Genomic DNA, 445,644 nt, shown 5'->3' on the forward strand with positions numbered 1-445,644 from the left:
CGACCTGCAACGTCTCGATGTAATTCACGTCGAAAGCGTTGCGGACCCAGCCGAAGATGTCGATGCCGTCGCCGCGAAAGCCGACGCGGAAATTGGTCAGGGCATAGCCCTTCACGTCCGTATAGATCGACGGCGACGCGTTCGAATTCCAGTGCGAACGGTAATTCCCGTCGACGCCCAGATAGACCTGCCCCTCCTTCGCCAGCAGCGTCACCGGAGCATTGGCTTCGGCGCCGTAGGAAAAGGCCCATTTCGACACGCCCGGCAGGCGCTGGCCCGATATGTCGCATTGCCGGGGGCTCAGCGTGTTCGGAATGCCCGCGTTCGAATAATCGGGAACCGCGTTGGCCGGCTGGAACGTACCGCCCGAAAGCTCGGGCGGGCACGGCGCGCTGAGAAATTTCTTGTATTTGGCATCGGTATAGGCGCCGTTGGTATAAGCGGTGAACCGGTCGCTCGCGCGGATTTTGAAATCCGCCTCGATACCCTGCGAAACAACTTTCTCTGCGTTGGCAAGATAGCCGCGCACCGTGCCGAACTGGCCGCCGTTCACCGTTGCCTGGAAATTCTTGATCTCGGTGCGGAACGCCGTGAGGTTCAGGGTCGCCAGGCGGTCAAAGAACTGCGTCTTGAGCCCGATCTCGAAATGATTGACCGATTCGGGCTTCACCGTGCTCGCACTGAGTACGGGCTGGTTATTGCTGTCGAGCGGCAGGCCGTTCTGGTTGATGCCCACCGTCTTGAAGCTCTTGGCATAGGTCGCATAGGCCAGGATATCCGGCGTGATCTTGTAGTTGATGTTCAGATCATAGCTGAAGTTCCAGTCGCTGACCGACGGCTGCGTGAGCTGCGGCTGGTACACGCCGCACTGCGCGGTCAGCACGGGATTGCCAGCTTGAGCTGCCGTGCTGCAATTCGTGATGACCTGACCCGCGCCCCTGGTGACGACGCGCTGATAAAAACCTTCCTTCTTGTCATAGTTCACGCGAATACCCGGCTGAATGGTCAGTTCGGGCGTGACCTTATAGCTCAGCTGGCCATAGAAGGCGGCGCTGTCGGCCTTTAGATACTGCGTGTTGGCGGCGGTCAGGCCGTTCAGCACGTCGGGCCGGTTATAGACATTGTTGGGGTCGGTCGAGGGCGCCAGGCTGTATCGCGTAGCGTCGATGCCTTGCTGCTCGGTGCCCTGCGTGTCGATCCGCTGCCGGAAAGCAAACAGGCCGGCGACGAAATCGACTTTGTCGCCGTCGTAATTATAGCGGAATTCCTGGCTGTACTGATCCTGCTGCGACGGGTTCTGCGATTTGGCGACGACAGAGGCGCCGGTGAAGTCACGATCATTCTCGGGCTTCCAGTCCCAGAAACGCCACGCGGTGATCGAGGTGAAGGTGCCGGGGCCGACGTCCCATTTCAGGCGCAGCGACGCGCCGCCGATCTTGTTGCCCGCGTTGAGGCTGGCATCGATGTCGGTCAGGCGGTCATAGACGTCACGGCTCGGCACCGTGTAATTATACCCCGGATTGGCGGCCTGCAACCGGGCGATGATCGCATCATATTGACGCGTGAGGACGCGCTGGGTCCTTCCGACGCGGACAAAGGCGGTGCCGCAACATTCGGGATCCTGCTTGCTGTAGTCACCCGCCAATGTGATCGAAACGTCGTCATTGGGTTTGAACAGCAGCTGGCCGCGGAGGCCGAGATTGTCCTGCTCGTTGATCCAGCGATCGGTCCGCGTGTTGAACAACGTGCCGCGTCGGCTGGTCGTGGCGATCGCGATGCGCGCCGCGATCTTGTCCGACAAAGGCCCCGAAACCGCAGCCTTGGCCTGCCGGAAATTGAGGTTCCCGACGGTCACTTCCGCACGCCCCTCGAAATCGAAGGTCGGCTGGTTGGTCGTGATGTTGATCGCGCCGGCAGTGGTGTTCTTGCCGTACAAGGTACCCTGCGGCCCGCGCAGGACCTCGACCTGGTCGACGTCGAGGAAGTCGAAGGTCGCGGCAGCGACGCGCGAATTATACACGTCGTCGACATAGATGCCGACGCCTTGCTCGAAACCGTCGCTGGTCAGGCCGTAAGGCACGCCAAGGCCGCGGATGTTGACCGAGGTGTTGCGCGGATTGGTGGTGTAAACCTGCAATGTCGGCGCAAGCTGCTGCAGCTTCACGACGTTGAAGTTGCCGGTGGCCTCGATCGAATCCCCCCGGATCACCGAGATCGCCACCGGCACTTCTTGTGCGGTCTCCTGACGGCGGCGGGCGGTTACGATAATCACGTCGCCACGACTGACATCGTCGTCGACCTGATCGGCGGCACCAGCGGCCCCGGCTGCTCCGGCCGCGGTCGCGGCAATCTCGCCCGCTGCGGCTTCCTCTGCGAAAGCCGGGGTCGTGCCGAACGCGATCAGAAGCGAAAGGGTAAGCGACGACGCCTGCAAGCGGCGGCGAGCGGACGGATATTTTGCGGTCATGGCGATTATTCCCTGTTTTTTTGAAATGCTGCGCGAAAATCGCCACATCCGGCGGTCCGGTCTGCGGCGTTAAAAAAAGAGCTCCGTTTTCGGAGCCTGAAGATCAGTTCGGGTAACGGTGCCGCTCGGTCACATCGACCTGCACCAACCGTCCTTCGTGGACCGTCAGCTGGATCGCACCGAACTTCAGCTTTTCCAACGCGTCGAGCACAGTCTGGACAGCGCGCGGCGTGACCCCGGCCTCGTCCTTCAGCTGCTCTTTCGGAATGCTCATTTCATACCCTTCCCATTTTGATGAGTCGGCGCGACCGTATCCTAAGTGTTTTAGTAGACAATCACTAAATTTGCTTTGTGCGCCCAAAGGTGAAGTTGCTGCGCCGAATGGATTCAGGGTCGCGACCAGCCGAAGCGCTTCGTCGCCGAAGTGATTGCGCGCGCGTCCCAAGGCTGGCAAAGGCGCTCCCAATGAGCAAAATTAACGATCTGATGGTGCGCGGCGCCGAACTTCTCGGCAGCGATTATGCAATATTGTGCGGCGCGATGAGCTGGGTCTCCGAACGCCATCTGGTCAGCGCGATCAGCAACGCCGGGGGATTTGGCGTCATTGCCTGTGGCGCGATGACGCCCGATCTTCTCGATGCCGAAATCGCGGCGACCAAGGCGCTCGCGACGCGCAATTTCGGCGTCAATCTGATCACGATGCACCCGCAGTTGTTCGACCTGATCGACGTCTGCGCGAAGCATCGGATCGGCCATGTCGTGCTCGCCGGCGGCCTGCCGCCCAAAGGCAGCCTCGAGGCGATCAAGGCGTCGGGCGCGAAGGTCATTTGTTTCGCGCCGACGCTGGCGCTTGCCAAGAAGCTCGTCCGGTCGGGCGTCGACGCTCTGGTGATCGAGGGGATGGAGGCCGGCGGCCATATCGGCCCGGTATCGACCAGCGTCCTCGCGCAGGAAATATTGCCCACGCTCGCCGAGGAGGTGCCGATCTTCGTCGCCGGCGGCATCGGCCGTGGCGAGGCGATCGCCGGCTATCTGGAAATGGGCGCGTCGGGGGTCCAGCTCGGCACGCGGTTCGTCTGCGCGACCGAAAGCATCGCGCACCCCAATTTCAAGAAGGCGTTCATCCGCGCCTCGGCACGCGACGCCGTCGCCAGCGTCCAGATCGACCCGCGCCTGCCCGTCATTCCGGTGCGCGCGCTCAAGAACAACAGCACCGAGGCGTTCACCGCCAAGCAGCGCGAAGTCGCCAACCTGCTCGACGAAGGCAGCGTCGACATGATGGAAGCCCAGTTGCAGATCGAACATTATTGGGCCGGCGCGCTGCGTCGTGCGGTGATCGACGGCGACGTCGACGGCGGCTCGTTAATGGCAGGGCAATCTGTCGGTATGGTAACTTCGGAAGAGAGCGTGGCCGATATCATCGCAACTTTGGTGCAACAGGCCGAAGCCGCGTTGCACGCTCGGGGTTGATGCCGCATGCTTTTGCGGTTGGGGAGTGGATCCATGAATTTGTCGCGTAAGATCATCGTTGCCGGCCTGCTCGCAAGCGTCGCCGCCTGTGCGCCCAAGCCCGTTGCCCCGCCGCCCCCGCCGCCGCCGCCGGTCGTCGTCGTCATCCCGCCGCGCCCGCTGCCGCCGGGCAACGCGTCGCTGACGCAGCTCCTGCCTGGCCGCAGCATCGACGGCCGCTTCGTGACGGCGAACAGCAACATCTCGGGCGACCGGGCTTTCTGGCAGCTCAAGATCGGGCTTAATGTCGCCGCGATCGGATGCCGCGGGCTCGAGGAAGCGACGCTCGTGTCGGCCTACAACAATATCATCAAGGCGCACGGCAAGATCATCAAGTCGACCGAAAAGACGGTGATCGGCCAGCTTGGCAAGGATAATGGCACCAACGGCATCGCCGCGCGCGACCGCCTGTCGACGCAGCTGTTCAACTATTTCGCGCAGCCACCGGCGCAGCGCGCCTTCTGCGCCCGCGCCAACGAAGTCGCGCAAATCGTCTCGTCGACGCCGACGGCACAGGTCATTGCGCAAGCTCCGGGCCATCTGGCGACGCTCGACCAGCCCTTCATCGATTTTTACGAAGCTTATGCGCGGTATCAGCTCGATGTGTCTGCCTGGGACGCGAAATATGCCCGGCCACCGGCGATCATGACCGCGCCTGCGGCACCCATCGCGACGCCGGCACAGCCCGCCGCTTCGCCGACCGGCATCTAGCCGGGCGGCCCGGCGGCGCGCCGGTGTTGCTTTCGTGCAACGCCGCGCCGCTCAAGACACAGGGATTTCTTCGGTTCGTCGCAAATGGTGCGGCGCCCCGTCGGCAGGACGTGACGTCATGCCGCCGACGGCGCTGTGCAGCGGCGCGATAGGCGCCTGAAAACGCCGGGCGTTCGCGCCCTTTCGGTCGATCGGCGGCCCCGCCCGGCCTGGTGAGGAAAGCGTATCGCAACGCGCTTTACGCCGCGTTCATGGTGAATTTCCGGCAACTTTTCGACTCTCGCTTGGCCCTTATCGTCATCCCTGCCGGAACCGTCCGGTGTCGCTCGCACGAGCGTTGGGGGGAATTGGGAACATGACCAGATGGATCGGACTTGCCGCGGCGTGCGCGGCAACCTTGGCGGCTGCACCCGCAGCGGCTCAAACGATGCAGCAGGAACCGCAAGCGCCGGGCTATGCCGCCCCGAACCTGCGCCTGCCGCCGCGCGATGCGCATGGGGACTATCTAACGCCCAATCGTGAACTGACCGGTCACAATGCGTTCTGGAACCTGCGCATCGCGCTCAATGTCGCGGCCATCGGGTGCCGCCATACCGGATCGCTGCAGCTCATTTCCGACTATAACGGCATCATCGCCCGCCACGGCAACCTGATCCGGGCCGCAGAGACGACGGTGATCGCCCGGACCGGCGTCGCGGCGCGCGACAAATTGTCGACCAAGCTGTTCAACTATTTCGCGCAGCCTCCGGCGCAAAAGGAATTCTGCCGGGTCGCGGGATCGATCGCGCAGCAGGTGAACGGCCTGTCGAGCGTCGAAGCCGTGGCACTGGCGCCCGCGATGCTCGAGCAGATCGACCGGCCCTTCGTCGAATTCTATCACGCCTATGCGCGCTATCAGGTCGATCTCGCGGCGTATCAGGCCCAGCGCGGCTATCAGCCGCGCACCGAGCCAGGCATCCAGATGGCCGCGGCCAAGCCTTGATGCGAAATTGACGTGCGGCAATAGCAACCGTGCAAAGCATCTGTTAGCAGGGTGGAGCGATGACAAACGCTCCACTTCCTCCTTCGACCGCCGCCCAGTCGGCACGGTCCATCCTGACCCGCCTTCACGAGGTGATGGCTGCTCGCACCAATGCGCAGAGCAAGCTTAACCAGGTCGTCGGCATTATCGGCGAATGCCTCGACAGCGAAGTCTGCTCGATCTACCTGCTGCGCGAAGGCGCGCTCGAACTCTATGCGACCCGCGGGCTGAAGCAGGAGGCCGTCCACGTCACGCGCCTCGGCCTTGGCGAAGGCCTTGTCGGCATGATCGCCGACCAGATCGAGACGTTGAATCTCGACGAAGCCGCCGCGCACCCCGACTTTTCCTATCGCCCCGAAACGGGCGAGGAACTGTTCCACAGTTTCGCCGGCGTCCCGATCATCCGCCGCGAACGCGCCGTGGGTGTCCTCTGCGTCCAGCACGCCGATCCGCGCCGCTATGAAGAGATCGAGATCGAGACGTTACAGACCGTCGCGATGGTCCTGTCCGAGCTGATCGCCAATGCCGACCTGGTCGATACTGCCGCGCGCACCGACGCAGCCAATGCCGACCAGTCGGCGCAGCGCCTGTCCGGGCAAAAGCTCGTCGACGGCATGGGCGCCGGCGTCGCGGTGTTCCACCAGCCGCGCATCACGATCGAGCATACCGTTGCCGACGATACCGAGGCTGAACGCCACCGCGTCTATGCCGCGTTCGACAAGATGCGCGAACAGATCGACCGCATGGCGAGCTCGGCCGAATTCGGCGTCGGCGGCGAGCATGAAGAGGTCATCCAGACCTACAAGATGTTCGCCTATGACGAGGGTTGGTCACGCCGGATCAACGAAGCGATCGACAGCGGGCTGACCGCCGAGGCGGCGATCGAGCGCGTCCAGCAACGCACCCGCATGCGGATGCGCCAGATCGACGACCCGCTGCTGCGCGATCGCATGCACGACCTCGAAGATTTGTCGAACCGGCTGATCCGGATCGTGTCGGGGCAGATGGGTACCGCTGCGCAAGTGGGTTTGCGCCACGATTCGATCCTCATCGCGCGCAATCTCGGCCCCGCCGAACTGCTTGAATATGATCGCCGCCGCCTGAAAGGCGTGGTGCTGGAGGAAGGCTCGCTGACCGCGCACGTCATTATCGTCGCGCGCGCGATGGGCGTCCCCGTGATCGGCCGCGTCAGCGACGTCCGCACGTCGATCCGCGAAGGCGACCTGCTGCTGCTCGACGCGGGTGCAGGCACCGTACAGGTCCGCCCGACCCAGGCGGTGCAGGAAGCGTTCGACGGCAAACTTGAAATTTCCCAGAAGCGCCGCGCCAACCTTGCGGCGCTCCGCGACCTTCCCGCGGTTACCAAGGACGGTGTGCCGATCGAGCTGATGATCAACGCGGGCCTCCGCGAAGATATCGCCGCGCTCGACCTGACTGGCGCGCGCGGGATCGGGTTGTTCCGCACCGAATTCCAGTTTCTCGTCTCGGCAACGCTTCCGTCGCGCGACCGTCAGCAGCGACTGTATCGCGATGTCCTCGACGCCGCGGGTGACCGGCCGGTGATCTTCCGCACCGTGGACATCGGCGGCGACAAGGCGCTGCCCTACATGAACACCGACACGGCGCTGGAGGAAAATCCGGCGATGGGCTGGCGCGCGCTGCGCCTCGCGCTCGAACGCGAAGGCCTGCTGAAGGTACAGGCGCGCGCGCTGATGGAGGCGGCCGCCGGCCGCACGCTCAACGTGATGTTCCCGATGGTGTCGGAGCCCTGGGAATATGAGGCGGCGCGCGACCTGTTCGTCGGCCAGCGCGCATGGCTTGCCAGCCATAACAAGAAGCTGCCCGTCGCGATCCGCTATGGCGCGATGCTGGAGGTTCCGGGCCTCCTCGAAACGCTCGACCTGATGCTGCCGCACCTCGATTTCCTTTCGATCGGGACCAACGATCTGACCCAGTTCCTCTTCGCTGCCGACCGTGCGCATCCGCGGCTCGCCGAGCGCTACGACTGGTTGTCGCCGACGGTGATGCGCTATCTCGCGCGCGTCGTGCGGACGGTCACGGGATCGAAGGTGGCGCTGGGCGTATGCGGCGAGATGGGCGGGCGGCCTCTGGAAGCCATGGCGCTGCTCGGCATCGGCATCGAACGGCTGTCGATCACACCCGCGGGCGTCGGCCCGGTGAAGGCGATGATCCGCTCGCTCGACCTTGGCAAGCTGCGCGCCGATATCGGACAAATCCTCGCCCAGCCCGCGGCCAACCCGCGCGGCCAGTATCTCGACTGGGCAAATGCGCATCAGGTCGATCTCAGCGATACGGGCGAATAACCTTCGGGGTAATTGCGCTGTCATAAATGTTTATGATATGTTCTCGTCGCACAAGATGAGGAGAGAGCGATGAGTGATTCCCCCGACCGCGCCAGCGGCCAATGCCATTGCGGCGCAATCCGCTATTCGATGCCGACGGCGGTCGATCATCACGCGCTTTGCCACTGTCAGGATTGCCGCCGCCACGCCGGCGCTCCGATGGTCGGCTGGGCGATGGTGAACCACGCTGATTTCGAAATGACCGGATCGCCCAAAATCTATGCCTCGTCCGAACATGGCCGACGCCATTTCTGCGGCGATTGCGGCACCGGACTTTTCTATACCAACGACGCCGTTTTCCCCGGCAAGATCGATATCCAGTCGGGGACGCTCGACGATCCCGACCTGATCCCGGCCGGCGCGCAAATCCAGGTTGCCGAGCGCATCGGCTGGATGGAAAAGCTCGACGAGATGCCGACGTTCAACCGCTATCCCGGGATGGATTGAGCTTCCGCGCTATCTGTCTGGAACCCGGCTTTCGCCGGGGAACATACTAAGGCGCCGTCCCGTCCGCCGCGACGATGGCGGCGACAAGCTTGGCGATATCCAGCCTTTGCTTGTCGTCGTCATACCCCTGCCGCACGACGATGATCTGACGCGAGGGAATGACGACCAGATATTGGCCGCGATTGCCAAAGGCGCCGAAGGCGTCGGCGGGAATGCCTGCCGACTTGTTGAACAGCCAGAAGCCGGCGCCATAGCCGAACGCTCCCTCGGGCTGCGGCCCGCTCGGCGTCGTGACGAAGCGGCGCCAATCTTCGGGCAGCAGGCGTTTGCCCTGCCACATTCCGTCATTCTGGTAGAGCAGCCCAAGCCGAGCGAGATCGCGCGCGGTGGTCGAAACCTGGCTTGAGAGGATATAGTCGCCATCCTTGTCATGCTCGGCGAAGGTGCGCGTCATACCCAGACGATCGAAGAATTTGCCCGGATCGAGTTCCGTGTCGCGGCGGATCGACGCGGAGCGCTCGTTCTTCTTGTCCTGCGCCTTTTGCAACGCGGCCTTCAGCGACAGGACCGCGAGCATCGTGTCATTGTTCGCATAGCGATAGCGCGTGCCCGGCGGGTTGAGCAAAGGCCATTGCGTCGTCCACTGGCGTACCGAGGCGCCGCCCATATAGATGGCATCGCTGCGGTTCCCCGCGGTGTCGCTCGTCAACCCGCTCGCCATGCGCATCATCTGCTCGGTGGTGATCGCCGCGCGCGGATCGCCCGGCGACTGCCATTCGGCGATTGCCGCCGGCGCTTTGATGTCGATCCAGCCGTTATAGGCGGCATTGCCGATCAGCGTGGCGGCCATCGACTTGGCGACCGAGAATGTACGCTGCGCGGTATGGATATCGTGTCCGCCCCGATAGCGCTCGACGACGATCTTGCCGTTCTTGACGATCAGCAGCGAGCTGGTTCGGCCGCCGAAGCCGCCCAGGTTCATCGTCGCCTGCTCGAACGGTGTCAGCCCGCGCGGCCGCGGCGGGATCGCATCCTTGTCGCCGATCGGCCACGGCTGATCGTCGAGCATCGCGCGGCCGTGATGGAGGAAGCCGGCGACACGGCCGGGCTTCGCACCGATCGGCAGCGTGACGCAGCCTTCGCCGCGATCCCACACCGCGACGCGTGGAGGCATGTCGTCGCGGTATGTGACGCTGACACTCTTCGCCTTGTCGTCGATATCGGCCTTGAGCGCGCGGACATCCGCCTCGATCTCGGGATATATGCCGGTGAGTTCGTCGCGCTCGATCGCGTCGAGCGGCTTGCCAGCGCCGTTCCACAGCGCCGAGCAGGTGGCGGCGGCGCGATAGCCGGCGGCCCATGCGCGGTTGATCTCGGCATTGGGGTCGGCCGCGTGCGCGGGGAATGCGACGGCGGCGAACACGACGCCGAGGATCAGGTGCCGCAGCATCTCAGGGCCGCTCGCCAAAGCTCGCGCGCTGCGCCTTCTTGGCACGATCCCACCACGCGCGGCGGATGACATCGGCGACGCGTTCGGGATCATCCGATCCAAAGCGGACGAGAAGAGCGTGCCAGCCTTCATAATGCGGGGTTTGCCAGAAGGTGTCGGGATCGGTTTCAAGGAGGATTTCCTTCTCGTCGGGCTTGCACATTACCGCGAAGCTCCCCGCCTCGCGGCCCGGCGACGCCAGCGCCTTTCCGTTGAGCTTGGGACAGGGAGTACCATAGAAGGAGAGCATCTCGACATCGGGAAGCGCGCACGCGAAAGCCACGACATCGTCCCAGCGATCGAAGCGGCGTGCCGCCATGCCTATTCGCTTCCCTGCCCGCGCCGCGCATCCCACCACGCCAGCCGTTCGGCGATGCGCTTTTCGAAACCGCGGTCGACGGGGCGATAGAATTCGGCCGGCGCCATCTCGTCGGGCCAGTAATTGTCGCCCGAAAATCCCTCGGGTGCATCATGGTCATAGCTATAGCCCTCGCCATAGCCCAAATCCTTCATCAGCTTGGTCGGGGCGTTGAGGATGTTCGCCGGCGGCGCGAGGCTGCCGGTTTCGCGCGCGGCCGCCCACGCCGCTTTTTGCGCCATGTACGTGGCGTTCGATTTGGGCGCGGTCGCGCAATAGAGGCAGGCCTGCACGATCGCGAGTTCGCCTTCGGGCGAGCCAAGGAACTGATAGGCATCTTTCGCGGCGAGGCATTGCACCAGCGCTTGCGGATCGGCCAGGCCGATATCCTCGCTGGCGAAACGCGTGATGCGGCGCAGCACGTAAAGCGGCTCCTCGCCCGCAACCAGCATCCGCGCGAGCCAATAGAGCGAGGCCTGCGGATCGGACCCGCGCATCGCCTTGTGCAGCGCCGAGATCAGATTGTAATGCCCGTCGCGATCCTTGTCGTAAACCGGCATCCGCCGGTGCAGGAACTGCGCGAGTTCCGCAGGATCGAGCGGTTCGGCTATCGTCACCGAGAATAGGGTCTCGACCTGATTGAGCAGGAAACGTCCGTCGCCGTCGGCGCTCGCGATCAGCGCCCCGCGCGCGTCGTCGGTGACGGGCAGGCGATGCCCGACCTCGGCCTCGGCGCGCTCGACCAATGTTCCGAGCGCCGCTTCGTCGAGCCGGTGCAGCACCAGCACCTGCGCGCGGCTGAGCAGCGCCGCGTTGAGCGCGAAGCTGGGGTTCTCGGTGGTCGCGCCGACCAGGACGACCGTGCCGCGCTCGACAAAAGGCAGGAACCCATCCTGCTGCGCGCGATTGAAGCGGTGAATCTCGTCGACGAAGAGCAAGGTGCGCTTGCCCGCGCCCGCCATTTTTTCGGCATCGGCGAAGGCCTTCTTCAGGTCGGCGACGCCCGAGAAAACGGCCGACAGCGGCGCAAAGCGCATACCGACCGCCTCGGCGAGCAACCGCGCGATCGTCGTCTTGCCCGTGCCGGGCGGCCCCCACAGGATGATCGAGGACAATTGCCCGGCCGCGACCATGCGGCCGATCGCGCCTTCTAGCCCGGTCAGATGCTCCTGTCCGACCACCTCCGCCAGGACCCTCGGGCGCAGTTTTTCCGCCAGTGGAACCGGACCCGCGGCATGATCGGGCTGCGCGGGAGCTTCGTCGCCGAACAGATCCCCGGCCACCGTTTCAGACCCCGCGCCGTTTCTTCTGGCGGATCAGGCGCAAATAGGTTTCGGCGACCGACTGGTTGATCGTGTCCCACTGATACGCCCCGCTCTCGGCAAGCGCCGCCCCACCATGCTTCGCCCGCAGCTCCGGATCGCGGCAATAAAGCGAGAGATCATCGGCGAACAAGCTGATCGCCCCCGGCGCAACGAGATAGCCGGTATGGCCATGCTTGACGATGCTCGCGCTGCCCGTTGCACGCGCCGCGACGACGGGAAGCCCGCATGCCATTGCCTCCAGCGTCACATTTCCGAACGTTTCGGTCACCGACGGGTTGAAGAAGACGTCGCACGACGCGAGCGCCCGCGCCAGATCTTCGCCGCCCTGGAAGCCGACGAACTTGGCATCCGGCAAGCGTGACTCGAACCATTCACCTGCGGGCCCTTCGCCGATCACCACAACCTGATGCAGCACCTTGCGCCGCTGGAGCTGGTCGATCGCGTCGGCGAAGACATCGAGCCCCTTTTCCATCACCAGCCGTCCCAGAAACGCAATGACGGGCTTGTCATCGACGAGGCCCCATGACTGGCGCCAGTTCATATCACGGCGTCGCGGGTTGAAGACGTCCCGCTCGACTCCGCGCGTCCAGATGCCGATGTCGTAGTTCATACGTTGCTGGCGAAGGACCTGTGCGAAACTTTCGGACGGGGCGATCAGCGCGTCGCACTTTCGGTACAGTTTGCGCAGCCAGGCGACGACGATCGGTTCCAGGAAAGACAGGTTGTAATAGCGGAAATAGGTCTCGAAGCGGGTGTGCACGGAACAGGCGACGGGTAATTTGCGCCGGCGCGCCCAGGCCGCTGCCTGCCGGGACACGCGGTCGGGGCTGGATATGTGGAGGATGTTCGGCGCGAAATTGGTGATATCCTCGCGCACCCGCGACGAAAAATGCAGTGGGATACGGTATTCGGGGCGATTGGGGATCGCCATCGAGGGCACGCTGACCAGGTCGCCGGTCGGCTCGAAATCGGGGTTGGCCACGGTCGGCGAATAAACGCGCACCGCAGCGCCATGGGCGAGGAGATAACCGACAAGCCGGTTGAGCGCCTTGTTCGCGCCATCGACTGTCATGTTGTAGTTGCCGCTGAACAGGGCAATGCGCAGATCGGACAGGTCCATCGCGCCTGCGCTAATCGCGTCGTCACCGAAAGGCAACGCCGCCGTCAGGCCATGATGCTGTACGGTTCGCCCGGTTTCGTGCGGCACATGCGCTTCGACACCCGCGTTTCCTCGCCTTCCACAATCGCGATGTCGGTGATCGACAGGCACTTGCTGCCGTTCGGTTCGGTATTGAGCGCGGTGATCGTCGATGACCCTGCCACGCCTTCGCGCGTCGGGCTCGTCCAGTTCGCCGTCGCGCCGACCTCTTCCTTTTTCGTCACGGCAACGGTCGCTTCGGCGGCGACTTTCTGTTCCTTCTCGTCAAGCTGACAGGCAATCTCGGCGACGAGAACGGCGCCGAACAACCCCGATACCGCAGTGCCAACGCCCTTTAGCCCCACCGCGCTGCCGGCAACGCCGCCGATCAGCCCACCGAGCGCACCGCCACGCTTGCGGGCGCGCTTGCATTTGGCATCGGGATTGACGCCGGCGGCACGCTTCGTCTCGTCCGCTTTCTTTTTTCCGGGCTTGTCGGCGTTTCCAGATGCGGCGACACCGGCCACCGAAGCGGGCACGGGATAGCCATTGCAGCCGGTGTTGAAGCAGAACCGGTCTGCGAGATAAGCGCGATCGGTCTGATATTGCGCCTCGACCCCTCGATAGGCGGCCAGGTTCGCCCCGTCGGGATTGGAGGCGGCATGTTCGGCCATCACGGACTGATAGAACCGATCCTGCGTGGCCGCGGAATAGCGCTTGTTGGCGCCGACCTGGGTCTTGTAGAGCGCCGAAAGGGCGTTCTGATAGGCGATCATCGCGTCCCGATACGGCAGCATCTTTTGGCGATAATAGGTGTCGATCGCTACCGTACAGCGGTTGATTGCGGCCGCCTGTTCGAACGGAGCCGTCTTCTTTCGGTAATCCTCGCGGCAATTGGGATAGCTATCGGTGTCGAGCGCGGGCCTTGCCGGCAATGCGGGCAGTGCCGGTTCGGCGACAGCAGGCGGGGCATAAGCCTTGTCGCCTTCGCCCGGCCGCGGCGCGTCCTGCCACGCGGTGGCAACAGCGCTGCTGGAAAGCAGCGCCATACCGATGACGACGAGCGCCGCTTTGTGTCGCGAGTTTGTCCGCATGTTCCGTTCTCCGCCCCTGATTTCAAAGGTTAGGCGGGAATAATCGTCCCCACAAGCTTGGTCAGTGATGCCGGTCATATGGACGGGGAGGATGCCACGATATTGTCTTGGTTCGATCGGTGGATTAGGGTCGGCGTCAAAGGGGGAGTTGTCGCATGCGCAGCTGGATCAAATCGGTCGCTGCATTTGCCGCGATGCTGGCGTGCACCGCGGCGACGCCACCGGGCATCGATCCCGACAACCCGACCTGCCCGGCCAAGCCGAACTGGTCCGACTATAAGACCATGGTGCTGACGCCGTTCAAGCGCAGCGGCGAACTGGTGCTGCTGGCCGAAGGCCGCGTCGACAGCGCGCTTCCCGCGCGGCTGGAAAAAGTCCTGAGCGACAATCCGTCGATCAGCGAAATCTGGATCCGCTCGCCCGGAGGCGACGCCCGCGCCGGCAATGCCGCAGGCTTGCTGATCCGCAAATTCAGCAAAAGCCGCCAGATGATTACGCGCATTCCTTCCGGATGGACCTGTTTCAGCGCGTGCAATTTCGTCTTCATGGGCGGCCGGGCCCGCACCATCGACCCCGGCGGCCATTTCATGGTCCATATGTTCACGATGACCGGCGACAAGGATGCCATTCAATCGAGCGTCGCGCAGGGCACCGAATCCACTACGGAACTGATCAGCGACGTCGAGCGGGAAGCCGCGCTGATGGCGACCGAGGACAATGACCTGTTGATCCGCCTCGATGTCTCCCGCGATCTGTTGTCCGACATCATGTATCGGCAAAAGGCCGTTGCCACGGGCAGCGACCGTTCGACGCGCCGCTGCCTGACCCGAAAAGAGGCGCTGCGGTACAATGTGATCAATATCGGCGGCGACTAGTCGCCGGTACCGGGCGGCGCCTCAAGCTCGACCTCGACCGGCGGATGAAGGCGGAGGCGGTGGACGCGGCGTTCGTCGGCTTCGGTCACTTCGATGCGCCAGCCGCTCGGATGAAGAAGGATTTCGCCGACCTGCGGCACGTGACCCGCGAGCACAGCGGCCAGTCCCCCCAATGTATCGACATCCTCCTCGACCTCGCCAAGCCGCGGGTCGATCGCTTCGCCGATATCGTCGAGTTCGGCGCGTGCGTCGGCTTCCCAGCAACCGTCTTCCGACGGGGTAAAGAGTGCGGTCGGCTCGTCGTCATGCTCGTCCTCGATCTCGCCGACGATCTCCTCGACCAGGTCCTCGATCGTGACGAGGCCTTCGGTCCCCGAATATTCGTCGATCACGATGGCGAGGTGCGTGCGCTGCGCGCGCATGTCGGCGAGCAGGTCGAGCACGTCCATCGATTGTGGGACATAGAGCGGCTGGCGGATCAGGTCGATCAGCGGCGGCGGCGGCTTTTTCGTGGCCAGCACCGCGAAGACATCCTTGATGTGGATCATCCCCACGACCTCGTCCAACGTCTCGCGATACACCGGCAGGCGGCTGTGCCCCGCGTCGGCGAACAGGGCGACGACGTCGTCGAAGCTCGCGCTTTCGGCAATGGCAATGATCTCGCCGCGCGGCACCGCGACATCGTCGACCGTCTGCTCGCCGAAGTGGAGGAGGTTGCGCAGCATCTTGCGCTCGATCTGCGAGAGGTCGCCCACGACGCTGCTACCGCGCCGCTCTTCGTTTTCCTCTTCGGCTTCGTCGATGACCTCTTCGATCTGCTCGCGAAGCGACGGCTCCTTCTCGCCGCCGAACAACATATGTTTGAGGCCGGTCCAAAGACCGGATCTACTGTCGTCTTCCGATCGGTTCGAAGACCCCTGGTCGTCGGGCATGATGCTGAATATTTCCCTGTTAGTCCTGATGGTCATATGGATTGGCGATGCCCAGCGATGCAAGCGCTTTCACTTCGAGCGCTTCCATAGCGGCCGCGCTCGCATCGTCCATATGATCATAGCCGACAAGGTGGAGCGTGCCGTGCACGATCAGGTGCGTCGCATGGTCCACGAGCGAAATACCCTTCTCGTCGGCTTCGCGCGCGCAGGTTTCTCGCGCAAGGACGATGTCGCCGAGCAGGATTTCGCCATCGTCGCTGTTCGCAAGGGTGATGAGCAGATCGGCCTGAACCTGAGGGAAAGACAGGACGTTGGTCGGCTTGTCCTTGTCGCGGAAATCACGGTTGAGCGTGTGGACGTCCTCGTCGTCGGTCAGACGCACCGCAATCTCGACAAGCGGCGCGGCGTCGGCCAGTCCGGCAAAGGGCGTGAGCGCAAGCGCTGCTGCGGCGGCCTCCGCAGCGCGCGCTTCCCAGTCGAGCGCATCGGGCCACGGTGTGGCTTCGTGGGTTTCGACGCTCAGCAACGAAAATCCGCCGAACCTGGAATGGCGGAAAGCTGCGTAACTTCACGCGCAAATCGCGTTTTGGGGCGGGCAGGGAAACGTGGGTGTCGGGCGGAATGGATCATGCTTCGACGCTATAGCGGCGCCGCAATGTAGGACAGCGAAAAATCTGCTGCCCAGCTCCGCTGCCACGGGTTCGGGGTGAGGAGCCGCCAACCTCTTCTTCCTCCGTCATCCCGGACTTGATCCGGGTTCCACAGGCGGTGGCACTGATGGATCCCGGATCAAGTCCGCGATGACGCTGATGGAGAATTGGCCGACCGCCGCCATCGACGCATCAATGCATGTGCTTCAGCTTGTCCGGATTCCGCATGATGTAGATGCCGGTGACCTTGCCATCCTCGATCTCGAGCGCCGTGGTCTGGAATTCGCCGTCGGCTTCGCGCGTGACGAAGCCCGGCAGGCCGTTGATCGAGCCCGTGTGGACGAGGGTCGAGCCATGTTTGCCGAACAGGACGGCAAGGCTGCGGTGCAACGTCATCACCGTCTGATAGCCGAGTACCGGCACCATCGCCGCGGGGCGCTTGCCGCCGCCGTCGGACCACATGCCGACATCCGCCGCGAGCATGGCGCCGAGCGCGCCCATGTCGCCGCTGCGCGATGCAGCGAAGAAGGCGTTGGCGATTTCCAGGCCGCGTTCCTTTTCCAGCTTGTAGCGCGGACGCGCATCGCGGACGTGGCTGCGTGCGCGCGCAGCCAGCTGGCGCGTCGCCGCCGCGTCGCGGTCGATCGTCTTGGCAACCTCGTCGAACTCGACGCCGAAGACATCGTGGAGCAGGAAAGCCGCGCGTTCGAGCGGGGAGAGTCGTTCGACCGCAAGCATCAACGGCAGCGTCACATCATCCTCTTCTTCCTCCTCGACGAGCGGATCGGGGAGCCAGGGACCGACATAGGTCTCACGGCTGTGGCGCGCGGACTTGATCTGATCGAGGCAGAGCCGCGTGACGGTGCGGCGGAGGAAGGCCGCAGGCTCGCGGACCGCGCTGCGGTCGGTGCCAAGCCAGCGAATGAAGGCATCCTGCACCACATCCTCGGCATCGGCGACCGAACCGAGCATCCGGTAAGCGACGCGGATGAGGAGCGGACGCAGCGGGTCGAAACTTGCCGCCGCGTCCGCCGCCTTATCGCTTTCGCCGCGGATGCCCTCGGGCGTCATCAGGCCGCCTTTACCAGCACGCCATTTTCGTACCAGAGGTCGAAGCCGACCGCGATGCGGTTCCAGCCGTTGATGATGTTGACCAGCAGCGTGAGGTTCACTTGTTCCTCCGGCGTGAAATGCGCCTCGAGCGCTTCTTTCGCGGCCTTCTGTGTGTGCCCTTCGGAGATGCGGGTCAAGGCGTCGGTCCAGGCGAGCGCAGCGCGTTCGCGGTCGGTATAGACCGGAGCCTCGTGCCACGCCGACAGCAGATAGATGCGCTGTTCGGTCTCGCCATGCGCGCGCGCATCGGTGGTGTGCATGTTGATGCAGTTGGCGCAGCCGTTGAGGATCGACGAGCGGATCTTCACCAGTTCGACGAGCGTCTTGTCGAGGCTCTTTTCGACGGCAAAGCCGGTCGCCGTCCACTGCTTTATCAGCGTCGGGGCGGCGGCATAGGGGTCGGTTACCTTGGTCATGTCATGGCTCCTTCTTGGGGGTTGTACCGACATGACGAGGCAGGGTCGGCGCGCGTGACATAGCGCGCGAATAAATTTCGCTCCGGCCGCATTTTTTCCTGCGCAGCAAAGCCAAGCGACAGGAAACATTGCGTTTCGGATAATGCGCTTTCCGGCACGGCGAAGCTGTTCTAGCATCGCGCCATCACTGATAAGAGGGGTCCGATCATGAAGTTTCTAGATGGTTTCACCGAACAGGCCTATGCGCTGCTCCGCATCGTCGCCGGCCTGCTGTTTCTCGCGCATGGCGTGCAGAAATTCTTCAACTTCCCGGTCGCTTTCCCGATGCCGCTCAACCCGATGCTGCAAGCCGCAGGCGCGATCGAGCTGGTCGCAGGCGGCCTGATCGTCATCGGCCTGTTCACGCGTCCCGCAGCCTTTGTGGCAAGCGGTATGGCGGCCGTCGGCTATTGGATCGCGCACGGCGGCAACGGCCCCTTCCCGATTGCCAACGGCGGCGAGACGATCGTGCTCTACTGCTTCCTGTTCCTGTTCGTCGCGACGCGCGGCGCGGGGATCTGGAGCGTCGACGGGGCGCGCGCGAAATAGCGGCGCAATCCACCTTTTCGTTACCCCGGACTTGATCGGGCATCCATAACGGCATCGCCGCAATGGACCCCGGATCAAGTCCGGGGTGACGAAAGGAAAGGCGTTGCACTTGCGATTTAATCGTATGCGATCTATATAGGGCTGAACCCAAGTGGAGATGCCCATGCCCCCCTCCCCCAAGGCCGCGCCGAGCGACCGCAATCTTTCGCAGTTCATCTGTTTCGCCGTCTATTCGGCGAACCTCGCGTTCGGGCGCGCTTACAAGCCGCTGCTCGACAAGCTGGGGCTGACCTATACCCAATATATCACGCTGGTCGCGCTCGCCGACGAAGACGATGTGACGGTGAGTGCGCTCGGCGAGAAGCTGTACCTCGAATCGAATACGCTGACGCCCATCCTGAAGAAGCTGGAATCGCTGGGCTATCTCCGGCGCCAGCGCGATCCCGCTGACGAGCGGCAGGTGCGCATCGCCCTGCTCCCGCCGGGCCGCGCGCTGGTCGATCAGGACCCCGGCTCGGCGCTGCTCGATGCGACCGGGCTCGGCGCCGACTTCTTCAGGGTGCAAGGCGAGATCGCCGAACTGCGCGACAATCTGGTCCGGCACAACAGGCGTGCCGGCGCGTAAACCAAGGGGCGGCCCTTGCAAGCCGCCCCCAGTTGCGGGCTTCACATGATGACGGTCTTCAAAGCGCCTTGGTGTTGGCCTCGATCAACGTCCTGGCTTCGGCGATCGCCTTTTCGGTGGTCAGTTTCTTCTCCTGAATTTCGTTTGCCATGTCGAGCAGGCGGCCGCTGATCACCGTGCCGGTCTCGGCCTCTTCCTGGATCGCGATGCCGCCCTTGGTGGCCGCCACGCGGTCCCACTCGGCGCGGACGGCTGTCCAATAATCCTTGGTCGCCGCCCAATAGTCGTCGGCGGCTTTCACGTCGTATTGGTCGTATTTGATATAGGTGTTGAGGACATATTCCTGGACGATGGGCACCAGCTTGCCGTCTTTGATCCCCATCTTCGTATTGTCCTGCCAATGGACCCAGCCGTCGGGCGAGGGCTGGTGGCGATTGATCGAATAATAGCGGTCATAGACGGGTTTCCGTACCGCATCGCGGCGCGCGAGCGGACGCCACGTCCAGTTCGAGCGCCAGCGGCGGACGCCGGCCTGCGTTTCGAACTGGCCCCAGCCGCCGTAACGCGGGCTGTCGTCGACCTGATAGACCGTCTGCGACCAGCGGCCGGTGCGCATTTTTTCGGGGACGTCTTCCCAGGTCCAGCTGTTGCGGTCCGAATAGACCAGCACCTTCGCTGGTTCATATTCCCAGTCCTGCCGCCAATGCTTGATGATCATGCTCTTGTCGTCGTCGCCGGTGATGACGAGCATATGCTGGAGGACGATCTTGCGGCCGGTATCCTCGATCACGCGCACGACTTCGTTGCCGCCGGACCGCTTGGGTTCGAGCACTTCGTAATTGGGGTCCCAGCGCGTCGATTCCTGCATGTTGAAACTGACGCGATAATTGCCCGCCATCGCCAGGATGTCGGCGCGGTCGGCCTCGAAATTGGCGGCGGCTTCGGTCGCCGCAATCGGCGGATGCGCGAGCGCGGCGACAGGCAGCGCCGCGGAGAGCAGCAACAGGCCGGCGGCGAACGAACGATACGTCTTTTTCATCGGTGCAGTCCTTCTTTTTTGATCAGAAGCGGAAGCTGAGCGACACGCTCGCGTTGCGGCCGGGTTGGCTATAGGCGTCGGCGATCGTCGTGATCGGCAGCGTCTGACCGCCGATAACGGTCGTGTTGGCGAGGCCGCGCGTATCGCTCCACCAGCTGTATTTATTGTCGAGGATGTTGAAGATCCCTCCGCGCAGCGTCAGAGCATCGGCAAGGCGCACATAGGCCGTGGCGTCGACGATGGTGAAGGCATCAGGGCGATAGCCGCCGTTCGTCCGCGACGCTTCCTTGCGGGCGCTGTGCGTCATGATGATCTGACCGCCGAAACGCCCCTGCGGCTGGCGATAGCCCACCCCGGCAACAAGCTTGAACGGATCGATCGATTCGAGCGGCGAGCGGATGTCGTCGGGATCGATGATATCGCCCTTCGCATAGGATAGGGCGAGCGTCGTATACAGGCCGGACGACGCTCGCCCCTCGAACCGCGCCTCGGCGCCATGGACGCGAACGCGATCGAGATTCACGAATTGGAAGATGGCGGGATCGGCGGGTGTAAAGCTGCCGTCGACCTGCTCCTGGCTGATGAAGTCCTTGTAGCGCGCCGAAAAACCGGTGATGTCGAGGCTGACGGCATCGTTCGAGAAGCGCAGCCCGCCCTCGAAGCTTTCGCTGCGTTCGGGACCCAGATCCGGGTTCGGGATCGAGGTGTAGCCCGACGCCAGGTTGGAGAAGAACTGATTTACCTGCCCCGGTTCGGGCGCCTTGAATCCTGTCGCATAGTTGGCGAACAGGCGCACTTCATCACTGATCTTGAACACCGCGCCGAACTTCGGCGACAGGCGCGAGCCGTCCTGCTTCGCGCCCGCGAAGGCGGGCAGCAACGGGTCGTCGTCGGGCGACAGGTCGTACCAGTCGAAGCGCAGCGCCGGGTAGAGGAGCAGGCGGCCGTCGGCGATCGAGACTTCGTCGCCCGCGAACAGGCCGCCGCGTGTGAAGTCGGTGCTGGGGAAAGCCCGCGTCGGGAAGGTCTCGCCGAAGGGCGGCACCGTACCGTCGCGCAGGCCGCGCTGGCGCGTCTTGCTGATATCGCCGCCGAAGACGAGGCGATGCGCGATCGCACCGGTGGTGAAGTCGGCGCGCGCGTCGGCCGATGCGCCGATTACCCGGTTCTCGAACGTATTGAGGCGCGTGCGGTCGGCGGCGGGGGTGCGATCCTCTTCGGTATATTGCCGATCCTCACCGTCCTGCCAGTAGAGCGCAACGCGGGCGAAATCGATCGCGCCTTCGCCTTCCCAGCTCCAGTCGAGCGACACCCGCTTGCGTTCGCCGGTGTCATTGGCCTCGAGGCGGTCGACGCTCGATGTGACGACGCCCAGGGCGTTGCGGGTCGCGGTCATGCCGGTCAGGCCATTCGTATACAGGCGCGTGTCGAGATACTCGCCGGTCAGACGGACCTTGTGACCGTTGGCCGGATCATAGACGATGCGCGCGAGCGCCGCGTCGGAGCGGCCATCCTGCGGATTGGGCCGCGTCCGCAGTGGACCGGTGTCGGCGTTCAGCCCCGACGTGCCGGTCGCGGTGGCACCACCCGACACATTTCCCTTATTGTCGAGTTCCTTATAGTCGCGGCGCGTATAGGCGGCCATCACCGACCAGTCGCCGCTGCGGCCAGCCAGAATGGCCGTCTCGCTGAACTCGTCATCGGCGCTGCTGTAGCTGCCGCGAACGAGGCCGCCGATGCTCTTGCCGTTTTCGAGAAAGTCCGACGGGTCCGAAGTGATGAAGCTGACCGCACCCGCCAGGCCGTCGCTGCCATAGAGCGCCGACGACGGGCCGCGCAGGATCTCGACCGACTTGATGAGGCCGAGATCGACATAGTCGCCGCGGCCCGACGCCTGCGCGCCGAAGCTGAAGCCGTCGGGGACGCGCACGCCGTCGACCTGGATCAGCACGCGGTTGCCGCCGATGCCGCGGATGTTGAAACTGTCGTTGCCTGCACGGCCGGTCGCGCCGAGCGCAGCGCCAAAGCGTGCGGGCTGGCGCTGGACGCTAACACCGGGTTCAAAGCGAACGAGGTCGCGGATGTCGGTCACCAGTTCGTCGGCGATCTGTTCGTCGGTCTTCACCGAAACAGTGACCGGCAGATCCTCGGCCCTGGCCGCGGTGCGCGTTGCGGTGACCACGATCAGATTCTTCCGCGCTACCCAATAGTCGCCGTCATTGTCCTGTGCGTAGGCCGGCGCGGAGATCGCGGCGAGCGCAAGACCCAACGCGCTGCCTGCGGCAAGGCGAGCGGCGGACGGCGAATATCGGATAGTCAAATATCTTCCCCTGCAGATTTGCGACTGACTCGCAATAGCGGCGCTTTAGGCAGGTGAAAGCGAGGGGTCAAGTATTTTGCTATTGCGACTCGTTTTCGTTTATTTCGAGGCAAATCTTGCTGTCGTCTCCGACATTCGCGCATTGCCCTGCTCCGCCCTGCGCGCCATGATGGCGCTAGGGGGACGGACCGATGCAGCCGCAGGTCTTCATCAGCTATTCGTCGAAGGACCGCACCGTCGCGAACATGGTGTGTGCGTTGCTGGAAGAGCGCGGGCATCGCTGCTGGATCGCGCCGCGCGACATCGTGCCCGGAACGTCATGGGGCGAGGCGATCATCGACGGACTGAAATCGTCGAACATCTTCGTCCTGGTCTTTTCGCAGCACGCCAACACATCGCCGCAGATCTTGCGCGAAGTCGAACGCGCCGTGCACCTTGGCCTTCCGATCATCCCCTTTCGTATCGAGGATGTCGTGCCCGAGCGCAGCCTGGAATATTTCATGAGCGTACCGCATTGGCTCGACGCGCTGTCGCCGCCGGTCGAGGCGCATATCGCAAAGCTGGGCGATGTCGTCGCGACACTGATCGCAGGGCCGACGCGCGACTATATTCCGGGCAAGCCACGCGGAGCAAAGCGCGTGTCGTGGAACAACGGGCTGGTGCGCTCGGTCGCTGGCGGCGCGGCGCTGGCGCTGCTGTTGCTCGCGGCATGGCTCGGCGGGCTTGCGCCGCCCGGCTCGCCGGTGGGGTGGATCGTACCGCTGTTCGCGCTGGCGATCCCCGCGGGCGTCGTCGGCAGCGGGCAGGTCCGATGGTGGACAAGGCGCGGAGTGCAAGGCGCATTGGCCGCGTTGCTGCTTGTCGCGGGAGCGCTCTATGGTTGGGCGTCTTCATCTTATGTCATCGCGGGCGAGAATGGCACGCCGCTTGTGCGCGGCACGGACTGCACGCCCGACGCGCGGCTGGTCTTTGAAACCGAGTGCCCCGACCTGCCCTCGGATGCGCTTGCCGATGCAGCCTATGATCCGGCAGCGCTGTGGACTGCGGATTCGATCGGGCGCGTCAGGGTGATGCTCGGCGGCGCGTGGGCAGCGATCGCGGCAGCGGCGGCGCTGCTCGTGGCGGGATGGCTCGGCGGACCGCGCCGGCTCAAACAGGAGGACTAGGGATGCACAAGGCGCGGATGACGATGCTGCTCGCGGCGCTCGCAATGCCCGTGACGACGATGGCGAAGGCGCCGATCGACGCGGCGGGGCTGAAGGCGATCGAAACGAAAGTGCCTCCGCAAAGCTGGTATCCCGACGGCTATTACGATGTCCGCATCGCCGCCGAGGGTCAGATGGCCGACTTTCCGCGCGACAATCTGACGATGGACTGGGGCGACGGCGAGCCGCCTTCCTATGACGTGATCGACTGTAACGCCGAATATGTGAGCGTCGACGACACCGATCCCTTCACCGCCCGCTATGGCGGCGTCGCGCTGGAGGTTGCGCGGCTGCGCGCCGAATTCGAGCGGCTGAAATATCCACCTGCGGTCTATGCCGGACCGCTTCTCGCCTTCGAGAAAGCGAAGATCGAGGAAGCGAAGACAGCGCCCGACCCGATGACCGAGGCGGAGATAGCCGAAGCGACGGCGGATCAGGGGATGGCGGCCGGCGAGACCGGGCCGATTATCGATGCCAGTGACGAGGCGGCGATCGCGGAGGCTGCGGCAGCATCGGCCGACGCCGCGGCAGCCGCCCTCGCGGAAGATCTCGCCGACGGTGAACTTTACAAGGACCCCTATCGGCTCCTCGCCGAAGCGGTCGAGGCGAACCGCCAACGCCTCGCGCCCAAGCTGCCCAAAGTGCTCGCCGACGGCGGCTGCGGCGCAGGCGAAGGCAGCGCGGTCATCGTCAAGACCGTGCCGCCGCAGGGCGAAGTGCTGCTGATCAACGCCTTCGCCTTCAAGGTCTGCACGCGCAAGAAGCCCGATCCGTGGGACCGCTTCGCATGCAAGTGGACCGAGATCGAAACCGGCATCGAGAAGCAGCTTTCAGGGCGCTATGTCTATCAGGTGAAATGGCCCGACGGGACGGTGCGCAAGGGAACGCGCGATATCGTCCCCAATTACGACGACGAGACCGCCGCGACGGTGACCTTCAAGAAGACGGGCAGCTGATCGGATGGTCCGCGCATTTCGTCCTGGGCGGGCTGCAACAATCGCGCTGGCATTGGCGTGCCATGCGCCGGCTGACGCCCGCGAAGATCAGCTTCCCGATGATACGGATATCCGCTGGGCGGAAAAGCGGGTCGAGCCGCAGCCATGGTATCCCGAGGGCTATTACGACGTGCGTGTCGCCGCCGAAGCACAGGCTCGGGAAAGCTTGCGGAGCAAGGACCTGCTCGTCGACGATTGCGCATCGGGCATCGGTCGCTGCTATGATCTTCGCACCCCCCTGCCGCTGCGCGTCAACCGCGACGAGCGCGATCGGACGCTGGTTCGCTATGGCAATGTCGCGCTCGAAATCTCGCGGCTGCGGCAGGAAATGCATCGGATCGGCTATCCCAGGTCGGTCTATGCCGAGCCGCTCGCCGCCTATGAACGCCAGCTGGTCGAAGCAGCGGGAGCGCCGGCGATGCCGCCGCCCGACTTTGAAATCACCGCGCTGCGCCAACTTGCCAAAGCGCTCGACGCGGGCCTTGCGCAGCGCGCATCGCGGCTGCCCAACGTGATCGCCGAAGACGTGCCGACACCCACCGATGCGAGCGAGGACCCGGCCGCCGCAGCGACGGTTAGCATCGTTACGGTGCGCGCGAGCGGGCCATCGGCCGATCAATATCCGACCGGCAAGAGGCTGCGCGGCGACGACAAGATCATCCTCAAGGCAGGCGACACGCTCGTCCTTCTCGACAAGGCCGGCACGCGGACGCTGAGGGGACCCGGCGTGTTCAAGGCAGCAGCGATGGCAGGCGAGCCGCGGTGGGCAATTGCCGGGATGTTCTCGGGGAACGGCACGCGGCGCGTGCGCACGGGGGCAGTGCGCGGGGTGCCCTCCGGTCCCGTGGTCCTTTCGACCAGCCCTGACGGCGGCGAAGTGCTGCTCATCAGCGCGTTCGCGTTCAAATTATGCGCGAAGAAGAAACTCGATATCTGGGACCGCTTTGCCTGCAAGTGGAACGAGGTCGAAACGGGCAGCGGGCAGTTTCTGTCGGGGCGCTATGTCTATCAGGTGCGCTGGCCCGACGGCGTCGTGCGCAAGGGAACGCGCGAAATCCTGCCCGACTATGACAGGGACGATTCCATAGCGGTGACGTTCAAAAAGGCCGGGAGTTAGCAAGCCGGATATCAACGGCGCAAAGCCGCGCGATAGGCGGCCTAGCTTCCCGGGCCTTCATAGGCATCGACGATGCGCCCGACGATCGGATGGCGCACGACGTCGGCGCTGGTGAAATAGCTGACGTTGATCCCCTCGACGCCTTCGAGCCGCCCGACCGCGTCGGCCAGGCCCGAGCTGGCGGGAATCGGCAGATCGACCTGCTTGGGATCGCCGCAGATCACCATGCGGCTGTTCATGCCGAAGCGGGTGAGGAACATCTTCATCTGCGGGATCGTCGTGTTCTGCGCTTCGTCGAGGATGATGAAGGCATCGGCCAGCGTCCGTCCGCGCATGAAGGCGAGCGGCGCGATCTCGATTTCCCCGCTCGCGATCCGGCGCTCGACCTGCTCGGCAGGCAGGCAGTCGTGGAGCGCGTCGTAGAGCGGGCGCAGATAGGGATCGACCTTTTCCTTCATGTCGCCGGGCAGGAAGCCGAGCTTTTCTCCCGCCTCGACCGCGGGGCGCGAGAGGATCAGGCGCTGGACGCTGCCGGTGATGAGCTGGGCGACCGCCTGCGCGACCGCAAGATAGGTCTTGCCGGTGCCTGCCGGGCCGAGCGCAAAGATGATGTCTTCGCGCGCGAGCGCCTGCATATAGGGAATCTGCGATGGAGCGCGGGGAACGATCGTCTTCTTGCGCGTGCGGATCATGATCGGCGGCGCTTCGTTCGCGTCGTGACGGATGATGCCATCGAGCGTCGGCTGCGCCGACATCGCGATCACCCCGTCGACCATTCCGGCATCGACCTCCTGCCCCTGTTCGATGCGGTTATAGAGATCGACGAGGACGTCGCGCGCGCGCGCGGCCGCTTCGGCTTCGCCCTCGATCTGCACGCGGTTGCCACGCGCCGAGATATAAACGCCAAGGCGATTCTCGATGCCCACCAGATTGCGGTCGAACTCGCCAAATAAAATGCCCAATAGCTGCGTTCGTTCAAATTCGGCCGTCAGTCGGACGCGGTCGCCGGGTTCGGCGGGGGATGCGGCGGTCAGCGGGCGTTTGGACACGTGGGCAGATCTCCTAGGCTGGCACTATATCCTGTGTACTCACGCGAAGGCGGGAGTCCATCACCGATGCTCTCGAAATCCGACGGAAGGAGACGGAGTGTGTCTTCGCGGATACAGCTTCCGCGCTTTGCACCAGGGACAGGACCCTAGGCGACATCCGCCAGCAGCGCTTCGGCGCCGAGGCTGTTCGGACCGGCCGACGTCACGCGAACATCGACCATGTCGCCGATTGCGAGGCCCGGCGCAATGACGTGTACCGACTGAAGCCATGGCGATTTGCCGATCAGCTGGCCGTCCAGTTTGCCCTTGCGTTCGAGCAGCAGGCGGGTGGTCCGGCCGACGGTCGCGGCGTTGAACGCCTGCTGCTGTTCGTTGAGCAGCGCCTGCAACCGCTGGAGCCGCTCGTTCAGCAGAGCGTCGTCGATCTGGTCGTCCATCGTCGCCGCCGGCGTTCCGGGGCGGCGCGAATATTTGAAGCTGTACGCCATCGCATAATTGGTCGCGCGGACGATATCGAGGGTCGCCTCGAAATCGGCATCTGTTTCACCGGGGAAACCGACGATGAAGTCGCCCGAGATCGCGATGTCGGGGCGCACGGCGCGGACGCGTTCGATGACCTTCAGATAGCTGTCGACCGAGTGGCTGCGATTCATCGCGGCGAGGATGCGGTCGCTGCCCGCCTGCACCGGCAGGTGGAGGAAGGGCATCAGCTTGTCGATCTCGCCATGCGCGGCGATCAGCCCCTCGGTCATGTCGTTGGGATGGCTGGTCGTATAGCGGATGCGATCGAGCCCGTCCTCGCGCGCGAGTTCGCGGATCAACCCGTCAAGACCGATCGCGCGACCCTTGTCGTCCTCGCCGTCCCACGCATTGACGTTCTGGCCGAGCAGCGTGATCTCGCGCGCGCCGCCCGCAACGAGCGCGCGCGCCTCGGCAATCAGGTCGGCGAAGGGCCGACTGATCTCGGCACCGCGCGTGTAGGGTACGACGCAGTAAGTGCAGAATTTGTCGCAGCCTTCCTGCACGGTCAGGAAGGCGGTCGGGCGCTGGCCGCCAGCACGTTTCGGCAGCGCGCCAAACTTGCTTTCGAGCGGCATGTCGAGGTCGACGGCTTTCTCGCCGCGCGCAGCGCGCGCGATCAGGTCGGGCAGCCGGTGATAGGCCTGCGGGCCGACCACGACGTCCACGGTCGGGGCCCGGCGCGCGATTTCGGCACCCTCGGCCTGCGCGACGCAGCCGGCGACGGCGATCGTCGGACGGCTGCCGTCGGCGCGCTTGAGCCGACCGATGTCCGAATAGACTTTTTCGGCCGCCTTTTCACGGATGTGGCAGGTGTTGAGCACGACCAGGTCGGCGTCGGCGCCGTCGGCGGCCGCCACATAACCTTCGGCGCCCAGCATCTCGGCCATGCGTTCGCCGTCATAGACGTTCATCTGGCAGCCGAAGGATTTGACGTGGAAGGTCTTGGCAGGAGGGGTTGCGGTCATGCCGCCCCGATAGGCCAAGAGTGCGCCGAATTGAAGGGGATTCGGCCCGTCATGCGGTCGGCTGCTCGCTCTGGGCTTCATAGCGCACGGGCGCGACGTCGTGCGGGAACGGCCGGAGCGGCCTGCCGAGCGCGCGGACCAGCGCATCCTCGATCCGCCGGCGCGCTTCGGCCGTGATCGCCTTGCGCCCAGGGAAGTCGCGCGGATGGAAGGGTTCAAGGAAATGGATGTGGAGCCTGAACGTGCCGGGCCGCGCCAGGATGCGCTTGGCATTGTCGATCCCCGCCTCGACCCCGATCCATCCGATCCACTCGGCGATCGGGCCGTAGTCGAGCATCACCGGCTGGACCAGCACGCTCGGCGGCGGCGGCTCCAGCACCTGCATCATCGAGGTCTTGAACGGCAACAGCGACTGGCCGTCGGTCGTCGTGCCTTCGGGAAAGACCGTTACCGACCAATTGTCGGCGAGCGCTTCGCGAAGGCGGTTGATCTGGTCGGCGACCCCGCCCCGATCCTCACGGCTGACAAAGACGGTGCGGTTGAGACGGCAGAGCCAGCCGATCACCGGCACGTCGCCCAGTTCGGCCTTGGCAACGAAGGCCGTGCCGCTCGCGCCCGCGAGCGACAATATGTCGACCCAGTTCACATGGTTCGAGATGAAGAAGACCTCGCGGCGGAGCGGCGTACCATGCTTCACCACGCGCGCGCCGACGATGCGCGCGGCAAGGAACAGGAACAGCTTCGGAAAGGGCGAGCCGTAGCTGACGATCCGGTAGAGATAGTGGAGCGGCACCAGCATGATCAGCGAGAGGAGAAGCAGAAGCACACGCCAGAGGATGCGCGCCTTCCCCCTCAGCGAAATCGGTGCCGGCTGCCCCGCCGCAATCGCGGCCCGCTGTGCCGCAGCGTCAATCCTTGCGGTCGAGCCGGACGCCATAAAGCTCCATGCGATGGTCGACGAGGCGGAAGCCCAGCCGTTCGGCGATGACCTTTTGCAGCGCCTCCAGTTCGGGGTCGACGAATTCGATCACCTTGCCGGTCTCGACGTCGATCAGATGATCGTGATGCGCCTCGGGCGCCGCCTCATAGCGCGAACGGCCGTCGCCGAAATCGTGGCGGTCGAGAATCCCCGCTTCTTCAAACAGCCGGACGGTGCGATAGACGGTCGCGATCGAGATGCCGCTGTCGACCTTCGAGGCGCGCTCATAGAGCGTCTCGACGTCGGGATGATCCTCTGAATCAGAGATCACGCGGGCGATAATTCGACGCTGCTCGGTAATGCGCAGCCCCTTTTCGTGGCACAAAGCTTCGAGGTCGATGGTACCGGTCATGCGGGCCTTTCCTGCGGGGATGCAGTCGGATCTTTGTTCTGAAAACTGTATAAGCACGGCTCGCCGATAGGACAAGGGCGGCACCTCCCGGTACCGCCCCTTGATCGTGTCAGCGCGCGAAGCGTTCAGACCTTGCGGCGCTTGCGGCCGCCGCCGCGCCCCTTGGTGCCGAGGCCGATTTCCTTCGCGAGCACGCGGCGCCGTTCGGCATAGTCGGGAGCAACCATCGGGTAATCGGCCGGCAGGCCCCATTTCGCGCGATAATCATCGGGCGTCATGCCGTAATGCGTCATCAAATGGCGACGCAGCATCTTCAGCTTCTTGCCATCTTCAAGGCAGACGATGTGGTCGGGCTTGATCGACGAACGGATCGAAACGGCGGGAACGGGCTTTTCGACGACGACCGCCTTTTCGCCAAGGTTCGACAATGCGGCATGAACATTGTTAATCAGAATGGCCAGGTCGGAAATGGCGACGCTGTTGTTGCTGACATGGGCCGCGACAATGTCGGCCGTCAGCGTCACGAGCATTTCATTGGTATCGACTTGATCCGACATGGGGCCTTGTTCCTTATGTGCTAGCGCCAAAAGATGAGTGAAGAACATTGAGCATGCATGTTCATCTATTAAGAGTTCATGCCATTTTGGTTCTAATTCTGCAATAGCAAACGTTTGCCAAACAAGGCTTTAACTGATTCTCCGCATGGTAATTGCGTCGCGAAGAACCCCGTCACCGCCGCGATAATAGGCCGGTCGGCGACCGCACTCCGAAAAGCCCACGTTCTCGTAAAGATGAATGGCATCATTATCGGCACGCATTTCAAGGAAATAGTCTTCGGCGCCTTGCCCTTTCGCCCAGTCTTGCCAGTCCTTCATCAATGCGGCGCCGACGCCATGGCCGCGCCGCACGGGATCGACCGCGAGCAGAAGCAATTCGCTTTCGGGGCCCGCAATACGCGCCGCTGAAAAGCCGCACGCCTGCTCGCCGTCCCACGCGACGCACACGCGGGCCGACGGCAAAGCGAAAAGTGTCAGGAGCTGTGCGGTGCTCCATGCTTCGCCATAGGCGGGATCGAAGGCAGCCTCCATCAAGCGCATGACCGCCGACAGATCGCCAATGCGCGCGGTGGCAAGGCGGAGGCCAGCGCCCACTACGCCGTCGCCATTGGCTTGGCATCGGGCGCGCGGCCATAGATGGGGCTCGGCTCGCCGAAGAACGCCGCAGTGGGCAAATGCAGAAAGGCCCGCGCGTCGGGCAGTAGCGCGAGCGCCGTGCCCGACCCGCGCCGCGCGACGAAGGCTTCGGCGCGATTGCCGACAATCAGTCCATCGTCGGCGAGGATCGCCGTATCGGGAAGCATCGAGCCGAGCTCGCCCTGCGGCGTCAGGTCGGCGGCAAAGCGCTGGACGAACCATTGGCCATGCCCGCCTTCCATCACGACAAGAGCGCCGCCCGCGACCGCAATCTCGGACGCAGCGCCTGCGGCGACGAGCGCAGGCGTCGAAAAGCCCGAAGCCGCCGCACCCCAGCCGAGCGCGAGGCCGCGTGCTGCCGCGACGCCGATACGGACCCCGGCGAAACTGCCCGGTCCGCAGCCCACGGCGATCGACGCGGCACGCCCGCCATCCGCCAGTTCGGCGATAAGTGGAACGAGCCGCTCGACATGGCCGCGGCCGATGATTTCGTGGCGAAAATCGACGATGCGCCCGCCCTCGACCAGCGCGACCGAACAGGCCTCGCTGGCGGAATCGATGACGAGCGTCCGCGCGTCAGACAATGGTATTGAAGCGATCGAAGCCCGGGCGCGGGCTGCGTTCAAAGATCGTCGCGGGGTCGCCATAGCCGAGTGTCGAGATGAAATTGCTCTTTACGTTCGGCGTGTCCGCGAAAAACGCCTGGTCGACGGCATCGTTGTTGAAGCCCGACATCGGTCCCGTGTCGAGCCCCAGCGCGCGCGCCGCCAGAATGAAATAGGCGCCCTGCAGGCTGGAATTTCGAAAGGCCGTCGCGTGCGCGAGCGCGTCATTGCCCTTGAACCAGCTGCGCGCATCGGCGTGCGGGAACAGCTCGGGCAGATGTTCGTAGAACTCGGTATCCATCGCGATGATCGCCGTGACCGGGGCGCCCAGGATCTTCTCGCCATTGGCGGGAAGCGCCAGCGCTGCCAGCTTTTGCTTCGCTTCGCCGGAGACGCACCAGATGATCCGTGCCGGCAGCGCGTTGGCGCTGGTCGGCCCATATTTCACCAGATCCCAGATCGCGTGGAGCTGCGCTTCGGACACCGGCTTGTCGAGATAGCCATTATAGGTGCGCGCGGTGCGAAAGAGCTGGTCGAGGGCGCTGTCGGAAAGCGGCTCGCTCATCGGCTTGATCTCCTTGAATGGGTTAGACGGCGTGGACCGCCGTCACTTCGGGCACATAATGTTTGAGCAGCGATTCGATGCCATTCTTCAGCGTCGCCGACGAGGAGGGACAACCTGCGCACGCGCCCTGCATCTTGAGGTACACATTGCCCTTGTCGAAACCGCGATAGACGATGTCGCCACCGTCGTTCGCGACCGCCGGGCGAACGCGCGTTTCGATCAGTTCCTTGATCTGTTCGATGACATCGGAGTCGGCGGGATCGTCGGCAAAGCCGGCGTCCTCCTCGCCCGGAACGCTGATGCCCGATGCACTCCCCGGATGGAACAGCGGCATCTTCGCCAGAAAATGATCCATCACGATGCCCAGCACATCGGGCTTCGCATCGGCCCATTCGGCACCCGGCGCGATCGTCACCGAAACGAAGTCGCGGCCAAAGAAGACCCCGGTCACGTCGCCGAGCGTGAAGAGCGCGGTCGCCAGCGGCGAGGCTTCGGCCTCCTCGGGGCTTGCAAAATCGCGGGTTCCCGCCTCCATCACCGCCCGACCGGGCAGAAATTTGAGCGTCGCGGGATTGGGCGTCGATTCGGTTTCGATCAGCATGCGCCGCATGTGGGACGCAATGGCCCTTTGTGCAAGATGATAGGCATGGTCTAGGGTCAGGCCCCATGCGCCGTTTCACTCATTTCGCCGCGCTCGACTGGTCGGGCGCGCGCGGCCTCCGGCAACGGGGGATCGCCTTGGCGGTCGCCAGCGGAACGGCCGCGCCCGCGCTGGTTCGGCCCGCACATATCTGGTCGCGCGCCGACATTCTGGCGTGGCTGGAGGATGCCGCGACGTCGGGCGCCGACCTGCTGATCGGCTTCGACTTCTCGGCAGGCTTCGCCTTTGCCGATCGCGGCGCCTATTTTCCCGAATGGAATGAGAGCCCTGCCGACCTGCGCGCGCTGTGGGCCCTTGTCGAGCGACTGACGGCGGGCGATCCGCATTATGAGGTCGGCGGCTTTCTTGCGCATGCCGAAGCGCGGCGCCACTTCCGCCACGCACAGGGCGATGTCGGCGATCTCTACGAGCCCGGCGCGGGCCGGCTCCGCGTCGTCGAACGCCATCAGCGCGAAACGAGACAGGCCGCGAGCGTCAGCAATTTCAACCTCGTCGGCGCGGCGCAGGTCGGCAAGGGAAGCCTTGCGGGAATGCGGCTGCTCCACCGCCTTCACGGCCTGATTCCGTTCTGGCCGCTCGATCCCGTGCCTGCCAAAGGCCCGCTTCTCGTCGAAATCTACACCAGCCTTGCTGCGCGCGCCGCGGGCATGGCGCCCGGCCGCAGCAAAATCCGCGACGGCGCCGCGCTCGACGCTGCGCTGGCGGTCCTCGGCTCGCCGCCCACCGGCATCGCCGGCCCGATGAGCGACCATGCCAGCGACGCGCTGCTGACCGCCGCCTGGCTCCGCGCGATCGCGTCCGAAAGCGGGCCTTGGTCGCCCTCGCCCCTGTCCGATGCGCTCGCCGCAACCGAAAGCTGGACCTTCGGCATCATTTGAAGCAAAGGGCGAAACGCGCCGTGCCGGCTTAGCTCAGTTGGTAGAGCAACCGCCTTGTAAGCGGTAGGTCGTCAGTTCGAGTCTGACAGCCGGCACCACGGATTTTTGCGTTTCACTTCAAAAGTTTAACATCTTCCGATGGGGCCGTAACGGCGCCGATGTTCCGATCGCTTGTGCCAGGCGCCGTACTTCGCGAGCGAAGGGAAGAAGCGATTATGGCCTTTGCAAAAATGGGACATCGACTCATCGCAAAAACCGGATTCCAAAGCGATATTATCGGCTTCTGCGATGGACTTGACTGGGTGCCTGTGATCTTAGCCCCGCGACCGAAGGGGTGCATTGAACGCGATGGGACAGCGGGCGGAACCGGACTGGGACGACCTCTTCATGCAGGCTGCGCTGCAGCCTGAGACGTGGCTCGATGCGCTCGATATCCTGGCCCGCCATACGGGTTCCAGCCACGGACAGCTGATCGGGGTCGGCGGCGCGCGGGAGATCCCCTTCAACATTGTCACCAATTTCGGGCCCGACCTGATCGAACATTTCGCCAACCGCGGATGGGGCGCGGAGACGCATAATTTTCGCGTCGCCGCATCGAATCGGCACGTCGAGCGCGGCTTTTACGATCCCGTCCTATTCGAGGACCACTATGATCAGGTCATTCCCGGCCTCGCCTCGTCCGACTACCTCGATTGGTGCGAAGAGATCGGCATTCCCTTCGGATGCCAGACCAATCTCGTCATCGACAATTTCGGAATTGTCGGGCTGGCGACTCTTCGAAATCGTGGCGACGGGCGAACGACACCTGTCCAGCGCAAGACGTTCTTCAACGGTGCACGAGCCGCCCGCCGCGCGGTGCGGTTGCAGGAGAAGCTCGAGGGCGAGCAAGCGAAACTGCTCGCCGGCGCGTTCGACGCCATCAACGTCTGCGCGTTCATCATCGATGCGAGGGGACAACTGCTTGCCCACTCGGCGGGCGCAGAGTTGATGTTGGTGGCTGGGGAGATCCGGCTCAGTGGTCGATCGATCGATGCCGCGGGCACGCCCTTCTCGCTCCGCCAGGTCATTCAAACCCTCACTGCAGAGGAAGGCCTGGATCACGTCCGCACGAAAGTCTCGACGCGCAGGGGTCAGCCGCAGGTGATGATCGAAGGCTTTCGTCTTCCCGAGCGAGAATGGTCGCTTGGCAAGCTGCCCCATGCGATCATCGTCGCCGACAGCCCAAAGCGCGATCGCGCCGGCGTCACGCAATATCTTTCTGTGATATATCGACTGAGCCCAGCCGAAGCCGACATCGCGGTGCGGCTATTCGAAGGCAAGTCGCGTTCTCAGATCGTTTCGGACCGCGGCGTCACGGCTGAAACGCTTCGGGGCCAGATCAAGCAGGTCTATCTGAAATGCGGGGTCGACAACGAAGCCGGACTGATGCGGCTGCTGGCGCCGATTCTTAGTTGAGTATCCCCCCGCAGGGGGATGAACCCTGCAGCCCCCGAAAATAAAGCTCCGCTCGCAAGGGATTAGGGGCTCCGGTCCTCCAGCTGCATTTGTTCCCGATTGGGGTCGGGAGAGCAATGACAAGCGACGGAGGATGGGTGCCATCCAAATTCCTGCCGTTCGAAGCGACCCCGAACGGCAGGGCGAGGGTCCTCGCCAGTAGATTGCTGTGTGCGGCCTGGAAGAGCCCCGTCGGATTGGCGGGGCTCTTTTCGGATGGGAAACCCGCGCCGCATGATTTTGGGGTGGCGCTCCGCCAATTAATGACGACGCGTTGCATGGCCGACAGCGGACAGGCGGCTTCGATTCGTGATCAGGCGAAAACTGACATTGTTCGTCTGCGAACCTACCGAGAGTAAAGCGCCGGATCTCTCCGCAATCTCCAGCCTCATCAGATCGCCTTCGCGAATTTCATACCCATAGGAAATGCTCAGCCAATCGTTTAGCGTCGGGCGAAATTCGGAGGCGCATATGATGGCCGAAGCCAGGGGAATGCTCACACGCCGATCGATGCTGGCCGGGGCGATTGGGGCCGCGGCCATGTCCGGCTTGCCGCTCCGCGCCAGCGACGCGGCGTTTCGCGTGCCGGTCGTCGACTCGCTCACGCTGACCGTTCTCACCGATAGCGGAACGTTCGGCCCTTTCCTTCCCGATTTGGAGCTTCCCGGTCTGAAGGTGCTGCGTGCCGGTAATGGCAGCCCCCCCGGCTATACGCGCATGTCGCCCAAGGCTTTGATGGGCGAGTTCGGCCTGTCACTGCTTGCGGATTCGCGCACCGGGGACGAGTCCCGCCGGGTACTCGTGGACTTCGGTTACACTGCGGAAGTCCTTGCAAACAACATGGACATGCTCGGGATTGATCCGTCGAGCATCAATGCTGCCGTCTTGAGCCACGGCCACCTGGATCATTACGGTGGCTTTCCTGCTTTGACGGGCAGCGCGGAAAGACGCGGTCGTCCGCTGCCTTTATACGTTGGCGGGGAGGAGACCTTCTGCGAGCGGGTGGCGATGATCGGCAATCCGCCTCCCGTGATGGGGGTTCTCGATCGCGCGGCGCTGACGAAGGCCGGGTACGAAGTCCGCGTCGCGCCAGCACCGCAGATCATCGCCGATCAGGCGTTCACGACGGGTATCATCCCTCTCGAGACTTCGGAGCGCACCGCGATCCCGACGCGGATGCGGCCGGGAACGGGCTGCGACAGGGCCGGGCTGCGCAGCGACAAGCGCGATCTCGCCGAAGTCACCGACGACGGCGAGCATGAGCTTGCCACCTGTTTTGCAATCAAAGGGCTTGGCCTGGTCGTGATCGCGTCGTGCAGCCATCGCGGCGTCCTCAATTCGGTCCGGCGCGCACAGGCAATCAGCGGCATTTCAAAGGTGCATATGGTGATCGGCGGCTTCCATCTCGTCCGCCCGCGCACCGAGGAGGAGGCGCGGCAAACCGTCGCAGCCTTCAAGGTGATCGATCCCGACTACATCGTCCCGATGCACTGCACCGGCGAGGTCTTCATTGAAGAGGCTCTTCGGCAAATGCCTGTGAAGGTCATCCGGCCTTACGTCGGTACGCGCTTCATGATCGCATGACGGCGAATTCTGGCCAATAGGAGACCGTCGGCTTTGAGAGCCTGGCACGTCTGAAGAGGATTATGGGGAGCGCCGCCTAAACGCGGACAAACTTTATCTCTGTTTCCGCTTGACATCAAAACGAGGACTGATATAGTCCGCGTTATGGCACATCTGACCACCTCCGTTGAATATGGCATCCACTGCCTGCTGTGGCTCGTCGGTTCCGACGATGTCGCGATGAGCAGCCGTGAACTGGCCGAACTGCAGGGCATCTCGCCGAGCTTCCTCGCCAAGATTTTCCCCAAGCTGGAAAAGGCCGGGATCGTCGCGGCGAGTGAAGGCGTGCGCGGAGGCTATCGCCTCGGTCGCCCGGCGGCCGAGATCAGCTTCCTCGACATCGTCGACGCGATCGAGGGCGACAAGCCGCTGTTCGATTGTCAGGAAGTGCGCGGGCGCTGTGCCCTGTTCGCCGGCAGCCCGCCCGAATGGGCGAGCAAGGGCGTCTGCGCGATCCACGCGGTGATGATCCAGGCCGAAAAGGCGATGCGCGAAAGCCTGTCGAAGCAGACGCTCGCATCGGTGTCGGCCACCTATGATCGCAAAGCACCCCAGACCTTTTCGAACCAGGTCCAGAACTGGATGAGTGACCGTTCTGCCGGACGCACCGGCCGGCGCGACAAGTCGGTGCCCGATATTCCCACCTAAGCGGCATCCCGCCGCCCCGCGCGGGCAGCTTTGAGCCTCCATTGAATTTCTTTCTCGGCCGCATGTCGGACGCACCCGGGAAAGCATCCACGCGCCCTGTTTGCCGGCGCGGCGGACCGATGATCTGCGTCCGGCACATCCAAGGAGAAGTAGCATGACACAGAAAATCATCATCGCCGGTTCGGGTTTTGCCGGACTCTGGGCCTCGATCTCGGCCGTTCGCGCCATTGCGCTCGCTGGCAAGGAGGGAGAGGTCGAAGTGACCATCGTATCGCCCGTTCCGACCCTCGCCATCCGCCCGCGTCTCTATGAAGCGGTGCTCGAAAATATGGACCCCGACCTGACCGCCCTGCTCGCCGCCGTTGGCGTGCGCCATGTCGCGGGCTGGGTCGAAAGCGTCGATAATGTTGCGCGCACGATCAGCGTCGCGGCGGCCGACGGCACTCGCCAGACCCTCGATTACGACCGCTTCGTCCTCGCGGCGGGCAGCCAGCTGTTCCGTCCCGACATCCCCGGCCTGGCCGAGCACGGCTTCGAGACCGACCAGCTCGAGACGGCCTACGCCCTCGACGCGCACCTGAAGGCGCTGGCGAGCCGGCCCGACAGTGACGCGCGCAACACAGTTGTCGTTGCGGGCGGCGGCCTGACCGGCCTTGAAACCGCAACCGAAAAGCCGATCCGGCTTCGTGCGGCGCTGGGCCAGGATGCCGGTTTCCGCGTCGTCATCGTCGACAATGCGCCCGAAATCGGCGCGCAGTTCGGGCCCGACGCACTGGCTCAGATCACCGAAGCGCTCGTCGAAACGGGTGTCGAAAGCCGTGCCGGCGTCCGCGTCACCGCGGTCGACGCCGACAGCGTCACGCTTTCGTCGGGCGAAAGGATCGCGACCAATACCGTGGTGTGGACCGCCGGGATGCGCGCCAGCGATCTCGCCGTCCAATTGCCCGGCGAGCACGACCCGCTCGGTCGTGTGATCGGCGATGCATATCTGCGAGCGCCCGCCGCCGACGGCGTCTTCGTTACCGGCGACACGGTCAAGGTGCCGACCGACGACCTGGGCAATTTCAACCCCATGTCGTGCCAGCATGCAATGAGCCTCGGCCGCGTCGCGGGGCACAATGCTGCTGCCGAACTCGTCGGGCTGCCGCTGCATCCCTATAGCCAGCCGAAATATGTGACCTGCCTCGATCTCGGCGAATGGGGCGCGCTCTATACCGAGGGCTGGGACCGCCAAGTCCGCTTCACCCGCGCCGAGGGCAAGAAGATCAAGCAGGAGATCAACACGGTGTGGATCTATCCCCCCGCCGCCGATCGCGATGCCGTCTTCGCGGTCGCCAACCCCGACTTCGTGATCGTCCCCTGATCGCAAGACCGACCGGCGCTTCCGACACGACGGAAGCGCCGGTTGCGCTCGCTTTACAAGGAGAGCCGCCATGGGCCTGCTCTATCTGCAAATTTGCAAGCTCATCTCTTTCGGCGCATCGACCCTTCGCCGCCTGGGTTCCGAGCGGTCGCAGCTGCTGGGTCAGACGGTGGTGATCGCCGGTCTGACGGGGATGATCCTGATGCTCGCCGGATTGGCCTTGAGCCAAATCAGGCGTCAACTGGTCGTCGGCAATTCGTCCTATGAGAGATCCGGATTTGGCGCTCAGCCACCGTCCGTCAGAGTTTTCCGCAAGCCGGTCAGATAGGCCTGGCAATTGTGTGGCTGCCAACTCGTGTGCTGGTCAATTCCGGTAACCTTTGCGCGCCGTCACCCGCGATCGCTGCAGCCCGGTGGTCGGGGCCGCAACAGGGCGCGGCCTGCGGCGACGCCGGTGGTGTGGCTGTCATCGACGGCCAGCGCGCCGTTGACGTACAGCTTTCGGACGCCGACGCTCAGCTCGCGCGGGCGCACATAGTCGGCGCGCGGGGCATATCGGGCGGGATCGAAGACGAGCACGTCGGCGAAATAGCCCGGACGTAGATAACCGCGCCTGTCGAGCTTGTAGATATCCGCCGTGCGCCCCGTCGATTGCCGGATAAAGCTTCGCAGATCGATGACCTTCCGCTCGCGGACATAGCGGACATATTTTTCGGGGAAGGTCGCGAACATGCGCGGGTGGCCGTCCGATCCGTCGGACGACGTCACCATCCACGGCTGCTTCATCAGCAGATCGACGTCGGCCTGGGCCATGTTGAACGACGCCACTGCGGCGCCCCCGCTCTTCGGCCCCGTATCGCCCGCCGCGACGCTTTGCCGGATGATTTGCAGCGCCGCATCGCGGCTGTCCATCTTCCACTCGCGCGCGACCTGCTCGAGTGTTCGTCCCGTCCAGGGGAAGCCCTGCGCGATCAATAACAACGCGGCGGCTCCCCCGCGCCGACGCAGATTATCCTGCATTTCGTTGCGGATCCGCGCCAGTGTCACAGGATCATCGAGTCGCTTCAGCAACGCCGACCCGCCACCATCGACGGCCCAGCGTGGCAAAAGCGATGCATCGAGGCTCGACCCCGACGCCAGCCAGGGATATTGATCCGCCGTCACATCGACGCCTGTGGCGCGCGCCGCGTCGATCGCGGCGATCACCGCGCCGGCCTGCCCATGGACGTCGACGCCGAGCGCCTTGAGATGGGCGAAATGAACCGGCATTCCTGCCTGCCGTCCGATCTCGATGGCTTCCTCGACCGAGCCGAGCAAGCCGATGCTATAGCTCGACTCGTCCCGCTGATGGGTGTCGTAAAGGCCGCCGCGGATCGCCGCCTCGCGCGCGACCGCAACGACCTCGCCGGTGGTGGCAAAGCTCTGTGGCGCATAGAAAAGTCCGGTGGACAGGCCCACCGCTCCTTCGCACATGCCCTTGGTCACCAGCGCCTTCATCCGGCCCAGTTCCGCCGCGGTCGGAGCGCGGGCATCCTGGCCCAGCACCCGCTCGCGAACGGGTCCGAAACCGACGAACGAGACGATATTCGTCCCGATGCCCGACGCCGCGAGTCGACCCGCGTCCGCAGCAACATCGGGCGTGCCCGACCCATCGACCCCGATCATCACGGTGCTGACGCCCTGATCCAGCCAGGCGGCATTGATACGCACCGTCTTGTCGGGCGAGCGGATGAAGCTGTCGGCGTGCGTGTGCGGGTCGATGAAACCGGGAGCGACGATCATGCCCTTGGCGTCGAGGATACGGCCCGCCGACATGCGCCCCTTTGGGCCGACATAGACAATCCGGTCCCCGCGGATCGCAACGTCGCCGATGAAGGGCTCGCCGTCGCTGCCGTCATGGATCGTCCCGCCGCGGATGATCACGTCGGCCGCCTCGTCCGCCCGCGCGTCCGCCCCGGCGTCGCCCGCCCGCGCAGTCGCGCCCGCGACGCACAGCAACGCCGCCATCGCGGCAATCGAACCGATCGCGCGGCGAACGGAATGCGGGGCGAGCGGGGATGACATCGGCGGGGTCCTTCCATGAGCGATGGCGCAAAAGGTTCGGCGTGTGCGGGGCCGATCAAATGTCTTCGTGCGAGCATGACCCCAATGCGCGTCCCGGGTCCAGTCGAGTGCTGTTGCAGCCCCTATAACCAGATGGCATAGCCGCTTCAGCTGTGGCAGATGTCCGGCCTGGACCAACGGACCAAAGGGGGCGCCCTATGACTGTATCTTTGAGGCGAGCATGACATGAACCTGCGCCAGATCGAGATCTTCCACGCCGTTTTCCTGCACGGCACGGTCAGCGCCGCCGCCCGATCGCTGAATGTATCGCAGCCGTCGGTAACGAAGGTGCTGCGCCATGCCGAACGCTCGATCGGCCTGACCCTGTTCGAACGGTCCAAGGGTCGGCTGATCCCGACGCAGGATGCCCACACGCTGTTCGCCGAAGTGTCGGACATTCAGGATCGCGTGCGGTCGCTGCGCCAGGCCTGCCAGAATTTGCGTCACGGACGCGGCGGGCTGCTCAGGATTTCCGCCTTGCCTTCGCTGGGTCTGGGCGCGGTGCCCGACGCCGTGTCGCGGTTCCTCGGCGATCATGACGATGTCATGTTCGACCTTCAGACGCTGCATCACGACGAAATGGTGCGCAAACTCTATGAGCACGAGACCGACATAGCGATCAGCTTCGAAGTGCCGCTGTCCGCCCCCGTCGCGCACCAGGTTATCGGCGAGGGCGAGCTGGTTGTCATCTACCGCGAAGAGGATATGCCCGGCGCCCCGGCGCGCCTGCACCTCGACGAGTTGTGCGGGCACAAGTTCATCAGTCCGGTCCAGAGCGGACCGATCGGACGGATGCTGTCGAGCGAGCTCAGCCGGCTGGAAGTGGTGCTCGACGAAGTGGTGTCGGCGCGCACCTATTATGTTGCGGCGGCGCTGGTGAATGCCGGGGTGGGCATGGCGATCGTCGACAATTTCACCGCGCATGCCGCGCTGCCGCCCGGGCTTTCGTGCCGCCCGTTGCAGCCCGCGATCACGTTCGACATCAACGCCGTCTATCTGCAGAACCGGCCGCCGTCGAAAACGGCGTCGGCCTTCCTCGCGGTCCTCGCGACGGTGCTCGAAGGTCTATAGCATCAGGCTATAGGATAGGAGGCGCTAGATATTGGGGCGCGGAAGCAGGTGGGATTAGGATCGGCGCTTCTATCGTCACGCAGGTTACTCTGATCCATGATCGAAACGCCCTATCTTCTCTACCTCGGCCATTCGAGCGACCCCGCCGATATCAAGACCTCGCGCGGACTTGCCGTGTTCCGGCCCGACATCTCGATCGGCGAATATCGGCACGACGATTGCGCGCTGACGCTGGGCCTGCCGCGCATGGATTTCGCAGCGGCGCGCGCCGCCGGCGCGCGGACGTTGGTGCTGGGCATCGCCAATGCGGGTGGCAAGCTCGGCGAGGATCTGATCCTCGATGCGCTCGCCGCGATGGAGGCCGGACTCGACATCGCATCGGGTCTGCACCACCGGCTCAACGCCGAACCTCGGCTGGTCGAGACCGCGGCGCGGCTCGGCCGCAAGCTCCACGATGTGCGCGATCCGCGGCCCGATATTCCGATCGGCACCGGCAAGCCGCGTGCGGGCAAAAGGCTGCTGACCGTCGGCACCGACTGTTCGGTCGGCAAGATGTACACGACGCTCTGCCTTGCGAGCGCGCTCGAAAAGCGCGGTGTTGCTGCCGATTTCCGCGCGACGGGACAGACGGGTATCCTGGTTGCCGGCGACGGGGTCCCGCTCGATGCCGTGGTCGCCGACTTCATCTCGGGCGCGATCGAACAGATTTCGCCGGCCCGCACCGACGATGGATGGGACCTCGTCGAAGGGCAGGGTTCGCTCTATCACCCCTCCTTCGCCGGCGTGTCGACGGGACTGTTGCACGGCGCCCAGCCCGATGCGCTCGTCCTGTGCCATGACCCGGTGCGCCCGCATATGCGCGGCCTGCCGCACTATCCGTTGCCCGGCATTGCCGAGACCATCGAAGCCAATCTGCGTGTAGCGCGGCTGACCAGCGCCGACGTCAGGGTCGTGGGCATCGCGCTCAATACGTCGGCAATGCCCGAGGACGAGGCCCGGGCATTGTGCCGCGCAACCGAGGCTGAATTCGGGCTTCCGACAAGCGACCCCTATCGCTTTGGCGTCGAAACGATTCTCGACCGGCTGCTCGGCACCGATGTCGCCGCGCCCAGCGTTGCCGAAACCGCCTGACCCCCCTGTCATGCGCCGCACCCTGACCGTCGTCGGCGAGATCCTGCCGCTCCATACGCCCTTTCGCATATCGCGCGGGGTCAAGACCGCGGCGCAGGTCGTGACCGTGGCCATCGTGCAGGATGGCGTCACCGGACGCGGGGAATGCGTTCCCTATCCCCGCTATGGCGAAAATGCCGAAAGCACGATGCTCGCGATCGAGGCGACGCGCGACGCGATCGAACGCGGCGTAAGCCGGCAGGAACTGCTGGCGTTGATGCCCGCCGGTGCGGCGCGCAACGCGATCGACTGCGCGCTTTGGGATCTGGAATTACGGCTTGCGGGCGGCAATTTCGCTGCGGCGTTCGGCCTCGAACAGCCGCTCCGCCCGATCGTCACTGCGATGACCATCAGCCTCGACACGCCCGATCGAATGGCGCTTGCGGCCGCGGCGCTCGCCAACGCGCCGCTGCTGAAGGTCAAGGTCGACCGGAACGACCCCGCGGCGCAACTCAAAGCCGTCCGCTCCGCAGCGCCGCGCCCAAGGATGATCGTCGATCCGAACGAAAGCTGGACCATCGACGAGATACGCGGCCTGCAGGGACTGATGACCGATTTGCATATCAACCTGCTTGAACAGCCGCTGCCCGCCGATGCCGATGGCGACCTCGCCGGGTTCCGTTCGGCGATTCCCATTGCCGCCGATGAGTCGGTGCATGTCGCGGCCGACCTCGGCGCCCTCCCCGATGGCTACGGTGTCGTGAACATCAAACTCGACAAATCGGGCGGCCTGACCGCCGCGCTGGATCTGGCACAGGCGGCGCGCGAGCGCGGTCTCGGCGTGATGACGGGCTGCATGATCTGTTCGTCGCTGTCGATCGCGCCGGCTTGGGCGATTGCGGCGCAGAGCAGCTTCGCCGACCTTGACGGACCGCTCTGGCTTGCAGAGGATCGCGCGGGCGGGGTCAGCGCGACGAACGGCGTCATGTCGCCGCCACGGCCCGGTTTCTGGGGCGGAATTTGATACCATCAAAGCAGGGGGGCGGATGATCGGGTTTCTTCGCGGCTGGTTCGCAGTGCCGTTGTGGCAACGCGTATTGGGCGCGATGATCATCGGCGTGCTGCTGGGTCTCGCCTGGCCCGCCGCGACATCGGCGATCGCCTTTGTCGGCGAATTGTTCGTCCGGCTGATCCGGATGCTCGTCGTTCCCATCGTCTTCATCAGCATCGCGTCGGGCGTCACCGCGCTCGCCGATCCGCGCAAGCTGGGTTCGGTCGGCGCACGCACGGTCGGGCTGTTCGCCGCGACCACCTTCTGCGCCGTGTCGATCGGCATCGTCGTCGGCCTGATCGTCGAGCCCGGAAAGGGCGCGGCGTTGGGGAGTGCGGTCCCTTATGCGCTGGGCGAGGCCAAGTCGCTGCACGACCAGTTGATGGGAATCGTGCCGGTCAATATCGTCCAGGCGCTGGTCGAGGGCGACATGCTGGCGATCATCTTCTTTTCGATGCTTCTGGGCTTCGGGGTCATCCTGGCGGGCGAGCAGGGGCGCCCGGTGGCGACGCTTCTGCAGTCGGCGGGGCAGGTGCTGTTCCAGTTGGTGCGCATCGTCATGGAAATCACCCCCTTCGGCGTCCTCGCCCTGATCGCGAAGGCGGTCGCCGATAACGGCGTCGCCGTGTTCGCCAATATCGGCTGGCTGGCCGTCGGCGTGGCCGCAGGCGTGATCCTCCAGATCGTGCTCGTCCACCTGCCGTTGATCGCCTTCGTCGCACGGCGGCCGATCCTCCGCTTCTACCGCACGATCGTCGATGCGCTGGCCGTCGCTTTCTCGACCGCATCCTCGGCCGCCACCCTGCCCGTCGCATTGCGGATTGCGCTCGAGGACCTGCGCATCGCGCCGGGGGTTGCCAAGACCGTGCTGCCGATCGGCGCAAGCATCGGCAAGGACGGCACCGCGATGTATGTCGGCCTGCTCAGCATCTTCGCGTTGCAGGCGGTCGGCGTCGAGCCCGACCTGTCGATGCTCGCGATCGTCCTGCTCACCGGCGCGCTCGCGGCCTTCGGTACCGCGCCAATCCCGTCGGCCTCATTGTTCATGCTCGCCGCCGTGCTTTCTGCCGTCGGGGTTTCACCCGAACAGACCGCGCTGGTTGTCGGCTTTGTCCTGCCATTCGACCGGCTGCTCGACATGACCCGGACGGTGGCGAGCGCAAGTGCCAACCTGACCGTCACCACGGTCGTGGCGCGCTGGGAAAAGGCGATCGAGCCGGAGGAAGAGGCGTGACCGCGACGGCAGTGAACGCGGCGGCAAGCGCGCTCGTGGCGGAAACGCCCGCCAGGCCATCGGCGCGGCGCCTGTTCGGCCTCTATCTGCTGCTGGGCTTTTCGGCCGGGCTGCCATTCTACATGTTCAATGCGGTGCTGGCGCTGCGCCTCTCGCGGCATGGCGTCGACATCGTCATCATCGGCTTTTTCGCTTGGATCGCGCTGCTGCCGACCTTCAAATTCGCATGGGCGCCGCTGATCGAGCGATACGACATCCCCGGCTTTGCGCGCTTCTGGGGGCGAAGGCGCGGGTGGATCATGCTGTCGCAGCTCGGCATCTTTTTCTCGATGGTCGCGATGGCCTTCACCTCCAGCGACAAGAGCCTGCCGCTGACCGCGCTGTTCGCGCTCCTCCTCGCCTTCTGGACGACGACGCTGGAAGTCGCCGCCGACGGCTGGCGCATCGAATTGGCACCCACGCAGACCGAGCAGGCGCCGATCGTCGCGGCGAACCTGTGGGGCTATCGCAGCGCCATGGTCGCCGCGGGCAGCGGCGCGATCTTGGTTGCGGCCTGGTCCGACTGGACATGGGCCTATCTGGTGATCGCCGTCGCCGCCTTCCTGCCCTTCCCCATCCTCGCGGCGATGCGCCCCGAACGCGAAGGCACCAGCGGCCGGACGCAGGCGCTGGCCGGGGGGATCATGACGAGCTTGTTCGTTATCCTGGTTGCCGCGCTCGTCGCGGCCGCGCTCGGCTGGGCGCTACTCCTGGCGGCGCAGGCCGCTGGCATTTCGGCCAAGACCAACGTCACGCCGGTCGTCCTCGGGATCGCGTTGCTCCCCTTCGTGGCCCTTGCGCTCGCTCTGCCGCGCATCCGCCGCCTGCCCGCCGATTCCTTCTCGAACATGTCGACCTTCGCCGCGCCCTATGTCGAATTGTTCTGGCGTTACGGTACCCCCGTCCTTGCGGTTCTGGCCTTCGTCTCGCTCTATCGGATGGGCGACGTGCTCACCCTCACGCTCTCGCATCCGCTGTGGAACGACAGGGGATACAGCCTGCATCAGATTGGCATCGCCGACGGCGTCGTCGCGCTGTCGGCAAGCATGCTCGGCGTCGCGCTAGGCGGGTATCTGTCGACGCGGCTATCGCTCGGCTGGACGCTCGGGATCGGCGCGGTGACCGCGGCGGCGGGCAACTGGATCTATGTCTGGCTGTGGCACAGCGAGCCCTCGGCCTTCGTCCTCTATACCTCGGTCGCGGTCGACCAGTTCGGCAATGGCTATGCGGGTGCGGTCTTCGTCGTCTATCTTTCGATGCTGGTCAGCCCGAAATATCCGGGGGCGCAATATGCGCTGCTCTCGGGGTTCGCTTTCCTGCTGCCGCGCCTGCTGGCGGGGGCGTCAGGGTCGATGCAGACGCAGATCGGCTATGACGGTTTCTTCCTGTTGTCGGGGGCGCTGAGCTTCGCGGCGATCTTCCTGCTGCCGATCATCGTGCGCGTGAAGGGGCGCGCGCCGGCATGACGATCGCGGCGGCCTGCGACCAGGGCTTTGCCCCCGCGCTGGAAGCGGTCGAGCGCGGGCGTATCCCCGGCGCCGCGCTCGGCATGGTGTCCGCCGACGGGCAGAGCGCCGTGCGCCTCGCCGGCATGGCCGCACGGGTTCCCGATCGCGAAGCCCTGACGCGCGGCCACTGGTTCGACCTTGCATCGCTCAGCAAGGTGATCGCGACGACGACCATCATCCTGAAACTCGCCGATCAGGGACGCCTCGGCCTCGACCGGCCGCTGACCGACGCGATTCCGGACCTGCGCCAATATGACGTCGCAGGCGCCGCCGAGCGCCGGCTGACCTTTCGCGACTGCCTGATGCATCAGAGTTTCCTGCCCGCGGTCGAGCCCATCTATACCTATGGCGACGACCCAGAGCGACTGCGCGCTTTCGTGTTGCAGCGCGAATGGCGTCATGGACCGCCCGTCTATTCGGACATCAATTTCATCCTGCTCGGCATCGCGATCGAACGGATCACGGGAGCCCGGCTTTCCGACTGGCCGCTCGGCGAAGGCCTGGGCTTTGGCCCGCCCCCCGGCCCGGCCGTCGCCACCGAATATTGCAGCTGGCGCGGGCGCGTGATGAAGGGCGCGGTGCACGACGAGAACGCCTTTGCGCTGAGCGGCGCGGCAGGGCATGCCGGGCTGTTCGGAACCGTCGACGGCGTCCTCGGGTTTGCGCGGGCCATGCTCGACGGCACGATGCTGGCGCCTGCGATGCTCGCCGAAGTCCGCGCGGCGAACGACCACCACCGCACCTGCGGCTGGGAACGCGCCTTTCCGGGGTGGCACGGCGGCGACGCCTGCTCGGCCGACACCATCGGGCATACCGGCTTTACCGGCACCGGGCTCTGGATCGACTTCGAGCGCGGCGTCGCATGGACCTTGCTCACCAACCGGGTCCATCCGACCCGGCACGCCGACAGCGGCATCGCGGCTCTGCGCCCCGCAGTGGGCGAACGGATCATGACGGCTTGGGACGAATGGGAGAGACTATGACGGCATCGGTCCAGAAACTCGCGCTTGCCCTGGCGCTATCCTTCACGCTGACGACGGCAAGGGCCCAGACGGTTGCCAGTCCGGATACGGCTCCGCTGCTGACGACGGTCGAGCAAAAGCTCGCCGAAGGACCAGCCGGCGCACGCTTTGGCGTGCTGGTGACGACGCTCGACGGCGAGGTTCTCGTGGCGATCGCGCCCGACCAGCGCTTCATCCCGGCATCGAATACCAAGATGTTCACGACCGCCATCGCTTACGCCGAACTGCCGCTGCTTCAGCAGACCGCAAAGGGAACGGGCGTGCGGCTCGAGAATAACGGCGGCGGCGCGGTCGACGTCGTGCTGCACGGCCGCGGCGATGCGCTGCTGTCGAGCGCGGACGATTGCAAGGTCGATTGCCTGCAGGGGCTGGCCGACGCGGTCGCCGGAAAGACGCAAAGGGTGCGCAACATCGTCGGCGACGACAGCTGGTTCCCCGACGAGCGCTGGAGTCCCGGGATGAGCTGGAACAATATTCCCTCGCGCTATGGCACCGGCGTCTCGGCGCTGACGCTCGACGACAATGAACTCGTCATCAAGGTGCGGCCCGGCGCGATCGGCGCGGGCGCAAGCGTCGAGGCATCGGGTTATTTCACGATCGAAAATCTCGTCACCACCGTTGCGGGCGCTGCCGAGGATATCGACGCGTTCCGGATGCCGAACAGCTTGACGCTGCGCCTGACCGGGACGATCGGCGCCGCGACGGCGCCGCTGACGCTGCGCTATGGCATCGACGATCCGGCGCATTATGCCGCCTGGCGCTTCGGCGAATTGCTGCGCGCGCGCGGCGTGCGCGTCAGCGGCACCATCGACGTCCACCATCGGCCGCTGACGGCCGCCGACGATCCCGTAAACCGCAAGGGCGCGCCTGCCCTTCTGCCCGCCGAACCCGCGATGCTTGCCGAGCTTCCTGCCCCCTCGCTCGCCGCGAATATGATCCGGATCAACAAGGAGAGCCAGAATCTCCATACCGAGCTGATGTTGCGGCGCGTGGCGCGGCAGGGCGGCAGCGGGTCGATCGCCGACGGGCAGGCCGTGATGCGAAAGGTCATGACCGAGGCGGGGCTGCCCGCCACCGGCTATTACTTCGCCGATGGCTCGGGCATGTCGAGCTATAACCGCATCTCGCCGCGCGGGGCCGTTCGCCTGCTCAGCTGGATCGCGCGCCAGCCCTGGGGCATCGCCTGGCGCGAGACGCTGCCGATCGCCGGGCGCGACGGCACGTTGCAGAAGCGGTTCAAAGGAACGCTGCTCGAGGGCAAGCTTTTCGCCAAGACCGGATCGCTCAACGCGTCGCGCGCGCTGTCGGGCTATCTCACGACGCGCAGCGGCAGGACGCTGGTCTTCTCGGTCCTGGCCAACGACATGCCCGACGGCACCGACGACCAGGCGACCGCCGCGGTCGACCGCGCGCTGGTCGCTATCGCCGAGGCGCTGTAGCGGCGGGCGTCAGCACGATGCGCCCCGCAGCATGGCGGTCGACCGCTGCCTTGCTGAACCACAGCGGCTGCATCGTTCCCGCCAGCCACAGCGGATAGAAGTTGCGATAGCGCGGTGAGCGCGGGTCGGCGGACTGCCCCGGCAGCAACAGAAAGCGGCTGTTGTCCCACGCGCCGACGTCGGCGACGAACAAATAGCTCGCACCATGCGTCACGTTGAAACCGCGCCGGGCGTTGAAACCGCGCGCCATCGGCGTCGTCCCGTCGCCGCCCGACCGTCCGCCCTCGATCTTCGGGAAAGCTGCCGCGATCGCCGGATTCGACGCCAGCGGATGCGCGATCGTCACACGGTGCAGGTCGCCCCATTTCCAGGCCGCAGGGTCGGGGCCGCCCAGGACGACGGCGCGGCTCCATCCCGCGGCCAGCGCCCCGTCGATCAGCGCGTCGCGTGCTGTCGCAGGGTCTTCGCCCAATCGCTTGTCGGGTGACGCCAATATGCGCAGCATTTCGAAGAGGTTGACCGATGCGATCAGGTCCTTCGCCCCCGCAGGCACGATCCGCTCGCGAAAATCCGCCGACAGCGCCAGCATCACCATTTCATAAAGCAACGCGGCGGCGCTGTCGGCCTCGATCCCGCAATCCCATCGCCGCAGCAGCGCGGCCGCGTTCGCCGCCGCCGCCGACGGATGCGCCGGCAGGAGTTTGATCAGCGCGCGCGCCGGCAGCGATTGCACGTCGTGCTGAAGCGCGACGCTGTCGGCGATCCGGTGCTTGGGCTGGGCGCGCAGCACTTCGGCGACGCGATCATAGCGAAAGGGGTCGCTCCAGCTGAAGCTGATGATCCGCTCGCGATAGGGATAGCCACCGGGAAGGTTCATCTGGTTCGCCGACGCGAACCAGCCCTCGGCCGGGTTATAGACATGCGGCATATCCTCGACCGGCAGGATGCCCGTCCAGTCGAAGTCGCCGTCGCCGGGCGCGGGGAACAGCCCGTCATGCTTCGGCCGCCGCGGGACATAGCCGATCGCCTGCCAGCCCGTGTTGCCGTCGATATCGGCATAATGGAAATTGGTCGGCGACACATGCAGCTTGAACGCCTGCCGCAGCGATGCCCAGTCCTTCGCCAGGTTGATCGCGATCATGGCGAACCGCATATTGCCGCCGGGCAGCAGGCTGGCCGTGGCAAAGGCGACGGCGCGTTCGCGCGCGGCGTCGTGCGATATGATCGGTCGGCCCGCGGCGTAGCTGAGTTTCACGCGCTCGGCGGGCGCGCCCTTGACCGCTATGTCCTCTTCGACCGTCTCGAAGGCTTTCCACGTCCCCTGGTGCCAATATTTCCCGGGATCGCCCTTCTGCGTGCGCAGGATGAACAGGTCGGTCTGGTCGATATGGAAATTCGTGCGGCCAAAGGCGAAGCGATCGGTGTGGCCCTGCATAATTCCAGGCAGTCCCGGGGCCCCGGCGCCGATGACATCGAGGCCCGGGGCCGACAGATGAACCATGTGGCGCGGGCTGGTGCGGCCGATGCCGAGATGCGGATCATTGGCCAGGATCGGCCGACCGGTCGCGCTGCGCGATGCCGCGACGGTCCACGCGTTGCTGCCCAGCGCAAAACGGTCGCTGCGGCGCTGGTCGGGGTCGAGCTGCGCCTCCTGGGCGGGGTCAAAGGGCGTGGGCCGGTTCGCGGGATCCAATATCCCGAGGTCGGCCTCGGTCACTGCGGCGCAATCGAGCCCTTCGGGAACGGCGAAGGACCAGGCGGGGCGAAGCGGCGCCATCAACAGATCGGCTTCGATCAGCCCCCGCGCCTGAAGCTGCGCGCGGCGCACCTCGTCATCGGCGTCACCCATGCTGAATCCGCGGTTCCGGACGAGGTCGTCGACGTCCCAGCGCAGCGGCGCAATTCCCAATATGCCATATTCCAGCGGCAAGCCTGACGGATCGACCGTCAGTTCGTCGATCCGCGCGTTGACGCCCGCGACATAGCCGCGCGCGCATTCGAGCACGTCGGGAGGGAGCGCTTCGAGTTCGGCCTGGACATCGCCGCGATACAGGAACAGCCGCGCCGCCCGGTCGGCTGCGATAAAGCGCGGGCCAAAGGCTTCGGCCATCCGCCCCAGGTCGCGGCGATGCTCCATGTCGATCTGGAACAGCCTGTCGCGCGCGACCAGATAGCCCTGCCCGAAGAAAGCGTCATGCAACGAGGCGGCGCGGACATGGGGTACGCCCAGTTCATCCTCGATCACCTCGATCGGCGCGCGCGCGCCTGACAGGCTGACGCTGTGCGCGTTGCCCTTGACTCTGGTTTTCGCAAAAAGGTTTCCCGGCATCGCGACCAAAGCAGCGGAAGACAGCAGGAACGCACGGCGCCGGATCAATATCGCCTCCCGATCGTGAATAAGCTCGCGAAGGCGCATCCTATCGCGGCAAGGTGCGGCTACGCCATAACAAGCAGGTCTCCGCCTATAGCTGCAAGCTATCTGCATTGCCTGTGCCCGGCGAAGGCTATTCCCTCAGGCTATATGTCCATATCGGAAGGTTAGCGGCGAAGCAGTTGACCGGCTGTGGCCACCCTGTAACTTCGCTGTAATGAAATCGGCTTTCTGCGGCGATTGCCTGGCTGATAGCCGGGATAGCTAAGAAGAATAATCATAAAATATAAAAAGGCGGGGCAAGGCATCCGCCAAACGGTTCAGGCGGAACAACAGGGCAACCAAAGGTCGCAACGCGCCGCGTGCGGTGCAACCCTTGGGCAAATAGGGGACCATTAGAATGCGTGATTTTGGACGAGTTCGCCGCCCGCTGGGCCGCAAGACCGCCTTCGGCACGGCGATGACTGCGCTGGCGCTGGTGCACGGAGCGCCCGTATACGCGCAGGAAGCCGCCGCGTCGGCGACGTCCGAGGCAGCGGAACCTGGCGACCAGATCGTCGTAACCGGCTCGCGCGTTGTCCGCGACGGGTTCAAGGCGCCAACCCCGCTGGTCGTGTTGACACGCGACGAGATCCAGAACACGTCGCCGACGAACAATATTGCCGACTTCGTCAACCAGTTGCCGCAACTCGCCGGCTCGACCAAGCCCGGCAACTCGCGCCTCAACATTTCCAACGGTTCGGCGGGCATCAACGCGCTCAACCTGCGCAACCTCGGTGAAGGCCGCGTGCTGATCCTGGTCGATGGCCGCCGTTCCGTCGGTTCGACGATCTTCGGCTGGGTCGATATCAACACCATTCCGCAAGCGCTGGTCGAGCGCGTCGAGGTCGTCACCGGCGGCGCCTCGTCCGCTTATGGTTCCGACGCCGTCACCGGCGTGGTCAACTTCATCCTCGACAAGAAGATGACCGGAGTGCGTATCACCGGCGATGTCGGCATCACCGACAAGGGCGACGGCTTCAATTATTCGGGCAGCATCGCCGGCGGCGCGTCTTTCGCCGACGGCCGCGGCCATGCGCTCTTCAACCTCGAAGTCGCGCATCAGGACGGGATTTACTCCGTCGATCCGAACGATCGGCCGTGGAACCACAAAGGCTATCTGTCCTTTGCCAACCCCGCCTATACCGCGACCAACGGCCAGCCGGCGTTCATCACCTTCCGCAGCCAGGCCGGTCAAACGAACCAGGCGCCGGGCGGCTTCATTACCGGGTCCGTCGGCACCGTCGCCAACGCGCTGCGGGGTCTGTACTTCGGCGAAAACGGCCAGGTCATTCCTTTCCAATATGGGTCGTTCAACTCGCCGGCGCTGGGCGGCGCTGCCGCCGTCACGCGCACCGTGGGCGGAGACTGGCGCGTCAACGATTCGGGCCGCCGCATCGGCCTCAATCCTCGCGACGATCGCTGGGGCGGCTATGGTCGCCTGAGCTATGAAATCTCCGATAACGTCGAGATTTTCGCAGAGGGTTCCTTCAACAAGCAGGAAGTCTTCTTCAACGCAGGCCCCAACCTCGGTTCGGCCAATCTCAATACAACGGGTTGTACGACGGTCCCGGTTCCGATCACCTGCAACGCCTTCGCGCTGCAAACGCTCGGCGCGGCGCGACTTGCGGGCGTCACCCAGGTCAGCATCACGACGACAGCGGCCGACCTCCCGTTCCGCGGCATCAACAACAAGCGCCAGGTGCAGCGCTATGTCGTCGGCGCACAGGGCGAATTCGACGCATTCGGCAAATCGGCGCGCTGGGATGTCTATGGTCAGTATGGCCGGTCGGACCTGCGCGAGCAGCTGCGCAACATCATGCATGTGTCGCGGATGGCAGCCGCGACGAATGCCGCCTTTGCGCCTGCCGGCAACGCCGGTGGTTACGCCGTCGGATCGATCCAGTGCCTGATCAACGTCGACGCGAGTACGACCAACAACGACCCGAACTGCGTCCCGCTCAATCGCCTCGGCCTCGGCGTCGCCAATCCGGCCGCGATCGACTATGTTCTCGGCGATCCGTACCGCAAGCAGGTGTTGGAACAATTCGTCACCGGCGCCAATCTTGCCATCACTCCGTTCGCGACCTGGGCCGGCGACGTCAGCGTCGCGATCGGCGGCGAGTATCGCGAAGAGAAGATCCGCGGCACCGTGCCGACCGAGTTCCAACCGGTCATCAACCCCAACGGCACGACGTCCAACCTGTGGTCGGTTGGCAACTATCTGCCGTTCAAGGGCAAATATAATGTGAAGGAAGCCTATCTCGAAACCGTGGTCCCGCTGGGCTTTGGTCTCGAATTCAACGGTGCAGTGCGCGCCACCGACTATTCGAACTCGGGGTATGTCACCACCTGGAAACTGGGTGCGACCTGGGCGCCGATCGAGGACATCCGGTTCCGCGTGACGCGGTCGCGCGACATCCGCGCGCCAAACCTGAACGAGCTGTTCCAGGCGGGGACGGCGAACAGCGATTCGGTCCGCAACCCGGCCTTCACGCCGGACCTGGCGAACGGGCCGCAATTCTTCCCCTATTCGGGGCTGACGACGGGCAACCCGAACCTGCGGCCTGAAAAGGCGGACTCGTGGAATATCGGCGCAGTGGTCACGCCGCGCTTCCTGCCCGGCTTCACAGCGTCGGTCGACTATTTCCGCATCGATCTCGAAGGCGCGATCGACTCGCTCAGCGCCCAGGAAACGGTCAATCGCTGCTTCGAAGGTCGCCAGGAATATTGCGACGCGATCACGGACGATCCGGTTCGCTCGACGCCGACGGTCCCCTATAAGCTGATCCGCACCCAACCCTTCAACTTCGTCAGCAAGCTGGTTCGCGGCATCGACTTCGACGCCGCCTATCGCCTGCCGGTGGGTGAAACCAGCGCGATCACGCTGAAGGGCACCGCGACGCGCTATATCGAGAATCTCTCGAATACGGGTATTGTGGGAACGGTTCCGGTCAACACGGTGGGTGCGAACGGCGGTCAGGCCAGCACGCCGAAATGGATCTTCCGCGCCAACCTCAATTACTCGACGCCGAGTTTCTCGGGCACGGTGACCGGTCGCGGCGTGAGCGCGGGCAAATATCTGGCGAATGCGATCGAATGCTCGGCCGGGTGCCCCACCTCGACCAGCCAGTTTCCCACTTATGACAATAATCATGTCAAAGGGCTGTTCTACGTCGACCTCAACCTGACGCAGAAAATCCGCTTCGAAAGCGCGTCGGAAGCGGAGGTCTTCTTCAACATCACCAACCTATTCGACGCCAACCCCCTGCTGTTGCCGGAAACCGGGCTCGCCGCGAACAGCACCTATTCGGACCTTCTAGGCCGCCAGTTCCGCGTCGGCGTCCGTTTCAAGTTGAATTGACGCCAAAGAAACAATGGGGACGGCAAAGGCCCAACCCTCGGGACGCCCGATCTTGGCATGGCGAGAGCGGGCGTCTCGATGTTGGAACATCGACTTGCCGCTTCGCTATGATGTTCGGATTGGGGTGTCGCGCCTTACGGCACCCCGTCACGCCGCCATCAGCACATTGCGATAAACAGCTTCTTCAAAGGCCTGCCCCGCGCCCATCGCGACGCAGATGAGCGCGTTGTCGGCGACTTTTACCGGGAGCCCCGTCGCTTCTGCGATCGCCTGATCCATCCGGGTCAGCAAGGCACCGCCGCCGGTCAGCGTAATGCCTTCGTCTATGATGTCGGCCGAAAGTTCGGGAGCGGTCTGCTCCAGCGCGGCACGCACTGCGCTGATGATCTGCGACACGGGCTCTGAGAGCGCCTCGGCGATTTCGGCTTCGGTGACGCTGATTTCCGACGGGCGGCCATTGACCAGATCGCGGCCCTTTACGGCCATGACAAGGCCGTCGCCTTCGGGCGGGACCGCCGCACCAATGGTGAGTTTGACGCGCTCGGCGGTCATTTCGCCGATCATCATATTATGCTTTCGCCGAATGTGCGACGCGATCATGTCGTCCATCTTGTCCCCGCCGACGCGGGTGGAATTGCTGTAGGCAATGCCGCCGAGCGACAGCACAGCGACCTCGGTCGTACCGCCGCCGATGTCGACCACCATGGCGCCGCGCGGTTCCGTGACGGGAAGGCCGGCGCCAATCGCAGCAGCAAGCGGCTCCTCTATCAGCTGCACGAGAGATGCGCCGGCATTCGACGCGGCGTCGCGGATCGCGCGCCGCTCGACGATCGTCGACGCGGACGGAACGCAGACGATGACATTGCTGCGCCGCCGCAGCACGCTCGGGCCGCCAAGCGCCTTGGCGATGAAATGCTTGATCATCTGCTCGGCGACTTCAATGTCGGCGATCACGCCGTCGCGCAGCGGCCGTACGGCCTCGATATTCGCGGGGGTCTTGCCCATCATCAGCTTCGCGTCATTGCCGACCACCTTGACGTGGCGGACCCCATTGCGCGTTTCGAGCGCGATCACCGACGGTTCGTTGAGCACGATGCCTTCGCCGCGAACATAGATGACCGTGTTGACGGTCCCCAGATCGATGGCAATGTCGTGCGTGCTGGCAGCAGCAAAGCGACGGAAAATGTTCATAAGCGGGGGCGGCACCTTGATGTAAATGATGCCAGAGATTGCGGCTCGCCCCCCGGTTCCCCGCCGTCTCCGGCTGTTCGATCCGGCATGTGCATGGCCGACAGGCGCGTCACGCGGCTTGGGCCAGCCCGTTGGATTCGCGCGCTCGCCCGAGGGTCAGGCGAAATGAAGTTTGCGATACTTGCCGCGGAAGTAGAGCAAGGGGTCGCGCCGCGGCTCGAAGATGGCCTTAAGCACCCGGCCGACGAGGATGAAATGATCGCCGCCCTCGTAAACCGCGTCGCGCGCGCATTCGAAACTGCTCAAGGATCCCGTGAGCACCGGCGTTCCATATTCGCCTTCGTCCCAAGGCGTCGCAGCGAAGCGATCTTCACCCTTGCCCGCGAAGCGGTTTGACGTCGGCTGCTGGCCGATCTGGAGGACATTGACGGCAAAGCGTTCGGCCTCACGCAGATGTGGCGCGCTGCTCGCGTTGTTGGCGATGCAGACGAGCAGCAATGGTGGGTCGAGCGAGACCGACGTGAAACTGTTTGCGGTAAGGCCGATCGGGCTGCCATCGGGGCAGAAGGCGGTCACCACCGTCACGCCGGTCGCGAAACAGCCGAGCGCGTCGCGAAAGGTGCGCGCGTCCGAACCCGCACGATATTCTGGCGAACCGCGCGGCGCGCGACGCTCGAGGAAATCGATCAGATAGCCGCCGAGCGCGTCGGTGCGATCGTCGGTGACCACCATCATGCTGTTCTCGACCTCGGCGAGCTCTCCGTCGGGAAGCAGGCCCACGAAAGCCGCGGCGTCGGCACGCGAGACGAGTTCGCTGAGCGCCCCGCGCACATACAGCGTCGGCAGCGCGATCTTCGCCGCGACGCCGCTCAGCCGATCGGCGACGGCGGCGCTGTCGAACCCGTCGAACAGACGGACGTCCCATCGCGCCTGCCCCGGCGCGAGCGTTACCGCCTCACGCAATCGGTCGCCGACCCGCTGCGTCACGGCGGGATCGACATGAACGGGCGAATCGACAAGGACAAGGCCCGAAGCGAGCACCGCTGCGTCGCGTTCAAGCGCGGCGCTCGCGATCCAGCCGCCAAGCGTCGAGGCAACGACGACCGGGCGCGTGCCCATCTGTGCCAGCACCGCGCGCAGGTCCTCGACCAGCGCCTCAAAATCATAGCGGCCGTCTTCGGGCCATTCGCTGCCGCCGTGCCCGCGCAGATCGAGGCTGATCACGCGCCGTCCGGCGCCGACCAGAGCGGCAGCGACGCCAGCCCACACGCCGCGCGTCTGCCCGGCCCCGTGGACGAGCAGCACGGCGGGGTCGTTTTCGGAGCCCGTGACCTCGGCCTCCAGCCGGACGCCTGCGAAACCCCGATATTCGACGATGCTCATGCCCGATTCCTCATGAGATCGAAGTAGGGATCGCGGCCCGTTTCGTCGAGGGCCAGAGGATCATAAACTATGGCTGGAAGTGCGCGACGAGCGCATAACGATCGCCTGGATAGACCTGCCGCGCATAGGTGATCCGTTCATCGCCGCGCCACGTCCAGCGTTCAAGCGCCATGCACGCTGCGCCCGCTGCGATGCCGAGCGCGACCAGCTCCTTGCCGCCGGCGTTGAACGCCGTGATGCGGTGCTCGGCCTCGGTCCAGGGGATATTCGCGAGCAGCCAGGATCCGGGAGGCTCGGCGGCGAAATCGACGTCGGCGGCTTCGGGCACTGCCCCCAGGTTGATCAGGCGCCGTTCGAGCGCATAAGCACGGCCGCCGGCATGATGGCGGCATTCAATTGCCAGGACCTCGCCGTCATCGATCTGGAGCAAGCGCCTGTCCTCAGCGGTAGCGGAGCGGATTTCGCGGCGATCGAGGTCGAGGCGATAGCTTTCGCCTTGCTGTGCGATCTCGTCCCGGATGTCAGGAATTTCGAGCGCCGCTCGCTGGATGCGGGGCTGCGAGACGATCGTACCCGCGCGACGACGGCTTTCGAGCAGCCCGGCCTCGATCAATACGCGAAGCGCGCGATTCACGGTCATTCGCGAGCAGCCATAGGTTGCCATCAGCTGGCGCTCATAGGGAATGCGGGTCCCCGGCTTCCACTCGCCCGACATGATCCGCGCCTCCAGCTCGCGGCGGATTTGGGCGTGGATGGCGCCGCTATGCTTCATGCAAAGAGCGACCGCATTGCAGCGCGGTACCGTGTATCAATCGCATCGCGCGCGATATGGCGGCCGCTTTCGACCTGCTTGATGCCGTGCCGCCAGACGCAATCGACAAGGCGCGCGCCGCCGCCGAATATCCAGCTGTCGAGGATCGCGTCGCCCGACCGGCCGGCGAAGAAAGGATCGTCGGCCTTCAAGCTGACGATGTCCGCCGCTGCGCCTACTGCGAGGCTGGTCGAGCCGCGCCCAAGTGCCTGCCCGCCCCCCGCGAGTGCTCCCCGATAGAGATTTGCGCCCGTCGACTGCCCCGCGCCGCCCGCGAGCAGGTTGCGCCCTCGGTGCGCGAGGCGCTGGCCATATTCGAGCAAGCGCAGTTCGGCCGCGGCATCGATCTCGACATTGGAATCCGAACCGACGCCGAAGCGGCCACTCTCGGCAAAAAACTCACGCGCCGGGAACAGGCCGTCGCCGAGATTGGCCTCGGTAATCGGGCAGAGGCCGACGACAGCACCGCTTCCTACAATCGCCCGCCGTTCGCTTTCGGTGACATGCGTTGCGTGGACGAGGCACCAGTCGGGCCCGACGTCGGCGTGATCGAACAGCCATTCTAGCGGCCGCGCGCCGCTCCACGCGACACAGGCGTCGACCTCGGGGATCTGCTCGGCGATGTGGATATGGACGGGAGCACCGGCGGCCATCGCTGCGATCGCGGCGAGCTCTTCCGCCGTCGCTGCGCGCAAGCTGTGAGGGGCGACGCCGACGATTGCATCGTACAGACCGGCGATCGCCTCGCGCGTCGCCTCAAGAAGAGTCAGGAAGCCATTTACATCGTTGATGAAGCGGCGCTGCCCGTGCTTCGGCGCCGCGCCGCCAAAGCCCGAATGGGCATAAAAGACCGGAAGCATCGTCAGCCCGATTCCCGTCTCGGCCGCCGCGGCGGCGATGGCGTGCGCCATAACCGCAACGTCATCATATCTCTGCCCGTCAACATCATGGTGGAGATAGTGAAATTCGCCGACGCGCGTGAAGCCGCTTTCGAGCATCTCGGCATAAGCCAGCGCCGCTATTGCGTGCAGCCCCTCGGGGTCGAGACGGTCGACGAAATGATACATTGCCTCGCGCCAGGTCCAGAAGCTGTCGCCGCCCTGGCCCGCCCGTTCGGCAAGTCCCGCCATGCCGCGTTGAAAGGCGTGGCTGTGCAGATTGGGCAAACCGGGCAAGACGATTGCATGGCGTTCGTCGCCATGCGCCGCGCTGACCCCGGTCTCAACTGCAGAAATCCGTCCATTTTCAACGATAAGCCGCACATGGCTGTGCCAGCCATCCGTCAACCATGCCTGTTCGCACCAAAGCGCCATCGATCATCCCATCTGGACATCGCCATGCGATCGCTTTTAATGTATATACATAATTGAGTCGGCCAGCAAGCAGGAGAGGGCTCGATGCATAGCGATCGCCTGTGGACCAACGCCCGTCTTGCAACGATGCAGGATGGCGCCTCCGGCCTTGGTGTCGTCGAACGTGGCGCGGTCGGCATGACGGCAGGCACGATCACCTATGTCGGCTCGATGATCGATGCACCGACAGCGACCGATACGATCGATTGCGATGGTCGCTGGATCACACCCGGGCTGATAGATCCGCACACGCATCTGATCTTTGCAGGCGACCGCATCGCCGAATTCGAGTTGCGCCAGAAACGCGCATCCTACGAAGACATAGCGCGCTCCGGCGGCGGCATTGTATCGACGGTCCACGCAACCCGCGCCGCAAGCGAAGCCGAACTCGTCACAAGCGCTCTTCCCCGCCTCGACGCGCTGATCGCCGAGGGCGTCACGACGATCGAAATCAAGTCGGGGTATGGCCTGTCGGTCGAGGATGAAGCGAAGATGCTGCGCGCGGCGCGCATCCTCGGCGAAGTGCGGCCGGTGTCGGTGCGGACGACCTTTCTCGGCGCGCACGCACTTCCGCAGGAATATGCAGAGGATCCCGATGGCTATATCGATCTGGTGTGCCAGACGATGCTGCCGGACATCGCAGCGGCGGGGCTTGCGGATGCGGTCGATGCCTTTTGCGAGAATATCGGCTTCACCCTCGCGCAGACCGAGCGCGTGTTCGTCGCCGCGAAAAAACATGGCCTGCCGGTCAAGCTTCACGCCGAGCAATTGTCGAACCAGCGCGGCGCGGCGCTCGCCGCGCGCCACGCTGCGCTTTCGGCGGATCATCTCGAATATCTCGACGACGGCGGGATCGCCGCGATGGCGCGGGCGGGTACGGTCGCGATGCTGTTGCCCGGCGCATATTATTTCCTGCGCGAGACAAAGCTGCCGCCAGTCGCCGCGCTGCGCGCCGCCGGCATTCCGATCGCGCTGGCGACGGACTGCAACCCCGGCACCTCGCCGCTGACGTCCATCCTCCTGACCATGAACATGGCTGCGGTGCAATTCGGGCTGACGGTCGATGAATGCCTGCTAGGGGTGACCCGCCAAGCGGCGCGGGCATTGGGCGTCGGGGCAGAGGTCGGGACGCTCGAACTCGGCAAGCGCTGCGATCTGGCGATCTGGGATATCGAGCGACCCGCCGACCTGGTGGGCCGGATCGGCTTCAACCCGCTGCATCAACGAATCTGGATGGGACAATGAGCAAGGTGATAATTACGCCCGGTGCCATGTCGCTCGCCGACTGGCGTGCGATCCATGAAGGCGCCAGTGCCGCGCTCGACGCGGACGCATGGGACGCGATCGATGCTAGCGCCGCGGCGGTCGCGCGGATCGTCGCCAGGGGCGCGCCCGTCTATGGCATCAACACCGGCTTTGGAAAGCTTGCGAGCGTCCGCATCGCCGACGACGATCTGGCCACGCTCCAGCGCAACATCGTGCTGAGCCATGCCGCAGGGACCGGCGCGCCTTCGCCTGTGAAGATCGTGCGGCTGATGATGGCGCTGAAGCTTGCGAGCTTTGGCGTTGGCGCGTCGGGCGTTCGGCGCGAGACGGTTGCGATGATCGAGGCGATGCTGGCGAAAGGGCTCACTCCGGTCGTGCCGTCGCAAGGCTCGGTCGGTGCAAGCGGCGACCTCGCGCCGCTGTCGCATATGGCGGCGGCTATGATCGGCGTGGGCATGATAGAGGTCGGCGGCAAAATCTTGCCCGCAGCCGATGCGCTCGCGCAGGCGGGTCTCGCGCGGCTCGAACTCGGCCCCAAGGAGGGCCTCGCGCTGCTCAACGGCACCCAATTCTCTACCGCCAATGCGCTGGCGGGCCTGTTCCGCGCCGAGACCCTGTTCCAGTCGGCGCTGATCACAGGCGCCTTGTCGACCGAGGCGGCGAAAGGCTCCGACGCGCCGTTCGACGCACGCATCCATGCCCTGCGCGGTCACGCCGGGCAGCGCGAAGTCGGCGAGGCGTTGCGCGGCCTGATGGCGGGGTCGGCGATCCGCGCTTCACACGCCGTCGACGACCCGCGCGTGCAGGATCCCTATTGCCTGCGCTGCCAGCCGCAGGTGATGGGCGCTGTGCTCGACCTGCTGCGTCAGGCCGCAACGACCCTCCGCATCGAGGCGAACGGCGTATCCGACAATCCGCTGATCTTCGCCGACGCTAGTCCGCTTGGGGACGAGGCGCTGTCGGGCGGCAACTTCCACGCCGAGCCCGTCGCCTTCGCCGCCGACATGATAGCTATGGCACTGTGCGAGATCGGCTCGATCTCCGAACGCCGCATCGCGATGCTGGTCGACCCAGCGCTGTCAGGTCTGCCTGCCTTCCTCACCCCGCGCCCCGGTCTCAACTCGGGCTTCATGATCCCGCAGGTTACTGCCGCGGCGCTCGTCAGCGAGAATAAGCAGCGCGCCTATCCGGCAAGCGTCGATTCGATCCCGACCTCGGCGAACCAGGAAGATCATGTGTCGATGGCCGCGCACGGCGCGCGCCGCCTGCTCGACATGGCGGACAACGTCAGCGCGGTCATCGGGATCGAACTGCTCGCCGCGTGCCAGGGGATCGACTTCCACGCCCCGCTGACATCGAGCGATGCGCTCGAAGCCGCACACAAGCATTTGCGCGCCGAAGTCCCGACGCTCGAAGACGACCGGCATTTCCATCCCGACATGGAGGCGGCAACCGCGTTGATCCGTTCGGGCAGTCTCGCCGTCGCCGTGCCCGCAAACCTGCCGGGCGTCGGCTGATGGACTGGCTGCGCGTCCATCGCGGCGACGCGCCGCTCGTCATCGCCTTTCCGCATGGCGGCACCAACCTTGCAGGTCTCGACGAGCAGTTCGTTTCGCCTTGGCATGCGCAGATCGATACCGACTGGTGGATTGCCGATCTGTACGCTTTTGCGGCCGATTTCGGCGTAACGCTGGTCGCGACCGACATTTCGCGCAGCGTGATCGACATGAACCGCGACCCGTCGGGCGCGTCGCTTTATCCAGGACAGGCGACGACCGAACTCTGCCCGACAACAACCTTTGACGGCGAGCCGCTCTATCGCTTCGACGCGCCCGACGAGGCTGAAATCATGCAGCGACTGCATAGCTATCACCGTCCCTATCATGACGCGCTGACGCAGGAACTCGACCGCCTGAAGGCCGCGCACGGCCAAGTCGTCCTCTACGACGCCCACTCGATCCGCAGCCATGTCCCGCGCCTGTTCGACGGCGAATTGCCGCAGTTCAACATCGGCACCAATGGCGGCGCAACCGCCGCTCCCGAACTCGAAACCGTCATCGCGAACATCTGCGCCGCGAGCGGCCACAGTCATGTCGTCAACGGGCGCTTCAAGGGCGGCTGGACGACGCGCCATTATGGCCACCCCGACGACGGCATACACGCGGTCCAGATGGAGCTGGCCCAACGCGGCTACATGGCCGAGCCGGCCGCGATCACCCACGCCAACTGGCCTTCCCCCATCGATCCAAACCCTGCGATCCGGGCCGTCCTCGAACAGCTGATCGCCGCGACCCTCGATTTTGCGAAAGGACGTTCATGACCCGTCTCGACAACAGCCGCGTGATCCGCCCGGCGACCGGCAGCGAGATCAGCGCGAAAAGCTGGCTCACCGAAGCCCCGATGCGGATGCTGATGAACAATCTGCATCCCGACGTCGCCGAGGCGCCGCACGAGCTGGTCGTCTATGGCGGTATCGGTCGCGCCGCGCGCGACTGGGAAAGCTATGACAAGATCGTCGAGACGCTGAAGCGGCTGGAGAGCGACGAAACCCTGCTTATCCAGTCGGGCAAGCCCGTCGGCGTCTTTCGCACGCACGAAAATGCGCCGCGCGTATTGCTCGCCAATTCGAACCTCGTCCCGGAATGGGCGAATTGGGACCATTTCCACGAGCTCGATAAAAAGGGCCTGATGATGTACGGTCAGATGACCGCAGGCAGCTGGATCTATATCGGCAGCCAGGGCATCGTTCAGGGCACCTACGAAACCTTTGTCGAGATGGGTCGCCAGCACTATGGCGGCAGCCTCGCGGGCCGATGGCTGCTGACGGCAGGCCTCGGCGGAATGGGTGGCGCGCAGCCGCTCGCCGCGGTGATGGCGGGCGCGTCGTGCCTTGCAATCGAATGTCAGCCTAGCCGCATCGAGATGCGCCTGCGCACCGGCTATCTCGACAAGCGAGCGGCGAGTATCGACGAAGCGATCGCGATGATCGAGGGAACCCACGCGGGCGGCAAGCCCGTTTCGGTCGGCCTGCTCGGCAATGCCGCCGAGATCCTGCCTGACATGGCCCGCCGCGGCATCCGCCCCGACCTGCTCACCGACCAGACCTCGGCGCACGATCCGGTCAACGGCTATCTTCCCGCGGGCTGGACCCTCGACGAGTGGTTTTCGAAGCGCGAACGCGATCCCGCGGCAGTCGCCAAGGCCGCGAAGGCATCGATGGCGGTGCATGTTCAGGCGATGCTCGATATGCAGGCGGCGGGCGTGCCGACGACCGACTATGGCAACAACATCCGCCAGATGGCGAAGGACGAAGGCGTCGAAAATGCCTTCGACTTTCCTGGCTTCGTCCCGGCCTATGTCCGCCCGCTCTTCTGCCGCGGCATCGGCCCCTTTCGCTGGGTCGCGCTGTCGGGCGACCCCGAGGATATCTACAAGACCGACGCCAAGGTGAAAGAGTTGCTGCCCGACAACGCGCACCTCCACAACTGGCTCGACATGGCGCGCGAAAAGATCCAGTTCCAGGGCCTGCCTGCGCGCATCTGCTGGGTGGGGCTCGGCGACCGCCACCGCCTTGGCCTCGCGTTCAACGAAATGGTCGCCTCGGGTGAGCTGAAAGCCCCGATCGTCATCGGCCGCGACCATCTCGATTCAGGCTCGGTCGCCTCACCCAACCGCGAGACCGAAGCGATGCGCGACGGGTCCGACGCGGTGAGCGACTGGCCCTTGCTCAACGCGCTGCTCAACACGGCGTCGGGCGCGACCTGGGTCTCGCTCCATCACGGCGGCGGCGTCGGCATGGGGTATTCGCAGCATAGCGGCATGGTGATCGTCGCCGACGGCACCCCCGAAGCGGCGAAGCGGCTCGAGCGCGTGTTGTGGAACGACCCGGGCACCGGCGTGATGCGCCACGCCGACGCGGGCTATACACAAGCTCTGGACTGCGCGCGCGAGAAGGGACTGGACCTGCCCGGCATATCGGGATGACCGGTATACGCTTCCTGCCCGCGCAGGGCCGCGTGCCGCGTGCATGGCGCAACGGCGGCGGCATTACCCGCGATATCGCAGCCGTACCCGAAGGCTCGAGCGACGACGATTTCCTGTGGCGCGCGAGCATCGCGACGATCGCGGCGGCGGGGCCCTTCTCGTCCTTTCCCGGGGTCAATCGCGCCTTCATGCTGCTACGCGGCGATTTGCGGATCGAGATCGGCCATCGCGAGCAGCATCTGCGGCGGGGATCGCCCGCGCTGCTGTTCGGCGGCGAAGACGAGGTTCGGGCCGAACCCATCGGCGGGGAATGCACCGTTCTGAACATTATGACGCGCCGCGGGCGGATGTTGTCTAAGCTGGCTCGCGCGTGGGACGACACCTTTGACACCGGCACGCTGTTGCTGCTTGCCACCGAGCCGACGCGAGTCACCGCGGGAGCCGCTATCTTTCATCTGGCCGAACACGACGCTCTCCTTGTCGACCGGCTGGCCACGAACCTTCTGCCAATCGATCCGACGCTGATCGCCGTGCATTTCGTCCGGGATCAGTTGGTCCAGTAGATATAGTCCTGCCCGTCTTTCCACGGCGCGTTCTGGGGGACGTCGATCCGCACCGGCGCCTCGATCAAGCCGGGCCAGATCGGTTTGGCCATGCCCTTATTCTGTGCCTCGATCATGGCGCGCAGTTCGGCGACGCGCTTTGGCTCGCGCGCGGCCAGGTCATGCTGTTCGGTCGGATCGAGCGCCAGATTATAAAGGCGCGCCTTCTCAGGGCGCTTCGTCACCTGCAACTTCCAGTCGCCCGCGCGTACCACGCGATAGTCGCCCGAGCGCCAATAGAGCGCCGTCCGCTTCGCCGGACCGGCGAGGATGTCTTCGCTGTCGACGATGCGATCGGTCGGTATCTTCGCGCCAGCCGCTGCGGCGATCGTCGAGAACAGATCGATATGGCCGGTGACGTCGGCGCGCGTCGACCCCGGCGCAATATGTCCGGGCCAGCGCATGAAGAAGGGGGTGCGGATCCCGCCCTCGAAGAAGGTCGCTTTCCAGCCGCGGTAGGGCGCGTTCAGACGGCCGATACCCGTGTACCACGCACCGCCATTGTCGCTGGTGAAGATGACAAGCGTATTATCGTCGATGCCGAGCGTTTTCAGCTTCGCCATCACGTCGCCGATGCGCCGGTCGAGCTGCGCGATCATCGCGCCATAGACGCGCGTCTTGTGATCCTTGATCTGCGGCAGCTTGTCATATTCCTCCTTCGTCGCCTGCAACGGGGTGTGCGGCGCGTTGAAGGCGAGATACAGGAAGAAGGGCCGATTGCGGTTGGCCTCGATCGCCGCTTCCGCCTCGGCGGCGAAATAATCGGTCATATGCCCCTTGGGATGGAAACGCTTGCTGCCGTTGAACGTCACGGCATGCCGCAAATTGGCCCATATGAAATGGTCGATCCGGTCCCACGGCAGCTTCGCGTTCACCGCATCGGGATCATCCTCGGGCAGGAACATCGCCGCGCCGCCGAGCACCGCCAGGCTTTCGTCGAAGCCTTGCGCTTGGGGTTGCAGCGCCCGGGCTTCGCCAAGATGCCATTTGCCGATGTGGAGCGTGTGATAGCCTGCGGCCTTCACGGCCTCTGCAATCGTCACTTCCTTCGCCGGGACGCCCATGTCGGGATAGTCAGGGACGTCGGGAGTGATCAGTTCTTTATGAAAAATCGCCCGATGCGGCCCGACCCCCTCGCCATGCGAAACGCTTTCGGCGAATTGCACCGGCACTGCGGTATACTCGAAACCGAAGCGCGTCGGATAGCGCCCGGTCATCATCGCCGCGCGCGACGGCGAACAGGTAGCGTTGGCGGCGTAGGCGGTGGTAAAATTCATGCCCTGCCGCGCAAGCGCGTCGATATTCGGGGTCTTGACGATACCGCCTGCGACCCCGCCCCCATTGAGGCTGATGTCATTGAACCCCAGATCGTCGGCAACGATCAGAATGATGTTGGGCGGACGCTTGCCGCCGGACGCTTGCGCCGGTCCCGGCTGCCAGACGACCGGATGATTATCCTGCACCGGATCGCGCCAGTCCTGAAGCAGACCGGGGATGCGATATTTATTCGCCTCAAACCCCCAATAACCCCCTGCGCCGATCAGGGCGAGGACACCGAGCGCCACCCATCTTTTCTTCATATCGTCCCTCCCCCGAACGTCAGTATCATGATGTGGCCCAACGCGGCCATCAGCGCGAGTGCAAGCCCGGCGGTGACGCGCGGGCTCGCGTAGAAGGCAATCTGCCGCTGTGTCGGGAAGCTGAAAGTCGTCTCAATCCCGAGCGACTTCGCCGGATGGGCAGCGCGGAAGGCGGGATCGCTCGCCATGCGGACGAGGTCGCGGCGGCTGCGATACCGCATCGTCCCGACGAGCGACCAGCCAGGGTCCTCCGGCGTGTTCCATGCATCGATGTAGCCGCCGACCTTGCGCCCAACGAAGAGCGGATGCCCGCCACGTTTCACCAGTCCGCGCACAAAGGGGTCGGAATAGCGGCGCAGCCAGTCGCTGCCGTCACGGGTCTCGCCGCTTGCGGGATCGGTAACCGGCCCGGGCCGCGTGCGCACGAGGTTGAGCATCACAAATTCGCGCCCGTCGTCAGCTTCTAGGAACGCGCGTAGCCGTTTGTCTTCATTGCCCGTTTCGGCCATCCGCGGCCCCAGCGTCGCAAGGAAAGCGTCGATCTCTTGCTGGCGCAGCGGTCGCCTCAGCCCGTCATAGAACAGCAGGAAGCCGAGCCAGAGCAGCAGCGCGCCCGCCCAGATCCCCCTTATTATTGTTACCCCGTCGTCCATTGCCCCAACCGCTTGGCCGTTGTCATCGGCATTATGGCACTATATGTGTCATTATATCGATCCGCGCGCAAGATGGTTAAACGTCAACCATTGACGCGAGCGGAAAGCTGGGCCAGCGGAGAGATTATGGCGGGGAAGGGTCAGATCAAAACGGCAGCGGAAGAGGAAGTGCCCCCTCTCGACGGGCGGCGTGCGCGCAGCCAGTCTAGCCACAAGCGCATCGTCGCGGCGATGATGAACCTGATCGAGGGCGGCGATTTGATGCCGAGCGCGGCGCGCGTCGCCGAGGAAGCTGGCGTCGGCCTACGCACCGTGTTCCGCCATTTCGACGACATGGATTCACTCTACCGCGAAATCTCGCAAATCGTCGCCGAGCGCATCCTTCCGGTCGTCACCGCGCCCTATCCCAACGATGACTGGCGCGCCAATCTGCGCGACCTGACGCGGCGGCGCGTGAAAGTGTTCGAGACGATGCTGCCCTTCCGCCTCGCCGCGAATATCAAACGCTACCAGTCGCCTTATCTGATGGGCCAATATGGTCAGGTCGTCACGCTCGAGCGCGAATTCGTGCTGCGTTTGCTGCCCCGCGATATCAGCGGCGATCGTTATTTCGTCGAGGCGCTGTGCGCGGCGCTGTCTTTTCAGAACTGGCGCGCGATCCGGCAGGATCAGGGACTGTCGGTCGAGGATGCGAGCGCGGTCGTCGCACATATGGTCGATACGTTGGTCGCGGCCGCCGCCGCATGATCCGCAGGATCGCGCTGCCGCTACTCGCGCTGCCGCTGCTGGCGATGGCCGGTCTGCTCGCGGCCTGCGGCAAAGGGCGGGATCAAACGCTGGCCGAAGCGAAACCGCCCGCGTGCCCCGCGATGCCGAAAGCCGACTATGTCTGGATTCCCGGCGCGACCTTTGCGCTGGGGGCCGATGCACGGCTGCCCGAGGAAGGCCCCCCGCGCGAGGCCAAGGTCGCAGGCTTCTGGATGGCAACGCACGAGGTCACCAACGCCGAATTCGCCGAATTCGTGAAAGCGACCGGCTACAGGACGCTGGCCGAGCAAGATCCGCCGAAGCTTCCCGGCGCTCCGCCCGAGATGCTGATTCCCGGCTCGGCCGTCTTCACCGCGCCGACCGACGGCAACCCCAATTGGTGGCGCTGGGTCGTCGGCGCCGAGTGGCGGCATCCGGCAGGACCAGAGACAGCGATCACCGGCCGCGACCGCGATCCGGTGGTCCAGGTCGGCTATGACGATGCGCTCGCCTTTGCCAAATGGAAGGGTAAGGCGCTGCCGAGCGAGGAGCAGTGGGAGCTTGCCGCCACGACGGGCGGCGCCGACCGCAACGTCCCCGTCGGCAAGGACGGCAAGCCCCGCGCCAACTATTACCAGGGCACCTTCCCGGTCCGCGACCTCGGCACCGACGGCTTCATCAGCCGCGCGCCGGTCGCCTGCTTCCCCGCCGACGCACATGGCATCCATGACCTGATCGGCAACGTCTGGGAATGGACGACGAGTGCCGAGGACCCGGAGCGCAACGTGATCAAGGGTGGCAGCTTCCTGTGCGCTGCCAATTATTGCGCGCGCTATCGCCCTGCGGCGCGCCAGTTTCAGGAACGTTCGCTAGGCACCGACCATGTCGGTTTTCGCCTGATCGACACGGCGCGCCCGGCGCCGGCGGAGCCAGCGCCAGACAAGAGCTGACATCAGCGACAGCACGCCGCCGAGAACCAGCCCCGCCTTGATCGCGCGCGGCTTGCCCTGATGTTCCCACGCATATTGATTGATCTGATCGTCGGCAGTGTAGCCGGCGGGCATGTCGAGCACGCCGTTCGCCTTGGCATAAGCCGCGTAGTCCGCCTGCATCGCCGCGAAGCGATCGGGCAGCGCGACCGACAGGTCGCGCGCCTCGCCGGGATCGCTTTTAAGGTCGAAGAGCCGCCACTTGCCATCGCCGGTCGGCGCGAGGTTGCGCGTCAGCTTGTAATCGCCGCGAAACAGCGCGGCATTACCCGACAGCTCATACCCGATCGGCGCGTCGCCATGGACGCTGCCTTCGGCACCCGAAAGCATCGGCACGAGGCTGCGGCCTGTCACGGGCTCAACCGCCTTGCCGTCCCACGACGCGCCATGGCTCGGCACGCCCGCAAGATCGGTCAGCGTGGGAAGAAGGTCGGTGACATGCGCGAGCCCGCTGTTGATCGCCCCGGCGCGAACTTTGGGATTGCCCGGCCAGGCGATGATCAGCGGAACGCGAAGGCCGCCTTCGGACGCGGTGAATTTATAGCCCGACAGCGGCGACGCCGACGCGCTCGCCCAACCGGGACCGACCGCGCTGAAGCTGCCGCGGCGCCCGATGTTCGCGGTCGAGATGTCATATTTGCTGCCGAGGAACAGCCGGTTGATCGTGCGGCTGAACGGATTGGTCGGTTCGGCGCCATTGTCCGAGAGGAACACAAAGACCGTATTCTCGTAATCGCCGGTCGCTTTCAGATGCGCGACGAAGCGGCCGATCTCGCGGTCCATCGCGGTCGCCATGCCGCCATAGGCCTGCATCACGCGGATTTGCGCGGCGCGTTCGTCGGCGTCGAGCTTGCGCCAGTCGGGGGTCGTGCGCATCGTCACGATCGGCATGCCCGCAGGCATGATTCCCAGCGCTTCGGCGCGCTTCGCCCGCGCTTCGCGGAGCGCCGTCCAGCCATCGCGGTACATCGCGGCATAGCGCGCGATGTCGCTGTCAGGCGCCTGCACGGGGATATGGTTCGCGAGAAAGTTGATCGAAGCGAGGAACGGCTTTCCGCTCGCGCGGTCGGCTTCGATATAGTCGATCATCTTTTGCACGACGAAGTGCGACGAATAATAATCCCTGGGCAAGGTCGCGGGCTTGCCGTTTTCGGTCCATGCCGCGGTCGCATACATGCCCTCGATCGGGCGTTGCTCGAAATTGTCGGCGCCTGCGTCGGCGAGGCTGTAGGCGCGGTCATAGCCGCGGGCGTGCGGCAGGCGCGCCGGATCGCTGCCGAGATGCCATTTGCCGGTGAGGTATGTGCGATACCCGGCCGCCTTCAACAGCTGCGCGATCGTCACGACGCGGACGTTCATCACCGTGTCGTATCCCGGCTTGCCGCGGTGCGCGTCGGGGATCGTCTCGGGCATGTTGCCGAGCCCGTTGCGGTGGTTCATCACCCCCGTTTGCAGCATCGCGCGCGTCGGCGAGCAGGATCCCGCGACATGAAAATTGGAAAACCGCGTCCCCGCTTTTGCGAGCGCGTCGATGTTCGGTGTCGCAATTTCGCTGCCGAACGAACCCACGTCGCTGAAACCCCAATCGTCGGCGAGCAGGATCACGATATTGGGGTGGCGCGGCGACGCCGGGCTGGTCTGAGCCAGCGCCGGCGTCGCCGCTAGCAAAGCGAGTGTAACGACGAAGGCGCTGTGGCACCGGACAATGCGACCCGGCCCCTCACCGGCCGCCACGCGCGCTGTCATCATTCCTCCCCCTGCAATTCTTTTGGCATTTGATATGCCAATAGCGCGGCGAGTCAATGGTCTCTCTTGGCACGTCCGGACATTCATGCTCTGCACGCCGAAAGATGACGGGAGATGCATATGGGTGAACTGGTCTTGCGCGAAGATGCGGGCGGCGTTGCGACGCTGACGCTCAACCGGCCCGACAAGCGCAACGCGCTGAACCTGGCGCTCTGGGGCGAACTCGACGCGCATGTCGACGCGATCCGCGCCGCGGGCGAAGCGATCGGCGCGGTGATCCTCCGTGCCAGCGGACCGTCCTTCTGTGCGGGAAATGACCTGAAGGAACGCGGGATCAAAGCGCCGCGTCCGCACTATCAGGCCTCGATCGTCACCAAGCTCGCCGAACTGCCGCAGCCGCTGATCGTCGCGGTCCAGGGAGGCTGCTTCACCGGCGGTCTGGAACTGGCGCTCGCGGGCGACATCATCGTCGCGGGCGAGGGCGCCAACTTCGCCGACACGCATGGCAAGTTCGGGCTGGTGCCGATCTGGGGAATGAGCCAGCGACTACCGCGCCGCGTCGGCGAATGGAAAGCGCGCGAGATCAGCTTCACTGGCCTGCCGATCGACGGCCGCGAGGCGGAGCGGATCGGGCTCGCCAATCGCTGCGTTCCCGACGCAGAACTGGACGCGACCGCGCGCACGCTGGCCGAGGCAATCGCGGCGCAATCGCGGCACAGCGTTTTCGCATACAAGAAGCTCTATCGCGAACAGACCGACCTGCCGCTCGATGCGGGGCTGGTGCATGAAGTGTCGAACAGCGCCGGGGTCGCGCCCGACATGGCGGAACGAGTGGCGCGGTTTTGACGGGCGGTTGAGTCTGCCTTGAGGCGGGCCGCCGCATGGGCCGCCTTTTCATTCCAAAGTTCAGGAAAGTTCAGCCCTGTGGAGCCCCCGATTTGTCGCGCTCCGCGGACAGGCCGCGCGTGGCTTTTGCCGCTATCCGTAGCCGGTAGCGATCGCGTCTGTTCGCATGTTCAAAGAGCCGGGGTAAAGGCTGGCACAGCCGAATAATGTAGGACAGCGTTTTTTTTCGCGCGACCGATGCCGGCTTCAAGGAGGGAGCGGACGCTGCGTCCCTTCGCTTCGTCATCGCGGATTCTTCGACAGGCTCAGGGCAGCCTTGATCCGGGATCCATTGACGCCACGGCAGCTGTGGACCCCGGATCAGGTCGGGGTGACGAAAGAAAGAATCCTCCCCGGACCGGGGAGGATTGGTCGTGTCGCCTTTCGGCCGAAACCGGACGTCCGCCTAATCGATCGGCTTCCCCTCGGCGACACTCGCCCATTGGCGGCCGTCGTGGCCGAACAGGATATGCGCGCCCGCGCGCCGCTGGCGATCGAGAAACGCCATCGTCCGCTCACCCGCGTCGCGATCGACGACAGCCTTTTGCAGGATCATCAGATCAAGATTGCGCTCGGTATAGCAGCAGTCCGCGGCGAGCAGCACCTCGCGGCCGCTCGGCAGCTTGACGATCACGCTTTGATGCCCCGGCGTATGGCCAAAGGTCGGGACGACCCGCACGCTGCCATCGCCGAACAGGTCGAACTCGCCGTCGATCGCTTTCACCGGCTGGCCCGTCGCATAATCGACCGCTTCGTAAAGCCCCGCCTCTTCGCTCGCTTGCGCCGCTGCGAGTTCGCGCGACTGCACGATAATCGTCGCATTGGGCAGGCTGGCGTTGCCGCCGCAATGATCGATGTGGAGGTGCGAGTTGATTACCCAGTCGATGCTGGCCGGATCGACGTCGATGCCTTTCAGCCGCGCGGCAATCTCCTGCCCCTCGAAATATTGCAGCCCGAACTTGTTCGGCGGCAACGCGTCGGCGAGCGTGCGGCGATAGCGCACCCCCATGCCGGTATCGAACAGCGCGCGGCCCTTTGGGTGATCGATCAGATAGCTCGGCACCGGACCCTTCAGATAGTCGCCCTCCTCGCCCTCGATGAAATAGCCGGGGCGGCACTGGAACCAGCCGGTGTTGAAGGCATAGAGGCGAAGCGTACCGGTCATTGTTCGCGATAGACAGGCGCGCGTTTGCCGAGGAAAGCGGCGAGCGCTTCCTTGTGATCCTCGGTCGCCGAGAGGATCACCTGCTGGCGGTCCTCGATCGCCATCGCGGCGTCGAGGCTTTGCGCGTCGATGTTGAGGTTCAACGCCTGTTTCGAGAGGCGAAGGCCCCACGGCGCGGTCGCGAGCATCTCGTCCGCGAGGGCCAGGCTTTGGTCGAGGAGGGTCTCTTCTCCGATGATCTCGCTGATCAGTCCGGCGCGCAGGGCGCGGTTGGCGTCGATGAAGCGGCCGGTCAGGATCATTTCCGCCGCCAGACTCGCGCCGACGAGGCGCGGCAGGAAATAGCTCGACGCCATGTCGCACCCGCCCAGGCCGATGCGGATATAGGCGGCGTTGCAGCGAAAGTCGGGGGTGGCGTAGCGCACGTCCGCCGCGAGCAGCAGCGACAGTCCGCCGCCCGCCGCCGCGCCATGGCCGAGCGCGATGATCGGCTGAGGGCAGGCGCGCATCTTGCGATAGATGTTGCCGATCTTCGTCTGCGTGCGCAGCGTGCGCAGCACCGGCGTCTCGCCGTCGATCGACCGGTCCTCCTGAAGGTCGAGCCCGGCGCAAAAGGCGCGCCCGGCGCCGCGCAGGATCACGACGCGCACCTCGTTGCGATCGGCGAGGCCGCCGAAATAGGCGTTGAGCTCGTCGACCAGCCCTTCGCTGAGCGCATTGAGCCGCTCGGGCCGGTTGAGCGTCGCGATTTCGACCTGCCCGCGGGCCTCGACCAGCAATTCGCTCACAGGCTTTGCCCGTCGTCGACGGTGATGACGCTGCCCGTCACGCCCAGCGACGCATCCGACGCGAGGAAAAGCAGCGGCGCGTGCAGATCGGTCGCGGGGCGCATGCGTTTGCGCGGGAACGTCGCGACAAGCGCCTTGCCGACGTCGCTGGCAAACATGCCGCTGGTCATCTCGCTGTCGAAATAGCCCGGCTGGATGATGTTCACATTGATCCCGCGCCGCGCCCATTCGCGCGCCAGACTGCGCCCGAGATGACGGACCGCGGCCTTCGTCGCGCCATACATCGACGAGGCGGCATAGATTTTCTCGGCCGTGATCGATCCGATCAGGATGATCCGCCCATGGCCCCGTTCGCGGCTGCCCGCCTTGTCGAGCCGCTTCGCGCCTTCGCGCGCGGTGAGGAACACGCCGCGCAGGTTCGCGGCGATCAGCCCGTCGACCTCGTCCATCTCGAGGCTGAGCGCCATCTTCTCGGTCGCGACGCCGGCGTTGGCGATGATCGTGTCGACGGTGCCGAACGCCGCTTCGGCCGCGTCATAGGCCGCGATGGTCGACGCTTCGTCGGTGACGTCCATGCTGACCGCGACCGCCTGCCCGCCCGCAGCCTCGATCGCCGCGACCTGTTCGGCGAGCTTGTCGGCGCGCCGCGCCGCGAGCACGACCTTTGCCCCCGCAGCCGCCAGCGCCTTGGCAAATCCAGCGCCCAGCCCCGACGAGGCGCCGGTCACGAGCGCGACGCGCCCGGTCAGATCGAATTTCGGGTCTTCACTCATGCCATCACTCCGTTCAAACGCGCGAGCCGCGCCCGCCAGTCGATGCCGGTCGCGGCGCGCTCAAATTCTTCGGTCAACCGTTCGACGAGCTGTGCGACGGGTTCGACCGTATCGATCAACGCGACGCTTTGCCCCGCGCTCCAGATATCGCGCCAGGGAATGACGCCGTCGGGCATCGCCGTGCGCTCCCTTGGCAGCGCCTTGTAATCGAGCCCCGCCGCCTCGATCGACGGCAGCATCCAGTTCGCGGGGACGCCGTTCATCGCCGAGGCGATGACGATCTGATCGATACCCGCGGTCGGGATCATCTGGCGATGGCCGTCGACGACGCCCGATTCAGGGGTCGCGATGAAGCGCGTTCCCATGCACGCAATGTCGCCGCCCAGCGCCAGCACCGCCGCGATCCCGGCGCCGTCGGCGATGCCGCCCGCGACGATCAGCGGGCCGTCGAACATCCGCCGCACCGCGGGAACGAACGCCATCGGCGTCAGGAATCCGGTGTGCCCCCCCGCCCCCGCGCAGGTCAGCATCAGCCCGTCGGCGCCCGCCTCCAGCGCCTTTTCGGCATGGCGCATCGTCGTCACGTCGTGGATGACCTTGCCGCCCCAGCCATGGACGCGGTCGACCAGCAGCCCGGGATCGCCGATGCTGGAGAGGATCAGCGGAATGCGATGCTTTTCGAGCAGCGCGAGCTTGGGCTCGCCCGTCGCCTCGCTGGCGATCCGCGCGGGCAGGTTGACGATCGGCGGCGCGCCGTCGATGCCCGCGAGCCCATCGAGATAGCGTTCGAATTCGTCGAGCGCCGTATACGTGCCGCCCTGCCAGCCGCCGATCACGCCCGCCTTGCAGCAGGCGGCAGCCAGCGCGGGTGACGAGGCGAAGCTCATCGGCGCACACATCAGCGGCAATGCCAGCCTGTCGAACATCGGCCTCTCCCATCCATCGCCGATGCATCGGCGTTACGGTTCCGTAGCGTCGCTTACGTTTACGTCAACTGGAAGCCATGACAAGTCGCGGCGCACCCTGAGCGAGGAAAAGTCGCGGAAACGGGTTGACTGGATCATTTTGTTCCCCTAATGTTCTCCTTGTGCACACACAACCTGCTCCCCCGTCGCGGCTGCCAATGGTGGCGGACGGGGGAAAAAGGGTCCCGGCGCTGGCCGGCTTTTCCCCCTGACCATAGTGCGGCGCCGCCTGACGACGCCGACGCCTTGCCCGTCGATCGTCGCTGTGCAATAGGCGCCGCCCCGCCAAGCCCGACGGCCACAGGAGCACCCATGACCAGCGAAGCGAGCGCGCTCGGCCTCGATTTCGGCACGACGAACACCGTCGTCGCGCTGGCCGACGGTGCGGGCGGTACCGAACTCGTCGAATTTGCCGGCGACAAGGCGACCGGCGCGGTGTTCCGCTCGGCGCTCTGCTTCTGGGAAGAAGAGCGCGCGTGGCAGGGGGTGGCGCATGAAGCCGGCCCGTGGGCGATCGCCGAATATCTCCAGTCGCCGCTCGACAGCCGTTTCGTCCAGTCGTTCAAGAGCGTCGCCGCCAGCCCCTCGTTCGAACGCGCGCTGGTCTTTAACCGGCCCTATCGTTTCGAGGATATGGGGCGCCTGTTCCTGCAGCGGCTGGTCGCGCATGCGGGCGGGCGGCTCGACACGCTGCCGCAACGCGTGATCGTCGGTCGGCCGGTCGAATATGCCGGGGCGCGGCCCGACCCCGCGCTCGCGAGGCAGCGCTATGACCTGATGCTCGCGGCGTTCGGCACCGAAATTCATTATGTCCACGAGCCGCTTGGCGCCGCGCACAGCTATGCCGCGCGGCTGACCGAGCCCGCGACGATCCTGGTCGCCGATTTCGGCGGCGGCACCACCGACTTTTCGATCGTCCGCGTCGCCGAACCCGGCGCGCCGCGCCGCTGCATCCCGTTGGCCTCGTCGGGGATCGGGATCGCGGGCGACCGTTTCGATTACCGGATCGTCGACAAGCTGGTCCTGCCCCTGCTCGGCAAGGGCGGCACCTATCGCTCGTTCGACAAGCTGCTCGAAATACCCGGCGGCTATTTCTCCGATTTCGCCGACTGGTCGCGGCTGGCACTGATGCGCAACCGCCGCACGCTCGACGAGCTGCGCCGCCTGCAACGCGATGCGGTCGATCCCGAACCGATCGGGCGGATGATCGCGCTGATCGAGCATGAGCAGGGCTTTCCGCTCTATGATGCGGTCGGCCGCCTGAAGCGCGCGCTGTCGGGCAGCGAGCAGGCCGAGTTTCGCTTTACGGGCGACGGCGTGGACATCAGCGCCACCGTCCGCCGCGCCGATTTCGAGGGCTGGATCGCCGACGACCTGCGCCGCATCGAAGCCGCGATGGACGCGGCGCTGGCCAAAGCCGGCCTGGCGCCGCAAGCGATCGACCGCATTTTCCTGACCGGCGGATCGTCGCTGATCCCTGCGATCCGCGCGCTGTTCGACCGCCGCTTTGGCGCCGAACGGATCGCGACGGGTAACGAACTGACGTCGATCGCGCACGGCCTTGCCCTGATCGGCGAAGAGGCCGATCCCGCCGAATGGGCGGCGTGAAAGCCCGGCAACGACAAAAGCCTTCAGCCTTTCGCCGGACACGGTCCCGCAATGGGCCATAGCGCGTCGCGGGTCTTGCGATTGGCCCCCAGCGCCGGAAATTCATGACCGCAACGGTCGATTTCGCTATCGCGGGCGCCGACCGATGGACAGGCTGCCTCTGCTGGTCCCGGTAGATTGCGACCCGATCCGCGACCAGCTTGTGAGAGAATGGCGATGATCCTGTCATCGTCGGGCGGCGTGGAGCGAACCTTCGCGCCGCCAATCCTCTCCGTTCAGGCCGCGGCCACCAGGCTGTTGGCGACGTCGCGCGATCGCGGCGCGGGCGGGAACAGCTTTCCGCAAATCACCCAGACCACCGATGTGACGAGGATCGAGACATAGCCGTCGACCGCATAATGATAGCCGAGGTGGACCGATCCGATCAGGATCGTGGCGAAGAACAGGAAAAAGACGATGCCGAGCGTCCGGCTGACCTGCCGGATCGCGAGGAAGAAGAGAAAGGCGAGCGCGACGTGCATCGACGGCATGGCGCTGATCCCCCGACCCAGATCGTGCGAGCCGCTGGCGTACCAGGCAATGATCTGTTGCTGAACATCGACCGACAGGACGGGATAGATTTGGTTCGCTTTCCCCAGATAGGCCATCTGTTCGGCATAATGCGCGTTGCCGACCATCGGTTCGAGAAAGCAGGGCCCGACCGACGCCAGCAGGATCGCGAGCACGACGCCATTGAGCGTCCAGATCGCGAAGCTGGCAGCGAAATAACGGATGCGCAGTTGGCGGTCGCCGACGTAGAATGCGAAATAGATCGACCCGGCATAAACGAGAACCAAGAGTCTTCTTGAACTTGAGCGTGCTGTCGACGATCCGGCGCTCATATCGCCATTTCTTTTTTCCCGTCGGAAGAACCTCGATGAAGAGGCCATCCGTGAGCGGATCGCCAAGCGTCCCAGAGCGAATCGAATCAAGCGCTGTGGGGGTGAATGTAATTTTTCCGGACATGGCCGACTCCAAAATCGGCTTTCCAGAAATCAGGGGACAAACTCGGGGACAATAGGTGTCAAACCCAGTCCAAAGCTGGCCAAATCTGTCCAAGTGACAGGTCTGTCGAGTTGTCCCGAAGATTCTTCGTTTTACGCCGAAACCCTAGGGATTCGGCAGCACCGGCTGGCTGGGGCGGCAGGATTCGAACCTGCGAATGGCGGCATCAAAAGCCGCTGCCTTACCGCTTGGCGACGCCCCAACGGGCCGGTGCGAGGCGCGCTCTATAGCGCGGCGCTGGCGATTGCAAGAAAGGCTTAGATCCGCGTAACCCAGCCATGCGGATCGGCGACGCGACCCCGCTGGATATCGACGAGCTTGTCCTTGAGCTTGCTCGTGACCTGCCCCGGTCCGCCCGCGCCGATGGTGAAGCTGGTTTGGCCGCGCGTCACCTTGCCGACGGGCGTCACCACCGCGGCGGTGCCGCAGGCGAAGCTTTCAGTCAGCTTGCCGCTCTCTGCATCGGCCTGCCACTGGTCGATCGCATAGGGTTCCTCGCGCACCGTCAGCCCCGCGTCGCGTGCGAGCGTGATGATCGCATCGCGGGTGATGCCGGGCAGGATCGTCCCCGTCAGCGGCGGCGTCACGATGCTGCCGTCGTCGAAGACGAAGAACATGTTCATGCCCCCCAATTCCTCGATCCAGCGGTGCTCGGCGGCGTCAAGGAAGACGACCTGGTCGTGGCCCTTGGCGATGGCCTCGCGCTGCGCGACAAGGCTGGAGGCATAGTTGCCGCCGCATTTGGCAGCGCCTGTACCGCCCGGCGCGGCGCGGGTATAGTCTTCCGACACCCAGAGCGAGATCGCCGGCGCGCCCGACTTGAAGTAATTGCCGACAGGCGAGACGATGACGAGAAACTGATATTCGGCAGCGGGCTTCACACCGAGGAACACCTCGCTGGCGTACATGAAGGGGCGCAGATAGAGCGCCCCGCCATCGACCGGCGGGAACCAGGCCGCGTCGGCAGCAACGGCTTCCTTCACTGCGGCAATGAACATTTCCTCGGGCAGCTCGGCCATCGCCATGCGGCGCGCACTCGCGTTGAAACGCGCGGCATTGGCCTCGACGCGGAACAGCGCCATCGACCCATCGTCGAGCCGGTAGGCCTTCAGCCCTTCGAAGATTTCCTGTGCATAATGGAGCACCGCGGTCGCCGGATCGAGCAGCAGCGGCCCGCGCGGCATCACCTGCGCATCGTACCAGCCCTTCGCATCCGAATAGCGGATGGAGACCATATGGTCGGTGAAGATGCGCCCGAACACCGGGTCGGCGATCGCCGCCGCGCGTACATCCTCCGCCGTCGGGTTGGGATGCGGCAGCTTGGCGAATGTTGGAGCGGACATGCGGAAAAACCTGTCGTCTGGGGGTGAATCGTGCGCGCCTCTTGCCAAAGCGCAGCCTCGCGCGCAACGGTAGTGACTATGCCGGATGAAAATTTTCTTTCACAAGTACCCGCCGCCTCTGCCCTTTTCTTGCGCGAAGACGAAGTGCGGCGCGGGATCGAATATCTGTTTTTCGGCCATGGCGCGCTGTGGCGCACGGTCGATACGCGGATCGCCGAAAATGAGCTGGGACGCGCGCATTACCGCGCGCTCTATTTCATTGCGCGCGCGCCGGGGATCACGATTTCGGACCTGCTCGCGCTGCTCGGAATCACCAAACAGTCGCTCGGCCGCGTGGTGAAAGAGCTGGAAGCGCGCGATTTCCTGACGACGCGCCCTGGTAATCGCGACCGGCGCCAGAAAGAGCTGCGGCTGACCGCCGGCGGCCGCGCGGTCGAAGCCGCAATCTTTCAGCAACTGCGCGACGCGATGAGCCGCGCCTATACCCATGCCGGGCAGCAGGCCGTGACGGGATTCTGGCAGGTCAGCGAAGCGCTGATGACGCCGCGCGAACGCGCGCGCGTCGCAAAGCTGGGCGGCGAAGCTTAACCTTCGCCGCGTGCGATGTCGGCAAGCTCGCGCCCGCGGTCGCGTGCGGCGCGCAGCACGTTGGTCAGCAGCGCCGCAAGCTGTCCGTCGCTGTCGAGCACATCGAGCCCGGCCTGCGTCGTTCCGCCCTTGCTCGCGACCTGCGCGATCAGCGTGCCGGGCTTCTCGCCACTGTCGGCCAGCAACGCGGTCGAGCCACCAAAGGTCGCAATCGCAAGCTTCAGCGCATCGTCGGCGGACAGGCCAAGGCGTTCGCCCGCCGCGGCATAGGATTCGATCAGGCGGAATACGAACGCCGGCCCGCTGCCGGTAAATGCGGTGACAAGGTCCATCGTCGAATCATCGTCGAGCGGCGCCACGGTGCCGAGCGGCGTCAGGAGCGCCGTCACCGCCGCTTCATCGGGATTGCCGATGCTGGCGACTGCCGAGACGCCCGCCCCGATCCGCGCCGCGAGATTGGGCAGGATGCGCACCTGCGCCTTCGCATCGGGAAAGCGCACCGCCAGGTCGGCGAGCGGAACGCCGGCCAGGATCGACAGGAGATGCGTGTCATCTTTCACCACCGATGCGAGATCATCGGCGACGTCGCCGAGCTGCTGCGGCTTCATGCCCAGCATCACCCATTCGGCGTCGCCGCCCGCATTCAGCCATTCGCCGAGCGACCCGAAGTGGGCGATCCCGGCGCGCGGCGCAGCAACGGGATCGATGATCGTGACCAGCGCCGGGTCGAGCCCCGCCGTGAGCCAGCGGTCGAGCATCGCTCCGGCCATATTGCCGCAGCCGACCAGCAACAGCCGGCCGGTGAAATTCCCTAAACTCTTCTTCATGGTCGCTGTGTCTTCTTCGCTTAGCGGCAGCTGCTCTCGGGTCCCGAAATCAGGTCGAGACAGCGGCCGTCGATCTTGCTGGGGTCCAACGAGACGCCAATGACCGACGCCAATGTCGGCAAAATGTCCACCGTCATCACGGCGTTCGGTTGCTCGAACCCGGCGAGCCCCTTGCGCCAGAAGAGGATCGGCACGCGGCGGTCATAGTCCCACACCGAACCGTGCGTCGCGACATAGCCCAGGCCCGACTCGGGTATCGGGGTGACGCGCGGCTTCAACACGACGAGGAAGTCGCCCGAACGCCCGGGGTTATACGAGGCGCGCAGCTTGTCCATCAGGCTCCACGTATCGGGCGAGCGCTTCGAGATCGGATATTTGGCCAGATCGTCGCCGGTCACGACCGCTTCCACCTGCGGATGCGCCTTGAAGCGCGCGACGAATTCGGCAAGCGCCGCCTTGCGCTGCGCGGGGGTCAGCGCTTTCGACAGATACATGTCGCCGAAGGGCCCGTCGCTGAACAGCAAAGGCTGCCGCAGGCCGAGCTTTTCGGCGACGTCCTTGCCGATGACGTCGGGATCGAGCGCCTTGTCGACGCGCTCGGCGGCGGGCCAGGCGTTCTGGCGGTTGCGCTCGGGCAGGTCATGGCCGCCATGGTCGGCGGTCAAGGCGACGACATAGTCGATGCCCGTCGCATCGAGGCGCGAGAAGAAAGCGCCCAGCTCGCGGTCGAGCGCGAGCATCTGCATGCACATCTCGCTGCCTTCGGTGCCGGTGCTGTGACCGACATAGTCGGTCGCCGACAGGCCCAGGATCAGAAGATCGGTGGTATCGCCCTCCCCCATTTTGCGGACCTGACGCAGCGCGGCGCCCGCGGCAAGGACCGCGCCATCGGCTTCGGGCGACGCCATGAAGCCACGGAAATTGCCGCCGTCACGCGCGAACCGGCCGGTGCCGACGGTCGCGCCCTTGTCGCCGATCGGGATGGCGATGTCGTGCGAGGCACAATCGGCGGGCAGCGTCGCTGCCGGTCGCGGCTGCGCGATCGCCGCCGCAATCGCGGTGCCGGCCTGCTGCGCGGTCGGCGACAGCGCGGTGCCCGGATAACTGGTCAGGCCGGTCGGGACGAGCCACATCAGCTCGTCGGCCTGACGCCCGCCCATCATGATCGCCGCGCGGTCCTTGCCCGCGACCGAAACGACCTGTGCCTTCGGATTCTGCGCCTTCATCAGGTCGCCAAGCGTGGGCACGAGCAGGTGATTGACCGATGCCGAATATTTCTTGGAACTGCTGTCCGGAACCGTCTCGTCCTCGGCGCAATAGACGCGCTTGTCCTCGCGGGCGACCGACAGGTCGAAATAATTGTTCGCGACGATCCCCGTATGGGCGGGGTGGTTGCCGGTCAGAATCGTCGAATGGCCGGGGCACGTCTCGGTCGCGGCATGCGATTGATAGCCTGCGGGAAAGACGATGCCCGACGCGAGCCGCGCGAGGCCGCCGGTAAAATGGCTGCGGTATTCGGCGAACAGGTCGGCCGAGAATTGATCGACCGAGATGACGACCACCAGTTTCGGTGCGGGGGTCGCCGCCGTGACCTTCGCGGCGGGCGCGGGCGAACTCTGCGCGAGAACCGCGCCGGTCGCTGCGACGGAAAGGACGGCAGCCACGGTGATCCTGGCGGCGGTGGTCAGATATTTGAGCTTCACGGGCATCGTCTCCAACTGGGGTCGTCAGCGCGGGCTGTCCTCTCGTCGAAAGCCGCCTATATGGCAAGCCTTGAGCGATGAACGGCAGCGAGCGGATCGGGAATTTGAGTAGGCACGCTTTTGTGACAATTTGGCGCGCAACGCTGGCCTTGCTGGCGCTTGCGGCGCTGGCCATGGCGCCCGCGCGCGCCGAGGCGCCGCACATCGCCGCCAAGCTCGTCGCCGAATCGGCCTCGCCCGCACCGGGCAGCACGACCGCCATCGCGCTCACCATGGCGCCCGAGAAAGGCTGGCACGGCTATTGGCAGAATGGCGGTGACGCGGGTTTCGGCCTCGAAGTCGAATGGAATGCGCCCGAAGGCGTGACCATCGCGCCCTTCCACTATCCCGTTCCCGATCCGTTGATCCTGTTCGGCATGATGAACCATGTCTATGAGCATCCCTATGCTCTGCTGGCCGATGTCCGCGTCGACGGCAGCGTCGCGCCCGGAACCGACCTGACGCTCACCGGCATCGCGCGCTGGCTGGCCTGCACCGACAAGGTGTGCGTCCCCGAAAAGGCGGTGATCGCGGTCTCGCTGAAGGCTGGCGACGGAACGATCGCTGCGGCGACGCGCGAGAGGTTCGACGCGTGGCGGGCCAAGCTGCCGCAACCGCTCGACCGGCCGGGAACGTGGGAGCGCCGGGGCGACGCGGTACGCTTTGGCATTCCCCTGCCCGAAAGCACCGCGCTCGACGCGCCGCATCTGTTTCTCGAGACACCGAATGTGGTCGATTATCCGCAACCGCAGAGGTTCAGCCGCAGCGGCGACTGGATCATCGTCGAGACGAAAGCCAAGGGCGACGCGGCAGGGGCGGTGCAGGGATTGCTCAAGCTGTCGGACGGCCGCGGCCTCAGCGTGCGTTTCGAGCCATCGGCCGTGCGCGCGCCGGGCAAGCCGATCGGCACCGCATCGGGCGCGGTCGACATGGGCCTGTTCTGGACCGCTTTCGGCGGCGCGATCCTGGGCGGGCTGATCCTCAACCTGATGCCCTGCGTCTTTCCGATCCTGAGCCTGAAGGCGCTCAGCCTGGCGCGTTCGGGCGGGGATGCGCGCGAGGCAAGGGTCGAGGCGGTCGCGTACACAGCGGGGGCGGTGCTCGTCTGCCTGGCGCTCGGCGGCGTCCTCCTTGGACTACGCGCGGCGGGCGAGCAGGTGGGCTGGGCCTTCCAGCTGCAGCATCCGCTGAGCGTCTTCATCCTGCTCCTGCTCGCGGTCGCGATCACGCTCAATCTGCTCGGCACCTATGAACTGCCTTCGTTCGGGGGCGGACAAAAACTGGCCAGCCAGAGCGGCGCGGCGGGCGGTTTCTGGACCGGCGCGCTGGCCGCCTTCGTGGCGACGCCGTGCAGCGGGCCGTTGCTCGGCGCGGCGCTCGGCGCGACGCTGGTGTTACCGGCCTGGGCTGCGCTGCCGATTTTTGGCGGTCTGGGCCTCGGCCTTGCGCTGCCGTTCCTGGCCGTCGGTTTCATCGCCGGACTGCGTCGCCGCCTGCCCAAGCCGGGCTCCTGGATGGCGACGTTCCGCAAATGGATGGCGCTGCCGATGGGGTTGACCGCCGCAGCGCTCGCCTGGCTGTTGACACAGCAGGTCGAAGGATTGCGGTGGAGCGATCTGGTCAGTGCGTTTGGCATCGGGTTCCTGTTTATCGCGCTCTATCGCCATTGGATGCGCGGGCCCGATCGGGGGCATGTCGGCAAGATATTGCTGCTGGTTCCGGCGATCGCCGTCGGCGCGCTCGCCTATCAGGTGGTCACCGCCAAGCCTTCGGCAGTCGTCGGCGAAGCCCGCGGCGACGTCTTCTCGCCCGCCGCGCTCGCCAAAGCCCGCGCGACCGGCAAGCCCGTCTTCGTCTATTTCACCGCCGACTGGTGCCTGTCGTGCAAGGCGAACGAGGCAGGCGCGATCAATCGCGCGGCGGTGCAGGACGCCTTCAAGAAGACGGGCGTCGTCACGCTCGTCGGCGACTGGACGAACGGCGATCCGGTCATCACGCGCACGCTCGCCGAGCATGGCCGCAACAGCGTGCCGCTGTATCTGTGGTACGCGCCGGGCGCATCCCAGCCCGAAATCCTGCCGCAGATTTTAACCCCCGGGATTTTGGCCGACAAGGTTGCGGCGAAGTGATCGCCCTTGGGCGTCATTGCGAGCGAAGCGAAGCAATCTCCAGCTATCGGCTTGGGCCGACGATAGCTGGAGATTGCCGCGTCGCTTCGCTCCTCGCAATGACGGGATTAGGCTGATGGCCAAACAGCGCGCCGACCAGTTGCTCGTCGACCGCGGGCTTGCCGAAAGCCGGACGCGCGCGCAGGCGCTGATCCTGGCGGGGCTGGCCTTCGTCGGCGACCGCAAGATCGACAAGGCGGGTCAGCAGATCGCCGATGATGCCGCGGTCAGCGTGAAGGGCCGCGACCATCCGTGGGTCTCGCGCGGCGGGATCAAGCTCGACCATGCGCTGAATCATTTGGGGGCGCACCTTGGCTGGGACGTTGCGGGCGCGGTCGCGATCGACGTCGGGTCGTCGACCGGCGGCTTCACCGACGTCTTGCTGAGCCGCGGTGCGGTGCGGGTTTATGCCGTCGACTCGGGGACCAACCAGCTCGCGTGGAAGCTGCGACAGGACGAGCGGGTGATTGTCCACGAACAGACGAGCGCGCGCATCCTGAGCGCCGCCCATATTCCCGAACCGATCGATTTGATCGTCTGCGATGCAAGTTTTATCGCGCTGTCGAAGGTGCTGCCGGTGCCGATGGGTTTTGCCCGCGACGGCGCGCGGATGGTGGCGCTGATCAAGCCGCAGTTCGAGGCCGGGCGGCACGAAGTCGGCAAAAAGGGCGTTGTGCGCGATCCCGCCGTGCATGCCCGCATCTGCGCCGACGTCCGCGACTGGCTCGAAAACGAAGGCTGGGATGTTGTCGATCTTGTCGAAAGTCCGATCACCGGGCCGGAGGGCAATGTCGAGTTCCTGATTGCTGCGACGCGGCGAACTGCTTGACGGCGCTCGCGCCAACCGCAACACCTGTTTTTCGCAGAATCGCGAAAAGGGACCAAAGTCAGCATGAGCGAAATTGCCACTCCCGGCCAGTTACGCATGTCCTATTGGCGCTGGGCAATGGTTACGGTGCCCGCCATCGTACTGATCGGCAGCCTGTCGGGCATCCTGTCGAACAGCGGATATAACAACCGTTGGTTTGCGGCGCTTAACTTGCCCGCCATCACCCCGCCAGGCTGGGTGTTCGCGAGTGCGTGGACAATCCTCTATATCTGCCTCGGCCTGTCGCTCGCGATGGTGCTGCATGCGCGCGGAGCGAAGGGGCGCGGCTTTGCGCTGCTGCTTTTCTTTGTCCAGCTGATCGCCAATTTCGCGTGGTCGCCGCTCTTTTTCGGCATGCATCAGGTGACGACCGCGCTGTATCTGATCATCTTCATTCTGATGGTGACGATCGCGACCGCCTTTGCCTTCGCGCCGATCCGCAAGGCGGCCGCCTGGCTGCTCGTCCCCTATATGGTCTGGCTCAGTTTTGCCGCGATCCTGAATTTCCAGATCGACCAGTTCAACCCCGATGCCGAAACCAAAGGGGTTGTCGTCCCAGCCGCGACTTCCCAGATACGGTAGCGGGCAAGGGGATATTCCCCCTGGAAGGAAGTATGATGCAGAGCGAGAACCGCTTTTTCGACGATCTGGCCAAGATGATCAACGGCGTTGCCGGAACCGTCGCGGGCGCCGGCCGCGAGGCCGAAGCCGCGATGCGCGAGCGCGCAAAGGAGTTCGTCGGCCGCATGGATTTCGTCAGCCGCGAGGAATTCGAGGCCGTGAAGGAAATGGCCGCCAAGGCGCGTGCCGAAGCCGAAGCGCTGAAGGCACGGCTCGACAAGCTGGAAGGCACGGCCAAGCCCGCACCTGCGAAACCTGCGCCCGCCAAGGCGGCAGCCGCGCCCAAGACTAGGCCGACAGCGAAGCCCGCCGCGAAGCCGGCGGCACGCAAGCCCAAAGCCTGACGCCGGCCCGATCAGGCACAATATTGTCCCCGAAAGCGGCGGGACGCGGACTCGCGTCTTGGCCGCTTTCGGTCTAAGGCGCGCGCATGAGCGACGATATCTACGATGACGACGATGCCCAGGAAGCTGCGCCGATCGACATGATCGCGTCCTATTTTGCCGCGCACGACTGGCCGCACGAGATGGTCGGCGAGGACGAAATTGTCGCGACGGCGCAGGGAAGCTGGACGACCTATGAGCTGCGCGCCGTGTGGCGTCCCGACGACGGGGTCATTCAGCTGCTGGCATTCCCCGACATCCGTGTCGTCGAAGACAAGCGCATCGTCGCGCACGAAGCGCTCGCAATGATCAACGAGCAATTATGGCTCGGCCATTTCGAACTCTGGTCGAACAGCGGGACCGTGTTGTTCCGTCACGGCATGCTGCTGGGCAGCGACGCGCAATTGCCGCTCGACCTCACCGAAACGCTGATCGAAAGCGCGATCGACGAGTGCGAGCGTTTCTATCCGGTGTTCCAGTTCGTTCTGTGGGGCGGCAAGACCCCTGCCGAGGCGCTGGCCGCCTCGCTCATCGAAACGCGCGGCGAGGCGTAATCCTCAGCGCTTCTCGAAGCGCTGCAATCCCGACCCAAGCTGGTTCGCCCCGATCGCCAGCACTTCCCCGCTCCAGTCCGCAACGAAAAAGGATTTGCGGTCCATGTCTGCCGGCAGGCTCGCGCGGTTGCCGCTGATCGACAGGCCGCGCGACGGATTGCCGCGATCCTCGGCCGCGACCGCGATGAAGGCCGAATAATTTTCCTTGTCGCGCCCCTGCACGAACAGATTGTTCGTGATGCTGCCGACCGAGCCCGAGGGCAGGTCGATCATATAGTTGGTTGCGGTCCCCTGCGTGTCGTCGAAGCTGTTGTCGCTGACCTCGACCTGTTTCGCGCGGGTCTTGAGATAATGGCCGCCGGTGCCCTTTTCGAAGCGGGTATGCGTCACAATGACGCGGCCATAAAGGCCGGTATAGACGCTGTGCGCGCAGCTGAGGCCGCGGTCGCAGCGACCGAGGCGCGAGAAGGTCGAGCGGTCGATCGTCAGCGTCGCCTCGGGATCGTCGGCGGTCAGGATGCCTTCTTCGCTGCTGCGGAACATCGCATTGACGATGTCGAGGCTGCTTTTTTCGAGACGGATGCCCGCGCCATTGCCGTCGGGCACGCGCATGTTCTGAAAGACGATGCCGTCGACCCGCGCACCGGCACCACGAAGCACGAGCGCCGCCTTGCCCTCGCACGTCACACCGTCAAAGATCGCGCGGCCGGGCTCGGCAGCGACGAAAGCAACGCGCCCGGCGGTCTGGACCGCGCAGTCGCGGTGATAGCCCGGTGCAATCCTGATCGTCCCCTCGCCATCACCAATGGCGTCGACCGCATCCTGCAGCCGCCCGAAGCTGCGGCCATCGACGCTATAGGGTGCATCACTCGTCTGCGCGGGCAGCGGCGCGGGCGCCAGCACCAGCAGGAGGGCGAGCAGCGGCAGCAGGGGCCGGCGGAAGATCATCTGAAACATCGCGCGTTGATAGCAACTTCTGCGACGCCAGTCGTTTGCAAGGCTGGTTAACCTGGCGCCTGTCCCCTTATCGGACGCGACCGCGTCGAGACATTAATCTATCGCCACCCCGGACCAAGTCGGCGACGAACCCCTTGAGGCAATTATGTGATTATTCGCCGGCGAAAGCCGGGGTCCCTAGCGCGAGAAGGCCAAGTTTGCCTGCGAACGCTCTGGGCCCCGGCCTTCGCCGGGGAACACGACTTGCCTGACAGGTCCAAACGCCGATCAAGTCCGCGGTGACGAGCTTTTGATATCAGTCCAGATTCGGGCGCAGCCAGCGCGTTGCGGTGTCGATATCGACACCCCGGCGCACGGCATATTCGGCCAGCTGGTCGGGGCCGACCCGCGCGACGCCGAAATAACTGGCATCAGGGTGCCCGAAATAAAAGCCCGACACCGCCGCGGTCGGCAGCATCGCAAAGCTTTCGGTCAGGATCGCACCCGAATTGTTCCCGGCATCGAGCAAATCGAACAGGATCGGCTTCAGGCTGTGATCGGGGCACGCGGGATAGCCCGGCGCGGGGCGGATGCCGCGATATTCTTCCTTGACGATCGCATCGGGGGTCAGCTGTTCGCCGGGCGCGTAACCCCAGAGGTCGGTTCGCACATGCGCGTGCAGCCGCTCGGCCAACGCCTCGGCGAAGCGGTCCGCCAGCGCCTTCAACAAAATGTCGTTATAATCGTCGTGCGCGGCCTTGAAGCGCGCGAGATGCGGCTCGATGCCGTGGATTGCGACCGAAAAGCCACCGATCCAGTCGCCATCGTGGCTGACGAAATCAGCGAGGCACATATTCGGGCGCCCCTCGCGCTTGGCGATCTGCTGGCGCAGGAAGGGAATGCGAATATGCTCTTCCGTCTCTTCGAGATGGACGATCACATCGTCGCCCTCGCGCCGACACGGCCACAACCCAGCAACTCCGCGCGCAGTGAGCCAGCCTTCGCCGATGATCCTGTCGAGCATCGCGCGCGCGTCGGCGTAAAGGCTCGATGCGCTTTCGCCGACAACGGCGTCGGTCAGGATCGCAGGATAATTGCCCGCAAGTTCCCACGCGCGAAAGAAAGGCGTCCAGTCGATCCACTCGACCAGTTCGGCCAGATCCCAGCTGTCAAAGACGTGGATGCCGGGATTTTCGGGCGGGAACGGGCGAATATGTTCGTCGATCGCGAAACCGTTGGCGCGGGCATCCTCGATCGGGATCAGCGCACTCTGTCCCTTGTTCGCGCGAACGTCGCGGACATGCTCATAATCGTCCTTGAAGCCCTTCACATAGGCATCGCGCCCGGTGTCGCTGACCAGCGCCGTGGCGACGCCGACAGCGCGGCTTGCGTCGAGCACATGAAGCACCGGCCCCTCGTATGCGACATCGATGCGCAGCGCGGTGTGGACCTTCGACGTCGTCGCGCCGCCGATCAGCAGCGGCATCGTCATCCCCGCGCGCTGCATTTCCTCGGCGACCGTCACCATCTCGTCGAGCGACGGCGTGATCAACCCTGACAGGCCGATCATGTCGGCGTCATTCTCGTTCGCCGCCTCGAGGATCTTCGACCAGGGGACCATCACGCCCAGGTCCACAATCTCGAAGCCGTTACATTGCAGGACGACGCCGACGATATTCTTGCCGATGTCGTGGACGTCGCCCTTCACGGTCGCCATCACGACCTTGCCTTTGCCCTTCGAACCCGGCTCTTTCGCCGCCTCGATGAAGGGCAGCAGATGCGCGACCGCCTTTTTCATCACGCGCGCCGACTTGACGACCTGAGGCAGGAACATCTTGCCCGACCCGAACAGGTCGCCGACAACGTTCATCCCGTCCATCAGCGGCCCTTCGATCACCTCGATCGGGCGCGGCAGCAACAGGCGCATCTCTTCGGTATCGTCGACGACATAGGCATCGATGCCCTTGACCAGCGCATGTTCGAGCCGCTTTCGCACGTCCCAGCCGCGCCATTCCTCGGCCGCCTTTTCCTGCGCGGCGCTGGTGCCCTTATAGCGTTCGGCGAGCGCGATCAGCCGTTCGGTCGGGCTTTCCGCTTCGCCCTCGACCTTGCGGTTGAGCACGACATCTTCGCACGCCTGCCGCAGTTCGGGATCGATCGTGTCATAGACGTCGAGCTGCCCGGCATTGACGATCGCCATGTCGAGACCGGCGGGGATCGCATAATAGAGGAAGACGCTGTGCATCGCGCGGCGCACGACTTCGTTGCCGCGGAAGCCGAAAGACAAGTTCGACAGGCCGCCCGAGAAATGCACATGCGGGCAGCGAACGCGGATGACCTTCACCGCCTCGATGAAGTCGACCGCATAATTGTCATGCTCTTCGAGCCCCGTCGCGACCGCGAACACATTGGGATCGAAGATGATGTCCTCGGGCGGAAAATCGATGGTCATGAGCAGCTTGTAGGCGCGCTCGCAAATCTCGATCTTGCGCTCCATCGTGTCGGCCTGTCCGGCCTCGTCGAACGCCATCACGACGACCGCGGCACCATAGGCCATGCATTTGCGCGCATGGTCGAGGAACGGCTCTTCGCCTTCCTTCATGCTGATCGAATTGACGATCGGCTTGCCGGGAACGCATTTCAGCCCGGCCTCGATGACGCTCCATTTCGAGCTGTCGATCATCACCGGCACACGCGCGATGTCGGGTTCGGCAGCGATCAGTTTCAGGAAGGTCGTCATCGCATATTCGGCGTCGAGCAGGCCTTCGTCCATGTTGACGTCGATGACCTGCGCGCCGTTCTCGACCTGCTGGCGCGCGACTTCGACCGCCGCGGCATAATCGTCGGCGAGAATCAGCTTCTTGAACGCCGCGGAACCCGTGACGTTGGTGCGCTCGCCGATGTTGACGAAGCTGGAGGCGGCGGCGGTGGTCATCGGGTAATCCTGAATGGCATTAGGCGGCGAGTGGACGGGCGAGAACGAGATCGTCGTAAAGTTTGCCGCCGACATCGAACTGACGGGTCGCGATATCGACGAAGCCTTGTTTGCGGTAGAAGGCGAGCGCTCGCTCGTTCCGTGCGTAAACGCCGAGCAGCAGGCGGTCATGCCCGCTCGCTGCCTCCAGCGCCTGTTTCATCAACGCTGCGCCGACCCCAGTTCCGTGGAACCGCGACAGCGAGTAGATGCGCTTCAATTCGATATCGCCCTCGCGCGCGGCGGCGAGGTCGGGATTGCCGGTCAGCGCAAAACCGATGGGCGCGCCGCCCGGTTGCGCTTCGGCGATCCAGGCGCGCGCACCGTTCGCGAAATAGGCGATGTAAGCGTCCGCATTGTGCTGCGCCGCGCAGTGACCGACGATCGCATCGCCGTCGAGGATGCCCGCGAAGGTTTCAAGAAAGGTTGCTGCGCCGATCAGCGCGAGCGCCGGCGCATCGCCTTCCCCGGCCTCCCGGATCGTCCAGGTCGGAATGTCGGTCATCGATTCAGGCCGCCATGGTGAAGGGCTCAAGCCCCGCAAGCCGCGTCCGCACCGGCACCTCGGGAATGTGCCGCGCAGGGAGCCCCTGCACCGCCTTCGCCATCGCTGCGATATGCGCAGGCGTCGATCCGCAGCAGCCGCCGAGGATGTTGACCTGGCCATGCTCGGCCCATTCGCGGACCAAGGCCGCGGTCGTGTCGGGCATCTCGTCATATTCGCCAAGCTCGTTGGGCAGGCCGGCGTTCGGATAGACCATCACCAGCGCATCGGCGATGTCCGACAGGACGCGGACATGCGGGCGGAGCTGCGCGGCGCCGAACGAGCAGTTGAGCCCGATCGTCAGCGGCCTGGCATGACGCACCGCGTACCAGAAGGCCTCGACCGTATGGCCCGACAGATTGCGACCCGACAGATCAGTCAGGGTCATCGAGATCATGAGCGGCAGATCGCGCCCGACCTTCGCCTCGGCCTCCAGCGTCGCGGCAATCCCCGCCTTGGCATTCAGGGTATCGAAGATCGTCTCGATCAGGATGAAATCGGCCCCACCCTCGGCCAGCGCGACGACCTGTTCCAGATAGACGTCCTTCAGCTCGTCGAAATCGATCTCGCGATAGCCGGGATTGTTGACGTCGGGCGATAGCGACAGCGTCTTGTTCGTCGGCCCGACCGCGCCCGCGACAAAGCGGCGGCGGCCGTCGATCGCCTCATATTTGACCGCGGCTTCGCGGCCGAGGCGGGCGCTCTCGTGATTGATGTCGGCAACCAGCGCCTCGGCGCCATAGTCGGCCTGGCTGATCCGGTTGGCGCTGAAGGTGTTGGTCGACACGATATCCGAACCGGCGGCGAGATAGGCCTCGCCGATCGCCGTCACGACGTCCTGACGCGTCAGCGCGAGAATGTCGTTATTGCCCTTCTGGTCGTGCGACAGGCCAAGGTCGCCGGCATAGCAGGCTTCGGTCAGCTTGCGGAGCTGGATCTGGGTGCCCCAGCCGCCATCGGTGAGCAGGATGCGTTCGCTTGCTGCGGCCTTCAGGGCTTCTCGTGCGCTGGTCATGCGGCTCTCTCCGTCGCGGGCGCCGCCGGGCGGACCCCCAGCATATGACAGATCGCATAGCTGAGTTCGGCGCGGTTGAGCGTGTAGAAATGGAAGTCGCGGACGCCGCCCGCATAAAGGCGGCGACAGAGTTCGGCGGCGGTCGTCGCGGCAACGAGCTGACGCGCGGCGGGCAGGTCGTCGAGACCTTCGAACAATTGTGCGAGCCAACGCGGCACGTCGGTGCCGCACATCGCCGACATGCGCGTGATCGCACCGAAATTGCTGACCGGCATGATCCCGGGGATGATCGGCGCGGTGATCCCCGCCGCCGCCGCCGCGTCGCGGAAGCGGAAGAAGGTATCGGGCTCAAAGAAGAACTGCGTCATCGCGCGCGTCGCCCCGGCATCGAGCTTGCGCTTGAGATTGTCGAGATCGGCCGAGGGGCTTTGCGCCTCGGGATGCATTTCGGGATTGGCGGCGACCGAAATCTCGAACGGCGCGATCGCCAGCAGCCCCGACACCAGCTCGGCGGCGCAGCTATACCCGTCGGGCCGCGCCTGAAAGCTTTCGCCCTTCACCGGCGGGTCGCCGCGCAGCGCGACGATGTGGCGGATGCCGGCATCCCAATAGGCCTGCGCCACCTCGGCGATATCGTCGCGGCTGGCATCGACGCAGGTCAGGTGCGCCGCCGCAGGAATACCCGTTTCCTGCACGATCCGCGCAACGGTCGCATGCGTCCTCTCGCGCGTCGATCCGCCCGCGCCATAGGTCACCGACACGAAGTTCGGACCGAGCGGCGCGAGGGTGCGGATCGAATCCCACAACGTCTCGCCCATCTTCTCGGTCTTGGGCGGGAAGAATTCGAAACTGATGCCGACATCGCCGGCGAGTCCCGCGAACAGCGGCGACGCGGCGGCGCGGCGCGCCTCCGCTTGCGAAGGAAGTCTGGTCGTCATGCCGCAAGCCTTTTGCTTTGCCCGCCCTCGGAGACGGGATTTTGATCTTCGTCGCTGCGGCGGCGGCCGAGCCACAATTTCACGGCAAGGTCGCCGCCTTCGAGCGTCTGGGTGGTTTCCAGGAGCACGCCCGCCGACGCGAACCAGCCCCGGATCTGCGCATCCGAAAAGCCGAGGCGCGCGTGCGCGGCGAGCGCGCGCAACGCCTCGTCTTCGTGCGGCGCGAAATCGACGATCAGCAAATGTCCGCCGCGGCGCAGGACACGCGCCGCTTCCGCAATCACGCGGTCGGGTTCGTGTGCGAAATGCAGCGCCTGATGGATGACGATGCTGTCGGCGCTGGCATCGGCGAGCGGCAGGCTGAGGAAATCGCCCTGAAGAAGGTCGATCGGCACGCCTTGCCCGGCAAGCTTGGCCCGCGCGATGCGCAGCATTTCGGGGCTGCGGTCGAGCGCAGTGATACGGCGCGCGGTCGGCGCGAAAATCTCCGCCATCCGGCCGGTCCCGGTGCCGATGTCGAGCAGATGGCCGAGCCGGCGATTGTGCATCATCGCCAGCATCGCCGCCTCGACTTCGCTCTCGGCGACATGGCGTGAACGGATTGCGTCCCATTCGGCGGCATGTTCGGCAAAATAGCGCTCGGCGACCGCAGCGCGGTCCTCGCGCACCGCCGCGAGGCGCCGCGCGTCATGCGCAATCACCAACGCCTCGCGCGTCGAGAACGGCCAGTTTTCCGCCTGCCCGATAATCTCGCCGATCGAACCGCTTTCGGCGATGCGCAGGAAAACCCAGCTGCCCTCGCGTCGCCGTTCGACGATCTTCGCCTCGACAAGAATACGGACATGGCGCGATACCCGCGGCTGGCTTTGATCGAGCACGGCCGCCAGCTCGCCGATGGCGAGTTCCATCTCGCGCAAAAGCGCGACGACTCGCAGTCTGGTCGGGTCGGCAAGCGCCCGGAAAACATCGATCAGCTCTGTCACGGATAGAGATATAAAGCTTTCTTTATATCTGGTCAACCAGCGGTGAAGCGCGAATTTCGGCGCGCGTTGCTCTGCCGTCACGAAATTGCGACGAAACGCAAGACGCGTTGATAAAAAGGGCGTTGCGCCGGATTCTGCGAGAATGTAATTCTGCCCGCGATTGGCATTCCTCGGGAGCGATTTGGTCCCATGCCGGTCGCTCAATTCAACCGAGAGGGGAATTCCCAAATGAAGAAATCGATCACTCTGTCGCTCGTCCTGGCCGCCACGATGGGCCTCGCTGCTTGCGGTGAAAAGGCTGCCGACACTGCCACCACCGAAACGCCGGCGACCGAAACCGTCGAAGGCGCTGCTGATGGCGCGATGCAGGCTGCCGAAGGCGCTGCCGACGCCGCCGCCACCGCAAAGGACGCCGCAACCGAAGCTGGCGACGCTGCCGCTGCTGGCGATGCGACCAAGGCTGCCGACAAGGCGACCGAAGCCGCCGGCGCTGCCAAGGAAGCGACCGACGCTGCCAAGGCTGCTGTCGACGAAGCGAAGAAGTAAGCTTCTTTCCAGCTTTTGGGCTGAAACGAAAAGGGTCGTCGGCACGCGCTGGCGGCCCTTTTCATTCGCGGGACAAGTCGCACTCTGCCTTGTTGCCAAGCCCATAATCCACCGTTAATTCTCTGCATCGATGACCCTCGGTCATTGGAATTTGAAAGGAACTACCCCATGCGCAAGATCATCATCGCCTCGATGGCCGTCGCGGCCTTCAGCCTGACCGCCTGCTCGGAAAAGGCACAGGAAGAAACCTCGGAAGCTGCGGGCGCCGTCGCTGACGATGCCGCTGCTGCCGGCGACGCCGCAGCCGACACCGCCGCCGATGCTGCCGACGCGACTGCCGACGCCGCAAAGGACGCCGGCGCTGCCGTCGAAGGCGCCGCAAAGGATGCCGGCAACGTTGTCGAAGGCACGGCCGCCGCTGCCGGCGACGCCGCATCGAAGGCTGGCGACAAGATCGCCGACGAAACCAAGAAGGCCGAAGCCAACGACAAGAAGTAAGTCGCGGCTAAGCCCTTGGGCTGATATCGAAGGGCTCCATCCCGCGCGGATGGAGCCCTTTTCTTTGGGAGCGGACAATGCGAAACTTCTGGCCTGTCCTTGCACTGCCGCTGCTCGCGGCCGGTTGCAGCCGCACCGACAACGAGCCGGGCCCGGGCGGCGTGACGGTCAGCGAGGCGAAGGCGCTCGACGATGCGGCCGAAATGCTGGAAAGTCGCAATGCCGCGACAGCGAAGGGTGATGCGGCGACCGCGGCGAGCGAACCCGCCGCCAAATAGACTTTCCTCCCGGCGATGGCGACGATACACTGGCGAGGTCCCGCGACTGGCGCTGAAGATGGATATCCATCGGGAAGCGGGGCTTGGCGCCCTGCCAATGCGAGCCGCGCGCCTGGGTGATCCACTGCCGACGCGAGGACCACCTCATGACCGATACACCAGCCACCACGATCCTTTTCCTGCTGTTTCCGGGAATCACCCAGCTCGACTTTACGGCGCCAGCGCAGGCGCTGTGCCGCATGCCCGGCGCGAAGCTGATCGGCGCAGCCGCGAGCCTCGACCCGATCGCAACCGACAGCGGCTTTTCGATTCTGCCGACGCATGATTTCGCCTCCGCCCCGCAGGCCGACATTCTGTGCGTTCCCGGCGGACATGGCGTTACCGAGGCGCTGGGCGACGCGGCGACGATCGACTTCATCGCAAGGCAGGCCGCGGGCGCCCAGTGGGTGACGAGTGTCTGCACCGGCGCCTTTCTGCTCGGCCGCGCCGGGCTGCTCGACGGCAAGCGCGCGACCACGCATTGGGGCTATACGCATCTGTTGCCGCTCGTCGGCGCGACCTATGAAGCGGCCCGCGTGGTCGAGGATGGCCATGTCGTGACGAGCGGTGGGGTCACATCGGGGCTCGACTTCGCGCTGACCCTGATCGGCCGGCTGCATGGGCCAGCCGTTGCGCAGGCGATCCAGCTTGCGATCGAATATGATCCCGCCCCGCCCTATGTGGGGGGGCATCCCGACCGGGCGCCCGCCCCGGTGACCGAGGGACTCAAGGCGCGTGTCTATGACGCCGCAGCAGCGCGGATGGAAACAGCGCTCATAAGCTAGCGGCAGTCGGCGAGCGCGATCTCGTAGAGCTTGGGCCAATATTTGCCGGTGACGAACAGGCGCTTTTTCCTGGCATCCCATGCGATGCCGTTGAGCACGCTGTCACCGCCGTTCGCGCCGGCATCGGCCTTCAGACCGGTCAGGTCGACATAGGATTTGATATCGCCGCTCGCCGGATCGATGCGGACGATCAGGTCGGTCATCCAGATATTGGCCCAGATCTGTCCGTCGATCGTCTCGAGCTCGTTGATCATTGCCAGCGGGCGGCCGCCGAAGCGCACGGTGATGCGCTTCTGTTCCTTCATCGTTGCGGGATCGAGGAAACGGAGCTGCGACGAACCGTCGCTGAGGACAAGGCTGCCCCCGACCATTGTCAGCCCCCAGCCCTCGCCATCGTAGCGAAAGGTACCGACGCGCTTCAGATCCTTGATCGACCAGCGGTTGCCAACGCCGTTCTGCCAGGTGACGCCGATGATCTGATCGCCCCAGCGCGTGATGCCTTCGCCGAACTGGTCCGATGGCAGCTTCGTCTGCACGAGCGCCTTGCCCGTCTTGAGGTCGATGCGCGCGACGCGCGACTGGCCGTACTGGCCGGTGCCTTCGTACAGATGCCCTTCGTCCCAGAAGAGGCCCTGCGTGAAGCTGGTCGCATCGTGCGGATAGCTTTCGACGATGCGATAGCCGCAGCGTTCGACGGGTGCCGGCGGATCGGCCACGGCGGCGGCGGCGAGAGCGTAGAGCAGGATCATGGCGTCTAGCTATGCCGGGCAAGGTGAACTGGCAATGTCCCGCCTTCCCTATTTCGTCGCCCATTTTCGTCATGCCCGACGTAATCCGGAATCCGCGACGACGACCGTTGCTTGGGCCGCGGATCAAGTCCGGGGTAACGAGGACGACAGGAACAGACCTGAAAAAGGGCCGGAGGATTGCTCCCCCGGCCCTCTTTTCACTGGCTGAGTGCCGAACGGCGCAGACTTAGAAGTCCATGCCGCCCATGCCGCCCATGCCGCCGCCGCCCATGGGCATGGCGGGCTTGTCGTCGGGCGATTCGGCAATGCCGGCTTCGGTGGTGATCAGCAGACCGGCAACCGAGGCAGCATCCTGAAGCGCGATGCGGACAACCTTGGTCGGGTCGATGACACCGGCCTTGACCAGGTCTTCATAGACATCGGTCGAGGCGTTGAAGCCGAAATTGCTGTCCTTCTGGTCGAACAGCTTGCCGGCGACCACACCGCCGTCAAAGCCCGCGTTCTCGGCGATCTGGCGAACCGGAGCCTGCAGCGCGCGACGGATGATGTCGATGCCGCGGGTCTGGTCTTCGTTGATGCCCGACAGGCCTTCGAGGGCCTTGGTGGCATAAAGAAGCGCCGTACCGCCGCCGGGGACGATGCCTTCTTCAACCGCAGCGCGGGTCGCGTGGAGAGCGTCATCGACGCGGTCCTTGCGTTCCTTCACTTCGACTTCCGAAGCGCCGCCGACCTTGATCACGGCAACACCGCCGGCGAGCTTCGCCAGACGTTCCTGCAGCTTTTCCTTGTCATAGTCGCTGGTCGTCGTTTCGATCTGCGCACGGATCTGTTCGACGCGGCCCTTGATCGTGTCATGGTCGCCAGCACCATCGACGATGGTGGTGTTGTCCTTGTCGATCGTGACGCGCTTGGCCTGGCCGAGCATGTTCAGGGTGACGGTCTCGAGCTTGATGCCCAGGTCTTCGCTGATCATTTCACCGGCAGTGAGGATCGCGATGTCCTGCAGCATCGCCTTGCGGCGATCGCCGAAGCCCGGCGCCTTGACGGCCGCGACCTTCAGGCCGCCGCGCAGGCGGTTGACCACCAGCGTTGCGAGCGCTTCGCCTTCGATGTCCTCGGCGATGATCAGGAGCGGACGGCCCGACTGCACCACGGCTTCGAGGATCGGAAGCATCGACTGGAGGTTCGACAGCTTCTTTTCGAAGATCAGGATGTAGGGATCGCTGAGCTCGACGAGCATCTTTTCGGGGTTGGTGATGAAGTAAGGCGACAGGTAGCCGCGATCGAACTGCATGCCTTCGACGACGTCGAGTTCGAAATCGAGGCCCTTGGCTTCCTCGACGGTGATCACGCCTTCCTTGCCGACCTTTTCCATCGCTTCGGCGATCTTTTCGCCGACTTCGGTGTCGCCATTGGCCGAGATGATGCCGACTTGGGCGATTTCAGCGGTGCCCGAAACGGGCTTCGACTGGGCCTTGATCGTTTCGACAACCTTGGTGACCGCGAGGTCGATGCCGCGCTTCAGGTCCATCGGGTTCATGCCGGCGGCAACCGACTTCATGCCTTCGCGGACAATCGCCTGAGCCAGAACGGTCGCGGTGGTGGTGCCGTCGCCGGCCTTGTCGTTCGCCTTCGATGCGACTTCGCGCAGCATCTGGGCGCCCATGTTCTCGAACTTGTCCTTGAGTTCGATTTCCTTGGCGACGGTGACGCCGTCCTTGGTGATGCGGGGCGCACCGAAGCTCTTGTCGATGACGACGTTACGGCCCTTGGGGCCGAGGGTAACCTTCACGGCGTCGGCAAGGGTGTCGACACCGCGCAGGATGCGTTCGCGCGCGTCGCGCGAAAATTTGACGTCTTTAGCAGCCATGGGCTTGTTCCTTTGAAAACCGCGGAAAACCGCGTAACTTCATTCGCGAATCGATGAAATCGCTCAGGCGATGACGCCGAGGATGTCCGATTCCTTCATGATCAGCAGCTCTTCGCCGTCGACCTTGACTTCGGTGCCCGACCATTTGCCGAACAGGATGCGATCGCCCGACTTGACGTCGAGGGGCGTGATCTTGCCATCATCGGCGCGCGCGCCGGTGCCGACGGCGACGACTTCGCCTTCCTGCGGCTTTTCCTTGGCGGTGTCGGGGATGATGATGCCGCCAGCCGTCTTTTCTTCGGCTTCGATACGGCGGACGAGCACGCGGTCGTGCAGAGGACGAAATTGCATGGATATCCCTCCAGAGATGCAATGGATGTCGTTTTAGCACTCACAGGGCGCGAGTGCTAACAGACGGCCATATGGGTGGGAGTCCCGAGGGCGTCAAGCCGACTCCAACCAAAATTTTACGTCCTCAAGGTAGGATGCCCGACATGGCAGACAAGACGTCCCAAAAGAAAGCAGAACAGGTCATCGAACGGCCGGAGATCGGCGCTCGCCCATGCCTCGATACGATGCCCTATCGCTCCATCACATTCGCGCGCTTTCACAGCGAAGAAAGCCGAGTACCGCTTTATTGGGTGGGAGGCGTGGCCGGCGGCCCCTGGAGCGCAAGAAACAGCCTGAAAAAGGCAGCCCACCTGCACGGCGGCAAATGCTTTTATTGTCCGGCCAAATTGACCAAAGACAATGTGACGATCGACCACGTCGAGGGTCAGAATGGTGAAGCTGCGGAAGCGATCCAAAATCTCGTACTCGCGTGCAAGCCCTGTAACGCCAAGAAAGGCCATGCGCCGATCGAAGCGTTCAACGCCGATGCGGGCCGAGAGTGGTTGCGGGCGCTCCTCGCCCAAGTCGAAGAGCGCCTTAAAAAGCTAGGCTGAGGGCAGCAGCCCCAGCCGCGCCCGCATCCGCCAGCGCGTAAGCAGCAGCGCCGCGACGACGATCAGCCCGACCGCCAGCCCGATCCACACCCCGACGCCGGCAAGCGGCGTCCAGAATCCGAGGTAGATCGCGGTGCTATAGCCCGCGATCCAGTAACCGCAGATCGCGATGATCATCGGGATGCGCGTGTCCTGCAGTCCGCGCAGCACGCCGGCCGCGACCGCTTGCGCGCCGTCGAACAGCTGGAATGCCGCCGCGACCACAAGGAACTGCATCGCGAAACCGACGAGCGCCGCGTTGCGCGCCGCATCGACATCGACATAGATCGACAGCACGAGGCCGGGAAACAGCCACATGAGCAGCGCGGTGAAGCCCATGAAGCCGATACCGAGCGCGAGCGACGCCGCGCCTGCACGCCCGATGCCATCATGATCGCGCGCGCCATAGGCAAGCCCGACGCGGATCGTCGCTGCCTGCGCGACCCCGAACGGAATCTGGAAGGCGAGCGCCGCGACCTGAAGCGCGATCGTGTGCCCCGCGAGCTGTGCTTCGCCGATGCGGCCCATCAGGAATGCCGCGCCCGTGAACAGCCCGGCCTCGGCCAGAATGGTCAGGCTGATCGGCATGCCGATGCGCAGCATCTCGAAAAAGCGGCTCCATTCGCTGCGCCACCAATTGCCGAACAGGCGATATCGGCGCAGGCGGCGGTCGCTCTGAATCACGACGACATAGGCGAGCAGGATCAGCGTCGAGGTGATCACGCTCGAGATCGCCGAGCCGTTGAGGCCGAGCGCGGGCATGCCGAGATGCCCGAACACCAGCGCCCAATTGCCGAGCGCGTTGGTGCCGAGCGCGAAGAAGGTGATCGCGGTGGCGATGGTCGGGCGGCCGAGCGCCGAGACGAAGATGCGCAGAACCGCCGCGGCGATCATCGGAAACATCCCGAGCATGAGAATGAGCAGGAAGCCGGCGGCGCGCGCGGTCAGATCTTCGGGTTGCCCGGTCGCGCGCATGATCGGCCCGCCCGCGGCGCAGACGCCCATGAAGACGAGCGAGACGAGCGCGGTGAGCCAGAGCGCCATGCGGACCGTGCGCCGAACCTCGCGCACCGAATGTTTCCGCCGACCGAGTTCGGCGGCGATCAACGGCGCAGCAGCGCTGACAAGGCCGGTTCCGGTCCACAACAAAAGTCCGAAGATCGAAACGCCGAGCGACGAGGCGGCAAGTTCGGTATCGCCGAGCCGCGCGACGAAGATGACGTCGATTGCATGCACCAGCATCTGAAGCAGGTTCGCCGCCGCCAGCGGCAGCGCGAGCGCCAGCGTCGCGCGAAACTCGGCGCGAAAATTCTGCGGGCGATCCGCAGTCAGGGGATGGGCCTGCTCCAGCATGGCCGGCCCGGATAGGCGCGGGTTTGGGGTGGTTCAAGTGGTGCGGGGTGCCGATCCGGTTTTCAGCGGTGGGGGTGGCAAAAAGGCAACAGCAATGTCCCTGCCGTCTCTTTTCGTCACCCCGGACCCTTCGACAGGCTCAGGACAGGCTTGATCGGCGATTATCCCACTGGGACAAGGAATGGGTGTTCCCCGGCGAAGGCGGGGGAACACATAGTTGCTCCAATGGGATATATCCGGACTTGATCCGGGGTCCGTTTGCGCTGCGTCCGAAAAGGGATCCCGGATCAAGTCCGGGATGACGACGAGAAATTGGGGATGACGAAGAGAAGTACGTCGCCGCCTTATCCAAGGCGCGGCAGCGTCATCGGCTCCACAGCATCACCATTTCAAAGGCGAAGCCGAGAAAGGTCAGCGTCAAACCCACGACGAACAGCCGATAGGCATAAGCCAGAAACCGGTATTTGCGCCGCGCGAGGACGATGCCGTTCTGGTAGGTGTCGCGCAGCATCGTTTCGTACAGATCCTCTTCGTTGCGCAGCCGCGCCTTGACCGCGGCGATGAATTCATCCTCGTCCATCTGCTCGAAGCGGCCGAAGAAGAGGATATTGCTGTGATCCTTGCCATCCTTGAAGACGACCGGCGGCGCCTTGCCGACGCGCGGCAGCACCGCCGACACGGCGAGCAGCGCCGACAGGAAGGAAAAGGTGGCGAGAATGGTCAGCGGCATGGCGAGCGCGCCGCCGCCGGCGCGCGCCTGTCCGACCGCGAGCGTGAAGACCACGAAGGTCGCGCCCATCAGAATCGATGCCTTCTGGTCCGCCATTTGCGACAGCTGCATCGTGATCTGCTGGTTCGTGCGGACGAGATGCACAGCATTCGGCGGGAAGGAAATGGCCGGACGATCCGGCGATGTCTTTGATTCTTCGCTGCTCATACCGCCCCATCCCTGTCGGCGACCCCGTCACAGGGATGGCATGCCGCGCCGCAAACGGCAAGATGCTGCCCCGTTTCCGCCGCATTCGCTTGCCAATCGGGACCCTTCACGGCATTCCGCCCGCATTCTTATTCCTTGATGGGACGCATCACATGAGCACCGCTCTCACCGACCAGATTTACGGCCTGATCGGCCCCTTCAACAAAAAGGGTGTCGAGTTGACCAACGCGACGACCTTTGCCGGCGATCTTGAATGGGACAGCCTGACGGTGATGGATTTCGTCGCCGAGGTCGAGGACAGTTTCGACATCATCATCAGCATGAACATGCAGGCCGAAATCGAAACGGTCGGCCAGCTGGTCGCCGCGGTCGAGAAACTGCAGGGCTGACAGCTTCGTGCACCCCGGCGAAAGCGGGGGCGATCGCGGCGCAGCGCAACCTATCTGGACCCCGGCTTTCGCCGGGGCACACGGAAGAACCAAATGACCGACCTCTTTTCGAAATTCGATCCGCTGATCCAGCAGCGCGAGGATCTTCTCGCGACCGGGGTCACCGATCCGTTCAGCCTGGTAATGGAAAAGGTGCTCTCGCCGACCGTCGCAATCTGCAACGGGCGCGAGACGATCCTGCTCGGCACCTATAATTATATGGGGATGACCTTCGACGAGGATGTCATTGCCGCGGGCAAGGATGCGCTCGACAAATTCGGCGCCGGCACCACCGGCAGCCGCGTCCTCAACGGCACCTATCAGGGCCACAAGGAGTGCGAGGACGCGCTGAAAGAATTTTACGCCATGGATCATGCCATGGTGTTTTCGACCGGGTATCAGGCGAACCTCGGCATCATTTCGACGATCGCCGGCAAGGGCGACTATGTCATCCTCGACATCGACAGCCATGCCTCGATCTATGACGGCTGCGCGATGGGCAACGCCGAAATCGTCGCCTTTCGCCACAATGATGTCGAAGCGCTCGAAAAAAGGCTGAAGCGCCTGCCGCCCGAGGCCGGCAAGCTCGTCGTGCTCGAGGGCGTCTATTCGATGCTCGGCGATATCGCCCCGCTGAAAGAGATGATCCGCGTCTCGAAGGAAAATGGCGCGATGGTCCTGGTCGACGAAGCGCATTCGATGGGCTTCATCGGCGAACATGGCCGCGGCGTCGCCGAAGCGCAGGGCGTCATCGACGATGTCGACTTCATCATCGGCACATTCTCGAAAAGCGTCGGCACCGTGGGCGGCTTCTGTGTGTCGAACCATCCGAAGTTCGAAATCCTGCGCCTCGTCTGCCGCCCCTATGTGTTCACCGCGTCGCTGCCCCCCAGCGTCGTCGCGACCGCCGCGACCAGCATCCGCAAGCTGATGCACGGATCGAACAAGCGCGCGCATCTGTGGGAAAATTCGAAGAAGCTGCACGGCGGCCTGCGTTCGCTGGGCTTCACGCTCGGCACCAACGAGCCGCAGTCCGCGATCATCGCGGTGATCATGCCCGACCTCGAAAAAGGCGCGATGATGTGGGAAGCGCTTCTGGAAGAAGGCCTCTACGTCAATCTTGCGCGCCCGCCGGCGACCCCCGCAGGCATGACCTTGCTGCGTTGCTCGCTGTGCGCCGAGCATTCGAGCGAACAGGTCGACGAGATCCTTGGCCGTTTCGAGCGGGCCGGCAACCGCATCGGCATTATCGGCTGAAGCGAGGCGATCCGCCGACCAGCGGATTCCTTTTCACGGCGAGTCGAACGACGGGGCGCTGCACGCCCCCTTCCCCGCTTTGCCCCGCCGCGCTTGTTCGGTAGAAGATCAGGGTGTTCGAGAGGGAATTGGAAAATGAGACCGAGGGTCGGCGGGAGCGATTGCGCTTCTGGCTGACGATCGGGCTGGGCGCGATCCTGACCGGAGTCGTGGCGGCGCTCGTGCTGTTGCTCGCGCGCGCCAACGACAATTACGACCGCTCGCTCGGGTGGCAGGCGCACAGCCTGGAGGTCATTTCCCAGACGCGCAGCCTCGACGCCGCGCTTGCGCGCGCCGAAGCAGCGCTCGGACGCTTTGCGGTCGGGCTGCAGAAAGAGGATGGCCGCGTCTATCAGCAGCAATGGGGGCTCTCGCAGCAATATCTGACGTTGCTTCAGCGCAACGTCCGCGACAATCCGAAGCAGGCGGCGCTCGTCAAGAAGCTCACCGACGAATTGAGCCGCCGCGGCGAACAGCTGGGCGACGCCGCACTGAGCGCCAATTACAGACAGACGGTCGCGGCGATCTCAAAATATAATGCCGCAGGGCATGATGCGGCGCTGATCCGGATCGACCGGCTTTTGTCCGACCTGATCCGCAACGAGCGCACGATCCTGACCGAGCGCAACCGCGTCGCGGCGTCGGATCGCGCGAACCTGAACCAGGCGATCCTGTTGTTTTCACTCCTGGGTGCGGCTGCGGCGATTATCGCGATCGCCGCGACGGTGTCGCTCGTCCGCGCCGAAGGTGAACGGCGCGTCGCGCGGCGCGAGCAGTTTTTCGAGGCCGACCGCGCGATGCTCCTCGAAGCGGCCGTCGAAGACCGAACGGTCGAACTGGCCGAAGCGAACGACGCCCTGCGCAGCGAGATGAACGAGCGCGAAGCGGCCGAGGCGCAGCTCCGCCAGGCGCAGAAAATGGAAGCGGTCGGCCAACTGACCGGCGGCATCGCGCACGACTTCAACAATATGCTCGCGGTCGTCGTCGGCGGGCTCGAACTGGCACAGCGGCTGGTCGTGACCGCGCCGGAAAAGGCGCTGCGCCACATGAACAACGCCATGGACGGCGCCAATCGCGCCGCCGACCTGACGCGCCGCCTGCTCGCCTTTGCCCGCTCCGAGCCCGCCCGCCCCGAAATCATGGTCGTCGACGAGTGCATCGCCGGATTTGCCGAGCTGATCGAGCGGACGATCGGCGATCGCATCGCGCTGACTCTCGACCTGAAGGCGGGGGGGCTTGCGTGCTGGATCGACCGGCAGCAGTTCGAAAACGCCCTGCTCAACCTTGCGGTCAATGCGCGCGATGCCATGGACGGGCATGGCTTGCTGACGATCCGGACCTTGCACGACGATCGGGAAAAGGCGGCCGCGCTGGCGGTCCAGGTGATCGACACCGGTTGCGGCATGTCCGCCGAAGTTCTCGAACGCGTGTTCGATCCCTTTTACACGACCAAACCCGCAGGCCAGGGCACCGGGCTCGGCATGAGCCAGGTCTTCGCCTTCTGCCGCCAGTCCGACGGCGAGGTACAGATTTCGTCGACCGAGGGCGAGGGGACCAGTGTCGCGATGCTGTTCCCTGTCGCCAGGCCCGAGGTGGCAAGTCTTTCGCAAGCCGACGCCGGCGGCGACACCGCCGAGGCTGCGCCCGCCGAAGCGCTGAGCATATTGGTTGTCGAGGACGACAAGCGCGTGCTCGCGGCGACCGTCGACGCGGTCGAGGAGCTGGGGCACAATGCAGTCGCCTGCGCCAATCCGCTCGACGCCGAACGGCTCGTCGAAGGGCGGCTGGCGGAGGGTGGTTTCGACCTGATATTATCCGACGTGCTGATGCCCGAACTCACCGGCCCCGAAATGGTCGCGCAGCTCAAGCAGCGCTGGCCCGAGTTGTCGGTGCTGTTCCTCACCGGCTATGCCGGCGATGCGAGCGAGATCGCGGCGTTCGGCGACCATGATGTCCTGCGAAAACCCTTCACCCTGTCCGCGCTCGACCTGGCGATCCGCCGCAGCGGCGAAGCGCGATCCGAGGGGCAGAGGCTGGCGAGCTAACGCCCGTCCGGATCGAAAGCCTGCGCGCCCTCGCGAAGGCGCGGGTCCCTCATCGGATGGTGCCCTCTCGAGCAGACCGTTGATAGGCCCCCGACTTCGCGGGGACATCGGAAGCCCTTATCGGATTGCGCCGCTCTTCATCAGGCGCGGCACCAAAGTCAGCGCCGCAACCAACGGCCAGCGGCGCTGCCACGGCTTGATCTCGATCTTCGTCCCGGCGTGGCGGTTGATCTTCCACGCCAGATAATCGATCCCGCCAGCATAGGTCAGGCTCGCCTTGGCGAGGCGAGCGATGCTGAGCAGCTTGCCTTCGAGGCGCCGGCGCGCCCAGCCGCCGCTCGGCGCACCCGTGGGAATTGCGGCCATAGCGGGCAGGCCGAAACGCAAATAGCGGTCGGGTTCGGCATCGACGACCGATTGTGCACGGCTCGTCCTCTCGGCGCGCAGTTCGACCGAATAAGTCAGCGAAAAGGCCCGCCGCCACCAGTCGAGCGGCGCCTCGCCATCGATCGACCCGGCCGCTGCCAACAGCGTCGGCGCCGCGCGCGCGATCGCAGCGATGGCGCGGTCGCGGGCCGTATCATCGACCGCCCACACCAGCCGCGAAGGCTGCGCGAAACGCGCCCAGACCGACACGCTGCGCGTCTCGGCGCCGTTCAGGCGGTGAAAATCGGCTTCGCTCAGCACCGCATATTTGGCGATCAGCCCGTCATGCTGAAAGGGAAAGACGTTCGGCGGGATGAGCCGGTTCGCGGCGGCCATCCAGCGCTTGGGGTAGGCGTCGCCATAATCCGAAACGATCAGATAGAAATCGAGCATCAGCCCGTCGAGCTGCGTCTCGCGCAGGCAGCTGCCATAGAAGAGCACCGCGCGCGCGCTGCCGGGATATTCGGCAGCGATCGCGGCCGCCATTGCCGCAGCACGCGGATCGACCGGGATCGACAGCTCATCGCGGACGAGGGACGTAAGATCGGCCATGGCCCGCCAGTCAGGCAGCGAGGCGGAGGAAAGGCACCGGCTGCGTCGAGGTCAGGATGATCGGCATGCCCAGCGTCGCCTGATAGATTTCGCCATCGAGGATGACGTTCGAGCGTTCGCCTTCGATCCGGATCTCGTCGCCTTGCTGAAAATGCACGCCCGCGAGCGGCTTCTGGCCCAATGTACCGCTCCACGTGGCGCCCAGCATGCGAAAGACCGCGCCGACATTGCTGTCGGTCGCGAGCAATTTCATATTGCCGTTCGAGCCATGGCTTTCGCTGGTCCGGATATTGAGTAACAGCTTTTCGAGCGTGGTGACGATGAGCAGCGAGAATTTGCCCTTGAACTCGCCCTGGCGGATCAACGAGACGGTCATCGGCTGCGGCTTGGGCGGCAGGCGTCCGCCGCCAAGGCCAAAGATGATCGCGAACAGGCCGAGAATCGCGGCGAGAACATGCGACACGCCGTTCGGCAGGCCGAGCGGATAGATGCGATTGCGGCAATATAGCATGACGTCGGCGAGATAGGCGCCGCCAAGGAACATGCCGAGCACCGGCCGCGCCCCGCCACCGTCGAGCGAGATCAGCTGGCGCTGGATGACATTGTCGCCGAGCTCGCCGGCTTCAACCAGTTCGACGACGCGTTCGAGCGCTTTCAACGGGTCGCCTTCAGCGCCGAGATCAAGCGCGATCAAATTGGTCTTGCCGTTGGGGAGAACCGCAACCGGCGGCGGCGATCCACCGAAATGACCGCCCGAATACAACTCGGTCAGCGCGGCCTGCACCGTGCCGTCGCCGCCGTTGATGGCAATGACGCGCGGCGAGACCATCGCGATGGTACGGATCGCCTCGCCGATCTGGTCGACGTCCTCGACCTCATAATGGAAGATGTCGGGGTGCGCCGCGCAATATTCGCGCACCCGCGGCAACAGGGCACGGTTGCCCGTCGAGCGTGGATTGGAAAGAAGCGCGACGCTCGCCATCTCCGCTTACATATATTTCATGGTGATGGAGATCGTCCGGGGCGCATTGCCGACCGCGAACGCCGTCTTCTTGTAACTCGGCTTGCCGAGGTTGAAGATGTTGATGCTCGGGTTGTTCGACATCCCGCCGCCGTCGGCCGACAAATCGGTCTTGCCGTTGCCGTTGACGTCGTGGCGCACCGCGATGCCATAGCTGCCCGCCTGGGGCAGCGGCACGCACACGGTCATCGTTCCGGCGCGCGCCGGCACTTCGGTGCGGGTAATCCAGCGTCCCTTGGCAAGCCATTCGGACTCATTGGCGCGATAGCTCTGCACGCGGATTTTACCCGTTCCGGCTTTGACGCCGTTGATCTGGACCAGGGTAGACGGCCCGTTTCTGCATTTGGACAGATCGTTCGAAATAACCTGCCCCTCCGCGTTCGCTGCTACCGATACGGCGAGCAGAGCCACGCAGAGCGAAGTCGATACAAATTTCGACATGACGCAATTGCTCCAAGTGGTTATAGCCACGCCAGCAGCCAAGCTGACATGGGTCCCTGTTGCCCTTGAATTCGGATATCGGAACCATTTGCGGCCAAATCATGGTGATGGGGCGACGAAAGATTGAATAGATTGCCCGCCATCGACCGCTACATAGCGCGGCTGGTCTTTTTCCCGATGCTCGGCACCCTCGTCCTGTCGGCGATGCTGCTCGTGCTCGAAAAAATGCTCCGCCTGTTCGATTTCGTCGCGACCGAGGGCGGTCCCGTCAGCGTCGTCTGGCGCATGCTGGCGAACCTGATCCCCGAATATCTTTCGCTCGGCATCCCGATCGGCCTCATGCTCGGGATTCTCCTTGCTTTCCGAAAGCTTGCGACATCGAGCGAGCTGGACGTGCTGCGCGGCGTGGGCATGAGCTTCGGGCGCCTGCTGCGCGTTCCTTATGCCTATGCCATCGCCCTCGCGCTGCTCAATCTCGCTATCGTTGGCTTCATCCAGCCCTATGCACGCTACGCCTATGAGGGGTTGCAGTTCGAACTGCGGTCGGGCGCACTCGGCGCGTCGATCAAGGTCGGCGAATTCACCAAACTGGGCAGCCGGATGACCTTGCGCATCGAGGAAAGCTATAATGATGGCCGGTCGTTGCGCGGCATATTCGTCCGCGGCGACAACAAGGATGGACAGCGCGTGTCGGCGACCGCATCGCGCGGGCAATTCCTGGCTACTGACGATCCGAACACGATCATCCTGCGCCTGACGCAAGGTGTGCTGATCCATGAATCGCCCAAATTCGCGGTGCCGCGCGTGCTCACGTTCGACAACCACGACCTGCCGATCCCGCTTCCCAAGATCGAGGCCTTTCGCCTTCGCGGCGGTGCGGATCGCGAACTGACGATCCCCGAGCTGTTCGTCGTCGGCAAGGACAAGAATGAACCGCTCAAGACGCGGCTCGAATCACGCGCGAATTTTCACTTCCGCATCGTCGAGGTGATGTCGATGTTCCTGGTCCCGCTGATCGCGATCGCCCTTGCGATCCCGCCCAAACGATCGACGTCATCGCTTGGCGTCTTCCTGTCGATCGTGATGCTGGTGACGCAGCACAAGATCAACCAATATGCCGAGGATCTGGGCGCGCGCGGGTCGATCGACCCGCTGATCGCTCTGTGGGTGCCGTTCCTGCTCTTCGCGGCGCTTTCGATCTGGATGTACTACACCGTCGCGCATGTACCGGGCGGCCAGCCGATCGGCGCACTCGAACGCATCGCAGCGAAGGGCGGCCAGCGGCTTCGCGGCCTGCTCCGCTTCTTCCAACGCACGCCGCGGGCCACCTGATGCAGCAGCTCAGCTTTTTCCCATCGCGCACGATGGCGCTTTACGTCGGGCGGCTGTTCCTGATCCGCAGCTTCTCGATCCTGTTTGCGCTCGTGCTGGTGCTGCAGACGCTCGACCTTCTCGGCGAAAGCGGCAAGATTCTGGCGGTGGCAGGCAATGGCGACAGCGACGTCTGGCGCTATGTCGGGATGCGGATTCCGCAGATCATCGAGACGTTCCTGCCCTTTTCGGTGCTGCTCGGCACGATCCTGACGCTGATCACGCTGAACCAGAACAGCGAAGTGATCGCGATGAAAGCATCGGGGATGTCGGCCCATCAAGTGCTCGCCCCCCTGTTTCTGGCATCCTTCCTGGTCGCCGGGATCAGCTTTGCCTTCAACGAACGCATCGTCACGCGCTCGACCGCAGCGCTCAGCGCCTGGCAAAAGGTCGAATATGCCAAAGTGCCCGCGGATAGCGGGGTCAGGGCGAATATCTGGGTGCGCGCCGGCGACGATCTGATCAACGCGGGAACGGTCGAGACGCACGGCCCGGCAATCGTGCTCCGCGACATCACCGTCTATGAGCGCACGCAGGGCGTGCTGTCGTCGATGCTCAAGGCCGACAGCGCCAAACAGGTCGCCGGCGGCTGGGAATTGACCAACGCCAAACGCTTCATCCGCAGATCGGGCACGCTCGAACCGCTGGGCACGGTGACCGCGTTGAGGGGCGTTCGCGCCGACCAGTTCACGCTTGCGCAGGTCGACGGCGACGAACTGCCCTTCCCTCAGCTCAGCGCGGCGATCTCCGATCTCGAAGCTGCGGGCCGGCCGGTCGACGCGCTGAAAGGCGTCTTGTGGCACAAGATTTCGGGGCCGCTGTCGGCGATCCTGATGCCGCTGCTCGGCGCAGTCGCAGCGTTCGGGCTTGCGCGTTCGGGCAAGCTGTTCGTGCGCGCGATCCTGGGCATGGCGCTGGGCTTCGCTTACTTCGTCGCCGACAATTTCGCGCTCGCGATGGGCGATCTCGGCGCTTACACGCCCTTCCTTGCGGCGTGGGGTCCGTTCATCCTGTTTGCCCTGATCGGCGAGATGATCCTGATCAGGACCGAGGAATAATCCTCAGGTCGCCGCGCCGCGCGCTGAACCGGCGAGCAGCTTTATCACCAGCCCCGGCAGGCCGCTGTAATTCGCGCCATGATATTGCGAATCCGCGGGCAGCGCGTCCTTCAGGCGGCGGTGCGCCTCGGGCAGCGCATGATAGGGAACGCCCGGCAGCAGATGGTGCAGCGCGTGATAGCGCAGGCCGACCGGCGCCCACAGTTCGGGCAGGAAACCCGGGGGCGGCACGTTGACGCTGTCGAGGAACTGCGCAGTCACGGTCAGCACTTCGCCGTCATTTTCCCACAGATGCGCAACGAGCGTGCGGATCTGGTTGAGCACGATGGTGGCCGACGCAATGCCGCCAAAGATCAGCAGCGCGCGCAGCGGCACCCAGCCGAAGACGGCCGCGGCGATCAGCAGCGTCGACCAGACCCAGGCCCCGCCCTCCTGCCACGCCCATTGACGGCGGAACTCGCCCTCGGGCGGCTTGCGGCGGAACATCGGGTTGATGATCAGCCCCGAATAGCGTTCCATCACGATCTTGCGCAGTGGCGGGATCAGAAAGGAGATCGGGGTCAGCACCGCATAGCGAAAGATCAACGCCATCGGAGCGAACGCCGCGAGGACGACGAACAATGGCACTGTCCACGGCTTCATCAGCGCGAGCGGCAGATATTCGGGATCCTCGACCGTGCCATATTTGGTGCGGTTGTGATGGAGGCTATGGATGCCCTCATACATGAACGACGGGATCAGCAGCGGGACGCCGATCAGGATGTTCCACCAGAGACGGAATCCCGGCAGCGCATTCTTCCGGATATGGGTGATTTCGTGGATGAAGCTGCCCGCACGATAGAGCGCGAGCACCGCGACGAACGCAGCAGCGAGCAACCACGCCGTCGAAGGCGCGACGATCGCGGCGGCAACGCCAGCATAGCCGAGAAAGGCCGAAGCGAGAAAGTCGGTCCAATAGGTCCGCGCGCTCGGATTGACGAGATCGCGCGTCAGCTCCGAGGCCGCGCGAATCATCGCCATGTCGTCGGCGATCGCGGACTTGGGGGCTGCTGCGGCAGCCGAACCGGACAGCCGGTCGACAAGAGTGTTCATCGCTAACATCCTGGTTTCTTCATCATCATTTCATGGCAGCAAGATGGCCAAATGCGGGTCGCCAGCGCCGCAGCAATGCCCTAAAGTGTCGCCAAACATATAGGACGATCAGTTCAGGAAACTACCCATGACCGCACATGACGAAGGCCCGCTCACCATCCAACCGGTGAACAACAGGGCCGTTAAGCGCGAATTCGTCGAGCTTGCCTACCGCCTCAATCGCGGCGATCCGGCGTGGGTGCCGCCGCTCGAAGGCGAGGTGTTCGACCTTCTCACGCCCGGCAAAAATCCGTGGTTCGAGCACGGCAAGGCGCAGCTGTTCCTCGCGCGCCGCGGCGGCCGCACGGTGGGCCGCATTTCGGCGCATATCGACGCGCTGGCGCTCGAACAGCCGGTCGAGCAGGGGATGGGACCCGGCACCGGCAACTGGGGGCTGTTCGAGGCCGAAGACGCCGAAACCGCGCATGCGCTGCTCGTCGCGGCGGAGAACTGGCTGCGCAGCCAGGGCATGCACCGCTCGCTCGGCCCGCTGTCGATTTCGGTCTGGGACGAGCCGGGCCTGCTCATCGAAGGATTCGAACGGTCGCCGACGATCATGCTCGGCCACAACAGCCCACTCTATCAGGCGTGGATCGAGGTCGAGGGCTATCGTCCGGTCAAGCAGCTCAAAAACTATGCCGTCCACATCCTCGACGGTTTTCCGCCGCTGGTGAACCGCATCGTCGCGGCGGGCGAGAAGAATGACCGCATCCGCATCCGCCGCGTCAACAAGAAGAAGTTCGACGCCGAAGCGGCGCTGATCATGGGGATTTTGAACGACGCCTGGTCGGACAATTGGGGCTTTGTCCCCTTGACCGACAGCGAGATCGCCCATGTCGGCAAGAAGCTGAAAGACATCGTCTATGAGGATCTGATCCGTATTGCCGAAGTCGATGGCGAACCGGTCGCTTTCATGATCGTGCTGCCCGACATCAACGAGATGCTGATCAAAATGGGCGGATCGCTTCTCCCCTTCAACTGGGTGCGCCTGCTCTGGTGGCTTCGCAGGCCGCGCAGCAAGCGGCTGCGCGTTCCGCTGATGGGCGTGGTCAAGAGCCTGCAGAACAGCCGCATGGCCAGCACGCTGGCGTTCATGATGATCGAGTATATCCGCCGCGACGCCGTGCGCGACTATGGCACGCAGGAAGGCGATATCGGCTGGGTGCTGGACGACAATCAGGGAATGAATGCCGTGGCCAAGGCGATCGATGCGACGGTCAACCGCGTGTACCAGATTTACGAAAAGGATCTCTAGACGCGGCGTTGCCGCGCTTCCCCACGGTTTCGTCGTAGCGAGGATTGCCCTGTCTTGACGCGCCTCGCAGGCCGTCTAGGCTGGTGAAAGCCAAGCGGGTGGGGACAGATTATGTGCCGCGCGATGATGTATCTGGGCGAGCCGGTCCAGCTCGACGACCTGCTCTTCAAGCCTGACTCCAGCCTCGTCAACCAGGCCTATATGCCCAAGATGCTGCACATGCTGAACCTTGCGGGGTTCGGGATGATGGCGTGGGACAGGTCGAGCTTCGTCCCCGAACAGCCGCATCGCTATCGCTCGCCCGCGCTGCCGGTGTTCGACGGCAATCTGAAATCGCTGGCGGTCAAGACGCGCGCAGAATGCGTGATCGCGCATGTCCGCGGCGTCGCTTATTCGACGACGGTCAAGGTCAGCGAGCAGAACACCCACCCCTTTCACTTTCCGGGTGCCGCGGTCGCGATGGCGCACAACGGCGATATCTATCGGATCGGCGAAATGAAGGCGACGCTGATGGCCGACATCGACCCGCTATTGCTGGCCGAGATTTCGGGATCGACCGACAGCGAATGGGTCTATGCGCTGCTGCTCTCGCAGCTTCCCGACTGGCGCGCCGAACCGTCGCGCGACGAGCTGGTCGCGGCCGTGCAGAAAACCGTCGACATCCTCGAAACCGCGCGGCGCCACCATGGCATCGCGATCTCGTCGAGCTGCAACCTGTTCATCACCACCGGGCGGCAAATCCTGGGGCTGCGCCACTGTTTCGACTTCGGCCATTACCGCACCGGATCGCCCGATCAGGTGCATGAGGCGAACATGAATTTCCTGTCGATGTGGTTCACCACCGGGCGCGACTATGGCCTGCACGACGGTGAGTGGCAGATGGTCGGCGGCGACGACGATCCGCGCGCCGTGATCATCGCATCGGAGCCGCTGTCGTCGAACAGCGCGACGTGGATGCCGGTCCCGGAATATGCGATGGTGCACGCCGAAATGGACGGCGACCGGCCGACATTCCGCGTGGTGCCGCTGGCGCGTTAGGCCGCGACGGCATGCCCGCGTCGCATCGCGAGGATGCGCGCCTCGACCTGATCGAGCGCATCGAGCGCGGTCACGAGGTCGGCATTGACCGACGCGCCAAGCTCGCGGCTGAGCGCGTCGCCGGTCGTCATCATCTCGGCAAAGGTCGCGCGGTCGAAAGCGAGCAGGGTCGCCTGCTCGCTGGTCCGCAGCAGCCGGTCGTGCGGAACATCGAGCAGCATCGCGGCGATACCGACGAGCTGTCCGGGACCGGTGACGGTGAGCTGATAAACACCCGCGCCGTGCGGAAGAGCGCTGCGCACCGCGCCGCGGACGACAAGCCAGACGGTATCGGGCGCCGCGCCTACCGATGCGAGATCGGTGTCGGCTGGCACCTCGATCCGCGCGCCCGCATTCCAGAAGGCAATCCGCTGCGCGGACGTCATCATGATGCAACAGGGCAGCTTTGCGAGAAAGGCTTCGGCAGCGAAATTGCCCTCGATGATCGGGGGGAGCGCGCGTTGCGGACGCGGTGTGAACGCGTCGGGCTGTTCGTCGAGCAGCCCGGCGATATCGGACGCCTTGGCAACGACCCGCTGCGCGACGAGCCGTCCCAGTTCGGTCTGCAATTGCAGCGAAGCGGGACGCAGTTGCGACAGCGCCGCGCGAAACTGATCGGCGGGCAGATACCAGGTGGCGACCGGCCCGCGTGCAATCCCCATCGCAGTGCGATGAACGTCACGCCCGATCAGCGCCATGTCGCCGATCACCTCGTCCGCGCCGACCTTGGCGAGCAGCGCAAGCCCGCCGCCGGGGAGCCGCTTGCCGATATCGACATGACCGCTGTCGATCAGGAATAGCCCTTCGGCGCGCTCATTCTGGGTCAGGATCACTTCGCCGTCGGCAAAGTGGCGCGGCACAAAGGCATCGGCGAGTTCGGATCGCTCAGCCTCTCCCAATCCCGCAAAGAGCGGCACGTCCGCCAGCTTCGTGGCGGACAGCAACGTCATGCAAAGACCGCCCAGGTCGGCGCATGGTCGCTCGCTTTCTCGCGCCCGCGATGATCCTTGTCGACCCCGGCATCGATCAGCCGGTCGGCCATCGCGGGGCTGAGCAGCAAATGGTCAATGCGAAAGCCATGGTCGCGCTGCCACCCGCCCGCCTGATAATCCCAGAACGTCCACACTCCGCCCGCAGGGTGGCGGCTGCGGATCGCGTCGGTCCAGCCGTCGCCGAGCAGGCGGAACCAGGCGTCGCGCGATTCGGGCTGCATCAGCGCGTCGGTCGACATCGCCCGCGGATCCCAGACATCCTCGTCGTGCGGAATGACGTTATAGTCGCCGGTCAGGATCGTCGAAATTTCGGATGCGAGCAGCGCCTTGGCGCGCTCGCGCAGCCGCTCCATCCAGCGCAGTTTATAATCGAATTTCGGCCCCGGTTGCGGGTTGCCGTTGGGCAGATAGATGCACCCGACGCGAACGCCATGCACGTCCGCCTCCAGATAGCGCGACTGCTCGTCCTCGGCTTCGCCGGCGAGACCGCGCTGAATTTCGACGGGCTGCGCGTCCTTTGCCAGGATCGCGACGCCGTTGAAGCCCTTTTGGCCATGATACAGAAAGCCATATCCCGCTGCCTCGATCTCTTTCGTCGGCATCGTCTCGTCGCTCGATTTCAGCTCTTGCAGGCAGGCGACATCGGGCTGCGTTTCCTCGAGCCATTCGACGAGGCGCGGCAGGCGCGCCTTGATCCCGTTGATATTGAAGGTCGCGATTTTCATGGCCATTCCTATGGCCCATCACGATCTTTTCGTCACCCTGAACTTGTTTCCAGGTGACGAGACCGGGCAAGGTTCAGATCGAGAAGCTCGACCCGCAGCCGCAGCCGGAGGCCGCATTGGGGTTTTCGACCTTGAACGAAGAGCCGCCGAGCGAATCGACGAAATCGACGATGCACCCGCGCACCAGGTCGATGCTGATCGGATCGACCACCAGTTTCACGCCGTCAGTCTGTGTAATGATGTCGTCGGCGTCGATGCTTTCGGCCAACCCGAAGCGATAGGTGAAGCCCGAACAGCCGCCGCCATCGACCGCGAGGCGAAGCGCGGCGTCGGCCTGCCCCTTGCGATCGGCGATCCAGCGTACGCGCGCCGCGGCGGCGGGCGAGAGGGTGATATCGGAAAGCTGCGTGGCCATCGGTGCAAGATAGGGTGCGCCGCCCCAAATGAAAAGGGCGCCCCGGCGTTCAGCCGTAGGGCGCCCCTCCTCTCCGACCCAGGAAAGCTGATTTATTCGGGACCGCCCATTGCGAGCTTCTTGTTGCCCGAGATCGCGGCCATCGACATCGAGTCCGACTGGCAGAAGGGCATCGGATTGACCGGCGCGCCTTCGATGCGGACTTCATAATGGAGATGATTGCCGGTCGAACGCCCGGTCGAGCCGACATAACCGAGGATATCGCCCTTCTTCACCGACTGGCCGGGAATGACGATATAGGACGACATATGGCCGTAGCGCGTCTGGATCGCATTGCCATGTTCGACTTCGACATAATTGCCATAGCCGCCGAGACGCTGGGCGCGGCCGACGATGCCGTCGGCGGTTGCGTAGATGGGGGTGCCATAGGGGGCAGGAATATCGACGCCATTGTGGCGCGCAAGCTTACCGGTGACCGGGTGGACGCGCATGCCATAGGACGATGAAAGCGACATTTTCTCGATCGGGCGGCGCGAAGGCACCGAAACGCCGATGCTTGCGGTCAGGCCGGTATCAAGACGGCGCCACGCCTGGAAAATCGCGCGCGCTTCGCTGTCTTCGCCGGGAGCCTGCGCCGTGGGATTGAAGCCGTCGTCATCGGGCTCGTCAGGAACCACGATGCTCGCGTCATTGCCCGATTCCGCAGCATGGACCGCCGGAGCGGTGATGCCGGTCAGCGCCGCTGCGCAGAATATCAGGCCAAAATGAAACTTTTGCGCCAGTGAAGCGTATCGCACGTATCGACCCCGCAGTCCTTGTCGCCAGTGCCCTTTTTTGGGGGCCGCTGGTGCCGGATGTTTGCTCGGATGGGATAATTCCCTGCCCGCGAGTGTTGATGACGGTCCAAACCTTACCAAGCAATAACCGCGTAGAAGTCTTGCGTTAAACCGGCTTCGCCGCGCGCCGAGTCGTTGAACGGAGGCTTCAACGATCCGCGAAATCGCGATTTTACGAGGCTTTGCCACGTTTCGACGACATTGAATCCCATTTCGTCGCACTTTCGGCCGAACCAGGCTGTGCCGACGGTCACATGGCGGATTTCATCGTTGTAAATACGCGATAAAATCTTTGCAGACGTGTCGTCGCCAGCCGCGCGGAAGCGATCGATGGTCGGCGGCGTGACATCGAGCCCGCGCGCTTCCAATACCATCGGAACGATCGCGAGCCGCGCCAAGACGTCGTCCGACGTCGCCTGTGCCGCTTCCCAAAGCCCCGCGTGCGCGGGGAATTCACCATAGAAGCTGCCGAGCTGGCGCAGTCTTCGGTCGAGCAGCGCAAAATGCATCGCTTCGTCGGCGGCGACGCCGATCCAGTCGTCGACGAACGCGCGCGGGAACGCGCCGCCGAAGCGGCCGACGAGATCGACCGCCAGATCGATCGCCACGAATTCGATATGCGCGAGCGCGTGGAGAAGCGCGATCCGCCCGCGTTCGGACCCGCCCTTGCCGCGGTTCGGCATCCGGTTCGGCGCCAGCAGGTCGGGCTTTGCGGGCCACGCCGGCTGATCGGGCATCGCGACATCGCAGCGATGGTCGAGCGCGCCGCTCCGCCACGCCCGCGCGAGCGCTCGCGCCGCGCGGCGCTTGTCGTGCGGGTCCGGCGTCAGCAGGACCGCGCGCGCCGCTTCGCCAAGCGTCTGCACTACAGCGCCTTCGCAGCCTCCAGTACGGCGTCGGCATGGCCCTTTACGCGGACCTTGCGCCATTCCTTTGCGAGCGTGCCGTCGGCGCCGAACAGGAAGGTCGAGCGCTCGATCCCCATATAGGCGCGGCCGTAATTCTGTTTCTCGACCCAGGTGCCGAACGCCTCGCACACCGCGCCATCTTCGTCCGAAGCGAGGCGGACGGTCAGGCCATATTTGTCGCGAAACTTGCACAGCTTCGCCGGCGCGTCGCGCGATACCGCGAGCACCTGTGCTTTCAGATGCGCGAATTCCGGCGCGAGGCGGGTGAAATCCTGCGCCTCGACCGTGCAACCCGGCGTATCGGCCTTGGGATAGAAATAGACGACAAGGGGCGCGCCCTTCATCGCGGCAAGATCGATCGTCGCGCCGTTGGCATCGATCAGTTTGACGGCGGGAATGGCGCCACCGATGGCGAGGGTCATGTCTCTGTCTCCTGCTGCGCGGGGCGAATCGAGGCCCACCAGTTCGCGATCTCCTGCCGCGCCGCATCGTGCGCGGCAAGCAGTTGCGGCCAGCCGGGCTCGCCGCACGCGCTCGCGACAAGCTGACGCGCGGCGGCGTTGGCCGGCTCCCCGTCGGGCGCGGTGAGGCGCAGCATCACCAGCATGCGCGCGAGCAGGCCATGGGCGTCACAAATTTCCGCCGGTGCGAGGCCGTCGACCCGCAGGCAGGCCAGCGCCGAGCCGATATTGGGCTCGTGACATTTGCCGCTTGCAAGCTGGGTCACCTGCATCGCGAACTCGAGGTCGACCAGCCCGCCAGGCCCGCCCTTGATGTCGAGCGGCCCCTGCGGCGGCTTATGCGTCGCCATCTTGTCGCGCATGTCCGCCGCGTCCTTCGCAAGCGCCACCGGTTCGCGCTGCGGCGCCAGCAGATCGTCGATGATGCGCTGCACGTCGGCCTTTGCATCGTCCGAGCCATAGACCGGCCGCGCGCGTAGCAGCGCCATATGCTCCCACGTCCAAGCCTCTTCGCGTTGATAGCGTTCGAAGCTGTCGAGCGTGACGACGAGCGGACCCTGCGCGCCTTGGGGGCGGAGCCGCGTGTCGACGTCGTAAAGCTTGCCCGCCGCAGTCGGCACCGACATGGCGCCCGTCACGCGCTGCGCGAGGCGGTTATAATAGGTCGTCGCGCCGAGCGGGCGCGGGCCGTCGGATTCGGCCAGATGGTCGCCGGTGAAAAGATAGATGAGATCGAGGTCCGACGCATGCGTCAGCGCTCTTCCGCCGAGCCGTCCGAGCGCGAGGACGACGAGTTCGCTATCGGGGATGCGGCCGTGTACCGCCACGAACTCTGCAACCGTCGCATCGGCGAGGACCTGCAACGCGCCCTCGGCCAGCTCGGAATAGCCGCACGCGATCATCAGCGGATCGGTCGCTCCGGCGATGAGCTGGACCCCATAAGCAAAGCGCCGCTCGCCGACGCGATCGCGGACGCGGTCGAGCAGGCGTTCATAGTCGAGCCCCGCAAGCCCCGGTGCCCATTCGGACAAGAGCTCGGCTTTGGTCGCGGGTGCCTCGAATGCGCGCTTGTCGATCAATCCTTCGATCAGCTCGACGCGCGCACCCAGCGCATCGGCCAGCGTCGGCGCGAGCGAGAGGATGCGCGTCGCAATCTTTGCCAGCTCGGGCTGCGCGGCAAGCAAGTGGAAGAAGTTGATCGCGCTCGGCAAACCGCCGACGAGCTTGTCGAAGCGGACGAGCGTCACCTGCGGATCGGCCGTGACGCCAATCGCATTCATCAATTCGGGAAGCGCGGTTTCAAGCGCGTCGAGCGCAGCGGGACTACGCAGCGCGCGCAGCTGGCCGCCGCGCCAGTCGGCGATCGTGCGGAGCGCCGTATCAGGCGGGTCGAAACCTGCGGCCATCAGCGCGACCGCAAGCTCGCGTTCGTCGCGCGGGAGGCCGGTGGCCGCCGCGCGCTCGACCACGAGCCGGTCGTAACAGGCGCTGACGTCGGTCACGACGGGCAAAAGCGCCGCGAGCAGCGCCGCGGCATCGGCGTGGCCATCGAGCCGCGCGACCGCATCCAGCGCCGCAGGCTGCGTCGGCAGGCAATGCGTCTGCTGATCCTCGATCATCTGCAACCGGTGTTCGATCCGGCGTAGCGTCGCATAATGGCCGGTCAGCCGTTCGGCGATCGCGCCGTCGATCCGCCCCGCCCTGGCCAGCGCCGCGAGCGCATCGACCGTCGCGGGGGCGCGCAGCGACGGATCGCGCCCGCCATAGATGAGCTGGTGGACTTGCGCGAAAAACTCGATCTCGCGGATACCGCCGCGCCCACGCTTGAGATCATAGCCGGGGCCGAAGGCCTGCCCCTGCGAGAAATGGTCGCGGATGCGGTCGCTCATCGCGCCGATTTCCTTGAGCTGCCGGAAATCGAGGCTGCGGCGCCAAATGAACGACCGGATCGCGGCGAGGAAGCTTTCGCCGAGCACGCGGTCACCCGCCGAAGCGCGCGACCGGATAAAGGCCGCCTGCTCCCAGGCGAGCGCTTCGGACTCATAATAGGAGATGGCCGCACTCTCGGGCAGCACGATCGGCGTGACTTCGGGATGCGGGCGCAGGCGCAGATCGACGCGAAGCACATGGCCGTCGGCGGTACGGGCCGACAAGATCTCGACCATCCGGCGCGCGATCCGCACCGCCGCTTCGCCCGGATCGTCGCGCGAGCGGCGCGGCAAGGCGTCGGGATCGAAGATCAGGATCGGGTCGATGTCGGACGAATAATTGAGTTCGTGGCTGCCCAGCTTGCCGAGCGCGATGATCGACAGCCCGCGTGGCTCCTCACCCGGAACGCGTTCGGCGAAAGCGGCGGCAAGCGCCGCGTCGCACGCCCGATCGGCAAATTGCGACAACAGCCGCGTCGTCGTCGCCACATCGTGCTCGCCCGACAGGTCGCCGAGCGCAAGCAGCAGCGCCATCCGCCCTCGCCACTGGCGAAGCGCGCGCATGATGTCGTCATCAGCGGCCGGCGCATCGACGACGGCCAGCGCCGCGTCGGTGCCCTCGGTCAGGAAGCGTTCGACGTCCTCGGGATTGATCTCGGCCAGCCGTGCGAGAAATGGCGCATTGGCAGTCAGCCGTTCGAGCGCCGAGCGGCGCGCGGAAACATCCGAAACAGTCATCGCCTGTCGCTATCGCCCGCGCGGACGCGGGTGGCAAGCCTCAGGCCGCCACTCTCCTCAGGCCGGCACTGTGCTTTCGTCGAAGAAGAGCACCTGCGAGATCGCGGCGCGCAACGTCGCCGGCTGATATGGCTTGGTCAGCAGGAACGCCGGCTCGGGCCGGTCGCCGGTGAGCAACCGTTCGGGGAAGGCGGTGATGAAGATGACGGGCACGGCCATGCCGCCGAGTATCTCCTGTACTGCCTCGATCCCCGAACTATTGTCGGCAAGCTGGATGTCGGCGAGGACGAGGCCGGGTTGATGCTTCTGCGCTTCGGCAACCGCCTCGCTATGTGTGGTTGCGACCGCAACGACATCGTGGCCGAGGTCGCGGACGATCATCTCGATGTCCATCGCGATGATCGGCTCGTCCTCGATGATCAGGATGCGCGCGCGCGTCTGGCGATCGATCTCGTCGGTCGCTTCGTGGATCAGCTTGTCGACTTCGGCGGCGTCACGACCGACAATGCGTCCCGTCTCCTCGTTGCTGAACCCTTCGACCGCCGTCAGCAGCAGCGCCTGGCGCGCCAGCGAGGGAATCCGGCGAAGCCGGGCATCTGCGATCGCGACTTCAGGAGCGATCTGTTCGTCGCCGTGCGCCTGCGCCGTTACCAGGCCGAAATTATCGTGGACCATCCGATACAGCTGAATCCGCAAATCGCTGCGCGTATCGACCGCGTCGGGATTGGCGATCAAGGTTTCGAGCAACCGCGAGACCAGTGCATCGCCGCTCTGCTGACTCCCCGAAATCGCGCGGCCATAGCGGCGCAGATACGGAAGATGCGGCGCGATCGCCTGACCCAATGACATAAATTACCCTCCAGAAACGGGACAAAGCCCGCCGACAAGCTCGAAACGCGACCGCTACCCTGCCGCGATCCGGCATAATTTCACCCCTTGGGAACGATTCAAGCATAAAATAGTTTCACGATGAACGAACAAAGGCGCATTGCGCTTTGGTTTACGCACGGTTAGCACAAGGGCCCATGTCGAAGAGATGCCACTATAATGACGTCTAGATCCGGTTCGCCGCCCAACAAGCAGACCGGAAAGGACGCTGAGAAGCAACTCCCCAGGAAGGTGCAGGACGTCAACGTCGCCCTGCGCCGCGCCTATGACTCTGCGGTCGACGAAACGATCCCGCAGTCGATGCTGGACCTGCTGAGCAAGCTCAACTGATCATTTTTTGTAGCGGGCGGCAAAGTCGCTCTGGAATGCCGCAAAGCTGCCGACCGCGATGGCATCGCGCATCCGCTGCATCAACGCCTGATAGAAATGCAGGTTATGCTGCGTCATCAGCATCGCGCCTAGCATTTCGCCGGCGCGGACGAGGTGATGGAGATAGGCGCGCGACCAGGTCGTGCACACCGGACAGTCGCACGACGGATCGAGCGGCCCCAGATCCTCGGCATGTTTGGCGTTGCGAATATTGACCGGCCCTGCCCAGGTGAAGGCTTGGCCGTTGCGCCCCGAGCGCGTCGGCAGCACGCAATCGAACATATCGACCCCGCGCGCGACGGCGCCGACCAGATCGTCGGGCTTCCCGACACCCATCAGGTATCGCGGCTTGTCGGCCGGAAGCTGGGCCGGCGCATAATCGAGGACGCCGAACATTGCCTCCTGCCCCTCTCCGACCGCGAGACCGCCGATGGCATAGCCGTCGAACCCGATCTCGGTGAGCGCTGCGGCCGACCGGGCGCGGAGCGTTTCGTCGAGCGAACCCTGCTGGATCCCGAACAGCGCCGATCGCTCGGCATGCTCGCCGCCCGCATCGAATCCGGCGCGGCTGCGCGCGGCCCACCGCATTGATCGCTCCATGCTCGCCTCGGCGCGCTTGGCGTCGACGCCGTTCGGCGGACATTCGTCGAAGGCCATCACGATGTCGCTGCCGAGCAGGCGCTGGATTTCCATTGAGCGTTCAGGCGTCAGCATATGGGGTGAACCGTCGAGGTGGCTCTTGAAGGAGACGCCGTCTTCGCTCTGCTTGGTCAGCGCCGAAAGGCTCATGACCTGATACCCGCCGCTGTCGGTGAGGATCGGGCGGTCCCAGCCCATGAAGCTGTGAAGACCGCCAAGCCGCGCCATGCGCTCGGCACCGGGGCGCAGCATAAGGTGATAGGTGTTGCCCAGGATGATGTCGGCGCCGGTCGCGCGTACATCGGCGGGCCGCATCGCCTTCACCGTCGCGGCGGTGCCGACGGGCATGAAGGCGGGGGTGCGGATCTCGCCGCGCTTCATCCGGATGACGCCGGTGCGCGCGGCGCCGTCGGTCGCAGCGACCTGAAAGGTGAATCTGTCGGTCATGGCGCGCGCCTATGGCCGCGTGCGCATGAAAAGTCGAGCAGCCCCTGGGATCGTGACCCTAGGCGCGCTCTTCCTCGCTCGACGGTTCTTCTTCGGCGGCCTTGGCCTTTTCCTTTGGCTTTTCCTTCTCGAAGATCTTCACGAGCTCGCGCTTCTTTGCCTCCGAGAGGCCCTTTTCGGCCACCGGGAACATCTCTTTCTCCTCCTCGTCGATATGGTGGAGATAGCGTTCCTTCATCGAGCGGAAGCGGGTCAGCCAACCGGTCGAGGCGAAATCCATTTCGTAAAGTTCGGTAAGGAGATCGTCGATTTCCTTGTGCTCGGACACGCTGTGCTGTGCGTCGTCACGCAATTCGGGTTTGCCGAGCATCGTCGCATACAGCGACATTTCCTCCGACGCGGCGTGCGCGGTCACCTCGACGCGGAAGCTCTCGAACAAATAGCGGCGATCGTCGCTATCGCCCTGCGTCGCGTCGATGCGGTCGAGCAGGTCGCGGTGGCGGTCGTGGTCGGCTTTCAACCGCGCGAAGATTTTGGTCTCGGGCATTGCCTTCTCCATCCATGAGGGTTGGAGAGAGAACGATCCGGTGCGCCGAAGAGTTCCGCTATCAGGCGGCCTTCCAGTCGCTCGTCGTCGTAAAGGAGGGCAACGCGAGCTGCGATCCCGATTGCTGCGTCGCCGCAGCGATCAGATAGGGCGACACGCGATGGCGCGTGCACAGGCCGCCATTGCCATCGCTGACCATCGTCTGTTCGAACTCGACGCCCTGCTGGTGCTTCATCGACCGGCGAACGGTCGCGGTGACGAGCTGCCCTTCGCCAAAGTCGATCACGAACCGCGTGCTGACGGGCACTGCCAATATGCCCTCGATGAAGGCGCCTGTGGTCGACAGGTTGCGAACTACGACATTGTAGCGATGATTGTCGTGGATCGCACCGACTTGCCGGAACATCTGGAAACGGTCGTTGCGCTGCCGCGCCGGACCCGACGGCTTGATCGTCCACGATCCCGCCGCGGTATTTTCGATCAATTCGCTCTGCGCGACAGGCTTGCTGTACACATAGCCCTGGACGTGGCTGACGTTGAGCTTGCGGATCAATTCGAGCTGATCGAGCGATTCGATCCCTTCGGCCGTCGTCTCCATTTCGAGCGCCTCGGCGAGCGCGACGATCGCCGCGATGATCGCGCCGTTGCGCGAACCCTTGACGGTGGCGCCGCGGACGAAGCTCTGGTCGATCTTGATCTTGTCGAACGGCGCCGACTGCAGATAGCCGAGCGACGAATAGCCGGTACCGAAGTCGTCGAGCGCGAGGCGGACGCCCAGGGCCTTGAGCGCCTTGAACATCTGCGCCGTTTCCTTTGAATCGGCCAGGAAGACGCTTTCGGTGATTTCGAGTTCAAGCCGGCCGGGTGACAGGCCGGTGGCCGAAAGCGCGCTTGCGACGATCTTTGGCAAGTCGGCGTTGGCGAACTGGATCGGCGAGACGTTGACCGCGACACGCAGGTCGCCAGGCCAGCGTGCGGCGTCCTCGCACGCCTTGCGCAGCACCCACTCGCCCAGTTGCCAGATCAGATTGGCTTCCTCGGCGATCGGAATGAACAGCGCGGGCGAGATCAAGCCGCGGTCGGGATGCGTCCAGCGAACCAGCGCTTCGACGCCCGTCACAAGATTGGTCTTCGCGTTGACGACGGGCTGATAGGTCAGCTGCATCTCGCCGCGCGCAAGCGCATCGCGCAAATCTTCCTCGAGCACCCGCCGGTCTTCGGCGGCCTGGTGAAGGTCGCTGGAGTAGAAGCTGAACCGGCCGCGGCCGTTGCCCTTTGCGGCATAGAGCGCGAGATCGGCATTGCGGACAAGGTCGTCGCTCGACTGCCCGTCGAAGGGCGCGATGGCGACGCCAACCGACGCGCCGATGATGCAGCGGCTGCCTTCGACAGAATAGGGCTGCGACAGGCTGTTGATGATATCGGCGGCCATGTCGCCAAGCTTGCCGCGATCCTCCAGGTCAGGAAGGATGATCTGGAACTCGTCACCGCCCAGACGGCTGACCATTTCCTTGTCGCCGACGATTTTCAGCAATCGTTCGGCCACCTGCTTGAGCAACGCGTCGCCCGCGGGGTGGCCCAGAGTATCATTGACCTGCTTGAACCGGTCGAGGTCGAGCAGCATGATCGCGCAGCAGCGCTGTTGCTGCGAAAAGGCGGCGAGCGTCGTGTCGAGCTTTTTCGATATGTTGAAGCGGTTGGCGAGCCCGGTCAGCGAATCATACAGCGCGAGGCGCGAGGCATCCTCCGCCGAACGTCGCTGCGCCGTGATATCACTGCCGCTGCCGCGCCAGCCGGCGAGCTTGCCCGCCTGGTCGAAATGCGGCGACCCCGAAATCGCCCACCAGCGATCGTCGCCCTCGAACGCGCTGCGCAGCGGCAGCTCGTCGAACTTCGATTGTTTGGTCATCAGGAACGGCAGCGTGCGCTGACGCTCGCCATGGCTGTCGACGGGAAGGAACAGGTCGACAAAGCGGTTCCCGAGCAGTTCGCCGCTCGACCGGCCCATCAATTGTGCGACCGCGTCGGTTATATAGGTGAGCTGGCCATTCGAGTCGGTCGCCCAGAACCAGCCTCTGCCACTTTCCTCGTAATTCTGAAGCAGAAGCAGCGCGTCGCGCGTGTGCAGGTTCGCGGCCGCGACCGCGGGTTCGATGCGCGGGCGCGACATGCGCGATCCGAGTTTGCCGAAAAAGCCGCGCGAACCGTCATCGGCTGCGCTCTCGTCCTGGTCCCCGTTAATGTTCCGCGACGGCATGTCCATCAATGAACTCTTGCTGGCCCCCTAAACCTGGAATCCGCAATGGCGACAATGCCTTGCCATATTGTAAATATTCCCACGATTTAACAGAGCAGTGTCTCATTTAGGAAAGCCGGAGCGATGGCGAGATCCAGCGGACGGGCCAGCAACGCTCGACTAAGTCGCCGAAGCGTTGGCCGCGCCATGCACACCGGCCACAGGTTCCGGCGTCGCGGGCGGTTATGTCCTGTATCGTTTTGAAACAATTTTCCGGACATGAGGGTTAACACCTCCTAACTATCGAGCGAATTTCGTTTAATCCTTGAATATGGCGTTACACCGAGTCGCATTGCGACGGTTGGCGCGGTGAGGACCGTGAGAAGGGTGGGATGATGAAGTTCAAGAATCTGGCAGCCGTTGCTGCATTGCTGGTTTCGAGCGCAGCCTTTGCTGCCCCTGCTCATGCCGCGCTGGTAACGCCCGCAACGGGTTGCGCGGTGACGGATATCTCGCCCACGGCTGGTTCCTGCGTCGGTTGGTACAGCGGCAATCTGAATGGCGGCAGCCCCGCGATGAAAAGCGATTCGGCTGAAGCGCTCAATCTTTTGCTCGGCAGCAATACGCTGACCGGCGCGACGCTGACCTGGCTCGAAGACCTGTCGCCGCTGAGCGGCAACTCGATCAATTTCGCGCACATGCTGTATGGCGACACCATCGTCAGCGTCCACGTCGGAGCGGCCAATGGTCAGCCCACGGGCGTCGGTTACACATCGACGGCTTTCTTTCGCTTCGACGCCGGCAGCGGCCTCGACGTGCTGACCTTCAATCGCGCCGGCCTTTCGAATGCCCGGCTCTATTCGACGGGAACGGTTCCGGGCGTCCCCGAGCCGTCGACCTGGGCCATGATGTTCCTGGGCTTTGGCTTGCTCGGCGCTTCGTTGCGCAATCGCCAGGCCGGAAAATCTGCGTCGATGAAGCTCGCCTGACGGCGATTGACCGACGAGTGCGGGCTTTCGGCTATCGCCGGGGCAACAACAGGCTCGCATCGCCATAGCTGTAGAAGCGATACTCCTGCGCGATCGCGTGGGCATAGGCTGCCTGCATCGTTTCCAATCCCATCAGCGCGCTCACCAGCATGAACAGGGTCGAGCGCGGCAGGTGAAAATTGGTCATCAGTCCGTCGATCGCCCTGAAGCGATAGCCGGGCGTGATGAAAATCGCGGTATCGCCCTCGAAGGGTGCAATCATATTGTCGGCGCGCGCCGCGCTTTCGAGCAGGCGCAGGCTGGTGGTGCCGACGGCAACCACGCGGCCGCCCTTCGCGCGAACGGCGTTGAGACGGTCGGCGGTCGCGGCGTCGATCCGGCCCCATTCGGCGTGCATGACATGATCGGCGGTGTCGTCGGCCTTCACCGGCAGGAACGTGCCCGCGCCGACGTGCAAGGTCAGCGTTTCGGTCAGGATTCCGCCCTTTTCAAGCGCCGCGAGCAGATCGGGGGTAAAATGCAGCGCGGCCGTCGGCGCTGCAACCGCGCCGTCCTTGTCCGCGAACATCGTCTGATAATCACTGCGATCGGCCTCGTCGGTCGCCCGCTTGCCCGCGATATAGGGCGGAAGCGGCATCGTGCCCGCGCGTTCCAGCAGCACTTCGACGGGCTCGTCGCCGCCAAAGGCAAGGATGAAGCTGCCATCGCTTAGCCGCTCCTCGGCGATCGCGGTAACGTCGGCGCCGAAATCGACCGTCTCGCCAATGCGAAGCCGCTTCGCGTTGCGGATAAAAGCCTGCCAGCGGCGGAGGTCGATGCGCTTGTGGAGCGTTGCGCCGATGCGCGCCTCTCCGCGCCGACCCTCGAGTTGCGCCGGGATGACGCGCGTATCGTTGAACACGAGGCAATCGCCGGCGCGCAGCCATGACGGCAGGTCGCGCACGCCGGAATCGGTCATCGCGCCCGGTTCGACGACGAGCATCCGCGCCGCATCGCGCGGGCGCGCCGGTCGGAGCGCGATCCGCTCGGCCGGCAGTTCGAAATCGAAAGCGTCGACGCGCATAGGATGCAGGCGCGTCCCCGCGCTTATTTCTTGATCGGCGCGTTGAGCTGGTCGACGGTGACGGCGGCCGAAGCGGCAGGCTGCGCTTCGGTCAGCATCGACGCAGCCGGAATCGGCTTGTTGTCGGCAGCAACCGACATCTGGACGATGCGCGACATCATCGCCGGCGGCTCGCCCTTCTGGACCGCATCGACATATTGCATGCCAGAGATCACACGGCCGAACGCCGTATAGCGATGATCGAGGCTGAAGCGCGGTTGCAACATGATGAAGAACTGGCTGTTCGCGCTGTCAGGGCTTTCGGCGCGCGCCATCGACAGCGTTCCGCGAAGATGCGGCGTATCGTTGAATTCGGCCTTGATATCGGGGAGCTGCGAACCGCCCTGCCCCGTCGCGGTCGGATCGCCCGTCTGCGCCATGAAGCCGTCGATCACGCGGTGGAACTTGATCCCGTCGTAAAAGCCCGCACGTGCCAGCGTCTTCAACCGCTCGACATGCCCCGGCGCGACATTGGGATAGAGCTGGATCACCACGCGCCCGCCGGTCGAGAGGTCGAGGTCGAGCATATATTCGGGATTGTTGATATACTGGTCGGGCGTCATCGCCGGAACGGCAGTGGCCGCGGCGGTGGGGACGGCGTCGCCAGCTGACGGCGCGGGCGCTGGTGCAGGCGGCGCTTCCACCGGCGGTGCCGGCTCGCTCGAAGCTGGCGGCGGTGCTTCGCTACCCTGCGGAGCAGGGGCCGGGGGCGCGTCCTGCGCGGCGGCCGAAGCCGCGAGGCCGAATGCCATCGCCGTCAGAATCACAGGGCGGAAGGAAAATTTCATGCTGGATCGGCCTCTTATTGAAAACTTGAACTGCGCCCCATTTGCCGCGCCCTAGCGGGAAAAAGCTGAACGCTCAATGATCGGGTCAGGGTTCGCCCTGGCGCAGGCCGCGGTCGGCGATCCGCGTCACCACGGCATCGCGCACCGACGGCGTCACGAATTTGTGGATGTCGCCACCGAAAATAGCGATTTCCTTGACGAGGCGCGAAGCAATCGGCTGCAACCCGACGTCGGCCATCAGAAAGACGGTCTCGATCCGGTCGTTGAGCTGCTGGTTCATCCCCGCCATCTGATATTCATATTCGAAGTCGGCAACGGCGCGCAGCCCGCGCACGATCAGACCCGCCCCCTCGCGCTCGGCAAAGTCCATCAACAGCGAATTGAAGCCGACGACGCGAATATCGCCGCCGACGCTCGCCACTTCGCGGCGCACCATCTCGATCCGCTCGTCATCGTCGAACAGCGGCGATTTGGTGATGTTGGTCGTCACGCCGACCACCAGCCGGTCGACGAGCTTGGCGCCGCGGCGGATGATGTCCATGTGCCCCAGCGTGATCGGATCGAAGGTTCCGGGATAAACCCCAATGCGCATCAATGGTCCCTTTCCACCACATAGCGTGCGATGGCGCGCAGCAGCGCCGCTTCTTCGCCGAAACCGGCAAGATGCGCAATCGCCTGATCGACGAGCAATCCCGCCTGTTCGCGCGCACGTTCGAGCCCCATCAGCGTGACGAAGGTCGCCTTGCCCGCGGCCGCATCCTTGTGGAGCGCCTTGCCCGCGAGCGCCTCGTCACCCTCGACATCCATGATGTCGTCGGCGATCTGGAACGCGAGCCCGATATCGCGGGCATAGCCGCGCAAGGGGCGGCGCGCTTCGGCGGGAATGCGCGCAAGGATTGCGCCCGCCTCGACCGAGAAAGCGATCAGAGCGCCGGTCTTGAGCTGTTGCAGCCGTGTCACCGTCGGCAGATCGAAGTCGGAGGTTTCGGCGGCAAGATCCATCATCTGTCCGCCCGCCATCCCTGCGGGCCCCGAAGCGAGCGCGAGTTCGCGGATCAGCTCGGTCCGCACGAACGGATCGGCGTGCGTCTCCACGTCGACGAGCCATTCGAACGCCAGCGCGTGAAGCGAATCGCCGGCAAGCACCGCTGTCGCATCGTCGAACGCCTTGTGCACCGTCGGTTTGCCGCGGCGCATATCGTCATCGTCCATGCAGGGCAGGTCGTCGTGGATCAGCGAATAGACATGCATGGCCTCGACCGCTGCGCCGACGCGCAGGCTGAGCATGCGATCGACGTGGAACAGGTCGCCCGCGGCACGCACGAGCATCGGGCGCAGCCGCTTTCCTCCCGCGATCGCGGCATGGCGCATCGCTTCATAGAGCGGCGCGCGCGGATCGGCGGGGACGGCAAGCAGGCGGTCGAACAGCTGGTCGATGCCGACCATGACGTCTTCCTGTGCGGCGCTCAGCAGCGAAGTGTTGTCGACCAGCGCCACTGTTGTCAGCTTTCGCCGAAGGGGGTCGTTCCCGCCGGTTGGCCATCGGCGCCCAGGCCGACCTGCTCGATGCGCGCCTGCGCAGCGGCAAGGCGCGCCTCGCAATGCTGCCGGAGCGCGTGGCCGCGCTCGTAAAGCGCGACCGATTTCTCCAGGCTGACATCGCCGCTTTCGAGGTGGCGGACGATACTCTCGAGCTCGCTCATCGCGGCCTCGAAAGACAGAGAGGAAATGGGCGCGGCGCCAGTCGATTCAGCGGCGGTATCGGGGGTATCCGTCATCGCCCTGCTTTGGCCCCTTCGCCCCCTTCCGGTCAAGCGCGACGTCCGCAAAACTGTCGGCATCGAGGCCCGCAGCGGGGCCGTTCTCGATAAATGTTTCTTAAACCCGACTGCATAGGAAGGGTTGGCAAGGGGGACATGAAATGGCGACCTATCACGGCGATCTGGAACGTTTTTCCAATATCCGGTTTCAGCGGACGCGGCAGAAATCGCTCGTCGTCGCCTATCTCCTGTGGTTCTTCTTCGGGATGATCGGCGCCCATCGTTTCTATATGGATCGCACCGCGTCGGGCATGGTCCAGTTGACGATTGTCTTTCTGCAGATGTTTTTCATCTTCGTCAGCATCAATCTGGTGATCGTCTCGCTTGGCTTACTGTCGCTGTGGGTGCTGGTCGACGCGGCCCTGATCCCTTTCATGGAATGATCGCGCACGGGCATTGACCCGCGCATTCTAGCCTATAACCTCTCCTTCATGTTCATCGGTCACTTCGCACCGGCGCTGGTCGCCGCCGCACGGCCGAAAGCCGCAGGCCTCGGCACGCTGTTCGTCGCCGCGCAGCTTGTCGATATCGGCTTTGCCGCGCTGCTGATTCCGGGCGTGGAGGCCATGCGGATCGTCCCCGGCATCACGGCGATGAACCCGATGGACCTCTATCATATGCCGTTCACGCACAGCCTGCTCGGCGCGAGCATCTGGGCGGCCGTATTCGGCACGATCGTGTGGGCCGCAACCAAACGGCGCGACGCGGCGATCGGCGCCGCGCTCGTCGTGGTCTCGCACTGGCTGATCGATCTCTTCGTCCATATCCCGGACCTCACATTGCTCGGCAGTCCGCCCCGGCTCGGGCTCGGGCTCTGGAATTATCCGCTGATCGAAATGCCGCTGGAGATCGCGCTCGTCGGGGGCGCGCTCGTCTATTATGCCCGCCGCACGCAGGCGCCTTCGGGCCATTTGCGGCTGTGGATTCTCGCCGCGTTCCTCGCGGCATTTCAGGCGATCGACTGGTTCGGACCGAAAGAGCCTGTTTATTCGCGCGCGATCCCGGCAACGATGCTGTTCGCCTACGCGTTCCTCGCAGCGGCCGCGCTATGGGCCGGCGCCAACCGAAAAGTAGCTGCCGCATGACCGTGCAGCTCATCGCCGCCTATGGCGCCACCGCAATATTCTTCGGTGCCCTTGATGCGGTTTGGCTGACCAAGGTCGGGCCGAAGCTCTATCGGCCGGAGATCGGCTCGCTGCTGATGGACGGTTGGCGCCCTGCCCCCGCGCTGATCTTTTACGCGCTCTATATCCTCGGCATCCAGATTTTCGCGGTCGCGCCGGCGCTGGCGGCGGGCAAATGGCAGGTCGCCGCACAGTGGGGGGCGCTGTTCGGCTTCTTTTGCTACATGACCTATGACCTCACCAACCAGGCAACGATGCGGGTCTGGTCGACCAAGGTTACCGTCGCCGACATCGCCTGGGGTACCGTCGCAACCAGCGTCGCCGCCGCCGGAGCCGCCTGGCTGGTCTTGACACTGCTCCCGCGCAGCCACTGACCGAAACCAATCCGCGCAATCACGATTCCGCTTTTTGCAATTGCGGGCGCCGCGCCATCCATTCATGCTGCACCGCACAAGAAGAGAGGGGCTCGAAGGCAAGTTTTGTTTCATCAACAAGGACTTGCATCATGAAAAAATTCTTCCTCCCCACCCTCGCGCTGTTGGCATTGGTGCCGACGACCGCCCGCGCCGAGGAACAGCGCTTCGAACATCAGGGGCGCATCTACAGCTACACCGTAACCCAGGTCGACGGCTATCGCGTGATCAGCGGCATCGAGGAAAAAACCGGCAAGCCGTTCACGCTCCGCGTCGGCGAACATCGCGTCCGCGGTACCGTCGGATCGCAGCAGGTCAGCTTTCCGCTACGCGACGTCGAACCGCTGGCAAAGGTCACCATTCTCGCTTCGCGTTAAACCAGCTCCGTCCGCAGACCCCATGGCGCTTTTCGCGTCATGGGGTCTGTTCGTTTTGCGCCTGTGTCTGTAAAGGCGCGCCATGACTCAGACCGCAACCGCGCCCGCCTCCGTCATCACCCCCGAGATCGTCGCCGAACACGGCCTGTCTCCGGAAGAATATGAGCGCGTCCTGCACGCGCTCGGGCGCGAGCCGAACCTGGTCGAACTCGGCATTTTCTCGGTCATGTGGTCCGAGCATTGCAGCTATAAGAGCTCGCGCCTTCACCTCAAGAAACTGCCGACCGAGGCGCCGTGGGTGATCTGCGGTCCCGGCGAAAATGCCGGCGTCATCGATATCGGCGAAGGCGAAGGCGGCAAGAAGCTCGCCGCGATCTTCAAGATGGAGAGCCACAACCACCCGTCGTATATCGAGCCGTATCAGGGCGCGGCGACCGGGGTCGGCGGCATCCTGCGCGACGTGTTCACGATGGGCGCTCGCCCGGTCGCGAACCTCAACGCGCTGCGTTTCGGGCGCCCCGACCATCCGAAGATGAAGCATCTGATCTCGGGCGTCGTGCACGGCATCGGCGGCTATGGCAATTGCGTGGGCGTGCCCACCGTCGGTGGCGAGGTCAATTTCCACAAGGCGTATGACGGCAACATCCTGGTCAACGCGATGACCGTCGGCGTCGCCGAACAGGACAAGATCTTCTATTCGGCCGCATCGGGCGTCGGCAATCCGATCGTCTATGTCGGGTCAAAGACCGGCCGCGACGGCATCCACGGCGCAACGATGGCGAGCGCGGACTTCGGCGAAGACGCCGAGGAAAAGCGCCCGACGGTACAGGTCGGCGATCCCTTCACCGAGAAACTGCTGATCGAGGCGTGCCTCGAGCTGATGGCGTCGGACGCCATCGTCGCTATCCAGGACATGGGCGCCGCGGGCCTGACCAGCTCGTCGGTCGAGATGGCGTCGAAGGGCGGCGTCGGCCTCCACCTGAAGATGGACGATGTGCCGCAGCGCGAAACCGGCATGACGGCGTATGAAATGATGCTGTCCGAATCGCAGGAACGCATGCTGATGGTGCTGAAGCCCGGCCGCGAGGATTTCGCCGCCGCGATCTTCCACAAATGGGAACTCGACTTCGCGGTGATCGGCACGGTCACCGACACCGGCCGCATGGTTCTCGAGCATCATGGCGAGATCGTCTGCGACATTCCCCTGGCCCCCCTCGCCGACGACGCACCGCTCTATGACCGGCCGCATGTTCCGACGCCGAAGCAGCCAGCGCTGACGAACGTCCCCGAAACGACCGACGTCGCCGCCGATCTCAAGACGCTGATGGGCACCCCCGATATCGCCAGCCGCCGCTGGATCTGGGAGCAGTATGACAGCCAGGTCGGCGCCGACACCGTGCAGACCGGCGGCGACGCTGCGCTCGTCCGCATCCACGGCACCAACCGCGCGCTCGCGATGTCGACCGACTGCACCCCGCGCTATTGCTATGCCGACCCCGTCGAGGGCGGCAAACAGGCGGTCGCCGAAACGTGGCGCAACATCAGCGCGGTCGGCGCGACACCGCTCGCGATCACCAATTGCCTGAACTTCGCCAACCCGCAGCGCCCCGAAATCATGGGCCAGATCGTCGGCTGTCTCGATGGCATGGCGCAGGCGTGCCGCGCGCTCGATTATCCGATCGTGTCGGGGAACGTCAGCCTCTATAACGAGAGCAAGGCGACGGGCGGCGGCAGCGCGATCCTGCCCACCCCCGCGATCGGCGGCGTCGGTGTGATCGAGGACCTGAACAGGGCGGTCGGCATCGGTTTCAAGCGCACCGGCGACATCGTGCTCGCGGTCGGCGAACGCGCCGGCCATCTCGGCCAGTCGATCTGGCTGCGCGAAATCCACGGCCGCGAAGAAGGCCCGCCGCCCGAGGTCAATCTTCGCTGCGAAAAGCGCACCGGCGATTTCATCCGCGGCGCGATCAATGCCGGCTGGATCACGGCGTGCCACGACGTGTCCGACGGCGGCATCGCTGTGACGCTCACCGAAATGGCGCTCAAGTCGGACATCGGCGTGCTGGTCAGCGAAGAACAGCCCTTTGGCATCGCCGAGAGCTTCTTTGGCGAGGATCAGGGGCTGTATCTGGTCACCGTCTGCGACACCTGCCTCGCCGACTTCCTCGACGCCGCAGGCCGCGCCGATGTGCCGGTCGATCCGGTCGGCCGCACCATCAAGGACCGCATCGTGTTCGAGCTGGAAGGCAGCGACCATCAGGTGACGCTCGCCGAGCTGCGCGCTGCGCACGAGGGGTTCTTCCCCGCGCTGATGGGGGCAGACGCCGCGCTGGCCTGATTTTCCCACCTCGTCATCCCGGCGAAGGCCGGGGTCTCGCCGGTGCGGCGAAATGCAAGGTTGAGATCCCGGCCTTCGCCGGAATGACGGAGGTATTGAAGTCATGAGCATCCACATCGGCATCGGCGGCTGGTCCTTCGAGCCGTGGCGCGGTCCCTTCTACCCCACCGGCCTCGCGCAGAAGCGCGAGCTTGAATATGCCGGGCAACATCTGACCGGGATAGAGATCAACGGCACCTATTATGGCAGCCAGAAGCCCGAGACGTTCGCCAATTGGGCGGCGTCGGTTCCCGACGGCTTCAAGTTCAGCGTCAAGGCGTCGCGCTTCACCACCAACCGCAAGGTGCTGAAAGAAGGCGCCGCGTCGATCGAGAAATTCCTGACGCAGGGGCTCACGCGGCTCGGCGACCGCCTCGGCCCGATCCACTGGCAGTTCATGGCGACGAAGAAATTCGACCGCGACGATTTCGCAGGCTTTCTCGACCTGCTTCCCGACGCTCAGGACGGCCTGCCGCTGCGCCACGCGATCGAGGTCCGCGACGAAAGTTTCCGTGATCCGGCGTTCATCGACATGCTGCGCGAGCGGAATATGGCGATCGTCTATGCCGACAGCGACGAGTTTCCGTGCATCGACGAACAGACCGCCGATTTCACCTATGCACGACTCCAGCGCAGCCAGGAGGATGTCGAAACCGGCTATGACGCCAAGACGCTCGATCAATGGGCCCAACAGGCCCGCGACTGGGCCAAGGACGACCGCGACGTATTTCTCTTCTTCATTTCGGGCGCAAAGGTCCGCAACCCCGCGGCCGCGCAGGCGCTGATCGCGCGCCTATGACCGCGGGCTATTCGGGAACGCCGCTCGCGAAGAAGCTGTCGTTGAAGGACGGCCTGCGCGCATGGTTCCGCGCGATGCCCGAGAGCGTGCGCGCCGAGATCGGCGAGATCGCGCTGAACGAACGCGCTGCACCCGAGGCCGGGCTACAGGCCGTGCATCTCTTCACGACCGACCGCGCCGAACTCGAACAGCTGCTCGGCGACCTCCGGACGCTTGTCGATCCCGCCGGGTTCGTCTGGGTCAGCTGGCCCAAGAAGGCGTCCAAAGTCCCGACCGACATCACCGAGGACGTCATCCGCGACATCTGCCTGCCGATGGGCTGGGTCGATGTGAAGGTCTGCGCTGTCGATGCGGTCTGGTCGGGGCTGAAGCTGATGATCCGCAAGGAGCTGCGCTGAAACGAACGAACCCCGGCGAAAGCCGGGGACCATCGGAACGCATGACTGGACCCCGGCTTTCGCCGGGGAGCACTCAGGCCGCCACCGCCTGCTGCGACGCCAGGAAGTTGTACGGGTCGATGCCGCGGCTGCGATATGCCCGATGGGCATCCTGATAGAGAGTCGGCTGGCCGATCCCCAACCGCGCACGCGCGTCTTCGAGCGGTTCGGCGAGTAGCGAGCGGATGTCCTGCTCGATGATCGCCTGCGATCCCTTGCCGTTGCGCTGGCCCTGACGGATCGCGCCCATCACAGGTGCTTCGCCCTTGACGCTGCGCTTCAGCTCATAGCCACCGGCATAGGCGATGAAGAAATTGCCGTAATTGCCCGTCTGGCCATAGGTGAAGCCGAGCACGCACTGTTCGCCGAGCGCATCGCGGCCGTATCCGGTCAGGATGTGAAACAGGTCGTGCGTGTCGCGCAGGCGATTGGCATACCATTGGATCTGGTCGTCGAACTTCGGACGGCCCATCTTGTCGGCTTCGGCGACGAGGCCGGCGGCCGACAGCCCTTCGCGGCGCATGAAGGTCACATAAGCGTGACCGACCGTGCCTTCGGGAAGCGCGTCGATCCAGCTATGATCGTCGAGCAGGTCGGGCAGATAGGGCTCGCTCGCCATCAGCCGCTGACCCTTTTCGCTTTCGACGAAGGCGCGCGCGTCGTCCATGAACCCCTTGCGCGGCAGGCTATCAAAGATGTGAAACACCTGTTCGGTGTCTTCCTTGTCCTTGATGAGGTTGCGAAAGTGCCGGAACGCCTTCAGCGGACGGAACTTTGCAGGGATGCGGTCGGGGTGGGAAAAGATGGTCGGGATCATGGCGGCTCTCTTACTGCGAACTCTGGCGAATCATCTGATGCTGAGCAAATAGCATTACTGACATAGATGTCAATAACCGTTTAACGCGGAGCGAGAAAGCGCTCGACGCCTCCCCTACCGCGCGATACGCCTTGGTTTCTCGCCGAAGGGGGAAACGGCATGGAAAATCACGCAGCGGCCACGCGCTACGAAAGCCTCGACGCCATCCGCGGTGTCGCGGTGATGGGCATTTTGGCGATGAACATCGCGGCTTTTGCGATGCCGTTCGCGGCCTATGCCAATCCGGCGGCCGGCGGCCCGGTCGGGACCCTCAACCTTGCGACCTGGTTCTTCAACTTCGTCCTCATCGATTCCAAGATGCGCGGCATGTTTTCGATGCTGTTCGGCGCCAGCACGTTGCTTGTGATCCAGAGCGCCGAGGCCAGCGGACGCAGCGCGGCGGGGGTGCATTATTCGCGCATGGTCTGGCTCGCGATTTTCGGGCTCGTCCATTTCTATTTCATCTGGTTCGGCGACATCCTCTTTCTCTACGCCATGTGCGGCCTCCTGCTCTTCGCCTTCCGCAATCTGTCGACAAGAGCGCTGATCCGGTGGGCCATCGGCTTCCTGATCGTCGGCATCGGCTTGCTCGCGTCGGGCTGGCTGATGTTCGCGCTGGCCGAAACGGGGCGTTTGCCTGCGGCGATTGCAGAGCAAATGAAGAGCGACCTTGCCGACATGAATGCCGAAATGGGGCCGGCCGCCACCAGCTATGGCAAAGAGGTCGCGATCTATCTCGGCAGCTATGCCAGCATCGTTGCGCACAAGACCAGCGAGGAACTGACCGAGCCCTTTGTCTCGACCCTGATGTTCCTGTGGGAGACGATGGGGCTGATGCTGATCGGCATGGCATTGTTCAAATCGCGCATGCTGACCGGCGAATGGGGTATCGCGCGCTATCGCACATGGGCGCTGCGCTGCTTTCTCGTCGCGATCCCATCGCTCGTCGTGCTGGCTTTCTATCAGATCGACAGTGGTTTCAGCGCGGTGTCGGTGTTCGGCGCGTCGCTGTCGCTGTCGGCGCCGTTCGACATCGTGATGACGATCGGCTGGGCGGCGCTGATCATGCTGCTGATCAAGACGGCGGCAAGCAACGCGGTGCGGGCACGGCTCGCGGCAACGGGCCGGATGGCTTTCACCAACTATCTGACGACGTCGATCGTGATGACGACGATCTTTTACGGCTATGGCCTGGGGCTGTACGGCAGCGTCGGACGCACCGCGCTTTATCTCTTCTGCTTCGGCATGTGGGCGGCCATGCTGTTCTGGTCAAAGCCGTGGCTCGACCGCTTCAACTATGGCCCGTTCGAATGGGTGTGGCGCAGCTTGTCGCGAGCGCGGATTCAGCCGATGCGCAAGGCCGCCGTGGCCTAGGGTCAGCACCCCAGGCTCGGAATCCTAATAGCTGACGGCGCGGCCAAAGCCTGACGGGCGACGCTGCACCAGCGGATTGGCTTCGCGCTCGAGCGCGTCGAGCGTTTCCTCGAACAGCGCACGCAACGTCACCACGCGCGGCAGATATTCTTCGGGGCTGACCTGCGCCTCGACGCAGTGGCGCGCGAACATCTCGATATCTTCGGACAGGGCGCCAAGTCGTTCGGCGCCGAACTGCCGCGCTTCGCTCTTCAGCGTGTGCGCCGGCATGACAAGACCGCTCGCATCTCGGGCGCGCATCGCCTCTTCGATCACGGCCACCGACTTGGTGCCGTCCTCGCGAAAATAGCCAAGAATCCGCACGAACGCGGCCCCCAACTGGGTGCGCGTCGCGCGGAATTCATCCCAATCGACCAGGATCTCGTCCAATGGCTGTTCCTCGGTGTTCAAAATCGGTCTTTGGTCCCCGCACGACCTTGCATCGAATTGGGTAAAAAAGAGGTTACGAGGCGTCGCTTTCGACGCGAAAGCCGACCCGTTTTGGGTCAGACGCGGCGGACGTGCCAGCGCCCGGCATCGGCTTCGCCGGTTTCCGCCACGATCCGCCAGCCATGTTCGGCCGCCAGCGCGGCGACTTCGCGGCCTGCCTGCGGGTCATCGGCAAGCAGCAAGACGTCATCCGCGCCGCGCATCGCGCGCGCCAGCCGGAGCGCGGGCCAGGGACAGCGCATGCCGCGCGCATCGACGACGAGGGTCGCAAAACCCCCTACGCCGTCACTCGTCATAGGGATTGCGCGAATTGCGGAAGTTGAGGCGCACGGGAACGCCCTGAAAACCCAGTTCCTTGCGCATGCCGTTGACCAGATAGCGTTCATAGCTTCCCGGCAAGGAGTCGGTCCGCGTGCCGAAGACGACAAAGGTCGGCGGCCGCGTCCGCGCCTGCGTGATATAACGCAGCTTGATGCGCTTGCCGCCCGGGGCTGGCGGAGGGTTGTTTTCGACGGCGGTCTCGAACCAGCGGTTGAGCCGAGCGGTCGAAACGCGGTTGGTCCAGATCGCGCGCTGTTCGAACGCAACGCGGACCAGCGTGTCGATGCCCTTGCCCGTCGCGCCCGAAATGCTGAGCACCGGCACGCCCTTGACCTGGCTGAGGCCATCGTCAAGCGCGGCGCGGACGCCGTTGTACAAAGCCGAAGGTTCCTCGGCGACGTCCCATTTGTTCAGCGCGACGATCAGCGCGCGACCTTCCTGCAGCACGCGGTCGGCGATTCGCAGATCCTGCGCCTCAAGGCCTTTGGTGGCGTCGAGCAGAAGCACGACGACCTCGGCGAAATCGACCGCGTGCAACGCGTCGGCGACAGCAAGCTTCTCCAGCTTGTCCTGCACCTTCGCGCGCTTGCGCATGCCCGCAGTATCGAACAGCTGAATCTCGTTAACCTCGCCATCGTCTTCCCACGTCCAGTCGACGCGGATCGAGTCGCGAGTGATCCCCGCCTCGGGCCCGGTGATCAGGCGGTCCTCGCCGATCATGCGATTGATGAGCGTCGATTTGCCTGCGTTCGGACGGCCGACGATCGCGAGCTTCATCGGGCCTAGCGGCGCGTCCTCGTCCTCCTCGTCGCCCTCGAGCGGCGGCGGCAAGGCTTCGGCGGCGGCCGCGTCATGGCCTTCGACGATCGGCCGCAGGGCATCGAACAGATCGACGATGCCGTCGCCATGCTCGGCGCTGAGCGCGATCGGATTGTCGAAGCCGAGCGAATAGGATTCCATCAGGCCGTTTTCGCCCTGCTTTCCCTCGGCCTTGTTCACAACCAGGATGATCGGCGTGTTTTCGCTGCGCAGCCAACGCGCGATTTCTTCGTCGAGCGGAGTGACCCCGGCGCGGCCGTCGATCATGAACAGCGCGGCATCGGCGTCGCGTACCGCCTTTTCGGTCTGCACGCGCATCCGGCCGGGCAAGGTCGCGGCGTCCTGATCCTCGAAACCCGCGGTGTCGACGATCAGAAACTCCAGCCCTAGCAGATTGGCATCACCCTCGCGCCGGTCGCGCGTCACGCCCGGCTGGTCATCGACGAGCGCAAGGCGCTTGCCGACCAGTCGGTTGAACAGCGTCGATTTGCCGACATTGGGTCGGCCGACTATGGCGATCGTTGCGGATCGCACCATGCTTCTATCCTACTTTCGCGGAGGCAGCGTGCGCGGCCCCGCCCCTGTTACCGCCAGGCGGTGATGCGCCCGTCGTCGGCCAAAATATACAGCGTGCTGTTCGCGACGATCGGCGTCTGCGACAGCGGCGCTTTGAACTCGGTCGTCGCGAGAACCGATCCGTCGGCCGGCGAAAATTCGGTGAGCTGGCCTTCGCTGTTCACCGCGATCAAACGGCCGCCGGCGAGGATCGGGCCCGTCCAGCGGATCGGGTCCTTCTTCTTCTTTGCGGTCTCGACGCGGAAACGCGCGAGCTGCTGGATCCAGCGCACCTTGCCGTTGCCGCGTGCGACGCACAGCAGCTTGCCGTCGTCGGTCATCGCATAGACCCACTCGCCGACCACATAAGGCGTCGAAATGCCGGCGATCGAGATTTCCCAGCTACGCTGGCCGGTGACGAGCTCATAGCTTGCCATGCGACCGCCCTGGCCGAGTGCAAAGACGCGGCCGCGGTCGATCACCGGATCGGCATCGACGTCCGACAGGGTCGAAACCGACAGCGCCATCGAGGTGCGCGCAAGCGCATCTTCCCACAGATCGCGGCCGTTCTCGTAACGATACGCCTGGACCTCGCCCGACGAATAGCCGGCGACGATGGTGCCCTGACCGGCCGCGGGCGAACCTGCGCCGAAGATGCTGCCGGCTTCGAGCGATGCCGTTGCCTGCCACTGCACGGCGCCACTGGCGGCGTTGAGCGCGAAAATCTGATTGTCCTGGCTGATCACGAAGACGTCGCCGAACGCGATCGTCGGCGCGCCCCGGAGCGGACCGGCGGGCTTCGATTTCCACAGGACCGAGCCATCGGCGACATTGAGCGCAGCGACGTCGCCGACGCCGCTGGTCGCATAGACGACCGATCCGTCGACTGCCGCGCCGCCGCCGAACAGCGAATTCTTGAAATCCTTGCCAGCGCTGCCGATTGCAACGCTCCACAGCTTTGCGCCGCTGTTGGCATCGAACGCCGAGATCACCGCGTCGGTGTCGACGACGAACAGCTTGCCGTCCGCGACCACCGGCGACGAGGCAAGCCGCTGCTTGTTCGTGCTGCCGGCGATGCTGGCTTCCCAGATCTTGGTACGCGACGCAGCGAGCGCCGGATGGCCCATCGACTTCGAGGCGTTGCCACCCGATTGCGCCCAGTCGGCGTTGACGGCAGGTTCGGGAAGAACAACCGCAATCTCTGCCGTCGCGGGATCGATCTTGACGCTGCTGTCGTTCGAGAGGATCGACACGCGCTGTCCCACCGTCGGCGTCTTGGGTCCGCCATTGCCCTTGAACGCGCCGCAGCCCGCAAGCGGCAGCGCCAGCATGGCTGCCGCGCACATCACATAATGCCGTTTCAGCATATTATTTGGCTTCCTCAGTCTTTGCGGCCGCCGCTGCCCCCGGCGTGCCTTTCTGGTCCCCGGCAGCGCTCTGCGCTGCCTTATTCGTATCGGCCTTGGCGCTTTCCGCTGCGCGATCGGTAATGGCGTCGACGCCCAGCATACCCGCCATCTGGACGCTGCGCGACTGGAGCGTCTTGGCGACCCCCGGCAATTTGGCAATGCGGCCATAGAGCGCACCGGCCTGATCGAACTGGCCGGACTGATAATAGGCAGCGGCCGTCAACTCGGCCGCGCTGGCAAACCAGCTCGACTGCGGGTCCTTGGCATCGACGATCGGCTTGAGCCGCGCGATCACCGCCTGCGGCTTCAGCGTGTCGAACTCCAGTGCCGTCTGCCGCACCAGCGCCATGTCGCGCAGCGACTGGTCGAGCTTGGTGTCGCCCGCAACCTGCGCGAGCATCGCGACAGCGGCTTTGATGTCGCCCTTTTCGGCCTTCATGTTCGACTGCTGGATCAGCGCCGCGGCGCGATAGGCGGGATTGCCCTCGCCCTCCAGCTTCTTGAGCGCGGCAGTCGCGGCGGTCGGCTGATTGCCCTTCACCTGTTCGAGCGCGGCGATCAGTTCTTCGCCCTTTTCGCCGCGCGCGATGTCCTGCCGGTGTCCCCAATAGAGGTAAGCCGCAAAGGCCATCAGCGCTGCGATCACGCCGCCCACGATCCAGCGTCCATAGTTTCTGGCAATTCTGTCGATCCGGTCCTTGCGAACCGCTTCGTCGACTTCCTGCAAAAACGCCGCATTGTTATTCGGGCTCAGAGCCAATCAAACCTCCATAAACTCAAACCGGCTCCGGCCACATGGGCGTCGCGCCGGTCGCTTCCTTAGCGACGGCGCCGAAAAAGGCCAAGCGATTCACTTTGCGGGAAGCGCCGGGACTTTCACCCTTCGTAGATCTGATCCGATGTCGGGAATGAACGGGACCTGACCTCCTCGGCATAGTCCTTCACGGCGCCGTTCACGACTCCCGCCATGTCCTGATAGCGCTTCACGAATTTCGGCACGCGATCGAACATGCCGAGCATGTCATCGGTGACGAGAACCTGGCCATCGCACTGCGCCGAGGCGCCGATACCGATCGTCGGGCAGTCGACCTTGCCGGTAATCTCGATCGCGATCGATTCGAGGACGCCCTCGATGACGATCGAAAAGGCCCCGGCCTTGGCGACCGCGACCGCATCCTCGACGATCGAGCGCGCTTCCTCGTCGCTCTTGCCGCGCACGCCATAGCCGCCGAGGATATTGACCGCCTGCGGCGTCAGTCCGACATGCCCCATGACCGGAATGCCGCGCTGGGTCAGGAATTCGATCGTCGGGGCGAGCACCTTGCCGCCCTCGACCTTTACCGCCGCAGCGCCGGTCTCCTTCAGCAGACGGGCGGCGTTATGGAACGCCTGTTCGGGGCTGCCTTCATAGCTGCCAAAGGGCATGTCGACGATGACCGCGGCATGATAGCTGCCGCGCACCACCGCAGCGCCGTGCAGCGCCATCATTTCCATCGTCACGCCGACCGTGTGCGGGAGCCCGTAAATCACCTGCGCCAGCGAATCGCCGACGAGCAGCATATCGCAGTGCGGATCGAGCAGCTGCGCCATGCGGACGGTATAGGCCGTCAGCATGACGATCGGCTCGCCGCCCTTGCGCTGGCGGATGCGCGGCACCGTCAGGCGCTTCATCGGCTGCGGCGTCGGATTGGCGCGGCTCGTGGACGTGTCGAAGGTGAGCGTTTTAGGCAGAGTGGACATGGCGCCGGGGTCTAGCCGATGCAGCGCCGCTTGCCAACGCAATCCGCCTCCGCCGTAGCGGTTCTTTGCGCGATCCGCGGCGCGAGCGACGCGCTCGGCCAGGGTCAGGACGTTAAGCGCCGGTCGCTAGGGGGCAGCGGCGGTCAGCGCCGCAATCTGGTCGCCCGTCAGCACCAGTGTCTCGCTATCGACGATCTCGTCGAGCTGGTCGACGCTCGTCGCGCTGGCAATTGGCGCAGTGATGCCGGGCTGCGCGGCGACCCATGCCAGCGCGATCTGCGACAGAGTTGCTCCGGTCTCGCCCGCGATCAGGTCCATGACGGCGAGCACCGCCGGACCCTTGCCGTCGAGATACGGCTTCACGCGCGGCCCGCGCGCCCGTCCACCTATGTCGTCGATGCTGCGATATTTTCCCGAGAGATATCCCGACGCAAGGCTGAAATAGGTGACGACGCCCAGCCCCTCGGCGATGCAGAGCGCCTGCAGCGCCCCTTCATATTGCGCGCGGTCGAGCAGGTTGAGTTCGGGCTGCATCGCGGTGAAGCGCGGCAGGCCCTTTTCGTCCGCGACGCGCAAGGCATCGGCAAGACGGCCGGCCGAATAGTTGGATGCGCCGATGGCGCGCACGGTCCCGGCATCGACCAGTTCGGCAAATGCACCGAGGACTTCGTCGTGCGGCACGTCGGGATCGTCCTTGTGCGCGAAATACAGATCGATCGTGTCGACACCGAGCCGATCGAGCGAGCCCTGCACCGCCTCGCGGATCCGGTCCGGCCGGAGGCCGCCGGGCATCATGCCGACCTTGGTCGCGATCAGAACCTTGTCGCGTGCGCCGCTTTCCCTGAGCCACGCGCCGATCATGCTTTCGGACTCGCCGCCCTTGTGCCCCGGCACCCACGCCGAATAGACGTCGGCCGTATCGATCATCCCGCCGCCGCGCTCGACGAAGCGGTCGAGGATCGCGAAGCTCGCGTCGCGGCCGGCGGTCATGCCAAAGACATTGCCGCCCAGAACGAACGGACGGATCGAAAGGCCGCTCCGGCCCAGCGCTTTGACGGTCATTTTCCCGTTCCCTTATGGACGGCGGGGACGGCCTCGCGCGGATTGTCGCTGAACAGCCCGTCGATGCCGGTCTTCAGATAGGCGTCGATCTCGGCCGCCAGGTCGCCATGTCCGGCGGGATCGATCCCGCCCTTGTCGCCCAGCGGCAGAAAGTAATTTTCGCGTCGGAAGGTCCAGGGATGAACCTTGAGCCCTGCGGCGTGCGCATCATGGACAAGGCTGGTCGGATCGCCGAGCGTGCCGATCGCGCTGCGCGGGATGACCAGGTCCTTGGACGGCCCGATCCCGTCGGCATAGGCCGCGACCGCCTTCAGCCCGTCGGGCGACGCCATCGCGGCATAGCTGGTCTTCGGATCGTCGGCAGGCCCGCCCTGCGCGTCCATCAGTTGGATCAGCGGCAGGTCGCTCTTGGCGCGCAGCGCCTTGAGGTTCGCCACTTCAAAGCTCTGGATGAACACCGGGGCATTGCGGCCGCGATAGCCATATTTGTCGAGGATCGTAAGCAAAGGCCCCTCGTGCGGCAGGCCGATCGAAACGAAATAGCCGGGATGCTTGGTTTCGGGATAGACGCCGACCGGCTCGCCCCGGCCCCCCGCTCGCTTCGCGTTCACCTCGGTCAACAGGTCGAGGATTTCGGCAAAGGTCGGAATCTCGTACTGGCCGTCATAGTCGGTCGAGCGCAGCTTCGGCAGCCGCTCTTTCGCGCGCAGGGTCTTCAATTCGGCGAGCGTGAAATCTTCGGTGAACCAGCCGGTCACATCCTTGCCGTCGATCGACTTCGTCGCCTTGCGACCGGCGAATTCGGGGTGGTCGGCGACGTCGGTCGTTTCCGAAATCTCGTTCTCGTGCCGCGCCACCAGCACGCCGTCCTTTGTCAGAACCAGGTCGGGTTCGATGAAATCGGCACCAAGCTCGATCGCCAGCTTGTAACTCGCCAGCGTATGCTCGGGACGCTCGCCCGAAGCACCGCGGTGCGCGATGACGATCGGCGGCTGCCCATCCAGCGTGGACTTCGCAACCACCGGCTCAGCCCCGCAGCCCGCGAGCGACAGCGCGAGCAGGGCAAAGGTCCAGCGGATCATGCAAAACGCTTCTGCCAGTCATCGGCGGCGAATCCGACGCTCAGCGCGCCCGCCGCCTCGACCACCGGACGACGGATCATCGCCGGTTGGTCGAGCATCAGCGCCTTGGCCGAAGCGGCATCGAGCCCGTCCTTCTGCGCGTCGGGCAGCTTGCGGAACGTCGTACCGCTCTTGTTGAGCAGCTTTTCCCAGCCGATCGCGTCGATCCAGCCCTGCAGCTTGGCCGGGTCCAGCCCGTCCTTGCGGAAGTCGTGAAATTGGTGAGCGACGCCGTGATCGTCGAGCCAGCGGCGCGCCTTTTTCACCGTGTCGCAATTGGGAATGCCATAGAGAATCGGAGTCATGCGATCAGGATAACGGCGCCCTGTCCGCAATGCGAGCGTTTGCACTCGCCAATTTCCCGCGCAGCGCCTTGGCGAAGCCTTCGTGAAGCGCGCCCGCGACATCGGGATGCGTCGCGAGCCAGGCGCGGAGGCCGGCGGCGGGGATGAACCACAGCCGTGCATTGCTGGCCAGCACCACGGTGCCCGTTGCCTGCGCGCCGTCGAGCACCGTCGCTTCGCCGATCAGTTCGCCGGGGCCAAGCTTCCCGACTTCGGCATTGTCGCACTGGATCGCGGCCGTCCCGTCGGCGAGATAGAAAAGACAGGGCGCTGCTTCATTCTCGCGCACCAGCACTTCGCCGCGCTTTGCCGATATCCAGTGCCCCTGATCGATCAACGCGCGCGCGCTGACCGCTCCAAGCCGCTCGAAATGGCGATCTCGCAATTCTCTTTCTTCATCCGAGAAGCTGATTTTCGCCTTGCTGAGCCACAATCGCGTGATGAGGCCGAGGTTTACAAGCAGAATTGCGAGAATCAGCAGCGTATAGCCGCTGCCATTCCAGCCCAGGATCGCGACCGGAAGCGCGAGCAGCGCCGCGATCGCAAGCCCCAGCCGGACATGATCGACCCGCGCAACAACGCTGGCCGCAAGCAGCACGACGAGCGCGCCATAGCCGAACCAAGTTGGATCGAAATTGGCCATAGAATTTCTTTTTTGCGTCTCGGTCCCCAGATGGACCACTAGGTAGATAACGTTACCGATTGCCGAACGCCTTGGGACGCGTGTCGCTTTTTGCGCGTCCCACTTTGCAACAAACTAACATTTTCGGCTTTGCGAGTGAAGCATTGCTACAACCGGTTACGTTTGAAACTAATTTTCAACGGCTTGCCTCTTGCGCGCGTTCACGCCATGGCGGCCCGCGATTCGCAATTTTCCTCAGAAACACGTAGAAGACCCTAGTTATGACGCAAAACTGGCAACCGCACAGCTGGCGCTCGCACGACGCGCGACAGCTCCCGACCTACTCCGACGCCGCCGCGCTTGCCGCCGCGGAGAAGGAATTGTCGAATTATCCGCCGCTGGTTTTTGCGGGCGAGGCCCGCGATCTGACCGCCGATCTCGGCCGCGTCGCCGAGGGCAAGGCGTTCCTGCTTCAGGGCGGTGACTGCGCCGAAAGCTTTGCCGAATTCCATCCGAACAACATCCGCGACACCTTCCGCGTGCTGCTCCAGATGGCGGTCGTGCTGACCTTCGCTTCGAAAATGCCCGTCGTGAAGCTCGGCCGCATGGCGGGACAGTTTGCCAAGCCGCGCTCGGCCGACATGGAAGATATCGATGGCGTGTCGCTGCCCAGCTATCGCGGCGACATCATCAACGACATCGCGTTCGAGGCCGCAGGCCGCGCGCCCGATCCGCAACGCATGGTCAAGGCGTATAATCAGTCGGCGGCGACGCTGAACCTGCTGCGCGCCTTTGCGAATGGCGGCTATGCGAACCTGCGTCAGGTCAATGCCTGGACGCACGATTTCATGGACCGTAGTCCGTGGGCGAAGAAATATCAGGAAACCGCCGCGCGGATTTCCGAAGCGCTCGCTTTCATGGAAGCGTGCGGCGTGACCCCCGAAACGGTGCCGCAGATCAAGGGCACCAGCTTCTATACCAGCCACGAAGCGCTGCTGCTCCCCTATGAGCAGGCCTTGACGCGGCAGGACAGCCTGACCGGCGGCTGGTACGACACATCGGGCCACTTCCTGTGGGTTGGCGATCGCACCCGCTTCGAAGGCTCGGCGCATATCGAATATCTGCGCGGTATCGGCAATCCGGTCGGCATGAAATGCGGGCCGAGCCTGGAGGCAGACGTGCTGCTGCGCCTGCTCGATACGCTGAACCCCAACCATGTCGCGGGGCGAATGACGCTGATCACCCGCTATGGCCACGACAAGATCGAGGCGCATCTGCCCAAGCTGGTGCGCGCCGTGAAGGCGTCGGGCCACCCCGTCGTCTGGTCGTGCGATCCGATGCACGGCAATGTCATCAAGACGAACAACGGCTACAAGACGCGGCCGTTCGAGCGTATCCTCGCCGAAGTGCGCGGCTTCTTTGCCGTCCACCGCGCCGAGGGCACGCATGGCGGCGGCATCCATATCGAGATGACCGGCCAGAATGTCACCGAATGCACCGGTGGCGCGATGGACGTGACGCAGATGGATCTGGCCGACCGCTATCATACGCATTGCGACCCGCGCTTGAACGCCGGGCAGTCGCTCGAACTGGCTTTCCTGCTGGCCGAAATGCTCAATCAGGAAATGTCCGAGCGCGCCAAGCAGGCCGCGTAAGACGAATGCAATGGGGTGCGCCCCCGCGAAGGCGGGGGCCCATCGCCCATGGTTTAATTTCAGACCAACCGGTGATGGATCCCCGCCTTCGCGGGGACACCCGCCTTATTCCCGGCCGTTATTCGGACCTTATTTTGCCGTTCCCGGCCAACGCTTCGTATCGGCAAATGCCCGTCCCAGCGCGACATGCAGGTCGGCATCTTCTGCGGCGCCGCCCAGCGGCACCTTGTCGGAGAATTCGTCCGCCGGCTCATGATAATCGCCGCCGAGAAATGACTCGAGCAGCGGCATATCGGAAAAGCTGCCGCCGACCATCAACGAGGTCACGCCCTTCGCGCCTAGCGCCCAGCCGTCCTGCCGCTGGATGAACGCATCGGCCTCGCCATCCTCGTCGAGCTTGCGGCCCAGCTTCGTTGCGACATCGCGGATCACCGCGTCATAAGCGGGCTTGCCGCGCCCGATCGTCGCGACCGGCGTGCCGCGCGGCGAAATCGCGATCGTGTCGATATTGAGCGCGACGGTGATGTCGGTCAGCGGCAGCGCTGGATGATCGGCAAAATAATGCGCCCCAAGCAGCCCCTTTTCCTCGGCCGTCGTGGCCATGAAATAGATATCGCGGTCGGGGCGCGCGCCGCTCGCCAGCCGTTTCGCAACCGCAGTCAGCACCGCGATCCCGCTCGCATTGTCGACCGCGCCGTTGCAGATGCGGTCGGTCGTGCTGTCTGGCGCACAAATGCCCAGATGATCCCAATGGCCGAGGAAGAGCACCGCCTTGCCGTCGGGCTTGGCGCCCGGAAGCTTCGCGATGATATTGTTGCTCTCATACGAGCGAACGGTCGAGGTCGTCGCAAGGTCGACCGCCGCGGGAAGCGCCGCGCCCTTATAGTCGGCCGATTTCGCGCTCGCGCGCAGCGCGGCACCATCCTGCCCCGCCGTCTTGAACAGCGCATCGGCGGCGGCGGGCGACAGGAAGCCGGTCACGGGGGCGCCCTGTTTGGCCGAGGCCAGCCGCGTCGCCTTGCCGCCGACCGCATTCTGGAGCTGGCTCCACAGCGCTTCGTCGGTCGCGATGACCAGCACCGCGCTCGCGCCGGCATCGCCGAGCATCTGGCGCCGCTCGCGATAGCGCGGCAATTTGTCGCCGAAGGGCACATTGTCATACAGCATGACGGCGACCTTGCCGCGAACATCGGCGTTGACCTTGCCCGTGCCGTCGAGGCCATAGCCCACGAACACGATCGGCAGGTTGGTCAGCGAGACCGTCGCATCGCGTCCGGTCAGCAGGACATCGTTATCGGCGACCGCAAAGTCGCGACCGTTGACCTTGAATTTTGCCGAGCCGCCCATCGCATGCGTCTCGACCAGCGGCACGCCCTGCAACCACGGCGTCGCGCTGTCCGCGACAGGTTCGAGTCCCAGCTTTGCCCATTCGCCGACGACATACGCGATCGTGCGGTCTTCGCCCTCGGTGCCGGGGCCGCGGCCCTCGAACGCGTCGCTCGACAAGATCTTGATATGTCCGGCGAGTTCGGCCTCGGTCACCGGTGCATCGCCCTTGGCGGGCGCGGCAAAGGCGGCGGGAGCTGCAAAAGCGACGAGAGCGACGGCCGCGATGGCGGCTCGAAATTCGGTGGTTTTCATGGGCTCGCGGAATGGCATTTCCGCCGCGGACAGGCAAGCCGTGTTCGTCGATCGACGAACGGCAGGCTCAGCGCGCTGCCCGCTCCAGCAGAGCCCGCGCTGCCGCGACATGCATGTCTTCGATCATCCGCCCGTCATACCGCTGCGCGCCGCCCGTTGCGGCAGCGACCAGCGCCTCGGCGGCGGCGATTTCGCGCGCCGAGGGAGCAAAGGCGGCGTTGCACGGATCGACCTGTGACGGGTGGATCAGGCTCTTGCCGTCGAACCCGAGGCGGCGGCCTTCGGCTGCTTCGGCGGCGAAGCCTTCGGCATCGTCGATCGCGTTGTACACGCCGTCGAACGCCCACACCCCGGCCGCACGCGCCGCCAGCACGATCGCCTGGATCGCATGGCTCATCGCGCCGCGGTCCATGCCGTCCGGCAATTTCAACGCGTGCGCGAGGTCGTTGAGCCCGGCGATCAAACCGAGCACCACGGGATCGGCGGCAATGTCGCGCGCGGCAAAGATCGCGACCGGCGTTTCGATCATCGCCAGGATCGGCACGCCGAGCGCGCGAACCGGGTCGAGGTCGGCGATCGCATCGACCTTGGGCAGCACGACCGCATCGATCGCGAGCCCATAGAGCGCGACGATATCGGCGTCCTGCTCATGGGTTCCTGTCGCATTGACGCGCACCGCAACGCGCTTGCCCGGATAGCCTGCCTCGACCGCGCGGCGCATCGCCTCGCGCGCTTCGACCTTGCGGTCGAAGGGCACGGCGTCCTCCAGGTCGATGATCAGCAGGTCGGCGGCGAGCCCATGCGCCTTTTCGAGCGCGCGGGCGTTCGATCCGGGGACATAGAGCAAGGAGCGGGGCGGATAGTCGTCTGGCGTCATGCGCTTTTCTGTGGCGCAGCCGCGCCATTGCCGCAATAAGGAAGCGGGTTTTGCAGACCGAAATTTGCAGAGGGGATGATCGATGGGTTACGTTGCGATTGCGGCGGTCGTGCTGGCGCTGGTATTCCTGCTGTGGGCATTGACGCCCGTCCGGCAGGGCTATTCCTATACGATCGAACGGTTTGGCCGCTACACGCACACCGCGCAGCCGGGGCTCAACTTCATCATGCCGATCTTCGACCGCGTGGGTCGCAAGGTGAACATGATGGAGCAGGTGCTCGACATTCCCGGCCAGGAAATCATCACCAAGGACAATGCGATGGTCGCCGTCGACGGCGTCGTCTTCTTCCAGGTGCTCGATGCGGCAAAGGCCGCCTATGAAGTCAGCGACCTGTATCTGGCGATCATGAACCTGACGACGACGAACCTGCGCACCGTGATGGGTTCGATGGACCTCGACGAAACTCTGTCGAAACGCGACGAGATCAACCTTCGCCTGCTGCACGTCGTCGACGATGCGACGACGCCGTGGGGCGTCAAGATCACCCGCGTCGAGATCAAGGACATCCGCCCGCCCGCCGACATTTCGAACGCAATGGCGCGCCAGATGAAGGCCGAGCGTGAAAAGCGCGCCAACATCCTGGAGGCCGAAGGCATGCGGGCGTCGGAAATCCTGCGCGCCGAGGGCGAGAAGCAGGGCCAGATCCTGCAGGCCGAAGGCCGCCGCGAAGCCGCCTTCCGCGACGCCGAAGCGCGCGAACGCGAAGCCGAAGCCGAAGCGAAAGCGACCCAAATGGTGTCGGACGCGATCGCCGGCGGCAACGCGCAGGCGATCAATTACTTCATCGCACAGAAATATGTCGAGGCGGTCAGCCAGTTTGCGACCAGTCCGAACAGCAAGACGATCCTCTTCCCCGTCGAGGCGACGCAGTTGATCGGCACGCTCGGCGGCATCGGCGAACTCGCCAAGGATGCGTTCGAGCGGAAGGCGGGTGCCTGATATGCCCGATTGGCTGTCCAACCTCGAACCGCACTGGGCGTGGCTCGCGCTCGGCGTCCTGCTCGCCGCCGCCGAAATCGTCGCGCCCGGATTTTTCCTCATCTGGCTGGGCTTCGCAGCGATCGTCACCGGCCTGATCGCATGGGTCTTGCCGCTGGCCATTCCGGCGCAACTCGGCATCTTCGCCATATTGTCCTTCGTCGCGCTCTATGGCGCGCGCCGTTGGCTGAAGGCGAACCCGATCACCTCGACCGACCCGCTCCTGAACCAGCGCGGCGGACGGCTGATCGGCGAAGTGCTGACGGTAACGCAGGCGATCGAGGACGGCCGCGGCCGCGCCAAGGTCGGCGACGGCGAATGGCCGGTGCGCGGGCCTGACGTTGCCGAGGGCGCTAAGGTCCGCGTCGTCAGCGCCGACGGTGGCGTGCTGGTCGTCGAAGCAGCCTGAACTCCTCGCGACTCCTTGTTATTCGTCACCCTGAACGTGTTTGGCGATTATCGCACTGCAACAAGGTAGGGGTGTTCTCCCGCGAAGGCGGGGGCCCAGCGACAAGGAAAGACGCGCAGCAGCGCGCCCTTCGACGTTTCGCGTCGAAGCTGGACCCCTGCCTTCGCGGGGGAACGCATACTTGCTCCAATGGAACATATCCGGACGTGTTTCAGGGTCCATGGTCGGCCTTTTCCAGCAACAGGTCGCTTGGACGCGAGGCCGGGCCGTGGACGCTGAAACACGTTCAGCATGACGAGGGGATAAGTCGATCTACCCGCCCCGCGGTCGCGAATGGATCGCGACGACATGCCCCAGCGCATCGCTGTCGCCGATGCGCCGGAAACCCAGCTTTGCCGCCACGCGCTCCGACGCCTCGTTGCCAAGGTCGATGATGCATCGGACCTCGCCGGCATCCAGGTTCGCATCTGCCCAGCCCAGCGCCGCCCGCATCGCCTCGGTCGCATAGCCGGCGCCCCAATGGTCGGCGTCGAACGCCCAGCCCGCCTCGGGTACGCCCTCCAGCTCCGGAATCCCGCGGCAGAAATAACTGAGCCCCCCCATGCCGATCAGCGCGTCGCTGACCTTGTCGGCGAACACCCAGTACCCGAACCCCATCACCGGCCACAGCCCCGCCGAGCTCAGAAACTTGCCCCAGCTGACGTCGGGCGCGCGCGGTTCGCCGCCGATGAAGCGGGTAACGCGGGCGTCGGCCCACATGGCGATGTGGACGTCCTTGTCGGCCAAGCGCATCGGGCGCAGACGAAGCCGGTCGGTTTCGATGGTCGGGGGTGCGGTGAACATGCCGCCGACATGCCGCAGCGGTGGCGGGGTGGTCAATCGGGAACCAGGAAATGATCGAACAGATCGTGGAGCACCGCCTTCCCGTCGACCTGCGGCTTCGCGCGCATCACCGCCAGCGTATCGACCCGCGCGAGCACCTCTGCGTGACGCAGCACGACGTGATAATGCGGGCGGTCGAAGAAATCGTGGAAAAGAAAGATACACTCGGGTTTGCAGTGGATGATCGACTGCAGCAGACAAGCGACGCGGAAACGCCCGTCGACCAGCACCGCGTCGGGACTGCCCGTCAGATGCCGCCAGACGCTCACATGATAGCGCGGCCAGTCGCGCAGCCGACGCTCGTCGACGGGATAGCCCCACTCCTTCGTCGGGCCGATGTCGGCGTGAATGGGCGTGAAGTCGATCGCGGCGCGTGCCAGATTGGTCCCGACATTGGCGAGCCATTCAGGATCGCTGTCGACGCTGACGATCTTCTGCACCTGGCGCGCCGCGACGATCGTGCTGCCGCCGCAGCCGAATTCGAGCAGCGAGGTGCGACCCGCGAGTTGCAGCTCGAGCTGTGTTATCTCCGCTGCCGACATTCGTGGCTGCATGACGTCTCCCCCGACCCGCGCGCAGGGTATGGACATTGCGCAAATAGGTCCAGCCCGGCATTGCGCCGACGATGGGGGTCCGGACGCTGGCGCCCGCGCCGCAGGCTCCGAAGACAGGGAGAGAGAACCGCTCCGGAAACCCGCTCGCGCGAGAGTTGAAAATCAGGCGGCAGCCGCCGCCAGTTCGGGCGCCGAGGAATGCGCCGGCATCACCGCATCGGCATAATCGCTCTCATATTTCTTGATGAGCGCGCGATCGTCGTGGTTCCACGGATGGAATCCCGGCATGAAATAGGCGAGCCAGGGCAGGAAGCTGCGGCGAAGCACGCCGGGCGAACCGAGCAGATACCACCAGATGCGCGCCGTGACGCGCCAGCCGGTCAGGCCATCCTGCTTCAGCAGCGCCTTCATCCCCTTGACGCGGCGCGGCCAGAAGCGCGTCGTGACGAGCAGCATCATCAGCGACTTGGCGCGCCAGCGTTTCCACCGGCTCCAGTCCTTCGTCGCGTGGAGCCAGGTGTCGTAGGCGACGCCCTTATGCTCGATCTCCTCGATCGCATGCCATTTCCACAGCGCCGCCCATTCTTCCTCGGCACCCGCGTACATTTTGGGATCGCGCAGCATCACCGACGCCATCATCGCGGTATAATGTTCGAGCGCGATCGTCGCCATCAGGTTGACGATCGGTGGACGCGCCTTGATCAGATCCATGACCTCGTCGACATCGCCCTCAAGCTCCGCCAGATCATAGCCCGCTTCGGCAGCTTTCCGGTTGAAGACGACATGCTCGCGGCTGTGGATCACTTCCTGCTGCGTGAAAGCCCGAATTTCGCGAGCCAGCTTGTCGGGCACACCGTCGCGGTGCGCCTTCACGGCCTCGATGAACATCGCCTCGCCCCTGGGAAAGGTTACCGACAGCGCGGTGTGAAACGCCGAGGCAATCGGATCGCCGTTCAGCCACCAGCGCCCCTGCCTGTCATCACGTCCGAACCGCACATCGCGCGGCGTTATCGTAAGGTCATTCGGGGTCGGAGAAAGGCTGGACATATGATCGTCACCGTCGGAAAGGGGTGGAAGGGCGTGGGGACGTCCCATGGGGAAGACGTTAAAGGTTACTTACAGTGGTGTCAATAGCAGTCAAAAAGCGGCTGAGTCCCGAGGAGAGCCGGGCAGCCGCGCTCGAAGCCGCCCGCCAGATCCTGACCGAAATGGGACCGCAGGCGGTGACGCTGAAAGCCGTCGCCGCGCGTGTCGACCGCACGCACGCCAATCTGCTCCACCATTTCGGCAGCGCCGCAGGACTGCAGCAAGCGTTGATCGAGAAGATGGCGGCGTTCATCACCACGACGATCCGCGAGACGATCTTTCGCCAGCGCGCCAGCGACCAGAATCCACGCGAAGTCGTCGATCTTGCCTTCGATGCGTTCGACACCGGCGGCGCAGGTGCGCTCGCAAGCTGGATGATCCTGTCGGGTAACGAAAATGCGCTCGATCCGATTTTGAAGGCGATCCACGACCTCGTCGAAGAATTGCGCGAGGATCATAGCGAGGACGAAGCGCCGATCGAGGACGAAACGATGCAGCTTGTCCTGATGGCGCTCGGCGACGCGCTGTTCGGCGGCCCGCTGTCGCGCGCTCTCGGCGTCCCGCGCAGCCGCGCACGCGAAATCGCGCTGGAATCGATGATCTCGCACGGAATCGGACGGCGGGCTGAGCAAAGTCGGTGATCACATAGTCATCGTCATCCCTGCATCGTCATTCCGGCATCGTCATCCCGGACTTGATCCGGGATCCATTCACACCGCGCCGGACTAGTGGATCCCGGATCAAGTCCGGGATGACGAAGACGAAGAACGAACTGCTGCTCCTCAGTGGGGCGCAAGTCCAATAAATGTTGGCGGCCGCCCCGACTCGAACGGGAAACCTCCGGTGTTGCACGGCGCTCTAGTCCAGTTGAGCTACCAGCCGCCAACGCCCTCATATCACGCTGCTCGCTTCTTGTAAGAGCTGGGCGCTCACCGTCATCCTCCGGGGCTGACGCAAAGCTGGCGTTTTCGGCGCCTTCCCCCTAAAGGCGCCCGATGCATTTTCTCGATCAAGCCAAGATTTTCGTGAAGTCCGGCGACGGCGGCCCCGGCGCTGTCAGTTTCCGGCGTGAAAAATATATCGAATATGGCGGCCCCGACGGCGGCAACGGCGGCAAGGGCGGCGACGTGATCTTCGAAGCCGTCGCCGGCCTCAACACGCTCATCGACTTTCGCTATACCCAGCATTTCAAGGCGAAGCGCGGCACCCCCGGTTCGGGTCGCGACCGCACCGGCGCCGGTGGCCCCGACCTGGTCATCCAGGTTCCTATCGGCACCCAGATCCTGGATGATGACGAGGATCGCAGCCTGCTCGCCGACCTCACCAAAGAGGGCGAACGGCTGGTTTTCCTGCGCGGCGGCGACGGCGGGCGCGGCAACGCGTCGTACAAGACGTCGACCAACCGCGCCCCGCGCCAGCACGGACCCGGCTGGCCGGGCGAGGAAATGTGGGTGTGGCTGCGGCTGAAGCTGCTGGCCGACGCTGGCCTCGTCGGGCTGCCCAACGCCGGCAAGTCGACCTTCATCAACGCGGTCAGCAATGCGCAGGCTAAGGTCGGCGCCTATGCCTTCACGACGCTGCGCCCGCAGCTTGGCGTCGTCAGCCACAAGGGCAATGAATTCGTCGTCGCCGACATTCCCGGCCTGATCGAAGGCGCCGCCGACGGCGCCGGGGTCGGCGACCGCTTCCTCGGCCATATCGAACGCTGCCGCGTGCTCCTGCATCTGGTCGACGCCAACGACGAGGATGTCGCGACCAGCTATCGCATCGTCCGCGACGAACTCGAAGCCTATGGCGCCGATCTGAACGACAAGCCGGTCGTCGTTGCGCTCAACAAGATCGACACGCTCGACGACGAACTGATCGCGGCGCTCTCGGCCGAACTCGCCGAAGAGAGCGGCCATCCGGTGATGGCACTCTCGGGCGCGAGCGGCGCGGGCATCGAGGCGGTCCTTGACAAGCTGCTCGAAGCGGTCGGCCAGCCCGAACCGGGCGCCGACGCCGAAGATGAAGAAGACGGCAGCAGCGACTGGTCGCCGATCTGACCGATTCCTCCTTCTCCCGCTGGCGGGAGAAGGATAGCGTCGCTTGCCGCCGCAGGCGGGTGGCAAAGCTTGGATGAGGGTGAGGCAACGTGGCAGTCACACGCAGAACGAGTCCCAACGCCAGCAAGCTCCGCCGCAATTCCACCGACGCCGACCGCACGGCCTTTCCGAAGGCAAAGAATTTCCACGTCATCCGCTTCTGGAACAACGACGTGCTTATGAATATGGAGGGCGTCCTTTCGGCGGTACTCGGCGAACTGGCGTCAGTGCAGGCCGCACCACCCTCACCCAACCCTCTCCCGCCAGCGGGAGAGGGCTAGAAGAATGTCGATGCCACTGTTTCCGCCAACCTCCTGCCCCAGGCTGATCGTCAAAATCGGCTCGGCGCTCCTCGTCGACGAGAGCGGCGCGGTGCGGCGCGAGTGGCTGGCCGGCGTCGCCGCCGATATCGCGGCGCGGGCGGCCAAGGGACAGCAGATCGCGGTCGTCTCGTCAGGGGCAATCGCCCTCGGGGCGCGGCGGCTGGGCCTGGCGAAAGGCGGCCGCGCGACGCTCGAGGATGCGCAGGCCGCTGCGGCAACGGGACAGATCGCGCTCAGCCACGTCTGGGCCGACGTGCTCGGCGCCGAGGGGCTGACCGCTGCGCAGATCCTCGTCACGCTCGACGATCTGGAGGATCGCCGCCGGTATCTCAACGCTTCGGCGACGCTCGACCGCCTGCTGGGCCTCGGCGTCGTGCCGGTGATCAACGAAAATGACAGCGTCGCGACGGAGGAAATCCGGTTCGGCGACAATGATCGCCTCGCGGCGCGCGTCGCGCAGGCGGCGGGCGCGGGCGGCGTGATCCTGCTCTCCGACGTCGACGGACTGTACGACAGGAATCCGGCGCACCCGGGCGCCAACCACATCGCGCGCGTCGAGCGGATCGACGGGGCGATCGAGGCGATGGCCGACGCCGGCTCGGCGTCGGGCATGGGGTCGGGCGGCATGGTGTCGAAAATCTCGGCCGCGCGCATCGCTAATGCTGCGGGCGCCCATCTTGCGATCGCGTCGGGCCGGATCGACCGGCCGCTGTCGACCGAAGCGCGTCACACGCTGTTCGTCGCTGAAAAAGGCGCGAGCGCGCGCAAGGCGTGGCTGGCGGGCGGGCTGACCGCCAAGGGACGGCTGACCATCGACACCGGCGCCGTGCGCGCGCTGAACGCAGGCGCCAGCCTGCTCGCGGCAGGCGTCACCGCGGTTGCAGGCGTGTTTGCGCGCGGCGACATCCTCGACATTGCGGGTCCCGACGGGCGTGTCGTCGCGCGCGGCCTTTCCGAATATCCCGGCGCCGACGCCGCCGCGATCGCCGGGCTGGGCCGCGACGCGCAGGAGGCCGCGCTCGGCTATGCGCCGCGCACCGCCATGGTCCACCGCGATCATATGGTGTTGCTGTGATCCTCCCCGGCATCGGGACAGCCCCTTGACGCGCGTGCTCGCGATGACCGGCGCGACGGGCTTTGTCGGCGGGGCGACCTTGCGCGACGCCGTCGCGGCGGGCTGGCATGTCCGCGCCCTCGCCCGTCGCCCGCAGGACGCGCGCGAGGGCGTGACCTGGATATCGGGCGCGCTCGACAAGCCCGACGCGCTTGCCCAGCTGGCGGCAGGCAGCGATGTCGTGATGCATATTGCGGGCGTCGTGAACGTTCCGACGCGCGCCGATTTCGAGGCAGGAAATGCAGCGGCCACGGCGCATGTCATCGACGCCGCGCGCGGCGCCGGCGTGCGGCGCTTCGTTCATGTCTCCTCGCTCGCCGCACGCGAGCCTGGCCTGTCCAACTATGGCTGGTCGAAGGAGCGGGCCGAGACGATCGTCCAGGCAAGCGGGCTCGACTGGACGATCATACGCCCGCCGGCGGTGTTCGGCCCCGGCGACACCGAAATGCTCGACCTGTTCCGGATGGCGCGGCGCGGCATCGCGCTGGTGCCTCCGGGTCGCATGTCGGCGATCTTTGTCGACGAACTCGCGCGCCTGCTCGTCGCCATCGCCGCCGATCGCGACACGAGCATCGGCCAGATCTATGAGCCCGACGACGGCAGGCCGACGGGCTGGTCGTACCGCAGCTTCGCGCGCGCGGTCGGCCGCGCCGTCGACCGCGCGCATGTCTCGACGATCCCCGTTCCGCCGATGGTGCTCAAGACCGCGGGGCAGCTCGACAAGCTCTTCCGCCGCGGCGGCGCCAAGCTGACCCCCGACCGGGCCCGCTACATCGCGCATCCCGACTGGGTTGCGGCCGACGGCGGCGCCCCGCCGCACGCCTTGTGGAAACCCGAGCTCGCCACCGCCGAAGCGCTCGCGCAGACCGTGCGCTGGTATCGCGCGCAAGGCTGGCTCTGACGTCGCTGGTGGGCCGCCGCGCCACTTCGGTCGAAGCGTGCATTGCCAACGGCAGGGCGCGCCCTTAGGTTCAGGCCCATGACAGACACCACCGCGACCCCGCCCAACGATCCCGCCGGCCCCTGGGCCATTCCCGTGCGCCGCCCGCTCCCGGGCGACGACAAGCCCAAAGGCCGCACCAGCTTTCCGCGCAAGGTGTGGAATCTGCTCGTCGCGATCAAGGACGGGCTCGCGCTGATCTTCCTGCTCATCTTCTTCGCGTTGCTCTTTGGCTTCCTTGCCGCGCGGCCCAACGCCTCGCTGCCGGTCACCGAAGGCGCGCTGCTGGTCGACTTCGACGGCGTCGTCACCGAACAGCCGGCCGATATCGATCCGTTCGCCGCCTTGTCGGGCAACGATCAGCTGAGGGAAATCCGGACGCGCGACGTTGTCCATGCGCTCGAGACCGCGGCGACCGACAAGCGCGTCACCTCGGTCGTGCTCGACTTCGACCGTTTCATCGGCGGCGGACAGGTCTCGCTTGCCGAGATCGGCGCCGCGGTCGACAAGGTGCGCGCGGCGAAAAAGCCCGTGCTGGCATTCGCGACCGCCTACACCACCGACAGCTATCAGGTCGCGGCGCACGCCAGCGAGATCTGGTCCGACAGCATCGGCGGCGTCGCGATTGCGGGGCCGGGCGGGTCGCGCCTTTATTACAAGGGGCTGATGGACAAGCTGGGTATCACTGCGCACATCTATCGCGTCGGGACCTTCAAGAGCGCTGTCGAGCCCTATCTGCGCAGCGACCAGTCACCCGAAGCGAAAGAGGCCGACATGGCCTATGCCGGGGCCTTGTGGGAAAGCTGGCTCGCCGACGTCAAGAAAGCGCGCCCGAACGCGAAGATCGATGCGTTCGTCGCCGACACGTCGGGCGCAGTGAAAGCCGCGGGCAATGATCTGTCGAAGGCCGGGCTCGACGCCAGGCTGCTCGACAAGGTCGGCAGCCGCATGGCGTTCAACGCGCGCGTCGCCGAAATCAGCGGCACCTATGACGACAGCCGGCCGTGGGACTATGCCGCGATCCCGCTCGAAAACTGGGTCGCAGCCAACCCGCCCGCGCGGGCCGGCGCGGCGATCGCAGTGATCCCCGTGGTCGGCGAGATCGTCGACGGCGAAGCGCCGAACGGTAGCGCCGGCGGCACCACCGTTGCCGAGCATATCCTCGACGCGGTTGCCGACAGCAGTACCAAAGCCGTCGTTCTGCGCGTCGATTCGCCCGGCGGATCGGTGCTCGCATCCGAAGAAATCCGCCAGGCGCTGCTCCAGGCGAAAGCGAAGAAGCTGCCCGTCGTCGTCTCGATGGCCAATGTCGCGGCGTCGGGCGGTTACTGGATCTCGACCCCCGCCGACCGCATCTTTGCCGAGCCCGAGACGATCACCGGGTCGATCGGCGTCTTCGGCATCCTGCCGAGCTTCGATCAGGCGCTGGCCAAGATCGGCGTCAATGCCGACGGCATCGCAACCACGCCGCTGTCGGGCCAGCCCGACGTGTTCGGCGGGGTGAACGACGAATTCAACACGCTGGCGCAGGCGAGCGTCGAGGATATTTACGCGCGCTTCACCGGGCTGGTCGCGAAAAGCCGCAAGCAGCCGATCGAAAAGATCCGGACAATCGCCGAAGGCCGCGTCTGGGCAGGCGGCACCGCACGCCAGATCGGCCTGGTCGACCAGTTCGGCGGCCTGCCCGACGCGCTGGCAGCGGCAGCGAAAATGGCGAAGATCGACGGCGCCTATCACGCCAGATATTATGAGGAAGAGCCGAGCGAATTTTCAAAGATGATCGCCAGCCTGACCGGCGCCGACAAAAAGGACCAGGAAGCGGCAAGCCCGCGCGGCTGGTTCGGCCTTGCGGCGATGAACCGCCAGCTCACCGAACGGCGGTTGGTACAGGATCTGACGCTGCTGACCAAATCGGGTTCGGTTCAGGCAAGCTGCCTCGACTGCCGCGCCTATCTGCCAGCCGTCCCGCGCGCGGGCGATGCCGATGCCAAGGGTTTCCTGGGTACGCTGGCCCTGCTGCTGAACTAAGTCCCCCTCCCGCATGCGGGAGGGGAGCTATCAGGCCGCGACCGCCACGCCCCTGGCATGCTCGGCAATCGCATCGGCCAGCGTGTCGACCAGCGCCAGCGGCAGGTCGTGCCCCATGCCGGGGATCGTGAGCAGCCGCGCGCCGGGAATATTTTCCGCCGTATCGCGGCCGCCGGCGATCGGGACGAGCGGATCGGCCTCGCCGTGGATGACGAGCGTCGGCGCCGCGATCGATTTCAGCATCGACCGGCGGTCGCCGTCGGCAACGATCGCCGCCATCTGCCGCGCCACGCCCTGCGGATACCAACCGCGCTCGAAATCGTTGCGGACGCGACGCTGAAGCCGCTCTTCGGCCGCGGGATAGCCCGGGCTGCCGATCACGCGCGCCGCGTTGACCGAATAGGCGATCATCGCCTCCGCGTCGCCCGCCATCGGCCGGTTCGCAAGGACGCGCATCGCTTCCTTCTGCGCGCGCGGCAGGCGCGGGTTGCCGGTGGTCGACATCACCGACGTCAGCGACAGCACGCGCGCCGGATAGCGCGCCGCGATATGCTGCGAAATCATGCCCCCCATCGACGCGCCGACGATATGCGCGCGATCGATGCCCAGATGGTCGAGCAACGCCATGCCGTCGGCTGCCATGTCGGCGAGCGTATAGGCGCTGCGCACCGGCAGCTTGAGCGCCGCCTTCACGAACATCCATTTCAGGTTCGGCACGCCCGCGGCGTCGAACCGCGTCGACAGGCCGACGTCGCGATTGTCATAGCGGACGACGCGAAAACCATGCGCGACGAGCGCATCGACGAACTCATCGGGCCACAGCGTCAATTGCCCGCCAAGTCCCATCACCAGCAGGATCGCGGGCGCGTCCTTCGGCCCCTTGTCCTCATAGGTGATGTCGATGCCGTTTGCCGTCGTCTGTTCCGTCATCATGCCGCGCGCGCTCCCTCGATGTCGCGCCACCATGGCGTGCTGGACGGCGCGGTCAAGCGGGTGCCGGGCGATAATGCGCTGCGTCGGACTGGAACTCGGCACGGCCATAGCCCGCGAGCTGGCGGTTGATCCGGCGAACCAGGCGGCGGTCGGCCAGATGGCGCAGCACCGGCAGGCGCGAGGCGACGCGATACGCCGTCATGCGCCCGGCAAGCGCCAGCATGGTGGCGCCGTACAACAGATGATCGCGGCGATCGATCGGCACGCCGACGCTTTCAGCGCGCTCGGCATCGCCGTTGAGGAAAGCTTTCACGAAGAAGACACGGCTGACCGAGCGTTCGAGGCGGCGCTTGATGCGGCCCGCGGGCGAGCGGTCGGTCGACAGCTCGGCCTCCATCGTTGCGCGGAGCAACCCGCCGCAGACGGGGTCGTCATAGTCATAACGCAAGGTGGCGCTGCGCGTGCGCCAGATGCGGACGATATCTTCGGGCGTGTCGGCGAGCAGATCCTCCGGCAATCCGAGCAGGAAACAGCGATAGCGCGCCAGCTCGACGCGTCCACGCTCGATCCGGTTGAAGCGCGTTCGCCCTGCCTTCAACACGTCCTGTGACAGGAAATAGACCGGTATCAGCCCCGCCGGCATCTGGTCGAGCTGCGGAATCGGCACGCCATAGGTTTCGGCGTCCCACATCCCCGGCCGCGACAACACGTTGACGCGCACCATCGAGTGCATCAGCCGGACCATCGCTGCCGCCTTGAATCCCGGCCCGAACCGATCGAGCGCACCGGGCAGAGCGGTGGTGGCAAAGAAGGTCGCGGTCTCTTTTACCCGCCGCGCCGCCGTCGTGTGGCTGAGCGTCCCCGTCAGCGCCATCGGTAGCGCCGAATATTTGTTGAGGAAGGTCGCGATAAAGGCGCCGCGGATCAGAAAGGGCGCCAGGTTCGCGGTCGCGTTCCGCTCATAGGCTGCGCCTTCCTCGACAAGATCCATGTCGACCCAGCTCGGCCGCTGTTCCATCTCGCGGATCAGCGCGACGAGTTCGGGCGGCGCATCGGCGACCGTCTCGACGCCCTTGTCGCACGCCTCGGTCAGCATCGCGACGGTGCGCTGGAACCCGAGCGCGGGCATCAACGCGGCATAGGCATCACCCGCCCGGTCGCCGAGCATCGTATATTCGCGAATGCGCGCGACAAGATCGGCATCGTCCAGATAGGCACCGCGGTCGATCCCGCGCACGCGGCCAAGCTCGCTCACCGCCTCGGGTTCGGGCGCCCAGCGTTCGGGGGCGCGGTCGAAATCGAAGCGGCCGAACAGGTCGGGCAAGGCGATGGCCTGGTCACGGACCTGGCGGGCGATTTCGGTGAGACCGGTTGGCGCAGAGCTCATGGCACAAACAGTGCCATATGATGGACCCGCTTGTCAGCCCATCAATCGCGACAGGATCGAACGGCGCAGCAAAGGGCGGGGTTTACGCTCTGTCAACGGTGTCAGAAGCCATCGAAAAAAAAGCAGCGCCGACGGCGATGCAAGAATCGGCAAAAGGAAGATGATCAGCGACAAGCCCATCAGCCAGCGGCCGGTCGTAACCGGTTCGCTGCACGCGCTCGCGCAGTCAGACGCCTCGACTCCGGCGCCGAAAAGGATCAGCAATGTCGACAAAGTCCGGCCAGTCCCCACGACGCGCTCCCCTGCGCGTCAGCCGCGATCCTATCGGATCAATGTTAAACGGAGCGTTGCGGCTTTGTTAGGCCGCTGTTTACCGCGATTCGCGGGGGCCCTTATAGGCAGGAAGCGCCAATGACCAGCGAATTGCTGCACCGCGCAAGATAAATCCGGCGCTCGCGCCCACCAGGGCTGCCACCGGTGTCCCCGCGCCGAGCCAGAGCAGGAGGAGGAACAGCCCCGACGCCAGCGCGGCTGCGGTGACATAGATTTCGGGCCGCACGATGATCGACGGCACGCCTGCCAGTATGTCGCGGATCGTCCCCCCGACACAGCCGGTGATGACACCCATCAACAGCGCAGGGACCGGCGGCACACCCCACGCCAGCGCCTTGGCGGTGCCGAAAACGGCATAGGCGGCCAGCCCGACGGCGTCGGCCCATTCGAGCAGATGCCCCTGCCACCAGCGCTCGGGCGTGATCCAGACGATGAAGGCGATCGCGATGCAGACGGCAGCGATCGCCCCGTCCTGGATCCAGAAGACCGGCGCACCGATCAGCAGATCGCGCACGCTGCCACCGCCGACCCCGGTGACCAGCGCAAAGAAACAGGCGGTGATCAACGTTTGCCGCAACCGCACCGCCATCAGCGCGCCCGACAGCGCAAAGACCCCAATGCCGGCAAGATCGAGCAGGCGGACGATCAGCCCATTGTCGATACCAAGCATCATCCGCTGGCTCCTTGGGCGAACGGATCAGACGTGGATCGGCTTGCCCGTCACCGCCATCGCGGCTTCCTTGATCGCTTCGCTGTGCGTCGGATGCGCGTGGCAGGTGTAGGCGATGTCTTCCGACGTCGCGCCGAACTCCATCGCCTGCGCGGCCTGCGCGATCATCGTGCCGGCGACGCTGGCGATGCACCACACGCCCAGCACGCGGTCGGTCTTGGCATCGGCGATGACCTTTACGAAGCCGTCGGGTTCGTGATTGGTCTTGGCGCGGCTGTTCGCCATCATCGGGAATTTGCCGACCTTGACCTCGCCCTTTTCTTTCGCCTGCTCTTCGGTCAGGCCGACGCCGGCGATCTCGGGCCAGGTATAGACGACCGACGGGATCACATCATGGTTCACGATGCCCGTCTGGCCCGCGATATTCTCGGCACAGGCGATGCCTTCATCCTCGGCCTTGTGCGCGAGCATCGGGCCCGGGATCACGTCGCCGATCGCCCAGATGCCGGGTACCGTCGTGCGGAAATCATGGTCGGTCTCGATCTGGCCGCGCTGGTTCGTCGTCAGCCCCGCCTTGTCGAGGCCCAGGCCGTCGGTGTTGGGCTTGCGGCCGATCGACACCAGCACGACGTCGGCTTCGAGCGTCTCCGCGTCGCCGCCCGCTGCCGGTTCGAGCGTCAGGACGGCTTTCTTGCCCTTCACTTCGGCCTTGGTGACCTTGGTCTTCAGCCTGAATTCGATGCCCTGCTTCTTGAAGATCCTGTTCGCTTCCTTGCGGACGTCGCCGTCCATGCCGGGCAGGATCTGGTCGAGGAACTCGACGCAGGTGACCTTGGCGCCCAGGCGGCGCCACACGCTGCCCAGCTCGAGCCCGATCACGCCGCCGCCGATCACGACCATATGGTCGGGAACCTTCGCCAGTTCGAGCGCGCCGGTCGAATCGACGATGATCTGCTTGTCATTGTCGACCGCGACGCCCGGAAGCGGGGTCACCGACGATCCGGTGGCGATGATGATATTCTTGGCGCGCACCGCTTTGCCCGCTACTTCGACAGTGTCGTTGGACGTGAACTGCGCATAGCCTTTCAGCCAGTCGATCTTGTTCTTCTTGAACAGGAATTCGATACCGCCGGTCAGGCCCTTCACCGCGTCGATGCGCTGGCCGTGCATCGTCGGCAGGTCGAGTTCGGGTGTCACCTTGATGCCCATCTTCGCCATCGATCCGTTCGCTGCCGCGTCGAAATATTCGGATGCGTGCAGCATCGCCTTCGACGGAATGCAGCCGACGTTGAGGCAGGTGCCGCCCAGCGTCTCGCGCCCTTCGGCGCACGCGGTCTTGAGGCCCAGCTGCGCCGCACGGATCGCCGCGACATAGCCGCCGGGGCCGGCACCGATCACAAGGACGTCGTAGTCGTAGTCAGCCATAATCACTTTACCTCAACATGCTGCATCGCGGCATCGCCGGATGCTCAAACGGGCAGCCCCGATTTTGCGGCGCATTCCTTCATCAGCGGCATCGCCTCTTCGGGCTTCATGCCCATCAGGTCGGCGGGCTTGTATTTCTCGACCAGCGCATCGCCGGTGCATTTGCAGATTTCGGCGATCTTGTCCGCGGCCACGCCGCTGCTTGCTGCGCTCGACTGGCAGGACTTGTTGAAATTGTCGAGGAACTGGGTCTTGAACCCGTCATCGAAGCCCTTCTCCATGCTGTCGCTGGCCTGACCGCACCCTGCCAGCATCGCGATCATCGCGAGGCCGAACGCCGCATTCGTCTTGATCGTCATAGCCCAACACTCCCCTGCCCATCGAAACCGGTCTTGAAGATGCGTCAAAGATCGATCAGCAAACGCGTCGGATCCTCGATCGCTTCCTTGATCGTCTTCAGGAACGTAACCGCCTCGCGGCCGTCGACCAGCCGGTGGTCATAGCTCAGCGCCAGATACATCATCGGACGGATCACGATCTCGCCGTTCACGACGACCGCGCGGTCCTCGATGCGGTGAAGGCCGAGCACCGCCGACTGCGGCGGGTTGATGATCGGCGTCGACATCAGCGAACCGAAGACGCCGCCGTTCGAAATGGTGAAGGTGCCGCCCGTCATGTCGTCCATGGTCAGCGTGCCGTCCTTGGAGCGCTTGCCGAAATCGCCGATCGTCTTTTCGATGTCGGCGAAGCTCAGGCTTTCGGCGTTGCGGATCACCGGCACGACCAGGCCGCTGGGGCCGCTGACCGCGACCGAGACGTCCATGTAATTGTTATAGACGATCTCGTCGCCGTCGATGCGGCCGTTGACCGCCGGAATGTCCTTCAGCGCCAGGCACGCCGCCTTGGTGAAGAAACCCATGAAGCCCAGGCGGACGCCATGCTTCTTTTCGAACAGATCCTTGTAGCGGCTGCGCGCTTCCATGACCGCCGTCATGTCGACGTCGTTGAAGGTCGTCAGCATCGCTGCCGTATCCTGCGCCGCCTTGAGGCGCTTGGCGATCGTCTGGCGGAGGCGCGTCATCTTGACGCGCTCTTCCTGACGCCCCGGCGCGCCGCTCGCGACGGGAGCCGCCGCAGCCGCCGCTGCCGGTGCGGCCGCCGCCGCAGGCGCTGCGCTGGCGGCAGCGAGCACATCTTCCTTGGTCAGGCGGCCATCCTTGCCGCTGCCCTGGATCTTGGTCGGATCGACGCCATGCTCCAGCACCAGGCGGCGCACGGCAGGCGACAGCGTCGTGACGCCATCGTCGCTCGTCGCGGCGGCGGCCGGAGCGGCGGCCTCGGCCTTGGCGGCAGGCGCGGAAGCAGGCGCAGCAGCGGCGACCGGGGCCGGAGCAGCGGCGGCGGCGCCGGCCTCGACCGTCGCGATCACCGCGCCGACATTGACCGTATCGCCGACACCGGCCAGCTGCTGGCCCATCACGCCCGCGACGGGCGACGGCACTTCGATCGCGACCTTGTCGGTCTCGAGGCTGGCAATCGGCTCGTCGAGCGCGACCGCTTCGCCGGGCTTTTTCAGCCATTCGCCGATCGTCGCTTCGGTGACGCTTTCGCCCAGCGTGGGGACTTTGACTTCGGTGCTCATCGCTTCTTCTCTCTTTGTTCCCCCGCGAAGGCGGGGGTCCATCATCTGACATTCGAAGAGCGCCCCCGCCTTCGCGGAGGAACCCTCTGTATCTTATGCCTTCGCCTTGGTGCGGCGGATTTCGGCGCGAACCGAAAGGCCGAGGGCGTCGGCGACGAGCGCCGACTGTTCGGTCTGATGGCGGCTCATCAGGCCGGTCGCGGGCGAAGCGGCAGCAGCGCGTCCGGCATAACGCGGGCGCATGCCCTTGTGACCGGATTCGTTCAGCGCGTCCTCGATAAAGGGTTCGACGAAGAACCAGCTGCCGTTGTTGCGCGGCTCTTCCTGCGCCCAGACCACCTCTTCCAGATTCTTCATCCGCTTCAGGCGGATCGCAAGCGGCTCGCCGGGGAAGGGATAGATCTGCTCGATGCGGATCACCGTCGTATCGGTCTGCCCGGCGGCATCGCGCGCTTCCATCAGGTCGTACCCGACCTTGCCCGAACACAGGACGACGCGCTTGACGTCGGCGTCGGCGGGCGCGGTCCGGTCCGACATGATGCGGCGGAAATGCGCGTCGCCGATGAAGTCCGAACGCTGCGACACCGCCAGCTTGTGGCGGAGCAGCGATTTCGGCGTCATGATGATCAGCGGCTTGCGGAACGAGCGCAGCATCTGGCGGCGCAGGACGTGGAAATAGTTCGACGGGGTCGAAATATTGCACACCTGGATATTGTCGCCCGCGCACAGCTGGAGGAAGCGTTCGAGGCGCGCCGAGCTATGTTCGGGACCCTGCCCTTCATACCCGTGCGGCAACAGCAGCACGAGACCGTTGGCGCGTAGCCACTTGGCCTCGCCCGCGGCGATGAACTGGTCGATCATGATCTGCGCGCCGTTGGCGAAGTCGCCGAACTGCGCTTCCCAGAGCACCAGGCTCTTCGGATCGGCCATCGCATATCCATATTCAAAGCCGAGCACGCCATATTCGGAGAGCGGGCTGTCGAGCACCTCGAACCGCCCGTGCGGCACCGTGGTCAGCGGAACATATTTATGCTCGTCGATCTGGTCGACCCAGACGGCGTGGCGCTGGCTGAACGTCCCGCGACCCGAATCCTGGCCCGACAGGCGAACCTGATAGCCTTCGCTCAGCAAGGTGCCAAAAGCGAGCGACTCGGCGGTCGCCCAGTCGAACACTTCGGTGTCGCTCTTGTCGGCGAACATCGCCGCGCGGGCGTCGATCACGCGGCGCAGCGTCTTGTGGACTTCCAGGTCGCCGGGGATCGTCGTCATGATCCGGCCGATCGAGTCGAACAATTTGTCCGACACGCCGGTCGCGATGTTGCGACGGGCATTCTCGGCATCGGCAGGCGCGTGCAGCCCGGACCAGCGACCGGCGAACCAGTCCGCCTTGTTGGGCTTATAGGTTTTCGCGGCCTCGAAATCGCCTTCGAGCTGCGCGACGAACTCGGCGCGGCGCGCGTCGGCCCAGCCGGCGTCGATGACGCCCTCGGCTTCCAGCTTCGCGGCGCACAGCTGCGACACCGGGGGATGCTGGCGAATGACCGCGTACATCAGCGGCTGGGTGAACGAAGGCTCGTCGCCTTCATTGTGGCCGAAGCGGCGATAGCACCACATGTCGATCACGACGTCGCGCTTGAACTTCTGGCGGAAATCGATCGCGAGCTTGCACGCAAAGGTCACCGCTTCGGGATCGTCGCCATTGACGTGCAGGATCGGCGCCATCACGCCCTTTGCGACATCCGACGGATAGGGCGACGAGCGCGCATATTGCGGGCTGGTCGTAAAGCCGATCTGGTTGTTGACGATGAAGTGGATGCAGCCGCCGGTGTTGTACCCGCGGATGCCCGAAAAGCCGAGGCACTCCCACACGATCCCCTGCCCCGCGAACGCTGCGTCGCCGTGGATCAGCACGGGCAGGACCTGCTCATGCTTGTCGAGGTCGTCGCGCACCACCTGCTGCGCGCGCACCTTGCCGAGCACGACCGGATCGGCCGCTTCGAGGTGCGAGGGATTGGGGACGAGCGACATATGCACCGACGCCCCGCCGAACTCGCGGTCGGTCGAGGTGCCGAGGTGATATTTGACGTCGCCCGATCCGCCGACATCGTCGGGGTTCGCGCTGCCGCCCGAAAATTCGTGGAAGATCACCTTGTACGGCTTGGCCATCACGTTCGCGAGCATGTTGAGCCGCCCGCGGTGCGCCATGCCGTACACGATTTCCTTCACGCCATATTGGCCGCCATATTTGATGATGGCTTCCATCGCGGGGATCATGCTTTCGCCGCCGTCGAGGCCGAAGCGCTTTGTCCCGACATATTTGCGCGCGAGGAATTTCTCCCATTCCTCGGCGTGGATCACCTTGTTCAGGATGGCGCGTTTGCCCTCGACCGAAAATTCGATGATCTTGTCGGCGCCTTCCATCCGCTCCTGAAGAAATGCGCGCTCCTCGATGTCGGAGATGTGCATATATTCCAGGCCGACGTTGCCGCAATAATTGGCGCGCAGGATCGCCACGATTTCGCGAACCGTCGCTTTTTCAAGGCCGAGCGCGCCACCGATCCAGACCGGGCGGTCCTGATCGGCGCCGACGAAGCCATGATATTCGGGCGTCAGGTCGGCAGGCAGTTCGCGCGTGCTGAGCCCCAGCGGGTCCAGGTTCGCCGCCAGATGGCCGCGCACGCGATAGGTGCGGATCAGCATCATCGCGCGGATCGAATCATTCGCCGCGCGTTCGACTTCGACGTTCGACAGCGGCGCACCGGCTTTCGCCGCGGCCGCCTTGACCGCAACCTGCATCTGCTGCGGATCAAGCGCGGCGGTCAGGTCGTCGCTGTCGATGACAGGCCAGTTCTTCGGCGCCCAGCTGGGGCCGGCCTGGACTTCATCGACGTCGAAGCTTTGTCGTTCGAGGTTCATTTCTCTAACCTATCCGTGACCCTGCGGAGGCAGGCGCCATGTCCAAAAGCTTGTGCCCCTGCGAAGGCAGGGGCCAATTACATCTCGTGTTCCCCCGCGCAGGCGGGGGTCCATGCTAGGGTGCAGTGGATCCCCGCCTGCGCGGGGAAACATGATTAAACCAAAGTCTCAAACAGATCGGACCAATCGGGATTACGCTCCTCGATGCGACTGATCTTCCACGCCCTGTTCCATTTCTTCATTCGTGCTTCAAACTGCCTGGCGTCGTGGACGCTCTCGAATGCTTCGTACCAGACCAGCAATTTGCATCCATATTCCTTCGTAAAACCCTCGATCACGCCTTCGCGATGCTGCCAAACCCGCTGCGGCAAGTGACTCGTTACGCCAATATAGATAGTTCCGTTTTTCCGACTTGCCATGATGTAGACAAAACCGGGTCGAACCATCTCAGACCTTCCTTCCGCGTTCGCCCGCGAACCTTCCGTGTTCCCCCGCGAAGGCGGGGGTCCATGCAACGTCGCAATGGATCCCCGCCTTCGCGGGGACACACGGAAAGGAATATCCAGCAAAAATCAGACGCGTTCTTTCAACACTTCGGCAAGCGTCGAGCCGAGTTCGGACGGGCTGGCCGACACGGTGATCCCGGCGGCTTCCATCGCCGCGATCTTGCTTTCGGCGTCGCCCTTGCCGCCCGACACGATCGCGCCGGCGTGGCCCATGCGGCGACCCGGAGGCGCGGTGCGGCCTGCGATGAAGCCGGCCATCGGCTTTTTGCGGCCGCGCTTGGCTTCGTCGATCAGGAACTGCGCCGCCTGCTCTTCGGCATCGCCGCCGATTTCGCCGATCATGATGATCGACTTGGTCGCCTCGTCGGCAAGGAAGAGTTCCAGCACGTCGATGAAGTTGGTGCCGTTGACGGGGTCGCCGCCGATGCCGACCGCGGTCGTCTGGCCCAGCCCGACGTTGGTGGTCTGGAACACCGCTTCATAGGTCAGCGTGCCCGAGCGCGAGACGACGCCGACGCTGCCCTTCGAAAAGATGCTGCCGGGCATGATGCCGATCTTGCATTCGCCGGGGGTCAGCACGCCGGGGCAGTTCGGGCCGATCAGGCGCGATTTCGAACCCGACAGCGCGCGCTTCACCTTGACCATGTCGAGCACGGGAATGCCCTCGGTGATGCAGACGATCAATTCCATCTCGGCATCGATCGCCTCGAGGATCGAATCGGCGGCGAACGGCGGCGGCACATAGATGCAGCTTGCGGTCGCACCGGTCGCGGCCTTGGCCTCTTCGACCGTGTTGAAGTTCGGCAGGCCGATGTGCGTCGTGCCGCCCTTGCCCGGCGTCACGCCGCCAACCATCTGCGTGCCATAGGCCAGCGCCTGTTCGGTATGGAACGTGCCGGTGGCACCGGTCATCCCTTGCGTGATGACCTTGGTATTCTTGTCGATGAGGATGCTCATAAGCTCACTTCCGTTTCCGTGCGCCCCCGCGAAGGCGGGGGCCCATCTCCAGATCTTGGTTCACCAGCAGCCCCGTTTCGAGAGCGTGGGTGATGGCCCCCGCCTTCGCGGGGGCACAGCAATTACGCGAGGCTGGGGTCCAACGCCTTGCACGCGTCGAGCAGTTCCTTGACCGCATCGACCGAGACCTTCAGGCCCGCCTTGTCTTCGCTATCGAGTTCGATCTCGACGATCTTCTCGACGCCGCCGGCACCGATCTGCACGGGCACGCCGACATACAGGCCGTCGAGGCCGTATTGGCCGTCGACATAGGCGGCGCAGGGCAGGATGCGCTTCTGGTCGCCCAGATAGGCTTCGGCCATCGCAATGCCGCTCGCGGCGGGTGCATAGAAGGCCGAACCGGTGCCGAGCAGCGCGACGATCTCGCCGCCGCCGCCACGCGTGCGCTTGACGATCGCATCGATCTTGTCCTGGCTCGACAGGCCCATCTTGACCAGGTCGGGGACGGGAATGCCGTTGACGGTCGAGTAACGGACCACGGGGACCATCGTGTCGCCATGGCCGCCGAGGACAAAGGTGTTCACATCCTTGACCGACACCGCGAATTCGTCGGCGATGAAGTGGCTGAAGCGCGCCGAGTCGAGCACGCCCGCCATGCCGACGACCTTGTTGTGCGGCAGGCCCGAGAATTCGCGCAGCGCCCACACCATCGCGTCGAGCGGGTTGGTGATGCAGATGACGAAGGCGTCGGGGGCGTTGGCCTTGATGCCTTCGCCGACGGCCTTCATGACTTTCAGGTTGATGCCGAGCAGGTCGTCGCGGCTCATGCCCGGCTTGCGGGCGACACCGGCGGTGACGATGATGACGTCGGCGCCGGCGATATCCTTGTAATCGCTCGTGCCGGTGATCTTGGCGTCAAAGCCGGCGATCGGACCAACCTGCGACAGGTCGAGCGCCTTGCCCTGCGGCACGCCTTCGACCACGTCGAACAGGACGACGTCGCCGAGTTCCTTTTGCGCAGCGAGCAGCGCGAGCGTTCCGCCGATATTCCCGGCTCCGATCAAAGCGATCTTTTTGCGTCCCATGGCGCGCGGCACTCCCTTCCTGGCAAGCCCGGCAATGTGGTTCACGGATCGGCGCGGGCACGGGCTGAAAGCACCGCGTCGGTCCCAAAGACCGGGTCGCCCTACGCCGATTCCCTTAACGAAACAACAGCGAAAAGGACGAAAAACCCGGTTTTTTTGCAAATAGTTCGCAATAGCCTTAGAGATGGTTTCGCTCGAAACCGGCGATCGGTATCGCGGGCTTTTGTGACAAGCGCGTCACAGTGGCTTGGCCCCGGCGGCGCGCTGCGATATGCCATGCGGGCTCGGGAATGAGGGGATGCATTTCGGGAGACAAATCGATGGACAGGATCACGCGCGCTGCCGTTGCGGCCTTGTCGCTTGGCGTGGCGACGCCGGTCGCTGCCAGCGAGAAGGGCTGGGACGATGCCGGGACGATCGCGAAGAACGCGCTGGTCGTTGCGGCTTTCGGTGTTCCCGCCGTGCAGGGCGACTGGGAGGGCGTGCTCGAAGCGGGGGGCAGCATCGGCGGTACGATCATCATCACGCAGGGGTTGAAAGAGGCCTTTCCCTCGCGCCGCCCCGACGGCAGCGATAACAAGAGCTTTCCCTCGGGCCACACGTCGACCAGCTTTGCCGCCGCGGCGACGCTCCACAACCGCTATGGGTGGGAGGCCGGGTTGCCCGCCTATGTCGTCGCATCCTTTGTCGGGCTCAGCCGCGTCGAGGCAAAGAAGCACCGCGTCGGCGATGTGCTCGTCGGCGCCGCGATCGGCACCGCGACGGGGCATCTGGTCACGACCAGGGCCGACGACCGCGTCCATATCTTCCCATGGGGCGACACCAAGAGCGCCGGAGTCGATGTGACGTTCCACTTCTGACTGGCCCGCTTCTGACTGGCCCGCTTCTGACCGACCCGCGTCCGACCCGCGCGATCAGCTGTTGCCCGACGCGTCGTCCTGGCCATGCCCCAGCGCGAGATAATCGTCCGACTGCATTTCGGACAGGCGGCTCGCGGTCCGCTCGAACTCGAACGCTCCGTCGCCCGCGACATACAGGTCGTCGGGGATCGCCGCGGCGCTGGCGAGCAGCTTGACCTTATACTCATAGAGCGCGTCGACCAGCGTCACGAAGCGCGCCGCCTCGTTGCGGTTCTCGGGACCCATCCGCGGGATGCCGACGATGATGACGGTGTGGAAATGACGCGCCACCGCCAGATAGTCCGACGCCCCCCGTGCTTCGGCGCACAGCCGCTTGAACGAGAAGACCGCGACGCCCTTCAGCGCCTTGGGCACATGCAACGTCCGCCCCCCGCCCAGGTCGAGATCGAGCGTCGGGACATGCGCGCGGTCCTCGGGCGGATAGTCGGTCAGGCGGAAAAAGGCCGCCGACAGCGCGGCGCTCGCGGCGTCGTCGGCGGGCACGAACCAGCGCGCCCCGTCGCCCAGGCGATCGCGGCGATAATCGGTCGGGCCGTTCAGTCCCATCACGTCGAGCTTCGTCTCGACCAGCCCGATGAAGGGCAGGAAATGCTCGCGATTGAGCCCGTCCTTGTACAGATCGGTCGGCGGGCGGTTCGACGTCGCGACGACGGTGACGCTCTTGTCGATCAGCGCCGTGAACAGCCGTGACAGGATCATCGCGTCGGCGCTGTTGTTCACCACCATCTCGTCGAAGGCGAGGCAGCGGACATTTTCGGCGAGCGCGGCTGCGACCTGCGGGATCGGGTCGCCGCTCTCGGTCTTGCGGACCTCGCGCATCTGCGCATGGACGTCGAGCATGAAGGCGTGAAAATGGACCCGCCGCTTCCGCTGAATGTGGAGATGATCGTAGAAAAGATCCATCAACATAGACTTCCCCCTCCCGACCGCGCCCCAAAGATAGACGCCGCGCGGCGCCTCGGGCTTGCGGCCCGCGATCCGCCAGAGCAGGCTGCCGCGCGGCGGGGCGGCTTCGAGTTCGGTTTGCAGCAGGTTCAGCCGCTCGGCCGCCCGGCGCTGCTCGACATCGGGTTTGAGCTCGCCCGCCGCAACAAGAGCGTCATAGGCGGCGAGGACGCGTGTCATTTCTTGCTGGCCTTACGGATCGTTCCGGCAAAGGTCAGCACGATATGGCTATCGCCGTCGCCCTGCACGACCATGCCGCGCAGAAAGATCAGCCGACCCGTTTCGCGGACCAGCTCGACGATCGCGTCCAGCGGTTCGCCAAGGCGACCGGCACCAACGAACTGCGTCGATAGGTCGAGCGTCACCGAATGGCCTGCGTCGAGCGAGCCGAACTGGTGCGAGGCGGCAAAGAGCGCGATATCGACGAGCGCGAGCGTCACTGCGCCGTGGACATTGTCACCAAGGTTGCTGTGCTGGCGCTCGGGCGTCATCCGCACGCGCGCGCGCTGACGCCCGTCCTCGGTCGGGCGCTCGACACGAACCGACAGCGGCTCGATGAAGGCATTGAAACGGCTCGGGTCCTTGAGGTTCCAGCTGACCCAGCCGTCGGCCAGCTCCTCCGCACTGAAATTCTCGCGCCGCTTCGGCTCCTCGATTCCGTCGTTCATGCCGTGCAATATCCGTCCAGTGCCTTTGAGCGAACAAGGTCGCCATAATAATCGGCCATCGCTTTGGCCCGCGCAGTGTCGCTGCCGATCCACCGCGCAGCCGCTGCGAGCCAGCCCGCCGAACAGCCCTCAAGCGCGCCCGCTCCCCGCGCGCAAGCAATAAAATCACGAAAGGCAGAGCGCCAGCGGTTGAAATCGGCGATCGCCATGATCGGACCATGGCCGGGAACGACCTGCTCGGCGCCCGATGCGGCGACCCCGTCCAGCGCCTTCAACCAGCCTTCGGGGCACGCCGTGTCGAGGAAAGGAACGGGGAGCGTTACCAGATCGCCGACGATCGCGCGCTTCTCCGCGGCGTCGTAAATCCACAGGTCGCGCTCGGTCGCCGCATGGTGCGCGACGCGCAGCGACAGCGGGCGGCCCGCGATCGCCATGTCGCGCGATTCATCGACGATCATATCGGGACGAAGCTCGGCGCCACGCGCAATCGTCGCGACGTCGCCTTCGACGTCGGGGACCGCGCTCGCAGGAATGGCACCATCGGCAAGCGCTTTGCGGGCGAACTCGGCGCTTTTCGCAAGAAAACCCGTCAGCGCGCCATCGATGGCCGAGGTGCCATAGACTTTGACGCCGGGATGCGCCGCCTTGAGCGCCGGATTGCCGCTGACATGGTCGAGATGCCAGTGCGTGTTGACGATCGCGACGAGGGGAAAGCCAAGCGAGCTCAGACCCTGCTCGATGGCCGTGAGATGCGCGGCGTGTCGACCGCTGTCGACAAGGATCGAACCCTCGGGCCCGTAAAGAATCAGGCTGTTGCCATCGGGCGAGCGGCCGGGTTCGAAACCGCCGCCGATCAGGAAGGTCGCGCCGCCGATACCATGCGCATAGGTGCGCGGCGCTGGAACGGTTTCGACGGACGGACTGGCGGCACAGCCGGCGAGCGCCAGCGCAACCAGCGCCGGCAGCCCGCGCGGCATCAGGCCTGGCGCTCGGCCGTCATCTTCTTGATTTCGGCAATCGCGCGCGCGGGGTTAAGCCCCTTGGGGCAGGCATTGGCGCAGTTCATGATCGTGTGGCAGCGATAGAGGCGGAAGGGATCTTCCAGCTCGTCGAGCCGCTCGCCGGTCATCTCATCGCGGCTGTCGGCCAGCCAGCGATACGCCTGGAGCAGGATCGCCGGCCCCAGGAACTTGTCGCTGTTCCACCAATAGCTGGGGCAGCTCGTCGAGCAGCAGGCACAGAGGATGCACTCGTAGAGGCCGTCGAGCTTCTCGCGCTCGGCCGGCGACTGAAGGCGCTCCTTACCGCTCGGCGTCGTCGTCTTGGTCTTCAGCCACGGCTCGATCGACGCATATTGCGCATAGAAATGGGTGAAGTCGGGGACGAGGTCCTTGATGACTTCCATGTGCGGCAGCGGCGTGATCTGGATGTCGCCCTTCAGATCCTCGATCGCCGTCGTACAGGCCAGGCCGTTCTTGCCGTTCATGTTCATCGAACAGCTGCCGCAGATGCCTTCGCGGCACGACCGGCGGAAGGTCAGCGTGCTGTCCTGCTCGCTCTTCATCTTGATCAGCGCGTCGAGCACCATCGGGCCGCATGTTTCGAGATCGATCTCGAACGTGTCGTAATGGGGGTTCTCAGCCTTGTCGGGGTCGTAGCGATAGACCTTGAACGTCTTGACGTTGCTCGCGCCCTCGGCCTTGTGGACCGTGCCCCCCTTTTTCGGGCGGCTGTTCTTGGGCAGGCGAAATTCGGCCATGTGTCTGGCTCCCCTGATGCAGTCGCGGTCGGCCTAGACCCGATTGAAAGTCTCGACAAGGGGGTGATGTTGCAAATGCGAAAGCCGCTGGCGGGCGCGCGGCGGACCCGCTAGGGGCGCGAGGAATGACCGAGGACGCCGCCCAACCCGCCGTTACCAGCCGCAGCGTCGCGAAAGGGCTGGGCACGACCGTCCTCGCGCGCCTCGGCGCGGTGGTCGAGATCGTCGCACAGCCGCTCTATGTGCTGATGTTCGGGCTCGCCGGCTATGGCCTCTATGCGGTGCTCTGGGCGACGATCAACCTGATCGAGAATATCTTCGACCTCGGCATGACGAGCGCGATGCAGCGCACCGTCCCGCAGTCGGCGAGCGACGCCGAGGCCGCGGCCGCGCTGCGCACCGCGATGCTGTTCGGAGTCGGCCCATGCCTGATCGTTGCGGCGCTGATCGCTTTCTTCGCGGCCGATCTCGCACCTTTCCTCAATGTCGCCGACCGGGACCGGCCGCTCGTCGTCCCGGCAATCCAGATTTTCGTCTGGGCGCTGCCTTTGTGGGCTTTCGTCGAGGTCGCGACCTCGGCGATGCGCGCGCGGATGGTGTTCGGCGCTGAAATCCGACTGCGGATCGTCTGGGAACAGATCATGCGACTGGTGTTTGCCGGGGCCTTTTTCGCGGGCGGGCTCGGCCTCAAGGGACTGTTCATCGCCCACCTCTGTTCGCTCGCGATTACCGCCGCGCTCTGCGTTCGCCTGCTCACCCGCTATTATGATTTCACGCTGCTGTGGCGCGGCGGGCGTGGGAGCGCGATCGAGCGCGACACATTCTGGGCCGGGCTGTCGATCCTGCCGTCGAACGTCATTGCGCGGCTGTTCGGCGATGCGCCCGCGCTGATCCTCAACCTGCTGCTCCCCGGCGCGGCAGGGGCCAGCGCATCGGCGCTCTTCACGATCGCGCGCAAGCTGTCGAGCGTCGTCCAGCTCGTTCGCATCGCGTTCGTCTACGTGATGGCGCCGCTCGCCGCGAGCGCGGAGCGCGAGGACCGCGCGCAGGTTGCCGACATCTATGCCTATGCGACACGGCTGATCTCGGCGATCGCGCTGCCCCTGGCGGCGGTACTCGCGGCGGGTAGCGCGTCGCTGCTCAGCCTGTTCGGCGCGCAGGCGCATATCGCGCAAGGCGCGGTGATCATCCTCCTCTTCGCGCGCGCGCTCGAGGCCGTGCTCGGCATTTCGATGCCAGTGCTGCAGGTCGTCGCAGCCTTCCGGCATCAGCTGACCGCCGCGATCTTCGGCGTGATCGTCGCGGTGGGCGCAGGCTGGCTGATCGTCGGCCGAATGGACGAACTGACGGGTGTGACGCTTGCGATGTCGATCGGGCTCGTCGTGATGGCAGGCATCCCGATGGCGCAATTGGCGATGAGCGAGAAGCTCCACCCCTTCGACCACCAATTTCCGCTCGTCGCGCTGCGCGGGCTGATGATCACGCTGGCCGCCGGGGCGCTTGCGCTGCTCGTCAGCCGCCTCCCCGATCCGGTAGCGCTGCCGTTGATCATCGTCATCGCCGTCGGCGCGATCTGGTCGTCGTTGCGCTTTGCGCTGCCCGAAGCCGACCGCGCGTCGCTCGGCAAGACGGGGCGCAAGCTGCGGCTCGTTTAAACTTAGGTCTTAATTTGGCCGCAAAATCGGTTAGAGACATCGCCACTTAATTCGCCGCTCCTGCGGCCAACAGGCGGAACATCATGTATCAGCAAGAACTCGCCCGCAGCGGCAAGCGGCTCTTCTTCATTCGCGGCACCTATATCTACATCACCATCGCCATCTCGGTACTGATCGCGTGGTGCAGCAAGGATTGGGGTCCGTTCAACACGGCTCTCGGCGATTGTGCGTGGTTCTGGCTGTCGCTCGGCGTCGCCAGCGCAGGCGCGATCGTGCGCGTCTTTACCAGCGGTTGGGCCGCGCTGGGCACCTCGGGCCGCGCCAAGGTTGCCGCCGAAGCGAGCGAACTCAACACCACCGGCCCGTACAGTCTGGTACGCAACCCGCTATATGTCGGACGCATCCTGAACTTCACCGGCCTCGCGATGCTGTCGGGCAGCTGGGTGTTCGGCGCGATCGTGTTCCTGCTGGGCGTCCTCATCTACGAGCGTATCTCGATCTATGAGGAAGAGTTTCTCCGCGAGAAATTCGGCGCCGCGCATGCCGAATGGGCGAAGGACGTCCCCGCGCTGCTCCCGCGCCTCCACGGCTGGGTGAAGCCCAAATATCCCTTCTGGTGGAAGCGCATGATCTGGCGCGAGCAGAACAAGCTGTTCCTGCTCGCCACCACCGTCTTCCTGACCTGGTTCGCGCGGCTCGATTTCAACTTCGACGCGCTCACCGCGGCGCAGTGGAACTGGGTCTATGCCTTTGGCGCGCTTGTCGTCGTCCGCTTCATCCTCGGCGGGCTGAAGATGATCGGCTTCTTCAAGGAATTGAGCTGAGCCGATGGGGGAGCAGCTTGCTCCCCTGATCGCAGTGGTTGGCAGCGACGGGTCGGGCAAGTCGACCCTGTCGGCGGACCTGCTCGCGCATGTCCAACAGACGCGCAGGGCCGAAAGCGGCTATCTCGGCCTCGGGTCGGGCGAACAGGGCCGCCGCATCGGCCGCTGGCCGGTCATCGGCCCGCCGCTGCATCGCTTTCTCGACGGGGTTGCCGACAGGTTGCGCGAGCCGGGCGAGCCGATCCCCGGCATGCTCGCGGCGCACTATGCGCTGAACAAGTCGAAGAAACGCCGCGCGAAGTTCGAAAGCCTGCTCGATGCGCGGCGCGCGGGCGTCACCATCGTCACCGACCGCTATCCCCAACTTGAGGTGCCCGGCCTCCATGACGGCCCGATCCTCGCCGGCCGCGCGCCGAACGCGCGCCTCGCCGTGATGCAGACCGACGAGCGCGCGCTCTATGCCGAAATGGCGGCCTATGTCCCGACGCTGGTGATCCGCCTGCATGTCGATGTCGACACGGTGATGGCGCGCAAGCCGGACCACGACCGCGCTCTCATCACGCGCAAGGTCGAGACAGTGCCGCTGCTCCGCTTCAACGGCGCGCCGATCGTCGATATCGACGCGACGATTCCCTATTACGAAGAACTGGCGCTCGCGATTGGGGCTGTCGATCGGGCGCTGGCGAACGTCTGACTTCTCATTTGCGGTCGCGTCGCTCGACACGAACGGATTTAGCCGACGTTGCGCACCGCCAAGATCTTTTCGATCAGCACGATATCGACCGGCTTGTCGGCATCGATACACGCCTCGCCCTCGGACATCGGTACGATCTTCGCCTTGAGCCCGAAGCGCAGCCCCGCGCGTGCCACACCGTGATGGATCGTGATCAGCCGCAGCACGACGGCGAGCAACAGCGCCGGCCCGAACGCCGCGATGATCTTGAGCCCCTTTTTGCGATCGCGCTCGATCCGGCCCCAGAAATCAAGCAGCGGCAGCACCCGGCGCCCGCGCAGGCGGAACATGTTCGCGCCCGACCACCAGCCACCGCGAAACTTCAGCCAGGTACGTTTCGATTCGGGGTAGCGCGCAAGCAGCACATCGCGTTCAACCATCGCGACGGCGACGTCGCTACCATTGGCGCCTTCCAGAAACTCGGCGATCATCGATGGCGTGAGCAACACATTGTCGGCGGTCGTCACCAGCACCGCCGCGTCGCCCTCGGGCAGCGCTGCAGCGAGCGAGCTGCTGATCCCCTGCCCCGAATCCGAAAAATGCAGACCCGCGATGCCCGCGAGTTCAGGCTGCGCCGCGAGTTCGGCGCTGTTCTGCGCCAGAATCGTGATCGGCCCGACAAGCGGCGATGTGCGCAATGCCTTCACGACATAGACGAGCATCGGCTGCCCCGCGATCGGCAGCAGCGCTTTGGTAGATGCGCCCGTGCCGCTGAGCAGTGGATCGGGACCGGGGCGGCTGCCGGCCATGACGATGGCGGGGATCGTCATGGCGCAGGGGTAACGCGCCGCGCGGTCGCGCCGCGCAGAAAGTCGGTCATCTCGGGAAGGATCGGCCCTTTGTAGGAAAGCGGCCCGGTCAGCGCCATGATGACGTCGTTGTGGCTCAGCCCGTCATAGGTGCGCAGCGTAGCCGACCCGCCGACCTTGTGCATCGCCGCCGCCAGCCGCTGGCTGTTGCGCACACGCACGACGGTGTCCGCGGTGCCATGGCCCAGCCACAGCGGCGGTGCATCAGCGCGAACATATTCGATCGGCTGCGTTCGTTCGATCGGCCTGATGTCGCCCATCGCGACGTCCGCGCGGCCGCCCTTTTCAAACGGCACAAAGTCATAGGGGCCGGCAAGCGCCGCAACGCCGCGGATGACCGAGGCATCGCTGCCCGCACCCCTCATCCATTGCGGATCAAGCGCCAGCATCACTGCGTTATAGGCGCCGGCCGAATGGCCCGCCAGCGCGATGCGGTCGGGATCGCCGCCATAGCTGGCGATATGCGCGTCGGTCCACGCGACTGCTGCTGCGCTATCCTGCAAAAAATCGGGCCAATGCCCCTCCGGCACGATGCGATAGTCGGGGATGACGACGATGAAGCCCTGTTTCGCGAAGGCGCGCCCCGCAAAGCCATAATCGTCGCGCGCGCCGCTGTACCAGCCGCCGCCATACAGAAAAACGAGCACCGGCAGCCGGTCGGTCTTCTTCGTTCCCGTCGGCACCCAGATATTGAGCTTGTTGCGATCGCCGGGGCCATAGGGCTGCCCCGCCACCTGCAAGGTCGCACCGTCACCGTCGCCTAGCAGGCGGTCGCCCAGATTGAGCGACTTGGCGCCACCGGCGACAATCATCCGCGTCCCGCCGCCGAACAGCAGGATGAGCAGGATCGCGACGACAAGGAATTTGATCAAACGCGGTCCTTTGGTTTTGCGCTCTGTCATAGCGTCCGCGCCCTACAGGGCCGCGCGGCGCCGAACAAGATGGCGCGAACCTCGTACCGTCGGCACCTTTTCCACCTTCGTGCGTAAGAAAGATCATGACCGGCCCCTTCTCCCGCCCCGCGCTCCTCTGCAACAGTCAGAGCGGCAGCCACGACCCCGCGATACGCGACGCCATCGAAGAAGCGTGCCGCGCCGCCGGAACGCCGCTCGCGGCGACGTTCGAGCTACCCGACGCCGAGATCCCGGATGCCACCGAGCTCAAGCTCCAGCATATCGACCTGCTGATCGTCTGGACGGGTGACGGCACCATCAACGCCGCTGCGGCGCAGGCGGCGCGGTGGGACGGCGCGATCCTGCCGTTGCCGGGCGGGACGCTGAATCTCCTCTCGAAGGCTTTGCACGGCGACCGGCCGGCGCCAGAAATCCTGGCCGATGCACTGTCGGGCAAAGGCCGCCGCCGCGCGATCCCGACGGCGCGCTCGGATGCAGGCGAGGCGTTCATCACCGTCATCGCAGGCCCCGCGACGCGCTGGGCCGAAGTGCGCGAAACGATGCGGCAGGACGGGCTTGTCGAAGCGGGGCGCGCGGCGCCCGACGCGCTCGACAAAATGACCAACGCGCCCGGCGTGCGCGTCGCGGGACAGAGCAAATCCTATGCCGCGGTGATCCTGACCCCCACCGAAACCGGCATCCGCGCCGACGGAATCCTGACCGAAAATGCGGGCGACGTTCTGCGCCACGGCTTTGCCTGGCTCGGCGGCGACTTCCGCGACGGCCCCAGCGAGGAACTCGCGATCGGCGAGACGGTCATCCTCGAAAGCGATGCCCCGATCGGCCTTGAATATGATGGCGAGCTCGCCGAAACGCCGTCGCCCGCGCGCTTCGGTCTCGGGATGAGCGCGGTCGATTTCATCGCAACCACCTGATGCGGCTGTTCCATATCAGCGACCTCCATTTCGGGCTCGAGGATCGCCGCGCGCTCGCCTGGTTTGCCGACTGCGTGCGCGTCGAGCGGCCTGTCGCAGTGCTGATCACCGGCGATTTGACGATGCGCGCTCGATCGCATGAATTTGCTGCCGCATGCGACTGGATCGGCGCGCTCGACGTGCCGGTGACGGTCGAGGTCGGCAATCACGACCTTCCTTATTTCAACCCGCTCGCGCGCTTCTTCTGGCCCTATGAGCGCATCCGCGGGATCGAGCGGCTCGTCGAACGCGAGCTTGACCTTGCCGGGGTCGCGGTCGTGCCGCTCAAGACCACGGCGCGCGCGCAGTGGCGGCTCGACTGGTCGAAAGGCTGGGTGACGCGCGCGGCGCTGGACAGGACGCTCGCTGCACTCGACGCGCTACCGCACGGGACCGCCGCGCTCGTTACCGCGCATCATCCGCTCGTCGAAGCTGGGACGAAGGGACGCGCGCTGACCCGCGGCGGCGAACGCGCGCTGCACGAACTCGCGAGGCGCGGCGTTGCCGCGGTGCTGACCGGCCATGTCCACGACGCGTTCGATCTGATCAGGGAAACCCCCGCAGGGCCCGTCCGCATGATCGGTGCGGGGACGCTGTCGCAGCGCATCCGCTCGACGCCGCCGGGCTTCAATGAGTTGACGCTCGAAGGCACCAAAATCGACGTGCGTGTCCGAAATCTCGAGCATGTGCCGACCCCCGACATGCAGATCGGCGACGTGCCGCCCGACGCGCTGCCACCGCGTGCGCCTGGCGAGCCGGTCGCCCCTGTCGGCGCGGTGCCGCCGGTCGATCCGCCCGTGCATTGACGCGGCCCCGCATCCCGTTACGTTGCAACAAAAAACGGGATGAGAGATGATGCTGACCAAAGGCGACGATTTTCCGTTGCATCAGACCAGCGAACCGATGGCGTTCGCCGGGACCGACCGCAACTTCTACGATCGATATTTCTTCAACGGCTATAGCCCAGACGGGTCGGTTTTTTTCGCGGCCGCCATGGGCTTCTACCCGCAGCTCGGCATCGTCGACGCAAGTTTTTGCGTGCTGATCGACGGCGTTCAGCACAATCTGCGCGCCAGCCGGCGTTCGGGTGGCGAGCGGCTCGACCTGTCGGTGGGTCCGATCGCGGTCAGTATCGATGCGCCGCTGGAGATCGTGACGTTGCGAATCGCGCCCAACGATGGGCCGCTCGCGGCGGTACTGACCTTTACCGGCCGCCATTTCCCGATCGAGGAACCGCGCTTCATCCGCCGCAACGGGACGCGCCTGTTCATGGACTATACGCGCATGACGCAGAACGGCCGCTGGTCGGGGTGGCTGTCGGTCGATGGCCAACGCATCGAAGCCAGCGACGACTGGACCGGAACGCGCGACCGTAGCTGGGGCGTCCGCCCTGTCGGCGCCAGCGAGCCGCAGCCGCCGCCCGAGGGCAATTTCAACCAGTTCTTCTGGTTGTGGACACCGTGCAATTTCGGCGATCGCTCGCTCTTCTTTCACAGCAATGACGATGGCGCTGGCCAGCCGTGGAACCGCCGCGCCGTGATTGTCGGCGACGGCGGCACCGAACAGCATTTCGACGCCGCGACCTTCGATGCCGACTGGCAGTCCGGGTCGCGCCGGGTCGCCGCGATGACCGCCGATCTTGGCGCAGGCCGTTCGCTCACGTTGAACCCGACCGGCCCGGTCTTCGCGATGAGCGGGCTTGGCTATACGCATCCGCTCTGGGGTCACGGCCTCGACCATGGCGCCGACCTCGCCGTCGCAAACGACAGCCTGACCGATGCCGAGCGCGCGTGGGGCAACCCGCTCGCGATGCATATCCAGGCACTCGTCACCGCCGAACTGAGCGACGGCGGCAGCACCCATCGCGGCATCGGCGTGCTCGAACAATTGTTCGTCGGCCCGCACGCTCCCACCGGCCTCGCCGGCCTGATGGACGCCGCAGCTTGAGCTTCCCGACCTCGCCCGAGGCCATGTCGCCGGCGTGGCTCGCCGACAAGCTCGGACAGGATGCGGCGGCGTTACGCGGCTTTACCATCGCCAAGGTCGGCACCGGGCAGATGTGCGACAGTTTTCGCCTGGCGCTGGACTGGGCAAGCGCTGTCGATGCCCCCGCCACGGTCGTCGCCAAATGCCCGAGCCACGACGAAGCCAGCCGCCACATCGCCAAGCTCACCGGCACCTATGTCAAGGAAGTGAGCTGGTACCGCGAACTCGCCGCCGGCAGCGGTGTCGCTGCGCCCCTGTGCCATCATGCCGAGATCGCGCCCGACGATGTCGAATTCGTGCTGATCCTCTCCGACCTCGCCCCCGCGCGGCAGGGCGACCAGCTCGCGGGCCTTGGCCTTGCCGGGCTAGTTCCGTGTATCGAGGCCGCCGCCGGTCTGCATGCTTTGCTCTGGAACGATCCGCGCCTCGACATCTTGCCTTGGCTCGCACGCGACAATGGCGACGTGATCCGGGCGCTTTTTCCGCAGCTCTACCTTGGCTTTCGCGAACGCTACGCGACGCGCCTCGCGCCCGATGTCCTCGACCTCGGCGCCGGGATCGTCGAGCAGCTCGACGCCTATCTCTCCCGCCAGGTCGCAGCGCGGACGATCGTCCACGGCGACCTGCGTATCGACAACATCCTCTTCGCCCCCGACGGCAATGCGTGCTGGCTGGTCGACTGGCAGACGCTCGGACGGGGGAGCGGCGCGACCGACCTCGCCTATCTCGTCGGCACGAGCATCGCCGACCCCTTCGAGCGCGCCGCCGCCGATCGCCCCGCGTTCGACCATTGGATCGCGGCGCTGCGCCAACGCGGCGTCGTGCCCGACGCCGAAAGTCTGTGGACCGACTATCGCGTCGGCGCGCTCAGCGGCTATTTCATGGCGGTCTTTGCCTCGATGAGTGTCGAACGCACCGAGCGGGGCGACGAGATGTTCGCGGTGATGGCCGAACGCCCCGCGCGGCAAGCGCTGACGCTGGGCAGCCTCGACCTGCTCTGACCGGCGTCGAAGGGGTGTTTGAATACGGCCGCTAAGGTGCGCTTTAAGCCGCTCTTTACCGTTGATTGACTATGGCCGCAGTCGATGGACCATCTACCGGATATGGCGAATATCGGAATTTGGGCGCCGCCGCTGCTCACGCTTGCGGCCGTGCTGGTCGTGCTTGGCCTGACCCTGCGGTTCGCCATACCGCGCGGCCGCCGCCGCCCAGTGCGCGCCCGCGCCCTGCTCCGTGCCTTGTTGCCGCTGCGGATCATCGCCAGCGCATCGGGGCGCGCCGACATCGGCTGGTTCCTTTTCAGCACCTTCTTTTCGGCAAGCGCGCTGGGCTGGGCCCTGTGGTCGGGCGGCTGGTATGCCTCGCGGCTCGCGCCCGTCTTCGACAGCTGGTTCGGGTCCGCGCCGCTGTTTCATGCGCCGGCCTGGGTCGCGACCCTGATCATGACGCTCGCGCTCTTCCTTGCCTATGAATTCGCCTATTGGCTGAACCACAGCCTCAGCCACCGCGTCGGATGGATGTGGGAATTTCACAAGGTCCACCACACCGCCGAATCCTTGACACCGCTGACCAATTTCCGCGTTCATCCCGTCGATACGATCATCTTCTACAATATGGCGGCGGCTTCAGGCGGGCTCATGACCGTAACGATGAACCACCTTCTGGGCGGCGCGGCGCAGGCTTATCTGCTCTACGGACTCAACGCCCTGACCTTCCTCGCCAGCATTTTGTTCAGCCACCTGCAGCATACGCATTTGTGGATCAGCTTCCCGGGACGCGCAGGCCGCTGGTTCCTCAGCCCCGCGCACCACCAGATCCACCATTCGGTTCATGCCCGCCACCACGACCGCAACTTCGGATCGGCGCTGGCGATTTTCGACCGCCTGTTCGGAACGCTCTATGTCCCGGCCGCGAAGCGAGAAAAGCTGCGCTTCGGCGTCGATGGCATCGACTATGCACCGCACAGCCCGCAAGGATTGGTCCTCCATCCGTTCGTCGATGCCGCGCGGCGGCTCGCGCCGCCCGCTCGAACAGAGCGCCGCTCGGCGGTGGTTGCGGACCTGCCCTGAGCGCACGCCGCCCCGGCGCGGCGAACCGTATCGACACGAAAAAGGGCGGCCCGTTGCCGGACCGCCCTCCTCTTCTCCACCCGTCGGTGGAAAAGCTCTTAGCGCTTCGAGAACTGGAAGCTGCGGCGCGCTTTCGCCTTGCCGTACTTCTTACGCTCGACGGCGCGGCTGTCGCGGGTCAGGAAGCCGGCCGACTTCACGACGCCGCGCAGCGCGGGTTCCATGCGGGTCAGCGCCTGCGAGATGCCGTGAAGCACCGCGCCCGCCTGGCCCGACAGGCCGCCGCCCTTGACGGTCGCGACGATGTCATAGCTGCCAACGCGGTCGGTCAGACCGAAAGGCTGATTGATGACGAGGCGCAGCGTCGGACGCGCGAAATAGACTTCCTGGTCGCGGCCGTTGACGGTGATCTTGCCGGTGCCGGGCTTCAGCCACACGCGAGCGACAGCGTCCTTGCGGCGGCCGGTCGCATAAGCGCGGCCCTGCTTGTCGACGATCTTTTCGCGCAGCGGCGTGTTCGAGACCTGGGGAGCGACGGTGGCGCCTTCCACTGCGCCGCCGAGATCCTTGAGATCGGTCATGGTCTGTTCGTCAGCCATTATGCACCCACCTTGTTCTTGCGGTTCATCGACGCAACGTCGATCACTTCGGGGCTCTGCCCTTCATGCGGATGTTCGGTGCCGGCGAAGATGCGCAGGTTGCGCATCTGCTGGCGGCCGAGCGGGCCACGCGGGATCATGCGTTCGACGGCCTTTTCAAGCACGCGCTCGGGAAAGCGGCCTTCGAGAATCTTCTCGGGGCTGGTTTCCTTGATGCCGCCGGCATAGCCGGTGTGCTTGTAATAGCGCTTGTCGGCCATCTTCTTGCCGGTGAACGCCACCTTTTCCGCGTTGATGACGATGACATTGTCACCGCAATCGACGTGCGGGGTGAACGACGGCTTGTGCTTGCCGCGCAGGATGCTGGCGATGATCGATGCAACGCGGCCCACGACGAGACCGTCGGCGTCGATCAGCACCCATTTCTTTTCGACCGTCGCGGCGTTCGCCGATGCGGTCGTCTTGGTCAGCGCCTTCATCATGGCGACCTCCTTGACAGATAGGGACTTGGCAACTGGAACCAGGTCCGATTGCCCGAAACAAACCGCGCCGCCTGTCCCGAACGGACGAAGCGGCGCTTCGGAGCGGGCCAATGGCGAATGCCGCGTCGAAAGTCAACCGGAGAGCGGCTTTCCTGACGGGTATTATGATACCGTTCTATTTTGCGGCACGGTTTCGAGCGCCGATCAAGCCGTGACCGGCCGACCCAGCTTGTGGAGCGCGGCGGCCGCGATCGCGACGAGGACCGCCCCCGTCACCTGATGCAGCACCGCGATCCACATCGACACACCGCTGACCACGGTCAGGATGCCCAGCGTCATCTGCGCTGCAACCACGAGGAGCAACAGCATCGCCTCGCGACGCGCGCCACGCCGTATCAGCGTCCGCGCGAGCAACAGCAGCGCGATCGCCGCCATCCACGACCACCAGCGATGGAGAAAGTGGATCAGGAAGGGATCGTTGGTGAAGGCGAACCACGCGCCGCCGGTCCAGTCGATGCCTTGCGGCACGAAATGATCGTTCATCAGCGGCCAACTGCTCGCGACATAGCCTGCATTCAACCCGGCAACCCACGCGCCCAGAAGCAGCTGGACAAAAAGGATCGCGACCACCAGCGCAGCCGTCGCCGTCAACCGCGCCGGCCGCGCGGCGGAGTCACGTGCCAGCGCCGACAAGTCGCGCGCCGTCCAGACAAGGCCCGCAAGCAGGAACAGCGCAGTCAGCAGATGCGTCGCGAGGCGGAAGTGGCTGACGTCGGTGCGGTACTCGAGACCCGAGGCGACCATCCACCAACCGATGGCACCCTGCAGCCCGACCAGCGCGGCGAGCGCCAGCAAGCGCGAGCCATAGCCCGAGGGGATCGCGCGCCGCCACGCATACCAGGCGAGCGGCACGAGCAGCGCCATGCCGACGAGCCGCCCGAGGATGCGGTGCAGCCACTCCCAGAAAAAGATCGCCTTGAACCCGTCGAGCGTCATGCCGAGGTTGATCGCCCTATATTCGGGGATCTGCTTGTACTTCGCGAACTCGGCCTGCCATCCGGCTTCGGTGAGCGGCGGCAGCACGCCCGACACCGGCTTCCATTCGGTGATCGACAGGCCCGATTCGGTCAGGCGGGTAATGCCGCCGACGGCGACAACGCCGATCACCAGCAAGGCAACCGCCCACAGCCAGCGAGCAAGCGCGGCAGGGCGGGGATTGGAAGCTTTCGTCATCGCCCGTCCCTATCGTCGCTTGCTTCCCGATAGGCAAGAGGCCGAAGCGGCACGGGAAATTCATGGCCGCGTCAGGCACAGGCTGATATGCGGCCGCCATGCGGCGCCTGTTGCTCTCTCTCTCAGCCTTGCCAGGCCTGGTGTCGGCGCCCGCAGCCATGGCCTCTGCATCACCCGAACCGTCATCCTATTCGGCGCTCGCCGCTCTTGAAGCGCGCGTTGCGACCATCGGCTTTCGCCTCACCACCGCCAACGCCGGCTGGTGTCCGGTGCAGCAGCCGCAATTCGGCTGGATCTGGGGCGATGTGCGACTCTATGCCGCCGCCGACCGTGCTGCGGCGCGCGCGGCCTATCGCGCGGGCGACGGCGATGCCGCCTTCCTTGCCGCAGTCGCGCCGGGCTCGCCCGCTGCCAGAGCGGGGCTTGGCGTCGGCACGCCCGTGACCTCGATCGACGGTGCCGCCGCCCCGCGCGGCGAGGGTGCCGATCCTTTTGCGCGCATCACTGCGCTCGAAATGCTGTTCGCCGCGCACCCTCCCCAAGCGCCTGTGAAGATATCGGGGAACGGCAATCAGGTCGACGTCACGCCGATAGCCGGCTGCGCCAGCGACTTCCGCGTCGAGGCGGTCGACCGGCCAATGGGCATCGCCAAGGGCAGGCTGGTGCTGATCAGCAAGGGCCTTGCCGAATTCGCTGCAAGCGACGAGGAGCTCGCCGCCGCCATCGCGCACGAACTCGCCCATAATATCCTGCGTCACCGCACGCGGCTCGACGCCGCAGGGGTCGATCGCGGCCTCGGCAAGTCGTTCGGGCGCAACGCCCGGCTGTTCAAACGGACCGAGATCGAGGCTGACCGGCTGTCGGTGTGGCTGCTTGCCGGCGCGGGGTATGACCCGGACGCGGCCGTGCGGTTCTGGACGCGCTTCGGCCAGCGCAAGGGCAAGCCGCTGTTTCAGGCGGGGACGCACCCGCGCTGGCAGGATCGCGTCGCGTCCTTCGAGAACGAGATTCGCGCCATCGACGCCGCGCGCACCGCCGGGTATCCACTTGTCCCCCCGCTGATCGCCAATCCGCCACCCTTGGAATAGAGCGCGGGCCTCTTATTTAGGAACGATCCCACCCCCCAGAGAGGATCGAACCCATGACCCGTGAAACCGCGATTTTTGCCGGAGGCTGCTTCTGGTGCACCGAGGCCGTGTTCCAGTCGCTCGCGGGGGTCGATGGCGTCGAAAGCGGCTATATCGGCGGCAGCGTCGTCAACCCGACCTACAAGCAGGTGTGCGGCGGCGAAACCGGCCATGCCGAGGCGATCCGTATCACCTTCGATCCGGCCGTCCTTTCCTATGGCGATCTGCTCGACGTCCATTTCGCCACGCACGATCCGACGACGCTCAATCGTCAGGGAAATGATATCGGAACCCAGTATCGCAGCGCGCTTTTTCCGCTCGACGATGCACAGGCCGAAGCGGCGCGTGCCGGGATCGAGCGTGCGCAGGCCGACCAGTCGGCGCCGATCGTCACGACAATCGAACCGCCCGCGACCTGGTATCCGGCCGAGGATTATCATCAGGCCTATTGGGACGGTGAAGGCCAGCGCAATCCCTATTGCATGGCGGTGATCCCGCCCAAGCTCGCAAAGCTGCGCAAAGGCTTCGCCGAACGACTGCGCGCCGGTTAAGGTCGCGACCCGGCCTCCGTTTTGGCAACATATTGTTGCAAAATGGCCGCATGACGCCACATTTCCTTGACTTGACGGCGGTTTAGACTAGCGGACGCGCGCGCTTCGGGGCAGACCGTTCCCCAGCGCAGTTGGGGGTCGCTGTCGGTTGTTGGTTACGTTGTTTTTAATCGGATCGTCGTTCGCGACGCCGCAGCTGGCGATTCAATCGGCCAGCCAGACAATTGTGGAAAGCGGCGTCGACGGCGCGACGCGTAGCGTCAATCGCGTCCTGGGCGGTATCATCAGCTATGCGCGCTGGCCCGGCGAGCGGCCGGCTGCGGCGCGCACGCTCTGCCTCGTCGGCGACCCGCGCCTGACCGACCGCATTGCGCCCGCCGTCGCCGGCGGCCCGACAATCGGCGTCCGCCGCATGTCCGCCGCAGGTGTGACCAGCGACTGCGACATCATATTCCTTGGCCGCATGCCGACCGCCGATCGTCAGCGGCTGATCGCTTGGGTGCGCGGGCGCTCCGTGCTGACGATCACCGACGATGATCCCGGCTGCAGCTTCGGCGCGATGTTCTGCCTCGTCGGCCGAACCGGCAGCGTCAGCTTCTCGACCAATCTCGACTCCATCGGCCGCGGGACGCTGCGCGTCGACCCGCGCGTCCTCAAGATCGGCAGCGACGGGGGCGCACGATGACGGGCCGCGCCCCCGAACGCGCGATCGCGCACACGACGCTCCAAAAGCTGCTGTCGCGCTTTCATTTCGGGATCACGCTGTTCGCGGTAGCGCTGTCCGGCGCCACGATCCTGCTCGCCGGTGTCACGACGCTGCGCGGCTATGCCGACCGCAATATGGAGCTCGCCGCGCGGCTGGGCGCCTACGGCGTCGAGCCGGCACTGGTCTTTAATGATCCGCAAGCCGCGCGCGAGGGGCTCGCGCCGTTGACACGCCTTCCCGGCATCGCCCGCCTGCGCGTGCTCGACGACCGCGGCAGGCCGCTGTCCGAATGGACGTCTCCGGCGGGCGACCCGGCGCCTTTGCTCACCCGCTTCTTTTTTCCCCGCCCCTTCGCCGCGACCGTGCAGCGCAACGGCTCGGTGATCGGCCGGATCGAGGTATGGGGCGACAGCTCGACGCTCGTCGATTATGTCCGGCTCGGCCTGCTCGCCGGACTCGGCTGCCTGCTGGTAACGGCGCTCGGGACGATCATCCTGGCGCGGCGGTTCGAATATGAGCTGGTGAAACCGCTCAACGAAATTGCCACGGTCGCGCACGATGTCCGCCTGCACCGACGCTTCGACAAGCGCGTGCAACCGCTCGGTATTGCCGAGCTCGACCGGCTGGGCGGCGACATCAACGCGCTGCTCGACGAACTGCAGGGCTGGCAGGGCACGATGGAAAGCGAAAAGGCGATGCTCGCGCACCGCGCATCGCACGATATGCTGACCGCGATGCCCAATCGCAGCGCGTTCGACGAACAGCTGGCGCTGCGGATCCAGGCAGCGCAAAAGCGCGGCGAGCGCTTTGCGGTGCTCTTCATCGACGCCGACAATTTCAAGGCAGCGAACGACAATCACGGCCATCGCGCCGGTGACGCGCTGCTCGTCGCGCTTTCGGCGCGGATCATGGAAACGCTGCGCAAGGGCGACTTTGCGGCACGGGTCGGCGGCGACGAATTCATCGTCATCATCGACCCGCTCAATCCCGGGATCGCACCGGGGGCGCTTGTCGAACGGATCCAGGCGAGCGTATCGCGGCCGATCGCCTTGCCCGGCGGTGACGATTATCGCCTGCGTATCAGTATCGGCGTCGCCGTCTATCCCGACCACGGCGCCGATGCGACCGCGCTGCTGACAGTGGCCGACGCGGCCATGTATGCCGACAAGCTGATCAATCGACCCAAAGTCTGACGACCCGCGGAGAACCATCGTGACCCATGCCCTTCCCTCCATCCGCCTGATCATCCTGTCGCTGGTCGCCGCGCTTCTCGCGGCCTGCCAGAGCATGCCGGCGCCATCGGGTTTCAGCGCGGCGCAAGTCGGCGCGCTGAAGTCGGGCGGCTTCGTCGAAACAGGCGCCGAATGGCAGCTGACGCTGAACGAGCGCCTGCTCTTCGCGGTGAACGAGAGCGGATTGCTGCCCGAACAGATCGAACGCCTCAATATGCTGGCCCGCAATCTCTCTGCCGTCGGAATCGCCACCGCGCGCGTCGAGGGTCACACCGACTCCACCGGCACCAGCGCCTATAATCAGACGCTGTCGCTCGCGCGGGCGCAGGTGGTCGCGGCGGCACTGCAGCAAGGCGGGATGCGCTTTGCCGCCGACCAGATCGTCGGGCGCGGCGAGACTTTGCCCCTGTCGCCCAACGACACGGCCGAGGGCCGACAGGACAATCGCCGCGTCGTCGTCATCGTCACGCCGCCATAACGCTGCCATCAAGCGCTGCTTTTCTCTTCCTCTCCACCGCGCTACAGGTCCCGCATGAAACCGATCCGCAAAGCCGTTTTTCCCGTGGCCGGCCTTGGCACGCGCTTCCTTCCCGCAACCAAAGCCATCCCGAAGGAGATGCTGCCCGTCGTCGACCGGCCGCTGATCCAATATGCCGTCGACGAGGCGATCGAGGCGGGGATCGAACAGATGATCTTTGTCACCGGTCGCGGCAAAGGCGCGATCGAGGATCATTTCGACATCGCGTTCGAACTGGAAAAGACGATGTCCGAACGCGGCAAGGACCTCTCGGTCCTCGAAGCAACGCGGCTTGGGCCGGGCAATTGCGCCTATGTCCGCCAGCAGGAGCCGATGGGGCTCGGCCATGCGATCTGGTGTGCGCGCGATATCGTCGGCGACGAACCGTTCGCGATCTTCCTTCCCGACGAATTCATGCACGGATCGCCGGGCTGCATGAAACAGATGGTCGACGCCTATCACAGGGTCGGGGGCAATATGATCTCCGTTCTCGAAGTACCGCACGAACAGGTGTCGAGCTATGGCGTGATCGCGCCCGGCAAGCGTGACGGCGCGCTCACCGAAGTGACCGGCCTGGTCGAAAAGCCGAAAGCGGACGAAGCGCCGTCGAACCTGATCATCTCGGGCCGCTATATCCTGCAACCCGAAGTGATGCGCGTGCTCGAAAATCAGGAAAAGGGCGCGGGCGGCGAAATCCAGCTGACCGACGCGATGGCAACGATGATCGGGACGCAGCCGTTCCACGCCGTCACCTTCGACGGCGCACGCTATGACTGCGGGTCAAAGGCTGGCTATATCCAGGCCAATCTGGCGATCGCTCTCGAACGGCCCGACATCGCCGACGAAGTTCGCGCCTTTGCGATAGATCTTCTGAAATAGGGCGGCGGAGGCGACGACCCCCGCCGGACCCAAGCTATTCGCCCTCGATATTGGGCTTCGGAAACGTATCGGCGCCGACCGTCTTGTACAGCCAGCCGCCGAGCGCGCCCCCGACGATCGGCGCGACCCAGAACAGCCACAGCTGCTGAAGCGCCCAGCCACCGACGACCAGCGCCGGTCCGGTGCTGCGCGCCGGATTGACCGACGTGTTCGTCACCGGGATCGAGATGAGGTGGATCAGCGTCAGGCCGAGCCCGATCGCGATCGGCGCGAAACCGGCTGGCGCGCGGCCGTCGGTCGATCCCATGATGATCCACACGAAAACCGCGGTCAGCACGATCTCGATCACCAGCGCGGCGCCGATGTCATAATGGCCCGGCGAATGTTCAGCGAAGCCGTTCGCCGCGAGCCCGTTCGTCGCGAGATCATAGGCCGCATTGCCCTGCGCAACATAGAGCAGCAAAAACGCCGCGACGATCGCGCCGAGCACTTGCGCGACGACATAGAGCGGAATGTCGCGCGCATTGAACCGCCCGCCCGCCCATAACCCCACGGTGACCGCGGGGTTGAGATGGCACCCTGAAATATGGCCGATGGCATAGGCCATGGTGACGACAGTCAAACCGAAAGCCAGCGATACGCCCAGAAAACCGATGCCAAGATCGGGGAAACCGGCAGCCAGAACCGCGCTTCCGCAACCGCCGAACACAAGCCAGAATGTGCCGATAAACTCGGCCAGGCCTTTTTGGATATTTGTCATATGACCCTCCTCCCCACCGGCGGCCAGCGCCGCAGGCGCGGGAGCGAATCTATCACTCTCGCGATACACCGCAAGCCTTTGGAATCAGGCCGCCGCGACGGCAATTGCTTCCGCGTTGGTCGCGATCGCGCGGACGATCCATCGCAATCTGCTGTTCAGCAGACTGCGGCTATGCAATGCGGATCCGCCAGCAAGGGAGGCTTATATGCGCGCGATCGTCATCACTTTATTGGTCGCCCCCTTGCTCGCCGGTTGCATCAGCACGGTCGGCAAGGTCGTGACCGCGCCGGTCAAGGCCGTCGGCAAGGTCGCCGACTGGACGACCACCAGCCAGGACGAGTCCGATCGCAACCGCGGCCGTGCGATGCGCGAGCGCGAGGAAAGGCTCGGCAAGCTGTCGCGCCAGCGCGACAAGGCGACCGAAAAGTGCCGCGACGGCAATCAGGACCAGTGCGAGCGCGCCGAGATACTCGAACATGAGATCGAAGCGACGATGGCGGCGCCGATCTAGCGCACCCGCCGCCCCGTCCAGACGACGCGGCCGATCAGACGCACCGACGTCAGCGGCAGGTCGGGATAGGTCGGATATTGCGGATTGTCGCTGATCACCGATACGCGGCCCTGCCCCGGCGCGCGCGCAACGCGCTTGACCATCAGTCCGTCGTCGATGCGCAGCACATAGATTCCGTCGCGTAGTCGGGCCGCAGCGTCGCCGCCGTCGACCATGATGTCGTCGCCGTCGCTGAGGGTCGGCGCCATCGAATCGCCTTCGACGCGAATGATGCTGAGCGCGCGCGGGTCGGCGCCAAGGTCGCGCAGCCATTTGGGGTCGAACGCGACCTGGCCCTCAACCGGCTCGCCTTCGGCAATCGCGCCCGCACCCGCCGACGCACCGATCGCCAGCTTCGGCACCAACACCATGTCGGCGGCACGGGACCGCGCCGCCGTCGCGACGCGCAGGGCCGGCCCGCCGAGTAATGCTTCAGACACGCCCAGATAGGCCGCGATGCGCGCTCGATCTTCTTCGGCCAGCCGCCGCGGCGATCCACGCTTGATATATTGCTGGATATAGGCGGGGTTGCGCCCGATGCGCGCCGAAAGCTGGGCATAGTCGATGCCCCTCTCGGTCAGCAGGCGGTCGAGCGCGGCGCGCGGGTCGGGATCGAAATCGGTCATGGGGTCACGTGGCGGCTGGTCCTTCCTATTTCGTCTTTAGCAATAGGATTTTTCCTAGACAAGTAGGAAAACGCCTACCAAATAGGAAATATCCTATTGGAACGAGTCGCCGGTTCTGGCGCAAGGGAGGACGGAATGGAGCGCAGCCTGCTGCAACGGATAGAGAGCTTCCTGAAGGAGTCGCACATGCCGCCGAGCGTGTTCGGGCGCGCCGCAGTGCACGACCCGCGCCTCGTCAGCGACCTTCGCGGAGGACGCGAACCCGGCCGTCTCCTGATATGCCGTGTGGAACATTTCATGAACAAATGGCGCGCCGACTTTCATTCGGGCCGCGTCGCGCAACAGGGCGACCGCCGCGTCCGCGCGAGAGGGGGCGCATGATGCGCTGGTCGCCCGCCGCGCCTGCCCGCCCCGGCTGCCCGCACAACCGCCTGTCGCGCCTGCTCGCGGCCGAGCTTCCCAACGGCATCACCGTCGGAGCATCGACGCTTCGCCCATGGGCGAGCGCCAATTTCGTCGGCGCGCGGCATCTCTTTCCCTGCATCGGCCCCGTGCCGGCCCGGGCGCTTCAAGAAAGGCTTGCTGCGCTCGAATGGCGGCTGCCCGGCCATATCGTCGCCGACCTGTCGGTCGAGCCGGGGAATGACGATGGCCATTTTCGGATCGAGATCCTGACGGTCGAGGATTAGGGTCGGGGCCGCGCCGGGCCCTCGCGTGTCAACCGCTCGCGCGAAGGTTCATCCGCTGCAGCGTCCCGAGCGCGGCTTCAAGCGCGAAGTCGATCTCGCCTTCGCTGTCCTCCGCCTCGTCCCCGCCTCCGCCTGCGTCCACCGATGCATCGGACGTGCGGATGGCCGGACCCGCGGCCTGCGCCGGACGGCGGCGCACAAGCCCCGCCTCGAAGCGCGCGACCATGGCGCCGAGCGAATTATCTGTCGGATCGGGCATCGGCGGTCCCGCGAGTTCGGCGGGTTGCAGCCACGGCTCGGTGCCGGGCTCCGCGACCTCGACCGGCGCCAGATCGGCAAGGACCAGCTCGTCGTCGCCGAACCAGTCGGCCGGATCGAATGGCACCTTCGCCGCGGAGTCGGAGGACGGGACCAGCCCTTCGGCGGGAAGATCGCGCCCGGCGCGGATCGGCGCGCGCGGCAAGTCGTCGGGGTGCAGGTCGGCGCGGCGGCGCGGCGGAACATAATCGCCATCGGCAGCGGGAAGCTTGGTGCGTCGGCGCAGCGGCGCGCGACCCGCGTTCCCGGGCCGTGCGACGGGCCCTGCGATGAGCAGCGCGACGAACCCCGCAATCAGCGCCGCGACCGCCGCCATGGCCAGGGCCAGGATCAAGCGGGCGGCGTTGCCGACCGGCGGCAGGAAGAAATCGGACAGGCGGTCGAGATAGAGGTTCCAGCTGATGCCCGCGACCCACGCCATCGGCATCACCGCCGCGAACAAAAAGGTCAGCGCGGCGGCGCCGATCACCGCAGGCACGGCGGGGCGCAGCACACCCCACACCGGTGCCCAGCGGCCGGTCCTCGATGCTTCGCTGCCGTCGTCCATAGAATCCAGATCCATATCGTCAGGCTGCGTCGCGTGCATCGCCGCGCAACAGTCTTTGGTAAACAGGTTCGTAACGTAAAATGTTTGACGACCAGTTACGATGATTTTCGACAAAAATACGCGCCGCGCGGCGCCGCTCGGCCCACATGCCGCGCGCGCCGAGCAGGTCGGTCAGAGCCGCCGCGATCGCCGCGGGATCGTCGGGCGCGAACAATGTCCCCGTGACGCCGTCATCGATCAACTCGCGATGACCGCCGACGTCGGACGCCGCGACCAGCTTGCCCTGGGCCATCGCTTCCAGCGGTTTCAACGGCGTGACCAGATCGGTCAGCCGCATCTTCTTGCGCGGATAGGCCAGGATATCGATCAGCGAATAATAGCGCTCGACCTCTTCGTGCGGCACGCGGCCGACAAAGCGGATATGCTCGGCGACCGGCGAAGCCGCCGCCTGCGCCTTGAGCGCGATTTCCATCGGCCCGCCACCCACGAGGAGCAGCGCCGCGCGCGGCTCGCTTGCGACCAGCGCGGGCATCGCGGCAATCAGGTCGTCGATGCCTTCATAGTCGTAAAAGCTGCCGATAAATCCGATCACGCTGTCGCCGACGTCAAGGCTCAGCTTGCCGGCAAGCCAATCGTCGCGCGGCGGCGGATCACCGAACAGGTCCAGATCGACGCCATTGGGCGACACGACGATCTTCGCGGGATCGACCCCGCGCCGGATCAAATCGCCACGCAGCCCCTCGCAGATGACCGCGACGGCATCGGCCGATTTCACGGCATGGGTTTCCAGCTGGCGCGTCAGAAAATAGCGTGCGCTGCCTTCACGACCGGTGCCGTTGCCGACCGAAGCATCTTCCCAAAAGGCCCGGATCTCATAGATGACCGGAATGCCGAGCCGCTTGCCGACGCGCAGCGCGGCAAGCGCGTCGAGCACCGGCGAATGGGCGTGGAGCACATCGGGTTTCCAGTGTCTCGCCAGCACCTCGGTCCGCGCGGCAAGCGCCGCAATCTCGCGCCACTCGCGGATCGGCGACAGCCCCGGTGCGATCGGCGGCGTGCGATAAAAGGTCAGCCCGTCGATCGTCTCGACCTCGGGTCCCGGAACCGGATGGCGCACGCCCGTGATGCCTGCGACCTTCCAACCCTTCGCTGCCTGCGCTTTCATCAGCGCGCGCGTGCGAAAGGTATAGCCGCTGTGCGTCGGCAGGCTGTGATCGAGAACGTGCAGGATGCGGGTCATGGAGCCATTGCTTTGACATATAAGCCTTAACGCGGCGTCAACCCAAGCGGCGTAGAGCTGAGACAACGGGCCCTTGGGCCATGAAGGGTTTTCGGGCAAGCTGCATCGATGGTCGACAATTTTTCCATTGCGTTGACGCATGTCCTGATGGCGATCGCGCTGTGGCGCCTGCTCTATCGCGACGATCTCGATCACGAGGTCAGCCCGCGCAAGCAATGGCAGCAACATCGCGACGCCGAAACCGCCGCAAAGGATGCCCCGTCCGATGCGTGACCTCGCCTTCGTCGCCTTTCTCTTTGCTTTCATCGGGGTTGGCTTTCGCAAGCCATTCCTGTTCGTGCTGTGCTTTTGCTACATCGACATCGTCGCGCCGCAGCGGCTCAGCTATTTTCTGATCAATTCGATCCCGATCTCGCTGATCGTGTTCGGGCTCGCGATCGCCGGCTGGCTTGTGGCCGACGACAAACGCGACATGCGATGGTCGGGGCGACAGTTCCTGCTGATCGCGCTCCTTCTCTATTGCTGGATGACCACGATCAACGCCGATTTCCCGGTCGAAGCGGCCGAGAAATGGAGCTGGGTCTGGAAAGCGCTCGTCTGGGCGATCTTCCTTCCGCTGACGCTTCGAACCAAGCTCCGCATCGAATCGCTGATCCTGATCATGCTCCTCTCGGCGGGAGCCATCGCGATCGCGGGCGGGATCAAGACCGCGGGCGGCGGCGGCGGCTATGGTGAACTGCAACTGCTGCTCAACGAGAATTACGGCCTGTACGAAGGCTCGATCATGTCGGCGGTCGGCATTTCGATCATCCCGCTGATCCTCTGGTACCGGCGCCACGGCACGATCTTCCCGCCCGATTGGCGCGTTTCGCTCTTCTGCTTCGCGCTGATCTTTGCCTGCGCGCTGCTGCCGATCGGCACGCAGGCGCGCACCGGCCTAGTCTGTCTGGTCGTCCTTGCCGTGCTGTCGCTGCGCTCCGTCAAGCATCGCTTTCTCTATGTCGCGGGCGCCGTCCTGCTGACGACGGCCGCCGTTCCCTTCCTGCCGCAGAGTTTTACCGCGCGCATGGAAACGATCCGCGACCACAAATCCGACCAGTCGGCCTCGACCCGCGTCGCGGTGTGGCAGTGGACCTGGGACTATGCGAAGGAGCATCCGTTCGGTGGCGGGTTCGAGGCCTATATCCAGAACCGCGTCCGTGTCGAAAAGGCCGGCGGCGCTTACGATCCCGACAAGCCGCAGGAATCCGAAACGACGGTCTATGAAGAGCATTCGCGCGCTTATCATTCGAGCTATTTCGAAATGCTCGGCGAACAGGGCTATCCCGGCCTTGCGCTGTGGTTGCTGCTCCACGGCGTCAGCCTCGTCCAGCTGGAGCGGCTCCGCCGCCGCTATATGAAGACGCGCCGCGCCGAAGAGCAATGGATCGCGCCGCTCGCGACCGCGCTCCAGCACGGGCATATCACCTATATGATCGGCTCGCTGTTCGTCGGCATCGCCTTCCAGCCCTTCATCTACATGATGCTCGCACTCGAAATGGGGCTTTCGACCTATGTCCGCCGCCGCGAGCAGGAGTCGGGCTGGCGCCCGCTGACCGCGCGGCCGGCGCAGGTTCCGGCGCGCCACGCCTTTCCGGATGCGCCTTGATCAGGGAACCATAGGCGGCGGCTGGGCGCTAATGTCCCATGCTCACTTCCACCCCCGCCGCGCGCCTGATCCATGTCGATGACAGCCTGCCGGGTATCGGCCGCGAGCGCATGGGCGACAGCTGGCGCTATCGCGACGCCAAGGGAAAGATCATTCGCGACGCCGACGAAGTCCGGCGCCTGAACGCCATAGCGCTGCCCCCGGCTTACGAAGACGCTTGGTTTTGCCCGGCCGCCAACGGCCACATCCTCGCCACCGGCTATGACGCCCGCGGGCGCAAGCAATATCGCTATCACCCGGATTTCCGTCTGGCGCAGGATGCCGACAAATATGACCGCTGCGCCGCCTTCGGCCATGCGCTGCCACTGCTCCGCGCGCGGCTCGAGGGCGATCTTGCGCGCCGCACGCTCTGTCAGGAGCGGATCGTCGGCGCGGTCGTGCGCCTGCTCGACCTCGCAGCGCTTCGCGTCGGCAACGAACAATATGTCGCCGCGAACAACAGCTTCGGCGCGACGACCTTGCGTCAGCGCCATGCGACGCTGTCGGGCCAGACGCTCCGCCTCAGCTACCGCGCCAAGGGCGGCGCGAAGAAGGACGTGACGATCAGCGACCGCAATCTGACGACGCTCGTCCGCCGTTTGCAGGATCTGCCGGGTCAGAAACTCTTCCAGTATCAGGATGGCGACATGCTCTCCGCCGTCGGCTCCGAAGAGGTCAACGCCTATATCCGCGACGCCATGGGCGATGCGTTCAGCGCGAAGCATTTCCGCACCTGGTCGGCCAGCGTCGAGGCTTATTCCTTCCTCTATGACGCGCCCGAACCGCCGACCCTGAAAGCGATGCTCGAACAGGTTGCCGACCGCCTCGGCAACACCCCGGCGATCGCGCGCAAGGCCTATGTCCACCCCGCGATGCTCGCCGCGGCGCAGGAACGCGGCGATTTCGCCGCGGCCGCCGGGCCGCTGCCGCGCGCGACCAAATATCTTTCGCGGTACGAACGCGGCTTTTTGACCTATCTGGAGCGCGCGCCCGACGCCGCGGCGTTGCTTCGCTCCGCCTGATCCGCCAAGAGGATTACGTGACTTTCTCCTTTCTTGCCGCTGCGCAGACCGCTGCGACCAAAGCCGCCGCGACGCTCGCGGTTCCGGCGAGCGATCCGCTCACCGACCTGCGTCATTATTGGGATGTCAGCGTCGCCTGGGTGAACAGCCACTGGCTGCAGATCGGCATCGCGATCGGCGCCGGCCTGCTCATCTATTTCCTGCTGTCGATGATCCGCACCTTTGCGCTCAAACATGCGCAGTCGGCCGAAGGCGATCTTTCACTGACCCACATCGCCGGGCGCGTGATCCACAAGACGAAATCGACCGTCATCGCGATCATCGCGATCCGCATGGTTGCGGGCTATGCGCAGCCGCCCGCCGCGATCATGCAGGTCATCCAGTTCGTCTTTACCGTCGCGGTAGTGTTGCAAGTCGCGATCTGGGTGCGCGAGATCATCCTCGGCCTGATCCAGCGCCGCGCCGCCGAGGGCAATAACGAGACGCTCAGCAATGCGATGGGGATCATCCGCCTGCTGATCAGCGTCGCGCTGTTCGCGGTCGCAACGATCGTCATCCTCGACAATATGGGGGTCAATGTCACCGGCCTGATCGCCGGACTCGGCATCGGCGGCATTGCGATTGGCCTGGCCGCGCAGGGCATATTCTCCGACCTGTTCGCGTCGCTCTCGATCATCTTCGACCGCCCGTTTCGCGTCGGCGAGACGATCAGATACGACACCAGCACCGCGACGGTCGAACGCATCGGGCTCAAGAGCACGCGGCTGCGCTCGGTCAACGGCGAGCTTCTCGTCATCTCGAACACCAATCTCCTTGCGAAGGAGATCACCAATTTCGCGCATCTGCACCGCCGCCGCGTGACCTTTGCGATCGGCGTCATCTATCAGACGACGCCCGCGATGCTGCGCGACCTGCCGGCGTTGCTAGAGGAACAGGTCAAGGCCGCGGGACAGGAGTTCATCCGCTCGAGCTTCGTTACGTTCGGCCCGTCGAGCCTCGATTTCGAGCTGCTCTTCGACGTCTTCACCGAAGAATTCGAGGCGGTGGTCGCGGCGCGAACCGAGGTCGCGATCCGCCTGTTCGAGGCGATGGCGAAAGCGGGCTATCAGTTCGCCTATCCGACGCAAACGACCTTCACGGCCGCGCCCGACGGCACGATGATCATGCCCTATGCCGAGTCTGCGAAGCCCAGGGCCAGCGCCGCAAAGACGGCCAAGCCCGGCTGACGCTACGGCGCCTTGGCGCGACCGCTAGGGCCTTGTGCAACGCGGCAAGACAGGCCTAGAACGCGCCCCGAACCAAATATCGAGGGGATGGAATATGGCCAGCATCACGCCGCAGGAACTGCAAACCAAAGTGGGCGAGCATCTGGGCACATCCGATTGGGTGCTGGTCGATCAGGAGATGATCAACAAATTCGCCGACGCCACCGGCGACCATCAGTTCATCCATATCGACGAGGAAAAGGCCAAGCTCACGCCGTTCGGCGGCACGATCGCTCACGGCTTCCTGACCCTGTCGCTGATGCCGATGCTCGGCCAGAGCACCGACGGCCCCAAGGTCGGCGGGGTGAAGATGGGCGTCAATTACGGTTGCAACAAAGTCCGCTTCCTGTCGCCCGTCCGCTCTGGCAAGCGCGTGCGCAGCCACATCAAGCTGCTCGAGCTGGAGGAAAAGCGCCCCGGCCAATGGCAGCAGACCAATGAGGTGACCGTCGAGATCGAGGGCGAGGAAAAGCCCGCCCTGATCGCCGAATGGATCAGCCAGTTTTTCGTTTGAATGACTCCCCTCCCGCTTGCGGGAGGGGTCGGGGGAGGGCCTGTTGGCCGCGACTGCCCTGACATGCCCCACCCGAACCCTCCCCTGAACGGGAGGGCTTAAGTAAGAAGGATCATCATCATGCGTGACGCCGTCATCGTTTCCACCGCCCGCACCCCGCTGACCAAGGCGGGACGCGGCTCGTTCAACAACACCCTTGCCCCGACGCTGGGCGCCCATGCGGTCCGCGCCGCGGTCGAGCGTGCCGGAGTCGAAGGCGGCGAGATCGACGATGTCGTCTTCGGCGCCGCGATGCAGCAGGGATCGCAGACGATGAACGTCGCGCGCCTCATCGCGCTGCGCGCTGGCCTGCCCGTCACCGTCCCCGGCATGTCGATCGACCGCCAATGCTCGTCGGGCCTGATGACGATCGCGACGGCCGCGAAGCAGATCATCGTCGACCGCCAGGACATCGCGGTGGCCGGCGGCATCGAGTCGATCTCGAAGGTCAGCGGCAGCGGCAAGGTGTTCATCGAGACCGACGCCGAGCTGATCGCGATGCACAAGGACACCTATATGCCGATGATCGGCACCGCAGAGGTCGTCGCCAAGCGTTACAATATCAGCCGCGAAGCGCAGGATGAATATTCGTTCCAGTCGCAGCAGCGCACCGCCGCCGCGCAGGCCGCGGGAAAATATGACGACGAGATCGTCGCCTGCAACGCGACCATGGCGGTCGTGAACAAGGAAACGAAGGAAGTCAGCTTCCAGGACGTCGTCGCGAACAAGGACGAGTGCAACCGTCCCGACACGACGCTCGAAGGCCTGCTCAGCCTGAAGCCGGTGATGGGCGAAGGCTTTTCGATCACCGCGGGTAACGCCAGCCAGCTCGCCGACGGCGCGTCAGCCGCAGTCCTGATGGAAGCCAAGGTCGCCGAAAAGAAGGGCCTTCAGCCGCTTGGCCGCTATGTCGGCATGGCGGTCGCGGGCACCGAGCCCGACGAAATGGGCATCGGCCCCGTCTTCGCGATCCCGAAGCTGCTCGAACGCTTCGACCTCAAGATGAGCGACATCGGCCTCTGGGAACTCAACGAAGCCTTTGCTGTGCAGGTCCTCTATTGCCGCGACACGCTCGGCATCCCGAACGAGCTGCTCAACGTCAACGGCGGCTCGATCTCGATCGGCCATCCCTTCGGCATGACCGGTGCGCGCTGCGTCGGCCACGCGCTGATCGAGGGCAAGCGCCGCGGCGTCAAATATGCCGTCGTCACCATGTGCATCGGCGGCGGCCAGGGTGCAGCGGGCCTGTTCGAGGTCTTCTGATTTGCGGCCCCTGTAAATGAGACTTCGCCATCCGCGTATCGAGCCGGTCGACCTGGACCGGCTCGATAGCGACCAGCGCGACGCGCTCGCGCCGTTTCTGGGCGGCGACGGCGGCAAGGTCGGCGGCGGCCGGGTGCTCAACATCTTCCGCACGCTCGCGCATGCGCCGAAGGCACTCACCGCCTTCCTCGGTTGGGGCAGTTATATCCTTTCGCGCCGCAACGCCTTGTCGGAACGCGACCGCGAACTCGTGATCCTGCGCACCGGCTATAACTGCCGTTCGGGTTATGAATGGACGCAGCACAAGCGCATCGGACTCGATAGCGGTCTCACCGCCGAAGAGATCGAACGCATCAAGGCGGGTCCCGACGCCGCGGGCTGGAGCGAGATCGACTGCGCGATGCTCCGCGCCACCGACGATCTCACCGCCGATCATTTCGTCAGCGACGCCAGCTGGGCAGCGCTTTCGCCGCTTGGCGACAAGGGCCGCATGGACCTGGTCATGACCGTCGGCCAATATACGCAAGTATCGATGATGCTGAACAGCTTCGGCATCCAGGTAGAAGACGGCTGGGAGGTCGACCCCGACCTCGAAGCATAGGACAAGGGAGAGACATATGGCCATCGGCATCATCGCCACGCTGCGCGTACAGGCGGGCAAGGAAGCAGAATTCGAAGGCGTCTTCGCGCAGCTGGCACCCGCGGTGCGCGCCAACGAGCCCGGCAACAGCTATTACAAGCTGTTCCGTACCGCCGACGCCGGGGTGTACAAGGTGCTCGAATGCTATGACGACGAAGCCGCGATCGCGGCGCACCGCGCGTCGGACCATTTCCGCTCGCTCGGCGCCCAACTCGGCCCCTGCCTCGCCGGCGCGCCGGAGATCGAGACGCTGCCCGCGGTCTGACGGGACTTCCCTTTCGCCTGCGGAAGAGGGGCTTTTTCTCTCGTCACCCCGGACCTGATCGGCGATTATCCCACTGGGACAAGGAATGGGTGTTCCCCCGCGAAGGCGGGGGTCCCGCGACAAGGAAAGGCGCGCGTGCGGCAGCGCGCCCTTCGACGCTTCGCGTCGAAGCTGGACCCCCGCCTTCGCGGGGGAACACATAGTTGCTCCAATGGGATATATCCGGACTTGATCCGGGGTCCATCACGTCAGGGGCTGCGGTGGATCGCGGATCAAGTGCGGGATGACGAGCGGCTGAAAGCCGCGGCAATCGGCAAGTCGGCGGCAAACGACCGAAAGGCGATGGCAATTTCGTCGTCACCCGACTTCCGCAATCTCTCCTGCCCGGTCGCCCAGCAGATATCGCGGCCCGGCGCCGCGCTGCGATGCCTTGTCCCCACGGTTGTAGAGCCCGCATTTCTTCAGCGACAGGCACCCGCATCCGATGCAATTGCCCAACAGTCGCGCGTCCGTTCGAGCGCCGCGATCTGCGCTTCGATCCGCGCGTGCAGCCCGGTGCTGATCCGCGCCCAGTCCGCGGCATTGGGATTGCGACCAGCGGGAAGCCGGGCCAGTTCGGCACCGATTTCCTCCAGGCTCAATCCCATCTGCTGCGCGATCAGGATGAACGACACGCGGCGGATGTCGGCGCGCAGGAACCGCCGCTGCCCGCCGCGCGTGCGCAGCGCCTCGATCAGCCCCTTGGCTTCATAAAAGCGGATCGCCGACACCGCGACCCCGGTGCGCGCGGCAAGGTCCCCGATAGCGATCAGGTCGGTGCGATGCATGGCTGCTCCTTGCCATTCCCGTCTTCGTCATCGCGAGGAGCGAAGACTCTGCTTGATCTAAACCTCACTTGAGCTTTCATAACCCGCTGCGTCAACCCGAATCAGGAGCTTATCCGTGACGCACGCCTTCATCGAGCATGTTAATCTGACCGTCAGCGATCCCGACCGCACCGCCGGGCTATTGTCGGCAATCTTTGGCTGGCACGAGCGCTGGCGCGGTCCCGCGCGCGACGGCGGCCGCACGATCCACCTCGGCAGCGACACCGCCTATGTCGCGCTCTATACCGGCCCCGACGGGCAGCATGACGACGCGCGCTATGCCAAGGGCGAACCGCTCAACCATGTTGGCGTTCAGGTCGACGATCTCGACACGGTCGAAATGCGCGTGAAGGCGGTCGGCCTCACCCCCTTCAGCCACGGCGATTACGAACCCGGCCGCCGCTTCTATTTCTTCGATCCCGACGGCATCGAATATGAAGTTGTCAGCTATGCGGAGCCGCGCCCGCGCTGAAAGGCGCAACGTCCTGGTTCGTCAGGCGTTCTTCCTTCATCGGGGGGCCGACAAGGAGTCTCGACCGATGACCGACGATATTAAGAAAAGCTTCTGGAAGGCGCTCGACGCCAGCCCCTATGTGATGATTGGCCTGACCGGCGAGCGGGATCATCACATCCCCATGAATGCGCAGCTCGACAAGGATGCCGACAGCGCGGTCTGGTTCTTCACTGCCACCGACAATCATCTGTCGGGCGGCGGCCCCGCGATGGCCCAATTCGCGTCGAAGGGGCATGACCTGTTCGCCTGTATCTCGGGCACGCTGCGCCATGAACAGGACCGCGCGGTGCTCGACAAGCTGTGGAACAATGGCATCGCCGCCTGGTACGAAGGCGGCAAGGATGATCCCAAGCTCGTCCTTCTGCGCTTCGACCTCGACGATGCCGAAATCTGGACCGCGGATCCGGGCATCAAGGGGATTTTCAAGCTGATGACCGGGATGACCATGAAGGACGGCGACCTCGGCAAGCATGCAGAGGTAGCGCTGTAATCATCCTCGCTGTGGCGAAGCCGTAGGAAGGTGGGGGCCGCCGTAATCCCCGCTCCCACGCTTCGTCGCAGCGTCGATCAGCACCGGCAGCACGCGCCGCGATGCCTCAATGCGACGGCGCGATCTGCCCCTCGCGAAACTCGAACCCGCCCTCGCGGTCGCGCGCCAGCAGCGCGGGTCCGTCGAGGTAGACCCATCGCGCCCGTTGCGCAAGGACAAAGGCCGGCGCGATGGCAAGACTGGTGCACAGCATGCACCCGACCATGATCGACAGCCCCGCCGCATCGGCCGCGTCGGCGAGCCGCAGCGCTTCGGTCAGCCCGCCCGCTTTGTCGAGCTTGATGTTCACGCCGTCGTAAAAAGGCCCGATCCGCGCGACGTCGGCCGCGGTGTGACAGCTTTCGTCGGCGACAAACGGGATGGGCGCATAGAGCGGATCGAGCAACGCGTCGGCGCCGACCGGCACGGGCTGCTCGATCATCTCGACTCCCATGTCGGCGAGCGCTTCGGCCTCGCTCAAAATATCGATCTGTCCCCAGCTTTCGTTGGCATCGACGATCAGCCGGGCGTTGGGCGCGCCCTTGCGCACGCCCGCGACGCGCAGTCGGTCGCCGTCGCCGGTCAGCTTGATCTTGAGCAGATGATAGCCGTCGGCCTCCGCCGTCGCTGCCGCCTCGGCCATCGCGCCCGGCGTGGCCAGCGAGATGGTGTAGGCGGTCGTGCGCGCGGTCGGCGCGCCGTCGCATCCCGCAAGCTGCCACAGCCGCAAGCCGCGCTGCTTCGCCTCCAGATCCCAGAGCGCACAATCGAGAGCATTGCGCGCTGCGCCAGGCGCCATGATCTCCTGCACCGCAGCACGCGCCTCGGCCGCGCCAAGCTCGGCAATATGCGCGGCCGCATGCAATATCTGGTCACGACATCCCGCGGCGTCTTCGCCAAGATAATAGAGCGGCGTCCCCTCGCCGCGCCCGATCGCGCCTCCGTCGCCCTGGGCGCCCCCTATTTCGGCGACGATCACATCGACATGGTCTTTCGCGCCGCGGCTGATGACGAACTGCCCGTCGACAGGCCAACGCTCGACGCGCACGCTTTTCAGTTGGATAGCCATGACGCGATCATAGGCGAAGACCGCGATCCGGCAATATCGGCTTTACGGTTAGAGCGCCCAAAGCGCGCCGTCAAAACCCTACCCGCCGTTGGCGCGGATCCATTTCTCGACCACCGGCGCGATATCCTCGCGCCATTTGCGGCCGTTGAAAATGCCGTAATGGCCGACCGTCTTGGCCATCAGATATTTCTTCTTCTCGGTGGGCAGCGACGCGGTCAGCGTCAGTGCGGCCTTGGTCTGGCCGATCCCCGAAATATCGTCGCGCTCGCCCTCGATCGCCAGGATCGCGATGTCTTCGATCTTGGAGAGGTCGACCGGCTTGCCGCGATGGAGCATCTCGCCCTTAGGCAGCGCATGGCGCTGGAACACGACGTCGACCGTCTGGAGATAGAATTCGGCGGTCATGTCGCAGACCGCGCGATACTCGTCGTAAAATTCCTTGGTCTTGTCGGCGCTCTCGCCGTCGCCGTCGACCAGATGCTTGAACATCGACCAGTGGCTCATCATGTGATTGCCAAGGTTCATCGACATGAAGCCCGCGAGTTGCAGGAACCCCGGATACACCCGCCGTCCGGCACCCGGATACCAGGCGGGAACGGTGACGATGACATTTTCCTGGAACCAGGCGTGCGGGCGCGTCATCGCGTGCTGGTTGACTGCGGTCGGCGCCTTGCGCGTATCGATCGGCCCGCCCATCATCGTCAGCGTCTTGGGGCGGCACTTGTGCTTGTCGGCCGCCATGATCGCCGCGGCGGCCAGGCTCGGCACCGAGGGCTGGCACACGGCGAGCATATGCGCGCCCGGCCCGATATGCTCCATCCAGCCGATCAGATAGTCGATATAGTCGTCGAGATCGAACTTGCCGGCTTCGAGCGGGACGTTGCGCGCGTCGCGCCAGTCGGTGATCCACACGTCATGGTCGGGGATCATGCGCTCGACCGTGCCGCGCAACAGCGTTGCGTAATGGCCCGACATCGGCGCAACGATCAGCAGCTTGGGTTTGCCGGCCGCCCCCTTGTGCGTGAAATGCTTGAGCTGGCCAAAGGGCTTGCGCGCTTCGACCTTCTCGGTGACCCGCACCGTTTCGCCTTCGACCTCGGCCTCGTACAGCTCGAACCCCGGTTTGCCGCGCGGCGCCGAGGCATGCGCGAACACTTCGAGCGCCGAGGCGAACATCGGGCTGCCACCGAAATAGCCGAGCGGGTTTGCGGGATGCTGGATCACCTGCGCCCCCGCCGTCGCCAGCGCGCTCGCCCCCGCGAGCCAGCTCTTCTGCATTTCAAAGGCGTGATACAGCATTCTGGTGTCCTTGCGTCCTGTCGGGCGCTCTCGCGGCAACCCTGCTTGAACGCCAGTCTAGGGAAACGCTGTCATTGTGCAATGCATCAAAATTGTTGCGTGCGCAGTTTGTCGCTATTATTCCGGGACAGCGGGCGCAGGTGCGGCCCCTGGAGTGAATATGTCTGAGATTGCGGGCAACCGCTAACATCCCGGCGAAAGGGATGGCGCAAGCGTTGCGAGCCACCGGGTTCGCGCGCCTCTTGTTGCTGAACAATCTCGGACAATTTCCCATGAATATCTCGAAATCGGAACAGCGCGTCCTGCACGTGCTGGCGCAGGGCGGTATGATCCGTCACCGGCGCGGCGAAGACGGCCGCCTGATCGAAGCGCTCTGCTTCACCCGCGACGGCCATATTCTCGACAGCGGCGGCCTCGGCCTTTTCCAGCGCCTGCGCCGCAGCGGCTTCATCGCGTCGCAAGCGGGCGCGCCGTATCGCATCACCCAGGCGGGGCTGCGTGCGGTGCGCGCGCAACTCGACAACCGCTGAAACGGGGGGAGCGCGGGCCGATGTCCGCGCTCCTTTCGACAGTTCAGCTTCATGGCGCTTGAAGCCTCACGCCATTCTGCGCCGTTGAGCGGCATCGGTACGCCTGCTAGGGCCGTCGGCGATGGCGACCAAATCAGACAAAACCGCTCCGCCGCGCAAGCTGTCCAGCCTGCGCATGGTCTGGCACTATGCGAGCAAATATCCGCTGCAGCTGCTCATCGCGGCGGTCGCGCTCGGCATCGCGGCGTTCGCGACGCTCGCGATCCCCTATCAATTCAAGGAAATGATCGACTCGGGCTTCGTCGCCGGCGGCGGCGATGTCAGCCCGCATTTCCGTTTCTTCTATGTCATCGTCGTGCTTCTGGCCGTCGCGACCGCGTTCCGCTTCTATTTCGTCAGCTGGCTGGGCGAGCGCACCGTCGCCGATATCCGCCAGGCGGTTCAGCGCAACCTGCTGCGTCTGGCGCCCGGGTTCTTTGAGGAAAACCGTCCGTCAGAGATCGCCTCGCGCATGACGTCGGACACCTCGATCATCGAACAGACCGTCGGCACCACCGTGTCGGTCGCGCTTCGCAACACGGTGATGGGGATCGGCGGCATCGTCTATCTCTTCTCGCTTTCGCCCAAACTCACCGCCGGCATCTTGCTCGGCATTCCGGTGATCATCATGCCGATCGTCCTGCTCGGTCGTCGCTTGCAGAATGTGTCGCGGACCAGCCAGGACCGCGTCGCCGACATCGGTGCGACCACCGCCGAACAATTGGGCGCGATGAAGATCGTCCAGGCTTTCGGGCAGGAAGCGCGCGAAGCCGAGCGCTTCTCCACCGCGGTCGAGGCCAATTTCGCGACCGCCAAGCGCCGCATCCGCCTCCGCGCGACGATGACCGCGATCGTCATCGGGCTGCTGTTCGGCGCGATCACGACCTTGCTCTGGTATGGCGCGGCAGGGGTCGCGGCTGGGACGATCACCGGCGGAACGATCGCCGCTTTCGTGCTCACCGGCGGCCTGGTCGCGGGCGCATTCGGCGCCCTCACCGAAGTCTATGGCGACCTGCTGCGTGCGGCAGGCGCCGCCGAACGCCTCAACGAATTGCTCAGCGCCGAGCCGAGCATCGCGCCCCCGGCCACCCCGCGCGCGCTTCCCGTACCCGCGATGGGGACGCTCGAGTTCGACCATGTCGAATTCCGCTATCCGACGCGTCCCGACGCGCCTGCGCTGCACGATTTCAGCCTGGCGATCCGCCCGCGCGAGACCGTCGCCATCGTTGGCTCCTCGGGCGCCGGCAAGTCGACGCTTTTCCAGCTCGCCGAGCGCTTCTACGACCCGCAGGGCGGTCAGATCCGCCTCGACGGCGTACCGCTGCCCGAACTCGATCCCGCCGATCTTCGCGCCCGTATCGCGATGGTACCGCAAGAGACGGTGATTTTCGCCGCCTCGGCGCGAGACAATCTTCGCTATGGCAATTGGCTCGCGACCGATGACGAGCTGTGGGAAGCCGCCCGCGCAGCGAACGCCGAGGAATTTATCCGCAAGCTGCCCGACGGTCTCGATACCTTCATGGGCGAAGGCGGCGCGCGTCTGTCGGGCGGCCAGCGTCAGCGGCTTGCGATCGCGCGCGCACTGCTCCGCCGCGCGCCGCTTCTCCTGCTCGACGAAGCGACGTCGGCGCTCGACGCCGAATCCGAAAAGCTCGTCCAGGACGCGCTCGAAACGCTGATGCACGACCGCACCACGATCGTCATCGCGCACCGCCTCGCGACCGTGCGCGCCGCCGACCGCATCATCGTGATGGACGACGGCCGCATCGTCGAAGAGGGCAAGCACGACGAACTCGTCGCCGCCGACGGCCTTTACGCTCGCCTCGCGCGCCTGCAATTTCAGGACAATCTCGCCGCCGCCTGACCGCTACCCTTCGAAGGACGCTCCGCCATGCTCTACGATTTCACCGTTCCCGCCTACATCAACGGCCTGCGCTCGCTGTCGGGCCAGCTCGCCAAGGCGCTTGCGTGGGGCGCGGACAATGGCGTCGGCGAACTCCAGTTCGTCGTGGCACGGCTTGCACCCGACATGTTCCCGCTCGCGGCGCAGGTACGCTCGTCGTGCAGCCAGGCAATCCAGGCCGCGACGCGCCTCGGCGCCCCGGGCGCCCCCGACCTGAGCGAGGATGCGACCGACTTTGCCGGATTTCAGGCGCAAATCGCCGCGACGCTCGCCTGGCTGGACGGCCTCGACCGCGCGGCGCTCGACAGCGATCCCGATCGCATGGTCCGCTTCGATCTGCCGAACGGCATGGCCTTCGACATGAGCGCCGCAACCTATGTCCGCGACTGGGCGCAGCCGCAATATTACTTCCACCTCGTCGCCGCCTACGCGATCCTGCGCCATATGGGCGTCCCGCTCGGCAAGGCCGATTATGTGGGCTATATGCTGCAATATCTGCGGCCGGGGACGGCGCCGGCCTGACGGACGACCGAGCCGAGGTCCGCTGACGACCAGAACGCGACATTTATGGCATCGTCATCCTGAACTTGTTTCAGGATCCATGGGCTGCCGTTTCCTTCGACACAGCGCGAAAGGAGAGGTCAGGCCATGGATGCTGAAACAAGTTCAGCATGACGATATTGGAGGACGGCTTCCCACGCCGCTCCCGTCACCCGCTGCCGATTCTGATGTGTTCCCCGGCGAAGGCCGGGGTCCAGTGCATGCTCGCGCAACGTCGGCTCTCCAACGCCCTGGGCCCCGGCCTTCGCCGGGGAACACGCCCGTCGGGTGACCGTCCGCCCCCCATCCCAAAGCCACCGCTCTGTGTTGATCCACTTCCAATGGCAGGAAACGGCCGGTGGCGACGTTCCCTATCATCGTCATCCTGAACTTGTTTCAGGATCCATGGCTTGCCGTTTCGTTCGACGTGGCGCGAAATGAGAGGTCCGGCCATGGATGCTGAAACAAGTTCAGCATGACGATATTGGAGGACGGCTTCCCACGCCGTTCCCGTCATCCCGCTCGATCCTCGTCATCCCGCTCTATCCTCGTCATCCCGGACTTGATCCGGGATCCATGACGACATCGGTTGCTTGGACCCCGGAACCGTCGAGGGCGACGAAGCGAGAACGTCCGCCTCCCACCCCGACCGATCGGCAGCTCAGATCATGCCGCCATATTGGTGAATGCCCGGAAAGGCGATTTTCGCTCCGCCGTTCCGGCGGATCGCGCCGATCGCTTCGTCGACGCGCAGATAGCGCGCCCGCGCCTCGGGTTCGAACATCAGGGTCGGCACATCGGTTCGTTCGGATGCAACCTTCACCAGCTGACCCAGCTGCGCCAGGTCGACGGCCTCGCCATTCCAGCGGATCGTGTCCGCGGTGTCGATCGTCACCCTATTCTCGTCGAGCACGCTTCCCGGATCGACCGTTCCGGCCGGCAGCGTGATATCGACGCTGTGCGTCGGCGGCGGGATCGTGATGATCAGCATCACCAGCATGACGAGCATCACGTCGATCAGCGGCGTCGTGTTGATTTCGGGATCGCCATTGGGGTCGGCCCGGAAAATGCTGCGGTGAAACTGGCTGCGGCGTTTACGCATCGTCTCTCTCCCCTGTCGAGCGGGGATGACGCTTGCAATCGCGAGCGCCGGCCCCGCGTTGATGACCGGCCCTTCTCATTTCGGCGCGGCCTTCATTGTTATGGTATAACATTTTGCGTGCGAGGCAAACAAAAAGCGCGCCATCGACGGCGCGCTGCCAAAAAGAAAGGGCGGCACCTTTCGGTACCGCCCCTCTTTGTCTTCCAACCCGAACCGGGCAGGAAATCGCTTACATGCCCGAACCCGGACCGTATTTGATTTCCACGCGACGGTTCTGGTCGTTGCGGACGCCGTCGGCGGTCGCAACGGCCGGGCGCGATTCGCCGAACGCTTCGGTCGAGAACGACCCGTCCGAGATGCCGCGAGCCGACATATAGCTGCGAACTGCCGTGTTACGACGTTCCGACAGGCCGACGTTGTACTTGGCCGAACCCGAACGGTCAGCGTGACCGGCGAGCCAGACCTGCGTACCCGTGCAACCACGGTTGTAGGCGCTGATCGCGTTGTCGAGCGTTGCAGCCGCTTCCGGCGTGATGTTCGACTGATCCCAGTCGAAGTACACGATGTACGGCCCGGGCTCGCATACTGCAACCGGCGGAGGCGGCGGCGGCGGGGGCGGCGGGGGCGGCGGAGGCGGCGGAGGCGGAGCCGGCGGCGGTGCCGGTTCTGCGCCACCGAAGTTATAGGTCAGCGTGCCCAGGATCGAGTGCGACCGGAAGCGCGTCGAAACGTCGCGACCGAGCTGGTCGACCAGGTCGAGGTTGCTGGCGTTGAAGAAACGATACTTCAGGCCAACGTCCCAGTTCTTGGTCAGCGGAGCGCGAACGCCCGCGATGGCCTGCCAGGCGAAACCGGTATCCGAATCGTCAAGGAACGCACCGGCATAGACCGGCTCGACCGAAACGCGAGCGACACCGGCACCACCGCCGACGAAGCCTTGCAGCCCGTCATCGTCACCGAAGTCGAGCAGACCGTTGACCATGAAGCTGAGCGCGTTCGAATCGCCGTTCAGGTTCACTGCACCGGTACGGAGCGCACCAGCGCCGTTGACGCTCTGCGGAATGCCCGGAGTGGTGAAGGTACCCGACGTGATGTCGGCTTCCTTGTAGCCGACTTCGACTTCCGCACGGAAACCACCGAAGTCGTACCCGACGGTACCTTCGAAGTCATAACCCTTGCGGTGATCGAGCGAACCGGCATTGTCGACCGTTCCGATGTCGAGATCGAGATCTTCGACGATCATGACACCACCACCAACTCCGACATACCAGGAGTTGTCGCGCGCCAGTGCTGGCGACGCCAGGGCGGTGGAGGCCAACGCCATTGCGACGGCAAGCTTCCTCATAGTAGATTCCCCTTTCAATTGAGATTTACGTCTCGTCAGACGTCCTACCCAAGCCTTTGGTTCCGTGCAAGCGAACAAATCGCCGATCTGTTGCCAAAAAGCCGCACTTTCAGCGCGAAGATAGTGAAAATCAGCCTAAAATCAGAAGGCCCTGCGCCTCCAGGAGCAGAATCAGCGCGGCGATGACTGATCGGGCTTCGGAATCAATTGTGACACCGCCCGCCGGGCTCGCAATCGCCGCCGGAGCGACCCAGTTGCCAGCATGATAGCGCATCCACGCGCCATCCGATAGCCGGATCAGTCGCAGCCCCGGTCGCGGCGGCACGAAGCGCCACCCGCCCTCGCTCCGGATGGCCAGCATGTCGTCCCGACCGGCCCAGGCGCCGGTCGCGCCAGCGCCGACCAACCAGCATTGCCCCGGCGCGGCTGACGATGGAGGCGCCGCGATCGGGCCACCCTCGATCGCGGCATGGACGAGCGCGTCGAGCAGCGTCAGCGCTTCGTTGTGCGTGACCTCCTTCTGCGCCTGCGCCGTCGCCAGCAAAGGCAAGGAAAAACGGGCGGTTTTTGGCATGTCCGTCATGGTAGGTCTCCTATGTAAGCGGCAGGACAAGCGGCGACGAAAGCGCAAAGTCGCCGACCTGCCGGATGGCGAGCATATGCCCCGGCGCCAGCGCAGCGATCGCGACGGACGCCAGGGAAAACGTCGGCGCCATGGTCTCCCATGGCCCGATCCCCGGCACCGGCGGGACAAGCTCGATGCGCCACGCCTCGCGGCTTTCTCCGAACGGCACGTCGACCTCGTCACGCCACCCCGTGTCGGCGCGACTGCGCCGGATCCACACGGCGACGCCGCCGAGGCCATCGGGACGCAGTTCCCCGTGCACCGGCGCCAGCGGGCGAAGCGCCCGGCCGGCCGGGGCAATCGCGATCTCGCGAACCTCGGTCTCGCCGCGCGAGGCCCATTGCAGGTCGGCGCCCCCGCTCTCGGCAAGCCGCGCGAGGTCGTCGGGAAGCGCGAGCAAGGCTGGATCGCCGAGCAGGACGAAAGGCGTGTCGACGCCGTGCGCGCCGCTGTCGGTCCCGCGGCGTCCGCGAAGCAGGTGCGACAATCGCCACCGGCGCGGCGCGACCATTTCCGCGCGGCCGAATTGGACCAGCTCGTCGCCCAGCATCGCCATATTGGCACCCGCCAGAAGCGCGAAATCATCGACGGATTCGAGTGTCATCGACGGATTGATCAGCGCGACGATCGCATCGTTCGCCGTGTCGAAAAGATGGCTGCTCCCCGCGGCGAGCGGCGCGACGAGCGCCCCCAGTGCAGCCGCGGGTCGCGCATGGCCTGCCGCGACGGGCTCGGCCTCCGCCGCGGGCCGGATCCAGATATCGGCGCCGCGCCAGCCGTCGTTGCTCCCCGCTGCCGCCACCAGCAGGCGCGGCGCCGACGCCGGGGCCGCGTCCAGCCCCGGAAGATCGAAGATCGCGGCCGTCGCTTCGGCATCGGGCCAGTCGGGCGCGCTCACCGCACGCCCGGGATCGGTATCGACCGGTTCGGCAGCAACAGGCTGATATCGCTGCAATTCGATCGACAGGCCTGTGTCGCGAATGGTCCGCGAGGCCAGCCGCCAGCGGCTTCCGTCGACCGATGCGACGGTGCGGCCGACGGGCAGCGCCAAAGCCGCCAGGTCGACCGTCCAGACCACCGTCTCGCGCCCGTCGGCCGCCGCGACCGCCAGCGTCTGCGCCAGCGCGCGCGCCGATCCGGCCGACAGCACCGAGGGCAGGTCGATCCGCTCCTCGCGCACCCCGCCGCCCGCGACCTGCGCCGTCTGCTGGCCCAGCTGATAGTCGCGCTCGGGCTCGTAATGGCGCAGCCGGATCGTCCCCGGCAGCGCCGACAGCGGCGCGCGCCGCTGTTCGATGCGGTCGGCGGCCGCCGGCATCCGCCGCGCTTCGGCAAAGCCCGCAAGCGCCACCGGGTCGCCGTCCGCCGGCATCAGGCACCAGCCATCGGGACCGCTCGCCAGCCGCACGCTGTCGGCATCGAACAGCGGCGCCAGCGCGTCGCGCACCCGGTCGCCCGACGCGGCATAGCCGACCAGCGGCCAGCGCCCCGAACACCGCGCGCTTTCGCCGAGCAGGTCATTGCCGATGACCCCCGCATCGACGCTGCCACCGTCGGCTTCGACCTCGAACGTCAGCGACGGGATGCGATTGCCGAAATTCGCCAGCTCCAGCTCCTCGAACACGGCATAGGCCAGCCCGCGAAACGCGCTCGCCGAGTCCATCCCGACCGCCGCCGCGATCAGCGGGTCGGCCGCCTGATCCTCGCTTCCGTCGTACCAGCGAAAGGTGCAGCGCTCGCTGAAGCGGCCGCTCGACCCGCGGAGCAGATTGCCGTCGGCCCAGATCCGCCGGATCGCGCCGACGCGCCGCGACGACAGCGCGACCGCGAACGAGGCCGCATAGCTGAATTCGGTGGTCGACGGCCGCCCCTTGCCGCCGCCACGCTTGTTCCGCCGCTCGATCAGGTCGGTCGCCCAGATCACGCTCCCCGCGACGCGCATCGTCCCGAACAGCCTGGGGATCTGCTGGCCATAGGTCGACGCCTGGATCTTCAGATCGGCCAGCCGCGGCCCTTCGCGCCCCTTGGGCTTGAAGAGCTGGGCGTCGATCTGTTGCCCCGCATAGGCACCGATCGCCGCGCCGACCGGCCCGCCGACGATCCCGCCGACGACCGTGAGCACCAACGTCGCCATGATTTTCCCCTTATCTTGCAATCCGAAAGCGCGGCGCGGCGCGCCACATCTCGTCGATCGGCACCGCGACCACGCATCGCAAACCCGCATGGGCATGGATCACCCGATCCGGGCCGCGCAGCCCCAGGTGAAACTGCCCCGCCGGGAACCGGATCATCGCGACGTCGCCGACGCATGCCGCGCCCGTCGCCGCCACAAATCCCGCCGCGGCCAGCCCGCGCTCGATCCGCTCGCGCGCCCATCCGCGCAGCGGATATCCCGACGGCGCCGTCACCTCGCGCCCCGCCGCCGCATAGGCGGCCGCCACCAATCCGACGCAGTCGAGCCCGCCCGCCGCGTCGCGCCCCTGCACCCGGAACCGCGCCCCGACCATCGCCTGCGCGGCGGCAAAGGCCCGCGCGCCCATATCCTCATCCACCCGGATAGCGCGTCAGCAGGTCATTCCCCGGCAGATGCGCCTCGCCGCGAAAATTCACCGCATTGCCGAACCGCTCGCGGCATGTGGCAAGCTGCTTGTCACACCCTTCGATCAGCCGCACGCGCACCGGCAACGCCGCCATCCGCGGCGGCATCTCGGCCAGCGTCAGCACCGCGCCCGCTGCGCCGACGACCGGGCTCGCCAGCCCCGACGCCGCGCCCTCCATCCACATCAGCTCGCCGAACGCCATCGTGCCCGTCGGAACTGCATGGTCGAGCGTCACCGACCGCCCCGAGATCGCGACCACGCGCCGCCGGTGCGTGCGCGGCGTCAGGTCGACGCGGCACGCCCGGTCGCCCAGCATCGCGCGGCACGAGGGCGAGGTCGCGGGGCATACCGGCCGGTCGAGCAACCGCGTGACGCCTTGCAGCTCGGCCGCGAACGCCGCCCCGCGCCGCTCGATCGCGCCCAGCGATCCGCGCGCGACCACCACCGGCGCGCGCTCCGGCGCGGTCCAGTCGGTCACGAACAGCTCGAGCTCGGCGCCGTCCCAGCGCCCCGCCTCCAGGTCGCCTGCCGCAATCGCATCGCTTGCGATCGCGCCTTCGATATCCATCGTCTGCGCATCCAGGCTATCGCTCGTCTCGATCGCCGACGGCTTCACGCCCGCGCGCTCGGCCGACAACGACACGTTGCAGGTTTCGCTCAGCGACAGGATGAACTCGTCGCGGCTGCGCTGCGATATTTCGCGCTTCGACCGCTTGGTCTTGACCAGCAATCGCGCTTTTCCACTCATCACCACCAGATCCATATCGCCCGCCTCCCAAAGCGTTCGGGCCGGAACACCCTCCCGCAACGGAAGGGCGCCGGCCCGAATCGCAATTCTTCATGATGTGATACTTGTGGCGTTTATGTAGTTTGCAAACCCACGGTTCAACCGAGTGCGACGCGAACGGCGGCAATCAGCCCCGCAACGAATGATCCGGCGACGATTGCGGTCGCGAGCCAATATTCGACCGCGACGGCGTGATCTTTCCAGTTTGGTTCAGGGGGCATGTTGCAAGAATGGCACACCCCGATTTTGTAGGAAAGGCTCAGGCTGGCGGGGCGAAAGTCCAAGCGCACAGCTTGTTGCCGTCCAGATCGCGGAAGTAGGCGAAGAACGAACCGCCGCCGCGATCACCGGGCGCGCCGTCGTCGGTGCCGCCAAGTTCGAGCGCCTTTGCGTAGAAGTCGGCAACTTCCTTTTGGCTGTTGAAGGCGAAGCCCACCATCGTCCCGTTGCCGACCGTAGCGGGCGCGCCATCGAAGGGCGTCACGACTGCAAACCATCCGTCAGCGATACTGCCAAAGAAGCTGCCGCCGCCGGGATTGTCGAAGAGCTTGCTCCACCCGATACTGCCTAGAAGGGCCTCATAGAACGGAATGGCACGGCCAAGGTCATTCGATCCTACGCTTGCATATAGTTGCATGGCTTATCTCCTCTCGGCGCCTGTCTGGCACGATGAAAGAGGGGACGCAACGGCGGCGCTACTTTGCCTTGTCGGGCACCGGCTTGCGCTTCACCAGCTTCCCTAGGCGCTCATCGAAGCGCTTGGGGTCGTCGTCGGTCTCAAGGTCGCGGGCGGCTTCCTTGAACTTGTCCAGTTGACTCTTGTCCGTCGTGAGCTTTGCCATGGTAACATGTACCTCTGCTTTATTGATGAGTCGGGCCATATCCCGTCCAAAGGCTCGCCCAAGGTCCGCTATTTCGTCATTGCTGCTCTTATCATACCTGAAAGCCAATGGCAGGAGATTTCCAGGGAGTTCGAAGCAGCAAAACGGCGCTTCAAGGTTGAAGGCGAAATTAAATGGCAATTTTTCGGCCCTGACAACACATCTAAGGGGAACTGCCTACTGCACCTCTCATTCGACGAGAGGTCGAAACTCCGCAATCAGCTTCTCGCATCCATCACCAAACGCAAGTCATGCAGGATCGTGGCCACCAAGTCGGAAATGGCTAAAGCGTGGCAGCAAGGCTACATCAAATCGAAGATGGATGTTTATCATTACACGTACAAACAGACGCTGGAGCGCGTGAATTACTTTTTACAGGACATGTCAAAGGTGACAGGCGACTTCCAACGCGGACTTGTCGTTTGTGATCACCGTGGGAAAGATGATGACAGAGCGTTTCGCGATTATCACGCTGTCATTACCGAGAAAGAATCTGCGTACACGTCGAGGTTCGAACATTTCGTGGAGCGTGTCATGCTTACAGAGAGCCATCATAGCGTAGGCATTCAACTCGTGGACCTCTGTGCTGGCGCCATAGGCCATGCATTCAATCACGATAAGATGAGTTGGATCGACACGCTGCGACCGAATATCCGCGCGCATCCGCAGAAAGGAATCGACGGATTTGGGCTAGTTCACTGGCCAAAATAGGCTGCCGGGTGGGGAAGGAATTTCACCTTCCCCGCGACGCTACGCTGCGTCCCCGGGCGCTAATTTATATAATTGAATTGGCACCATAAATCAAGGGTAGGCCCTTGAATCAACCCACTGATAAGTGGCCCAAAGTAACTGGCTAAGTTTTCTTTTTTAGCCTCACGTCGCGAATGCCCTTCAATTCGAACTGATGCCCGACCGGCTTAGGCGTCGGCGCTGTCGTTAGCTGGTTGATAGGTCAGGCGCTTGCCAACGATACCGCGCATGGCGTGGGCAGCCCGACCGCGATCATCAATGCCGTTCGCCTGACGGGTGTTGTAGCGAAACTCGAACTCGGCAAGGTAGCGGTGCAGATGCTGCTCGCCACAGTGCTGGTAAACGCCCTTCATACCGCGCTTGAAAATCGAGAACGCGCCTTCCACGGTGTTGGTGTGGATCGTGCGGTCCTTGTAATCGACGTACTGGCGGGCGCCGTGGAGCGTCGTGCCATGCTCGGCAAACTCGCGGCCGATCTTCTTGTACATCTTGGCTTCGTCCGTCATCAAACGGGCTTCGCGGGCAATGTTGTTCAGGACGATCGGGTGGACCTCGTCGGCGCGGAACTTGTCGAACGTGAACGAGCGCATGGTGCCGCTCTCGCGGTCCACCAGCGCCAGAACGCCGAACTTGTGGGCCGTACCAGCCTTCGCGCCGCGACGGCCTTCCTTGACGCCGAAATACGTCTCATCGACCTCGACAGCGCCGCCGCCCGAACCGAACGGGGCGGCAAGGTCACCGGAGCGCATGGCTTCACGGATACGGTGAGCAAGGAACCAAGCGGTCTTGTACTGGACCTCAAGGATGCGGCCAAGCTGGTGGGCGCTGATGCCCTTCTTGCTCGACGCGATAAGGTGGACGGCCTGTAGCATCTTATGCAGCGGCATGCGGGCATGCTCGAAAACGGTGCCGACCTTCACGGTGAACTGCTTGCGGCACTCGCCACACTTTTTGAGGCCGTGACGGAGCGCGCCTTCCGGCGTTTTCAGGGTCGGCTTGCCGCGAACGCCCGACAGGTCATAGACCCGACCACCGATCACACCGCAATGCGGGCAGACGACGCCGTCAGCCCAAACGATGCTTTCCAGATGCTCGAAGGCCTTGGCTTCGTCGTGGAAGTAGGGGGAAGAAAGAACCGACATGGTGAATGCTCCGTTTGATGAGCATTCTCTAGCAGTTTACCGTGGGTGTGTAAAGTACATAAACGCGATACTTGTGCCATAACAGCGTGACGATGTCAAGCCATTTTAACCCATATGGTTTTCGATGTCGTGGCTCGCTAGGCGGCGGGCCATGGCGGAACGGACGGATACCAGCCGATCTGCGTCCGCCTGAAATGCCCCACGGGCATGAAAAATTTCGGGATTCTCAGGTACCGGAGCCGAAAACCGTCGGCTTCATCGCGACGAGCTTCCGGTCGATCTCCGCCATTCTGGATTCCAGCGGCTTCCACTCGGGACGCTGCGTGGCTCGATCGCCATATTCCATGCGAAGACGGGTTTGCGCATCGATCATCATGTCTCTGTCGCGGCTCAGGCTGTCCCACTTCTCTTTCGCAAGCCTGCGGGGTCCCTTTGGCGTCTGGCTGTCCATCAGGGCCCAGCGCTCGGCGGCGTCGCGGCGCGCCGCCAGGTCGATGGCTTGGCCCACCGTGGCCGGCGCGTTGCCATCCGCGCCCAGCAGCGGCTGGCCGCAATAGTTGGCGGACTTGGCGCGATGCCTGACGACATAGTTGGCAAAGGCGATGCCGTCCTGCGGCTCAAGTTGATTTCGGATCGTCCGCACCGTCTGCATGTCGCCCAGGTCGATGTCGGACAGGGCGATGTCACGCGCCGCGGGCGCGCAGCCACCGAGCAGACAAACGAAAAGCAAAACGGCTCGGGCCATGATCCATCCTTCTGGCCGGCCTGTTTAAACGATCAAAGTTAACAAACTTAAGATGCCGCTCCGCGCGTCGCTTTTATCGGCAACCAGCGCGCCGATCCATGGTCGCCGCGCCGAACCGGCGCGGCTGGCCCGACTATCGAAACGGGCTGCCGCCTTCACCTCAAATTAGCCTTTGCATGCCACTAGGGGCTCCGGGCCGTGCAGCGGGGAAACGCGACTCAGGGGGGCGTCAGATGACAGAATTCTTTTGTTTTCAAATACTTCCAATGAGTCGCGCGATGCTTGTCGCCGCGACGATTGGCGACGTTGCCACCGCGAATGAACCTGAAATCGCTGCATAATTATTGCCACGAGAGGAAGCTTATGCGCCGTAATGTTTTAGTGTCCGCTCTTGCTCTTGCGACCGCAGCCTGCGGTGGCGGGAGCGCTGGCAGCAGCAGCGTTGCGGCGCCTGCGGTTGTGCTGGCGCCCGCGCCGACCCCCGCGCCGACGCCGACGCCCGCGCCCACGCCCACGCCTACTGGTTCGGTGACGGCTGACGCCGCTGCGACGGTGCAGGGCGTGACGGCCATTGCGAGCAACTTCGATCCGATGAGCGAACTGGTGGCCAATTCGCTGCCGCCATCGGCAGCGCCCGATGTCGTGGGCGCGTTCCGGTTCATTTGCATGCCGGGGAAGCTCAAGACAGAGGACCCGATCGTCTATCCCGGACAGCCGGGCAAGGGCCATTTGCACCAGTTCTTCGGCAATGACAGCGCCGATGCCTATTCGACTTATGCGTCACTCCGCGCCGCCGGCGACTCGACCTGCATGTCGCCGGTGAACCGGTCGGCCTATTGGATTCCTGCCCTGCTGAACGGCAAGGGTCAGGTGGTCCGCCCCGACTATGTGTCCGTCTATTACAAAAGGCGTCCGAAGTCGGATCCGATCGTGTCCGACCCCAACCACCCGCAATATCAGGGCAAGGCTGTCGCACTTCCCAACGGCCTGCGGTTCATTTTCGGACGCGACATGCTCAACCTGGCCAGCGCTTCGACCGGTACGATGCAATTCGGCTGTGACGGGCCAGTGCCCTTCACGGTCAAGGACTGGAAGAATTTCGAGGAGGCTCAGGCCGGCTGTCCCGTCGGGAACCGGATCGGCGTCCGAATGGAAGCGCCCGATTGCTGGGACGGAAAGAACCTCGATACCGCCGATCACCGAAGCCATGTTTCCTATGGGTCCTATGGAACCTGGGGCTATTACAAATGCCCGACCACGCATCCCTATGTCATACCGGCCTTCACCATGGGCGTCTGGTACACACAGGCTGCCGGCGAGAAATATGAATTTGTATCGGACCAGATGGACACCTCGCCGACGCACAAGCGCGGTGACACCTTCCATGCCGACTTCTTCATGGCGTGGGACCCGATCGTTCACGACCTTTGGGAAAAGAACTGCCTCGACAAGATGCTGAATTGCTCGACCGGCGACCTCGGCAATGGCCAGCAAATGAAGCAGAGCTGGGAAGCCAGCTGGACCGCCAACCCCCGCCTCGTGAGCCTCTGAGCCATCGTCGCCGAGCCGGCGGGAGGCGTAGCCTCCTGCCGGTTCGATGGCCGACGGGGAAAGATCGGGCCGGTCGCCTCCGTTCCGGCATTGGGCCGGATGCCGCCGGGTCAAGCGCTGCGGCGCGAAGAGGGGGCACCCTTCCGCTGTCGGATGACCGACCATCGGCCGGGCCTGCTAAAAGCTGACATCCCCTGACTTGCCGATCGGCGTCGCCGGATCGCCGGGGCCGAGCCGCGGCGTCCGCTTGGCCTGCGCCAGTCGGCATTACCGGCGCCGCGAACGACGGTGACCGGTCGCTCGACCCCCAGGCCTCGTTCGGACCGCAAAGCCGCAGATCGCCCGGTCGAGCTTGCGAACGCGGCCGCCCGAAAGCCAAGCCTGGCCCGCCGGCCACCGCTCGCAAACCGACGCCCCGTCCGCCCAAAACGCCATCAGGATCGCGCCCTGACGACCGATCCGCCCTGTCGATGCGAATTTATAGGGCCCCGATTCCAACCGGTTATACTTATATCGCATCCGATCTAATCGGCTACGCTTGACTTGATGCCGCGACTCGCTTAATTACATCGCATCCGATCAACACGGATACGATTCATAACCCCCGAAAGGAATTCGCAATGGCTGACAAGATCATCTTCACCGGCACCACCCACGTCAAAGGCGGCGCCGAAGGCTACGCGCGCAGCACCAACGGCATCCTCGACCTCCAGCTGCCGCAGCCGCACCCCGCTGCCGAAAATCTCTTCGCTGCGGCTTGGTCGGCGTGCTTCATCGGCGCCGTCGAGCTTGCCGCGTCGCAGAAAAAGATCCCGCTGCCCGCCAGCCCCGAAGCCGACACGACGATCGACGTCGTGATGAAGGATGGCGGCTTCGTCCTGCGCGCGCGCCTCGACGTCCAGCTTCCCGGCGTCGATCCCGTCGTCGCGCGTGATCTCATCGACGTCGCGCACAGCATCTGCCCCTATTCCAAGGCGGTCGCGGGCAACATCGACATCGAACTCAACCTCGTCTGACGGTTCGACCGGGCGGCGCGCTGCGCCCTTTCCCCTCCCGGGGGAGCGCGCGCCGCCCGATCGGACTATCCGGCCAGCGGCGGCAGCCCGTCCATGATCGCCGTCAGCGCCAGCGCATTGTCGCGCTCCATCGCGCTGTGCCCGGCGTTGGTCACCACATAGGTCGCGGGCGGCGCGCCCGCTTCGCTGAGCGCCGCGACCAGCCGCGACGCCTGCGTCAGCGGGCACACCTGGTCAAAGCGTCCGTGGACGATATGCACCGGGATCGCCGCGAGCGTGGCGATATTCTCGAAGAAATGGCCCGGCGCGATGAACAGGTCGTTGGCGAAATAATGCGCCTCGATCTGCGCAAAACACAGCGCAAAGTCGGCATCGCCGAACTTGCCGGTGTCGGCGGTCTCGGGGATCATGTTCGAAATCACCCCCTCCCACAAAGACCAAGCCACCGCGGCGTTCAACTGCCACGCCTTCTCCGCCGCGGTCGCGGGCACCATGTCGAAGATCGCCTTGTACGATGCCATCACATCGCCGCGGTCGGCGGGGGCCAGGACCCTCAGCAGTTCGGCCCATTCGGCGGGATAATGGATATAGGCGCCCGGCGCGGTCAGCGCATAGGGGTCGGCGTCCCACGTCGCGGCATTGCCCTGATACAGATAGAGCAGGTCCTCCGCCGCGCCCAGAAAGATGCCGCGCAGGATCAGGCTCGCGCAATGGTCGGGGTGCGCGATCGCATAGGCCATCGCCAAGGTGCTCCCCCAACTTCCGCCGAACACATGCATCGGCCCCGCGATCTCGAGATCGTCGCGCAGCGCCTCGATGTCGCCGATCAGGTCGGCGGTGGTGTTGTTCCGGAGCGCCGCCGCCGGGCCCGCCGCGGCGACATTGGGTTCGCTCTTGCCGCACCCGCGCTGGTCGAACAGGATCACCCGATAGCGCTTGGGATCGAAGAAGCGCGCCATCGCGGGCGCACACGCGCCCCCCGGCCCGCCGTGCAGGAACATCACCGGCTCGCCGTCGGGGTTGCCATATTCCTCCCAGTAGATGCGGTGCCGCGCCTCGACGTCGACCTCGAGCCAGCCGAAGTTCAGGCACGGCGGCTGCGGATAGACCCAATCCTCGCCGATCTTGCTCGATGCCTGCAGCCGCGAAAAATCCATGGCTCTATCCTCTCGGGAAATCTTGCTGATCCGCAGCGCTAACGCATCGGGGGACAGTTCACAAATCGGCCAGCCATGCTAGGCAAGATGCAACTCTCATCCGTTCGTGCCGAGCGGGAACAGGATAGCCCCATGACCTTGCGCCTCGCCGCCACCGCCGCCCTCTTCCTCGCCGCCCCCGCCGCCGCGCAGGATATCAGCGCGGCGCATCTCGCCGAAACCGTCCGCACGATGGCGTCGGACCAGTTTCAGGGCCGCGCGCCCGGCACGACGGGTGAAGAGCGCACGATCGGCTATCTGATCGGCCGGCTCCAGGCGCTCGGGCTCGAACCGGCGGGCACCGGCGGCGGCTGGACCCAGCCCGTCCCGCTGCTCCACACCGCGCTCGCCTCGCCGACCAAGCTGCAATTCGAACGCAAGAGCCACAGCAATTATCAGGTGCTGACGCAGGGCACCGACATCTATGTCTCGACGCTTCAGCCGAACGACGTCGCGACGGTCGCGAACGCGCCGCTCGTCTTCGTCGGCTATGGCGTCTCCGCGCCCGAGCGCGGGTGGGACGATTTCAAGGGCGCCGACCTCAAGGGCAAGGTCGCGGTTTTCCTGATCAACGATCCCGATTTCGTGGCAGCCGCCGACGAGCCCGTCGCGGGCAAGTTCGGCGGCAAGACGATGACCTATTACGGCCGCTGGACCTACAAGTTCGAGGAAGCGGCACGCCGCGGCGCGGTTGCCGCGCTGATCGTCCACGATACCGACGGCGTCGGCTATGGCTGGAACGTCGTCAAAAGCGGCGGCGGCGAGAATTACGGCCTCGTCGTTCCGCCCGAAAAGCGCACCAGCCTCGCGCTGCAGGGCTGGATCGCGCACGATGTCGCCGACAAGCTCTTCGCCGACATCGGCCTCGACCTCAGCCAGCTCCGCATCGCCGCACGCCGCAGTGACTTTCGTCCGATCCCGCTGTCGGGCGTGACGCTCGAAGCCGATATTCCGGTGAAGCATGAAGTGGTGCAGAGCCAGAATGTCCTCGCCAAAATCCCCGGCACCCGGCGCCCCGACGAAGTCGTGATGTATGGCGCGCATTGGGACGCCTATGGCGAAGGCAAGCCCGACGAGCAGGGCCGCATCTATCGCGCGGGCGCCAACGACGACGCGCTCGGCGTCGCCGGATTGTTCGAGATCGCCCGCAACTTCAAGGCCGCGCGGGCGCCCGACCGCACGCTTCTCTTCGCGTTCTGGACCGCCGAGGAACGCGGGCTTCTGGGCTCCGAAGCCTATGCGCAAAACCCGCTCTATCCGCCCGAAAAGACCGTCGCCAACCTTGGCCTCGACATCCTGCAAACCGCGGGCAAGGCAAAGGACGTCATCCTCGTCGGCCAGGGGCAAGGCACGCTCGAGGACGATCTCGCGCGCCTTGCGGCAAAGCAGGGGCGCAGCGTGTCGGTCGAAAGCCTCCCCGAACGCGGCCTCTTCTATCGCGCCGATCATTTCAGCATGGCTAAGCGCGGCGTCCCCGTGCTGCTGATGATGGGCATCGCGGGCGCGTCCGACCTGGTCGCCGGCGGCAAGGTCGCGGGCCAGAAGTGGGTCGATGACTATACCGGCAAATGCTACCATCAGGCCTGCGACGCCTGGGACGACAGCTGGAATCTCGACGGAGCGGTGCAGGATATTTCGGTGTTCTACCAGATCGGCGACGAACTCGCCCGCTCGGCCAGATGGCCCGGCTGGAAGGACGGCTCCGAGTTCAAGGCGATCCGCGACACGAGCGCCGCAGCGCGAAAATAGTCACGCGATATTGCGGGTCAGCTGCTTAGCAAGAACCCGCAATCCGCTTCGCAGCGCCGCCCGATCGATGGCGCCGCCCAGCGACACGCGCAGCGCCGCCGCGCCCGCATCGGCCGCCGCAAAGCTGTCGGCGGTGATCGCCGTCATCCCCTCGCCGCGCAGCACGCCCGCGATCCGCGCCTGATCGGCCGCGGCCGGCAGCGGCACCCACAGATGATAACCGCACGGATGCGCGGCATAGCTGCCTGCGGGCAATATCTCTGCCGCGATCGCCTGCCGCGCCACAGCCTCGGCGCGCGTCTCGCCGATCAGCCGGTCATAGCTGCCATCCTCCAGCCAGCGCGTCACCAGCGCGGCGTTGAGCGGCGGCGCCATCACGTCGGTCGCATGCGCCTCGCTCGCGAGCGCCAATGCATCGCGCAGCGACGGCGCACGAACATGCGCGACGCGCAGCGCGGGCGAGATCGTCTTCGACGTGGCGGCGACATACCAGCCCAGCTCGGGCGCGAAGCTCGACAGCGGCGCGAGCGCTGTCTCGGCGAGCTGGCCATAGGCATCATCCTCGATCAGCCGCACGCCATGGCGCCGTGCCACGTCGGCCAGCGCCGCGCGCTCGGCCGTCTCGATCGTGTCGCAGGTCGGATTGTCGTTCGTCGGCACCACATAAAGCGCCGCCACGCGCGTCGTGCGGCACAGCGCGTCCAGCGCGCCTGCCTCGATCCGCTCCAGCGGCGCGAGCCGCAGTCCCGCCTTGCGCGCGATCGCCAGAAACCCCGGATAGATATGCGTCCCGCACGCCACGACATCGCCGCGCTGCAAAGTCGCGCTCACGATCGCGTGCAGCGCATTTTGCGCGCCGGCAGTGACCACAATCTGATCGGCCGCGCTCGCCAGCCCGATCCGGCCGAAAATCTCGGCGCCCGCCGCACGGTCGGCCTCGCGCCCGCCCGCCGGCGTATAGTGCAACCGCCCGCCCGCGCCCGGCGCGCGGAGCAGCGCGCTCGCCGTGCGCTCCCACGCCGCGAGCAGCGTCCCGCCCTCGATCTCGGGCGGCATGTTCATGCCGGTGTCGCGCGGCGGCGGCCCCGCGGCGATCGCATCCTGCGGCAGCACAAAGCTCCCCGCCCGCCCGCGCGCGCCGATCAGCCCGCGCGTCCGCGCCTGCTCATAGGCCTTGGTGACGGTGGTGAGGTCGATCCCCAGCCGCGCCGCAAGGTCGCGCTGCGGCGGCAACCGGTCGCCGCTGCTCAGCGCACCGGTCTCGACCGCGACGGCGATGGCATCGGCGATCGCCAGATATTTGGCGCCGCGTGCGCGGTCGAGGTCGGGAACCCAGCTGTCAGGCATCGGCGTCGGCAGGCTCCCCTTTCGCGCGTGCATTCAGCTGCGCCCACAGCGCGCCCGTGCCCGCTTCCTGCGCCTTGTTCACATATTGCGATGCGACGAGCCAGCCCTTGATCGGCTGGAGCGCGACGAGGCACGGCAACAGCATCAGCGGCGCCGACACGATCAGATGCATCCACCACGGCGGATTGATCGCGACTTCGAACCACACGACCAGGAACAGCAGCGGGAAAGCGATGAAGCACAGCGAAAAGAACGCCGGGCCGTCGTCGGGCGAGGCGAAATCATAATCGAGCGCACAATGCGGGCAGCGATCCTGAACCTTCAGCCAGCGCCGGAACATCTTGCCTTCGCCGCAGCGCGGACAGAGGCCATGCAGCCCCGCCTTGTAAATCCACCGCCATTTGTCGCGGCCTTCCAGCTCGCCCGTCATCGACTCACATCCTGCCTATATCCATACACAATGCCATACATAATGTCGGACATGACAAATGTCTAGAGGCCCACTAATCCGGGGGCATGAGCGACGATAAAATCTTCATCAGCGCGAACGACCTGCTCGCCGACTCGCTGCGGCTGGGCATGCAGATCGTCGACAGCGGCTTCAAGCCGACGCACCTCGTCGGCATCTGGCGCGGCGGCGCCCCGGTCGGCATCGCGGTGCAGGAACTGCTCGACTACCATGGCCACCACTGCGACCATATCGCGATCCGCACCTCCTCCTATCATGGCATCGACCGGCAGGATCCTGAGGTTAAGGTCTTCGCATTGGGCTATCTGATCGATACGCTCGACCCCGAAGATCGCCTGCTCATCATCGACGATGTGTTCGACAGCGGGCGCAGCATTCGCGCCTTCGTCGCCGAGCTCAAGGCGCGCTGCCGGCACAATATGCCGCGCGACATCCGCATCGCGACCGTCTGGTTCAAGCCGGGGCGCAACGTCACCGACCTCCGCCCCGATTATTTCGTCCACGAAACCGACCGGTGGCTGATCTTCCCGCACGAGATCGATGGCCTGACCGTCGAGGAAATCCGCCGTCACAAGCCCGAAGCGGCGATCATCCTGCGCGAGGAGGAGGTGCCTCATGGGTGAAGGCTTCACATCGGCTGAAGACCGGGCCGCCTTTATCGCCGCGCTGCCCAAGGCCGAGCTTCATTTGCATATCGAAGGGTCGCTCGAACCCGAGCTGATGTTCGAACTCGCCCAGCGCAACGCCGTCGCCATCCCGTTCGGATCGGTCGAGGAAGTGCGCGCCGCCTACGCTTTCTCAAACCTCCAGGATTTCCTCGACATTTATTATCAGGGGATGGGGGTCCTCCACACCGAACGGGACTTCTACGACCTGACCGCCGCCTATCTCGCACGCGCCCACGCCGATGCGGTTCGCCACGTCGAGATCTTCTTCGATCCGCAGGGGCACACCGAACGCGGCGTCGCCTTCGGAACCGCGCTCACCGGCATCACCCGCGCCCTCGACGACGCGCAGGCGCGTTATGGCATCACGTCGAAACTCATCATGTGCTTCCTCCGCCACCTCAGCGAAGCCGACGCCGAAGCGACGCTCGACGAAGCGCTTCCTTTCCTCGACCGCATCGACGGCGTCGGTCTCGATTCCTCCGAAGTCGGCCATCCGCCATCGAAATTCGCCCGCGTCTTTGCGCGCGCCAGCGGCCTTGGCCTCAAGATCGTCGCCCATGCCGGCGAAGAGGGCCCGCCCGCCTATGTCCACGAAGCGCTCGACCTCCTGAAGGTCGACCGCATCGACCATGGCAATCGCAGCCTCGAAGACGGCGCGCTCGTCGCGCGCCTCGCGAACGAAGGCATGACGCTCACCGTCTGCCCGCTGTCGAACCTCAAGCTTTGCGTCGTTGACGACATGGCCGACCATCCGCTGAAGACGATGCTTGACGCCGGCCTGCACGCCACGGTGAACAGCGACGATCCCAGCTATTTCGGCGGCTATGTGAATGCCAACTACCGCGCCGTCGCCGATGCGCTCGACCTGTCGAAAGCCGACTTGCTGACCCTCGCGCGCAACAGCTTCACCGGTTCGTTCCTGGGCGAGGCCGACAAGGCCCGGCATCTCGCAGCGATCGACTCCTATGCCTGAGCGCGCCGCCTAGCGCGGATGCAACTTCGCCAGCGCGATCCCGGCCAGGTTCTGCGCGCGCCCGATATGCCGGACGCGCGGCGCCGGTCCGCTGCCCGCCAGGTTGCGAAAGGCCGCCAGATGGCGCGCCGCCGCGCCGCGCGCAGCCACCTTTCCGGTCGCCTGCGCCACCACCGAGGCTGAATCGCCGAGCAGCACGGCATCGTCGATCCCGCGCTCGCGCGCCAGCCGCAATGCCGCGATCAGCGCCAACCATTCGGCGTCGAGGCTGCTACCCGTCCCGATCTCGCGCTCGACGAAAGCCTCGCCGCGCATCACGACGGCAATCTCCATCGCGCCCGGATTGGGCCGGCATCCGCCGTCGAAATAGATTTTGGTCCGGCGGGCGGTCATCGACCCGCCATAAACCAATCAGAACTTCCCGCGCACCGATAATGCAAAGATCGGCCCGATCAGCCGGTTGCGCTTTTCGACGAACGCGATCGGGCTCTCGCCGCGTATGTCGGTATAGACCGTGCGGTCACGCTTCGATCGTGCGTTGAGGAAGTTCGCGAGCGTCGCGCGGACGGTCAGGCCGAACACATCCTTGTTCTCGATGAAGGCGTCGGCGAAGATCGGACCTTCCCACACCTTGTCGCTCTGGCTGCGGCGATAATTCGGCTGATAATGGCCGTAATTGCCCGACACGCCCCACGCCCAGTCGCTCGCCGGGATGTCATAGCGGAGCCCGAACTCGATCACCGTATCGGTAAAGCCGCTCCACTGGCGCTTCTCGCCCGTGAACGGATCGCGCAGCGACGATTTCTGAAACAGGACGCGCGTGTCGATCTTCATCCCCTTGATCCCCGCGGGGTCGAGGTTGATCGTCGACGTCCAGTCGATCGCGCCGGCCTTGGCCTTGTCGATATTGCCAACCGCTTCACCGTTGGCGCCGACCGGGATCACATCGACCCGGTCTTCGACGTCGCGATAGATCAGCATGATCTTCGTCGATCCCCACGCGCCGAACTTCTTGTTGATCTCGGCTTCATAGGTCCAGTCCTGCTGCGGACGAAGGTCGTTGTTGCTCTCGTTCTGGTTGCCGTCGTTGAGGAAGGCGCGCGCAAGAAAGTCGTAAAAGCTCAACTGCAGCACACGCCGCCGCAGCTTCACCGAAACGTCGAAATTGGCCGACGGGGTCCAGGCGAGCGAGATCGATCCCTTCGGCCGGAAAAAGGTCCGCGTCAGCCCGTTGATCCCGGTCTGGGTTATCGTCGAATGTTCGGCGCCCGCGATGATCTGGAAATTCAGCTTGTCGGTGAGCTTGCGCCCAAAGCTCAGCAATCCCTCATACCGGTCTTCGCTCACGCCGCCGGTGCCGCCGTCGAACGGCTGGTCGACAAAGACGCCCGACGGATCGAGCACCGCGATCGACGCGACATTGTCGAGTGTGTTGAACGCCGCTTCGCCCGACAGCTGCCAGTCGCCGCCGAACATCTTCCACTGATATTCGCCGCGCGCGATCGTCTCGCCCAGGTCGCCGGTCTGCGCGAAGCGGTCGCCGGTCGCGGTCCCGCCCGCGGGGGTGGTGATGATTTCCTGCCGGTACGGCTCGTGGCTGAATCGCCGCAACCCGATCAGCTTCAGCTTTCCGGGACCGGCGCCGAATTGATAGTCCCCCGAAACCTCGTAATTCCAGCTGTCGGCATTTTCGTACACGGTGCGGATGCGGTCGGGGGTGCCGGGGCTCTTCCGCACCCCATCCTCGTAATAACGGTCAAACTTGCGCTGATACTGGCCGCCCAGATTGGCGACGGTGTCGCCGGGCGGGTCCCAGGTGATCCGCCCCGACAGCTTCGGCGTGTCGTAATGCGTGTTCCAGATATCGCGGCGGCGCTCGATGATATTGCCCGCGCCGTCATAGATGAGCGTCGGCCCGCCTGCGCCGCTGCGCGCCGAATCATCGTTGCTCAGCGCGGCCTCATATTCGATCTGACCGCTGCGTCCGCGCACCGACACGTCGCCGCGCGTGAACAGAGGATCGGTGTAGTGCGCGCGGAACTGCGGCTTCCACGAAAACTGCCCGGAGAAATTGTCGGCGCGATAGATGATGTTCGCGACCTGCCCCGACAGGCCGGGAATATCGAGCGTCGATCCGTCGACGATCTCGATCCGTTCGACATTCTCGGCCGGAATGCGCGACAGCTGCGTGTACATATCGTCACCCTTGTTCGACGGCCGCTCGCCGTTGAACAACACATTGCCCGTCGCCTGCCCCAGCCCGCGCAGATTCTCGTTGTCGCGGATCGCGAACCCCGGAACCTGCGTCAGCATGTCAAAGGCATTCTTCGGCGCATAGCGGGCGAAGTCGGCGGGGGTGAAAACCTGCCGTCCCGCGCTGTTGGCGGTCGCAGGAACCGCGACTGGCGCGGGCGGCGGGGTGTCGCCGGTCGGCGCCGCCGCATCCTGCGCCGCTGCGGGCAGGGCGGCAAGCGCGGCAGCGACCGCGGCAAGGCTGACGACAAATTTCACTGACCACTCCCCCGCGCGCGATTGATCGCCTGCGCATATTCGGGCGATACGCCCATCGCTTTCATCCCGACGACATCGTCGGCGCTCAGCTTGCGATACCCCGCCGCGGCGAGGCCGCGGACATAGGCGCCATCGACGCCGAGCGCCTTGCACGCGATCGCATCCTCGATGTCGGTGAGCGCCATCGCCTCCGACTTCAGGTCGCGGACATAGGCCGGCGTGACCTCGAGCGCCGCGGCGGCGATCAGATCGCCATGGTCCTTGGGCTTGACGCCCTCGGCGGTCAGCCCGTCGGCCAGCGCGATCGTCGCATCGACGAGCAACATCGCGAGCAGGTCGTCGCGGTCGTCGGGGGCCAGCCCGCGCGACGCCAGGTCGCGCTCGAACGCCGGATCGGCGGTGAACCGACAGCTACCCGCTCCGTCGAATGCGCCCTTCAGCGTCCCCGAGCATGCGAGCGTTCCCGATTCATGGACGATGGAAAAGGACACCGGCCCTGCCGCGCTCTTCAGCAGCGCTTCGGTCGCCGCGAGTTCGGGGCGCGAGCCGTCGATATCGACGTCGCTGTTCGACCTCTTGCGGCTGACGCGCAGCTGCGGCTTGGCTTTGCCCTCGGCGGGCGTCGCCTTCCAGGCGATGTCGCTCAGCACCAGCGGGTCGGCGGCGGTGCTCGGGACCGAGCAGGCGAGCACCGACAGCAAGGCGGCGCCGGCGGCAAGACAGGTGGCTTTCATGGGTGCACTCCTCCCTCCGTGCGCCAGGCGAGCGTCATCGCTCGCCGCCGCAGCGGCATTTCAAAACAGGGGTTCGATCAACGGGTGACGCGGTTGGACGAATGTCCAGGCGTCAGGTGCCGGGCGGTGCCGGCGGTCTTGCGGGGATGGGCGCTTCGGGGGCTTCGATCCGCGCGACGCGGCCGTCGGCGCTGCGCGCTTCGATCACCGGGCCGGGGCCGAAGCGGACGGTCGCGCCATCCTTCGACACCACGGTCCTGCCCGGCTTCTTGCCAGGCGGATAAGCACCGGTCGCGCGCAGCTCGATCGCATCGTCGGGGTCGCGCATCCGCACGCCGGCCTTGCGCATGTCGGTGACGAAGTCGCAATCGACCCCCATCGCCTTCAGCGCGATCAGGTCGCCGATCTCGACGCCAGGGAAATGCTCTTTCATGTCGCGGGCAAAGGCGACGTCGATCCCCATCTGCTTGGCGCCGACCAGGTCGCCCAGATCGGCGTCGGGAACGACCGATCGCATGCGCCCGATATAGGCGGGATCGACTCCGGTCGCCTTCGCGGCGATGATGTCGTCGGGGTCCATCGATCCGCCATGCTCGCGCATCTTCTCGACATAGTCGGGCGTGACGCCGACCGCGCGCATGCCGACCAGTTCGTCGGCGCTCAGCGGACGCGAGGCGGCGGCCGCCCTGGCATCCTTCTCGGCCACGTCCTGATCCGCCACCGCGGCCTTGGCCGCGACGATCGCCGATTCGCGCGAGGCGACCGCGACCGCGCGGGCGCCCTCGGCCGTCGTCCTGTCCGCGGTCGCCGAGAAGGCGGCGAGCGGCGCGGTGATCCCCGCGAGCAGCACCAGGCTCATCAGCATCCAGCTCGCGCTCGCCGGCCCGCGCTTCAGGCTGCCGTCGAGAACGCGGGTGATGCGCCGTTTCAGGCTGCCCTTCCCCGGTGCGACGCCATGCGCCGCGAGCAGCGCGCCCTGATTGTCATGCCGCGCCGCGCCGACCAGCAGCGTTGCGTAATCAGGGCCGTCGATGTCGGCCATCAGCACCGCATCGTCCGCGGCTTCCTCGCGCAATTGATGGCTTTCGCGCGCGAGCATCCACACCAGCGGGTTGAACCAGAAGACCGCGCAGGCGATCCGCGCGCCGAGCAGCTTGGCCCAGTCGAGCCGCGCGACATGCGCCAGCTCGTGCGCGATGATCGCTTCGGCCTCGCCGACGGCATCGACGGCCTTGGGGCTGAGGACGATCGTCGGGCGCAACACGCCCCAGCTGATCGGCGAGCGCAGCTCGTTGCTGACCAGCAGCGCGGTGCCATGCTTGAAGCCCATCCGCCGTTGCGCCTCGGCCAGCGCCGACAGCCACGACCCTTCGACCAGGATTTCGGCGCGGCCGCGCATCGCGAACAGCCGGACCACCGCGAGCCCCATCACTCCGCACAGCAACGCCAGCGGAACGACATAGAGAAAGGGGGCAAGGTCGCCCGCCGACGACAGCATCGACGGAGCCGATCCGGCCAGATCCGCCACGGCAGGGACTGACGCCGTGGCGGGAGCCGGATCGACCACCGATCCCCCTGTTGTCGCAATTTGCCCGGCCGCGCGCGCCGCCGGCGCAGCCTTGGCGAGCCAGCTTTCGGGCAGCGGCGCCCATTTGGGCAAAAACAGCATCGCGGCGGGCAAGGCGAGCAGCGCCATCAGCCCGGCGTGCGCGATCATCGATCGCTCGCCCGCCGAGCGCGACCGCGCGACGCGCAGCAGCGCCAGCGTCAGCGCCGCGACGATCAAGGATTTCCAGGCAAGGCCCAGCAACATGGCGGTCGTGATCATGGCATCCTCCCGTCGCGAGCTTTCGCGATCATTTTTTCCAGTTCGTCGAGCTCGTCGCCGCTCATCTCGTCCTGCATGCCGAGCAGCGCAGCGGCGGCGCTCGTCGCCGATCCGTTGAAGAAAACGCGCACGACCTGCGACAGCGCCGACTTGCGCGCCGCCTTGTCCGACACGCTCGGCGCATAGACGAAGCCGCGCTCCGACTGTTCGCGCACCACAAAGCCTTTCGCCTCGAGCCGTTTCAGCATCGCGCGGATCGCCGATCCCGACAGCTCGTCGGGAAGCGACTCGCCGATCTCGATCACCGTCGAGGCGCCGCGCTCGTACAGAATATCGACAATTTCGCGTTCTCGCGGGGGCAGGCTCGACAGCATTTTCGAATCACCTTATGCGCTACATTTGTAGCGTGCTACATTTGTAGCGCATACTTGGCAAGGGGTTTTATTCGAATAACACACGTCGGGCCGCGGGAGGGCCTTGGCGAAGGCGGTTTGGGGGGAGCGGACGTTCCCTAAACCGACAGCGGCCTCCGCCTTCGCGGGGGCGACGTCCTGGTTCGCCCGAAACCAGCCACCATATTCCCATTGGCGTCCGCCCCACTTCGCGGCACAAGGTTGGCCATGAAACGCCTGTCCCTCGCCGCCGCCCTGATCCTCGTCTCGCTCGCGATCCCCGCCAGCGCCGAGCCCGAGAGCGCCGACATCCTGAGCTATGTCGACCCGATGATCGGCACCGGGCCCGAAGGCCACACCTTCCCCGGCGCGACGGCGCCCTTCGGCATGGTGCAACTGTCGCCCGACACCGACGCGACGTGCCAGATCCGCGACTGCTACGCGCACGCCGCAGGCTATTCGCACCACGACCCGTCGATCCAGGGGTTCAGCCACACCCATTTCTCGGGCGCCGGACACTCGGACCTTGGCGACATCCTCGTCATGCCGCAGGTCGGTGACGTCCAGCTCGACCCGGGCGATCCGAACAAGCCCGGATCGGGCTATCGCCAGCGTTTCGACCATGCGACCGAGAAAGCGAGCCCCGGCTATTTTGCCGTCACCCTCGCCGACAGCGGCATCCGTGCCGAACTCACCGCGGGGACGCGCGTCGGCATCCACCGCTACACCTTTCCCGCGGGCCAGGACGCGCATCTGCTCCTCGACCTCCGCTCGTCGCTCTATGACTATCCGGGCAAGATCCTGTGGTCGGGGCTGCACCTTCGCCCCGACGGCACACTCACCGGTTTTCGCGAGACGCGCGGCTGGGCGCCCGGGCGCAAACTCTATTTCGCGATGCGCTTCTCGGCACCGCTCAAAAGCCATGCCTTCCTCGATCGCGACGAGAAGATTGCGTACAAAGGGTTTCAGGGTCCGGGCCGCGGCAGCGCCGCGCTCGCCGAAAAGCTCGGCAAGGCGCTCGAAGCACAGCTCGATTTCGGCGCGCTCGGCGGCCCGCTCGAAATCCGCGTCGCGCTCTCCGGCGTCGACGAGGCAGGCGCCGTCGCCAATCTCGATGCCGCCGAAAAAGAGCCCGGGGGTGCCGGCTTCGACACCGTCCGCTCGCGCACCGAGGGCGCGTGGCGCAAGGCGCTCGGCGCGCTTCAGATCGACGCCCCCGCACCGATGCGCACCAATCTCTACACCGCGCTCTATCATGCGCTGCTCGCGCCGAGCGTCTGGAGCGACGTCGACGGCCGCTACCGCGGGCCCGACGATCAGGTCCATGTCGCGAAGGATTTCACCTTCCGGTCGAGCTTTTCGCTCTGGGACACGTTCCGCGCCGAGCATCCGCTGCTGACGCTCGTTCAACCCGCGGCGACCACGACCGATGTCGTCAAATCGCTCGTCGCCAGCCGCCGGCACAGCCCGCACGGCATTCTGCCCGTCTGGCAATTCGCGGGGCGCGAGACATGGACGATGATCGGCTATCACGCCGTTCCCGTCATCGCCGACGCCGCGATGAAGGGCGTGGGCGATTTCGACGCCAACGAAGCCCTCGATTCGATGGTCGCCAGCGCCGAATATGCCCCTTATGGCGGGCTCGGCGACTATATGGCGCTCGGCTATGTCCCCATCGACCGCGAGCCCGAGGCAGCGTCGAAGACCGTCGAATATGCCTATGACGACTGGGCGATCGCGCGCCTGGCGGAAAAGCTCGGTCGCAAGGACGTCGCAGGGCGCTTCGCCAAACGCGCGGGCTATTGGCGGAACAGCTTCGACGCGAAGACCGGCTGGCTCCGCGCGCGCAAGGCCGATGGCAGCTTCCGCACCCCCTTCGACCCCACCGCGATCAATTATGGATCCGATTATACCGAGGGCAATGCGTGGCAATATAGCTGGTTCGTCCCGCACGATCAGGCCGCGCTCTTTGCCCTTCTTGGCGGCGACGCAAAGGCGATCGCAAAGCTCGACGCGATGTTCGATTATGATAATTCAAAGCTCGACTACAGCCATGCCGAGGACATCGCCGGGCTGATCGGCCAATATATCCATGGCAACGAGCCGAGCCATCACGTCGCCTATCTCTATGCCTATGCCGGCGCGCCGTGGCGGACGCAGGAACGGCTGGGGCAGATTGTGGCGAGCCAATATAGGCCCACGCCCGACGGCCTGTCGGGCAACGACGACCTCGGCCAGATGTCGGCATGGCTCGTCTTCACCGGCCTCGGCTTCTATCCCGTCGCCCCCGGCTCGAACCAATATGTGATCGGCCGCCCCTTCGTCGACCGCGCGGTGCTGACGCTCCCCGACGGCAAGCGCTTCACGATCGAAGCACCCGGCCTTTCGGATGCGAACCGCTACGTCGGCAAGGTCGAGCTGAACGGCAGGCCTCTCACGCGCAGCTGGATCGCCGATGCCGAAATTCGCGCCGGCGGCACGCTGCGCTTCACGATGCAGGCGCAACCGAACCGGCAATGGGGCCAGTCCGCCAGCGCCCGCCCCTATTCGCTATCGACCGTCGCGCGCTGACGGCTCCACCAAGGGATGATTCATGACCGACGATCTGCTTCTCCGCGCTCCGGTCACCGGCGACTTCGACCGCTGGTTGCCGCTGTGGGACGGCTATAATGAATTTTACGGGCGCAGCGGCGACACCGCACTGCCGCTCGACATCACGGTCGAAACCTGGGCGCGCTTTCACGACCCGCGCCAGCCGGTACACGCGCTCGTCGCCGAAGCGGGCGGCGAACTGATCGGCCTGGCGCATTTCCTCTTTCATCGCAGCACGACCGCGATCGCCGACAGCTGCTACCTCCAGGACCTGTTCACCTCCAAAGCCGCGCGCGGCCGCGGCGTGGGCGGCAAACTCCTCGCGGCCGTCGCGGCCGAAGCGCGCAGCGCCGGTTCGGCGCGCGTCTATTGGCAAACGCACGAGACCAACGGCACCGCGCGCAGCCTCTACGACAAGCTCGCCGAACGCTCGGGTTTTATCGTCTATCGCATGGCGGTCTGACCCGCATCGCCTCCGGCGAGCGCAGATAGCCAAGTCCCGCGATCTGCGTTACGCCCGCATTCATGGCCGAGACGCCCGCCAAAACGAAGCGCTGGACCTGCCCGGCATGCGGAACCGCGCGGACGACGCCCTTTTGCTCGAAATGCGGTGAAGAGCCGCTCCGCCCGCGCGACCTCAGCTCGCGCGACATCACGACCCAGATCCTCAAGGCCTTCACGAATATCGACGGCAAGCTGCTCCGCAGCTTCCAATCGCTTCTGACCCGGCCGGGTGCATTGACGCTCGCCTATATCCGGGGCGAGCGCCGCGCTTATCTCGGCCCGCTACAGCTGTTTTTGATCGCCAACCTGCTGTTTTTCGGAATGCAGACGCTCACGCACACGAACATCTTCTCGTCGCCGCTTGCCTCGCACCTCCATCATCAGGACTGGAGCCCGCTCGCCAACGAACTGGTGGCGCAAAAGCTGGCGGCGAGCCACCGGACGCTGGCCGCCTATGCGCCGCTGTTCGATCAGGCGGTCAAGCTCAACGCGAAGGCGCTGATCATCCTGATGGCGCTCGCCTTCACGCCTTTGCTCGCAATCCTCTTCCATGCGCGGCACCGGCCGATCGGCTTCCACATGGTGTTCTCGCTTCATCTCTATGTCTTCGTGCTGCTGCTCTTCTGCCTGTCGCTGGCGGTGGTCGAGATCGATCTGCTCGCGGGCGGGCGCGGCCTCGAGAGTCCGGCGATCGACACGGCGCTGTCGCTGTTCAATCTCGGCGCGTGCGCAATCTACCTCTATCTGATGCTCGGCACGGTCTATAATCTGCGTCCGGTGCCGCGCGTCGCGGCCTCGCTCCTGCTCGCGATCGTCCTTGCGACCCTTGTTCTCGGCTATCGCTTCACAATCTTCCTCGTCACGCTCTATACGAGCTGAACCGTTTCCAGAGGATTGTTCTGCCAATGCCGATCATGGCCGCCCGCCACTATCATCAGGGCAAGCTCGTCCGCGATCTCGGGCCCAACGACGTCATCCCGGAGGATTGCGAGGACGATGATTTCTTCTGGCTCGGCCTTTACGAGCCGACCAAGGAAGAACTCGCCGGCATCGCCCAACGCTTCGGGCTTCATCCCCTCGCGGTCGAGGATGCGCTGAAGCCGACGCAATTGCCCAAGGTCGAAGTCTATGCCGACCAGCTTTTCGTCATCGCCGCGACGGGCAATCTGGAGGGCGACACGATTCAGTCGGGCGAGACCGCGATCTTTCTCGGCCGCCATTTCGCCGTCACCGTTCGCCACGGTTCGGCGCGCGCGCATACCGACGTGCGCGCCCGCCTCGAAAGCCTGCCCCACAAGCTCGCGCACGGGCCAGACTATGTTCTCTACGCCATCCTCGATTTCATCGTCGACGGCTATTTCCCGGTCATCGATGCGATCGAGGACCGGCTGCTGCTGGTCGAAGAGCGCGTGATGGACACCCCGCTCGACGCAGGCGAAATCCGCCACCTCTATGGCCAGCGGCACGAGATCATCCGTTTCCAGCGCATCGTCGGGCTGATGAAGGATGTCGCGAACCGGCTCGTCACAACCGACGATTTGCCGTGGATCGACGATGCGGTACGCCCCTATTTTCGCGATATCTGGGACCATGTGCAACGCGCCGAGTTCCGGCTTCAGGGCCTTCGTGAGGTCGCGGCGTCGGTGGTGGACACGAATTCCCTTCTCGAACAACAGCGTCAGGGCGTGATCACGCGCCAGCTCGCCGCCTGGGCCGCGATCCTTGCGGTTCCGACTGCGATCGCGGGCATTTACGGCATGAATTTCGAATTCATGCCCGAACTCGACTGGACGCTCGGTTATCCCTTCGCGCTGGCGCTGATCTTCGGCGGCTCGGGGCTCGTCTTCTGGCGATTCAAGCATATCGGCTGGCTCTGAGCGCGGCTGACCGCAATTGCCGGGCGATGCGGGGTCACGCCTCTGGCGCAAACGGCGATGCGTCCCCAAATGGGATCGTTCGCATTCCTGCTAACAGACTTTTAACCGAAACCGGATGACATATGGCTACCATGGCCAACCCATTATCTCATGATCAAGCCGCGAGCAGCAAACGCCGCCACACCCGTCGCAGCCTTCCGCTCTTTGTCCAGGGACGCCAGAACTCTGGCGCGACGCTCGAAATCCAGATTTTCAACATCTCCGAAACCGGGGTTCTCGTCGAATGCGAGGCCGATCTGGCGGCGGGCGACAGCATCCAGCTCGACCTCCCGCACGCCGGCATGGTTCGGGCGCGTATCGTCTGGACCAGCGGCTCGGTGCTCGGCTGTCAATTCGACACCCCCGTTTCGGCCGCAACGCTCAGCGCCGCGCAACTGCAAAGCGCGGTTGGCGGGCATCTCAATCTGGACACCAACGACAACGCGTCGACCGACCATTTTGGGGCCCGGCTTCAGCGGCTGCGGATCCGCAAAGGCCTGAGCCAGATGGACATCGCGGCGCATTTGGGCGTCAGCGCGCCGTCGATTTCGGGATGGGAAAAGGGTCGCACGCGGCCCAAGCACGCGCGGCTCGATGCGCTTGCCGAACTGCTTGGCGTCGCGCAATCCGAACTGACCGAAGAGCCCGAGCCCGAGGGGATCCAGGAACTTGTCGAACGTAGCCGCGACCTGATCGCGCGCGCGATGAGCACGACCCCCGACAAGGTCCACATCACCGTAGAGCTTTAGCGCGTCTTCCCCCAAGGCCGATTTTCCGCTACAAGCGCCGTCTCGATCACCACCGGAGTATACAGGATCATGGACCGCAACTGACCGCATCGCCCCAAGCCTTGCTTTCAGGAAAGTCTGCCCATGTCCTCGATCACTGTCTCCCGTCTCGGCTGGTCCACGCCCGACGGTCGCACCATCTTTTCGGAACTCGATCTCCGCCTCCAGCGCCAACGCGTCGGCCTCGTCGGTCGCAACGGCGTCGGCAAATCGACGCTGCTGCGCTTGCTGACCGGCGAACTCACGCCAGCGGCGGGAACGATCGCTATCGACGGCAGCATCGCCATGCTGCGCCAGACCGTCCAGGTCGGCCCGGACGACGCGATCGCCGACCTGTTCGGCGCGCGTGCCGGGCTCGCGCAGCTCCGCAAGGCCGAGGCTGGCGACGCGCGTGTCGACGATATCGGCGAGACCGACTGGACGCTCGAAACGCGGATCGCGGAAGCGCTGGCGAACGTCGGCCTGTCTTTTCCCGCCGACACCCTGCTCGCGCGCCTCTCGGGCGGCCAGCGGACGCGCGCCGCGCTGGCCGGGGTCATGTTCGCCCGGCCCGATTTCCTGCTCCTGGACGAGCCGACCAACAACCTTGACCGCGAAGGCCGCAAGGCCGTCCGCGCGCTTCTGCGCGACTGGCGCGGCGGCGCGATCGTCGTCAGCCACGATCGCGAGCTGCTCGACGAAATGGAGGTCATCGTGGAAATGACCCAAAAAAACACCACCCCCCACCCCGGCGGCTGGAGCGCCTATCGTGCGCGCAAGGACATCGAGCAGGCCGCTGCCGAATCCGAGCTTGCGAGCGCCGAAAGGCGCATCAATCACGCCCGGCGTCAGGCGCAGGCGAGCACCGAGAAGCAGGACCGCCGCGATTCCGGCGGTCGCCGCAAGGCGGCGCGCGGCGACATGCCGAAAATCGTCATCGGCGCGCAGAAACGCCGCGCCGAGGAAACCCGGGCTTCGGCAACGCGTCTGGCCGATCGCCAGCGCGGCGAAGCCGAAGCCGCGCTCGAAGCGGCGCGAAGCCAGATCGAGATCGTCGATCCCCTTTCGATCGGCCTGCCCTCGACCGGCCTGCCCGCGTCGCGAACCGTCCTCGAACTGGACCATGTTACCGCGGGCTACGCACCGGGACGACCGATCATCGAGGATCTTTCGCTGACCGTCACCGGCCCCGAACGCATCGCGATTACAGGCCCGAACGGGTCGGGCAAATCGACCCTGCTCGCGTTGATCGTCGGCACGCTCACCCCCTCGTCGGGGCATGTTCGCACCCCGGTCGCGCTCGCGCTGTTCGACCAGCGCGTTGCGCTGCTCGATCCCGCGCTGTCGATCGCCGACAACTTCATTCGGCTGAATCCCGGAACGACGAACAATCAGTGCCGCGCGGCGCTCGCGCGCTTCCGCTTCCGCGCCGGAGCGGCCGACCACATCGTCGGCACGCTCAGCGGCGGCCAGATGCTGCGAGCGGGACTCGCGTGCATCCTCGGCGCGCCGCAGCCGCCGCAATTGCTGATCCTCGACGAACCCGGAAATCACCTCGACCTCGATTCCCTGGCCGCCGTCGAGACCGGCCTCGCCGCCTATGACGGGGCGCTGCTCGTGGTCAGCCACGACCCGGCGTTTCTCGAAGCGATCGGGATCACGAAGACTGTCGAATTGGTCCGCATCGCGCTGGACTAGGTCCGGGCAATTTTCGAACCGGCGCTCATCTTTCCGTGTCCTCGCTAACCTTCTTTTAACCAGCCAAATTCAACATGCGGTCATGGCTATTTTCGGATATTTCCTTCCATCGGCACCCGATGCCGACCGGCGCCATGACTCGCGCCGAAAACTCAGCCTCCTGGCCCGCGGCGCGCATCACGATGGCACCGGCCTCGATGTCCTGATTCACAATATCTCCGGCACCGGCATGCTGTTCGAAAGCGACATCAAGCTCGCGGCCGGCGACCGGATCGAAATCGAGCTTCCGCATGCCGGCGACATCACGGCGATCGTGATCTGGGCGAGCGGCCGGCACTTCGGATGCCAGTTCGAAGGTCCGGTTTCGCCCGCGACGCTGAGCGCGGTCGAGCTCAAGAGCGTCACCGCCCCGCCGCCCAAGACCAAAGAAAAGGACAAGGCGGCCCGCGAAGACGAACAGGGTCCCGCGACCGAAGTCGAAGAGAGCTTCGGCGATCGCCTGCAGCGGTTCCGCACCGAGTTGGGGCTCGATCAGGCCGAAGTCGCCAAACGCATGGGCGTCGGCGTGACCTCGGTAGCCAGCTGGGAAAAGGGCCGGGCGCGTCCAAAGCGCGGCCGCATGGCGACGCTTGCCGCCATTCTTGGCGTCGAGGCATCCGACCTGCTCGGCGACGGCGAGCCTGAAGAGATTCACGATCAAGTCGACGCCGGCCGCGAACTGATCGCGCGCGCGCTCGGCGTCAGCGCCGACCGGATCCGGATCATCGTCGAATATTAGAGGACGGCCGAGCGGAGCGATCGCGCGCGCGACAAAAAACAAGCCCACCGGTCGGAACCGGCAGGCTTGAAGGAAACAGGGTGGCCCAGTGAACCACCCTGCTTGGGTCGCGCCCTATGACTGCCCGATTCGGCGCGCAGTTTCGCTACCCGGATGAGTAGCGCGCACGATTTTTTTTGCTTTTCGGGCAAGATATTTGCTGCTCTAGCAAAATGCATCGCTGCCGATCTTCTGACCAGGGATGCATGCCGACCGAGAATCTTCCGATATTTCCCCCGGACCACAATGCGCCGGCCGAATGGGAAGTCCTGAACGGACTGATCGGACGCATCTATGACTCCGTGCTCGAACCCCAACGTTGGAACGAGACTCTTTCGGAAATCACCGGAGCCCTCTGCCCGCTGAGCTGGGAAGCCGCTTTCATCCTCTGGGAATCGACCAGTCCGCCCAGAGCGCGCTTCGTCGCAGCCTCGGGCCTCGCCGCCGGCGTTCAGGAGATCTATTGCGCGGTCTACGCAGGCAACCACCCCTGGTCGCGCAAGCTCATGCGCTACGGCAATGGCAGCGTCGTCGACAGCAACGACATCCTGACCCGCGAGGAGTTTGCCGAGTCCGAATTTTTCCGCAATTTTCTTCAACCGTGGGGCATCGACCGCATGGTCGCGGTTCTGCTCGACCAGCGCGGTCCCGACCGGCTGGGCCTGATGCTCCCCGGCCCGGGCGATCGCGACCTGGAAAAGCTCAAGCGCGGCCTGCGCGTCCTCGCCCCGCATATGCAGCGCGCGATGAGGATCAGCGACCGCATCGCGACGCTCGACCTTGCTGCCGGGGCCGCGCGCGCGGCGGCGGATGCGGCACCCTTCGCGATCTTCAGCCTCGACGACCAGCTCAACATTCTCGCCGCCAACAGCCGCGCCGAACGTTACGAAAGGGCGGGTTTCATATGCCTTGCCGGCGAACGTTTCGCCTTCACCTATCCCGCCAGCCAGAAACAGCTGCTCGATTTGGTCAAGCGTCCCGATCCCGCCGGTCTCGCGTTCCAGACGATCGGCAACGCGGGGGCCGAATGCCCCGTTCTGGTCGCACGGATCGCACGGCAATCGGCGCACCGGATCGGCGGCTTCACGCTCGGCGCGTCGCTGATCATCACGATGGGAAGCGCGCCGGGCGAAACGCCGGTGGTCGAGATTGACCGCGTCGCGCAATGGTTCGCGCTAACGCCAGCCGAAGCGCGGCTGGCGGTCGCGCTTGCCGGCGGCCAGACATTGCGCGACTATGCGGCCGAACGCGCGGTCAGCCTCAACGCCGTCCGTTTCCTGTTGAAAGGCATCTTCCGGAAAACCGGCGCGGCAAGTCAGGCGCAGCTCGTCGCGACGCTCGCGCGGCTGCCTGCAGCATCCGGAAACTAGGCTGCCAGCACCTTCGCCATCATCCGCTCTTCCTTTTCCACCCATGGCGCCAGGCTCGGCCGCGACAGGATCGCTTCGCTCCACGCGGCGACCTTCGGATGTTGCGCGGCATCGATGCGCGCGCCGCAGTGGCGGAAGTTCATCAGCGGCGACGCCACGGCAAGGTCGGCGAGCGTGAAGCGGTCGCCGACCAGATAGCCCGATGGGGGGATGGCGTTTTCCAGATAGTCGAGCAGTTTCGGCATCTCCTCGCTTTCGGCAAGCGCTGCGGCGGCGAGGTCGCCTTCGCGGCCGAGGAATTTGGGCGAGACAATGCGATTGAAGAAGATCTTGCCGCCGCATGCCGCAAAGACCGTGTCGCCAAATTCGTCCCACCAGATCACGCGCCCGCGCTCTCGCGGGTCTGCGGGGATCAGCGCAGGCTCGGGATGCTTGGCTTCCAGATAATGGATGATGGCGCTCGAGTCGGCGAGCAGGAAGCCGTCATCGTCCATCGCGGGCATCTTGCCCAGCGGCGATGCGGCACGGAACCCCGGGTCGGGATCGCCGATGCCGACGCCCTTCAGTTCGAAGTCGAGCCCCTTTTCGCCCAGATACCCCAGCAATTTGCGCACGAAAGGCGACACCAGCGAACCATAGACAATCATCCCGCTCTCCCTCTTCTGTTCTGCCGTTCAGCATAAGCGCAAGGCCGCGCGCGGCAACCCCCCAGACGCCGCCGCAACGGCGACGAAATAATCTTGCTATCGGCCGCGTGGCATGAAAAGGCTGCGCTTGGAGGGGGGCGCTGCTACGGCAGCCATCAGCAGGATTCATGCAATGCGCCCTTCGACCTGGGCAGACCGGCTGATGGGCCTGCTCGTCCGCTTTGTCGGACTTGTGATCCTGCTCGCGACGATAGTCGCGGCCGCCGCAAGCTTCGTCTACAATCAGTCCGAGGAATCCGACCAGGCCGCGCGCGTCGCGATGCAGGTCAACATGCGCCTGCGCGATCATGTCGCGATTCTGGAGGGCGTGCGCGCGCTCTATCAATCCGACCCGTCGTCGAGCGGGCCCGGCATCCGCGCCTATCTGTCGTCGCTGCAGCCGCAAGTGCAGGCGCCGGGGATGGAGGGTATCGGCATTGCCGCCGCCATGTCCGCGGGCGCGCCCGCGCTGCCCGAAGCACAGCTCCGCCAGAATTACGGAGAGGACATCAAGGTGTGGCCCGCGACCGATCAAAAGATCGGCTTCGCGGTCGTGCTCGTCGAACCCTACACCCCGCGGCGGCACGCCGCGCTGGGCTTTGACATGTACAGCAACCCGACGCGCCGCGCCGCAATGCGCCGCGCCTGGCAGACCGGCCAGCCCGCCGTCAGCGGCGTCGTCCATCTCGCGCAGGAACGCGCCGCGGCGCGCAAGCAGAATGGTTTCCTGATCTATGTTCCCGTCTATGCCCGCCAACCCGCGTCGCCGTTGACGACCGTCGCCACGCGGCCCGGCACACGACCGGTCGAAGCGTTCATCTATGCCCCTTTTCGCAGCGAAGACATGATGAAGGCCGTGATCGGACAGCAGATCAACGGTATCGACGGGATCGAAGTCTATGCTGGCGATGGTCCCAACGCGCCGCTGCTCTATCGGCATGGCAAGGTCGGCTGGGACGCGCAGGTCCAGAAAATCCGTGTCGCCGACCGCGTATGGACGATGCGCATCTCTTATGGCCGTTTTTTCGAACGGCTTGGCCGACCGGTCGCCATTCTCCTTTTCGGTCTCGCGCTCGCGGTACTGGCGACGCAGCTCCATCGGGTCCAGCAACGCCGCGTCGGCGTGGCGCAAGCGCTCGCCGAGGAACAGGCGCGACACGCTGCCGACCGCGAACTGATGATCGGCGAAATGGCGCACCGCATGAAAAACGCCTTTGCCCGTATCGGCGCTCTCGCCCGTATCACCCTGCGGGAATCGACCGATCTTCGTGACTTCGAGACGAAGTTCGACGGCCGCATGCGCGCGCTCTCGGACGCCAAGCAGATGCTGGTCACCGGCGCGGTCGATAGCGTCGAGCTTGGCCAGATCCTCCGCCGCGAACTCGAAATCGCCGGCTGGACGACCGAGCGCCTCGCCTTGCTCGATGGCCCCGTGGTCGATCTGGAAGACGAAAGCGCGCAGGCGATCTCGCTCGCGATTCACGAACTGGTGACCAACAGCATCAAATATGGCGCGCTGTCGGGCCGCGGCGATCTCGCGGTCGACTGGCGGTACGACGAAGGCGATGTCGAGCTTCGCTGGGCCGAGAGCGGACTGGCGGAGACACCGCATATCGAAACCGAAAGCTTTGGCACCCAGTTCATCCGCTCGCTGATCGAACGGCAGCTGAAGGGCAGTTGGCAACGCACCGCCGTTGACAACGGCCTCACGATCGTCATTCGCTGGCCGGATAATGGCCGCACCACCTGACTGGCATATCTGGATCGACCGTGGCGGCACCTTCACCGACGTCGTCGCGCGGCGGCCGGACGGCAGTGTCGTCACCACCAAATATCTGAGCGAAGATCCCGCGCGCCCCGGCGACGCCGCCGTCAACGCCATCCGCGATCTGACGGGCGCGGGCACCGGCGACCTGCCCGCGCTCGCGATCCGCATGGGATCGACCGTCGCAACCAATGCGCTGCTCGAACGCAAGGGTGAGCCGACGTTGCTCGCGATCACGCAAGGCTTCGGCGACGCGCTGACGATCGGTTATCAGGACCGCCCCGACCTTTTCGCACGCAAACTGGTCCGCACCCCGCCACCCCATGCCGAAGTCGCCGAGATCGTCGAGCGCCTCGGGCCGGGGGGCGATGTTCTGACGCCGCTCGACGAAGCCGCGGCGCGCGCGGCGCTGCAATCCGCGCGCGACCGCGGCCTCAGCAGCATCGCGATCGTGCTGATGCACGGCTATCGCTATCCCGCGCACGAAAAGCGGCTTGCCGAAATCGCCGCCAACGTCGGCTTCGCGCAAATCTCGACCAGCCACGACGTGAGCGCGCTGATCAAGCTGATCGGCCGCGGCGACACGACGCTCGCCGACGCCTATCTGTCCCCCGTCCTGCGTCACTATGTCGATCAATTCATTGCTCAGCTGGGCGCCAGCATCGGTGGCGGCATCGACCCGCAGTTCATGAAAAGCTCGGGCGGCCTCGCCTCCGCATCGGCGTTTCATGGCCGCGACGCGATTCTTTCGGGACCCGCGGGCGGTATCGTAGGCATGGTCGGCAGCGCCGCGCCGCTCGGCAAGGAGCGGCTGATCGGCTTCGACATGGGCGGCACCTCGACCGACGTCAGCCATTATGCCGGCCGCCTCGAACGCGATAACGAGGCGATCGTCGCGGGCACGCGCATCCGCGCCCCGATGCTGCGCATCCATACCGTCGCGGCGGGTGGCGGCTCGATCTGCCGCTGGGACGGCGCGCGGCTGCTCGTCGGCCCCGAAAGCGCGGGAGCGAACCCCGGCCCCGCCGCCTATGGCCGCGGCGGGCCGCTCACAGTCACCGACTGCAACGTTCTGCTCGGCAAGATCCAGCCCGACTATTTCCCCAAACTCTTCGGCCCGAACGGCGACCAGCCGCTCGACCGTGACATCGTCGTGCAGAAATTCGCCGCGATGGCGACCGAGGTCGGCCTCGCGCCCGAAGCGCTGGCCGAGGGTCTGCTCGCGATCGCGGTCCAGCAGATGGCGAACGCGATCAAGCGCATCACCATCGCGCGCGGCCACGATGTGTCACAAAACTACAGTTTAGTCGGGTTTGGCGGCGCCGCCGGGCAGCATGTGTGCCTCGTCGCCGACGCGCTGGGGGTCGACGAGATATTGCTCCACCCGCTCGCCGGGGTGCTCTCGGCCTATGGCATGGGCCTCGCGCGCCCGTCGGCAATCCGCGAGCGCACCCTCGGCCTCACGCTCGACGAAGATTGCGCAGCAGCGCTCGCCGCCGTCGAAACCGAACTGTCGCAGCAAGCGTACGCCGACCTGGCCCCCGGCGCCGACACCGCCCGAGAAACGTTGCTCTTCGTCCGCCTCGTCGACAGCGACAATGCTATAGAACTCCCGCTCGCGCCACCCGCCGCGGTCGCAGGGGCGTTCGCGGCCGCCTTCCGTCAGCGCTTCGGCTACGCCCCGCACGCCAATCTGGTGGTCGATCGCATTCGCGTCGAGCTGACCGAGTCGGGCGTGGTGCCGGCCACGCTGCCGCCGCCCGTGACCGGCGAGGAATCCGAATCCGAAACCGTCACAGCATGGCTCGCAGGTGTTTCGCACGATGTCCCGCTCCACCAGCGCGGCGCCCTCGCTCCCGGCCGCCGCATCGGCGGACCCGCGATCATCATCGACCCGCTGTCGACGACCGTCGTCGAACCCGGCTGGAACGCGACGGTCGAGCAGGAAGGGACATTGCGGCTCACGAGTGCTCCCCGGCGAAAGCCAGGGGCCAGCGAAACGAAAATCGTGCGCGGCAGCGCGCCTACCTTTCCCGAGCATGGACCCCGGCTTTCGCGGGGGAGCAGTGTTGCCGAAGCAGACCCCGACCCCATCCGCCTCGAAATCTTCAACAGCCTGTTCATGGCGATTGCCGAGGAAATGGGCGGCGCGCTTCAGCACAGCGCTTCGTCGATCAACATCCGCGAACGGCTCGATTTCTCGTGCGCGATTTTCGACGGCAAGGGACGCCTCGTTGCGAACGCCCCACACATGCCCGTCCATTTGGGCTCGATGAGCGAAAGCGTGCGCACCATCCTGCGCCAACGCACCGGCGACGGTCGCGGCATCCGGCGCGGCGATGCCTACGCGCTCAACGCTCCCTACGACGGCGGAACCCACCTGCCCGACATCACCGTCATCATGCCGGTTTTTGTGGAGGGCGACGAACCAAGCTTCTTCGTCGCAGCACGCGGACATCACGCTGACCTCGGCGGCATCGCCCCCGGTTCGATGCCCCCCGACAGCAAGAGCATCGAGGACGAAGGCATCCTCTTCGACAATGTGCTGATCGTCGACGACGGCCATTTCCGCGATGCCGCCATTGCGGCGCACCTGATCGACAGCCCCTGGCCCGCGCGAAACCCAGCGCTCAACATCGCCGATCTGAAGGCGCAGGTCGCGGCCTGCCAGCGTGGCGCAAGCGCGCTCGCCGACCTCAGCGTGGCGCATGGCGCATCGACCGTGGCGGCTTATATGGCGCACGGCCAGGCGCAGGCCGAAGCCGCCGTCCGCCAACTCATCGCTCGCCTCGACGATGGCAGTTTCCGCTACGCGATGGACAATGGCGCCCAGGTTGCGGTCGCCGTCAAAGTCGATCGCGCCGCCCGCCACGTCACCATCGACTTCACCGGATCGTCCGCGACGCTTCCCGACAATTTCAACGCGCCTGCGCCCGTCGTCCGCGCGGCCGTGCTCTATGTCCTGCGCACGATGCTCGACGACCCGATCCCGATGAACGAGGGCTGCCTTGCCCCCGTCACGCTGATCGTGCCCGATCATTCGATGCTGTCCCCAACCTATCCCGCGGCAGTCGTCGCGGGGAATGTCGAGACGAGCCAGGTCATCACCGACGCGCTGTTCGCCGCCTTCGGCGCGATGGCACCGGCACAGGGCACGATGAACAATTTCACCTTCGGCAATGACACCCACCAATATTATGAAACGATTGCCGGCGGATCGGGCGCCGGTCCCGGCTTTGATGGCACCAGCGTGATCCAGACGCATATGACCAACAGCCGCATGACCGACCCCGAGGTGATGGAAGCGCGCTTCCCCGTCATCGTCGAAGAATTTTCGATCCGCCAGGGCTCGGGTGGAGCGGGCCAATGGACAGGAGGCGACGGCGCCACCCGTCGCATTCGTTTCCGCGAGCCGATGGCCGCGAACATTCTTGCGAACCGCCGACAAGTCGCGCCCGCGGGACTAGCGGGCGGCAGCAACGCGGCGCCCGGCCGCAGCTGGGTCGAGCGCGCCGATGGTTCGATCGAGATGCTCGCCGCCACCGGCAGCGCCGACCTTGCCGCGGGCGACGCCTTCGTGATCGAAACGCCTGGGGGTGGCGGCTATGGGAAATCGGGGGACTGACAAAATGCCGGATCAGGCAAGAATTTGGTTCACGCGAAGACGCGAAGACGCGAAGAAGAAGCGTTTGCCGCGAAGCGGTCTTCTCTCTCGACGTTGCTGCCCGAACGACGGTCGAAGGAATATGGGGCCTTACGGCCCTGGCCGGCCTCTTCGCGTCTTCGCGTCTTCGCGTGAACCCCTTTCAATACCCGCATCGCAGGCGAACGCGCCATGCTCGTCCTGATCGGCATCGTCATCATCATCGCGGGCTTTCTGTTCCGCTTCAATCCGCTGCTCGTCATCATGGCCTCGGCGCTCGCCACAGGCCTCGCCGCGGGGCTCGACATCGCGGCGATCATCGCCGCCTTCGGCAAGGCGTTCAACGACACGCGCTATGTCTCGATCATCTGGATCGTCCTTCCCGTGATCGGCCTGCTCGAGGCTTATGGCCTGCAACAGCACGCCCGCAACATCATCGGCCGCATGCGCGGCGCGACTCTCGGCCGCCTGCTGACCGGCTATCTGTTCCTGCGTCAGGCCTTTGCCGCGGTCGGCCTCACCTCGGTCGCGGGCCATGCCCAGACCGTCAGACCGCTCGTCGCGCCGATGGCCGAGGCGGCCGCAGAGGCGCAGAACCCGACGCTAACCGACAGCCAGCGCGAGGAGGTCAAGGCCTATGCGGCGGCGACCGACAATGTCGGCGTCTTCTTCGGCGAGGATATTTTTCTCGCCTTCGGTTCGATCCTGCTGATGCGGGGCATCCTCGAAGGCTATGGTTACGAGATCGAGCCGCTCCACCTCTCGCTCTGGGCCATCCCCACGGCGATCAGCGCCTTCCTGATCCACGGCTTCCGTCTCCGGCGCCTCGACCGAAGGATTCGCAAGGGCGGAGAGGGCGGCGCATGATCACCCTCGGCCATGTCTATCTGATCGCAGGCATCGTCTTTGCGCTCTTCGCGCTGCTCGGCCTTTACGACCGCAGCAATCCCAAACGCTTCGGCAACGCCGCCTTCTGGGGGCTGGTCGCAACATCGATGATCGCTGGGGATTATCTTGGCGATTTCGGCAACGGCCTGCTCGTCCTCGCGCTCGTCGCGATTGCCGGGGCCGGCCAGATCGGCCGCGCACCCGGCGGCGAGGTTCCCGTCGAGGTGCAGGTCGAGCGCGCCGCGAAATATGGCAATTTCCTCCTCCTCGTCGCGCTCATCATTCCGGTCGTCGCGCTCGTCGGGACCTTTCTCTTCAAGGAGATTCCCGGCCTGGCCGACCCCAAGCAGGCGACGCTGATCTCGCTCGCACTCGGCGTGCTGATCGCGCTCGGCGTCGGCATAGCGCGATTGAAACCGCCGCCACTGCTGCCGCTGCAACAGGGTCGTCGCCTGCTCGATTCGGTGGGATGGGCCGCGATTCTGCCACAGATGCTCGCCAGCCTCGGCGCGGTCTTCGCGCTCGCGGGGGTCGGCGACGTCGTCGGCGGCCTGATCGGTACCGCGATCCCGCAGGGCAGCCTGTTCGGCGCGGTGCTCGCCTTTGGGCTCGGCATGGCGCTCTTTACGATGGTGATGGGCAACGCCTTCGCCGCCTTCCCCGTGATGCTCGCCGCGGTCGGCATGCCCTTGCTCGTCAAGCAGCACGGCGGCGATCCCGCGGTGATCGCAGCGATCGGCATGCTCGCGGGCTTCTGCGGCACGCTGATGACCCCGATGGCGGCGAACTTCAACCTCGTCCCCGCGGCCTTGCTCGAACTCAAAAATCCTTATGGGGTGATCAAGGCGCAGATCGGCACCGCCGTCCCGTTGCTCGCGGTGAACATCCTCTTCATCTACCTCTTTGCATTCTAGGCACCCCATGCAGCTCACCCCCGACCACGCCACCCGCTTCGCGACCGCCACCCTCTCGCACCTCGGCCGCGAATATCCGTACAAGATGGACCTCGTCCTGAACGGACCCGAGGACGCCAGGCCCCCGCGCGAGCATCATCCGATCTTCCACGGCAGCTTCGACTGGCACAGCTGCGTCCACGGCTGGTGGCAGATCCTCCGCCTCGCGCGCCGCTTCCCCGATCTGCGCGTCGCCGCCGACATTCGCGCCCGCGCCGATGCCATGCTCGTGCCGGACAAGGTCGCGGTCGAACTGGCCTTCCTCTCGCGCCCCTATTCCGCTGGGTTCGAGCGCCCCTATGGCTGGGCCTGGCTTCTCGCGCTCCATGCCGAGGCCGAACGGCACGACGCGCCGTGGGCGGACGCGCTCGAACCGCTTACCTCCGCGTTCGCCGCACGCTTCCATGCCTTCCTGCCCAAGATGACCTATCCGCTGCGCGTCGGCACCCATTTCAACATCAGCTTCGCGCTGCTCCTCGCGCGCGATTGGGCCGAAACGCGCGACCCCGCGCTTGTCACCCTGATCGACGCCAGCGCGCGCCGGTGGTTCGGCGCCGATCGCGACTGTCAGGCCTGGGAACCCGGCAGCGACGAATTTCTTTCCTCGGCGCTCACCGAAGCGCATCTGATGGCGGTCGTCCTCGGCAAGGATTTCACCGGCTGGTTCGACGCCTTCCTTCCCCGCGCGGCGAGCGAGCAGCCCGCGACGCTCTTCACCCCAGCCACCGTGTCCGACCGCAGCGACGGCAAGATCGCGCATCTCGACGGCCTTAACCTCAGCCGCGCCTGGTGCTGGCGCGCGATCGGCGCGGCTCTTGGCACGGCCCACCTTGTCACGCCCGTCGCAGCCGCGGCCACCCAGCGCCACCTCGATGCCGCGCTCCCGCATGTCACCGGCGATTATATGGGCGAACATTGGCTTGCCAGCTTCGCTTTGCTCGCGCTCGACGGTCTTTGAATCGCCGCCCCGATTGACAACCTCCCCCCTCGCGGCGACAGACGGGAAAGGGGGAGAAGGATTGCCATGAAGACGCTGCGCCCGACATCGTTCGACGTCGCCGAACGCGCCGGAGTCTCGCAATCGACCGTGTCGCGCGCGCTCAGGAACAGCCCCGGCGTCAACGCCGAAACCCGCGCCCGCGTCTCGACCGCCGCGCGCGAGCTCGGCTATGTCGTCGACCGCCACGCCTCGTCGCTGCGGCTCAAGAGCAGCGAGACGCTTGCGCTCGTCACCATCTGCCGCCCCGGCGAAGACCGCAGCGCGATCAACCCATTCTATTTCGCGCTGCTCGGCAGCATCGCCGCGGCGACCTCGGCGCGCGGCTTCAACCTGCTCGTTTCGTTCCAGGAAAGCCCCGACAATTTTCGCGCCGATTTCGTCGCCAGCGGCCTCGCCGACGCGATGATCGTGATCGGCACGACCAGCAATCGCGACGCCTGGGATTATTTCGCCGCGGCGCAAAGTTCGGGGCTCGACTTCGTCTGCTGGGGCAGCCCCGGCGATCCCTTCCACTGGATGCGCAGCGACAATGACACCGGCGGCCGCCTCGCCGCCGCGCATCTCGTCGCCACCGGCCGCAAGCGCATCGTTTTCGTCGGCCCTCAGCGCTCGCCGCAGCGCCAGTTCGACGAGCGCCGCGACGGCTTTGTCGAAGCCCTGGCAGCGCACGGCGTGACGCCCGTCATCGTCGAGCCGCCCGCCGCGACCGACCGCCATGCGCAGGGGGTCGCCGCCGTCGCCGACCTGCTCGCCGCGCATCCCGACACCGACGCGATCTTCGCCGCCAGCGACATGCTCGCACTCGGCGTGCTGCAGGGCCTCAAGGACGCCGGGCGCCGCGTGCCCGAGGATGTCGCGCTGATTGGCTTCGACGGCATTCGCGCCGGAACGCTCGCCGACCCGGCGCTCACCTCGGTCGAACCCGATCTCGACGCCGCAGGCGAAGCGCTCGTCGCGATGGCGCTCGAGGATGACGAGTTCACGCGCAGCGGCACGCGCATCCCGGTGCATCTGGTCGCGCGCGGCACCGCTTAACTTCCGCCAACCTATTGGAATCCCGACGCGATGGCTCCGCGATCGCGGCGCGTATCTTTTGTGCATTGCACACTAACTATAGATATAATAATATAGCATAGTATTATCGCTTCAAAGGACTCTCCCATGCGCATCATGATTCTTGCCTCGCTCGCCCTGATCGCCGCTACGCCTGCGATGGCGTATGAGACCGGCGCCGCCGCGCTCGAGCGCGCGCCCAAGGAAGGCGAAGTGCTGCGCGACGGCAGCGCGCGGATCGTCGGCAAGGTGACGAAGGTTCAGGCCTCGGGCGCCGTGCTCGCAATCGTCAACGGCCAGGCCATCCGCATCCCCGCCGAAACGCTGAGCATCGTCGACGGCAAGCTGGTCACCACGCTGACCAAGACCGAAGCGCTCAAGCTGAAATAACCGGGCGCGATCCCGGCGGCTCTCCCTGCTTCAATCGGGATCGCAGCGCGTTTCCTCCGCATCCTCGCCCAGATTGGCGATGATGCGGTCGAGCATTGCGTGAAAGCTCGCCTGCTCGGCCGCGGCAAAGCCAGCCAGCGCCTCGACTTCTTCGCTTTCCCCAATCCGCGACAGCTCGCCGATCACCGGGTCGATCGCGACGGTGAGCCAGATGCGGTGCGCGCGCCGGTCGGCAGGGTCGGGCCGCCGCTCGACCCAACCAGCCTCGACCAGCTTGTCGATCGAGCGGCCGACCGTCACCTCGCCCACTTCCAGCAACGCGGCGATCTCGCGCTGGGTCGCGCCCGGCCGGCGGCGCACGCACGCGATGGTCTGCCACTGCGCGCGGGTCAGCCCCAGCCCCTGGGCGCGCTGGTCGAAGCGCAGCCGCAACAGGCGCGACAGCTTCATCACCTTGATCCCCAGCGCCTTGTCGTCGTCGACCTTCTTCACCGCGGCTTCCTCCCTCATTCGGCGACTCTTGCCGACAAGGCGGCGCGGCGCAAGAGGCGGCCAGCGCAGCACATCGCACGCCTATCCGTCTCAATTCTGGACAAAAATCCTCGCGGCGCCGATTCATTTTTGTAACGGCGAGGTTAAATCTTGTTAAGAGAGGTCGACCGCGATCGATTCGTGGACCGTATCCAAAGGGGTAGAAAATGCGTCTGATTTCCGTACTCGCGGCTTGCGCCGCCATTGCCGTCGCCGCACCGGCATCGGCGACCGAAGTCTTTTCCGACGGTTTCGAAGGCGACGCGCCGGGCATCGGCCTGACCACGCTGACCAACTGGGTCATCACCTCGGGCAACAATCCGACGGGCGGCACGGTCGATATCGTCGGCGCCGTCAATCCCTATGGCATCACGGTGACCAGCCCTGCTTCGGGCAATGTGCTCGACCTCGATGGCACCCCCGGACCGGCAGCGATCTATTCGAAGCTGGCTTACAACTTCAACGCCGGCGATCTGGTCACCTTCTCCTACGACGTTGGCGGCAGCCAGCGCGACGCGGCGTCCGACGTCTTCGTTGCGGGCATGTTCGTGGATCCGGCACTGGTCGGGCTCTTTTCGGGCACGGGCTTCACCTCGTCGCCAGGCATTCTCAACAACAATCAGCTTTCGGGTAGCCTGTTGCTGAACGGCCTCGGTACCCCGTTCACCACCTCGTCGATCAGCTTCCGGGCGCTCGGCGCGGGCAGCCTCAAGATGGCCTTCTACACGACCAGCGGCGACAATGTCGGCCCGCTCGTCGACAATGTCCGTCTCGACATTGCCGCTGTGCCGGAGCCTGCGACCTGGGCGCTGATGCTGTTCGGTTTTGCTTTCGTAGGCGGCGCCATGCGCTCGCGCCGGAAGCCGCATCTGGCCGCGCGTTACGCCTGATCCGGCGACCGGACGAAAAAGCGCCGCTGGCCCAACCCGGCCGGCGGCGTTTTTGCATGTGCGGGTGAACGGGTCGCGCCGTCCCGAACCGGCTGACCGCAACGCCCGCGTCACAGCTTGTCCCAGCCGTGCGGTAATCGCCGCGTCGGTTTCTTCGGATGTCGGCCGCCGCGCTTCAGCAGCAGCCCCAGCAGCGAGTCCGACGGCACGATCCGCCGCTCGACCTCCTTGCCGCCGCGCAAGATCACCATCTCGCGCCCCTCGACCGCGCGCTCATAAGCAACCACCTCCAACCCGCATAGCGCGCGCGATCGATCGAACTCCGGCTGACCCCCGCGACCTGCGCCGCGGTCCACCCGTCCGACCGCACACAAATCCCTGGCATGAAGCGATTGGCACGCCCCTGTTTCCCCTCCCGCAAGCGGGAGGGGTAGCGAGACTTGCCAGCTCGCTGGTCAGTCGCAGCGGCGTGGGCCTGATCACCCCCGCCATTCTCGGCGGAATTCCCCCGCGAACCCTGCACCACCTTACCCGCCATAACCCCACCCCCGAAACACTTTGGAATGAATCTAGATTATTTAGAACCTATTTGGATAATGTAGGCAAGGAAAAAAAGGCGCTATTGTCATCCTTATCGTCACCCCGGATTTGATCCGGGATCCATTCCACCGGCAGCGCATGCATCCCGGCCAAGTCCGGCGTGACGAAGTTTGGAAAGGCGGCGTGTTTCCTCTGCGTCTCCGCGTCTCCGCGCCAACCAACCTCCCCCACCCCCTTGCATTTCCCCGCCCCCGGCGTAAGGCGGCGGCAACATAAACCGCGCGTGCGACTCCCGTTGGCCCCGCTCTCCCGCTCCGCCTTCGGACAGTCTTTCCCCGCCGCGCCAACATGGGGACTGCAATCCTATGACGACCACGGGCAACGACACGCTGGGCACCCGTTCGACGCTGAGCGTCGGCGGCAAGAATTACGCTTATTATTCGCTCGACAAGGCCGCAGCAAAGCTGGGCGATGTGTCGCGGTTGCCGTTCAGCATGAAGGTGCTGCTCGAAAACCTGCTGCGCTTCGAGGATGACGGTTTCACCGTGTCGACCGCCGACATCCAGGCGCTGGTCGACTGGCAGAAGGACCCGCATTCGAACCAGGAAATCCAGTATCGCCCGGCGCGCGTGCTGCTCCAGGATTTCACCGGCGTTCCGTGCGTCGTCGATCTCGCCGCGATGCGCGATGCGATCGCCAAGCTCGGCGGCGACACGACCAAGATCAACCCGCTCGTCCCCGTCCACCTCGTCATCGATCACTCGGTCATGGTCGACGAATTCGGGCACCCCAAGGCGTTCGAGCAGAATGTCGAGATCGAATATTATCGCAACGGCGAACGCTATGACTTCCTGAAATGGGGGTCGAAGTCGCTGTCGAACTTCAAGGCGGTGCCTCCGGGCACCGGCATCTGTCACCAGGTCAATCTCGAGCATATCGCGCAGGCGGTGTGGTCGAGCGACGATGCGTCGGGTGAGACCGTCGCCTATCCCGACACCTGCGTCGGCACCGACAGCCATACGACGATGATCAACGGGCTGGGCGTGCTCGGCTGGGGCGTCGGCGGGATCGAGGCCGAGGCCGCGATGCTTGGCCAGCCCGTGTCGATGCTGATCCCCGAAGTCGTCGGGTTCAAATTCACCGGCAAGCTGAAGGAAGGCGTCACGGCGACCGACCTGGTGCTCACCGCGACGCAGATGCTGCGCGCCAAGGGCGTCGTCGGCCGCTTCGTCGAATATTTCGGCCCAGGCCTCGCCTCGCTGTCGCTCGCAGACCGCGCGACGCTCGCCAATATGGCGCCCGAATATGGCGCGACGTGCGGCTTCTTCGGCGTCGACGACAAGACGCTCGACTATATGCGCCTGACCGGGCGCAGCGACGAGACTATCGCGCTGGTCGAAGCCTATGCCAAGGCGCAGGGGCTGTGGATCGTCGAGGGCGCGGCGGACCCGATCTTCACCGACACGCTCGACCTCGACCTGTCGACCGTCGTGCCGTCGCTGGCGGGGCCGAAGCGTCCGCAGGACCGCGTCTCGCTCCCCGATGTCGACGATGTGTTCAACGCCGACATGGTCAACACCTATAAGAAGGCGCAGACGCGCGTGCCGGTCGAGGGCAAGGATTTCGACATCGGCGACGGCGACGTCACCATCGCCGCGATCACCAGCTGCACCAACACCTCGAACCCCGGCGTGCTCGTCGCCGCGGGGCTCGTCGCGAAGAAGGCCGACGCCTTCGGGCTGAAGCCCAAGCCGTGGGTCAAGACCTCGCTCGCACCGGGGTCGCAGGTCGTGACCGACTATCTGGTCAAGGCCGGGCTGCAAAAGCACCTCGACAATATCGGCTTCAACCTCGTCGGCTATGGCTGCACGACGTGCATCGGCAATTCGGGTCCGCTCGCCGAGCCGATCAGCAAGGCGATCAACGAAAACGGCCTCGTCGCCGCGGCGGTGATTTCGGGCAACCGCAACTTCGAAGGCCGCGTGTCGCCCGACGTGCGCGCGAACTTCCTCGCCTCGCCGCCGCTCGTCGTCGCCTATGCGCTGAAGGGCACGGTGATCGAGGATTTCACCACCACCCCCATCGGCCAGGACCAGCAGGGCAAGGACGTGTTCCTCGCCGACATCTGGCCGACCAACCTTGAAGTGGCCGAGGCCGTTGCCGGCGCGGTCGACCGCGAGATGTTCGTCGCGCGCTACGCCCATGTCTACAAGGGCGACGAGCATTGGCAGAAGATCGAGGTCGAAGGCAGCGACACCTATCAGTGGCGCGCCGGATCGACCTATGTCGCGAACCCGCCGTATTTCGAGGGCATGACGATGACCCCGGCGCCGGTGTCGGACATCGTCGGCGCCAAGCCGCTCGCGATCCTCGGCGACAGCATCACGACCGACCACATCAGCCCCGCCGGTTCGATCAAGGCGGACTCGCCAGCCGGTAAATGGCTGATGGAACATCAGGTCAGCAAGGCCGACTTCAACAGCTACGGCGCCCGCCGCGGCCACCACGACGTCATGATGCGCGGGACCTTCGCGAATATTCGCATCAAAAACGAAATGGTCCCCGGCATCGAAGGCGGTATGTCGCGCTATGGCAGCGAGGTCATGGCTATCTATGACGCCGCGATGCGCCACAAGGCGGACGGCACCCCGCTGGTCGTGATCGCGGGCAAGGAATATGGCACCGGCTCGTCGCGCGACTGGGCGGCGAAGGGCACCAACCTGCTCGGCGTCCGCGCAGTGATCGTCGAAAGCTTCGAGCGTATCCACCGTTCGAACCTCGTCGGCATGGGCGTGCTGCCGCTGCAGTTCCAGGGCAGCGACACGCGCGAGACGCTCGGCCTGACGGGCGACGATGTCTTCACCATCACTGGCGTCGCGGATCTGAAGCCGCGCCAGACGGTGACGGTGAATGTCACCCGCGCCGACGGATCGGCCTTCAGCTTCGACACGCTCTGCCGCATCGATACGGCGAACGAGGTCGAATATTATATGAACGGCGGCATCCTGCATTATGTGCTGCGCAAGCTCGCGGCCTGACGGCAGCGGGACATTCAAACGTCGAAGGCGCCCGCCCCCTTGCCGGGGCGGGCGTTTTCATTGGGAGGGAAAGCCATGAGCGCCGCGATCATCGTCATCGAAATCATCGGCTGGGCGGCGGCGGTGCTGATCCTCGCGGCCTATGTGCTGCTCTCGCTCGGCAAGCTGAAAGCGCGCGGCTATGTCTATCAGTGGATGAACGTCGTCGGCGCGGCCGGCTTCGTGATCAACTCGGGCTATAATGGCGCGATTCCGTCGGCGGTGCTCAACGTGGTCTGGGCCGGAATCGGCCTGTTCACGATCAGCATCGTCTGGCGCGCCCGAAAGGCTCCACCCGCCGCCAACTAGCGCTTTGCAGCCTGTGCATTCCAGTCGGCGACCTTGGCCCGCGTCGCGGCAAGCATCGCGTCGAGCGCCGCGCGATCGTGCACCGCCCCACGCATCACCACCGCATCGATCGCGCGCGTCGCGGCGATATCGTCGAGCGGATTGTCGCGCAGCAGCACCAGATCGGCGGCCATGCCGGGCTTGATCGCGCCATAGCGATCGAGCCGGCCGAACCACGCCGGTCCCGCGCGCGTCGCCGAAGCCAGCGCCTGCGCAGGCGTCAGCCCCTTTTCCACGAACAGCTCGATCTCGTCGTGCAGCCCGAAACCCGGATAGTTGAAGCTGTTGAGGAACCCCGCATCGGTCCCGGCCATGATCGGCACGCCCGCCTCGGCGAGCATCGGCAGAATCGTCGCGACGTCCTCGATCTGCTTGTGCCGCGCCGCAATCGCCGCGGCATCGGCCTTCGCCGCGCGCTCGATGCGCCAGTCATAGGTCTTGCGCAATTTCGGTCCGATATAAGCCAGTCCCTCGTCCTGCGAATGGTCGTCGCGATCGAGATAGGCGAGAATGCGGCTGCCATTCAGCGTCGGCGTCACCGAAACGCCTTTCGCAGCAAAGCGCCGATAGGCCGCCATCGCGGTATCGCGGTCGAATCCCGCATCGAGCCGCCGGTTCGCCTCGGCACGGTCGATGCGCCCCGCGGCGAAATCGGCGGCAATCGCTGCCTCGTCCTTCGCGCCGGCATTATAGGCATAGTCGAGATGCTCGATCGAACTGATCCCCGCATCGACCGCCTGGTCGACGGTCAGCGCCATCGGGATATGCCCCGACGTCCGGATCCCCAGCGCCCTTGCCTGTCGCAGCGCATGGAGGAACAGGTCGGGCTTGAGCGTATTGTCGGTGATCTTGACGAAATCGACCTTGTCGCGCTGCGAAAGGCGCGCGAGCGCGGCGTCGACATCGGCGGCGCTGCCCACCTCGATCGTCCCTTCCCAGACCGGCGCGATCCCCTCGATCTTGGCGCCCGATGTCAGCAGTTGCGGGCCGAACAGGCGGCCGCTCGCAATCTCTGCGCGCCACGCCAGAACCTGATCGGCCAGGTCGCCCGAACAATCGCGGATCGTCGTGATCCCGTTCGCGACGTACAGCGGCAACAGCGCCTTGTTTTCGTCGATCAGGTCGGCCCCGCCGCCGAAATGAACATGCATGTCCCACAGGCCGGGGATGAGGTAGCGCCCCCGCCCCTCGATCGTTCGCCTCGCGCGCCAGTCCCTCGCGATCGCCGCGTCGGCGCCGACCGCGACGATATCGGCGCCATTGAGCACGACCGCCTGCCCGCCGACCGTCGTGGCGCCCTCGACATCGACGACCGTGACATGACGAATGACGACGTCGCCGTGCTTCTGCGCGGCGAACGCCGGCGCGGCAGAGGCAAGGATAGCGGGGGCAAGGAGCGCGGCGGCAAGGAGCGCGGCGGCAAGGCGCGCCGAAGCAAAGGCAGCAATCAGGCGTTTCATGAGGAAACCGCGTCGAGGGGTTGCGTACATTCTCACCGTATCTGCACCATGGTTCCAAAGTTCAGTGAAGTTCAGCCCTATGGCGCTTCCTTCTGTCACCGCCTTTGGGGTGAGACCGCCAAGGCGAGTGGCACGTACAGCGGGTGAGCTTCAGTCTGACTGGAGCACAGCGCGATATTGTAGGAAAGCGATTTTTCCAGGGTGACGCGCGGCGGATTGAGGCGGGAATTCGTGGGCCGCGACATTATACCTGTCGCCGCGATTTCTAGCTGTGCCGCAGGCGCGCGACCACGCACGGGGGGAGGCAGGCAGAGAGGCGACGGAGGCGGCGTCGCGAGGGGGCTAAAGCAGCGCAATTTTGTAGAACAACGGCGTTCCCGCTCTAATTGGCGATGCTTTCATTTGTCCCGCAATTCGGGGGATTCGCAGCGCATGAATTACGTTAAACGAGAGACTCTCGGGAAAGGTCCGAACGAATGCCGACGCCAGCATCGGTCAGGCGTCTCGCCAATTCGACGCGGCCATTCGCGCCGTTTTCCAAGACAAATTTTGTCTCCGTTGCGGTGAGAATTGTTAGAGGTATCATCAAGGCTTTGGCGCCTGAACCGAGGTCAACATCCATTGGCCGGTCAGGGATGGTCACATTGATGAGCGCCCCTAGGGATTTGCGTTCAGTAAGCCACGTGTCGGGAACACCTTCTGGTTCGGGAAATTCGATTGATAGCAAGCCTAGCCGCTCAACCTGTGTCTCTATCCCTCCCGCATGTGCGACATATGCAGCGAAGTCGGGAATCAGGGAGAAGGCCCAATGTCTTTTGATTTGATCAAAATCGGCGTGGGCCAAATCCGGGACTTCTATATATACCTCGGTGCCAAATCCGGGTTTCTCACTATTCGTGTCCACAAACAGGTCGGTCAGGCCATCTGAGGCGATGATAAAGCTATGTGCGGTGCGTATGACGCGGTAGGCTTGTCGGGTGGTCGGCCAAGCCGGCTTGCCAAGAAACTCCGGGCTAATGATGTATGCGATAACGGCTTCGTCCAAAGTGCCGATCGAACGCCAATGGCGTTCACGCGCTTCAAAGAATTGCTGATATCGGGGGTCATCAACAGCGACAGTTTCGGTGGCGACCTTCGATCGGTGGTCCGGGAGCGTCGTCTCCTCCATATCGCCACCATCGGAAATTTTGCTTAACAGCTTCTTTTTCCAACTCATTCGGCGTCCTTTGCATAGACGACTCAGCTCAAAACGCCGAGATTTCAGGGAGTATGAGACCCAATCCGATATATCGCCGGTCTTCCGATCGGACGATCGCGGGGCCAGGCGATTTTGCCCGACCCCGCGTAAGCGACGCGGCATCGGCGACAAGCGATCCCGCCGCCACGACATTGCCCGAGAGCGTCAGTGCGCCGCGGCTCGACAGCGCAAGATCGCCGCTTTCGCCCAATGTTCCGTCGCGGCGAAGCCCGGCGACAATCGTTCCGGTTCCGGCGACCTCTCCGGTCACGATCGACACATTGCCGGTGCCGGCGATCAGCCCGGACGCATCGACGCCCGCCGCCGTGATCGCGACAGTAGCGTCGGCAAAGAGCGATCCCGAGACCGACAGGCGGTCGCTGGTCGAAATTTCGGCCACGCCAGCGCTGATGACGCGGCCGCCGATCGTGACATGCCCGTCGGCCGCCAGCGAGATGCCTTGATCGAGACTGGCGAGCGTGCCTGAAACATTGACCCCGAGCCCTGCTTCGGTCCCCACCAGCCGGATCGAGCGCGCATACATGCCGCCGAGGGCGGCGACGTCGAGCGCGACCGCCGGCGCCGCGGCCGCTCCGCCGCCGCGCGCGGTGACGACGATATCGCCGCCAGCAATGCTCGCCTCGCCCGCACCATAGGCGGTGTCGATCCGGTCGGCCCACACGCCCGCGTTGACGTCGATCGCCCGGGCGAACAGCGCGAGCCGCGCACCCGACGCATCGAGGCCCGGGCCGCCGATCGAGAGTGCGCCATTGCCCGGATCGACGCGATAGCCCGTGATCCCGCCCGTTCCGTCGATCGTCGCGCGCCCGGCGACCATCGTCACCCCGGGCGCGTTGATAAAGCCGCAGCCGTTGCAGCTGATGCCATAAGGGTTGGCGATCACGATGTCGGCGCCCGCGCCTGCCACTTCGAGATAACCGCCAAGCATCGACCGGTTCGCTCCGGTCACCTCGTTCAGGATGATCCGCGCCGGACCGCTGGCCTTGAGGTTGCCGTTCGCATCGACATAGCCGGCGAGCTGGGTCGTCACGATCGAACCGCTGTTGTTGAGGATGAGCCCGCGCGCATCGAGGTTGAAGTCGGTATAAAGATTGCGGCTCACCCCCGACGCACTCGGCGCCGCGATCTTCACGACCGGCGTTCCGTTCGGCGCCATGTCCATCCTGGGCGCCCCCGCACCCGATTGCGCCGGGTCGATGGTCAGGGCGGCTTGCTGGGCCTGCACCGGGGCGACGACGAGCGCCGCGATCAAGGCGGCATGAACAAGGCGCGATCCGGGCCCGAACGCCTTGGGTATCGACGACAGCGCGGTGCCACCAAGAGCGCGGGACAGAATATCGGCTCGCGCGCTCGTCGCCATGTCTAGATGCTCCATCCTGCAGAAACGCCAAGGTGCGGCCGACGCGAGGCGCCCGCCGTTCCAGAAACCGGGATCGCGACGAACGCGTCGGCTCGCAGCCCATGCCATTGTGCCCGCAACCCCGCGCCGAGGCCGGTCAGCATGTCGCTGCCGCCCTTCACGCGGCCGACGTCGAAGAGGAGAAAGGGCTGCAGATGTTCGCCGACCTTGCCGGCCAGTTCCTGCCGCAGATACCAGCCCGAACGCCCGATTTCGGCCCGGTCGCTTTCAAAGCCCCGCACGGTGAAGGGGCCGCCGACCGAGACGCTGTCCGAGCCGTAAAGCCGGTCACCGCTGACCTGGCCGCGAAACGCGAGCCGCCAGCCCTTCACGATCGGGTGCGAAAGGGGAACCTCGGCGGCGATGTCGGCGGTCAGGATATCGTAGCGCGAGGTCGGCAGCGCGGCGGGACGACCGCGTTCGTCCTGCGCGCCGAACAGGCCGATCCCCATGCGCCATCCGATCTGGCTGTCGAGCCGGATTCGGCCAAGCATGCGCCGATCGACAAGCGCGATCGTCAGATCGGTCACGTCCTGTCGCTGAATGCCGATCTCGACATCCTCGATATAGTTGCGCCCCCATCGCCGCGCGAGGCTCGCCTGGAGATCGGTCTTGCTCGTCTGGTCGCGCTGCAACGTCCGGCTGGCAAAGGCCGTCACGACGCGCTGGCGGCCGAGGGTATCGAAGCTTGCGACCTCTCCCGCGACCGCCTGGCTGTAGCGGTTCGACGATCCCGAGGCGCCAAAGGTCCACCAGCCAAGCGGCAGGGACAGGCTGGCGCCGAGACCGCGGCTGTCGGCAGGCAATCCCGGAGAATCGACGCGGCGGTTGTACGAAGCGGAGATGATCTCGTTGGCGCCCAGCAGATCGAGCGCGGCAAGCTGTGCACTGCCCTGCCAGCGGCCGACCGTCTGGCCCGCATGATTGTCGAGCGACAACGACAGGGCAAAGGGCCTGCCGCCCTTGCGCGTCACCGCGACGATGCTCTCACCGATACCCTCGCCGGGGACGATTTCGGCCGCGACATCGCGTCCGGGAACACGCCGCATCTGTTCGATGCCCTGTTCGAGCGCGCGGAGCGACGCGATGTCGCCGCGGTCGACCGGGGATGCGACCGACCAGCCAAATGCCCTGTCCGCGCCGTTGGTCCGCACCGCGCTGACCATTCCCGGTATGACCTCGACCACCAAGGTGCCGGTCGACATATCCTGCTCGGGCAGCCCGGCGCGGGTCGTGATCAGGCCGCGGTCGAGAAACGCGGCCTGCAGGCCGCGCAGCAGATGATCGAGGCCCTTCGCACCGAGGCACCGCCCGCGATACGCCCGCAGAGCATTCGGAACCCAGCGCAACCGGCTGTGCGTAGCGCCGTTGACGACAATGGTGCGGATGGGAAAGCAGGGCGCTTCGCCGTCGGGGATCGGCCCCATCGCCGGCGCCCGCGGCCCCGCGTCGCCGACGATCTCCCCCGCCTGCCTCGAGGACCGCTCGGCCGCCGCCCGCTCCGCCTCGCGGCGCGCCTGATCGACATCGATCGGCGATACAGTTTGCGCCGCCGCGGCGTATACAAAAATTGAAGTATTAAAAAATATTAATAGTGTTATTAATATGTATTTGTTTCCGAATCGCATGGATAATATTGATAGACATCAATATCATGTGGCGCAAGTTCGGTCGATTTGTCCGTTGTTCGCGTCATCCGGTCACCGGGTGTCATGCGGTCATGGCCGCGGCCGCATCGCCGGGGATCGTGTCATGGCGCGGCGAGCGCAAAGGGGGCCGTGCAACATGGCCCCGGCCCGTATGGAGAGACCAGCCGACGCCGCTGCCGGCCAGCCTGCCTGGCCTGACGCACCGCTTGCAACAATAAGGATTGCCGAATGGGCGGCGGCCTTGTTTTCGATACGAGGCGGCTTTGGCAAGGGCCAACAATGTCCCGAAATCTGGTGGTGGACGCAGTCGCGTGCGAACCGGTCTCCATGACGCCGATCCGTGTTATCCCCCCGATAAACACGGATAATCGGAAGAAAAACACGGAACCGCCCTTATCACCTCCTCGAAACCACAGTTTTGCGGGCCTTCAGCCGAGTTCTCCCTAATTCGAAGAACAGGGAAAACCTGGGAGGCAATCACCGAACGCAATTGGTGAAGCACGGTCGTGATCCGATATCGCGACGAGGGGCTTGCGCTTGTCAGATCCCGTGGCACTATAAGAACACATCGACCTGAACGGTGCGGCGTTGAGACGCTGCAGACGAAGACCCCCAGTTCCCGGGGTCAGGTCCTGGCACTCCGACCGGAGGCAGGACCGAGCTCACCAGCCACCCGCCTCCGCCGGACTTTTGACCGGAGGGACCGATGACGACGAGGGACTTATTCAAATCCAACAAACTCAAGAAACAGCTGCAAGCTGAGACCGCGAAGAGGCGTTCCAGGAATCAGGCTGACACGCAGATTGTGGCGGCGCTGTACGGACCGGCTCGCAATGATCTGCAACCGGCGATGCTGACCGTGTCGCGGCCAATCAATTCGCTGAACCCGGGCCCTAACCGGACCCGAGAGACTACCGCACAGCTTCTTGAAAGCACGACACGATCGGTCAGCAAATTCGGGATTGTTCTTCCAATCCTGATCGACAAACAGAACACAATCGTCGCGGGCCACACATTGTGGGAAGCCGCGAAGGGCCTCGGCCTGGAGACAATTGAATGCCGGGTAGTCGAGCATCTCGATTCCGTCGAGCTAGAGGCCCTAAGCCTTGCACTCAATCGCATCGGCGAGATCGGAAAATATGATCTCGAGAAACTCCGCGACCGGATGATCGCGATCGAGTCACACGGGATCGAGCTGATCTCGACAGGATTTACGTTGCCCGAGATCGGGCAGATCAAAGTGAAACCCCTCATCGAAGGGACCGAACAAGAAGATGGCGATGGCGCCCCCGTCGCCGCTCCGATCAGCCGGATCGGTGACTTATTCCATCTTGGTCGGCACAAGCTGCTCTGCGGAGACGCCCTCGCCGCGTCGTCGTATCTGCGCCTTCTTGGCGACGAGCGGGCTAGCGCGGTGTTCAGCGACCCTCCGTATAACTGCAAGATCGAGGGGTTCGTCAGCGGGCTGGGGAAGCATAAGCACGAAGACTTCGTGATGTTTGCCGGTCAGGAGAGCGTGGAGGAATTCCGGCAGTTCCTGACGACCTATCTTGGTCACTGTCGCGACTTCTGTAGTGCGGGCGCCGTGATCTTTGCCTGCATGGACTGGCGCCAAATCGAAATCTTGCTCGACGCCGGACGCGCGTCGGACCTCCATCGGATTAATATGGCGATATGGAACAAGGGGTCGGGGGGTATGGGCGGCCTCTATCGCTCTGCCCATGAATTGGTGGCAGTCTTTTGCACTGCGAAGTCCCCAGCTACCAACAATGTCGCCCTTGGGGTCCACGGTCGCGATCGCACCAATGTGTGGACCTATCCCGGCGCCAATCGCACAGGATCGTCGGCCGGCAAGGCACTGGCTGATCACCCCACGCCGAAGCCAGTCGAGCTTGTCGTCGATGCACTGCTCGATGTTACCCACCCCGGCGACGTCGTGATTGATCCCTTCATTGGGTCGGGGACGACGATCATCGCGGGCGAGCAATGCGACCGCCTCATCCGCGGGATCGAGCTCGATTCCAAATATGTCGATCGGACGATCTGGCGCTGGGAGAAGCTGACGGGCGAAGATGCCATCCACGTCGAGAGCGGTCTGACCTTTGCCGAGCTTGCAGCCGCGCGCGGCGAAATCGAAGGGGGCAGCGACGATGAGTAAGAAGGACGATCCGAAGAAGCCTTCCAAATGGGGCAAAGGGAAAACGGACCCCGATTCCTGGTGGCAGAAGGGCGGTCCGTCGCCGAACCCCAAGGGCCGCCCGAAAGGTTCGAAGAGCCAGAAAACGCTCTACAAGGAGGCGTTCGAGAAGAAGATTACCGTCACGATGGACGGCGAACACAAGACGATGACCAAGAAAGAGCTTGGATATCATCAACTCGCGCAAAAGGCGGCCGCCGGAGACCTGAAGGCTTTCGCCATGCAGAAGGATCTCGACGAGAAATTCGATCCGCCAGAGGTCGCACCTCCAACACCGGATGAGGTCGCCGCCGACCTGGCAACCTTCGAGGCGTGGCTAGAACTCCGCGAGAGGATGCAGGTCTTCAAGAAGCCGGAGGTCGAGGATGAGTGATCCAGTCGAGCTCCGCAACATCGTCGATGGTCTCTGCCGGCAAGACTTCCGGTCGTTCGCTATCCGGGCGTTCCCGGTGGTTGAACCCAAGATGCTCGACCCGGCCCGTCACATCGACATCATCTGTTGCCTGATCCAGAAAATCTTCGAGGGCATCGTGTCGCGGGCGCTGGTCTGTATTCCCCCGCGGTATCTCAAGACCTACCTGATCTCGATTGCCTATACGGCCTGGCTGCTTGGCAAGAACCCGGCAGCGCGCATCATCTGCGTATCTTACGGCGCGCAGCTGACCGAAAAGTTCAGTGCCGACACGCTGCGGCTAATGAGGTCGCCTTGGTACCGGCGCATATTCCCCGGCACTATACTCGATCCCAAGAAGCAGAGCCTGACTGAGATCGGAACAACAGCTGGCGGCTATCGCTTCGCTACCTCAATCGGCGCGACGCTGACCGGCCGCGGCGCCGATATCATCATCATCGACGATCCCCTCAAAGCCAATGAAGCGCACTCGCCGACGGCGCGCGAGAATTGCATCGAATGGTTCAATTCAACAGTGCACACGCGGTTCGATGATCCCAAGAAGGGCAAGATCATCGTCGTTGCGCAGCGCCTCCACGCCGAGGATTTACCGGGACATCTCATCGAGACGGGCGGATGGGATACGCTCATCTTGCCCGCGATCAATCCCAAAGATCAAAAATACCCCATCGTAGCCGGCGGCCTTTGGGCGCTATTTCGAACGGGCCGCATATTGCAGCCAGCCCGTCACGACGAGAAATATCTGGCTCAGCTGAAGAAGGAAATGGGCGAGCATGATTTCGAGGCCCAGTTCAACCAGTGCCCTATCCCGCCGGGCGGTGCCATCTTCAAGAACAGCTGGGTCAGGCGGTACGACAAGCGGCCCGGGCCCGAGAAGGTCGAAGCGGTCATCCAGAGCTGGGACACAGCTTATGAAGGCGATGGGACCAATTCCTACACCGTGTGCACCACTTGGGCGAAATGCCCGGACGGCTATTATCTCCTCGATGTCTGGCGTGATCGCCCAGCCTTCTCCGCCCTGCTGAAGCAGGTCTACGCGCTCAAGCAGCAGTGGAAGGCGAAGCTCGTCATCGTCGAGCGAAAAGCGAGCGGTATCAGCCTGATTGAGGAAATCAACAAAGGTGATCCGAAGCTCTGGCTCGTGCATCGAACTCCTGAAAAGGGTAAGATCGAACGCGCCCAGCAACAGACAGTCAAGGTTGAGCAGGGTCAAATGTGGCTGCCGGTGGAAGCCGACTGGCTTCCAGCCTACGAGGCTGAGCTGTTTCAGTTCCCGCACGCCAAGTTCGACGATCAGGTAGACTCGACCGTCCAACTGCTTTCAGCATCCGATTTCGAAAACTTTCATCAGCGGCTCAAGTATCTGAGCTAGCAATCGAGCGCGTCAGCGCGTTTCGAAAGCACCCAACACGATGTTGGCGGGATCAAGCACGAGACCGCATTGGATGTCGGCGATCAGCGCGGACACCTCATTTTTGACCTCTCGCGGGTTACGGATCGTCGGCGTTGACGGATAGTCATAGAGAGCGCTCAGGAAATAAGGTGCCTTGGGCGCCGCCACGAATGCGAGCTGGAGCGCCGGCTTCAGCCGCATGGCGTCCTGCGGCGACATCGCTATGCTGCCCGCGATATTGCTGTCACCTTGCGCCGCCGGGAACAGCGCGTCGTTCCCATATTCGGCTTTGGCTTCGAATATGCCGCGCGTGCGTCGGAACACCTTTGATACCACCGTCTTGGCGCCGTAAGAATTCGATGCCTCGTAGGTCCCTGTGACCTTTTCATCTTCCTCAACGACGGCGTCGATATTCAGATAGCCAGCATCCATCACACCGCGGTACGGCGCGCCAGGACCGAAGAGCGCGTCGCTGTTAAACCCGAGATTGCGGAACGCATAGGAAACGATGTTCAACCGTTGCGCATCGGCGTCATAAACCAGATGCTTCCGATCCTCGGGGGCTTTCTTGACAATCAACGCGGTACCAAGCTTGGCGATCGCAGCGCCTTTGCGCGCATTATATTGGTCAGTCGATTCAAACTCGCTTTTCGGACCAATGGCCGCGAACGGGGCCATGATGTCGTCGATGTCGCGGGGGGAGACTGTCTGTCCAACGTAACTGGCACAGGATTGCGCAGCAGAGAGTTGGGGCGTTAATGCCGCACCAGCCATTAGCATCCATCCAAACTTCATATTGCCTCCCATCACGCATTAAACGTCGACGACTTGTCGACGATCAGTGAAGTGACTGATGCTTCCGGAGGCTTTGAAGTCAACTCTAATGTGACTGATCGTCTGTAGATCAATCAGTCACATGAGGCTCTTTACTCGCGCGTGGATATACGCGTTCGCCTTGGCAGAAATGTACGCAGTCTCAGAGAAGAGAGAGGCTGGAGCCAGGAAGATTATGCCGACCGTGCCGACATCCATCGCACCTATGTGAGTGACATCGAGCGGGGGCGGCGTAACCCGACGATTACGGTCGTCGAGAAATTGGCTCTGCCCTTCGGAGTGACCTCGGGCCAGCTGCTCGACGGAGTTTAGACTGCGTCAGTTATCGTCTGGCGGGCCGCGTCAGCCGATCAAAATCTCCGGCGCGACGCCATCGACGTCTACCAGATCATCGGCAACGACGCTTCGCATAATCCTCACGCGCTTTTCGATGTTATCAACCGGCATCCGATGAAGATCGATATTGCATCGTAGCCCAGATCCGGCGGAGAGAGAAGCCGCCAGTTTTCTCGCAGCAGCGTGCCCTTCTCGTCGATTGCCAGCAGGGGCGGCAGAGTTTTTTGCATAATTTGCGAAATTCAATAATGCGTTCACCCGGTACGGCGCACCGGCAATTTCGACCACCGCATAGCCGTGAGCTTCCATCTGACTTTCAGCCCGCGCCCCATGTCGCAGCTTCAGCGCGGCAAATCCAGCCGCTCCGAAACTCCAATTCGGGTGTGGAGGGGTCAATCAAGGGCTTAGAACTATCGAGGTCCACGTAGGCGCATCTCTGCGCTAGCAAAAAGCCCGGAGCATTCGCGAGCGTAGAGCCCCCCAAACAACCCACCATGAGACGGATCCCACGCGCGCGCAGCGCGTCCGCGCATTGAACCGCCGCACTGAGCCCGCCGCATTTGTCGAGCTTGATGTTGGCAAAACTGTAAAAGTCTCCGATTGAATCAATATCCTCGATCGAGGCAAAGCTTGGTATCTCGGCCTAGCCAGTCAAGCCCAAACCGATCTACGCTGAGCCAAATGCGGCCGGCAGAGGGCGGGCATTGGCCATGAAAAACTTCACGCAAAAACCCTGCGGCCAGACCGTCATCCAGAGATTTCGCGTGGCTGGCGCACGCACCGCGATGATCGGTAGGGTACAACGGTCGTCGAGTAGCGGCTCGCCGACAATGCCGTATCTGTTGCAGGCCGCCGAAGCCAAGCGGCGGCGGGCGCACCGTTCGCGCCCTCACCTGTCTGAAGATGGTGGCGCATCGGTTTCCCGCGCGACCGGAAGGTGCCATCCCCGGCGGATTGCCAGCATCCGTAAACAGAAGCAGACCAGTCCTCCGCCGAGCGCGGTGGCAACGATGGGAAAATGAAGCAAGCTGCCGCCCACGACAACCGCGGCGCCGGCCAATGCCGCCACGGCATAGAGGTCCGAACGAAGCACGGCTGGTATTTCAGCGAGCAGCACGTCGCGCGCGACGCCGCCGCCAATGCCGGTCAACATCCCCAGCAGCGCCGCCATTACCGGACTCAATCCGAAAGCCAGCGCCTTCTCCGCTCCCGCGACGGCGAACAGAGCCAGCCCAACGGCGTCAAGCATGCGTACGGGGTTACGCAGCCCCTCGATCAACGATGACCAGAAAAAGCACAGCAAGCCCGCCACGAGCGATACCGCGAGATAACGCCAGTCCTCCAGGGCAGCGGGCGGCACCGCACCGATCAGCAGGTCGCGGGCAATCCCGCCGGAGGTGGAGGCTGCGAAGGACAGGACGAGGACCCCGAAAATGTCCAGCCGCCGCCTGATTCCGGCCATTGCGCCGCTGAGCGCAAAAGCGAACGTCCCGCAAAGGTCGAGAATGAGCACAAGTGTGTGCAAAAGTTCAGCGGTTGCGTGCGCTTCAAGCATCGGCGATCGCCTTTAATCACGAGGAGGGAATATCCGTCCACCAAACACCTAGCTCGGTGCCACTGTAAAGCGCGCAGGTGCTCGGACATCAGACCGGTGCGCAGCTTCGAGCAAGCGCAGTCTATGTTCGCGATAGCGGTGACCGGCACCTCGCTGTGCGCTGGCAGCCTTGGGCCGTGACTGAAGCGATCCGCCCATCCCAAGGGGCCCCCGTCGGAAAGATGTAGGCAGCAAGACGCCGGATCCGTTCCGATGCGTAAATCCCTATCCATTACCACTCCTCGAGCGGCGAGCCCTTGAAATCAACGGCCTTCCGTCTCGAGCGGATGGGGCGAATGAAGAATCGGTGCCGTTTCCGCCATCGAATCGATGGGCGATGCGACGCCCGGCGCTCGTGGCGATTGCCGTCGCGCCTTTTGCTGCCATCATCGCTCAGACCGCAGGTTCTGCGGCTGATATCCACTTCTTCAGCGCCACCTTCGGCGGCTTTTCGATTAAAGATTTCTCAAAGGCCGCGGCGTTCGCTCGCGACCACTTCAGAGGAGTAGTCTCATGACGATTAGCGAGAATCTTTGGACTTTGGCGCTCGCCGCGGTGGTGGCGGTCGGATTGCCAACATTGATCCTTACCGCGGTTTTGGTCGCGCAATAAGTCGCCGGCCAGCCCGCAGGCAAGGCTCGCCCTTTCGGCGCTAGTCCGATCGGTTACCGGGCGGTGCCAATGTCAGAGCATCGCCCTGAAACATTCACGTAGATCTTCAGATTAGGTTGAAAATCATGGGAAGGATGCGGCAGTTCGACATCGACGAAGCGCTCGATCGAACGACCAGAGAATTCTGGGAGAAGGGTTGTACCGGCACCACCCTCGATGACCTCACCGAAGCGATGGGCATCAAGAGGCCCAGCCTGTACCGCGTATTCGGCAACAAGGAGGCCTTGTTCGCCCGCGTGGTCGAGCACTTCGAAAGCACTTACCTGACGTTCGTCGGCGAAGCGCTGGCCGGCGAGACCGCGGGTTTAATCATTCGGCGACTGCTGGAAGGGACCGTGCACGCATGCTTCGGGACGGGCACCCCGCGCGGTTCGCTCCCCGCGCATGGGGCTCCGGCGGGTTCGCCTGGAGACGAGGGAGTCCGGCTTCTTCTGGCGGAACGGATCGAAGTCTACGAGCGGATGCTTGGAGCAGCCTGGTCCAGTCTCAAGCGGGAGGGACAGGGCCGTCCGGCGGCGACTGCGGCCTTGTGACGTCTTTCCTCATTACCCATTGTTGCGGCATCGCCTTGCGTGCGAAAGCTGGCGTAAGCCGCGACAAACTCCTGGCGGAAGTCGATTTTGTGATGGCGGCCTTGGGTTCCGGCACGGTGGAAAGGCCAATGCAAGGGTATAAAACCGAGTAATCTCGCCCAGGCCTTGCCCGCGCGATGTGATATCCGATCGGATCGATGCGGCGTGTCGTGATCGGTTCCACCCGATGCACCGGTTCGGTGAAGCGAGGCCGGCACAGTTGCGCCGACTGGACCGAACCTCTTGCCGGTCCGGTTCGATTTGGAAGCCGTCAGGGTCGGCCGCGCGCCCACTTGTCCTCTGGCAAAGGATTTTGATGAAGAATCCCGGTCCCAAGCCTTGCCCTGTCAGCGAGCTATCCACCATAAGCAGGTGGTTGATTAACGGGACAAAGGAGATGCAGTCGAGGTGGACGATACAAGGCTTCTCTTGCTCGTCCTGGTTTTGCCATTTGTCGGGAGCGCTATTGCGGCCTTCCTGCCGCAACGCGGCCGCGATGTTGCGGCCTCGCTCACGGGGTTCAATGCGCTCGCCGGTGCGGCAATAATCGCCAGCTTCTATCCCTTCGTCAGCGCGGGCGGGGTCGCTCGGTTCTCGATCCCCTGGCTCCCGGTCCTGGATCTCAATCTGACGCTGCGGCTTGACGGCTTTACCTGGCTGTTCGCCATGCTAGTCCTGGTCATTGGCGCGCTCGTAAGCTTCTACGCGCGCTATTATATGTCGACGACAGATCCCGTACCACGCTTTTTCGCGTTCCTGCAGGCGTTCATGGGCGCGATGCTCGGGATCGTCCTGTCGGGTAATCTCATTCAAATCGCCTTCTTCTGGGAACTGACCGGCCTCTTTTCCTTTTTGCTAATCGGCTATTGGCATCATAATCAAAGTGCCCGCGACGGCGCGCGCATGGCGCTGATCGTCACCGGTGCGGGCGGTGTCTGCCTGCTCGTCGGGCTCATGCTGCTCGGGCGTGCGGCGGGAAGCTACGACGTCGACGCCGTACTCGCGGCTCGAACCGCCATCCAGAATGACGCCGCCTATCTTCCGGCGCTCATATTGATCCTGATCGGCGCCTTTACCAAGAGCGCTCAGGTCCCATTTCATTTCTGGCTGCCGCACGCGATGGCCGCGCCAACACCGGTCTCGGCCTATCTTCACTCCGCAACGCTCGTGAAGGCGGGCATCTTCCTGCTGATCTTGCTGTGGCCGGTTCTCGCCGGCACCGAAAGCTGGTTCCTCATCGTTACCTCTGTCGGACTGGCAACGCTGTTGGTCGGCGCCTGGTCGGCGATCTTCCAGCAAGATCTGAAAGGGATGCTGGCCTATTCGACGATCAGCCATCTCGGCCTCATCACGCTTCTGCTCGGATTGGGCAGCCCGCTCGGCGCGGTTGCTGCCATTTTCCACACCGTCAACCACGCGACGTTCAAGGCCTCGCTCTTCATGGCCGTCGGCATCATCGATCGCGAGACGGGCACGCGCGACCTGCGCTTGCTCAGCGGGCTCGCGCGTTTCATGCCGATCACCGCGACGCTCGCGATGGTCGCCGCCGCTGCGATGGCGGGCGTCCCGCTGCTGAACGGCTTCCTGTCGAAGGAGATGTTCCTCGCCGAAGCCCTCCAGGCCCATAGCGGCACGATCATCGACGCAGTTCTGCCTTATCTGGCCACCCTCGCCAGCATATTCAGCGTTCTTTATTCGGTGCGCTTCATTCACCAGACCTTCTTCGGCTCGGCGCCGTCCGGACTGCCGCACGAGCCGCGCGAGGCGCCGGCGTGGATCCGTCTGCCAATCGAGATTCTGGTGCTCGCCTGCCTACTCGTCGGTGTGTTTCCCGCGCTGACAATCGGCCCTTTCCTTGCGACCGCGGTTCAATCGGTGCTCGGCGAGCGCGCGCCCGAGTACAGCCTGGTCGTCTGGCATGGTTTCACGCTTCCGCTCTTGATGAGCCTTGTCGCTCTTGTCGGCGGGGTCGCCCTCTACGCCCTCTTCCGCGTCCGACTGAATCGCGTAGAGCGATCGCCTCTTATCGGCCGACTGAAAGGCAAGCGTAACTTCGAGGCCGTACTTGCGGCAATCGTCCGGGCGGCGCGCGCCCTTTTGCGCTGGTTTGGGACAAAGCGCCTCCAGGTACAGTTACGCCTCATGATAGTGGCGGCGCTCGTCGCCGGGACGCTCCCCTTTCTGCGCTATGGGTTCAGCCGCGGCCCCGTCCCCGACACACTGATCGACCCGATATTTGCCTTGTTGTGGATATTGGGCGGGGCGTGCGCGGTCGCAGCGGCGGGGTTGGCGAAATTCCACCGGCTCGTCGCGCTCGTCCTGATCGGCGGCGCGGGCCTTGCCACTTGCATCAGCTTTATCTGGCTTTCGGCCCCCGACCTCGCACTCACCCAGCTCCTTGTGGAAATCGTTACACTTGTCTTGCTGCTTCTCGGCCTGCGTTGGCTGCCGCAGCGTCTTCCCGATGTTTGGCCAGCGGGGGATAAGCCTGGGACTGTCGGCTTCCGGCGCGGCGGCGACCTTCTCATCGCGCTGCTAGGCGGCGCCGGGATGGGGGCACTCGCTTATGCCATGATGACTCGCCCCCTGCCCGAAAGCCTGTCGCGCTATTTCGTCGAACAAGCCTACCCCGGCGGGGGCGGCACGAATGTCGTCAACGTGATCCTCGTCGACTTTCGGGGGTTCGACACGCTGGGGGAAATCACGGTTCTCGCGATCGTTGCGCTCACCGTTTTCACGCTACTTCGCCGTTTCCGCCCGGCACCGGAAAGCATCGAAATGCCCACGCAGCAGCACCGGCAGAACGCATTTGACGATGCGCGCGAGGGGCATGTGCGCGGCGACACGCTGGCCCATTATCTGCTCGTGCCGCGTGTGATCGTCCAGTGGCTCTTCCCCGTGATCTTGATGTTCGCGATCTATCTGCTGATGCGCGGCCATGACCTGCCGGGCGGCGGGTTCGCAGGCGGGATCACAGCGTCGATCGCCATCCTTCTTCTCTATATCGCAAACGGGACGCGTGCCGTCGAAGCCAGCCTTCACATCGAACCCGTGCGTTGGATCAGCGCCGGGTTGCTCTGCGCGGGAGGGACGGGCCTTGCCGCGTTGCTGTTCGGCTATCCCTTCCTCACCAGCCATTCGCGCTATCTCACTATCCCGTGGATCGGGGACATTCCGCTCGCGACCGCCCTTCTATTCGATATCGGTGTCTTCGCGGTCGTCGTCGGCACAACAGTGCTCATCCTCATCGCGATCGCGCACCAGTCGATCCGCGCGCCGCGCGCGAAAAAGCCAATCGACGTCCCGTCAGCAACGCCCGCCGGAGACGCCGTCTGATGGAGCTCGTTCTTGCTCTTGCCATCGGCGTCTTGACCGCAGCGGGACTGTGGCTGATCTTCCGCCCGCGAACCTTCCAGGTGATTCTCGGACTTTCGCTGTTGTCCTATGCCGTCAACCTCTTCATCCTCGCCGCGGGAAGATTGCGCAGCGACGCCCCTCCGATCGTCGGCCGCGCCCCCGCGTCGGCCGATCCAGCGCTTTACGCCGACCCGCTGCCACAGGCTCTAGTCCTGACCGCGATCGTCATTTCATTTGCCACGACGGCGCTGCTTCTCGTCGTCCTCCTCGCCTCGCGCGGACTGACGGGCACCGACCATGTCGATGGTGAGGACGGCGAACCATGACCGGCTGGCTCCATCATCTGGTGATCACGCCAATCATCCTGCCGCTGATGGCGAGCGCATTGATGCTGGCCTTCGACGAACGCCGCCGCGTTCTGAAACGGGTGATCAGCCTCGGCGCCGCAGCGCTCTTGATCGCCAATGCCGCAGCGCTGCTCTGGCTTGCAGGCGATGGCAGCGGCCCGCTGGTCTATCTGCTCGGCAACTGGGCTGCGCCTTTCGGAATCGTCCTGGTTTCCGACCGGCTGTCGGCGATGATGCTCCTCCTGACCAGCGTCGTCGGCTTTACGGCGCTCTTCTATGCCGTAGCGCGATGGGACCGGTCCGGTCCTCGTTTTCACGCCCTGTTCCTACTGCTGATGATGGGCGTGAACGGCGCGTTCCTGACCGGGGACATTTTCAATCTCTTCGTATTCTTCGAAGTGCTGCTCGCGGCGTCCTACGGGTTGATCCTTCATGGCTCGGGCACCGAGCGCACGAGTGCCAGCCTCCATTATATCACGATCAATATCGCCGCCTCGCTGCTCTTCCTGCTCGGCGTTGCAATACTCTACTCGGTCACCGGCACCCTCAACATGGCCAATCTCGCGCTGCGCGTCGCGAGCACCGACGTCGGCGACCTGGCCCTGCTCGAGGCGGGCGCTGCGATTCTGGGGATCGCCTTCCTGATCAAGGCGGGAATCTGGCCGCTGAGCTTCTGGCTGCCCCGGACCTACGCCGCCGCCGCCCCACCCGTCGCCGCGCTATTCGCCATCATGACCAAGGTCGGTATCTATGTCATACTGCGCCTGTCATCGCTGCTCTTCGGCGACGCATCCGGCGAAGCGGCCGGCTTTGCCAGCGACGCGCTGCTCTATGGGGGGCTCGCGACGATGGTTTTCGGAATCATCGGCATCCTTTCGGCCCGGCAGCTCACGCGCGTCGCCGGCTATTATGTATTGGTGTCCTCGGGCACCTTGCTGGCCGCCATTGGCATCGGCGGCGAGGCGCTCATTGCCGCGATGCTATTCTATCTCGTCAGTTCAACGCTCGCGGTCGGGGCACTCTATCTGATCATCGAGCCCGTCGAACGCAATGCCGACGAGGAGGACATGGTCGCCGGCATTGCCGAGCCCGTGTTCGACGACGAATATGTCGGCGCAATCGAGGAAGTCGCGGACGAGAAGGGGGTGGTCATCCCGGGCACGATCGCGATCCTGGGCGGTGGATTCATATTCTGCGCGCTCCTCCTCGCGGGCCTGCCACCGCTTTCGGGCTTTATCGCAAAGTTCGCGATGATCGACGCCCTGCTGCGGGCGAGCGACGTGGAGCCGGCGGGCTGGGCGCTGATCGGACTGATCATCCTCTCGGGCCTCGCGACAATGATGATCATGACGCGCGCCGGCATCGACCTGCTCTGGACACCCGGCGAGGACTCTCCATCGCGGCTCAGTCTGGTGGAAGTGGTCCCGATCGGCCTGTTGCTGGCGGTCTGTCTCGGCCTCATGCTGTGGGCCGGTCCCGTCATGGGATATCTCGATGGAACGTCATCTGCGCTGCATCAGCCATCGCACTATGTCGCAGCGGTGACCGACGCACCGCAGGCGGGCAGCGAGCGATGATCGGCCGTCTCATCCCGTTTCCGCTTCTCACTCTTGCGCTTCTCGCGATGTGGATTTTGCTGACAGGCTTCTCGCCCGGTCATATGCTCTTCGGTGCCGCGATCGCGGTGATGGTCTCGCGCACGATGCTTTCGCTCAGGCCCGAGCGCCCAACGCTCCGAATTGGCCGCGCCGCGGCGAAGCTCGCCTTCATCGTCTTGACCGATATCGTCCGGTCAAACATCGCCGTCGCGAAAATCATTCTGCTGCGTCCGCCGGAACGACGGTCGGGGTTTATCGAGCTTCCCACGGCGCTGCGTAGTCCCGACGCGCTCGCGATGCTCGCGATCATCATCACCGCGACGCCCGGCTCACTCTGGGTGCAGCATGACGCCCATCGTCATATCATTCTCATCCATGTGCTCGACCTTGCCGATGAGGATCAGTGGGCCCGGCTGATCCAAGATCGTTATGAGCATCTGCTGATGGAGATATTCGAATGACGACGCTTTTTCTCGCGCTGACGATCACGGCGTCGCAAATCCTGCTCGGTCTTGCCATGGGCTGCGCCGTATTTCGCATGCTTCGCGGACCGCGTGCCCAGGACCGCATCCTTGGGCTCGACGCTCTTTATCTTGCGGCGATGCTGCTCCTCGTGACTTACGGAATCCAGACCGGGCGAACCCTCTATTTCGAGGCCGCGCTGGTTATCGGCCTTCTCGGCTTTACGGGCACGGTGGCACTCGGCCGTTTCCTGATGCGCGGCGAGGTCATCGAATGATCCAGGCTCCTGACCTGCCTACATGGGCCGCAATCATTGTGGGTTTGCTCGTCTTCGGCGGCGCGGCGATCACCCTGCTGGGCGCGGTCGGGCTACTGCGGCTCCGCGGCTTCTACGAGCGGGTGCACGCGCCGACGCTCGGCGCAACGTCGGGGATGGCGGCGATACTCGCGGCCTCGGCTCTCTGCTTTTCCGTGCTCCAGACGCGGCCCGTCGTCCACGAGATATTGATCGCGCTCTTCGTCACGCTGACCACGCCCGTCACGTTAATGCTCCTTGCCCGCGCCGCGATCTACCGCGATCGCAGCGAGGAGAGCGCAAGCGTTCCGTCGGACCCCGACGCTGGAAAGAGCGGGCGGGATCTCAGTGCGCGGCGCAAGGAGGGCAGAAGAAAATAACGGAAGAGACCAGCAACGCGCTTATATCGCCATCTCAAAGCTTTCGGGCTGGGCGAGCCGCCACGCGGCGCCGTAGAAGTCGCGATCCGAGGCGCCGCTCAACAGTTCGCCATCCTCAAGAAAGATGTGCAGCTGCGAGAACAGCCTGATTTCGGTAAGACTGACGCGGCGCACAAGATGATGCGGTCCGAGCCGGCTGGGGTGATCGAGCCCGGCGGCGGCGATCATCTCGGACAGCGCCAACAGCGTATTGCGGTGGAAATTATAAACACGGTCGGCCTTGTCGCCCACAACGAGCGCGCGCTGGCGCATTGGATCCTGGGTCGCGACCCCGGTCGGACATAGATTCGTGTGGCATGAGAGCGACTGGATGCAGCCGATCGCGAACATGAAGCCCCGACCCGCATTGGTCCAGTCGGCGCCGAGCGCCATCACCGTGGCGATATCGAACGCGCTGACAATCTTGCCGGCGGCGCCCACCTTGATCTTCTGGCGAATCCCCGCGCCGACCAGCGTGTTGTGGACGAACAAAAGGCTCTCGCGCAGCGGCATGCCCAGATGGTCGGTAAATTCGAGCGGCGCGGCGCCGGTGCCCCCCTCGGCCCCGTCGACGACGATATAGTCGGGAAGGATACCGGTCTGGAGCATCGCTTTGACGATCGCCATGAATTCCCACGGTTGTCCGACGCACAGCTTGAACCCCACTGGTTTGCCCTGCGACAATTCACGCAGTTGCCCGATGAACTGGACAAGCTCCATCGGCGTGCTGAAGGCGGAATGCCCCGGCGGCGAAATGCAGTCGCGGCCCATCGGAATCCCGCGGGTCATGGCGATTTCGGGTGTCACTTTTTCGGCGGGCAAGATGCCGCCCTTGCCGGGTTTCGCGCCTTGGCTGATCTTGAGTTCGATCATTCTGACCTGCGGGTCCGAGGCCTGTTCGGCAAAGCGTCCAGGGTCGAACGCACCATTTTCGTCACGGCAGCCGAAATAGCCGCTACCGATTTCCCAGATGAGATCGCCGCCATGTTCTCGGTGATAAGAGCTGATCGATCCTTCGCCGGTGTCATGCGCAAATCCGCCGAGCTTTGCACCTTTGTTAAGGGCGCGGATCGCGTTGGCGCTGAGTGCGCCGAAGCTCATCGCCGAAATATTGAAGATCGAGGCCGAATAGGGCTGGCGGCAAGCGTCGCCGCCGATCGGGATACGGAAGCTGGCGGGGTCGGCCACGGGCACAGGCCGCGTCGAGTGCGCGATGAACTCGTATCCATTCTCATAAACGTCGACGAGGGTACCGAAGGCGCGGTCGCTGACTTCGTTCTTGGCGCGCGCGTAGACGAGCGAACGCTGGCTTCGCGAGAAAGGCGTTTGCTCATGGTCGTCCTCCAAGAGATATTGCCGGATGCCCGGGCGAATATCCTCGAAGAACCATCGCAGGCGGCCGACGATCGGATAATTGCGGCGTACCGAATGAAGTGGCTGCCGCAGATCGTAAAGCCCAACACAGGATAAGGTAGTGCCGGCGACGAGCAGCGCCCATGCCCAGGCGGCGGGAAGACCCGGAATCGCGAGAAGCGACGCGGCTATGCTTGCCGCGAGCGGGGTGAAACGAACGAAGGGCAATGAAAACTCCGTGGCTGGCAGAGGGCCAGATTTGATGGTTCGACGTTTGTCGCCTGCGGCGCGATTAGCCCAGAAACAGCCGCACGCCCGCGACGGCGAGCGCAGCGGGCAAGAGAATGTAAAGGACGAGCCCCGCGACCGGCGCCTGCAAATCGGGCTCGTGATCGCGATAAAAAAGCGCCAGTTTTCGGGAGAGCCGCACGTCGCCCATGATCACGGCCTTGTCGACGAGCGACAGGCTGCGGAATTGGCGCATGAGCGCGGCGAGTTCCGGCTCGCTCAGGTCGGGATAGCGATCGAGCGATTTCTCGACCTCCTGCAGCGTCGGTGACTGGGGTCGCCACCGCTCTATCCGTGATTCATATTTGCTCATTCTTATTGCTCCTTTGAGCCTCCTGAGGGAAGCCTGGAATGACGGTCTCGTGCTGGCCAGCGTTACCGGGCCTACATCCCGGCTTCGGCGATCTTCGCCCCGGCCACACGGGATTGGGGCGGGCTTGCCGAGATCATCGCCGCCATAAGTGTGAAGGACACGCAGGCGGCGAGGACCCAGCCGCGCCGCGGCTGGCGCGTCATCGCGAACATGAGACTGTAAGCTCCGACGACTGCGGCGACGAGAATGAGGCCAAGTATTTCTTCAAGGCTGTAATTCCAGCGAAGGCTCGATTCTGCGACTGCGCGCAACATGATGTAACTCCAATATCTAGGGTGAGGTCGCGACCATTGTCCCGACCAGCCAGCAAGCGGCGATGAACAGGACGACGAAGGTCACGAGCAACAGCATCTGCATTCGACATCCGATCTCCCACGGTTCGCCTGGCGAATGGGGCGACGACTTGCTCATGGCGCGTCCTCCGTCCCCTCGAGCGACGCGCAACGCGCATGCAACACGCTCACCAGTGCAAGCATCCCGCGCCGCGCCGGAGCCGGTGCGGCAATCCTCGGGTCACACCAAAGATCGCTGTAGAGGTCCGCATAGGCCCGCAGCTTGGACGAAGTTTCCGCGTCGCCGCCGTTCAACTGCTCCTCGATGCCGGCCGCGGTGTGTGCGGCCCATTCAAGGGGGAGCCCGCGCCCGGCAAAGTCGCTCCAGGCCGCACGGCGTTGCGCCTCGACGGCAAGCCATCCCGGCGGGGTCGTGAAATGGCGTTGTAAAGCGCCCGCGATGGCCCTCGGACGAGCCGCACTTGGCGATAGGCGCAGCGCCGTCGCGACGAGCTGATCTTCGGCAAGCGGGGAATGTTCGAGCCGCTCAATCGGGGTCATGCCGTCGTCGGCAGGCGAGCGCAGGCGCGCAGCCTCGTGCGGGAGCGCCAGCATCGAACTCGCACGGCGCGCGGCATCTTTGATCAGATGGCTGAACAGAGCTTGCTGTTGCAGAGGGCCGTTCACGTAAATCTCCATCGCCGCCGCGCTCAAGGCGCGGCGGCGTTCTCGTGGCAGCGGCTACAAAATGCTGACCGACTAAACGGGGGTCATTCCGATGGAATGTCAAACAACCTGCCGGGCCGTGACGCTGTCTTGCGAAGCGTCGACCTTAGCCTGCCTGGTCAGTGAAGCTGCGCTGCCTGTGATCAAGGGAAACACCCCGGGCCCGCGGCGCGCGGGTCCGGGGCGGCTAGCGTTCGAGCAGCCGGCCCACATAGTGCGCAAAGCGCGAAGGAGATGAAGCGTTATCGCTCATGATACCACCAAGATGGCCCTGAAGCCGGGCAAGTCAAGTATGACCGGCGTCGGCCACTCGCACCTGCCGGGCGCCGCCAGATCGATCGAAGCCGTGCGATGCCGCCGCAATCAAGGATCCTGGCCGGCGATTTTCGACCAAGGCCGAGAGCAGCGACCGCTCGTCGGGCCGGTTCGATATCCGGGCCGAAATCCCGGGAAGCGCCCGGAAGGGCTCGGCCGCCGCGGGAGAGATGCAATGCGCCACCCCCGTCCAGTCCGGCATAGCCGCGACCAGCCAGCGCGCGACATGAAACCCGGCGCGCGGCGAATGCACTATGATATGTCCGATCGCCTCGAGACGGCCCGCAATCCATTCGAGGTCGCGCGGATCGCTCTCCTCGATGTCGTAAACCGGCAGGCGTCTGACGCGGTAAGAAGATCCAAGCATGGCAGCCATATCGCCGGCCGGACTAACCGCTCCGACATGAAGAATGTCGGCCGGGGCGCTCAGACCAAGCCGAATTGCCCGGCACAGATCGGCAATGTTCCCCGCCGCCGAGGTCACCCGGTTGTAGCCGCGCGCCCGCGCAAAGCGCGCGCTATGGTCACCGACCGCGAACACAGGGAGATCGGCGAGCGCCGGGGAAAAGCGGTGCATCCTGACGCCGTTCAGGCTCGTGAACACGAGCGCGTCCGGAACTGCCGAGAGAGGCCGAGCCGGCATCGCGACAATACGCAACGCGGGGGCGCTCAGCGGTTCATAGCCGGCCCCGGCGAGGCGTTTGGCCGTCAGCCGGTTGAAGGGGTCGGTACGCGTCACCCAAACAAGCTCCTTGGTCATTGCGGAGCCATCGCGCGCGTCGCACTTCGCCAATAGGAGTCGACGCAGCGCGCCAGGAAGGCCACGGGCAACGATGCACCGAGCACGTCCTTCAGCAACGGGACAAGATAGTCGCCGAAAAGGCTGTAGGCCGCACGCGGAAGCCCACGCGCGCTCGCCTCGGGAGCCGGTCGTCCTTCATAGGCCGCAATCGTCATGTCCAGCAATCTGTCGGCGGCGGCGGCGGCGGTCGCGGTATCGATATCGACTCCGACGAGAAAGGGCGTGGCGGCTGCCGTGAACGCAGCACGTCTGTTTTGCAAAAGACCGAAAGCCTCGGCTTCGGAAATCGGGGTATCCATTATAAACTCCGGGCGTGAAAACGCCATCATGAACCCGCAGATCGCGGGTTTCCTCTATGGGGAAATGATCGGGGAGGATCCGCACCGGATCCAGCTATCGAGCCTCGGGAACGGCCCCGTCTCGCGTCAGGCGGAGGGGCGACGATCCGAGGCTGGCCCGCGCGTCAGCAGGCTGCCGGCATGGGCAAGGAAACGGAGAACTGAATGAAAGATCATGCCGCCTTATAGCACGGCCTCATGAAAGAGCCAAATCAGCCGCCTCCAAAGGCCCCGTCGCCCGCATTACATCCTGCGGTGACTGCGCATGGCGAAGCTCGACGTGATGCGGGCGACGCCCGGCAATCGCGACAGAACGTCGCGGTGGAACGCGCCATAATCGTCGATACCGCCAATCTGGACACGCAGGATATAGTCGCCATCGCCGGTCATCAGGAACCACTCCTGGATTTCCGCGTGCCGGCGTAGCGCGGCCTCGAAACGCCACAGATAGTCTTCCGACTGGCGCTCGAGTTCCACCTGCACGATCGCGATCGTTCCCTCCTCCGCCGAGACACCTGCCACGATCGTCGTATAGCCCCGGATCACGCCCGACTGCTCGAGGAGCCGCACCCGCCGCAGACATGCGGAGGGTGAAAGTCCGACCTCTGCGGCCAGGTCGCTATTGGTGATCCGGGCATTCAACCGAAGACTGTTCAGGATGCGGCGATCCATATCATTCAGAGTCGGCACGAAGATTCCTCCATTTAATCGCAGATTATGTCAAGAAAACGGGAAATTAGCATCAATATTGGTGGATTCGGCGAAAAATTGCGCATGACTGAAGCTATCCTCGACCGCGAGGGAGACTGAATTGGAACTGCCTGCGCCGCCCCACCCGAGCCGCCTCATCGTCGATTGCGATGCGATCGCCGCCAATTTCCATACTCTCGCGAAGCGGGTCGCACCTGCCAAATGCGGGGCGGTCATCAAGGCCGACGCTTATGGTTTAGGGGTCGCTGACGTCGCGGCAGCCCTGCTCTATGCTGGCTGCAGCAGCTTTTTCGTCGCGCGGTTGTGCGAGGCTGAGCGGCTCGCACGCGTCGTTGGTGCGGGTTCCGACATCACCATCCTCAATGGTCTCGACCCGGGCAGCGAAGCGGCCTGCGCCGACGCGGGCTTCATTCCGGTCCTGAATTCGACATCGCAGCTCGCCGCCTGGCGAGCACATGCTCGATCTGAGGCGCGGCCCTTGCCGGCCGCGCTTCAGATCGACACCGGCATGTCCCGTCTCGGCTTGTCTCCCGATACGGCGCTGGCCGCTGCAAATGATCCTGATTTAGCCGGGGAGCTCGACCTCAAGCTCCTGATGACGCACCTCGCCTGCGGCGACGAGCCCGCACGCAGCGTAAGCATGAAACAGCTCAGCCGGTTCGAGGCCGTGGCCGCGCATTTTCTCGCCGTGCCGAAGTCGATCGCGAACAGTGCGGGCGCTTTCCTACCGCGCGGCTTCCACCGCGACATCGTACGTACAGGCATCGCGCTGTTCGGGGTCGCTCCCGTCCCGAAAGCCATGAGGTTGCAGCCCGTGGTGCGCCTCGAGGCCCGAATCCTGCAGATCCGCACGATCGCGGCCGGCACCGGGGTCGGCTATGGCCTCGACCATGTCGCGCCCGCGACACAGCGGATCGCAACGATTGCGACGGGCTATGCCGACGGCTGGCCGCGGAGCCTCGGCGGCAACGGCGCGGCTTGGCACCAAGGCGTGCGGCTTCCCATCGTCGGGCGCATCTCCATGGACAGCCTCACGATCGACATTGGCGGTCTTGCCGAAGACAGTATTTCGGAGGGAGATTTTGTGGAGTTGCTCGGCCCATCGCAGTCGCTCGCGGATGTCGCGCGAAATGCGGGTACTATCGCCTATGAAATCCTGACTGGACTTGGGCCGCGGCACGCTCGCTTCGTGATTGAAAACGGGCAGATGCGCCCCGCACACGACGGGGCGGCGGCATGAGAGTCATTGTTCTCGGCGCCGGCGTGATTGGCGTTACGTCGGCCTATTATCTGGCCGAGGCGGGGCATGAGGTCGTGCTGGTCGACCGGCGGCCGGGGCCCGCGCTCGAGACGAGCTTCGCCAATGCCGGCGAAATCTCGCCCGGCTATGCCTCGCCCTGGGCGGCGCCCGGCATTCCCGTCAAAGCCATGCGTTGGCTGTTCATGAATCATGCGCCGCTGATTATGAGCCCCCGCATCGATATGGCGATGCTGCGGTGGATCCTCGCCATGCTGCGAAACTGCACCACTGCACGCTATGCCCTCAACAAGAGCCGCATGGTGCGGCTTGCCGAATATAGCCGCGACGAGCTGATCGCGCTGCGCGGACGGCTGGAGCTCGACTATGACCAGCGCTCATTGGGCACGCTCCAGCTGTTCCGGACCCAGAAGCAGTTCGACGACAGCGCGGAAGATATCGCGGTGCTCGAACGATATGGCGTCGCGTACGAATTGCTCGGCCGCGAAGGCTGCGTCGGCGCCGAGCCGGGACTTTCCACCGCGCGGGACCGCTTCGTCGGCGGACTCCGTCTGCCCGGCGACGAGACGGGCGATTGTCATCTGCTCACGCGGCAGCTTGCCGATCACCTCCCCGCGATGGGCGTCGAGCTACGCTATAATTTGCCTGTCGCCGGACTCGAAATGCACGCTGGCCGCGTCGCGGGCGTCCGGACCGATGCCGGACTGATCCGCGGCGATGCCTATCTGGTGGCGCTCGCCAGCCACTCCCCGGCATTACTCCGCCAAGCTGGACTCTCGCTGCCTGTCTATCCCGTGAAAGGATATTCGATTACCCTGCCTGTCGCCGACGCCGCCTGCGCGCCGGTGTCGACCCTGCTCGACGAAAGCTACAAGATCGCGATCACGCGGCTGGGCAACCGGATCCGGGTAGGGGGCATGGCGGAGCTCTCCGGCTTCGATGCCGCGCTGCCGCCCCAGCGCGAAGCGACGTTACGCCATTCGCTGGGCGACCTGTTTCCCGGCGGCGCCGATATGACGGCGCCATCGCATTTCTGGAGCGGATTTCGGCCAATGACGCCTGACAGTACCCCGGTCATCGGTGCCACCCCGGTCCCGAACCTGTTTCTCAACACCGGGCACGGCACATTGGGCTGGACGATGGCGTGCGGATCGGGACGGCTCGTTGCGTCGCAGATCGGCGGCGAGCGCCCCTCGCTCGACCCCGCCGGTCTCGGTATCGATCGCTACCTGTGAAACCACCAAGAAAGAAAAAAAATATGACTATTGAGCGACTCCATTCGGGCCCGCGCATGAGCCAGGCCGTGATCCATAAGGGCCTTGTATATCTGGCCGGCCAGATCGGCACTCCGGGCGAAGATACGGCCGCACAAACTCGTGCGGTGCTCGGCAAAATCGACGCGTTGCTCGCCGAGGCAGGCACCGACAAATCACATATTCTGACGGCGACGATCTGGCTCGCCGCCATGGAGGACTTCGGCGCGATGAACGCGGTCTGGGACCAATGGGTCGGCGGCGCCAACGCCCCCGCGCGCGCCACCGGCGAAGTGAAGCTCGCGACGCCCGACTATCGCGTCGAAATCATCGTGACCGCCGCCCTTCCTTGATCGGGGCAGCACCGCATTCGGCGGCGCCCTGAGGCGGCCAAGCCATCTCGCCGCACCCCCCGCACCGAGTCTGCAGGGCTGCGCGGTTGACTCGACTCTCGAAGCGGCGCATCATGCCCCCATGCATAATGCACAGCATCTTTGCCGTTTCCGCAGTGAAAGTGGACAGCTTCTCGCGGGCTAATTGCCCCCGGTCTCAAGGTGCTACGCGCCCCTGACCCGGGGGCCACCCTCTTCAAATTTGCCCACTCCAATTTAGTGAGCGCGCTCGTGTGTGCGCTCGCCTGCGAAAGTTAGAAACATGACAAGACAGAAGCGTTCCAAGCGCCCCCCTATTCATATGATCGACAGCGAAGCCGATGTGCTGGGCGATCTGGCTCTCGCGGCCGCCGAGCGATCGCCCCAGGTTTCCGCAATGTTGCTCGACGAGATGTCGCGTGCGAAATTCTATAGCCGCGAGCGCATTCCCCACGACGTCGTCGTCATGGGTGCGACAGTGGAATTCGATGACGCCAATGGTTCGACCCGTTCGGTGAAGCTGGTCTATCCGAAGGACGCCGATATCTCTGCCGGCCGGATTTCGATCCTGACGCCGGTCGGCGCTGGACTGATCGGCCTCCGCGAAGGCCAGTCCATATTGTGGCCGGACCGCGAAGGCCATGAACGCGAATTGACGATCGTGCGGGTGAGACAGGAAGCCAACGCGCCTTGAACCTCGGTTCGCGGCTGGAGCGCGAGGAACGCGCGGTCGCCCTCAACACCGACCGCGAGTTCTTTCGACTTGGAGTTCTCAGATGACCGCCAAATCCCCGCCCACCCGTCGAGTCCTTCTGGCAACGGACCTCAGTTGCCGCTGCGATCGCGCGCTCGACCGCGCCGTAGCGCTCGCGGACCAGTGGGCGGCCGAACTGGTTGCGGTCGCGGTTGTGGAAACCGGTGCGGCCGACATGCTCGACGCGCGTCCGCGCAAATGGCGCCGGCAGGCCGATCCTGCCGAGCGCATGCGATGGCGTCTTGCGCGCGATGTCGGGAGCGCTGCGGCCAATATCCGGATGGTCGTCGGCGAGGGAGATCCCGCCTCAACGATCAACGCCATCGCGCAGCGCGAGCAATGCGACCTGATTGTGACAGGCTTTGGCCATGACGAGACGCTCGGCCGAATCTTCCTCGGCAGCACCGTCGATCGGCTGGTTCGTCAAACCCGCATTCCCATTCTCGTCGTCCGCGAGCGCGTGGCCGGCGCCTATACGCAGGTGTTGGCCACGACCGACGCTTCGGAAGAGTCGCTGGAGGCGTTACGCGTTGCGTCCGCGTTTTTCGCCGGGGCCGCGCTTACCCTCTTTCATGCCTTCAATTATCCTTATTCCAGCCTGCTGGACGATCGCGATTTCACGCGCGAGACGGGAGAAAAAGAAGGCGAATTGCACCAACTTCTGCAAAAGGGCGGTTTCCAGCGCGACCCTCTCAAGCAAGAGGTCAAGCCGGTCGCCAGATTTGGATCGCCCGAAGCCCTGCTCCCCGAATATGTCGAGGATCACGGCATCGACCTCACGGTGGTAGGCAGCAACGGGCATGGGGCGCTGTTCGATGCACTGATCGGCAGCACCCATCGTAAACTTCTCGATACACTCGAGGGTGATATGTTGATTGTGCGCGAGAGTTGATCCGGCCGGCTTGCCTCACGGCACTGCGGTGTCCCGAAAATAATCCTTCCAAGTCTAGCGCCTATGCCAACTGCCGCAGTTAGACAGGTACTGCAGCCGGGCCGTAGGCCGTGTAACTGGCGATAACGCCCGGAGAAAACTCAAGGCGAAGGCGAGAGCCCTTTCCCACGCGCACGCAAAAACAGAGAACATGGCAAGCGTTGACTGGGGTCGGGAGTTCGTATCATCATCGCGAGAATATCCGCCGACGCGCGATCGATTTGCCGCGTAGCTCTTGGCGGTTAGCGATCGGGGTTCTGTTCGGCGATCGGATAGCCCGTGAAGACCTTGGGCTTGTCCATGAGCACATGGGTCGTAACGCTGCCGACGCCATAGTCACCGCCGACCAGCGCCTCGCGAATCTCGGTCCAATGCTGCATGTTGCGGACGACCACTTTTAGAAGATAGTCGATACGGCCGCTCACGTGCGATGCCTCGACGATATCTGGTATCGCCGAAAGCGCTTTTTGGAAACGCGCCTGCTCATCGGGCGCCCGTCCCTCGAGACCGATCTCGACAAAAAGGACAAGGCCTACATCGACGCGAAAAGGGTCAAGCCGCGCGTGATAACCCTGAATGATGCCAATATCCTCAAGCCGGCGCACGCGCGCGAGGCAGGCGCTCGGCGACAGCGCGATGCGGTCCGCGAGCGCCTGGTTGGTGAGTCGCGCTTCGTCCTGAAGATGGCGGAGAATTTTCCGATCGATGCGGTCGAGTGAATGATCGTTGGCCATGGTCCCGCACGACCGCAGAAACTGCGGGCCACGTCAAGGTCTTCGGCGCCACTTGCGGCGTGCATCCGTCTATTATGCCCCTGTCATATCGGCAGTGCGCCGATGACATAAGGAGCCAAATCATGACAAGCAGTGAGAATATCTGGGAGGCGATCATCACCTTCCTCTTCGTGCTCGGCCTTCCGCTCATCATTGCCGCCGCGATTCTGATCGTCACCTGATTCCGTGCCGCGCCCCGCGATGACGCCCCTGCCCGTGCGCCGTCCAGGCCCATTCAGGAATAGCCCGTCCTCCCGCCGGGCGATCCATCCCGGTCCTGCAAACGACCGGCTGGCGCGGACGCTCGGCTGGCCGCACCTGGTTGCGCTTGGGGTCGGCGCCATCGTCGGCACCGGCATATTGACCCTGATCGGCGTGGGAGCGGACAAGGCCGGACCCGCCGTGCTCATCGCCTTCCTCATCGCGGGCCTCGTCTGCACATGCGCGGCGCTCGCCTATGCTTAGATGGCGACGATGATCCCGGCTACCGGAGGCGCCTATGCCTTTGGCCGCGTGGTCTTCGGCGATTTTGCGGCCTGGACGATCGGCTGGTGCCTGCTACTGGAATATTGCCTGGTGGTCGGTGCGGTCGCGGTCGGCTGGTCCGGCTATGCGGCGCCACTGCTTCATCAATGGCTCGGTGTCCCGGCCATACTGATGGCCGGGCCGGCCGAAGGCGGGGTCATCAACCTTCCCGCCATCTTCATCATTATGGTCGTCACCATGTTGCTGCTGCTTGGCATGCGGCGGAGCGCGCTTGTCAATGCGGCGCTGGTCGCTCTCAAGATCGCGGCGCTCGGACTGTTCGTTTGGGCCGCGCTGCCCGCGTTCGACTTGGCAAACCTCACGCCCTTCAATCCCTACGGATTCGGAAAGACAGCCGGCGCGGATGGCACCGAACGTGGGATCATGGCCGCCGCCGCCATCATCTTCTCCGCCTTTTATGGCTTCGATGCTGTCGCGAGCGCGGCGGAGGAGACGCGAAACCCGAGGCGCGACCTCGTGATCGGAATCTTGGGATCGATGCTTGCCTGCATTGTCATCTATGTCGTGATCGCGGTTGCGGCGCTCGGCGCCGTGCCGTTCGCCCGGTTTGCCAACAGCCCCGAGCCGCTCGCGCTGATCTTGCGCGAACTCGGCCAGTCCGATGCCGCGCGTTTCCTGGCGATCTCGGCGGTCATTGCCTTGCCGACGGTCATCATCGCCTTCTTCTTCGGACAAACCCGTGTCGTCTATGCCATGGCGCGCGACGGGCTCTTGCCGCGGCGCCTCGCGCAGGTTTCGCGCGCCGGTGTTCCGGTCCGCACAACGCTCGTCACGACGCTTCTGGTATCGACCATCGCGGCGTTCCTGCCGCTCGGCGAGATCGTCGCGCTTGCCAATGCGGGCACGCTCCTCGCCTTCAGCACCGTGGCACTCGGCATGCTGGTCATGCGGCGCCGGGCACCGCTCGCACTGCGCGGCTACCGGGCGCCTGCTGCCTGGCTGGTGGGTCCCGTTGCGATCGCAGGCTGCTTTTATCTCTTCGCCAGTCTCCCCAGTGCCACTCACATCTGGTTTCTCGGCTGGAACTGCGCAGTGATTTTGGGCTATTTCCTCATTCGCCGGCGTCGAGGCTGACAAGATCGTCCCTTATCTGTCGCGCTCCAGCGAGTCGGTCCGATCAACTCGCAGCCGAACCGTTATGCAGGATTTTGAGCAGCCCTCTGGCAACGCACAGGCCTGATTCTTCAGCGATCGTCACGCCGAGACCGGTCCCAGCCTCGATCTTTTCCCGAAGCGCGGGCGTTGCGGCGCCTCCCCCGGTAAGCACAATGCCCTGGCCGTGAATATCCTTGCTTAACTCGGGAGGCGTTTCGGCGAGCACTTCCAGGATGAGGTCGACGATGTGCTGCGCATGTCTTTCGATCACGTCGGCGAACTCGGTCGGCGCAATCCGGATCGCAGCCGGCAATCCGGACACGAGGCTTCGTCCCTTGACTTCGATAGCGTCCGCAGCACCGCCGCGCGTACAGGCTTCGCCGATCGCATATTTGATGCGTTCGGCGCTGCTGCGACCAACGAGCAGTTTATGCCGCGCATGGAGGAATTCGATGATTGCTGCATCGAGTTCGGCACCGCCGCCGCGCAGCGAGCGCGTGAGACAGACCCCTCCCAGCGACAAGAGGGCAACCTCGGTCGTCCCTGCGCCGCACTCGACGATCATCGTTCCTTGCGGAGCATCGATCTCCAGGTTCGCGCCGATCGCCGCAGCAAGCGGCTCCGGCACGAAGCACACCGGGTTGAGCCCCGCGTCCCGCGCGGCGGTGAGCATTGCGTTTCGTTCGGCTTGCGTGACGTCGGCCGGCAATCCGATCATGACGCGCGGGGACCGGAACGCACGACGTTTGATCACGTGCGAAGCGGCATAGCGAAGCAAATGCGTGGCGGCCCCGATATCCTGAAGAACCCCGCGCCTCAGCGGCCGCCGCACACGCATTCCAGCCGGCGTTCTGTCCGTCATCGCAGAGACCGGTGCACCGGCAGCGATAAACCGGGGCTGATCGTGCAGTCCCGTCAGGCAGCAGAGCGAAGGCTCATCAAAGATGACGCCGCCGTCGCGGTGGATCATACGCAAATTCGCCGTCCCGAAATCAATCGCGATTTCGGCCGGCCGGCCGGTAAGATTCGTGGTCATGCGGCGCTTCTAGCAAGGCCGTCCCCAACTGTCTCGGTGTAACCGGATCGGCGGATATGGGAATGGGCGTAAAAGATGGCTCACATGGGAGGATCAGAGGGACCGGGCCTTGCGACAGGCCGCTTCGGCAAATCGGATCCGGACGGCTCGCATTGCAGAATCTCGCCGGTCGAAACCACTTCGAAGGACCGGGCATCGACAATCCTGAGGGCCTCGCCGCCGAGAAGCTCCGCCGTTATCGCACCTTTGAGGACGCGGCGCGCGCCCCGCCAATTCACGGTGCGGAGGTAGCGGCACTCGATGACGATCAAAAAGAACCATCGTCACCCCGGCAGCGATGCCGGGCGATTTCCTCGATCACCGCTTTGTCGCCGAATTGGCCTTTTTCGGAGCGCTGACAGAATGTTACCCCAATGATTCAAAGTGAAGCCGTCAGGGAATAATGAGCGACAGTGAAGAGGAGTGCGATAACGATCCCAAATGCGAGGATCATCATCCCCGAAATGCGGAGCACATATCGCGCGGGATCGTCGTTAGTGAGCGGCTGCACCCGGGCCGGACTAATATTCCCCTGTCGCAGAGCGGCCCACCACCGCCGCACGAAATCCTGCCGGAACGCGAGTAGAAAGCCGACCGCGACAAGAACCACGCCGATCAGATCGACCACAATAATGGTCATGGGCATGACGACATCCTTTCCGAAAAGCGAGGTTGCGCCTGTCAACATGCCGACAGGGCGAACTCCGGGTCAGCGCGAGATCTCTTTCAGCCCTTAGTGGGCCGCCATCCCGATCCCGACAAACGCATATTCTTCAGGGTTGCCGCGCTTTTTTTTGCAGTCAAAAGGCGCCAATCCCCGTCGGAGCCTCAAGCGCGCGGGCTGGCTCGCTTCAGAAAGGCTGCGGCACCATCGATGTTCGCGTGATGGCCCTCCCTCATTCGCGCCAGGTCCGCATGCAACACATCATCGCGCACGACACGCATCAACTCGACGAGCTTTCGCACGACCCAGGCCTGACCGCGGTTCAGAAAGGCCAGCCGCTCCATCGGGTCGGCGATTGCCATCGCCTTGCCATGGAAAGCACCGCAACATCGCGATGGCGCGCCGCCAAGCCGCCTGATCTGGCCGGACAGCATCCTGCACCAGCGCGCCTCATCGGCACGGATGCCGCGCATCAGCGCGGCATGTTCGGTGCCTTCAGCGTCGCGCATGCTCGCGAGCGCGACACGTGCGCCGGCCCGTTCGGCCTCGAGTAGGGCGTTGAGGGCGATCAGTATCTCCTCTCGCCCCGCATAGCCCATATACGCATCGTCGGCGTTGCCGGCGTAACATACGGGCGAGGCGCGATCGCCGGTCACGACGATGCCGCCCGGAGCCCGCGCCGAATCCGCTCCATCACACCCGCATCGGCCGTGGCGGAATGCACGACATAGGCGGAATAGGAGAATTCGGGGCTGTCGGGCACGACCGCGAGGCGGCCTTCGTCCAGATAGGAGCGAATGAAGCCTTCGCGAAAATAGCCGCTGCCGCCAGTTGCGAGAATATAATCGAGGGCGAGCGGTCCATAGTCGATCGATACCACGGCGTTCGGTCGATCGGGAAAGGCCGCTCGGTAGCCGGCGGAAAAGTCGGCGCCCCAATCGACCTGGACATGGTCCTCCGCTGCAAGGGTTTGGCTGACGGGTGTTGTGCGCGCAAGGACGAGCTTTTCCTCGAACAACAATTCGGCGACGACCCCCGGCAGCCGCGGCGCGGCATAAATGACTGCGACATCGAGCGACCCTTCCTGCACCCGGTCGAGCAGCCTGTCGGAGCTATCGATCACGGTGCTTACGGCGATGTCGGGACATTCCCGGCGCATCCAGATCAACCAAAGGCGCAGGAGCGGGCTCCAAAGACTCAGTTCCGCCCCGATCGTCACAACCGTGTCGCGGCCGGGCGGCAGGGCGACCGCCTGTCGCGCCCGGTCCCACACCTGGACCATGGTCGTCGCGAACCGGAGAAACTGCTCGCCGGCCGGCGTCAGTCTGGCTCCTGCTTTGTTGCGCGTGAACAAGGGGCGATCGAGCTGCATTTCCAGCCCGCGAATGCGCGCGCTGACGGCCGTCTGGGTCAGGTTCAGATTGGCCGCCGCGCCGACAAAGCTGCCGGTTTTCACAATCTCGAGAAACGTTCGGGCAACACCAACATCCACAAAAATTTTCCGTTTAACATGCAATAATATTCATTTGCTTGCACCATAGTAATGGCGCGACAATGCGCTGGCAAGGAGTTGCCATGCCGACCTTCCAATCTCCCGGACATTTGTCTCGCCTGCTGCGGACGTTGGCTGGCGGCGCCGCCATCGCACTGATAACCGCAGAATTGGTGGGGGATCCGGTCTTTCTGTGGTTCGCCCCGCTGCTTGTCGCAGGTGCGATATGGCTGCAGGCGCGCCGCGAGTGGGCCGCCGCCGAGCGGCATATCGAGGCTTTAAACGTGCAGTCGGCGCGCGGCCGGCGCCGCACCGGCGTGATCGTCGATCCGGGTCCTCGCCGCGCTTGCACATGGTCGCGCCGGCCGAGCGGTCGCACCCTTATCGTCAACTACAGAAAGGATATCCGATGACAATTCAGCTTGGTCAAACAGCCCCCGATTTCCGGCAGGAGAGCACCCATGGGGAGATCCGCTTTCACGAGTGGCTGGGTTCGAGCTGGGGCCTGTTGTTCAGCCACCCGAAGAATTTCACGCCGGTTTGCACAACTGAACTTGGTGAGGTTGCGCGTCTGCGGCCCGAGTGGGACCGCCGCGACGTGAAGCCGATCGGCCTATCGGTCGATCCCGTCGAAGCGCACCATAAATGGGAAGCCGACATCGAGGAAACGCAGAAGGCCCGGCCCGATTTTCCGATGATCGCGGACCCTGCTGCAAAGGTGTCGGCTCTCTATGGGATGATCCATCCCGAAAGTGATCCGGTGCTGACAGTGCGCTCGCTTTTCGTGATCGACCCGTCAAAGAAGATCCGTCTGATCCTGACATATCCGCCGAGCACCGGGCGCAATTTCCACGAAGTGTTGCGCGCCATCGACAGTCTTCAACTGACTGACACCCGCAGCATCGCAACTCCGGCGAACTGGTCGCCCGGCGAACCTGTCGTGATCTCGCCTAAATTGTCGGACGAGGAAGCGAAGCGGCAGTTCCCTCAGGGGTACCGCACGCTGAAACCCTATTTGCGGCTCGTCGATCTGGAAACATCGATCCGGTGAGAGACGCGCCGCATTTCTTCTCGTCATGGTGGGGCTGACCCAATGGCAGGGCATGGGATTGCCCGCCGGGCGCCGCTTCGCCTGCCTCGCATGCCCACCGGCAGGGCTATTTCCGCAGATAAAGAAAGGATCAAATCATGATTATCACTATCTATGACGGACCCGACCGGTGCTCGGCTGAATCCAAAGGTGTTTTTCATTTTGAGCGCGTGCCCGAGATCGGGGAGCTGGTGGTTTTTGAAGATACCGCCCTGACGATCAAACACGCCTGGCATACGCCCGCCATGCAACACCCCGGCGCCAAATTCGCCATCCTCGTAAGCAGCGCCGAACATGTCGCGGCGCGGCCGCGCGGCGTAGAGCCTGCGGTTATGGAAAGTGCCGCGGGCTGACAAGCGCAAGCACCTTGGTCCGGCACGCTCATGCAAGGCCGGCTCTATCCTGATTGCTGGCGTTTGAATGCAAGCGGGACCTCCGGTCTGGCTTCGATTTTTGCCAGCGAGGTCACACATGAAGCGATGATGTAAAGACGCGGCGCGAACCGCCGCGCTATCCAACGTCTCATGATCCGGTATGACAGGAATTTCCGGAGACTGGCCTTTTGTCTCGCTGCTCTCGCCGGCTTTGTGGACGCCATCGGATTTGAAGTCCGGAGGTCTGTTTGCGTCGTTCATGAGCGGAAATTCGACCCGAATGGCGATCGGGATCACGCATGCGGCCGCCTTGGGCTACGCCGCTGCGGCCCTCATCGCCCTCTTCGTGGCGGCGTGCTCCTGAACCTCATCGTCACCGCAAAAATCACTTCCGTGCACCGTAAGGTGGTCGCGATATCCGGCGTCGCCGCGCTGCTCTTCGGTACCGCCGTTTCCAGAGCCTCGGCTTCGATCGCCCTGCAATCGGCATGTTGGGCCTTGCCATGGGCGGTCGAACACGATCTTCCGCCGCGATGGCGGGGTCAGCGTGGGTGTAATCTATATGACCGGAACATTGGTCAAGCTTGGGCAAAAGCTTGCGGACGCCCCGCTCGGCGGAGAACCTAGGGCCTGGGTCCCATATCTCCTGCTCTGGCTGGCCCTTATATTCGGCGGCATTTGCGGAGCGGCCGGCTACGCCTGGTCACCCGGTGCGAGCAGGTAGTTCGCTTTCGCTTTCGCTCTTTCGCTTGTTGCAGCCACCAGAAGATTGACCCGGCATCTTGCCAACTGACGTGGCCGAAGGCGCTTCCATCGGCGGCGCGATGCGCACCGATCGCATCTTGGCAGAAACGCAGTCTCGCGCCCCCGGGCCAGGCATGTGTTAGCGGGGCGCTTCATCCTTCCCTACACCGTCCTGCGTCGACAAGAGGATAACGACCTCTTCTATCGGGAGGCACGACGGCGGGGCGGGCCGTTTTCGGCACCGGTCCGCCGAACGGTCGGCAAATGACTGCTCGTGGATGAGGCCAATTATCCCGCTCCGGTCCGCTTACCGAGGGACCGGTTTCTTCATCAGCCTGAATTCAAGCAGCCAGCAGCTCGTCCGCCGGGCCGAAGAATTCATAGTGGATCCGGTCAGCCTCGACCCCGGCAAGCGAGAGCCCGCTGACGAAGGCGCGCAAGAAGGGCTTGGGACCGCAGAGATAGAAATCGGCGCGATCGAACGGCAGATTGCGTTGCAGCCAGTCGGTCGAGATGATCCCGGCGTGGTCGAAAGTCTCGCCCGGTCGATCGTCCGCCTGCGGTTCGTTATAAAAGGTCGTCACTGCAATCCGGCCATGACGGCGCGCCAAGGCGCGGACATGATCGTCCATCGCGTGGGTCGCGCTGCTCAGCGTGCCGTGGACGTAAAATGTCTCAAGGTCGGGATGGCGCTCGGCGATCGTCTCGATCATGCTAACCATGGGCGTGAGACCGACGCCGCCTGAAAGCAGGACGACGGGTCGCCGCGGATCGTCCGGCAGAAAGAAATCGCCGGCGGGCGGCGTGGCCTCGAGTTCGGCGCCGACCTGGACCGCGTCATGCAGGAAGCGCGACCCGCCCTGACCATCGGCTTCGCGTTTTACCGAGATGCGATAATAGTCCGCATTGGGAGCGCAGCTGATCGAATAGTTGCGCTTCAGTTCGGGCTGACCGGGTACGGGAAGCCGCAAGGTCAGATACTGACCAGCCTTGTGCGGCACAACGGGACCCCGATCGATCGGGCGTAGGATGAAGGAGGTGATGACGGCGCTCTCCTGGATTTTCTGCGCGACACGAAAACGGCGCCAGCCATGCCATCCGCCAGGCGTCTGTTCGATGCCGCCGCGAATCCGCGCTTCGCGCGCCTGCAGGATGTTCGCTAGAAACCAATAGGCCTCGCCCCATGCCGCCAGGAGGTCGGGAGTCGCCGCCTCTCCGAGCACATCGCCGATCGCACCGAGTAGCGCGGCCGCGACGAAGGGATAATGCTCGGGCAAAATATGATAGCCGATATGCTTCTGCGCGATCCGTTCGACCACCGGCGCGAGCGCGCCAAGATTCTCGATATTCTGCGCATAGCCGAGAACGGCGGCGGCGAGGGCGTGCACCTGCGCCCCGCCCTCACCCTGATTGGCTTGATTGAAGAGACCACGGATATCGTCATCCTCGAAAAGCCGCTCGTACATCCGCGCCGTGATCGCGGCCCCATGTTCCGAGAGCGCCGGGACGCTGGCTTTGACGAGCGCGATGGTTTCCGTACTTAACGGATTGGTCATTTCAATTTCCTTTGATGAAGGTCAGTCGTGAAGGATGGGGAGATGGTCGTAGAATTCGACCTGCATCCGCATCGATCCATGCGGTTCGACCCGATGCACTTGCTCCGGTTCAATCAGACCCGGGCGGTCCGGGGTGAGAAGCAGCCCCTTCTCAGCTTTGCCTGCCACGAAATAATGCAGGGCTCCGTCGAGAACCCGGATCACGCCCCACACGCCTGCTTTGGTATTGTGCGCGGCGCGAAGCGCTTTAGGGAGTGTCACCTCATCGAAGACGGGCGTCACCTTGTACGGCCGATCGCTCATGACTCGCCGTCGACCAAATCTCTGCGATATGCTCGGGATGGCATGGGTGCCGCGTGCATTCAAAAAGCTCCTGTCATTTGTTCGAGGCCTCGGATTGGTGGTGAGGAAGCTTGAAAAAGAGCGCCAGCTTGAGGCTTTCGGCGATGCGCGCTGCCTTCGCCTGCAACGCACGGGCGTCAGCCGGCGGCATCATTTCCTCGGTCGTCTGCTCCCAGATGGCGAGCCATCGGTCGAACATCGCGGGAGTAACGCGATCGCGATGCCGCGCGTGAACTGCGACCGGATTGCCTTTGTAGCGCCCGGTTGCGAGCATGACCGACGACCAGAAATCGACAAGCTGGGAATGATGAGCGGGCCAGTCCGCCACGGCGTCGGTGAAGATCGGGCCAAGCACCGCGTCGGCGCAAATCCTTTTGTAAAATTGCGGAATCAACCGGTCAAGCGCGCTTTCCAAACCTGTCAAAACGGTCGTCACGAGTCGGCTCCATAAACATGCACTTCAAATGCATCTATCGCCGTTCCCCAAAACATGCAATAATAATACATGTATTTTTGGCCGCTCCTGCATAGCGGCTGCAGGGAGGTCCCGTGCGTCTGACGCGCTATTCGGATTATGCGATGCGCGTGCTGCTGTTCCTGGCGGTGCGACCTGACGATCTCTGCCCGATCGCCAGCATCGCCCGCGCGCACAGCATCTCGCAGAATCACTTGATGAAGGTCGTCAACGACCTGGTGAATGCAGGATATCTTTCGAGCGTTCGTGGCCGGTTCGGCGGCATTCGCCTTGCGCGGCCCGCGAGCGAAATTATCGTCGGCGCGGTGATCCGGCACACGGAGGACGGGTTCGATCTGGTCGATTGCGGCAGTTGCATCATCGCCCCGGCTTGCGGACTGACGGGGGCGCTCAGCAAGGCGCTGTCGGCATTTCTGGAGGTCCTCGACGGCTATACGCTGGCGGACCTTGTCGTGAGCCGCTCAGCGATGCTCGCGCTTTTCGACAGGCGCGACGATCCGCTCGAGACGGCGAAGGGTCCGGATGAGGTTGCTGAAGGGCACACCGGCCCGCTCGGGACACAAACCCTTCGGTAACGGCAATTCGCATCCGGGTCTGCCCGAGCGCTGTATCGGACGGACCCATGTCAATCGGTCTTTATTCTCGAAAAAGCGGGGGGAAGGTGTGGAGTGCGCACATCTTTTTGTAGTCCCGATCGGATGAAGGGGCCTGTCCGATTTCTCGCTTCAGAAGGGAAAGAAGAACTGGATTGCCCAGATCGCGGCGACCATCGTGATAAGATTGAGCGGCAATCCCACCCGCACGAAGTCCAGATAACGGTAGCCGCCCATCTGGCTTCCCGCCCGCAGCATCCCTGCCCGACGCGACCGAATGGGCCGCCCCAATGACGGATCATCGCGCCTTTCCTGAAAAATTCGTTTCAAGGGCGATCGATCAAAAAAGGCTGACAATGCTTGAATAATATTCATGCACCTCTATCTTATAGCCATGGCAACCGAAATTAGTTCTCTATGGCTTCGTAGCACGGAAAAACTGCTAACGCTCTAGCCAGCCTCACCCGAATGATTTGAAATTCGGGAACTGGGGGCTATTTCTCAAGCACTGAAGCGCGGATAATATCCAGCTTGCTTGAATTTTCAAATATACAATTTTCGTTGAAAGAAGCGCATCTGATGCGATTTCTTTTTTAAGAATACTGCACTCTGAGCGGCTTCGCGAGAGAGGCTGGTCGTCGATCCTTCGCGATCGGCGATAGGCCGCATCGTCACGCGAGCTCGGATTAAAAGAGATGATGATCGTGCCAACCTCCATTCGGCAGTCGCCGGACAACATAACTTCTGCAGATAGAATTCAGGAATCAAACCAATTCAAGTTGAGGTTTAAAGTACTGATTTTTTTCTCTGTCGCGTCCCTCAACGTAGCCCTGATTGCTATGTTTTCGGCAAACCCTTGACCTAGGGTCGTTCGAGGACCTGATAATGACCTATAAAAAAGCCAATCTAGTGCCACCGCAACCGCTTGGATGAGCCTGATCCGGATGCACACAAACTTCCGGATCAGGTGTGCAGCAGACAGAGCAACGACCTTTTATGAAACTCGTAAACGGAGCAATCGACATGGCAAAGAAGAATCAAAGAGGAAACCGCGAGCCGCGAAAGCCCAAGAAGCAGAAAGACATATCCAGCCTAGAAAATTCGGTTTCGGCAGCGCTTAGCAAACAGCTTCCGAGCCAGCGCGAACACGCCTGACGATATTTTTCAGGTCGTGAGGACGGGGGCTTTCTTGCCTCCCCCCAGGTGTGGGAGCCCCTGTCCGATCTAGTATTGAAGATCCCCACGAACAGGTCGCCAAAGATCTGGAGTATCTTACACGACAAGCCGGTTTTCGGTTCCAGTGCGGATGGGAGACATCCGCACCGAATTTAACGGAGGACAATGATGTCAAAGTCGCTTCTTCGTCGTTTGAAGAAAAATCACGGTCTCATTTCGCGTTTAATTGCCAAGCAGCAGGGGTCAAAACTATATGATCCCTTAATGCTGGGCGAACTCAAGAAGACGAGATTGTCCATCAAAGACCGGATCGCCCGAATTGAAACAGCGGCGCCTCTTTGGCATGATTTGGCCTAGGGTCATCAAACCTTGTCCCACATAAGAATTATCACGCCGCCTCTATGACACTCATCGACAATCTTGGCCGCAACCGCATGAGCGCCTGGCTTGCATGGATGGCAGTGTTGTCACTCGGTTTGCTCGCAACGGGCGGCGTTAGGCTGGGAATCAACGGTCTGGAGGACCGCCCCGTACAGTCAACGATCCGCGCCCTTGAAGACGCCCCGCCGCATATCATCCGCGTTGCGTCAACCAAGCTGACCGCGCACCGGCCGAACATCGACGATGATAGGCCGACGCCGGGTTCCGATCCGGCGATGTCAACGGCGGGCGTCGGGCGCGTTGCGATCCCCGCGGCAGCGTCGGTCCTTTTGCTGGCGCTGGCTGCTCCGATCGTGGAGCGCGCAGGTTCCCCCTACGCTGCTCGCGCGCCGCCCGCTTCCATCATCTGACTATCCCGAAGTCGCAATAATCGCGGCACGATGATCTGTCGCCTTCACTCCGGGGGCGATAACGATGGAAATTTCCAATGACTGTTCATACCGAAAGCGGGGCCGTGCTACGGACCCCGGCCGACTGCGTGGAAGATATCTTCCGCCGTTACCCCGCCATCTCACCCGACGAAGCAGAGGAGGCGTTGACGTTCCTCCAGAACGGACCGCATCTCGAGGTCGGTCTCGTCACCGGCAATTCGGAACTGCGCGACAACATAGCTGCTTTCCGGCATCAGCATCGGAAGGCGCTGAGGCTCGGTCTACGCGACTATTTGAAGTTCGGTGTGGTCTTCACCGTGCTCGTTGTCATACCGATCGCGACGCTCGCCTACTGGTGATGTCGACGGCGTCCGGCGCCGCGAGGGCAGCGCCGGTCCACGGCTCGTCGTTGCACGCGGGATATTTCGCGCTTTGCCTTCTAGTGCGGGCTAGATCGGGTCACCCAAGATCCGCGCGATGAAGACAGTCGCAGAAGCTTCAGGGCTCTTTTCGAACGAATCTGGCCGTTTGCGGTCAGTCCGCTTTTGGTGAAGGATTGCGGAAAGCAGACATCGGCCGATCCTCGGATAGGCGCCTCCCTCACAGGACAGCGATCAAAATCTTATGCGGGAGTATCCGTAATTCTTCTCCGCCGCCGAGGCAAAATCACAAGCGAGTGGATCGAATTGTTATCCTTCAATCAACACCAAGCTCGCTTGTTTCTCCGCCGCTACCGTCAGGCAGGCTTCGTTTCGGATTGCCAGTCCGTCATGGGGTGTCATGCGATCGCGTCCGATGACGACCGCGCCAGCCATAACGAGGAGATAGGCGAATTCGCTCGCGAGGGGCACATCGATTGACTGCCCGGCCGCCACATCCAGCCATTTCACCCGGGCGGGTGTTCGTAGCCGGACGTGAGCGATATCGGCGTCGTCGCCGCTGGCCAGCCAGCCCGGCGCAGCGGACAGCGCAACCGGCTCGCGAAAGGCGGCCGGTTCGTCCGCGACGCTCGACAGCCCGATCGTGGTGAAAGATGCTGGTTTCGACGATCGATTGGCGATACCGAACTCCGCCCCGGTGCCCGCGGCGATATAGGCGAACCGGTTTCGCCCGACCACCATGTCACGGTCCATAGGGCGCGTGATGCGGATTTCGCCCTCGTCGACGATCACGAGCATTTCGGTTGCGAAATGGAAGCTAGGTTGCAACTCGGCGCCAGCGGCAAGACGATCATGATTGAGATAGCGCGTCCGCCCCCATTCGAGGCGCTCGACATCCTGGTAGCCGGCAAAGCAGAAATGGTGCCACGCCTGAAGCCAAGCGAGGTCGGTCTTGCCGAGATCCGACGCGGGGCGATATTCGATCATGGTCTCGGGCGTTCGTCTTGCGTCACGACCCATTGCAGTTCGAGTTTGGCACCGCCCGCACTCAGCTGCATCGATTCTTCGGGCAAGCCAAGCGCGGCCGCGACCTTTTCGCGCAGGGCGCGATTGCCGCCCACGACATTCAGGGCCAAACCGCGCCGCCGCGCGGCCCATGCTGCCGTCTCTACCGCCTCCCGGCCGCCGGCGTCGAGTTCGTCCTTCTCGAACGTTACCGCGGGCAGCTCGAGAGCGGGCGGCACAAGCTCGACCGTCCAGTTCGGCTCGGTTCGCGTGACGCGCGCTTCGAGCTCGCGATATGTCGCGAGGTCGGCCGCTCCGATCCTCGCCGCTCGCACGAGCGCGCGACGGCGATCGGTATCCACCATGACATTTTCCCGGCCGGTCCCGGCGACCAGCGCCAATTTCTCGGCTACCCGCTCGCCCGCGAGCCCGGGCGTGGGACCGCGCGCGGCCGCGACCTGATTGGTCTCGGCGTCGCCGCTCCCAACGCGAAGCTGATCGATCTCGAGCCGCACGGGTTGACCGAGCGAAAGCGTCAGCGCGCGGGCAGCGGAGCGCTCGGCGTCCTTGACGAGGGTCGGCGTGAGCACGGTCGCGGTAATGGCGAGCGGCCGCGCCTCATAGTCGATCTGGAGATCGCTGATCCGCGCGTCGCGGCCGAATTGCCCGGCAACGATCTCGCCGGTCTGTCGCGACGTCACCGCCTCCCAAGCGATCTGCTTGAGCGCGAGCCCGAGCGGAACGCCGAGCGCCAAAAACACGATCATGATCAGCGTCGCCTGAAGCCGGGTCTGTTGCGGCGAGAGCTTATGGCCGAAGCCATAGAGCCGCGCCATGATGGCGGCGGCCAGCGCGATCACCATCAGGTTGGTCAGAAACAGGAGACCGGCCCCCGCGAACACAGTGCCATTGGCTGTCGCGAGCCCGAAGCCGATCGTGGCGAGCGGCGGCATGAGCGCGGTGGCGATCGCGACGCCGACGATCGCGCCGTGGCGGCCGCGCACCATCGCATAGGCGCCGGCGAGGCCAGAGAAGAGCGCGACGAGCAAATCGAAGAAATTGGGGCGGGTGCGCGCGGCGATTTCGGCGGTCACCGTCTGCAGCGGCGACAGCACGACGATGAGCGCGCTGAAGCCCACCGCGAGAATGATGCCGAGCCCGAGAGCGACGAGCGAACGATAGATTTCCTCGGAATCGAAGGTCGCGAGCCCGAAGCCGAGCGCGACGATCGGTCCCATCAGCGGCGATATGAGCATCGCACCGATCACGACGGCGGGCGAGGAGAGCAGTAGGCCGAGAATGGCGATGCCGCCCGACATCAGCGTCATGAAGGCGTAGTGACCATTCCAACCGCCTTCGGCCCGAACGCGGTCGACCACGTCGGAATAGTCGACAGTGCCGACGACATCGCGGAGCCACCAGCGCGTCAGCGAGCCGGTGCGCTGCGACGAAAAGCGTTTTACCCAAGCCATCATCCGATCTGCCTGTCCCAGCGAGGCTTGGAACGCAAGGCAAGACGGCCTACATAGGATCGGCACCAGAGCTTCGCGCCGGACGCCGAGCGGCCGGCATCATGATCTGATCCCTGAAAGACCGGGATTGGCAAGCGCGGCCGAGCCGCTCGAAAAAGGACAGCCCATGCATGGCGCAATGCCACCCTTGAAGCTGATCGCGCTTTGCGCCTTGCTTGCGGTGCTGGTCGGGGGGATGGGTTTTTCGCTCTACAATATGATACCGACGGGGCGGGCACGGCTTGCGCTTCTCGCGATCTGCCTGTCAGGCCTTGCGGTGGGCGCGATCCTGCTTCTGCCAAGCTAGGCCCCTGCCGATGCCGCCGTCTCAATCCGCCACGATATCGCGCACCGAAAAGCCCTCACCTCGTCATCGCGCCGGGCTGACGCGCGTTGTGCGCGCACACCTGAGAGTGCAGAGGCCGGCATGCGGCAGGGATTAGCCGCGATCACCCTCGGAGTGGAAAGCCTTGCCCGCTCGCGCCGCTTCTACGCGGACGGATTCGGCTGGTCGCCGATTTTCGAGAATGACGAGATCATCTTCTATCAGATGAACGGCCTCGTCTTTGCAACCTGGCTGCAGGTATCGCTCGAAGCCGATACGCACCGATATGCGGTTCAGAACCCGGGAGCCTTCACCCTCGCACATAATGTCGGATCAGCGGAAGAGGTCGACCCTGTTCTTGCTCGACTTCAGCAGTCCGGCGGCCGCCTGCTACGCCCTGCCGATGCCCCGCCGCAGGGCGGCTATCGCGGCTATGTGGAAGATCCCGATGGTCATTGCTGGGAGATCGCCTTCAACCCGGCATGGACGATCGACGACAAGGGCCATGTGACATTCGGCGTTTGATCACCGCTCACGAAAGCATGGCCGGGATGCCATCCGCCTGTTTGCGCGTCAGCAGCGGGCGACGTCTCCATTCTGCTCGATCTCGTCAATTTGCTCGATATCTTCGCGAAGCAGTTCGGGAGCCGGCGGGGCGCGGCGCAGCACGATAAATCCGATGAGCGCGGCCAGCAGCGATCCTGCCAATGTCCCCAGCTTTGCCTCCTCGACGAGCGCGGGATTGGCGAAGGCGAGACCGCCGATGAACAGGCTCATCGTGAATCCGATGCCGCACAGCACCGAGACCGCATAGATTTGCAGCCATGTTGCGCCGCGCGGGCGGGTCGCAAAACCGGTCTTTACGGCAAACCAGACAGCACCGAAGATCCCGAGCTGTTTCCCGAGAAACAGACCGGCTGCGATCCCCACAGGCAGGGGCGCAAGGATTTCATCCCATGTGATGCCCGCCAGATGCACGCCGGCGTTGGCAAATCCGAAAAGCGGGACGATGAAGAAGGCCACCGGCGCATCAAGGAGATGTTCGAGCCGGTGGAGCGGCGAGTCCGCGGCGTCAGGCGTACCCGGCGTCGGAATGAGCGGGACCGCGAAGGCTGCCACGACGCCCGCGATCGTCGCGTGGATGCCCGACAGCAGAACGGCGTACCAGAGCAGGGCAAACCCAAGAAGATAGAGCGAGATCGACCGAACGCCGAGGCGATTGAGGGCGAACAGCGCCGCGACGAGACCAGCGGCCGCCGCCAGCGGAACGAGCGCGAGGCTCGACGTATAAAAGGCGGCAATGATCGCGACCGCGCCCATGTCGTCGACAATGGCAACGGTCACGAGGAAGAGTTTCAGCGACGTCGGCGCGCGGCGGCCGAGAAGCGCCAGAACGCCCATGGCGAAAGCGATATCGGTCGCCGACGGGATGGCCCAGCCATTCACCAGGGCTGGGTCACCGCCGGCGATGAGCAGGTAAATGGCAGCGGGAACCGCCATGCCGGCAGCCGCAGCCAATATGGGCAGCCGGCGCTGATTCCAGGTCGAAAGGCGCCCATCGACCAGCTCGCGCTTGATTTCGAGGCCCACGAACAGGAAGAAAATCGCCATCAACCCGTCGTTGATCCACAGGTGCAACGTCATCGGACTGAGCTTGTCGGTCAGCGCCGGGCTGACCGGCGTGTGCAGCCAATCATGATATTGCGTACCAAAGGGCGAATTTGCGACGACCATCGCGAGGGCCGCGGCAAACATGAGGATGATGCCGCCAGCCGCTTCGCTGGCCATGAAGGCGCGCAGCGCGGATCGGGTTTTTGGAGGAGCCATAGGTGGCTCCCTAGCTCGCGCCCGCCCGGCACAAAAGGCTCGGGCGAAAAAAGAATGACCGTGCCGCCAAATGGTCAGGCGATATCGGTAGCCCCGGCCCGGTCGATGGCGCCGCTGTCGAGCAACGGAGCGGCGTCCATCTCACCGGCGCCCAATAGGGCTGCCAGACGCTCGGTGCTGGCGAGGATCATCGCCTGCTCCCAAGGAGGCAGGGCGCCAAAGCGTTCGGTGAACACTCCCTGCAACATATCGGGCGCCCCGGCGACCCGCCGGCGGCCCTCGGCGGTTGTGCTCAGGAGGATCTGGCGCTTGTCGCGATCGCTCCGCGTTCGCGCTGCAAGATCGAGGGCGACGAGCCGGTCGACGACGGCGGTAATCGTTGCCTGGCTGAACTGCAGCTTTCTCGCGATGGCGCCCGGGGTGACCTCGGCGTGCGCATCGACTTCGCGCAGGACAAGCATTTGCGAAGGCGTGAGACCGGTTGCCGCGGCGAGCTTGCGGCTACCGCCTTCGGTCGCCTGCAAGACGCGCCGAAGCGCTTTCAAAGTGGCGTTCGCAATCTCGGATTCCATTAGGATTTGTTAGCCGCACACCGGGCTCGCACAAACCCGTATTTTGATTTCAACCCATTTAATTATATTTCACTAACCGAAGTATATTTCGTCGCACGGGTTGAACGGATCATCGTAGATGCTATATTTTAGGCCATCTTAGAGCGAGTCGTGACGCGGCCGCTCCAAATTATCCTTCAGGAGATGAATCATATTTGACCGGCAACAAGACGAAGAGTCATTGCCTTCGGAAAAAGAAGCGGGCGCCCCACCTTCCTCCACCGGAATCGCGTTCAGACAGCCTGTCGCGACCGACGGTCCCGCCATCACGGCGCTGATTTCACGTTGTCCGCCGCTCGATCGCAATTCCGCCTACTGCAATCTCATCCAGTCGACCCATTTCGCCGACCATTGCGTCGTCGCGCAGCAGGGTGACCGGATCGTGGGTTGGGTCTCGGGACATCGTCCCCCGTCCGACCCGACATGTTTTTTCGTCTGGCAGGTCGCCGTCGCGGCCGAGGGGCGCGGCAAGGGTCTTGCGAAGCGGATGATCCAGTCGCTGCTCGCCCGTCGCGCGCAGCAGGGAGTCACCTGCCTGACCACCACGGTAACCGACCACAATAAAGCGTCCTGGGCGCTGTTTCACTCGCTCGCCCGCGACTGGGATTCGCCGCTCGAACGCACCGCGCTGTTCGAGCGCGAAGCGCATTTCGCCGGGGCTTATCCGACCGAATATCAGGCCTGCATCGGGCCATTCGATCTCAACAAGATTCAAAAAACGCAGGGGTAAATCGATGATTATGGAACCGAAGCCGTCCGGTGCGATCCCGGACAGGACTATCTATGAGCGCCGCGAGTCCGGCGTGCGAAGCTATGCCCGCTCGATGCCGCGCCAGTTCGGCAAGGCCGAGGGCGTCTGGATGCACGACAGCGAAGGCGGGCGGTATCTCGACTTCCTGTCGGGCTGCTCGACGCTTAACTATGGTCATAACCATCCGCTGCTCAAGCAGGCGCTGCTCGATTATATCGCCGCCGACGGCATCGCGCATGGTCTCGACCTCCACACCGACGCCAAGGAAGCGTTCCTGCGGACGTTCGAGGATGTCATCCTGACCCCGCGCGGGCTCGATTATCGCATCATGTTCACTGGCCCGACCGGGACCAATGCGGTCGAGGCCGCGATCAAGCTGGCGCGCAAGATCACCGGCCGCGAAATGGTCATCGCCTTTACCAACGGCTTTCACGGCATGACGCTCGGCGCGCTCGCCTGCACCGGCAACGCCGCCAAGCGCGGCGGCGCCGGGGTGCCGCTCAGTCACGTCGCGCATGAACCCTATGATGGCTATTACGGCCCCGAGGTCGACACCGCCGATCTGCTCGAACAAAGGCTGTCCGACCCGTCAAGCGGACTCGACGCGCCGGCCGCGATCCTTGTCGAAACCGTGCAAGGCGAAGGCGGGCTCAACGCCGCGTCGCCCGAGTGGCTGCGCCGGATCGCCGACATCGCCAAGGCGCATGGGGCGCTGCTGATCGTCGATGACATCCAGGCGGGCTGCGGCCGGACCGGTGGCTTCTTCAGCTTTGAAGACATGGGGTTCACCCCTGACATCATCACGATGGCCAAATCGCTGTCGGGCATGGGCCTGCCCTTTGCGCTCACGCTCTTTCGCCCCGAGTTCGACCAGTTCTCGCCGGGCGAGCATAATGGCACCTTCCGCGGCAACAACCATGCCTTCGTCACCGCGACCGCGGCGCTGCGCCACTTCTGGAGCGACGACGCCTTTCAGGCCGACGTCCGCCGCCGCGGCGCGCAGCTCGAGGCGCGCCTCACCCGCATCGCTGCCGACTATGGGTTCGAGACCCGCGGGCGCGGCATGATGCGCGGCATCAGCACGGGATCGGGAGAGCTGGCCGGCACGGTCACCGCCGCCTGTTTCGACGCCGGCCTGATCATCGAGACCAGCGGCGCGCATGACGAGGTGATCAAGGTGCTCGCGCCGCTTGTCATCGACGATGCGACGCTCGGCGTCGGCCTCGACATTCTCGAAACCCGGATCCGCGATGCGATGGCCGCAGATTACGCCGTCGCCGCCGAATAACTCAGGAGACAGATATGATCATTCGCAACCTCAACGACATCCGCAAGACCGACCGAAATGTCCGCTCGGACGGCTGGGCCAGCGCCCGCATGCTGCTCAAGGATGATGGGATGGGCTTTTCCTTCCATATCACCACCATGTTCGCCGGCACCGAATTGAAGATGCATTACCAGAATCATCTGGAATCGGTCTTCGTGCTGAAGGGCAAGGGGACCATCGAAGATCTCGCCACCGGCGAGATTCACAAGCTCGAGCCAGGCGTGATGTATGCGCTCAACGACAATGACCGCCATATCGTGCGCCCCGAGACCGATATCCTGACCGCCTGCGCCTTCAACCCGCCGGTCACCGGCAAGGAAGTGCATGACGAGACAGGCGCCTATCCGGCTGATCCGGACGGTCTGCGCGCGACCGTTCTTGCCGAGTAATAAAAGAAAAACAGGGATAACCCATGATTGACCTCTACCCCTCGCGCCATGCCGCGGCAGCAGAGATGCGTCCGCGACAGGATCCCGTCGTCCATAGCGAATGGAGCAACGACGCGCCGATCGGCCCCGCGCAGGCCGCGCAGTTCGACCGCGACGGCTATATCGTGCTCGAGGATATCTTCTCGGCCGATGAAGTGGCCTTCCTGCAAAAGGCCGCAGGCGCGTTGCTCGCCGATCCCGCCGCGCTCGATGACGATACGATCGTTACCGAGCCGCAGGGAAAGGAAATCCGGTCGATCTTCGAAATTCACCGGCAGAATGCGGTAATGGCGCGCCTTGCCGCCGATGCGCGTCTCGCCGACGTCGCGCGGTTCCTGCTCGGCGACGAGGTCTATATTCATCAGTCGCGGCTCAACTATAAACCGGGTTTCACAGGCAAGGAATTCTACTGGCACAGCGATTTCGAAACCTGGCATGTCGAGGATGGCATGCCGCGGATGCGCGCGTTGTCGATGTCGATCCTGCTCGCCGAGAACACCCCGCACAATGGGCCATTGATGGTCCTGCCGGGATCGCACCGCACCTATCTCACCTGCATCGGCGAGACGCCCGACGATCATTATCTGAGTTCTCTGAAACGCCAGGAATATGGCGTCCCCGACGAAGACAGCCTCGCCGAACTGGCGCACAGGCATGGCATCGTCGCACCGACCGGCAAGCCGGGGACCGTGATCCTGTTCGACTGCAATCTGATGCACGGCTCGAACGGCAACATCACGCCCTTCCCTCGCGCCAATGCGTTTCTGGTCTATAACGCCGTCAGCAACCGGCTCGAAGAACCCTTCGGCGCGCCGAAGCCCCGACCCTGGTTTCTCGCCCATCGCGGCGATCCGAAGCCCTTGCGGAGCGAACAGGGGCGGCTCGACGCGCTGGTGCCGGCATGACGGGCGCCCATAGCGTCGAGAAGATCGGCGGGACCTCGATGGCGGCGACCGAGACGCTGCTCGACAATGTCCTCATCGCCGGTCGCACGGGTGCCGAACTCTACCAGCGCATCTTCGTCGTATCGGCCTTTGCCGGAATGACCGACCTGCTCCTCGAGAACAAAAAAAGCGGCACGCCCGGTGTCTATGGGCGTTTTGTGGCCGACGATAGCGCCGAAGGTTGGCGCAACGCGATCGGCGTCGTTCGCGAGGCGGTGCGTGATCGCAACGCTGCGATGTTCGCGCGGACGAAGAGCCGCGCCGAAGCGGATGCCTTTATCGAGCAACGGATCCGGGCGGTGTCAGCCTGTCTCGAGGATCTCGCACGGCTGCGCAGCCACGGCCGTTTCTGCGTCAAGGAGCAGTTGCTGACGCTTCGCGAGCTTCTCGCGGGGATCGGCGAAGCGCATAGCGCGCATAGCACGGCGCTGCTGCTGCGCGATCGCGGTGTGAACGCCCGGGTCGTCGACCTCACCTTGTGGGACCAGGACGATCTGCGCAGCCTCGACCAGAGGATCGAGGAAGCGTTCGCGGGGATCAACCTGTCGACCACCCTGCCCATCGTCACCGGCTACGCCGGGTGCGAAGGCGGCATGGTACGGCGCTATGCGCGCGGCTACACCGAGATGACCTTTTCGCGGCTCGCGGTGCTGACCGGCGCGCGCGAGGCGATCATCCACAAGGAGTTTCACCTGTCGAGCGCGGACCCGAAGCTGGTCGGCGTGGACAAGGCGCGCAAGATCGGCCGGACCAATTATGACGTCGCCGACCAGCTCGCCAATCTCGGCATGGAGGCTATTCATCCGGGCGCGGGCCGAGGCCTGCGCCAGACCGATATTCCGCTGCGCGTCCGCAACACCTTCGATCGCGAGGACGAGGGCACGCTGGTGACCGGCGACTATGTCTCGGACGTCCCGCGGGTCGAGATCGTCACCGGCATACGCCAGATGCAGGCGCTGCAGTTCTTTGAGCAGGACATGGTCGGGATCAAAGGCTATGACAGCGCGATCCTCGAGGTGCTGGCCCGTCACGGCGTGTGGATCGTCAGCAAATCGTCGAACGCCAACACGATCACCCATTATCTCTCGGCCACTCCCGACGCGGTGACGAAGGTGATCGCCGATCTGCAGAAAGATTATCCCGACGCCGCCATTTCGGCGCAGCCGGTGGCGATGGTGTCGGCGATCGGCAGCGACATTTCGCGTCCCGGGCTTGTTCCCGATGCGCTGCGCGCGCTCGATGAGGCGGGGATCATGATGATCGCGATGCAGCACCAGATCCGCAACGTCGATATCCAGTTCATCATCGAATGCCGCGACTTCGACGCGGCGGTGCGCGCCCTGCATCGGGCGCTGATCGAAGATGAGGGGCAAGCGGCCGAGGGCCGGCGCGCCGCCTGACGCGGCCGCCGACAATCTCTGATGCTTGCAACCATCCTGCCGGTCCGCAGCCTGCTGATTGCCATCTTCGTGATGATGGCGGGCAGCGGCTTTCTGTCGACCCTGATCGGGCTCCGGCTCGAACGCGCCGGCAGCGGCACGATGGTCATCGGGCTCGTCGCGACCGCTTATTTTGCCGGGCTTATGATCGGTGCGCTCAAGGCGGGCGACATCGTGCGCCGCGTCGGCCATATCCGCGCCTTCGCCGCCTTTGTCGCGCTGCTGTCCGCGAGCACGCTCGCTTATGCGCTGTTCGCTCAGCCCCTCCTTTGGGGCGCGCTGCGGCTGATCGACGGACTTTGCGTTGCGGGTGTCTTCGTTTGTGTCGAAAGCTGGCTCAACGACCGCGCCGAAACGGGCACGCGCGGCACCATACTCGCCTGGTATATGGTCGCGCTCTATTGGGGCCAGGCGTTTGGCCAGTTGATCCTGCGTTCGGGCAACAGCGCGCCGCAGGTCCCGTTCCAAATCGCCGCGATCCTGATTTCGCTCGCGATCATCCCGGTCTGTCTCACCCGGAGCAGCGCGCCGGTTCTCGAGGATGCCGCGTCGCTGCCGCTGCGGCGCTTGTTCGAGGCCTCGCCTCTCGGTGTCGTGGGAGCGGGCGTCACCGGGCTCTTGCTTGGCGCCTTCTACGGCCTGGCGGCCATTTACGCGCGCCGGATCGGGCTCGACCTCGCCGAGACCGCGACCTTCATGATGACCGTGATCCTCGGCGGCGTCGCGCTGCAATGGCCGCTCGGCCGGTTGTCGGATCGCTACGACCGCCGCCGCATCATCCTCATCTGCTTCGCCGCCACCTGGGTGACGAGCATCGCGCTGGCGACGCAGCCGCAGGGACTCCTTCTCTTCGGTCTCGGTGCCGCCTTTGGCGGATTGAGCTTCGCGCTCTATCCGCTGTGCGTCGCCTATGCGAACGACCGCCTGCTCCCCTCCGAGCGCGTGACGGCAAGCGGTCAACTCGTGCTTCTCTATTCGACCGGCGCGGCGCTAGGCCCGCTCGGGGCGGCCATGTCGATGACGTTCACAAATGCCGGCGGGCTATTCCTCTTCATCGCCTTCGCCGCCGCGGCGATGCTTGCCTTCGGCATGTGGCGCGTCGCGACCAGCGATCCGGTCCCGGGGGACCAGCAGCAGGACTTCCAGATTCTGCCGCGCACGACCCCGGTCGCCGCGCTGCTCGACCCCGCTGGCCTCGATAAACCAGCCTTATCAACCGAACCGAACACCATAGGTGACCAATGGACAATGAGATGACGCTCCACGCTCCGGGGCATCCGCCGCCCTTCCCCGACCCTTCGCCGCTCCACCGCGCTGTCGGCGCCTCGGCGCTCGGCAATGCGGTCGAATGGTTCGACTATGGCATTTATGCCTATGGCCTGACCTATATCTCGGCCGCCCTTTTCCCGGGCGATACCGAAGAGGCGGTGCTGTTCGCGCTCGCGACCTTTGCGATATCCTTCCTCATCCGTCCGCTTGGCGGGCTCTTCTGGGGACCGCTCGGCGATCGCATCGGGCGCAAGTCGGTGCTCGCGATGACGATCCTCCTCATGGCGGGCGCGACCTTCGCCGTCGGCCTCATTCCATCCTATGACACGGTGGGTTTCTGGGCTCCGACCGCGCTCGTCCTCCTTCGGATGCTCCAGGGCTTCTCGACCGGCGGCGAATATGGCGGCGCCGCGACCTTCATGGCCGAATATGCGCCCGACGACCGCCGCGGCTTTTATGGCAGCTTCCTCGAATTCGGGACGCTGGCGGGCTTCTCGCTCGGCGCGGCGCTCATGCTCGGTTATTCGCTTCACATCGGCGACGAGGCGATGCACGAATGGGGCTGGCGCGTTCCGTTTCTGATCGCGGGGCCGATCGGTCTCGTCGGCATGTATCTGCGGTCCAAGATGGAGGACACGCCGATCTTCCGCGAAGAAATGGCGGCGGCCGAGGGGCGCAAGGCGCCGGGCCTCGGCTCGCTGATGCGCAATCACTGGCGTCCGCTGCTGGTCGTCGGCGGTCTCGTCGTCGCGCTCAACGTCGTCAACTATTCGCTGCTGAGCTATATGCCGACCTATCTCCAGCGCCGCATCGGCCTCTCGAGCGAGGAAGCGCTGCTCGTGCCGATCATCGGCATGGTCTTCATGATGCTCTTCCTGCCCTTCGCCGGCGCGCTGTCCGACCGGGTCGGCCGCAAGCCGATGTGGCGCTGGTCGCTGATCGGACTGCTCGTTTTCGTCGTGCCGCTCTACATGCTGATCGGGACGGGGTTCGCGGGCGCGATCATCGGCTTTATGGCGCTCGGCCTGCTCTATGTCCCGCAGCTCGCGACGATTTCGGCGACCTTTCCCGCGATGTTCCCGACCGCGGTGCGTTTTGCAGGCTTCGCGATGGCCTATAATATATCGACGTCGATCTTCGGCGGCACCGCGCCGATCGTCGGGAGCGGCCTGATCAGCCTGACCGGCGACCCGCTCATGCCGGCTTATTATATGATGCTCGCCTGCCTCGTTGGGCTCGTCGCCCTCCGCTTCATGCCCGAAACGGCCGGGCGCTCGCTGCGGGAAAACCCATTCGCTACCCGATCGCTCGCAAATAAATAGAATCGCCGCGGCGCAATGGTCGGTGTGCAAGCGCAAGGGGCTTCGGACAGCTTTGCTATCGGCGCTGGAACCAATTGCTGCCGTGCCGCATAGGCTGGCGATATGTTCGCGATTGAATCTCTGCTCGTCAAAATTGCCCTGATCGGGGTTATCGGCATTGGCGCACAGTGGATCGCGTGGCGGACCGGCCGCCCCGCGATCGCGCTGATGCTGATCGCGGGCATTGTCGCCGGTCCGATACTCGGCCTTATCGATCCCGAGCGCGATTTCGGCGCGCTGCGCGAGCCGGTGATCAAGCTCGCCGTCGCGATCATCCTGTTCGAAGGGGGATTGAGCCTCAAGTTTCGGGAGTTGCGCAACGCCGGCGTGGCCGTGTTCATGCTCGTCTTCGTCGGCGTTCCGGTGGGCTGGGCGCTCGGCACCGCGGCCGCTTATTATGGCGCCGGGCTGCCGTTCGAGCTCGCGGCGCTGTTTGGCGGCATCATGGTGGTGACGGGCCCCACGGTGATCGTTCCCCTGCTGCGCTCGCTCAACATCGCGCCGCGCGTCAAGAATATGCTTAAATGGGAAGCGATCGTGAATGACCCGATCGGCGCGCTGCTCGCCGTCGGCGTCTTCAGCTATATCACGCATGGCGGGGCGGGCACCAATAGCGCCTCCATTCTCATCGATGTCGGTGCGGCCAGTATCCTTGCCATGGTGATCGGCGGCGCGGCTGGCTTTGCGCTGACCTGGGCTTTCCCGCGCGGCTGGGTGCCCGAATATCTCAAAGCCCCCGTCCTCCTCACGACGGTCGTCGCCGTCTTCGTCCTCTCCGATCTGGTGATGCATGAAACGGGGCTGATTACGGTCACGATCATGGGCGTCGTGATGGCCAACCGCGAGACCTATTCGAGCCACCACCTGCTTCGCTTCAAGGAGGATCTGACGATCCTGCTCGTCTCGGGCGTCTTCATCATCCTGTCCGCGACGCTCAATTGGGAGGTGGTGCGCAACTTCGAGCTTCGCTTCGTCATTTTCCTGCTATTGCTGCTCTTCGTCGTGCGGCCGCTTACGATCATGACCGCGCTGCTTTTCACTCGCGTGCCGTTCAAGGAGCGATTGTTCGTGGCGTGGATCGCGCCGCGCGGCATTGTCGCCGTCGCGGTGACGGGCCTTTTTGCCCTGCGCCTCTCGGATCTCGGCATCGCGGGCGCCGAGGCGCTGGTACCGCTGGGGTTCGGCGTCGTGATCGTTACGATCTTTGCGCATGGCTTCACCGCGGCGCGCTTCGCCCGCTGGCTCGGGCTCGACCGCGGCAAGGGCAATGGGGTGCTCCTCGTCGGTGCCAACAGCTGGACGATCGGATTTGCCGACTTCATCAAGGCGCAAGGCCGCGAGGTGCTGATCGCCGATGCCAGCAAGCTCGCCCTGCGCCGCGCAAGACGTGCCGGCATTCCCGTTTACCAGGGCGATATTGTTGACGAGGCCCATGACGATGAAATCGACATGGGCCAGTATCAGCAGTTGATCGCGGCGACCGACAACGACAGCTATAACGCGCTTGTTTGCAGCGAGCTTGCGCCCGAAGTGGGATCGGACCGCATCAGCCGCATCATCGGGGAATCGGGCGCCGGCAGCCGGCGGCGTGGACGCGTGTTCACGCTTGCGGGCACGCCGATCGAAGAATTGCTCGACCGCCTGCAATCGGGATGGACGTTCGGCCGCACGCGGATCACCGAGAAATTCCCCTATGCGGCTTTCGTCGCGCGGATGCGGGCGAATGGCGGCGACAGCCTCGCCGTGGCGCGCCCGTCGGGCGAACTTGCCATTTTCTCGGCCGAGCATCGCCCGGCGGTCGATATCGGCGATATCGTCTGGACCTTTGTCCCGCCGGAACATCCGCAGCTCCGCAGCGGGGACTGACCGGGCCACTCGGGACGAGACGATTGCCCAAGAGAATGGCGTTTTTTAGCCATTTTCTGCAACGAAAGCGGGCTTTGATCGTTCTATAAGCACAACCCGTCTCATCATAACCGGAGGATATGCCATGACGCGCGTGAAACGCTTCGCCACTCCCTTTCTAGCAACCGCCCTTTTCGGGATGACGCTCTTGCCCGGCGCGGCAATCGGCCAGGAGGCCCAGCCGCAAGTGACGACGTCCGAGGTCGGTGGGGCCACCCTCTATTCGAACTGGAACATCGTCCAGAACGCGACCAAGTCGCCGCTACACAAGACGCTGATCAAGGCCATCAGCAGCGCCGGCCTTGTCGAGGAGCTGAGCGCGCCCGGCCCCTTCACTCTGTTCGCGCCCACCGACAAGGCGTTTGCGGCGATACCCAAGATGTCCGGCTGGCTCATGAATCCCGCCAATAGCGCCGCGCTTGTCGAAGTGCTGAACTTTCATGTCGTCCCGGGTCGGCTGACCGCGGCCGATCTGTACAAAAGGATCAAGGCCGGCGGAGGGAGCGCGGTTTTGACGACGGTCGCCGGCGAAGATCTGAAATTGACCGAGGTCCAAGGCAACATCAAGATCGAGGGCACGCAAGGCAGCGTCGGCTTCGTGACCGAAACCGATGTCGAACAATCGAACGGCATGATCCATGTGATCAATGGCGTTTTGATGCCGACAATGGGGTAAGCAGGCTCACGCTCACTCGTCATCCCGGGTGACAAGCAGCACGAAAATCACGCAGGCCGTGATGACACCCATGGCGCCGAGCCCAACAAGCAAGAGCATGTTGTTCATATGGTATTTTGGGGCATGGGATATCCCCTGTCAAACGGCGTGCCGTCGCTTTCGTGATCCAATTGTGGACCCGGGCGGCCGCTGACGGTGCTCGCTGGGCCGCCCCTGCAGGGCTAGCGAGCCCGATTTTCGTCGCGGTGGGGTCGCCCTCGCCCGGCGAGAACCCCGCCCCGCGATTGCCAGACCGAGGAAGGGGGGCACGCCCAATTCGTCCCGGTCACGCGGCCGGGCGTCCAAATGCGTTCCAGTCGAATGGGAGGTGCAGGCAAGAGGGGCTGGCCAAGCGGCGGCAACCCGTCCAGTCTTTCGAGACCGCCGCCGGACAGAATGGGGACTGCGATGCCTTGTACAAGAGCCCATAAGGCCACCTCTGCACTGTACCGGCCTCTCGCACCGTGCCCATTCGATCCCGGCAACGGCGGGCGGCTGCTCGGTGCTTGAAACGCCGCCCCCACACGCCATCGGCGCGATGCTGCTCACCTTCGCCATGTTCTATGGCTTTGTGTCGGGGCGCGTTCGCGTCGAAATTATCTCGCTTTTAACGCTTGGCGTCATCGCGCTGGCGCTCTTCATCGCACCGCTTCCTGGTCAATCTCCGACCGACGGCCTGAAACTCGCCTTCGAGGGCTTCGGGCACTATGCCCTCGTGACCATCTGTGCCCTGATGATCATCGGCCGCGGTCTTGTGACCACGGGCGCATTGGAGCCGGCGGCAAGGACGCTGACGAAAGTCTGGCGCTTCAACCGCCAGCTCGGTCTTCTGGTCACGCTACTGCTTGCCATGTTCATGAGCATGATGGTCAACGACACGCCGGTCGTCGTCCTTTTGCTTCCCATCCTCGTATCCTTGGCCGCGCGCGGCGGGATGCCCGCTTCGAAGACCCTGATACCGGTGAACAGCGCCGTGCTGATCGGGGGCATGGCCACGACGATCGGCACCTCGACCAATTTGCTGGTCGTCGGCATTGCCACGGACATGGGCATGCGACCGATGGGCGTCTTCGATTTCACGCCGATTGTTCTCGTCGCCGCGCTGGTAGCCCTTCCCTTCATATGGCTGGTGATGCCCCGCCTGCTCCCCGATAATTCGCCGGCAAGCGGGCACCAGCCGCGGTGTTTCCGCGCCACGCTCAGGCTTGGCGAGCGTTCGATGGCGATCGGCAAGACGATCGAGGCGGTACGGAAGCTCCTGCCCGACGATGCGACCGTCGCCGGACCGGCCGACCGGATTCTCACCGCGGGCGCGCGGCTGGCCGTTTCCGCGCCGCACGAAGCGCTGGAGGAAACGGTCCGGCTGCTGGGTGCGCACGCGGCGCCGCCGTGGCTGATGGAACGGCTTCACGCCGACTATGCGAGAACCGGGGACGATCTTTCGGTCGTCGAACTCGCGATTGCGTCCGATTCAGGCCTGATCGGCAAACGCATCACCGACTCAGGCGTCGCCGAGGCCTATAATGTGGCGATACTCGGCACCCAGTCCGGCCGGCCAGGGCTGGGCGCGCTCAGCGACGCCGATGCCAATACGCCGTTGTCCGAGGGCGACATCCTGCTAGTCGCGGGAGCGCTGACGAATGTCCAGAAACTCGCTCGCGGCGAGAATCTCCTCCTTCTGGAGGGGTTGAGAGAAATGCCGCGGACGATGAAAGCGCCGCTAGCGCTCGCGATCATGGTGGGCGCGGTCTTGCCAGCGAGTATCGGCCTTGTGCCCATCGCGATCTCGTCGCTCGGCGGTGCCATCCTGATGTTCGTCACCGGCTGCGTGAAGTTCGACAGGGTCGGACGCGCGCTCTCGGCCAAGGTGATCGTATTGATCGCCGCCAGTATTGCGATCGGCCGGATCGTGCTCGATAGCGGGGCGGCGGAATGGCTCAGCCAGCTGATCGCTGTTGGCCTTCAGTTCCTGCCCGCCGCCGGAGTGCTCGCGACGATCATGCTGTTCGTGACGCTTCTCACCAACTTTGCCTCGAACGCGACCGCCGCTGCGGTCGGCACCCCAATCGCCTTCAACCTTGCCGAACAGCTCGGAATTCCCGTTGAACCGCTGGTTCTGGCCGTGCTGTTCGGCTGCAATCTCTGTTACGCGACCCCTGTCGCCTATCAGACGAACATGCTGATCATGTCGGCCGGCGAGTATAAGTTCGGCGACTATACGAGAACCGGCCTGCCGCTGGTCGGACTGATGATCGTCACCTTGTCCGCATTGCTCGTCTTTCGTTACGGGCTGCATTGAACCGCGCTATCGGTTTCAAGTGCGCAAGAGCAGCCATGCAAGTTGCGCGACATCATGACTCCGACGGGCGGGGCTTCGATGCCATGTTCCGCGAAAGCCCGTGATAGAGACGCGTCGGACAAATTTGCGCGCTCGCCCAGTCGGCGATGAGCGCGGTGGCGAACAACGGCAGGATGACGCCGCGCGCGGCGGTCGCCTCGATCAGGATGATGACCGCCGTCAACGGTGCGCGAACGACGCCGACGAAATAGGCGACCATGCCCATCATCACGACAGCGCCTGCGGAGCTACCGGGAAAAATCGGCGTCAGGAGATTTCCGAAGCCCGCCCCCACCGCGAGCGACGGCGCGAAGATGCCACCGGGCACGCCGCTCAAGGTCGAAGCCAGCGCCGCGGTGAATTTGGCGGGGAAGAGCCAGAGTTCGCCGCGATGGCCCTCGACGAGGAATTTTGTGATGTCATAGCCCGTGCCCCAGGTTGCACCGCCTGACGCAATGCCGACGATCGCGACGACCAAGCCGCAGCCGGCCGCGAACAGGACAGGGCGGGACGCGGCGCGGCGCGCCCACGGCGACGCCCGTTCGCTCGCGGCGAGGACGATGCGCGAAAACAGACCCCCGAGCAGACCGCCACCGAGGCCGACGACGGGAGCGACCAGCAGGACATCCGATACGGGCAGCGTCTCGCGCATCACGCCGAAATAGATATAATCGCCAGCGATCGAGAGGCTGACGAGACCCGAGATCATCACCGCGCCCATCGTCAGCACGGCGACGCGCTGCTCATAGGCCGCGGCGAGTTCTTCAATCGCAAAGGCGATGCCGCCCAGCGGCGTGTTGAACGCGGCGGCGACACCGGCCGCGCCGCCTGCGATGAAGACGCCGGCGGTGATGCGCACGCGCAGCAAGCGGTGCACGGCCACCATGATCGCCGCGCTCACCTGGACCGTCGGTCCTTCGCGGCCGACCGATCCGCCCACTGCGAGCGTCGCGAGCGTGAGACCCAGCTTGGCGAAGGCGGTGCGAAGCGAGACGAGCGGTCCCTTTGCTTCCTGCTCGGGGCGACGGCTCGCCGCAATAATCTGGGGGATGCCCGACCCACGCGAGGCCGGAAAATAGCGGTTCGCGGTCCACACGATCAGCGCGAAGCCGGCGGGCGTGATCAGGAGCGGAATCCACCATATCCGGTCGGTCGCCATGAAGATCAGCCGTTGGGCGCGATCGCCGGCGGCGGCGAATGCCAGCGCGACAAGACCGAGCAGCACCGCGCCGCTGATCATTGCGACGCGGCGGTGAATATCGACCACTTCGGTTTTCGCACGGCGGTTGAGACGCAGCTGCCAAAGGCGCAGCCAGCGCGGACGAGTCGGCTTGGCGGGCATGGGTCCATGTGGACGCGCCGCGGCGAGGGTGCAACCCCGCCGGGGATTTGAGGCGCAACCGCGCCAAGGGTTGCCGTCACCTTTGCCTGAGTTGACGCCGCTGTGTCGCAGACGCCAAAACTCTAGCGCCTGGTCGCGGCCAGAAGGCGCTTGATGTGAGCCGCCACGCTTTCCGGATCATAGGGCCTTTGGAGATGCGGGCCCTCGTCACAGAGCTGGCCCGCGGCCTTCGCCGCCGAATCAACGCTCCCCGCAAGGACGACCTCGACATCAGGATAATGGTCGCGGACCCATATCCGCAGCTCGAACGCGTTGAAACGTCCCGACAGCTCGGCGTCGGCCAGCAGCGCATCGATCTTCATGGCGCCTTCCTCAAGCGCGATGATGACTTCGTCGGAGGTCGCCGCTTCGAAAACCTTGTAGCCGCAGTGTCGAAGATATTCCGCGAGCGCGTTGCGGATAAGGACGTCCGCATCCGCGACGATCAGGCACTTTGCGTTTGCGAACTCGTCTGCCATCGGTCTCCAATCAGCCGGGCGATCGCATCGGCGAGCGCGGCAAACGCATAGGGTTTGGGAAGAAAGGCGTCAGCCGGGTCGGACTCGGGTTCGAACAGGTGAGCCGAACAGACAATGACAGGACGGCGCGGCGCCAGCGACTTCGAGCGGCGTGTGAGTTCCATCCCATCGATGCTGCCAGGCATGCGGACATCGGTGACCATGAGATCGACGGCCTGCCCCGTAGTCAGGAAGTCCAAGCCCTCTTCCCCGTTCGCCGCTTCCAGAACGCGATAACCGATGTCGCGCAGGGAATCGGCCAACATGAAACGAATGAGGAATTCGTCCTCGACGATCAATATCGTCTGCGCGTCCACCCTGATTCCTATTCCACAACCAAAACCCAGCGGCCCCGCCTGGACCCGCACCCCGTCACGTTTCGGATAAAGACCATACGCCGCGCGGCAATGGCAAGTTCCGACAAATGGCCTATCGTGAGGCTATTGTTCGGCAATCCAGTCGGCGTGCGTCAGCGGAGGCGCTTGCGGCCGGGACGCGATACGCGATGGCCCGATCAGCGCGCGCACTCTTTTGACCGCTGCCCCCGACCTGCGATCGACGCGCCGCCGCGATGTCGCGCTATGAAGCAGGACAGATTTTGCCTTTTGAACCGGAATGGGAGCGGGCAGCACCTTAGACATGATGAATGACCGGCAGTCCCTTGGCAGAGCGCGCACGCGGCTTGAGGATGAATATCTCGTCCTCGCCGCACAAGCGGGCGACCGAAACGCCTTCGCGCTGCTCGTGCGGCGGTGGCATCCCAAACTCGTCGCGCATGCATGGAGACTGACGGGAGATCGCGAAGCGGCAACCGATACAACGCAGGCCGCCTGGGTGGAAATCGTCCGCGGCCTGCCACATTTACGGGACGAAAAGGCTTTCCCGGCCTGGGCCTACCGGATCGCAACGCGGCGCGCGGCGCGTTTCGTCGGCTCGGCGATCGCCTCGCGCAAGCTTGCTGTCGAATTGGCGCGCGGCCAGCCGAACGAGACGGAGGCGCCAGCTTCCGAAATCGGATCCGAATATGATCTGAAGCGGGGCTTGGCCGCGCTATCCCCGGCCCACCGTGTGGTGGTGGCGCTGCATTACCATGACGATCTGAGCGTGGCCGAAATCGCGGTGGCGCTCGATATCCCTGCCGGAACGGTCAAGACGCGTCTGATGCACGCACGCGTGCGGCTCCGGCAATTGCTGGAAGGACATGAAAATGAATGACAAAGACATCGCCGCGGCGCTCGCTGCGGAAGAGGCAGACCTGCTGCGCATGATCGATGCGGAACCCGGCTATTTCCACCAATTGTCGGCCATCTTCGCCGGTCGCACCGGCTGGATGAACGCGGTGATGATGCTCGCCCAACTCCTGCTTTTTGGGGCAGGCGCCTATGCCGGCTGGCGTTTCTTTGCCGCGACCGACATGTTCGAGGCGCTGCGTTGGGGTTTGCCTTCGGCCGTTCTGCTTCTGATGTCGCTGATGATCAAGCTCGCCCTCTGGCCTGTCGTTCAGGCCAACCGCATATTGCGGGCGGTGAAGCGGCTCGAAATGGCCATCGCGCCCGTCGAGGAGCGTTAGGCTCAGCGCGATCGCGCCAAGTTCGAGCTGGTTCCGGCTGATATCGGAAGGTCCCGGCGAGTGAGCGCTGAAACAAAAGAAGGGCCTCACCAGCGGTGAAGCCCTTCCGTCCTCCAGCGATGGCTACGCAAGAGGAGCCCCTAGCCCGATAGGGTCGCCAGTCATCGGGCATCCATGGCGACAGGTTTTTATGAAACGGCGATCGACGAATATATTCGTCAGCTCGTGGCGCGATCATAACGATATCGACGGGACCGGGATGCTCATCGAGGTTCGGCAAAAATGGAAATGGCCGGTTTGAGAACGGTCGCTTCCAGACGAAAATTACGAGAAAGGAGCATAGGCGGGGCTTGCGCTGCAGTTCAGCATCAGGATAGAGGGCCCCTATTCGCAAGGACCCGGTGTAACTCCGGGTGGCTATTCCGGCCGCCTATCCGCCGGACAACATCGCACATGCAAATCAAGAGCGTCCGCCCGGGCGCCATGTGTCTTGATGTGAGCTTTTCATGTTCAACGGACTTTCCACGTACCGCCAGCAATGGTTCGCCGGCGCTGCGACCGCTCGCGCCGACGTCCTCGCGGGAATTGTCGTCGCGCTCGCCCTCATTCCCGAGGCGATCGGCTTTTCGATCATCGCGGGTGTCGATCCGCGCGTCGGCCTCTATGCCTCGATCGCGATCGCGATCGTCATCTCATTCACTGGCGGTCGTCCCGGGATGATCTCGGCCGCGACCGCCGCGGTCGCCGTGCTCGTCATCCCGCTCGTGCGGGAGCATGGCGTCGAATATCTCTTCGCAGCGACGATCCTGATGGGCCTCATCCAGATCCTCGCCGGCCTGCTCAGGCTAGATCTCGTCATGCAGTTCGTGTCGCGGTCGGTCATCACAGGGTTCGTCAACGCGCTCGCTATCCTCATCTTCATGGCGCAGCTGCCGCAGCTCATCGGCGTGACCTGGCAAGCCTATGCGATGATCGCAGGGGGCCTCGCGATCATATATCTGTTGCCGCGCCTGACCAAGGCGGTGCCGTCGCCGCTCGTCGCGATCCTTGTCCTGTCAATCATCAGCATCTGGCTCGGCCTGCCGGTGAACACCGTCGGCGACATGGGCAAGCTGCCCCAAGGCCTGCCGAGCATCATCCTGCCGAACGTGCCGCTCACGCTGGAGACTCTACAAATCATTCTTCCCTATTCGCTGACGATGGCCGCAGTGGGTCTGCTTGAATCGCTCCTTACTGCGCAGATCGTCGACGACATGACGCACACTGACAGCGACAAGCGTCGCGAATGCGCCGGGCAAGGCAGTGCCAACATCGCCGCCGCTTTCGTCGGCGGCATGGGCGGCTGCGCGATGATCGGCCAGTCGGTCATCAATGTGACCTCGGGCGGCCGCACGCGGCTTTCGACGTTAACGGCGGGCGCGACCTTGCTCGTCCTGCTCGCGCTACTCGGCCCCTATGTCGGCCGCATGCCGATGCCAGCGCTCGTGGCGGTCATGATCATGGTGTCGATCGGAACCTTCAGCTGGAACTCGATCGCCAATTTGCGCCGCCATCCGCCGACTTCATCGGTCGTCATGGTGACAACCGTCGTTGTCGTCGTGGCGACGCACGACCTGTCGCTCGGCGTGCTCGCCGGCGTCCTGCTCTCGGGAATTTTCTTCGCCGCCAAAGTTCAGCGGATGTTCGACGTGCGGCGTGACGTCAGCTCCGATGGCACGCGCGCAACCTATTTCGTGACCGGCCAGATCTTCTTCGCCTCGGTCGATCGTTTCATGCGCAGCTTCAATGCCGACGAAACCGCCTCAAGCATTCTCATCGACGTGTCCGCTGCTCATTTCTGGGACATCTCGGGCGTCGGTGCGCTCGACAAGATCATTGCACGGCTGCGCCGCGAAGGCCGCACAATCGAGGTCGTCGGATATAACCGCGCCAGCGCCGACATCGTCGACAAGTTTGCACTGCATGACAAGACGGGGGTCGAGCTGGGCGCTGTTCCCCATTAGCCCGGGGGTTGTTGCGGGTCCTGGCCGAATGCGGTCCGTCAGCTTTGAGGAGCCGGCTGTGAGATAGCCGACGTTCCTCACACACCAGATGCCATAAGGCGCACCACGCCGATTTCAGAATATGAACTTTTGATCGACCGGAGCTTAGGTCACGCGATTCTTATCAGGTTCCGCTTTGTGAAATACGCCCGGGATGCGTCAATGAAGGCGCGGACGTTGACGGACGCGCGCCTGTTCGCCTGATAGACCAAGTGAACCGGGACCGGAGGCGGCCCATAATCGTCCAGTATTGTCACTAGGTTCCCCGCGGCTATGGCATCAAGCGCCTGGTACGACAGAACGCGCGCGATTCCAGCGCCATCGACCGCGGCGGCGATGGCCGCATCGGCGGTGTTGAGCGTCAATCGTGGATCAATTCGAATGGCAGGTTTACCGATTCCGCCAAAGCGCCATTCGTGCCCTCGGTCGAGCTCGATAAAGGAAATCAAATTATGGTCATGCAGCGCAGGCACATTTTCGGGAACGCCGTGCGATGCAAGATAAGCGGGGCTGGCGACCAGCACGCGCTGGACTTCTGCCACTTTGAGCGCGTGCAGTGAACTGTCGGACAAATCCCCAATCCTGACCGCGACATCGATCCCTTCGTCGACGAGCCGTACGACGCGATCGATCAGCGTCAGCTCGATATTCAGCGCGGGATTTTCGCGCAGCAATCGCGTGGCCACGGGCAAAATATGGCGTCTGCCAAATGTTACCGGTGCCGTGACAACCAGGCGGCCCCCAGGCATGGCACTATCGCCGCGAAGCGCGAGTGCCGCATCGTCCAGATCGGCAATCGCGATACGGCACCGTTCAAGATAGATGGCGCCCTCGTCGGTCAATCGCACCGACCGGGTTGTCCGGCGAAACAGGGCGGTGCCGAGCGATTCTTCAAGTCCGCCGATGGCACGGCTTGCAGACGTAGGCGAGACCCGTAGTTTGCGGGCCGCCTCGGCAAAACTCATATTGTCCGCAACGGCGACGAAAATGCGCAACATTTCCAGACGATCCATGATTATCCCGATATCGGCACGAGTGAAGTGTTCACTGAACGGATTATCACAGGTTTGGAAAGATGGCACTTCCAATGAGAGGCAGCACCCCGCCGCCTGATCAGGAGAAAAGCCCTTGTCCCGCCTTGCCATCCCAACCCGTGAAGACGCCCCTGAAAAATCGCAACCGTTACTGGATGCGGTCGAAAAGCAGCTCGGCGTTGTCCCCAATCTATTTCGCTTGGTCGCCACCAGCCCCGCCGCGCTCGAAGGATATCTCGGCCTCAACGCTGCGCTCGGTCGCACGCTCGACGCCAAGACTCGCGAGCGGATTGCACTGGCCATCGCGCAGGCGAATGGCTGCGACTATTGCCTGTCGGCGCACAGCTATCTCGGGCTCAATCTCGCCAAAATCGACGATGCCGAAATCGCGCTCAATCGTGCCGGCCACTCGGGCGATGCGAAAGCCGATGCAGCCATCGTCTTTGCCGGCAAGGTGCTCGGCGCCCGCGGCCGGGTTACGGATGCCGATATTGCCGAAGTTCGTCTCGCGGGCTTCTCCGAGGCCCAAGTGATCGAGATTGTGGCAACCGTGGCGCTCAACGTTCTTACCAATTACATCAACAATGTCGCGGACACCGATATCGATTTCCCGGTCGTTCGAGCGGCTCAAACTGCGTGACTCCCCGTCGTCGGCCGGCTGCTCTCGGCTGGCCGACGGCTTTCCTCGGGTTCGAAGCCCACAACGCTGTTTTGCACTTCGCGTTGGCCCACAAGGAATGAACACATGATCGACATCGACGTGGAAACTGAGCGGCCGCCGCTACCTCCTTTCACCTTGGAGACCGCACGGCGCAAGGTGCGCGCCGCCGAGGACGCCTGGAATAGCCGTGACCCAAATCGGGTAGCGCTCGCTTACACGATCGACAGCGAATGGCGGAACCGTGACAGCTTCGTCCAAGGGCGGAGCGCCATAATTGCGTTGCTCACAGAGAAATGGGCGCGCGAAGAAGAATATCGCCTAATCAAGGACCTGTGGGCGTTCACCGACAACCGGATCGCCGTCCGGTTTCAATATGAGTGCCGTGTCGCCGGCCAATGGTTTCGCTGCTACGGCAATGAACAGTGGGAATTCGCGAGCAATGGCCTGATGCGGCGCCGCGAAGCCTCGATAAACGATGTGCCGATTGGCGAGAGCGATCGACGCTTTCTATGGGACGGCCATGCGCCACGACCGGAAGACCATCCCGGCCTAGTTGGTGTGGGTCGATGACAGTATTTCGCATCACTGCCCTGTCGGGAAGCTTGCGCGCAGCCTCGACCAATACGGCTTTGCTGCTTGATATTGCAGCAAGGGCGCCAGACGGGGTGACAATCGATCTATTTCCCATCGGTGAATTGCCGCTGTTCAATCCTGACCTTGAGACCGATCTACCCAGCGCGACGATTCATTTCCGCGCTGCGATTTCGGCAACCGACGCAATCATCATTGCCAGTCCCGAATATGCCCATGGCATAAGCGGCGTACTCAAAAATGCCCTCGACTGGCTGGTCGGATGCGAGGGCTTCGCGGGCAAGCCGGTACTTATCCTGAATGCCGCTCCCCGCGCGCACCATGCGATCGCCGCGCTGCGAGAAACATTGTCGACGATGGCGGCTCAGCTCGTCGACAGCCTGCCGCCGATCGAGACCATCACCCCGAACCCACAGCAAGGAAATTGACATGTTACGCAATTTGAAACTGCTTTTGCCACTTCTGCTCGTCACCACCGCAGCACCTGTCGTGGCTCAGGATCATTCGGGATTTCCGGTAAATGTGGTCATTCCCAAATCTCCGTCACCGGTGATTGCCGACGGTCGCACAAGGTTGGTGTATGAACTGCACTTGACGAACTTTTATTCGAAAGCCTTCGACCTCGCGGGCATAGACGTGCTCGACGGTGATGCGGCGCTCGCCACATATCGCGGTGAAACCCTCGACGCCTTGCTGATGCCAATCGGGGCGCAAGCCGACAAACAACCAATGCGAACGATCGAAGGCGGCGGGACGATGGTCGTTTTCATCGACATGACATTGCCATTGAATGCGACCGCGCCGGCCCGGCTCCGTCACCGACTGATATTTACGGCAAAGGTCGGCGATGGCTCCACAATCGAACGAACGGTCACAGGTGTCGACATCCAAATCCAGCCGGACACACCCGTGATCGGCCCGCCCCTCCGCGGCGGAAGCTGGGTCGCGGCGAATGGATTGTTCAATGCCGATCATCGACGGTCTTTCAACGCCGTTGATGGCCGCGAACATCTCGCGCAGCGTTTCGCCATCGACTGGGTAAAGCTTGGCCCTGATGGGCGGTTTTTTCGAGACAATGCATCGGCCAATGCAAATTTCTACGGCTATGGTGCGGACGTTATCGCGGTCGCCGATGGAATGGTGTCAGCCATGGTCACAGATATTCCCGATAATGATGGGAATAATCCGCAAAGCGGTCGAAGCGTGACCTTGGACAATATCACCGGCAACTCGCTCATCCTCGATCTAGGGGACGGGCGATACGCGCTCTACGCTCATTTGCAGCCCGGCAGTTTCAAAGTATCGATCGGTGACAAGGTGAAGACCGGACAAGTCTTGGCCACGCTCGGCAATTCCGGCAATTCGGATGCGCCCCATCTGCATTTCCAGATTATGGATGCTAACTCGCCATTGGGAGCGGAAGGCACTCCCTATGCCATCAAGTCATTCACACAATTGGGCACGCTGGCAAATCTGGACATTTTGACCGATGGCAGACCCTGGCTCGCCGAGCCAACGCCTTCCAAAACATTGCACAACGAGTTTCCAATCGACAAAGCTGTCGTCACATTTCCATAAGCGCAGCCGATACAATGATCGGCTGGTGAGCGAGTTGACAGATGCCGACACGCCTACAGTCGGTAGCATCGTAATCGGACAGGAGACGGCCGTCTGCAGTTTGCAGTCAGGCCGTCAGGAGACCGGCGGTTCTTGGCGCAGGATATGGCGGAAGCGGACATTGACGTCATCGGCGGCCAAGTCAGCCCCAGGCGTTGTTGCGTCATCTTCTCCGCTACGGCGATTCCAGCTTATTGCGCCCGCAGCCAGCGTCCAGAGCGCTGCCAAGCCAAATCCAGCGCGTATCGCGTCCGCGATCGGAAACAGGCTCATCAAAAACGCGGCGATCAAGCCGCCCAAGGTTTGCCCGATGAGCCGCGCAGTACCTTGTAGCCCGCCAGCCGATGCTGATCGCTCCACAGGCGCCGCCAGGAACATGTTGCGATTGTTCGGTGTCTGAAAAAGACCGAAACCGATCCCGCCGGTGGCGATAAACAGCAGGTGGGGCCACAGTCCGTCGTCCGCAGATAAAAGCGCAAGGCCTCCCAAGCCGGCCGACAGGCAGACGCCGCCTGCTGCACACAGGAGGGATGGCGGCACTCGACGCAGCAAGCGCGTGGTGATTGGCGTCGTGAGGAGCACGGCGAGCGGCCAAGGGGTCAGCCAGACACCTGTTTCGAGTACCGATGCTCCGAATCGCGCGTGCAAGACGAACGGCAACGCGATCATCCCCAACCCTTGACCGGCAAAGCAGCAGATCGACGCGGCGACTGCGTTCGCAAAGGACCGGTTGCGTATGAGATCGAGCGGGAGGAACGGCGACGCTCTGCGAGAATCGCGCCGGACGAGATAAAATGCGATAGCGAAGCCAATCGCTGCCAATGCAATGCTGACGGCTCCAGAAGCCGAAAATGCGGCGGCCGCCACGAAGGCTGGAACGATCGCCAGAAAAAGCATCAGCCCAGTCCGGTCGAGGCCAGGCGACGCACCGGCCACGCGCGGGAGCGCAAGACTGGCCAGAATCGCAACGATGCCGAGGGGTATTGTGCCAGCGAAGAGGAGGCGCCACTCCCCGAGCGATAGAAGGCCGGCTCCGATCGCGGGTCCGGCAGCGGTGAAGACGGCAACCGTCATGGCGTTCCAACCGATCGCAGATCCCAGTTCGCATGGCCTTACGGTCTGCCGCAGCAATGCGATTCCGAGCGCCATGATCGCCGCCGCCCCGAGACCCTGGGCGATACGCGCGCCGATTAGAAATCCAAGACCCGGGGCAAACAGCGCGAAGCCCGCGGAAACGATGAACAGCGCGAGCCCCGCCATAAAAATCGACCGATAGCCGAAACGCTCGCCGAGCGCCGCGGCGGGGAGAAGTCCGGTGACAAGCGCCGCCTGATAGGCAATGACGATCCAGATGGTTCGGCCCGGCGCCTCTCGAAGCGCCGATGAGATCGCTGGTAGCGCGACATTGACGCTGGCCGCATCGAGCACGGCCGCTGCCATCGCAGCGAGGACGCTCGCGATAGCGACGAGACGGCGGGTGCCAGACAAGGGCGAGCGTTCCCCGGTTCCGGCCGACTTCGTCACCGCGTCCCCGCGATCCAGCGCCCGTCCTGTTCGACATAGCGCGTAATCTGCTCCAGCGAGAGATCGCGCTCGGTGAAACGGAACTGGATCGCCGGACCGGAGATGCATCGCGTGTCGTGAACGTCTCCGGGCAGATAGACTTGCACCTCGCCGGCGCGAACACGGGTGGTATCGCGCTTGACCAGTCGAGGCGTGCCGTCTGCACCGGCGATCGGCGCATAAGTGCCCATCTCCATCTCGCCATCGAGAACGCCATAGATGACCCAGCTGCGGCCATGGTCGTGCGGCGGCCGATAACGACCTTCTGCCTCGGTGTGCGCGAGGAGAAGGAACCCGTGGACGGGATCGCGGTAAAGCTCGCGATGATCGGGCGCGTCGTCGCGGAGTCCAGCCACCCACGGCTCGCTCGCCGGAACGGAGAGCAATTCCGCCAACCGCGCCTCGCAGCTGGCGATGAGAGTGGATGTTAAAGGTCCCCAGCTGTCGCGAACGCGACCTGCGAAAAGATCCAATGCAGTTCCTGACATGACAATCTCCCTTCTCAGCGAATGGCAGGAAGACAGCTATGCCCATGCAGGATGTGGCGGAAGGAGCAGCATTTGCAGTTCATCATTGCGCTTGACGCTATGTTGAAGATCGCATCGGTGCTATGAGGCTTACATGGGCGGTCCCGATCTCAACCTCCTCTACACCCTCGATGCGCTGCTGCAGCAGGGGAGCGTTGCGGGCGCGGGGCGGAAGCTCGGGCTCAGCCCCTCGGCGATGAGCCGCGCGCTTGCACGCCTGCGCACGGTGACCGGCGATCCTTTGCTTGTCCGGGCAGGCCGCGGCCTCGTCCCCACGCCGCGCGCAACGCAAATGCGCGACGAGGTCCGCCGCTTGGTCGAGGATGCGCGTGCGGCCCTGCGCCCCGCCGACGGGATCGATCTGATTTCGCTGTCGAAGACCTTCGTTCTGCGAACCAGCGACGGCTTTGCCGAAACAATCGGGCCGACGCTTGTTCAACAAGTGTCCCAGGAGGCTCCCGGCGTCCGGCTTCGCTTTATCCGCAAGCTCGACAAAGATAGCACCGGCCTGCGCGAGGGCGACATCGACCTCGAAACCGGCGTGGTGGGAAAGACCATCGGACCCGAGATCCGCGCCCAGGCGCTCTTTTCCGATCGCTATGTCGGCGTTGTGCGCGCGGGACATGCGCTTGCCGAGGGCAAGATGACGGCTGCCCGCTATGCCGAAGGCCGCCATGTTCTTGTGACGCGGCAAGGACTGGACCTTGGGGCCATCGACGAGACGCTCGAATCGCGCGGTCTTGCCCGCCACATCGCGACGACGGTCGACGGTTTTGCCGCTGCCGTCGCGCTGGCGCGGGGCTCCGACCTTGTGGCGACGGTTCCCGAACGTCACACGCGCGGGTTATGCGAGGGAATGGTGACCTTCGCTCTCCCTTTCGACACCGACCCGTTCACGGTCTCGCTGCTGTGGCATCCGCGAATGGATGGCGATCCGGCGCATCGGTGGCTGCGCGATTGCGTTCGCGCCTCATGCAGGGCGTTTCAAGAGACACCGTAGCGCCCTCGCAGGTCTGAGCTTCGGCGCCGGGACAGATAGCGCCAAGCGCAATTGGAGAGTGCAGACGATGCGCGTTCCGCCACATCATGCGGCCTGCTATCCCCCTCAGTCGAATATTCCGGTGAAGAAGGGACGGACTGACTTAGTCCATCAAGGGGATCCACATGCCAAGTTGGGGAATATCGCCGGAACTGGGAAATCGGAGCATGCTGCGCCCCGGCAAATGGCGCCCGGCGCGCAGTCTCGCCTGGATGGTCGCGATGGTTTTCGCGATCGTCCTGTCCTTCGGACCGTCGACCGAAGCGCTGGCACATGCGCTGCCCGCGCAGCCCGTCTTCGGCTTCCTGGCAAAGGCATTCGGCGCACTGATCATCTTCGGCGCCTACGTCCTTCTGGTGCGCGTGGGAGAAGGTCGCTGGCCGAGTGAACTTTCCCTGCGATCAGCGCCGACGGGCATCATGGCCGGTCTGCTGATCGGCGCTGCGATGTTTACCGTCGTGATGGCCGCGGCATGGGTCGGCGGCGTTTATCATTTCGACTATCATGGCCTGGTCACCGCCTGGCGCGGCGCAGGCCTTGCGCTGGAATCGGGCGTATTGGAAGAAGTGATCGTGCGCGGCGTCGTGCTGCGGCTCGTGTGGCGCGCCTCGAGTCCGACGACGGCATTTGTCGTATCGGGCCTGTTGTTTGGCGCGGGACATTTCGCCAACCCGGGGGCGACGCTCCTGACCACGGCGTGCGTTGCGATCGAAGCCGGCGTCATGCTCGGCGCCTTCTATGCCCTGACGGGCAGGCTTTGGGTGTCGATCGGCGTGCATAGCGGCTGGAACTTCACCCAAGGCTACCTCTTTGGCGCGCAGGTGTCTGGCGGCAATTTCGGTGACTCCCTTGCGACCACCAGCCCAAACGAGAACCTGCCGGATTGGCTCACCGGCGGTACTTTTGGCCCCGAAGCCTCCGTCATCGCTTTTGCCATGTGTTCGGCGGTCGGTGCCGTCGTGCTCTGGCTCGCGTGGCGCGCCGGACGTTTTTCGGGAAACCCGGCGTGACCAAGATGCAGGCATCGCCCTCTTTGCAACACCCTGTCGCACCTCGCCGCCAGCAGCGGAGAAACGCATTGCACATGCCGTTCGCGAAAAGCTGTCGCGTGGGTTGGCGCGCAGGATACCTCGCTGCCCCCCTCGCCTTGATCTTCACAGTATCGGCGAATGCGCAGCTCGCAGCGCCGGATTTCCCGATCGAGGCCGGCCTTCGTCGGACCATCGCGATCGAGGGTTCCGGCGATCAACGCTTTGGCCTGGCGGAGCGCATGGCGCATTACAAGGTTCCAGGGGTCAGTTTCGCGGTGATCGAAGGCTGCCGCATTGTCGATGCGCGAGGGTTCGGACGGCACGCAGTCGGCGGCGAGGCCGTCACGCCCGAGACGCTGTTTCAGGCAGGATCGATGAGCAAGAGCGTCACCGCGATCGCCGCGCTGCGCTTGGTCGATCAGGGAAAGCTCGCGCTTGATACCGACGCCGACACGCTGCTGAAGGACTGGTCGTTTCCAGAGACGCCGCTTCTGACAACCGAGCGGGTGACGCTGCGCCGCCTCCTTGGCCATACCGCCGGCACAAACATTGAGGGGATGCTCGGCTATATGCCCGGCGCGGCGCTTCCATCGATGACACAGATTCTGAATGGTCAAGCACCTGCCAACACGCCAGGCATCATAGTCCAGAAAGTGCCGGGCAGCGCGTGGGACTATTCCGGCGGGGGCTATATTGTCATCCAGAAGCTGATGGAAGACTCCGCAAGCGAACCATTTCCCGACCTCATCGACCGGCTCGTGCTCGATCCGATGGGCATGACGAGCAGCAATTTTCGGCATCCTGTCCGCGGCGACGGCGCCAGACGGGCCGAAGGGACCGCAGCCGACGGCTCCGCGCTTCCCGGAAATTGGCGTCTCTACCCCGAAATGGCGGCTGCCGGCCTCTGGACCACCCCGAGCGACGTCGCGCGTTTTGCCATCAGAACCGCGCACGCCGTGCGCGGCGAAGATCATTCGATCCTCAGCAACGAGGCGACTGCGCAGCTGATGACGCGCGGCCTCGGCAACTGGGGCCTCGGTGTCGATTTGGGTCCACCTGACAGCCCGCGCCAGTTCAGTCATACCGGCAAGAATATCGGCTTCACCTCGATGTTCATCATGTACCCCGACAGTTGCCAGGGGGCAGTGGTCATGACGAACGGCTATGATGGAGGCTGGCTGATCAATGAAGTCATCCGTTCGATCGCCGACGCCTATCATTGGCCGGCTAGAAAGCCCGCGCCCGTGCAGGCTGCGGTCCCGTTGACGGATGCCATCGCGCAGCGGTTCGTCGGCGCATACCGACTGCGGGATTTCCCGTCGGAGCGCTTCGTAATTTCTCGAACGCCTGGCGGCAGCCTTTACTGGGCGCGAGCCGGCTTCGTCGGCCGCGACCTTTTTCCACAAAGCGATGGAAAGCTCTTTTCGCCGGACAGCGTTATGACGCTTGAGGCGCGCGACCGTGAAGTTGTCCGCGCGCAAACGCTGAAATTGTCATTCGGCGGTGGGATCAACATCGCAGAGCGCATTGATTGACGGCCGATGGCCGTTTGGAGACTGTCCGGTTCTAAAGGAAAAGCCTTAAGGGCAGACACCTCAACTCCTGCTGCGCTATCGCGAGACATATCCTGCTTCGCCAAGTCAGATGAGCGCATGGTTGGCAAGCCATCGGCAACCTGCAAGGAAGATGACCGCAATGCTTTTGAGCGACACACAACGCGGCCGCAACTGGCTTTCAAACTTCCGCGAGGATGAGCGGGCCACTGCCACGCTGTTGCTCGACGCGCTCGAACTCGTCGGTCAGGATGAGCTGCGAATTGCATTGACGGAGCTCATTCAAACTCTTCGTGATGAACTTGCGACACCGATCGCGCTCGTTCCGGTGCGCGAACTAGACTATGATCAAGGCTATTATCCGAATGGGCGCGACGCCAAGCCGCGCCTGCTCCCTACCGCGTCCTTCCCCGGCAGCGAGGCGATCATTGCAAACATACTGACAGGCGCTCACCGCGCCGAGACTTGGCCTAAGCCATTTCTCGGATCGCCGAGCCTGCGCAACATGCGAGCGGCGAAGTGCCATACGATCGTCTTGGTTGATGATTTTTCAGGCTCCGGACATCGGATCACCCGATTTCTTAGAGGGCTTCGGAAGCACAAGACACTGCAGAGCTGGGTTTCGTACGGACTCATCGAGTTTCACGTCGCGGTTTATTCAGCGACGCCCAGAGCCCTTCGGCGACTTGAGATCGTCTTCGGCCCGGACAAAGTTCACATCCACAAGGTTTGTCCGACAATTGCCAATCGAAAATGGGATCCGGCAGATGTCGAATCCGTCAAACGGCTTTGCCGAACTTATCTGTCGGACCGACTGATATCTCCGTCATTCGGCTATGACAGCACTGGTTCGCTTCTCGCCTTTTCACACTGCGCGCCCAACAATCTGCCCACGATCCTCTGGCAGGAGTTCCGATATGGTCATCCCTCTTGGTTCCCGTTCTTCATGGACAAAGGCGTTCCGCTCGATATCCATGCGCAGTTCGGACAAGACAATGACGAGCGGAAACAGGCTTCGGCTCTGCGGCGCCTGCGCCAGCCCGCACATGCTGCCATATTATGGTCTCAGCTTCCGTCCAACGATGCGAGAGACATGATGTTAGTGCTCACCGCTGTAGGAAGACGGGCGCGCAGCCGCGAGCTGGTAGCAGAGCTTACAGGACTTGCACTTCCGGAGGTCAGGCGGGCGGCCAATCTGTGTCAATCGTTTGAACTGATTGATCAACGCCTACATCTTACGGACCGAGGCAGACGCGAACTGGGTCAATTCCGGACGGTACGCCTCGCTGCCGACAATTTTCAGTTGAATGGAAGCAGCATTCCCTATTATCCACAAAAGTTGAGGGCGGGGCGTTAGCGTTTAGAGTTGCCGGCGGGGAACCGTCGGCGTCCTTCCGGTAAAACGGGCGGCCGGCTACGTCGTAGCCGGCTGGAAAAAGCAGCCGCCAAACGCGCCGGCGGCAAGGGAGACTTCCCCTCTCGGGGCCTCAAGCCGTCTCCCTTGCCGACGTCACGCGAGGTGACCAAAGTAAATGACTACTGTCTCGCCCCACCAATATCGTGAACAGGCAAGGTTGCTGGGCCTGTCCGCAGAAACTATCGACAACGCGCTAGCGCAAGCGCGCGAGGTTGAACGGCGCGGTTTTCTCCCGATCCTCTCACTAAAGCACCTCGCACATCTCACCGGCGCACCTTACGGATATTTGCGCAGCATCGTGAGCCGCGGGCATGACGGCTATAAGCCGTTCGTCATTCGGAAACGAAGCGGTGGACAACGATTAATAGCAGCGCCCGAACCGATTCTTCTCGAGGTCCAACGCTGGATTTCAAAGAATATTCTCGCTCGCCATACGGTCCATACGGCGAGCATGTCAAACGGCGTTCAAACGGGACCCCCGATCGGCGTCGAAGAAGGACCCCCTTGCGGATATGATGGGGGTTTGTTGAGGTGAGCCTTGCGCTGCGTGCGGCGGAGGTCGGGCGTAGCCCGACCGGAGGCGCACGCAGCGCAAGATAGATTTTTGAAGGCGGCGAAGGTGGCGGTCAGCTGCGGTTTTTGAAGCGCCAGCTATCGTTGCCCGTCTCGACGATATCGCAGTGGTGGGTGACGCGGTCGAGCAGCGCCGTGGTCATCTTGGGATCGCCGAAGACGGTAGGCCACTCGCCGAACGCGAGGTTCGTGGTGATGATGACGCTGGTGCGCTCATAAAGCTTGCTGATGAGGTGGAACAGCAACTGCCCTCCCGAGCGTGCGAACGGCAGATATCCAAGCTCGTCGAGCACGATCAGGTCGAGCCGCGACAGCTGCGCCGCCAGGGTCCCGCCCTTGCCGATCCGGGTCTCCTCTTCGAGGCGTGTCACCAGTTCGGAGTGCCGATATCGGAAAGTATGTAGACATCTTTGCGCCACAGGTTTTGCGCTTCTCAGCGGTGACCAAATGCGAGCCTCACCGTGCTTTCAATTTTGGGGATTCCAAGGGAATGACATTCGACCGGGTGCTTATCTTCCCACATGGCCCAACCCTTAAGTGGCTCACTACCGGAGAGGTGAGGCACGTCGAGAAGTCGCTTACAAAACTTTACGTTGCTATCACACGAGCGCGATTCAGCGTGGCATTCGTCTTGGACATGCCACAATCCCAGATCCACACGACGTTGTGGACGCAGCAAGCATGATGAGACCGTTTTCATTTCTCCCCCAACGGAATAGGCTGCTTTCGGGTCGCTGTGGATTGGCGACTAAAGACTGACTTCAGGCGCAAAGCAGCCGAACAAAAATGGCGGCCCAGTCGGGCCGCCAGAGTTGAATGGAGAAAGCTCTCCACTTGGGTCGCATTGCGGCGCATACACCGACTCTTGGCCAGCGCTATCAAAATTAGGCTGCCGTAACGGAATCATCTTTCAGTGATGCGGTGCTGCAACAGTTCCTTGGTTGATTAGTGACACTGCAGCCTCCGATAACGCAGCGATGCGGGATGCCGCGTCGGCAACCTCCAAAACTGCACGGTTTCGTTCGTCGGCTGTCATCATAGCACCAGTGATGGCGACGGCGCTGGCGTCCTCCATCATGATGCCGATCCGTGTGCAAAGCTGAGCGAGAAGTTCGTCTGTATCGTCCATTGGGCGACCACGCCGCGACACGCTGCGGAAGTCCAGACGCAGCTTTTTAGTCTGTTGCGAATATTCCATTCGACTTCGTCGCCGCTGCAAGCATTGGTGTTGGTGCGCGAGAACGGTGGCGCAAGGCTCCGACCCAGCAGGATCCGGAGCATGTCTCAGTGGGACCGACATCGGGTCGGCGCCACTGGAGACCTCATATGACCGAAGACGTTTTGATCGCCGCATCACTCGCCCGCCCGCAGACCAAGGCAGCCACGGTGCAAAAGCTGCTCGCGCGCACCAAGGGCGCGACGCTTGCCGAACTCACCGACGCGACCGCGTGGCAGCCGCATACCACCCGTGCATTTCTGACCGGTATACGTAAGAAGGGCATCACTCTCGTCCGCGAGTGTCGCACGAACGGCGACACATGCTGGCGCATCGAGCGCTAATCATGGCGCGCATCGAGGAACAACTGGCCGGGCTGGCGACTTTGTCGCCAGCCCGGCTGCGTGCGGAATGGCGGCGATTGAACCGCGGACAGCCGCTGACCGAGGGCCTCACGTCCAGCCAACTTGCTCGAAGCATCGCATGGCGCCTGCAGGAGAAGATGCAGGGAGGGTTGTCGCCGGCCCGAGTGCGGGAACTTGACCGCCTCGCCGGACAGCTTGACAGCGACGGCGACCTGGAAATGGCCGCAGACCGATCCCTGAAGCCAGGCTCGCAGTTGGTCCGCCACTGGCACGGAAAAGCTTACACCGTCACCGTGATCGACCAAGGGTTCGAGTTCGAAGGACAGCATCACTCGTCGCTAACCCATATCGCTCGCCAGATCACCGGTGCCGCATGGTCGGGTCCAAGATTCTTCGGGCTCACGCGAAAGGTCGCCTCATGAAACCGCAATGCTCGCGCCGTCGCTGTGCGATCTACACCCGCAAATCCACAGACGAGGGCCTTGACCAGAGCTTCAACAGCCTCGACGCTCAGCGCGAAGCCTGCGGCGCCTACATTCTCAGCCAGACGCACGAAGGTTGGGAGCCGACCGGGGAGCTATACGACGACGGCGGATACTCAGGCGGATCAATGGACCGGCCGGGCCTCCAACAACTGCTGGAAGACGTTGAGGCCGGGAAGGTCGACATCATCGTCGTCTATAAGGTCGACCGGCTTACCCGAAGCCTCGCCGATTTTGCGCGCATCGTCGACGTGCTCGACAAGCATGGCGCATCATTCGTGAGTGTGACGCAGGCGTTCAACACGACAAACAGCATGGGCCGGCTCACGCTCAACGTCCTGCTGTCCTTCGCTCAATTCGAGCGCGAAGTGACCGGTGAGCGTATTCGCGACAAGATTGCGGCGTCCAAAGCGCGAGGCATGTGGATGGGCGGCACGGTGCCACTGGGATACGAAGTCAAAGACCGTAAGCTCGTGATCGTGCCCGACGAGGCGGCGCGGGTGCGCCATATCTTCGAACGCTATCTCGCCCTCGGTTCCGTTTACGACCTCCAGGCTGAGCTGGCTGCCGATGGAATATTGACGAAGTCACGGATGCTCAAGGATGGTCGCAATTACGGCGACAATAATTTCAGCCGGGGTGGCCTGTATCAAATGCTCCGCAGCCGGATCTATCGCGGCGAGGTAACGCACCGCGGTAAATCCTATCCTGGCGAGCATGATGCGATCATCGACGCCGATACATTCGAGGAGGTGGCCAACCGTCTGACGGGCAACCAAGTCAAACAGAAGCATGCAGCCTATGCCGAACACCCAAGCCTCTTCGCCGGGATCATCTGGGATGGCGACGGGCGCCGCCTTACACCCAATCACGCAAACAAAAGCGGGGTTCGCTACCGCTATTATATCAGCCAGAAGGACAAGCAGCGCTTGGACCTGCCTGTCGTGCGTGTCCCGGCCGGTGATATAGAGAACCTGCTCATCCATCAGCTTCGGCAGCAGTCCGGCGTAAGTTGGGATGGCCCACGTCCAGCCCGAGAGCTGGTACTCGCGTCGGTGCGGAAAGTGACGATCCATCGCGACCGCGTGGACATCGAGTTTATCGACCGCGACGGCCCGGTATCCATCCCGGCCACCATGGTGCGTTGCAGCGGCGAGAAGCGCATTGCTGCGGCTCCGGAAAATTACCTCCATCCCCGTCCCGATGCGTCGCTCATCAAACTGATCGTTCGGGCCCATCAAGCCAACAAGGCGTTATCCGATCCAGCGAACCCCTCGGTCGAAGCCGCGGCGACCTCCATGTCGGTATCGACGCCCTACTTCTGCTCTCTGCTCAGGCTAGCCCACCTCGCGCCCGATATCACGACTGCCATCCTTGATGGGCGGCAGCCCGCGCACCTCAATCGACAGTTCCTCGCGCGCACCAATAATCTGCCGATCGATTGGCAAGGTCAGCGCGCCATGCTCGGGTTCGCATAAACCCACCGCGCACAGTAACAAAGGATAAGATGCGCATCTGATGCGCATCTTTCATGCAACGCATCCTCCGACCGCAAAATCCTCGAACAGAGAATCTGCGTCTGATGGCGACGGATTTCAGCTGTCGAAAGCGTCTCTAAGTCGATGGTACGCACGATGGACAGCGCACTAAGCCACTAACATGTCGCGACATTTTCCCCGACGTAACTACTGCGTCGCGAAGATTGCAGTCGACTAGTGACGGCGTGGTGGGCGCTGACGGGCTCGAACCGCCGACCCTCTCGGTGTAAACGAGATGCTCTACCAACTGAGCTAAGCGCCCCCGAAGGGAAGGCGCCCCTGCCACAGCTTCCCGCTGCTGGCAAGCTTTGCCCTATTCCTCGAGCGCCTCGAAATAGCGCGTCAGCGCATCGAACGTCGCTTCGGCCAGCGCGATGAAGATGCGGCGGCCGTCCAGCGAATCGGCCTCGCGGACAAAGAGTTCCGCGTCGGTCATCGTCTTGATCCAGCGAAGCGCCGTGGTCGCAGGAACCGCAGCGGCGATACAGAGGCTGGAGACCGACACCGGCTGGCGCTCGAGCCGCGCCGCATAGAGATCGAGCAGCATATCCCAGGCGGGGTCGGCAAACAGGTCGGCAGGAAAATATTGCTCGCGCATCCGCCGCTGGCGCAGCATCCGCCGCACTGCTTTCGCCCGCTGGCGCTCGCGCGTCCATTCTTCGGGAACGAAGCTGCGCGGCATCTGCGTGAAATCCCGCCCCGGCGCGCGGATAGTCCCGGCATAGTCGCCATAGTCTCCTTCGGACGAAGGATAGCCGGCAGGCGTCCCCGAAAGCCCGCCACGCTGACCCGCGAGATGCTCGAGCAAGCGCGAGATGCGCGCGACCTCTTCCTGCAACCGGTCGATGCGTTCCATCGCGGGATCGCGGGTGGTTTCGTACACGACCTGATACCGTTCGCGCTGCGCCGCCGCCAACGCGGCGCGCCGGTCGGTCGCTTCGGCATCGACAAGCCATTCGACGCGAACATCCTCGGGCACCACCGCAACGAAGCGGTCGAGCGCCTCCAGCGAGGTTTCGCAAATCAGATGACACCCCTTTTGCGCCGCTGCCGCGCAAACATCGGCGAAGACCTAGTCATCGATCGCTGCGGCCTGCGCCCACCAAACGATGTCGATGGCGAGCATCGCATGGATATGGTCCGCCGCCTGCGCCGACGGTACCGCCGCAGCAAGCCGGACGCCTTCGATCAAATCCAGATCAGACGCATTCGCCGCCGCTGCAATGAAAAGCAGCGACGAAAGCGGCCCGCGCGTCCGATTTCCGTCCGCTTCGGCGCCAAAGGATGTCGGCAGAGCGTGCGGTGTCGCCGATCGGATCTGCATCGCCTGTTCCATGCCGCGCTCCCTGCTGCCCTCTCGCTCCATCCCGGTGTCCGTATGCCCTCATTTCGGCGATACTTGCCTTTCGTTCGTTCCCATTTGCCGCCGTTTCGGACTCAGACGAACAAAGTGCGGGCGTCGGCTCGACTGGAGCGGAAGGCGTTTGGTCCATTCTGGACACTGTTTGTTCTCCCCGTCAACTGTTTCTTCGCCTTGCCAAGCCGCGGCCTACCCGTCAGTCGATGGATATGTCGCTCTCGCCCCTTACCCGCATGCGCTGGCGCCGGCGCCTCCGGTCGCTCGCCGCGATGAGCCTGCTCCTGGCGCTCGGCTGGGCCGTCTGGGTCGCGATGCCCACGCCGGTGGCGGCGGTGCCGGTCGTCCATGTGATCGACGGCGACAGCCTGACCGTGAAGCAGGGCGATGCGACGACGACGATCCGGCTGACCGGCCTCGACGCGGTCGAGTACCGGCAGGATTGCGGTCGCGGCAACGGCAGCCGCTGGTCGTGCGGACACGAGGCGCGCGCTGCGCTGGAAAAGCTGGCGGGAAACGGCCCGCTCCATTGCGAACTGGCCGCCAAGGACGCCTATCACCGCACGCTCGCCTCATGCCGCACGCTGCCTTTCCCCGATGGCATCGACGTTGGCGCAGAAATGGTGCGACTGGGCTGGGCGATCGCGACGAGCGACGCCTATCTGGTCGAGGAAGGCGAAGCGCAGGCGAAGCAGCGCGGTATCTGGCAGGGCGGTTTCGTGGCGCCTGCCGACTGGCGCGCGACGCACGCGCGACCCGCCACCGCGCTCGGCGCTCTCGATCCCTGATCGACTCGGCTTTGCCTCGCGGCCTTTTGCGGCTAGGGCGTCGGCTATGAACGGCCTTTTTCCAGTGATGATCGGCGGCGCGCTCGGCGCGGGCACCCGGCACCTCGTCGGGCAAGCGATGCTCGCGCGCCTCGGTCCCGGCTTTCCCTGGTGGACGCTGTCGATCAATATCGCGGGCAGCCTGCTGATGGGATTGCTGATCGGCACGCTCGCGCGGAGCCATGCGGGCGGCGATACCGCGCGCCTGTTCCTTGGCGTCGGCGTGCTCGGGGGGTTCACGACCTTTTCCTCGTTCAGCATCGAATTCTGGACGCTGTTCGAACGTGGGCAGACGGGGCAGGCCGCCGCCTATGTCCTGGCGTCGGTGATCGGTGCGATCCTTGCCTGCGGGCTTGGACTTCTCGCGCTGCGGCAGGTGCCGGCATGAGCGCCTCGCAAACCAGCCAGGACGGCGCGATCATCGCCGAGGAAGACGATGGCATCCGGCTCGACCGCTGGTTCAAACGCCACCGGCCGGGAACGCCGCACGCGCTACTCGCGCGCTGGGCGCGGTCGGGGCAGCTGACGCTGGACGGGAAGAAGGCCGATGTCTCGGATCGCATCGCGACGGGGCAGACGCTCGTCATGCCGACCCCGCCGGTCGAAACCGCCGCGCGTCCCGCGCGCAAGGGCCGTCCGCTGACCGACGCCGACGTCGAACTCGCCGAATCGATGGTGATCCACCGCGACGCGGGCGCGCTGGTTCTGAACAAGCCGCCAGGTCTCGCGACGCAGGGCGGTACCAAGACCGAACAGCATGTCGACGGCCTGCTCGATGCGCTGAAGTTCGACGGTCCGGTCCGGCCGAAGCTCGTCCACCGGCTCGACAAGGACACGTCGGGCGCGCTGCTGATCGCACGCACGCCGCGCGCCGCCGCCTATTTTGCCAAGAGTTTCTCGAACCGCAGCGCGCGCAAGACCTATTGGGCGCTGATCGTCGGTGTCCCCGACATCCAGCAGGGCGAGATCGACCTGCCGCTCGCCAAGCAACCCGGTTCGGGCGGCGAGAAGATGCACGTCGATGAAAAAGGCCTTGTTTCGAAGACCCGCTATCGCGTGATCGAACGCGCCGGGAACAGCGCCGCGTGGGTCGAATTGCAACCGCTCACTGGCCGCACCCACCAGCTGCGCGTCCATATGGCGGCGATCGGCCACCCGATCGTCGGCGACGGAAAATATGGCGGCAAAGGCGCCTTCCTGACCGGCGCGATCAGTCGCAAGCTGCACCTTCACAGCCGCCGCCTGCGCATCGACCATCCCGACGGCGGCGCGATCGACATCAGCGCCGAGGTGCCCGAACATTTCGCCGCGAGCCTGGACGCGATAGGATTCGACCGGATGCTCGGCGATGTCGGGATCGAGACCGGCGAGCGCGGCCCGCCTCCGAAAGCGGCGGTGAAGGCAGCGGCAAAGGCGCACAGCAAGCAGATCCGCAAGGCACGGCGCGGCGAACGGCGCGGGCGCACCGCGACGAGCAAGCCAACCGACCAGGTCGGCAAGCCCAAGGTGAAGGCGAAGGCGACGGCGACGGCGAAACCGGGGACCGGCAAGCCAGCCGCGAAGCCCCTCGCCGCCAAGCGCGCAAGCCCGAAAAAGCCGCGCCCGCCCAAGGTTCGCTGATGCATCCCAATCCCGCCTTTCGCCCGCAGCAGGACGATCTGGCCGCGCTGTTCGTGCGTGAGATCGGATTTGCGGCCATCTTTGCAGGCACCCCCGACGGCCCGCGCGTCGCGCACGCGCCCGTGGTGCTCGGCGACGACGCGACGACGCTGCAATTCCATCTCGCGCGCGGCAACGGGCTGACCAAGCATCTCGACGGCGCGAATGCGCTGGTCGTGGTGCAGGGTCCCGACGCCTATATCAGCGCCAACTGGTACGCCGACGCCGCGATGGCGGTGCCGACGTGGAACTATATTGCCGTCGAAATGGAAGGTACGGCGCGAAAGCTCGACGATGGCGGGCTCGTTGCGCAGCTGGACGCCTTGTCGGCGTTGCACGAAGCGCGGGTCGGAGAAAGCCCGCCATGGACGCGCGAGAAGATGGATCCGAATTATTTCGGCAGGCTGACCGGCGCGATCACCGGCTTTGAAATGCGCATCACCGCGTGGCGGCCGACGCTCAAGCTGTCGCAGAACAAGCCCGCGGACGAACGCGAGCGGCTGGCGGCCAAGGTCGAGGCGAGCGGTCATGGCGCTGTCGCCCATTTGATGCGCCAGCTCGGCGGCGATAAGGAAAACATATGAACCAGCCCGACGACGCGCTCGCCAAGAAGCGATTCTTCGCCTTGTCGGCGATGCGCCTGATGGGCGCGCTGTTCATCCTTGCAGGCTTCATTCTGATCCGCGGCGCGTGGACGCTCGCGGGGCAGCCGACCGATCGCTGGATCGGCGTTGCGGTCGTGATCGTCGGTGTCTTCGATTTCGCGATCATGCCGCGCCTCCTCGCGCGCCGCTGGCGGTCGCCCAAAGATCTATGAAGCGATTCTGGGAAAAGGCCGAAGCCGTCGTGCAGGACGGCGGCTGGGGCATCGCGCTGGACGAGCGCCCCGTGCGCACACCGCGCCGCGCGCCGTTGGTGGTCGCAAAGCTGGCCCTCGCCGACGCCATTGCCGCCGAATGGTTGGCGCAGGGCGAAACGATCGACGCTGCCGCGATGCCGATGACCGGGCTTTCCAACGCCGCGATCGACCTGGCGTCGCCCGATCCGACAGCGTTCGCCGAACCGATCGCCGCTTATGCCGCGACCGACCTGTTCTGTTACCGCGACGATCGTGATGCAGCCTTGCAGGCCGAGCAGGTCGCGGCATGGAACCCGCTGCTTGCCTGGGCCGAGGCGCGCTATGGGGTCGAGTTCACCATCACGCAGGGCATTCTGCCCATCGACCAGCCGGCCGAGACGGTTGCGGCGCTGCGCGAGGCGACATTCGCGGTCGACCCGTGGCGGATGGCGGCGCTGACGAAGCTGGTGACCATCGGCGGATCGCTGGTGGCGGGACTCGCCAGCGTCGAGCAAGCATTCGACGCCGGAGGGTTGTGGGATGCGGTCAGCCTCGACGAGCTTTATCAGGAACGCCGCTGGGGCGCCGATGCAGAGGCACAGGCGCAGCGGGCAGCGCACAAGCGCGACTGGGACGATGCGGTACGGTTTCTGACGCTGCTCGATTAGGGTCCGTACTCGATTGACGCGCCGTCAGTCGGCGAAGTTCGGTTTCCGCTTTTCCATATGCGCCATCACCGCCTCCATCTGGTTGGGTGTGCGGATGACCTTCACCTGCTCGTCGCTTTCGGCCTGCAATATTTCGGCGTCGGTCGCATCGGCGAGCATGTTGCACAGGCGCTTTGCCCCCCGGATCGCGTGCGGGTTCTTGTTGGCGATGACCGCCGCAAGTTCCATCGCCTTGGCAAGCGGATCGTCGGAGAGATGCGTCGCAAATCCCAGGATCTTTGCCTCGGAGCCGGTGAATTCGCGATTGGTGTAGATCATCTCGCGCAGCACGTCGTCGGCGACCTGCGTCCGCCAAAGCGCCATTCCCGCAACATCGGGGACGAGACCCCAGCGCATCTCCATGATCGCGAGGCGCGTGTCGGGGTGGACGATACGAATGTCGGCCGCCGCCATGATCTGGCTGCCTGCGCCAAAGGCGACGCCATGCACCGCCGCGATCACCGGCACCGGAATCTCGCGCCAGCCCCACGCAGCATATTGCGCATTGTTCGAGAGGCCGCGGGTGCGGTCGGACAGCGTGCCCCCGGCGCTGCTCGCGCCCGGATCGCGCTCGGCGCTGAGGCTCGACAGGTCGAGCCCGGCGCAAAAGGCCCGGCCCTCGCCCGACAGCACGACGACGCGCAAACCCGGTTTGGTCTTGAGTTCGTCGATCGCTTCGGAAAGCGCCGTCCACATTTCCGTGTCGAGCGCGTTCATCTTGTCGGCGCGGATCAGCCGGACATCGGCGATGCCGTCGTCCAGCATGGTGATCGAGATGCGGTCCTTCATCGGAGAGTCCTTCACTTGGCCGTTAGCGCCGCTTCGACGAGCGGCAGTTGATCGTTGCCGAAATACATGTCGGTGCCGTCGACGAACATCGTCGGCGACCCATAACCGCCGCGGGCGACGACTTCCTCGGTATTCGCGCGGAGACGCGCCTTTACAGCATCGGTGCCCGCCGCAGCGCGGATCGCCGCGCCGTCCAGCCCCTCGGCATTTGCGACAGCCTCGAGTATATCGGGATCGTCGAGATTTTCCTGCCGGTCGAAATAGCTTGCGAAAGCTGCCCGCGCGAACCGCACCAGCGCCGCCTGATCCTCCTCGAGCGCCGCGGCGAAGCGCATCGCCTGCACGCTCTTTGCCGGGTGCCACTGCGACGGGAAATTCATCGGCACGCCGGCGAGCCGCGCCCAGTCGTTCAGCACTTTCCAGCTATGCTGCAGCCGCCGGTTGTCGGCCTGTTCGCGCGCGGCATAGACGGCGGGGTTCACGGCGTTGAACACGCCGCCGACCAGAATCGGGCGATAGGTCGCTGTCGCGCCGGTGCGTTCCAGAACGCCCGGCAGATTGTGGAATGCGAGGCATGTCCACGGACTCGACAGATCGAAGAAGAATTCCAGGTGCCGCGCCATCGTTCAGGCCTTTGCCTTGTCCCAATATTGGTCGCGAAGCAGGCGCTTGTAGAGCTTGCCCGTGTCGTGCCGCGGCAGCGCTTCGAGGAAGTCGATCCGGCGCGGGATCTTCACGCCCGACAGCTTTTCGCGCGCATAGGTGATCAGCTCGTCGCGGAATGCATCGGTCGCATCGGCCATGTCGGCAGGCTGGATCACCGCGATCACTTCCTCGCCCATCTCTTCGTGCGGCCCCCCGACGACTGCGACATCGGCGACCTTCGGATGCGTCACGAGATGATTCTCGATCTCCTGCGGGTAGATGTTCACGCCGCCCGAGATGATCATGAAGCTCTTGCGGTCGGTGAGGTAGAGGAAGCCTTCGTCGTCAACTTTGCCCACGTCGCCCAGCGTCGACCAGCCTTTGGCATTGCGGCTCGACGCCGTCTTTTCCGGATCGTCATGATATTCAAAGACATTTTCGCTTTCGAAGAAGACCGCGCCTTCTTCGCCGACGGGCAGTTCGGTTTCATTGTCCTCGCCGACGATGTGGAGCGCGCCCATGATCGGGCGGCCGACGGTGCCCTTGTGCGCGAGCCAGTCCTGGCTGGTGGCGAAGGTCATGCCATTGCCTTCGGATCCGGCATAATATTCGAGCAGCACCGGCCCCCACCAGTCGATCATCGCCTGTTTGACCGGCACCGGACAGGGCGCGGCGGCGTGGATCGCGCCCTTCATCGAGGTCACGTCATATTGCGCGCGAACCGCGTCGGGGAGCTTGAGCATGCGCACGAAATGCGTCGGCACGAACTGGGCCGCATTGCAGCGATAATGCTGGATCGCGGCGAGCGCGGCCTCGGGGTCGAACTTCTTCATCAGCACCACAGTGCCGCCGAGCCGGTGGATCGTCATCGACCAGCGGAGCGGCGCCGCGTGATAAAGCGGCGCGGGCGACAGATAGATGCTGTCGGCGCTGATCCCGAAGGCCGCGGAGGCGAGCAGGACAAGGCTGTTCGGTGCATCGATGGCCGGATCCTCGGGCAGCGGCACGCGCACGCCCTTGGGCCGCCCGGTGGTGCCCGACGAGTAGAGCATGTCGACCCCGGCACGCTCGTCGGCGATGCGCTCGGCGGGCATCCTGGCAAGTTCGTCCTCGATCTTCGGCCAGCCCGCGATATCGCCGCCCATCGAATAGCGGGTGATCCGCGTCTTCAGCTGCTGCGCTGCGGGGCCCAAGTCGGCCGAGACGATCAGGATCTTCGCGCCCGAATTTTCCAGAATATAGTCGGTCTCGTCCTGCGTCAGCCGCGACGAAATGCACACATAGCGCAGCCCGGCGCGCTGCGCGCCCCAGGTTAGCCCGTAATAATGTGGCGTGTTTTCGAGCATGAAGGCGACGACATCGTCATGTCCGAGGCCGTGCGCGCGAAACAGCTGGGCCGCGCGATTCGACGCAGCGTCGAGCTCGGCATAGCTGATCGTCTCGCCAGTTCCCGCGACGATGATCGCAGGCTTGTCGGGCGTGGTGCTGGCATAGGTCGAGGGATGCATCGGCGATCGTCTCCAGGGGGCTTGTTGGTTTGTTTATGTCCAGGACCCGTAGCAAACTGAAACTTTCGGTCAAGCAAGCTGGGCCGAGTGGCGCGGCCGCATCGCTGCCGTTGCTGTCGGCATTGCACCGCGCCCTTCCTGTGCTAACCGTCTGCGCATGACCAGTCACAAGATTCTTCAGAGCGAATTCGCCACCCTGCCCGACCTTGTCCGCGCGCATGCGGCCGAGCGCCCCGGCGACATCGCTGCCGCCGATGCCGAGCGGCGGCTGAGCTGGTCCGAACTCGACGAAACGATGGACCGCATCGCGGCGCGATTGCAGGCCGACGGCTTCGCCAAGGGTGACCGCACCGCCGTTGCCGGCCTGAACAGCGTCGAGCAGATGGCGGTGATTCTGGGCACGCTGCGCGCGGGCGGCGTCGCGGGGCTGATCACCAACAGCGCCACCGGCGAGCAGATGGCGGCGATGATCGCCGATACCGGCGCGCGCCACCTGTTCCTCGATACCGCAGCATCGGCGAGCCTCGAAGGGCAGACCGTCACCGCGACTGACCGCATCGCGATGGACGGCAGCGCCGCCGGGACGCCGATCACTGCCTGGATGGCGCCCGTCGGCACCAGGCCCGAAGCGGTCGCGATCGATCCGCTCGACGGCTTCAACATCATCTATTCGTCGGGCACCACCGGCACGCCGAAAGGCATCGTCCACAGCCACGCGATGCGGTTCCAGCACATCCAGCGCGGCGCCCCGGCGTTTGGCGCGAAGGCCGTGACGATCCTCTCGACGCCGCTCTATTCGAACACCACGATGGCGAGCTTCCTGCCAACCGTCGGATCGGGCGGGCAGGTCGTGCTGATGAAGAAGTTCGACGCACGCGGTTTCCTGGAGCTGGCCGAGCGCGAGCGGGCGACGAATACGATGCTGGTGCCCGTGCAGTACCGCCGCATCATGGCGCTCGACGATTTTGACCGTTTCGACCTGTCGAGCTTCATCATGAAATATTGCACCTCGGCCCCCTTCGCCGCGACGTTGAAGGCCGATGTGCTGAAACGCTGGCCCGGCGGGCTGGTCGAGATTTACGGCATGACCGAAGGCGGCGCGACGTTCATTCTGGAAGCGCATCAATTCCCCGACAAGCTCGCCACGGTCGGAAAGGCGTCGCCGGGGCATGTCGCGAAGGTGATCGACGAGGACGGCAACGAACTGCCGCAAGGATCGGTCGGCGAGTTGGTCGGCCGATCGCCGTCGATGATGACGGGGTACAACAACCGGCCCGATGCCACCAAGGCGATGCACTGGTACGACGCCGACGGGACGCTCTTCTATCGCCATGGCGACATCGGGCGCATCGACGAGGATGGTTTCCTGACGCTGATGGACCGCGCGAAGGACATGATCATATCGGGCGGGTTCAACATCTTTCCAAGTGACCTCGAGGGCATTTTGCTGACCGACGAGCGCGTCGTCGAAGCCGCGGTCGTCGGCATGCCGAGCGAGGAATGGGGCGAGACGCCGGTCGCTTTCGTCGTGCTGAAACCCGGCGTCGAGGCCGAAGCCGTGCGCGCCGATTGCAATGCCAAGGTCGGCAAGACGCAGCGGCTGAGCGCGATCACGGTCGTCGACGAGCTGCCGCGCAGCGCGATCGGCAAGGTGTTGAAGCGCGAATTGCGGGATGCCTACGCACGATAGCGGTGGTCGGGTTTCGCGCGGCACCCGTCATCCCGGACTTGATCCGGGGTCCATGACGTCGGTGCAGCGATGGATCCCGGATCAAGTCCGGGATGACGAAGGGAACGGCGGCGACGTCCGCTCCCCGCTCCCCGCCATCCACCTCGACGCCGCCCTCTACCGAACCCGTCAGGCCAGCCCCGCCGCCTGAATCGCCGCCAGCGCGCTGTCGAGCCGTTCGTTGCCGTCGCCTTCGACCCAGGCCCAGCGAAGCTTTCGCCGGTCGAGTTCGGCGATCGCCAGATCCATGAACTGCCGCCGCGCAAGGTCGCTGCCGAACAGGCGCGTGCCATCCTCCTGCCACGGCAGGTCCATCGCGGGGACCAGATACAGGTCGGCGGGTTCGTCCCACAGATCGATCTCCGGCAAGCGGCGGCCGAGCAGCATGATCGCCCATGCCTGCGTCATCAGCGGGTCGGTGTCCGACACCAGCCATTCGGGGTTCTGCGCCAGCACCGCCCGGGTCGCGGCGAGATGGCCGTCGAAGATCGCGAGCAGGTCGACCTCGTCGAGGTCGGTGCCGTTCGCCTCGCAATAGGTGCGCCCATATTCGGGCACGACGAGCGCGCCGAGCCGGAACGCGAGCCGCGGCGCGAGCGTCGATTTGCCGGTGCTTTCGGCGCCGTGGAGGCAGATGTGCCGAGTCATGCGAATACCCTGTTTTCGTTGGCGGCGGCGGCGCGGCGCCACTGGATCAGCCCGTCGATCGACAGGCCGAGCAGCAACACATAGACCGCGCTGGTCGCATAAAGGCCGCGCCACGCGAACAGCGGGACGGCGATCACATCGACGAGAATCCACAGCCACCAGCTTTCGACGCGCCGCCGCGCGAGCAGCCACTGCGCGGTGATGCTGATCATCGCGATCGAGCCGTCGATCCACGGCGCGACGGCATCGGTGAAGCGGTGCATCGCCGCGCTCCACACGACCCAGGCCACCGCGGTCACCGCGCCCCAGATCCAGCGCGCGCGCTGGGTCATCCAGCCGACCGGAATGCCGCTATCCTGACGAGCGCCGATCCAGGCAACCCAGCCATAGAGGTTGAGCGCGAAGAAAAAGCCCTGAAGCAGCATGTCGCTGTAAAGCTTCGCTTCGTAGAACACGAACGCATAGAGCGTCACCGCGACGAGCGCGAAGGGATAGTTCCACACACTGCGCAGCGCGACGAGCGCAACATTCGTCAGGACGAAAGCCGCCGCCAACCATTCGAGTTCGCTCATGCGGGAGCCCCCGCGGGTGCCATATCGACCCGGGGCCGTGTCCACAGCCCCTCGCGGCTGATCCGCCGCTGTGGCGGACGGCGGAGCACCGACCATCCGGCGCGCGCGACCCAGCCGAGCTTTGCCGCCCGGCCGGAGGCCGCGCGATGGTCCCAGGCATGATCGCCGCGAGCGCGTACTTCGCGCGCGATGTCGCCATAAATACCTGCGGCGGCAAGCACCGCCCAGCGGCTGCGCGGCGGCAGTTTGCGCGCGCCCCAGCGCGCCGACGCTTCATATTCCTCCGCCATTTCGGCGAGCCATTTCGCCATCACAGAAAGCCGCCCGCGAAAGGCGGGGTGCATATGCTGCCCCGGCGGAATGTCGAGTTCGACCATCCAGTCCATCGGCAGATAGCAGCGGTCTGCTGCGGCATCCTCGGCCACGTCGCGCGCGATGTTGGCGAGCTGGAACGCAATGCCGAGGTCGGCGGCGCGGTCGAGCGTCGTGTCGTCGGTGGGCGCAACGCCCATCACCAGCGCCATCGCGACGCCGACCGCGCCCGCGACATGATAGGAATAGCGCAGCAGATCGGCCTCGCTGCGCGGGCGCCAATCCTTTGCGTCGAGTTCGAACCCCGCGACGATGTCGTCGATCACGCGGCGCGGAATATCGACCTGGGTCAGCAGCAAGCCGAGCGCATCGAAGGCCGGTTCGCCGGTCGGGCGGCCCGCGAAAGCTGCGTCAGTCTGCGCCCGAATATGAGCAAGCGCTGCCGCGGGGTCATGATCCTGCGACATCGCGCCGCCATGATCCTGCCCATCGGTCAGATCGTCGGCGGCGCGGCACCAGGCATAGAGCAACCAGACGCGTTCGCGCGTGACCCGGTCGAACAGCCGGCTGGCGAGCGCAAAGCTTTTCGATCCGCGCGCGATGCTGTCGTGCGCGAAACCATGGAGGGCATCGGCGTCATAGGCCCCCTCGATCATCATGGCGCCGCGGTCATTACAGATTTTCGGCCTTCATCGCGAAAATCGTCTGGTGCGGTTGATAGGTCGCCATCTTGTCGAGCAGCTCGTCGAGCCCCGCGTCGACGATCATGATCCCGGCGTGTGCGGGGCGGATGAAGCCGACGTCGACCATCTTGCGGTTGAAGGCGATGAGTTCGTTGTAAAAGCCCGCCGCGTTGAGCAGCCCGACAGGTTTGCTGTGATAGCCGAGCTGGGCCCAGCTGATCGCTTCCCACAATTCGTCCATCGTCCCGACGCCGCCGGGGATGGTGAGAAAACCGTCGGAGAGGTCGGTGAACATCTTCTTGCGTTCGTGCATGCCGCTGACGACATGGAGTTCGGTGCAGCCACGGTGCGCGACCTCGGCGCCGACGAGCGCCTCGGGGATGATCCCGATGACTTCACCGGCGGCTTCGAGCGCGCTGTCGGCGACGGCGCCCATCAGGCCGAGCCGGCCGCCGCCATAGACGACGCCGATCCCGCGCTGCGCCAGCGTCCGCCCGACATGGCGTGCGGTTTCGATATAGATCGGATCCTCGGGGGTCGCGGACCCGCAATAGACGGCAAGGCGTTTCATCGCTCGGTAACTTTCACAAAATCCGTTCGGCCCCGGACCGGATCCGGGCTTGTCGAAGCGCTTTCTTTCTGTCGCTGCCTTTGAAGGAAGAACGGCCCTTCGACAAGCTTAGGGCGAACGGTTGTTGTTATTCCAGCATCAGTGCCGCGGTCGCCTTGGCGCTGCCGACGACGCCCGGAATACCCGCGCCCGGATGGGTCCCCGCGCCGACGAAATAGAGATTGTCGATCACATCGTCGCGGTTGTGGGCCCGGAACCAGGCGCTTTGCCACAGCACGGGTTCGAGGCTGAACGCGCTGCCCAGATGCGCCGACAGGTCGCGCCCGAAATCGGACGGCGTATAGTGGAAGCGCGTGACGAGATTGGCGCGCAGGCCCGGCGCGACGCGGCGCTCGACCTCGTCGATGATCGCGTCGGCAAAGCGGTCGCCGAACGCACCGTCCCAATCGACCTTCGCCTTGTCGAGATGCGCGACGGGGGCGAGCGCATAAAAAGCCGAGTGGCCCGGCGGCGCCATGCCCGGATCGGTGATGCTGGGATGATGCAGATAGAGCGAGAAATCGTCGGGGACGACGCCGCCGTAAATATCGTCGAGCAGCCCCTTGTAGCGCGGGCCGAAGAGGATGCTGTGGTGCGCAATGTCGGGATATTCGCCCTTTGCGCCGAAATGGAAGACGAACAGCGAGGGCGACCAGCGTTTGCGCGCCAGCGACTTGGCGACCTTTGCCCCGCGCGGGTGACCGGCGAGCAAGGCCGAGTAGCTGTGCATCAGATCGCCGTTGCACGCGACCATGTCGGCATCGCCGTGCCAGCCGCTCGCCGTCGTGACGCCGGTCGCGCGGTCGCCCGTGGTCTCGATCTTCACCGCCGGATCGCCGAGGCGGAGCGTACCGCCGAGCCGTTCGAACAATCGCACCAGCCCGGCGACGAACTGGTTGGTGCCGCCGCGCGAGAACCAGACGCCGCCGTCCTTTTCGATCGTGTGGATCAGCGCATAGATCGCGCTCGTCGTCATCGGATTGCCGCCGACCAGCAGCGTGTGGAACGAAAGCGCCTGCCGCAGCCGCTCGTCCTTCACATAGGAGGAGACGACCGAATAGACGCTGCGCCAGGCTTGATATTTCATCAGCGCGGGCGCGGCGCGGATCATCGACGCGAAGTCGAGAAAGGCGACCGCGCCAAGCTTGACATAGCCCTGTTCGTACACGCCGCGGGAGTAATCGAGGAACCGGTCATAACCGTCGACATCGGCGGGATGCAGCTTTTCGATTTCGGCGCGGAGCGCGGCTTCGTCGTTCGAATAGTCGAAGTCAGTGCCGTCGGGCCAGTTCAGCCGGTAAAAGGGCATCACGGGCATCAGATCGACGTCGGCGGCCATATCCTGTCCGCCGAGCGCCCACAGCTCTTCGAGGCACGGCGGGTCCGTGATCACCGTCGGACCGGCGTCGAAGGTGAAACCGTCCTTGACCCAATGGTACGCTCGCCCGCCGGGCTGGTCGCGCGCCTCGACGATGGTTGTCGCGACCCCCGCCGCTTGCAGCCGGATCGCGAGGGCCAGGCCGCCGAAACCGGCGCCGATCACTAGGGCGCGGCGTGTCATGTCCAGTCCAATCTCGAAAGCGCCGCAATCGCGCGGCCGACGGGTACGGGCGGTTTGCCCGACAGGATACGCAGTTTGTCCTTCGCGCTCGACGCCCCGGCATAGAAGCGCGCGACCAGTGCCGGCGACAGCCGGTAAAAGCGCTGGAAGATGCGATACCGTTCTTCAGGCTCGGCAGCGCGGAACAGCATCGCGCCGAGCATGCGATAGAAGCGCTGGCGCCGCCACGACGCCGCGGCCTGATCGCGCAACACGCGCGCAAGGTCAGGCTGGTCGACGAGCGCGGGGAGCGCCGAGGCCGCGCGCACCGCGTCGGGCAGCGAGTATCCGGTGGTGGCATGAAAGCGCCCGCCGCGCACGCCGATGCGCGCGACGCGATCGGTCGCGGGCCACACCGCGTCGAAATCACCCGCCATGACGACCGGCAGGCAGCCCGTCTCCTCGCGGGCGATTTCGGTGACGGTCCAGCCGCGCGCGCGCGCATAGGCGGCAATCCGATCGCGCACCGCGGCGACGTCGAGCGCCGGATCGTCGCTGTAATAGGTATCCTCGACGAACACAGTCTCGGCATCGAAAGGCAGGCAATAGACAAAGCGATAGCCGCCGAGCTGTTCGACCGTCGCGTCCATCACGACGGGCTGCGTCAGACCGTGCCCGCCCGCGACGCGCAGCGCTTGCCCGACGAATTTCTGCCAGCCGCAATCGATCCCTGCGAGGTCGCCGATCCCGCGCGCGTCGACGACGTGCCGCGCCTCCAGTCGCGTCCCGTCGTCGAAGGCCACCGATTGGGGCGCGAGCAGGATCGCCGTTTTGTCCATTAACCGGCCGGCAGGCAGCACGGCCGCAACCGCCTCCGCCAGCGCTTCGCCCGTGATGCTGTTATACGCCATCGGCAGCGCGCGCTCATACGCGGGGAAGGCGACGTCGTAACCGTCCCAACGATACGCGATCAGCGGTTCGACGAGCCAGCGGTCGCCGCTCGCGATGTCCTCATCAAAGAAGGACCAGATATGGTTGCCACCCACCGCACCCGGCTCGACCAGCCGGAGGTCGAGGTCGGGGCGGCGGCGTGCAAGGGCCAGCGCCGCCAGCCCGCCGGCCAGCCCGCCGCCGACGATAGCGATGTCGCAATGATCCTTGTCGGGCGCAGCCATGCTCTCGCCCTAGCCGCAGCGGCGCCGGGCCGCTATCGCTTCGTACATGGCTGCCGTGCTTTTCTCTGCGCTCGCGATGACGTTGATCGTCGGGGTCCGCTATTTGCTCAGTAGCGGCGCGTTCGCCTTTGCGACGCGGATCAAGCATCCGGGCCTGTATCGCGGGCTGGAGCCACAGATGAAGCGCGAGATCGGGTGGAGCCTCGCCAGCGCGGCGATCTATGGCATTCCCGCCGGGATCGTCGCCTGGGGCTGGCAACAGCATGGCTGGACGCGCATCACCACCGATATCGACGCCTATCCGCTGTGGTATCTGCCGGTCAGTCTGTTCGCCTATCTGTTGATCCACGACACATGGTTTTACTGGACGCATCGCTGGATGCACCGCCCCGCGCTGTTTCGCGTCGCGCATGCAGTGCATCACCAGAGCCGACCGCCGACCGCATGGGCGGCGATGAGCTTTCACCCCGTCGAGGCGATCACCGGCGCCATCGTCATCCCTGCGCTGGTCTTCCTGATCCCGATCCATGCCGCGGTGCTGGGGCTGGTGCTGACGATCATGACGGTGATGGGGGTCGGCAATCATATGGGCTGGGAAATGTTCCCGCGCGCGCTTGTTCATGGACCCGCGGGGCGCTGGCTGATAACCGCGACGCATCACGAGCAACATCACGCCGCTTACCGAGGGAATTATGGGCTCTATTTCCGCTTCTGGGACAAGATGTGCGGCACGGATATCGGCCTTGGCCATTTTGCCGCTACTGGTCGCGACCAGCGCGCCGCCGACGGTTGAAGTCAGCATCACCGGCCTGCGCAGCACCAAAGGCCAGATCCTGGTCTGTCTGACGACGAACCCCAAGGCCTTTCCCGATTGCAGCAAGGACAAGGCATCGGTGCGGATGGCCGTGAAGGCGGCCGACGCCGGCGACTTCCTGATCCATGCGCCCGCGAACGGCACCTATGCGATCGCGGTCGTCCACGACGAGAACAGCAACAACAAGATGGACGTCGCGATCTTCCTGCCCAAGGAAGGCTTCGGCTTTTCGCGCAACCCGACGATCACCGTCGGCCCGCCGAGTTTCAAGTCGGCGAGCTTTGCGGTGACGGGCGACATGCGCCAGTCGATCAAGATGAAATATATGCTTTAGTCGGGTGGCGCCCCGATCATTCGGCCGCGAGGCCGAAGCATTGGGCGAGTTTGGGTTCGGCCTCTTCTTCGGGCAAGGCGTCGAAGGCCGCGCCGTCGAACGCCGCAACCGCTGCCGCCAGATCGGCGTCGGTCGCCGCGCCGGCCTGCTTGCGATGCAGCGCCGCGAGGCGCGCTTTCATCGCCGCGAACTCCTTCGCCTCGTCCTTGAAGGCGGGGATGCCGACCGAAATATGGGTGAGGATCGCATAGCATTGCGGCGTGTCGGGCATCGTTATGGCCGAAACCTGCGCCAGACCCGTCACCACCCCGTCGCCGCCACTCGACACGTCGATGCTCGCATAGAGCGGCTGGCAGTCGTCGATCGCGGCGGCGACCGTCCGTTCGGCAGTCTTCTGATCCTGTCCGTCGCCGAGCAGCGCATATGTGAACGCCTCGAAATCCTGTTTATACATCGCGCGCACTTCGGTGTCGCTGGCGCCCGTTTCCGCCATGATCGCCCCGGCCAGGCGGCCAGCGAGCGTTTCGGCCTTCGCCGGCGTCAGGCCATAGCTGCGTTTCGACACGCCGCGTCCGACATCGTACATGACCGCGCTTGCGATCGTTGCGCAGCGGACTTCATGTTGGCGAACCTCGGGCAGAGCGGCCAGTTGCGCCGCCGCCATCGCCTCGTCGGCCGCTTCAGCGACCGTCGTCGCTGCCGTCGTCGCGCTATCGGGCGCGTCGCCCTGACCGCCGCCCATCAGCGCCAGCAAAATCCACCACATATCGGCCTCCCCCGCACTGCGACCCGGCCGCGATGCTGGGGAAATGGCACAGGCTTGGCAAGCGCCATTGTGGGCGCGGGGCAGCGCGGCTAAAGCAGCGCCGTGACCGCCTTCCCTTCCCGCATCGCCGCGTTCGCCGACCGCCGGCCGAAGCTCGCCGCGCTCGTCCTCGGCGCGTTCTCCGCAACCGGTTTCGCGCCGCTTCACCTGTGGCCGCTGACCTTGCTGGTCTTCGCGGGCTGGATGGCGCTCGTCGCGCGGAGCGGCCGCGGACGACAGGCTTTCGGGGTCGGCTGGGCGTTCGGCGTCGGGCATTTCACGATCGGCCTGAACTGGATCGCGACCGCCTTCACCTATCAGGCGGCGATGCCTGCCTGGCTCGGCTGGATCGCGGTCCTGCTGTTGGCGCTCTATCTTGCCGTCTATCCGGCGCTGGCCGCCTGGGGGGCCTGGATGGTGCGCCGCTGGGGCGGCACGGGCGCGGAAACGGGCCTGACCATATCCTTCCTCCTGGCCTTCGGTTCGCTGTGGATCCTGACCGAATGGCTGCGAAGCTGGGTTTTCACGGGTTTTGCATGGAACCCGCTTGCGGCGATCGGTCCCGCCTTTGCCGAGCCCGCACACTGGATCGGCACCTATGGGCAATCGGGGCTGCTCGTCGTCGCAAGCGCAGCGACGTTGCTCTTCCTCCAGCGCCGGTGGCGCGACGCCGGCCTGGTCGGCATTCCGGTCAAGATCGCGATCGTCGCGGCGCTGCTCACCGGGGCCGGCCCGGGCATGAAAGCCGCGCCCATTCCGATCACCGTCGTCCAGCCCAACGTCGGGCAGCAGGACAAGTGGGAGGGCAGCAAGGCCGACGCCAATTTCGCCAAGCTCGCGCGGCTGACCGCGCCCAAAAACGATGCGCCGCGCCTGATCCTGTGGCCCGAAGCCGCGGTGCCCGATTATCTCGAGACGGGCTATCCGGCGCCCTATTACGACCGCTCGCCCGCCGAGGCGCGTGCACGGCTGATCGCGTTGATGAACCCCCGCGACCTGATGCTGCTCGGCGCGCTGAAACTGGAACTCGACCAGACCGGCGACGTCGTCGGCGCGCGCAACGCGGTGATGACCGTGCATGCCGACGGCAGCCTGGGCCCGCGGTACGACAAATCGCACCTCGTCCCCTATGGCGAATATCTGCCGATGCGGCCGATCCTGTCGGCGATCGGCCTGTCGCGGCTCGCGCCCGGCGACATCGACTTCTGGCCCGGCCGCGGGCCGCACACGCTCGACCTCGGCCGGTTCGGCAAGGCGGGGCTGCAAATCTGTTACGAGATCATCTTTTCGGGGCAGGTGGTCGACAGCGATCATCGCCCCGACTTCATCTTCAACCCCTCGAACGACGCCTGGTTCGGCGGCTGGGGCCCGCCGCAGCATCTGGCGCAGGCGCGGCTGCGCGCGATCGAGGAAGGCCTGCCCGTCATCCGCGCGACCCCGACGGGGATCAGCGCGATCATCGACGCCGACGGGCGGATTCTCGCGTCGCTGCCGATGCACGTGGCCGGACGGATCGACACCGTCGTTCCACAGGCGCACGCGCCGACGCTGTTTGCGCGCTATGGCAACATTCTGCCGGTCGGGTTTGCGCTGCTGCTGCTCGTGCTGGCCATTGCGTTTCGGCAGCGCGGACGCTAACAGCACCAACACATAAAGCTTCCTTTATATTCGATCCCAAAAGAAGGCCCCCATGCGCAACAGCTTCCTTTTCACGTCCGAAAGCGTTTCCGAAGGTCATCCCGACAAGGTCGCCGACCAGATTTCCGATTCGATCGTCGATCTGTTCCTGTCGAAGGACCCCGAGGCGCGCGTCGCATGCGAAACGCTGACGACGACGCAGCTTGTCGTCCTGGCAGGCGAAATCCGCGGCAAGGGCATCATGGACGAGGACGGCAATTGGGCCCCCGGTGTTCCCGAGGAAGTCGAAGCCGCGGTGCGCAACACCGTGCGCGAGATCGGGTATGAACAATCGGGCTTCCACTGGAAGACCTTCCGCTTCGAGAATAACCTGCATCCGCAGTCGGCGCACATCGCGCAGGGCGTCGACGCCGGTGAAAACAAGGATGAGGGCGCAGGCGACCAGGGCATCATGTTTGGTTATGCTTCGGACGAGACCCCCGACCTGATGCCCGCGACGCTCGATTACAGCCACAAGATCCTCGAGCGGATGGCCGCCGACCGCAAGGCCGGCACCGCGCCCTTCCTCGAGCCCGACGCCAAGAGCCAGGTCACGCTGCGCTATGCCAACGAGCGCCCGGTCGAGGCGACCGCGATCGTCGTGTCGACCCAGCATGCCAAGGATTATTTCTGGCATAACGGCGACGGCGACGAGGCGAAGTATAACGAGCTGCGCAAATATGTCCTCGGCGTCATCGCCGACGTGCTGCCGGCCGAGCTTCTGACCGCCAACACCGTCTATCACATCAACCCCACGGGTTGCTTCGAGATCGGCGGCCCCGACGGCGACGCCGGCCTGACCGGCCGCAAGATCATCGTCGACACCTATGGCGGCGCGAGCCCGCACGGCGGCGGCGCCTTCAGCGGCAAGGACCCGACCAAGGTCGACCGTTCGGCGGCCTATGTCACACGTTACCTCGCCAAGAATATCGTCGCCGCGGGCCTCGCCCGCCGCTGCACGATCCAGCTGAGCTATGCGATCGGCGTGGCCGAGCCGCTGTCGATCTATGTCGACCTGCACGGCACCGGCACCGTCGACGAAGGCAAGATCGAGGCGGTGATCCCGCAGCTCGTGCGCCTGACGCCGAAAGGCATCCGCACGCACCTCGGACTCAACAAGCCGATCTACAAGCAGACCGCGGCTTACGGCCATTTCGGCCGCACGGCGGAAGGCGACAGCTTTCCGTGGGAGCGCACCGACCTGGTCGACCGACTGAAGGCGGCGCTGGCGAATTGAGCGCGTCGCTGCCGCTCCATGCCAATCTGACGACGGAGCGGCCGACCTTCGTCACGCATCTCGAGTGCGGGCTGACTGGCGAACGCTATGGCGCCGACACGCTGCACGGCCTGTCGAACGCCGGGCGCCCGCTGCTCGTCCGCTATGATCTGGCGGGCGTCGGGGCGGCGCTCGACCAGGCGACGCTCGCCGCGCGCCCGCGCGACCTGTGGCGCTGGCGCGAACTGCTGCCCGTCCGGCAGACCCGCAACATCATCAGCCTCGGCGAAACCGACACGCCGGTCATCGCGCTCGACAAGGTTGCAGCAGCCGCGGGCGCCGCGCGCGGCAGCCTGCTCGTCAAGGACGAAGGCCGCCTGCCGACCGGATCGTTCAAGGCGCGCGGGCTGGTGATGGCGATCAGCATGGCGAAGGAGCTGGGCGTCACCAGTATCGCGATGCCGACCAACGGCAATGCCGGCGCCGCGGCGGCCGCCTATGCGACGCAGGCGGGGATCGAGGCCATCATCTTTTGCCCCGACGACACGCCCGAGATCAATGTGCGCGAGATCGCGGCGCAGGGTGCGCGCGTCTATCGCGTCAACGGGCTGATCGACGATTGCGGCAAGCTGGTGCGCGAAGGCGCGGCGGCAAACGGCTGGTTCGACCTGTCGACCTTGAAGGAACCGTATCGGATCGAGGGCAAGAAGACGATGGGGCTGGAACTGGCCGAACAGTTCGGCTGGGACCTGCCCGACGTCATCTTCTATCCCACCGGCGGCGGCACCGGCCTGATCGGAATGTGGAAGGCCTTTGCCGAAATGCAGGCGCTGGGCTGGATCGGCGCGAAACGGCCGCGGATGATCGCGGTGCAGGCCGACGGCTGCGCGCCGATGGTGCGCGCGTGGCAAGCGGGCGAGCGTCATGCAACACGCTGGGAAGATGCGCACACCATCGCGGCGGGCATCCGCGTTCCGCAAGCGGTCGGCGATTTCCTGATCCTCGACGCAGTGCGCGAATCGAACGGCCGCGCGGTCGCGGTGAGCGACGCGGCGATCGCCCGCGCCGTCGACGATGCGGCGCGTAGCGATGGCCTGCTGCTCTGTCCCGAAGGCGGCGCGACACTCGCGGCCTGGCGACAGGCGCGCAGCGAAGGCTGGGTCGGCGGCGACGAGACCGCGCTGCTGTTCAACTGCGCCACCGGCCTCAAATATCCGCTGCCCGACGCGTCGCAGACGCTCGACCGACACGCCGCGATCGACTTCACCACGCTCTGACCGCGCTTGCCGCCCGGCAGTCGCGGCGCTAGGGCGCGCGGCATGACTGCGTACAAGCCCGGCGACCCCACGACGATCAACCGCCTTTATGGCCGCTCCAAGGGCAAACCCTTGCGCGCCGGCCAGCAGGATCTGGTCGATACTTTGCTCCCCCAGATCGCAGTTCCGGTCGATGGCGAGGTGACTGCGGATCGGCTGTTCGGCGATGCACGTCCGCTGCATTTCGAGATCGGCTTTGGCGGCGGCGAGCATATGGCGGGACGCGCCGATATGCTTCCCGATCATGGCTTTATCGGCGCCGAGCCGTTCCTGAACGGCGTCGCGCAGGCGCTGGTCCATGTCGGCGGCGATCATGGCGAACGCCTGCCGATCGGCAATGTCCGCATCCATCATGGCGATGCGCTGGAGGTGCTGCGCCGCGTTCCCGACGGGGCGCTGAGCTTTGCCTATCTCCTCCATCCCGATCCCTGGCCGAAGGCGCGCCACGCCAAGCGGCGGATGATGAACGACGGCCCGGTCGATCTGATCGCGGCGAAGCTGAAAACAGGCGGCGAGTTCCGCTTCGGCACCGACCATCCGGTCTATCTGGCGCACGCACTGATGGTGATGCGCCGCCACCGCCATCAGTTCGAATGGCTGGCGAAGGACGCCCAGGATTTCCTGGTCCGTCCCGGCGGCTGGCCCGAAACGCGCTATGAAGCCAAGGCGCGGGCGCAAGGTCACGAGGTCTGGTATTTTCGCTGGAGGCGTATATAGGAGTGCTATAGGGTTGAAAAGGCTAGTTTTTTATAGCCACTCCCTATGCTATCTTTTCCCCAATTACGCGGCAATTTCCGCCACGGTGATTGCCGGGTGATTGCTGGAAACGCCGTATTGGGAGACCAATTTATGGCAAGCGGAAAGATCACAAAACGGTCGGTCGATGCTCTCATTTCGAGCGGGCAACATGACATTCTTTGGGATGATAGCATAAAGGGTTTTGGCGCAAAGCGAACCAAAGCTGGCGCCGTGTCTTACGTGTTGCAATTCCGAATGGGCGGTCGCGAATCTAAGACGCGTCGCTACACGATAGGCAGCCATGGCTCGCCATGGACGCCAGCCACCGCCAGAGCCGAAGCGGAGCGACTGGCTATTCTGATCGCCCAGGGAATCGATCCAGGCGAAGCAGAGCGGCAACGACGGCGAGAGTCGGTCGATCTAGCCTTCGATAATTACTCTGATCGCTTCGCTGAGGCCTGCGTTGGAGAAGGCTGGAGGCGCCTCGTCAAGCGCAGCCTCGAGCTGCATGTAAAGCCGGTCTTGGGATCAAAGCCCCTTCCCAATCTTACGCGAATCGACATCGTTGCCGTCTTCGACCGCATGCCGCGCGCGCAGATCGCAAATATCCGTAACGTCTTCGCTGTTTTGCGCCGCCTTTTGCGCTGGGCCGTCAGCCGGGGAGATATCGATCGGAGTCCGATGGAAGGCATGGAAACCCCGCCCCCGGTCAAACCTCGCGATCGCTGGCTTTCAGACGAGGAGCTTGGCCGCATCTGGATGGCGGCGCCAAACACGCATTCCTGTTTCGGACCCATCATCCGCCTTCTGATCGTCACCGGTCAGCGACGAGAGGAGGTTTCGTCGCTGCGTTGGGAGGAACTCAACCGTAAAGATCTCCTATGGACCCTGCCCGGCGAACGGGCAAAGAATGGCGAGCCCAACCGAATTCCGCTCAACGAACTTGCAGTTGCGATCCTCGACGAGGTTGCCGGGTCGGCTATCTGGCCGCGTAGCGGCAGGATGTTCACGACCTCCAGGGGCGGAAGGTTCACCGGATATAGCAAAGGCAAGATCAAGCTCGACCTGCTTATGTCGCAAGACGGCCGCGAACCGTTACCGGACTGGCGACTGCATGACTTGAGACGAACTCTTGCAACCGGGTTTCAACGGCTAGGCGTTCGATTTGAAGTGACCGAAGCTGTGCTCAATCACGTCGGAGGTTCCCGCGCGGGCGTCGCCGGTATCTACCAGCGCCACGACTGGAAGGACGAGAAGCGCGAAGCAATGAAGAGTTGGAACGATCATCTGGCGGCGATCATTCGTTTGGCGAATATGGCGCGTGATCGCGCATGGTAAGCGCTTATAAAAAGACTTGCTGTCCACGATCGATTGCGCCGAACAAAATATGCAGAGTGAATCTGTCGATTTCCGTTGCGAACAGCTCTTGCAGCCGGATCCGTTCGCCAACGACTGACTCTTGCGTTCTTGCTGAATCAAGGGGGATATTCGCGGCGTGCGTAGCAGCGCCAAAGTTGGAGACAATTCGAGTGAACAAGAAGGATGAAATTTACGATCTTCTCGTTAGCCGAATGGTTGGCGCGCAATATAATTTTGGCCAGCGGCTGTCGGTCAAGGATCTTGTGAGCGATACCGGAGCGAGCCGCCAGCCGATCATGGCCGCGCTCAACCGTTTGAGTTCGGAAGGATTTGTTCGCATAATTCCGCAGGTCGGTTGCGAGGTGATAAATCCAAGCTATGACCAGATCGCAGATTTCTATATCATGTTTGAAAGGCTCGAGGGACTGCTGACGGAACTGGCGGCAGCGCGTCGGACCGATTCGCAAACGCGCGATTTGCGCGCGCTGCAAGCACGTATTCTCACGATCGACTTTGACGAGCCGCGCAGCGCGGTAATTTATTGCGAACTCAACCGTGCCTTCCATCAGCTCATCCACGATATGGCTCAGTCGCCCTTTCTCGACGCGCGGCAGAACAGCAATTTTGACATGTCTGATTTCTTCATCAACCAAGCCGGTGGTTTCAATCATTTCATGGCCGATACCGCACGTGAACATGATGAAATCATTGAGGCGATCGCTTCCAAATCTCCTGCCCGCGCGCGCGGGCTGGCAGAATCACACATCGGTGTCCGCCGTCAGGGCCAATGGCACAGATTTGAGGTTGTGATTTAAGGAGGATTTGGGCTTCGTCGTAGTGACGAAGGAACGAAGATGAAGCCCAAATCCTCCTTAAAAAAATCGCCGCCCAAGGCTCCCGCGGAGCGGGTGGTGAAGGACATCCGGCGTGCGACACGTCGGCACTTCTCGGCCGAAGACAAGATCCGGATCGTGCTGGAAGGCTTGCGCGGCGAGGACAGCATTGCCGAGCTGTGCCGCAAGGAAGGGATCGCCCAGAGCCTGTATTACACCTGGTCGAAGGAGTTCATGGAGGCCGGCAAGCGGCGCCTCGCCGGAGACACAGCCCGCGCTGCGACCACCGGCGAAGTGCATGACCTGCGCCGCGAGGCCCGAGCCCTGAAGGAATGCGTTGCCGACCTGACCTTGGAAAACCGCCTGCTCAAAAAAAGCATGATCGCGGATGGGGGCGACGACGAATGAGGTATCCGGCATCCGAGAAGCTCGAGATCATCCGGATCGTCGAACAGTCGCACCTGCCGACCAGGCACACGCTGGACCAACTGGGCATTGCCCGCCGGACGTTCTACCGCTGGTATGATCGCTTCCTCGAAGGCGGGCCGGAGGCGCTGGAAGATAGACCATCGGCGCCGAGCCGTGTGTGGAACCGCATCGGCGATGATATCCAGGACCAGATCGTCGAGATGGCGCTGGATTACAGCGAACTGTCACCGCGCGAACTGGCGGTGCGCTTCACCGACGAGAAGCGCTACTTCGTGTCGGAAGCCACGGTTTACCGGCTGTTGAAGGCCCATGATCTGATCACCAGCCCGGCCTATATCGTGATCAAGGCCGCCGATCAGTTCCACACCAAGACCACGCGGGTGAACGAAATGTGGCAGACCGACTTCACCTACTTCAAGATCATCGGGTGGGGCTGGATGTACCTGTCGACCGTGCTCGACGACTTCTCGCGCTACATCATCGCCTGGAAGCTGTGCACCAACATGCGGGCCGAGGATGTCACCGACACGCTGGACCTCGCGCTCGAGGCCTCGGGTTGCGACAGCGCAACGGTGCATCCCCAGACTCAGGGCAAGATCGAGCGCTGGCATCAGACCCTCAAGAATCGCATCCTGCTCGAAAATTACTTCCTGCCCGGTGACCTTGAGGCCCAGATCGAAGCGTTCGTCGAGCATTATAACCACCGACGTTACCACGAGAGCCTGAACAACGTGACGCCCGCCGACGCCTACTTCGGCAGGGCCGATGCCATCATCAAACAGCGCGAAAGGATCAAGCGGAAGACCATCGAACATCGGCGCTTGCTGCACCGCAAGATCGCCGCTTAATATCAACCCCAGGACGAGGCCCGCACTCCGCTAATTTACGCCGCGAGTTGTACCAAATGTTCTGACGACGGACACGGATGGAATAGTCTCGCCGCGAATGCGCCGGGGAACGCCTGCGGCCGCGCGCAAGAAGCTCGTGGCGAACCGGGTCTCGAAACCGGCCTTTGCGATCGGCGAGCCGATTTCATCAACGAGCGTGTCGGCAAATTGCGATGCGTCACGCTCCATGAGAGCCGAAGCCTTTATCATCCATCCCTCGCGCGCGGCTGCGGAAAGGTCGCGGTTCCGGCGATAGGCCGTGTCGGCCGCCTCAACTGCTCGATCGACGTCGGCCGGAGTCCCGGCAGCCGCCCGGGAATAGAGACTGTCGTCAATCGGGTTCAGGCTTTCGAAATAAGCGCCGTCGCCAGGGGCAACCGGTGACCCGCCGATCCAGTGGTCAAGCCCCCTCACTTCGTCCTTACGCATCATGAATCTCCTGGGAGCGTGGGTCGCGTGGCATCAGGGACGCGCCGACTTCGGCCATATGCCCTGCTTTCCGGGCGAAAGAATGCCGTTGGGATCGAGAGCGTCCTTCAGGCGGTGATGGAGATCCCAAAGCGCCCCGTCGTTGTAACGATAGGTTCCAGCAATCTGGTCCATGAAGGCGAGATGAGTACGATATTCGCCGAACCCCGCCGCCGCGGCCTCATCCACCAGGAGACTGAAGAGATCGTGGGCGCTCTTGCGCATCGTTTCATCGGCCCGATTGTACATGATCATCAAAATGTGATGCATGTCCCGCCAGCCGACCAGAAACTCCCCGATGTAGTCGAAGCCGAATTCGTGGCAGCGTTTCTTGATCAGATTATATTGAGCCAAGGCTTCCGCCCCGTCGGGCGCGGAAATCGGGGAAAAGTTGACGTGTCCCCCTCCGCCGATCCAGTTCATGATGCTGAACTCGGTCATATTGGGTTCGCCGCGCATGAGCTTAACGCGATAATCCCACGCAGGATCATTCTCGCGCGCGAAGTGGAACTTGGCGCCCGGAATGTTGCTGAATGCCTCCTCGATCAATTTCCAATTATTCTCGATCATGGGCGGTGGTCCGTAGAGGGCGCCGTAATAATTCCACATCCCGAGATTGAGGTCCGCGGCGATCTTCGTCCGGATCGACGGCGGGAGCGGCCCCTTGCCGTCATAATAATGTCGCCGCGTGGTCTTCGCCGAGGCCTCCCACAATAGGTCGACCGCGACCGCTGCGTTAGGGATCACCTGATTCACCTTGAGCGGGCGCGTGATCTCGAAAATCTGCTCGAGATCCTCTTCGCGTGGAAAGGTGATCATGAACGGCTTGTAACCGGGCGGCTCCGGCATCAGCCAGATGCCGAGTTTGGTGACGACGCCGAAATTCGACTGGGTGAACATGCCATCGAACTGCGGTCCGAGCCCATGTTTGCTGATCTGCCAATGCTTGCTGTTAGAGATGCCTCCCTGGCCCGTGCGAACGACCTGGCCATCGGCAAGCACAACTTCCATCCCGCATTGCATAATGAAGTGATCGCCATAGGGCGTGTAGCCGGCGCCATGCTCGAGCGCGTTCCCCATGACGCCGCCCCAGGCGGGCGCTGCCGGATCGATCCACAATTTGCTGCCGATCCGCTGCAGGTGGCGATAAAGCTGCATGTAGGAAACGCCCGGCTCGACCAGCGCATATCCATATTTTTCGTTGACTTCGATGATCCGGTTCATCCGTTTCAGATCGAGGACAAGATATCCGGATTTGCGGGGTGCCGGCCCGCCATATGCGAAGTTCCGTCCAGTCCCGATGGTCCAGATCGGCAATCGGAAGCTGTTGGCGATGGCAAGGATCCGCTGCACCTGTTCGACGCTTTCCGGAGCGACGGCGGCAGAAGGAAGCAGAGTGCCATCGGCAAGCGGCGAATACGCGTCGCGGTAAGTCGACAGCGGAAGCTCGTCGACGAAAACCCAGGTTTTGCCGACGACGCCTGCGAGTTCATCGAGGGCCCGTGAAAAGTCGGCCGCCGCAATTCCCTCGGGCAGCGGCGGCCTCACCGCGTTTCTCCGGCAAGCCGAAAGGCCCAGGTCACAAGTAGGCCGGGGCTATTCGAGGCGAGTGCACATTCCCCCGAAATGCACGCGGCCCGGCGCGGTGATGATTTGTGGCCGTCCAGCTCATCGCGAACTTTCTGCGCAACGACGGCGGGCCAAGTATATTGCGGGAGCGCGCCCAAGCCGGGGGCGGCGCCGATGCGGTGTGTCCAGCGGCCCGCCTCATAGGAATGTTCCCATCGAAGCAAAGGCTCCGCTCCACTCTCGATGAGCAACTGGGCCGCAATCATTGCAGCGGGGTCGGAGGTCAGGCCTGCAATCACCTGCGCGCCGCGGGGCCAGTCGCCAAGCAACTCATCCAGCCCGCTTCCGACATCCAGCGCGAGAGACTTTTTCGAAGACGATATGAGGGACGCGGCAAAACGCTCGCTTTCCTCAACCCTTGGCTGGCTGACGACGAGAACGGCCTCTTCGTCCGCCGCACTTCCTGACCGGAAGCGGGAGGCTCCAACCAGACCCGCGCAAAAAACCCCGGCGCCCAATAGCTCCCGGCGCATCAGCACTGCCGCCATCAAATTGTCCTTTCCGATTTATCCGCCTGCGCCAGAGGCATCACTTCTGCGCCCTTCAGTCCGGTCCATCGGCGATCGGCGGCCCGATGGATGCCGAACTGGTCGAGGACCCGGATGCAGCTATGGTCGACGATTTCGTCGATCGACGATGGCCGAGCGTAGAACGCCGGGACGGGTGGGAAAATTATCGCCCCCATTTCGGTACAGGCTGCCATGTTTCGAAGATGGGCAAGGTTCAGGGGCGTCTCTCGCACCATGAGCGTTAATGGACGACGCTCCTTGAGCATGACGTCGGCAGCTCGGGTGATCAGATTGTCGGAGAGCCCATTGGCGATCGCCGCAAGGGTGCGCATGGAGCAGGGCGCGACAATCATGCCGTCACAGAGAAACGATCCGCTCGCGATACTGGCGCCGACATTCCGTATGTTATGAACCACGTCCCTGCCGCCATATTCGCAATTCGTTAGTCGTCAGTGCTGGCGATTTGGTGCAGAGGGGGCAGAACGGCGGCGGTGCGCCGCCGCAAACGCGAGCGGCGCCAATTGGGGAAATCGGCTTGCTGACGATGAATGGCGTCGGCCATTTCAAATCTTTCAATGCTTCTATCGAGGAGGCATGTCTTCCGATCCGCTTTCGAGATTGCCTGACATTTTCGTCAGCAATGCGCGGACCGCGCGTATTTCACTCGGTGAAATCATATGGAGCAGCCGCGCGTAGATCATGTCGGCTTCGGCGCGCAGCTGGGGCAGGATTTCGATCGCTCGGGGTAAGAGATGAAGCTCCCAGACGCGCCGGTCGCCCTTGGCAGCGCGCCGTTCCGCGAGCGTCATTCTTTCCAGCTGGTCGACAACATGGCCAACGCTGGCACGCTCCAGTTCGAGCATTTGGCGAGATCGGTCTGGGTAATGCCCGGGGTCCGATAAATATAGACGAGCGCGCGCCACTGGGTTCGGGTCAATCCGAAGCGCGCCATTGAGGCGTCGAACAAGCGGCGAAGTTTGCGTGGCACTTCTTCGATGACAAAGACAAACTCGTCTGAGTCCGTCAGAAGACTTTTCCCGAGAGAAGCATCGCTGGTGCTGCGAAAGTCGACCATCGGCTGAAACTGTAAAGCCACTATCGGCATATGAACATGCTTTACTGTAAGATATGATACAGTATGATGCCTGAATGTATGATCGGACGATCACGCTTGCGGGAAAAGCGGGCCATGCAATCGCGGCGTCGATCGATGGACCGGAACTGGGCTTTCCGGTGATTTTGGCGCACGGCGGCGGCCAGACCCGCCGGGCGTGGAAGTCGGTGACCCGTCAACTCGCGAGCCACGGTTTTCGGACGATCGCCGTCGATATGCGCGGGCACGGCGAGAGCGCTTGGGCCAGTGATGGGGCTTATGACATTTCCGATTTCGCGGCCGATCTCGTTGAGATCGCTGCGGCGATGCGAAGAAAGCCGGCGATGATCGGCGCATCGCTTGGGGGGCTGGCTGGGATCATTGCGGAGGGAAACCGCGCACCGGGGAGTTTTGGATCGCTTACCTTGGTCGACGTCACGCCGCAGATGGAACCGAGCGGCGTTGCCCGCGTGGTCGGTTTCATGGCGGCCCATGCGCGCGAAGGGTTTGCGTCGGTGGAGGAGGCCGCTGAGGTCATTTCCGACTATCTGCCCCATCGGCCTAGCCGGAAGGCCTCGCCTGGGCTCGCCCACTATCTGCGCCGCAAGGACGATGGGCGCTTCTATTGGCATTGGGACCCGACCTTCATCGAAGGAGTTACGCGGCAAGGCGGTGTCTCAAGCGACAATGGCCGCAGCGAACTGAGCGCCGCCGCTGCCAGTTTAGCCTTGCCTGTGCATCTGATCCGCGGTGGGTCGAGCGACCTAGTTTCGCTGGAAGCCGTCAAGCATTTCCGAAGATTGGTCCCGCATATGGCATATAGCGACATCGCGAATGCGACCCATATGGTGGTGGGCGACGAGAATGACGCGTTTGGCAAGTCAATTGTGGAGTTTTTGCTCAGCACCCATGAAATGGAGATGAAGTCATGAACGCCCCACGGGTCGCCCCTGGGCTTGAGGAACTGGGGGAGCTGCTGTTGCTTGCGCCTTTCCACCGCTGGCTCGGGCTCAGGATCGCCGAGGTCGGCACCGACGAGTTGGTGATCTCAATGCCCTGGCGAGACGAAATAATCTCAAATCCGACGGTCGGCGCAGCGCATGGTGGCATTTTATCGGCGCTGATCGATCTTACCGGCCTTTACACGGTCATTGCCATGGGAGGGTCTGCGCGGGCTACGGCAAACTTGCACGTCGATTTTCACCGACCGGCCTTGCCAGGGCTGATGCGGGCGATCGGCAGGCCGGTCAAACTGGGTCGGCAGATAAGCATAGCCGGGACGCGGATTGTGTCTGCAGACGGAACCTTGATAGCGAGTGGTAGAGGTGCTTACGTCGCCTGACCATCGCGCAAGAGTCGTGGCACTTCTCGCAGCCATCGTGCTGGTGCGGTCCTGCCTCGGCGACCTTTTGATCATCGCTGATCGGCTGCGGCGAGTTATCGAGCGGAACTAAGTCTTAGGGCATAGTTGCGGCACCGCGTTTGGCGCTGTCATGCGTCGCGCCGAACGCTCGAGCAAGATGCGCAGGGCGAGATGGTCCGCCTTCGGTTCTACTTGCTCTACTCGCGTTCGTATTGAACCGCTCCATGATCGAGAAAGCGGTCCTTCATGCCCTTCGAAAGCCGGCTGTCAGCACAACCACGCGGTGTCCAGCCCCCTCCGTTGAGCCAGACCGCTACCTCACGGCGCGGCCTGGCCCAGGCACCATAGGCGAAGTTTTGCCGATCAGGTCAGGGCGCCGGAGTGCGGTTCGCAATCGCATCCTCGATCAGATCCTGCATGACCTGCTCAAGCTCGACGCCCTTGCGGTCGCCTCCGCTCGATATTTCGGTCGCGATCAGGGCATAATAGCCGGTCTCGCGATCGATCCAGCCGGTCCAGCCATAGGCGCCGGGCGAAGAGTTGATCTTCGACGTCGCGCACGCCGAGGGCGTGTCGCATTCGACGAAGGAGCCGAGCGCATATTCCCAGTTCACTGTGCTCGCCGGAACGAAAACACGCGGCAGTCCGATCGTGCGCGGCTGCGTGAAGGCCGTCATGTTGGTGATGAAGCTGCCGCCGAGGAACGCGCGCAGCAGTTTCGCATAGTCGCGCGGCGTGGAGAAGGCGCCGCCGGCCACCCACGGATTGGTTGGGACGGTCGCGGGGGGGTGGGGATCGTACCACGTGGTGCTTGACATCCCGAGCGGGATGGTGACGTGCTGCGCAAACAGTTCGTGGAAGTTCCGCTCGCGTGCTGGCGACGTTCCTGGTTCTATGCTTGTATCCTTGGCCTCCAAATACGCCCCTGCGACCTGAATGCCGTGAGGACCGTAGCTATATTGAGCACCAGGCGCATTGCCCGGGCGCAGGATGTCGTAGCGCAGGTCGTGGATGCTCTTGGCGCAGTTATAGAGACCAAAAGTCGGGAGAAGCTGGCAGCCGCCGACGAGCGGGCTCGCATTAAAGCCCGATGTCATCGACAGCGTATGCTTGAGTTTGACATCCTTCTTCGTTCCGCTCGTCGTCCAGAAGGCGAGTGGTGGCCGCATCGGATCGTCGAGCGTGGCAATGCCCGCCTGCACCATGCGCATGCCGAGCGCGCCAGCAAACCATTTGGAAGCCGAGGCGAGCGGTGTCACCCGGTCGATGCCAAAACTGCCCTTGTCGAATTCGAAAAGATAAGTGGGATCGGACGCGTTCCCGACAATGAAATAGCCACTAGCGACTTCGGTGTCAGCGACGATCGCGGCCTTCAGCGCTGTCCAGTCATAGGTGTAACCGCCGACGGTCGATGTGAGGCTTGCGGTCGCGAGCGCCGACGCAGCGGATGCCGTCGCCTTGGCGGCGGACGGCGCGGGTGGCAGTTGGACCATCGGACGCGTTTCGCCGCCGTCGCTGCTCCCGAAGCCACTTTGCGCCGCAAAAACCGCTACGCCGACCAATGCGGCGCCGGCGGCAAGCCATATCGATTTCCGTCGTCCAGACATTTTATCTCTCCCAGCTTCGTTGCACGTTTCGAAACGGTGGGCCTGTTTGGCCGAGCGGGCTAAGGCCTGGGTTGGCCTGCCGCGAAATGGATTTTCAGCAGGTGGTCGAGTTGCGCCTTGCGAAAACCGGCGACGACGGCTGACCGGGGCGCGAGATGTGCGAGACGGTCGTCAGTCGGCTGGTACCGGGGCCAGTCAGGCACCAGCGCGCAGTCGGGTACGCCATTCTTCGCGAAAGCGACCCAGCAGGCGGACACGCCTTCGCCGAAGCGGCGATCCTCGTCGTCGACGGGGCCGGCGAGCGAAGCGAAATAGCCCAGCGTCCCGAAAATATAGGGAATTTCGGAGCCATGCCCGGCGCCCTTCGCCCGATCGCGGCGCGCTGCTGCAACATAGTCGAAATGATAGAGGTAGGACGGCGCGCCGGCGGACGTCCGCGCCGCGAGCCATCGCGACGGTGCGACGAACCAGGCGTCGCCCAGTATTTGGCGGGCCAGTTCGTCATCGGCGAGCCCGGTGCCATAGGCGGCGCGGCCCGCCGCCTGGTCGGGCCCGAGATAGGTGAGCGCGGCCGCCGGCGGCACGCCCATGGCGAGGATTACGCTGGCTTCGTTGCTGTTAGCGCCGACGAGGAGCGGCACGTCGATCGGCTCACTGCGCGCAAAAACGCGCCATGGCGCTTCGCGCACCAGCTCGCCGTCGAGAATGGGGCCGACCATCGCGCCCGGCGTCCGGACATCGCCGGCCGCGACGAGCGCGTCGGCCGAAAGCGCCCGGAGCGCGTCGATCGTCGCCGAAGGCGGCGCGCCGGCGCGAGCCGCCAATGCCGTGCCTAGCGCTTCCTGCTCGATAAGCGGGCGCGGGTCGAGTAGGCCGACGCCCGACTGTACGATGGCGCGCGCGAACAGGCCCTTGGCTTCGGAGTGGGCGAGGATCGTCGTCACGCCGATTGCCCCCGCGGACTCGCCGAACAAAGTGACCTTCCCCGGATCGCCACCAAAGGCTGCGATATTTTTCTGGACCCAGCGAAGGGCGGCCATCTGGTCCATGAGGCCATAATTGGCGAGCGCCTCGCGACGCGGCTTGGCTGCGCTCAGAGCCGGGTGGGCAAAATAGCCGAGTGCGCCGAGCCGGTAGTTGATCGTGACAAGAATGACCCCTTGCCTTGCGAAGGCTGTACCGTCGAAAGCCGGGAACGTACCCGACCCGATGACATGCGCACCGCCATGGATCCAGACCATGACGGGAAGTTTCCGCGCGCCGGCCGGGCGCCAGATATTGAGCTGTAGGCAGTCTTCGGATTGATCATCCGCTACTCCACCGGCGACGAGCGCAGGCCGCACCATCTGCGGGCAAGCGGGTCCGAACTTCGCGGCATTGCGAATACCCGCCCAGCGCGGCGGAGCCTGCGGCGCGCGCCAGCGGAGCGCGCCTACGGGAGGCGCAGCGAAGGGAATATCGAAAAAACGCTCGACTCCTGCCTCTGCAGCGCCCGTTAGTCGCCCCTGCGCCAGCGTCGCTTGCGGAGGGGCAACCGCCGCCGCGGCGGATGCTGAAGCGAGCAGCGTCGCGGCTCCAGCACATGCTGCCATGACCCATTGCCGCATTTCGCCGTCCCTTTCGTCTCGGCTGGCGGCCGCAGGCCGCGGGCAAGCATATCCCCTAGAAAGAAATGCGGCCCTCGACGCCTATCACCCGGGGTTGGCTGTAACGGTTGATCGTCGGCGCCTGGGCAACATAGTAGAGCTTGTCGAAGAGGTTGTTCGCGAAGGCGCTCACATTGACCTTTCCGAAGTCGACGCCGATGCGAAGATTGACGAGGACATAATTGTCGAGGTCGACCGACGTTGCGGTCAGCTCCTGCTTGCCACCCCATTGTCCGCTGACAAGCACATTGCTCGTCAAGGCAACGTCGCCGGTGACCGGATAGCGAAGATTGAGGTTCGCCGAGGCGAGCCAGTCGGGAACCTGCGCGAGATCGAGACCGTCGTATCGGCCCGTCTTGACCTTGCCGCCCTGCCGCGAGCCGCTGAGCGCGAGGCGGCCGTCGCCTTCTCCAAGGTCGAATCCGTGGCTATATTCTGCCTCGATACCCCAGCTCTTCGCATTACCGGCATTAGTGAGATAGGCGACCGCGGCGACCGGGCAGGCCGCGTTGGTCAGCGCGCATCCATCGTCGACCTGCGCGATCAGATCCTTGAGCTCGGTATAATATCCCGCGATTGCGAAATAGCCGCGCCGCACCGGGCTGCCCTTGATGCCGACCTCATAGGAGGTGCTGCTTTCGTTGCCGAACAGTACCTGTACCGGGCTCGGAGCGCGGGGATCGGACAGGCGCGTGTTGAAACCGCCGGCGCGGTAGCTGCTGCCGACCTTGCCATAGGCGAGAATATTTGGAGTAAGTTTGTACGAAAGCGTCGCATTGTAGGAGAGATTGTCGGCGCTGATGTTGTCGTCGATAATCCGCGATGACCCGCCTGTTGGCAGGCCTGTCGCGAGATCATAGAGCCGCGCGCTGATGCTCCGGCTGTCGCGTGTATAGCGGAGCTCGCCGGTCAAGTTGAGGCTGTCGGTGATATCGAAACCGAGCGAACCATAAGCCGCATAGCTTTCGAAATGGAGCCGGGCGGGGGCGATGTTGCCCGGAGAAGGATTGGCAAGCGTCGGCGTGCGCGTCGTCGTCACGGAGAAATCGCTGTCGAGCAGCAGCATCTCGGCGCCCACGAGCCAGGTCAGACGGTCGCTCGCGCCCGTCACATGGATGTCCTGCGAGAAATTGTCGGTGGTGTCGACGACATAGGAGGCGCCGCTCGGGTCGAGCGGGGTTAGCGCCCCGATCTGACCTGCAGCGCGCGCGCGCGCAAGTTCGGCCGGGCTCACCGCGTCATTGTCAAGGTCATATTCCGAGTGGCGCTTGCGAAAGGATGTTGTCGAGGTGAGGTCGGCGCCGCCCAAGTCCACGCGGATAATCGCCTGCAGTCCATCGACATCCTGGCTGGCACGGGGCGCCGTGTTCCAGGGATAGCGGAAGCGATCCTGGGTATATCCCCCCGGGAAGCCTGGCGTGCCGGCGGGGATGGAAATCTGATAATGAACCGCCGGGGTCGTCAGCCGCTGGGTCTCGGCCATGATGATCGCGTCGACGGGTCCGCGTTTGAGACGGATCTGGCCGCGCAGACCATGACCCTTCTGTTGGTCGAAATAGACGTCGTTGTCCGGATTGTAGAAGAAGCCCTTGTCCTGCTCGACGAGATCGCCGCTGAGACGGATCGCAAGACCTTCGGCAAGCGGAACATTGATCGCGCCTTGCGTCTGGAAGCTGTTATTCTCGAAGCCGTAGCGCGCACTCGCCCAGCCTGAGAGATCGAATTCGGGCTCGGCCGAAATGATATTGATCGCGCCGCCGACCGCGTTGCGGCCATAGAGTGCGCCCTGTGTCCCCCGCAGCACCTCGACCCGGCCGATATCGAGGAGATCGAGGCGGGTGAAGTTTCGCCCGCCCACGGGACCACCGGCGATATAGGCACCGTTGCGATACAGGCCGACGCTGGGATCGCCATTGGTCGCGCGCGCGGTCGACGAGGCGCGGATCGAAATCTCGGAAGTGATCGATGAGCTGAGATTGTTGAACCTGACGCTCGGCTGGTCTGCTAGCAATTCGCCGCTGCCGCTTGCGCCGCCGCGATCGGTGAGTGAGGTGATATCGATGACAGAAGCGGCTGTAGGAACGTCGGCGAGCCGCTCCTCGCGGCGCCGCGCCGTCACGACGATCGCGCCGTCATCGTTCGCTTCCGCCGCGTCCGGAAGAGCTTCGGGCGGTCTGTCTTGCGCGAAAGCAGGCGGAGCGACGGCTACCCAAATTGCGGCCGTGCAGAAAAGAAGGTTCGCCCTGCGTCCCATGGTCACTCTCCCCATTTTATTATCGCAATTATTATCGATAATTTTGTGCAGAAAACGCGAGCGAGTCAAGCCGGAAAGCGCAATGTCATTGCAGGTGGGTCACGGGTTTAGGAGACGACGGCGCTCAGCAGGTCGCGGACGCCCCGCGCCGTAGCGGCAAGCGGGTCAGGTGTGACGGTAGATAAATCGTCGGTCACAGCGTGGTGATGACGGTGTGCGCCAAAGATGCCAGCATGACGTGTGTAGCCGGCCTTTATCACTTCCGAGAGTTCGCCCGCTGTGCCTTCCGCCGAAGGATAGGCCATTTCCAACCCTGGCTGGCCTTTGAATATCTCGCGCGCACGCGCAACGAATTCGGGCGATGTCATGAGAAAACGATAGGGATCGGCGCTCGGCAGCGGCAGCAAGCGCCCCGGCATTTCCTGATAGTCACGTGCTGCGGCATTGGCGCCGAGATGCAACCAGAAAGCCGTCTCGCTGGGGGCTGGACCAAACTTGTCGGCGATATGGCTCGCACCGAGATTCTCATATTCATGCCCGCTGTTGCACAGAAAGAGCAGGCTGTGCTGGGGAAACGCTCGGGGCATCCAGTCGGCGAGCGCGAGCCACATCGCGATGCCCGGCCCCCGCTCGCCGGCGCAATCGGTCCAGCCTGAACGCGGCGTCGAGACGACGAGCCAAGGGCGGCCGGAGCGAACGAGTCGCCCGATTATATTCTGAGCTGCCCGAGCCCCACCGCGCCCGCGCAGCGCTAATTTCGCCGCGGCACCGTGGCGCGCGGCTTCAATCACCGGGGCGGCGAGTCGCGGCGCGAGCAAGGCAAGTGGCTTTTCCGATACGGGATGACCGGCCGGGACATTGAGGAGCAAGGCCTCGCCCGTCGGCCCGGTCGTAATGAGAATGACCCCGCTCGCACCGCGCGCAAGCGCATCGGCGAGCGGCTCGCGCGCTGCACGATCTACGAGGCTCGACCAGCGGCGGAAAGGCAGGCGCACTACGGCGATCGCGCCGTCGAGGCGTTCAGGAATTTCTGCGAGGCGCAGCGGCGCAGCGAGTCCAGCCTCGCCGGTTTCGATGGCGAGCGGTTGTGCGACGAGCGGTATCGTGATGTCGCCGAGCCTGAGGTCGCAGCGCGAGGCCTCGAACCAAGGCACGTCAAACGTCTGGCGTTCGACTTCGAATCCGGCACTGGACAGCCGCTTCGCTGTCCAGTCGGCGGTCCAACGATCGCCCTCGCCGCCCGACTGCTTGTTGCCGGCCTCGGTATAGCTTTGGACGTCGGTGAAGAGGCGTTCGGAGCCGAACATGGTCAAATCCCGAGATACAGCGGCAGCGGAGTTAACCTGCAATGCGATCGGCGCCGCGAGGCCCGCCTTAAGCAACGTGCGGCGGTCGGTCGGGAGGCGGCTCATGTCACTTTTGCGCGGCGGCGGCTGGGCTTAGTCTTTGCGTGCCGGGCCTTATATTCCTCGAGTGCGCGCCCGAAACTATTCTGAGTAACGCCGATCAGATCGCGCGCCACCGCATCGGCGGCATCGCCATCGCGCGTGACGATATGGCGGCAAAGCGCGTCGTAGAGGATGGCCGATCGCTTCGCGGCGTCATTGCCATGCGTCTCGATATAGCTGTCGGTATAGACATTGTGCTGCCAGCGCGCGAGCAGCGCGACCCGGTCGAGGAGCTCCAGCGCGAGCGGCGCATTGCTCCGCTTGGCGATGAAGCGGCCGATGCGGTTCGAGACTTTGATATGCTCGAACGTATTTTCGGTGCGCTGGGTGACATCCTTATATTCGACCAGACGGTGCATCAGTTCGCGCCCGTCGCGATCCGTCATCTCGACCGCAGCCAGGCGGCAAACTACACCGAACAGGGATTTCCACAGCTCATAGACCTCGTTCGCGGCATGCTCGTCGATATCGATCACATAGGTTCCGCGCCACGGGACCACCTTCACGAGACCGATCCGCGCAAGATGACGGAATGCTTCGCGCACGGGCGCATGGCTCACCCCGAAGCGCGCGGCGATTTCGCGCTCGCGCAGCCACGATCCCGGCTGGATGCGCCATTCGACGATGTCGTCAGTCAAGAGACGCGCAATGACGCGGTCTTGAGTCGGTGCACTGTCGTCTTCGGTCTTCGTCGCGCCCATTTCTCTCCGTTCGGCTTTCCCTGCTACCGGCACCATCCTAATCGGACAGTGCACGCGAGCAATCGATGATTGCGAATGAAATTATTATCGATAATATCGAGAATGACAAGCACCAGAAAATGGGAGTCGGAACTTGAAGCGCACCATCCTCTTTTTCGCAGCAGCCGTTGCGGCACAGCCGGCCACGGCAGGCGAACCCGCTCCTCTTCCCGGCTGTGCCGCGGCGATCGCCTATTCCGAGGCAAACTCTGGCGTGGCGCTGCTGATCCTTGAGGATGGCGAGGTTCGATGCCGTTCTGCAGATATTGCGACACCGCAGGAACTCTGGTCGGGCACCAAGAGTCTTGTCGGGCTGATGGCGGCGGCGGCCGTACAGGACGGGCTTTTGACGCTCGACGAGCGGGCATCAGAGACGCTCGCTGAGTGGAAGGGCGACGCCGAAAAGGAACAGATCACGCTTCGCCAACTGCTGTCGATGACAGGTGGTCAGGCCTCAACCGTCGGGAGACCCCAAGGGTATTTGGACTCGGTCAAGGCACCGCTCGCGGCGGCACCGGGCGGGAAATTCCAGTATGGCCCTGCTCCGATGCAAGTCGTCGGCGAAATCATGCGCCGAAAGCTCGTCGCCAAAGGCGAGGACGGCAACCCTCGCCATTATATCGAGCGTCGCATTCTAATGCCGCTAGGCGTAACGGTCGGCGATTGGCGCAGCGGCCCCGATGGCGCACCGCTCATGCCGCAGGGCCTAGTGCTGGCCGCATCCGAGTGGGCGAAGATCGGCGAGTTCGTCCGCGGGGGCGGAAAGCTCGAAGGCAGGCCACTTGTCGACGAAGCGACATTCGGCGAGATGTTCCAGGGTAGCCAGGTCAATCCTGCCTACGGTCTCACTTGGTGGCTACCCCGTAGCACGCCGGCTGTCGATATTGTTACTCGGTCCACCGATATCACCAGTCATGCCGCCGAACTACCGGCGGATATGGTCGTCGCCGCCGGCGCGGGCGATCAACGCCTCTATATCATTCCGTCGCTTCGGCTTACGATCGTGAGGCAGGCGAAACTCGACATTGCCGCCTTAGCGGCGGGGAAAAAAGGTGATTGGTCCGATTGGCGGTTCCTGTCGCTGTTGCTGAAACCAGCGAGTGAATAATTTGAAACGCGGGCGAGAACATCTCGGGGGCGATCGAACCTAAGCCGTGCCGCTGCAATATGATCATTGAGAATTGCTGGCTGAATGCAATCGCGGCCCGTGGAGTTTGCCCATGGGCCAGCATGATGACGGTCATTGACAGCCAGCGCGGCGATCGGAACCGAGAGGCGGAACCGTGCGCGCGACGGCGCAGTGGGGCGAAGAAGGATGCAGCATGTTGCGGGGTTGATGCAGGACGCGCCGCTGCTGATCAGCGGAATATTGGAATATGCAGCGCGCGCGCACGGCAAGAGGGAGATCGTCTCGAAGGCTGTCGTGGAGCCGGTTTGGCGGTATGACTGGCACCGCTGCGATCAGCGTGCGCGTCAGGCTGCGCAGGCCCTTGGCGTCCTCGGGATTGCGACGGGCGACGGCGTCTCCTCGCTCGCCTGGAACACACCCACCGCCACCTCGAACTCTTCTATGCGGCGCCGGGCATGGGCGCCGTATTGCACACCGCCAACCCGCGTCTCAGCGACAAGCAGATCGCCTTCACTATCGCTCATGCAGGGAGCCGCATTCTCTTCTTCGAGCCCAATCTAGCCGAGCTCGTCGCACGGCTGCGTCCTCTCCTTCCGGGTATCGAGCGCTATGTCCTTCTCGCGGAGCGCGGAACGATCGCGCCAGATGTTGCCGACACGTTGAACTACGAAGCGTTGCTGGCAAGCGAGGACGGAGCCCTCACCTGGATGAGCTTCGATGAAAAGGCAGCCGCATTTCTTTGCTACACTTCGGGGACGACGGGCGACCCCAAGGGCGTCCTATACAGCCACCGCTCAATCGTTCTTCACGGGATGGCGGCCGGTCTAAGCAGTGCCTTCGGGTTCAGCGCTTTTGATGTCATCATGCCCTGCTCGTCCATGTATCATGCAACGGCATGGGGACTTCCCTTCACGGCAGCGATCAACGGCTGCAAGCTAGTGCTTCCTTGTGACAGGATGGACGGTGCCAGTCTTGCCGACCTGATCAACGAAGAGGGCGTCACCTTTTCGGGTGGTGTGCCGACGATCTGGACCTTGTACCTCGCTCATCTCGACACTACGGGGACGGGGGTCGGCAATCTCAAGCGCCTCGTGATTGGGGGCTCGGCCGTCCCGCGGGCGATGGCCGAGACATTCCGAGCCAAATATGGTGTCACTGTGCTGCAGCTCTGGGGCATGACCGAAACCAATCCGCTCGGCGTGATTTCGACGCCCTCCCCGCTCCTGATGGCCGAAGGCGAGGATTTCGCGAACGACCTCCTGCTGACGAAGCAGGGTCGCGTGCAATTTAGCATCGAACTGCGCATTATTGACGATGACGGCACGCCGCTTCCTTGGGACGGTGAGCAGGCGGGTGCGCTCCAGGTCCGCGGACCGTGGGTCGTCGATCGCTATTTCCCCGATATTGAGGGCGCCGGGAGCGATGGCTGGTACGACACCGGGGACATCGGTACGATCGATCGCTTCGGCATTCTCCGGCTGACCGACCGCGAGAAAGATGTGATCAAGTCCGGGGGCGAATGGATCAGCTCGATTGATATCGAGAATGCGGCGGTTGGGTACCCCGGCGTCCGGGTCCCGGCGGTCGTTGGCGTATATCATCCAAAATGGGAAGAGCGCCCCCTTCTCGTGATCGAAACGCATGAAGGTCAAGCCGTCACAGCCGACGCAATTCGCGCGCATCTGGAGACGAAGGTTGTTCGTTGGTGGCTGCCGGACGACATCCTGTTCGCGACAGTACCGCTCACTGCAACGGGAAAGATCGACAAAAAGGCCTTACGCGAAGCGTATCGTAACCAACTCGCCTAGATGAGATCACACTGCGTCCATTCCGTGCGAATGGCAGCGATCCTTTCAGGCGGGATAATTTCAGCGGGCCTCGTGAGTCTTGCATAAGCCCGGGCAATCTCGGTCGGGCTGTCCAAGGCAAAGCGCTCTACGCTTGCAGCGCGGTCAAGGTATGGCCAAGATGAGGCATGGCGTCGACCCAAAAAACCAAAGAACCAGCTTCCGGACGAACAGGGAGGCCCACTCGACAAGCCTCGCAAGCACTTTCGAGGAAAATTCTCCGTGTCGCCCGCGATGTCTTCTTTGCCGACGGATTCGGTCGTTCAACGGCTGAACGGATTGCTGCAAAAGCAGGCATCTCCAAGCGCACGTTGTACGCCCGTTACGGGGACAAAAAGCTGCTTTTCGAAGCGGCAATACTCATGGAAATCGAGGATCGGCTCTCCTTCCTTGAACAGCACGTTCCCGAACATGGCGACGTTCGGCTCGAGCTTGAAGAGCTGTCCGATGAACTGCTATCCTGGATGCTTACCGACATTCACGTCGCGTTGGAACGCGTTGTAATGGCTGAGGCTGCACGTTTTCCCGCTTTAGCGCGAAACCTTTACGAATTCGGCGTAGGACGCACGACGAGATTGGTGGCAGAGGTCTTGCGCAAAGCCGAGGAGAGGGGAGAAATCAGGGTGTCAGACGCGAATTTTGCTGCGGAGCAGTTTATCTCCAGCGTCATTTTGTCACCTTTTCGTCGGGCCGCTCTTGGAGTGGGAGTGACCAGTCACAATGAAACCTCTTCAGCCCGAATGAGGCAAGCTGTCGATCTATTTGTGTACGGCTGCCGCCCCTCCCTGAAGGGGAGCCACCCATAACATTCCCGCTTCATCTTGGGCTGGGCCGTTGTCCCGACTAAGTTTCCATTGGCTTCACGCTAGTTGATCGCCGCAGCCGTCCAACTCGCGATTTCGTCGGCCATTTCAAGGCTCGCGCGATCAAAGGCTTCGACGATACTCGAAACGCTATTTGCACTTGCTGACCTATCAAGGACGATGCGCGTGACTGCCAGTGGTTCCGATTCTTTGGATCGGCTTAGTTCCACTTGCGCGGCGATGCGAATGATCGGGGCCGCGTCGGGCCCCTGGTCGTAATAGGCTGCAAAAGAAGAAAGCCGTGCGGATAGGACGTAATGATCGGAAGCAACGCTCTGGACAGGGATATATGCGTGATCGATTTTGCGCGCTACGCTTCCGGCAATAGCCTCGCGGATCATCTCGGGCGCAGGCCTCATCCACCGTGCTTTGGCCAGATACGTGACTTCGCGATTCTCGATCGTGAGGATCCTGTCTCCATCGGCCCCAGGCGGAAGCGTCGGTCGCGTAATATACACCGGAATCCACTGTCGTGCAATTTCACGCTCCGGTACGGGCGTGCTACTGATCCGGTACAACGTCGATTTGCCGCCAGTTCCCAGAATATTCCCGCAACCAGAAAGGCAAATTAGCGCGCCCATCAGCAAAAACATTCTTGCAGAGATCGTTTTCATTGGGGGAGCTTCCTTTCACGAGGGGTCCGTCGTAGCTGGCCGGCGAGCTGCTCGATTTCCTGCGCCGCGCTATCGAGCGATTTCAAAGTTGCAGCAATCCCGGAGCCGTCGGGCGCCGCCAATCCACTCGCGGCGTCATCAAGCCTGTGAATGACCACCCTCGCCTCGGCGATCCCCTCTCGAAGATCTTGAGCGGCTGCCGAGACATCGGCAAACGTCTTGCGACCGTCGCCATCGATCGCCGTGCGCGCCGATGCGGCCGCGGCCTCGATATCGGCCGCCGCCCGGTCCAGGCGTGCAAACGCTTGTTCAGCCTTGCTGAACATTCCGCGACTAGATCGCAATTCCGCCGTGGTAGCTGTTACATTCGCAATAGCAGCCGAAACATTTTCGATATTCTCGTTGGACAAGGTCCGGTTGACCCTTTCCAGGGCCTGCGAAGCATCCGCCAACAATGCGCCACCTCCATCCATCAGGGATTGTAGCGAACTTTTTTCCGCCTTAATCACTGGGAGCGCTTCCTTGGAAACCTCCTTCAACAACGGCTTAGAGGGCGTCCCCGCACTGATCTGGATGTAGCTTCCGCCGGTTATGCCTTGCGACTCCGTCGCGGCGGTAGAATCGACGCGCACAGGCGTATCCTCGCGCAGGCGCACTCCTGCAAGCACCCTGTTTGGATTTCTGGGATCAAGACTAATACGCGTGATTTCTCCCACCGGAATTCCGTTGAACTGCACCTCGCCTCCCTCGCTCAGCCCGCGGACAGGACCATCGAAAATGATCCGATACTCGTCGAAATCACGCGCGAATTGGGATTGACCGAGCCAGAGGATGAAGCCGAAAGCCGCCGCTAGCAGAGCCAGCGTCAGGCCCCCAATCAGACCGTAGTTCGCGTCGCGTTCCATTAGCGGTTCCTTTCCTTGGCGCGCTCCGCCCGCCCTCCCAAAAACGCCCTGATCCAAGGATGGTCAGACCTCTCAAGTTCCGCGATTGGCGAAACCTCGACAATTTTCTGATCCGCAACCACGGCCACGCGGTCGCTGATGGAATACAGGCTGTCGAGATCATGGGTCACCATCACGACAGTAAGCCCCAGCGTGTCGCTCAGCGTCCGTATCAGCTGGTCAAATTCCGCGGCTGCGATCGGGTCGAGGCCCGAAGTGGGTTCGTCAAGGAACAGCAATTCTGGATCGAGCGCCAAGGCCCTCGCTACGCTTACACGTTTTCGCATTCCGCCTGAAAGTTCAGCGGGCATTTGCCGGCCCACCTCGGCATCGAGTCCGACAAGGCCGATTTTCATCAGAGCCACGGCCTCGAGCCACGGCTCTCTAAGACGGGTATGTTCGATGAGAGGAGCCTCGACATTTTCTTGCACACTAAGAGAAGAAAAAAGCGCGCCATTTTGAAACATGACGCCAATTCGGTGATTAATTTCCGTACGATCAAAGCGACTCCCAATTTTTTTCTGAAAGATTTCGATTGTCCCATGGCTAGGCGCAATCAGGCCCAAAATGGTGTTCATCAGGACGGATTTTCCACTACCGGACCCTCCGACGACACCAAGAATCTCGCCACGATGGACTTCTAGGTTCAAATCCTGGTGGATAATGTGATCGCCAAATCGGGTTTTAAGATTCTCCACCCGAATAACGACGTCCGGATCGCAAATCATATTTCGAGCACGTTGAAGAGAATTGCAAAGGCGGCATCCAGAAGGATGATTGCGAATAGCGCTTGGACAACGGCGACGGTCACCCGCCCGCCCAGATCCTCAACATCTCCGCGTACCGAAAGGCCGTGGCGACATCCGGCAAGCGCAATCACAATGGCCAGCACCGGTACTTTTGCCATTCCAACCCAGAAGTGTCGGATATCGACCGCAGCCGAGAGTCGTTCGGCGAAATATGTCGGGCTCACGTCGAGTATGCCCCAGCTGACGACAAGCCCGCCGGCCAACCCAGCCAGCATGGCAACAATCGCCAGGAGGGGCATAATTACAAGCAATGCCAATACGCGTGGCACAACCAGCGCGTCGAACAGGTCGATGCCCATCACCTTCATTGCCTGCGTCTCTTGATTCATTCGCATTGCGCCGATCTGGGCCGCGAAAGTGGAAGCGGACCGACCGGCAAGTAGTATCGCGGGAATGAGGACGCCGAACTCGCGGAGGACGGATATGCCAACCAGTTCGACGACCAGTTCCGATGCACCCAATGTCTTGAGCAGATCGCTTCCTATGAGAGCCACTACTGCGCCGATAAAGAATGTCATGATCGCTATGAGTGGCAGCGCATCGAAGCCGGCCTTCTGAATTGACGACGCCAGTGCGATCAGTCGCATCCTTTTGGGATGTGCAAGAGATTTCATGAGCGCCACCTCAAGTTGCCCGAGAAATCGAGCGCTTGCGCCGATTTCCTGGACAGCTCGATAAACTTTTTGGCCAAGACGCACGTGAAATGGGGGAGTTTTGATAGACGGGACATCGCGGTCGGCCATGGCCGAGCCCACCAGCGCGAACAGATCAGCAAGATTGGCGGGCAGGTCTGCGGTAAATGCCGCATTGGGTGCGAGAGTCAGGATGGCGAGCGCGCCTGCGCTGTCTATCCTTCCCAGGTTTCCGAAGTCGCTTGAGAAGGAGAGGTTCGAGGGACTCAGAACATGCCCGGAAAGGCCTGCGATCGAAATCGCTGTCCAGTCACCTTCGACGACCAACGTTGAAATGCCATCTCCTTCGCGAACGAAGATGTTCGGTGCTGTGCGCGCATTCATCGCAGCAAGTCTCCAACCGGTGTCGGGAGAGCGGATCGCCCGTGGCAACTTCCTCTCCCATAGCCCGTCGTCGAGCGGATCATGCCAGCAAGCGGGACCACTGACCCCACACATTTAACCATGCCGATCCACACATCGCGCCTTGCCTCAATGACATTATGTAAACGTCAGCGTAGCGTTATATCAGGTCGCTTGCAAGGAGTATGCTGCGCACAAATCGGCCGACAGATCGTTTGAATAAGCACAGGATACTCTTGCTAAGGTTAGATAAAATTGTCAGGTGAAATCCCTATGAGATTCTTTCTGAACCGATATCGCACCTTGGAGTTTATATTAACAACACTCGTAGGTGACATTAAATCTTTGCTTGCATTTGCCATCCCAGGCCGAGTGATTTTTGCAGGGCGATCCATGACAGCGTGAGCGCCGCCTTTCCCCGGACGAGGTCGGTTGCCGCCTGCTCCTGTTTGCGAAGCGTGCGATTTAGGTCAGCGCGCGAGATCACTCCGCCGGCAAATCGTTGTCGATCAAGATCGGCTGCGCCATCTGCCTGGGACTTGATCTGCGCGAACGCCACCAGGGCAGAGCGCTGCTGGCCAAAGCGCGACAACGCGCGCTCGGCGTCCTGAAGTGCAGAAAGCACTGTCTGTCGATAGTTGGCAACCGCCTCGGCACGGGCGGCGCTCGCCTGATCGACCGAGGCATCGACCCTTCCGAAATCGAGGAAGTTCCACTGCAGCTGCGGAATAGCGAGAATTGACGGGTTGCTCACATCAAAGAGATCGTCTGGCGACGTTCCGCCAAGTCCCAAGATTCCCATGAATGACAGCTTCGGAAATCGTGCGGCCTCCGCAACACCGATCCGAGCCGTTGCTGCCGCCAGGCTGCGTTCGGCCGCGCGGATGTCGGGCCGACGTGCGACAAGGTTTGAGGGGTCGCCCACCGCGACCTGTTCCGGCGGGAGGGGAACATCGAAGATCTGTTTCAGCGCTTCGTCCGTTGTCCCTGGGATCTGCCCAGCTAAAATGGCAAGCGCATCGAGCAATACCGCCGTGTCAGCTTCGGCCTCGGCGAGCTGAGACTTGAGCAACTCGAGCTCGGCATTTGCATTGCCGAGAGGGAACAGGGGCAAAACGCCTTGCTGATACCGTTGATAGGTTAGCGAGAGGATTTGATGCTGCAACTCGCACTCGGTTCGGTACGCTTTGGCTCGAAACTGGGCCTCGCGCAGGTTGACATAGGCATTGGCGACTTCGGCGGTCAGCTGGACCTTGGCATCCTCCACATTGGCAACCGCTGCCGCTGCCTGAGCGTTGCCGGCCTCGATCCGTCGCTGCGTTCCTCCTGCGAAATCCAGCTCCCAGTTAGCGTTGAGCCCGAGATTGTAGACACTGAGGCTATCATCCGCCTGTCCCTGCGGACTAACAGGCGCGCTCGCCGAAGGCGGGGCACTGTTCTGAATATCAAGGCCCGGCAAGCGGCCCTGAATAGCCGTCGCCTGGGTTCCAAGCGTCGGAAATCTTCCGGCCTTCTCCTGTCTCACGGATGCCCGCGCCTGCGCGATCCGCGCTTGCGCAGCCTGAAGCGAAGGATTGTCCGATAACGCGGCCTCGATAAGCCTGTTCAATTCCGGATCGTTCAAAAGGAGCCACCAATCTGCCAGCTCGGGCTCGGCATCGCTGACGTTACCGCCGGCACGGACAAAGCCGTCATTTCGGTTCGCCGAGAATACTTCTGGAGGCCCGGCGTAGTCTGGGCCCGCGACACAACCGGCCAGCAGAAACGAGGCGAGAAGCGATATTACAGATTTTTTTATCATATCAGGCTCAGTGCATCGAAAGGGAAACATTCCTGGGAAGCGGCTTCAAAAAGATGACCAAAGGAACGGTCATCAAGGTTAGGACGCCCATCGCCAAGAACACATCATTGTAGGTCATTACGAACGCGTCCCGCTGGATGGTCCGGCCTAGCATCGACATGGCACCCTCCATCCCGCCGAAGCTTTTCGCGAGTTCATCAAGATAAATCTGGAGCGAAACACTGTTGGCATTCAGCGTTTCTTCCATGCGCCGGCTATGGTGCCAGATCCGCTGGTCCTGAAACGAAGCCAGTCCGGCCAAAGCGAAAGATCCTCCGAGATTTCGAGCGGCGTTAAAAATACCGGAGGCATCGCCAGCATCTGTATTTGCCACTGAGGCTACGGTAGCCTGGTTCAGGAACATCATGGACAGAATCATGCCAACACCCCGAATAAGCTGGCTTTCGATGAATACGGCGCCCCCGGATTCCGCGGTGAGGCTTATGCTGACGAAACAGCTGGCCGCCATCAGAAGCATTCCGACTCCGACGGCAATGCGGATGTGGAGCCTACGGATCATTAAGGGCAGGATCGGCATAAGCACAAAGGCCGGAATACCCATCCAAAATATAACGAGCCCGGTTTGAAAAGCGTTATAATCCGATATGATCGCAAGAAATTGGGGAATGACGTAGGTCGAACCATACATCACCATTCCCAAGGCGAGAGCCATCACCGCAACGCTTCCGAATTGGCGATTGAGAAGGAGGCGGAGTTTCAGGACGGGCTTGGACGCATTCAGCTGCCCGTAGATCAGTGAAGCGAAACCGATGACGGCAATGAGGGCCAGCCAGCGAATAAGAGCGGATTCAAACCATTCCTCGCGATGCCCCTCCTCAAGCAACACAGTCAAAGCGCCCAACCCCAAAATCAGGCCGGCAATGCCCGCCCAATCAGCATCGGTCAGATACTCCCACTTCGGCTCTTCGTGAGGAAGCCCGACGAATAGCAGCAGCAGCAGCACAGCGCAGATTGGAACATTGACAAAGAAGGCATAGTGCCAGCTCAAATTTTCGGTCAGCCAGCCACCGATCAGCGGCCCCATGACCGGACCCAGAATCACTGTCATGCCGAACAGCGCCATGCCGATCGGCTGTTGATGGGGCGGCAATCTTTTCGCCACGATGGTCATCGCAGTCGGTATCAGCGCACCACCCATGAAACCCTGACCCGTGCGACCGATGATCATGGTCGTGAGGTCGGTCGCCATACCGCAAAGAATTGAAAAGCCGGTGAACGCGGAAACCGCAATGATGAGCAGATTTCGCAGTCCAAAAAGGCGTTCAAGCCAGGCGCTAAGCGGAATTACCACGATTTCGGCTACGAGAAATGCGGTGGCAATCCAGGTTCCCTCGGTGCCGCTGGCTCCGATTTCGCCCTGGATCACCGGAAGCGCGGAATTGACGATAGAGATATCGAGTGTTGCGAGCATGGCGCCAAGTGCGCCCGCTGCGACCGCTATCCACGCGGTGATATCGGCATTCCGCCTGTCTGCAGTCGGAGTACCAGAGGCGCTGTTCGATGCCAACTCGGCGGTCATTTGTCGGTACTCGAGATCTCTTTCAGCTCTCCGGCAGCATTTCGCGTGTCGACAACTGCCACAACCGACATGCCCGGGACGAGCAGACGACGCACTTTGGGCGAGGCTATTATCGCGATACGAACCGTTATCCGCTGAACAATCTTGGTGAAATTCCCTGTGGCGTTTTCGGGCGGCAGGATTGAAAATTCTGCTCCGGTTCCGGGGGAGATGCTCTCAACGCGTCCGGCAATCTCAAAGTCGGGAAGTGCGTCGACCTCGAGCTTGACCGGTTGCCCCGCCCGCAAAAGGCCGACCTGCGTCTCCTTGAAATTAGCGATGACGTAGATTTCGTTTACCGGAACCACCGTCATCAATCGCTGGCCGGGCTGAACGAATTGGCCGACCCTTACTGTTAGATCGCCAACGCGACCTCCCTTGCTGGCTCGCAGCAGGGTCGATGTGACATCTAGGTCGGCCGCTTCCAGCTGCGCGCGGGCCGCGTCAGCTTGGGCTTCGGTCTGGTCGATCTGTTTGAACAAGGTGGCCCTCCGACCGTTGGCGGCAGAGACTGCTGCCTGGGCAGCAACAAAGTCGGCGTGCGCTTGCTGCGCCTGTGTCTCATATTGTTGAAGCTTTTCTCGCGGCTCCGCACCGGTCGCGGCGAGGGGGCGATACCTCGCTACCTGCTCATTGGCGAGGTCGAGCGCCGCGCGCTTGGCGGCGAGTTGGGCCCGCGCCTGTCGAATCGCTGAGTCCTGTTCGGTTACTTGCGAGCGGATTGTGTCGGCGCCGGCCAGCGTCGCCGCAATCTGCGCACGCGCCTGTTGCGCCTGGGCTCTATAATCTCGCACATCTAGTTGCACGAGCGCCTCGCCGGGACTGACCCGCCCGTTCTCAGAGACGAGCACCGCGTCCACGTATCCGGCCACTTTTGATGAAACCACAACGCTGTCGGCCGCGACATAGGCGTTGTCGGTCGACTGCATGTACTGCCCGTAGGTGACATGCCTGTAATACCACCAACCACCTGCAATCAGCGCAGCAGTGATGGCTATGATGAGGATGAGGCGAAATTTGGGTTGCGATTTCAGGCTGGATGCGGGCGCGCGATCCTGTTCCCGCTCATTTGGTTCGTCGGTCATCTGCCTCTTTCGAAGGATTTTGGACATGTGCTAAGTCGCTTCATGGCGTGGCGTAGACCGTTCCATCCAGTTAGTAAAATCGTTTAGTAATTTGCGTTTTGGCATTCCCACGAAACGGACTAGGCAGCGGTATGAACGCAAATCTCGACACAATGCCGCCACGGCTTCGCGAAGGCGCCCTCACCGACGACGACCGTATGCTATATTTGATGGACGAGATTAGTCGGGGGGCGAGGCGCGCTTATGACGCACGGATTGCCAAGAGCGGCCTCAATCAGACGCAGTGGCGCATCATCGGACAACTTCTCCGCGAACCATCGTTGACGCAGGCCGGAATTGCCAAGCGACTAGAGTTGGAATCCGCCACGATCGGTCAAGCCGTCGCTGGCCTTTGTGAGAAAGGATTGATGGAAAGGCGACGAGCCAAAACGGACGGCCGGGCATGGCAGCTCATCCTGACCCAGGAGCTCGACAGGTTGTTGCCCCAACTGAGAGAATCCGCGGACGGGCTGCATAGGGTCTTATGGCGGAACGCCACGCGCGACGAAAAACGGACGTTGCTGGACATTCTTGTGCGGATTGCGTCGAATCTCGATCAGAGCCGGACCGATGCGGAATAGGACATATGCCTGGGTTCCGAGATAAACCGATAGGAGACATCGCACGCGCCGCCGAGATAGGACAGATTCTTGTCCGGCACGGCGCCAAAAGCCTGGCGGGCGCGCTCGGTGTCATTCCGCATCCGGCCAAGTCAATCGATCCAGGTGAATTGCGGCCGGCGGCGGTCGTCGCACTCCTGCGCGACATTGGTCCGGTCGGAATAAAGCTTGGACAGCTGCTGGCGACGCGCAGCGATCTGTTTTCCAGGTCCTGGATTGCTGCCTTCGCGACGCTCCACGATCAGGTTTCTCCGGTGCCATTCGAAGAAATCGAGCCCATCCTTGCCGCAAGCTGGGGAGCTGACTGGCGAGGGGAATTCACCCAATTCGATGAACAACCACTGGCTTCGGCTTCGGTAGCGCAGACCTACTCTGCTTCGCTGCTCGACGGCGCCGACGTTATCATAAAGGTGCGGCGTCCGGGCACTGCTGCGCGAATGGAGGCCGATGTGCGGCTGCTGTCGCGCCTCGCCGCCGTTGCCGAGGATCGATCCCCTGAAATCGCCCGCTATCGCCCCGTAGAGTTCCTGCGAACCTTTGGCAGAAATCTTGCCTGGGAAATGGATCTGGCAGCCGAAGCTCGTGCATGCGAGCGTATCGGTGGCTATCTTGACACGCTTGGGATCAAGACTCCAACAATTCATTGGGAACTGACGGGGATACGGGTCAACGTCCAGGAGCGGCTGTATGGAACGCCCGCGTCTGCGCTCGAGGCCGGCTCGACCGACCCACGCGTGGCGGCGTTCGCGAGACAATATGCGAATGCAGTCCTGCGCATGATCATTCTGAATGGCGAATTCCATGGCGATCCGCATCCGGGCAATGTTTTCCTTATCGGGGAACAGGATGTGGGCTTTATCGACTTTGGATCGGTCGGCACTCTCACGAAGGCGAGACGCGAGGAGCTGGTGCGACTTGTCATGGCTATAGCCGACGAGGACACAGCCGACGTCGCGAACGTGTTGCTCGAATGGGCCGGAAATCCAAAAGTTGACCGTGATGGGCTCACCCAGAATTTGGACCAGCTGATAGGTGAATTCAGAGGAACCGTCCTTTCGGGGATTGAGTTCTCGCATATTTTCAGCCGCGTGTTCGATCTCCTGCGAGACTATCAGCTCGCACTTCCGCCTGATCTGGCGATCCTTCTTCGAACATTGCTCACGGCGGAAGGGTTTGCGCGTTCCTTTGCGCCTGACTATAATATCGGGGAGGAAACACGCCCCATCATGTTGGAGCTGTTCGCAGAAAGATTCTCCCTTGGCAGGAATCGCGCCAATTTAAAAAAAGTTCGCCGACAACTCCTCGCCCTAGCGGCGATCATGCCTGACCTTCTCGATAACGCCGCCGCTATAGCCAAGTCCGGGCATGTGCCTGTCCAGATTGATCCGGCAAGTTTTGAGAAGCTCGCAGCCATTCGCCGCGCGAGCCAGCCTGTCAAAGGTCCTGTGGCGGCCGCACTTATCGTCTCCGCGGCGCTGCTTGCGAATCAATCCTGGGTGCTTGCAAGTGTTGCAGTGGCTCTTGCCGGGTTGGTTCTTCTGCGCAAATGGCGATAAGATCGTTGCTCAGCTTGAACGGGCCAGCGTCCAATATCAGGCCAACTGAGAACTGGAGTTTATGATGACACTGCAGAAGCCAGTCGATCCGGTCCCCGCAGCCACCATGCTGTTGCTTCGCGACGAGCCGGAGTTCCAGGTGCTGATGGTCAAGCGGCATCACCAGATCGATTTTGCATCCGGCGCGCTGGTCTTTCCCGGTGGAAAGCCTTCTGCTGCCGATGAAGCGCCTGAATGGGCCGATTATTGCAGGGGCTGGAAAACGCTAGATCCTACGCAGCGCACCCTTCGGATTGCCGCGATTCGTGAAGCCTTTGAGGAAGCAGGCATCCTGCTGGCCGATCATCGCGACGGTAGCGAGTTCGAGGATATTTGCGATCTTGAAAGCCGCAAAGCCGTCGAGCGAGGCGAGCGCGAATTTTTCGACATTGTGCGCGAGGCCGATGTGCAACTGCGCCTTGATCGCCTGAGCGAGTTCGCGCGGTGGATCACGCCCAGCTTTATGCAAAAGCGCTTCGACACTCATTTCTTCGTCGTTCGCGCCCCAGAGCGCCAGATCGCAGCATGTGATGGATATGAAACCGTTGATGCGGAATGGCTTTCGCCAAGCAAAGCCCTGAAACTGGGTGTCAGCGGTGAACGAACGATCATCTTTCCCACGCGATTGAACCTGCAACTGCTAGCCGAAGCTGCGAGCGCAGACGATTGCGTCGCGCGGGCCAAGGCTCGCGAAATCGTGCCGGTCCTTCCAGAAGTCATCCAGCGAGACGGCAAGAACATCCTCACTATTCCCGCCAACGCAGGATACGGCGCAGCGTATGAAATTTTAAGTTGAAAGGCACTGTTGGCACGCCCCCCTCGACTCGCGGGCGCACGAGAGCTAGGTCAGCACAGATCCGCCATTTGATGTGGAACCTCTGAAAGGTAGCAAGTACCTCCTGGTTGAGCTCTACTCGCGATTTCAGACAGTCGAGCGTCGTGTGAAACACGCGTCACGCAGGCATGTCAGTATTGCTGCTCGGGAACATGCAGAATCAGACCTTCCATCAAGGGCTCGATGGGGATCTGGCAAGCGAGGCGACTATATTCGTTCGCCCCTTCCGCAAACTGCAGGAGGTCTGCCTCCGCAGCGCCTTCGGCCAAGCGGCCGACCTTGTCGATCCAGGCCGGATCCACAAACACATGGCAGGTTGCACAAGCGCACACCCCGCCGCAATCACCGTCGATGCCCGGCACATCGTTGAACAGCGCCGCTTCGCGCGCTGTCTCACCTTCGGCTATGTCGACTGCCCTCCGCGTTCCATCGCTGGAAACGAACGTCACTTTGACCATATCAAGCTCCGCTTTTTTTGAATCAGCCAATCAGCGGGCGTGGAGCCTCACCGGCAGTTTCGTAATCCCTCGCACTAGGTTCGAGAACAGGCGCTCGGGTTCACCGGTCACTTCGATCTTCGCGAACCGCTTGTGGATCTCTTCCCAGATGATCCGTAGTTGCAGTTCTGCGAGCCGGTTGCCCATACAGCGATGAATGCCATAGCCGAAAGACAGATGATGCCGTGGGTTCTTACGGTCTATGATGAACTCGTCCGCCCTGTCGATGACCGTCTCGTCGCGGTTACCCGACAGGTACCACATCACAACCTTGTCGCCTTTTCTGATCTTCTTGCCGCCGATCTCCCAATCTTGCAGCGCCGTGCGGCGCATATGGGTCAGCGGTGTCTGCCAGCGGATGATCTCTGGCACCATGCTAGTGATGAGCCCAGGATCGTTATTCAATTTCAAATACGCGTCCGGGTTCTGGTTCAGTGCCAGGACACCACCGCTGATCGAGTTGCGCGTGGTGTCATTGCCGCCCACGATAAGCAGCAAGAGGTTGCCCAGAAACTCCAGGAAGGGCATGTCCCGTGTCGCCGGAGAATGCGCCATCATGGAGATCAGGTCATTCTTCGGCTCCGCATTGATGCGCTGCTCCCACAGACCCTTGAAATACATTGCGCATTCGATCAGCTCTGCGCGCCGCGCCTCATAGGATGCGACGATCCCAGTTTCAGGGGCGGCCGTTGTGACGTCGGACCAGCGCGTGAGCTTGCGGCGTTCCTCCCACGGGAAGTCGAACAGAGTCGCAAGGGTCATTGTGGTCAATTCGACCGACACCTTATCAACCCAATCAATATCTTCGCCGACCGGCAAGTCGTCGAGGATTTGGCATGCTCGTTCGCGGATAGTTGGCTCAAGCAGCAGCAAGTTGGACGGCGCGACCGCACCAGTAACGGCCTTTCGTTGCTGGTTGTGCTTTGGTGGGTCCATCGCGATGAACATTTCAAGTTCAAGCGCGCTTTTCGCCGAGTGCATGTCCTCGATGGCGATACCGCCGAGCTTCGCCTCTGACGAAAATACCTTATGGTTGGTGTCCACGGCCATGATGTCGTCGAACTTTGTAATCGACCAATATGGTCCGACATAGCTTTCGCGGCAGTAGTGGACCGGCTCCTCTCGGCGAAGCCGCTCGAAGAACAGGCCGACCGTGTCTTTCTGGAAAAGGCTCGGACGCGCAACATCAATCTCGTCGATCGGGATGAAAGCGACCTTTTCGCGGATATTCGGCTCCACCATGTCGGTATCCATGTCGCGCCCTTCGTCGATAACAGCACAATTGCCCTACTTGAAATCGTAAATCCCTTCTCAGGCTCAGTCAATAATGCTTATAAGGTTTTATCATTTTTTTGCATCTGAAACATTTTTATCTCACGCCCATGGACATAAACGGAACTTAAATCTTATAAGGCTTCGTGACAGGGGTGAGACAGAGTGATGTTGCTGAAAGTCGAAAACGCGAAGAAAGCTAAGCGCGCACTCTCGCTTGCCCAGCACATCGTTCGCGATATCGAGGCAGGTGCACACGCCCCGGGCGACAGGTTGCCGCGTGAGGAAGAAATGCTTGCGCGATATGATGTCGCGCGAGCGACCTTGCGCGAAGCGCTCCGCTTCCTTGAGCTCCAGGGCGTTATCCATCTTCAGCTGGGCCGTAGCGGCGGTCCGGTGGTTGCGCGTCCGCAGACCGGCGACTTTGCAAACAGTCTCTCGCTAATTCTGCATTTCATGGACGCCGACCTCAGAGGCCTGCTCGAACTACGCGAAGCGATCGCCGCGGATGTTGCCGCCTACGCCGCGCAGCGCGCGACTACCGGCGACCTGAGCGCACTCGCCGATTGCCTCAAAGAGCTGGAACGAAATGAAGCCGGAGGCCAGTTCGAGGAACTGAACCGTCGTTTTCATGACCTTCTCGGCTGGGCCAGCGGCAATCCATTGTTCGGGCTATTAACGTCGACGCTGCATTTAATTACGCGCGAATTCTCTCACTCACTTGGCTATTCGGCGCAGGAGCGAGCGGTCCAATTGCGATTCCTCCGCCGTGTCCTCGAAGCAGTACGCACCGGGGATTCCGAAGCGGCGCGTCAGGCCATGGCCCGGCTCGTCTCGGGATCCGCGTCCTATCTGGCAGAGCGAAGCCCCGAGCTTGTATCCCAGCGTGTCAGGTGGGGGCAGATTTAGAAAATTGCGTCTGATCGGGCGCGGAACGGAGAGGGTAGGATAATGGCGCTGAAGAGCCCTGTTTGCAAAATTCTCGGGATCGAATATCCGATTCTTCTGGCTGGAATGGGCGGGGCGAGCGTGCCTGCACTCGCTGCCGCGGTGTCGAACGCAGGCGGACTTGGTGTTCTCGGCGCTGCCGCATGCTCGCCCGACCAGTTACGTAGCTGGATCAGGCAAACCCGCGAGATGACCGACATGCCTTTTGGGGTCGATACCTTGCTGCCGGCGTCTGTCAGGCGCGGTTCGGCGCCGGAGAGCGGAGGTGTAGCAGAAAACCCCCTGGCTTTGCTCGGCGAATATCAGGAGTTCACCCGCGAATTCATGGAGCGCGAGCATTTGCCCGCAGTGGACGCCGCCACGGCGATGCGCGCGGCGGGCGCCCCGGACATGGGCAAGGGCGGACTGCAGCTGTTCTCGCGGGAGTTCTTCGAAGCGCAGATGGAAGTAATCATCGAAGAAAAAGTGCCGGTCTATGCCGCAGGCCTTGGCAATCCCGAACCGTGGATGGAACGCCTTCATGCCAATGGCACCAAGGTCATGGCGGTGATCGGAAAGGTCAAGCACGCCCTGCAGGTAGTGGAATCGGGTATCGACCTGATCGTCGCGCAGGGTCACGACGGCGGCGGCCACAACTCTCCTGTCGGAACCTTCTCGCTGATTCCGCAAGTGGTTGATGCAGTCGGCGATCGTGTTCCCGTAATCGGTGCGGGAGGAATAGCCGATGGTCGCGGAGTCGCCGCAGCGATGATGCTCGGCGCCCAGGGGGCGTGGATCGGATCGGCGTTCCTCGCAACCGACGAAGCAGGTATCGAACAATTTCAGAAAGAAGCCATCATCGAAAGCGGCGATGCCGATACGGTGGTCAGCCGATCGCTAACGGGCAAGCCTGCCCGGATGATTCGGAACAAATGGGCCGATGCTTGGGTGGCGGCCGGCAAAGAGCCGCTTCCGATGCCTTATCAGTCGATGGTTTCGGGGCCTGTCATGGCTTCTGGCATCAAGGCCGCACGCAAGGACATCATGCCCGGCTTCGCAGGCCAGGGGATTGGTCTGATCGATGCGATCCGCCCAGCGGCAGTCGTGATGCGCGACCTTATAGAGGGCGCGGAGAGAGCATTGGCCGGCGCCGGAACTCATTTCTGACCGGCGAGCGAGACAGGGACGCGGCATGAATCTTTCATCCACCCTTTCCTTTGCCGACAAGGCAGCAATCACCGGGGTCGGCCAGACCGATTTCGTCAAGGGCACCGAGCGGACTGCAGTGGAAATGATGCTCACCGCCTCGCGCCGGGCCATCGCGGATGCTGGACTGAAACCCTCCGATATCGACGGCATGGTGCCGCCGCCAATCTATACGACGTCGGAGGAGATGGCCGCCAATCTGGGCATTGATGTGCTGCGCTATGCGGCAACCGTGCACATGGGCGGCGCCAGCCCGACAACGGCACTACAGAATGCCGCCATGGCGATCGCCTGTGGTCTATGCGATCATGTGCTCGTGACACTGGGCTGGAACGGCTATTCCGCTCTCAGACCTAAGCCGGGCGCCCCGCCCACCCGGCCGATGAACATGAACACCCTGACCAATACGATCCAAGGCTACTACAGCCCCTACGGCGTATTCTTGCCGGTGCAGATGTACGCCTGGCTGGCGACCCGTCACTCGAAGCTCTACGGCGTTGGCGAAGATGCCATGGCGGCCGTGGCGCTCGCCTGCCGCCGTCATGCGCAATTGAATCCACGCGCCTTTACCTATGGCCGCGAACTCGACGCGGAAACCTATTATTCGGCGCGCTGGATATCTGAGCCGTTTCGCCTCTACGATTGCTGCCTCGAGACCGATGGCGCCTGTGCTGTCGTCCTCTCGCGCATGGACCGTGCCAAAGACATGCCGCATGTGCCCGTCAGCATCGCCGGCGCGGCCGAAGGCCATCCCTATCCCGCCGACGACATCCCTTCCCGCCCCGACCCCTTCAAGATCGGCCTCAGAGATGCCGCCCCGCGCGCATTCGATATGGCGGGCGTCACGCGCGACGACATGGACTTCCTCCAGATCTACGATTGTTTCACCTATATCGTTCTGCTGCAGCTCGAAGCGCTCGGATATTGCGAGCCTGGCGCGCAGGCCGAATTTGTCGCCAATGGCCAGATCGAGCTGGGCGGGCGCTTACCGATCAACACCCATGGCGGCTTGCTTAGCGAGGCGCATGTCTGGGGTCTCAACCATGTTGTGGAAGCAGTACGACAGCTGCGCCATGACTGCGGCGAGCGTCAAGTGATCGGAGCCCAGACCGGCCTTGTGACAGGCTGGGGAGACCTTGGCGATGGCAGCATCGCGATCCTCAGGAGGTTTGCATGAGCGACGAGCATGATGTGCCTCCCAAGGCGCGGCCCTCCGCGCAGGCAACGCCGGCCAAGCCGCGGCCGCGGCCGCAGGACCCGATCGAACAGGAGTTCTGGAGGCTGTGCCAGGACGGTCAACTCTATTTCCAGCGTTGCGGAAGTTGCGGCATCTTTCGCCACCTGCCTCGCTACATGTGTGCACGATGCGGCTCGCCAGACTATTCCTGGGAACCCAGCAGCGGCAAGGGCACGCTTTTTTCCTGGACCGTGACCCATCAGGCGCTGCATCCCGCTTTTGCCGCCGACGTCCCGTTCGTGGCTGCCGTGGTGGAACTTGAGGAAGGCGTGCGCATGGCCACGCGCCTCGTGGATTGCGAGCGTGACAGACTCGCACTCGATCTGCCGGTCGAACTCGATTTCGAAATGATCGGGGGGGACTTTCGCCTTCCTGTTTTTCGTCCGCGTGAAGGGTAGAGACGACATGGATCTCGACTACGGCCCCCAATATGACGCCTTCCGCGCGGAGATCCGCGCCTTTATCGATGCGCACAGACATTTGGCGCCACCCTCCGCCATCCGGTTCTCCCGGCCCTCAGCCGAAGCTATCCGATGGCAAAAGCTATTGATCGAGCACGGCTATACGGCGCGCACGATACCGGCCGAATATGGCGGCTACGGAGCGGCGCCGGATATACTCAAATCGCGCATTATCGCGGAAGAGTTTTCGCGAGCTCGGCTTCCGAGCGGCTTGGCGAACCAGGGCATCTCAATGCTCGTCCCGACTTTGCTCGAGTTGGGCACCGATGAACAGAAGCGGCGGTGGATCGCAGCAACGCTGACGGGCGAAGTCGTGTGGTGCCAAGGATATTCCGAACCCGGTGCGGGATCGGACCTCGCCAACCTCAAGACCAGCGCGCGCATCGAAAATGGAGAATTCGTTATAAATGGCCAGAAAATCTGGACCAGCACCGCGAAGCAAGCCGACATGATCTTTTGCCTTGTGAGGACCGAACTCGAGGCCTCGAAGCATAGCGGTATCTCTTATCTGATTTTCTCGATGGACATACCGGGGATCGAGGTACGCCCCTTGAAGACGATGACCGGTCACGCCGAGTTCAACGAGACATTCTTTACTAATGTGCGGGTTCCGGTGGACCAGATCGTCGGCCAGCGAGGACAGGGCTGGTTCGTCGCGAACGCAACGCTTGGCCACGAGCGCGGAATGCTGGGCGATCCCGACGCACTCGAGAACCGACTGCAGGCATTGATTGGCCTGATGCAGCAGGAATCCATCGGCGAAGGTCGGGCGATCGACAATGCGGTCCTGCGCGACCGGCTGGTGGCGCTCCAGGCCGAAGTGACGGCGATGAAATGTAATGGAATGCGCATTCTATCGAACAGCCTCAAGGGCGAGCCTGGCGGCATGGCGAAGCTGATCGTCAAACTGCAGAGTTGCGAGGTCGCGCATCAGATCTCTGCGCTGGCGATCGACGCGATGGGCGAGATGGGCATTTTGTATCACCGCAGCCCGCGGGAACGAGACGGAGGGGCTTGGCAATGGAACTATATGTTCCAACTCGGCCTCATAATAGGTGGCGGCACCGCGCAGATCCAGAAGAACATCATCGCCGAACGTGGCCTCGAGATGCCGCGCGAGCCGAAGCTGGCGCGGATTTCCGACGAAGCGAAGGGAGCTGCAGGCATGCAGACCGACAGGCAGGGAGCGGCGTGATGGACTTCGGCCTTTCGCAGGATCAGCAGATACTGCGCGACGCGGTTGCGCGGTGTCTTGCCGATACCTCCCCGCTTGAGCATGTCCGCGAATGTGCCGGGCGCGACAACCCGTTAAGTGACACTATTTTCGGAGCCCTCCACGATCTGGCGGTCCCAGCCATGCTTGTCCCCGAAGAGCATGGTGGCCTAGGCATGACCCTTCTCGACGCTGCGGTCGTGGCGGAACAACTCGCCTATGCGGTCACACCAGCGCCATTTCTAGCCAGCGTAGTTCTCGCCCCGATCGCGCTGAGCGAGGCAGGAACTAACAAGCAAAAGTGCCAATGGCTTCCGAAGATCGCGCGTGGCGAGGCCCGTATCGGAGTCGCGATTTCCGCGACGGTCCAGGCGCGCGACGGCGCGGGAGTTCAATTCGCCGAAGGGAAGCTTAGCGGCACCGCCCTGTTCTGCCTCGATTTCGAAGGCGCGGACGCGTATCTCGTAGCGGACGCCGGTGGCAGGCTGCACCTCGTCCCAGCCCTAGCATCGGGACTCAAGGCGACCCGCCTCACCACCATCGATCGCACGCGCAGCGTGGGAGAATTGTCCTTTGCGGCTGTCGAGACCGATCCGCTTGCCGACGACGGCGGCACAGCATCGGCTCGGCTGCGCGATGCTGGCCGCGTGATCCTTGCCGCCGACAGCTTGGGCGCAGGGCAGGCCATGATTGAAAAGGCGGTCGATTATGCTGGTCAGCGAGAGCAGTTCGGCCGCCCTATCGGCAGCTTCCAGGCGGTAAAGCACATGTGCGCCGAAATGGCCGCACGCCATGAACCGTGCCGCGCGCTGGTCTGGTACGCCGCCCATGTCTTCGATGCGCTGCCGGAGGATGCATCTCTCGCGGCTTGCCATGCGAAATCCCTCACGGGCGACGTCCACCGATTTGTCGCCCGCACCGCCACTGAAGTGCATGGCGGGATGGGGTTCACCGATCTGCTCGGCCTGCACTACTGGTTCAAACGGATCGGCTTCGATCGGCAGGTCTTGGGTGGCCCCGAAGCGGTGCGAGCCGAGGCAGCGGCTCTGCAGGGTTGGACGAGAGCAGCCTGATAGTACTGGGAGTCGTGCGCGCCGATGCTGCGGCCCCGTCCAGAGAGGAGAATCAATGTGATCGACTGGAATCTCGGGGATATTCTCGACGCGATCGAGCCCGTCATGCCCGAAGATGCGCCGGCTCTGATACATGGAGACCGGATCGTCACCTGGCCCGAGATGTCGGCGCGCTCGAACAATATCGCCCGCGGGTTGCGCCAACGCGGCATCCGCGATGGCGCGAAGGTCGCCTTCTATATGCGCAACCGACCCGAATATGGCGAGTTGATGGCGGCCTGCTTCAAGGGGCGTTTGACGCATGTGAACATCAATTACCGTTATCGGGCCGAAGAGGTGTTTTATATCTTCGACGATTCCGACAGCGAGGTCATCGTTTACAGTTCGGAATTCCGCGACACTATCGTCGAACTCAACGACCGGCTTAGGAAGGTTCGCACCTTCGTCGAAATTGGCGAGCTGTCTTCAATCGCGCCCTTTGCGATCCACTATGAGACTCTCGCGCAAGAGGGGGACGGATCGGCGCTCGGCATTACACGCTCGCCCGCCGATCTGCTTTTCATCTATACGGGTGGTACGACCGGAATGCCCAAGGGCGTGATGTGGCGTCATGATGACATGCGCAAGGCCCAACTCGACGCACAGAAGTTGCTCGGCCCCGTTCCAGAGACACTCGAAGAGAATGTCGCGCTGATCGCCCGCGAAGGCCCGGGCAGGCGTACGCTTTCCTCTTGCCCGCTGATGCACGGAACGGGCTTTATCACTGCGATCGGCACGCTGATGTCTGGCGGCGCGATAGTTACATTGGAGGCATGGTCTTTCGATGCCGAGGAAATGTGGGATACGGTGGAAAGGCACAAGGTGGAAGGCATAGCGATCGTGGGCGACGCCTTTGCCAAGCCAATGCTTTCCGCGCTCGACGACCACCCTGGCCGCTGGGATACCAGCAGCCTCGTTACAATCCTCTCTTCCGGTGTGATGTGGAGCAAGGAGGTCAAGTCCGGCCTGTGCCGGCATATTCCGCAAATCGTACTGATGGACAGTTTTGGCGCATCCGAAGGCCTGGGCTTCGGCCTTGCCGTCACCACTGCGGAGGGCGGCACGAATACCGCGAAATTTGGGATCGGCGAGTTCTGCGATGTTTTCGACGAAACCGACCAGAAAGTCGAACCGGGGAGCGGCGTGCCGGGATTTATCGCCCGGAAGGGTGCGATCCCCAAAGGCTATTACAAGGACCCCGAGAAATCCGCGAAGACGTTTCGCACGATCGATGGGGTGCGCTATTCCATTCCGGGCGACTGGTGTCGGGTAGAAGCCGATGGCAGCCTTACCTTGCTCGGCCGCGGAAGCGTCTGCATCAACACGGCGGGAGAGAAAGTTTATCCCGAGGAGGTCGAGGAAGTGCTCAAGACCCATCCCGCCATCGGGGACGCGCTGGTCGTAGGCGTGCCGGATGATAAATGGGGCCAAGCCGTAACCGCGATTGTCCACCTCAACGACCACGCCCAGTTCGACGAACAAGCGGTCAAAACCCATGTGCGCGCACATTTGGCGGGATACAAAACCCCCAAGACCATAATTCCGACAGACATCCCCATGCGAGCCTCGAACGGCAAGGCCGATTATGCAACGGCAAAAGCGATTGCCGAACGATCGAATGTCGCGACGTGAGATCGACTGGCTCTCCCGATTACGATGCCGTGATCGTCGGTGCAGGCTTCAGCGGCATCTATCTGCTGCACAAATTGCGTGACGCCGGGTTCAAGGTGCTGCTGGTAGATGCGGCCGCCCAGCCCGGCGGCATTTGGTACTGGAATTGCTATCCCGGTGCCCGCGTGGACTCGCAGGTACCGCTCTATGAGTTTTCGATACCCGAGGTTTGGAAATCATGGGCCTGGAGCGAGCGCTTTCCCGGATGGAAGGAGCTCAGAGCCTATTTCCGGCATGTTTGCGATACGCTGGGCCTTTGGCCGCTTATGCGGATGGGATCGAGGGTCGAAAGCGCAAGGTTCGATGAAGAGGGACGACGGTGGCGCCTGCAGCTTGAGGGCGGGGAAGGAATATCGACACACTTCCTTCTGCCCGCTTTGGGATTCGCATCGAAGCCGTATATTCCCGATATGCCAGGAATCGCGGCGTTCGAAGGCGATTGGTGTCACACGGCGCGATGGCCGCAACAGGGTATCGATCTTTCGGGCCGCCGGATCGCCGTCATCGGCACTGGTGCGAGCGGAGTGCAGATCGCGCAGGAGGCCGCCAAATGTGCAGAAAAGCTGACCTTGTTTCAGAGGACTCCTATTCTGGGCCTGCCCATGCGCCAGGAACGGCTTACCGAAGACATTCAGCAGCGTGATAAGCAGGGCTATCCCGCCATTTTTGTTCGGCGCAAGCGAACGAACGGGGGATTCGAATGCCAGTCGCTTGACATCTCCGCGCTCGATGTAGACGCCACGACGCGCAACAACCATTTCGAGACCCTGTGGCGGCAGGGCGGCCTCAAATTCTGGTACAACAACTTTGCCGACATACTGACCAATCGCGAAGCGAACCGCTACGCCTATGAGTTCTGGCGCAAAAAGGTTCTCGCGCGGATCATCGACCCCGTTCTGGCTGAGAAACTTGCGCCTGCGGAGCCGCCGCATCCTTTCGGCACGAAAAGACCCTCGCTCGAACAGGGATATTATGAAATTTTCGAGCAGGATAATGTCGCGCTGGTCGATCTGAAGGCAAACGCGATCATCCGTATCGAGCCCCAGGCCATCAAGATGGAAGACGGTGAGGTCGAATGCGATCTGATCATTTTTGCGACCGGCTTCGATGCCGGGCGTGGCGGGTTGATCGACATGAACATCACCGGGAGGGAGGGGCTTCCCCTTTGGCAGGCGTGGGAAGACGGTGTGCGCGCCTATCTCGGCATGGCGGTGTCGGGTTTTCCCAACATGTTGTTCGCTTATGGTCCTCTCAGCCCGTCGGGTTTCGCCAATGGCCCGACAAGCGCGGAAATACAGGGCGACTGGATTTGCGATTTCATGGTCTGGTTGCGTAGGAGGGACATCGATCTTTTCGAGGGCAAACCGGCTGCCGAAACTGGCTGGACTGAAATGGTTGCCGCGGCTGGCGCGATGACGCTCTTTCCCGAGGCGGCCTCATGGTACATGGGCGCGAATATTCCGGGAAAGAAGCGCCAGCTCATCAATTTTCCGAGCGTGTCTGGCTATGCCGCGCTCTGCGACGAAGAGGCGGCCGGCAGCTATGCTGGCTTCGCTTTCGAAAAACTCACACGCAAGGACGGCCCAACAATATGAACGAGGCGGTAAAGATTGAAGATTGCCCCGAGGACATCGACGCTCTCTGGGCGGGCGATGGTTCGCATCTGCCCGAATGGTTCGTTTCCGCTCTCAGGGTGCCGCGCGAGGAAGGCTATGTAGAGATCGAGGGTGCCAAAGCGCATTACTTTCGCTGGGGCGACCGGGCGAAACCCAAGGTACTGATGACGCACGGTTTTCTCTCGCATGCCCGCTGCTTTTCCTTCATCGCGCCGTTTCTGGCCGAAGATTATGATGTGGTGGCCTTCGATCTTGCCGGCATGGGCGACAGCGAAATGCGAGGGCACGCCGACCCCTTGGCCAGGGGGCGCGAGTTCGGCGAAATTGCCGAAGCGCTTGGACTGTTTGCGGATGGCCACAAGCCCACGATCATTGCCCACAGTTTCGGTTCTGGCGCAGCGTTGACGGCCGTCACCCAATCGCCCGATACCTTCTCCGGCATTGTGGTTTGCGACCTGATGGTCATGCGACCTGCGCTCTTGCAAGCGTATTGGAATCTCCGCCGCGCCAGCCCCGGATCCGGCGACCCGGACAAAGCCAAAAGTCGCTATCCCAGCTACGACGCGGCGCGCAGTCGATACGTCCTTTCCCCACCCCAGCCTGTCGGTGAGCCATTTCTTTTGGACTATATGGCCTTTCATTCTCTGCGGCGTGACGGGGAGGGTTGGACGTGGAAATTCTCTCCCGAAGTGTTCCGGAGGAGCAACCGGCCCGACGAGTGGCTCACCATCGGCGAGCGCCTAGTGAACGCGCCGGGCCGCAAGGCTATCGTTCACGGCGAGGAGAGCCAGCTCTTCAACCGGGATTCCGTGGCATATGTTCGTGAACTGGGGGGAGGAGCCATTCCGATCATTGCCGTGCCTCAAGCCCGCCACCATCTGATGCTCGACCAGCCGCTGGCCTTTGTCACCGCGTTGAGGAGCCTTCTCCGGCTTTGGGAAGCGCCGACTTGAGCAACGTCTAGCGCGATTTTATGGTTGCATGCGACCGTAATGGCGATGCGAAAATTGCCGATCCAACATTTAGTTGAACGATGAGGCCTCTTTTGCACAGCAAGACATAAATACTAAGGCCGAGGCAGAAATAACCAAGCAGAGTTCATATGTTCTGTTTAGATCTTCTTCTCTTGCCTGTGTTGCTTGGCGCCACAAAGAAATCTATCGTGGCACAGTTGGTCGATATGCCTTCCGAGGCAAACAGCAAGGCAAGGTCATGGAGCCACAAAAGGCTGTCCAGCTTCGGCGGGACATGCGCTCGGGATCGGGCGTGCCGTACCGCAGCCGCATCCAAAAGTCGTCGGCGCGCGCTCGACCGTGCCAAGGCTGAAGCGCTGACAGCAAGCATCGGATGTATAAACTGATTTCTTCGGATCTGAGATGGAACACCTCCCAGCGCCCCGAGCAATATAATAAAGTGCCATAATAAAGTTCTTTACCAAATACCGAAAAACTGCTCAGCTTCAAGCCGGGCGGCGAGAATCTTTTCCTCTCCGGAAATCTCCTTCTGGCCACCTCTCAAACTCGGGGCAGCTCGGCGAGCTGCCCCATTTTTGAACATCGACTATCGGGGAAAAGGACGGGTTCGCGTAAGAAACTAAAAAATCGAGACAGGGAGAGAAGGGTGATGAATAACAAAGCTTATTTGTTGGCAAGCGCCGTCCTGATGGCGTTGCCACAGGTCTCAAATGCTCAGGAAGCCATAGCTGAAGAGCCAGATGGCGGTAACGATGTCATCGTCGTGACGGCGCAACGTCAGGCGCAAAGCTTGCAAGACGTGCCGATAGCTGTCAGCGCATTCAGCGCTGAGGCGCTTGAAAGCCAGCAGATCGAAAATGCCTCGGATCTACAGCTGACGCTGCCCAATGTATCTTTCTCGAAAGGCAATTTCACCTCAGCTTCATTCACTATTCGCGGCGTTGGCGACCTGTGCGTCGGCGTCACCTGCGATGCTGCGACCGCAATTCATGTCAATGGATCACCCTTGTTCGGAACACGCCTGTTCGAGACCGAATATTTCGATCTGGAACGGATTGAAGTCCTTCGCGGACCTCAAGGCACCCTGTTCGGTCGGAATGCGACCTCCGGGGTCGTGAATGTCGTGACCGCGAAACCCAAACTCTCCCGTTTCGAGGCTGAAGCGCAATTCGAGTATGGCAATTTCAACAGCATCGAAGCGCGTGGCATGGTCAATGTCCCGATCGGGGATATGATCGGCGTGAGACTGGCGGGCATATATGTGAACCGCGACGGTTATACGACGAATCTTTATGATGGATCGGACATCGACACTCGGGACCTTTACGCGTTGCGAGGCTCACTTCGTTTCGAGCCCGGTCCTGATACGACGATCGATCTCATGGGCTATTATTTCCGGGAAAAGGACACGCGCCTCAGAAACCAGAAACAAACGTGCCAACGCGATCCATTGGGCGTGCTCGGATGCCTGAACAATCGACGTGATTTCGATACCACGAACGCAAATTCCACGGTCGGTGCGACGCTCAGTTCTTCCGAGTTCTTCGCCATTCAGGGCATTCCCGCCGTACTCGGCCTTGGCAGCCTTTATGGCCCTGACGGGTTTTCCGGGTTTCAGGAGCCTGGCGATGTGCGTGTCGTCAACACGGCCTATACGCCCTTCTATTTTGCGGAAGAGCTACAGGTGCAGGCGCGCCTTGAGCAAAAATTCGGCGCGATGACCCTGACGGCCACCGGCATTTATCAGGATACTGAAGTCGATTCCAGGCAGGACTATTTTCTTGGAATTCAAAGCCGTGCCGGTTTCGCCCCGGCGCTCAATACGCTGGCCTTTTTTGCGGCTAACGGATTGCCGACGGGTCTTGCTCCGCCGGCGCCGGCCTTCATTCCCGGCTCCTCGGCCTATTTTTCGCCGATTGCCGGCGCTCTCATCCCGGACGGTCCGCAGGGCGTGCTGTGCACCTCGGATAATGATGATGGAAGCAGAGGCGCTTTCGAAGGGAACTCGCTGTGTTCCGAAACGCCGCTTTCTTTCGATCGATCTTCGGAACAACGCGAATCGTGGAGCGGAGAGCTCATCCTTACGAGTGACTTCGACGGGCCGTTCAATTTCCTGTTGGGGGGAATTTACGCGAAATCGAAAACCACCGACAATAGCTATTATGTGAACTCGTTTGCGCTCGATTACGCCAGTGCCATATTGGGTTCATTCGGCTCCTTGTCGGGCGGCCTTCCGCCATCCTATTTCGCGACGTCGATGTATCGGAACAACTCGCTGGAATCGAATCTGGAGAGCTATGGGATTTTCGGCGAGGTCTATTTCGATCTAAGCGACCGGCTGACGTTGACCGGGGGGCTGCGTTACAACAATGACAAGAAGGATGTAACGGCGCGTACGACACTGATCAGTTTCCTGAACCCTTATGCCAACGATGGAGATCCGTTCGATACCCCGATAACGCCTCTCACCGGGCCGTCTGGACTTTTCGATGCCGACCCGGGGACACCGGGCCAACAGCTCGCCCAGTTTCGCGAAGTAAGCTTCGACGAAATTACCGGACGAGCAGTTCTGGCCTTCGAGGTTACGCCGGACAATTCACTCTATGCATCTTACTCGAGGGGTTACAAATCCGGCGGTATCAATCCTCCGCTTTCTCCGATTTTCGCCGTCAGCGAGAGTTTCGGCTCTGAATCGATCGATGCCTTCGAGATTGGCTCCAAGAACGTCTTCGCAAACGGCGCGTTGCAACTGAATGCCACCGCATTTTACTACAAATATAGTGGACTGCAGCTCAGCCGCATCGTGGCAAGAACGTCTGTGAATGACACGGTTGACGCCAATATCTGGGGTGTCGAACTGGAGTCTGTCATCAGGCCGGACCCGAACTGGCTTATCAATCTGTCCTTCAGCTATCTCAATGCCAAGGTCGCCGGCGATCAATTCTTCTCCAATCCGCGTGATCCGGGCGGCGGAGATCCTGATGCCGTGATTATCAAGGACATCAGCAATGGTGCGCACTGCGCTGTCACGGGACCTGCGCCTGGCGTTGCTGATGCGTTCGTTGCGGGAGTAAATGCGGCTCTCGGCCTTCGCGCACCGCAGGAATTTCCTTCGGACGGCAATATCGCCTCCAGCGGCGCGTTCGGCATTTGCGGTGTCCTCGCGAGCGCTATCCCTGCGAACAGCGGGATCCAGGTATTGAGTCCTGGCGTCGAGGTTAACATCAAGGGCAACACATTGCCCCAAGCGCCGAATGTCAAGGTCTCGATGGGCGTGCAGTACACGGCAGAGGTTGGGAATGGTATGACACTCGTCCCCCGCGTCGACATTTCCCTTACCGGAAAGCAATATGGCAATATCTTCAACGGCAGGATTAATCGTATCGAACCTTTCGTCCAGGCAAATGCGGTTTTACAGTTGAATGGCGCCGACGAGCGCTGGTTTGTCCGGGGGTTCGTTCAGAATATTTTCGATAGCAACTCGGTTACCGGACTTTATGTCACCGATGCATCTTCCGGTAATTTTACAAACATCTATACTCTTGATCCGCGGCGTTATGGTGTCGCCATCGGAGCAAAATTCTGACGATTTAGCGGTTCCAATCTAACTCGCATAGAAATCGCGGCGTCGGAGAGACGGGGGAACCTTCTCCGACGCCGGTTTCCATGCGCCAGGCCCAAGGCACCGAAAGGGGGGCATCTGCGACGGAAAGAGGCAAGTCATCTGGAGCCATCTCAAGGATCTCCGAATTTCGCGGCCTGTGCTTGCGATGTCGCATGCGACCGACGCGAACGGCGCGCTGACCGTTGCCCACGGGCACTTGTAGGAAGCACGCTGGTCTCCGGCACCGCGAGCTCGCGATCAATCCGGCAGCGTTCGGAGGCGGCACGATCATCGCGGCGGTTTGTGGCCCCTGATTGCCGAGTGCAGCATGACACTCTTGGCCGCCGCATCGATCACGATATTCCCAAGCTTGCTTGCGAACCTATAATTTTTGAACAGAAAAGAGATATCCAGATCCCAATCTGGCAGCCTGGTTTGCGCGGTAATTGAGCCATTCGGCGAGCAAAACACCCATCTGACGCGCGGCGCATCTTGCCACGCGAAGGCCCAGCGGTTCCCACGCAAAGCGACGAGCATTTGACATGGGACCATCGGCGAGTTCGGGAACGCCAGTCGGAGACAGCGCGAGGCACGCGTTCATGATCGACAAACTCATCCGCGATGGCCGAACCGATAGCGGTTGTGGGCATTTGTCTCGACACGTCCGAAACCGGAAGACCAAACTTCAGCGAGGAAGCTTATTGAGATTCACCGCGGCGATTGCAGTTGACGGCTTGAGTTCCGTGCGAGCAAAATTTCGAAGCGCTTTGGCTTCTCTGCGCGCCCGCCAAATGTGCATCATTGGCGTTAAGGTCGCGGTGGCAAACCGTCCGAGGTCGGCGTCTCGAGTTCAAGGGGGCCGACGGAGATGAGACCTTCTGGATCGGACAAGGGCCCGGTCTGGCTGACCGTGATTTCTGTTTGAGGTCCAGCCTCGCCATTGCGGTCGCTGCGCCTAACTTTCAATGCGTCGATTTCGCGTTTGCGCAGTTCCAGATAGAGGGTCCGTGTCTCGACATAGGGATCAAGGCTTTCCTGTTGCAAGCGCTGGATTTGAGCGTCGCCCTCGATGCGGTCATTGAGTTGCCTGACCACAGTTGTCGGAACGGCATATGCCGTGCGGTCGAAAGGCGCGCCGACCGCGGTCGGCACGACGAGCAAGTCAATGCTGTTGCCCGCCAGATCGCGCAATGTCGTCGACCCGATAAGCGGAAGATAGAAATAGGGACCGGGCTCGACGCCGTAGAAACCCAATGTATTGGCAAAGCCGTTGCGTCGGTAAGGCAGATTGAAAGGCATTGTCTTCGCGACATCGAAAAGGCCGCCGACACCAAATGTCGTGTTTACGGCGAAACGGCCGAGCGTCTCGGCAGCCTTGCCGATCTTGAACTGTAACAGGAAGTTCAGAAAATTGACGGGTTCGCTGAGGTTACGCAGTGCATTGCCCAGCCCGTCGCGAACAGGTTCGGGTACGATACCTTGATAGCCCATCGCGACTGGGGCCACGAGCGCCGCATCGATCGACTGGACCGCCCGATAAGAGGCAATATTGACCGCTTGAAACGGATCTCCCGGCGGCGCATCGCCACGGGCCGTCACCACAATATCATGGGGCGCCGAGGGCATTTCGGCCATAGTCTCGTCGTCGGAGGTTGCTGGCGCGGCTAAAGAGGGATGCGGGGTGTTGCCGAGTGCTGGCACAACGATCGGCGGCTCGGGTGGGGCCGAGGGATCATCTACCCGCTGCAACTCGGTCTCAGTCTGGCTTTCGGATGCGAGGTCGGTCGGAGGCGGCGCTACCCCGGACAGAAACAGAAGCGCGGCGACGGTTGCAGGGCTCATCGCGCGCGCGATCCCGCCACCATGAGAGGGGCGAACATTAATTCCATTTGCCAAACTCCTGCTTCGGCCAAGGGCCCGAAACGACGACCGACGACGCTCCCTCCATCGACCCATGTCAGCTGACCCACGATGCGGCCAATCCAGCTTTAATACTCCCCCATGAGTAGGGAAACATAAAGAAGCTCGGCCTGCCGTTTAGCCCAGCAACGTCCGTACGGACGGGCAATGGGACCAACCTGTTCTATCAGGTACGATTTTCGCTGGAGGACCCGGCATAGGCACTTTGCCGACGGTCGCTTAGTTCCGGGCTGGGCGGAAGCGGCTCGAAAACTAACTCTGCGGACGCGCCCGGTCTCAGCGCGAGCAACAGTCCCGCCGTCAAGAGCGAGCCGAACATGCTCCGGATCAATGCTTTGCCCCCAACCACATTGCGCAACCCGATGACGAAAGTATCGCACCCTGCCTGAGACGCGAGCAGTGCTTGCCCGATCGAACTATTCAGGTTGTTCAGACAACCGCGCTGCGGCTTCAAAGGCGCGGCGCGTGTTTAGCGAGATTGATCGCCGACCCACGGCATGTCCCTAAAAAAATTGGACGCTAGCCCGAGAAATCATCCTTTGGTCACCCGGTCAATTAAGGGTTGGATGTCGTCAGGAGAAATTTTTCCGGTGGCGATCCGAGGTGAGGAAGCAGGAAAATGCGGAATGTGGGGCGGTTCGGAATTTCATTGCAGCGAAGCGTGATTCCAGCAGGCCTTTTGTGCTTTCAAGGCTTCGTTGTTGGCTGCAGCGAGGCCGAGACGCGTGATCCTGACGCTAAGGGCCCGACAAAGATGCCCGAGACGGCAAGCGTTGAGGGCAGGGAGGAGGGCGTGTGGCAACCCCAGCGGGCCATCAGCAGACGCCACCGTGGCCTGGAGCGGCGCCGAACATGGAGGATGTCAAACTTCCTCCAGAGTATAGCGAAACGGCAACGAATCCGAAACGCTTCGCCGGACGTCCGGTTACCGGCGCCTTCAACGTCACTGTGCCCACTCTCACGGTGTTTCCCGCCCAACAACCAGGCAATGGCACAGCGATGCTGGTTTTTCCCGGCGGAGGATTCTCCAAGCTCGCGATCGATCTGGAAGGTAGTGAAGTTCGCGACTGGCTGACTTCAAGAGGCACCACTTGCGTGCTCGTCAAATACCATGTTCCCAAAAGCGGCCACCATTATGATGAAGACTGCCATTGTGCAGTGACGCCCAAGCACCTCCTTGCGTTGCAGGTCGCCCAGCGTGCGATACGCCTGGTGCGCTCGCGCGCCAGCGAGCTCAAGATCAACCCCCGCAAGATCGGTGTCATAGGCTTCTCAGCCGGAGGGTATCTGGTCGCGCAGACCAGCAATATATTCGAACCTGCTTATGAGGCGGTCGACGAAATAGACAAAGTGAGCAGCCGGCCCGATTTTGCCATCGCAATGTTCCCAGGCCACCTGTGCAGATCGGGGGGCTCGCTTGATCCTGGTATCAAAGTTACCAAGATGACCCCGCCAACATTTCTTCTTCAGGCTTGGGACGATCCCGTCGATCCGATTTGCAATAGCATAGTCTATGCGCGAGCGCTGGACGAGGCAGGTGTTCCAGCGGAAGTCCATCTCTTTGCCAAGGGAGGGCACGCCTTCGCCATGCGCCCGCTGCGTCATCCCGTTGAGCGATGGCCGACGCTCGTGGAAGATTGGCTAAAGGACACAGGAATTCTTTGAGCAAATAGGGCAAGAAATGACCCCCTCTCCCCGGAATGTTCGCTACTCAGGGGAATCGCTGGTCTTGGCCGATCGGAGATCGCCGGGTTTCTGACTGAAACTAACCGAAAGCCGACAACGGTTTGAGCTCCAGGGTATCTTTTGGCGCTGCCGTACAATTATCGGTCGGCTCGCGACGCTATCCGCGCGGTGCGACCCAGAAGAGCTCTTCCTTTCAGGAAACAGAGATCTTCATCTGACGCCCGCACGGTTTCGATCGCGCGGGCGTCTTTTTTTTGGCGCACCGCCGCCAGCGGTTTGAACGAACACATATGGGTGATCACGCCTGACCGACGTGAGGATGACGCCGCAGACACTCAGCGCCGCCGCCGTTCCGTCGCAAATCCACGATCGGTCGCGATAAAGCGCTCGATCATCGGCACCGCGATCTTTTCCGGCGCCATAGGCGCCGCGAGGCCATTAGCCTTCGCATGCACCTCGGCATAGACGAGCAATTCGCGATGGAGGGATCCCGTCAATTCGATCGACAGCTTCACGGGCTTGTCGTCGGCGATGGGGCCTAGGCGCAGCTTGCTCATGGGGCCGCACCCGCCGGCGGTTCGAGTATCAGATCGCGTGTGACAAGGACCCGCAAAGCGAAGCCGGGGCGGATCGTGAGGGTTGGCGGGATGTTCATCTGACGCTCGACGAGCCGCCGTCCCGACTGGTTGACCGTATCCTGCGGCCCGTCGCGAAGCGCCCGCACGAGCGCATCATCCCCGTCCGAGCCAAGTTCGGCTCCGACGCCGAGCAACGAAGAGACGAGCGCCGCGCGCAGCATCGACCCCCAATGATGGTCGGTGCGATCGGCAATCCCCGCCATGCCCCGCGCATCGGCGCCGGGCTGACGATCGAGCCGGATCGATCGGCCACCGGGCAGGATCAACCGGTTCCAGGCCAGCAAGACGCGCTCCTGCCCCACGGATATTTCGCTGTCATAGTCGCCGATCAGCCGGGCACCCTGCGGAATGAGGAGAATGCGACCCGTCGGGCTATCGTAGACATTCTGGGTCACCTGCGCCGTGACCTGTCCGGGAAGGTCGGACCTGATCCCAGTGATCAGCGCGGCCGGAATGAGACTTCCCGCCTGAAGGATGTATGGCGAAGCAGGCGCATGAAGGCGCTCGGCACTCTCGAACGGTTCGGCGGAGCCGCCCGCGAGAAAGGCGCGCCGCGCCGCCGCCGGAGTCCGCGCGCCGCCTTCGGGTGCCGACATGGTCGCGGCGGACGGTTCGATCGATCCACGCTGCGCGTCTGCCACCGGCGCGCCCGAGGTCCCTCCTCCAAGGAATATCCGGCTCGCCGTGGCGGCCTCGCGCTCCAGCCGCGCCCGATCGCGCGCCTTGTCGGCGGGTGAGCGCCCGCCGGCGGGCGGATTTCCCATCGGCGGCACCGGGATCGTCTCGCCGTTCTGCTGCGCCGAGACGATCGGTCGCCCGAGATCGCCGGGTAGCGGCGGTCCGAGCTTCGGCACCTTGCCATAGTCGGCGGGCGCACCGGTGACGACTTCGGCGCGATTCGCTCCATCGGCCGTGTAGAGATTCTCGGCGGTCTTCGGGGCTACGGGTTGCAGCGCCCAGAGCAGAGCGCCGCCGATCGCGGTGCCGCCGGCAGCGCCGATCATCGCGAGCGCCTTGCGCGAAAGCCGCATGACCCGCGGCGTGTCGCCGCGTAGCCGAAAAGGATCGACCTCCGGGCCGGGCGCCGTGCGCTCGCCCGCTTCCGGCACGTCGGCGGGCGCCACCGCCTCGCTTGCCGGCCCGGTCACGACCGCCCCCGGCGGCGCGGCATTTCACGCTTGATCCGAACGACGCGGGCCTGCTTTCCGGCGCCCAAGCGGAGTTCGCCGCGCTCGAAAAGGCGGTCGACGATCATGTAGCGGCCCTGCACCCGGTAGTTGACAAGCTCGGCCTCGCCGCTGCCGCCGATGACGAAGAGTGGCGGCATATCGCCGGTGGCGATATCCTCACCGAATTCGATGATTAGCTGGCGCGAGTCGTCGAAGGCGCGCACCGGCCGCCACGCGGCCTTGTCGCCTGCGATGCGGTAGCGGAAGTTGAGCGCGGCGAGATCGATCGCCCCGGCAACGGGCGCCACCCTCGCCGCCTCGGCCTCGGCAAGCTGCAAGGCGATCAGCTCATCGGCGGGATAGGTCCAGGATACCGATGCCATATAGGCCGCGGCGGTCGCGCGCAGCTCGACATGATAGGTGCGCCGGTCGGTGTTGATGATGAGATTCGTGGCGATATCGGATCGGGTGGGTTTCGCCAGAATATGCACGCGCCGCCGGGCCCCGGTCCCGCTGACCGTATCGCCGATGATCCAGCGCACCGTGTCGCCCGCGGCGACCGGCCCCGGGCCGACGAGCTGTTCGCCTTCCTGAAGGACGATATCGGTGACCTGCCCTGGCGCAGCATAGACCTGAAAGAGCGCGCCTTCGGACCAGGCATATTGCTGGATGGCGTTCCGATAGCCTTGCCGGTCGGGCTGCACGCGCGCCTCGGCGTTGGCGCGGCCGACGCGCTGGCGGGGATCGGCGGCCTCGCTCGCCGCGGCGGGCGCCGCAAGGAGGGACAGCATGGCTCCGAGTGCGATCGGAAGCAGAGGATATCGCGTCATTGGCTGAGTTCCTTCGACCAGTTGATAGCATTGACAAACAGCCCGATCGGGTTGCGGCGAAGCGCGTCGGGCGTGCGTGGCGGCCGGATCGCGACGGTCACGATCGCCGACCAGCGCGAACGCTCGACTAGGCTGCCGTCCTGATATCGGCGCTCGCTCCAGGCGATGCGGAAGCTGTCTTTCGAAGCCCGAATGACGCTCGACACATCGACCGCGACCTGGGCCTTGCCGACCTCGGCAAAGGGATCGTTGGTGCGGGCATAGTCATTGAGCGCCTGCGCTCCGGTCGCGGTGGTAAAGTCATAAGCGCTGAGCCAGTCGGCCCGCAGCACGACCGGATCGGCGGGAATGCTGCGAACATGTTCGATGAAGCGCGCGAGATGGAACGCGACCTGCGGATCGGTCGGTTGATAATCGCCGTCGGCCGGCGCGACCGCGCGCGCTTCACCCAGCTTGTCGACCTCGACGACCCAGGGCGTGATCGTCCCGCGGGCGGACTGCCAGACGAGGCCTCCGGCAAGACCACCGGAGATGATCAGCGCGCCGAAGAAGGCGAGCCGCCAGTTCTTGGCCTGGACCCGCGCAGAACCGATCCGATCGTCCCACACTTGCGCGGCGCGCTGGTAGGGCGTGACCGGCTCGGGCGCGCGGCCATAATGATTGGTGGGTCTTTTGAACATGGGATCAGTCCTTTTCGCTGATGTTCGGCGCCGAGCCGGCCCCGTGGCTGTCGCCGCTCTTGAGCGTCTGCGCGCCGATGGTCGCGCCATGCGTCATGGTCTGGCGCCGCCGCATCGCCGCCGCCCAGGCCGGAGGCGCGCTGGCAGCTTGCGCTGGCGCCGCGCTATCGGTGGGACCGTCGCGGCCCGACGCGAAATTCGCGCGAACCCGTTCGGCCATGCTGCGAACAGGTGAAGCTGCGCCGCTGGCTGCCGTACGTGCCACATTCGCAAGTCCCCCGCCGATGGCCTTCGCTCCGCTCTTCCCGGCCGCGCCCGCCGCATAAGCTGTCGACGCGCTCCCCGCTCCGCGGGCACCGGCAGCAGCTGTGCCGCGCGCCGCCGCTGCAGCCGCGCCGGTGGCCAGGGTCGCGCCAGCCGCCCCGGCGGCAAGCGTTGCGCCTGCGGCGACTGCGGTGCCGGCGGCGGCCCCTGCTCCGAGTTGCGGACCGCCGGCGACGATCCCGTTGGCGATCGAGGGACCGAAGATGCCGAGGCCGAGCAGCGTCAGTGCGCCGAGCGCGATCGCCATGACCTGTTCGATGTCAGGCTCCGGACCGAGGCCGGCTTGCATGAAGCGGTCGAACAGGGTCACCCCGATGCCGGTGATCACCGCGAGGACGAGCACCTTGATGCCCGAAGATATGATGTGGCCAAGCACGCGTTCGGCCATGAAGGCGGTGCGGCCGAAGAAGGCGAACGGCAGCAACACGAAGCCCGCGAGCGTCACCAGCTTGAATTCCAAGATGGTAACGAAGACCTGCACCGCGAGAATGAAGAAGGCGAGGACGACGATCACCCAGGCGATCAGCAGGATCATGATCTGCACGAAGTTGGTGAAGAGACCGACCGGGCCGACGAGGTCCGCCGACGCATCGAGCAGGGGCTGCGCCGCATCGATGCCGGTCGCGGCGACGACGCCGGGACGCATGAAGTCGCCGATCGCCATGGCGCCGCCGCTCGCCTTAAGGCCGAGGCCAGCGAAGCTTTCGAGCATGATGACGGCCAGCGCCTGGAAGTTGCCGATGATGAAGGCGAAGACGCCGATATAGAGCGTCTTCTTGACGAGCCGCTGGATGATGTCCTCGTCGGTGCCCCACGCCCAGAACAGCGCGGCAATCGTCACGTCGATGACGATGAGGGTCGAGGAGAGAAAGCCGACTTCGCCCCCGAGCAGCCCGAAGCCGCTGTCGATATAAGTCGAGAAGACCGCCAGAAACTGGTCGATAACGCCGGTGTCTTCCATCGGGCTAGTCCTTCTGTCCAAAGAAATGGCGGCGCCTGGCGTCCCAGGCCGCTTCACAGTCCGCATCGGCGACCGTGACCGTGCGGCAGCGCTCGGCCACGTCGGCGGCTGCCGGGTGTGCGCCCGCCGCGGAGATCGGGGGGGCGGGCGCACGAGGCGTAGGCGGCGATGACGCATGCAGAATTGCCAGCGTGATGAGCAGGCCGCCCAGCACCGCGACCGCCGCTATCTTCGCCGCCCGGCCCATCTCAATTGCCTTTGCGGAAGCGGCGGAAGCGCTCGCGGCCTTCGGCCTCGGCGGCGGCGCTGCGCGCCGCGTCGAGCATCTGCGCCCGGCCCTGCGCGGCGAGAGCGGCGGTGAGGTCGGAGATCTGCTGCGACTGGACGGCGAGGATCTGGTTGCCCGCCTGCGCCGCCTGCAAGGCGCCGGTCGCCGACTGGCTCGCCGAGACGAGGGTTCCGATCGACTGGCGCGTGCCGCCGATGTTGGTGACGACGCCGGCCTGCACCTTCATCGCATCCTGGAACGCGCCGACGCTGTCGTTCCAACGCGCCTCGGCATTGGCGACAATCGCCGCCTGCGGCCCCGACAAGGCTGCGCCCTTGTAGCGGGCATCGAAAGCGGTCTGGATATCGCCGACGTCATAAGCGACGCGCTGCGCTTCACTCAGCAATTGGCGGGTGCGATCGACCTGGCCTTGCAATTCCTTCAGCGTCGAGACGGGCAGGCTGGTCAGATTGCGCGCCTCGTTCGCCAGCGACGTCGCCTGGTTTTGCAGCATGGAGATCTGATTGTTGATCTGCTCGAGGGTGCGCGCGGCGGTCAGGATATTCTGCGCATAGTTGCGCGGATCGTGAACGATGCCGCCGATCTGCGCCGCGGCGGGAACAGTCACTCCGCTCGCGATCAAGGTCGATCCGGCGAGCAGGGCAGCAAGCAGCACGCGGTTCTTCACATTCTTCATAAAAAGGACTCCTTCAGCTGGTCGGGGGTTTCGAGGTTCGCGAGCAGATCGGCGGCCCAATAGAGGCCGCGGTGACGCAGCCAGAATTCGGCAAAATCGGCGTGGCCGCGCGTCTCGATCAGCTCGCCGATCTTGATCTGGTCGGTCTTTGAAGAGGCAGCGGTGAAAGCGAGTGCGATGTCGCCGAGGCCGAGTTCGAACAGCCGGTTGCCGCGTCGCGACTGGCAATAATAGTCGCGCTTCGGCGTTGCGCGGCTCAATATCTCGATCTGGCGATCGTTGAGCCCGAAGCGTTCATAGACCCGCGCGATCTGAGGCTCGGCGGCGCGTTCGTTGGGCAGGAAAATGCGTGTCGGGCAGCTCTCGATGATCGCCGGCGCAATGCGCGAGCCCTCGATATCGGCGAGGCTTTGCGTCGCGAAGATCACGCTCGCATTTTTCTTGCGGAGCGTCTTCAGCCACTCGCGCAGCTGCGCCGCGAAGGCGGGGCTGTCGAGCACGAGCCAGCCTTCGTCGATGATGATCAGCGTCGGTGAGCCGTCGAGGCGGCCCTCGATGCGGTGGAACAGATAGGCGAGGACCGAGGCCGCCGACGAGGCGCCGACCAGCCCTTCGGTTTCGAGCGCCTGAACACGCGCATCGCCAAGATGCTCGGCCTCGGCGTCGAGCAGCCGTCCCCAGGGACCGCCCACGAGATAGGGCGAAAGCGCGAGCTTCAGCTCTTGCGATTGGAGCAGGACGGCAAGACCGGTCAGCGTGCGCTCGCGGATTGGCGCCGTCGCGAGCGACGTGAGCGCCGACCAGAGATGCTCCTTCGCGGCCGGATCGACGTCGACCCCTTCGCCCGCGAGCAAGGCGGCGAGCCATTCGGCTGCCCAGGCGCGCTCCGCGGCCTCGTCGATGCGCGCCAGCGGTTGCAGAGCGACCGACCCGGCGCTGCCGGCATCGTGCAGCGCGCCGCCAAGATCCTGCCAATCGCCGCGCATGGCAATCGCCGCGGCGCGGATCGAACCGCCATAATCGAAGGCGAATATCTGGTTGCCCTCGTAGCGGCGGAACTGGAGCGCCATCAGCGCGAGCAGGACCGACTTGCCCGCACCCGTCGGGCCGACGACGAGGCAATGACCGACGTCGCCGACGTGCAGCGAAAAGCGGAACGGGGTCGAGCCTTCGGTCTTGCCGTAAAGCAAGGGGGCATCACCGAAATGCTCGTCCCGTTCCGCCCCCGCCCACACCGCCGACAAGGGAATGAGATGGGCAAGATTAAGGGTGGAAATCGGGGGCTGGCGAACATTGGCATAGACATGGCCGGGGAGGCTCCCGAACCAGGCCTCGAGCGCATTGACGCCTTCCACCGTGCAGGTGAAGTCGCGGCTCTGAACGATTTTCTCGACGAGGCGCAGCTTCTCGGCCGCGAGCGCCGGATCGCGATCCCAGACGGTGATCGTCGCGGTGACATAGGCGATGCCCGCCTCGTCGGCGCCAAGCTCCTGCAGTGCCATGTCGGCGTCGGCCGCCTTGTTCGAGGCATCGCTGTCCATCAGGACAGAGGCCTCGTTGGTCATCACCTCCTTGAGGATCGCGGCGACCGACTTGCGCTTGGCGAACCATTGCCGCCGGATCTTGGTCAGCAGCTTGGTCGCGTCGGTCTTGTCGAGCATGATGGCGCGCGAGGACCAGCGATAGGCGAACGCTTGGCGGTTCAATTCGTCGAGCAGGCCCGGGAAGGTGACGCTCGGGAAGCCGGTGATGGTGAGGGTGCGCAGATGATGATCGCCGAGCCGCGGCTCGAGCCCGCCGACGAGCGCTTCGTCGGCGAGCAGCGCGTCGAGATAGGCAGGCGTCTCGGGCACCCGGACGTGCTGGACCTTGGTCGAGACACAGCTGTGGAGGTAGGTTAATGTCTCGCCGTCATCCAGCCATTCGGCCTCGGGCATGAAGCCCTCGACGAGATGGAGCATGCGCCCCGTGCGATCGACGAAGCTTTTCAGCAATTCCTTGGGGTCGACGCCGGTCTTCGAGCGGCCCTCATAGAGCCAGTACTCGGCGCGCGCCGCTTCCTCTGCCGGCGGCATCCACAAGAGGGTCAGATAATAGAAGCTCTCGAAATGGGCGCCTTCCTCGCGGAACTGCTCGCGGCGTTCGACATCGACCAGCTCGGACACCGCATCGGGGAACTCGGACACCGGATAGGTCACCGCGGGCACACGCTGGGCTTCGACGAAGACTGCCCAGCCCGACCCGAGGCGCCGCAGCGCGCTGTTGAGGCGCGCGGTGACCGCCACGAGTTCGGCGGGCGTGGCGCTGTCGAGGTCGGGGCCGCGGAAGCGCGCCGTGCGCTGGAACGCGCCGTCCTTGTTCAGCACCACGCCCTCCGCCACCAGGCAGACCCAAGGGAGAAAATCGGCGAGGCGGGCGGATTTCGTGCGATATTCGGAGAGATTCATCATGAGCGCATCCAGACGGGATATTTGAGGTGACGCCGGGCGACGTCGACGAACTGCGGGTCGCGGCGGGCGGCCCAGACCGAGAGGGTGTGGCCGACCGCCCATATCGCGACGCCGACGATCCAGAGCCGGAGGCCGAGACCGACGGCGCCCGCGAGCGTGCCGTTGACGATCGCGAGGCTGCGCGGCGCCCCGCCGAGGAGGATCGGCTCGGCGAGCGCCCGGTGAACCGGAGCAAAGAAGCCCGGCACTTCCCCTTCCCGGCTCATCACACGAGCGCTCCGCCGCCGAAGGAGAAAAAGGACAGGAAGAAGCTCGATGCAGCGAAGGCGATCGACAGGCCGAACACGATCTGGACCAGCCGGCGGAACCCACCCGACGTGTCGCCGAAGGCGAGGCTGAGACCGGTCACGATGATGATGATCACCGCGACGATCTTTGCGACCGGACCCTCGATGCTCTCGAGGATCGACTGCAGCGGCGCTTCCCACGGCATCGACGAGCCGCCGGCATAGGCCGGCGCGGATACCGCAAGCGCAACGAACATCGCGGTCGAACAGAGCATGGCGCGCCGTGCGCCATGCCGAAGAGCATGGATCATCGATTTTCTCCTTCAGGGGTGATGAGCGGGGTCAGCCGATATTCGAGGTTCAGCCGGTCGAACCCGTCGATGCGGGCGAGTTCGGCGAGGCGCCGGCCCGTTCCGTCGCGGACGAGCACGGCGACCAGATTGATCGTCTCGGCGAGAAGAGCGCGCGGGACGGTGATCACGGCTTCCTGGATGAGCTGCTCCATACGGCGCAGCGCGCCAAGCGCACTCCCGGCATGGATTGTTCCGACACCGCCGGGATGACCTGTGCCCCATGCTTTCAGGAGATCCAGCGCTTCGGCGCCGCGCACCTCGCCGATCGGAATGCGGTCGGGCCGGAGGCGCAGCGAGGAGCGGACGAGATCGGACAGCGATGCGACACCGTCCTTGGTGCGCATCGCGACGAGATTGGGCGCCGCGCACTGCAGTTCGCGCGTGTCCTCGATCAACACGATCCGGTCGCGGCTGCCCGCAATCTCGGCGAGCAACGCGTTGGTCAGCGTCGTCTTGCCGGTCCCGGTGCCGCCCGCAACGAGGATGTTGAGCCGGTCACGCACGCCGCAGCGAAGTATGTCCGCAGCATCCGCCGACATGATGCCCGAGTTCACATAATCGCCGAGCGTGAAGACCGCGATTGCCGGTTTGCGGATCGCAAAGGTCGGCGCGGCAACGACCGGCGGCAACAATCCCTCGAAACGCTCGCCTCCTTCGGGCAGCTCGGCCGATACGCGCGGCGCGCTGCCATGCACTTCGGCGCCGACATGATGCGCGACGAGACGAATGATGCGCTCGCCATCGGCGGCGCTCAGTGTTTCACCGCTGTCCTCGATCCCTTGGCCGAGGCGGTCGACCCACAGCCGACCGTCGGGATTGAGCATGATTTCGATGACCTCGCGGTCGGCGAGCCAATCCGCGATCGCACCGCCCATCGCGGTGCGCAGCATGCGCGCGCTGCGGTGACGTGCCTCCAGCCGGATTGGTTCTGCGCCCATCGGGAACCCCGTTTCATGAGCCTTGGCGATGATGCCCGGCTCGACGGGGATGAGTAAGAGACGCAGAGAAAACCCAAATTCAACAAGGTTTTCGCGCCGTCGTACCGTCTCGTAGAAAGACAGGCCGTGGCGTAGGTCGATCCGCATCGGAACGGATAAAAATCATGGTGGAACTTGTGAAACGCCCGATTTTGACAACAGTGTAACAATGACTGATTCGGGGTCGCAGCCGTCAGAGGATGAATTGTGCTGGGCGCGGCTCACGGACAAGCAGCGCGCTTGTCTCGATCTTGTGCTTGAGCATCAGACCTCAAAGCAGATTGCGCGGCGGCTCGACATCTCGAAACAGGCCGTCGATCTCAGGCTCACGACCGCGCGCGATATTCTGGGAGCGGACAGTAGAGCCGAGGCGGCCGTCCGCTATGCGCGTCTCAAACGGACCTATGACCGAATACCATGGGATCCGATCATACTACCGCCGCAGGCCAGACTGATGCCATCCGATTTCCCGGACGGAGAGCCGGCCGCATTGGCGCTGAACGATCATGCATCGCTCGCCAAGCATCCCAATGCGGTCGACCCGCCGTTCAAGGGTCTCTGGAGGCGCGATCACGCGCGTTCGAGCAAAGTCTGGATCATGGCGGCGATGTTCGCCGGATTGATCCTGCTGACGCTGGCGGGGGTGACGATCGGTGAAACGCTCACCCGTCTGATTTCCGGCTGATCCTTTCATCCTGTCTGTCACCAATAGGCCGGAGCGATGCTTCCGGCAGAGGAGAAGTCATGTCCCAAGCACTTACAATCACGGCAGCCCGTCTGATCCGCGACGTACCCGCCGCCGAAGTCAGGATCGACGATGCACTCATCGCAGTGTCTTCGCTGATGACCAGCGTCGTCACCGCGCGGCGCGACACCGCCGGGGTGCCGGCGACCAGAGGGCAGGCAACGATCCGCCGATTGATGAAGGCGCAAATGGCGCTGGTCGATGTCAGCGGCGATATTCTGCGGGTTCATGGCGAACTCGCCGATATCGGGCGCGAGACGGCGGGTTATGACCTCCATGAATGCCCGTCGATCGCGGAGGCGGGAACGAGCGTGCGGGCGGCCGCAGCCTGACGCCGGTTGACCGGGAGCGACAGCCGTGAAAGTTTCAGGGCATGCGCATCGCCTTGTTTCTCGCTTTCTTGGCTGTTGCTGTCGGCTATGCCGCCTGGAAGGGCGGCGGGCCGGAACGGACGATGGCGGCGATCGCAGCAACGATGGTGGGCTTGGATCAATTGCTCCACCTGTTCGTTCCGCCGACCTTCGCTTCACTCGACACCGGTCATCTCGCGATCGACCTGTTTGGAGCCGCATCCACCGTCACGCTCGCGCTGTTTGCGCATCGCTTCTGGCCCATGTGCATCGCCGTCTTGCACATGGTCCCGCTCCTTGCGCACTCGAGCCGGATTCTCGACGTGGCGCTGCATCCGGCAGCCTATCTCGCGATGCAGGTGGCGACGTCCTGGCCGGTGCCGGCGATCCTCATCCTCGCAACCTGGCGCCACCAGCGTCGGCTGGCGCGCGGCGCCAACGAGCCATGCTGGCAGATCTCGTCGCGGCCATCGATCCCGAGCATTGCGAGTCCCTAGCCGAGCGACTGCTCGCGGAACATCGGACACTCGCACGCCTTTTCGCCCAGTCCCCCGAAGCGCTGGCGCGAACGCTCGGCAAGGACAGCCCGGTCGGCGCGATGCTCGTCGCCGCACGGTGCGCGACATTGGAGGCCATGCGCGAAGAGCTGAGCGGTCGCGGCATCGACCCCGACAATCCCAAATTGCTGCGTTATCTCAGGGCATCGATGGGCGCGCTTCCCGATGAGGCGCTGCGCGTGCTGTTCCTTGACCCGTCGCATCGCCTCATCGCGGATGAACAATTACAGCGCGGAACGCTCGGCCATCTCGCAATCTATCCCCGCACGATATTTCGGCGAGCGATCGAACTCGACGCCGCCGCGATCATTCTCGTACATAACCATCCTAGTGGCGACCCAGCGCCCAGCCGGTGCGATATCGAGGCAACTGAACGCCTGGCTACGATCGGACAAGCGCTCGACGTCGAGGTGCTGGAACATATCATTGTCGCGCTCCGAGGGCATCGGATGATCCTCCGGGGACGACCTGCCTCCGGTCGGACGTCTTCGCCCGGCACGCTACTTCGCGACAGAATTGCCGATTGGCGGAACTCACCCGATGCCGAGTTGGCGCTCGCCAACGCGCAGCGCGTATGGCGGCGGCGCCTTCTGCGCCGACAACTTGTCGGCGCAGAAGGCCTGTTCGGCGAACCGGCTTGGGATATGCTCATCGATCTCTTCATCCATGAGGCAGCGGCGAAATCAGTATCGACCAGCTCGCTTTGTATCGCGTCGGGCCTTCCGAGAACGACGGCCCTCAGGCTGCTGCAGCGCCTTTGCGACGAGGGACTGTTGGCGCGGGAGCCGGATCGCCACGACGGAAGACGCAATTTCATCCGGCTGGCCCCCGATCTCGTGCAACGCCTCCTGGCCTATTTCGCGGCGGGCGACGAATGATCGCCGTCCACGTCGCGGGACAATTCGTCGCCAAGCTTCGGCCCGAGCTCCATCCGGCGGCTCAGCGAATCGACAAAGGCCTCCCACCGTTTCTTGCCGGTCACCTGCGCCGCCCGGAGTGCCGCGTCGGGGAGCGGGGGATTGTTGATCAGCCAGGAGCGGACGAACAGCGCGAAGCCTTCGTTCGACAATTCGACATGCCATTCTAGCCGGTCGAGTTGCCGCGACAGCCGATCGAGCCGCCGCGTCAGCACGGCCTCAAGCCGCTCCTCATGATCGGGCGTGAGCAGAGATGCGAGCGCCGCCTCGACGATGTCGGTGCGCGTGATGCGGCGGCTGCTTGCGCGCTCGTCGAGCTGGCGCGCCAGCACGCTATCGATCCGAAAGGTCCGCTTGACCGACGACTTCCTCATAGTTCGATCCCGTCGTCCGGATCCTGCGACGCGAGGCGTGCACCGCGGCGCATCGCCCGGTCGACCGCCTGCCGATCGCGAGCAGGGTCTTCGTCCCGCTCTTCAGTCGCAAAGTCGAACTCGCTGACTGCCTGGCCAGGCTCAGGAGCGATATTCTCATGGTCGGGTATCGCTGGCTCCTGCCGGATACCGCTGTTGGCCTCGGTGCCTTCCTCTTCGTCCTCCGCCTCCTCGACGGTCTCTTCGTGCTTCACGGTTTCAATCGTCTCGCTTGGCAGAGTTACAGGCGGGGCCAAGGCGCTCCAGTCGTCGGAACGACATTCGCCGACGTCTAGCGGCGCGGGCGGCGGCAGGATCCGCGCCATGAACCGTGTGTCGGTATAATATCGAGCCTTGCTCGCCCGGATCGGCGCGACGCCGGCGACCATGACGATTTCCTGATCGGGCGGTAGCTGCATGACTTCGCCGGGCGTCAGCAGGGCGCGGGCGGTTTCGGTCCGCGAGACCATCAGATGGCCAAGCCAGGGCGAGAGCCGGTGTCCGGCATAATTTTTCATTGCGCGCATTTCGGTGGCGGTGCCGAGCGCGTCCGAGATCCGCTTGGCCGTCCGCTCGTCGTTTGTCGCGAAGCTGACGCGGACGTGACAATTGTCGAGGATGGCGTTGTTCTGGCCGTAGGCCTTTTCGATCTGATTCAAGGACTGGGCGATCAGAAACGCCTTGATCCCATAGCCAGCCATGAACGCCAGCGCGCTCTCGAAGAAATCGAGCCGCCCCAGTGCAGGAAATTCATCGAGCATGAGCAACAGCCGCTGCGACCGCGCCCGCGGATTGAGTTCCTCGGTGAGCCGCCGCCCGATCTGGTTGAGGATCAGGCGAATGAGCGGCTTGGTGCGGCTGATGTCGCCCGGCGGCACGACGAGATAGAGCGAGGTCGCCGTCTCTCCTGCCACAAGGTCGGCGATGCGCCAGTCCGACCGCCGCGTCACCGCCGCGATGACGGGATCGCGGTAGAGTCCGAGGAAGGACATGGCGGTCGAAAGCACCCCCGAGCGTTCATTGGCCGACTTGTTGAGCAGATCCTGCGCGGCTGCGGCAACGACGGGATGGACCCCGCCTTCGCCGAGATGTGCGGTCGTCTGCATGATGCGCAGGGTCGTGGCGATACCGCGCCGCGGATCGGACAGGAAAGCCGCAACCCCCGCGAGCGACTTGTCCTCTTCAGCATAAAGGACGTGCAGGATCGCGCCGACGAGAAGCGAGTGGCTTGTCTTCTCCCAGTGGTTTCGCTTCTCGAGGCTTCCTTCCGGATCGACAAGCACGTCGGCGACATTCTGCACGTCGCGCACTTCCCATTCTCCGCGCCGCACCTCGAGGAGCGGATTATAGGCGGCCGATGCGATATTGGTGGGATCGAACAGCAGGACGCGCCCATGCTGCGCCCGGAACCCCGATGTCAGCTGCCAGTTCTCGCCCTTGATGTCGTGCACGATGCAACTGCCCGGCCAGGTGAGCAGTGTCGGCACGACAAGGCCCACGCCCTTGCCCGACCGCGTCGGCGCGAAGCAGAGGATATGTTCGGCGCCGTCATGGCGAAGATAGGTCCGGCCAAAGCGCCCCAAGATGACCCCGGCCTCGCCGAGCATGCCGGCGCGGCGGATATCGCCAGCCTCGGCCCAGCGCGCCGAGCCATAGGTTTCAGCGCGCTGCCGCTCGCGGGCGCGCCACACCGACATCGCGATCGCAACGATGATCGAGATGAAGCCACCCGACGCCGCGATCATGGCGCCGCGGTAGAAGATCGGCGGCGCATAGGCATCATAGGCAAACCACCACCAGAAGAAGGCGGGCGGGGGATAGACCGGATAGTCACCAAGACGAAACCAGGGCGCGCCGAGCGCCGGCTGAAATCCGAGCGCGGCGGCAGTCCACTGGGTTGCCGCCCAGACCGCGAGGATCACGATCGCGCCGACGGCGGCTATCTGGCCCCAGAGTATCTTGTCGTTCATGCGGAAGCTGTCCTTCTAGATGCCGATGCCCCGGCCCAGCGCCCAGTCGACCGTGCCGCCGGGCGACATGGTGCCGGTGATATGCTGGCCGAGGTGGCGGTCGAGCGCGGGGCGCCAGGGAACGAGCTGGAAGCCGAGCCCGTCGTCGATCATCGCGAAGCGCCCCGATGCGAGGGTGACGCGTTCGCGGTAGATGCCGCTCACATACTCCCCGGCAGCCGAGGGTTTCGCGGCAAGGCCGGTCCGCTCGGCGATCGCGGCGGTGGCGGCCTCCAGCTCACGCGAGGCTAACTTGTCGATCAGCCCCGGCGGCAGGGTCAGCCGATCGCCGGCGCGCGAGGCCAGTCCCTCGCTCACAAGATGGCGCGCGCGTTCGTCCATCGCCTGGCGAATTTCGAGACCGAAGCCATTGCCGCATGCGACGGGTTCGCGGGCGACGAGTTGGCGGTCGAGCCAGGTCGCGCCGGGCGCGACCACCTGCGAAGCAAGCGGCAGGTCGGAGCGGGTCGCCAGCGATATCTGATCACGCCCCTTGCCGTCCTCCCACCGGCGCAGTTCGACGATCGCGCCGGGCCGCGCGTCGCCGGTCATCTCCATGTCGCCGAAGCGGATGTGGTGGGTGCGCCCGTCGGCGCCGTCGACGATCGCATAGGCGCTGCCCGCGAGCTCGTCATGGAGGCCGCGCTCGACCAGTCGGCCGATGATCGGACCGCCGGGCGCCCCGTCGTGGAGCGCGAGCGCAGCGGGATCGAAGCGTCCTCCATCGCGGGTGAGCGCCCGATGCATGGTCTTGATGATATCGCCGCGCGCCGCGACCTCGCGCAGCGCCTGTTCGGCGCCCGCGTCCATCATCCAGAGCCCGGCGCCCCTTCGCTCGGCGAGCCCCATCGCCTCGAGCTTCGCGGCGCGGCCAACGAGTAGGCCATGCATGCGCCGATCGTCGCCAGGCGCGGGCCGCAGATCGATCGCCCCGCCCATCTCGTCTGCCATCCGCTGCAGCCGGGCATCGAGGCTCGTCCAGCGTTCGGCATCGACCTCGCGCGTGAGCGAAGTATGAATTTCATGCTCGCTCCGCGGACCGAGCTCGAGCGTCACAAAGGTCTCGGCGCGGCCGCGGATCCCCGCAGCGATATAGCCGCGGTCGATGACGAGATCGGAGCCGTCGTCGGCAATGCCGCGCACGAGAATATGGACGTGCGGATTGTCGGTATTCCAATGGTCGACCGCGACCCAGTCGAGGCGCGTATCCAGATCTCTTTGCATGTCGGTCAGAAGATCTCGGGTGAAGGTTCGAAGGTCATCGAGATCGGCCGCGTCCTCGGGGCTGACGATCAGCCGGAAATGATGCCGGTCCTCCTCGCAGCGCGCGGCGAACGCGTCGCGGTCGGCGGCATCGCCATCGGCATCGAACATGATGGCGTCGCGTCCGTCGCGGGTGACGCCTTCCCGCTCGAGATAGGAGATATGACGCGCCAGCGGCGCGGCGCGAAACCGCGCGCCTTGGTGGCGGACGACGCGCGCCATGACCGTGACGCGCCGGGCGCCAGGCTGACGGCGCATCGCCGCCATGGCCCGCCGGCCCCGTCCATGCGTGCCGGTCCCGCCGCCAGCGCCGCGGCCAGGCCGCGAGCGGGTGTAGCCCGACCGCGAGGCTGCTTTGCGCACCTGTGTAGCGAGCCGCTTGCCCTTGCCTGCCGACCCTGCCCCGCGATCGCGGCTCCGTCCCGGCCTGATGCGGAAATCATGGTCGTCACCGCGCATCGGGGGCGGTGCCATACGAAAAGTTGGGAGAAAACGGCGCGTTCAACGCGATGATATGGCAGATTTCGGCAGAGCCATACGCGCAAACCCGCAGAAAACCGACCATGGAGTGCCCGAAGCTGGCACGGCTTTTATCTTGCGATCCCCCATTTCCCTTCCAGCAAGATCCTGCTGCTCCCGAACCGCGGCATCCAGCAAGGCTGATCCACCGGCGAGACATCAGCGGTCCCGCGCGGTGGAGAGCGAAATGAAGAGCGACGCAGCCGGCGCGGAAGACGGCGCGGCGGCTTCGGGCGCCGATGCGGAATGCGCACCCTCGAGGTCGTCGCGGCGCCCGGCGAAGATCGCCGCATCCCGCCAGCCATGCGAAGGCCTTGGCGCCGCGGCGGCATTTCTAACGCCGTTGACGCTGTCGGCGCCATGTAGTTCGGGGGCGATCTTCGCGACATAGGCGACGGTTTCGGCGGGCAAGCCGCGGCGGCCCGATGCATAGGCATCGGCGCGCCCAGGTCCTGCATTATAGGCGGCGAGCATCAGCGCGATGTCGCCATAGCGGTCCCACATCGCGCGCAGATAGGCCGCACCCGCAAGGATGTTCGCGCGGGGGTCGAAGGGGTCCGGGCCGAGCCGGTGGCGGGCGGTCAGCGACGCCCAGGTTCCGGGCATGATCTGCATCAGCCCCATCGCTCCCGCATGCGAAACCGCGCCCGCCCTGCCCCGGCTTTCGGCGTGCATCACGCGCCAGATCCAGAGTTCGGGAATGGCGAAACGCTGCGCCGCTTCGGCGACCGGCGCGGCATAGGGATGCTCGCCCGGCTGCACCGCGGCGACAGCCGGCGTGCATAAGGGCTGCACGACGAAGGCGCCGACAAGCGCAGCGCAATGCCATGCGGGTCGATTGCCGCGCAGGCGGCGCATGCGCTCACTCGCCGTCATCGCCGCGGATCCACCGGATCGAATATTTGCGCTTATCGGGAAGTCTCTGGGTCAGATGAGCGTAGAGCGGAGCCGGGAGGCCCGGGTCGTCGATCATGATCTCGATGTAGGGATGGCCCGCGAGAGTGCGGTTCCAACCCGCGCCAATTTCGGCTTCGTTGGCCGGATTGCCGACCAGGATGCGCCAATCGGGATCGTCTTCGCCGCCGAAGTCGGGCAGGCTCTCAAGGGTGATATGAGCTTGGTAGGCGACGGTCTCGATCATCCCCGAGAACCCGTGCGAAGCGCTTCCGGTCAGCGTTCCGATGATCATTTTTCGCGCTCCCTTTTGCCGTTGGCAGAATCGTCAGAGGTGTCTCCACCGCGCCTGCGAAGCGGCGCGGCAGCTTTCGAGCGGGTGAAAAGCGGATGCGCGGTGCCGATCAGCCCGGCAGCGGGCAGCGGCCCGAAATAGCGGCCGTCGAGGCTGTCGGGTGCCGCGTTGAGGAGAAAGATCTCGCCGCGCCCGACGGTCCGGCAGCCGGTCCAGACCGGCAGCGAGCGGTTCGCCCGGTCGCGCGCCAACGCGCGGGCAGCCCCCGCTCCGTCGACGGTGACGAAGGTACCCGAACGGCAGACGAGCGCGCCGGGAATCGCGGCGACGCGCTTCAGGAGCGGCACGCCGCGCGGCAGATAGCCGCGCGCGGATAGGAAGCCAGCGAGCGCCGGCGGCGGGTCGATGACGACGAGGTCGCCGACCCGCGGCGCGGCATCCGCGTCGATCCGGTAAAGGCCGATCGGCGCGCTGGCGCTCGCATTCCAGAGCAGGCGCGGCGCGGGCTTCGCCCATTCGACCGCGACGAAGAGCGTGCCGAAAAGCGAGACGGTCGCTACCGTGAAGGACAGGATCCGGCGGTTCATGATCCGACCGCCCGGCGGCGAAGCCACGCCGTGTGGCGTTCGAGCGAATAGGGCCGGAACGGCAGGCCGGCTGCAATCCGGTTGCCGATGTGGCGCCAATGGTCGGGCGCCGCATCGCAGGCGTCGATGCCGACGGCCTCGACCGCATCGATCGCCTCGAGCGCCTTCTGGACCTTCGGCCAGCCGTCGATCCGCGCCAGTATCTCGGCGCCGGGTCTGACGAACGGCAGCGTCGAATGGGACTCGCCCGGCGCGACGGCGAGGGCGATGGCGATGTTCGAATGGATGGTGCCGAAGTCGTTCGACGTCCAGCGGACGAAAGCGAAGACCGCGCCGGGACGGAAGGCCGCGACGCGTGTCCGGCGGCTCAGGATGCGCTCGGCAGCAACGCGGCCGAAGCGGATCCATTGTTCGTGCCGGCCTTCGATCCAAGTCAGTTCGACCTCGGTCGACGCACCCTGCGGCGGCGCCGCAATCGCGCGACCGCTGCGCGGCGAAAGCCCCGGCGACCCGAGCGCCGCATCGAAATCGATGCGGCGCATCAGCGCGGCTCTCGCCGCGCGGGACGCACGATGCCGCTGCCGGGATCGGACGTCGAGGTGCGGCGGCCGAGCTCGACCCAGGCGTCGAGTTCGTCGATCGCGTAGACGACGCGGCCCCCGAGCTTGCGATAGACTGGCCCCGTTCCATAGACGCGATGCTTCTCGAGCGTCCGGTGCGAAAGGCCGACGCGCCTTGCCGCCTCGGGCGTGGTGAGAAAGCGTGGAGGGTGACCGGTCGTCATGGGGTGCTCCTTCCAGCCGCCGGACCTTCGAGAGCGGGTCGGCGGGCGATGTCGCGTCATGGCGCGGCGCAGGACGCACAGGGGAGCGGCTCAATTCCGACGTTACTTTTGTCGCCCCGGCATACCCGCGAGCAGCGCGCGGTAGCCGCCGGCGGCCAGCGACTCGGCTTCGCGGATCAGGCGCTGGGTCCGCCGCCGTTCGGGCGAGGCTTTCCAGGCCGCGCCGCGGCCGATGGTCATGCGCGGATAGACGAGGCGGCAGGCGACCTCATGGCTCGTGACGCGGGCGCCTTCGCGGAGGTCGAGTATCGCGAGCAGCAGGTCGAGCCGCTGCGCCTGGTAGAAAGTCGGCGACGCTGCGGAGGGTGAAGGAGCCGCCCCGCGCAGCCATCGATCGAGATCCTGAACCGCTCGGAGCCGCGTCCCGGTCATGCCATCGAGCGGGATGACGGCGGCGAAAGAAGCGCGTTCCGGATCGCCGCGCAGCCAGATCCGGTGAAGCGCGCCCTCATGCGCGAGAATGTAATGGCGCCCGCCCGCCGCGGCCCGGTGAGCGACACGCCGCTCGACGATGCACGAACCCAGTCCGCAGCCGAAGACCGGCGCATCTGGGAGGGCGGAATGCGCGGCATCGACGATGACGACATAGGGACAGGCGGCCGCCTCCCAAAAGGCCGGTGCCTCGAGCGCCGGCAGGCGCGGGTCGACCGGGAAAGCAGAGGGCCCATCGCCGGGCCATCACCTCCTGCAACGCCGGACCCGCGTCAGGGTCCGTCATCACGCTCTCATAGTCGCGGCGATAATCCGGGCTGCGACGCAGAAATTCCTGCGCGTAGCCGGGAAAGTCGAGGCGCGGCCGCCGGTCATCGTCTTGCCTCCCTTTCCGCGCCATGACCGCCTCCGTCCGAGGCAGCAGAATTGGCGAGCGAGCCACGACCGCCAATTCCAAGAGGCGGGAATCCCCATCCCCATAAATGGGTATCCCGCCCGGCGGCGCCGGGCGGGTCCTGCGGCTCAGTCGCCGCGCCGCGTCTGGCGGCTCCAGACGAGGTCGTGCTCGCCATCTTCGCCCGCGAAGAGCTGTGCGAAGATCGGCGCGGTGAAGCTCGGATCGTCGAGCTTGACCGAGAGGTAGGGGCGCTGATCCTGCGTCAGCTTCTCCCAGGCCGCACCGACCTCGACATCGCCGATGAAGACACGGTGGCTCGGAGCATTGCCGCTGGGGTCTTTCTCGGGCGTGATGCGAACCGATTTCGCCTGCACCGAGAGGGTGGTGATCTGACCCCGATATTCGCCGGAGACTTTCTTGAACGTGCCGATCCTGGCCATGATGCATTCCTTCCTTGGCTCGGGCCGCACCATCGCGGCCTCGATGCGCATCGACCGTCGGCGGGGGGCCGGGCGGGCAGCCGCAGGCCCGCAGCGAAGCGGAGGACCGCGCCGGCGCGTCTTTCTTGTTTCGCGAGGAACGGCGGCACGCCGGGGGAAGAAAGTCGCGACCGGCGCGGTTGCGCGAGGCCGGATCAGCGAAGCGGCCCGCCGACAGATGGCGCATTTCGAGAGGCCGTGATGATGCGGCTCGGCGGAGGGATGTGTCGCCCGGTCGACAAGCAAGTCGGCGATAGCGAAGGGCAATGAAGACCTAGGCCTGCAACTCCGCTCGCGCGATGCCATTCCCCGGCAGCACCAGATCGCGCCAACTGGCGAGCCCGGTGAGGATGGCGACAAGGACGGAAATGCCGCGATCAGCCCATGGCTCGAGGTCGGCCAGCTCCGCAAGCGCGCCGCCCGCCTGATATCCTGCAGCCGCGGCCGTGCCGGCGAACAGCAAGACGACGCAGAAGCGAACAGCGAAGGGCGCACTACTGCCAGCGACGTACCGACCGAACGCATGGACCGAAAATCCCGCCAGCAATCCCGCGGCCAATATCGTCATTCAGCCAAAGCCATGATCGCGCAGATAGAAGGCAAGCGCGAGGCCGGTAAAGAGCGGCAACGCGTATTTCGCACAGCGAAGGAGCAGGAGCAGGGCGTAGACTATGGCTACGCCGCCCAGGATCAGCATCAGAGTCATGACCGTCCTCCATCCGGACGCGCCCGCCACCACCTCCTCAGCGCAACCTGCAATAAGGACATAGCAAAGGCCGGCTCGGGGTTGAACCCGAACCGGAACCAAGTTGGACGTAATCCCCGGAGGTTAGCGGGCGAACGGGTCATATTCGCAGACGATCGTTTCGGGGTCGCCGTCGAACTCGTCGAGCGGCATGACCGAATAGCCGGCGCCGGTCTCGACGAGGATGATTACGGTCATCATCGTCCGGGCGAGGTTCCAGCCGAGCGATTGGGCGGTGGTAAGCGGCATGGGATCAACTCCTGTCCTTGGGAGCGGGCCATTCCCGCTCGACAGGCGCCCCGCCGGACGGGGACAGGCCGCAATCACCGCGAGCGCAGCCGCGGCCCGAGCGAAGCGTGGGGACCCCGAAGCGGGTTGATTGAAGGAGGCCTGGCCTCGGCCAAGGGATCAGCGGCAATCGAGAGCGGGAATGGCCCGCTCCCATGCGGCAGAGCCCCACGCCTTCCCCGCCCCAGCCGCACGGCCCCGTCCCGGCCCCACCGAGCTTCCAATGGCGCCATAGCGCGGCGCACCGTCCGTCCTGTTCCAACCGACCGGAACGAAAAGCGCAGGAACGAATCCACGGGAAGGAAGCCCGGTACCCCCCGCCTTATGGCAGCACAAAAAGGACGGCCCGTCGGACCGCCCTTCGATGTCTTGCAGCGATCGGCTCCGCCCGAAGGCGGAGCCGGGGATCCCGTCAGGCCGGCGGGTTCCAGATGATGACCTTTTTCATCGGGTCGTCGCCAGGGGCGTTGGCGACATTGCCGTAGATGGTCCCGAATTCGGGGGCCGACATCGTCACCGACACATATTCGGCGCCGTTGCTCTGCGAGAAGCGCTTCCAACCGGCGCCCAGTTCGAATCCGTTCTTGCGGCTGAGGATGCGATAATCAGGCTCGTTTTCCTTGATCTTGCGGCCATTCGGCACGATCGCGATCGGCGCGGTGACGTTGAGGGTGGCCAGCGTACCTTCAAAGCTGCCGTCGGCCTTGACGTGGAGATTGGCGATGGTGGGCATGAACTTTCTCCTTCGGTTGCTCGGGGACTTTCCCGATGGCGCCGGAAGAAGGGACCGCGAGCTGCCGTCACCGAGCGGCACGCGAGGGCGAACCCCGCATGGGGTTGACGGCCAGAGGCGAGCCGGGCCCGCAGAAGGGCGACAGGAAGGGACAGGCCTCGAGCGACGGAGACAAATGCCCTCACGGCCATCGAGGGACGGGCACCGACAGAATTGGCGGGCCACTCCCAACTACCGCTCCCGATTCCGTTCGATCAGTCGCAGCGATGCGAGCCCCAATATTTGGCCCACTGCGCCGTGAGACCGCTGCGGACCATCGCGCAGGAGACATCGCCCGAGCGGGGCGACGTGCAGAAGGCGGCGGTACGGGTGCCGCCGGCCCCGCCGCGCGACACACAGCGCATGGCCGGCCCGCGAACAAGAATATGGCCCGTCCGGTTCCGCCCCTGCGGCTCCCCCAGCAGACGGGCGAGATGATCGCGCGCCGCTATGGGGTCGGCATCGGGACAGGGATGGCCTGCGCTGCAGCTGCCATCCATCTCGCGCGCCGCGACGCCCGAGAGACGGACATGCGGCCCTTCGGCGCACCAGATCGGCCCGTCGCCGTCCCACACTGCGAGCGGAGTACATGTGAAGGACTGGCCGGACGGAACGACCGAGGCGAGCAGGAACAGAGCGAACATCAACCCGCCCTAACGCTGAGGATCGACCGATTCAAACGCCCAAACCGACCCAAGCGCCAAAGGATGGCGCGAAGCGCCCACAAGAAACGCGCTCTTGGCGAGCCCGCCGCCGGGCGGCGTGCGCGCGGGCTTGGGGGCCAGCCGCCGCCCGGCAAGGATGGCGAGCCAAGTGCGCTGCGCGGCCAGAACATCGCGCGGCCCCTGGCGCCGCGTGCCGGCGCCAGAGCACGCCCAATCGAGCCGCGCTCGATCCGGCAGCGGCAACTGCCCGGCGTTCAACTCTTGGAGCGAATGACGTGTCGCGGTTCGCCGCACAGGCCGCATGGGGCTTTCGACAATTCGAAGCCGCGAGCACCGCCGGCAGCCTGCGTTGCGGTGCCGGCCTGCGCAACGGACGAGAGATCGAGCCGATCCGCGATGCATTCGTCGCAGAGTGGCGTTCCGTCCATGCGCCGGACCAGCGCCTCGACACGTTCTGCCGTTGTTGATCTTGTAGCCATGCGTGTGCCGTAGAGATGTATCGGGATTCGCGAAAGCCACGAGCGTGCGACTGCTAGTGGCCGGAAGGAGACGGTCTGCTTTGAAGAGGAAGCTTGGCTTAGCTGACGCACAACATCGACAAATGATGGCAATGAATAATGCAAGCGGTCCTGTGTAACCGACATCCGCAAAACGCTTTTTCGGACAGGAATTAGTCGGCATCTAGCGGTTGAACGACGCTCTTGCGGCGCACTGTCCTGACTACATACGCGATGTCAGTATATGCTCTATCTGCTCCGCCGTCGCCGCTGCTCCAGCCCTGGTCGGATGAAAGGATGCGCCTTCCGGCGGGGCGAGATCGTAGGTCCAAGGTTGCGCTGAGCATGCATCATGGCCGCTTCCGATCGTCGCCATGTCAACCAACACTGCGCCGCTCTGGTGAGCGGTTTTCCTCGTCGCTTCTGCCAATCTCGCGGCCACTCCGAGCGACGACCTGACTTGCTGCTGCGTGAGGTGCAGTGCGTCGCACGTGCCATTTTCAGGCAAAACCGGTGGATAGGTGACCACAACTACCAGCGCTTTGGGCGACCGCCGGCGTATCGCCGCAATGGTCGCCACGATTTCGTTTTGCACGGCAATGAAATCTTGTTGCTCGGGGTATGTTTCGCCACCCGACATGGCTGTGAGCCAGCGCATGATACCGCCGCGATTGCGGTAGCCGGCCGAGACGAGACTTCCGATGTAGCCAATGTCGTTTCCGCCGACGGTGAGGGTTACCAGCCGGGTGTTTGCGTTGATCGGCGCGATCTGCGGGCCTTGGAAAAACTGTCCGCCACCCACCAGATGTTTGACGGTCGCGCCCGAACAGCTCATGTCGACGAGCGATAGACCGGCAGACCGCGCAAGCTGTTGGGGATAGCCGTTGACACTCCGCTGGCATGCTAACGGAGCGCCCGGCGCCAACTCGCCCAGACCGAGTTCCGCGGCGAACGAACTTCCCAAGGCGACATATTCAGGGTTTCCGACCGGCTTGCGATGGCCTTGATACATCATGATCCCAAGGACCGCCGTCGCGCCCAGCGCGAGTAACAACGCCGCTCCAACAATCGATCGTTTCAGACCGCGGGGCATGCTCGGTTCTTTCGCCAATACCGGATGTTCGTTCGTCATAGGGCGGCGCGACACGTGCGACGGCGACCTCGGACGCGCCTAGGCTGCTGATAGCGGAGCGACCGAAAGACAATCCGCGTAACGTCCGCGCAAAGCCTTCTTGTCGATTTTGCCCGTAGCGGTGAGCGGAATGTCGTCGAAAATGACCCGGTCGGGCAGCCACCAGCGCACAAGCCTGGGCTCGAGCCAGGCCCGAACAGCCTCCTCATCCAAGACGGATTCGGGCATGCGCTCGATGACGAGGAGCGGCCGTTCCTCCCACTTGGGATGAAACACGCCGACAACGGCCGCGATTTTGACGCCGGGGCAAGCGACGGCGACATTTTCGATGTCAATCGAACTGATCCATTCGCCGCCCGATTTGATGACGTCCTTCTTCCGGTCGGTGATGCGCATAAAGCCATTCGCATCTACAGTGGCGATGTCGCCGGTATCGAACCATCCGTCGGCGTCGAGCGCACTGACCGACTGCCGGTAATACCGTTCCAGAACCCAAGGCCCACGGACGAGCACGTTGCCTGCCGCGACACCGTCGTGCGGCAAGTCCTGACCATCATCGTCGACAATCTTGAGCTCGACGCCGAACTGGAGCCGGCCTTGCCGCGTCCAGATGATGTCGTTCATTTCATCATGGCCTAGCGCTGCAACCTTGGGCGTCGGCGTTGCGAGCACGCCGAGCGGCGACATCTCGGTCATGCCCCAGATCTGGCGAACCTTGACGCCATATTGGGTCTCGAACGTCTCCGCCATCGCGCGCGGCACGGCCGACCCGCCAATCACGACACGCTCGAGCGTCCCCGTGTCCTCGCCCGTGCGGGCGAGGTGATCGAGATACATGGTCCAGATTGTCGGCACGCCGCCCGAGAAGGTGACGCCCTCGGACTTGATCAGCTCTTGCAGGCTCGCTCCGTCGAATTTGTCGCACGGAAATACGAACTTCGCTCCGTTAATCGCTCCCGCGAATGGGAGGCCCCAGGCCGTCGCGTGATAGAGCGACTGGCACGGCAAGATCACGTCGAAGGCAGAGAAACCGAGCGCGCCCGACAGACCGGCGACAAGCGCGTGCAGCACCACCGAGCGGTGCGAGTAGAGCACGCCCTTCGGATCGCCGGTGGTGCCCGATGTGTAGCAGAGAAAGGCCCCGCTGTTCTCCTCGAGGTCGGGCCAAAGGGTTGTCCCGGAAAATTCAGCGATGCGCCGATCATAGTCATCCCCGGTCAGCATCACGAAATGCTCGATCGTATGGAGCGCGGGTTTCAGCCGCTCGACGATCTCGTGCAGATTGGCGTCATAGAGAAGCACCCGGCTTTCGGCATGGTTGATCGTAAATGCGATATGTTCGTCCGGGAGCCTCGGATTGGCGGTGTGGAGAACAAGCCCCTTCCCGGGCGCAGCAAAAAACAGTTCGAAATGCCGGTGCGTATTCCAAGCGAGCGAGCTGATCCGGTCCCCCGGTTCGAGGCCGAGGCTCATGAGCCACTCGGCCCCCGCCGCCGCTCGCGAGAGCGCACCCGCATAATCGTAACGAAAGAGCTTGCCGTCGCAGTCCTTCGATACGATCTCGCGATCGCCGTGCGCTGTCGCTGCAAAGCGCAATATCTGCGAAATGTTGAGCGGCAGGTTCTGCATCAAACCCGGGATTGTCATCTAGCATGTCCTCAACCTGATCGCGGCCAGCCGCAGTCTACCC

Annotated in this window: 450 protein-coding genes, 4 tRNA genes, 3 pseudogenes, 1 riboswitch and 1 other annotated feature (2 of these 459 running past the window's edge); of the genes and pseudogenes, 220 read left to right on the forward strand and 237 right to left on the reverse strand. The window is 64.0% G+C overall.

Features of this window, described 5'->3' with window-relative positions; translation table 11 throughout:
• Positions 1-2,467: the 5' portion of a TonB-dependent receptor gene (locus tag ACO055_RS07655; RefSeq protein WP_422061993.1), read on the reverse strand. The gene continues 80 nt to the left of window position 1, outside the view; only the first 2,467 of its 2,547 coding nucleotides appear in the window; its start codon is at positions 2,465-2,467; its stop codon lies beyond the left edge, outside the window.
• Positions 2,468-2,570: 103 nt separating this feature from the next.
• Positions 2,571-2,741 carry a YezD family protein gene (locus ACO055_RS07660; RefSeq protein WP_422061994.1) on the reverse strand — a complete coding sequence of 57 codons (171 nt, stop codon included), beginning with the start codon at positions 2,739-2,741 and terminating at the stop codon, positions 2,571-2,573.
• Positions 2,742-2,932: 191 nt separating this feature from the next.
• Between ACO055_RS07660 and ACO055_RS07665 the strand changes: the two genes are divergently transcribed.
• The 5 genes from ACO055_RS07665 (at position 2,933) to ACO055_RS07685 (ending at position 8,518) form a co-directional block, all read left to right on the forward strand.
• Positions 2,933-3,937, forward strand: coding sequence for an NAD(P)H-dependent flavin oxidoreductase (locus ACO055_RS07665; protein ID WP_422061995.1), 1,005 nt, complete (start codon positions 2,933-2,935; stop codon positions 3,935-3,937).
• 33 nt (positions 3,938-3,970) lie between these two features.
• The gene (locus tag ACO055_RS07670) at positions 3,971-4,687 is read left to right on the forward strand and encodes a hypothetical protein (RefSeq protein WP_422061996.1); all 717 of its coding nucleotides are present in this window, start codon (positions 3,971-3,973) and stop codon (positions 4,685-4,687) included.
• A gap of 355 nt (positions 4,688-5,042) precedes the next feature.
• Positions 5,043-5,669 (forward strand): hypothetical protein, encoded by a 627-nt coding sequence (locus ACO055_RS07675; protein WP_422061997.1) that lies wholly within the window; start codon positions 5,043-5,045, stop codon positions 5,667-5,669.
• A gap of 59 nt (positions 5,670-5,728) precedes the next feature.
• Complete coding sequence (ptsP, locus tag ACO055_RS07680; protein WP_422061998.1) at positions 5,729-8,032, forward strand: phosphoenolpyruvate--protein phosphotransferase; 2,304 nt, start codon at positions 5,729-5,731, stop codon at positions 8,030-8,032.
• Positions 8,033-8,101: 69 nt separating this feature from the next.
• Entirely contained in the window at positions 8,102-8,518 is a 417-nt protein-coding gene (locus tag ACO055_RS07685) for a GFA family protein (protein ID WP_422061999.1), read from the forward strand.
• A 46-nt stretch (positions 8,519-8,564) separates the two neighbouring features.
• Here the strand turns inward: ACO055_RS07685 and ACO055_RS07690 are convergent, their stop codons facing one another.
• From ACO055_RS07690 to ACO055_RS07710, 5 genes are read right to left on the reverse strand one after another with little or no spacing between them, the layout of a single operon-like run.
• Complete coding sequence (locus tag ACO055_RS07690) at positions 8,565-9,968, reverse strand: serine hydrolase domain-containing protein (protein WP_422062000.1); 1,404 nt, start codon at positions 9,966-9,968, stop codon at positions 8,565-8,567.
• A gap of 1 nt (position 9,969) precedes the next feature.
• A complete protein-coding gene (locus tag ACO055_RS07695) occupies positions 9,970-10,326 on the reverse strand; it encodes an MmcQ/YjbR family DNA-binding protein (protein WP_422062001.1) in 357 nt (118 codons plus the stop codon).
• Positions 10,327-10,328: 2 nt separating this feature from the next.
• Positions 10,329-11,648, reverse strand: a complete 1,320-nt coding sequence (locus ACO055_RS07700) for a replication-associated recombination protein A (protein WP_422062002.1) — start codon at positions 11,646-11,648, stop codon at positions 10,329-10,331.
• A 4-nt stretch (positions 11,649-11,652) separates the two neighbouring features.
• On the reverse strand, positions 11,653-12,810 hold the full coding sequence (locus tag ACO055_RS07705) for a glycosyltransferase family 4 protein (protein WP_422062440.1): 1,158 nt from the start codon (positions 12,808-12,810) through the stop codon (positions 11,653-11,655).
• 44 nt (positions 12,811-12,854) lie between these two features.
• Positions 12,855-13,922 (reverse strand): hypothetical protein, encoded by a 1,068-nt coding sequence (locus ACO055_RS07710; protein ID WP_422062003.1) that lies wholly within the window; start codon positions 13,920-13,922, stop codon positions 12,855-12,857.
• Between the two features lie 155 nt (positions 13,923-14,077).
• Here ACO055_RS07710 and ACO055_RS07715 point away from each other — a divergent pair, with 155 nt between their 5' ends.
• Positions 14,078-14,797 carry a hypothetical protein gene (locus ACO055_RS07715; RefSeq protein WP_422062004.1) on the forward strand — a complete coding sequence of 240 codons (720 nt, stop codon included), beginning with the start codon at positions 14,078-14,080 and terminating at the stop codon, positions 14,795-14,797.
• Here the strand turns inward: ACO055_RS07715 and ACO055_RS07720 are convergent.
• From ACO055_RS07720 to ACO055_RS07735, 4 genes are all read right to left on the reverse strand, one after another.
• Entirely contained in the window at positions 14,794-15,729 is a 936-nt protein-coding gene (locus tag ACO055_RS07720; protein WP_422062005.1) for a hemolysin family protein, read from the reverse strand. The two genes, ACO055_RS07715 and ACO055_RS07720, sit on opposite strands and share 4 nt — an antisense overlap.
• 19 nt (positions 15,730-15,748) lie before the next feature.
• Positions 15,749-16,255: an rRNA maturation RNase YbeY gene (gene ybeY, locus ACO055_RS07725; RefSeq protein ID WP_422062006.1), complete on the reverse strand. Its 507-nt coding sequence runs from the start codon at positions 16,253-16,255 to the stop codon at positions 15,749-15,751.
• 316 nt (positions 16,256-16,571) lie between these two features.
• Positions 16,572-17,450, reverse strand: a complete 879-nt coding sequence (locus ACO055_RS07730) for a sigma-70 family RNA polymerase sigma factor (RefSeq protein ID WP_422062007.1) — start codon at positions 17,448-17,450, stop codon at positions 16,572-16,574.
• Entirely contained in the window at positions 17,450-17,908 is a 459-nt protein-coding gene (locus tag ACO055_RS07735) for a carboxymuconolactone decarboxylase family protein (RefSeq protein ID WP_422062008.1), read from the reverse strand. The genes ACO055_RS07730 and ACO055_RS07735 overlap by 1 nt, the downstream gene beginning before the upstream one ends.
• Before the next feature lie 207 nt (positions 17,909-18,115).
• Here ACO055_RS07735 and ACO055_RS07740 point away from each other — a divergent pair, with 207 nt between their 5' ends.
• On the forward strand, positions 18,116-18,496 hold the full coding sequence (locus ACO055_RS07740) for a DoxX family protein (protein ID WP_422062009.1): 381 nt from the start codon (positions 18,116-18,118) through the stop codon (positions 18,494-18,496).
• 163 nt (positions 18,497-18,659) lie between these two features.
• Positions 18,660-19,121, forward strand: a complete 462-nt coding sequence (locus ACO055_RS07745; protein ID WP_422062010.1) for a MarR family winged helix-turn-helix transcriptional regulator — start codon at positions 18,660-18,662, stop codon at positions 19,119-19,121.
• A gap of 58 nt (positions 19,122-19,179) precedes the next feature.
• Here ACO055_RS07745 and ACO055_RS07750 read toward each other — a convergent pair whose 3' ends face one another.
• Both ACO055_RS07750 and ACO055_RS07755 read right to left on the reverse strand, forming a co-directional pair.
• Complete coding sequence (locus ACO055_RS07750) at positions 19,180-20,160, reverse strand: DUF6607 family protein (RefSeq protein ID WP_422062011.1); 981 nt, start codon at positions 20,158-20,160, stop codon at positions 19,180-19,182.
• Positions 20,161-20,182: 22 nt separating this feature from the next.
• Positions 20,183-22,480 carry a TonB-dependent hemoglobin/transferrin/lactoferrin family receptor gene (locus ACO055_RS07755; RefSeq protein WP_422062012.1) on the reverse strand — a complete coding sequence of 766 codons (2,298 nt, stop codon included), beginning with the start codon at positions 22,478-22,480 and terminating at the stop codon, positions 20,183-20,185.
• 191 nt (positions 22,481-22,671) lie between these two features.
• Here ACO055_RS07755 and ACO055_RS07760 point away from each other — a divergent pair, with 191 nt between their 5' ends.
• The 3 genes from ACO055_RS07760 to ACO055_RS07770 are packed head-to-tail and all read left to right on the forward strand — an operon-like array spanning position 22,672 to position 25,797.
• Positions 22,672-23,646 carry a toll/interleukin-1 receptor domain-containing protein gene (locus tag ACO055_RS07760; protein ID WP_422062013.1) on the forward strand — a complete coding sequence of 325 codons (975 nt, stop codon included), beginning with the start codon at positions 22,672-22,674 and terminating at the stop codon, positions 23,644-23,646.
• Between the two features lie 2 nt (positions 23,647-23,648).
• On the forward strand, positions 23,649-24,641 hold the full coding sequence (locus ACO055_RS07765) for a hypothetical protein (RefSeq protein ID WP_422062014.1): 993 nt from the start codon (positions 23,649-23,651) through the stop codon (positions 24,639-24,641).
• Positions 24,642-24,645: 4 nt separating this feature from the next.
• A complete protein-coding gene (locus ACO055_RS07770; RefSeq protein WP_422062015.1) occupies positions 24,646-25,797 on the forward strand; it encodes a hypothetical protein in 1,152 nt (383 codons plus the stop codon).
• A 41-nt stretch (positions 25,798-25,838) separates the two neighbouring features.
• On the opposite strand, the gene ACO055_RS07775 is transcribed toward ACO055_RS07770, so the two are convergent.
• From ACO055_RS07775 to ACO055_RS07815, 9 genes are all read right to left on the reverse strand, one after another.
• Positions 25,839-26,846, reverse strand: a complete 1,008-nt coding sequence (locus ACO055_RS07775; protein ID WP_422062016.1) for a PhoH family protein — start codon at positions 26,844-26,846, stop codon at positions 25,839-25,841.
• Positions 26,847-26,992: 146 nt separating this feature from the next.
• Positions 26,993-28,279, reverse strand: a complete 1,287-nt coding sequence (miaB, locus tag ACO055_RS07780) for a tRNA (N6-isopentenyl adenosine(37)-C2)-methylthiotransferase MiaB (RefSeq protein WP_422062441.1) — start codon at positions 28,277-28,279, stop codon at positions 26,993-26,995.
• Between the two features lie 103 nt (positions 28,280-28,382).
• A complete protein-coding gene (locus ACO055_RS07785) occupies positions 28,383-29,270 on the reverse strand; it encodes a lysophospholipid acyltransferase family protein (RefSeq protein WP_422062018.1) in 888 nt (295 codons plus the stop codon).
• Entirely contained in the window at positions 29,242-29,664 is a 423-nt protein-coding gene (locus ACO055_RS07790; protein WP_422062019.1) for a Fur family transcriptional regulator, read from the reverse strand. The genes ACO055_RS07785 and ACO055_RS07790 overlap by 29 nt, the downstream gene beginning before the upstream one ends.
• Before the next feature lie 125 nt (positions 29,665-29,789).
• Positions 29,790-30,221: a MucR family transcriptional regulator gene (locus ACO055_RS07795; RefSeq protein WP_422062020.1), complete on the reverse strand. Its 432-nt coding sequence runs from the start codon at positions 30,219-30,221 to the stop codon at positions 29,790-29,792.
• 129 nt (positions 30,222-30,350) lie between these two features.
• Positions 30,351-30,761 carry a GNAT family N-acetyltransferase gene (locus ACO055_RS07800; protein WP_422062021.1) on the reverse strand — a complete coding sequence of 137 codons (411 nt, stop codon included), beginning with the start codon at positions 30,759-30,761 and terminating at the stop codon, positions 30,351-30,353.
• Between the two features lie 53 nt (positions 30,762-30,814).
• Positions 30,815-31,441 carry a tRNA (adenosine(37)-N6)-threonylcarbamoyltransferase complex dimerization subunit type 1 TsaB gene (gene tsaB, locus ACO055_RS07805; protein ID WP_422062022.1) on the reverse strand — a complete coding sequence of 209 codons (627 nt, stop codon included), beginning with the start codon at positions 31,439-31,441 and terminating at the stop codon, positions 30,815-30,817.
• Positions 31,434-32,027, reverse strand: coding sequence for a malonic semialdehyde reductase (locus ACO055_RS07810; RefSeq protein WP_422062023.1), 594 nt, complete (start codon positions 32,025-32,027; stop codon positions 31,434-31,436). Before ACO055_RS07810 ends, tsaB begins: the two co-directional genes overlap by 8 nt.
• Positions 32,028-32,049: 22 nt before the next feature.
• A complete protein-coding gene (locus ACO055_RS07815; RefSeq protein WP_422062024.1) occupies positions 32,050-32,628 on the reverse strand; it encodes a NifU family protein in 579 nt (192 codons plus the stop codon).
• A 65-nt stretch (positions 32,629-32,693) separates the two neighbouring features.
• On the opposite strand from ACO055_RS07815, the gene ACO055_RS07820 reads away from it, so the two are divergent.
• The 7 genes from ACO055_RS07820 to ACO055_RS07850 all read left to right on the forward strand — a co-directional run bounded on the left by ACO055_RS07820 (position 32,694) and on the right by ACO055_RS07850 (position 39,022).
• Positions 32,694-33,566, forward strand: coding sequence for a hypothetical protein (locus tag ACO055_RS07820; RefSeq protein ID WP_422062025.1), 873 nt, complete (start codon positions 32,694-32,696; stop codon positions 33,564-33,566).
• Between the two features lie 22 nt (positions 33,567-33,588).
• Positions 33,589-33,664, forward strand: a tRNA-Thr gene (locus tag ACO055_RS07825).
• A 250-nt stretch (positions 33,665-33,914) separates the two neighbouring features.
• Positions 33,915-35,021 (forward strand): helix-turn-helix transcriptional regulator, encoded by a 1,107-nt coding sequence (locus ACO055_RS07830; protein ID WP_422062026.1) that lies wholly within the window; start codon positions 33,915-33,917, stop codon positions 35,019-35,021.
• A 510-nt stretch (positions 35,022-35,531) separates the two neighbouring features.
• Positions 35,532-36,644 carry an MBL fold metallo-hydrolase gene (locus tag ACO055_RS07835; RefSeq protein ID WP_422062027.1) on the forward strand — a complete coding sequence of 371 codons (1,113 nt, stop codon included), beginning with the start codon at positions 35,532-35,534 and terminating at the stop codon, positions 36,642-36,644.
• 144 nt (positions 36,645-36,788) lie between these two features.
• Positions 36,789-37,331: an RrF2 family transcriptional regulator gene (locus ACO055_RS07840; RefSeq protein ID WP_422062028.1), complete on the forward strand. Its 543-nt coding sequence runs from the start codon at positions 36,789-36,791 to the stop codon at positions 37,329-37,331.
• Positions 37,332-37,485: 154 nt separating this feature from the next.
• Positions 37,486-38,694, forward strand: a complete 1,209-nt coding sequence (locus ACO055_RS07845; RefSeq protein ID WP_422062029.1) for an NAD(P)/FAD-dependent oxidoreductase — start codon at positions 37,486-37,488, stop codon at positions 38,692-38,694.
• 70 nt (positions 38,695-38,764) lie between these two features.
• On the forward strand, positions 38,765-39,022 hold the full coding sequence (locus ACO055_RS07850) for a hypothetical protein (RefSeq protein ID WP_422062030.1): 258 nt from the start codon (positions 38,765-38,767) through the stop codon (positions 39,020-39,022).
• A 62-nt stretch (positions 39,023-39,084) separates the two neighbouring features.
• Here the strand turns inward: ACO055_RS07850 and ACO055_RS07855 are convergent, their stop codons facing one another.
• Positions 39,085-40,758 (reverse strand): N-acyl-D-amino-acid deacylase family protein, encoded by a 1,674-nt coding sequence (locus ACO055_RS07855; RefSeq protein ID WP_422062031.1) that lies wholly within the window; start codon positions 40,756-40,758, stop codon positions 39,085-39,087.
• A 225-nt stretch (positions 40,759-40,983) separates the two neighbouring features.
• Here ACO055_RS07855 and ACO055_RS07860 point away from each other — a divergent pair, with 225 nt between their 5' ends.
• The 7 genes from ACO055_RS07860 to dacB all read left to right on the forward strand — a co-directional run bounded on the left by ACO055_RS07860 (position 40,984) and on the right by dacB (position 49,271).
• Complete coding sequence (locus ACO055_RS07860; protein ID WP_422062032.1) at positions 40,984-41,868, forward strand: LysR family transcriptional regulator; 885 nt, start codon at positions 40,984-40,986, stop codon at positions 41,866-41,868.
• Between the two features lie 96 nt (positions 41,869-41,964).
• Complete coding sequence (dgcN, locus tag ACO055_RS07865) at positions 41,965-42,999, forward strand: N-acetyltransferase DgcN (protein WP_422062033.1); 1,035 nt, start codon at positions 41,965-41,967, stop codon at positions 42,997-42,999.
• Positions 43,000-43,009: 10 nt separating this feature from the next.
• Positions 43,010-44,002 carry an N-acetyl-D-Glu racemase DgcA gene (gene dgcA / locus ACO055_RS07870; protein ID WP_422062034.1) on the forward strand — a complete coding sequence of 331 codons (993 nt, stop codon included), beginning with the start codon at positions 43,010-43,012 and terminating at the stop codon, positions 44,000-44,002.
• A gap of 22 nt (positions 44,003-44,024) precedes the next feature.
• The gene (locus ACO055_RS07875; RefSeq protein WP_422062035.1) at positions 44,025-45,263 is read left to right on the forward strand and encodes a dicarboxylate/amino acid:cation symporter; all 1,239 of its coding nucleotides are present in this window, start codon (positions 44,025-44,027) and stop codon (positions 45,261-45,263) included.
• Positions 45,260-46,768, forward strand: a complete 1,509-nt coding sequence (locus ACO055_RS07880) for a permease (protein WP_422062036.1) — start codon at positions 45,260-45,262, stop codon at positions 46,766-46,768. The genes ACO055_RS07875 and ACO055_RS07880 overlap by 4 nt, the downstream gene beginning before the upstream one ends.
• On the forward strand, positions 46,765-47,793 hold the full coding sequence (locus tag ACO055_RS07885) for a serine hydrolase domain-containing protein (RefSeq protein WP_422062037.1): 1,029 nt from the start codon (positions 46,765-46,767) through the stop codon (positions 47,791-47,793). The genes ACO055_RS07880 and ACO055_RS07885 overlap by 4 nt, the downstream gene beginning before the upstream one ends.
• On the forward strand, positions 47,790-49,271 hold the full coding sequence (gene dacB / locus ACO055_RS07890) for a D-alanyl-D-alanine carboxypeptidase/D-alanyl-D-alanine endopeptidase (protein ID WP_422062038.1): 1,482 nt from the start codon (positions 47,790-47,792) through the stop codon (positions 49,269-49,271). The genes ACO055_RS07885 and dacB overlap by 4 nt, the downstream gene beginning before the upstream one ends.
• Here the strand turns inward: dacB and ACO055_RS07895 are convergent.
• Complete coding sequence (locus ACO055_RS07895) at positions 49,252-51,648, reverse strand: penicillin acylase family protein (protein ID WP_422062039.1); 2,397 nt, start codon at positions 51,646-51,648, stop codon at positions 49,252-49,254. The two genes, dacB and ACO055_RS07895, sit on opposite strands and share 20 nt — an antisense overlap.
• 394 nt (positions 51,649-52,042) lie before the next feature.
• On the opposite strand from ACO055_RS07895, the gene ACO055_RS07900 reads away from it, so the two are divergent.
• On the forward strand, positions 52,043-55,045 hold the full coding sequence (locus tag ACO055_RS07900) for a TonB-dependent receptor plug domain-containing protein (RefSeq protein WP_422062040.1): 3,003 nt from the start codon (positions 52,043-52,045) through the stop codon (positions 55,043-55,045).
• Positions 55,046-55,192: 147 nt separating this feature from the next.
• Here ACO055_RS07900 and ACO055_RS07905 read toward each other — a convergent pair whose 3' ends face one another.
• From ACO055_RS07905 to ACO055_RS07920, 4 genes are all read right to left on the reverse strand, one after another.
• The gene (locus tag ACO055_RS07905; RefSeq protein WP_422062041.1) at positions 55,193-56,236 is read right to left on the reverse strand and encodes a rod shape-determining protein; all 1,044 of its coding nucleotides are present in this window, start codon (positions 56,234-56,236) and stop codon (positions 55,193-55,195) included.
• A 156-nt stretch (positions 56,237-56,392) separates the two neighbouring features.
• Positions 56,393-57,619, reverse strand: a complete 1,227-nt coding sequence (locus ACO055_RS07910) for an alpha/beta fold hydrolase (protein WP_422062042.1) — start codon at positions 57,617-57,619, stop codon at positions 56,393-56,395.
• A gap of 67 nt (positions 57,620-57,686) precedes the next feature.
• On the reverse strand, positions 57,687-58,391 hold the full coding sequence (gene hutC, locus ACO055_RS07915) for a histidine utilization repressor (protein ID WP_422062043.1): 705 nt from the start codon (positions 58,389-58,391) through the stop codon (positions 57,687-57,689).
• Positions 58,388-59,743, reverse strand: a complete 1,356-nt coding sequence (locus ACO055_RS07920) for a formimidoylglutamate deiminase (RefSeq protein WP_422062044.1) — start codon at positions 59,741-59,743, stop codon at positions 58,388-58,390. The genes hutC and ACO055_RS07920 overlap by 4 nt, the downstream gene beginning before the upstream one ends.
• 84 nt (positions 59,744-59,827) lie before the next feature.
• Here ACO055_RS07920 and hutI point away from each other — a divergent pair, with 84 nt between their 5' ends.
• Genes hutI through ACO055_RS07945 form a run of 5 tightly spaced genes read left to right on the forward strand, consistent with a single transcriptional unit; the run spans position 59,828 to position 65,595 of the window.
• A complete protein-coding gene (gene hutI, locus ACO055_RS07925) occupies positions 59,828-61,027 on the forward strand; it encodes an imidazolonepropionase (protein WP_422062045.1) in 1,200 nt (399 codons plus the stop codon).
• Positions 61,024-62,565: a histidine ammonia-lyase gene (gene hutH / locus ACO055_RS07930; RefSeq protein ID WP_422062046.1), complete on the forward strand. Its 1,542-nt coding sequence runs from the start codon at positions 61,024-61,026 to the stop codon at positions 62,563-62,565. Before hutI ends, hutH begins: the two co-directional genes overlap by 4 nt.
• Positions 62,565-63,368 carry an N-formylglutamate deformylase gene (gene hutG, locus ACO055_RS07935; RefSeq protein ID WP_422062047.1) on the forward strand — a complete coding sequence of 268 codons (804 nt, stop codon included), beginning with the start codon at positions 62,565-62,567 and terminating at the stop codon, positions 63,366-63,368. Before hutH ends, hutG begins: the two co-directional genes overlap by 1 nt.
• The gene (gene hutU, locus ACO055_RS07940; protein WP_422062048.1) at positions 63,365-65,032 is read left to right on the forward strand and encodes a urocanate hydratase; all 1,668 of its coding nucleotides are present in this window, start codon (positions 63,365-63,367) and stop codon (positions 65,030-65,032) included. Before hutG ends, hutU begins: the two co-directional genes overlap by 4 nt.
• Positions 65,029-65,595: a HutD family protein gene (locus ACO055_RS07945; protein ID WP_422062049.1), complete on the forward strand. Its 567-nt coding sequence runs from the start codon at positions 65,029-65,031 to the stop codon at positions 65,593-65,595. Before hutU ends, ACO055_RS07945 begins: the two co-directional genes overlap by 4 nt.
• Here the strand turns inward: ACO055_RS07945 and ACO055_RS07950 are convergent.
• Together ACO055_RS07950 and ACO055_RS07955 are read right to left on the reverse strand one after the other, a co-directional pair.
• Positions 65,580-67,214 (reverse strand): sulfatase-like hydrolase/transferase, encoded by a 1,635-nt coding sequence (locus ACO055_RS07950; protein ID WP_422062050.1) that lies wholly within the window; start codon positions 67,212-67,214, stop codon positions 65,580-65,582. The two genes, ACO055_RS07945 and ACO055_RS07950, sit on opposite strands and share 16 nt — an antisense overlap.
• Positions 67,211-67,867, reverse strand: a complete 657-nt coding sequence (locus tag ACO055_RS07955) for a hypothetical protein (RefSeq protein WP_422062051.1) — start codon at positions 67,865-67,867, stop codon at positions 67,211-67,213. The genes ACO055_RS07950 and ACO055_RS07955 overlap by 4 nt, the downstream gene beginning before the upstream one ends.
• A gap of 126 nt (positions 67,868-67,993) precedes the next feature.
• Here ACO055_RS07955 and ACO055_RS07960 point away from each other — a divergent pair, with 126 nt between their 5' ends.
• Positions 67,994-68,614 carry a TetR/AcrR family transcriptional regulator gene (locus ACO055_RS07960; protein WP_422062052.1) on the forward strand — a complete coding sequence of 207 codons (621 nt, stop codon included), beginning with the start codon at positions 67,994-67,996 and terminating at the stop codon, positions 68,612-68,614.
• Positions 68,611-69,564: a formylglycine-generating enzyme family protein gene (locus ACO055_RS07965; RefSeq protein ID WP_422062053.1), complete on the forward strand. Its 954-nt coding sequence runs from the start codon at positions 68,611-68,613 to the stop codon at positions 69,562-69,564. The genes ACO055_RS07960 and ACO055_RS07965 overlap by 4 nt, the downstream gene beginning before the upstream one ends.
• Here the strand turns inward: ACO055_RS07965 and ACO055_RS07970 are convergent.
• A complete protein-coding gene (locus ACO055_RS07970; RefSeq protein WP_422062054.1) occupies positions 69,484-71,349 on the reverse strand; it encodes an arylsulfatase in 1,866 nt (621 codons plus the stop codon). The genes ACO055_RS07965 and ACO055_RS07970 overlap by 81 nt on opposite strands.
• A gap of 120 nt (positions 71,350-71,469) precedes the next feature.
• Between ACO055_RS07970 and ACO055_RS07975 the strand changes: the two genes are divergently transcribed.
• Complete coding sequence (locus ACO055_RS07975; protein WP_422062055.1) at positions 71,470-72,195, forward strand: enoyl-CoA hydratase/isomerase family protein; 726 nt, start codon at positions 71,470-71,472, stop codon at positions 72,193-72,195.
• A gap of 445 nt (positions 72,196-72,640) precedes the next feature.
• Here ACO055_RS07975 and ACO055_RS07980 read toward each other — a convergent pair whose 3' ends face one another.
• Genes ACO055_RS07980 through ACO055_RS07995 form a run of 4 tightly spaced genes read right to left on the reverse strand, consistent with a single transcriptional unit; the run spans position 72,641 to position 75,886 of the window.
• On the reverse strand, positions 72,641-73,399 hold the full coding sequence (locus ACO055_RS07980; protein WP_422062056.1) for an N-acyl homoserine lactonase family protein: 759 nt from the start codon (positions 73,397-73,399) through the stop codon (positions 72,641-72,643).
• On the reverse strand, positions 73,396-74,187 hold the full coding sequence (locus ACO055_RS07985) for an enoyl-CoA hydratase/isomerase family protein (RefSeq protein ID WP_422062057.1): 792 nt from the start codon (positions 74,185-74,187) through the stop codon (positions 73,396-73,398). The genes ACO055_RS07980 and ACO055_RS07985 overlap by 4 nt, the downstream gene beginning before the upstream one ends.
• Entirely contained in the window at positions 74,184-74,960 is a 777-nt protein-coding gene (locus tag ACO055_RS07990; protein WP_422062058.1) for an SDR family NAD(P)-dependent oxidoreductase, read from the reverse strand. Before ACO055_RS07990 ends, ACO055_RS07985 begins: the two co-directional genes overlap by 4 nt.
• Complete coding sequence (locus ACO055_RS07995) at positions 74,957-75,886, reverse strand: NAD(P)H-dependent flavin oxidoreductase (RefSeq protein WP_422062059.1); 930 nt, start codon at positions 75,884-75,886, stop codon at positions 74,957-74,959. Before ACO055_RS07995 ends, ACO055_RS07990 begins: the two co-directional genes overlap by 4 nt.
• 351 nt (positions 75,887-76,237) lie before the next feature.
• On the opposite strand from ACO055_RS07995, the gene ACO055_RS08000 reads away from it, so the two are divergent.
• The gene (locus ACO055_RS08000) at positions 76,238-77,533 is read left to right on the forward strand and encodes an Hsp70 family protein (RefSeq protein ID WP_422062060.1); all 1,296 of its coding nucleotides are present in this window, start codon (positions 76,238-76,240) and stop codon (positions 77,531-77,533) included.
• 275 nt (positions 77,534-77,808) lie between these two features.
• Here ACO055_RS08000 and ACO055_RS08005 read toward each other — a convergent pair whose 3' ends face one another.
• From ACO055_RS08005 to ACO055_RS08015, 3 genes are all read right to left on the reverse strand, one after another.
• Complete coding sequence (locus tag ACO055_RS08005; RefSeq protein ID WP_422062061.1) at positions 77,809-78,369, reverse strand: phosphatase PAP2 family protein; 561 nt, start codon at positions 78,367-78,369, stop codon at positions 77,809-77,811.
• A 335-nt stretch (positions 78,370-78,704) separates the two neighbouring features.
• Positions 78,705-78,779, reverse strand: a tRNA-Gln gene (locus ACO055_RS08010).
• A 55-nt stretch (positions 78,780-78,834) separates the two neighbouring features.
• Complete coding sequence (locus tag ACO055_RS08015) at positions 78,835-79,920, reverse strand: branched-chain amino acid aminotransferase (RefSeq protein WP_422062062.1); 1,086 nt, start codon at positions 79,918-79,920, stop codon at positions 78,835-78,837.
• 78 nt (positions 79,921-79,998) lie between these two features.
• Between ACO055_RS08015 and ACO055_RS08020 the strand changes: the two genes are divergently transcribed.
• Positions 79,999-80,508 carry a MarR family winged helix-turn-helix transcriptional regulator gene (locus ACO055_RS08020; protein ID WP_422062063.1) on the forward strand — a complete coding sequence of 170 codons (510 nt, stop codon included), beginning with the start codon at positions 79,999-80,001 and terminating at the stop codon, positions 80,506-80,508.
• Here the strand turns inward: ACO055_RS08020 and ACO055_RS08025 are convergent.
• Both ACO055_RS08025 and ACO055_RS08030 read right to left on the reverse strand, forming a co-directional pair.
• Positions 80,505-81,335 carry a pyrroline-5-carboxylate reductase family protein gene (locus ACO055_RS08025; RefSeq protein WP_422062064.1) on the reverse strand — a complete coding sequence of 277 codons (831 nt, stop codon included), beginning with the start codon at positions 81,333-81,335 and terminating at the stop codon, positions 80,505-80,507. The two genes, ACO055_RS08020 and ACO055_RS08025, sit on opposite strands and share 4 nt — an antisense overlap.
• Before the next feature lie 20 nt (positions 81,336-81,355).
• Positions 81,356-83,044, reverse strand: coding sequence for an alkaline phosphatase family protein (locus tag ACO055_RS08030; RefSeq protein WP_422062442.1), 1,689 nt, complete (start codon positions 83,042-83,044; stop codon positions 81,356-81,358).
• Positions 83,045-83,115: 71 nt separating this feature from the next.
• Between ACO055_RS08030 and ACO055_RS08035 the strand changes: the two genes are divergently transcribed.
• From ACO055_RS08035 to ACO055_RS08055, 5 genes are all read left to right on the forward strand, one after another.
• Positions 83,116-85,206: a protein-disulfide reductase DsbD family protein gene (locus tag ACO055_RS08035; protein ID WP_422062065.1), complete on the forward strand. Its 2,091-nt coding sequence runs from the start codon at positions 83,116-83,118 to the stop codon at positions 85,204-85,206.
• Between the two features lie 115 nt (positions 85,207-85,321).
• A complete protein-coding gene (locus tag ACO055_RS08040; RefSeq protein ID WP_422062066.1) occupies positions 85,322-86,074 on the forward strand; it encodes a TlyA family RNA methyltransferase in 753 nt (250 codons plus the stop codon).
• 63 nt (positions 86,075-86,137) lie between these two features.
• Positions 86,138-86,695: a TspO/MBR family protein gene (locus tag ACO055_RS08045; RefSeq protein ID WP_422062067.1), complete on the forward strand. Its 558-nt coding sequence runs from the start codon at positions 86,138-86,140 to the stop codon at positions 86,693-86,695.
• A 35-nt stretch (positions 86,696-86,730) separates the two neighbouring features.
• Positions 86,731-87,078, forward strand: coding sequence for an accessory factor UbiK family protein (locus ACO055_RS08050; protein WP_422062068.1), 348 nt, complete (start codon positions 86,731-86,733; stop codon positions 87,076-87,078).
• Between the two features lie 86 nt (positions 87,079-87,164).
• Positions 87,165-87,671 carry a YbjN domain-containing protein gene (locus ACO055_RS08055; RefSeq protein ID WP_422062069.1) on the forward strand — a complete coding sequence of 169 codons (507 nt, stop codon included), beginning with the start codon at positions 87,165-87,167 and terminating at the stop codon, positions 87,669-87,671.
• Positions 87,672-87,674: 3 nt separating this feature from the next.
• Here the strand turns inward: ACO055_RS08055 and ACO055_RS08060 are convergent, their stop codons facing one another.
• The 6 genes from ACO055_RS08060 to ACO055_RS08085 all read right to left on the reverse strand — a co-directional run bounded on the left by ACO055_RS08060 (position 87,675) and on the right by ACO055_RS08085 (position 95,061).
• Positions 87,675-88,628 (reverse strand): right-handed parallel beta-helix repeat-containing protein, encoded by a 954-nt coding sequence (locus ACO055_RS08060; RefSeq protein ID WP_422062070.1) that lies wholly within the window; start codon positions 88,626-88,628, stop codon positions 87,675-87,677.
• A 295-nt stretch (positions 88,629-88,923) separates the two neighbouring features.
• Positions 88,924-91,542, reverse strand: coding sequence for a methionine synthase (metH, locus tag ACO055_RS08065; protein WP_422062071.1), 2,619 nt, complete (start codon positions 91,540-91,542; stop codon positions 88,924-88,926).
• A gap of 19 nt (positions 91,543-91,561) precedes the next feature.
• On the reverse strand, positions 91,562-92,086 hold the full coding sequence (locus ACO055_RS08070; protein ID WP_422062072.1) for a GNAT family N-acetyltransferase: 525 nt from the start codon (positions 92,084-92,086) through the stop codon (positions 91,562-91,564).
• 4 nt (positions 92,087-92,090) lie between these two features.
• On the reverse strand, positions 92,091-93,140 hold the full coding sequence (locus tag ACO055_RS08075) for a homocysteine S-methyltransferase family protein (protein WP_422062073.1): 1,050 nt from the start codon (positions 93,138-93,140) through the stop codon (positions 92,091-92,093).
• Positions 93,137-94,078, reverse strand: coding sequence for a methylenetetrahydrofolate reductase [NAD(P)H] (metF, locus tag ACO055_RS08080; protein WP_422062074.1), 942 nt, complete (start codon positions 94,076-94,078; stop codon positions 93,137-93,139). Before metF ends, ACO055_RS08075 begins: the two co-directional genes overlap by 4 nt.
• The gene (locus ACO055_RS08085) at positions 94,075-95,061 is read right to left on the reverse strand and encodes an ArsR/SmtB family transcription factor (RefSeq protein WP_422062075.1); all 987 of its coding nucleotides are present in this window, start codon (positions 95,059-95,061) and stop codon (positions 94,075-94,077) included. The genes metF and ACO055_RS08085 overlap by 4 nt, the downstream gene beginning before the upstream one ends.
• A gap of 228 nt (positions 95,062-95,289) precedes the next feature.
• Between ACO055_RS08085 and ACO055_RS08090 the strand changes: the two genes are divergently transcribed.
• The 4 genes from ACO055_RS08090 to ACO055_RS08105 all read left to right on the forward strand — a co-directional run bounded on the left by ACO055_RS08090 (position 95,290) and on the right by ACO055_RS08105 (position 97,207).
• On the forward strand, positions 95,290-95,607 hold the full coding sequence (locus tag ACO055_RS08090) for a hypothetical protein (RefSeq protein ID WP_422062076.1): 318 nt from the start codon (positions 95,290-95,292) through the stop codon (positions 95,605-95,607).
• 168 nt (positions 95,608-95,775) lie between these two features.
• Complete coding sequence (locus ACO055_RS08095) at positions 95,776-96,105, forward strand: entericidin EcnAB (RefSeq protein ID WP_422062077.1); 330 nt, start codon at positions 95,776-95,778, stop codon at positions 96,103-96,105.
• A 77-nt stretch (positions 96,106-96,182) separates the two neighbouring features.
• Positions 96,183-96,383 (forward strand): hypothetical protein, encoded by a 201-nt coding sequence (locus ACO055_RS08100; RefSeq protein ID WP_422062078.1) that lies wholly within the window; start codon positions 96,183-96,185, stop codon positions 96,381-96,383.
• 32 nt (positions 96,384-96,415) lie between these two features.
• A riboswitch (ZMP/ZTP riboswitch) is annotated at positions 96,416-96,508 on the forward strand.
• Positions 96,509-96,529: 21 nt separating this feature from the next.
• The gene (locus ACO055_RS08105) at positions 96,530-97,207 is read left to right on the forward strand and encodes a DJ-1/PfpI family protein (protein WP_422062079.1); all 678 of its coding nucleotides are present in this window, start codon (positions 96,530-96,532) and stop codon (positions 97,205-97,207) included.
• Here the strand turns inward: ACO055_RS08105 and ACO055_RS08110 are convergent.
• The 3 genes from ACO055_RS08110 to groES all read right to left on the reverse strand — a co-directional run bounded on the left by ACO055_RS08110 (position 97,204) and on the right by groES (position 100,177).
• Positions 97,204-97,956 (reverse strand): glutaminyl-peptide cyclotransferase, encoded by a 753-nt coding sequence (locus ACO055_RS08110; protein WP_422062080.1) that lies wholly within the window; start codon positions 97,954-97,956, stop codon positions 97,204-97,206. The two genes, ACO055_RS08105 and ACO055_RS08110, sit on opposite strands and share 4 nt — an antisense overlap.
• Before the next feature lie 226 nt (positions 97,957-98,182).
• On the reverse strand, positions 98,183-99,826 hold the full coding sequence (groL, locus tag ACO055_RS08115; RefSeq protein ID WP_056372164.1) for a chaperonin GroEL: 1,644 nt from the start codon (positions 99,824-99,826) through the stop codon (positions 98,183-98,185).
• Between the two features lie 63 nt (positions 99,827-99,889).
• The gene (gene groES / locus ACO055_RS08120; RefSeq protein ID WP_332816741.1) at positions 99,890-100,177 is read right to left on the reverse strand and encodes a co-chaperone GroES; all 288 of its coding nucleotides are present in this window, start codon (positions 100,175-100,177) and stop codon (positions 99,890-99,892) included.
• Positions 100,178-100,320: 143 nt separating this feature from the next.
• On the opposite strand from groES, the gene ACO055_RS08125 reads away from it, so the two are divergent.
• Positions 100,321-100,770: an HNH endonuclease gene (locus ACO055_RS08125; RefSeq protein WP_422062081.1), complete on the forward strand. Its 450-nt coding sequence runs from the start codon at positions 100,321-100,323 to the stop codon at positions 100,768-100,770.
• Here the strand turns inward: ACO055_RS08125 and ACO055_RS08130 are convergent.
• On the reverse strand, positions 100,762-102,162 hold the full coding sequence (locus ACO055_RS08130) for an MATE family efflux transporter (protein WP_422062082.1): 1,401 nt from the start codon (positions 102,160-102,162) through the stop codon (positions 100,762-100,764). The genes ACO055_RS08125 and ACO055_RS08130 overlap by 9 nt on opposite strands.
• A 364-nt stretch (positions 102,163-102,526) precedes the next feature.
• Positions 102,527-103,099: a Pycsar system effector family protein gene (locus tag ACO055_RS08135; protein WP_422062083.1), complete on the reverse strand. Its 573-nt coding sequence runs from the start codon at positions 103,097-103,099 to the stop codon at positions 102,527-102,529.
• A 152-nt stretch (positions 103,100-103,251) separates the two neighbouring features.
• On the opposite strand from ACO055_RS08135, the gene ACO055_RS08140 reads away from it, so the two are divergent.
• The 3 genes from ACO055_RS08140 (at position 103,252) to ACO055_RS08150 (ending at position 106,868) form a co-directional block, all read left to right on the forward strand.
• Positions 103,252-103,488 carry an acyl carrier protein gene (locus ACO055_RS08140; protein WP_422062084.1) on the forward strand — a complete coding sequence of 79 codons (237 nt, stop codon included), beginning with the start codon at positions 103,252-103,254 and terminating at the stop codon, positions 103,486-103,488.
• 93 nt (positions 103,489-103,581) lie between these two features.
• Positions 103,582-104,784 (forward strand): serine palmitoyltransferase, encoded by a 1,203-nt coding sequence (spt, locus tag ACO055_RS08145; RefSeq protein ID WP_422062085.1) that lies wholly within the window; start codon positions 103,582-103,584, stop codon positions 104,782-104,784.
• A gap of 128 nt (positions 104,785-104,912) precedes the next feature.
• A complete protein-coding gene (locus ACO055_RS08150; RefSeq protein WP_422062086.1) occupies positions 104,913-106,868 on the forward strand; it encodes an ATP-binding protein in 1,956 nt (651 codons plus the stop codon).
• Positions 106,869-106,985: 117 nt separating this feature from the next.
• On the opposite strand, the gene ACO055_RS08155 is transcribed toward ACO055_RS08150, so the two are convergent.
• From ACO055_RS08155 to ACO055_RS08165, 3 genes are read right to left on the reverse strand one after another with little or no spacing between them, the layout of a single operon-like run.
• On the reverse strand, positions 106,986-107,846 hold the full coding sequence (locus tag ACO055_RS08155; RefSeq protein WP_422062088.1) for a hypothetical protein: 861 nt from the start codon (positions 107,844-107,846) through the stop codon (positions 106,986-106,988).
• Between the two features lie 10 nt (positions 107,847-107,856).
• Positions 107,857-108,828 (reverse strand): diacylglycerol/lipid kinase family protein, encoded by a 972-nt coding sequence (locus tag ACO055_RS08160; protein WP_422062089.1) that lies wholly within the window; start codon positions 108,826-108,828, stop codon positions 107,857-107,859.
• A gap of 6 nt (positions 108,829-108,834) precedes the next feature.
• Positions 108,835-109,308, reverse strand: a complete 474-nt coding sequence (locus tag ACO055_RS08165) for a DUF2141 domain-containing protein (RefSeq protein ID WP_422062090.1) — start codon at positions 109,306-109,308, stop codon at positions 108,835-108,837.
• Positions 109,309-109,485: 177 nt separating this feature from the next.
• Here ACO055_RS08165 and lptF point away from each other — a divergent pair, with 177 nt between their 5' ends.
• Both lptF and lptG read left to right on the forward strand, forming a co-directional pair.
• Positions 109,486-110,640: an LPS export ABC transporter permease LptF gene (lptF, locus tag ACO055_RS08170; protein WP_422062443.1), complete on the forward strand. Its 1,155-nt coding sequence runs from the start codon at positions 109,486-109,488 to the stop codon at positions 110,638-110,640.
• Positions 110,640-111,737: an LPS export ABC transporter permease LptG gene (gene lptG / locus ACO055_RS08175; protein ID WP_422062091.1), complete on the forward strand. Its 1,098-nt coding sequence runs from the start codon at positions 110,640-110,642 to the stop codon at positions 111,735-111,737. The genes lptF and lptG overlap by 1 nt, the downstream gene beginning before the upstream one ends.
• A 3-nt stretch (positions 111,738-111,740) precedes the next feature.
• On the opposite strand, the gene ACO055_RS08180 is transcribed toward lptG, so the two are convergent.
• A complete protein-coding gene (locus ACO055_RS08180; protein WP_422062092.1) occupies positions 111,741-112,829 on the reverse strand; it encodes a fatty acid desaturase family protein in 1,089 nt (362 codons plus the stop codon).
• Positions 112,830-112,956: 127 nt separating this feature from the next.
• Here ACO055_RS08180 and ACO055_RS08185 point away from each other — a divergent pair, with 127 nt between their 5' ends.
• Together ACO055_RS08185 and ACO055_RS08190 are read left to right on the forward strand one after the other, a co-directional pair.
• A complete protein-coding gene (locus tag ACO055_RS08185; RefSeq protein ID WP_422062093.1) occupies positions 112,957-114,123 on the forward strand; it encodes an N-acetyltransferase in 1,167 nt (388 codons plus the stop codon).
• A gap of 111 nt (positions 114,124-114,234) precedes the next feature.
• Positions 114,235-115,161: a class II glutamine amidotransferase gene (locus ACO055_RS08190; protein ID WP_422062094.1), complete on the forward strand. Its 927-nt coding sequence runs from the start codon at positions 114,235-114,237 to the stop codon at positions 115,159-115,161.
• Here ACO055_RS08190 and ACO055_RS08195 read toward each other — a convergent pair.
• From ACO055_RS08195 to ACO055_RS08230, 8 genes are all read right to left on the reverse strand, one after another.
• Positions 115,158-116,150 (reverse strand): cyclic nucleotide-binding domain-containing protein, encoded by a 993-nt coding sequence (locus ACO055_RS08195; RefSeq protein ID WP_422062095.1) that lies wholly within the window; start codon positions 116,148-116,150, stop codon positions 115,158-115,160. The two genes, ACO055_RS08190 and ACO055_RS08195, sit on opposite strands and share 4 nt — an antisense overlap.
• Positions 116,147-116,917 carry an exodeoxyribonuclease III gene (gene xth / locus ACO055_RS08200; protein ID WP_422062096.1) on the reverse strand — a complete coding sequence of 257 codons (771 nt, stop codon included), beginning with the start codon at positions 116,915-116,917 and terminating at the stop codon, positions 116,147-116,149. Before xth ends, ACO055_RS08195 begins: the two co-directional genes overlap by 4 nt.
• A gap of 73 nt (positions 116,918-116,990) precedes the next feature.
• Entirely contained in the window at positions 116,991-117,332 is a 342-nt protein-coding gene (gene erpA, locus ACO055_RS08205) for an iron-sulfur cluster insertion protein ErpA (protein WP_422062097.1), read from the reverse strand.
• Between the two features lie 92 nt (positions 117,333-117,424).
• On the reverse strand, positions 117,425-118,129 hold the full coding sequence (locus ACO055_RS08210; RefSeq protein ID WP_422062098.1) for a M23 family metallopeptidase: 705 nt from the start codon (positions 118,127-118,129) through the stop codon (positions 117,425-117,427).
• Positions 118,130-118,242: 113 nt separating this feature from the next.
• Positions 118,243-119,034, reverse strand: coding sequence for a ferritin-like domain-containing protein (locus tag ACO055_RS08215; RefSeq protein WP_422062099.1), 792 nt, complete (start codon positions 119,032-119,034; stop codon positions 118,243-118,245).
• On the reverse strand, positions 119,034-119,498 hold the full coding sequence (locus tag ACO055_RS08220; RefSeq protein WP_422062100.1) for a peroxiredoxin: 465 nt from the start codon (positions 119,496-119,498) through the stop codon (positions 119,034-119,036). Before ACO055_RS08220 ends, ACO055_RS08215 begins: the two co-directional genes overlap by 1 nt.
• Positions 119,495-122,203: a bifunctional [glutamine synthetase] adenylyltransferase/[glutamine synthetase]-adenylyl-L-tyrosine phosphorylase gene (locus ACO055_RS08225; protein WP_422062101.1), complete on the reverse strand. Its 2,709-nt coding sequence runs from the start codon at positions 122,201-122,203 to the stop codon at positions 119,495-119,497. Before ACO055_RS08225 ends, ACO055_RS08220 begins: the two co-directional genes overlap by 4 nt.
• Positions 122,204-122,260: 57 nt before the next feature.
• The gene (locus ACO055_RS08230; protein ID WP_422062102.1) at positions 122,261-123,052 is read right to left on the reverse strand and encodes a response regulator; all 792 of its coding nucleotides are present in this window, start codon (positions 123,050-123,052) and stop codon (positions 122,261-122,263) included.
• 198 nt (positions 123,053-123,250) lie between these two features.
• Between ACO055_RS08230 and ACO055_RS08235 the strand changes: the two genes are divergently transcribed.
• Complete coding sequence (locus tag ACO055_RS08235) at positions 123,251-123,421, forward strand: NepR family anti-sigma factor (protein ID WP_422062103.1); 171 nt, start codon at positions 123,251-123,253, stop codon at positions 123,419-123,421.
• Here ACO055_RS08235 and tgt read toward each other — a convergent pair whose 3' ends face one another.
• From tgt to ACO055_RS08250, 3 genes are all read right to left on the reverse strand, one after another.
• Positions 123,422-124,546 (reverse strand): tRNA guanosine(34) transglycosylase Tgt, encoded by a 1,125-nt coding sequence (gene tgt / locus ACO055_RS08240; RefSeq protein WP_422062104.1) that lies wholly within the window; start codon positions 124,544-124,546, stop codon positions 123,422-123,424.
• Between the two features lie 58 nt (positions 124,547-124,604).
• Positions 124,605-125,093, reverse strand: coding sequence for a hemerythrin domain-containing protein (locus ACO055_RS08245; protein ID WP_422062105.1), 489 nt, complete (start codon positions 125,091-125,093; stop codon positions 124,605-124,607).
• A 61-nt stretch (positions 125,094-125,154) separates the two neighbouring features.
• Positions 125,155-127,263: a putative bifunctional diguanylate cyclase/phosphodiesterase gene (locus ACO055_RS08250; RefSeq protein WP_422062106.1), complete on the reverse strand. Its 2,109-nt coding sequence runs from the start codon at positions 127,261-127,263 to the stop codon at positions 125,155-125,157.
• A 461-nt stretch (positions 127,264-127,724) separates the two neighbouring features.
• Here ACO055_RS08250 and ACO055_RS08255 point away from each other — a divergent pair, with 461 nt between their 5' ends.
• A complete protein-coding gene (locus tag ACO055_RS08255; protein ID WP_422062107.1) occupies positions 127,725-128,318 on the forward strand; it encodes a PEPxxWA-CTERM sorting domain-containing protein in 594 nt (197 codons plus the stop codon).
• Positions 128,319-128,349: 31 nt separating this feature from the next.
• Here the strand turns inward: ACO055_RS08255 and queA are convergent, their stop codons facing one another.
• The 5 genes from queA to ACO055_RS08280 form a co-directional block, all read right to left on the reverse strand.
• Positions 128,350-129,381, reverse strand: a complete 1,032-nt coding sequence (queA, locus tag ACO055_RS08260) for a tRNA preQ1(34) S-adenosylmethionine ribosyltransferase-isomerase QueA (protein ID WP_422062108.1) — start codon at positions 129,379-129,381, stop codon at positions 128,350-128,352.
• A gap of 23 nt (positions 129,382-129,404) precedes the next feature.
• Entirely contained in the window at positions 129,405-130,208 is an 804-nt protein-coding gene (locus tag ACO055_RS08265; protein ID WP_422062109.1) for a peptidylprolyl isomerase, read from the reverse strand.
• Between the two features lie 85 nt (positions 130,209-130,293).
• Entirely contained in the window at positions 130,294-130,800 is a 507-nt protein-coding gene (gene coaD / locus ACO055_RS08270; protein WP_422062110.1) for a pantetheine-phosphate adenylyltransferase, read from the reverse strand.
• Entirely contained in the window at positions 130,800-131,654 is an 855-nt protein-coding gene (locus tag ACO055_RS08275; protein ID WP_422062444.1) for a polyprenyl synthetase family protein, read from the reverse strand. The genes coaD and ACO055_RS08275 overlap by 1 nt, the downstream gene beginning before the upstream one ends.
• A gap of 56 nt (positions 131,655-131,710) precedes the next feature.
• On the reverse strand, positions 131,711-131,986 hold the full coding sequence (locus ACO055_RS08280) for an exodeoxyribonuclease VII small subunit (RefSeq protein ID WP_422062111.1): 276 nt from the start codon (positions 131,984-131,986) through the stop codon (positions 131,711-131,713).
• A 143-nt stretch (positions 131,987-132,129) separates the two neighbouring features.
• On the opposite strand from ACO055_RS08280, the gene ACO055_RS08285 reads away from it, so the two are divergent.
• From ACO055_RS08285 to ACO055_RS08315, 7 genes are all read left to right on the forward strand, one after another.
• Positions 132,130-132,411: a TM2 domain-containing protein gene (locus ACO055_RS08285; protein ID WP_422062112.1), complete on the forward strand. Its 282-nt coding sequence runs from the start codon at positions 132,130-132,132 to the stop codon at positions 132,409-132,411.
• Positions 132,412-132,459: 48 nt separating this feature from the next.
• The gene (locus ACO055_RS08290; protein WP_422062113.1) at positions 132,460-133,113 is read left to right on the forward strand and encodes a hypothetical protein; all 654 of its coding nucleotides are present in this window, start codon (positions 132,460-132,462) and stop codon (positions 133,111-133,113) included.
• On the forward strand, positions 133,110-133,526 hold the full coding sequence (locus tag ACO055_RS08295; protein ID WP_422062114.1) for a DUF2177 family protein: 417 nt from the start codon (positions 133,110-133,112) through the stop codon (positions 133,524-133,526). The genes ACO055_RS08290 and ACO055_RS08295 overlap by 4 nt, the downstream gene beginning before the upstream one ends.
• Positions 133,527-133,657: 131 nt before the next feature.
• Positions 133,658-133,942, forward strand: a complete 285-nt coding sequence (locus ACO055_RS08300) for a hypothetical protein (RefSeq protein ID WP_422062115.1) — start codon at positions 133,658-133,660, stop codon at positions 133,940-133,942.
• An 82-nt stretch (positions 133,943-134,024) separates the two neighbouring features.
• The gene (gene purL, locus ACO055_RS08305) at positions 134,025-136,280 is read left to right on the forward strand and encodes a phosphoribosylformylglycinamidine synthase subunit PurL (RefSeq protein ID WP_422062116.1); all 2,256 of its coding nucleotides are present in this window, start codon (positions 134,025-134,027) and stop codon (positions 136,278-136,280) included.
• Positions 136,281-136,383: 103 nt separating this feature from the next.
• Positions 136,384-137,118: a DUF72 domain-containing protein gene (locus ACO055_RS08310; RefSeq protein ID WP_422062117.1), complete on the forward strand. Its 735-nt coding sequence runs from the start codon at positions 136,384-136,386 to the stop codon at positions 137,116-137,118.
• Entirely contained in the window at positions 137,115-137,516 is a 402-nt protein-coding gene (locus ACO055_RS08315) for a hypothetical protein (RefSeq protein WP_422062118.1), read from the forward strand. The genes ACO055_RS08310 and ACO055_RS08315 overlap by 4 nt, the downstream gene beginning before the upstream one ends.
• A gap of 73 nt (positions 137,517-137,589) precedes the next feature.
• Here ACO055_RS08315 and ACO055_RS08320 read toward each other — a convergent pair whose 3' ends face one another.
• Positions 137,590-138,372: a Coq4 family protein gene (locus ACO055_RS08320; protein ID WP_422062119.1), complete on the reverse strand. Its 783-nt coding sequence runs from the start codon at positions 138,370-138,372 to the stop codon at positions 137,590-137,592.
• 159 nt (positions 138,373-138,531) lie between these two features.
• Between ACO055_RS08320 and ACO055_RS08325 the strand changes: the two genes are divergently transcribed.
• Positions 138,532-139,785 (forward strand): DUF418 domain-containing protein, encoded by a 1,254-nt coding sequence (locus ACO055_RS08325; RefSeq protein ID WP_422062120.1) that lies wholly within the window; start codon positions 138,532-138,534, stop codon positions 139,783-139,785.
• Positions 139,786-139,809: 24 nt separating this feature from the next.
• Here ACO055_RS08325 and ACO055_RS08330 read toward each other — a convergent pair whose 3' ends face one another.
• From ACO055_RS08330 to ACO055_RS08375, 10 genes are all read right to left on the reverse strand, one after another.
• Positions 139,810-140,214, reverse strand: a complete 405-nt coding sequence (locus ACO055_RS08330; protein WP_422062121.1) for an Hpt domain-containing protein — start codon at positions 140,212-140,214, stop codon at positions 139,810-139,812.
• A 116-nt stretch (positions 140,215-140,330) separates the two neighbouring features.
• Positions 140,331-140,516, reverse strand: coding sequence for a sulfurtransferase TusA family protein (locus ACO055_RS08335; RefSeq protein ID WP_422062122.1), 186 nt, complete (start codon positions 140,514-140,516; stop codon positions 140,331-140,333).
• 43 nt (positions 140,517-140,559) lie between these two features.
• The gene (gene der, locus ACO055_RS08340) at positions 140,560-141,951 is read right to left on the reverse strand and encodes a ribosome biogenesis GTPase Der (protein WP_422062123.1); all 1,392 of its coding nucleotides are present in this window, start codon (positions 141,949-141,951) and stop codon (positions 140,560-140,562) included.
• Between the two features lie 47 nt (positions 141,952-141,998).
• Entirely contained in the window at positions 141,999-143,336 is a 1,338-nt protein-coding gene (locus ACO055_RS08345; RefSeq protein WP_422062124.1) for a PQQ-binding-like beta-propeller repeat protein, read from the reverse strand.
• A 1-nt stretch (position 143,337) separates the two neighbouring features.
• Positions 143,338-144,138, reverse strand: a complete 801-nt coding sequence (locus ACO055_RS08350; RefSeq protein ID WP_422062125.1) for a tetratricopeptide repeat protein — start codon at positions 144,136-144,138, stop codon at positions 143,338-143,340.
• A gap of 116 nt (positions 144,139-144,254) precedes the next feature.
• Positions 144,255-145,118, reverse strand: coding sequence for a 3-methyl-2-oxobutanoate hydroxymethyltransferase (gene panB, locus ACO055_RS08355; RefSeq protein WP_422062126.1), 864 nt, complete (start codon positions 145,116-145,118; stop codon positions 144,255-144,257).
• A gap of 126 nt (positions 145,119-145,244) precedes the next feature.
• Positions 145,245-146,180 carry an aldo/keto reductase gene (locus ACO055_RS08360; protein ID WP_422062127.1) on the reverse strand — a complete coding sequence of 312 codons (936 nt, stop codon included), beginning with the start codon at positions 146,178-146,180 and terminating at the stop codon, positions 145,245-145,247.
• Positions 146,177-147,262, reverse strand: coding sequence for a glycerophosphodiester phosphodiesterase (locus ACO055_RS08365; protein ID WP_422062128.1), 1,086 nt, complete (start codon positions 147,260-147,262; stop codon positions 146,177-146,179). The genes ACO055_RS08360 and ACO055_RS08365 overlap by 4 nt, the downstream gene beginning before the upstream one ends.
• Positions 147,259-147,606, reverse strand: a complete 348-nt coding sequence (locus ACO055_RS08370; protein WP_422062129.1) for an ArsC family reductase — start codon at positions 147,604-147,606, stop codon at positions 147,259-147,261. Before ACO055_RS08370 ends, ACO055_RS08365 begins: the two co-directional genes overlap by 4 nt.
• 4 nt (positions 147,607-147,610) lie before the next feature.
• On the reverse strand, positions 147,611-148,288 hold the full coding sequence (locus ACO055_RS08375; RefSeq protein WP_422062130.1) for a Crp/Fnr family transcriptional regulator: 678 nt from the start codon (positions 148,286-148,288) through the stop codon (positions 147,611-147,613).
• A 260-nt stretch (positions 148,289-148,548) separates the two neighbouring features.
• On the opposite strand from ACO055_RS08375, the gene ACO055_RS08380 reads away from it, so the two are divergent.
• Positions 148,549-149,922, forward strand: coding sequence for a class II 3-deoxy-7-phosphoheptulonate synthase (locus ACO055_RS08380; RefSeq protein ID WP_422062131.1), 1,374 nt, complete (start codon positions 148,549-148,551; stop codon positions 149,920-149,922).
• A 129-nt stretch (positions 149,923-150,051) separates the two neighbouring features.
• Here the strand turns inward: ACO055_RS08380 and ACO055_RS08385 are convergent, their stop codons facing one another.
• A complete protein-coding gene (locus ACO055_RS08385) occupies positions 150,052-151,563 on the reverse strand; it encodes a M28 family peptidase (RefSeq protein ID WP_422062132.1) in 1,512 nt (503 codons plus the stop codon).
• 67 nt (positions 151,564-151,630) lie between these two features.
• On the reverse strand, positions 151,631-152,440 hold the full coding sequence (locus tag ACO055_RS08390; protein WP_422062133.1) for an HpcH/HpaI aldolase/citrate lyase family protein: 810 nt from the start codon (positions 152,438-152,440) through the stop codon (positions 151,631-151,633).
• Between the two features lie 82 nt (positions 152,441-152,522).
• On the opposite strand from ACO055_RS08390, the gene ACO055_RS08395 reads away from it, so the two are divergent.
• Positions 152,523-153,440, forward strand: coding sequence for an SPFH domain-containing protein (locus ACO055_RS08395; protein ID WP_422062134.1), 918 nt, complete (start codon positions 152,523-152,525; stop codon positions 153,438-153,440).
• A gap of 1 nt (position 153,441) precedes the next feature.
• Positions 153,442-153,888 (forward strand): NfeD family protein, encoded by a 447-nt coding sequence (locus ACO055_RS08400; RefSeq protein WP_422062135.1) that lies wholly within the window; start codon positions 153,442-153,444, stop codon positions 153,886-153,888.
• 312 nt (positions 153,889-154,200) lie between these two features.
• Here ACO055_RS08400 and ACO055_RS08405 read toward each other — a convergent pair whose 3' ends face one another.
• From ACO055_RS08405 to ACO055_RS08415, 3 genes are all read right to left on the reverse strand, one after another.
• The gene (locus tag ACO055_RS08405) at positions 154,201-154,731 is read right to left on the reverse strand and encodes a GNAT family N-acetyltransferase (RefSeq protein ID WP_422062136.1); all 531 of its coding nucleotides are present in this window, start codon (positions 154,729-154,731) and stop codon (positions 154,201-154,203) included.
• A gap of 32 nt (positions 154,732-154,763) precedes the next feature.
• Positions 154,764-155,324: a hypothetical protein gene (locus ACO055_RS08410; protein WP_422062137.1), complete on the reverse strand. Its 561-nt coding sequence runs from the start codon at positions 155,322-155,324 to the stop codon at positions 154,764-154,766.
• Between the two features lie 162 nt (positions 155,325-155,486).
• Positions 155,487-156,371, reverse strand: coding sequence for a metal-dependent hydrolase (locus ACO055_RS08415; RefSeq protein WP_422062138.1), 885 nt, complete (start codon positions 156,369-156,371; stop codon positions 155,487-155,489).
• Between the two features lie 83 nt (positions 156,372-156,454).
• On the opposite strand from ACO055_RS08415, the gene ACO055_RS08420 reads away from it, so the two are divergent.
• Complete coding sequence (locus ACO055_RS08420; RefSeq protein ID WP_422062445.1) at positions 156,455-157,051, forward strand: TetR/AcrR family transcriptional regulator; 597 nt, start codon at positions 156,455-156,457, stop codon at positions 157,049-157,051.
• A 168-nt stretch (positions 157,052-157,219) separates the two neighbouring features.
• Here ACO055_RS08420 and ACO055_RS08425 read toward each other — a convergent pair.
• Positions 157,220-157,294: transfer RNA gene (locus ACO055_RS08425), tRNA-OTHER, on the reverse strand.
• Between the two features lie 111 nt (positions 157,295-157,405).
• Here ACO055_RS08425 and obgE point away from each other — a divergent pair.
• The 5 genes from obgE to sppA all read left to right on the forward strand — a co-directional run bounded on the left by obgE (position 157,406) and on the right by sppA (position 162,899).
• Positions 157,406-158,455, forward strand: a complete 1,050-nt coding sequence (obgE, locus tag ACO055_RS08430; protein WP_422062139.1) for a GTPase ObgE — start codon at positions 157,406-157,408, stop codon at positions 158,453-158,455.
• Positions 158,456-158,544: 89 nt separating this feature from the next.
• The gene (locus ACO055_RS08435) at positions 158,545-158,775 is read left to right on the forward strand and encodes a DUF559 domain-containing protein (RefSeq protein WP_422062140.1); all 231 of its coding nucleotides are present in this window, start codon (positions 158,545-158,547) and stop codon (positions 158,773-158,775) included.
• A 10-nt stretch (positions 158,776-158,785) separates the two neighbouring features.
• Positions 158,786-159,892 (forward strand): glutamate 5-kinase, encoded by a 1,107-nt coding sequence (gene proB / locus ACO055_RS08440; RefSeq protein ID WP_422062141.1) that lies wholly within the window; start codon positions 158,786-158,788, stop codon positions 159,890-159,892.
• A 43-nt stretch (positions 159,893-159,935) separates the two neighbouring features.
• Positions 159,936-160,832 (forward strand): NAD-dependent epimerase/dehydratase family protein, encoded by an 897-nt coding sequence (locus tag ACO055_RS08445; protein ID WP_422062446.1) that lies wholly within the window; start codon positions 159,936-159,938, stop codon positions 160,830-160,832.
• Positions 160,833-160,910: 78 nt separating this feature from the next.
• Entirely contained in the window at positions 160,911-162,899 is a 1,989-nt protein-coding gene (gene sppA, locus ACO055_RS08450; RefSeq protein WP_422062142.1) for a signal peptide peptidase SppA, read from the forward strand.
• Positions 162,900-162,929: 30 nt separating this feature from the next.
• Here sppA and ACO055_RS08455 read toward each other — a convergent pair whose 3' ends face one another.
• From ACO055_RS08455 to mdh, 11 genes are all read right to left on the reverse strand, one after another.
• Positions 162,930-163,832, reverse strand: a complete 903-nt coding sequence (locus ACO055_RS08455; RefSeq protein ID WP_422062143.1) for an alpha/beta fold hydrolase — start codon at positions 163,830-163,832, stop codon at positions 162,930-162,932.
• A 52-nt stretch (positions 163,833-163,884) separates the two neighbouring features.
• A complete protein-coding gene (locus tag ACO055_RS08460; protein ID WP_422062144.1) occupies positions 163,885-165,219 on the reverse strand; it encodes an oxygenase MpaB family protein in 1,335 nt (444 codons plus the stop codon).
• 33 nt (positions 165,220-165,252) lie between these two features.
• Complete coding sequence (locus ACO055_RS08465) at positions 165,253-165,483, reverse strand: hypothetical protein (RefSeq protein WP_422062145.1); 231 nt, start codon at positions 165,481-165,483, stop codon at positions 165,253-165,255.
• Positions 165,484-165,589: 106 nt separating this feature from the next.
• Positions 165,590-166,225, reverse strand: coding sequence for a trimeric intracellular cation channel family protein (locus ACO055_RS08470; RefSeq protein ID WP_422062146.1), 636 nt, complete (start codon positions 166,223-166,225; stop codon positions 165,590-165,592).
• Positions 166,226-166,249: 24 nt separating this feature from the next.
• The gene (lpdA, locus tag ACO055_RS08475) at positions 166,250-167,647 is read right to left on the reverse strand and encodes a dihydrolipoyl dehydrogenase (RefSeq protein WP_422062147.1); all 1,398 of its coding nucleotides are present in this window, start codon (positions 167,645-167,647) and stop codon (positions 166,250-166,252) included.
• 44 nt (positions 167,648-167,691) lie between these two features.
• Positions 167,692-168,006 carry a hypothetical protein gene (locus ACO055_RS08480; RefSeq protein ID WP_422062148.1) on the reverse strand — a complete coding sequence of 105 codons (315 nt, stop codon included), beginning with the start codon at positions 168,004-168,006 and terminating at the stop codon, positions 167,692-167,694.
• Positions 168,007-168,050: 44 nt separating this feature from the next.
• Positions 168,051-169,289, reverse strand: a complete 1,239-nt coding sequence (gene odhB, locus ACO055_RS08485; protein ID WP_422062149.1) for a 2-oxoglutarate dehydrogenase complex dihydrolipoyllysine-residue succinyltransferase — start codon at positions 169,287-169,289, stop codon at positions 168,051-168,053.
• A 93-nt stretch (positions 169,290-169,382) separates the two neighbouring features.
• Entirely contained in the window at positions 169,383-172,205 is a 2,823-nt protein-coding gene (locus ACO055_RS08490; protein WP_422062150.1) for a 2-oxoglutarate dehydrogenase E1 component, read from the reverse strand.
• Positions 172,206-172,360: 155 nt separating this feature from the next.
• Positions 172,361-172,651, reverse strand: coding sequence for a GIY-YIG nuclease family protein (locus ACO055_RS08495; RefSeq protein WP_422062151.1), 291 nt, complete (start codon positions 172,649-172,651; stop codon positions 172,361-172,363).
• A gap of 126 nt (positions 172,652-172,777) precedes the next feature.
• Entirely contained in the window at positions 172,778-173,668 is an 891-nt protein-coding gene (gene sucD, locus ACO055_RS08500) for a succinate--CoA ligase subunit alpha (protein ID WP_422062152.1), read from the reverse strand.
• 122 nt (positions 173,669-173,790) lie between these two features.
• A complete protein-coding gene (mdh, locus tag ACO055_RS08505) occupies positions 173,791-174,753 on the reverse strand; it encodes a malate dehydrogenase (protein ID WP_422062153.1) in 963 nt (320 codons plus the stop codon).
• A 320-nt stretch (positions 174,754-175,073) separates the two neighbouring features.
• Here mdh and ACO055_RS08510 point away from each other — a divergent pair, with 320 nt between their 5' ends.
• Positions 175,074-175,613 (forward strand): phosphatase PAP2 family protein, encoded by a 540-nt coding sequence (locus ACO055_RS08510; RefSeq protein WP_422062154.1) that lies wholly within the window; start codon positions 175,074-175,076, stop codon positions 175,611-175,613.
• A gap of 54 nt (positions 175,614-175,667) precedes the next feature.
• Here ACO055_RS08510 and zapE read toward each other — a convergent pair whose 3' ends face one another.
• Genes zapE through ACO055_RS08530 form a run of 4 tightly spaced genes read right to left on the reverse strand, consistent with a single transcriptional unit; the run spans position 175,668 to position 179,045 of the window.
• Positions 175,668-176,798: a cell division protein ZapE gene (gene zapE, locus ACO055_RS08515; RefSeq protein ID WP_422062155.1), complete on the reverse strand. Its 1,131-nt coding sequence runs from the start codon at positions 176,796-176,798 to the stop codon at positions 175,668-175,670.
• Positions 176,795-177,286, reverse strand: a complete 492-nt coding sequence (locus ACO055_RS08520) for a PaaI family thioesterase (protein WP_422062156.1) — start codon at positions 177,284-177,286, stop codon at positions 176,795-176,797. The genes zapE and ACO055_RS08520 overlap by 4 nt, the downstream gene beginning before the upstream one ends.
• Positions 177,283-178,263, reverse strand: a complete 981-nt coding sequence (locus ACO055_RS08525; protein WP_422062157.1) for an MBL fold metallo-hydrolase — start codon at positions 178,261-178,263, stop codon at positions 177,283-177,285. The genes ACO055_RS08520 and ACO055_RS08525 overlap by 4 nt, the downstream gene beginning before the upstream one ends.
• A complete protein-coding gene (locus ACO055_RS08530; protein WP_422062158.1) occupies positions 178,263-179,045 on the reverse strand; it encodes a succinate dehydrogenase iron-sulfur subunit in 783 nt (260 codons plus the stop codon). Before ACO055_RS08530 ends, ACO055_RS08525 begins: the two co-directional genes overlap by 1 nt.
• Before the next feature lie 125 nt (positions 179,046-179,170).
• On the opposite strand from ACO055_RS08530, the gene ACO055_RS08535 reads away from it, so the two are divergent.
• The 3 genes from ACO055_RS08535 to ACO055_RS08545 all read left to right on the forward strand — a co-directional run bounded on the left by ACO055_RS08535 (position 179,171) and on the right by ACO055_RS08545 (position 182,218).
• Entirely contained in the window at positions 179,171-180,700 is a 1,530-nt protein-coding gene (locus tag ACO055_RS08535; protein WP_422062159.1) for a lipopolysaccharide biosynthesis protein, read from the forward strand.
• Between the two features lie 83 nt (positions 180,701-180,783).
• The gene (locus ACO055_RS08540; protein WP_422062160.1) at positions 180,784-181,524 is read left to right on the forward strand and encodes a methyltransferase family protein; all 741 of its coding nucleotides are present in this window, start codon (positions 180,784-180,786) and stop codon (positions 181,522-181,524) included.
• 4 nt (positions 181,525-181,528) lie between these two features.
• Positions 181,529-182,218, forward strand: a complete 690-nt coding sequence (locus tag ACO055_RS08545) for a hypothetical protein (RefSeq protein WP_422062161.1) — start codon at positions 181,529-181,531, stop codon at positions 182,216-182,218.
• A 38-nt stretch (positions 182,219-182,256) separates the two neighbouring features.
• On the opposite strand, the gene ACO055_RS08550 is transcribed toward ACO055_RS08545, so the two are convergent.
• Entirely contained in the window at positions 182,257-183,027 is a 771-nt protein-coding gene (locus ACO055_RS08550) for a nucleotidyltransferase family protein (RefSeq protein ID WP_422062162.1), read from the reverse strand.
• Positions 183,024-183,968: an alpha/beta hydrolase gene (locus ACO055_RS08555; RefSeq protein ID WP_422062163.1), complete on the reverse strand. Its 945-nt coding sequence runs from the start codon at positions 183,966-183,968 to the stop codon at positions 183,024-183,026. The genes ACO055_RS08550 and ACO055_RS08555 overlap by 4 nt, the downstream gene beginning before the upstream one ends.
• A 95-nt stretch (positions 183,969-184,063) precedes the next feature.
• Here ACO055_RS08555 and ACO055_RS08560 point away from each other — a divergent pair, with 95 nt between their 5' ends.
• The 5 genes from ACO055_RS08560 (at position 184,064) to ACO055_RS08580 (ending at position 188,988) form a co-directional block, all read left to right on the forward strand.
• Entirely contained in the window at positions 184,064-184,894 is an 831-nt protein-coding gene (locus ACO055_RS08560; RefSeq protein WP_422062164.1) for a diacylglycerol/lipid kinase family protein, read from the forward strand.
• A complete protein-coding gene (locus ACO055_RS08565) occupies positions 184,894-185,739 on the forward strand; it encodes a metallophosphoesterase family protein (RefSeq protein WP_422062165.1) in 846 nt (281 codons plus the stop codon). Before ACO055_RS08560 ends, ACO055_RS08565 begins: the two co-directional genes overlap by 1 nt.
• A gap of 46 nt (positions 185,740-185,785) precedes the next feature.
• Positions 185,786-186,880: a hypothetical protein gene (locus ACO055_RS08570; RefSeq protein WP_422062166.1), complete on the forward strand. Its 1,095-nt coding sequence runs from the start codon at positions 185,786-185,788 to the stop codon at positions 186,878-186,880.
• Entirely contained in the window at positions 186,877-187,920 is a 1,044-nt protein-coding gene (locus ACO055_RS08575; RefSeq protein ID WP_422062167.1) for a phosphotransferase, read from the forward strand. Before ACO055_RS08570 ends, ACO055_RS08575 begins: the two co-directional genes overlap by 4 nt.
• 84 nt (positions 187,921-188,004) lie before the next feature.
• Complete coding sequence (locus tag ACO055_RS08580) at positions 188,005-188,988, forward strand: sterol desaturase family protein (RefSeq protein ID WP_422062168.1); 984 nt, start codon at positions 188,005-188,007, stop codon at positions 188,986-188,988.
• Positions 188,989-189,086: 98 nt separating this feature from the next.
• Here ACO055_RS08580 and rpsI read toward each other — a convergent pair whose 3' ends face one another.
• The 3 genes from rpsI to ACO055_RS08595 all read right to left on the reverse strand — a co-directional run bounded on the left by rpsI (position 189,087) and on the right by ACO055_RS08595 (position 191,302).
• Positions 189,087-189,587, reverse strand: coding sequence for a 30S ribosomal protein S9 (gene rpsI, locus ACO055_RS08585; protein ID WP_422062169.1), 501 nt, complete (start codon positions 189,585-189,587; stop codon positions 189,087-189,089).
• Complete coding sequence (gene rplM / locus ACO055_RS08590; protein ID WP_422062447.1) at positions 189,587-190,066, reverse strand: 50S ribosomal protein L13; 480 nt, start codon at positions 190,064-190,066, stop codon at positions 189,587-189,589. The genes rpsI and rplM overlap by 1 nt, the downstream gene beginning before the upstream one ends.
• 207 nt (positions 190,067-190,273) lie before the next feature.
• A complete protein-coding gene (locus ACO055_RS08595) occupies positions 190,274-191,302 on the reverse strand; it encodes a COX15/CtaA family protein (protein WP_422062170.1) in 1,029 nt (342 codons plus the stop codon).
• Between the two features lie 158 nt (positions 191,303-191,460).
• On the opposite strand from ACO055_RS08595, the gene ACO055_RS08600 reads away from it, so the two are divergent.
• The 6 genes from ACO055_RS08600 to galU all read left to right on the forward strand — a co-directional run bounded on the left by ACO055_RS08600 (position 191,461) and on the right by galU (position 196,314).
• Complete coding sequence (locus ACO055_RS08600) at positions 191,461-192,390, forward strand: M48 family metalloprotease (protein WP_422062171.1); 930 nt, start codon at positions 191,461-191,463, stop codon at positions 192,388-192,390.
• Between the two features lie 53 nt (positions 192,391-192,443).
• Positions 192,444-192,980: a peptide-methionine (S)-S-oxide reductase MsrA gene (gene msrA, locus ACO055_RS08605; protein WP_422062172.1), complete on the forward strand. Its 537-nt coding sequence runs from the start codon at positions 192,444-192,446 to the stop codon at positions 192,978-192,980.
• 160 nt (positions 192,981-193,140) lie between these two features.
• Positions 193,141-193,665, forward strand: coding sequence for a YfiR family protein (locus tag ACO055_RS08610; protein WP_422062173.1), 525 nt, complete (start codon positions 193,141-193,143; stop codon positions 193,663-193,665).
• Complete coding sequence (locus ACO055_RS08615; protein WP_422062174.1) at positions 193,662-194,879, forward strand: diguanylate cyclase domain-containing protein; 1,218 nt, start codon at positions 193,662-193,664, stop codon at positions 194,877-194,879. Before ACO055_RS08610 ends, ACO055_RS08615 begins: the two co-directional genes overlap by 4 nt.
• A gap of 19 nt (positions 194,880-194,898) precedes the next feature.
• The gene (locus ACO055_RS08620) at positions 194,899-195,396 is read left to right on the forward strand and encodes an OmpA family protein (protein WP_422062175.1); all 498 of its coding nucleotides are present in this window, start codon (positions 194,899-194,901) and stop codon (positions 195,394-195,396) included.
• Positions 195,397-195,450: 54 nt separating this feature from the next.
• Entirely contained in the window at positions 195,451-196,314 is an 864-nt protein-coding gene (galU, locus tag ACO055_RS08625; protein WP_422062176.1) for a UTP--glucose-1-phosphate uridylyltransferase GalU, read from the forward strand.
• 34 nt (positions 196,315-196,348) lie between these two features.
• On the opposite strand, the gene aqpZ is transcribed toward galU, so the two are convergent.
• The gene (gene aqpZ, locus ACO055_RS08630) at positions 196,349-197,074 is read right to left on the reverse strand and encodes an aquaporin Z (protein ID WP_422062177.1); all 726 of its coding nucleotides are present in this window, start codon (positions 197,072-197,074) and stop codon (positions 196,349-196,351) included.
• Positions 197,075-197,279: 205 nt separating this feature from the next.
• Here aqpZ and ACO055_RS08635 point away from each other — a divergent pair, with 205 nt between their 5' ends.
• The gene (locus ACO055_RS08635) at positions 197,280-197,585 is read left to right on the forward strand and encodes a hypothetical protein (protein WP_422062178.1); all 306 of its coding nucleotides are present in this window, start codon (positions 197,280-197,282) and stop codon (positions 197,583-197,585) included.
• On the opposite strand, the gene ACO055_RS08640 is transcribed toward ACO055_RS08635, so the two are convergent.
• A complete protein-coding gene (locus ACO055_RS08640; protein WP_422062179.1) occupies positions 197,582-198,250 on the reverse strand; it encodes a LexA family transcriptional regulator in 669 nt (222 codons plus the stop codon). The two genes, ACO055_RS08635 and ACO055_RS08640, sit on opposite strands and share 4 nt — an antisense overlap.
• Positions 198,251-198,385: 135 nt before the next feature.
• Between ACO055_RS08640 and ACO055_RS08645 the strand changes: the two genes are divergently transcribed.
• A complete protein-coding gene (locus ACO055_RS08645) occupies positions 198,386-198,631 on the forward strand; it encodes a hypothetical protein (protein WP_422062180.1) in 246 nt (81 codons plus the stop codon).
• Positions 198,628-198,939, forward strand: coding sequence for a hypothetical protein (locus tag ACO055_RS08650; protein ID WP_422062181.1), 312 nt, complete (start codon positions 198,628-198,630; stop codon positions 198,937-198,939). Before ACO055_RS08645 ends, ACO055_RS08650 begins: the two co-directional genes overlap by 4 nt.
• Positions 198,940-198,967: 28 nt before the next feature.
• Here ACO055_RS08650 and ACO055_RS08655 read toward each other — a convergent pair whose 3' ends face one another.
• Both ACO055_RS08655 and ACO055_RS08660 read right to left on the reverse strand, forming a co-directional pair.
• Positions 198,968-199,819 carry a hypothetical protein gene (locus ACO055_RS08655; protein WP_422062182.1) on the reverse strand — a complete coding sequence of 284 codons (852 nt, stop codon included), beginning with the start codon at positions 199,817-199,819 and terminating at the stop codon, positions 198,968-198,970.
• Between the two features lie 4 nt (positions 199,820-199,823).
• Positions 199,824-201,044: a TIGR04063 family PEP-CTERM/XrtA system glycosyltransferase gene (locus tag ACO055_RS08660; RefSeq protein WP_422062183.1), complete on the reverse strand. Its 1,221-nt coding sequence runs from the start codon at positions 201,042-201,044 to the stop codon at positions 199,824-199,826.
• Between the two features lie 108 nt (positions 201,045-201,152).
• Between ACO055_RS08660 and ACO055_RS08665 the strand changes: the two genes are divergently transcribed.
• From ACO055_RS08665 to ACO055_RS08700, 8 genes are all read left to right on the forward strand, one after another.
• Positions 201,153-201,317 carry a hypothetical protein gene (locus ACO055_RS08665; protein ID WP_422062184.1) on the forward strand — a complete coding sequence of 55 codons (165 nt, stop codon included), beginning with the start codon at positions 201,153-201,155 and terminating at the stop codon, positions 201,315-201,317.
• Positions 201,310-202,692, forward strand: a complete 1,383-nt coding sequence (locus ACO055_RS08670; RefSeq protein WP_422062185.1) for a putative O-glycosylation ligase, exosortase A system-associated — start codon at positions 201,310-201,312, stop codon at positions 202,690-202,692. The genes ACO055_RS08665 and ACO055_RS08670 overlap by 8 nt, the downstream gene beginning before the upstream one ends.
• Positions 202,693-202,730: 38 nt before the next feature.
• The gene (locus ACO055_RS08675) at positions 202,731-203,753 is read left to right on the forward strand and encodes a DNA topoisomerase IB (protein WP_422062186.1); all 1,023 of its coding nucleotides are present in this window, start codon (positions 202,731-202,733) and stop codon (positions 203,751-203,753) included.
• A 17-nt stretch (positions 203,754-203,770) separates the two neighbouring features.
• A complete protein-coding gene (locus ACO055_RS08680; protein ID WP_422062187.1) occupies positions 203,771-204,979 on the forward strand; it encodes a mechanosensitive ion channel family protein in 1,209 nt (402 codons plus the stop codon).
• Positions 204,980-205,073: 94 nt separating this feature from the next.
• Entirely contained in the window at positions 205,074-205,532 is a 459-nt protein-coding gene (locus ACO055_RS08685; RefSeq protein WP_422062188.1) for a MaoC family dehydratase, read from the forward strand.
• A gap of 120 nt (positions 205,533-205,652) precedes the next feature.
• The gene (locus ACO055_RS08690) at positions 205,653-206,834 is read left to right on the forward strand and encodes an acetyl-CoA C-acyltransferase (RefSeq protein WP_422062189.1); all 1,182 of its coding nucleotides are present in this window, start codon (positions 205,653-205,655) and stop codon (positions 206,832-206,834) included.
• Positions 206,835-206,850: 16 nt separating this feature from the next.
• Positions 206,851-207,435, forward strand: coding sequence for a carboxymuconolactone decarboxylase family protein (locus tag ACO055_RS08695; RefSeq protein WP_422062190.1), 585 nt, complete (start codon positions 206,851-206,853; stop codon positions 207,433-207,435).
• A gap of 16 nt (positions 207,436-207,451) precedes the next feature.
• Positions 207,452-207,739 (forward strand): putative quinol monooxygenase, encoded by a 288-nt coding sequence (locus ACO055_RS08700; RefSeq protein WP_422062191.1) that lies wholly within the window; start codon positions 207,452-207,454, stop codon positions 207,737-207,739.
• Between the two features lie 357 nt (positions 207,740-208,096).
• Here the strand turns inward: ACO055_RS08700 and soxR are convergent.
• Positions 208,097-208,566 (reverse strand): annotated as a pseudogene (gene soxR / locus ACO055_RS08705) (redox-sensitive transcriptional activator SoxR).
• Positions 208,567-208,681: 115 nt separating this feature from the next.
• Between soxR and ACO055_RS08710 the strand changes: the two are divergent.
• Positions 208,682-209,077, forward strand: a complete 396-nt coding sequence (locus ACO055_RS08710; protein WP_422062192.1) for a VOC family protein — start codon at positions 208,682-208,684, stop codon at positions 209,075-209,077.
• Between the two features lie 67 nt (positions 209,078-209,144).
• Positions 209,145-209,609 carry a pyridoxamine 5'-phosphate oxidase family protein gene (locus ACO055_RS08715; RefSeq protein WP_422062193.1) on the forward strand — a complete coding sequence of 155 codons (465 nt, stop codon included), beginning with the start codon at positions 209,145-209,147 and terminating at the stop codon, positions 209,607-209,609.
• 106 nt (positions 209,610-209,715) lie between these two features.
• Here the strand turns inward: ACO055_RS08715 and ACO055_RS08720 are convergent, their stop codons facing one another.
• Together ACO055_RS08720 and ACO055_RS08725 are read right to left on the reverse strand one after the other, a co-directional pair.
• Entirely contained in the window at positions 209,716-210,717 is a 1,002-nt protein-coding gene (locus tag ACO055_RS08720; RefSeq protein ID WP_422062194.1) for a dipeptide epimerase, read from the reverse strand.
• A gap of 78 nt (positions 210,718-210,795) precedes the next feature.
• Positions 210,796-212,016: a polyhydroxyalkanoate depolymerase gene (locus ACO055_RS08725; RefSeq protein WP_422062195.1), complete on the reverse strand. Its 1,221-nt coding sequence runs from the start codon at positions 212,014-212,016 to the stop codon at positions 210,796-210,798.
• Positions 212,017-212,288: 272 nt separating this feature from the next.
• On the opposite strand from ACO055_RS08725, the gene ACO055_RS08730 reads away from it, so the two are divergent.
• The 3 genes from ACO055_RS08730 to ACO055_RS08740 all read left to right on the forward strand — a co-directional run bounded on the left by ACO055_RS08730 (position 212,289) and on the right by ACO055_RS08740 (position 215,010).
• A complete protein-coding gene (locus ACO055_RS08730; RefSeq protein ID WP_422062196.1) occupies positions 212,289-212,546 on the forward strand; it encodes a YjhX family toxin in 258 nt (85 codons plus the stop codon).
• Between the two features lie 121 nt (positions 212,547-212,667).
• Positions 212,668-214,449 (forward strand): ABC transporter transmembrane domain-containing protein, encoded by a 1,782-nt coding sequence (locus tag ACO055_RS08735; protein ID WP_422062197.1) that lies wholly within the window; start codon positions 212,668-212,670, stop codon positions 214,447-214,449.
• A gap of 27 nt (positions 214,450-214,476) precedes the next feature.
• A complete protein-coding gene (locus ACO055_RS08740) occupies positions 214,477-215,010 on the forward strand; it encodes a DUF1993 domain-containing protein (protein ID WP_422062198.1) in 534 nt (177 codons plus the stop codon).
• Between the two features lie 679 nt (positions 215,011-215,689).
• Here the strand turns inward: ACO055_RS08740 and ACO055_RS08745 are convergent.
• From ACO055_RS08745 to ACO055_RS08785, 9 genes are all read right to left on the reverse strand, one after another.
• Entirely contained in the window at positions 215,690-216,130 is a 441-nt protein-coding gene (locus tag ACO055_RS08745; protein ID WP_422062199.1) for an ExbD/TolR family protein, read from the reverse strand.
• 229 nt (positions 216,131-216,359) lie between these two features.
• Complete coding sequence (locus tag ACO055_RS08750; protein ID WP_422062200.1) at positions 216,360-217,475, reverse strand: OmpA family protein; 1,116 nt, start codon at positions 217,473-217,475, stop codon at positions 216,360-216,362.
• 130 nt (positions 217,476-217,605) lie between these two features.
• Complete coding sequence (locus tag ACO055_RS08755; protein ID WP_422062201.1) at positions 217,606-218,058, reverse strand: DUF2793 domain-containing protein; 453 nt, start codon at positions 218,056-218,058, stop codon at positions 217,606-217,608.
• Between the two features lie 10 nt (positions 218,059-218,068).
• A complete protein-coding gene (locus tag ACO055_RS08760; RefSeq protein WP_422062202.1) occupies positions 218,069-220,234 on the reverse strand; it encodes a phage tail protein in 2,166 nt (721 codons plus the stop codon).
• Positions 220,235-220,244: 10 nt separating this feature from the next.
• Complete coding sequence (locus ACO055_RS08765) at positions 220,245-220,640, reverse strand: peptidoglycan endopeptidase (RefSeq protein ID WP_422062203.1); 396 nt, start codon at positions 220,638-220,640, stop codon at positions 220,245-220,247.
• Between the two features lie 4 nt (positions 220,641-220,644).
• Complete coding sequence (locus ACO055_RS08770; RefSeq protein WP_422062204.1) at positions 220,645-221,463, reverse strand: DUF2163 domain-containing protein; 819 nt, start codon at positions 221,461-221,463, stop codon at positions 220,645-220,647.
• Positions 221,464-221,585: 122 nt separating this feature from the next.
• Positions 221,586-221,708 (reverse strand): hypothetical protein, encoded by a 123-nt coding sequence (locus tag ACO055_RS08775; protein ID WP_422062205.1) that lies wholly within the window; start codon positions 221,706-221,708, stop codon positions 221,586-221,588.
• A 38-nt stretch (positions 221,709-221,746) separates the two neighbouring features.
• Positions 221,747-222,124, reverse strand: a complete 378-nt coding sequence (locus ACO055_RS08780; protein WP_422062206.1) for a VOC family protein — start codon at positions 222,122-222,124, stop codon at positions 221,747-221,749.
• Between the two features lie 58 nt (positions 222,125-222,182).
• Positions 222,183-222,329, reverse strand: a complete 147-nt coding sequence (locus ACO055_RS08785; RefSeq protein ID WP_422062207.1) for a hypothetical protein — start codon at positions 222,327-222,329, stop codon at positions 222,183-222,185.
• 6 nt (positions 222,330-222,335) lie between these two features.
• On the opposite strand from ACO055_RS08785, the gene ACO055_RS08790 reads away from it, so the two are divergent.
• Positions 222,336-223,079, forward strand: coding sequence for a DUF3800 domain-containing protein (locus tag ACO055_RS08790; protein WP_422062208.1), 744 nt, complete (start codon positions 222,336-222,338; stop codon positions 223,077-223,079).
• Positions 223,080-223,285: 206 nt separating this feature from the next.
• On the opposite strand, the gene ACO055_RS08795 is transcribed toward ACO055_RS08790, so the two are convergent.
• The gene (locus ACO055_RS08795; protein ID WP_422062209.1) at positions 223,286-224,260 is read right to left on the reverse strand and encodes an IS1595 family transposase; all 975 of its coding nucleotides are present in this window, start codon (positions 224,258-224,260) and stop codon (positions 223,286-223,288) included.
• 226 nt (positions 224,261-224,486) lie between these two features.
• Positions 224,487-225,005, reverse strand: coding sequence for a hypothetical protein (locus ACO055_RS08800; RefSeq protein WP_422062210.1), 519 nt, complete (start codon positions 225,003-225,005; stop codon positions 224,487-224,489).
• Between the two features lie 381 nt (positions 225,006-225,386).
• Between ACO055_RS08800 and ACO055_RS08805 the strand changes: the two genes are divergently transcribed.
• Both ACO055_RS08805 and ACO055_RS08810 read left to right on the forward strand, forming a co-directional pair.
• Positions 225,387-226,556 (forward strand): DUF1996 domain-containing protein, encoded by a 1,170-nt coding sequence (locus ACO055_RS08805; RefSeq protein ID WP_422062211.1) that lies wholly within the window; start codon positions 225,387-225,389, stop codon positions 226,554-226,556.
• Positions 226,557-227,176: 620 nt separating this feature from the next.
• Positions 227,177-227,572 (forward strand): Ohr family peroxiredoxin, encoded by a 396-nt coding sequence (locus ACO055_RS08810; protein ID WP_422062212.1) that lies wholly within the window; start codon positions 227,177-227,179, stop codon positions 227,570-227,572.
• Between the two features lie 65 nt (positions 227,573-227,637).
• Here the strand turns inward: ACO055_RS08810 and pip are convergent, their stop codons facing one another.
• A complete protein-coding gene (gene pip / locus ACO055_RS08815) occupies positions 227,638-228,729 on the reverse strand; it encodes a prolyl aminopeptidase (RefSeq protein WP_422062213.1) in 1,092 nt (363 codons plus the stop codon).
• Between the two features lie 132 nt (positions 228,730-228,861).
• Between pip and ACO055_RS08820 the strand changes: the two genes are divergently transcribed.
• A complete protein-coding gene (locus ACO055_RS08820) occupies positions 228,862-230,517 on the forward strand; it encodes a M28 family metallopeptidase (protein WP_422062214.1) in 1,656 nt (551 codons plus the stop codon).
• On the opposite strand, the gene ACO055_RS08825 is transcribed toward ACO055_RS08820, so the two are convergent.
• Positions 230,518-231,864, reverse strand: a complete 1,347-nt coding sequence (locus ACO055_RS08825) for a PLP-dependent aminotransferase family protein (protein ID WP_422062215.1) — start codon at positions 231,862-231,864, stop codon at positions 230,518-230,520. It lies immediately after the preceding gene.
• A complete protein-coding gene (locus ACO055_RS08830; protein WP_422062216.1) occupies positions 231,857-232,294 on the reverse strand; it encodes a DUF983 domain-containing protein in 438 nt (145 codons plus the stop codon). Before ACO055_RS08830 ends, ACO055_RS08825 begins: the two co-directional genes overlap by 8 nt.
• An 86-nt stretch (positions 232,295-232,380) precedes the next feature.
• Between ACO055_RS08830 and ACO055_RS08835 the strand changes: the two genes are divergently transcribed.
• Both ACO055_RS08835 and ACO055_RS08840 read left to right on the forward strand, forming a co-directional pair.
• On the forward strand, positions 232,381-232,956 hold the full coding sequence (locus ACO055_RS08835) for a phosphoribosyltransferase (protein WP_422062217.1): 576 nt from the start codon (positions 232,381-232,383) through the stop codon (positions 232,954-232,956).
• Positions 232,949-233,974, forward strand: a complete 1,026-nt coding sequence (locus ACO055_RS08840; RefSeq protein ID WP_422062218.1) for an adenosine deaminase — start codon at positions 232,949-232,951, stop codon at positions 233,972-233,974. Before ACO055_RS08835 ends, ACO055_RS08840 begins: the two co-directional genes overlap by 8 nt.
• A gap of 9 nt (positions 233,975-233,983) precedes the next feature.
• Here ACO055_RS08840 and ACO055_RS08845 read toward each other — a convergent pair whose 3' ends face one another.
• The 5 genes from ACO055_RS08845 to ACO055_RS08865 form a co-directional block, all read right to left on the reverse strand.
• The gene (locus tag ACO055_RS08845; RefSeq protein WP_422062219.1) at positions 233,984-234,367 is read right to left on the reverse strand and encodes a reverse transcriptase-like protein; all 384 of its coding nucleotides are present in this window, start codon (positions 234,365-234,367) and stop codon (positions 233,984-233,986) included.
• An 18-nt stretch (positions 234,368-234,385) separates the two neighbouring features.
• A complete protein-coding gene (locus tag ACO055_RS08850; RefSeq protein WP_422062220.1) occupies positions 234,386-236,485 on the reverse strand; it encodes a TonB-dependent receptor plug domain-containing protein in 2,100 nt (699 codons plus the stop codon).
• On the reverse strand, positions 236,482-237,219 hold the full coding sequence (locus ACO055_RS08855; RefSeq protein WP_422062221.1) for a hypothetical protein: 738 nt from the start codon (positions 237,217-237,219) through the stop codon (positions 236,482-236,484). Before ACO055_RS08855 ends, ACO055_RS08850 begins: the two co-directional genes overlap by 4 nt.
• A gap of 112 nt (positions 237,220-237,331) precedes the next feature.
• Positions 237,332-239,047: a M56 family metallopeptidase gene (locus ACO055_RS08860; RefSeq protein ID WP_422062222.1), complete on the reverse strand. Its 1,716-nt coding sequence runs from the start codon at positions 239,045-239,047 to the stop codon at positions 237,332-237,334.
• Complete coding sequence (locus ACO055_RS08865; RefSeq protein WP_422062223.1) at positions 239,044-239,421, reverse strand: BlaI/MecI/CopY family transcriptional regulator; 378 nt, start codon at positions 239,419-239,421, stop codon at positions 239,044-239,046. The genes ACO055_RS08860 and ACO055_RS08865 overlap by 4 nt, the downstream gene beginning before the upstream one ends.
• Before the next feature lie 246 nt (positions 239,422-239,667).
• Between ACO055_RS08865 and ACO055_RS08870 the strand changes: the two genes are divergently transcribed.
• The 8 genes from ACO055_RS08870 (at position 239,668) to ACO055_RS08905 (ending at position 249,103) form a co-directional block, all read left to right on the forward strand.
• Complete coding sequence (locus ACO055_RS08870; protein ID WP_422062224.1) at positions 239,668-242,010, forward strand: GH92 family glycosyl hydrolase; 2,343 nt, start codon at positions 239,668-239,670, stop codon at positions 242,008-242,010.
• Between the two features lie 22 nt (positions 242,011-242,032).
• The gene (locus ACO055_RS08875; protein ID WP_422062225.1) at positions 242,033-242,494 is read left to right on the forward strand and encodes a GNAT family N-acetyltransferase; all 462 of its coding nucleotides are present in this window, start codon (positions 242,033-242,035) and stop codon (positions 242,492-242,494) included.
• 62 nt (positions 242,495-242,556) lie between these two features.
• Positions 242,557-243,414 (forward strand): DUF3667 domain-containing protein, encoded by an 858-nt coding sequence (locus ACO055_RS08880; RefSeq protein WP_422062226.1) that lies wholly within the window; start codon positions 242,557-242,559, stop codon positions 243,412-243,414.
• Positions 243,415-243,440: 26 nt separating this feature from the next.
• Positions 243,441-244,412 carry a magnesium and cobalt transport protein CorA gene (locus tag ACO055_RS08885; protein WP_422062227.1) on the forward strand — a complete coding sequence of 324 codons (972 nt, stop codon included), beginning with the start codon at positions 243,441-243,443 and terminating at the stop codon, positions 244,410-244,412.
• A gap of 122 nt (positions 244,413-244,534) precedes the next feature.
• On the forward strand, positions 244,535-245,200 hold the full coding sequence (locus ACO055_RS08890; RefSeq protein ID WP_422062228.1) for a helix-turn-helix domain-containing protein: 666 nt from the start codon (positions 244,535-244,537) through the stop codon (positions 245,198-245,200).
• Positions 245,201-245,323: 123 nt separating this feature from the next.
• Positions 245,324-246,916: an ABC-F family ATP-binding cassette domain-containing protein gene (locus ACO055_RS08895; protein ID WP_422062229.1), complete on the forward strand. Its 1,593-nt coding sequence runs from the start codon at positions 245,324-245,326 to the stop codon at positions 246,914-246,916.
• An 82-nt stretch (positions 246,917-246,998) separates the two neighbouring features.
• Entirely contained in the window at positions 246,999-247,694 is a 696-nt protein-coding gene (locus tag ACO055_RS08900) for a helix-turn-helix domain-containing protein (protein WP_422062230.1), read from the forward strand.
• A gap of 245 nt (positions 247,695-247,939) precedes the next feature.
• Positions 247,940-249,103, forward strand: a complete 1,164-nt coding sequence (locus tag ACO055_RS08905) for a helix-turn-helix transcriptional regulator (RefSeq protein ID WP_422062231.1) — start codon at positions 247,940-247,942, stop codon at positions 249,101-249,103.
• Here ACO055_RS08905 and ACO055_RS08910 read toward each other — a convergent pair.
• Positions 249,100-249,750 (reverse strand): glutathione S-transferase family protein, encoded by a 651-nt coding sequence (locus ACO055_RS08910; RefSeq protein WP_422062232.1) that lies wholly within the window; start codon positions 249,748-249,750, stop codon positions 249,100-249,102. The two genes, ACO055_RS08905 and ACO055_RS08910, sit on opposite strands and share 4 nt — an antisense overlap.
• Before the next feature lie 172 nt (positions 249,751-249,922).
• On the opposite strand from ACO055_RS08910, the gene ACO055_RS08915 reads away from it, so the two are divergent.
• The 7 genes from ACO055_RS08915 (at position 249,923) to ACO055_RS08945 (ending at position 259,481) form a co-directional block, all read left to right on the forward strand.
• Positions 249,923-251,539 carry a CHASE domain-containing protein gene (locus ACO055_RS08915; protein WP_422062233.1) on the forward strand — a complete coding sequence of 539 codons (1,617 nt, stop codon included), beginning with the start codon at positions 249,923-249,925 and terminating at the stop codon, positions 251,537-251,539.
• Positions 251,523-255,179, forward strand: a complete 3,657-nt coding sequence (locus tag ACO055_RS08920) for a hydantoinase B/oxoprolinase family protein (RefSeq protein WP_422062234.1) — start codon at positions 251,523-251,525, stop codon at positions 255,177-255,179. The genes ACO055_RS08915 and ACO055_RS08920 overlap by 17 nt, the downstream gene beginning before the upstream one ends.
• A 210-nt stretch (positions 255,180-255,389) precedes the next feature.
• The gene (locus tag ACO055_RS08925; protein WP_422062235.1) at positions 255,390-256,064 is read left to right on the forward strand and encodes a DUF969 domain-containing protein; all 675 of its coding nucleotides are present in this window, start codon (positions 255,390-255,392) and stop codon (positions 256,062-256,064) included.
• Positions 256,061-256,999 (forward strand): DUF979 domain-containing protein, encoded by a 939-nt coding sequence (locus tag ACO055_RS08930; protein WP_422062236.1) that lies wholly within the window; start codon positions 256,061-256,063, stop codon positions 256,997-256,999. Before ACO055_RS08925 ends, ACO055_RS08930 begins: the two co-directional genes overlap by 4 nt.
• Positions 257,000-257,006: 7 nt before the next feature.
• Positions 257,007-257,996 carry a DUF2891 domain-containing protein gene (locus ACO055_RS08935; RefSeq protein WP_422062237.1) on the forward strand — a complete coding sequence of 330 codons (990 nt, stop codon included), beginning with the start codon at positions 257,007-257,009 and terminating at the stop codon, positions 257,994-257,996.
• Positions 257,997-258,062: 66 nt separating this feature from the next.
• Entirely contained in the window at positions 258,063-259,073 is a 1,011-nt protein-coding gene (locus ACO055_RS08940) for a LacI family DNA-binding transcriptional regulator (protein ID WP_422062238.1), read from the forward strand.
• A gap of 126 nt (positions 259,074-259,199) precedes the next feature.
• Entirely contained in the window at positions 259,200-259,481 is a 282-nt protein-coding gene (locus ACO055_RS08945; RefSeq protein ID WP_422062239.1) for a hypothetical protein, read from the forward strand.
• A gap of 30 nt (positions 259,482-259,511) precedes the next feature.
• Here ACO055_RS08945 and ACO055_RS08950 read toward each other — a convergent pair whose 3' ends face one another.
• Positions 259,512-259,991: a MarR family winged helix-turn-helix transcriptional regulator gene (locus ACO055_RS08950; RefSeq protein WP_422062240.1), complete on the reverse strand. Its 480-nt coding sequence runs from the start codon at positions 259,989-259,991 to the stop codon at positions 259,512-259,514.
• Between the two features lie 188 nt (positions 259,992-260,179).
• Here ACO055_RS08950 and ACO055_RS08955 point away from each other — a divergent pair, with 188 nt between their 5' ends.
• Positions 260,180-260,902, forward strand: a complete 723-nt coding sequence (locus ACO055_RS08955; RefSeq protein WP_422062241.1) for a PEPxxWA-CTERM sorting domain-containing protein — start codon at positions 260,180-260,182, stop codon at positions 260,900-260,902.
• A 110-nt stretch (positions 260,903-261,012) separates the two neighbouring features.
• Here the strand turns inward: ACO055_RS08955 and ACO055_RS08960 are convergent, their stop codons facing one another.
• Entirely contained in the window at positions 261,013-261,195 is a 183-nt protein-coding gene (locus ACO055_RS08960; RefSeq protein WP_422062242.1) for a hypothetical protein, read from the reverse strand.
• A 612-nt stretch (positions 261,196-261,807) separates the two neighbouring features.
• On the opposite strand from ACO055_RS08960, the gene acnA reads away from it, so the two are divergent.
• A complete protein-coding gene (gene acnA / locus ACO055_RS08965; protein WP_422062243.1) occupies positions 261,808-264,480 on the forward strand; it encodes an aconitate hydratase AcnA in 2,673 nt (890 codons plus the stop codon).
• Between the two features lie 75 nt (positions 264,481-264,555).
• Entirely contained in the window at positions 264,556-264,828 is a 273-nt protein-coding gene (locus tag ACO055_RS08970) for a CBU_0592 family membrane protein (RefSeq protein ID WP_422062244.1), read from the forward strand.
• On the opposite strand, the gene ACO055_RS08975 is transcribed toward ACO055_RS08970, so the two are convergent.
• From ACO055_RS08975 to ACO055_RS08990, 4 genes are all read right to left on the reverse strand, one after another.
• Positions 264,825-266,327: an amidohydrolase family protein gene (locus tag ACO055_RS08975; RefSeq protein ID WP_422062245.1), complete on the reverse strand. Its 1,503-nt coding sequence runs from the start codon at positions 266,325-266,327 to the stop codon at positions 264,825-264,827. The genes ACO055_RS08970 and ACO055_RS08975 overlap by 4 nt on opposite strands.
• Before the next feature lie 442 nt (positions 266,328-266,769).
• A complete protein-coding gene (locus ACO055_RS08980; protein WP_422062246.1) occupies positions 266,770-267,543 on the reverse strand; it encodes a hypothetical protein in 774 nt (257 codons plus the stop codon).
• Between the two features lie 28 nt (positions 267,544-267,571).
• Positions 267,572-268,945 carry a filamentous hemagglutinin N-terminal domain-containing protein gene (locus ACO055_RS08985; RefSeq protein WP_422062247.1) on the reverse strand — a complete coding sequence of 458 codons (1,374 nt, stop codon included), beginning with the start codon at positions 268,943-268,945 and terminating at the stop codon, positions 267,572-267,574.
• 2 nt (positions 268,946-268,947) lie between these two features.
• Positions 268,948-270,411 carry a ShlB/FhaC/HecB family hemolysin secretion/activation protein gene (locus ACO055_RS08990; protein WP_422062248.1) on the reverse strand — a complete coding sequence of 488 codons (1,464 nt, stop codon included), beginning with the start codon at positions 270,409-270,411 and terminating at the stop codon, positions 268,948-268,950.
• Between the two features lie 928 nt (positions 270,412-271,339).
• On the opposite strand from ACO055_RS08990, the gene ACO055_RS08995 reads away from it, so the two are divergent.
• The 3 genes from ACO055_RS08995 to terL are packed head-to-tail and all read left to right on the forward strand — an operon-like array spanning position 271,340 to position 274,614.
• Positions 271,340-272,791 (forward strand): DNA modification methylase, encoded by a 1,452-nt coding sequence (locus ACO055_RS08995; RefSeq protein ID WP_422062249.1) that lies wholly within the window; start codon positions 271,340-271,342, stop codon positions 272,789-272,791.
• Positions 272,784-273,203 (forward strand): DUF5681 domain-containing protein, encoded by a 420-nt coding sequence (locus tag ACO055_RS09000; protein ID WP_422062250.1) that lies wholly within the window; start codon positions 272,784-272,786, stop codon positions 273,201-273,203. The genes ACO055_RS08995 and ACO055_RS09000 overlap by 8 nt, the downstream gene beginning before the upstream one ends.
• Positions 273,196-274,614, forward strand: coding sequence for a phage terminase large subunit (terL, locus tag ACO055_RS09005; RefSeq protein ID WP_422062251.1), 1,419 nt, complete (start codon positions 273,196-273,198; stop codon positions 274,612-274,614). Before ACO055_RS09000 ends, terL begins: the two co-directional genes overlap by 8 nt.
• Before the next feature lie 12 nt (positions 274,615-274,626).
• Here the strand turns inward: terL and ACO055_RS09010 are convergent, their stop codons facing one another.
• The gene (locus tag ACO055_RS09010) at positions 274,627-275,430 is read right to left on the reverse strand and encodes a hypothetical protein (RefSeq protein ID WP_422062252.1); all 804 of its coding nucleotides are present in this window, start codon (positions 275,428-275,430) and stop codon (positions 274,627-274,629) included.
• 141 nt (positions 275,431-275,571) lie between these two features.
• On the opposite strand from ACO055_RS09010, the gene ACO055_RS09015 reads away from it, so the two are divergent.
• Complete coding sequence (locus ACO055_RS09015; RefSeq protein WP_422062253.1) at positions 275,572-275,781, forward strand: helix-turn-helix domain-containing protein; 210 nt, start codon at positions 275,572-275,574, stop codon at positions 275,779-275,781.
• Between the two features lie 30 nt (positions 275,782-275,811).
• Here ACO055_RS09015 and ACO055_RS09020 read toward each other — a convergent pair whose 3' ends face one another.
• A complete protein-coding gene (locus tag ACO055_RS09020) occupies positions 275,812-276,114 on the reverse strand; it encodes a hypothetical protein (protein ID WP_422062254.1) in 303 nt (100 codons plus the stop codon).
• A 580-nt stretch (positions 276,115-276,694) separates the two neighbouring features.
• Complete coding sequence (locus ACO055_RS09025) at positions 276,695-277,360, reverse strand: trimeric intracellular cation channel family protein (protein WP_422062255.1); 666 nt, start codon at positions 277,358-277,360, stop codon at positions 276,695-276,697.
• A gap of 376 nt (positions 277,361-277,736) precedes the next feature.
• Here ACO055_RS09025 and ACO055_RS09030 point away from each other — a divergent pair, with 376 nt between their 5' ends.
• The 8 genes from ACO055_RS09030 to mnhG all read left to right on the forward strand — a co-directional run bounded on the left by ACO055_RS09030 (position 277,737) and on the right by mnhG (position 285,082).
• Positions 277,737-277,916 (forward strand): hypothetical protein, encoded by a 180-nt coding sequence (locus ACO055_RS09030; RefSeq protein WP_422062256.1) that lies wholly within the window; start codon positions 277,737-277,739, stop codon positions 277,914-277,916.
• Between the two features lie 229 nt (positions 277,917-278,145).
• Entirely contained in the window at positions 278,146-278,604 is a 459-nt protein-coding gene (locus ACO055_RS09035; protein WP_422062257.1) for a TetR/AcrR family transcriptional regulator, read from the forward strand.
• Between the two features lie 447 nt (positions 278,605-279,051).
• Positions 279,052-281,979 (forward strand): monovalent cation/H+ antiporter subunit A, encoded by a 2,928-nt coding sequence (locus tag ACO055_RS09040; protein WP_422062258.1) that lies wholly within the window; start codon positions 279,052-279,054, stop codon positions 281,977-281,979.
• Positions 281,979-282,326 carry a Na+/H+ antiporter subunit C gene (locus ACO055_RS09045; RefSeq protein WP_422062259.1) on the forward strand — a complete coding sequence of 116 codons (348 nt, stop codon included), beginning with the start codon at positions 281,979-281,981 and terminating at the stop codon, positions 282,324-282,326. Before ACO055_RS09040 ends, ACO055_RS09045 begins: the two co-directional genes overlap by 1 nt.
• Complete coding sequence (locus ACO055_RS09050) at positions 282,323-283,924, forward strand: monovalent cation/H+ antiporter subunit D (RefSeq protein WP_422062260.1); 1,602 nt, start codon at positions 282,323-282,325, stop codon at positions 283,922-283,924. Before ACO055_RS09045 ends, ACO055_RS09050 begins: the two co-directional genes overlap by 4 nt.
• Entirely contained in the window at positions 283,921-284,406 is a 486-nt protein-coding gene (locus ACO055_RS09055) for a Na+/H+ antiporter subunit E (RefSeq protein ID WP_422062261.1), read from the forward strand. The genes ACO055_RS09050 and ACO055_RS09055 overlap by 4 nt, the downstream gene beginning before the upstream one ends.
• Positions 284,403-284,684, forward strand: a complete 282-nt coding sequence (locus ACO055_RS09060) for a K+/H+ antiporter subunit F (protein ID WP_422062262.1) — start codon at positions 284,403-284,405, stop codon at positions 284,682-284,684. Before ACO055_RS09055 ends, ACO055_RS09060 begins: the two co-directional genes overlap by 4 nt.
• Positions 284,681-285,082 carry a monovalent cation/H(+) antiporter subunit G gene (gene mnhG / locus ACO055_RS09065; RefSeq protein ID WP_422062263.1) on the forward strand — a complete coding sequence of 134 codons (402 nt, stop codon included), beginning with the start codon at positions 284,681-284,683 and terminating at the stop codon, positions 285,080-285,082. Before ACO055_RS09060 ends, mnhG begins: the two co-directional genes overlap by 4 nt.
• Before the next feature lie 21 nt (positions 285,083-285,103).
• Here mnhG and ACO055_RS09070 read toward each other — a convergent pair whose 3' ends face one another.
• The 8 genes from ACO055_RS09070 to ACO055_RS09105 form a co-directional block, all read right to left on the reverse strand.
• On the reverse strand, positions 285,104-286,702 hold the full coding sequence (locus ACO055_RS09070) for an FMN-binding glutamate synthase family protein (RefSeq protein ID WP_422062264.1): 1,599 nt from the start codon (positions 286,700-286,702) through the stop codon (positions 285,104-285,106).
• A gap of 64 nt (positions 286,703-286,766) precedes the next feature.
• Complete coding sequence (locus ACO055_RS09075; protein ID WP_422062265.1) at positions 286,767-287,075, reverse strand: hypothetical protein; 309 nt, start codon at positions 287,073-287,075, stop codon at positions 286,767-286,769.
• A 71-nt stretch (positions 287,076-287,146) separates the two neighbouring features.
• Entirely contained in the window at positions 287,147-287,389 is a 243-nt protein-coding gene (locus tag ACO055_RS09080; RefSeq protein WP_422062266.1) for a hypothetical protein, read from the reverse strand.
• A 16-nt stretch (positions 287,390-287,405) separates the two neighbouring features.
• Entirely contained in the window at positions 287,406-287,546 is a 141-nt protein-coding gene (locus tag ACO055_RS09085; protein WP_422062267.1) for a hypothetical protein, read from the reverse strand.
• Entirely contained in the window at positions 287,543-288,121 is a 579-nt protein-coding gene (locus tag ACO055_RS09090) for a hypothetical protein (RefSeq protein WP_422062268.1), read from the reverse strand. The genes ACO055_RS09085 and ACO055_RS09090 overlap by 4 nt, the downstream gene beginning before the upstream one ends.
• 298 nt (positions 288,122-288,419) lie before the next feature.
• Positions 288,420-289,187: a uroporphyrinogen-III synthase gene (locus tag ACO055_RS09095; protein ID WP_422062269.1), complete on the reverse strand. Its 768-nt coding sequence runs from the start codon at positions 289,185-289,187 to the stop codon at positions 288,420-288,422.
• Positions 289,188-289,204: 17 nt separating this feature from the next.
• On the reverse strand, positions 289,205-289,549 hold the full coding sequence (locus ACO055_RS09100; protein WP_422062270.1) for a hypothetical protein: 345 nt from the start codon (positions 289,547-289,549) through the stop codon (positions 289,205-289,207).
• Between the two features lie 282 nt (positions 289,550-289,831).
• Complete coding sequence (locus ACO055_RS09105; protein ID WP_422062271.1) at positions 289,832-290,278, reverse strand: Lrp/AsnC family transcriptional regulator; 447 nt, start codon at positions 290,276-290,278, stop codon at positions 289,832-289,834.
• A gap of 121 nt (positions 290,279-290,399) precedes the next feature.
• On the opposite strand from ACO055_RS09105, the gene alr reads away from it, so the two are divergent.
• The 5 genes from alr to ACO055_RS09130 all read left to right on the forward strand — a co-directional run bounded on the left by alr (position 290,400) and on the right by ACO055_RS09130 (position 294,827).
• Positions 290,400-291,539 (forward strand): alanine racemase, encoded by a 1,140-nt coding sequence (gene alr, locus ACO055_RS09110; RefSeq protein WP_422062272.1) that lies wholly within the window; start codon positions 290,400-290,402, stop codon positions 291,537-291,539.
• Positions 291,536-292,792 (forward strand): D-amino acid dehydrogenase, encoded by a 1,257-nt coding sequence (locus ACO055_RS09115; protein ID WP_422062273.1) that lies wholly within the window; start codon positions 291,536-291,538, stop codon positions 292,790-292,792. Before alr ends, ACO055_RS09115 begins: the two co-directional genes overlap by 4 nt.
• Positions 292,793-292,815: 23 nt before the next feature.
• Positions 292,816-293,163 carry a RidA family protein gene (locus ACO055_RS09120; protein ID WP_422062274.1) on the forward strand — a complete coding sequence of 116 codons (348 nt, stop codon included), beginning with the start codon at positions 292,816-292,818 and terminating at the stop codon, positions 293,161-293,163.
• Positions 293,164-293,503: 340 nt separating this feature from the next.
• The gene (gene rnk, locus ACO055_RS09125) at positions 293,504-293,875 is read left to right on the forward strand and encodes a nucleoside diphosphate kinase regulator (RefSeq protein ID WP_422062275.1); all 372 of its coding nucleotides are present in this window, start codon (positions 293,504-293,506) and stop codon (positions 293,873-293,875) included.
• A gap of 82 nt (positions 293,876-293,957) precedes the next feature.
• The gene (locus tag ACO055_RS09130; protein WP_422062276.1) at positions 293,958-294,827 is read left to right on the forward strand and encodes a universal stress protein; all 870 of its coding nucleotides are present in this window, start codon (positions 293,958-293,960) and stop codon (positions 294,825-294,827) included.
• 281 nt (positions 294,828-295,108) lie between these two features.
• Here ACO055_RS09130 and ACO055_RS09135 read toward each other — a convergent pair whose 3' ends face one another.
• The gene (locus tag ACO055_RS09135; protein WP_422062277.1) at positions 295,109-295,600 is read right to left on the reverse strand and encodes an Lrp/AsnC family transcriptional regulator; all 492 of its coding nucleotides are present in this window, start codon (positions 295,598-295,600) and stop codon (positions 295,109-295,111) included.
• A 240-nt stretch (positions 295,601-295,840) separates the two neighbouring features.
• On the opposite strand from ACO055_RS09135, the pseudogene ACO055_RS09140 reads away from it, so the two are divergent.
• Positions 295,841-297,259, forward strand: a pseudogene (locus ACO055_RS09140) (amino acid permease).
• Between the two features lie 43 nt (positions 297,260-297,302).
• Here the strand turns inward: ACO055_RS09140 and ACO055_RS09145 are convergent.
• Positions 297,303-298,316 carry a rod shape-determining protein gene (locus tag ACO055_RS09145; RefSeq protein WP_422062278.1) on the reverse strand — a complete coding sequence of 338 codons (1,014 nt, stop codon included), beginning with the start codon at positions 298,314-298,316 and terminating at the stop codon, positions 297,303-297,305.
• 152 nt (positions 298,317-298,468) lie between these two features.
• On the opposite strand from ACO055_RS09145, the gene ACO055_RS09150 reads away from it, so the two are divergent.
• On the forward strand, positions 298,469-298,714 hold the full coding sequence (locus ACO055_RS09150) for a hypothetical protein (protein WP_422062279.1): 246 nt from the start codon (positions 298,469-298,471) through the stop codon (positions 298,712-298,714).
• A 20-nt stretch (positions 298,715-298,734) separates the two neighbouring features.
• Here the strand turns inward: ACO055_RS09150 and ACO055_RS09155 are convergent, their stop codons facing one another.
• The 3 genes from ACO055_RS09155 to ACO055_RS09165 all read right to left on the reverse strand — a co-directional run bounded on the left by ACO055_RS09155 (position 298,735) and on the right by ACO055_RS09165 (position 300,511).
• The gene (locus ACO055_RS09155; RefSeq protein ID WP_422062280.1) at positions 298,735-299,001 is read right to left on the reverse strand and encodes a hypothetical protein; all 267 of its coding nucleotides are present in this window, start codon (positions 298,999-299,001) and stop codon (positions 298,735-298,737) included.
• A 182-nt stretch (positions 299,002-299,183) separates the two neighbouring features.
• Positions 299,184-299,675, reverse strand: a complete 492-nt coding sequence (locus ACO055_RS09160) for a DUF6306 domain-containing protein (protein WP_422062281.1) — start codon at positions 299,673-299,675, stop codon at positions 299,184-299,186.
• Complete coding sequence (locus ACO055_RS09165; protein WP_422062282.1) at positions 299,672-300,511, reverse strand: LysR family transcriptional regulator; 840 nt, start codon at positions 300,509-300,511, stop codon at positions 299,672-299,674. The genes ACO055_RS09160 and ACO055_RS09165 overlap by 4 nt, the downstream gene beginning before the upstream one ends.
• A gap of 83 nt (positions 300,512-300,594) precedes the next feature.
• Between ACO055_RS09165 and ACO055_RS09170 the strand changes: the two genes are divergently transcribed.
• From ACO055_RS09170 to ACO055_RS09185, 4 genes are all read left to right on the forward strand, one after another.
• Complete coding sequence (locus ACO055_RS09170; protein ID WP_422062283.1) at positions 300,595-300,924, forward strand: hypothetical protein; 330 nt, start codon at positions 300,595-300,597, stop codon at positions 300,922-300,924.
• Positions 300,921-301,562: a peroxiredoxin gene (locus ACO055_RS09175; RefSeq protein WP_422062284.1), complete on the forward strand. Its 642-nt coding sequence runs from the start codon at positions 300,921-300,923 to the stop codon at positions 301,560-301,562. The genes ACO055_RS09170 and ACO055_RS09175 overlap by 4 nt, the downstream gene beginning before the upstream one ends.
• 137 nt (positions 301,563-301,699) lie before the next feature.
• Positions 301,700-301,954: a hypothetical protein gene (locus ACO055_RS09180; RefSeq protein WP_422062285.1), complete on the forward strand. Its 255-nt coding sequence runs from the start codon at positions 301,700-301,702 to the stop codon at positions 301,952-301,954.
• A 583-nt stretch (positions 301,955-302,537) separates the two neighbouring features.
• A complete protein-coding gene (locus tag ACO055_RS09185) occupies positions 302,538-302,699 on the forward strand; it encodes a DUF1275 family protein (RefSeq protein WP_422062286.1) in 162 nt (53 codons plus the stop codon).
• A gap of 361 nt (positions 302,700-303,060) precedes the next feature.
• Here the strand turns inward: ACO055_RS09185 and hmpA are convergent, their stop codons facing one another.
• The 3 genes from hmpA to ACO055_RS09200 all read right to left on the reverse strand — a co-directional run bounded on the left by hmpA (position 303,061) and on the right by ACO055_RS09200 (position 305,053).
• On the reverse strand, positions 303,061-304,275 hold the full coding sequence (hmpA, locus tag ACO055_RS09190; protein WP_422062287.1) for an NO-inducible flavohemoprotein: 1,215 nt from the start codon (positions 304,273-304,275) through the stop codon (positions 303,061-303,063).
• Between the two features lie 21 nt (positions 304,276-304,296).
• Positions 304,297-304,578 carry a DUF1971 domain-containing protein gene (locus ACO055_RS09195; RefSeq protein ID WP_422062288.1) on the reverse strand — a complete coding sequence of 94 codons (282 nt, stop codon included), beginning with the start codon at positions 304,576-304,578 and terminating at the stop codon, positions 304,297-304,299.
• A gap of 73 nt (positions 304,579-304,651) precedes the next feature.
• On the reverse strand, positions 304,652-305,053 hold the full coding sequence (locus ACO055_RS09200; protein WP_422062289.1) for a group III truncated hemoglobin: 402 nt from the start codon (positions 305,051-305,053) through the stop codon (positions 304,652-304,654).
• 113 nt (positions 305,054-305,166) lie between these two features.
• On the opposite strand from ACO055_RS09200, the gene ACO055_RS09205 reads away from it, so the two are divergent.
• Positions 305,167-305,667, forward strand: coding sequence for an RrF2 family transcriptional regulator (locus ACO055_RS09205; RefSeq protein WP_422062290.1), 501 nt, complete (start codon positions 305,167-305,169; stop codon positions 305,665-305,667).
• A gap of 150 nt (positions 305,668-305,817) precedes the next feature.
• Here the strand turns inward: ACO055_RS09205 and ACO055_RS09210 are convergent, their stop codons facing one another.
• Positions 305,818-306,060, reverse strand: a complete 243-nt coding sequence (locus ACO055_RS09210; protein WP_422062507.1) for a hypothetical protein — start codon at positions 306,058-306,060, stop codon at positions 305,818-305,820.
• A gap of 969 nt (positions 306,061-307,029) precedes the next feature.
• Here ACO055_RS09210 and ACO055_RS09215 point away from each other — a divergent pair.
• The 3 genes from ACO055_RS09215 to ACO055_RS09225 all read left to right on the forward strand — a co-directional run bounded on the left by ACO055_RS09215 (position 307,030) and on the right by ACO055_RS09225 (position 308,032).
• Positions 307,030-307,218 carry a DUF465 domain-containing protein gene (locus tag ACO055_RS09215; RefSeq protein ID WP_422062291.1) on the forward strand — a complete coding sequence of 63 codons (189 nt, stop codon included), beginning with the start codon at positions 307,030-307,032 and terminating at the stop codon, positions 307,216-307,218.
• A 44-nt stretch (positions 307,219-307,262) separates the two neighbouring features.
• On the forward strand, positions 307,263-307,652 hold the full coding sequence (locus tag ACO055_RS09220) for a hypothetical protein (protein ID WP_422062292.1): 390 nt from the start codon (positions 307,263-307,265) through the stop codon (positions 307,650-307,652).
• Positions 307,653-307,729: 77 nt separating this feature from the next.
• Positions 307,730-308,032 (forward strand): hypothetical protein, encoded by a 303-nt coding sequence (locus ACO055_RS09225; RefSeq protein WP_422062293.1) that lies wholly within the window; start codon positions 307,730-307,732, stop codon positions 308,030-308,032.
• A gap of 330 nt (positions 308,033-308,362) precedes the next feature.
• On the opposite strand, the gene ACO055_RS09230 is transcribed toward ACO055_RS09225, so the two are convergent.
• Positions 308,363-309,040 carry a hypothetical protein gene (locus tag ACO055_RS09230; protein WP_422062294.1) on the reverse strand — a complete coding sequence of 226 codons (678 nt, stop codon included), beginning with the start codon at positions 309,038-309,040 and terminating at the stop codon, positions 308,363-308,365.
• Positions 309,037-310,533 carry a DUF389 domain-containing protein gene (locus ACO055_RS09235; RefSeq protein ID WP_422062295.1) on the reverse strand — a complete coding sequence of 499 codons (1,497 nt, stop codon included), beginning with the start codon at positions 310,531-310,533 and terminating at the stop codon, positions 309,037-309,039. Before ACO055_RS09235 ends, ACO055_RS09230 begins: the two co-directional genes overlap by 4 nt.
• A gap of 175 nt (positions 310,534-310,708) precedes the next feature.
• Here ACO055_RS09235 and ACO055_RS09240 point away from each other — a divergent pair, with 175 nt between their 5' ends.
• Both ACO055_RS09240 and ACO055_RS09245 read left to right on the forward strand, forming a co-directional pair.
• Positions 310,709-310,876 (forward strand): hypothetical protein, encoded by a 168-nt coding sequence (locus ACO055_RS09240; RefSeq protein WP_422062296.1) that lies wholly within the window; start codon positions 310,709-310,711, stop codon positions 310,874-310,876.
• A gap of 120 nt (positions 310,877-310,996) precedes the next feature.
• On the forward strand, positions 310,997-311,419 hold the full coding sequence (locus tag ACO055_RS09245; RefSeq protein ID WP_422062297.1) for a VOC family protein: 423 nt from the start codon (positions 310,997-310,999) through the stop codon (positions 311,417-311,419).
• A gap of 48 nt (positions 311,420-311,467) precedes the next feature.
• On the opposite strand, the gene nhaA is transcribed toward ACO055_RS09245, so the two are convergent.
• Both nhaA and ACO055_RS09255 read right to left on the reverse strand, forming a co-directional pair.
• Entirely contained in the window at positions 311,468-312,721 is a 1,254-nt protein-coding gene (gene nhaA / locus ACO055_RS09250) for a Na+/H+ antiporter NhaA (RefSeq protein ID WP_422062298.1), read from the reverse strand.
• A 74-nt stretch (positions 312,722-312,795) separates the two neighbouring features.
• A complete protein-coding gene (locus ACO055_RS09255; RefSeq protein WP_422062299.1) occupies positions 312,796-313,293 on the reverse strand; it encodes a MarR family winged helix-turn-helix transcriptional regulator in 498 nt (165 codons plus the stop codon).
• Between the two features lie 313 nt (positions 313,294-313,606).
• On the opposite strand from ACO055_RS09255, the gene ectA reads away from it, so the two are divergent.
• The 10 genes from ectA (at position 313,607) to ACO055_RS09305 (ending at position 325,770) form a co-directional block, all read left to right on the forward strand.
• Entirely contained in the window at positions 313,607-314,062 is a 456-nt protein-coding gene (gene ectA, locus ACO055_RS09260; RefSeq protein WP_422062448.1) for a diaminobutyrate acetyltransferase, read from the forward strand.
• Positions 314,063-314,066: 4 nt separating this feature from the next.
• Positions 314,067-315,371, forward strand: coding sequence for a diaminobutyrate--2-oxoglutarate transaminase (gene ectB, locus ACO055_RS09265; RefSeq protein WP_422062300.1), 1,305 nt, complete (start codon positions 314,067-314,069; stop codon positions 315,369-315,371).
• A 14-nt stretch (positions 315,372-315,385) separates the two neighbouring features.
• A complete protein-coding gene (locus ACO055_RS09270) occupies positions 315,386-315,799 on the forward strand; it encodes an ectoine synthase (protein ID WP_422062301.1) in 414 nt (137 codons plus the stop codon).
• A gap of 23 nt (positions 315,800-315,822) precedes the next feature.
• On the forward strand, positions 315,823-316,743 hold the full coding sequence (gene thpD, locus ACO055_RS09275) for an ectoine hydroxylase (RefSeq protein ID WP_422062302.1): 921 nt from the start codon (positions 315,823-315,825) through the stop codon (positions 316,741-316,743).
• A complete protein-coding gene (locus ACO055_RS09280; RefSeq protein ID WP_422062303.1) occupies positions 316,740-318,182 on the forward strand; it encodes an aspartate kinase in 1,443 nt (480 codons plus the stop codon). The genes thpD and ACO055_RS09280 overlap by 4 nt, the downstream gene beginning before the upstream one ends.
• A 21-nt stretch (positions 318,183-318,203) precedes the next feature.
• The gene (locus ACO055_RS09285; RefSeq protein WP_422062304.1) at positions 318,204-319,478 is read left to right on the forward strand and encodes an MFS transporter; all 1,275 of its coding nucleotides are present in this window, start codon (positions 318,204-318,206) and stop codon (positions 319,476-319,478) included.
• Positions 319,475-320,812: an MFS transporter gene (locus tag ACO055_RS09290; protein WP_422062305.1), complete on the forward strand. Its 1,338-nt coding sequence runs from the start codon at positions 319,475-319,477 to the stop codon at positions 320,810-320,812. Before ACO055_RS09285 ends, ACO055_RS09290 begins: the two co-directional genes overlap by 4 nt.
• A 102-nt stretch (positions 320,813-320,914) precedes the next feature.
• A complete protein-coding gene (locus ACO055_RS09295; protein ID WP_422062306.1) occupies positions 320,915-322,717 on the forward strand; it encodes a cation:proton antiporter in 1,803 nt (600 codons plus the stop codon).
• A gap of 124 nt (positions 322,718-322,841) precedes the next feature.
• Positions 322,842-323,432, forward strand: coding sequence for a fasciclin domain-containing protein (locus tag ACO055_RS09300; RefSeq protein ID WP_422062307.1), 591 nt, complete (start codon positions 322,842-322,844; stop codon positions 323,430-323,432).
• A 577-nt stretch (positions 323,433-324,009) separates the two neighbouring features.
• Positions 324,010-325,770, forward strand: a complete 1,761-nt coding sequence (locus tag ACO055_RS09305; RefSeq protein WP_422062308.1) for an SLC13 family permease — start codon at positions 324,010-324,012, stop codon at positions 325,768-325,770.
• 52 nt (positions 325,771-325,822) lie between these two features.
• Here the strand turns inward: ACO055_RS09305 and ACO055_RS09310 are convergent, their stop codons facing one another.
• From ACO055_RS09310 to ACO055_RS09320, 3 genes are all read right to left on the reverse strand, one after another.
• A complete protein-coding gene (locus ACO055_RS09310; RefSeq protein WP_422062309.1) occupies positions 325,823-327,151 on the reverse strand; it encodes a chloride channel protein in 1,329 nt (442 codons plus the stop codon).
• A gap of 122 nt (positions 327,152-327,273) precedes the next feature.
• Positions 327,274-327,669: a response regulator gene (locus tag ACO055_RS09315; RefSeq protein WP_422062310.1), complete on the reverse strand. Its 396-nt coding sequence runs from the start codon at positions 327,667-327,669 to the stop codon at positions 327,274-327,276.
• Positions 327,636-328,025, reverse strand: a complete 390-nt coding sequence (locus ACO055_RS09320) for a response regulator (protein WP_422062311.1) — start codon at positions 328,023-328,025, stop codon at positions 327,636-327,638. Before ACO055_RS09320 ends, ACO055_RS09315 begins: the two co-directional genes overlap by 34 nt.
• Before the next feature lie 322 nt (positions 328,026-328,347).
• On the opposite strand from ACO055_RS09320, the gene ACO055_RS09325 reads away from it, so the two are divergent.
• The 3 genes from ACO055_RS09325 (at position 328,348) to ACO055_RS09335 (ending at position 331,281) form a co-directional block, all read left to right on the forward strand.
• Positions 328,348-328,923, forward strand: a complete 576-nt coding sequence (locus tag ACO055_RS09325; RefSeq protein ID WP_422062312.1) for an RNA polymerase sigma factor — start codon at positions 328,348-328,350, stop codon at positions 328,921-328,923.
• A complete protein-coding gene (locus tag ACO055_RS09330; RefSeq protein ID WP_422062313.1) occupies positions 328,916-329,278 on the forward strand; it encodes a DUF6768 family protein in 363 nt (120 codons plus the stop codon). The genes ACO055_RS09325 and ACO055_RS09330 overlap by 8 nt, the downstream gene beginning before the upstream one ends.
• A 391-nt stretch (positions 329,279-329,669) precedes the next feature.
• Positions 329,670-329,725, forward strand: a sequence feature (sul1 is cis-regulatory element that is thought to sense ions involved in sulfur or methionine metabolism; They are found in Alphaproteobacteria).
• Positions 329,726-329,784: 59 nt separating this feature from the next.
• Complete coding sequence (locus ACO055_RS09335; RefSeq protein WP_422062314.1) at positions 329,785-331,281, forward strand: SulP family inorganic anion transporter; 1,497 nt, start codon at positions 329,785-329,787, stop codon at positions 331,279-331,281.
• A gap of 149 nt (positions 331,282-331,430) precedes the next feature.
• Here the strand turns inward: ACO055_RS09335 and ACO055_RS09340 are convergent, their stop codons facing one another.
• Entirely contained in the window at positions 331,431-332,465 is a 1,035-nt protein-coding gene (locus ACO055_RS09340; protein ID WP_422062315.1) for a LysR family transcriptional regulator, read from the reverse strand.
• Between ACO055_RS09340 and ACO055_RS09345 the strand changes: the two genes are divergently transcribed.
• From ACO055_RS09345 to ACO055_RS09360, 4 genes are all read left to right on the forward strand, one after another.
• Positions 332,449-332,994, forward strand: a complete 546-nt coding sequence (locus tag ACO055_RS09345; protein WP_422062316.1) for a carboxymuconolactone decarboxylase family protein — start codon at positions 332,449-332,451, stop codon at positions 332,992-332,994. The genes ACO055_RS09340 and ACO055_RS09345 overlap by 17 nt on opposite strands.
• A 105-nt stretch (positions 332,995-333,099) precedes the next feature.
• A complete protein-coding gene (locus ACO055_RS09350) occupies positions 333,100-333,585 on the forward strand; it encodes a DUF1348 family protein (protein WP_422062317.1) in 486 nt (161 codons plus the stop codon).
• The gene (locus tag ACO055_RS09355; RefSeq protein ID WP_422062318.1) at positions 333,582-334,034 is read left to right on the forward strand and encodes an NADPH-dependent FMN reductase; all 453 of its coding nucleotides are present in this window, start codon (positions 333,582-333,584) and stop codon (positions 334,032-334,034) included. Before ACO055_RS09350 ends, ACO055_RS09355 begins: the two co-directional genes overlap by 4 nt.
• A gap of 1 nt (position 334,035) precedes the next feature.
• Positions 334,036-335,184, forward strand: coding sequence for a M23 family metallopeptidase (locus ACO055_RS09360; RefSeq protein WP_422062319.1), 1,149 nt, complete (start codon positions 334,036-334,038; stop codon positions 335,182-335,184).
• A 114-nt stretch (positions 335,185-335,298) separates the two neighbouring features.
• Here ACO055_RS09360 and ACO055_RS09365 read toward each other — a convergent pair whose 3' ends face one another.
• The gene (locus ACO055_RS09365) at positions 335,299-336,747 is read right to left on the reverse strand and encodes an MFS transporter (RefSeq protein WP_422062320.1); all 1,449 of its coding nucleotides are present in this window, start codon (positions 336,745-336,747) and stop codon (positions 335,299-335,301) included.
• Positions 336,744-337,142 carry a hypothetical protein gene (locus ACO055_RS09370; protein WP_422062321.1) on the reverse strand — a complete coding sequence of 133 codons (399 nt, stop codon included), beginning with the start codon at positions 337,140-337,142 and terminating at the stop codon, positions 336,744-336,746. The genes ACO055_RS09365 and ACO055_RS09370 overlap by 4 nt, the downstream gene beginning before the upstream one ends.
• Before the next feature lie 265 nt (positions 337,143-337,407).
• Between ACO055_RS09370 and ACO055_RS09375 the strand changes: the two genes are divergently transcribed.
• The 4 genes from ACO055_RS09375 (at position 337,408) to ACO055_RS09390 (ending at position 342,293) form a co-directional block, all read left to right on the forward strand.
• On the forward strand, positions 337,408-338,313 hold the full coding sequence (locus tag ACO055_RS09375) for a LysR family transcriptional regulator (RefSeq protein ID WP_422062322.1): 906 nt from the start codon (positions 337,408-337,410) through the stop codon (positions 338,311-338,313).
• Between the two features lie 206 nt (positions 338,314-338,519).
• Positions 338,520-339,362 carry a CPBP family intramembrane glutamic endopeptidase gene (locus ACO055_RS09380; RefSeq protein WP_422062323.1) on the forward strand — a complete coding sequence of 281 codons (843 nt, stop codon included), beginning with the start codon at positions 338,520-338,522 and terminating at the stop codon, positions 339,360-339,362.
• On the forward strand, positions 339,290-340,918 hold the full coding sequence (locus tag ACO055_RS09385) for a serine hydrolase domain-containing protein (RefSeq protein WP_422062324.1): 1,629 nt from the start codon (positions 339,290-339,292) through the stop codon (positions 340,916-340,918). Before ACO055_RS09380 ends, ACO055_RS09385 begins: the two co-directional genes overlap by 73 nt.
• Positions 340,919-341,069: 151 nt before the next feature.
• A complete protein-coding gene (locus ACO055_RS09390) occupies positions 341,070-342,293 on the forward strand; it encodes a phosphoribosyltransferase-like protein (protein WP_422062325.1) in 1,224 nt (407 codons plus the stop codon).
• Between the two features lie 686 nt (positions 342,294-342,979).
• Here ACO055_RS09390 and ACO055_RS09395 read toward each other — a convergent pair.
• Positions 342,980-343,300, reverse strand: a pseudogene (locus ACO055_RS09395) (ATP-binding protein); the annotation flags it as partial.
• 536 nt (positions 343,301-343,836) lie between these two features.
• Positions 343,837-344,124, reverse strand: coding sequence for a hypothetical protein (locus ACO055_RS09400; RefSeq protein ID WP_422062326.1), 288 nt, complete (start codon positions 344,122-344,124; stop codon positions 343,837-343,839).
• A gap of 128 nt (positions 344,125-344,252) precedes the next feature.
• Between ACO055_RS09400 and ACO055_RS09405 the strand changes: the two genes are divergently transcribed.
• From ACO055_RS09405 to ACO055_RS09415, 3 genes are read left to right on the forward strand one after another with little or no spacing between them, the layout of a single operon-like run.
• Positions 344,253-344,486: a DUF3489 domain-containing protein gene (locus tag ACO055_RS09405; protein ID WP_422062327.1), complete on the forward strand. Its 234-nt coding sequence runs from the start codon at positions 344,253-344,255 to the stop codon at positions 344,484-344,486.
• Between the two features lie 2 nt (positions 344,487-344,488).
• Positions 344,489-344,929, forward strand: coding sequence for a DUF2924 domain-containing protein (locus ACO055_RS09410; RefSeq protein WP_422062328.1), 441 nt, complete (start codon positions 344,489-344,491; stop codon positions 344,927-344,929).
• A complete protein-coding gene (locus ACO055_RS09415) occupies positions 344,926-346,467 on the forward strand; it encodes a recombinase family protein (RefSeq protein ID WP_422062329.1) in 1,542 nt (513 codons plus the stop codon). The genes ACO055_RS09410 and ACO055_RS09415 overlap by 4 nt, the downstream gene beginning before the upstream one ends.
• A 246-nt stretch (positions 346,468-346,713) precedes the next feature.
• Here ACO055_RS09415 and ACO055_RS09420 read toward each other — a convergent pair.
• From ACO055_RS09420 to ACO055_RS09430, 3 genes are all read right to left on the reverse strand, one after another.
• Positions 346,714-346,789: transfer RNA gene (locus tag ACO055_RS09420), tRNA-Val, on the reverse strand.
• Positions 346,790-346,840: 51 nt separating this feature from the next.
• Positions 346,841-347,506, reverse strand: a complete 666-nt coding sequence (locus ACO055_RS09425; RefSeq protein ID WP_422062330.1) for a hypothetical protein — start codon at positions 347,504-347,506, stop codon at positions 346,841-346,843.
• A 93-nt stretch (positions 347,507-347,599) separates the two neighbouring features.
• Positions 347,600-347,863: a hypothetical protein gene (locus tag ACO055_RS09430; protein WP_422062331.1), complete on the reverse strand. Its 264-nt coding sequence runs from the start codon at positions 347,861-347,863 to the stop codon at positions 347,600-347,602.
• A gap of 233 nt (positions 347,864-348,096) precedes the next feature.
• On the opposite strand from ACO055_RS09430, the gene ACO055_RS09435 reads away from it, so the two are divergent.
• From ACO055_RS09435 to ACO055_RS09460, 6 genes are read left to right on the forward strand one after another with little or no spacing between them, the layout of a single operon-like run.
• Positions 348,097-348,672, forward strand: coding sequence for a thermonuclease family protein (locus ACO055_RS09435; RefSeq protein ID WP_422062332.1), 576 nt, complete (start codon positions 348,097-348,099; stop codon positions 348,670-348,672).
• Positions 348,673-348,718: 46 nt separating this feature from the next.
• Positions 348,719-349,099: a fluoride efflux transporter CrcB gene (gene crcB / locus ACO055_RS09440; protein ID WP_422062333.1), complete on the forward strand. Its 381-nt coding sequence runs from the start codon at positions 348,719-348,721 to the stop codon at positions 349,097-349,099.
• Positions 349,096-350,331, forward strand: a complete 1,236-nt coding sequence (locus tag ACO055_RS09445; protein WP_422062334.1) for an RluA family pseudouridine synthase — start codon at positions 349,096-349,098, stop codon at positions 350,329-350,331. The genes crcB and ACO055_RS09445 overlap by 4 nt, the downstream gene beginning before the upstream one ends.
• Positions 350,331-350,954 carry an FMN-binding negative transcriptional regulator gene (locus ACO055_RS09450; RefSeq protein ID WP_422062335.1) on the forward strand — a complete coding sequence of 208 codons (624 nt, stop codon included), beginning with the start codon at positions 350,331-350,333 and terminating at the stop codon, positions 350,952-350,954. Before ACO055_RS09445 ends, ACO055_RS09450 begins: the two co-directional genes overlap by 1 nt.
• Positions 350,951-351,187 (forward strand): hypothetical protein, encoded by a 237-nt coding sequence (locus tag ACO055_RS09455; RefSeq protein ID WP_422062336.1) that lies wholly within the window; start codon positions 350,951-350,953, stop codon positions 351,185-351,187. Before ACO055_RS09450 ends, ACO055_RS09455 begins: the two co-directional genes overlap by 4 nt.
• Positions 351,184-351,876, forward strand: coding sequence for an ATP12 family chaperone protein (locus tag ACO055_RS09460; protein ID WP_422062337.1), 693 nt, complete (start codon positions 351,184-351,186; stop codon positions 351,874-351,876). Before ACO055_RS09455 ends, ACO055_RS09460 begins: the two co-directional genes overlap by 4 nt.
• A gap of 24 nt (positions 351,877-351,900) precedes the next feature.
• Here ACO055_RS09460 and ACO055_RS09465 read toward each other — a convergent pair whose 3' ends face one another.
• From ACO055_RS09465 to ACO055_RS09475, 3 genes are read right to left on the reverse strand one after another with little or no spacing between them, the layout of a single operon-like run.
• Positions 351,901-352,704, reverse strand: coding sequence for a crotonase/enoyl-CoA hydratase family protein (locus ACO055_RS09465; RefSeq protein WP_422062338.1), 804 nt, complete (start codon positions 352,702-352,704; stop codon positions 351,901-351,903).
• A gap of 11 nt (positions 352,705-352,715) precedes the next feature.
• Positions 352,716-353,327 carry a 2-hydroxychromene-2-carboxylate isomerase gene (locus tag ACO055_RS09470; RefSeq protein ID WP_422062339.1) on the reverse strand — a complete coding sequence of 204 codons (612 nt, stop codon included), beginning with the start codon at positions 353,325-353,327 and terminating at the stop codon, positions 352,716-352,718.
• Between the two features lie 3 nt (positions 353,328-353,330).
• Complete coding sequence (locus ACO055_RS09475; RefSeq protein ID WP_422062340.1) at positions 353,331-354,857, reverse strand: acyl-CoA synthetase; 1,527 nt, start codon at positions 354,855-354,857, stop codon at positions 353,331-353,333.
• 157 nt (positions 354,858-355,014) lie between these two features.
• On the opposite strand from ACO055_RS09475, the gene ACO055_RS09480 reads away from it, so the two are divergent.
• Positions 355,015-356,547 (forward strand): class I adenylate-forming enzyme family protein, encoded by a 1,533-nt coding sequence (locus ACO055_RS09480; protein WP_422062341.1) that lies wholly within the window; start codon positions 355,015-355,017, stop codon positions 356,545-356,547.
• Positions 356,548-356,715: 168 nt separating this feature from the next.
• Here ACO055_RS09480 and ACO055_RS09485 read toward each other — a convergent pair whose 3' ends face one another.
• From ACO055_RS09485 to crtY, 6 genes are all read right to left on the reverse strand, one after another.
• Positions 356,716-357,234 (reverse strand): AAA family ATPase, encoded by a 519-nt coding sequence (locus ACO055_RS09485; RefSeq protein WP_422062342.1) that lies wholly within the window; start codon positions 357,232-357,234, stop codon positions 356,716-356,718.
• Positions 357,231-357,806 carry a nicotinamide riboside transporter PnuC gene (gene pnuC / locus ACO055_RS09490; protein WP_422062343.1) on the reverse strand — a complete coding sequence of 192 codons (576 nt, stop codon included), beginning with the start codon at positions 357,804-357,806 and terminating at the stop codon, positions 357,231-357,233. The genes ACO055_RS09485 and pnuC overlap by 4 nt, the downstream gene beginning before the upstream one ends.
• Positions 357,803-358,777, reverse strand: coding sequence for a phytoene/squalene synthase family protein (locus ACO055_RS09495; protein WP_422062344.1), 975 nt, complete (start codon positions 358,775-358,777; stop codon positions 357,803-357,805). Before ACO055_RS09495 ends, pnuC begins: the two co-directional genes overlap by 4 nt.
• Before the next feature lie 13 nt (positions 358,778-358,790).
• Complete coding sequence (locus tag ACO055_RS09500) at positions 358,791-359,372, reverse strand: TIGR00730 family Rossman fold protein (RefSeq protein ID WP_422062345.1); 582 nt, start codon at positions 359,370-359,372, stop codon at positions 358,791-358,793.
• A 127-nt stretch (positions 359,373-359,499) separates the two neighbouring features.
• Positions 359,500-360,972, reverse strand: coding sequence for a phytoene desaturase (locus ACO055_RS09505; RefSeq protein WP_422062346.1), 1,473 nt, complete (start codon positions 360,970-360,972; stop codon positions 359,500-359,502).
• Positions 360,969-362,126, reverse strand: a complete 1,158-nt coding sequence (gene crtY / locus ACO055_RS09510) for a lycopene beta-cyclase CrtY (protein ID WP_422062347.1) — start codon at positions 362,124-362,126, stop codon at positions 360,969-360,971. The genes ACO055_RS09505 and crtY overlap by 4 nt, the downstream gene beginning before the upstream one ends.
• A 46-nt stretch (positions 362,127-362,172) precedes the next feature.
• On the opposite strand from crtY, the gene ACO055_RS09515 reads away from it, so the two are divergent.
• Both ACO055_RS09515 and ACO055_RS09520 read left to right on the forward strand, forming a co-directional pair.
• Positions 362,173-362,919, forward strand: a complete 747-nt coding sequence (locus ACO055_RS09515; RefSeq protein ID WP_422062348.1) for a sterol desaturase family protein — start codon at positions 362,173-362,175, stop codon at positions 362,917-362,919.
• Complete coding sequence (locus ACO055_RS09520) at positions 362,870-363,274, forward strand: DUF2141 domain-containing protein (protein WP_422062349.1); 405 nt, start codon at positions 362,870-362,872, stop codon at positions 363,272-363,274. Before ACO055_RS09515 ends, ACO055_RS09520 begins: the two co-directional genes overlap by 50 nt.
• A 16-nt stretch (positions 363,275-363,290) precedes the next feature.
• On the opposite strand, the gene ACO055_RS09525 is transcribed toward ACO055_RS09520, so the two are convergent.
• Positions 363,291-364,040 (reverse strand): hypothetical protein, encoded by a 750-nt coding sequence (locus ACO055_RS09525; protein WP_422062350.1) that lies wholly within the window; start codon positions 364,038-364,040, stop codon positions 363,291-363,293.
• A gap of 102 nt (positions 364,041-364,142) precedes the next feature.
• Between ACO055_RS09525 and lnt the strand changes: the two genes are divergently transcribed.
• The 7 genes from lnt (at position 364,143) to ACO055_RS09560 (ending at position 372,495) form a co-directional block, all read left to right on the forward strand.
• On the forward strand, positions 364,143-365,717 hold the full coding sequence (lnt, locus tag ACO055_RS09530; RefSeq protein ID WP_422062351.1) for an apolipoprotein N-acyltransferase: 1,575 nt from the start codon (positions 364,143-364,145) through the stop codon (positions 365,715-365,717).
• 52 nt (positions 365,718-365,769) lie between these two features.
• On the forward strand, positions 365,770-366,993 hold the full coding sequence (gene metK / locus ACO055_RS09535; protein WP_422062352.1) for a methionine adenosyltransferase: 1,224 nt from the start codon (positions 365,770-365,772) through the stop codon (positions 366,991-366,993).
• On the forward strand, positions 366,990-368,249 hold the full coding sequence (locus ACO055_RS09540; RefSeq protein ID WP_422062353.1) for a threonine synthase: 1,260 nt from the start codon (positions 366,990-366,992) through the stop codon (positions 368,247-368,249). The genes metK and ACO055_RS09540 overlap by 4 nt, the downstream gene beginning before the upstream one ends.
• A gap of 42 nt (positions 368,250-368,291) precedes the next feature.
• On the forward strand, positions 368,292-369,005 hold the full coding sequence (gene trmB / locus ACO055_RS09545) for a tRNA (guanine(46)-N(7))-methyltransferase TrmB (protein WP_422062354.1): 714 nt from the start codon (positions 368,292-368,294) through the stop codon (positions 369,003-369,005).
• A gap of 45 nt (positions 369,006-369,050) precedes the next feature.
• Positions 369,051-370,364 (forward strand): tyrosine-type recombinase/integrase, encoded by a 1,314-nt coding sequence (locus ACO055_RS09550; protein WP_231729164.1) that lies wholly within the window; start codon positions 369,051-369,053, stop codon positions 370,362-370,364.
• A gap of 191 nt (positions 370,365-370,555) precedes the next feature.
• Positions 370,556-371,200 carry a GntR family transcriptional regulator gene (locus ACO055_RS09555; RefSeq protein ID WP_422062355.1) on the forward strand — a complete coding sequence of 215 codons (645 nt, stop codon included), beginning with the start codon at positions 370,556-370,558 and terminating at the stop codon, positions 371,198-371,200.
• Positions 371,201-371,239: 39 nt separating this feature from the next.
• A protein-coding gene (locus ACO055_RS09560; protein WP_422062356.1) for an IS3 family transposase occupies positions 371,240-372,495 on the forward strand; the annotation gives its coding sequence in 2 pieces (ribosomal slippage) (positions 371,240-371,587 and positions 371,590-372,495; 1,254 coding nt in all).
• Positions 372,496-372,525: 30 nt separating this feature from the next.
• Here ACO055_RS09560 and ACO055_RS09565 read toward each other — a convergent pair.
• The 6 genes from ACO055_RS09565 to ACO055_RS09590 form a co-directional block, all read right to left on the reverse strand.
• On the reverse strand, positions 372,526-372,963 hold the full coding sequence (locus ACO055_RS09565; RefSeq protein ID WP_422062357.1) for an aldehyde dehydrogenase family protein: 438 nt from the start codon (positions 372,961-372,963) through the stop codon (positions 372,526-372,528).
• A 33-nt stretch (positions 372,964-372,996) separates the two neighbouring features.
• Positions 372,997-374,550 carry an FAD-binding oxidoreductase gene (locus ACO055_RS09570; protein WP_037557655.1) on the reverse strand — a complete coding sequence of 518 codons (1,554 nt, stop codon included), beginning with the start codon at positions 374,548-374,550 and terminating at the stop codon, positions 372,997-372,999.
• Positions 374,547-375,119 carry a hypothetical protein gene (locus ACO055_RS09575; RefSeq protein ID WP_052182497.1) on the reverse strand — a complete coding sequence of 191 codons (573 nt, stop codon included), beginning with the start codon at positions 375,117-375,119 and terminating at the stop codon, positions 374,547-374,549. The genes ACO055_RS09570 and ACO055_RS09575 overlap by 4 nt, the downstream gene beginning before the upstream one ends.
• The gene (locus ACO055_RS09580; RefSeq protein WP_422062358.1) at positions 375,119-375,556 is read right to left on the reverse strand and encodes a UbiX family flavin prenyltransferase; all 438 of its coding nucleotides are present in this window, start codon (positions 375,554-375,556) and stop codon (positions 375,119-375,121) included. The genes ACO055_RS09575 and ACO055_RS09580 overlap by 1 nt, the downstream gene beginning before the upstream one ends.
• 165 nt (positions 375,557-375,721) lie before the next feature.
• Entirely contained in the window at positions 375,722-375,949 is a 228-nt protein-coding gene (locus tag ACO055_RS09585) for a hypothetical protein (RefSeq protein WP_293646752.1), read from the reverse strand.
• The gene (locus ACO055_RS09590) at positions 375,946-376,245 is read right to left on the reverse strand and encodes a MarR family winged helix-turn-helix transcriptional regulator (protein WP_037557621.1); all 300 of its coding nucleotides are present in this window, start codon (positions 376,243-376,245) and stop codon (positions 375,946-375,948) included. The genes ACO055_RS09585 and ACO055_RS09590 overlap by 4 nt, the downstream gene beginning before the upstream one ends.
• A gap of 44 nt (positions 376,246-376,289) precedes the next feature.
• Here ACO055_RS09590 and ACO055_RS09595 point away from each other — a divergent pair, with 44 nt between their 5' ends.
• Together ACO055_RS09595 and ACO055_RS09600 are read left to right on the forward strand one after the other, a co-directional pair.
• Positions 376,290-377,165: an alpha/beta fold hydrolase gene (locus tag ACO055_RS09595; RefSeq protein WP_037557620.1), complete on the forward strand. Its 876-nt coding sequence runs from the start codon at positions 376,290-376,292 to the stop codon at positions 377,163-377,165.
• A complete protein-coding gene (locus ACO055_RS09600) occupies positions 377,162-377,575 on the forward strand; it encodes a hotdog fold thioesterase (protein ID WP_037557619.1) in 414 nt (137 codons plus the stop codon). Before ACO055_RS09595 ends, ACO055_RS09600 begins: the two co-directional genes overlap by 4 nt.
• A 389-nt stretch (positions 377,576-377,964) precedes the next feature.
• Here the strand turns inward: ACO055_RS09600 and ACO055_RS09605 are convergent, their stop codons facing one another.
• From ACO055_RS09605 to ACO055_RS09625, 5 genes are all read right to left on the reverse strand, one after another.
• Positions 377,965-379,203 carry a serine hydrolase domain-containing protein gene (locus tag ACO055_RS09605; protein ID WP_422062359.1) on the reverse strand — a complete coding sequence of 413 codons (1,239 nt, stop codon included), beginning with the start codon at positions 379,201-379,203 and terminating at the stop codon, positions 377,965-377,967.
• A gap of 59 nt (positions 379,204-379,262) precedes the next feature.
• The gene (locus tag ACO055_RS09610) at positions 379,263-380,810 is read right to left on the reverse strand and encodes a carboxylesterase/lipase family protein (RefSeq protein ID WP_037557617.1); all 1,548 of its coding nucleotides are present in this window, start codon (positions 380,808-380,810) and stop codon (positions 379,263-379,265) included.
• Between the two features lie 55 nt (positions 380,811-380,865).
• The gene (locus tag ACO055_RS09615) at positions 380,866-383,103 is read right to left on the reverse strand and encodes a TonB-dependent receptor (protein WP_037557616.1); all 2,238 of its coding nucleotides are present in this window, start codon (positions 383,101-383,103) and stop codon (positions 380,866-380,868) included.
• A gap of 107 nt (positions 383,104-383,210) precedes the next feature.
• Entirely contained in the window at positions 383,211-384,410 is a 1,200-nt protein-coding gene (locus tag ACO055_RS09620; RefSeq protein ID WP_052182487.1) for a hypothetical protein, read from the reverse strand.
• Positions 384,411-384,511: 101 nt separating this feature from the next.
• A complete protein-coding gene (locus tag ACO055_RS09625; RefSeq protein ID WP_197411506.1) occupies positions 384,512-385,189 on the reverse strand; it encodes a GntR family transcriptional regulator in 678 nt (225 codons plus the stop codon).
• A 196-nt stretch (positions 385,190-385,385) separates the two neighbouring features.
• Here ACO055_RS09625 and ACO055_RS09630 point away from each other — a divergent pair, with 196 nt between their 5' ends.
• The 3 genes from ACO055_RS09630 to ACO055_RS09640 all read left to right on the forward strand — a co-directional run bounded on the left by ACO055_RS09630 (position 385,386) and on the right by ACO055_RS09640 (position 389,073).
• Positions 385,386-386,399 (forward strand): serine hydrolase domain-containing protein, encoded by a 1,014-nt coding sequence (locus tag ACO055_RS09630; protein ID WP_037557614.1) that lies wholly within the window; start codon positions 385,386-385,388, stop codon positions 386,397-386,399.
• A 476-nt stretch (positions 386,400-386,875) separates the two neighbouring features.
• Positions 386,876-388,228 (forward strand): AMP-binding protein, encoded by a 1,353-nt coding sequence (locus tag ACO055_RS09635; protein WP_422062360.1) that lies wholly within the window; start codon positions 386,876-386,878, stop codon positions 388,226-388,228.
• A gap of 167 nt (positions 388,229-388,395) precedes the next feature.
• On the forward strand, positions 388,396-389,073 hold the full coding sequence (locus ACO055_RS09640; RefSeq protein ID WP_037557613.1) for a TetR/AcrR family transcriptional regulator: 678 nt from the start codon (positions 388,396-388,398) through the stop codon (positions 389,071-389,073).
• Between the two features lie 59 nt (positions 389,074-389,132).
• Here ACO055_RS09640 and ACO055_RS09645 read toward each other — a convergent pair whose 3' ends face one another.
• The 7 genes from ACO055_RS09645 to ACO055_RS09675 form a co-directional block, all read right to left on the reverse strand.
• Positions 389,133-389,744 (reverse strand): ABC-type transport auxiliary lipoprotein family protein, encoded by a 612-nt coding sequence (locus ACO055_RS09645; RefSeq protein WP_058801017.1) that lies wholly within the window; start codon positions 389,742-389,744, stop codon positions 389,133-389,135.
• Positions 389,741-390,649, reverse strand: coding sequence for an MlaD family protein (locus tag ACO055_RS09650; protein ID WP_422062361.1), 909 nt, complete (start codon positions 390,647-390,649; stop codon positions 389,741-389,743). The genes ACO055_RS09645 and ACO055_RS09650 overlap by 4 nt, the downstream gene beginning before the upstream one ends.
• Positions 390,649-391,416 carry an ABC transporter ATP-binding protein gene (locus ACO055_RS09655; RefSeq protein WP_037557610.1) on the reverse strand — a complete coding sequence of 256 codons (768 nt, stop codon included), beginning with the start codon at positions 391,414-391,416 and terminating at the stop codon, positions 390,649-390,651. The genes ACO055_RS09650 and ACO055_RS09655 overlap by 1 nt, the downstream gene beginning before the upstream one ends.
• Entirely contained in the window at positions 391,413-392,561 is a 1,149-nt protein-coding gene (locus tag ACO055_RS09660; RefSeq protein WP_161786578.1) for an MlaE family ABC transporter permease, read from the reverse strand. The genes ACO055_RS09655 and ACO055_RS09660 overlap by 4 nt, the downstream gene beginning before the upstream one ends.
• A gap of 307 nt (positions 392,562-392,868) precedes the next feature.
• On the reverse strand, positions 392,869-394,332 hold the full coding sequence (locus ACO055_RS09665; RefSeq protein WP_037557608.1) for an efflux transporter outer membrane subunit: 1,464 nt from the start codon (positions 394,330-394,332) through the stop codon (positions 392,869-392,871).
• 7 nt (positions 394,333-394,339) lie between these two features.
• Positions 394,340-395,911 (reverse strand): MDR family MFS transporter, encoded by a 1,572-nt coding sequence (locus ACO055_RS09670; RefSeq protein ID WP_293702501.1) that lies wholly within the window; start codon positions 395,909-395,911, stop codon positions 394,340-394,342.
• Complete coding sequence (locus tag ACO055_RS09675) at positions 395,908-397,035, reverse strand: HlyD family secretion protein (protein WP_293645087.1); 1,128 nt, start codon at positions 397,033-397,035, stop codon at positions 395,908-395,910. Before ACO055_RS09675 ends, ACO055_RS09670 begins: the two co-directional genes overlap by 4 nt.
• Before the next feature lie 131 nt (positions 397,036-397,166).
• Here ACO055_RS09675 and ACO055_RS09680 point away from each other — a divergent pair, with 131 nt between their 5' ends.
• The 3 genes from ACO055_RS09680 (at position 397,167) to ACO055_RS09690 (ending at position 400,085) form a co-directional block, all read left to right on the forward strand.
• Positions 397,167-397,655 carry a MarR family winged helix-turn-helix transcriptional regulator gene (locus ACO055_RS09680; protein WP_052182484.1) on the forward strand — a complete coding sequence of 163 codons (489 nt, stop codon included), beginning with the start codon at positions 397,167-397,169 and terminating at the stop codon, positions 397,653-397,655.
• Positions 397,656-397,660: 5 nt separating this feature from the next.
• Positions 397,661-399,250, forward strand: coding sequence for an ABC1 kinase family protein (locus ACO055_RS09685; RefSeq protein ID WP_422062362.1), 1,590 nt, complete (start codon positions 397,661-397,663; stop codon positions 399,248-399,250).
• 64 nt (positions 399,251-399,314) lie between these two features.
• Entirely contained in the window at positions 399,315-400,085 is a 771-nt protein-coding gene (locus ACO055_RS09690; protein WP_088443995.1) for an NUDIX hydrolase, read from the forward strand.
• Between the two features lie 170 nt (positions 400,086-400,255).
• Here ACO055_RS09690 and ACO055_RS09695 read toward each other — a convergent pair whose 3' ends face one another.
• On the reverse strand, positions 400,256-400,612 hold the full coding sequence (locus ACO055_RS09695) for a 2Fe-2S iron-sulfur cluster-binding protein (protein WP_229667584.1): 357 nt from the start codon (positions 400,610-400,612) through the stop codon (positions 400,256-400,258).
• Positions 400,613-401,875, reverse strand: coding sequence for a cytochrome P450 (locus ACO055_RS09700; protein ID WP_293645092.1), 1,263 nt, complete (start codon positions 401,873-401,875; stop codon positions 400,613-400,615).
• A 186-nt stretch (positions 401,876-402,061) separates the two neighbouring features.
• Here ACO055_RS09700 and ACO055_RS09705 point away from each other — a divergent pair, with 186 nt between their 5' ends.
• The 10 genes from ACO055_RS09705 to ACO055_RS09750 all read left to right on the forward strand — a co-directional run bounded on the left by ACO055_RS09705 (position 402,062) and on the right by ACO055_RS09750 (position 415,896).
• Positions 402,062-402,802 (forward strand): FadR/GntR family transcriptional regulator, encoded by a 741-nt coding sequence (locus ACO055_RS09705; protein WP_037557604.1) that lies wholly within the window; start codon positions 402,062-402,064, stop codon positions 402,800-402,802.
• Positions 402,803-402,844: 42 nt separating this feature from the next.
• The gene (locus ACO055_RS09710) at positions 402,845-403,987 is read left to right on the forward strand and encodes an NAD(P)H-dependent flavin oxidoreductase (protein ID WP_422062363.1); all 1,143 of its coding nucleotides are present in this window, start codon (positions 402,845-402,847) and stop codon (positions 403,985-403,987) included.
• A gap of 25 nt (positions 403,988-404,012) precedes the next feature.
• The gene (locus ACO055_RS09715; protein ID WP_293645096.1) at positions 404,013-405,203 is read left to right on the forward strand and encodes a thiolase C-terminal domain-containing protein; all 1,191 of its coding nucleotides are present in this window, start codon (positions 404,013-404,015) and stop codon (positions 405,201-405,203) included.
• Positions 405,200-405,661: a Zn-ribbon domain-containing OB-fold protein gene (locus ACO055_RS09720; RefSeq protein WP_088443972.1), complete on the forward strand. Its 462-nt coding sequence runs from the start codon at positions 405,200-405,202 to the stop codon at positions 405,659-405,661. Before ACO055_RS09715 ends, ACO055_RS09720 begins: the two co-directional genes overlap by 4 nt.
• A gap of 7 nt (positions 405,662-405,668) precedes the next feature.
• A complete protein-coding gene (locus ACO055_RS09725) occupies positions 405,669-406,919 on the forward strand; it encodes an acyl-CoA dehydrogenase family protein (protein ID WP_422062364.1) in 1,251 nt (416 codons plus the stop codon).
• Positions 406,919-408,010: an acyl-CoA dehydrogenase family protein gene (locus ACO055_RS09730; RefSeq protein WP_088443970.1), complete on the forward strand. Its 1,092-nt coding sequence runs from the start codon at positions 406,919-406,921 to the stop codon at positions 408,008-408,010. The genes ACO055_RS09725 and ACO055_RS09730 overlap by 1 nt, the downstream gene beginning before the upstream one ends.
• A 57-nt stretch (positions 408,011-408,067) precedes the next feature.
• Entirely contained in the window at positions 408,068-409,681 is a 1,614-nt protein-coding gene (locus tag ACO055_RS09735) for an acyl-CoA synthetase (RefSeq protein WP_293645102.1), read from the forward strand.
• Between the two features lie 29 nt (positions 409,682-409,710).
• Positions 409,711-411,315 carry a flavin-containing monooxygenase gene (locus ACO055_RS09740; protein WP_293645104.1) on the forward strand — a complete coding sequence of 535 codons (1,605 nt, stop codon included), beginning with the start codon at positions 409,711-409,713 and terminating at the stop codon, positions 411,313-411,315.
• On the forward strand, positions 411,312-412,289 hold the full coding sequence (locus ACO055_RS09745) for an alpha/beta fold hydrolase (RefSeq protein WP_037557592.1): 978 nt from the start codon (positions 411,312-411,314) through the stop codon (positions 412,287-412,289). The genes ACO055_RS09740 and ACO055_RS09745 overlap by 4 nt, the downstream gene beginning before the upstream one ends.
• A 670-nt stretch (positions 412,290-412,959) precedes the next feature.
• Positions 412,960-415,896: a TonB-dependent receptor gene (locus ACO055_RS09750; RefSeq protein ID WP_137752008.1), complete on the forward strand. Its 2,937-nt coding sequence runs from the start codon at positions 412,960-412,962 to the stop codon at positions 415,894-415,896.
• A gap of 825 nt (positions 415,897-416,721) precedes the next feature.
• Here the strand turns inward: ACO055_RS09750 and ACO055_RS09755 are convergent.
• Positions 416,722-417,756, reverse strand: coding sequence for an MlaA family lipoprotein (locus tag ACO055_RS09755; RefSeq protein ID WP_422062365.1), 1,035 nt, complete (start codon positions 417,754-417,756; stop codon positions 416,722-416,724).
• Positions 417,757-418,686: 930 nt separating this feature from the next.
• Between ACO055_RS09755 and ACO055_RS09760 the strand changes: the two genes are divergently transcribed.
• Positions 418,687-419,499 (forward strand): alpha/beta hydrolase, encoded by an 813-nt coding sequence (locus ACO055_RS09760; RefSeq protein WP_422062366.1) that lies wholly within the window; start codon positions 418,687-418,689, stop codon positions 419,497-419,499.
• Positions 419,500-419,855: 356 nt separating this feature from the next.
• Here the strand turns inward: ACO055_RS09760 and ACO055_RS09765 are convergent, their stop codons facing one another.
• The 11 genes from ACO055_RS09765 to trbB are packed head-to-tail and all read right to left on the reverse strand — an operon-like array spanning position 419,856 to position 429,115.
• Positions 419,856-420,077, reverse strand: a complete 222-nt coding sequence (locus ACO055_RS09765; RefSeq protein ID WP_037557589.1) for a DUF2274 domain-containing protein — start codon at positions 420,075-420,077, stop codon at positions 419,856-419,858.
• The gene (locus tag ACO055_RS09770; RefSeq protein ID WP_374046498.1) at positions 420,074-421,306 is read right to left on the reverse strand and encodes a TrbI/VirB10 family protein; all 1,233 of its coding nucleotides are present in this window, start codon (positions 421,304-421,306) and stop codon (positions 420,074-420,076) included. The genes ACO055_RS09765 and ACO055_RS09770 overlap by 4 nt, the downstream gene beginning before the upstream one ends.
• The gene (trbG, locus tag ACO055_RS09775) at positions 421,303-422,118 is read right to left on the reverse strand and encodes a P-type conjugative transfer protein TrbG (RefSeq protein WP_327523827.1); all 816 of its coding nucleotides are present in this window, start codon (positions 422,116-422,118) and stop codon (positions 421,303-421,305) included. Before trbG ends, ACO055_RS09770 begins: the two co-directional genes overlap by 4 nt.
• Positions 422,119-422,153: 35 nt before the next feature.
• Positions 422,154-422,837: a conjugal transfer protein TrbF gene (trbF, locus tag ACO055_RS09780; protein WP_037557588.1), complete on the reverse strand. Its 684-nt coding sequence runs from the start codon at positions 422,835-422,837 to the stop codon at positions 422,154-422,156.
• Between the two features lie 4 nt (positions 422,838-422,841).
• Positions 422,842-424,122: a P-type conjugative transfer protein TrbL gene (gene trbL, locus ACO055_RS09785; protein ID WP_037557587.1), complete on the reverse strand. Its 1,281-nt coding sequence runs from the start codon at positions 424,120-424,122 to the stop codon at positions 422,842-422,844.
• A gap of 4 nt (positions 424,123-424,126) precedes the next feature.
• On the reverse strand, positions 424,127-424,369 hold the full coding sequence (gene trbK-alt, locus ACO055_RS09790; RefSeq protein ID WP_037557586.1) for a putative entry exclusion protein TrbK-alt: 243 nt from the start codon (positions 424,367-424,369) through the stop codon (positions 424,127-424,129).
• A gap of 1 nt (position 424,370) precedes the next feature.
• The gene (gene trbJ / locus ACO055_RS09795; protein WP_422062367.1) at positions 424,371-425,087 is read right to left on the reverse strand and encodes a P-type conjugative transfer protein TrbJ; all 717 of its coding nucleotides are present in this window, start codon (positions 425,085-425,087) and stop codon (positions 424,371-424,373) included.
• Positions 425,084-427,537: a conjugal transfer protein TrbE gene (gene trbE, locus ACO055_RS09800; protein ID WP_037557584.1), complete on the reverse strand. Its 2,454-nt coding sequence runs from the start codon at positions 427,535-427,537 to the stop codon at positions 425,084-425,086. Before trbE ends, trbJ begins: the two co-directional genes overlap by 4 nt.
• Positions 427,534-427,803, reverse strand: coding sequence for a VirB3 family type IV secretion system protein (locus ACO055_RS09805; protein WP_037557583.1), 270 nt, complete (start codon positions 427,801-427,803; stop codon positions 427,534-427,536). The genes trbE and ACO055_RS09805 overlap by 4 nt, the downstream gene beginning before the upstream one ends.
• Positions 427,803-428,135 carry a TrbC/VirB2 family protein gene (locus ACO055_RS09810; RefSeq protein ID WP_037557582.1) on the reverse strand — a complete coding sequence of 111 codons (333 nt, stop codon included), beginning with the start codon at positions 428,133-428,135 and terminating at the stop codon, positions 427,803-427,805. Before ACO055_RS09810 ends, ACO055_RS09805 begins: the two co-directional genes overlap by 1 nt.
• Complete coding sequence (trbB, locus tag ACO055_RS09815; protein ID WP_037557689.1) at positions 428,132-429,115, reverse strand: P-type conjugative transfer ATPase TrbB; 984 nt, start codon at positions 429,113-429,115, stop codon at positions 428,132-428,134. Before trbB ends, ACO055_RS09810 begins: the two co-directional genes overlap by 4 nt.
• Before the next feature lie 208 nt (positions 429,116-429,323).
• Between trbB and ACO055_RS09820 the strand changes: the two genes are divergently transcribed.
• The 4 genes from ACO055_RS09820 (at position 429,324) to ACO055_RS09835 (ending at position 431,684) form a co-directional block, all read left to right on the forward strand.
• Complete coding sequence (locus tag ACO055_RS09820; protein ID WP_105998659.1) at positions 429,324-429,839, forward strand: helix-turn-helix transcriptional regulator; 516 nt, start codon at positions 429,324-429,326, stop codon at positions 429,837-429,839.
• A 59-nt stretch (positions 429,840-429,898) separates the two neighbouring features.
• Complete coding sequence (locus ACO055_RS09825; RefSeq protein WP_037557580.1) at positions 429,899-430,231, forward strand: hypothetical protein; 333 nt, start codon at positions 429,899-429,901, stop codon at positions 430,229-430,231.
• Between the two features lie 41 nt (positions 430,232-430,272).
• Positions 430,273-430,746, forward strand: a complete 474-nt coding sequence (locus ACO055_RS09830; protein ID WP_037557579.1) for a hypothetical protein — start codon at positions 430,273-430,275, stop codon at positions 430,744-430,746.
• 101 nt (positions 430,747-430,847) lie between these two features.
• Positions 430,848-431,684 (forward strand): JAB domain-containing protein, encoded by an 837-nt coding sequence (locus ACO055_RS09835; RefSeq protein ID WP_422062368.1) that lies wholly within the window; start codon positions 430,848-430,850, stop codon positions 431,682-431,684.
• Here ACO055_RS09835 and ACO055_RS09840 read toward each other — a convergent pair.
• From ACO055_RS09840 to ACO055_RS09915, 16 genes are all read right to left on the reverse strand, one after another.
• On the reverse strand, positions 431,660-432,097 hold the full coding sequence (locus ACO055_RS09840) for a hypothetical protein (protein WP_037557578.1): 438 nt from the start codon (positions 432,095-432,097) through the stop codon (positions 431,660-431,662). The genes ACO055_RS09835 and ACO055_RS09840 overlap by 25 nt on opposite strands.
• Positions 432,094-434,106: a conjugal transfer protein TraG gene (locus ACO055_RS09845; RefSeq protein WP_422062369.1), complete on the reverse strand. Its 2,013-nt coding sequence runs from the start codon at positions 434,104-434,106 to the stop codon at positions 432,094-432,096. The genes ACO055_RS09840 and ACO055_RS09845 overlap by 4 nt, the downstream gene beginning before the upstream one ends.
• A gap of 15 nt (positions 434,107-434,121) precedes the next feature.
• Entirely contained in the window at positions 434,122-435,867 is a 1,746-nt protein-coding gene (locus ACO055_RS09850) for a relaxase/mobilization nuclease domain-containing protein (protein ID WP_422062449.1), read from the reverse strand.
• A gap of 219 nt (positions 435,868-436,086) precedes the next feature.
• Positions 436,087-436,803, reverse strand: a complete 717-nt coding sequence (locus ACO055_RS09855; protein ID WP_422062370.1) for a lytic transglycosylase domain-containing protein — start codon at positions 436,801-436,803, stop codon at positions 436,087-436,089.
• Complete coding sequence (locus ACO055_RS09860; RefSeq protein WP_054586773.1) at positions 436,790-437,116, reverse strand: DUF736 domain-containing protein; 327 nt, start codon at positions 437,114-437,116, stop codon at positions 436,790-436,792. The genes ACO055_RS09855 and ACO055_RS09860 overlap by 14 nt, the downstream gene beginning before the upstream one ends.
• Positions 437,113-437,703: a S26 family signal peptidase gene (locus tag ACO055_RS09865; RefSeq protein ID WP_054586772.1), complete on the reverse strand. Its 591-nt coding sequence runs from the start codon at positions 437,701-437,703 to the stop codon at positions 437,113-437,115. The genes ACO055_RS09860 and ACO055_RS09865 overlap by 4 nt, the downstream gene beginning before the upstream one ends.
• A complete protein-coding gene (locus ACO055_RS09870; protein ID WP_054586771.1) occupies positions 437,700-438,245 on the reverse strand; it encodes a DUF2840 domain-containing protein in 546 nt (181 codons plus the stop codon). The genes ACO055_RS09865 and ACO055_RS09870 overlap by 4 nt, the downstream gene beginning before the upstream one ends.
• Complete coding sequence (locus tag ACO055_RS09875; protein ID WP_054586770.1) at positions 438,245-438,487, reverse strand: helix-turn-helix transcriptional regulator; 243 nt, start codon at positions 438,485-438,487, stop codon at positions 438,245-438,247. Before ACO055_RS09875 ends, ACO055_RS09870 begins: the two co-directional genes overlap by 1 nt.
• Positions 438,488-438,589: 102 nt before the next feature.
• Positions 438,590-438,919 carry a DNA -binding domain-containing protein gene (locus ACO055_RS09880; protein ID WP_054590054.1) on the reverse strand — a complete coding sequence of 110 codons (330 nt, stop codon included), beginning with the start codon at positions 438,917-438,919 and terminating at the stop codon, positions 438,590-438,592.
• Between the two features lie 76 nt (positions 438,920-438,995).
• Positions 438,996-439,379, reverse strand: a complete 384-nt coding sequence (locus ACO055_RS09885; protein ID WP_419722551.1) for a transcriptional regulator domain-containing protein — start codon at positions 439,377-439,379, stop codon at positions 438,996-438,998.
• A gap of 122 nt (positions 439,380-439,501) precedes the next feature.
• Positions 439,502-439,816, reverse strand: a complete 315-nt coding sequence (locus ACO055_RS09890) for a DUF736 domain-containing protein (protein ID WP_054590053.1) — start codon at positions 439,814-439,816, stop codon at positions 439,502-439,504.
• Positions 439,817-440,129: 313 nt separating this feature from the next.
• Entirely contained in the window at positions 440,130-440,423 is a 294-nt protein-coding gene (locus ACO055_RS09895; RefSeq protein WP_054586769.1) for a hypothetical protein, read from the reverse strand.
• Positions 440,424-440,561 (reverse strand): hypothetical protein, encoded by a 138-nt coding sequence (locus tag ACO055_RS09900; RefSeq protein ID WP_158213641.1) that lies wholly within the window; start codon positions 440,559-440,561, stop codon positions 440,424-440,426. It abuts the gene before it with no gap.
• A gap of 123 nt (positions 440,562-440,684) precedes the next feature.
• Complete coding sequence (locus tag ACO055_RS09905) at positions 440,685-440,849, reverse strand: hypothetical protein (RefSeq protein WP_164499240.1); 165 nt, start codon at positions 440,847-440,849, stop codon at positions 440,685-440,687.
• A 451-nt stretch (positions 440,850-441,300) separates the two neighbouring features.
• The gene (locus ACO055_RS09910) at positions 441,301-441,621 is read right to left on the reverse strand and encodes a DUF736 domain-containing protein (protein ID WP_054586768.1); all 321 of its coding nucleotides are present in this window, start codon (positions 441,619-441,621) and stop codon (positions 441,301-441,303) included.
• Positions 441,622-441,875: 254 nt separating this feature from the next.
• A complete protein-coding gene (locus ACO055_RS09915; RefSeq protein WP_054586767.1) occupies positions 441,876-442,307 on the reverse strand; it encodes a hypothetical protein in 432 nt (143 codons plus the stop codon).
• 293 nt (positions 442,308-442,600) lie between these two features.
• On the opposite strand from ACO055_RS09915, the gene ACO055_RS09920 reads away from it, so the two are divergent.
• Entirely contained in the window at positions 442,601-442,792 is a 192-nt protein-coding gene (locus tag ACO055_RS09920) for a hypothetical protein (RefSeq protein ID WP_422062371.1), read from the forward strand.
• A 253-nt stretch (positions 442,793-443,045) separates the two neighbouring features.
• Here ACO055_RS09920 and ACO055_RS09925 read toward each other — a convergent pair whose 3' ends face one another.
• The 3 genes in view from ACO055_RS09925 to ACO055_RS09935 are tightly spaced (at most 39 nt apart) and all read right to left on the reverse strand, a layout consistent with a single transcriptional unit that may run on beyond the window.
• Positions 443,046-443,954: an SGNH/GDSL hydrolase family protein gene (locus ACO055_RS09925; protein WP_084758128.1), complete on the reverse strand. Its 909-nt coding sequence runs from the start codon at positions 443,952-443,954 to the stop codon at positions 443,046-443,048.
• Between the two features lie 39 nt (positions 443,955-443,993).
• Positions 443,994-445,601, reverse strand: coding sequence for a long-chain fatty acid--CoA ligase (locus tag ACO055_RS09930; protein ID WP_422062372.1), 1,608 nt, complete (start codon positions 445,599-445,601; stop codon positions 443,994-443,996).
• Positions 445,602-445,638: 37 nt separating this feature from the next.
• Positions 445,639-445,644: the 3' portion of an alpha/beta hydrolase gene (locus ACO055_RS09935; RefSeq protein WP_058814412.1), read on the reverse strand. The gene runs 936 nt beyond the window's last position; the window shows 6 of its 942 coding nt (coding positions 937-942); its start codon lies off the right edge, out of view — the gene reads right to left on this strand; its stop codon occupies positions 445,639-445,641.

It is taken from the genome of Sphingopyxis sp., from assembly GCF_965227415.1.
GTDB lineage: Bacteria > Pseudomonadota > Alphaproteobacteria > Sphingomonadales > Sphingomonadaceae > Sphingopyxis.

What these genes read in the sequence shown, in the direction of transcription:
- ACO055_RS07660 (WP_422061994.1), bottom strand. Translation starts at nt 2,741, where the DNA reads ATGAGCATTCCGAAAGAGCAGCTGAAGGACGAGGCCGGGGTCACGCCG.
- ACO055_RS07665 (WP_422061995.1), top strand. Translation starts at nt 2,933, where the DNA reads ATGAGCAAAATTAACGATCTGATGGTGCGCGGCGCCGAACTTCTCGGC.
- ACO055_RS07670 (WP_422061996.1), top strand. Translation starts at nt 3,971, where the DNA reads ATGAATTTGTCGCGTAAGATCATCGTTGCCGGCCTGCTCGCAAGCGTC.
- ACO055_RS07675 (WP_422061997.1), top strand. Translation starts at nt 5,043, where the DNA reads ATGACCAGATGGATCGGACTTGCCGCGGCGTGCGCGGCAACCTTGGCG.
- ptsP (WP_422061998.1), top strand. Translation starts at nt 5,729, where the DNA reads ATGACAAACGCTCCACTTCCTCCTTCGACCGCCGCCCAGTCGGCACGG.
- ACO055_RS07685 (WP_422061999.1), top strand. Translation starts at nt 8,102, where the DNA reads ATGAGTGATTCCCCCGACCGCGCCAGCGGCCAATGCCATTGCGGCGCA.
- ACO055_RS07690 (WP_422062000.1), bottom strand. Translation starts at nt 9,968, where the DNA reads ATGCTGCGGCACCTGATCCTCGGCGTCGTGTTCGCCGCCGTCGCATTC.
- ACO055_RS07695 (WP_422062001.1), bottom strand. Translation starts at nt 10,326, where the DNA reads ATGGCGGCACGCCGCTTCGATCGCTGGGACGATGTCGTGGCTTTCGCG.
- ACO055_RS07705 (WP_422062440.1), bottom strand. Translation starts at nt 12,810, where the DNA reads ATGGACCTGTCCGATCTGCGCATTGCCCTGTTCAGCGGCAACTACAAC.
- ACO055_RS07710 (WP_422062003.1), bottom strand. Translation starts at nt 13,922, where the DNA reads ATGCGGACAAACTCGCGACACAAAGCGGCGCTCGTCGTCATCGGTATG.
- ACO055_RS07715 (WP_422062004.1), top strand. Translation starts at nt 14,078, where the DNA reads ATGCGCAGCTGGATCAAATCGGTCGCTGCATTTGCCGCGATGCTGGCG.
- ACO055_RS07720 (WP_422062005.1), bottom strand. Translation starts at nt 15,729, where the DNA reads ATGCCCGACGACCAGGGGTCTTCGAACCGATCGGAAGACGACAGTAGA.
- ACO055_RS07730 (WP_422062007.1), bottom strand. Translation starts at nt 17,450, where the DNA reads ATGACGCCCGAGGGCATCCGCGGCGAAAGCGATAAGGCGGCGGACGCG.
- ACO055_RS07735 (WP_422062008.1), bottom strand. Translation starts at nt 17,908, where the DNA reads ATGACCAAGGTAACCGACCCCTATGCCGCCGCCCCGACGCTGATAAAG.
- ACO055_RS07740 (WP_422062009.1), top strand. Translation starts at nt 18,116, where the DNA reads ATGAAGTTTCTAGATGGTTTCACCGAACAGGCCTATGCGCTGCTCCGC.
- ACO055_RS07745 (WP_422062010.1), top strand. Translation starts at nt 18,660, where the DNA reads ATGCCCCCCTCCCCCAAGGCCGCGCCGAGCGACCGCAATCTTTCGCAG.
- ACO055_RS07750 (WP_422062011.1), bottom strand. Translation starts at nt 20,160, where the DNA reads ATGAAAAAGACGTATCGTTCGTTCGCCGCCGGCCTGTTGCTGCTCTCC.
- ACO055_RS07760 (WP_422062013.1), top strand. Translation starts at nt 22,672, where the DNA reads ATGCAGCCGCAGGTCTTCATCAGCTATTCGTCGAAGGACCGCACCGTC.
- ACO055_RS07765 (WP_422062014.1), top strand. Translation starts at nt 23,649, where the DNA reads ATGCACAAGGCGCGGATGACGATGCTGCTCGCGGCGCTCGCAATGCCC.
- ACO055_RS07770 (WP_422062015.1), top strand. Translation starts at nt 24,646, where the DNA reads ATGGTCCGCGCATTTCGTCCTGGGCGGGCTGCAACAATCGCGCTGGCA.
- miaB (WP_422062441.1), bottom strand. Translation starts at nt 28,279, where the DNA reads ATGAACGTCTATGACGGCGAACGCATGGCCGAGATGCTGGGCGCCGAA.
- ACO055_RS07785 (WP_422062018.1), bottom strand. Translation starts at nt 29,270, where the DNA reads ATGGCGTCCGGCTCGACCGCAAGGATTGACGCTGCGGCACAGCGGGCC.
- ACO055_RS07790 (WP_422062019.1), bottom strand. Translation starts at nt 29,664, where the DNA reads ATGACCGGTACCATCGACCTCGAAGCTTTGTGCCACGAAAAGGGGCTG.
- ACO055_RS07795 (WP_422062020.1), bottom strand. Translation starts at nt 30,221, where the DNA reads ATGTCGGATCAAGTCGATACCAATGAAATGCTCGTGACGCTGACGGCC.
- ACO055_RS07800 (WP_422062021.1), bottom strand. Translation starts at nt 30,761, where the DNA reads ATGCGCTTGATGGAGGCTGCCTTCGATCCCGCCTATGGCGAAGCATGG.
- ACO055_RS07810 (WP_422062023.1), bottom strand. Translation starts at nt 32,027, where the DNA reads ATGAGCGAGCCGCTTTCCGACAGCGCCCTCGACCAGCTCTTTCGCACC.
- ACO055_RS07815 (WP_422062024.1), bottom strand. Translation starts at nt 32,628, where the DNA reads ATGCTGATCGAAACCGAATCGACGCCCAATCCCGCGACGCTCAAATTT.
- ACO055_RS07820 (WP_422062025.1), top strand. Translation starts at nt 32,694, where the DNA reads ATGCGCCGTTTCACTCATTTCGCCGCGCTCGACTGGTCGGGCGCGCGC.
- ACO055_RS07830 (WP_422062026.1), top strand. Translation starts at nt 33,915, where the DNA reads ATGGGACAGCGGGCGGAACCGGACTGGGACGACCTCTTCATGCAGGCT.
- ACO055_RS07835 (WP_422062027.1), top strand. Translation starts at nt 35,532, where the DNA reads ATGATGGCCGAAGCCAGGGGAATGCTCACACGCCGATCGATGCTGGCC.
- ACO055_RS07840 (WP_422062028.1), top strand. Translation starts at nt 36,789, where the DNA reads ATGGCACATCTGACCACCTCCGTTGAATATGGCATCCACTGCCTGCTG.
- ACO055_RS07845 (WP_422062029.1), top strand. Translation starts at nt 37,486, where the DNA reads ATGACACAGAAAATCATCATCGCCGGTTCGGGTTTTGCCGGACTCTGG.
- ACO055_RS07850 (WP_422062030.1), top strand. Translation starts at nt 38,765, where the DNA reads ATGGGCCTGCTCTATCTGCAAATTTGCAAGCTCATCTCTTTCGGCGCA.
- ACO055_RS07855 (WP_422062031.1), bottom strand. Translation starts at nt 40,758, where the DNA reads ATGTCATCCCCGCTCGCCCCGCATTCCGTTCGCCGCGCGATCGGTTCG.
- ACO055_RS07860 (WP_422062032.1), top strand. Translation starts at nt 40,984, where the DNA reads ATGAACCTGCGCCAGATCGAGATCTTCCACGCCGTTTTCCTGCACGGC.
- dgcN (WP_422062033.1), top strand. Translation starts at nt 41,965, where the DNA reads ATGATCGAAACGCCCTATCTTCTCTACCTCGGCCATTCGAGCGACCCC.
- dgcA (WP_422062034.1), top strand. Translation starts at nt 43,010, where the DNA reads ATGCGCCGCACCCTGACCGTCGTCGGCGAGATCCTGCCGCTCCATACG.
- ACO055_RS07875 (WP_422062035.1), top strand. Translation starts at nt 44,025, where the DNA reads ATGATCGGGTTTCTTCGCGGCTGGTTCGCAGTGCCGTTGTGGCAACGC.
- ACO055_RS07885 (WP_422062037.1), top strand. Translation starts at nt 46,765, where the DNA reads ATGACGATCGCGGCGGCCTGCGACCAGGGCTTTGCCCCCGCGCTGGAA.
- dacB (WP_422062038.1), top strand. Translation starts at nt 47,790, where the DNA reads ATGACGGCATCGGTCCAGAAACTCGCGCTTGCCCTGGCGCTATCCTTC.
- ACO055_RS07900 (WP_422062040.1), top strand. Translation starts at nt 52,043, where the DNA reads ATGCGTGATTTTGGACGAGTTCGCCGCCCGCTGGGCCGCAAGACCGCC.
- ACO055_RS07905 (WP_422062041.1), bottom strand. Translation starts at nt 56,236, where the DNA reads ATGAACATTTTCCGTCGCTTTGCTGCTGCCAGCACGCACGACATTGCC.
- ACO055_RS07910 (WP_422062042.1), bottom strand. Translation starts at nt 57,619, where the DNA reads ATGAGCATCGTCGAATATCGGGGTTTCGCAGGCGTCCGGCTGGAGGCC.
- hutC (WP_422062043.1), bottom strand. Translation starts at nt 58,391, where the DNA reads ATGAAGCATAGCGGCGCCATCCACGCCCAAATCCGCCGCGAGCTGGAG.
- ACO055_RS07920 (WP_422062044.1), bottom strand. Translation starts at nt 59,743, where the DNA reads ATGGCGCTTTGGTGCGAACAGGCATGGTTGACGGATGGCTGGCACAGC.
- hutI (WP_422062045.1), top strand. Translation starts at nt 59,828, where the DNA reads ATGCATAGCGATCGCCTGTGGACCAACGCCCGTCTTGCAACGATGCAG.
- hutH (WP_422062046.1), top strand. Translation starts at nt 61,024, where the DNA reads ATGAGCAAGGTGATAATTACGCCCGGTGCCATGTCGCTCGCCGACTGG.
- hutG (WP_422062047.1), top strand. Translation starts at nt 62,565, where the DNA reads ATGGACTGGCTGCGCGTCCATCGCGGCGACGCGCCGCTCGTCATCGCC.
- hutU (WP_422062048.1), top strand. Translation starts at nt 63,365, where the DNA reads ATGACCCGTCTCGACAACAGCCGCGTGATCCGCCCGGCGACCGGCAGC.
- ACO055_RS07945 (WP_422062049.1), top strand. Translation starts at nt 65,029, where the DNA reads ATGACCGGTATACGCTTCCTGCCCGCGCAGGGCCGCGTGCCGCGTGCA.
- ACO055_RS07950 (WP_422062050.1), bottom strand. Translation starts at nt 67,214, where the DNA reads ATGAAGAAAAGATGGGTGGCGCTCGGTGTCCTCGCCCTGATCGGCGCA.
- ACO055_RS07955 (WP_422062051.1), bottom strand. Translation starts at nt 67,867, where the DNA reads ATGGACGACGGGGTAACAATAATAAGGGGGATCTGGGCGGGCGCGCTG.
- ACO055_RS07960 (WP_422062052.1), top strand. Translation starts at nt 67,994, where the DNA reads ATGGCGGGGAAGGGTCAGATCAAAACGGCAGCGGAAGAGGAAGTGCCC.
- ACO055_RS07965 (WP_422062053.1), top strand. Translation starts at nt 68,611, where the DNA reads ATGATCCGCAGGATCGCGCTGCCGCTACTCGCGCTGCCGCTGCTGGCG.
- ACO055_RS07970 (WP_422062054.1), bottom strand. Translation starts at nt 71,349, where the DNA reads ATGACAGCGCGCGTGGCGGCCGGTGAGGGGCCGGGTCGCATTGTCCGG.
- ACO055_RS07975 (WP_422062055.1), top strand. Translation starts at nt 71,470, where the DNA reads ATGGGTGAACTGGTCTTGCGCGAAGATGCGGGCGGCGTTGCGACGCTG.
- ACO055_RS07980 (WP_422062056.1), bottom strand. Translation starts at nt 73,399, where the DNA reads ATGACCGGTACGCTTCGCCTCTATGCCTTCAACACCGGCTGGTTCCAG.
- ACO055_RS07990 (WP_422062058.1), bottom strand. Translation starts at nt 74,960, where the DNA reads ATGAGTGAAGACCCGAAATTCGATCTGACCGGGCGCGTCGCGCTCGTG.
- ACO055_RS07995 (WP_422062059.1), bottom strand. Translation starts at nt 75,886, where the DNA reads ATGTTCGACAGGCTGGCATTGCCGCTGATGTGTGCGCCGATGAGCTTC.
- ACO055_RS08000 (WP_422062060.1), top strand. Translation starts at nt 76,238, where the DNA reads ATGACCAGCGAAGCGAGCGCGCTCGGCCTCGATTTCGGCACGACGAAC.
- ACO055_RS08015 (WP_422062062.1), bottom strand. Translation starts at nt 79,920, where the DNA reads ATGTCCGCTCCAACATTCGCCAAGCTGCCGCATCCCAACCCGACGGCG.
- ACO055_RS08020 (WP_422062063.1), top strand. Translation starts at nt 79,999, where the DNA reads ATGCCGGATGAAAATTTTCTTTCACAAGTACCCGCCGCCTCTGCCCTT.
- ACO055_RS08025 (WP_422062064.1), bottom strand. Translation starts at nt 81,335, where the DNA reads ATGAAGAAGAGTTTAGGGAATTTCACCGGCCGGCTGTTGCTGGTCGGC.
- ACO055_RS08030 (WP_422062442.1), bottom strand. Translation starts at nt 83,044, where the DNA reads ATGCCCGTGAAGCTCAAATATCTGACCACCGCCGCCAGGATCACCGTG.
- ACO055_RS08035 (WP_422062065.1), top strand. Translation starts at nt 83,116, where the DNA reads ATGAACGGCAGCGAGCGGATCGGGAATTTGAGTAGGCACGCTTTTGTG.
- ACO055_RS08040 (WP_422062066.1), top strand. Translation starts at nt 85,322, where the DNA reads ATGGCCAAACAGCGCGCCGACCAGTTGCTCGTCGACCGCGGGCTTGCC.
- ACO055_RS08045 (WP_422062067.1), top strand. Translation starts at nt 86,138, where the DNA reads ATGAGCGAAATTGCCACTCCCGGCCAGTTACGCATGTCCTATTGGCGC.
- ACO055_RS08050 (WP_422062068.1), top strand. Translation starts at nt 86,731, where the DNA reads ATGCAGAGCGAGAACCGCTTTTTCGACGATCTGGCCAAGATGATCAAC.
- ACO055_RS08055 (WP_422062069.1), top strand. Translation starts at nt 87,165, where the DNA reads ATGAGCGACGATATCTACGATGACGACGATGCCCAGGAAGCTGCGCCG.
- ACO055_RS08060 (WP_422062070.1), bottom strand. Translation starts at nt 88,628, where the DNA reads ATGTTTCAGATGATCTTCCGCCGGCCCCTGCTGCCGCTGCTCGCCCTC.
- metH (WP_422062071.1), bottom strand. Translation starts at nt 91,542, where the DNA reads ATGACCACCGCCGCCGCCTCCAGCTTCGTCAACATCGGCGAGCGCACC.
- ACO055_RS08070 (WP_422062072.1), bottom strand. Translation starts at nt 92,086, where the DNA reads ATGACCGACATTCCGACCTGGACGATCCGGGAGGCCGGGGAAGGCGAT.
- ACO055_RS08075 (WP_422062073.1), bottom strand. Translation starts at nt 93,140, where the DNA reads ATGACCAGCGCACGAGAAGCCCTGAAGGCCGCAGCAAGCGAACGCATC.
- metF (WP_422062074.1), bottom strand. Translation starts at nt 94,078, where the DNA reads ATGACGACCAGACTTCCTTCGCAAGCGGAGGCGCGCCGCGCCGCCGCG.
- ACO055_RS08090 (WP_422062076.1), top strand. Translation starts at nt 95,290, where the DNA reads ATGAAGAAATCGATCACTCTGTCGCTCGTCCTGGCCGCCACGATGGGC.
- ACO055_RS08095 (WP_422062077.1), top strand. Translation starts at nt 95,776, where the DNA reads ATGCGCAAGATCATCATCGCCTCGATGGCCGTCGCGGCCTTCAGCCTG.
- ACO055_RS08100 (WP_422062078.1), top strand. Translation starts at nt 96,183, where the DNA reads ATGCGAAACTTCTGGCCTGTCCTTGCACTGCCGCTGCTCGCGGCCGGT.
- ACO055_RS08105 (WP_422062079.1), top strand. Translation starts at nt 96,530, where the DNA reads ATGACCGATACACCAGCCACCACGATCCTTTTCCTGCTGTTTCCGGGA.
- ACO055_RS08110 (WP_422062080.1), bottom strand. Translation starts at nt 97,956, where the DNA reads ATGATCCTGCTCTACGCTCTCGCCGCCGCCGCCGTGGCCGATCCGCCG.
- groL (WP_056372164.1), bottom strand. Translation starts at nt 99,826, where the DNA reads ATGGCTGCTAAAGACGTCAAATTTTCGCGCGACGCGCGCGAACGCATC.
- groES (WP_332816741.1), bottom strand. Translation starts at nt 100,177, where the DNA reads ATGCAATTTCGTCCTCTGCACGACCGCGTGCTCGTCCGCCGTATCGAA.
- ACO055_RS08125 (WP_422062081.1), top strand. Translation starts at nt 100,321, where the DNA reads ATGGCAGACAAGACGTCCCAAAAGAAAGCAGAACAGGTCATCGAACGG.
- ACO055_RS08130 (WP_422062082.1), bottom strand. Translation starts at nt 102,162, where the DNA reads ATGCTGGAGCAGGCCCATCCCCTGACTGCGGATCGCCCGCAGAATTTT.
- ACO055_RS08135 (WP_422062083.1), bottom strand. Translation starts at nt 103,099, where the DNA reads ATGAGCAGCGAAGAATCAAAGACATCGCCGGATCGTCCGGCCATTTCC.
- ACO055_RS08140 (WP_422062084.1), top strand. Translation starts at nt 103,252, where the DNA reads ATGAGCACCGCTCTCACCGACCAGATTTACGGCCTGATCGGCCCCTTC.
- spt (WP_422062085.1), top strand. Translation starts at nt 103,582, where the DNA reads ATGACCGACCTCTTTTCGAAATTCGATCCGCTGATCCAGCAGCGCGAG.
- ACO055_RS08155 (WP_422062088.1), bottom strand. Translation starts at nt 107,846, where the DNA reads ATGGCCGATCTTACGTCCCTCGTCCGCGATGAGCTGTCGATCCCGGTC.
- ACO055_RS08160 (WP_422062089.1), bottom strand. Translation starts at nt 108,828, where the DNA reads ATGGCGAGCGTCGCGCTTCTTTCCAATCCACGCTCGACGGGCAACCGT.
- ACO055_RS08165 (WP_422062090.1), bottom strand. Translation starts at nt 109,308, where the DNA reads ATGTCGAAATTTGTATCGACTTCGCTCTGCGTGGCTCTGCTCGCCGTA.
- lptF (WP_422062443.1), top strand. Translation starts at nt 109,486, where the DNA reads ATGCTCGGCACCCTCGTCCTGTCGGCGATGCTGCTCGTGCTCGAAAAA.
- lptG (WP_422062091.1), top strand. Translation starts at nt 110,640, where the DNA reads ATGCAGCAGCTCAGCTTTTTCCCATCGCGCACGATGGCGCTTTACGTC.
- ACO055_RS08180 (WP_422062092.1), bottom strand. Translation starts at nt 112,829, where the DNA reads ATGAACACTCTTGTCGACCGGCTGTCCGGTTCGGCTGCCGCAGCAGCC.
- ACO055_RS08185 (WP_422062093.1), top strand. Translation starts at nt 112,957, where the DNA reads ATGACCGCACATGACGAAGGCCCGCTCACCATCCAACCGGTGAACAAC.
- ACO055_RS08190 (WP_422062094.1), top strand. Translation starts at nt 114,235, where the DNA reads ATGTGCCGCGCGATGATGTATCTGGGCGAGCCGGTCCAGCTCGACGAC.
- ACO055_RS08195 (WP_422062095.1), bottom strand. Translation starts at nt 116,150, where the DNA reads ATGACGTTGCTGTCCGCCACGAAGCTGGCGGACGTGCCGCTCTTTGCG.
- xth (WP_422062096.1), bottom strand. Translation starts at nt 116,917, where the DNA reads ATGAAAATCGCGACCTTCAATATCAACGGGATCAAGGCGCGCCTGCCG.
- erpA (WP_422062097.1), bottom strand. Translation starts at nt 117,332, where the DNA reads ATGGCCACGCAGCTTTCCGATATCACCCTCTCGCCCGCCGCCGCGGCG.
- ACO055_RS08220 (WP_422062100.1), bottom strand. Translation starts at nt 119,498, where the DNA reads ATGACCCTCGCCATCGGTGGCGCCATTCCCGCCGTCAAACTGATCGAT.
- ACO055_RS08225 (WP_422062101.1), bottom strand. Translation starts at nt 122,203, where the DNA reads ATGACTGTTTCGGATGTTTCCGCGCGCCGCTCGGCGCTCGAACGGCTG.
- ACO055_RS08230 (WP_422062102.1), bottom strand. Translation starts at nt 123,052, where the DNA reads ATGTCATTGGGTCAGGCGATCGCGCCGCATCTTCCGTATCTGCGCCGC.
- ACO055_RS08235 (WP_422062103.1), top strand. Translation starts at nt 123,251, where the DNA reads ATGACGTCTAGATCCGGTTCGCCGCCCAACAAGCAGACCGGAAAGGAC.
- tgt (WP_422062104.1), bottom strand. Translation starts at nt 124,546, where the DNA reads ATGACCGACAGATTCACCTTTCAGGTCGCTGCGACCGACGGCGCCGCG.
- ACO055_RS08245 (WP_422062105.1), bottom strand. Translation starts at nt 125,093, where the DNA reads ATGCCCGAGACCAAAATCTTCGCGCGGTTGAAAGCCGACCACGACCGC.
- ACO055_RS08250 (WP_422062106.1), bottom strand. Translation starts at nt 127,263, where the DNA reads ATGTCGCGCCCGCGCATCGAACCCGCGGTCGCGGCCGCGAACCTGCAC.
- ACO055_RS08255 (WP_422062107.1), top strand. Translation starts at nt 127,725, where the DNA reads ATGAAGTTCAAGAATCTGGCAGCCGTTGCTGCATTGCTGGTTTCGAGC.
- queA (WP_422062108.1), bottom strand. Translation starts at nt 129,381, where the DNA reads ATGCGCGTCGACGCTTTCGATTTCGAACTGCCGGCCGAGCGGATCGCG.
- ACO055_RS08265 (WP_422062109.1), bottom strand. Translation starts at nt 130,208, where the DNA reads ATGAAATTTTCCTTCCGCCCTGTGATTCTGACGGCGATGGCATTCGGC.
- coaD (WP_422062110.1), bottom strand. Translation starts at nt 130,800, where the DNA reads ATGCGCATTGGGGTTTATCCCGGAACCTTCGATCCGATCACGCTGGGG.
- ACO055_RS08275 (WP_422062444.1), bottom strand. Translation starts at nt 131,654, where the DNA reads ATGGTCGGCATCGACCAGCTGTTCGACCGCCTGCTTGCCGTCCCCGCC.
- ACO055_RS08280 (WP_422062111.1), bottom strand. Translation starts at nt 131,986, where the DNA reads ATGACGGATACCCCCGATACCGCCGCTGAATCGACTGGCGCCGCGCCC.
- ACO055_RS08285 (WP_422062112.1), top strand. Translation starts at nt 132,130, where the DNA reads ATGGCGACCTATCACGGCGATCTGGAACGTTTTTCCAATATCCGGTTT.
- ACO055_RS08290 (WP_422062113.1), top strand. Translation starts at nt 132,460, where the DNA reads ATGTTCATCGGTCACTTCGCACCGGCGCTGGTCGCCGCCGCACGGCCG.
- ACO055_RS08295 (WP_422062114.1), top strand. Translation starts at nt 133,110, where the DNA reads ATGACCGTGCAGCTCATCGCCGCCTATGGCGCCACCGCAATATTCTTC.
- ACO055_RS08300 (WP_422062115.1), top strand. Translation starts at nt 133,658, where the DNA reads ATGAAAAAATTCTTCCTCCCCACCCTCGCGCTGTTGGCATTGGTGCCG.
- purL (WP_422062116.1), top strand. Translation starts at nt 134,025, where the DNA reads ATGACTCAGACCGCAACCGCGCCCGCCTCCGTCATCACCCCCGAGATC.
- ACO055_RS08310 (WP_422062117.1), top strand. Translation starts at nt 136,384, where the DNA reads ATGAGCATCCACATCGGCATCGGCGGCTGGTCCTTCGAGCCGTGGCGC.
- ACO055_RS08315 (WP_422062118.1), top strand. Translation starts at nt 137,115, where the DNA reads ATGACCGCGGGCTATTCGGGAACGCCGCTCGCGAAGAAGCTGTCGTTG.
- ACO055_RS08320 (WP_422062119.1), bottom strand. Translation starts at nt 138,372, where the DNA reads ATGATCCCGACCATCTTTTCCCACCCCGACCGCATCCCTGCAAAGTTC.
- ACO055_RS08325 (WP_422062120.1), top strand. Translation starts at nt 138,532, where the DNA reads ATGGAAAATCACGCAGCGGCCACGCGCTACGAAAGCCTCGACGCCATC.
- ACO055_RS08335 (WP_422062122.1), bottom strand. Translation starts at nt 140,516, where the DNA reads ATGCGCTGTCCCTGGCCCGCGCTCCGGCTGGCGCGCGCGATGCGCGGC.
- der (WP_422062123.1), bottom strand. Translation starts at nt 141,951, where the DNA reads ATGGTGCGATCCGCAACGATCGCCATAGTCGGCCGACCCAATGTCGGC.
- ACO055_RS08345 (WP_422062124.1), bottom strand. Translation starts at nt 143,336, where the DNA reads ATGCTGAAACGGCATTATGTGATGTGCGCGGCAGCCATGCTGGCGCTG.
- panB (WP_422062126.1), bottom strand. Translation starts at nt 145,118, where the DNA reads ATGTCCACTCTGCCTAAAACGCTCACCTTCGACACGTCCACGAGCCGC.
- ACO055_RS08360 (WP_422062127.1), bottom strand. Translation starts at nt 146,180, where the DNA reads ATGACCGTCAAAGCGCTGGGCCGGAGCGGCCTTTCGATCCGTCCGTTC.
- ACO055_RS08365 (WP_422062128.1), bottom strand. Translation starts at nt 147,262, where the DNA reads ATGATCCGCTGGACCTTTGCCCTGCTCGCGCTGTCGCTCGCGGGCTGC.
- ACO055_RS08370 (WP_422062129.1), bottom strand. Translation starts at nt 147,606, where the DNA reads ATGACTCCGATTCTCTATGGCATTCCCAATTGCGACACGGTGAAAAAG.
- ACO055_RS08375 (WP_422062130.1), bottom strand. Translation starts at nt 148,288, where the DNA reads ATGGCCAATTTCGATCCAACTTGGTTCGGCTATGGCGCGCTCGTCGTG.
- ACO055_RS08380 (WP_422062131.1), top strand. Translation starts at nt 148,549, where the DNA reads ATGACGCAAAACTGGCAACCGCACAGCTGGCGCTCGCACGACGCGCGA.
- ACO055_RS08385 (WP_422062132.1), bottom strand. Translation starts at nt 151,563, where the DNA reads ATGAAAACCACCGAATTTCGAGCCGCCATCGCGGCCGTCGCTCTCGTC.
- ACO055_RS08390 (WP_422062133.1), bottom strand. Translation starts at nt 152,440, where the DNA reads ATGACGCCAGACGACTATCCGCCCCGCTCCTTGCTCTATGTCCCCGGA.
- ACO055_RS08395 (WP_422062134.1), top strand. Translation starts at nt 152,523, where the DNA reads ATGGGTTACGTTGCGATTGCGGCGGTCGTGCTGGCGCTGGTATTCCTG.
- ACO055_RS08400 (WP_422062135.1), top strand. Translation starts at nt 153,442, where the DNA reads ATGCCCGATTGGCTGTCCAACCTCGAACCGCACTGGGCGTGGCTCGCG.
- ACO055_RS08405 (WP_422062136.1), bottom strand. Translation starts at nt 154,731, where the DNA reads ATGTTCACCGCACCCCCGACCATCGAAACCGACCGGCTTCGTCTGCGC.
- ACO055_RS08410 (WP_422062137.1), bottom strand. Translation starts at nt 155,324, where the DNA reads ATGCAGCCACGAATGTCGGCAGCGGAGATAACACAGCTCGAGCTGCAA.
- ACO055_RS08415 (WP_422062138.1), bottom strand. Translation starts at nt 156,371, where the DNA reads ATGTCCAGCCTTTCTCCGACCCCGAATGACCTTACGATAACGCCGCGC.
- obgE (WP_422062139.1), top strand. Translation starts at nt 157,406, where the DNA reads ATGCATTTTCTCGATCAAGCCAAGATTTTCGTGAAGTCCGGCGACGGC.
- proB (WP_422062141.1), top strand. Translation starts at nt 158,786, where the DNA reads ATGCCACTGTTTCCGCCAACCTCCTGCCCCAGGCTGATCGTCAAAATC.
- ACO055_RS08445 (WP_422062446.1), top strand. Translation starts at nt 159,936, where the DNA reads ATGACCGGCGCGACGGGCTTTGTCGGCGGGGCGACCTTGCGCGACGCC.
- sppA (WP_422062142.1), top strand. Translation starts at nt 160,911, where the DNA reads ATGACAGACACCACCGCGACCCCGCCCAACGATCCCGCCGGCCCCTGG.
- ACO055_RS08455 (WP_422062143.1), bottom strand. Translation starts at nt 163,832, where the DNA reads ATGATGACGGAACAGACGACGGCAAACGGCATCGACATCACCTATGAG.
- ACO055_RS08460 (WP_422062144.1), bottom strand. Translation starts at nt 165,219, where the DNA reads ATGAGCTCTGCGCCAACCGGTCTCACCGAAATCGCCCGCCAGGTCCGT.
- ACO055_RS08470 (WP_422062146.1), bottom strand. Translation starts at nt 166,225, where the DNA reads ATGATGCTTGGTATCGACAATGGGCTGATCGTCCGCCTGCTCGATCTT.
- lpdA (WP_422062147.1), bottom strand. Translation starts at nt 167,647, where the DNA reads ATGGCTGACTACGACTACGACGTCCTTGTGATCGGTGCCGGCCCCGGC.
- ACO055_RS08480 (WP_422062148.1), bottom strand. Translation starts at nt 168,006, where the DNA reads ATGACGATCAAGACGAATGCGGCGTTCGGCCTCGCGATGATCGCGATG.
- odhB (WP_422062149.1), bottom strand. Translation starts at nt 169,289, where the DNA reads ATGAGCACCGAAGTCAAAGTCCCCACGCTGGGCGAAAGCGTCACCGAA.
- ACO055_RS08490 (WP_422062150.1), bottom strand. Translation starts at nt 172,205, where the DNA reads ATGAACCTCGAACGACAAAGCTTCGACGTCGATGAAGTCCAGGCCGGC.
- ACO055_RS08495 (WP_422062151.1), bottom strand. Translation starts at nt 172,651, where the DNA reads ATGGTTCGACCCGGTTTTGTCTACATCATGGCAAGTCGGAAAAACGGA.
- sucD (WP_422062152.1), bottom strand. Translation starts at nt 173,668, where the DNA reads ATGAGCATCCTCATCGACAAGAATACCAAGGTCATCACGCAAGGGATG.
- mdh (WP_422062153.1), bottom strand. Translation starts at nt 174,753, where the DNA reads ATGGGACGCAAAAAGATCGCTTTGATCGGAGCCGGGAATATCGGCGGA.
- ACO055_RS08510 (WP_422062154.1), top strand. Translation starts at nt 175,074, where the DNA reads ATGGACAGGATCACGCGCGCTGCCGTTGCGGCCTTGTCGCTTGGCGTG.
- zapE (WP_422062155.1), bottom strand. Translation starts at nt 176,798, where the DNA reads ATGACACGCGTCCTCGCCGCCTATGACGCTCTTGTTGCGGCGGGCGAG.
- ACO055_RS08520 (WP_422062156.1), bottom strand. Translation starts at nt 177,286, where the DNA reads ATGAACGACGGAATCGAGGAGCCGAAGCGGCGCGAGAATTTCAGTGCG.
- ACO055_RS08525 (WP_422062157.1), bottom strand. Translation starts at nt 178,263, where the DNA reads ATGCCGCGCGGGCTGCCGGCGCTGGTTGCGCTGGCGCTCGCCGGCTGT.
- ACO055_RS08530 (WP_422062158.1), bottom strand. Translation starts at nt 179,045, where the DNA reads ATGGCCGAATTTCGCCTGCCCAAGAACAGCCGCCCGAAAAAGGGGGGC.
- ACO055_RS08535 (WP_422062159.1), top strand. Translation starts at nt 179,171, where the DNA reads ATGACCGAGGACGCCGCCCAACCCGCCGTTACCAGCCGCAGCGTCGCG.
- ACO055_RS08540 (WP_422062160.1), top strand. Translation starts at nt 180,784, where the DNA reads ATGTATCAGCAAGAACTCGCCCGCAGCGGCAAGCGGCTCTTCTTCATT.
- ACO055_RS08545 (WP_422062161.1), top strand. Translation starts at nt 181,529, where the DNA reads ATGGGGGAGCAGCTTGCTCCCCTGATCGCAGTGGTTGGCAGCGACGGG.
- ACO055_RS08550 (WP_422062162.1), bottom strand. Translation starts at nt 183,027, where the DNA reads ATGACGATCCCCGCCATCGTCATGGCCGGCAGCCGCCCCGGTCCCGAT.
- ACO055_RS08555 (WP_422062163.1), bottom strand. Translation starts at nt 183,968, where the DNA reads ATGACAGAGCGCAAAACCAAAGGACCGCGTTTGATCAAATTCCTTGTC.
- ACO055_RS08560 (WP_422062164.1), top strand. Translation starts at nt 184,064, where the DNA reads ATGACCGGCCCCTTCTCCCGCCCCGCGCTCCTCTGCAACAGTCAGAGC.
- ACO055_RS08565 (WP_422062165.1), top strand. Translation starts at nt 184,894, where the DNA reads ATGCGGCTGTTCCATATCAGCGACCTCCATTTCGGGCTCGAGGATCGC.
- ACO055_RS08570 (WP_422062166.1), top strand. Translation starts at nt 185,786, where the DNA reads ATGATGCTGACCAAAGGCGACGATTTTCCGTTGCATCAGACCAGCGAA.
- ACO055_RS08580 (WP_422062168.1), top strand. Translation starts at nt 188,005, where the DNA reads ATGGACCATCTACCGGATATGGCGAATATCGGAATTTGGGCGCCGCCG.
- rpsI (WP_422062169.1), bottom strand. Translation starts at nt 189,587, where the DNA reads ATGGCTGACGAACAGACCATGACCGATCTCAAGGATCTCGGCGGCGCA.
- rplM (WP_422062447.1), bottom strand. Translation starts at nt 190,066, where the DNA reads ATGAAGGCGCTGACCAAGACGACCGCATCGGCGAACGCCGCGACGGTC.
- ACO055_RS08595 (WP_422062170.1), bottom strand. Translation starts at nt 191,302, where the DNA reads ATGACGAAAGCTTCCAATCCCCGCCCTGCCGCGCTTGCTCGCTGGCTG.
- ACO055_RS08600 (WP_422062171.1), top strand. Translation starts at nt 191,461, where the DNA reads ATGGCCTCTGCATCACCCGAACCGTCATCCTATTCGGCGCTCGCCGCT.
- msrA (WP_422062172.1), top strand. Translation starts at nt 192,444, where the DNA reads ATGACCCGTGAAACCGCGATTTTTGCCGGAGGCTGCTTCTGGTGCACC.
- ACO055_RS08615 (WP_422062174.1), top strand. Translation starts at nt 193,662, where the DNA reads ATGACGGGCCGCGCCCCCGAACGCGCGATCGCGCACACGACGCTCCAA.
- galU (WP_422062176.1), top strand. Translation starts at nt 195,451, where the DNA reads ATGAAACCGATCCGCAAAGCCGTTTTTCCCGTGGCCGGCCTTGGCACG.
- aqpZ (WP_422062177.1), bottom strand. Translation starts at nt 197,074, where the DNA reads ATGACAAATATCCAAAAAGGCCTGGCCGAGTTTATCGGCACATTCTGG.
- ACO055_RS08635 (WP_422062178.1), top strand. Translation starts at nt 197,280, where the DNA reads ATGCGCGCGATCGTCATCACTTTATTGGTCGCCCCCTTGCTCGCCGGT.
- ACO055_RS08640 (WP_422062179.1), bottom strand. Translation starts at nt 198,250, where the DNA reads ATGACCGATTTCGATCCCGACCCGCGCGCCGCGCTCGACCGCCTGCTG.
- ACO055_RS08645 (WP_422062180.1), top strand. Translation starts at nt 198,386, where the DNA reads ATGGAGCGCAGCCTGCTGCAACGGATAGAGAGCTTCCTGAAGGAGTCG.
- ACO055_RS08650 (WP_422062181.1), top strand. Translation starts at nt 198,628, where the DNA reads ATGATGCGCTGGTCGCCCGCCGCGCCTGCCCGCCCCGGCTGCCCGCAC.
- ACO055_RS08655 (WP_422062182.1), bottom strand. Translation starts at nt 199,819, where the DNA reads ATGGATCTGGATTCTATGGACGACGGCAGCGAAGCATCGAGGACCGGC.
- ACO055_RS08660 (WP_422062183.1), bottom strand. Translation starts at nt 201,044, where the DNA reads ATGACCCGCATCCTGCACGTTCTCGATCACAGCCTGCCGACGCACAGC.
- ACO055_RS08665 (WP_422062184.1), top strand. Translation starts at nt 201,153, where the DNA reads ATGGTCGACAATTTTTCCATTGCGTTGACGCATGTCCTGATGGCGATC.
- ACO055_RS08670 (WP_422062185.1), top strand. Translation starts at nt 201,310, where the DNA reads ATGCGTGACCTCGCCTTCGTCGCCTTTCTCTTTGCTTTCATCGGGGTT.
- ACO055_RS08675 (WP_422062186.1), top strand. Translation starts at nt 202,731, where the DNA reads ATGCTCACTTCCACCCCCGCCGCGCGCCTGATCCATGTCGATGACAGC.
- ACO055_RS08685 (WP_422062188.1), top strand. Translation starts at nt 205,074, where the DNA reads ATGGCCAGCATCACGCCGCAGGAACTGCAAACCAAAGTGGGCGAGCAT.
- ACO055_RS08690 (WP_422062189.1), top strand. Translation starts at nt 205,653, where the DNA reads ATGCGTGACGCCGTCATCGTTTCCACCGCCCGCACCCCGCTGACCAAG.
- ACO055_RS08695 (WP_422062190.1), top strand. Translation starts at nt 206,851, where the DNA reads ATGAGACTTCGCCATCCGCGTATCGAGCCGGTCGACCTGGACCGGCTC.
- ACO055_RS08700 (WP_422062191.1), top strand. Translation starts at nt 207,452, where the DNA reads ATGGCCATCGGCATCATCGCCACGCTGCGCGTACAGGCGGGCAAGGAA.
- ACO055_RS08715 (WP_422062193.1), top strand. Translation starts at nt 209,145, where the DNA reads ATGACCGACGATATTAAGAAAAGCTTCTGGAAGGCGCTCGACGCCAGC.
- ACO055_RS08720 (WP_422062194.1), bottom strand. Translation starts at nt 210,717, where the DNA reads ATGGCTATCCAACTGAAAAGCGTGCGCGTCGAGCGTTGGCCTGTCGAC.
- ACO055_RS08725 (WP_422062195.1), bottom strand. Translation starts at nt 212,016, where the DNA reads ATGCTGTATCACGCCTTTGAAATGCAGAAGAGCTGGCTCGCGGGGGCG.
- ACO055_RS08730 (WP_422062196.1), top strand. Translation starts at nt 212,289, where the DNA reads ATGAATATCTCGAAATCGGAACAGCGCGTCCTGCACGTGCTGGCGCAG.
- ACO055_RS08735 (WP_422062197.1), top strand. Translation starts at nt 212,668, where the DNA reads ATGGCGACCAAATCAGACAAAACCGCTCCGCCGCGCAAGCTGTCCAGC.
- ACO055_RS08740 (WP_422062198.1), top strand. Translation starts at nt 214,477, where the DNA reads ATGCTCTACGATTTCACCGTTCCCGCCTACATCAACGGCCTGCGCTCG.
- ACO055_RS08745 (WP_422062199.1), bottom strand. Translation starts at nt 216,130, where the DNA reads ATGCGTAAACGCCGCAGCCAGTTTCACCGCAGCATTTTCCGGGCCGAC.
- ACO055_RS08750 (WP_422062200.1), bottom strand. Translation starts at nt 217,475, where the DNA reads ATGAGGAAGCTTGCCGTCGCAATGGCGTTGGCCTCCACCGCCCTGGCG.
- ACO055_RS08755 (WP_422062201.1), bottom strand. Translation starts at nt 218,058, where the DNA reads ATGACGGACATGCCAAAAACCGCCCGTTTTTCCTTGCCTTTGCTGGCG.
- ACO055_RS08760 (WP_422062202.1), bottom strand. Translation starts at nt 220,234, where the DNA reads ATGGCGACGTTGGTGCTCACGGTCGTCGGCGGGATCGTCGGCGGGCCG.
- ACO055_RS08765 (WP_422062203.1), bottom strand. Translation starts at nt 220,640, where the DNA reads ATGGGCGCGCGGGCCTTTGCCGCCGCGCAGGCGATGGTCGGGGCGCGG.
- ACO055_RS08770 (WP_422062204.1), bottom strand. Translation starts at nt 221,463, where the DNA reads ATGGATCTGGTGGTGATGAGTGGAAAAGCGCGATTGCTGGTCAAGACC.
- ACO055_RS08775 (WP_422062205.1), bottom strand. Translation starts at nt 221,708, where the DNA reads ATGCCCCCTGAACCAAACTGGAAAGATCACGCCGTCGCGGTCGAATAT.
- ACO055_RS08780 (WP_422062206.1), bottom strand. Translation starts at nt 222,124, where the DNA reads ATGCAACTATATGCAAGCGTAGGATCGAATGACCTTGGCCGTGCCATT.
- ACO055_RS08785 (WP_422062207.1), bottom strand. Translation starts at nt 222,329, where the DNA reads ATGGCAAAGCTCACGACGGACAAGAGTCAACTGGACAAGTTCAAGGAA.
- ACO055_RS08790 (WP_422062208.1), top strand. Translation starts at nt 222,336, where the DNA reads ATGTACCTCTGCTTTATTGATGAGTCGGGCCATATCCCGTCCAAAGGC.
- ACO055_RS08795 (WP_422062209.1), bottom strand. Translation starts at nt 224,260, where the DNA reads ATGTCGGTTCTTTCTTCCCCCTACTTCCACGACGAAGCCAAGGCCTTC.
- ACO055_RS08800 (WP_422062210.1), bottom strand. Translation starts at nt 225,005, where the DNA reads ATGGCCCGAGCCGTTTTGCTTTTCGTTTGTCTGCTCGGTGGCTGCGCG.
- ACO055_RS08810 (WP_422062212.1), top strand. Translation starts at nt 227,177, where the DNA reads ATGGCTGACAAGATCATCTTCACCGGCACCACCCACGTCAAAGGCGGC.
- pip (WP_422062213.1), bottom strand. Translation starts at nt 228,729, where the DNA reads ATGGATTTTTCGCGGCTGCAGGCATCGAGCAAGATCGGCGAGGATTGG.
- ACO055_RS08820 (WP_422062214.1), top strand. Translation starts at nt 228,862, where the DNA reads ATGACCTTGCGCCTCGCCGCCACCGCCGCCCTCTTCCTCGCCGCCCCC.
- ACO055_RS08825 (WP_422062215.1), bottom strand. Translation starts at nt 231,864, where the DNA reads ATGCCTGACAGCTGGGTTCCCGACCTCGACCGCGCACGCGGCGCCAAA.
- ACO055_RS08830 (WP_422062216.1), bottom strand. Translation starts at nt 232,294, where the DNA reads ATGACGGGCGAGCTGGAAGGCCGCGACAAATGGCGGTGGATTTACAAG.
- ACO055_RS08835 (WP_422062217.1), top strand. Translation starts at nt 232,381, where the DNA reads ATGAGCGACGATAAAATCTTCATCAGCGCGAACGACCTGCTCGCCGAC.
- ACO055_RS08840 (WP_422062218.1), top strand. Translation starts at nt 232,949, where the DNA reads ATGGGTGAAGGCTTCACATCGGCTGAAGACCGGGCCGCCTTTATCGCC.
- ACO055_RS08845 (WP_422062219.1), bottom strand. Translation starts at nt 234,367, where the DNA reads ATGACCGCCCGCCGGACCAAAATCTATTTCGACGGCGGATGCCGGCCC.
- ACO055_RS08855 (WP_422062221.1), bottom strand. Translation starts at nt 237,219, where the DNA reads ATGAAAGCCACCTGTCTTGCCGCCGGCGCCGCCTTGCTGTCGGTGCTC.
- ACO055_RS08860 (WP_422062222.1), bottom strand. Translation starts at nt 239,047, where the DNA reads ATGATCACGACCGCCATGTTGCTGGGCCTTGCCTGGAAATCCTTGATC.
- ACO055_RS08865 (WP_422062223.1), bottom strand. Translation starts at nt 239,421, where the DNA reads ATGCTGTCGAGCCTGCCCCCGCGAGAACGCGAAATTGTCGATATTCTG.
- ACO055_RS08870 (WP_422062224.1), top strand. Translation starts at nt 239,668, where the DNA reads ATGAAACGCCTGTCCCTCGCCGCCGCCCTGATCCTCGTCTCGCTCGCG.
- ACO055_RS08875 (WP_422062225.1), top strand. Translation starts at nt 242,033, where the DNA reads ATGACCGACGATCTGCTTCTCCGCGCTCCGGTCACCGGCGACTTCGAC.
- ACO055_RS08880 (WP_422062226.1), top strand. Translation starts at nt 242,557, where the DNA reads ATGGCCGAGACGCCCGCCAAAACGAAGCGCTGGACCTGCCCGGCATGC.
- ACO055_RS08885 (WP_422062227.1), top strand. Translation starts at nt 243,441, where the DNA reads ATGCCGATCATGGCCGCCCGCCACTATCATCAGGGCAAGCTCGTCCGC.
- ACO055_RS08890 (WP_422062228.1), top strand. Translation starts at nt 244,535, where the DNA reads ATGGCTACCATGGCCAACCCATTATCTCATGATCAAGCCGCGAGCAGC.
- ACO055_RS08895 (WP_422062229.1), top strand. Translation starts at nt 245,324, where the DNA reads ATGTCCTCGATCACTGTCTCCCGTCTCGGCTGGTCCACGCCCGACGGT.
- ACO055_RS08900 (WP_422062230.1), top strand. Translation starts at nt 246,999, where the DNA reads ATGGCTATTTTCGGATATTTCCTTCCATCGGCACCCGATGCCGACCGG.
- ACO055_RS08905 (WP_422062231.1), top strand. Translation starts at nt 247,940, where the DNA reads ATGCCGACCGAGAATCTTCCGATATTTCCCCCGGACCACAATGCGCCG.
- ACO055_RS08910 (WP_422062232.1), bottom strand. Translation starts at nt 249,750, where the DNA reads ATGATTGTCTATGGTTCGCTGGTGTCGCCTTTCGTGCGCAAATTGCTG.
- ACO055_RS08915 (WP_422062233.1), top strand. Translation starts at nt 249,923, where the DNA reads ATGCGCCCTTCGACCTGGGCAGACCGGCTGATGGGCCTGCTCGTCCGC.
- ACO055_RS08920 (WP_422062234.1), top strand. Translation starts at nt 251,523, where the DNA reads ATGGCCGCACCACCTGACTGGCATATCTGGATCGACCGTGGCGGCACC.
- ACO055_RS08925 (WP_422062235.1), top strand. Translation starts at nt 255,390, where the DNA reads ATGCTCGTCCTGATCGGCATCGTCATCATCATCGCGGGCTTTCTGTTC.
- ACO055_RS08930 (WP_422062236.1), top strand. Translation starts at nt 256,061, where the DNA reads ATGATCACCCTCGGCCATGTCTATCTGATCGCAGGCATCGTCTTTGCG.
- ACO055_RS08935 (WP_422062237.1), top strand. Translation starts at nt 257,007, where the DNA reads ATGCAGCTCACCCCCGACCACGCCACCCGCTTCGCGACCGCCACCCTC.
- ACO055_RS08940 (WP_422062238.1), top strand. Translation starts at nt 258,063, where the DNA reads ATGAAGACGCTGCGCCCGACATCGTTCGACGTCGCCGAACGCGCCGGA.
- ACO055_RS08945 (WP_422062239.1), top strand. Translation starts at nt 259,200, where the DNA reads ATGCGCATCATGATTCTTGCCTCGCTCGCCCTGATCGCCGCTACGCCT.
- ACO055_RS08950 (WP_422062240.1), bottom strand. Translation starts at nt 259,991, where the DNA reads ATGAGGGAGGAAGCCGCGGTGAAGAAGGTCGACGACGACAAGGCGCTG.
- ACO055_RS08955 (WP_422062241.1), top strand. Translation starts at nt 260,180, where the DNA reads ATGCGTCTGATTTCCGTACTCGCGGCTTGCGCCGCCATTGCCGTCGCC.
- acnA (WP_422062243.1), top strand. Translation starts at nt 261,808, where the DNA reads ATGACGACCACGGGCAACGACACGCTGGGCACCCGTTCGACGCTGAGC.
- ACO055_RS08970 (WP_422062244.1), top strand. Translation starts at nt 264,556, where the DNA reads ATGAGCGCCGCGATCATCGTCATCGAAATCATCGGCTGGGCGGCGGCG.
- ACO055_RS08975 (WP_422062245.1), bottom strand. Translation starts at nt 266,327, where the DNA reads ATGAAACGCCTGATTGCTGCCTTTGCTTCGGCGCGCCTTGCCGCCGCG.
- ACO055_RS08980 (WP_422062246.1), bottom strand. Translation starts at nt 267,543, where the DNA reads ATGAGTTGGAAAAAGAAGCTGTTAAGCAAAATTTCCGATGGTGGCGAT.
- ACO055_RS08985 (WP_422062247.1), bottom strand. Translation starts at nt 268,945, where the DNA reads ATGGCGACGAGCGCGCGAGCCGATATTCTGTCCCGCGCTCTTGGTGGC.
- ACO055_RS08990 (WP_422062248.1), bottom strand. Translation starts at nt 270,411, where the DNA reads ATGGGGCCGATCCCCGACGGCGAAGCGCCCTGCTTTCCCATCCGCACC.
- ACO055_RS08995 (WP_422062249.1), top strand. Translation starts at nt 271,340, where the DNA reads ATGACGACGAGGGACTTATTCAAATCCAACAAACTCAAGAAACAGCTG.
- ACO055_RS09000 (WP_422062250.1), top strand. Translation starts at nt 272,784, where the DNA reads ATGAGTAAGAAGGACGATCCGAAGAAGCCTTCCAAATGGGGCAAAGGG.
- terL (WP_422062251.1), top strand. Translation starts at nt 273,196, where the DNA reads ATGAGTGATCCAGTCGAGCTCCGCAACATCGTCGATGGTCTCTGCCGG.
- ACO055_RS09010 (WP_422062252.1), bottom strand. Translation starts at nt 275,430, where the DNA reads ATGAAGTTTGGATGGATGCTAATGGCTGGTGCGGCATTAACGCCCCAA.
- ACO055_RS09020 (WP_422062254.1), bottom strand. Translation starts at nt 276,114, where the DNA reads ATGGAAGCTCACGGCTATGCGGTGGTCGAAATTGCCGGTGCGCCGTAC.
- ACO055_RS09025 (WP_422062255.1), bottom strand. Translation starts at nt 277,360, where the DNA reads ATGCTTGAAGCGCACGCAACCGCTGAACTTTTGCACACACTTGTGCTC.
- ACO055_RS09030 (WP_422062256.1), top strand. Translation starts at nt 277,737, where the DNA reads ATGCGACGCCCGGCGCTCGTGGCGATTGCCGTCGCGCCTTTTGCTGCC.
- ACO055_RS09035 (WP_422062257.1), top strand. Translation starts at nt 278,146, where the DNA reads ATGCGGCAGTTCGACATCGACGAAGCGCTCGATCGAACGACCAGAGAA.
- ACO055_RS09045 (WP_422062259.1), top strand. Translation starts at nt 281,979, where the DNA reads ATGGAGCTCGTTCTTGCTCTTGCCATCGGCGTCTTGACCGCAGCGGGA.
- ACO055_RS09050 (WP_422062260.1), top strand. Translation starts at nt 282,323, where the DNA reads ATGACCGGCTGGCTCCATCATCTGGTGATCACGCCAATCATCCTGCCG.
- ACO055_RS09055 (WP_422062261.1), top strand. Translation starts at nt 283,921, where the DNA reads ATGATCGGCCGTCTCATCCCGTTTCCGCTTCTCACTCTTGCGCTTCTC.
- ACO055_RS09060 (WP_422062262.1), top strand. Translation starts at nt 284,403, where the DNA reads ATGACGACGCTTTTTCTCGCGCTGACGATCACGGCGTCGCAAATCCTG.
- mnhG (WP_422062263.1), top strand. Translation starts at nt 284,681, where the DNA reads ATGATCCAGGCTCCTGACCTGCCTACATGGGCCGCAATCATTGTGGGT.
- ACO055_RS09075 (WP_422062265.1), bottom strand. Translation starts at nt 287,075, where the DNA reads ATGAGCAAATATGAATCACGGATAGAGCGGTGGCGACCCCAGTCACCG.
- ACO055_RS09080 (WP_422062266.1), bottom strand. Translation starts at nt 287,389, where the DNA reads ATGTTGCGCGCAGTCGCAGAATCGAGCCTTCGCTGGAATTACAGCCTT.
- ACO055_RS09085 (WP_422062267.1), bottom strand. Translation starts at nt 287,546, where the DNA reads ATGAGCAAGTCGTCGCCCCATTCGCCAGGCGAACCGTGGGAGATCGGA.
- ACO055_RS09100 (WP_422062270.1), bottom strand. Translation starts at nt 289,549, where the DNA reads ATGGATACCCCGATTTCCGAAGCCGAGGCTTTCGGTCTTTTGCAAAAC.
- ACO055_RS09115 (WP_422062273.1), top strand. Translation starts at nt 291,536, where the DNA reads ATGAGAGTCATTGTTCTCGGCGCCGGCGTGATTGGCGTTACGTCGGCC.
- ACO055_RS09120 (WP_422062274.1), top strand. Translation starts at nt 292,816, where the DNA reads ATGACTATTGAGCGACTCCATTCGGGCCCGCGCATGAGCCAGGCCGTG.
- rnk (WP_422062275.1), top strand. Translation starts at nt 293,504, where the DNA reads ATGATCGACAGCGAAGCCGATGTGCTGGGCGATCTGGCTCTCGCGGCC.
- ACO055_RS09130 (WP_422062276.1), top strand. Translation starts at nt 293,958, where the DNA reads ATGACCGCCAAATCCCCGCCCACCCGTCGAGTCCTTCTGGCAACGGAC.
- ACO055_RS09135 (WP_422062277.1), bottom strand. Translation starts at nt 295,600, where the DNA reads ATGGCCAACGATCATTCACTCGACCGCATCGATCGGAAAATTCTCCGC.
- ACO055_RS09145 (WP_422062278.1), bottom strand. Translation starts at nt 298,316, where the DNA reads ATGACCACGAATCTTACCGGCCGGCCGGCCGAAATCGCGATTGATTTC.
- ACO055_RS09155 (WP_422062280.1), bottom strand. Translation starts at nt 299,001, where the DNA reads ATGCCCATGACCATTATTGTGGTCGATCTGATCGGCGTGGTTCTTGTC.
- ACO055_RS09170 (WP_422062283.1), top strand. Translation starts at nt 300,595, where the DNA reads ATGCCGACCTTCCAATCTCCCGGACATTTGTCTCGCCTGCTGCGGACG.
- ACO055_RS09175 (WP_422062284.1), top strand. Translation starts at nt 300,921, where the DNA reads ATGACAATTCAGCTTGGTCAAACAGCCCCCGATTTCCGGCAGGAGAGC.
- ACO055_RS09180 (WP_422062285.1), top strand. Translation starts at nt 301,700, where the DNA reads ATGATTATCACTATCTATGACGGACCCGACCGGTGCTCGGCTGAATCC.
- ACO055_RS09185 (WP_422062286.1), top strand. Translation starts at nt 302,538, where the DNA reads ATGACCGGAACATTGGTCAAGCTTGGGCAAAAGCTTGCGGACGCCCCG.
- hmpA (WP_422062287.1), bottom strand. Translation starts at nt 304,275, where the DNA reads ATGACCAATCCGTTAAGTACGGAAACCATCGCGCTCGTCAAAGCCAGC.
- ACO055_RS09195 (WP_422062288.1), bottom strand. Translation starts at nt 304,578, where the DNA reads ATGAGCGATCGGCCGTACAAGGTGACGCCCGTCTTCGATGAGGTGACA.
- ACO055_RS09210 (WP_422062507.1), bottom strand. Translation starts at nt 306,060, where the DNA reads ATGAATATTATTCAAGCATTGTCAGCCTTTTTTGATCGATCGCCCTTG.
- ACO055_RS09215 (WP_422062291.1), top strand. Translation starts at nt 307,030, where the DNA reads ATGTCAAAGTCGCTTCTTCGTCGTTTGAAGAAAAATCACGGTCTCATT.
- ACO055_RS09220 (WP_422062292.1), top strand. Translation starts at nt 307,263, where the DNA reads ATGACACTCATCGACAATCTTGGCCGCAACCGCATGAGCGCCTGGCTT.
- ACO055_RS09225 (WP_422062293.1), top strand. Translation starts at nt 307,730, where the DNA reads ATGACTGTTCATACCGAAAGCGGGGCCGTGCTACGGACCCCGGCCGAC.
- ACO055_RS09230 (WP_422062294.1), bottom strand. Translation starts at nt 309,040, where the DNA reads ATGATCGAATATCGCCCCGCGTCGGATCTCGGCAAGACCGACCTCGCT.
- ACO055_RS09235 (WP_422062295.1), bottom strand. Translation starts at nt 310,533, where the DNA reads ATGATGGCTTGGGTAAAACGCTTTTCGTCGCAGCGCACCGGCTCGCTG.
- ACO055_RS09240 (WP_422062296.1), top strand. Translation starts at nt 310,709, where the DNA reads ATGCCACCCTTGAAGCTGATCGCGCTTTGCGCCTTGCTTGCGGTGCTG.
- ACO055_RS09245 (WP_422062297.1), top strand. Translation starts at nt 310,997, where the DNA reads ATGCGGCAGGGATTAGCCGCGATCACCCTCGGAGTGGAAAGCCTTGCC.
- nhaA (WP_422062298.1), bottom strand. Translation starts at nt 312,721, where the DNA reads ATGGCTCCTCCAAAAACCCGATCCGCGCTGCGCGCCTTCATGGCCAGC.
- ACO055_RS09255 (WP_422062299.1), bottom strand. Translation starts at nt 313,293, where the DNA reads ATGGAATCCGAGATTGCGAACGCCACTTTGAAAGCGCTTCGGCGCGTC.
- ectB (WP_422062300.1), top strand. Translation starts at nt 314,067, where the DNA reads ATGATTATGGAACCGAAGCCGTCCGGTGCGATCCCGGACAGGACTATC.
- ACO055_RS09270 (WP_422062301.1), top strand. Translation starts at nt 315,386, where the DNA reads ATGATCATTCGCAACCTCAACGACATCCGCAAGACCGACCGAAATGTC.
- thpD (WP_422062302.1), top strand. Translation starts at nt 315,823, where the DNA reads ATGATTGACCTCTACCCCTCGCGCCATGCCGCGGCAGCAGAGATGCGT.
- ACO055_RS09280 (WP_422062303.1), top strand. Translation starts at nt 316,740, where the DNA reads ATGACGGGCGCCCATAGCGTCGAGAAGATCGGCGGGACCTCGATGGCG.
- ACO055_RS09285 (WP_422062304.1), top strand. Translation starts at nt 318,204, where the DNA reads ATGCTTGCAACCATCCTGCCGGTCCGCAGCCTGCTGATTGCCATCTTC.
- ACO055_RS09290 (WP_422062305.1), top strand. Translation starts at nt 319,475, where the DNA reads ATGACGCTCCACGCTCCGGGGCATCCGCCGCCCTTCCCCGACCCTTCG.
- ACO055_RS09295 (WP_422062306.1), top strand. Translation starts at nt 320,915, where the DNA reads ATGTTCGCGATTGAATCTCTGCTCGTCAAAATTGCCCTGATCGGGGTT.
- ACO055_RS09300 (WP_422062307.1), top strand. Translation starts at nt 322,842, where the DNA reads ATGACGCGCGTGAAACGCTTCGCCACTCCCTTTCTAGCAACCGCCCTT.
- ACO055_RS09305 (WP_422062308.1), top strand. Translation starts at nt 324,010, where the DNA reads ATGCTGCTCACCTTCGCCATGTTCTATGGCTTTGTGTCGGGGCGCGTT.
- ACO055_RS09310 (WP_422062309.1), bottom strand. Translation starts at nt 327,151, where the DNA reads ATGCCCGCCAAGCCGACTCGTCCGCGCTGGCTGCGCCTTTGGCAGCTG.
- ACO055_RS09315 (WP_422062310.1), bottom strand. Translation starts at nt 327,669, where the DNA reads ATGGCAGACGAGTTCGCAAACGCAAAGTGCCTGATCGTCGCGGATGCG.
- ACO055_RS09325 (WP_422062312.1), top strand. Translation starts at nt 328,348, where the DNA reads ATGATGAATGACCGGCAGTCCCTTGGCAGAGCGCGCACGCGGCTTGAG.
- ACO055_RS09330 (WP_422062313.1), top strand. Translation starts at nt 328,916, where the DNA reads ATGAATGACAAAGACATCGCCGCGGCGCTCGCTGCGGAAGAGGCAGAC.
- ACO055_RS09335 (WP_422062314.1), top strand. Translation starts at nt 329,785, where the DNA reads ATGTTCAACGGACTTTCCACGTACCGCCAGCAATGGTTCGCCGGCGCT.
- ACO055_RS09340 (WP_422062315.1), bottom strand. Translation starts at nt 332,465, where the DNA reads ATGGCAAGGCGGGACAAGGGCTTTTCTCCTGATCAGGCGGCGGGGTGC.
- ACO055_RS09350 (WP_422062317.1), top strand. Translation starts at nt 333,100, where the DNA reads ATGATCGACATCGACGTGGAAACTGAGCGGCCGCCGCTACCTCCTTTC.
- ACO055_RS09355 (WP_422062318.1), top strand. Translation starts at nt 333,582, where the DNA reads ATGACAGTATTTCGCATCACTGCCCTGTCGGGAAGCTTGCGCGCAGCC.
- ACO055_RS09360 (WP_422062319.1), top strand. Translation starts at nt 334,036, where the DNA reads ATGTTACGCAATTTGAAACTGCTTTTGCCACTTCTGCTCGTCACCACC.
- ACO055_RS09375 (WP_422062322.1), top strand. Translation starts at nt 337,408, where the DNA reads ATGGGCGGTCCCGATCTCAACCTCCTCTACACCCTCGATGCGCTGCTG.
- ACO055_RS09380 (WP_422062323.1), top strand. Translation starts at nt 338,520, where the DNA reads ATGCTGCGCCCCGGCAAATGGCGCCCGGCGCGCAGTCTCGCCTGGATG.
- ACO055_RS09390 (WP_422062325.1), top strand. Translation starts at nt 341,070, where the DNA reads ATGACCGCAATGCTTTTGAGCGACACACAACGCGGCCGCAACTGGCTT.
- ACO055_RS09400 (WP_422062326.1), bottom strand. Translation starts at nt 344,124, where the DNA reads ATGGAATATTCGCAACAGACTAAAAAGCTGCGTCTGGACTTCCGCAGC.
- ACO055_RS09405 (WP_422062327.1), top strand. Translation starts at nt 344,253, where the DNA reads ATGACCGAAGACGTTTTGATCGCCGCATCACTCGCCCGCCCGCAGACC.
- ACO055_RS09410 (WP_422062328.1), top strand. Translation starts at nt 344,489, where the DNA reads ATGGCGCGCATCGAGGAACAACTGGCCGGGCTGGCGACTTTGTCGCCA.
- ACO055_RS09415 (WP_422062329.1), top strand. Translation starts at nt 344,926, where the DNA reads ATGAAACCGCAATGCTCGCGCCGTCGCTGTGCGATCTACACCCGCAAA.
- ACO055_RS09430 (WP_422062331.1), bottom strand. Translation starts at nt 347,863, where the DNA reads ATGGAACAGGCGATGCAGATCCGATCGGCGACACCGCACGCTCTGCCG.
- ACO055_RS09435 (WP_422062332.1), top strand. Translation starts at nt 348,097, where the DNA reads ATGTCGCTCTCGCCCCTTACCCGCATGCGCTGGCGCCGGCGCCTCCGG.
- crcB (WP_422062333.1), top strand. Translation starts at nt 348,719, where the DNA reads ATGAACGGCCTTTTTCCAGTGATGATCGGCGGCGCGCTCGGCGCGGGC.
- ACO055_RS09445 (WP_422062334.1), top strand. Translation starts at nt 349,096, where the DNA reads ATGAGCGCCTCGCAAACCAGCCAGGACGGCGCGATCATCGCCGAGGAA.
- ACO055_RS09450 (WP_422062335.1), top strand. Translation starts at nt 350,331, where the DNA reads ATGCATCCCAATCCCGCCTTTCGCCCGCAGCAGGACGATCTGGCCGCG.
- ACO055_RS09455 (WP_422062336.1), top strand. Translation starts at nt 350,951, where the DNA reads ATGAACCAGCCCGACGACGCGCTCGCCAAGAAGCGATTCTTCGCCTTG.
- ACO055_RS09460 (WP_422062337.1), top strand. Translation starts at nt 351,184, where the DNA reads ATGAAGCGATTCTGGGAAAAGGCCGAAGCCGTCGTGCAGGACGGCGGC.
- ACO055_RS09465 (WP_422062338.1), bottom strand. Translation starts at nt 352,704, where the DNA reads ATGAAGGACCGCATCTCGATCACCATGCTGGACGACGGCATCGCCGAT.
- ACO055_RS09470 (WP_422062339.1), bottom strand. Translation starts at nt 353,327, where the DNA reads ATGGCGCGGCACCTGGAATTCTTCTTCGATCTGTCGAGTCCGTGGACA.
- ACO055_RS09475 (WP_422062340.1), bottom strand. Translation starts at nt 354,857, where the DNA reads ATGCATCCCTCGACCTATGCCAGCACCACGCCCGACAAGCCTGCGATC.
- ACO055_RS09480 (WP_422062341.1), top strand. Translation starts at nt 355,015, where the DNA reads ATGACCAGTCACAAGATTCTTCAGAGCGAATTCGCCACCCTGCCCGAC.
- ACO055_RS09485 (WP_422062342.1), bottom strand. Translation starts at nt 357,234, where the DNA reads ATGACTCGGCACATCTGCCTCCACGGCGCCGAAAGCACCGGCAAATCG.
- pnuC (WP_422062343.1), bottom strand. Translation starts at nt 357,806, where the DNA reads ATGAGCGAACTCGAATGGTTGGCGGCGGCTTTCGTCCTGACGAATGTT.
- ACO055_RS09495 (WP_422062344.1), bottom strand. Translation starts at nt 358,777, where the DNA reads ATGATGATCGAGGGGGCCTATGACGCCGATGCCCTCCATGGTTTCGCG.
- ACO055_RS09500 (WP_422062345.1), bottom strand. Translation starts at nt 359,372, where the DNA reads ATGAAACGCCTTGCCGTCTATTGCGGGTCCGCGACCCCCGAGGATCCG.
- ACO055_RS09505 (WP_422062346.1), bottom strand. Translation starts at nt 360,972, where the DNA reads ATGACACGCCGCGCCCTAGTGATCGGCGCCGGTTTCGGCGGCCTGGCC.
- crtY (WP_422062347.1), bottom strand. Translation starts at nt 362,126, where the DNA reads ATGGCTGCGCCCGACAAGGATCATTGCGACATCGCTATCGTCGGCGGC.
- ACO055_RS09515 (WP_422062348.1), top strand. Translation starts at nt 362,173, where the DNA reads ATGGCTGCCGTGCTTTTCTCTGCGCTCGCGATGACGTTGATCGTCGGG.
- ACO055_RS09525 (WP_422062350.1), bottom strand. Translation starts at nt 364,040, where the DNA reads ATGTGGTGGATTTTGCTGGCGCTGATGGGCGGCGGTCAGGGCGACGCG.
- metK (WP_422062352.1), top strand. Translation starts at nt 365,770, where the DNA reads ATGCGCAACAGCTTCCTTTTCACGTCCGAAAGCGTTTCCGAAGGTCAT.
- trmB (WP_422062354.1), top strand. Translation starts at nt 368,292, where the DNA reads ATGACTGCGTACAAGCCCGGCGACCCCACGACGATCAACCGCCTTTAT.
- ACO055_RS09550 (WP_231729164.1), top strand. Translation starts at nt 369,051, where the DNA reads ATGCTATCTTTTCCCCAATTACGCGGCAATTTCCGCCACGGTGATTGC.
- ACO055_RS09565 (WP_422062357.1), bottom strand. Translation starts at nt 372,963, where the DNA reads ATGCGTAAGGACGAAGTGAGGGGGCTTGACCACTGGATCGGCGGGTCA.
- ACO055_RS09575 (WP_052182497.1), bottom strand. Translation starts at nt 375,119, where the DNA reads ATGGCGGCAGTGCTGATGCGCCGGGAGCTATTGGGCGCCGGGGTTTTT.
- ACO055_RS09585 (WP_293646752.1), bottom strand. Translation starts at nt 375,949, where the DNA reads ATGACGCTCGCGGAACGGCGCGCTGCCAAGGGCGACCGGCGCGTCTGG.
- ACO055_RS09590 (WP_037557621.1), bottom strand. Translation starts at nt 376,245, where the DNA reads ATGCCGATAGTGGCTTTACAGTTTCAGCCGATGGTCGACTTTCGCAGC.
- ACO055_RS09595 (WP_037557620.1), top strand. Translation starts at nt 376,290, where the DNA reads ATGTATGATCGGACGATCACGCTTGCGGGAAAAGCGGGCCATGCAATC.
- ACO055_RS09600 (WP_037557619.1), top strand. Translation starts at nt 377,162, where the DNA reads ATGAACGCCCCACGGGTCGCCCCTGGGCTTGAGGAACTGGGGGAGCTG.
- ACO055_RS09605 (WP_422062359.1), bottom strand. Translation starts at nt 379,203, where the DNA reads ATGTCTGGACGACGGAAATCGATATGGCTTGCCGCCGGCGCCGCATTG.
- ACO055_RS09610 (WP_037557617.1), bottom strand. Translation starts at nt 380,810, where the DNA reads ATGCGGCAATGGGTCATGGCAGCATGTGCTGGAGCCGCGACGCTGCTC.
- ACO055_RS09615 (WP_037557616.1), bottom strand. Translation starts at nt 383,103, where the DNA reads ATGGGACGCAGGGCGAACCTTCTTTTCTGCACGGCCGCAATTTGGGTA.
- ACO055_RS09620 (WP_052182487.1), bottom strand. Translation starts at nt 384,410, where the DNA reads ATGTTCGGCTCCGAACGCCTCTTCACCGACGTCCAAAGCTATACCGAG.
- ACO055_RS09635 (WP_422062360.1), top strand. Translation starts at nt 386,876, where the DNA reads ATGGGCGCCGTATTGCACACCGCCAACCCGCGTCTCAGCGACAAGCAG.
- ACO055_RS09640 (WP_037557613.1), top strand. Translation starts at nt 388,396, where the DNA reads ATGGCGTCGACCCAAAAAACCAAAGAACCAGCTTCCGGACGAACAGGG.
- ACO055_RS09645 (WP_058801017.1), bottom strand. Translation starts at nt 389,744, where the DNA reads ATGAAAACGATCTCTGCAAGAATGTTTTTGCTGATGGGCGCGCTAATT.
- ACO055_RS09650 (WP_422062361.1), bottom strand. Translation starts at nt 390,649, where the DNA reads ATGGAACGCGACGCGAACTACGGTCTGATTGGGGGCCTGACGCTGGCT.
- ACO055_RS09655 (WP_037557610.1), bottom strand. Translation starts at nt 391,416, where the DNA reads ATGATTTGCGATCCGGACGTCGTTATTCGGGTGGAGAATCTTAAAACC.
- ACO055_RS09665 (WP_037557608.1), bottom strand. Translation starts at nt 394,332, where the DNA reads ATGATAAAAAAATCTGTAATATCGCTTCTCGCCTCGTTTCTGCTGGCC.
- ACO055_RS09670 (WP_293702501.1), bottom strand. Translation starts at nt 395,911, where the DNA reads ATGACCGCCGAGTTGGCATCGAACAGCGCCTCTGGTACTCCGACTGCA.
- ACO055_RS09675 (WP_293645087.1), bottom strand. Translation starts at nt 397,035, where the DNA reads ATGACCGACGAACCAAATGAGCGGGAACAGGATCGCGCGCCCGCATCC.
- ACO055_RS09680 (WP_052182484.1), top strand. Translation starts at nt 397,167, where the DNA reads ATGAACGCAAATCTCGACACAATGCCGCCACGGCTTCGCGAAGGCGCC.
- ACO055_RS09685 (WP_422062362.1), top strand. Translation starts at nt 397,661, where the DNA reads ATGCCTGGGTTCCGAGATAAACCGATAGGAGACATCGCACGCGCCGCC.
- ACO055_RS09690 (WP_088443995.1), top strand. Translation starts at nt 399,315, where the DNA reads ATGACACTGCAGAAGCCAGTCGATCCGGTCCCCGCAGCCACCATGCTG.
- ACO055_RS09700 (WP_293645092.1), bottom strand. Translation starts at nt 401,875, where the DNA reads ATGGATACCGACATGGTGGAGCCGAATATCCGCGAAAAGGTCGCTTTC.
- ACO055_RS09705 (WP_037557604.1), top strand. Translation starts at nt 402,062, where the DNA reads ATGTTGCTGAAAGTCGAAAACGCGAAGAAAGCTAAGCGCGCACTCTCG.
- ACO055_RS09710 (WP_422062363.1), top strand. Translation starts at nt 402,845, where the DNA reads ATGGCGCTGAAGAGCCCTGTTTGCAAAATTCTCGGGATCGAATATCCG.
- ACO055_RS09715 (WP_293645096.1), top strand. Translation starts at nt 404,013, where the DNA reads ATGAATCTTTCATCCACCCTTTCCTTTGCCGACAAGGCAGCAATCACC.
- ACO055_RS09720 (WP_088443972.1), top strand. Translation starts at nt 405,200, where the DNA reads ATGAGCGACGAGCATGATGTGCCTCCCAAGGCGCGGCCCTCCGCGCAG.
- ACO055_RS09725 (WP_422062364.1), top strand. Translation starts at nt 405,669, where the DNA reads ATGGATCTCGACTACGGCCCCCAATATGACGCCTTCCGCGCGGAGATC.
- ACO055_RS09730 (WP_088443970.1), top strand. Translation starts at nt 406,919, where the DNA reads ATGGACTTCGGCCTTTCGCAGGATCAGCAGATACTGCGCGACGCGGTT.
- ACO055_RS09745 (WP_037557592.1), top strand. Translation starts at nt 411,312, where the DNA reads ATGAACGAGGCGGTAAAGATTGAAGATTGCCCCGAGGACATCGACGCT.
- ACO055_RS09750 (WP_137752008.1), top strand. Translation starts at nt 412,960, where the DNA reads ATGAATAACAAAGCTTATTTGTTGGCAAGCGCCGTCCTGATGGCGTTG.
- ACO055_RS09755 (WP_422062365.1), bottom strand. Translation starts at nt 417,756, where the DNA reads ATGAGCCCTGCAACCGTCGCCGCGCTTCTGTTTCTGTCCGGGGTAGCG.
- ACO055_RS09760 (WP_422062366.1), top strand. Translation starts at nt 418,687, where the DNA reads ATGGAGGATGTCAAACTTCCTCCAGAGTATAGCGAAACGGCAACGAAT.
- ACO055_RS09765 (WP_037557589.1), bottom strand. Translation starts at nt 420,077, where the DNA reads ATGAGCAAGCTGCGCCTAGGCCCCATCGCCGACGACAAGCCCGTGAAG.
- trbG (WP_327523827.1), bottom strand. Translation starts at nt 422,118, where the DNA reads ATGCTGTCCCTCCTTGCGGCGCCCGCCGCGGCGAGCGAGGCCGCCGAT.
- trbF (WP_037557588.1), bottom strand. Translation starts at nt 422,837, where the DNA reads ATGTTCAAAAGACCCACCAATCATTATGGCCGCGCGCCCGAGCCGGTC.
- trbL (WP_037557587.1), bottom strand. Translation starts at nt 424,122, where the DNA reads ATGGAAGACACCGGCGTTATCGACCAGTTTCTGGCGGTCTTCTCGACT.
- trbK-alt (WP_037557586.1), bottom strand. Translation starts at nt 424,369, where the DNA reads ATGGGCCGGGCGGCGAAGATAGCGGCGGTCGCGGTGCTGGGCGGCCTG.
- trbJ (WP_422062367.1), bottom strand. Translation starts at nt 425,087, where the DNA reads ATGAAGAATGTGAAGAACCGCGTGCTGCTTGCTGCCCTGCTCGCCGGA.
- trbE (WP_037557584.1), bottom strand. Translation starts at nt 427,537, where the DNA reads ATGATGAATCTCTCCGAATATCGCACGAAATCCGCCCGCCTCGCCGAT.
- ACO055_RS09805 (WP_037557583.1), bottom strand. Translation starts at nt 427,803, where the DNA reads ATGAGCCGGGAAGGGGAAGTGCCGGGCTTCTTTGCTCCGGTTCACCGG.
- ACO055_RS09810 (WP_037557582.1), bottom strand. Translation starts at nt 428,135, where the DNA reads ATGATCCATGCTCTTCGGCATGGCGCACGGCGCGCCATGCTCTGTTCG.
- trbB (WP_037557689.1), bottom strand. Translation starts at nt 429,115, where the DNA reads ATGGGCGCAGAACCAATCCGGCTGGAGGCACGTCACCGCAGCGCGCGC.
- ACO055_RS09820 (WP_105998659.1), top strand. Translation starts at nt 429,324, where the DNA reads ATGACTGATTCGGGGTCGCAGCCGTCAGAGGATGAATTGTGCTGGGCG.
- ACO055_RS09825 (WP_037557580.1), top strand. Translation starts at nt 429,899, where the DNA reads ATGTCCCAAGCACTTACAATCACGGCAGCCCGTCTGATCCGCGACGTA.
- ACO055_RS09830 (WP_037557579.1), top strand. Translation starts at nt 430,273, where the DNA reads ATGCGCATCGCCTTGTTTCTCGCTTTCTTGGCTGTTGCTGTCGGCTAT.
- ACO055_RS09835 (WP_422062368.1), top strand. Translation starts at nt 430,848, where the DNA reads ATGCTCGTCGCCGCACGGTGCGCGACATTGGAGGCCATGCGCGAAGAG.
- ACO055_RS09840 (WP_037557578.1), bottom strand. Translation starts at nt 432,097, where the DNA reads ATGAGGAAGTCGTCGGTCAAGCGGACCTTTCGGATCGATAGCGTGCTG.
- ACO055_RS09845 (WP_422062369.1), bottom strand. Translation starts at nt 434,106, where the DNA reads ATGAACGACAAGATACTCTGGGGCCAGATAGCCGCCGTCGGCGCGATC.
- ACO055_RS09850 (WP_422062449.1), bottom strand. Translation starts at nt 435,867, where the DNA reads ATGCGCGGTGACGACCATGATTTCCGCATCAGGCCGGGACGGAGCCGC.
- ACO055_RS09855 (WP_422062370.1), bottom strand. Translation starts at nt 436,803, where the DNA reads ATGACGGCGAGTGAGCGCATGCGCCGCCTGCGCGGCAATCGACCCGCA.
- ACO055_RS09860 (WP_054586773.1), bottom strand. Translation starts at nt 437,116, where the DNA reads ATGATCATCGGAACGCTGACCGGAAGCGCTTCGCACGGGTTCTCGGGG.
- ACO055_RS09865 (WP_054586772.1), bottom strand. Translation starts at nt 437,703, where the DNA reads ATGAACCGCCGGATCCTGTCCTTCACGGTAGCGACCGTCTCGCTTTTC.
- ACO055_RS09870 (WP_054586771.1), bottom strand. Translation starts at nt 438,245, where the DNA reads ATGCGCCGCATCGATTTCGATGCGGCGCTCGGGTCGCCGGGGCTTTCG.
- ACO055_RS09875 (WP_054586770.1), bottom strand. Translation starts at nt 438,487, where the DNA reads ATGACGACCGGTCACCCTCCACGCTTTCTCACCACGCCCGAGGCGGCA.
- ACO055_RS09880 (WP_054590054.1), bottom strand. Translation starts at nt 438,919, where the DNA reads ATGACCGGGACGCGGCTCCGAGCGGTTCAGGATCTCGATCGATGGCTG.
- ACO055_RS09885 (WP_419722551.1), bottom strand. Translation starts at nt 439,379, where the DNA reads ATGGCGCGGAAAGGGAGGCAAGACGATGACCGGCGGCCGCGCCTCGAC.
- ACO055_RS09890 (WP_054590053.1), bottom strand. Translation starts at nt 439,816, where the DNA reads ATGGCCAGGATCGGCACGTTCAAGAAAGTCTCCGGCGAATATCGGGGT.
- ACO055_RS09895 (WP_054586769.1), bottom strand. Translation starts at nt 440,423, where the DNA reads ATGACGATATTGGCCGCGGGATTGCTGGCGGGATTTTCGGTCCATGCG.
- ACO055_RS09900 (WP_158213641.1), bottom strand. Translation starts at nt 440,561, where the DNA reads ATGACTCTGATGCTGATCCTGGGCGGCGTAGCCATAGTCTACGCCCTG.
- ACO055_RS09905 (WP_164499240.1), bottom strand. Translation starts at nt 440,849, where the DNA reads ATGCCGCTTACCACCGCCCAATCGCTCGGCTGGAACCTCGCCCGGACG.
- ACO055_RS09910 (WP_054586768.1), bottom strand. Translation starts at nt 441,621, where the DNA reads ATGCCCACCATCGCCAATCTCCACGTCAAGGCCGACGGCAGCTTTGAA.
- ACO055_RS09925 (WP_084758128.1), bottom strand. Translation starts at nt 443,954, where the DNA reads ATGACGAACGAACATCCGGTATTGGCGAAAGAACCGAGCATGCCCCGC.
- ACO055_RS09930 (WP_422062372.1), bottom strand. Translation starts at nt 445,601, where the DNA reads ATGACAATCCCGGGTTTGATGCAGAACCTGCCGCTCAACATTTCGCAG.